We start from the raw sequence: 453,822 nt of genomic DNA, 5'->3' as shown, positions 1-453,822 counted from the left end.
TGGTGGTCACCACCGCGGCCGTCGCCGGCTTCCTGACCCCGACGGTCTGGTGGGCCAACGGTGTCGTCGACGCCGTCCTCATCGGCTACCTGGCGTACTTGCGCCGCCAGGTCCGCATCGAGAACGACATCCGGCAGCGGCGCCTCGCCCGCTTCAACAACACCCGCGCCCCGCGCCGCCCGGCGGTCGACGACGAAGACCACGACGCGCACGAGTCCCGTGAGGACATCGAGGTCGTCGCCACCGAACGCCCGGCCGTCGTGGAACGCAAACCGTCCCCGATGTCCCGCCTCCGGCGCCAAGCCGTCGTCGTCGACCTCGACGACGAAGACCCGGCCTTCCACGAACTCGACGAGCCCGGGACCAGGCCTTTCCGCCGGGCAGCCGGAGAGTGACCCCCGCGTTTCGGGGCTCCATGAGCCACTGATAGGCTCATGGAGCTCCAAACGAGGGGCAAGCTTCACCAGGGGCTGTAGCGCAGTTGGTAGCGCGTCTCGTTCGCATCGAGAAGGTCAGGGGTTCGATTCCCCTCAGCTCCACAGTTCGAAAGACCCGCACTTTCTGAAAGTGCGGGTCTTTCGCGTTTCACGGCCGCCCGGTTTTCTTGCCGATTTCGTCACGAAACATACCGGAATCAACGAATACGAAAGAGCGGATTCGCGCGGGTACCGACCAGGCTTACTGTCTCCCGTTCGTGGCCGGTCCGCTACTAAGATGATCACCAGTCGCACAGCGCATCTGGAGGGACGTCGCCCGTGGCCGGTCGGTTCGGCGTTCTCCTTCGTGACGCCCGCCGCCGGGCAGGTCTGACTCAGGAGGGCTTGGCCGCCCGCGCGGGGGTCGGGGTGCGGACCATCCGCCGTCTCGAAACCGGTGGGGGCACCGACCCGCGCGTCGGCACCGTGACGTTGCTCGCCGACGCACTCGGCATCACCCCGCAGGAACGCGCCGACCTCCTCGCCGCCGCCGACGGCAGGCAGCCGGACGAGCCCGTCGAAGCGCCGCCCGAGGACACCGTCGAAACACCGGTGGTTCCGGCCCCTTCCCTCGTCATCGTGCCCGAAGAGGTGACCGAAGCGGCCGACCATCTGGCCACGATCATCGCCACCCGCCTCCGGCGCGAGGAGGAATTGCGCCGCGTGCACGATCCGTTCCCCCTGCCCGTGCGGTGGCGGATCGCGGCCGACCTCGCCGACCACTGGGACAACATCTGCCGCGTTCCGCACGGGGTGACCGCCGCGCCGCTCGACCTGTCCGGCGAGATCGGCGACATCGCGGACATCTACCGCGGCATCCCGTCACGGAAACTGGTGATGCTGGGCCGCGCGGGAGCGGGCAAGACCGTGCTGACGCTGCGTTTCGCGCTCGACGCGCTGGCCGTCCGGAATCGCGGCGGCGTCGTGCCGGTCATCTTCACCATCGGTTCGTGGGACCCGACCACGACACCGTTTCGCACGTGGCTCGTCGAAACGCTTCAGCGCGACCATCCCGGGCTCTCCGCCGAGGCTCCCGGCGGCTCGACGTTGGCGGCCGTGCTGGTCGACACCGGGTACATCTTGCCCATCCTCGACGGCTTCGACGAGATCGCCGAGGGGCTGCACCGGGCGGCGCTCGAAGCGCTCAACTCCCTGTCCGGTCCGCTGTTCCTGACCAGTCGTTTCGACGAGTACGAGCGTGCGGTCACCAACGTCCACACGCTGACGTCGGCCGCCGTCGTCGAGCTGACCGACCTCGGCGTCGACGACCTCGCCGGTTACCTGCCCCGAACGGCGCGACGCGTCACTCCCGGCGGAACGGCCACGGCGTGGGATCCGGTCTTGGCCGCGTTGCGCGACCCCGAAGCGCCGGCCGCGAACCTGGCCACGGTCCTGAAAACCCCGCTCATGGTCGGGCTCGCCCGTACGGTCTACAGCGACTCGCGCGACCGCGATCCGGCAAGTCTGCTGGACACCGACCGCTTCCCGACGGCGCAGGCGCTCGAGGAGCATCTGCTCGACACCTTCGTCCCCACCGTCTGGGAGGCCGGCGACGTCCGGCAGCGCTGGGATCTCGAACAGGTCCGCCACTGGCTGGGCTTCCTCGCCGACGACCTCGACCGGAGGGAAACCGGCGACCTCGAATGGTGGCGGATGGGTGGCTCGCTGACCCGTTGGTCGCGTGTCCTCCTGGTCACGGCCTCCACCTGGCTGACCACGGCGCTCGTCATCTGGTTCGTGTTGAGCCCGCTCAATTCCCTCAGTTCCGGCCTGCCGTTCCGGTGGCCCGTCGTCCTCGTCGACGGGCTGGCCAGCGGGGCCGTGATCGCCGTTCCGTTCGGTCTGCTGTATTCGTTCCTGGTGGTCCGCAAGGCCGGGTCCCTCGAACCGACGCGTGTGCGGGTGCGGCTGTTCGACCGGCGGGCACGCCGGCCCCGCCTCCGGCGAAGGATCGCGGTCAGGTTCGCGGCGGGTGTGGCGGGCGGCGTGCTGGCGGCCGTCGCCGTCACCCTTGTCGGCGTCTTCGTGAGGGCGCTGTCGCCGGATCTCGTCGTCATCGACGATCTCGGCCATCTCCTCCGCCTGATCCTGGTCGACGTCACCGTTTTCGAGCTCGCCTTCGGCCCTGTCTGCGGCGGGCTGCTGGCACTCCTCACCCTTCTCCAGGTACCCGCCAATCTGACCACCGCCACCAGCCCCGCCGATCTGCTCGCGGCGAACCGCTCGACCGTGCTGCGCGTCGTCGGGTTGTTCGCGCCGGTGCTCGCGATCGCGATCGGCCTCGGCAGTTTCGGAGCCGCGGCAGCGCTGGAGAGCATCACGGGCCCGTCCTTCCACCTCGTGCGCTCGTTCAGGGTCAGTGCTCTGCTCGGCCTCACCGCGGGGCTCGTCACGGCCTTCGCGTACGTGATCACCTTCACCGCGTGGGGCCAGTGGCTGGTCTTCACCCGCTTGCGGCTCCCCCTGCTCCGCAAGCTGCCGTGGGCCGTCACCGCGTTCCTGGACGACGCGTACCGGCGAGGGGTGCTGCGCCAGTCCGGCGCCGTCTACCAGTTCCGGCACGCCCGGTTGCAGCAGCACCTCGCGAAGGCCTACCGCGCCCAGCTCTAGGGCCTTTTCGCAGCTCAGCCCCACCGGCCGTAAATGGCCGCCGCTCGACCTTCCGGCTCCGGCACGCCCGCCGCCAGCATGGGTCGCATCGACAAGCGGTCAGTGGGAGGGGGAACCGGGGTGAGCACCGAGACCGCGCCGGAGGGCGAGGTGAACTGGGAGGCTTACAGCCACGAAGAGCTGCACGGGATGCTGTGGCAGGACGCCGACGTCACGGACGTCAGCACGATCGCCGCGGACTGGTCCGGGCACCGGGCGGCCTTGGTCAACCACGCCGAGGTGCTGCGCGAACAGCACACCGCGCTGCTGGACGGCTGGCGCGGCAGCGGCGCGGAGGAGGCGGCCCGGCGGCTTCTCGTGCTCGCCGACCGGGTGGAGAAGATCGCGGAGCTCGCCCACGCCGGCGAGCGGGCCGCGCAACAGGCGGCCGACGCGCTGGCGTGGGCCAGGGCCACGATGCCCGCCCCGGCGGACGACCCGGCCGTACCGATGACGAGCATGTTCGTGGACTGGACCTTCGGCGGAGCCGGTTTCAGCTTCTACTCCGACACCGGCACGGCCGATCTGCGGAAGCAGCGCGCCGTCCAGACCATGCGGACCTACGAGTCGAGCCTGACGAATTCGAGCAGGCTGATCGGGCAGGCACAGGGCACGATCCCGGCCGCCTCGACCATGCCGGGCGGTGGCGACACCACGGTGAGCGCCTCGGCCTCCTCGCCGGAGCGCACCACCCCGAGCGGGTCTTCGTGGCAGCGCCTCACCGGCTCCGGCGGGCTCGGACAAGTCCCGGCCGGCGCCTTCGTGAACCCGCTCGCGAACGGCGTGCGAGTGGGGGCGGCGGCGTTGCCGGTCGGTCCCGGCGCGATGGCGGCGCAGACGGCCGCCGAACCGGCCGCGACGCGCACCGGCGCCGTGGGTCAGCCGGCTCCGGTCGGCGCTGGCACGCATGGCCGGTCCGACGAGGACGACCACACGAACCAGCTGCCGACGATCGACCACGCGCTGTTCCCTCTCGCGGAACCCGCCAGCGAGGCGGTCATCGGCCTTCCCCGGCAGGAGTGGCGATGAGCGCGGGGCGCGGCATCGAAGTCGAGCTGGACCTGCTCGACGCGCGCATCACGACGCTGGCCGATCTCGGCGATCTCACCGCCGATCTGGTGGCCACCGCGAGCAGGCTCGCGGAACGGCTGCCGATGCTGGGAACAGCGCCGCCCGCGGCGTACCTGGCGAACCGCCTGCGGGAAGCCGCGGGAGGCTCCGGACTCGCGGGCGAGGTCAAGGCCGCGGAACGCGAAGTCCGGGAATACCAGCAGATGCTGGCGTCCGCCAAACGCAAGTACCAAGAGCGGGACCAGCGCTCCGGCGACGAGCTCAGGGGGCAAGCCTCGTGACGCCGTTCGACGAACACGGCAGCCGCTTCGAACTCGCGGAGCTCGATCTGCTCGCCACCTTCGCCGGAGTACCGCTGCCGTTCCCGTTGCGGATTCCGTCGTTCGGCCGGATCGCGGGCGAACGCGAGGTATCGCTCAGCGCCGCGGGTGGTTCGCTGGCCGAGCGTGGCCTCGCCACGGCGGACGGACCCGCCGGCCTGGCCGGGGCTCTGGTCGCCGCGCTGCGCGGGTACCACGGCTCGGTCGATCTGGTGCTGGCCCACAAGGGAAGCTTGACGGGGTTCGCGGCGATGATCCACGAAGACCGGGCGGTCCTGTGTGGACAGACGCTCGGTGGCGCGCCGAGCCCGGTGACCGTCATGAGGGTCGCGTACGACGCGGTGGCCGACACGCTCTCCGGGCTCCTTCCCGAGGTGCCTGCCGCACCGACCCTGCCGATCACCTTGTCTCCGGGGGCCGCCGGGGACGGCCCGGCCGCCGAAGCGCTCGCCACCGTGCTGCCTTCGCTGACGGGACGCGGCCAGCTCGGTGTCGTGCGCCGATCGGGCGCCGAGAAACGGCCGCTCGAACTCTCCTGGTTGGACGGTCCTTCGGGAAGAGTCCGGATCGACCACGACGACCGCGGCTGGGTGAGCGTCAATCCGTTGCGGCACAACGAACTCGTTCACGCACTACGCGAGGCGGCGGCACTGGCCAGCCAGTGACGACGCGTTCCATCGAACAAGGAAGGGGAACACCATGGAGCCGGCACAATGGCTCGCCGACTACCGAGACCGGCTCGAACGCGCCGCGGACGGCGCGCGCCAGGCTCGGGAAAGTCTCGAACAGGCGGGGGCGACGGCACGCTCACCCCGGGGTGAGGTCACCGTTTCGGTCAACGCGGCGGGGGTGCTCGAGGGTGTCGCTTTGACGCCCGCCGCGCGCAGACTCGAAGCCGACGCGCTCGCCGTGTTGATCGTGACCACCGCACGCGAGGCCCAGCGTCTCGCCGGCGAACGGATGGCCGACGTGATGGCCGGGTATCTCGGCGACGGCCCGGCACTCACCCGGCTCACCCGGCACCTCTCGCCGGAGGTCGTGCGATGACCGCGGAACGGTCCTACACCGTCGATTCCGACCAGTTACGCCGGCACGCGGGCCGGCTCGCCGCGCATGCCGACCAGTTGTCGTCACTCGGCACGGCACTGCCCGGTGAAATGCCGCCGACGGCGCTCGGACCGTTCGCGCAGTGCTTCACCGCGGGCATCGGCGCCGCGATGAGCCGGACGAGGGACGCGTTCGCCCGCACCGCGTCGGTCATGGACGACGTCGGCGGAGGCATGCGGAGGGCGGCCGGGATGTATCAGAGCACGGACGAAGAACACGCCGCCCGCCTGAACCGGGACGGAGGCGCACGATGACGACGGCGGTGGAGGTCAGCACCGCGCTCGCGAACCTGCGTATCGCGCGGGATTCCGTCGGCGGCAAGGAATGGCTGTCCGCGGAGCTCAGCGGCGAACCGGCCGTCTCACTCGACATGCTCGGCTCGACGGCGAGCCCGTTGTCCGCGCTGAGCAGCGCCGGGTGCGACTTCCTGACACCGATGATCTCGTTCCTCGAAGAGCCGCTCGGGCAGCTTCGCGGCGAGCCGGGGTCGGTTTCGGCTCCCTCCGCCGAGCACGACCGGGTCTCGCGGGGCGCGAACTCCGTCGCCGAGGACTACGGCTCCACGACGGAGAACGAGACGAGCGAATGGTCCGGGGACGCCAAGCGGGATTACACCGCGACGGCGACGAAGCTGGTCGACGGGATCAAAACGGTCGCAGAGGCCGCGGCGACCAACGCGAAGGCGATCGTCGCGGCCGGTGAGGTGGTGGCGCAGGCCGTCGACATCGTCACCCGCCTGATCACCGAGGCCGTCGGGAAGATCGTGCCGATCATGACGAGGGCCATCGCGGCGGCGCCCGCGACGTTCGGGGCCAGCATCGCCGAGGCGATCCCGGAGTGTGTGGCGATCGCCGTCGAACACGGCGGCCGGATCGCGGCGAAACTCGGCGAACTGCTCGTCAGCGGCGAAAACCTCGTGAAATTGCTCGAAGGCGTCGCCGGTGTGCTCGACGTCGTCGAGAAAGGCCTCACCGCGATCGGTGACGCCTCGGCGAACTCCGAAAAAGACTGAGGGAGAAGAGAATGGGAACGAAGACCCAGCGGATCGCCGGTGTCGCACTGGCCGTCGCGCTCGCCGTGCCGGTCGCGCCCGCGGTGGCGGCCGAGACCGGCGATCACGCCGCCGTACAGACCATGCTCGACCGCTTCCAGCGGAAGGCGGGCCCCGGCGCGGCCGTCCACGCCGGCGACGGCCAAGGCTCGTGGACCCTGTCGAGCGGCTCGGCCACCACCCCCGGGCAGCGGCCCATCACGGCCGGCGACCATTTCCGGGTCGCCAGCCAGACCAAGACCTTCACCGCGGCCGTCGTGCTCCAACTGTTCGACGAGGGGATCGTCGACCTCGACGCTCCGATCGAGCGGTACCTGCCCGGCGTCGTCACCGGGAATTACGACGGCACCGTCATCACCGTGCGGCAGCTGCTCAACCACACGGCGGGATTCCCCCACGACCCCGCCGGCGCGAAGACCAAACCGGACGGCACGTTCGACCTGGCCACGCTCGTGCGGGCCGCGATGGACGACAAACCGGTCTCCGCGCCTGGCGCCTACCATTACTCCAACGTCGGCTACCTGGTGCTCGGCCTGCTGATCGAGAAACTCACCGGGAAATACGTCGGTGACGCGATCACCGAGCGGATCATCGAACCGCTCGGGCTGACCGAAACCTCGTTCCCGCCGCCGGGAAAGCGCACGCTCACCAGTCCGTATCTGCCCGGATACCAGGGTTTCCAGCTCGGTGGCGCCTACTTCTGGGTCGATATGACGACCTCGTTCGAGCTCTCGAAGTGGAGTGCGTCGGCCGCGATCGAATCCACCTTGACGGATCTCGCGAAGTTCGACCGTGCGCTCGTTTCGGGCACGGTCGTCTCGCCGAAGGCCCTCACGGAGATGCGCACCGTCGTGCCGTGGACGCCGGGTTCTCCCGCCGGGTACGGCCTCGGGCAGTTCAGTATCCAGTTGTCCTGCGGCGGCGTGGCCTGGGGACACGACGGTTCCCTGCCGACCGGGCACGCGTCGCTGACACTGGCCACCGACGACGGCTGGTTCGCGTCGGTCGTGACCAACACGAACCAGCTCCCGACCGACCCGAGCGCCATCGACGTCGCCAACGCCGCCCTGTGTGAGGGGAGGTAGATCGGTGACCCCGGCATCGCTCAGTCGCTTCGCGGTGCCGGGGTCACCGCCGGGTTTGTACGAATCTTGTACGAGCGTGAACAACCTTCGATCGGGACCGCGAAACCCGACGAAGGCGAGCGCCCATGTCCGAGCAGCTGCCCACGGACCCCGTCCGGTCCCCGTTCTCCCGGCGCTCGCTGCTGCGGGCCGGTGGTGGTCTCGCCGCGACGACGGCGCTGCTCGGTACCGGCGCGGTGTTCGCCGGACCGGCTTCGGCCGCGGTGCCTGCGTCCAAGCGGTTCGACCTCACCAAGCCGTCCTATGACGAGTTCCGCAGCAAGATCTTGCACGAATCGCACCACGTGATGCAGGGCTTCGCGTTCGATAACCAGAACGTGCGCATCTTCATCGTGAACGCCCGCAACGGCGGGACCGGCGACGACCTTTGTGTCACCCAGGTCAACTTCTCCGGTGAGATCCAGGGCTCGATGCATCTGAACAACGCCGGGCACGGGGTGTCGATCGGGGTCGAACCGGTGGGCACCGACTCCTACATCTGGATGGAATGCGACTCGGACGACCCCACGAGCGCCGGCCGCGGGACGGCGCTGGCCCGGTTCAAGTTCGTCAACGGTGGCACGCCTTCGGTGAAGAAGTTCCTCACCGGCAGCGACACGATCACCTGCGCCACCGATCCGATCAACAAGCGGATCGCGGTACGCCGCAAGGAAAACGGCAAGATGTTCTACAGCGTCTACCCGCTCGCGTCCGCGGCCGCCGGTAACTTCAGTTCGCCGCTGGCGCATTTCGCGCAGCCCGCGCTGTCGACCGTGCCGGTGACCTTCCAGGGCTACACCATCTACGGTCAGTATCTGTACACATTGGACGGTACGGGACACGCGGACCCCGCCGACATCAACTCCTACGTCACCTGCATCGACATGAACACGGGCACCGTGAAGAGCCGCGCATTGACCAAGGCGGGGCAGTCGCTGGTGTTCCGTGAGCCGGAGGGTCTCGGGATCTACCGGAGCCTGGCCGGGGAAACCCGGCTGTACATGGGCTTCGGATCGCGTAGCAGCATGGACAACATCAACCGCTACGCGAACCTGTTCTACAAGAACGTCCTCATCGACTGACGACTCGCGGCGAACGCGGCCGCCGCCAGGGCGGCCGCGAAAAGCCCGTACGAGGCCGACAATCCGGTGCTTGAGGAACTCAAGGCGCCACCGACGGCCCTACCCAGCAATTGCCCGACACATTCGGCGGTGATGACGGCGGTCGCCAGTTCGGCGGCGGTGAAACCGCTCGCGTCCGCCGTCGTGGCCCTGATGTACAGGCCCGGGTAAGCGAGTCCGACGCCGATTCCGGCGACCGCCCAGGCGACGAGGGCTATGGCGAACGAACCACCGAAGGCCACGGCCGCGGTGCCGAGAGCGGTCAGGCTCAGGCCCACGACGGGAAAGCGCGCCGAGGAGAACTTGGCCGCCACCAGGCTGGTCACCGCCCAGCCGAGCGGAGCGGCACTCAGGACGATCGCCGCTTGCCCGAGGCTCAGCTGGAAACCGCTCGTCAGGAGCACGGTGATCAGGCTGTCCGCGCCGAAATAGCCGATCGCGAACAGCACCATCGCGCCGAGCGCGGCGGGGGTTCCCGGCCGGAGCCGTGCGGTGCCCGGCGGCAGGATCGCGATCATCCCGGCGGCGGTGATCGCCGCCCCCGCGAGCGCGAGCGGCCAGAAACCCGCGCTGAACACGGCGATCGCGGCTCCCAGTGGCACCGACAGCGTCTGCAGCAAGGGCCGTGAAGCGGCATCGGGTGCGTCGCCGCGCGCGGCACGCACGACCAGCAAGCGTCCAAAAAGGACGAACGGCACCGGAAGCAGCAGGGTCCACCGCCAGCCGACGAGATGTTCCAGGCCGAGGGTCGCGGCCGGGCCGACCAGTGCGGGCACGATCCACATCGCCGACGACGCCGCGATCACGCGGATCCGCAGCCGGTCGTCGAGATGCCGGATCGCCGAGCTGACACCGAAAATCGCCAGGAGGCCGCTGGCGAGCCCGGCGGAGAACTGGCCGAGGGCGAACATCCACGCCGTCCGTGCCGACGCGGCCAGGGTGAGCCCGCCGAGGTAGGCGATCATCCCGACCGCGAGCGTGCCGCGAGGGCCCAGCCGGCCGAGGACCCTGCTAGCCAAGGGAAGCGCGACGAACAACCCCAGCGTCGAACCGGCGATCAGGAGACCGAGGTCGCCCCTCGCGTCGAGATCGCCGGCGACGACGGGCAGCAAGGTGGAGGCGACGAAACCGGTGACGGCGGCCGCGAATTCGAGCGCGACGATGCCGACCGCCAGCCGGATTCCGGTCATGTGTAGAGGTCTCGGTCGTACCGGTTCAGCTGTACCCAGACCCCGTCCGGATCTTGGACGCGCAGCGAGTGACCGTAGCCCTCGTCCATCGGCGGGCCCGGTTCGAATCCGGCTGCCCGCAAGCGTTCCGCGACGTCCTCCAGTGGTTCGTCGACTTCGAAGGCCAGCTCACAGCGGCCGACGTCTTCGCCGGACGACCGGTGGATGGCCAGCATCCCGGCCTCGGCGGGCATTTCGACCCAGCCGCCGGGGCGCGACACCGGCCCGGTCCGCAGGCCGAGCACCTCGTAGAACCGGGTCATGGCCTCGACGTCCGCGCTGTAGCGGATCGGCATGATCTTCATCGCTCGCGTTCCTCACTGGTCCGCAACAGGTATTCCTCCAGCACTCGTTCGACGAACGACGAGAGCGACTCGTCCGCGTCGACGGACGCGTGCTTCACCCGCTTGATGAGGTCGGGCGGCAGATAGACGTTGAATTGCCGTTTCTCGACCTGAGCCATGCTCGCATGCTAGCAAACGAGCACAAGCAGTACCGTGACCAGCGCCAGACCCGCGCCGATCCACGGGATGGCGGCCAGCGAAGCGCCCAGGTTCAGCGCCCCGGCGGCGAAGGCGGGAGTGAGACTGATCCCCAGTTGGAAGGCCGAGACCGTGGTCGCGCCTGCCAGAGTCGGGGCGGACGCGGCGATCGTGAAGACCCGCCCGTAGAGCGCCGGATTGAGCACGAAGGCCGCGATGCCCAGCAAGAACACCGTCGGCACGACGACCCAGACGGAAGTGGCGAAAAGAGCGAGTATCGCCGAGAAGACCGCGATGCCGACGCCGCCGCCGAGCAGCGCGTGGCGCGGGCGGCGGTCGGAGATCCGGCCGCCGATCGACAGTCCGGCGAAGGCGCCGATCCCGAACAGCGCGAGGACCGCGGGGATCCAGACCGCGGGAACGACGTCCTCGAGCATCGCCGCCAGGTAGTTGAAGGACACCATGTACGCGGCGGTGCTCAGGATGGTGATCGCGTAGACGCCCCAGAGGCGCGGCGTCCGCATGGCGCGCAGCTCCCCCGAAAGGCTGGGTTCCGCCGAAGGCGCGGTGGCGGGCAGGCCGACGGCGCACGCGACCACGCCCACGACGGTCAGCGTCACGACTCCCCAGAAGCCGCCGGTCCAGTCGGTGAGGTTGCTCAGCAGCGTGCCCACCGGTCCCCCGGCCACCATGGCGACGCTGAGCCCGGCGACGACGACGCCGGAGGCGCGGGCGTTGCGGTCGGGGGTCACCAGGCTGATCGCGGTCACGGTGGCGACCGCGAAGAACCCGGCGTAGGCGAGACCGGCGACGAACCTGGTGACCAGGAGGATCCAGTAGTCGTCGGCGAGCAGGCCGACGGCGATGGCTGCGGCGAAGGCGGCCTGCGTGGTCATCAACGCCGTACGCCGAGGCCATTTCAGGCTGAGCACGGCGAACGGCGGGCCGCCCAGGACGACACCGAGCGCGAACGCGGTGATGAGCGCGCCCGCGGAGGACAGGGAGACACCGAGATCGGCGGCGACCGCGGGCAGGACCCCGGCCATCAGGAACTCGGCGCTCCCCATCGCAAACAGGCTGAAGGCGAGGAGGTAGACCCCGGCGGGAAGGCGTTTCGTCTCGATCATGGCGCCAGCATCGGGAGATTCTGGCTGTTTCGGCAAAGAACTTTGCCGGAATCGGGACGAGCTGCTCTGCTGGCCGCATGGAGAGCCAACCCGCCGTCACCGCGGCGATCGAACTGATCGCGCCCCGGCTGCGCCGCGCCAGGGACAAGAAAGGCACGACGCTGGTGGAGCTCAGCCGCGCCACCGGCATCTCCACCAGCACCCTGTCCCGCCTCGAATCCGGACAGCGCAAGCCGAGCCTCGAACTGCTGCTGCCGGTGATCGCCGCGCTGGGCCTGCGCGTCGACGAGATCGTCCCCTCACCGAGGGTGCTCGAAGTGCCTTCGGACGGCCGGGCGCTCATCCCGCTAACACGGCACGAGGACGGGCCTCGCGCCTACAAGATGACGATCCCGGCGAGCGACGACGAGCCCCGCACCCGAACCCACACCGGCCGCGAATGGCTTTACGTGCTGCGAGGCAGGCTGCGGCTCGTGCTCGGCGACCAGGACGTCGTACTCGGTCCCGGCGAGGCCGCCGAATTCGACTGCCGGACGCCGCATTGGTTCGGCGCCACCGGCCGCGGGCGGGTCGAGGTGCTCAGCCTCTTCGGCGAACAGGGCGAGCGGATCCACGTCCGCGCCCGCACCCGATGAACGTCAGACGCGCTGCTGGATACGGATCAGGTTCCCGGACGGGTCGCGGACGGCGCCGTCACGCAGGCCGTACGGCTGGTCGGTCGGCTCCTGGATGATCTCGGCGCCCGCCTCCTGCAGGTGCTTGAAGAGGCCGTCGAGGTCGTCGGAGGAGAACAGGATCCCCGCGTAGGTGCCCTTGGCCATCATCTCGCTGATCACCCGGCGTTCGTCGTCGGTGATGCCCGGGTCGACGGCGGGCGGGTGCAGCACGATCGACACGGGCTGCCCCGGCGGGCCGACGGTGAGCCAGCGCATGCCGTCGTAGCCGACGTCGTTGCGCACCTCGAAACCGAGGAGGTCGCGGTAGAAGGCCAGTGCGGCTTCGGGGTCGGTCTGAGGAAGGAAGCTTCCGTGAATGGCGATGTCCATGACGGTCACGCTAGGTGAGACCGGTTCTCGACGCTTCTCGATTCCTGATCGCTCTTCCGTGCCGCCTTGATCGCCTCGACACTGCGATCGACGTCCGCTTCGGTCGTGCTCCAGTTCGACACGGAGATGCGCATCAGGCGCCGTCCGTGCCAGGTGGTCGCGCCCATCCAGCACTCGCCGGACCGCTGGAGGGCTTCGACGACGCGGTCTGTATCGCCGTCGAAGGCGACGAGCACTTGGTTCAGCACCACGTCGTTCACAACGGTGACGCCCTCGCACGCCTCGAGTTTCCCGGCGAACCTCCTGGCCAGCGCGCAGCATCGTTCGACCATCTCGGCGATGCCCTCGCGGCCGAGCTCGCTGAGCGCGGCCCACGTCGCGAATCCCCGCGCCCGGCGGGAGGACTCCGGCACGAAGTCGCCCGGCGCTCGCACCCCGTCGGCGCCCTGGCCGGTCAGATAGGCAGCGGTCACCGCCATGGCAGCCCGGTGCGACTCAGGATGGGCGCAGAACGCGTAGCCGCTGTCGTACGGGACGTTGAGCCACTTGTGCCCGTCGACCGCCCAGGAGTCGGCCCCGTCCAGGCCCGCGGTCCATCGCCTGAGCGTGGGAGCGGCGGCCGCCCAGAGCCCGAACGCGCCGTCGACGTGGACCCACGCGTCGTGCCGGCGGGCGATCTCCGTCGCGGCGGCGAAGTCGTCGAAAGCGCCGGTGTTCACGTTCCCGGCCTGGAGGCAAACGATTGCGGGCCCGTCGAGCGTCCTTTCGAGATCGGCGATGTCGATGGCACCTTGGCCGTTCGCGCGCACCGGCCGCACCGCGTCGGTGCCCAGGCCCAGCAAGCGGAGCGACCGGTCGATCGACGCGTGTCGCTCCTCTCCGGCGACGACCCGCAGAGGCGGCGCCCCCTGCAGTCCCCGGCGCTCGACGTCCCATCCCGCCCGTGCCAGCAGGTGATGCCGGGCGGCGGCCAGGCCGACCGTGTTCGCTCCCTGTCCGCCGGTCACGAAGCCGAACGAGGCACCGGCCGGGAGACCGAGGACCTCCTTGAGCCATTCGCCCGCCACGTCCTCGACGATCGCGGCGGCGGGCGAGGTGACCTGGTTGAACGCGGGCTGGTCCCATCCGGTCGCCAGCATGTCGGCCGCGGTCGCGGCGTCGAGCGCGCCACCGGTGACGAAACCGAAGTACCTCGGCCCGGTGTTCGCCACCAGCGCCGGCTCGACGGCGTCGGCCAGCCGCCGGATCACGTCGGCGGGCGGGGTGGGCTTTTCGGGCAGTTCGCCGAGCTTCTCCCGGACGCCCGTCGTGTCGTCCGGGAAGACCGGGGCGTCGGCGACGCTTTCGCGGTATCGGGTGACGCGGGCGGCGACGTCGGCCAGGAGATCTCGCAACTCACTCATCCGACGGCTCTCTTTCGATCGTCGCGAACCACGCGGGAGCGCCCTCTTCGTCGTGGAACCTCGTCCGGACGCGCTCCTCCACGATGGCCTTCACACGCCATCCTGCCCCGAAGGGCTTTGTCAGCGCTTCACGTTTTACCGGGTGGGGCCCGGCGTTCTCGCCGTCGCTGAAGCACAGGATGTAGAGCGTCCCCTTGGTGACCGCTTCGAGGCTCTTGGCGTACGCGACGCGCTCGTCCGCGTCGAAAGCGTGGAAGAGCCCGCAATCGAGCACGGTGTCGAACCGCCGCCCGAGCCGCTCCAGGTGAAGCGCGTCCGCCGTCAAGAATTCGGCGTCGAGCCCGAGCTCGCTCGCCCTTCGCCGTGCGATGGCGAGGGCCGTCTCGGCGACATCGACGCCCAGCACCGGAAGCCCTCGCGACGCGAGATGAAGCGCGTTCTCGCCCGACCCGCAGCCCGCGTCGAGCACCGTGCCGGTGAAGCTTCCCGCCGCCCGCACGACCGCGGGCTGGGGTCCGCCGAAATCCCAGGGGGCGGGGCCTTCGAGGTACGAGGCGTCCCAGGGCAGGCCGGTCATCCGCTCGTGACTGGTCGGGTTCCTGCCGCCGAACGGATCGTCTTCCGACATGGTGACCGCCCTTCCCGCACTCCGGCGTGGCACGACATCACGAGCTTAGGCGCGACGGCCGTGACCAGGGCGTCATGTGACCTTGGGAAACCTTGTTTGACCTGCGTCGGAATGCCCCGGTACCGTTAGGCGTTAGCACTCTTGTCGGCTGAGTGCCAATGCACGAAGGAGCAGCAGTGCCCACCTACCAGTACGCCTGCAAGGAATGCGACCACGCTTTCGAGGCCGTGCAGTCGTTCTCCGACGCGAGCCTGACCGTGTGCCCGCAGTGCTCGGGACCGCTTCGCAAGGTCTTCAGCTCGGTCGGCGTGGTCTTCAAGGGCAGCGGTTTCTACCGCAACGATTCGCGCGACTCGAAGGCCAACACGACCGCGGCCCCGGCCAAGACCGAGACGAAGTCGGAGTCGAAGACCGAGTCCAAGTCGGAGACCAAGAGCGCGGCATCCTCCTCCACGGGTACGACGAAAACGGCCGCCGCCGCTTCCTGACGTCCCGAGTTGTCCACAGGCCCCCGGTTATCCACAGCCGGGGGTTTTCGTTCTTTCCAGGGCCGCGTACCGCCCCTAGCGTCGAGATCATCACCGATCGACGAGGGGGAATCCCGTGCTCCACGCTCTGCCCGTCCTGCGAAGACTTCGCGGCAGGCCCGCGCGACTGCTCCGCCGCTGGCTTGCCCTGTCCCTGCTGCTCAGCGGCCTGGTCGCGCTCTTCCTTCCCGCTTCCGCACGCGGTGCGCCCGGCACCGCCACCGTGGTCTCCGCCCGCGACCTCCCGGCCGGGTCGGTGCTGCGCGCCGGCGACCTGAAGCTCGTCGACCTCCCGGACGACGTCCGTCCACAGGGCGCCATCGGCCTGCCCGCCACGGTGGAGGGACGGCTGCTCGTCGGTGCGGCGCGGGCGGGTGAACCGCTGACCGACGTCCGCCTGCTGGACGCGGCCATCCCCGGATCGGGTGATCCCGAGAGTTCAACTGTCCCGGTGAGGCTCGCCGACGCCGGCGTCACGGAGCTGCTCAGGCCGGGCCAGCGGGTCGACGTCGTCGCGGCCGCCGAGGCCGGGCGCGAAGCGTCTGTGCTGGCCAGCATGGCTGTCGTGGCGGCCGTGGGGGCTCAGGCGGCCCGCGACCCGACGGCTCCCAGTGCCGGGAGCACGGGACCTTTGGTGCTGCTTTCCCTGCCTTCCGCGATCGCGACACGAGTCGCCGCCATCTCGCTGGAACGGTCCATAACGGTTACCCTCCGCTAGCTCGCGCCTGCCCATGGCGGCGGGCGCCTGCGTCCCCCCGGTATGGAACGGGACGGTCGGCGAACCGTCCCAGGTGAAGAGGAGAGCGTCTTGCTCAAGGGTTTCAAGGACTTCCTGATGCGCGGGAACGTCGTCGACCTCGCGGTCGCGGTGGTCATCGGCGCCGCGTTCACCGCGATCGTCACGGCCTTCACGAACGGCCTGATCAAACCGTTGATCAACGCCATCGGCGGGTCGGACGCCGCCAAGGGGCTGGGGTTCAACATCCTCAGCGCGAACGACTCGACGTTCATGGACTTCGGCGGCGTGATCAACGCGGCCATCAACTTCGTGATCGTGGCCGCCGTCGTCTACTTCGTGATCGTGCTGCCGGTCAAGCACGTCCAGGAGCGGCGCAAGCGCGGCGAGGAGGCGGGCCCGGCGGAGCCGACCGACGTCGAACTGCTCACCGAAATCCGCGACCTGCTCCGCGCGCAGCAGAACCGCCAAAGCTGACCCGGTTCACCGGTCGTGATGAGGCGGCCGGTTCTCCAGGAACCACGAGTCGGAGTCCGGGGTGCGCCGCCCCGGCTCTCGCTCGTCGGAGGTCGTGTCCGGCAGGACGTCGCCGAAGATCTCGTCGACCCGTCGTTTCGCCGCCGCGGCGGAGCGCTTGTCCTCGTCTTCACCTGGCATGACGTCCATTTTCGCACCGGTCGCGAGGTCCGCCGACCGGTGGGACCATCAGCGCATGAGCATTGTCGACAAAGCGAAGGGGCTGGCCGCTCAGGCCATCCACAAAGCGGAAGAGGTCGCGGGCGAAGTCCGCGAGAAGGCCGGGCCGCTGGCCGAGAAGGCGGGCGACGTCGCGGCCAAGGGAGTCTCGGCGGCGTCTGCCGGGGCGAACAAGGTCACCGGTGGCCGGTTCGAGGACAAGATCGGCCACGTCACCGAGAAGATGGAGGGAGTGTTGCACCAGGACAAAAAGGGCGAGCCCGGGACAGAGCCCGGACCCGCGCCCAAGAATTAAGCCTCTTCGAGCCCGGACAGCTCGTCGATCACGTACGGCACCAGCGACGAGAGCGTCGCCATGCCGTCGCGGACGGCCGCGCGTGAACCCGCGAGGTTGACCACCAGCGTGCTGCCGGAGACGCCGACGAGCCCGCGGGAGATGCCCGCGTCCACCGCGCCGGCGGCGAGGCCGGACGCGCGCAGTGCCTCACCGATGCCCGGGATCGGGCGGTCGAGCACACCGGCCGTCGCGTCGGGTGTGCGGTCGCGCGGGGAGACCCCGGTGCCGCCGACGGTGATCACCAGGTCGGCGCCGCCGATCACCGCGGTGTTGAGCGCGTTGCGGATCGCGGCCGTCTCGGCCTCGACCACGACGACGCCGTCGACGATGAATCCGGCCTCTTCGAGCAGCTCCGTGACCAACGGTCCCGTGTTGTCCTCGTGTTCGCCGTGGGCGACGCGATCGTCCACGATGACCACCAGTGCGCGGCCCAGCCGTTGTGCGCTCCGTTCCATAGGCACACCGTATCCGGTTTCGGCTGATCTTCGCTTCGGCGGTGCCGCGTAGTTGTGACGATTCCCTGACGTAAGCCGGTGATCCGGCGCCGCCGCCGGAAATCGCCCCTAGCGTCGGAGCGGTGCGAACACTGATAACCGGCGGGGCCGGGTTCATCGGCTCCCACATCGCCGATCTGCTGTCCGATCAAGGCCACGAGGTGGTCGTCCTCGACAGCCTCCTCGGCACCGCGCACGGTTCGCCGCGCCCGCCCGGGTACACCGGCCGCCACCGGTTCCTGCGTGGCGACGTCACCGACACGGAGCTGGTCGCCGAGTTGCTGGACGGCGTCGACGCGGTCTGCCATCAGGCGGCCGTCGTGGGACACGGGATCGATCCGTCCGACGCGCCGTCGTACGCGCTGAACAACGACTACGGGACGGCTGTGCTGCTCGCGGCGATGCACCGGGCGAAAGTGCGGAAACTGGTGCTCGCCTCGTCGATGGTCGTCTACGGCGAGGGGCGGTACGAGTGCCCCGTCCACGGGATCGTCGCGCCGTCGGCGCGGAAACAGTCCGATGTGGATGCCGGACGTTTCGAGCCCACGTGCGCGGCATGCGGCGCCGAGCTCGGCTGGCGGCTGGTTCCCGAAGACGCGCCGTTGCAGCCGCGGAGCACCTACGCGGCCACGAAGCTCGCCCAGGAACATCTGGCGGCGGCGTGGGCCCGGCAGACCGGCGGAACGGTCTGGGCTCTGCGCTACCACAACGTCTACGGGCCACGGATGCCGCAGAACACCCCGTACGCGGGTGTCGCGTCGCTGTTCCGTTCTTCGCTTTTGCGCGGTGAGGCGCCGATCGTGCTGGAGGACGGCAAGCAGCAGCGCGACTTCGTGCACGTCCACGACGTGGCGAGGGCGAACGTCCTGGCGCTGGGCACCGACGGCCCCGAAGGCGACCTGACGCCGCTGAACATCTGTTCCGGGCAGCCCCACTCCGTGGGCGAACTCGCCGAGGAGCTCGCGAAGGCCTGTGACGGGCCTGCCCCGAAGATCGCCGGCGGTGCCCGTCCCGCCGACGTCCGGCATGTCGTCGCGGATCCCGCCCGCGCCGAACGGCTCCTCGGCTTCACCGCGCGAGCGGGTTTCGCCGAAGGCATCGCCGGTTTCGCCACCGCTGAGCTGCGGGAACCGGTCGGTTCCTGAAACCGGGAACAGACCGGGCCCCCGGCCGGTTGTCGTTCCCGGCAACGGAATCGACTTTTTTGGGGGTTTTGGTGGGCATCACCGTCGGAGACATCGAGATCGAAGCGCTCGGGGACGGCCTGATCCGGCTGCCGCTCGCGTTCTTCCCCGGTCTCGACCCCGAAGCCCACCCGGACGTCTTCGACGAGGACGGCACCGTGCACGTCCCGACCGGCGCGTACCTGATCCGCGGCAACGGCCGCACGATCCTCGTCGACACCGGCCTCGGCCCGCGCGAATTCGCCTTCCCGCCGGGGATGACGCCCGCCAAGGGCGACCCCACCCCGCCGATGGGCACGGGCGGCGACCTCGCGGCCGCGCTCGACAAGGCCGGATGCCCGGTGGACGAGATCGACACCGTCTTCCTCACCCACCTGCACAACGACCACATCGGCTGGATCGCCCCCGAAGGCGACCTGACCTTCCCCGATGCCCAGGTCGTCTTCGGCCAACTCGACTGGGACGCGCTGATCGCACCCGCCGGGACGGGCGAATGGAGCCGCGTCGGGATGGAGACCGCCCGCGGCGCGGGGCTGACCGAGGCGATCAGCGGCGACGACGTCGAGATCGCGCCCGGGATCGTGGCGCGGCACGCCCCCGGGCACACGCCCGGCCATTACGTCCTCGACATCACCGCGGACGACGAGCGTCTCCTGCTGCTCGGCGACGTCCTGCATACTCCCGCGCAGCTGACGGACTCGCGGGTCGGCTTCCTCGGCGACGTCGACCCGGATCTCGCTCTCCGTACCCGGCAACGCTTTCTCGCCGAAGCGGAAGAGACCGGCGCGATCATCGCGCCGGCCCACTTCCCTGACATGGGGTTCCTGCGGCTCTGAGCTACTTGCCGCAGAGCACCTCGTCGGTGAGCAGCTGGTCCGCCTTGTTGTAGGCCTGCCCCAGATCGGCCGCCGAGTCGCCGTAGGTCATGGACAACTCGAAGGTCCGGCTGCCGTCGGCCGTGCTGGCCATCACCGTTCCGAAGCCGTGGAAACCGCCCATTCCCTTGAGGACGGTGCCGCAGCTCGCTTCCTGGACGTACAGCCCAAGTCCGTAGCCGCCCTTCGGGTGCGGCTTGCGCATCTCGGCGAGCAGCGGGGCGGGCAGCAGCTTTCCGCCGAGCAGTGCGGAGAAGAACGTGTGGAGGTCCTTCGTGGTCGAGATCAGTTCACCGGCGCTGGACGCCCACGACGGGTTCTGGTTCGTGATGTCGACCGTCTTCCACTGCCCGGGCTTCTCCTCGTAGCGGTAGTAGCCGTGGGCGTGCGGCCCGGGGATGCCCGGCCAGGTCCCGGGCACCACGGTGTCCCGGAGTCCGAGCGGCCGGAAGATCCTCCGCTGAAGCTCGTCGCCGTAGGGGCGGCCGGTGACCTTCTCGATCACCAGCCCGGCGAGGACGTAGTTGATGTTCGTGTACGTCCAGTCCGTTCCCGGCGCGAACAGCGGCGGCTTGGACAGGCCGAAGCGCACCAGCTCCTCCGGCCGGTAGGTGTGGTACCGGTTGTCCAGGAACTCCTTGCCCGTCAAGGGGATTCCGGGCACGATCGTGCCGTCGGGCAGCATCGCCCCGGTGTAGTCGAACAGGCCGCTGGTGTGCTGCAACAACATCCGCACGGTGATCCGCCGGTCGAGGCCGAACTCGGGCAGATACCCGGCCACCGGCGCGTCCAGGCCGACCTTGCCCTCCCCGACCAGCTGCAGCACGGCGGTGGCCACGAAGGTCTTGGTGTTGCTGCCGATCCGGAACCGTCCGTTGGTCGGCGGCTTGGCGGCCGAGCCCAGCTCGCGCACCCCGGCGCTGCCGGTCCAGTCACCTCGCGCGTCGTGCACCCGCAGTTGCGCGCCGGCGAAACCGGAGGCGGCGATGCCCTCGACCATCGCCCGCAGCTCCGGCCGGTCCCGTCCGTTGTCCGCGGCGGCCACGCCGGGGGTGACCCCGGCCAGCAGGGCGGCCGCCACCGCGGTGATCGCCGTCCGCCGGAAGAATCGCTTCGCTGAAGTCGTCATGGCGGCAACGATCGCCGTCCGCGCTGACACCGCGGTGACACGCCGCTGACACGTCAGGGCATGGCGAGCGGAAGCCGGACCTCGAACCGGCAGCCGGGTCCGTGGTTCTGGACGCCGATCCGGCCTCGATGGGCTTCCACCAGGCCTTTCGCGATCGCGAGACCGAGTCCGCCGCCGCTCGCCAGCCCACCGCGTTCGGGTGTCCGCGCCCGCGTCCCGCGGAAGGCGACGTCGAAGACGCGGCCGATCTCGTCGTCGGGGATCCCGCCGCAGCCGTCGGAAACCGCGAGCAGCGCCTCGCCGCCTTCGATGCCGATCTGGACGGCGACCGTCCCGTCCGGCGGGGTGTGCCGCACGGCATTGGACACCAGGTTGCGCACGATCCGCGCCAGTTCCGGGTCGCTGCCGGAAACGACCGGCCACACGTTGGCGTACTCGATCATGCGTACGCGTTTCTGGTCGGCGAGCGGCGCCTGCGCGGCGACGGCGTCGCTCACGACGTCGCGCAGCGGCACCGCGGCCATGGTCAGCTGAAGCGCGCCCGCGGTGATCCGCGAAAGCTCGAACAGGTCACCGACCATGCCGGACAACCGCGTGGTCTCCCCGCTGATCCGCCGCGCGTAACCGGTGACCTCGATCGGGTCGGCGACGACGCCGTCCGCGACGGCCTCGGCCATCGCCTGGATGCCGGCCAGCGGGCTCCGCAGGTCGTGGCTGATCCACGCGACCAGTTCACGCCGCGACGCCTCGGCCGCGCGCTCCCGTTCCCGTGCCTCCCGTTCCCACACACTGCGGCGCGCGATCGCGCGGCCGAGCACGAGCGCCGCCGGTACGGTCACGAGCGCGACCAGCAGACAGACCAGGGTCATCGTGGTCAGCGCCGGGGTGAACATGAACCCGCTGATCCCGAGCACCGCGATCAGCGTCGCGAGCACCGGGATCAGCACGAGGATCGTCATCGTGCTGGCCAGCGAACCGTGCCGGAGCAGGTACAGGGCCAGCCCGCCGAGCAGCACCACCGGCAACGCGAACATCAGCGCGAACGGCAGGATGTGCCAGGCGTGCGCCAGCATCTCGCCGAGCGACTCCCCGGAGCCGATCATCGCCGCACCGGGTCGTACCGGTAGCCGACGCCCCACACGGTGGCGACGCGGACGGGTTTCGCCGGATTCTTCTCGATCTTTTCCCGCAGCCGTCTGACATGGACGGTCACGGTGGACTGGTCGCCGAAGTCCCAGCCCCAGACCTTCTCCAGCAGATCGGCGCGGGAGAACGCCACGCCGGGATGGGTGAGGAAGAACGCGAGCAGATCGAATTCCCGGCTCGTCAGGGGAAGTTCCACACCGCCGAGGGCGGCCTGCCGGGCCGACATCTGCAGCGCGAGGTCGCCGTCGGTGATCACGCGGGCGGCCGGTTCGGGGCGCGGCATCCGCGCCCGCCGCAGCACCGACGCCACCCGCAACGCGAGTTCCTTGGGGCTGAACGGTTTCGTGACGTAGTCGTCGGCGCCGAGCTGGAGTCCGGCGATGCGGTTCTCCTCCTCGCCGAGCGCGGTCAGCATCACGACCGGCACCTGGCTCACCTGCCGCAGGCGGCGGCACACCTCGAGCCCGTTGAGCCCGGGCATCATGACGTCGAGGACCACCAGATCCGGCCCGGTCGTGGAGAACAGCCGCAGCCCTTCGGTGCCGTCCCCGGCGACGTCGACCTCGAAGCCCGCGACCTCCAGGTACCGCCGGACGACGTCCCGCACGGTCTCGTCGTCGTCGACGACGAGCACCCTGCCCTGTTCTGTCATGCCATCCACCTCACCAGCTCGTCAGCACCAGATGGTTCACCACCAGCGCCGTGGCCGCCGACGCGGCGAGCCACCACCGCCGCCCCTTCGACGGCAACAGCGCCACCGCGGGCAGCAGCCACACCTCGAACGGTAGCCAGATGCGTTCGACCTCCGCCTTCGACAGGCCGGACAGGTCGGCGAAAGCGATCGTCAGCGCCGCGGCCAGCACGATCAACGTGACCGGCTCGCGGAACGACCGTTTCGGCTCGGCCAGGAAGTCCGCGCCCGCCCGTCGTGTCCCGGCGATCACGGCGGGGCCGATCGCGATCAGCACCGCCGCGATATCCGCCCACACCCAGTAGGAGTACGGGCGCAGCGTCGCGATCCCCTGGTAGTAGCGCTCGACGACCAGGTGATAGCCGTCGAGCCACCAGAAACCCGTCAGCGCGAACGCCAAGACGACCACGGCAACGCCCGCCGTGGCGACGAGCAGGATCCGCCACTCGCGGGTGAGCACGACGACAGCCAGCACGAGCACGCCCAGCAGCACGAGACCGTACGAGAGAAAGAGCCCGAACCCGAGCAGCAGACCGCCGGGAAGCGCGAGGATCCGCCGTCGCTTGGCGAGCGCCAGCAGCGCGATCCCGGTCGCCGTGACCCCCGCGAAGAGCCCGTCCGCGGACACCCCGATCCAGATCGCGCCCGGAGTGAGCACCGCGAACGGCAGGACCGTCCTCGCGGCGTCCTCCCGGCCCAGCGCGGCGAGCGTCACCGGCACCGCGACCACGGCCAGGCAACCGACGAGCACGACGACCGTCGAAGCCCACGCGCCGCCCTGCAGGCCGAGCCGGTCGAGCCAGACGAAGACCAGCGTCGCGCCCGGCGGATGCCCGGAAACGTGCGTCGTCCACGAATTCGGCTGGAAGTCGAGGATGCGCGAGGAGAATTCGTTCAGCATCGCCGGGATGTCGGTGATGCCCGGAACCTCGTGCAGGTACTCGTGTTCCGTGGTGAGCCTGCCGGTGAAACCGCGCGCCCAGCCGTCGATCATCGCCAGCGAGAACGTCCACAGCAGCGCGGTCACGTAGCCGAGCGCGAGCAGCGGACGCCATCGCAGCCGCGCGGCGAGCGAGGGACCTTTGGTGACGACGAGGAGCGCGAGCACCACGGTGGCGACCGAACCCGGCCCCACATGCGGCAGCCACAAGCCGAACAGCGGCGGCGCGAACGCGTAGATCACCACGCCGGAACCGGGACGGTTGTAGTAGAGGCCGACGCCGATCGCGGCGGCGACCACGAGCATCGCCAGCCCCACGGCGATCAGATCGGCCCGGCGACCGGTACGGGACGGGGCGGTGACAGTGGACATCACCGGCACCGTAACCGCGTTCCCGGCGCGAAACGACGCGTCGGCGCCGTCCGTCAGAACTCGGTAAGACCTTCCCTCACCCGCCCGGCCGCGACCCGACCAGGAGCAGGCACAGCACCGCCACCGCGGTGACGACCCCGGCGACCAGCAACATCGGGTCGAGTGACGGGCCGGTGGCCGCCGCCTGCTGGGTGACCGGAGGAGCGGGCGCCGGGGTCTCACTCACGGGCGCCGCACTGCTGCTCGTCGGAGGCGAGCTCGACGACGGAGCCGAAGACGCCGTCGGCCGGGCCGTGGTCTGTTTCGAAGGTGTGGGAGACGGCTGCTTCGTCGCCGTTTCCGCGGCGAGGACGGTGACCGTCGCGCGCATGTCCGGATGCACCGAACAGTAGTAGGAATACGTGCCCGGCTTGGTGAAGGTGTAGCTCCAGCTCTGCCCCGCCGAGAGCTGCGGACTGCGGAATGCGACCGGGGCGCTCGTCGTGACGACGTCGTGGGGCGCCTGATCGTGCTGCATCCAGGTGACCGTGTCCCCGGCCCGCACGGTGAGCGCCGCCGGGCCGTACGCGTAGTCCTGCATCATCACCTGCTGCGTGGCCGCGTCCACCGGGGGCGCCAGGCAGAGGGCTTGCAGGATGAGGAAGGCCGCAGTCAGGAGGAGACCGGCGAGCCGCTTCATCGGACGAACTCGATGGCGATCTCGACGTGGACGCGGCGGACGTACCACGGCGCGCGGCGCGGCCGGGGAAGGATTCCTTTGGCCCACAAGACGATCCCTTCTTCGTCGACCGGACGCAGCTCGCCGGACAGCACGAGCGGGCGGTCGCCGATCCATCCGTCGATCCGCACCCGCCGTCCCTCCACGACGAACTCGCCGGAGGTGAACGTCAGCACGCGGGCGTCGTGCCGGATCAAGTACTTCAACGGCCATGGATAGGTGCGCACCGAAGGGACGTCCAGCTCGACGAAGAGCGCGGGATCCTCCGAGACGTCCAGATATCCCGCGGTCGCGGTGAACCTGGCGCGTGCCAAGGGGAAACGCAGGAATCTGAGCGACGGCTCCACGACGCAACGATCCGGACGAAGTGTGCGGCCGGTCCCGGCCGGGGCCGGCAGGAGTTCGGTGTCGGACATCGCTCGTCTCCGTACTCGGGAAGGTGGATACTGGCGAAGGGCCCGGCCGGCCGCTTACCGGCCGGGCCCCCGGCTAGCAGCTCGCCTGGTTCAGCAACGGCGTGAGCACGGTTTCGAGCCACACCGTATGGGTCTTGAGGTACTGGTCGAGGTTCAGCAGATCGGCGACCTGCTGACCGGGTGACGTCTCCAGATGCGCGGATTTGAGATGCGCGACGATCGGTGCGAGCGTGTCGGCGACGACCTTGTCGGCCGATCCGTCCAGCACCGGGGCGAGGACGGTTTCCAGCCACACCGTATGGGTCTTGAGGTACTGGTCGAGATTCAGGATGTCCTGGACCTGCTGCCCCGGCGAGGTCTGCAGGTGCGCCGCCTTGACGTGGTCGATGATCGGCTGCAGCACCCCCTTCGGGACACAGGACCCGCCGCCGGGGGTGGTGGACGGCATCGAGTGCGTCGGGCTCGAAGTCGGCTTCGAGGTCGGCGGGGCACTCGTCGGCGACGACGTCGGCGGAGTACCCGAGCCCTCCACCTTGACCGACGCCTTCATGTCCGGGTGCACCGAGCAGTAGTAGGAGTAGTCCCCGGCCTTGGTGAAGGTGTGACTGAAGGTCTGTCCCTGTTGCAGCGTGGGCGAAGTGAACTTCTCCGGGCCGTCGGTGATGACGACGTTGTGGGGCGCGGTGTCGTGGTTGGTCCAGGTCACCGTGTCGCCGACGGCGACGGAAAGGCTCGCGGGGCTGTACTTGTACCCCATGATCTCGACGGTCTTGGCCGACGCGGTCGCCGCCTTCTCCTTGGCGAGGCCCTGGTACAGCGGGACCGCCAACGGCCCCTGCTTCGACAGCGCGGCCAGGTCGACGTCGGCGCTCTGGGCGGTGTCCGCCTGCTGCCCGCCGCGCAGGGTGGCGAGGCTGAACAGCGCGACACCCAGGGCGAGGATCGCCACCGCCACCGGCCAGATGCGCCGGGCGGGCACCGGCGGCGGCGCTTCGGCCGTGGGGTTCCCGGTCTCCTGGTTGTCCATTGAGGACACTCCTTTCGGTTGGACGGTCACCGGCCGGGACTGGCCGTGACGAGAAGGCTCGCCGCGACGAGGACCACGATGACGAGCGCGGTCTCGGCGGCGACGGAATGGACGAAGGGGCGGACGGTGGCGGCGTCCCCGCGCAGGACCACCGCGAAATCCAGGCGCCGGGCGACCCAGCTCTTGCTGCCCTGTGCGAGCACGAGGACGACCGCGAGGACGAGCAACTTGATCACGAGCGTGCGCCCGTAGTCCGTTGTGGACAGTCGATCCCAGCCGCCGACCGTCTGCCACGCCAGCACGACACCCGCCACGATGACGGCGAAGACGGAGACCATGGCCAGCCGGGAATAACGCGGCACGACGGCGGCGAGGTCGCCGGGGTCACGCCGGGACAGCACGCCGAACAACAGGACGGCCAGTCCCCCGATCCAGGCGCAGATCCCGGCCAGATGCACGAGATCCGCGACCTGGGTGAGCAACGGTCGCCCGCTTTCGACCGCGTGCCCGGTCAACCCCGTCGTGCGCAGAAGCCCGAGTGTCACCACGCCCGCGCCGACCCGCCACGCGGTCGACGTCGCCGCGTTCCGGCCGCGCTGCATCAAGTCGGCGAGGACGACACCCGCCAGCAGCCACAGCAGTGCCTTCGCGAACCAGACGCGCCCGAACTGGGTGTCGAGCACCTGCCCGAGCAGGTCCCAGTCGAACAGGTCCGCGGCCGGCCGTTGCGCCGCCCATGCGCCCTGCAGGCCGAGACCGGCGACGGTACCGGCGAAACCGAGCAGCCAACCGGTTCCGACGACCTTGCGGGCGCGGCCCTGCCCCGCGCCGTCCGGCCACAGGAACGCGAGGAAGAACAGGCCACCCGTGAACAGGGTCATGCCGAAGTAGTCCACGCAGCGGGCGAGTACGTACCAGGTCTTGACCATGGCTCACCGAACCGGAACGGGAACGGTTTCGAGGACGACCGTGCCGTCCGCCGCGCGGCAGTACCCGAGCAGCGTCGCGCCGAGCCCGTCCGCCCCCGTCACACCGAGGCCCCCGGTGACGCCGCCGAGCAGCGGAAGCGCGGCGACCGTGTCCAGAACCTGTTGCACCGCACCGGGTTGACATACCGGAAGCTCCTCCGGTGGCGGCGGCGGTGTGGTCGGCGGCTCCGGATGCGGATGCGTCGGCGGCACGGGTTCCGGTGGCGGCGCCGAAGGACCGGCGTCGACACCGCCACCGGGCCCGGGCGGCGCCACCGGGGCGGGGGCGTCGGTGACCGGAACCGCCGGCAGGGCAGGAATGGGCGCGGGAGGCGGCGGTTTCCCGTCCGGCACCGGCGACGGGCCGGACGGCGCGGGCTGGGCGATCACCGGCGGCGGGTTTTCCGCCGCCGTCCCGGGTTTCAGCCCGAGACCCGACGCGTATCCGACCACGATCACGACCGCGCCGGTGAGGCTCGCCGCGATCAGCTGGTCCCTGCGCGGGACGATAGCTCGCAAAGCCACGAATAGTCCTCTCCTACGAAGGAGAAATGGGGAACGGCTCGATGGGCGAGAAGAAAACCAGCTGCCGCGTTACCTGGCATGATCGTCACATGAAGCCCAGGTAAAGGAACCCGGCCCGATGACTCCGTCCGGCTGTGAATTCCTCCGCCGAATGCCCGGCCCGTGCCGCCGAACGAGTGAAGCCTGTCCGATTTCGAGTGCTTCTTCGTCAGAAGCGGTGAGTTTTCGTTAACACGGTTGTCGCACGAACCCTCTCCACCGCAACGCGTCCGACCATTCCGTCGCCCACCATGGGCGTCCACTCCCGGTCCACCGACGCGATTGCGAGGACCCGACCATGCCGCTTTTCCCGTCATCGGTGCGAAATGCCGTGATGGCCGTTTCGGTGCTGTTCATGGCGCTCGCCGGCGCCCAACCCGCGATGGCGCACAGCGTGCTCGTTTCGAGTGATCCGGCGAAGGACGCCTCGCTCGCTTCCGCGCCCGCCGCCGTCACCTTGGTGTTCAACGAACCGCTCGACCGCGGCTTCACCGAATTGGCCGTTCTCGGTCCGGACGGCACGTCGCGTTGGGAAGGCGGACCGCCTGTGGTCACCGGAGAGAAGCTGTCCGCCCCCCTTCGAGCGCTGGGCTCCGCCGGCGTCTACACGGTGAAGTACCGCGTGGTTTCCGCGGACGGTCACCCCGTGTCGGGTTCCGTCCCGTTTACGCTCACCACGGCGGGTCTGGGGACGGCCGCCGCCCCGAAGGTGCGGACCGAGACCGCTGTGGCGGACGACAACGTGCCCGTGTGGCCGTGGATCGCCGGGGCGGCGCTGGTCGCGCTCGCCGGGGCGTTCGTGGCGAGGCGGATCGCGAAACCGTGACGGCCGGGCACCTTAGCCCCGTCCCGGCCGCCCTGCGGGCCGGGCGCGGGATCCGTCAGAACTCGGTAAGAACTTCGCCGACGTCATGATTCGGTAAGCACGGCAAGGGTTTTCGTCCGTCCATCTCGGACTTAACGTGCTTTGCGTGAACGATGACCAGGTTGACGTCGTGCTCCCCTGTCTCGACGAGGCCGGTGCCCTGCCCGGCGTACTGGCGGCGTTGCCCGAGCGGTATCGGGCGATCGTCGTCGACAACGGCTCCACGGACGGTTCCGCCGAGATCGCGGCCGGGCTCGGGGCGAAGGTCGTCCACGAACCCCGGCGCGGCTACGGGGCCGCCGTGCACACTGGGTTGGAAGCGGCGACGGCGGACGTCGTCTGCTTCGCCGATGCCGACGGTTCTCTCGATCTCGCCGAACTGCCGATGCTCGTCCACGGCCTCGCGGACGCGGATCTGGCGGTCGGGCGACGGGTGCCGACCGGGCCGGGAGTCTGGCCGTGGCACGCCAGAGCCGGAAACGCGCTGATCTCGTCGCTGTTGCGGCACAAGGGATTGCCCGTCCGGGACATCGCGCCGCTGCGGGCGGTCCGACGGCAGGCGCTGCTCGATCTCGGCGTCACCGATCGCGCCTTCGGCTATCCGCTCGAACTGCTGATCAAGGCGAAGCGCGCGGGCTGGCGGGTCACCGAATTCGACGTGTCCTACGGCGAACGCGCCAAGGGCACGAAGTCGAAGGTCTCCGGCTCACTCCGAGGAACCTTGCGCGCCACGCGGGATTTCGGACGGGTGCTGAGCCGATGACCTTCTGTCTGTTGATCGTCGCCAAGGCGCCCGTGCCCGGTTTCGCGAAAACGCGGCTGTGCCCGCCCGCGACACCGGAACAAGCTGCCGAGATCGCGGCCGCCTCACTGCTCGACACCCTCGATGCCGCCCTTCGGACCCCGGACGCACGCGTGGTCGTCGCCATGACCGGCGACCTCGGCAAGGCTGCCCGCGGCATGGAAATCGCCACAGCACTCCGAAAAGCCGACGTGATTTCCCAGCGCGGTGAAGGTTTCGATATCCGGCTTGTCAACGCGCACACGGACGCCCCTCGCCCCGGGGAGCCGGTCCTGCAGATCGGCATGGACACGCCTCAGGTCACTCCGGCGCTCCTGGCGGCAGCGGCGAACAGGTCCGAAGATTCCGTCCTCGGGCCTGCCGAAGACGGTGGCTGGTGGGCACTGGGACTCAAGGATCCGTTACACGCCAAGGCGCTCGCCGGGGTCCCGATGTCGCGTGACGACACCGGACGGCAGACCCTGCGCGCACTGGCGGACGTGGGGCTGCACCCCGGGCAGCTGCCCACACTGTCCGATGTGGACACGATCGCGGACGCACGACGTGTCGCCGAGGTGGCACCGCACGGCCGGTTCGCCCGAGCGGTGGCCGAAGTCCGGTGACCGCCTTCGACCGCGGCCTGCTCGGCCACCGCTGCTGGCTGGAACTGGCGACCGGTGAACGCGTCGACCTGCCGGTGGACCGCTGGACAGCCATCCCCTGCGAAGGCGACGAAGTCCTCCTCGACGCCTGTGACGGCCCGACCCTCGACGTCGGCTGCGGCCCCGGCAGGCTCACCGCCGGGCTGTCCGAACGCGGCGTCGCCTCGCTCGGGGTCGACATCTCCGCCACCGCCGTGCGGCTCACGCACGACCGGGGCGCCGCCGCGCTCCACCGCGACGTCTTCGACCGGCTCCCCGGCGAAGGACGTTGGCGGCATGTCCTGCTCGCGGACGGGAACATCGGCATCGGCGGTGATCCGCACCGCCTCCTGACGCGGATGGCGGAGCTGATCACCACCGGCGGGACGGTGCTCGTCGAACTCGACCCGCCCGGCCGCGGCCTCCGCCAGGACCGGGTCCGCCTGCGCCCCGACGACGGCGCCTGGTTCACCTGGGCGTGGGTCGGGGTCGAAGCGATCGCGGACCTCGCCGCCCGTACCGCGTTCCGCGTCGCCTGGTCCACCAGCCACGGCCACCGCTGGTTCGCCTGTCTGGAGAAAGCATGAACACGCCTTCGGAGCGCGTGACGTCCCGGATCGGGCTCGCCCTCGCCGTCACGTTCACCCTGTGTTTCGTCACCGGCCTGATCAGCCATCTCATCCAGCATCCACCGTCGTGGTTCGGCTGGCCGAGCCGTCCGGTCTGGCTGTACCGGGTCACGCAGGGCACACACGTGATCTCCGGGATCGCGTCGATTCCCTTGCTGCTGGCCAAACTCTGGAGTGTCTACCCGAAACTCTTCGAACGCCCGGTGATCCGTTCGCTGCCGCACGCGCTCGAACGCCTGTCGATCCTCGTGCTTTCCGCTGCCGCGTTCTTCGAACTCGTCACCGGCCTGTTCAACGTCGCGCAGAACTATCCGTGGAACTTCTACTTCCCGCAGCTGCACTACGCGGTCGCGTGGGTGGCGATCGGCTCGATCCTGGTGCACATCGCGGTGAAGCTCCCCATCGTCCGCCGCTCGCTCACGACGAAGCCCGAACCCTCGCGGCGCGCCTTCCTCCGCGCGACCTGGCTGGCCGCCGGTGTCGCGGTCGTGGCGACCGCCGGAGCGACGGTTCCTCTGCTGCGCACCGTTTCCGGGCTGTCGTGGCGGAGCGGCAAAGGCCCGCAGGGGTTGCCGGTGAACCGGACCGCCGCGGCGGCCGGTGTCCTGGATGCGGCGAAAGACCCGAACTGGCGGCTCTCGGTGGTGACCCCGAGCGGCACGAAAACCTATTCGCTGGAGGAACTCCGCGCCCTGCCGAGGACTTCGGCCGAACTGCCGATCGCGTGCGTCGAGGGCTGGAGCGAGTCCGCCCGCTGGAACGGGGTCTCGCTGCCGGAGTTGTTGCGGCACGCCGGAAGTACGCCGGGCACGCCGGTCCGCGTGTTCTCGCTGGAGAAGGCGGGGCCGTACGGGATCAGCGATCTCCCCGGCGAGCACACCGCTGACGAACTCACCCTGCTGGCGCTGGAACTCAACGGCGAGGTGCTCGACGCCGACCACGGCTTCCCGTGCCGGATCATCGCCCCGAACCGGCCCGGCGTCCTGCAGACGAAATGGGTCACCCGCTTGGAGACGCTGTGAAGACGTTGCGGTTGCTGCTGTTCCTGCCCGGTCTCGCCGCGCTCGCGTGGGGCGCGGTGCTGTTCTCCGAGTACGCGTTCCCGCTGCGCCCGGACGTCTTCGGGACGCTCGGCTGGCTCGCCGGCGGTCCTCTGGTCCACGATCTGCTGATCGCGCCGCTCGTCGGCGCCGTGGGCTTCGCGCTGAGCAGGTTCCTCCCGGACCGATGGAAGACACCGGTGAAGACGGGCGCGGTGCTCACCGGTGTCCTGACGCTGCTCGCGTTCCCGTTGCTGTGGCGGCCTTTCGGCGGCGCTCGGAATCCGGGCCTGCACGACGCCGACACCGTCACGGGCCTGCTCGTCACCCTGGCGGTCGTCTGGCTCGGCGTGCTCGTGACCGTGTTCTTCAGGCGGAAGGCGCGTTATTGAGGGGTAGGGCAAATGTGGCGTGGTCACGCCTCTGTGTCGGAACCCTGCCGTCACCCTTGCCTGCCTGAAGTACGTGAAGGACCCCTTCCTTGCGTCTAGCGCAAGGAAGGGGTCCTTCACGTACTTGGGGAAGGTGTGAAGGGCTCCTTCACTACCTTGAGCGTAGGGAAGGAGGCCTTCACGGACACGTCACCCGACACGACATGTTTGCCCTACCCCTCAATAAAAGGGGCCACGCGCGACCGGGATTGGCAGCCGGTCGCACGTGGCCTCCGAGGTCCGGCCCGCTGGGGGTTCGAGCCGGAGTTGGTCTCGGCCGCGCACTGCGGCCGAGCGTCTTCAGTTCGGCGTGACGGGCTGGCCGCCGAGGGTCACCTCGATGACCTTGTCACCGCTGAGGGTGAACTTCACCTTGTCGTTCGGCGCCCTGGTGCGGATCTCGGCGACGAGCGCGTCGGCGTTGGGGATCGACCGGTCGTCCAGCTTCGTCACGACGTCGCCGGATTTGAGGCCCGCCTTCTCCGCCGGGCTGCCCGGCGTGATCTCACCGAGCTGCGCGCCACCGGTCGGCGCCGTCTGCACTCGCGCGCCGATGAAGGTCTGCGTGGCCTGGCCGGTGTTGATGATGTCGTCGGCCGTGCGGCGCGCCTGGTCGATCGGGATCGCGAAACCGATGCCGACGTTGCCGCCGCTCTCGCCGCCCTGGCCCTGCGCGGACTTCGGGCTGTAGATCGCCGAGTTGATGCCGATGACCTGGCCCGCCATGTTCGCGAGCGGGCCGCCCGAGTTGCCGGGGTTGATCGCCGCGTCGGTCTGCACCGCCGACATGACCGTGGTCTGGTCGCCGTTGCCACCGGCGCTCACCGGCCGGTTCAGCGCGCTGACGATGCCCGACGTGACCGTGCCCGTCAGCTCGAACGGCGAACCGATCGCGACCACCGGCTGCCCGACCCGCAGATCGTCGGACCGGCCGAGCTCCACCGGGGTCAGGCCGCTGACGCCGCTGACCTTCACCACGGCGATATCCGTCGTGGGGTCGCGGCCGACGACGGTCGCCGTGCCCTTCTTACCGTCCTGGAACACCGCCTGGATCTGCCCGCCACCGGCGGCGACCTCGACGACGTGGTTGTTGGTCAGCACGTAACCGTCGGTGCTGAGCACGAAGCCGGAGCCCTCGCCCGCCCCCGAGCGGCCGGAGACCTGCAGCTCGACCACGCTCGGCGACAGCTTCTGCGCCACGGACTCGACCGAACCGGCGGGCAGGTTGCCCGTCTGCTGGGCGGGCTTCGGCGCGTCGAGCGCGTTCACCGCGGAACCGCCGGACCCGTCACCGGTCAGGTAGCCGACCGTGCCGCCCGCGACCCCGCCGACGACGAGCGCGATCGCCGCGACACCGGCGAGCAGCTTGCCCGAGGTGGACTTCTGCGCCTGGCGCTGCTGCGGGACCGCGTAGACCGACGGACCCGGCTGGGTGAACGGCGTCTGCTGGCCGGGGATCTGGTGACCCTGGGTGTACTGGCCCTGGGCCTGGTGTTCCTGGGTCTGAGTCTGCTGGGCCTGGGCTTGAGGCGACCACGGGTTGTACTGCTGCTCCGCGGGGTAGGCCTGCTGCGCTCCGGTGTGCGGAGTGGCATGGCCGCCGAGGCCGGTCGCGTCGGGCTGCTGCGGCGCGGGCTGAGCCGCCCAGTTCGCGCTCTGCTCCGCGTCCGGCCGATCGCCGGCGGGCCGCGCCTTCTCGGCGTCGTTCTCGGTCATGTCTTCACCTTGCGGGATGGTCCTGAGAAGTTCCTGAGCCAAAGCTGTGCATCGCACATGAGTATGGCCCTGTCAGCGGGTGGCGCGCAGCCTGTCCGCGATCTGCTCGGGCGTGGCGTCGTTGATCCACACGGCCATCCCGGACTCCGAACCCGCCAGGTACTTCAGCTTGTCCTTGGACCGCAGGACCGAGAAGACCTCCAGGTACAGCCAGCCGAGTTCGCGGTCGCGTTTGGCGGGCGCCTGGTTCCAGGCCGCGATGTAGGGCAGCGGCCGGTCGTAAAGCCCGTCGCAGCGGCGGAGAACTTCGAGGTAGACGTCGGCGAAGTCGTCACGCTCGGCGTCGGAAAGCGCGGGGATGTCGGGCACCTGGCGATGCGGCACGATCTGGACCTGCACGGGCCAGCGCGCGGCGGGCGGCACGAACGCCGTCCAGTGCTCACCCGCGACCACGACCCGTTCCCCGGACGCCCGCTCGGCGGCCAGGACGTCTCCCATCACCGGACGGCCGTGCTCCGCCTCGTAGGCGCGGGCGACCTCCAGCAGGCGCTCGGTCTTCGGCGTGACGAACGGGTAACCGTAGATCTGACCGTGCGGATGGTGCAGGGTCACGCCGATCTCTTCGCCGCGGTTCTCGAACGGGAAGACCTGCTCGACACCGTCCATCGCGGACAGTTCGGCGGTGCGGTCGGCCCAGGCGTCGACGACCGCGCGGACCTGTTTCGCCGTCAGCCCGGCGAAAGAACCGTCGTGGTCGCTGGTGAAGCAGACGACCTCGCAACGGCCGACACCCGGCGCGACCGGCACCAGCCCCGCTCCATCCACTGTGGACGAATCACCGAGGACGTTGCGGGCGAAGGAAGGGAACCGGTTCTCGAACACCGCGACGTCGTAGTCCGGCTCCGGGATCTCACTGGGTTTCCCGGGTTTGGTGGGGCACAACGGGCACAGGTCGGCGGGCGGCTTGTAGGTGCGTGTCTGCCGGTGCGCGGCCATCGCGACCCATTCGCCGGTCAGCGGGTCACGCCGGATCTCCGACGCGGCTGCGACCTGGGGCAGGTCACGCGTGTCCTCGGCGGTGCGTTCGGGCGCGCCCGGTGCGTCGAAATAGATGATCTCCCGGCCGTCGGCCAGGTGCCTAACCGTGCGCTTCACGCTTCTTCAGCCTCAGCCGTCTCCGCCGTTTCGGCGATCATCAGCTCACCCGCCTGCTCGATGAGCGTTTCCCTTGCGTTGTCGGACAAACCGTCGTCCGAGACGACGACGTCGGCCTCTTCGAGCCCGGCGATGGTGGAGATCCCGACGATGCCCCATTTGGTGTGGTCGGCCAGCACGACCAGCTTGCGGCCCGCCTCGACCAGCGCGCGGTCGGTCTCGGACTCGGTGAGGTTCGGCGTGGTGAACCCGGGGCCGTCTGCCATCCCGTGCACGCCGAGGAAGACGACGTCCAGGTGCAGCGACCGCAGGCTCTGCACGGCGACCGGCCCGACCAGCGCGTCCGACGGGGTGCGGACGCCGCCGGTGAGGACGACCGTGCGATCCGGCTGGTTCGCGCCGCGCAGCACGTCGGCGACCTGGATGGAGTTCGTGACGATCGTCAGGCCGGGGACCTCGTCGAGTGCCCTGGCCAGCGTCCAAGTGGTGGTGCCGGCGGAGATGCCGATCGCGGTGCCCGGCCGGACCAGCCCGGCGGCGAGCGCGGCGATGGCCTCCTTCTGCGCGCGCTGGCGCACGGACTTGGCCTCGAAACCGGGTTCGTCGGTGCTCTTGCCGACGATGGAGGTGGCGCCGCCGTAGACCTTTTCGACCAGGCCCCGGCTCGCGAGCACGTCGAGGTCGCGGCGCACCGTCATATCGGAAACGCCGAGCCTCACGACGAGATCGCTGACCCGGACCGCCCCGGTCCGGCGCGCCTCCTCGAGGATCACCGCCTGTCGTTGCCGCGCGAGCAAGACGCCTCCGATAGCTACACTGGATCAATTACACAAAATCCTACACGATCAAACATGGCGCGACGAGCCGAGCCGCCTGCCACCATGAGGCCATGGCCAGGCTTCGCGACGTCGTCTTCGACTGCCGGCATCCCGCTTCGCTCGCCCGCTTCTGGGCGGCCGCGCTCGACGGCTACGAAGTCGCACCCTATGCCGAAGAGGAGCTTGATCGCCTTCGGTCGCTGGGGTTTTCCGGTCCCGAAGAGGATCCTTCGGTCCTGGTCGAAGCGGCATCGGGACCGCGGCTCTTCTTCAACCTGGTGCCGGAATCGAAGGTCGTCAAGAACCGCGTGCATCTGGACCTGACCGGAGACGACATCGAACGACTCGTCGCGTTGGGCGCGCGCGTACTCGCGCACCCCGAAGACGGACTGGTCGTGCTCGCGGATCCTGAAGGGAACGAGTTCTGCCTCGTTACTCCTCCGCCGTCTCCTTGACGCCTTCGATCGGGACGCCGCGGAAGCTCAGCACGAAAAGCGAGACCGCGCCGAAGAACAGCGCGATATCCGCGACGTTCCCGACGAACCAGCCGTTGTAGTCGATGAAGTCGACGACGTGACCGCGCGCGAAGCCGGGCTCGCGGAACAGGCGGTCTCCCAGATGGGTCGTCGCGCCGCCGAGCAGCAGCCCGAGCGAGATCGCCCAGCCCGTCGAACGGACCTTGCGGGAGATCCACAGCAGCGCGACCACCGCGGCCGCGGCCAGGATCGCGAAGATCCAGGTGGAGTTCGCGCCCAGCGAGAACGCCGCGCCCGGGTTGTAGAGCAGCCGGAACCGGATGAAGTCGCCGATCACCGGGATCGGCGCGTGGTCGGTGAGGGCGTCGACGGCCCACCATTTGGTCAGCTGGTCCGCGGCCAGCAGCACCGCGGCCACCAGCAGTGTCCACAGCAGACGGCGGGGCGGCAGCTCAGGCTCGTTCTCGGTGCTCATCACCCGTCAGCGTAATGGCGAGCGCGTTGAGCGCGGCGGGGAAGCCCACGTAGACGGCGAGATGGAGGATCGTCTCGACGGCCTCCCGGAGCTCCTCCGCGTCCTTCGCTTCCTGGAGGACGTCGGCCAGTTCCGGCGCCACGCCGCCCTTCGCCGTGTACACCGCGATCCGTTTGAGCCGCCTGATCGTTTCGTCGTCCTGCGCCAGGTCACCGCCGACGTTCGCCACGGCGTCGCGGTGGAACCGAAGCTGCGCCTCCGCGTATCCCAAGGTCTCCAGCGCCGCGACGGTGATCACTTGCCGCTGTGCCGGCGAAAGCCCCGGCCGCTGGTAGACGCCGCCGTAGACGAAGGCGACCGCCTCCCTGCCGTAGTCCGTCGCCCCGACGGCGTCGAACAGCTCCAGTACCGCGGGGTTCTCGACGCCGCCGAGAAGCCGGAGCAGTTCGAGGCCCTTGTCGTAGTCACCCATCAGGCCGGGGCTCCCGGGAGCCGCAAGGTCATCAGCGCGCCGCCGGTGGCCGCGCGGCCCGCGTAGACGTCGCCGCCGTGCCGCTGCGCCGCGTGCTGGACGATCGCGAGGCCGAGCCCGGAACCGGGCAGCGTCCGCGCCTCCGACGAGCGGTAGAAGCGGTCGAACACCTTCGGCAGATCCTCGTCGGCGATCCCCGGCCCGGAGTCCTCGACTTCGAGTACCGCCGTGCCGTCGCCGACCGGGTACAGCCGGACCCCGACCGTCGAGCCCTCCGGCGAGAACTTCACCGCGTTGTCCAGCAGGTTCAGCACCGCGCGTTCCAGCGCGCTGGTGTCGCCGGTCAGCACCCACGGCTGGAGCGAGACGTCGAACTCGATCTCGCCCGCGCGGCGGCGTGCCCGGTCCAGCGCGCGCTCGACGACGTCGACCATCTCGACCCGCTCGTGCTCGATCCGCGGCTCGTCCTGGCGTGCGAGTTCGACGAGGTCGCCGATCAGCTGGGTCAGCTCGTCGAGCTGGCCGCGGATGTCGGCCTCGATGTCGCTGCGGTCCTCGTCGGACAGCGTCCGCGCGCCCGGCCTGCTCGCGGAAAGGAGCAGCTCCAGGTTCGTGCGCAACGACGTCAGCGGCGTGCGCAGCTCGTGGCCGGCGTCCGCGACGAGTTGCCGTTGGCGTTCCTGCGATTCGGCGACCGTGCCCAGCATCGTGTTGAAACTCTGGGTGAGGCGGGCGAGTTCGTCGTCGCCGCTGACCGGGATCGGCCGCAGATCACCCGTGGTGGCGACGCGTTCCGCCGCCGACGTGAGCCGGTCGACCGGCCTCAGCCCCGCTCTCGCGACGGCCGTTCCCGCGGCCGCGGCGACCAGGATCCCGGCGCCGCCGATCAGGAACAGGACCACGGAAAGCTCGTTCAGGGTGCGCTTGGTCGGGCCGAGCGACTGGGCGAGCACCATCGCCTGACCGGCGCCCTGCGGGAGGGCGACGACCCGGCTGTCGGTCTTCGGGTCGGTGCGCAGGGAGAACGCCTTGTCCCCGGAGGCGACGGCGATCTCGTCGTCGCCGTACGGCGGGCGGCTGCCGGACTGCGGATAGGTCAGCCGGATCTTCTGCCCCACCGTCAGCTGGCCGATCTGCAGGTCCGCGCTGGCCAGGAAGGCGCCGGGCACCTGCTGCAGTTCGGTCTGCACCTGCGGCGAATCGACCGCGGCCTGCGCGCGGGCGAGCAGGTTGTCGTCCACCTGCTGGTAGAGGTTGTCGGCCACGACGAGATACGCGCCGAGCGACACCAGCGCCACCGCGCCCGCCACCGACGCGGCCGCGAGCAGTGTCACCCGGCCGCGGAGCGAGAAGCGCCGCGTGCCCCAGCGGTCGCCGCGCGGATCCTTTTCGGACACGTCGACGACCGGGACCGGCTCGGTCACGGCGGGGTTTCCCTCAGCACGTAGCCCACTCCCCGCACCGTGTGGATCAGCCTCGGTTCGTTCCCAGCCTCGGTCTTTCGGCGCAAATAGCCGACGTAGACCTCCAGCGCGTTGCCCGACGTCGGGAAGTCGTATCCCCATACTTCCTCCAGGATCCGGCTGCGGGTCAGCACGTGCTTCGGGTAGGAGAGGAACAGCTCCAGCAGGGCGAATTCGGTCCTGGTGAGACTGATCTCCCGCCCGGCGCGGCGCACCTCGCGCGTCCCCGGGTCCAAGGTGAGGTCCGCGAACGAGAGGACCTCGGCGTTCTGGCCTGCCTGCGGATCCGGGATCGCCCGGCGCAGAAGCGCGCGAAGGCGCGCAAGCAGCTCTTCGAGCGCGAAGGGCTTCGGCAGGTAGTCGTCGGCCCCGGCGTCGAGGCCGGACACGCGGTCGGAAACGGTGTCCCGCGCGGTCAGCACGAGAATCGGCAGGTCGTCACCGGTGCTTCGCAGCCTCCGGGCGACCTCCAGGCCGTCGAGCCGCGGCATCATCACGTCGAGGACCATCGCGTCCGGTCTGTTGGCGATGATCGCTTCCAGGGCCTGCGCGCCGTCCCCGGCCAGTTCCACCTGGTACCCGTTGAACTCAAGGGATCGCCTGAGTGATTCACGGACGGCCCTGTCGTCGTCCACTACGAGGATGCGCATGGCGACAGTCTTACGCAGAGTGCTGAGACTCGCCTAAGAACACACACAGAACCAACAAAGGAAATCCGGCAGTCCAGAAGACGTTTCAGCCGGTCTCGGGCCCTTTTGCAACAGGTGCGTTCCATCTCCGCCACAAAGCGAGCATCCGGACCCCCACGACGGCGGCGGCTGCTACCACCGTCACCGGCCCCGGCGGCAGTCGCAGAGCGTGACCGATCACGACGAGCACGGCCCCCGCGAGCGCCGCGACCGCGTAGATCTCCTTCCGCAGCACGAGCGGGATTTCCCGCAACAGGAGATCACGCACCGCACCGCCGCCGATACCCGTCGTCATGCCGATCAGGCACGCCGCGTAGGGGGTGGCGCCCGCGTTCAACGCGATGGTGGTCCCCGCCGTCGCGAACACACCGAGCCCGAGCGCGTCGGCGAGGAGTACGGCACGCCGCAGCTTCGCGATCTGCGGATGGAAGACGAACACGATCAGCGCCGTCCCGCCGCAGACCGCGAGATAAGGCCAGGTCCGCAGCGTGGTGGGCGGCGTGATCCCGAGCAGGACGTCACGGATGACCCCGCCGCCGAGCGCGGTCGTCAACCCGACGACCACGACTCCGAAGACGTCCAACCTGGACCGCACCGCCGCGAGCGCCCCCGAAGCGGCGAACGCGATCAAGCCGAGGAACTCGAGGGCGGTGAGGATCATTACTGGTCGAGCAGGCCACCGCGGTAGGCCAGCAGCGCGGCCTGCACCCGGTTCGCCGCGCCGATCTTGGACAGGACGGCCGAGACGTAGCCCTTGACCGTGGCCTCGGACAGATGCAGGCGGCCGCCGATCTCGGCGTTGGACAGCCCCTGCCCGATCAGCCCGACGACCTCACGCTCCCGCTCGGACAACGACGCGAGCAGCTTGCGCGCCGGCTGCGCGGCCCGCTGCTCGTCCCGATGCGACTGCACCATGCGCGCCGCGACTCCAGGGTCGAGCACCGCGCCACCCCTCGCGAGGTCGCGGACGGCCCTGAGCAGCGCCGCCGGGTCGATGTCCTTCAGAAGGAAGCCGTTCGCCCCGAGCCTGAGCGCGAGACTGACGTAGTCGTCGATGTCGAACGTGGTCAACATGGCCACGGTCGGCGGATCCGGCAAGGCCAAAATCGCCCTCAGCGCGCGAATGCCGTCGTCAGGCGCCCGCATCTTGATGTCGAGCAGCGCGACGTCGGGGTGGTACCTCCGGGCGACCTCGACCGCTGATCTCCCGTCGCTCGCCTCGCCCACGATCTCGATATCGGCAGCGCCCGACATCATGGCACGCAGGCCCGAACGGACCAGTTCCTCGTCGTCGGCGAACATGAGCTTGATCAACGAAGCCCTCCGGCAGCCGGGGGAGCGGCGTCTCGCGTCCCGTTAACGAAGATTACCTACTGTTGTTCAGGGTTTCGAAACCAGACACGTACGAGTGACCCGCGCGGGTCATCTGTGTCGATCTAGCGCTCGATTCAGACCCTGTTTTGCCTGGATCGAGTGTCGCTGCTCCTGGGCGGATCCGCAGGTCGAGTGTCACTGGACGGCCAGTGTCGCTGTCCGGCCTCCGATCTTGGGGCACCTGGCGCGCAACCGCCGTTCGGGGCATTCGGGGCCGGCCGCTTGGTCCGCCCGGGTGTGACTTGCGACCTCGCGCTCGGGCGGCTCGCGTCACCCGGTAGGCTGCGCCTGGCAGTACATGCCCTCGTAGCTCAGGGGATAGAGCACCGCTCTCCTAAAGCGGGTGTCGCAGGTTCGAATCCTGCCGGGGGCACCAAACCTAGCGACATTGACGTCCGGCGACCAGCACTGAAAGACACCTGCAAGGTGCGAGCACCAGCCGCTAAATTATTTACAGAACCACAGATCCCTACCAGCATGTTTGCATTCCACTCCAAACTTGACTGTACTACTGCGAACATCGCAGGGTGCACATGGCAGCCGTGCGCTATTAGCGCACGAAGGCGACGGGTAGACAGGGTCCATTCAGCTCCTCAATGCCCTCGCGCCGCACGGGGTTTGTAGCAGTGCGTGAGCACGATGACTGCTTTCGATAGGTGTGAACATGTGGTGCCATGGCGATGAGCGATCGGGCCGCTGGCAAGCGGCTGCGGCGAGCCGCCACGATCGGCGTATGCCATTTAATGCAAACAGAAGGTGAAGATGGTCGACCGGCTGGTCGTGAGCTCGCCGAAATGCTGAGTGAACGCTGTGGCCAGCGCCTCGCCCTCTGGTCGCCGGCGTGCAAGCGAGCAACATTCCGCAGTCTGTTCAAGGACTATGACGCGGTCCGAAACGGACTGACCCCCAACTGGAGCAGTGGCGCAGTCGAGGGTGCGGTCGGCCGCATCAAAGCCATCAAGAGGCAAATGTACTGCCACGCTAACTTCGACCTCCTACACCGCCGCGCCGTACTCGCGACACCTGAGGTCCCGCGCGGCCTACGAGATCACGGGCTTTGCGCCCGAGCCATGTGGGCCTCTGGCAGACTTGTCGTGATGGATGCGTTCGACCGACCACCGGTTACACCCGTTCGCTTACTCGGTGAAAACACCGTTACGGCATCGTCTAGGACTACGGGCAGGAGTCCTTTGAGCGTTGGTGACGAAGTAGTGCTCGTAAGAAACGGGGAGCACCTTATCCGCGATTACTGACGGGGACTGTCGAGAGGCGTCGCCTAGCTGCCGCGGCGCCCGGTGAGGAGAACCTTCTGCATGGTTGACCAGCCCGTACTCGACGACCTGCGTCCGCTGACCTGGCTCGACGCGTTCCCATGGCTTCGTGGCGCGTCGTCTGGCCGCGCGGACACCCCTTGGTGGGACGCGGCGATCTTCGACGAGACCCCCGACGAGCGTAGAAAACGGCTTGCTGAGGTCTCCGAGTTGGCCATGAACCGGCTGACCCGGTGGACGATAGGCCAGATCTTCCCCGGGCTACCGCCTCAACTGTCCGTCGCCGCTCTTGGGCTGCCACCGCGGCCACGAAACGCCCTCCTACGGGGTGCCGGCTACACCACGACAGATGAGCTCGCCAACCTGACTATCGAGGACATACTCGACTTGAGGAACGTGGGAATCGGTGGCATCGATGCCATCCTCCGGGCACTCGCCGACGTGTCAACGTCCCGACCGACACCCGATATCGGTCCAGCGCCCCCGCCAGACTCGGACTACCGGGGAGCAAATCCGGCAGAGGAGCTGCCTGGCTGGCTCGTCGCGCTTGTCGACGATCTGTCCAGAATAGCGATTTGGCAGACCGCTATCGGACTACCCGCAGAACCACTCCTTCAGACCCATCTGCCGATCGGCACGCCTGACGAGATCATCAAGGCCCGGCAGCGACTAGCGGAGTTCTCCGCGAACGAGATGCTCGACGAGAACGCGCTCAACCAGGATGCCGCTAGTCTGCTCGACACCGCCTTCCGCGCCCTTGATCCGCGTGCAGTTCAAGTTCTGGAGCAGCGCCTCTTCGCCGACGAACCAGTGACTTTGGACCAGCTTGGCCAGCAGTTTGGCGTATCACGCGAGCGTGTTCGGCAGCTCGAAGGCAAGGCGCGTGCCGCGATGTTGGACGCACTCGCCACGAACGCTCTCGACATGGTGGCGACCGCCGCCCGAAGCACGATCGGGCACGTCCGCCCGCTATCTGACCTGCTAGTGCACCTGCCTGCGCTCGCACGTACCGTCGAGTCAGTCGGCCAGCCGGTATGGCGGGTAATCGACCGCCTCGATGACGCCTACGAGATCGAGGACGGATGGTGCGTGGTGCCGACCTTGAGTGCGGCGCAAGACTGGACGCGGACCCACCTGCGCGAGCACGCCAACGAGCATGGCGTCGTACAATTAGACGACCTGGTCCTGGTCGAGACGAGCACGCCCGAGCTGTGTGAAGATCTCACCAGAAAATGGCTGTCGACCTGCGGTTATGTCGTCGATGGTAGCTACGTGCTTACTCGAACCCAGTCGGTCGGCGACTACGCTGCGGGAATCTTGTCCATCACCGGGTCGCCAATGAGTGCCAACGACCTTGTTGAGCGGTTCATATTTGAGCGCAGCGTGGGCTCGCTCAAGAACGCCATGTCGATCGACGACCGGTTCGAGCGAGTGGACCGGGACCGCTGGGCGCTCAGCGAGTGGGGGCTGGAAGCCTACACAGGCGTGCGTTCGATAATCCGTGAGAAACTGGCGATGGCCGGAGGCAAGATCAAACTGGATACCTTGATCGAGCAGATCACCGGCCGGTACAGCGTGGCTGCGAGCAGTGTCGTCGCCTACGCCAGCACCGCGCCTTTTGAGGTCCGCGATGGCGTGGTCCGGACGGCCAGTGGGGCGCGCGAGATCAGGAAGACCCCGGAGCGCACGAGCCGGATGTTCCGGCAGGACCAGGGCTGGGCTTATCGGGTACGGATCACTCATGATCATCTCCGAGGCAGCGGGTCTGTCGCCCCTATGGCCGTCGCAAGCATTTTGGACCTCAAGCACGGCGACAAACGTCAGCTTGAGTCCTCGCTTGGCCCACAGGCGATCACTTGGACCGGCACCCAGCCAGCTTTCGGGACGATCCGCCGCTTCCTGCTCGAGGACGACGTGTCCGCCGGAGCAGACGTCTTTCTGGTGATCAAGGACGACAACACGTTCGCGTTGGAGCTGGTGGCAGAGCTGAGCGGTAAGCCGCTGCCAGATGCGCTCACATTGATCGGCGCGCAGAGCGACCTGGATGCCGAGACCGCGCGACAGACGCTCGCGGCTGCGATCAATCTGCCCATCGACACTCCCGTGGTTAGCATCATTGGCGGCTACCGGGACCGCGGCGATACCGACGTCGCAGACCTCCTCACCAGCGTTCGGCACTATTTGGAGACCGGCGAGCCGACGGAACACTCACTTCAGACCACTAACGTCGACGACATCCTGGACCTTCTATGAAGCCACGACCCAACGGGCTTCGCGGCCTGTCTCTCGAGGGGCGCTACCGCAGCGACCGCCAGGATGTTGTCCAGGGCTTCTACCTGCCAGCATTCTCGGTCGCGACCAGCTACAGCCGCGCGGTCGGGTATTTCACCTCGACCAGCATCGCCCTGTTCGCCAGGGGCATCGAGACATTTGCAGACCGGGGTGGCACCATGCGCCTAATCGCCTCACCACACCTCACCGAGGACGATGTCCTCGACATCGAGCGCGGCTACGACATCCGCGCCGTCATCGAACGCGCGACAGAACGTGAGCTCGAGGCCGAAGAACGCGATTCGGTGCTCGACGGGCTTGGCCGTGTTGGCCGCCTCATCGCCGAAGGACGGCTCGACATCAAGTTAGCGTTCGTTGAACAAGAAGGCCGAGTCGGCATCTATCACGAAAAGCTTGGCATCTTCCGAGACGCCGTCGGCGATCTGGTTGGTTTCACCGGCAGCAGCAACGAGACGCTGGGCGGGCTCGTCGCGAACTTCGAGTCCGTAGAGGTATATCGCGGCTGGGTGGACGGCGACGGCGTCCGCGCCATTCGCCTCGAAGAAGACTTCAAGGCACTCTGGGCCAACCGGACGCCGAACCTCCAAATTGAGGACTTCCCCGGCGTCACCCGAGATCGCCTCATCAAGCTCGGCCAGGAACGCGACACTCAGCTGTCGCCGCGCGATAACGCGCTCGCTCCCCCACCGGCAGTCACGAACGAGGCGACCCACCTCGTCCTGCCGAACTGGCTGTCCGTCCGCGCCTACCAGCGCCTGGCAGTCGAGGCATGGCTCGGTCACCGAGGCCGTGGCATCCTCAAGATGGCCACTGGAACCGGCAAGACCAAGACATCCATGATCGCTGCGACCAAGCTCGCCGACGTGCTGCGACAGCGTGAAGAACCACTGGTCCTGCTCATCATCGCTCCGCTGCAACACCTCGTCGACCAGTGGATCACCGAAGTCGAGAGCTTTGGTGTCCGGCCTGTCCCGGTGTACGAGTCGAGCCAGAAATGGCTCCCGCTGGTCGAGGAACAACTGAGCGAGGTGCGGCTAGGGCAGCGGCAGATCGTCGCGATGGTGGCAACCAACGCGTCGTTCGCAGGAGACAGGTTTCAGTCAGTTCTGTCGCGGATCTCGCAACCACTGCTGGTGGTTGCTGATGAAGCGCACAACCTGGGCTCTTCAGCTTACCGTTCATCCCTGCCTTCGACCGCCACCTACCGGCTAGCGCTGTCCGCCACCCCAGAACGTTGGTTCGATGACGAAGGCACCGACGCCCTCATCGACTACTTCGGCCCCATCGTGTTTGAACTCGGGCTCGGCGACGCCATCAGCATGGGCGCGTTATGCCGCTACACCTATCAGCCCAGCCTAGTGGAACTTAACGACGCCGAGACGCAGCTGTATGTCGACCTGTCAGCGCAGATCGCGAAGTGTGTCGCTGCGGGCGAGAGTGTCACCGACGCCGACCCAAACTCTCCACTCAGCTACCTGCTTCGGCAGCGTGCCGGAGTTCTCGGCCATGCAGAAGGCAAGCTCGCGATGCTACGCAACGATCTCAACGCGCATGCCCACTCATGGTTTCAGCTTGTCTACTGTGCCGAGGGAGGTCGCCCAGCGCCGCAGGGCGTGCCGCGCGGACCGAACCAACTTCGCGAGGTAATGAACCTAGTGGGGAACGAGTTGCACCTCGCCGCCCACTCGTACGTCTCCGAGACACCTCGCGCTGAACGCAAGGTACTCCTTCGCCGATTCGGCGCCGGCGATGATCTCCGCGTACTCGTCGCGATGCGCTGCCTCGACGAGGGAGTTGACATCCCCGATGCGCGGACCGGCTACCTGCTCGCCAGCAGCAGTAACCCCCGACAGTTCATCCAGCGCAGAGGCCGCCTTCTGCGCCTCGCCGATCACAAGGACCGAGCCGAGATTATCGACTACCTCGCGGTCCCGCCCGCTGGGACACCGATCCATTTCGAGGTCGAGCGCAATCTGTTGACTCGGGAGCTCGAACGAGCCAATGAGTTTGGCAAGTTGTCCGAGAACTACGAGACGACACTCGACGTCCTTCGGCCGCTCAAAGAGCGGTATCAGTTGATGCACCTATGAGACATGCGAGCCATGACACGAAAGTGATGAAGGGAATCCGCAAGTGAGTAGTGCAGGTCGGATCGAAAGGCAGGTACTTGAGGAGCTGAGCGAGGAAGAACAGACGCTCCTCAAACGCGTCCTCCAGATCGAACGCGCGAAGCTCAACGTCAGCGCCTACGACGCCACCGATGACCTTCTCGCGGTGGTGAAGGAGATCATTCCATGAGGCTCCAGTCGATCACGATGACAAATTTCCGCCAATTCAAAGAGACACAGCGGTTCGACCTGCGATCGGACACCGTCAAGCCTGTTACGTTAATTTTCGGGGCAAATGGTGCCGGTAAGACAACTTTATTGAACGCATTCAGCTGGGCCCTGTACGGCAAGATGTCCGATGACGTTGAGCACCAGCAACGGCTCGTCACCGACAGTGTCTGGCGCGCGACAGCCATTGGTAACGCGGTCGAGGTCGGCGTGGAGATTGTTTTCGACCATGAGGGCCACGACTACCGTGTGCAACGCCGGGCACGGATGCACAAAGAGTCTGACCAGCAATCGCCTATAGCACCGGACCCGCAAATGTGGATCACAAAACCCGATGGCTCGTCAGAGCTTGTCGGCGCGCCACAGGAAATGATCCACACCATCTTGCCGCACGGCGTGAGCCGTTTCTTTTTCTTCAACGGCGAGCGCATTGAAAATCTCGTCAAGAAGGGTGCCCACAGTGAAGTCCAACAGGACATCAAAGTTCTGCTCGACCTCGAGCAGGTCGCACGGGCGCTCGTTCACCTACCCAAGGTGGATCGCAAACTCACCGCAGACATCCGCAAACATGGTGGCGACAAGGCGAGCGACATCCAAAAGAGCATTGATGACTTGAACGATCGCAAGACGCCCCTCCGCGAGGAGTCGAAGGCCCTGGAGAGCAATCTCGCAACCCTGGATGAGGAACGCGAGAGCGTAATGAACCTCCTGCGTCAACACTCGGAGACAGCACCGATCCAGAAGCAGCGAGATGACGTCACGAACGAACTCGACGAGGCACGTCGTTCCTTGGCCACGGCACTGAGTGAGCGCGCCAATCTCATCGCGACACGTGGCTTCCTTGCCTTCACCGAGGATCTCACCAATAGCACCAAAGCCATGGCAGACGCGATGTACCAGAAAGGGGCGCTGCCCGCGCCGCTAAAACGAGAATTCGTCGACCAACTCCTCGACGAGGGTGAGTGCATCTGCGGCACCCCGCTGGCGGCGAACACAGAGCCGTGGAAGAAGGTCACAAACTGGCGTCAACGGGCCGGACTTCAAGCTGTCGAAACCGTTTGGCAGCGGCTCAGTGGTCAAATCGATCCCATGACTTCGGACAGAAGAAGCTTGCGAGATGAACTTGGTCAGTCCATGAAGCGCATCGGCGACCAACGTGACCGCGTCAGCAGACTGGAAGAAACCAAGTCCGAGCTGGATGGCAAACTCCGCGACATTCGTCTGGAAAACGTACAGTCCCTTGAGTCGAAACGTATCGATCTCGACAACAGACGCAGCGATAAAGAGCGCCAAATCGGTGCGGTGAACCACGACCTGGAACAGATTACGAAGGACATCGAGCAGAAGACCAAGGACCGCAAGAACGCAGAAGTAACCGATGAACTTGCAATCAAGGCCAGAGCACGCTCCGAGCTCGTTCAGAACGTTCGGCGAGCGCTTGAGGAGATCTTAGAGATCCGCAAGGACGACATGCGCCGTCGGCTCGACGAGGAGTTGAAGTCGGTCTTCCGGAGCATCACCCACAAAAACTATGTTCCGAGCCTCAGCGAGGGCTTCGAACTCACCCTGCACACCAACGTCGACGGGGTGCAACTCCCGGTGCCGAAGTCCACTGGCGAGAACCAGATCCTAAGCCTCAGCTTCGTGGCCGCCGTGTCCAAGCTGGCCCGAGAAATCCGAAAGGAGCGCAGAGCTGAGGGTCAAGCTGCAGCCGATGCCGGCACCTACCCCATCGTGATGGATGCGGCGTTCGGCTCGCTCGACCATGACTATCAGGAGGCGGTGTCGCGCGCCCTGGCCCAGATGGCGCCACAACTCGTAGTCCTAGTCAGCAAAAGCCAAGGCCTGGGCAAGGTGGCGGACGAGCTAAACCCCTACGTCAGCCACCTTGGTGTGATCGAGAGCCATACCAACCTTACGAGCAAGCCCGAAGACGACATCGAGTTGCGCGGTTACTCACACCCATACATCCGTCACGCCGCGTCCGAGTTCTCCTCCCTCAAGGAGATCACGTCATGACCACGTCCACAGATGTTCGAGCCCGGCGTCCCCAGCACTACCAAGCACTCATGGTCGAACTTCAGGAAGAAGCTGGCTTCGGTACGTTCCGCGACATCCTGATCTTCGCCGCCGCAATTGGTTTCCGAACCGGGCGCCGCTCGTCATTCACCGCCGCTGCGGGCGATCCGATCCGTTACGAAGTACTCACAGCCCCCGTGTACAGCGAGGCCCTGATCAACATGATCGCCGCCGCCAGCGCCAAAGACGATCCCGAGATCATGGACGACAAACGCATCGAAGAGCGCATCAAAATCTTCGAGGAATACGCCAATGGCGGGCTAGAATGCATCCAAGAACAGGTCAACATACGGCACCAGTCAGCTGCCCTAGTCGTCGCCGACCTGGTCACCGAAGCCCTAAGCGACTCAGGCGGAGCAACCGCCGCTTCGGTCGAAGAACTACTTGGCAGAACGACCTGGTAGCCAACAAGAATGCCGCCGAGTGGGCAGTGGTGCTTACGAGCTCGTGCCACTGCCCGACTCCGGGCTGCTGACGAGGTTCGTTGCGACCATGGTGAAGTGAGGATGTCCGCTTTGGCGTTAGACCTTCGGGAGAACGCGCCGGCCTGCAGCTGCGTTACTTTTAGGACCCAGCAGCGGTGAATTTCCCCCTAGCCAGCCTAAGCGTGTGCCGATGCGGCCGGGATGCTCGTACAAGCCTGCTTCCACCTCGGTCGTCGAAATTTTAGGAACTGTTCCGAGATCGGTGTTTCCGGCCCGACACGCCGGGCTGAGGGCCGGCGGGATGGGCACTGTGAGTGATGACATCTGAGGCTGTGAGTCCACGGAGGAGTGAGTCCAAGCCGGCGCGGGAGTTGTCGCCGGAGCAGGCCGCCGCGGCGGCGATGGTGACCGAGGCCAAGGCACGGGGGCTGGCGCTGACCGGCCCGGACGGGTGCTGAAGCTGTTCACCAAGAACGTGCTGGAAACCGCGCTCAACGAGCAAATGACCGAGCACCTCGGGCATGAGAAGAACCAGGCGGACCCGGATCGGGAGTCGACGAACGTGCGCAACGGCTCACGGTCGAAAACGGTGATCTCGGACGCCGCGGGCGAGGTCGGGATCACCGTGCCGCGAGACCGGGAGAGCACGGTCGAGCCGCAGGTCGTGAAGAAGCGGCAGCGGCGCCTCACCGAAGTGGATGAGATCGTGCTGTCGTTGTATGCGAAGGGAATGACGACCGCGGATATCTCGGTGCATTTCGCCGAGATCTACGGGTCCTCGGTCAGCAAGGAGACGATCTCGCGGATCACTGACAAGGTTGTCGCCGAAATGAACGACTGGGCCAACCGGCCGCTGGACCCGGTGTACGTGGCCGTGTTCATCGACGCGATCCACGTCAAGATCCGCGACGGCCAGGTCGCCAACCGCCCCGTGTACGCCGCCATCGGCGTCACGGTGGACGGGCACAAGGACCTCCTGGGCCTGTGGGTGGGTACCGGTGGTGAGGGCGCGAAGTTCTGGATGAGCGTGCTGATCGACCTGAAGACGCGGCATCGGGGATGTGTTCTTCCTCGTCTGCGACGACCTCAAGGGCCTGCCCGAGGTCGTGACGAACGTGTGGCCGCAAACAATTGTTCAGACTTGCATCGTCCACTTGATCCGCAACACGTTCCGGCTTGTGTCTCGCCGGGACTGGGATGCGGTGAAACGCGACATAAACCTATCTACACTGCACCCAGTCCAGACGCTGCCGCAGCCGCTCTCGACGAATTTGAGGAGAAATGGGGCGCGACGCATAGAGCGGTGATTCGTTTGTGGCGCAACGCTTGGAATGAGTTCACGCCGTTCCTTGACTATGACGTCGAGATCCGGACGATGATTTGCTCCACGAACGCGATCGAGTCACTGAACGCCCGCTACCGGCGGGTGATCCGCGCACGCGGGCATTTCCCGACCGAGCAAGCCGCGATGAAGTGCCTGTACCTTGTGACCCGCAGCCTGGACCCGACCGGAACAGGCCGCGCCCGATGGACGATGCGCTGGAAGCCAGTGATCAACGCGTTTGCCATCACTTTCGGTGACCGCTGGCCGGGAGCCGAAACCTACTGATCAACAACGCCGGAAACACCGATCACAGGATAGACCCAAATTTTGGCCAGTGGCTCGCGGCGCGCGATCATCGGCGGCGAGGAACTCCTCGGTGCGGTGCAGTAGCGGAGGGTTGCTCGATCGGCGATAGTCGTGCACGTCCACGGTTCTTGAGTGGAGATCGACGACGGTGGCGGTTGCCATACGCAGATGAGGATCGTGGCCAAAATCTGGATAGCTCAGATACGTAACCAGCGGTGGATCGCGATGGAGTTTGATGATGTTGGCGCCCGGCACAGTTCCGACGAGAGTGCGCGCATCCCTCGAGAACCCGCAAGACCGGCGGGGTGTACGGCAGAGCGTCGGTATGGACGTACAGCGCGGATGGGGTCTGTTTGCCGACTGGACTGGCTGAGACCGCTAGTGCGACCATGTCGCGGTTGCCGGAGGCGAGGAGCAGGCGGTCAGCGCGTTCGCGGGCACTTTTGTAGGAGCGTGTGAATTCGCGTACGTCGTGTTGGAGAGCGTAGGGTAGGTGGTTGTAGCGGGGGCGTCCGTCGAACCGGGCGAGTGCGAGATAGATCAGTAGGTCGGCGGTCGCGCGCTCGCGAAGGTTCTCCCAGTGCTGGGTGCCGGTGGTGGTACTGAGGATAGCGAAGGCACGCGCGAGACTGCCGAAGTTCCGGATTATTCTGGTGGCTTCGGGGATTTCGCTCGCCCTGGGGAGGCGGGCTCGCTGTGTGAGGAACGCGACCAGGGATGCCAGTAGTTCTTCGTGCTCGGCGAAGAGCTGTTCGCAGATCCAAGGCTCGGGTGGGGCGGTGCGGCGTTGGATACGCTCGGCGAGTAGACCTTGGGCTTTGGAGGGGTTACGGAAGACATAGAGATGCCTGGCGCTGCCGGCAGTGCGGGGGCGTCGAGGGCGGTTGGGATGAGGTCCCGCAGCTCGTGTTGAGTATAGAACTTCTGGAACGTGCCTGTGTTGGTGAGAATGCCGTCGCCCGCGGGCGGCCTCGCAGACCGCGTGCGTCCCACGTCATGCGTGCCGAGACGATGAGGACCTCTTGCGCCAGGTTCCATGCGTCTCGCAACGTCGCGACGCGCTCGCCGGGATCTTCGATGACATTCAGTACGAAGCCGAGGTTCACAACCTGAGCGGGTATGGGTGGGCTGTCGGATCGGTGAGCCGGGTCCCATCCGTTGGCCGTGATGTTGAGTTCAGCGAGGTGGTGCAGATCGGTTCCCCGGCCGCAGCCGTAGTCGAAGACAATGCTGTCAGTGGTAACGATGGCGTCGTCGAGGGCGGTGGAGAGTGGCCGCGGCAGCGCACCGCGGGCGATTGCGGTGCGGTGCCGGGGAACCGTTCTTGTCATGCGGCGGTGGGGTCGACTGCGTAATCGATCAGGTCGGTGATCGTGCGCATGTTGCGGTCGCCGACGAGGTAACCGATCCCGCGGTGGAGATGGACACGGAATTGCTGCGCGAGGGTCTCCTCGTCGAGGGCCAGTCCGTCAGCGTGGCAGCGTTGCCGGAGAAGTGACCAGTACAGGTCGCCGTGCTGGCCGGCAAAGGTGCGCCAGGTCATCTCGACGTTGCTGTCGGCGGGGTGTTTGGCAGCGGGGGGTGGGGTTGGCTCGGCGAGTGAGCGGCAGAACGCCCATCGGCACAGCGTGTTCCATTGGGTGATGCCGGTGCGGCGTTTGAGGGTGATGAGCTGGTCGCGTGCTTGTCGGCTGACGCGGATGTTCTCGAGTGGCATCGTGGGTTCCGTTTTCTACCAGAGGTATCCGGTCTTAGCGGTCGTCACGCCGCTGTTCGTGTCATGTTCAAGCTGGTAGGTGTGGCCGACATGCTTCCGGAGCTTGTTCCATGCTGCTTCGTCGATTTCTTGGTCGGTGGACAGCAGGATGACTTGGTGGCTGGCTTGGGGAAAGTAGCGTTCGATCAGGTGGCTGCGGTGGATACCGTCCAAACGGCCTAGCGGCGTGTCGATCACTACGGGTAGCGGGCGACCTGATGCCTGCGCGAGGCCCCAGAGCATGGACACCGCGAGGAGCTGACGTTCACCGGCGGAGAGTTGCTGCGGCAGCAGGACCGTACCGTCTTGGCCATGAAGCTCAACGCTGAAGGTCTCGGGGTCGATGCTGATGTCGGTGATCAGCCGATTCTTCCGGGCCAGGCGTTGCAGCGACTCCAGGATGAGTCTCTGGATCCGGTCCACGTTGCGACGAGTTGCTTCGTGGCGGAACTTCTTGAGTGTCGCGCGCACGCGTTGGCTGTGTTCGATCAGTCGACGGGAGTCGTCGGCCGCGGTCATCTCGTCGGCAGCCTTGTCGAGGAGCCGGCTGAGCTTGCGCTCCATCTCGTCCTCGGCGGCAGACGCAGCAGCTACTTCCGCTTCGGCATGCGTGAGCGCCTGGGCAGCTGCGGCAACAGCGCGGTGAGCGTCGTTTCGACGCTTGTGCAGGTCGTCGAGGGCTTCCTCAGACGGCACATTCGCAAGCCCGCGAAGGACGTCTTCAACCTCGTTTTCCACCTTGTGACGTTGCTCGATCAGGCTCTGGGCTGCGTGGATCTCCTGGTCAAGCCCAGATTCGAGTAGTTGCCGCAACGCTGCGACGCCATCACGATCGAGATCAGTAATGCGCGCTCGTTGGGGGCTCCCGCGCCTCGTTCTGCGGTCTTCAGTGAGGGAACGTTGCAAGGCTTGGACCACAGTGTCCGGCACGTTGTGCTGGCGTAGCTGCTGAATGGTCGTCCGATCCCGGGACTTGAGCAGATCAGCAATGTCGTGCAGGTGGATGCGTTCGAGTTCGACATCAGCGTGGTCAGCGAGGGTCTCGAGCTGGTCCCGGACCAGCTGAAGTGGGAGCGTCCCTGCGGCGAGGTCGGTCAGCCGTGTGTCGAGGTCTTTCTTGGACGCGGTCAAGTGCAGCTTGGCTGCTTCCAGTTCCCGACTTCGGTCGAGGAGCTCGCCGCCTTCAAGCTGAATCTTCACCTCGAGATCGTGGAGCACCTTCTCGGCTCGATCGTGGGCGCCTTGTGCCTCGGCGACGCGGTCTTTTGCACCTTCTCTGTCCTGGCGGTAGGTCGCGAGCTTCTTACGCTCGGCATCCAGGAGCTTCTGCATCGCCGGCGTGGCATGGTCGGCCTTGTGATTGCGCTCGACCACAGTCAGGTCGGCTGCAAGGCGATCGACAAGGTCAAGCCCGAGCAGAGCCCCGATCGCGGTGCGCAGCATTTCACGGGCGTTGTCCAGCTCCGCCAGCGTCTCGATCTTCTCCCCGTCGAAGAAGAACAGTTCTGCGACGCCGCGTGGCACGAACGCGTCGACCCGTTCTGCCCACTGTCGCGACAGAGTGGTGTCAGGTCGGTCGTCTACGAGGATGTCCAGGCGCTCCTTCGCGCCGGTGCTGGTGCCGGCCCAGGATCGGCATACCCGATAGTGGCGGTCCTGGCCCTGCTCGACGATGTGGAAGGCAAGTTCGATCGAGGCGCCGTCTTCCGGTGGTACTCCGCTGTGGATCAGCCGACGCAGATACTGCTGGTAGCTACCGTTGCCCCGACTCGTCGTCCGTGCCAGCGGCCCGAACAGTGCCAGCTGAATGGCGTCCAGGAAGGTGGTTTTGCCGCCGCCGTTGAGAGCTCCGATCAAGGTGACCGGCTTGCTGGGCGTTGGTGGGGTGAGCGTGAAGCTGTGGCGACCGCCAAACACGCCGACGTTGTGAAGTACGAGTTCGTCGAAGATCATGACACGCGGCTACTCTCGATGGGGATCAAGCGGATGAGACCGGTTTCGATGTCGATGAGATCCTCTGTGGCCTGGTCGGTCCCGTCCTTGCCCTGTTCCTTGCGCCGACGATGGGTCCGCGCACGATCGAGCGCGTCCTCTCGATCGTCGTAGAACCCTTTACGCAGCGCAGCCTGTAGCGCGTCGAACAGCCCCGCGCGTCGGGACATCGCTCGGTGCCGCTGCTCAATGTCCAGCAGCTCTCGCACCAGCTCGAAGTGTGGCGAGTCGGTGTCGTCGCCGACGATCTCCCGAAGAAGCCGAACATCCTCAGCTCCAAGCGGGAGGTGGTCGTCCATCGGCTTGCCCGGGTACTGCTCGCCTACCGCGTCCTCGTAGATCTGCGGCAATGAGTCTTCGAACTCATGCTTTTCGACCACCCAGATACGCCGGATCTCGTCCAGCTCCGCCGGTGTGATGAGCTCGATGCTCGCGACGTTGCTGGGCCCCTCCTGACGAATGTAGGTCTGAGCCTCGAGCAGCTTCTTCAGCCACGTTTCTCGCCACCGCTGCAGGTACGGTCCGTGGATTGGCTGGTCATGGAACAGTTGAACAGTGCCATTCATCCGCCGGAAGTCGCGCCGGTCACGATCATCGGTCTTGTCCAGATCGTCGCGGATGTCCAGAAGCGGGCGCATCCACTCCTTCTCCTCGTCGTTCTGGATCATGGCCGACATAGACTTGTCCTTGTCGACGAGAGTGCATGTCCAGCATCCGAACCGGCTGTCTCCGCAGCTGGGGGTCGTGGTGTCGACTACTAGCGGGCACTCGCCGTCCGACGAAGCGCCCTGGTACATCGTCAGCAGATCTTTGTTGTTGTAGCCCCATGGATTGGGGCGCTGCATTAGGAAGAGCCACACGTCATCGTTGGTCCAGTTTTCGACTGGGCTGTAGACAAGCGAGTTCGGGAGGTTGGAGTTCGGGCTCAGCCGATCCCGGACTCGTCGTTGCTCCAGAGAGTTCATCCGTGACGCACGACCCGAGCTTTCCGCCTTGCGTGTGCCCAGTACCAGGATCGCTTCACCGTGCTTACGCACCATGCGGCGGATGAAATCGTTCGACGGATTGATCTTGAGTCGCTCGGTGCACCACCGGAACTTGGGGCGTGGCGCCGGGTAGCCGCGTCCGATCAGGTTGACCCAGAACGTATCGGTGATCTGCGGAGTCAGCCGATGTGGCTCGATCGGAAGCCCGTGCTTGGTGGCAGTATCGCCGATCAGGTCGAGGGAATGACCAACCCAGGCGGCGACCACTGGGTTCTCGACCAGCGTATCCGTGCTGATCACGTGCACTTGCTTGGTCCGCTGCTCAGGTGGGAGCTTCTCCAGAGCCATCCAGACCAGCTGCAGGGTCGCGGTGGAATCCTTGCCGCCGCTGTAGCCAACAACCCACGGAATGCGATCAGCCAGGTACAGCTCCTGCACTTCGATGATCAACCGGTCGAGCGTGGCCGACAGTCCGCCGTCGGCAAAAGCTGAGTCCCTGGTTGTCTTTGACTTGCTCATGATCGCCCTCGTTCGTACATCGTCTCGATGCGCATCTCCTCAGGGGAGAGCTGAATGCCCAGTGTTTTCTTGATCACGTTTGTCGTGAGAGTAACGTTTGTGCTCGACTTGGACACTTTGCCGCCGATAAGAGCTCGACCTTCCCAGAGCTGCGAGTTCGCGCGCGACCAGTCGATCGTAGCTAGTGACGTCAGGGAACGTCGCCATTTTCGTGAATCGCGCGACTCACGCAACAGCGTGTTGCCAACTTTCCCCAGTGCGTGAAGAGCGATCCCGTGGCTGTGGATGAAGTCACGTCGGACATCTCCAGCTGTGACCTTCTTCTCGTGAACCAGCTGCCACTCAGTTACCTTCTCAGCGACGAGATCCCAATAGTTGCGCGCAAGTTTCGCAGCATCATCAACGGTCAACTCCTCGACTGAATCCAAGAGCGCTTTGGTAGCGCCGTGGAGAGCCGAGAGTGTGAAGAGCTTTCGGGACCGGGCTGAAAGATTGTTGCGTTCCATCTCGATCAGATCTGCCCACAGAGCCGAGCTTTTGACGATGTTCTTGACGATGCGGGCGCCATTTTCGCGATGATCGTACAGAATCGTCAGGGTGCGCGATGGACGGATAGCGTACCTGTTGAGGTCTGTAAACATCTGCTGACAGCGTTCCAGACCGATATCTAGAAACAAGACGATCGGAATACTTTCATCACCCATGTCCGGATTCTCGCGCAAGGCTTGTTCAATTGCCGCGCGACGGTGCTGTCCGTCATTGATGACAAAGCGGGCTGACATCGGTATCGCGAGGAGTCCTATGCGACCCTCCGCGCCACCTGCGCCAAGTGGGTCGAATCGAATATCGGCGTCGACAGAAGCAGTCAGTGCAGAGAACACGTAGTTATGAGGGTTATCGAGAATATAGCGAGCCATCTCGGGGACGCGCGCTTTGTTGAGGCTGCGCTGAGCCCGCAAATTCGCCTGTAGTTCCTCTTCATCGAAGAGAAAGAGGCGTGGCACAAGACGGAGGGGAAACATCGTCACGTAAAAGTGACGTTGCGCTTGCACGCCACGGATGGCGGGGAACACGTACTCGAAGACGTCCGGGCGAGCCACGACGGGATGTCGCGACTCCTCGACAGGACGTCCATCTGTGGCGGTCGACATGATCAATCTGTACCTCCCCTCCGATCTGTACGCAAGCCGACGTTCAAAGGTCCGCACAGGCAACGGCGTGGCTACGAACACCGCAGCCTGTGGTTGCGTACACTACCGTTGCCCACCGACAAGATCGTAGCCACTCCGGACCAACAGCCGAGGGATGTCGTGACCAGCGAAGATGAAGAGCGAGCCGTCTATCTGGACTCGAACGCCACAACGCCACTGGAGCCGGCAGTGCTAGACGAGGTCATGCACTACCTCTCCGTTGAGTATGGCAACGCCGGCAGCCGAACCCACGAGTACGGCCAGACCGCCAAGAGCAGAGTTCAGCGAGCTCGCGAACAGGTTGCCGCGGTCGTCGATGCGCAACCTGATGAGGTGATCTTCACCAGCGGCGCCACCGAGGCCAACAACATCGCGCTACTCGGCCTGGCACCGCACGGAGACAAGACCGGACGACGTCGCATCGTCACCACACAGATCGAGCACAAAGCCGTCCTCGAGCCGGTCGAAGAGCTGCAGAAACGACGCTTCGACGTCGTCTACGTACCGCCAACTTCAGGTGGCTGGGTCGATCCAGACGCCGTAGCAGCCGCCGTCACACCCGACACGCTCGCAGTGTCGATCATGCACGTCAACAACGAAACCGGGGTGCGGCAGCCGCTCAGCGACATCGTCGACCAACTCCGCGACCACGATGCCTACCTACATGTCGACGCCGCACAAGGGTTCGGGAAAGAACAGCCCGACCTCAAGGACCCTCGCATCGACCTCATCAGCGTCTCAGGGCACAAGATCTACGCGCCCAAGGGCATCGGAACGCTCATCACCAGGCGACGAGGCTACAAACGACCGCCACTGACGCCCCTCACCTACGGTGGCGGCCAAGAACGTGGCCTCCGACCCGGCACCCTGCCCGTGGCGCTCATCGCGGGTCTCGGCACTGCGGCGCAGCTCGCCACGGCCAACCACCGACGGCGACAGGACACCTGCCTCAGGTACCAGCGAGACGTGATCGCCACGTTCCAAGACCTGGGTGCTGAATTCAACGGCGACCTGGACCGCACAGTGGCACACACTGTGAACGTCTCCATTCCAGGTCTCGACTCTGAGGCCGTCATGCTCTCGCTCAAGGGAGCCGCCGCTATCTCCAACGGCTCAGCTTGCACGTCGCACAGCTACGAGCCGAGTCATGTCCTGACTGCAATGGCGCTTAGCCCTGACCGACTCCAAGGGGCACTGCGGATCTCTTGGAGCCACATGACACAAGCCACCGACTGGGACGACCTCCGTGGTCGTATAGCCGCAATCCGTTAGCTGAGGTCACGCTCAGCTGTCCCCTATTTCTCCATTGCATCCGCCGCGGCTTGACAACTACAGGGTCCCCGGCCGCGATACGGCAGGCCCCGCACGATCCGCTGGTCTTTTCGTCGACAGATCCGACGCCAGGGCCGACGGCGCTCCTCAGGACGTCATGCCGGGTACCTCACACGGGCCGGCATGACGGTCAGGCTTGCGGGAGTAGACACTGTAGAATCTGCGCTATGTGTTCTACCTTCTAGACAATAGCGATGGGCTTACCAGGCGATGGCCCGCCCAAGGATCATGTTTGCGACATACGACCATGAGGTTTGTTGGGGTGAGAGCCCCTTTCTTGCTGAGTGGGGCGACAAAAAGCTCGTCCGTTTCGAGGCGGGCCGGGCAACCGTCCGGTGCTTCGCATCTCGCACGAGTCGCAACAATCCGCATGACCCAAAATGGCTGCGGTACGGTGATGCGACCTAGCGATGGATGATTGATAACGCCGGCCGACCAGGACTTGGCGTCGTAAAGGCTCCACAGGCTGCTCTTGACAAGATTGCACCAGCCGCATGCAAGTCGAAGGTTATCCTCGTCCGTCGCGCCGCCCTCGAAGACAGGAATGACGTGGTCGAGTTCGACTCGCAAGTGCCTGTGATTTATCCCTCGAGGCCGAGTAAAGTCGACAAGCCTCGCGGGAGTCAGTCGCCCTGATTTTCGTCGAAGAAAGGCGTCTCTCGCATCAGGCGAGAACCTATAGCCGCAAAGATAGCAACGCTGCAGCGGGTCGTCCCTAAACCACACTGCTTGCCGCAGGTCTTTGTCGATATATGTTCGCTCAGCTTCACGGCGTGCTTTTACCTCCCGCCATCCATAAGCGGCCAGCTGGCGCGCCGCAACCTGTAGCTCATCAGCTGGCACGGCAGGAGCCAGCTCGCGGAGCGATAAGGACATCTCCTGCATCAGATGACCTATATTATCCGCGCTGTGAATATATTTATTGAGGTCAACAAGTCCTTCCAAGAACCATCGACTAACTGTCAGCGAATGGTCAGCCCGTAGAATCCACTCGTTCTTTCCTAGTAGTCCTGCGGGCGCAACGAGCTGGGCGATCTCCCTGAGGTTTTGCTCGGTCCATCTCTTGGAGAACGTCTCCTCAAGTACCCGATAGAATTCAGATATTCCACGAGCGTCCATTCCGGTTACGGCTTAAACTTCTGGGGCATTCCGGAAGTGGGAACCTTCCTGTACTCATGCCAATTCTTTGACCACTTCACCATTACTGTTCGCTGATCTTTCTTCAATCCTTCGAGTTTCCAGTCCCTATTGAAGTACGACTTGCTCACGCGTCCACCCTTTAGCCAGTCCATAAAGGTGCGGTCTACATCACCTAGGCTACCCAGAGGTTCCGCTTGTGTATATAGGTAGTCAAAATAGTCGCAGGCGAGAATTGTTAGGGAGACCTTGTTAAAGAGGTTGCTTTTTGCCGTACTTCCCCAACTGTTCCATGTGTCAGCGTCGTTCGTATCGCCAAAATAGTCCCGAATTTTCACATAGAATCGAATGAACACGTCGCGCCATGGTCCATCGGGGCGAGACCAGTCCTCGAAACGCTCAGTATCCGACTCGCCGCCCACCAGTCCGCATTGGAGGAAGTAATTCTCTCTCCATGCCTTGGCATAGTCCACTGATTCGTGGTATGGTCGCCCGCCGCGGAGATTTCGGAAAATTGAAACGATTCCCTGAAGAACGCTCCACTTAAGCAGGTCGGGTCGGTCCTTATCCATGCCGGTCTGGACGAAGCCGCGGAATGGACTTTCTTCCGCCCGAGTCAGGTAGGCAACTGCCTGCGAATCTTCAAGTCGGATACCGGCCTGCCGGAGCCGTCCCGCTACTTGCTGCAACTCTTCGCGACTTAGGCTTGTAGAAACAATGGTACCCAGGAGCGCTTTGCCCATGGGGATAGCCTTTTGGTTGACGACAACGAACTGGAATACGTGCTCGCTGGGACTCTCGTCCATTAGCAGTGAGAAGGGTAGATGGCGAGACTGTTTAGCAAGCAGCTGGTTTTCGGCCTCAGCTGGGTCTGTACCGTTAGCTACAGCATCAAGAATATACTGTTGGCCCTCTGGTGTGCCAGTAAGGATTTTCGCATTCTCTACAGCTCCTCGCAGCCGATGTTGTCCATCGACAAGGACGATCGGACGCAGATACCCTAGTAGCGCTTCCTTTGTAAATCCTTGAATTTCATCCGCGTCTTGGATGTTTAGATGCTCAAGGACGCGAATCCGACCCTTGAGCTCGGTGTAGAAGTCTACAAGGTGAGTCTCATCAGCAAGCATGACTGTTGCCGCGTCGTCATCGCTGCCGACATCGTCGGATGCGGATGCGTCGTTATCGAGGTCTTCATCGGAGGCATCATTAGAAGCGAGCGGCTCTTTTCCATGAGCACTTTCCAGCTCAATAAGTTGAGCTACGCGTCCTTCATCAACGGCGCCGTTGTTAAGAAAGTCGACCCGCTGCTCAAGACGGTGCGTAAGGCGCCTTAGGAGTTCAATCAGGGGAACATCAGCGTAGTCGTCGTAGGTAATCTTGAGAGTTCCAAACGGCGAGCCTGGCGCTTGTTCTTCAAAGGTGACCCTATCGACGTCCTGCAGGGCGCCGAGTAGGGGGTTTTGTGTGACATTTCGCTTGTCGTGAAAGAATTTAGTGAGTTCTCGAACTCGGCTCCGATTCTCTTCACGCTGAAAACCTGACGTCTCTTCATCTGCGAGACGGCGGCGTTGTGGTACGCCCGCCCACTGTGTGATATCGACTGCTGCAGCGGAGAACAGGATTATTGGCTTGCTTTCCGGTGTCTGGAGCGTGCGAAAGGCTTGATAGTGTCGAACTACTTCGCTCAACTACTTCTCCTCGTGGTCATCTCGAACGCAAGCTGCGCTTAGATTCTAGCAGCAAACTGGATGCGGCGGAGCGTGGATCAGCTAATAGATCGAGTGTCGGTTAGTTGCCAGTACGGGCCATCGTGTCGTTTGCGCCGTTAGGTTGCATAGCGGCCGGTGGCATATTTTAGAGCGGGTTGCTAATCGCAGTCGATAAACCACGCTTCGACGTTACAGAGGTTGAATGGTTCGGGTTACGGCGGTTCCAGGCCGGTGTGAGCGAGGAAGGCATCGATCAGCCCGCTCCGTGTGTAACGCCCCAGTACCTCCGACACCACGCCGGACACGGTTGCCCTGGTCGGCGAACTCCTCCTCGCTTCGCTCGCGCGCTGAGGAAGCGGCATCGGCATTGAGCTGGCGCGACACGCCGCGCCAGCTCGTCGTCTTATGCCGCGACGGTGCTGAACGGCAGTTGCAGCTGATCGGCCGGCTCACCCGCAGCCAAGTCCGCGGCGGCCGTCAACGTCACGGCGAGGCGACGGGCCTCGTCTTCGGTCATGTGCCAGCCCTGATTGGTCACTCCCTTGCCGCACCAGATCCGCGGGGCTTCCTCGCGGTCGCCCTGGTCAAGGCTCACGACCGTGTGCTCAGGCTGCCACCCCAACCCCGGCCCCATCTCCTGAGCGTCCTCCAAGGTCAAGGGCCCCTGCTCCTCCCAGCTGAAGAAGTGACGACGATCCGGACAGGCATCGCCGTCGTATCGACCGTTGCACCACCGCGGGCAGGGCTTCGCCAGCCAGAACACCGGCCGCGAACAGATTGCCGCATCCTCGCCGGAGCAGGCGATCAGATCTGGCGCGCCGACCTGCCTCAAGTCAACTCGATGAAGCGGAACGCGTCCGCACCGGACACAGGTACGCCCTTCACTCTGCGCCGCATCGAGCGCGCCCAGATCCATCCCGGGCACGCTACCCAACAAAGCCTTGTTCTCCATACCGTTCTCCTTCAACACAGAGCACGTATGCAGATCATCGAGCAATACGGCGGAGCGACACGCCGTATTGGTGTCGCACAATCGAGTGATTTCTTTCAGGATCACGCCGCGAATTCCGTATTAGAAGGTGTCGACCTCCCCGACAAGAAAGGCAACGCAATGCCTGACCATCAGCGGTCGCTCACCTCGCTGGAGATCATCGAACGGGCGCTTCAACGAGCTGACCGCGCAGCCGACAGCGCTGTCACTCGACGGACGCGTCATCGGGTTCGGCCTCCCCGACCGGCCGATCCCCCTGGACGAACTCCGGATCACGCTCCTGAAGCGCCAGACCGGCAACCAGGTGAAGAACGCCGTCTGGAGCGAGGTCGTGCGACGCGCGCAGGAACAGGGTGACCCCTGGACCACCGCGGCACTCGGGTTGATGATGCCAGGTCTGAAGAAGGTCGCCGGCAGCATCGCCCGCAACTTCCGCGGTGACATCGCCGACTTCGACGCCGAGATCGTCGAAGGATTTCTCCAGGCATTGAACTCCCTGGCCCCGGACAAGCCGATGCGCTACTCGTCCCTGCGGTTCATGGCCCACCGCTACGGGCTGGAGGCTCGCGGCAAGGAAGACCGGATCAACGGAACACGCTCCACGTACGACGAGAGCACGTTCGTCAGGTACCGAGCCCGGACAACCGGACATCCGGACCTCGTCCTGGCGCAAGCCGTGAAAGACGACACCCTGACCGAAGACGAAGCCAGCCTCATCGGACGAGTGCGGCTCGACGGCGAGGGAGCCGCATCCGTTGCCCACGAACGCGGCGTCTCCTCCTACCAATTCCGGCAGCAGCTGTCACGAGCCGAGCGGCGACTGACGGAGTCGCTCACTCGCCGTTCCGCCGCAGCATGAACCCACTGGTGGTGTCGGCGGCCAAGTCTGACCGCCGACACCACCAGTCAGTCTCTAATCCCAGAAAGCTGATGCCGTGAATCATCGAATAGTTCGCGAACTCGAACGGCCGCGGTTCTACCGCGTCGGCGAGGCCGCAGCGATGCTGAACCTGTCACCCATGACGCTTTACCGGGCAATTCAGGCCGGCGAGTTCCCCCGCTATCAGGGTCCGGAACCGCATCATCGTCCCGGCGCGCGCAATCGACAACATCGAGCAGGCCGCCGTGACGAGCAACAGCGTCGTCGACACGGCCGGCTTCACCACCGCAAACTCCGCCTGCGAGTACTCAGGCTGCCCCGCGCGACCGCCAGGTGTGATTGACCTGCGCGCTCGGCGGCCACTGGCGTGGAGCCCGGAAGGCCGCGACACGCCCGGGCGCCGGACCGGGATCTCATGACCCATTTCGTGACCCGAGACGCTGCCGCCTGGTGATGTTCAGGAGGACACCACAGAGAACCGTGAGGACAAAGTTGCGGTTAGAGGCCACGGTCAACGCTGTTGCCTGCTCTCCTAAAGCGGGTGTCGCAGGTTCGAATCCTGCCGGGGGCACACTTCGCAGGCTTCCGGCCGCACACCCACCTTCGGCGGGCCCTCGGTGCCTGCCCGGCTCTCGGTCAAGATCAACCGTTTGCAGGGACACATGCCGTTTCTTCTCCATTACGATTCCCAGAGCCTGGGCGCGCGAGACAACGGACCGGGTCCAGTGCCTTCTTCCGGCTAAGGCGCACGAGCGAACGGAACGAGCAAACAGGAGTCCGTGAGCGTGGATCGGCCACGAATGCTCTTCAACGCATTCTCCATGGCGACGGTGTCCCATCATGCCCAAGGCCTATGGGCGGAACCCGACAGCCGGCAACTGGAATACGCCGACCCGCAGATGTGGATCGATCTCGCCCGGTTTCTCGAGCGCGGTCGATTCGACGCGTTGTTCAATGCCGATGTGTGATCGCGCCATACGCGCGGTACCGCGGGTCCCGTGACTCGACCGTGCACGAGGGCATGCAGTTCCCCACCCTCGACTTCTCCCTGCTGATCCCACTGCTCGCTCACCACACCGAGCATCTCGGTTTCGCCTACACCCAGAACATCCTGCAAGAACCGCCGTACGCCTTCGCTCGACGTATGTCCACTTTGGATCATCTTACCCAGGGGCGCGTCGCGTGGAACGTGGTCAATTCCTTCTTGCCGGGAGCAGGCCGGAATCTGGGTTATGGAGGCCTCCCCGACCACGACGAGCTCTATGAAAGGGCGCAGGACTACCTGAGCGCCGTCTGCAAGCTGTGGGAGTGGAGCTGGGACGACGACGCGGTCGTCAAGGACAAGGTCACACGCCAATTCGCCGATCCGGCGAAGGTGCATGAAGTCAAGCATCGTGGCCCCTATTACCAGGTGGACGGCCCACATCTGTGCGAACCGTCGCCACAGGGGACCCCGTTGCTGTTCCAGGCGGGACAGTCCGCGGTGGGCCGGAAGTTCGCGGGACGGCACGCGGAAGCGGTCTTCATCGGATCGCAAAGCCCGGAGAACGCGGCACCGCTGGTCTCAGGTTTCCGCCACGCGGCCCAAGCGGCCGGCCGGCACCCCCGGTCGATCAAAGTCTTCGTGCCACGCACCTACGTCGTAGGGAGCACGGAGTCGGAGGCCAAGCGTCGAGATGCCGATTTGCTGGAACGACAGACCATCGAGGGCAACCTCGCCCGGATGTCGGTGTTCCTCGATCGCGACTTCGCCGAAGACGACCCGGCGACACCGGTGGGAGAACTACGTCGCCGAAAGAACCTTCCGTCGGAGTTACGGACGCTGCTCGATGCCGGCGAGCGGGACGAGCAGACGCTGGGCGAACTCATCCTCAGGATCGGCAACAGGCGCCTCGCCGGAACTCCGGACCAGATCGCCGAAGATGTCGCGCGCTGGCAAGCGGCCGGCGTGGACGGTATCAACCTGCAGTATGTCGTCCTGCCGACCAGCTTCGCCGAGTTCGTCGACCATGTCTGCCCGGTGCTGCGGGACCAAGGCCTCATGCAACGCGAGTACACCGGCGGCACCCTGAGGGAGAAGTTCTTTCCAGGCGCCGGTCCGCGTCTACCCGAAGATCATCCAGCCCGACGTCGAGCCGGGTGACAGTTCCGGCGGACACCGAAGACGAAGGTCGGCGCCACCTCCGCACCGCCCGCCATCGCCCCTACCGCGCGTACTTCCGCAGGAAGGCGTTGGTCTCGTCATCCGTGGAGTAAACGCACAATCCCTGCATTCCGCGCGTCATGAGCACTTTGTAGGTGTTGCGGACCAAACGGTCGAAGCCAGCGGGATCGGCGGCCTTCACCGATTTGTCGAAGGAGAAATCGCGCCGGGCGCGCCACTCGCCGTCTCGGATCACGAGGTCGTCACCGAAGATCGCGCCCGCCCAGTCGTATTCGAAACCCTGTGCGGTGTAGATGCAACCGACCTGTCCGAACCCGTCCGGCTCGGAGGCCCACAGTGAAGCCGATGGAACGCCTGGTACGTCGAAACCCTGCTTGGCGTTCCAAGGCCGCCGCCAGCCGCCGATCTGCACGTCCTCGAGCAACCTCAGGCTTCCCTCGACCTTGACCGGGTCGCGCCACTCCCAGCAGAAGCCGGCCGCCATCCGCGCCGTTCCCGAGAAGTGCTTGGCCTGCCGGAGAAGCCAGCTCTCCAGCTCATGGGGAGATCCGACGGAATCCACCACATACTCGTCCTCGGTGTCGTCCACGAGTTCGGACCAGGCCACCGGCGGCTCCGCACCGAGTCCCAGAAGCCTGACCACCCACTCGTCGAACTTCGCCGAGCCGCCGCACCGGTACTGGCCGTCGAGACTGATCTCGATGACCTGGCAGCCCTTCATTTCCGCGATGGAGACGATGTCGGTCTTGGTACCGATCTCCGTCGGGCGCACGACCTGGTGCTCGTCCAAGAGGAAGAGCGGCACTTTGGCGACATCGATCAGCTCATCGATCTGGCTCCGTACTTTGCCGTGCAGATGTCGAGGCATTCCTCGGACGCGGTGCGCTTCGTCGCAGATCAGAACGTCGAGAGCATCCGCGGGAGCCCTGCGGAACTCATTGAAGTATTTGAAGATCTCGCCGGACCGAACATCGCCACCGGAGACCTTCAGCCGCAAGGTTTCGGTGAAGGCCTTGGAGCCGGTCGCGTGCAGTGCTTTTCGCTTCTGCCTCGCGAGGGCGGCGAGGAGTGTCACCGCGATGGCGCTCTTGCCCGAGCCCGGTCCGCCGTTGACGACGACGACCTTCTTCCCGCCACCGGAATCGGCCTCGGCCACCGCGTCGAGCACGGTCTTGTAGGCGACCTGCTGTTCATCGAGAAGGACGAAATCGTCCCTCTCACCGAAAGCGTCCGCCGCGGTCTTCAGCAAGTTCCGCGCTGGGGACGGCGGAGCCGAGATCAATTCATGAGCGGCGGCCATCGCCGCGCCCGCGGTGGCTGGATCCGTGTCCAGCAAGGACCACAGATCGGCGACCAGGTCCGCCTGGAGATCCGATGTGTAGAGCTGGCCGAAGTCATCGAACTCGAACTCGTCCAACGACCAGTCGGCTCCGCGCACGGCGTTGTGCATGTACGCGATTCCCTTGACTTGCCCTGGAATACGCGCGAACGCCGGGACGAAGTCGAGCAGTTGGCGACAATACCGTCTGACCTGTTCCGCCGGATGCAGGTCAGGCTGCTTTTTACCGTAGGGAGTCAGCACCAGACCGGCGCCAGTGGCTTTCGCCTTTTCCCACTGTTTCAGCTCGACGAGCACATAGGAGGGCTTCCCTGTCTCAGGATGGACGCCGCAGAGGATGGCGTCCACCCGCTTCGGGCTGTATGGAAGCTTGTATTCCAGCAACACCTGCACGTGGCCGAGCCGCGCGGCGCACAACGTGTTGGCGAGTACCGGCAGGCTGCGCTTCCACGAGCCGATCTCACCGGACTCCTCGGACGCCCGGAACGGGATGCCCACATGTTTTGACAGCTCTATCAGGATCCGCTTGTGCTGAAGCTCTTCGCGCAGGTCGTACGCGGTCTTGATGACCGGCAAGCCACCCTCCCCAGGGCCGTTCCCGTCTCTTGGCCTTTCGCGCCATTGCGCGAAGGCAAGAATCACTCTAGCGGGTTATGATCGACAGCTGGGGAGCATTCGAGCGACCCACGCCCAGGGGAGGGACGAGTGGCTCTTGCGCGCGGCAGCGCGGCCGATCTCTTGATCGAAGCCCGTGCGGGACATCTGCACAGCCGGTTGCAGGAACAAGCCGGATTCGCCCTCGGCAGCAGGGTGGGAACCAGCGAGGTGGCCTCCTGGCAACGGAGCCTGCCCATCGTGTTGGCGGATCTCGTCGACGCGGGTCTCGGCGACGTCGAGGTTCTCCTCGAACATCAGCTACCGCACAGCAAGCAACGCATCGACGTGGTGCTGTGCGGCATTCACCCTCGCGGCGGGGAAAGTTCCTTCGTCTTCCTCGAGGTCAAGCAGTGGTCCAAGGCCGAGTCTTACCTGTCCGAGGTGATCAACATTCCCGGCCTGCCGGGAAAACACCTCCATCCGGCCGAACAGGTACACGGATACCGCCAGTATTTCGTGGACCACACCCCCGCACTGGTGGAGCGGCCACAGGCCATACACGCGGTGGTGTACCTGCACAACGCTCGACGTGCCGATGTGTCCGGTCTCCTCAAGGACAATCCTCGTCCCACCAGCCGGTTGTTCACCATGGACGACAAGGCGGCGATGGGCGAGCACTTCAACGCGGTCCTCGACACCTCGGCACCCCGGCAGACCAACATCGCCGCCGGTGACGAACTGAGCGGTTTCGCGCACCGTCCCACCAAGCCGTTGCTCGATCTCGCCGCGGCCGAGATCAAGGATCGCGAGCAGTTCGTCCTTCTCGACGAGCAGAAGGTCGCGTACGAACTCGTCCTGCAGGCTGTCGAGCGGTCTCGAGCGGCACAAACTCGCACGGTCGTCATCGTCGAAGGCGGACCGGGCTCGGGCAAGAGTGTCATCGCATTGAGCCTTCTCGGCGAGCTGGCTCGCCGAGGCCGCGCCGTCCACCACGCGACCGGCTCGAAGTCGTTCACCTCGACCATGCGCAAGTACGCGGGCCGCGGAAGCACTCGTGTCCAGGGGTTGTTCAAGTACTTCAACGCTTACGTGGGCTGCGAACCTCGCGAACTGGACGTCCTGATCTGCGACGAAGCACATCGCATCCGGGAAAAGGGTGTCGACAGGTTCACGAAGAAGGAGAGGCGCGAACGCGCCGACCGGCAGGTCAACGAACTCATCAACGTGGCGACCGTTCCGGTGTTCCTTCTCGACGGGCATCAGGTCGTGCGCCCTGGTGAAATGGGCTCGCTCAAGGAGATCAGCACGGCCGCCCACGCCCTCGGCTGTGAGGTCGAGATCGTCCGCCTGCACGACCAGCTGCGTTGTGGCGGCTCGGTTTCCTACGACACCTGGGTCGCGAGGCTGCTCGGACTCGGCTCCGCCGAACCGCCGATCCCGTGGAGCAAGCTCGCGGGCCCGCTCGACGAGGGCATCACCTTGACCACCTCCGCCTCTCCCGAAGCCCTGGAATCCTGGGTACTGGACCAGCGGTCTCGGCATGGTGGGGGAGGCCGGCTTGCGGCCGGTTTCTGTTGGCCGTGGAGCGATCCCGTCCAGACTCCGGACGGCCTTCGCCTCGTGGACGACGTCCGGCTCGGCGAGTGGAAACGGCCTTGGAACGCGAAGGGCGAGAAGTCGGTGCCCGACGTGCCCGGATCCAGCTATTGGGCGACGGACGAACGCGGCTTCGGCCAGGTCGGCTGCATTTACACCGCCCAGGGCTTCGAGTACGACTGGTCTGGCGTGATCTTCGGCAAAGACCTCGTCCGCCGTGACGGCATGTGGCGCGCGGTCCGAGCGAACTCCAAGGACTCCGAGGTCAAGAAGGCGGACGAACTGCATTTCAGCGCGCTGATCAAGAACACGTACAAGGTTCTGCTCACTCGCGGAATGCGCGGGACGGCCATCTTCTCGGAAGACCCCGAGACCCAGGAGTTCCTGGAAGAGATGACGCGGTAGTCCTTTACCCGACCTCATGGAAGTCGTCGAGCCGATGTGCCTCAGCCGATGACTCCGTGGCGGCCAGCCAATGCGGGTAGGTGACATAGACGAGTTCCGTGTCCTCATCGGCCACGTAGACGAGCTCCGTTCCCGCACGTAGATAGATCACCTCGCCGGCCCGAGCCGTCACTGAACCCGAAGGGCCCTCGACGGTGAAAACGCCCGAAGTGATGACGAGGGCTTCGTCGTAGGTCATCTTCCAGGGGTTCTTCTCGCCTTTGGCGTAGCGACCGAAGCCGACGGACATGGCCGCGCCGCTGTCCTGTGCGAGGACGTCGGCCAAGAAGATCTGCTGGTCGAGCCGCTGGAACCAGGTCGAAGCGCCATCGCTCGTGAAGTGTTCGACGGACATCCGGGCCTCCTTAAGTGGAAGTTCTTCCACTTAGTTAACTGGAGAAAGTTCCACTTGTCCACCGGTTAGGCTCACTGGGTGCTTCCCATCGCAGGGGCCGGGACTCCAGAGCGGGCGGACGCGGCTCGCAACCGGCAGAAGATCGTCCGCGCGGCGGCCAAGCTCGTTGCGGCCAAAGGGATCGACGGGCTCGCGTTGGACGAGGTCGCGGCGGAGGCGGGCGTCGGGATCGGGACCGTGTATCGCCGGTTCCCGGACAAGGGCGCGTTGGCGCAGGCGCTGCTCGACGAGAACGAGCGCGAGTTCCAGGAGGCGTTCATCAGCGGGCCGCCGCCACTCGGGCCGGGGGCGCCCGCGCCCCAAAGACTGAAAGCGTTCCTGGAAGCGTACGTCGACAGGCTTGAAACGCATGGCGAGCTGCTCATGGTCGCGGAGACGGAGACGCCGATGGCGCGGTTCGTGACCGGCGCGTACCGGCTGCACCACAGTCACCTGGTCGCGCTGATGAGCGAGATCGATCCAAAGACCGACGCACACTTCAGGGCTGATGCGCTCCTCGCGCCCCTGGCGGCGGCGCAGTATGTCTATCAGCGCCAGAGCATGACTACGGAACAGATCAAAAAGGGCCTAGTAGATCTCTACCGGCCCAACGCGTAAGACGCCGTCGTCCAGCGGCACGCACCGCTTCCCGCCGCGGCCCCGCAAAGCAGCGAAAGTCCCGACCGGGTAGACGACGTCCATCCACGCGCATGGATTCGCGGGCCGGTGGACCTCGAAGCGCACAGGGCCGTCACCGGAGTCCAGGGTCACAACCGAGCCCCGCGACAGAGCGTCCACGTCGAAGCCCGACAGCACGATGTTCCGCCGGGCCAGCAGCGGATCGCCAGGGACAGCAGAAGAGAAGAGCGTCACCGCGGCGGAACGATGCGCGGGATGGTTGAAGTACCGGTCCCCCACCAGCCCCAGTCCCGCGCGCACCTCGACGTGGTCGCGCGAGACCGGAGCAGGATCGAGGCGAGGGCCGTCAGCGGGACGGCCCTCGTACGCATGCACGGAGGAGACGTGCAGCGCGACGATCAGCGCTCGCCGAGCTGCCATTCCGGCCGCACGTAGTGGCAGGTGTAGCCGTTCGGGATGCGCTCCAGGTAGTCCTGGTGTTCCGGCTCGGCTTCCCAGAAGTCACCGGCCTGGGTCACCTCGGTGACCACCTTGCCCGGCCATTTCCCGGAGGCGTCGACGTCGGCGATCGTCTGTTCGGCGACCTGCTTCTGCTTGTCGTCGGTGTAGAAGATCGCCGATCGGTAGCTGGTGCCGATGTCGTTGCCCTGGCGGTTGAGGGTCGTCGGGTTGTGGATCTGGAAGAAGAACTCCAGGATCTGCCGGTACGTCAGCTGCGCCGGGTCGAAGACGATCTCGATGCCTTCGGCGTGGGAGCCGTGGTTGCGGTAGGTCGCGTTCGGCACGTCGCCGCCGGTGTAGCCGACCCTGGTGGAGACGACCCCGGGGTGCCGGCGGAACAGGTCCTGCATGCCCCAGAAGCAGCCGCCCGCGAGAACAGCCTTTTCCGTCACTGTAGATCTCCTTCGGTCGTTGACACCCAGTACAACGTGTCGAACCGCCTCTGTCATCCCCGTCCAAGTGTGACGGAACGCTTACGTCCGACGGACGAGCGCCGAGAGGGTGGCCGGAGTACGCCCGGGTGCGTCGACCATGGCGGCGATGAGCCGCTGGACCGACGGCCTGCTGAGCTCTTGAGGCGCACAGTCGTGGGCGCGGTTCAACGCGTCCGTGGCGCGCTCGACATCGCCGTGGTCCTTCCAGGCTCGCGCACCGTCCACGAATGCTCGTGCGCGACGCTCGGCGCTCGGCAGTCGCCGTGGATCGACGGAGTCGAAATAAGTCAGCGCGCGGGCGGTGTCACCGAGAGTGGTGTGCACACCGATGCGGTAAACGGCGACGGTGGTCGCACTGAATTGCGCGTTGCCCATTCCGCTTCGAGTGGCTTTCAACCGCCGTGCGGCATCTTCCGCTTCTTCGATGAGCGCGACCGCCTGCGCGGTGTTCCCGTTCTGCGTCGCCGAGTAGCTCGCGGTGCACAAGAGCGAGCCGTAGGACGCGAGTTGCCGAACCGGCGGACTGCCTTGATCGGCTCCCAGGTCGAGAGCGGTCCTGGTGAGCATGGTGATGGCACCGTTCAGACCGGCGTCTCTGTCGATCTTCTCGGGAGCGCTGAGCGCATGCCGCCGCATTCCGATCGCGATGGCCCGGGAACTCGCGGCGATCACCAACGGGTCGCCGCTCGACTCCGCCGCCGAGTGTGACCGATCGGCGGCGACGCGTGCGACACAATCACGGTGTTGTTTGACCGCCAGTTCCGAACCGAGCAGGTATGCGCTGGCGAGTGCTGCGGACATCCTTTCCTGTAGCCGCCCGACGGATGCGTCCTTGCTCGCGTGTGCGGTGGCGATCAATTGAGGTAGCGCGCGGCTGAGATCCGCGTACTCGCAGGCTTCGAACTTTCTCTGCGCCTCGGCGAGCGCTTGGGACAGCGTGACCAGCGGAACCGGTACCGCCGGGCACTGTGACTTCGCCAGCAATAAGGCTTCCAACGATTCCTCGCCTGCGGACGCGCGCGCCGTGCCAGGCAAAACCCCGGCGATCGTGACACCGACCAGCCCAGCGAGCACCTGTCGTCGCCGCATCGCCTCGTCACCGTCCTGTCCACCGGGGATAGCAGTGCCGACATTAACCGGCGTGCCATCCTCGCGCATTTGCGCCGCGCCGGTGAATGTGGGCGCCAAGCCGAAGAGGTGGGGCGGGATTTCGAGCACTTCGGAGAGGGTCCGCAAGTAATGGACATCGATGAGTTTGCGTTGACCCGTCTCCATCCTCGACAACGTGCTCAGCGACAGATGGCAGCGGTCCGCCACTTGCGCCAGCGTCAGCTGTCGAGCGCGCCGGACGACCCTGGCCAACGAGCCGTACCGAGCCATCGCAGCGGCCTGCACTATCTCGGGCGACGACCAAAACGGGTGGAGTGCGTCCATGGCGACCTCCCCGGCGATGGTCCCGCAACGGGCAGCCGCGGCAGTAGGGCGTTGCCCGGATCGCAATTTGACAGTTCCGCAAACTTGTTGCCGATCGAGCACACAGCCCTGGCCCGAGGCGAGAACGCGCGTTCCATGGGTTTGAGCACTGACAGCGCGATGACCGGCGGGAGGCCTGCAATGGGGACTCTTCGATGCCACGTCCGTCTCACGGCTGTTCCACCTGACCTTCCAGACCAGCCGGCCCGCCGCGCGGCCGCGGTCATGATGTCGGCCTTGGGCGTGCCGTACTTCTCCCTTTCCGGTGGTCATGGCCTCCGGTTGCGAGACATCCCGGACCCGGTCGGTTTTGTCGGCTTCGCGCTGAGAACCGAACCACCGCGGAACGCTTCTCCAGCGGAGTACCTCACTCTGTTCACCCTGCGGCCTGTTTCGTCTCCCAGCCGTTGCTCGATCGCCTCGGATCTGCGTGCGGCCGCAGCGTTGGTCGAAGACCATACGAACACTCCCGAGTTCTTCAACGCCAGGTCGGAGCACTTGCACGGCGTGGGAACACCGGACGCGCCGCTCTCGACTCTCGACGGCGGCGCCACAGCGGACGGCGGCTGGCTCCGCTGGTCCGGTAAGAGGCCCTTCAGCGGACGCGCCGCCGAGCATCGGGCGATGATCGAGTTGTTCGCCGAGCTGCTGGAGGTCTCACCGCTCAACCGCGGGGAGCTTCTGATCGCCGACGTGACGGAACGCTTACGTCCACCGTGCGTCTCACGCTAGGTGAAAGCCCTCCCCGCGGTCCTCGCCCTCCTTCTCGCGGGCTGCGCGACGCCCCCGCCAAGCCCGACGCCGGAAGACGCCTTCCGGTTCGGCGGGATCTCGATGCCTGCCAGCGGCAAGGTGCTGGAGACGCAGTACGACCGGGGCATCGACTCGCGCTACGTCGTCGTCCTCACCCTGCCGGCGGAGGACGTGCCCAAGCTGCTCGAAGGGTCGAACTTCGCACCCGGGGTCCTGAACGACGACCGGGTCGTCGAGGGTCGTCACGTCTACCGCAAGGTCACCGTCGAGGGGACCACGGTGCGCCTCGAGATGTTCACGACGTGAGCACTCTGAGTGAAAAAGATGGGCCGTTCGGACTCGCCTGGGTGACCCCCTAACGTGTACCTCCACGCACCATCCGCCGGAGGACGCATGGATCCGTTCCGTGTACCGCCCGAGCTGTTCCGTTTCACCGACGGGAGCAGATCAGGGCTCCCCCTGGCGATCCTGCACGCCTTCGGTGAGGCGAACGAGCGACTCGAGACGGCGCTCGGGATCGACGACGTCCGCACGCGGCTGCGTGAGGTCGGCTGGCTGGAGACGCTGGACGACGAAGACCTCGTCAAAGCGTTGGACCAGCTCAAGGGCCAGGGCCACCTCGACGTCGTCCAGAGCCACGCGGGTGATTACCGGACCGCGTCCGAGTACGAGCGCCGCAATCTCCAGTACGCGCTGACCCGGCAGGGCGAGGCGGCGTACGCGGGTGTGGTCCGCGCGAACGAGGTGCTCAACGCGACCGGGGCGCTTCAGACGGCGACGCTCGAAGCGCTCGGCGAACGGCTCGGTGAGCTCGCGAAGCAGCTCGAAGACGGCACCGACAGGCGCGTGTTCAGCACGCTTACTGAAGTCGAGGGCCACCTCGAAGCGTTCCGCGACAATACGAAGCGCTTCAACGGCGACCTCCAGCGCCTGCTGCACGCGGAGGCCGACCTCGCGACGTTCCACGAGGTCAAGGCGGCGACGGTCGCGTATCTGCAGGAGTTCCTCAACGACCTCGAGCATCACACCCACACCATCGCCACCCGCATCAAGGAGATCGACGACCACGGCATCGAGCGCGTGCACCGGCGAGCGCTCAACGGAGCGGCGCTGCCGAAGCCCGACGCGCGCTGGCTCGTCGTCCGCAAAGCGCGGTGGGACGGGCTGCGCGCGTGGTTCCTGCCCGAGGACGGGGCGACGCCGCGGGTCGAGGACCTCCACAACCTCGCGCGGCGGGCGATCATCACGCTTCTCCAGGTGCTCGACCGGATCACCGAGTCGCGGCGGCGCGCGAGCAGCGCGGTCGCCGATTTCCGCGAGCTGGCGCGGTGGTTCACCGTCGTCCCGGCGCAGGAAGACCTGCATCGCCTGTGGTCCACGATGTTCGGGCTGAGTTCCGCGCGGCACGCGCACCTCGCCCACGCCGACCCGGAAGTGGTCAGCACGACGGCCTCGTGGCTCGACGCGCCGCCGGTCGAGGTGTCGGAACTGCTCCGCTCCGCCGGCCGCACCGAGCGGTTCACCCGGACCGGGCGGGTCCGCGACGTCACCGCGATCCGGGCGGCACGCGTCCAGCAGGCGATCGAGGAACGCGCCGAGCTCGAAGCGGCGTGGAACATGCTCGACACCGGCGGCGTCGTGCGGCTTTCGGCGTTCGAGAAGCTGGACCACACCGTTTTCGAGCGGCTGCTGGACCTGCTGGGCCAGGCGCTGGGCAGGCCTCCCGGCGCGGAGGGCGCCCGGCGGAGCACGACGTCCGACGGCCAGATCGAGATCGTCCTGCGGCCGCCGCGGAACGGCGCGGTCGCGCGCCTGACCACCACGAGCGGCGTCTTCCGTGGCCCCGACTACGAAATCGAAATCAGCACGACCGGAGGCGGTGCGTGAGCCTCACCAACCAACTGGTCATCGCGGAACGCGAAGAGGTCGCGCGCGGGATCCGGGCCCTGCTGGCCACCCCGCTGATCGGCGAACGCGGCTCCCCTGAGACCTTCGACCTCATCCGGCGCCGCCGCGAACCCATCCGGCAGTGGTTCGACTACTACTGCGGCTGGACGCTCACGGTCGAACCGCGGCTCGGCTACGCGCGACTGATCAAGGTCCGCGCGGCCGCCGACCCCACCCGCCCGGCGCGACGATTGCGCTCCGGGCGCGCCGCGTTCGACCGCCGCCGTTACGTCCTGCTTTGCGTGGTGGCGGCCGAACTGCTGACCGTGCCGGTGACGACCATCGGACTTCTCGCCGGCCGCGTCGCGCAGGCGAGCGCCGCCGACGACCTCGTCACCACGTTCGACGCCGCCACCAGGGCGGAACGGCTGGCGTTCGTGGACGTCCTCAAACTGCTGGAGTCCTTCGGCGTCCTCGAAGCCGCCGACGGCGATCCGGAGTCCTTTGTGGACGATCCGGCGGCGAAGGTGCTGTTCCGGGTGGACGCGACGCTGTTGCTGCGGTTGCTCGCCGCGCCGGTCGGTCCTTCCCAGCTCGCCGTGCCCGCCGACGACGTCGCGCTGCGGTTCGAGGAGCTGCTGGAAGCGGTGTCGCACGAGCAGCGTTACGGCCTTTCCTCCGGCCGCCACGAGGACACGCCGAGCGCGTCGGACGTCCAGCGGAACCTGTGGCTGCGGCACACGGTGTTCCGCCGTCTCGTCGACGATCCGGTGCTGTACTTCGCCGAACTGACCGCGGAGGAACGCGCGTACCTCGGCACCCCGACCGGGCGCCAGTTGCTGCGGCGTGCCGCGGAGCAGGGCGGTTTCGTCCTCGAAGAACGCGCGGAGGGTGTGCTGCTCGTCGACGTCGACGGGCTGGCCACCGACGAGCGGTTCCCGGACGACGGCAGCAACGCCAAGGTCGCCGCGCTCCTGCTGCTCGACGCGCTCGACGAGCCGCGCACCATCGATTACCTGCAGAAGGCCACCGCCAAACTGCTGAAACGCTTCCCCCGCTGGGCCAAGACCTACCGGGGCAAGGACGGCGTGCGACGGCTGACCGTCGACGCGCTCGCCGTGCTGACCGGCTTCGGGCTGGTCCGCGCCGAAGCCGAACTCGTCCGGCCGCTCCCGGCCGCCGCGAGGTACACCGACCGCACCGAGGAGGCGCCGTGACCGTGACGAGGTGGATCCCCTCCCGTGCGGGCATCCTCAACATCTGGCGCTACTACGACGAGATCTTCGAGTTCCACGACGGGCGCCTGCTGCTGCGCGGCCCCAACGGGAGCGGGAAGTCGAAGGCGCTGGAGCTGCTGCTGCCGTTCCTGTTCGACGCGAGCCTGCGCGCCAACCGGCTGTCGACGTTCGGCACCAGCGAGCGCAGCATGCACTGGAACCTGATGGGCGAAGGCGCTTCCGGCGCCACGCGCGTCGGGTACGTCTGGCTCGAATTCGGCATGGCGGGCGAGAAGTGGTTCACCTGCGGCGCACGGCTGCAGGCCAGCACGCACACCAGCACGGTGCACGCCGACTTCTTCACCACCGATCTGCGCGTGGGCGACGGCTTGCCGCTGGTCAACGAGGCCGGTCAGCCCCTGACCAAGGGCGCGCTGGAGGAAGCCCTCGGCGAGCACGGGACCGTGCACGACGGCGCGGCCGAGTACCGCGCGGAGATCCGCGCGAAACTGTTCCCCACGCTGAGCGAACAGCGGTACGACGCGCTGATCACCGCGCTGCTCCAGCTGCGGATGCCCAAACTCTCGCAGCGGCTCGACCCGAGCCTGCTGTCCAACCTGCTCTCCCGTGCGCTTCCGCCGTTGGGGCAGCAGGAGATCGCGGATCTCGCCGAGGGTTTCGAGCGGCTCGACGCGCAACGCGAACGGCTGGGCTCGCTGGAGACCGAGGTCGACGCGACCCGTGCGCTCGCCGCGCGGCAGAAGACCTACGCCCAGCGTGTGCTGCGCGCGGGCGCCGCGAACCTCATCAACGCCACCGCGGAACTCGACGAACTCGCCGCGGCCGCCCGCCGTTCGGCCGAGGAGCACGACGAGGTCGCCGCGAAGAAGGAGGCCGCCGAGGAACGGGCGGCGAAGCTCGAAAAGGACGTCGAAGAGACCGAAGCGCGGCTGTCGGGGCTGACCGAATCCGAGTCGTATCGCAAGGGCCAGGAGCTCGACAAACTGCGGCAACGGACCTTGTCCACGAGCGAGAAAGCGGAGGCTCTGCGCGCGGACGCGGACCGGCTCCGTGCCGAGGCGGACGCCGACGAGGAGCGCTCGCGGGCGGCGAAGCAGGTCGCGAAACGACAGGCGGACCTCGTCCGCTCGCTGGAGACCGAGGTCCGCGCCGCCGCGACCCGCGCGAACCTGGCCGGGGTGCACGACGAACTCGTCGCCGGGCTGGACGAACCGGCCCGGCTCCGTCCGTTGCTGCAGGCCGCCGTCCGCGGCAAACGCGACCAGGTCGAGGCGCTCGGCCGGACGCTGGACAAACACGAACGCGCCGTCGGACGACGTCACCAGGCCGAGGCGGATTTGGATCGCGCGCGAGCGGACTTCTCGGTCGCGCAGGAGCGGGTCGAACTCACGACGGCGACGCGGGAACTCGCGCTGAGCGATCTGCGCACCCGGCTCGCCGAATGGGCGATCGGCTGCCGCGAGCTGCGCTTCCCCGACGTGGAAGCGGTCGTGCGGGACGCCGAGGCGGAGGTCTCGCTGCTGGGCAGGCTCGGCGCCGTCGCCGAGACCGTGCTCGAAGACATCATCCGGCGGGAGGCGGCGACCGGTGCCGCGCTGGCCACCGCGCGAGCCGAGCACGACGAACTCCTCGTCGAGGCGGGCGTGCTCGAAACGGAGGACATCCTCGCGCCCGAGCCGCCGCGCACCCGCACGGCGGACCGGGCCGAGATGAGCGGCGCGCCGTTGTGGCGGCTGGTCGATTTCGCCGGCTCGGTCCCGGAAAGCAGCCAAGCGGGGATCGAGGCCGCGCTCGAAGGCGCCGGTCTGCTGGACGCCTGGGTGAACTCCCACGGTGTCGTCGACGGCCACGACGTGCTCGCGGAGTCCGGGACGCTGCCGGTGGCCTCCGGTCGTTCGCTCGCCGACGTCCTCGTGCCGGAACCCGACGCGGAGGTTTCCCCGACGAAGATCCGCCGGATCCTGGAGGTGATCGCCTTCGACGACACGCTCCCCTCCGGTCCCGCGGCGATCGGCGCGGACGGTGGCTGGCGGATGGGCAGCCTGTCGGGTAGCTGGACGAAGGACGCCCCGGCCTACATCGGTGGTTCCGCGCGGCTGCGCGCCCGCGAACGCCGCATCGCCGCGCTGCGGGACAAGATCTCCCTTCGCGAGAAGACCATCGCCGAGCTGGAGGGCGAGCTGGCCGCCCTGCGCGGCAGGCGTGAGCTGATCAAGATCGAACGCGCCGCCCGCCCCGGTCACGACGATCTCCTTGCCGCGACCGGGGAACTGACCACGGCCGAGGCCGAGCTGACCGCCGCCGACGCCGCCGTCCGGCATCTGGAGAGTGCCGTCTCCGCGCTGGAGATCGAGGCCAAGACCGCGCTGCACGAGTTGACCGCGCAGGCTTCGGAATCCGGGTTGCCGACCGAACGCGCGCCGCTGGCCGCGCTCGCCACGGCTCTGCGTACGTACTCCGACCAGGGCGAGAACTGGTTGTACGAGCACGGAAACCTGCTCACCGCGACCCAGCGGGCCGAGCTGTGCGCCGAGCAGGCGGACCGGTCGGAGGGGAACGCCGCCCGGCGTGAGGACGAGGCCGCCGACGCGGAGGCCGAACGCACCAAGCTCACCGCGATGCTCGACGCGATCGACGGGACGGTCGGCACCGGCCAGCGCGAGGTGCTCGCCGAGATCGACGGCCTGCGCACGAAACTGCGTGCACTCTCGGGCGAACTCCGCGCCGCGAACGCCGACGCCAAGGAGCTCGCGGTGTCGCTGGGCGCGCTCGGCGTCCGCCGGACGACCGACGCGCGGGCACGCGAGGACGCGACCAAGAAGCAGGACGCCGCCGCGCTCCGGTTCCGGAAGCTCGCCACCGGGATCTTCCCCGCGGACGGCGGGATCGAGGATCTGCCGAAGTTCCAGGCCACCCTGTCCGCGTCCGAGAGTGTCCGTGCGGCGCTGGACACGGCCCGGCTGGTGGCCGCGGCGTGGCCGTCCGTGCCGCACGCGCCGAGCAACCTCGGCGAGGCACTGCACCGGCTGTCGGAAGCCGTGCACACCTGCCGGAACACGCTCAGCTCGCGCGCGGAACTCGACCTGGAGACCGACGAGGACGTCCAGATCTTCACCGCCGTCGTCGACGGGCTGCGGGTCGGCGCGGCCGAACTGCTCAAGATCCTTTACGCGGAAGCGGAACAGAGCAGGCACGAGATCACCGATCGCGAGAGCGACCTGTTCGACAAGACGCTGACCGGCGACACCCGCCGTCATCTCGCGGCCCGCATCCGGCAGGCCAACGACCTCGTCGACGGGATGAACGCGCGGCTGGAACGCGTGCGGACCGCGTCGCGGGTCGCCGTCCGGCTGGTCTGGCAGGTCTCCCCGGATCTGCCGCCGGGTACCAAGACCGCGCGGGATCTGCTGCTGAAGGATCCGGATCAGCTGACCGCCGAAGACCGCGTGTCACTGCACAAGTTCTTCCGTGAGCGCGTCGAGCAGGCGAAGGCGGACGACACGGCGACCAGCTGGGAACAGCAGCTCGCGCAGGTCTTCGACTACACGTCGTGGCACCGGTTCGTGGTCAAGGTGGACCGCGCGAACGGGGCGGGCTGGCAGCTGCTGACCAAGAAGCTGCACGGCGCGCTTTCCGGTGGGGAGAAGGCGATCGCGCTGCACCTGCCGCTGTTCGCCGCCGTCGCCGCGCACTATCAGGCCGCGCCCGAGGCGCCGAGGGTGATCCTGCTCGACGAGGTGTTCGTCGGCGTCGACACCACCAACCGGGGGCAGGTGTTCGGCCTGCTGTCCGCACTCGACCTCGACCTGATGCTGACGTCGGACCACGAATGGTGCACCTACGCCGAACTCGGCGGCGTCGGGATCCACCAGCTCATCACCGGCGGTGACGGCGACGACGCGGTCACCACGGCCCGGTTCACCTGGAACGGCCACGACCTCCAGCCCGCCGGGCATTAGCCTGAGCGGCCCCAAAGCCGGGCGCAGCGGGGCCCTTTCCGTCGTTTTTCCTTGTGCGGCGCGGAAGGGCTCGCTACGTTCCTGCCGGTGGCTGTGCGGATCCAGGTGCTGGGCTCGCTGCGCGTGTGGCTGGCCGGGGCGGAGGTCGACCTGGGACCACCGGGCCGCCGCGCCGTCCTGGGATTGCTCGTGCTCGCCGGCGGCGAGGCGATGTCCAAGCAGGAACTGGTGGACGCGCTGTGGGGTGACCGGCCGCCGCGCAGCGCGGTGAACGTCCTCCAGACACACGTCAAACATCTGCGGCGGCTGCTGGAACCCGGCCGCCCGTCGCGATCCGGGAGCGACATCCTGCCGCATGTCGGCGGCGGTTACGCGGTGCGCTGGGACGCCGTCGAAATCGACCTGCCCCACGTCCGCGGGCTCGTCGCCGAAGCGAACGACGCCCAGCGCGACGGCGAGACCGGCCGTGCCGCGTCTCTGTTCGGCGAGGCCGTGCGCCGGTGGCATGGCAGGCCGCTGGCCGATGTCCCTTTGCTCGCAACGCATCCGAAGGTCCTGGCCCTGCTCGCGGAACGCCGTGCGCTGCTCGCCCGCTACGGCGACGCGATGCTCGCGATCGGCGCCGCCGACGAAGTGCTGACCGAACTGGTCGAAGCCGCCGCGGATCAGCCGCTGGACGAACCCGCGCAGGCGCGGTTGCTCCGCGCGTACCACCGCGCGGGCCAGCGGGCGACGGCTTTCCGGCTCTACCAGGACGTTCGTGAGCGGCTGCTCGAAGAACTGGGCGTCGAACCCGGGCCGGAACTCGTCGCGGCGCACACCGCGCTGCTCGAAGACGGCGAACCGCTCCCGAGCCCGCGTCCCGCCACCCGGGTCCCCCGGCAGTTGCCTGCCGAACCACCCGGCTTCACCGGCCGGGCGACCGAACTATCCATTTTGGACGAATTGGCGCCGCGTCCCGGCGGCTCCGGTGGCGCGGTGGCGCTCGCGGCCGTCACGGGAACGGCGGGCGCCGGGAAGACCGCGCTGGCCGTGCACTGGGCGCATCGGGTGAAGGACCGGTTCCCGGACGGGCAGTTCTACGCGAACCTGCGCGGCCATTCCGGCGGCGCCCCCGCGACCGCACTCGAAGTGCTCACCCGGTTCCTGGCCGCGCTGGAGATCCCCGCCGAACGGCTTCCCGCGGACACGGAGACCGCGTCCGCGCTGTACCGGACGCTGATGACCGACCGGAAGGCGTTGGTGGTGCTGGACAACGCCGTCGACGTCGAGCAGGTCCGGCCGCTGCTGCCCGCCGGCCCCGGCTGTCTGGTGCTGGTCACCGCCCGGGACCGGATGGCCGGGCTGGTCGCCTTCCACGGTGCCCGGCGGATCACCTTGGGCGTACTCGATCCCGGTGAAGCGCTGGAACTGCTCGCGCGGCTGCTCGGCGCCGAGCGGGTCCGGGCCGAACACGAAGCGGCCGTCGAGGTGACTGGGCTGTGCGCGTATCTCCCGCTGGCGCTGAGGATCGCCGCGGCCAATCTCGCCGACGATCCCGGGAACGGCATCGAGGACTACGCCATCGAGCTGCGCAAGGGCAATCCGCTCGCCGCCCTCGCCGTGCCCGGCGACGAGCAGATCGCCGTCCGGACCGCGTTCGACCTTTCGTACGCGGCCTTGCCCGCGGAAACGCGCCGTCTGTTCCGGCTGCTGAGCCTGGTGCCGGGCAACGACATCGGCGTCGAAGCGGTCGAGATCCTCACCGGTTCGGACCAGGCGGGGCGGATGCTGGACATGCTCGCGGGTGCGCATCTCGTCGAGCAGCACGCGCCGGATCGCTATCACTTCCATGACCTGCTCCGCCGTTATGCCGCCGATCGCCTGCAGGAATCCCCGGCGGAGATCGGATCCGCCCGGCGACGCCTGCACGAGTGGTACCTGCGTGGCGTCGACGCCGCGGCGAAACTGTTGTACCCGCACATGTTCCGGATCCCGCTGGCCGTGCCCGACGGCCCGGTTCCCGCCGCACCGGCGGAGTGGCTGGAAACCGAGCTGGGAAGTCTTGCCGCCGTCGCCGGAGACGCGGCGCGGACCGGACCGCTTTCGGTCGCCTGGCTGCTGTCCGACGCCCTGCGCGGCTACTTCTGGATGTCGTCGCGCCAGGTGGAATGGCGGGCGACCGCCGAGGCTGCGTCGTCCGCCGCCGAGGAGGACGGCGATCTCCGCGCCCGCGCGTCCGCCCGGTTCAGCCTGGCGGACCTGGGTTTCCGCCAGGGGCGCTATCGAAAGGCCGTCCGGGACTACACCGGCGCGCTCGTGCTCGCCCGGCGGGCGGGCTGGGTGGAGGCGCAGGCCGCGGTGCTGGGCAATCTCGGTTGCGTGTACTGGCAATCCGGACGGCTCCCGGCGGCCGCGGCACGGTTTTCCCGAGGGTTGGAGCTGAGCAGACGCGCCGGAACTCCCGCCGGGGAGGCCGTCGCGCTGGGCAATCTGGGGCTGGTGCAGTGGGAGATGGGTGATCTGGCCGGGGCCGCGGGGCATTACGTCCAGGCGCTGCGCCGGTATCGCGGCATCGGCTCGCGCTACGGGGAGGCGATCAACCTGGCCAACCTCGGGCAGACGCAGCACGCCCGAGGCCGGGTCACGGAGGCCGCCGGACTGCTCGCCAAGGGTCTCGCGCTGCATCGCGATGCTGGGAATCGCGCCGGGGAGGCGGAAACTCTCGGCAGGCTCGCCTCGGTGTACTGCGATCTCGGCCGTCGCTCGGACGCGCTCGACCACGCGCGCGAAGGACTCCGGCTAGCGCGAGAGACCGGCGAACCACGCGGTGAGGGCGAGGCGCTCGTCGCACTCGCGCGCGTGCACCAGCGCTCGGGGCACCGGCAGGAAGCCGTCCGCCGGTACCGGCAGGCTTTGGTGCTGTTACGGGAAACCGGCGACCGGTATCCGGAGGTCGACGCGCTCATCGGGCTCGCCGGCGTCACCGGCGACCTCGGGCAGGCCCGTCAGGCGCTCGCCCTCGCCGACCAGGCGGGCTATCACGCGTTGCGAAGACAGGCGTCGGCCGCGGTGGAATCGATCCGCCGGGCCTAGACCGCGATGTCGCCGCTGGTGTCGTACGCGCCCGCCGGGTGGAAGGTCACGACGACCCACGGGTTGACGCCGTGTTCCTTGCCCGAGGCGTCCAGGCAGGAGAACTCGCTCATGTCGAAGACGCTCCACGTCTTGTCCGGGAGTTGTTTGATCGACTCCTCGACGCGGCCGACCCAGCGGCAGGCCGGGCTGTGCACTCGCGCCGCCACCGAGGGTTCCGCCCAAACGATGCTCCCGCCCTCCGCGCACCACGAAAGGTCGAACGTGTAAGTCCACCTCCCCGGATCTTCCAGCACGACCGGCTTGATGACCTTGGCACCGGAGGCGCATTCCCGGGCCGCTTCCGCCTCACCGGGCACGGCGAACGTGAGACCGGCGCAGAGGATCGCCGAGCAGACAAGGACGTTCATCGCTCCCACTGTTCCGCCGGACTCGCTCGTCCGCAAGCCGCCGGATGCCGGGTCCAATCGACGTCCAATGGCCGTCCAGTGCCGCCGAATAGCTTGTGCTCGCACAGTTTCCGCTGAGGGGAGTACGGATGAGGGCACGACTCACGAAGGTCTTGACCGTGGTGGCGCTCGCGACGACGCTTGTCGTCGGGACCGCGAACTCGGCGCAGGCCGCCGGGCCGCGGGCGTTCGCGATCTCGTCGGACGGCAAGCTGATGGCCACCTTCTACACCGACACACCCCAGGTCCTCGACTGGGTCCGGCTCGTTCAGGGCCTCACCTGCGGGGAAACGCGCCTGATCGGGCTCGACTTCCGCGTCCAGAACGGTTTGCTGTACGGCGTGGGTGAGAAAGGCTGTATCTACACGATCAAATTCCCGCCCGCGGCACCCGACGTCATCGTCACGAAGGTCTCGCAACTGAGCGTTCCGTTGTACGGCAAGGACTTCGGCGTAGACTTCAATCCGGCCGCCGACCGGCTCCGGGTGATCAGCGACTACGGCCAGAACCTGCGGCACAATCTCGGCGACCACGTCACGATCGAAGACACCATCCTGACCACTCCGCCGGCGGGCGGGCCGACCAGGGGTGTCACGGCGGCCGCCTACACGAACAACGATCTCAACCCCGACACCGCGACCACGTTGTTCGACATCGGCACGGCCACCGACCAGGTACTCGTCCAAGCGCCCGCCAACAACGGATTCCTCAGCCCGACCGGCGCGCTCGGCGTCGACACCGGCCCGATCGCGGGCTTCGACATCTACAGCGATCTGACCAACGGCAAGACGACGTCGGTGAGCGGTTTCGCCGTGCTCAACCCTGCCGCCGGTCCGTCGGCTTTTACAGTGTCAATCTGCTGACCGGTGCGGCGGCAAAGATCGGCGACTTCCCGCTGCCGATCGGGGATGTCGCGGTGGCGCTCGACGGTAGCTGAGTGGGGAACGCCGCTGTCCGGTGTCCGGTCTTCTTGCTGGGCACCGGATGGTGGTGTTTCCGGGAATCGGCGACATCGACAGTTTATCGTTGCCAAAAATCGGCAATGCCTCTGTCGATCGCGAGGCCGGGAATTGTCGGTGGTGGGTCGTATGTTCGTGGGGTGGATACTCATTCCGCGCCTGTAGCGCTCTTGGAAAGCCTCACCGATCCCGAGGTGCTGGCCGCGGTGAACGATGCCGCGAATATGTTGGACGACAAGGATTCCGTGGCGTTGGCGCAAGCCGCGTCGGCCGGGATCGCACGCCTGGAAGCGGTCCGGTTCCGGGCGCTCGCGCAGCTGAACCGGCATCGTGACGGCGCACGGAGTGTGGCGCAGGAGGTCGCGTTCGCATTGTCTGTCACGGACAATCATGCGGGCGCCATGGTCGCCGCCGCGGACGCGCTGACCACCCGCCTTCCCCGCACGTTGAATCTGATGGACGAGGGGAAACTCGCCGGGTTCAGCGCAATGAAGGTCGCTACGGCCACCGCCTGGCTCTCCGACGAAGATGCCCGTGCGGTCGACGCCGTGCTGGAAGACAGGATCGGGGACAAGAACCCGGATCAGGTCCGGAAGGCGGCCAACCATGCGGCGAACACGATCGATCCCGAGGGCGCCGGTAAACGGGCCGAGCGGCATCGTGAAGGTCGTCGTCTCACGTTGCGGCAGGGTGAGACCGGGGTCGCCTCCATCGAGGTCGAGGATGGGCCGGTCGAGAAGGTCGCCGCTGCTTATCAGCGGATCGACCGCGAAGCGCGAGCCCTCAGAACCGGTGGTGAAACCCGCACTCTCGACCAGCTCCGCGCCGATGTCGCGCTCGATCTTTTGCTCGGCGGCCAAGGCGGCACGAGCGAACGCAGCGAAGTGTTCCTCTATATGGATTTGTTCACCTATCTCGGCCTGAATGACGATCCGGCGGAACTGGCCGGGCATGGCACGATCCCCGCCTCGCTGGCCAGGCATATCGCCGCCGGTCAGAACACTGTGTTACGGCGGATCATCACCGACCCGCTCTCCGGGCAGGTGCTTGACCTCGGCCGCGACCGCTACCGGCCGACAGCTGGTCTGGCCGAGTTCGTGCGAGTGCGGGACCGCGAGTGCCGAAGACCCGGCTGTCACCGACCCGCTCAAGCCTGCGACATCGACCATTCGGTGCCGTGGCAGCACGGCGGGCACACCACCGACACCGACCTCATCGACCTCTGCCGCCGCGATCACCGGTTGAAAGACGAACCCGGCTGGACCTACCACCTCTCCACTGACGGCACCCTCACCATCACCACACCCACCGGGCAGCGCTACGACAGCACACCACCGCCCCTTCACGGACCCCGCCCAGCAGCCGACGAGCCACCACCGTTCTGAGCCGTCGCCGGAAAACGGCAACGGGGGTTGGGGGCTTCAGCGTTCCGGGGGATTGCCGGAAAACGGCGACAGGTGGGCTGGATCCAGCCGCAAACCGCCACTGGCGAGTCTCGCTGTTCCGACCTGTCACCAGAAAGCGCGACGGTCGGACAGCTGGGCCGGACCCGAAAGCTGCGCTGACAGGCCTCTCTGTTCGGGTGCTGCCGGAGAACGGCGACGAGCGAGGACTTCAGCCGCCGACATCCTGCACTTCGCCGAAAAGCGGCAACGGGCAGGCCACAGCAACCACTCAAGAACTCCACCCACGGTCTGACCCGCGAAATCGGCCCCTGACCCGATCCGCCCACCCACCGCCGACGGCACGCTCACAGCATGGAAACCGACCACGTCTTCCCCGGCCGCCGCATCGCTGCGGTCTCGATGATCCTCGCTCCGCTTCTGCTGCTCACCGGAACGCTACTGCGGTCACGCTTCAACTTCTTCTTCCCCGACCAGCTGAAAGCGATGGACGAGCATCCCGCGCTGATGACCGCCGCGTACACGTGTTTCCTGGCGGGCAATGTCCTGCTGTTGCCCGCGGTGGTCGCGCTCGCCACGAAGATCGGCCGTACCAGACCCGCGCTGGCCCTCTGGGGCGGCCTGTTCGTCCTTTTCGGACTCTTCGAGCGGACCTTCCACGCCGGGATCGACCAAGCCGCCCTCAGCCTTGCCGAACGGCGTGGAGCCGGGTTCGCCGCGAGTGTGGTCAGCGAGTCGTACCAGGATCTGCATCTGTTCAGTTTTCTGTCGTTCACGATCATGTTCGGCTGGTACATCCTCGCGTTCGCCGCCTATCGGGCGAAAGTGCTCGGTATCGCCGCGTCGATCGGGATGGCGACGATGGGGCTTCTGCCGCTCGGTGTTCTGAAAGGCACCGAAATCGTGTCGATCATCGGCACCGCCGGGCTTTGTCTCGCGCTGGTTCCGGCCGGTGTCCGCGCATTACTGGAAAGTCCCAAACCGAGCCGGCGCACGATGTTGCTCGCGGCGATCGCCGTTCCGATTCTGGGCGGCCTCGCCTTCGCCAGCGCGCTGGGCTGAGCTCAGGCCAGTCGCGCGGGCGCTTTCCTGTCACCGGATTCGTGTTCGCGCCCCGCCGGGAGACAGCTCATCAGCAGTACGACACCGACAGCACCGAGAAGCATGTGCCCGGCGAGGATGCACAGCCCACAGAATCCGATCCACAATGAGATCTTCATTCTCAGAGGGTAGGGCGGTTCTCCGAGAAGGGCGCCGAACTTGGGAAAGACTTAAGGTCTCCTTTGGGAAAAGGGTCTGTCCGGCGTACGTGCGTAATGCACCACCAGCGAAACCGTCGCGGCCAGGAAGACCACCTGCATCAGGCTCCGCGGCACCAGTTCGTCCATCGTCGAGGCCACCGGACCGTGCAGCGCCTTGTACACGTTCGCCGGGAACATCCCCAGCAACAACAGCGTCAGCCCGGCGGACGCCCACGGCGCGGTGCGCGACCACAGCACGCCCGCGGCGCCCGCGAGTTCGAGGACGCCCGTGATGGTGACCAGCAACTCCGGCGCGGGCAGCGCCGGCGGCACCATCGCGACGAGTTCCTCGCGCATACCGATGAAATGCGCGAGACCGGTGGTGACGAACAGCGCCGCGACACCGCCGCGCACGGCCACCGGCCAGGGTTTGAGCCACTGGACGCCGAAGACGCCCAGCAGGGACAACGTCGCCGTGACGGCGATCAGCATCAATACGGGTACGAGACCGGGATCCATGACCATGCCTCCCAAGCAGCAGCGAATCTTTCCACTGACAAGATGCGCTGTTGCAGCCCATCTTGTCAATGACTAGATTCATCGTCATGAGTCCCTACCACCACGGCGACCTCCGCCGGGCCGTGCTCGACGCCGCCGTCGCGGCCATCACCGAACACGGCCCGGCGGGGATCAGCCTCCGCGACCTCGCCCGGCGCGCGGGGGTCTCGCACGCCGGGCCGGTGCACCATTTCGGCGACAAGGCCGGGGTGCTCACCGCGCTGGCCGCCGAGGGGTTCGACCTGCTCGCGGACGCGCTCGCGGCCGAGGGCGACCGAGGCTTCGTCGAGGTCGGAGTGGCGTACGTGCGCTTCGCGATCGAGCATCGCGCGCATTTCGAGGTGATGTTCCGCCCCGAGCTCCATCGTGAGGACGACGAGGCGCTGACCACCGCCCGTGACCGCGCGGGGGCCCTGCTGACCAGTGGCGCGTCGTCGGTCAGCGACGACGCGATGGCGGGGGTCGCCGCGTGGTCGTTGATGCACGGGTTCGCGAATCTGTGGCTCACCGGCGCGTTGCGCGCCGAGCTCCAGGAGGATCCGGACACCGCCGCCCGCGCGATCGCCCGGATCCTGTTCCCGTGATCAAACCTGCGCGGTGGGCATCACGGTGATCTGCTGGAGGTTCACCCGTGCCGGGAGCGAGGTCAGGAACGCCACGGTCTCGGCGATGTCCGCCGGCTTCAGCCAGGTCAGCGTCTCGCGCACGCCGTCCAGCCACTCCAGCGCACCGGCGTCGGTGACGTGCCCCTGCAGTTCGGTCTCGACCAGGCCCGGCTCGATCGCCGCGACCCGCACGCCCTTCGGACCGAGGTCGGCGCGAAGGTTCTTCGACAGGTGCGTCACGTAGGCCTTCGAAGCGACGTACACGGCGAAGGATGGGAAGACGGCCTGCGCGCCGATGGATGAGGTGTTCACCAGGTCCGCGACGCCCTTCTCGGCCGCCGAAGCGACCAGTTGCGGGACGAAGGCGCCGATGGCGTTCATCAGACCCGTCATGTTGACGTCGATCATGCGCTGCCAGTCGCCGGTGGCGAGTTCGTCGATCGGCGCGGCCAGCATCACGCCGGCGTTGTTGAACAGCAGGTCCGCGCGGCCCAGTTTCGCTTCGACCTCGGCCGCGGCGGCCCGCATCGCGTCGGCGTCGGCGACGTCGGCCGCGAGCACGAGCGCGGTGCCGCCGTCCCGCTCGATCTCCTTGGCGAGGGTTTCCAGCCGGTCGGCCCGGCGGGCGACGAGCGCGACAGCCGCACCGGAGGCGGCCAGCCGCCGAGCGGCCGCTTCGCCGATCCCGCTGGACGCTCCGGTGACGACGGCGACCCTGTTCGCGTGCGGTGCCGGGGAGTTCGTCATCTCTGTTTCTCCTAAGTGGACTCGGGGTGACAAGTCCAGGAAACCGGGCCGCGCACGGAGATGGCACGGTCTGTTCAGCCTGGGTCCGGCAGTACCAGTCAGACCGCGCACGGAACTGTTACGTGCTCATCGAGTTCCGCGGACACGGACCGGCCAGCGTGATCCGCATGCGAATCCGATCCCTCGCGCTCGCGCTGACCCTGATGACGGCGACCGCCGCCCCCGCGGCGGCCGTCATCGGCGGCACCGAGTCCGCCACGCCCTACGACTTCATGGTCTCGCTTCAGTACGACTCTCCCCGCCCGGACGGCCATCGGTGCGGGGCAGTGCTGATCGCGCCCCAGTGGGCGGTCACCGCCGGCCATTGCGCCAACACCCCGAACGGCGCGACGGCAGGCGTCCCCCGCGGCTGGAAGGTCCGCGTCGGCTCGCTGGACACCACCGCCGGGGGCGAGGTCACCGACATCGACAAGTTCTACCGGCGCCACCTCTCCTACAACCCGCCCGGCGAGGACATCGCGCTGCTGCACCTGCGCGAACCCGTACGAGCCAAGCCCATCCGGCTCGCCGGGAGCTCCCCTGCCGTCGGAACCCCCGTCCGCATCCTCGGCTGGGGCGCGGCTTCGACCGGCTGCGACGACTTCGCCGACCCGAAGTGCTTCCCGGGCAAGCTGCGTGAAGCGGACACCGAGGTCGTGCCGCTCGACCGTTGCTGGGACGACGACGGGAGCACCCTGCCGCTGTGCGTCGGCCGCACCGATCCGCCGGTCGGGCCGGGAACGACGGATTCGGGAGGGCCCGCCCTGATCCGTTCGGGCGATGGCTGGGCGCTGGCGGGAACGGTCATCGGACCGGGTATCCGGGGCGCCGACTTCCCCGACATGTACACCGACGTCGCGAAGAACTCGGCCTGGATCGACGGCATCGTGACCGGAACCGACGTCCCGCCGGACGCCCCCGGCCCGAACGTGGAGGGCACGGCCGCGGTGGGCGAATGCAACGGCGCCGTGGTTCGTGCCCCCGTCTCGCGTCCCGAAGACCCGGCGCTGGTGCTGACCAACGGCCATTGCGTACCGAGCGGGCGGCCCGCACCGGGGAAGGCACTGATCGACCGGCCCGCCGACCTGCCCCGCCCGGTCACCATCGCCGGCCGGGACGGTTATCCGAAGGCCAGTGCCCGCGCCACCCGTCTGGTCTACGCGACGATGACCGGCACCGACGTCGCGCTGTACCGGCTCGACAAGACCTACGCGCAACTGGCCAGGGAGGGCGCGAAGGTCTTCCGGCTGACCACCAGCCCGATGCGCGCCGGCGACCGGCTGCTCATGTCCTACGCCAGCGGCCGCCCGAAGTGCGCGATCGAGGCGGTGGCGCCGCACCTGCGTGAGGCGGGGTACCAGCAGGACGCCGCGGTCCGCTACGCCGCGAGCGACACCTGCGTGAGCAGGCCCGGCCTCTCCGGCTCGGCGCTTCTGTCTCCCGACGGGAACACGGTCATGGGCGTCAACAACACCCACAACCGGGACGGCGAGAGCTGCACCGAGGGCAACCCGTGCGAGGTCGGCCGGGACGGGACCGTGACCGCGGTGAAGGGCCGCGGCTACGGCCAGCAGGTGCACCGGATCGCGGCCTGTCTGACCAAGGGATCCCGGTTCGACCTGCGACGATGTGGCGGGAAGAAATAATTCCCGTCGGCTGTCGAATCGGCGGGACGCCCTTCGTATAGGGAGTGAAAGACCCACTCGGACGAGGAGGACGCCATGACCCAGTACCTGATCAGCCTGTATCAGCCCGACGGCCCCATCCCGCCGCCGGAATTCCTCGAACCGATCGCCCGCAAGATCCAGGCGCTGAACGAGGAGATGCAGGCCGCCGGCGTCTGGGTCTTCGCCGGTGGGCTGCACCCGCCGACCACGGCCACCGTGCTGCGGGCCAAGGAGAACGGCGAGATCGCGATGACGGACGGCCCGTACGTCGAGGGCAAGGAGCATCTCGGCGGTTTCACCATCGTCGAGGCACCGGATCTGGACGCCGCGCTCGACTGGGGCCGCCGCGTCACCGAGATCACCCACCTCCCGGTCGAAGTCCGGCCGTTCCAGGGCGACGAAGGTCCTACGTGCGTATGACCACCGAAGACGTCGGTCGCGTCTTCGCACAGGAGTACGGCCGCGCGGTCTCCGTGCTGGTCCGCGTCTTCGGCAGCATCGACATCGCCGAAGACGCGGTCCAGGACGCCTTCGCCGAGGCGGTGGACCGGTGGCCGTCGAGCGGTCCACCGCCGAGCCCGGCGGGCTGGATCATCACGACCGCCCGCAACAAGGCCATCGACCGCCTGCGCCGGGAAGCCGCGCGCGACGACAAACACGCCCAGGCCGCGCTGCTCAACGCGGACAGTGAACCAGTGGAGGAGGGTCCCGTGCGTGACGACCGTCTACGGCTGATCTTCACCTGCTGTCACCCCGCGCTGGCCGTCCCCGCGCAGGTCGCGCTGACGCTGAAACTGCTGGGTGGCTTGACCACCGCCGAAATCGCGCACGCGTTCTTCGTCCCCGAAACGACGATGGCCCAGCGGCTGGTCCGGGCGAAGGGCAAGATCCGCGACGCGAAGATCCCGTATCGCGTACCCGGCGACGCCGATCTGCCGGACCGGCTGCGTTCGGTGCTCGCCGTGATCTACCTCGTGTTCAACGAGGGCTACGCGGCCAGCTCGGGTGAGCGGCTGGTGCGCGAGGACCTGTGCGCCGAAGCGATCCAGCTCGGCAGGCTGCTGGCGGGCCTCATGCCCGACGAACCGGAGGCCACCGGGCTGCTGGCACTGATGCTGCTCACCGAATCGCGCCGCGCCGCCCGCACCGGCGAGGACGGCGACGTCGTGCTGCTGGCGGAGCAGGACCGATCACAGTGGGACCAGGCGCTCATCGCCGAAGGGCAGACGCTGGTCCGCGCCTGCCTGCGCCGGAACCAGCCGGGGCCGTACCAGATCCAGGCGGCGATCAACGCCGTCCACAGCGACGCCGCCGACACGGCGAGCACGGACTGGTCGCAGGTCGTCGAGCTGTACGACCTGCTGCTCGCGATGAACCCGACGCCGGTCGTCGCGCTCAACCGGGCCGTCGCGGTCGCCGAACTGCGCGGCCCGTCGCTCGCGCTCGGCCTGATCGACGCCCTCGACCTCGCGGGATACCACCTGTACCACGCCATCCGCGCCGATCTGCTGCACCGCGCGGGCCGTCCGGCGGAAGCCGTCCAGGAGTACGAAGAGGCGATCCGGCAGGTGGGCAACAGCGCCGAAAAACGGCTGCTGGAACGAAAACTGGCCGTGCTCAGTCGGTGATCAGCCGCGCCGGGCCGGGCCCCTTGGCGGCGAGGAAGTCGCCGGGGTTCACCAGCACGCACTGGTCGAAGGACAGGCAGCCGCAGCCGATGCATTCGGTGAACCGGTCCCGCATGCACTCCAGCTGCTCGATGCGCTTGTTCAGCTCGGCGCTCCAGCAGGCGGATGCCCGCCGCCAGAACGCGTGATCCGGCGCGGCGCCTTCGGGCAGGAAGTCGAGTACGCCGCCGATCACCTCGAGCGGGATGCCGAGATGGTGCGACGCGCGGATGAACGCGACGAGGCGAAGCGTGCTCCGGGGGTAGCGCCGCTGGTTTCCGCTGGTCCGCCTGCTGCTGATGAGGCCCTGACGTTCGTAGAACCGCAGGGCGGAGGTGGCGACACCGCTGCGCCGCGACAGCTCCCCGATGGTGAGTTCGGCCGGGAGTTCGGACATGTCCCTGATCCTAGCTTGACTTGAACCCTTGTTTAAGTTTCATGCTGGAGGCATGACAGTACAGGGGACCTCCGAAATGACCATCCACAAAGGACATTGGCCGACACCCGATGACGCGACCGTCGCGGTGGCGCGGGAATGGCCGGACGCCGACGCGGCACGGGCGGCGTACAAGAGCCACGAAGGGCTCGTTTCCTTCACCGCGTACGAAGGCATCGGCCACGACGGCGCCTTCACTTACGAGCAGTGGACCAGCGAAGACGCCATCCAGGATCTCGACGGCGCGCCCGTGTTCCAGCTCTACCGCGGACAGCGCCGCGGGGGAACGCCCGGCTGCCTCGTGATCGTCTCGGTCGAATTCGAGGGGCCCGACGAGCGGCGGCAGCGCGACTGGATCGACCTCGTCTTCGAGGCGATGGCGTCGGAACCCGCGCTGCCGGAGGGCGGGATTTCGGGGTTCTTCCACGTGAGCACCGATGGGACCAAGGTGCTGAACTACGCCGAATGGGCGAGCGTCGAAGCCCACCTCGCCGCGCTCGCGGCCCCGGGCGCCGACGGCATCGGGACGACGGACGTGTGGAAGAAGGTGCAGACCTACCCGGGGATGTCGGGCGGGTCGGTCAAGCGGTACCGCCCGGTCTTCTCGGCGGTGGCGGCATGAAGCCGATCCTGGTCGCCGGCGCGACGGGCAACGTCGGTTCGCAGGTGGTCGCCCAGCTGCGGGAGCGGGACGTCCCGGTCCGGCCGCTGAGCCGGAATCCGCCGCCGGACGGCGTCCGCGGCGACCTGGCGAAACCGGAAACGATCGCACCGGCGCTCGACGGCGTCGACACCGTGTTCCTGATGCTCTCCGGCGCCGCCGAGGCCCTGGTGCCGACGGTGTCGTTGCTCGGGGAACGGGTGAACCGCGTGGTGTTCCTTTCTTCGGGCGCCGTCGACGATTCGCTGACGGAGCAGGACAACGCCATCGGAGCCTGGCATCGCGCCGTCGAGGAGGCGATCGAAGCCGCGGGCGTGGAGTGGACCTTCCTGCGGCCGCACGCCTTCGCGACCAACACCCTCGGCTGGGCGCCGTCGATCCGCGCGGACGGCGTCGTCCGCGGCGCGTACGGCGAGGCGTCGATGCCGCTGATCCACGAGAAGGACATCGCCGCGGTGGCCGTCGAAGCGCTGACCGGCGACGGGCACGCCGGAGCGAAGTACACGCTCACCGGAACGCGACCGCTCACGCAGGCCGAACAGGTCCGCGTCATCGGCGAGGCCGCGGGCCGCCCGGCGCGCTGGGAGGAGCTCCCGCTCGACGAGGCACGTGCCGCCCTGCTCACCAGGATGCCGGACTTCGTCGTCGACACGATGCTGACCGGATTCCGGGAGCTGGTGACGAAACCGGGCGAGGTCACCTCGACCGTCCAGGACGTCACCGGCAGGCCGGGGCTGGGCTTCGAGGTCTGGGCGGCCGATCACGCCGCGTCGTTCCGCTAAACTCGGCTTCGTGTCGACACCGGTTCATGCCGCGGTAATCCACTAACCGCCGTTCCTGAAATCACCCCACGGAGCCCGCGGGGTCTCTTCGCCGCGGGCGAAAACAGGAACGGAAACCATGAACCCCCTGTCCACAAAGGACGGTGGTCGGCGCTGGCTGACCACCGTCGGCACGAAAATGCCCAGAACCGTCGTCGCCGTCGACGATCGCGTCACCGCCGACGAGGCGTTCCGGCTCGCCGCGTCCGGCACCGGTCTCGCCTGGTACGGCGACTTCCCCGGCGCGCGGAACCTGCTCGCCGCGTTGTCCCGGCGCTGCGGTACGGCGGCCGGGAAACCCTTTCAGGAGCAGCGGAACCAGCGGTCACGCCGGGCACGGATCCTCGGCAGGCTGCTGGTCCCGCTGGACCCTGGCCACGTCCTGCCATTGCGCCGCGGGCCGGACGTCCGCGAGGCCTGCACCGAGGTCTACGGGCCGTCCGAAACCGCGTCGCTGGTGTCCTTGCGCGAGCTGCTCGGTGTCGTCGGCGCGCACGAATGGCGGGTGAAGGGCGTCGAGATCCCGGCACTCGGCGCGAGGATCCATCCGCACCATGGGGTCTTCTCCCCCGTCCGCGGCGAGTACGTCGATCTGGTGGCGAGAACTCCCTTGCCCACCAAAGAACTCGCCTTCGACATCGGCACCGGGACCGGCGTGCTCGCCGCGGTCCTCGCGCGTCGGGGAGTCGAACGCGTGGTGGCGACGGACAACGAACCCCGCGCGCTCGCCTGCGCGCGGGAGAACTTCGAGCGCCTCGGTTGCACCGGCACGGAAACCCTTGAAGCGGACGTGTTCCCGCCGGGTCGCGCACCGCTGATCGTCTGCAATCCGCCCTGGCTGCCCGCCCGCGCGCACACCCCGCTCGAACGCGCCGTCTACGACCCGGGAAGCCGGATGCTGAAGGCGTTCCTCGACCGGCTGCCGCGGCATCTCGAACCCGGCGGGGAGGCGTGGCTGATCCTCTCCGACCTCGCCGAACTTCTGGGTCTGCGCCGTCGCGAAGAACTCCTCGACGCGTTCGAGCGGTCCGGTCTCGAAGTCCTGGGCAGGGAGGACATCCGGCCGAGGCATCGACGAGCCGACGCGAAGGAGGTGACCTCGCTGTGGCGACTCACAACCCGAGCAGCGCCCGTGCCTGACTGATGAACACGCGGGCGGCGGGGCTGACCGGCCCCTCCGTCCGCCAGGCCAGCGCCAGTTTCGCGCGCAATCCGGCAGGCCGCGTGATCTTCATGGCGTGCAGTTTCGTGTAATGCGTCGCCAGCGACATCGGCACCACGGCGACCCCGAGCCCGCGCCCGACCAGTTCGGCGACGACGTTCGGATCGCCGGCTTCCAGCGTCACCCGCGGCTGCGCGCCGTCGGCGAGGAACGCCGCGTCGACGATCGCGCGCATGCCGGTGCCCTTCGGCAGGCTCACCAGCGACCGGCTTTCCAGTTCCGACAACGTGATCGTGGCCTGCCCGGTGAGCGGATCGTCCGGACCGGAGATGGCGACCATCGGCTCGTCGAGGACGACCTCCAGGCCGATCCCGGGCGGCGGTTCGCCGGAGACGCCGATCAGCGCGACGTCGAACCGGCCGTCGGCGACGCCCGCGAGCAGGATGTCGGAGGTCGCCTCGGCGAGCGTGATGTCGACGGCCGGATGACGCTCGTGGAAACGCGCGAGCAGATCCGGCAGGTTGACCGGGCCGCGCGAGGACACCATGCCCATCGCGACCTGGCCGCGGACCAGGCCGGTGAGATCGTCGACCGCCTGCCGCACCCCGGCGACGGCGGCGAGCGCGGCCCTGGCGTGCGGGAGCGCGGCGGCGCCGACCTCGGTGAGCCGCACCGCCCTGGCCGACCGGTCGAGCAGCGGCTGCCCGAGTTCGCGTTCGAGGCGGCGGATCTGGGCACTGACGCCGGGCTGCGCGACATGCAGCCGCTCGGCGGCGCGGGTGAAGTTCGCCTCCTCGGCGACCGCGACGAAGTATTCGAGCTGACGCAGTTCCATAAGTGATGATTATAGTTGCCAGACAAACAAGATCTTGGACTTCTGGCCGAATCGGGATCAAGCTGGTCGCATGACCACGATGCTCCGCTCCGGCGACCCGGATTACGACAACGAACTCGCCGGTTTCCAGACCGCGGTACCCCGCCGACCCGACGTCATCGTGCCCGCCGCTTCGGCCGTCGACGTCGTCGAGGCCGTCCGTCACGCCGCCGAGCACGATCTCCCGATCGCCGTCCACTCGACCGGGCACGGCGTGGGCGTCCCCTTCGAGGGCGGCGTCCTCGTCACCACCCACCGCATGACCGGGATCCGGATCGAAGACGGCGTCGCACGGGTCGACGCGGGCGTGCGCTGGGGTGCGGTCATCGAGGCGGCCGCGAAGCACGGGCTCGCGCCGCTGAGCGGTTCCTTCCCCGGCGTCGGCGTCGTCGGCTACACCCTCGGCGGCGGGTTCAGCCTGCTCGGCCGCAAGTACGGGCTGGCCGCCGACCAGGTGACCGCGATCGAGGTCGTGACCGCCGACGGCGAACTCCGCCGCGCCACCCCGGACACCGAAAGCGACCTGTTCTGGGCGCTGCGCGGCGGCCGCGACAACTTCGGGATCGTCACCGCGCTGGAGTTCCGGCTCGTCCCGGTCACCCGGTTGTACGGCGGGAGCCTGCAGTTCGGCACCGAATCGCTGTCCGCCGTGCTCCACGCCTGGCGCGACTGGGCGGCGGACCTGCCGCGCGAGATGACGTCGTCGCTGGGCATGGTGCCGATGCCCGACCTGCCGATGGTGCCCGAGCCGCTGCGCGGGCAGCACGTCGCGCAGATCCGGATCGCCTACCTCGGCGACGCCGCAGAGGGTGAACGCCTGGTCGCCCCGCTGCGCGCCGCCGCCCCCCTGCTGGGTGACACGCTCGCCGAGATCCCGTTCACCGAATCGGGGAAGATCGCGAACGAGCCGCCGTTCCCGCACGGCTACCGCGCCGACAACGCCACCGTGTCCGAACTGGACGACACGATGCTCGACGCGATCCTCGAACACGCCGGCCCCGGCGCCCCGGTGCCGACCGTCGTCCTGCTGGACCTGCTCGGCGGCGCGCTGTCCGACCTGCCCGAGCACCCCGGCGTCGGCTGGGACCGTGAGGCCCGCTTCACCGTCCGCGCACTGTCCGTAGTGGACGACGCGGGCATGGCCGAGATCAAAGCGGCCCACGGGAAGCTGTTCGACGCGCTGAAGCCCAAGTCGACCGGCAAGCTCCTGACCTTCGTCTACGGCGACAGCGGCGCGGGCGACGAAGCGGCCAAGGTGTACTCCCCGGCCGATCTGCGGCGGCTCGCCGAGGTCAAGGCGGCCGTCGATCCGGCGAACCGTTTCCGGCTGACCCATAACGTCGAACCCGCGCGTGACGCTGGGTGATCTCCGAAATCCGCTGGTAGGAGGCCCCGAGCCGGGGCGAGGGCACAGTGGGCGGCACCCGTATACTTCCGGGCCGATACCGCCATTAGGGGGCACTGTGCGCACTTTGGACCATGACGAGTTCCTCGCCATGCGTCGGTTCCCCGCGCTAGACGGGCTGCGCGCGATCGCGGCCACCATTGTGATCCTCTTCCACTTCGCGGGTCCGAAGTGGAGCTGGCTGTCCGGCTGGGTCGGTGTCTACATCTTCTTCGTGCTGTCCGGGTTCCTGATCACGACGCTGCTGCTGCGTGAGCAGGACCGGACCGGCCGGATCTCGCTTTCGGCGTTCTACCTGCGGCGGGTGTTCCGGATCCTGCCGCCGTACCTGGTGATCCTCGGCGGGATCATCGTGTTCGTGTGGCTGCGCGGGGAGTTCTTCACCCGCGAGTTCCCGCACGCGCTGAAGTACTACCTGACCTTCTTCAACGAGTTCTTCCCCGCCAGCAGCCCGAACGGCCCGGACAACTTCTTCAGCGGCTCGTGGACGCTGGGCATCGAAGAGAAGTTCTACCTGTTCTGGCCGTTCCTGCTGGTGGTCGCGGGAGCCGTCGGGCTGGCCGCGGCCTGGCGCAAACTCGCGCTGGCGATCGCCGCGTTCGCGCTGATGGCCGGGCTGGTGGGGGTGACCAGCGGCTGGGTGCTCAACGGGCCGCAGGTGCCGATCTACCGGTCGACCGTGCACTACGCGATCCTGCTGATCGGCTGCGTGCTGGCGATCGCGATGCACTACCGCCGGTCCTACGCGGTGATCAAACCGCTGACCCATCCGCTCGCGGCGATCCCGGTGTTCGGCGCTTTCGCCCTGCTGCACGTCAACATGGAAAGCCTGTGGTGGGAGACCGGCAGCAACCTCGGCCTGCTGATCGCCTACGGCCTGCTCTCGGCGATGTTGCTGGTGGTGCTGGTCTCGCCGGGGCCGCTTCGCCGGCTGCTGGCGACGAAGGTGATGCGGTTCGTCGGTGAGCGCTCGTACTCGCTCTACCTGCTGCAGGGCCCGGTGCATTTCGCCGTGGTCGCGGCGATCCCGCCGCTGGGCGAGCACCGGATGATCAGCGCGCTGACCGTGTTCGCGGTCGGGCTCGGCATCGCGGACCTGATCCACCGCTGGGTGGAGCAGCCGATGATCCTCACCGGCAAGAAGCTGATCGCGCGCCGCCAGGAGCGCAAGGCGCTGCGCGCGGCCGAAGCCGAACTCAAGCGGCCGAACGCCGTCGAAGCCCCCAGCGCCGCGCGCTGACCCCCTCGCGTTTCGTCCTCTGAATGCGGTGGTTGCACGCGCAAGTACCGCGTCGGTGCAGTTGGTCGTGAGTGGCGTTTCGGGTTCTAACCCGAAACGCCACTCACGACCTGCATCAGCCCACGCACGATCGGCCGACCCGGCGGCGCGAGCGAATCAGCGCGAGATGGTGACGATCGGGATCACCCGGTCGGTCTTCTGCTCGTAGTCCGCGAAGCCCGGCATCAGGCTGGTCATCAACGCGTACAGACGGTCGCGCTCGGCGCGGTCCTCGAGGACGACGGTCGCGGTCGCCTCGAACTTCTCCGTGCCCACCTCGACGGTGACCTTCGGGTTCGCGACGATGTTGTGGTACCAGGCCGGGTTCTTGTCCGCCCCGGCGTACGACGCGGCGACGATGTACTTGCCGTCCTCCTGCCCGTACGCGAGCGGCGACGTGCGCGGTTCGCCGCTCTTCGCCCCGACGGTGGTGAGCAGCAGCAGCGAGCCGCCCTCGAACGGTCCGCCCACCTTCCCCTCGTTCTCGCGGAACTCCTTGATGATGTTCTTGTTCCAGTCGAGTGCTTCGGACATTCTTCTTCCTCCAGTGTCGATCTCTCCGCCGAGGCTACTCAGCCTTCACGGGCCTTGCGGCGCTGCTCCTCGGCGCGTTCCCGGCACTTACGGAGGAACTCTTCGTCGTCAGCCGCGCTCGTCGCGGCGAAACGGCCCGGACGGTCGTACTCGGGGAACGCCGGCGTCTCCCTTTCGTACCGTCCACGCGGCGCGCGGGCGGTGTGCTGCGGACGCCCGGCGACCAGCCAGACGATCGAGCCGATCAGCGGGACGATCAGCACCAGCAGCAGCCACATCCCCTTGGGCATGTTGCGGCACGATCCCTCGTCCGTGGTGATCACGTCGACGATGCAGAAGATCCACAGACCGAGCGTGAGAACGCCGAAGAAACCATTGAAATACAGCATCGAAAGACTCCCCAGTTCCAGATGACCGGGGTAAGTCTTAGCACAGCAGGGCGTCGAGAATTCCCGCGGCCACTTGCCGCGCCGACGCTTCCCCGGGGCAGTGTTTCGGCCCTGCTCCGAACGGATGCTCCGACAGGTCCACCTCGACCACCTCGCCGCCGACCCACCGCCGGGTGATCCGGACCGGCGGATCGTCACGCAAGACGCGGTCGAGCAGGCTTTCGACGTCCTCACCGGGCCGATGGGCGGCCAGCGCCTTGCCGAGCAGTTTGGCCGTCGCGTCGCAGGCCTGCACCAGGAGCCCGATCCGCGCGGCCGTCCGCTCGTCGGCGGCACCGCCGCAGGCCTCGACCAGCCGCCGCATGGCTTCCTCGGCGTCGTCCCCGATTTCCGTATGCGGGTGGTACGCGCCCGAAACCGTCGCGATGTCGCGGGAAACGTCGGGCAGGCCGAGTTCCGCGGCCAGTACGGCGACCGGAACCCGCTCCACCTCGTCCCGCATCACCTTGGCGAGAGCGAAAGCCTTGTCCCGCAACGACCCCATCGGCGCCAGCTCGGTGAGCACGAGCGCCCGCCGCCGCGCGTGGTCCTCCGGGCGGCTGAACCGGGCGACGTTCGCGCGCAACCACCGGACGCCGCCCGGTTCGACGTCCTGGGGCACCGGCGGAACGGGGGCTTCGATCAGGGGATTCTCCATACCGTGACGCTAAGTGCGGAACGCTTCGGTCACGGCCGAAACCTGAGCTCATCGTCGTTGTATGGTGACCGGGTGACGGCCGTGTCGGAGGCAACCGAAGTCGACGGCGCGGGGCGAACGGCGCAACCGCGCCAGCTGATCGTGACCGTGTACGGCCTCTACTCGCGCGGCGAGGGCGGCTGGCTCTCCGTCCGCTCCCTGATCGACCTGCTGGCCGGTGTGGACGTCGAGGAACCGGCCGTCCGGTCGTCGATCTCCCGGCTGAAGCGGCGCGGAATCCTGTCCGCGGTGCGCCGCGACGGGGCCGCCGGGTACGAGCTTTCCGAGACCGCGCTGGCGATCCTGCGCGAAGGCGACGAGCGGATCTTCCGCCGCGAACGCGCCACCCCCGGCGACGGCTGGCTGCTCGCGGTGTTCTCCGTCCCGGAGGCCGAACGGCACAAAAGGCACGTTCTGCGCACGCAACTGGCCCGGCTCGGCTTCGGGACCGCGTCGTCCGGCGTCTGGATCGCGCCCGCGCATCTGCGTGACGCGACGTCCGACATGCTCCGGCGGCTCGAACTCGAGGGCTACGCCGATCTCTTCCACGCCGAGCATCTCGCGTTCGGCGACGTGCGGGAGAAGATCCGCGACTGGTGGGACCTCGACCAGCTCGAAGCGCTGTACACCGCCTTCGTCGACGAGCACGCGGCCGCGCTCCGGCGGTGGCAGCGGCGCAAGACCACGGACGAGGCCGAAGCGTTCGCCGACTACGTCCGGGTACTGACCGACTGGCGGCGGCTGCCCTACCTCGACCCGGGCCTGCCCGCCGAACTGCTGCCGCCGGGCTGGGCCGGGATCCGGGCCGCCGATCTGTTCTTCACGCTGCACTCGCGATTGGGCGAGGCCGCGGCCGCGCATGTTTCGCGGACCCTGCCCTAAACGACACTGCCCTAAACGACCGCGAAGCCCTGCACCTCGACCAGTGCTTCCACGTCCCAAAGCCGGCTGACGCCGATCCCCGCCATCGCGGGGTACTCGCTCCCGGCCAGCCGCTTCCACACCGCGCCGATCTCGCGCGCGTGGGCCCGGTAGTCGTCCATGTCGACGATGTAGACGGTCACGCTGCACAGGTCCGACGGCTTCCCGCCCGCCGCGCGCAACGCGGTCAGCAGGTTGGACAGCGCGCGTTCGAACTGCTCGACCACGCCGTCGCCGACGATGCGGTTCTCCGCGTCCAACGCCGTCTGACCGGCGAGGAAGACGAACCGGCCACTCGCCGCGACGGCGTGCGAGAAGCCGGAAGGACGGCCGAGCTCGGGCGGGTTGATGCGCTCCATACGGGTCAGCATATCCCGTATCGTTGACGGTCGTACATACCGCGACATACCCTGAGCGACGTGCGTATCGCGGTGTTAGGCGGCGGCCCGGCGGGGCTCTACTTCGCCACGCTGGCGAAACAGCTCCATCCCGATCACGAGATCACCATCTGGGAACGCAACGCGCCCGACGACACCTTCGGGTTCGGGGTGGTGTTCTCCGACGAGACCCTCGGCGGCATCGAGCACGCCGATCCGGTGATCCACGCGGCCATGCGCCGCGAGTTCGCGCGCTGGGACGACATCGACGTCCACTTCCGTGGCACGGTGCACACCTCCGGCGGGCACGGGTTCGCCGCGATGAGCCGTAAACGACTTCTCGGCATCCTCCAGGAACGCTGCGCGGAGCTCGGCGTCGACGTCCGGTTCCGCACCGAGGCGCCGAGCGCGGCCGAGGCGAGCGCCGAATACGACCTCGTCGTCGCGGCGGACGGCGTCAACTCGCCGACCCGCAACGCCCTCGCCGAGAGTTTCCGGCCGAGCCTGCAGACTCGACGCTGCAAGTACATCTGGCTCGGCACGGACCTCGTCTTCGACGCCTTCAAGTTCTACGTCCTGGAAACCCCGCACGGGATCATGCAGATCCACGGCTATCCGTACGGCGACACCGCGAGCACGTTCATCCTCGAACTGCACGAGGACGTCTGGCAGCGCGCGTTCGGCGAGATCGCCGCGACGTCACTGGCGCCGGGCGAGAGCGACGAGAAGTCGATCGAGGTCATCCGCGAGCTGTGCGCGGACGTCCTCGGTGACCACCAGGTGTTCGCCAACAACTCGAAGTGGACCGCCTTCGCCACCGTGCGCTGCGCGAGCTGGCGGCACGAGAACGTCGTCCTGCTCGGCGACGCCGCGCACACCGCGCATTTCTCCATCGGTTCCGGCACGAAACTCGCCATGGAGGACGCCCTCGCGCTCGCCGCGTGCCTGCACGAACAGTCCGATATGGACAGTGCGCTCGAAGCATATGAGGCGGAACGAAGGCCGGTCGTCACCTCGACCCAGCGTGCCGCGCAGGCGAGCCTCGAATGGTTCGAGAACATGGGCCAGTACACCCATCAGGATCCGGCGCAGTTCGCGTTCAACATCCTCACCCGCAGCCGCCGAGTCACCTACGACAACCTCCGGCTGCGCGATCCCGAATTCACGGCGGAACTCGACAATTGGCTTGCGTCCACTGTGGACGGCGAGGTTCGGCCGCCGATGTTCCAGCCGTTCCGCATCGGGAACCTGGACCTGCCGAACCGCGTCGTCGTCTCGCCGATGGACATGTACTCCTCCGAAGACGGCGTCCCGACCGACTTCCACCTGGTGCATCTGGGAAGCAAGGCGCTCGGCGGCGCCGGCCTGGTGATGACGGAAATGGTCTGCGTCTCCGAGACCGGCCGGATCACCCCGGGTTGCGGCGGCCTGTACACCGAGGAACAAGAGCGAGCGTGGAAGCGGGTCACCGATTTCGTCCACGGGCACTCGCCCGCGCGGATCGGTGTCCAGCTCGGCCATTCCGGGCGCAAGGGTTCCACGAAACTGATGTGGGACGGCATCGACCAGCCGCTCCCCGAAGGCAACTGGGAGATCTGCGCCCCGTCCGCGATCCCGTACAGCGAAGCGAACCAGACCCCTCGCGAACTCACGAAGGCCGAACTGGACGGGATCCGCGACCAGTTCGCGGAATCCGCCCGCGCCGCCGCCCGCGCCGGATTCGACCTGCTCGAACTCCATTGCGCGCACGGCTACCTGTTGTCGTCCTTCCTCTCGCCGCTGACCAACCGGCGCACCGACGACTACGGCGGCTCACTGGAGAACAGGCTGCGCTTCCCGCTCGAAGTCTTCGACGCCGTCCGTGCGGCGTGGCCTGCCGAGCGGCCGATGACGGTCCGCATCTCCGCGACCGACTGGTACGACGGCGGGATCGACGTCGACGACGCCGTCGAGATCGCCCGCGCGTTCGCCGAGCACGGCGCCGACGGCATCGACGTGTCGACCGGGCAGGTCGTCAGCGAGGAGAAACCCGAGTACGGCCGCAGCTACCAGACTCCGTACGCCGACCGGATCCGCAACGAGATCGGCCGCGAATACGGGATCGCGGTGATCGCCGTCGGCGCGATCTCCTCCTACGACGACGTCAACTCGCTGATCCTCGCTGGCCGCGCGGATCTGTGCGCCCTCGGCAGAACCCACCTTTACGATCCTCAGTGGACACTGCATGCCGCCGCCGAGCAGGGCTACCCGATGCCGTGGCCGAAACAGTTCGCGGCGGGCAGCCGGAAGCCGCAGGGCGGCCGCACCGACGGGCCGAAACCACGGCTGGAACTGCTGCGCTCGGGGGAACCCGGCACCGCGCACGCCCGCTGGCGACCTGGGAGCGACCGATGACCGCCTTCGCCTTGAGCCCCGAGCAGCAGTCTTTCGCCGAAGAAGTCCGTCGGCTGGGCGCCGAAAAGCTCCGTCCGCTGGCCGAATCCGGCACCGAAGGCGCGGTCAACCGGCCGCTGCTCAAGGAAATGGGCGCGCTCGGCCTGCTCGCCCGGCTGTTCCCCGGGGTCGACGGCGGCAGCCCGAGCCGGGAGGCCGCCGCGACGGATCTCTGCATTCTGCGGGAATCGCTCGCCAGCCAGAGCACCGAGGCCGAGACGGCGTTGGCGCTACAGGGTTTGGGCACGTATCCAGTGCTGCAATCCGGGCAGGACTCGCAGGTCGCGAAGTGGGTTCCCGCCGTGGCAGCGGGCGACGCCGTGGCCGCTTTCGCGCTCACCGAACCGAACGCGGGTTCGGACGCGGCCGCGCTGGAACTCGCCGCCGAGCCCGACAGCGACGGCTGGCGGCTCACCGGCGAGAAGATGTGGATCTCCAACGCCCCCGAGGCCGACTTCTACAGCGTTTTCGCCCGCACCACACCGGAAGCGGGATCGCGCGGGGTCTCCGCGTTCGTCGTCCCGGCCGATCGGGCCGGGCTGTCGGGCGAGCACCTCGACCTCGTCAGCCCGCATCCCATCGGCACCCTGGTCTTCGACGGCGTCCGCGTCGAACGCGACGAACTGCTCGGCGAGCAGGACCGTGGCTTCGGCGTGGCGATGCGGACGCTGGACCTGTTCCGGCCGAGTGTCGGCGCGTTCGCCGTCGGGATGGCGCAGGCCGCGCTCGACGCCGCCGTCGCCCACGCCCAGACCCGGGTGGCGTTCGGCGGGCCACTGCTGAAACAGCAGACCGTGGCGCACACCCTCGCCGAAATGGCGACCCGAACCGAAGCGTCGCGCCTGCTCGTCTACGCCGCGGCCGCCGCGTACGACGCGGGCGAGCGGAACCTCGCCGGCCGGGCCGCGATGGCGAAACTGTTCGCCACCGAGACCGCGCAGTACGTCGTCGATTCGGCCGTGCAGATCCACGGCGCCCGGGCGCTGCGGCGAGGGCATCTGCTCGAACACCTCTACCGCGAGGTCCGGGCGCCGCGGATCTACGAAGGCGCGTCCGAAGTGCAGCGCACGATCATCGCGCGATCGCTGGCTTCTTCCTAGCCGGACGCCGGTCGAGGTGCCACTGTGTGGCGAGGAGGACCAGCGTCGGGCTCAGCCAGGCGGTGATCGCCGAGACCGACTGCAGGTAGGCCAGCCCGCTGCCGCCGAACGTGGTCGGGATCAGCGGCTCCAGCGTGATCATCGCGATCGGCCCGACCACCCGGCTGACGATGATCGACATGGTCAGCGCGAAACTGCGGACCATCCAGCGGCGATGGTCGGCGAACCGGCGCTGCCGTGCCGCGCGCCAGCCGGCGAACGTGCAGGCCAGCCACAGCACCCCGGCCACGACGTTGGCCACCCGCGTCGTCGGGCCGAACGGGCTCATCGCCCCGACGGTCAGCGCCATCAATCCGGCCGGGAGCACTCCGGCGAAGACGTACACGCGGCCGAGCTTCCGGTGTACCGCCGGATACTTCGCCCGGAACCACGGCCAGATCTGGAGCAGCGCGGAGATCATCGCGATCGAGCCGAACAGCACGTGCGCCGAGAGGAACCAGTAGTGCGACGTGAACCCCGGCGGCTGCGGCACCCGCGACTGCGACGGATCCAGCGACAGATACGGCGGCATCGAAAAGGCCAGGAACACCACGACGATGACGGCCATCGGCCCCACCCAGGGCCTTCGCCACCACGGTTTCCGTGGCGCCGTCTCCGGCTGGTCACGTCGTTCTAGCCTGACGGTCATCACTGTCCCCCACGTTTTCCGGTACCGGCAACAACTTCCGCTGCCGAACCTAGAACGCCGGGCCATCGGGAAGAATGGAGCGGACCGCCGGTTCGATGGTGGAGCAGGCCCTACCGCCGGCTGCCGCGCACCCGGTGGACGACGTCGCGGTAGGCCAGCCCGCTCTGCTTGATCGTCCGCGCCTGCGTCTCCCGGTCGACCCGGACCAGGCCGAGCCGCTTCGCGTAGCCGTACGCCCATTCGAAACTGTCCAAAAAGGACCAGGCGAAATAGCCGCGGACGTCCGCGCCCGCCTGCCGCGCGGCGGCCGTGGCGGCGATGTGCGCGGACAGGTACGCGGCGCGGTCGTCGTCGCGGACGAACCCCGTCTCGTCGGGGACGTCGGCGAACGCGGCGCCGTTTTCGGTGACGTAGAGCGGCAAGCCCGGGTAATCCCGGCCGATCCGGACGAGCAGTTCGGTGAGCTTGTGCGGCAGGATCTCCCAGCCCAGCACCGTCGACGGCACCCCGAACGGGACCTTGCGGAACGCGGGCAACCCGAAATGCTCCACCGCGTTCCCGTTCTCCTCCACGCCGGAGTATCGCGTCCCGAAGTAGTAGTCGACGCCGAGGAAATCGAGCGGTGCCGCGATGATCGCCGGATCCCAAGGCTCGGACGGCAGGCGGATGCCCTGGCGCGCGAGGGTCTCGAGGACGTCCTCCGGGTACCGGCCGTGCACGAGCGCGTCGAGGTAGAACCGCGTGCCGAGCCCGTCCTCGAAGCGGGCGGCTTCGCGATCGGCCTCGCTGGGCGTTTCCGGGTCGGCGGTGCTCAGGTTGAGCGTGATGCCGAACTTCGTGCCGGGTTTCGCGAGTTCACGCATCCGCCGCACCGCGAGGCCGTGGCCGAGCAGCAGGTGATGCGCCGCCGCCATCCCTGCCTTCGCGTCCCGGCGGCCGGGCGCCATCACGCCGTGGACGTACCCGTGCATGGCCGTGCACCACGGCTCGCTCAGCGTGGTCCAGTGGCGGACACGATCGCCGAGCCGCTCGAACACGAGCATCGCGTAATCGGCGAACCGGACGGCGGTGTCGCGCGCGGGCCAGCCGCCCGCGTCTTCGAGATGCTGGGGCAGATCCCAGTGGTACAGCGTCAACCAGGGATCGATGCCGTTGTTGAGCAGTTCGTCGACCAGCCGGTCGTAGAAGGCGATCCCGGCGGGGTTGACGCCGCCGCGTCCGCGCGGCTGAACGCGGGGCCAGGAGACGGAGAACCGGTAGGTGTCGACGCCGAGTTCCTTGAGCAGGGCGATGTCGGCGGGCATCCGGTGGTAGTGATCGCAGGCGATTTCGCCGGTGTCACCGTTGTCGACCGACCACGGCGACTGGGCCCAGGTGTCCCAAATGGACGGTGTTCGTCCGTCTTCGGAGACCGCGCCTTCGATCTGGTACGCCGAGCTGCCGACCCCCCACCGGAAGTCCGGCGGCAAGGAGCCGATGAGCTCGTCCTCCCCCGTCATGACCCTCTTCCCGCCTTATTTCACCAGTTGATACATGGCGGAGGCTAAGGTCGTGGGGCATCCTGGAAAGGTCCGCCGCCATAAGATGGGTATCCGCATGCCTGCCAAGCGCACCACCGTCCGTGACCTGCGGCGGCACAACCGTTCCCTCCTCCTGTCGAAACTCTACTTCGACGGCCCGCTCAGCCGCCATGAATTGAGCGGTCTGACCGGTTTGAGCGCCGCGACCGTCAGCAACGTGACCGCCGAACTCGGCGAAGAACGCCTCATCATCGAGGCCGGCCTGGTCGAATCCGACGGCGGCAGGCCGCGCGTCCTGCTCCGCGTCGACCCGGCGTACGGCCATGTCGCGGGCGTCGACATCGGCGAGACCGGGGTGAAGGTCGAGCTGTTCGACCTCACCATGAACCGGCTCGCCACCGTCGAACATCCTCTCGCCTCCCGGCGCCCGGACGCGGCCGCGGCGGTCACCCAGGTGGCGTCCGGACTCCGGGAAGTGATCGCGGAATCGGGGATCGACGAGTCGACCGTGCTCGGTGTCGGCGTCGGCGTCCCCGGCACCGTCCAGCAGGGCGAGGCGCTCCGCGTGCACGCGCCCACCATCGGCTGGAAAGAGGTTCCGCTCACCGAACTCCTGCGCGCGGAGGGCGTCGAGCTGCCGCTGTTCGTCGACAACGGTGCGAAAACCCAGGGCCAGGGCGAAATGTGGTTCGGCGCCGGCCGTGGCGCCCGGCACGCGGTGATCGCGCTGATCGGCTCCGGCGTCGGCGCGGCCGTGGTCACCGACGGCACCACGTACCGGGGTTCCACCAGCAGCGCGGGCGAATGGGGCCACACGACGATCGTCTACGGCGGGCAGGAATGCCGCTGCGGAGCGCGCGGTTGCCTGGAGTCCTACGTCGGCGCGGAGGGCGTCCTCGCCCGCTATCGCAAGGCGCGCGGCGGAAAGACGGCGTCGGACGAGGACGAGCAGACACAGTTCGCGGCCCTGCTGGAATCGGCGGGCAAGGCCAAGGCCGCGGCCAAGGTGCTGGAGGAGACCGCGGGTTACCTCGGCGCCGGGATCGGCAATCTGATCAACCTGTTCAACCCGGAGCGGATCGTGCTGGGCGGCTGGGCGGGGCTCGCGCTCGGCGAGCACTACCTCCCCGAGATCCGGCGGGTGGCGGGCGAGCACGCGCTGGCGCACGTGTTCGACCAGACCGAGATCGAACTCGGGCAGCTCGGGCCGGACGCCGTCGCCATAGGAGCCGCCACCCTCCCGGTCGCCGCCCTCCTGGAGCAGGGCGCGGACCCGCGGACCGCCGGGTCGAAGCGGGGCACCGCCGCCTGACCTTAATTCGAGGTCGAAAAATACGCCTTGTCGCAATGGTTGAGACCATGCATACTTTGTTGTCAGGCACAACAAAGTGGTTTCCCGCCTGCGAAGAGAGGCGACAACGATGTCCATCTCCTCCTGCTTCCGCTGGGCGGCGTTCCTCGCCGCCGGCGTTCTCCTCGGCTCACTCCCCGCCACCACGCAGACCCCGGCCGCCGAGGCCGCGGTCATGGCCGCGACCTTCACCGACGACTTCAACGGGCCCGCCGGCGCGGGTATCGACACCTCGAAATGGCATTTCGAGACCGGCGACAACGTGAACAACCACGAGCGGCAGTGGTACACGTCCGGGACGAACAACGCGGCGCTCGACGGCCAGGGCAATCTGGTCATCACCGCGAAGAAAGAGAACCCGGGCAACTACAACTGCTGGTACGGGCGCTGCGAGTACACCTCGGCGCGGCTGTCGACGCAGGGCCAGTTCACCCAGACCTACGGCCGGTTCGAAGCGCGGATGAAACTGCCGCGCGGGCAAGGGATGTGGCCCGCGTTCTGGATGCTCGGCGCCGACATCGGCAACGTCGGCTGGCCCAACAGCGGCGAGCTCGACATCATGGAGAACGTCGGCTTCGAGCCGAACACGGTGCACGGCACCCTCCACGGCCCCGGCTACTCCGGCGCGGGCGGCATCGGCGCGGCCTACAACGGCCCGAACTTCTCCGACGACTTCCACACCTACGCCGTCGACTGGGCGCCGAACCAGATCAAGTGGTACGTGGACGGAAACCTCTACCAGACCCGCACGCCCGCCGATCTCAACGGCAACCGCTGGGTGTTCGACCATCCCTTCTACCTGATCCTGAACCTCGCGGTCGGCGGCTACTGGCCGGGCGACCCGAACTCCAGCACCGTCTTCCCGCAGCGGCTCGTGGTCGACTACGTGCACGTCAACTCCAGCGACACCGCGGGGCGGACCGGGCGGATCACCGGTATCGGCGGCAAATGCGTCGATGTCGCCGGGGCGAACACCGCCAACGGCACCCCGATCCAGCTCACCGACTGCAACGGGAACGCCGCGCAGAACTGGACCGTCGGCGGCGACGGCACGCTCCGCGCGCTCGGCAAGTGCATGGACGTCTCCGGCGGCGGGACCGCGGACGGCACGGCCGTGCAACTGTGGGACTGCAACGGAACCGGCGCGCAGAAATGGGCGATCAGCGGCGCGCGCGACATCGTGAACCCGCAGGCGAACAAATGCCTGGACGCCACCGGGAACAGCTCCGCGAACGGGACCAGACTCCAGATCTGGACCTGCGGGGGCGGCGCGAACCAGAAGTGGGTCACCCCCTAGCACCCCACGCATTTCGTCCTCTGAATGCGGTGGTTCGCATCCCGGACTACCGCATTCAGAGGACGAAATGCGTCAGGGGGAGCGCTCGGCGTAGGCCTCGACGAGCTGGTTTTCGGCGTCGGTGAGGTACTGCGCGAGGAGCTTTTCGGCGCCGAGGCCGTCGCCGGCCTCGAGGCGTTCGAGGATCTCCGCGTTGCGCTTGAGGTACGGCTCGTGGAAGCGCCGCGGGTCGGCCATCATGTGGAACACCAGCCGCAGCTCGGCCAGGATGCCGCGCATCAGCTCGTCGATCCGCTCGCTGCCGCTCAGTTCGGCGAGCGCCGAATGGAACCGGATGTTCGCGGTGCCGAGGTCCTGCCAGCGTTCACTCCGCTCGGCGACCCTGCCGTCCTCGACCAGTCGCGCGAGCTTCGCGAACGTCGGCGGCTTCTCCGTCACCGCCCGCACCGCCGAGCACTCGACGACCTTGCGCACCTTGTAGAGGTCGACGACGTCCTCGACGGGCAGCACCCGCACGAAGACGCCGCGGTTGAGCTCGTGGGTCAGCAGGCGTTCGTGCGTGAGCAGCCGGAACGCCTCGCGCAGCGTGTTGCGGGAGACGCCGAGCGCCGAGCCGATGTCGTGCTCCGACAGCCGGACGCCGGGCAGGAAGAACCCTTCCGCGATGCGCGTGCGGAGGACACCCGCCACCCTTTCGGCCGTACTGGTGCGGCTCACCATGCCGCGATCCGCTTCGAGTCCTTGAACCGAGGCAGGACCACCCTCCGCGATCGTCACGTGACCGATCCTAACCGGCTACAAGAGACCGAGCCAAGGATCCTCTTGTGGAATTGTTGAACAATACCTACAGTGGCTTCCCATGTGACCCGTGCCACGATGGGATCCACCTCTGGAGGTGCCGATGGACGCGACAGCCACTACCGAAGACACACGCCCCTTCGCCTGGTTCCGCACGCTCGGTTCGCGAGGCCGCCGGGCCTTCGTCGGCGCGTTCGGCGGATACGGGCTCGACTCGTTCGACTACCAGACCCTCCCGCTGGGCCTGGCCGCGATCACCGCCTACTACGGCCTCTCCGGCGGCGAGGCGGGCCTGCTCGGCACCACGACGCTGGTGGTCTCGGCGATCGGCGGGATCGGCGCGGGCGTCTTGGCCGACCGCATCGGCCGGGTCCGCACCCTCCAGATCACCATCGCGATGTACACGGTCTTCACCGTGCTCTGCGGGTTCGCTCCGAACTTCGAGACGCTCCTGATCTTCCGCGCCCTGCAGGGCCTGGGCTTCGGTGGTGAATGGGCCGCCGGCGCCGCGCTGGTGGCGGAGTACTCGCAGGCGAAGTACCGCGGCCGGACCGTCGCCTTCGTGCAGAGCGCGTGGGCGGTCGGCTGGGCGCTGTCCGTCGTCGTCTACACGGTGGTCTTCAGCATCTGGAGCCCGGACGTCGCGTGGCGCGTCATGTTCTGGACCGGCGTCATCCCGGCGCTGCTGGTGCTGTGGGTCCGCCGCAACGTCCAGGACGCGCCCGTCGCCGAAGCGGCCCGCGCCACGAAGAAGGAACGCGGTTCGCTGGCGGGCATCTTCAAGCCCGATCTGCTGCGCACGACGTTCTTCGCCGCGCTGCTCGCCACCGGTGTCCAGGGCGGTTACTACACGCTCGCGACCTGGCTGCCGAGCTACCTGAAGACCACCCGCGGCCTCACCGTCATCGGCACCGGCGGCTATCTCGCGTTCCTCATCTCCGGCGCCTTCATCGGGTACGTCACCGGCGGCTATCTCACGGATCTCCTGGGCCGCAAGAAGACGTTCCTGCTGTTCTCGGTGCTGTCGGCGGGCCTCATCGTCGCCTACACGCAGATCCCGGCGGGCGCGAACACGCTCGTGCTGTTCCTCGGTTTCCCGCTCGGGTTCTCGATGTCCGCGATCTTCAGCGGGTTCGGCGCGTTCCTCGCGGAGCTGTACCCGTCGGCGCTGCGCGGGACCGGGCAGGGCTTCACCTACAACCTCGGCCGGGCCATCGGCGCGACGTTCCCCGCCGTGGTCGGATTCCTCGGCGCGGGCGGCGCGATGGTGTTCGGCGCGGTCGGCTACGGGATCGCCGTGCTGGCGCTGCTCGGCCTGCCCGAGACTCGCGGCCGCGAACTGCTGTGACCACAATCGGAAGAGGAGGCACCGCGATGACCACCTTCGACGACCCGGCGACGTTGTCCCCCGCCGAGGCCCGCGCCCTGTTCCGCGCGGGCACGGCCCGCCCGACCACCGGCTGGGCGAACGGCTTCACCCAGACCAACCTGATCGCCGTCCCCGAGGACTGGGCCTACGACGTCCTGCTGTTCTGCCAGCGGAACCCGCAGCCCTGTCCGGTGCTCGACGTCAGCGACCCCGGCGACCCGTCGACCCGGCTGGCGCCCGGCGCGGATCTGCGCACCGATCTGCCGCGCTACCGAGTCTGGCAGAACGGCGCGCTGGCGGGCGAGCTCGCGGACGCGACCGGGTTGTGGCGCAGCGACATGGTCACGTTCTCGATCGGCTGCAGTTTCACCTTCGAATCGGCGCTGGCCGCCGACGGCATCCCGCTGCGGCACGTCGAGCAGGGCCGCAACGTGGCGATGTACGTGACGAACCGCGAATGCGTCCCGGCCGGGCGGTTGCACGGGCCGATGGTGGTCTCGATGCGGCAGATCCCCGAAGACCGCGTGGACGACGCCGTGCGCATCACCCGCGGGATGCCCGCCGTGCACGGTGCGCCGGTGCACATCGGCGACCCCGCCGCGCTCGGCATCACCGATCTCGGCAAGCCCGATTTCGGCGACCCGGTCGACGCGGCCCCCGGCGACGTGCCGGTGTTCTGGGCGTGCGGCGTGACCCCGCAGGCGGCGCTGATGGCTTCGCGGCCACCGTTCGCGATCACGCACGCGCCGGGCTACATGTTCGTGACCGACAAGCTCGACAGTGAGTTCAGGGTGGCCTGATGGATCTCAACAGTGACCTGGGCGAAGGTTTCGGCGCCTGGAAGATGGGTGACGACGACGCCATGCTCGACATCGTCACCAGCGCGAACGTCGCCTGCGGCTTCCACGCCGGCGACCCGTCGGTGATGCGGCGGGTCTGCGAGCGCGCGGCGGAACGGGGTGTCGTCATCGGCGCCCACGTCGCCTACCGCGATCTGGCGGGTTTCGGGCGGCGGGCGATGGACGTCGCGCCCGCCGATCTGGCCGACGACGTGCTCTACCAGATCGGCGCGCTCGACGCGTTCGCCCGCGCGGCGGGAACGAGCGTGCGGTACGTCAAACCGCACGGGGCGCTGTACAACACGGCGGCGGTCGATCCGGAGCAGGCGGCCGCCGTGGTCGAGGGGATCCGGCGGTTCCGTCCCGGGCTCGCGCTGCTGTGCCCGCCGGGATCGGAAATGGCCAAGCAGGCGGAAAAGGCCGGATTCCCCGCGTACGCCGAGGCGTTCGCGGACCGCGCGTACACCTCCGAAGGCCTTCTCGTCTCCCGGAAACTGCCGGGCGCCGTCCTCCACGACGCCGACGAGGTGGCCGAGCGGGCGGTCGCGATGGCGACCACCGGCAAGGTCGTCGCCGCCGACGGGACCGAACTGGCGCTTCGACCGCATTCGCTGTGCGTGCACGGCGACACGCCCGGCGCCGTCGAACTGGCGCGCCGGATCCGCGCGGGACTCGACGCCTCCGGTGTCCACATCGGATCGTTCATCGAGGCCGCATGATGCGAGTGCTGCCCTATGGGGCGCGTGCGGCCATGGTCGACTTCGACGATCCGTCGGAGGTGCTCGGGCTGCACGCGTCACTGGAGCAGGACCCGCCGGACGGCGTCCTCGAACTGGTCCCGGCCGCACGGACCCTGCTCATCCGGTTCGACCCCGGCCGCACCCACCACGATCGGCTCGCCGAGGACGTCCTTCATCGGTCCACAGTGGACACACAACCGCGCGAGGCCGCCGAGATCGTCGTCCCGGTGCACTACGACGGCCCGGACCTGGCCGACGTCGCGGCCGCCTCCGGCATGTCCGCGGAGGCCGTCGTCCGGCGGCACGAGGACGGGACCTACGTCTCGGCGTTCTGCGGCTTCGCCCCGGGTTTCGCCTATCTGACCGGGCTCGATCCCGCGCTGCACCTGCCGCGCCGGACGAGCCCGCGCACCCGGGTACCCGCCGGCTCGGTCGCGATCGCGGGCGAGTACACGGCGGTGTACCCGAACGCCTCCCCCGGCGGCTGGCAACTGATCGGGCGCACCACGCTGCCGGTGTGGGACGTCGAACGGGAGCCGCCGAACCTGCTGGCGCCGGGCACCAGGATCCGGTTCACTTCATGACCGCGAAGATCGAAGTGCTCCGGCCCGGCGTTTTCACCACCGTGCAGGATCTCGGGCGACCGGGGCTGGCCGCGATCGGCGTCGGCCGGTCCGGCGCCGCCGACCGCGGTTCGCTGCGGCTGGCGAACCGGCTGGTCGGGAACCCCGAGGGCCACGCGGCCCTGGAATGCGTCCTGGGCGGCCTCGCCCTGCGGTTCCCGGCTCCGGCGACCGTCGCCGTCACCGGCGCGCCGTGCTCGATCACCGTCGGCACACGGGCTTTCGGCCCCGGCTCACCGATCCCGGTCTGCCCCGGCGAGGAACTCGTCCTCGGGATGGCTTCTCACGGTTTACGTTGCTATGTCGCCGTGCGCGGCGGCGTTGACGTCCCCGCCGTGCTGGGCGCCCGGGCGACCGACACACTGGGCAAACTCGGACCGCCCGCGCTCTCGGCCGGGATGACCTTGCCGGTGGGGCAACGGGTTCTGCCCCACCCCGGGGTGGATCTCGCTCCTCGCGCGCCCCTGCCGGACGTCCCGGTTCTGCGCGTGACTCCGGGGCCCCGGGCTTCGTGGTTCGTTCCCGACGCACTGTCCACTTTGGTCTCCGCGGCTTACGTCGCCACCGCCGACGTCGATCGGGTGGGCGTGCGGCTGGACGGTCCCGTGCTGTCGCGGGCACGTGGTGGCGAATTGCCGCCCGAGGCCGCCGTGCCGGGGGCGTTGCAGGTCCCTCCTTCGGGGCAGCCGATCCTGTTCCTGGCCGACCACCCGGTGACCGGGGGCTATCCGGTGATCGCGGTGGTGGAGGAAGCGGATCTGGATCTGGCCGCGCAAGTGCGGCCGGGGCAGCGGGTGCTTTTCCGCCTCTCGTGAGCGGTAAGGACGGTTCTGACCGTCCTTAACGTCCGTGGTGGTGCTGGTGGTGTGTCGCGAAAGCCACTTTGAGGGACTTGTATTGCTTACCCACTGGTGTGGGTCGAACCCGAGGACTCGGGCGTTGTACGTCCTGGCTTCTCCACGTTTGGATTCGTTGATGAAGGATTTGGGACAGTGAACGTCCCAAATCCTTCATCGACAAACCGGTCCACTTTCGGGACATCAGACGTTGCGAAAGTGGCTTTCGCAACCCCGAGCAAGGCCGGCCCCTCTAACCGTCCTTACCACTCACGAGGCCCGAAACCCGCAAGGTGATGTTCAACCGCCCCACCAGACCCAGCGCCGGATCGGCCGTCCCCGGCAGCACCCGGGGCACCCCGTGGAAGGCCAGCCGCGACTCCCCGCCGAACACGAACAGATCCCCCGAGCGCAGATCCACATCCGTATAAGGCCGCCCGCGATCCGTCGTGTTCCCGAACCGGAAGACGCAGGCGTCCCCGAGACTCAGCGACACCACGGGCTCCAGCGAAGCCTCGTCCTTGTCCTGATGCTGCCCCATTTTCGCGGCGGAGTCGTAGAAGTTCACCAGCGCGATGTCCGGCTCGTACGACGTCGGACCATAAGCGGCCGAAACCGCCCGTCGCCCCAGGTCTCCCAGCCACGAAGGAAAAGGAAGCACCGGAGAGCCGTCGTCGGTCACCTTCGCGTACCGGTACGGATGCCAGTGCCAGCCGAGACAGACCGTCCGCACCGACATGACGCCGCCGTTCGGCAGCCGCGTCCGCCGATAGCCGCGCCAGCCGCGGCAGGCCTCGACCAGGCGTCGTTGCCCGTCGAGGTCGAGCCAGTCCGGAACATGCACCGCGCCGGGCGCGATTTCGGTCCGCGGTCGGGGGATCAGCGCGTCCACACGTCGAGTCTGCCAGGGCGCGCGCCGATGATCCGGTGGCCCCGCATCATGACACCGGCCGTGGTGAACCAGCGCAGCACGCGACGGCCGAATCGTGGCCCCACCGGGGCATCCATGACTGTCACGGCCAAGCAAGCTGCCACAAAGCGGCCGCGGAAGCCACCTTTCGGACTACTCCGATCGGCCGGTTGACCGTAAGGCGTTCACCCGGTCACTGTGCGAATTCGACCACGGTCACCCCGGCCCGCGCGGGTACCGGATCGTTCATCTCCGCGAGCACCGCGGGGACGTCGTCGAGGCCGACCCGCTTGCCGATCATGCCTTCGAGGTCGATCCCGGCCGTCTCCACCACCCGCAGCATCTCGGGGTACTCGTGCGCCTGCAGGCCGTGGATGCCGACGATCTCCAGTTCCCCGCCGATCACCCGGTGCATCGGGATCGGCGCGATGCCCTGCGCGGGCGGCATCAGACCGGCCTGGACGTGCCGTCCGCGCTTGCGGAGGCTCCCGATCGAGGCGGCGCAGGTGGTCGGCGAGCCGAGGCAGTCGAGCGAGACGTGCGCGCCGCCGCCGGTCAGCTCCCGGACGCGCGCTGAGACCGCCTCATGCCCGTCGAACGCCGAGGGATCGACGACCAAAACTGCCCCCATCCGCGTCGCCAGCGCCCTGGCGTGCGGAGACGGGTCGACGGCGACGACGGACGCACCGGCCGCGACGGCCAGCAGGATCGACGAGACGCCGACGCCACCGCAGCCGTAGACCGCGACCCACTGACCCGGCCGGACGCCGCCCTGGCGCAGCACGGCCCGGAACGCCGTCCCGAAGCGGCAACCCAGCGCCGCCGCCTCGGCAGCGGACAGCGAGTCCGGGAGTGCGACGAGGTTGACCTCGGCGTTTTCGATGGCCACGTACTCGGCGAACGAACCCCAATGGGTCGCGCCCGGCTGGAACTCGCGGTCGCAGATCTGCTGGTCACCGGCGGCGCACTGGGCACAGGTGCCGCACGCGCAGACGAACGGCACGGTCACCCGGTCGCCCTCCGACCAGCCCCGGACGCCCTCGCCGAGCGTCGCGATCCGGCCGACGAGTTCGTGCCCGGCGACGTGCGGCAGCTTCACCGACGTGTCGTGTCCCTGCCAGGAGTGCCAGTCGCTGCGGCACACCCCGGTCGCCTCGACGGCGATCACCACCCCGCCCGGCGGCGCGACCGGATCCGGCACCTCGCGTACCTCGGGCAGCACCCCGAACTCCTCGAAGACGACCGCCCGCACTCGCGCTCCTTACGTGTCCCGGCCTCTCGGCATCACGAGGCCCTCGCCGGGCACCGTACACCGGGCCGCCCGCCCGCGCGGCGGCCCGAGAAGCCGCGACAGCGACTCCGGCGGCACCCCGAGGACTTCCTCGAGATTCTTGAGCACCAGCAGGGATTCCGGCCGTTCGGGACGGCAACGTCCCGACTGCCAATGGCTCAGTGTCGCGAGGCTGACCGAACACCCCCGTCCCCTCAGCCGGTACCGGATCCGATCGAGCCCGAGGCCCCTCGCCCTGATCGCCGCCCTGAGGGCGTCCGCGAACGGCCCGGTCTCCAAAAGCCGCCTGAGTTCACGTCCTTCCGCCACCCCCCGGTCGATGGTGTGTGTCCGCTGACCGGTCATCTTCATCGCCTTCGCACGCTCGCTAGCCACCCGGAAATGCGCAGCCTAGGCGGGGGGACACATGATCGGAAGGGCCTTAGATCACCTTTCCGCGCGGCATGTGGGTGACGTGCGGAGGAGCCGAATTATGCAGGGACGTAGGGAAAATTCCCACCGCGCGCCCCCGCCGAAACGCGTCCACAGTGGACACGAGCCTCAGCGTAGCGCGACCGACAGGGCTTGCGCGATCTCCTTGCCGATCGCGTGGGTGGCCGCGTCGGGCGGCGAGCCGACCTTGACCACCATGGGGCCGCCGAACGGCTGGCGCTCGACGACCTCGATCCGCTCGCCGAGGCCGATCGAATGCTCGGTCAGGTAGCGCAGGAGTTCCGGATCGGTGTCCCAGACGCGGACGATCTCGCCGACCGCGCCGGGCGGGAGGTCGTCGAGGATGCGCATCGGCATCTCCTCGACGCTGCCGTCGGGGGCGGGGATGGGGTCGCCGTGCGGGTCGCGCATCGGGTTGCCGAGCTTCGCCGCGATCCGCTCGACGAGCCTGTCCGACACCGCGTGTTCGAGCGCGTCCGCCTCCGAGTGCACCTCGTCCCAGGTGTAACCGAGTTCGGACACCAGGTAGGTCTCGATCAGCCGGTGGCGGCGGAGCACCGAGCGGGCCAGCAGCCTGCCCTCGGTGGTCAGCTCGATCCCGCGGTACGGGACGTGCGCGACCAGCCCCAGCTGGGACAGTTTGGTGACCATGCCGGACGCCGAGGACGGGCTGACCTCCAGCCGTCCGGCCAGCGACGTGTTGGTGACGGCCTCGCCGCGCTCGACCAGCCCGTAGATCACCCGGACGTAGTCCTCCACGGACGACGACCTGCGACTTGCCCCTTCACCCATGGATGCGAGTTTACGGCTTGCCGCCCGGTCGCGGATCACCCAGCGTGCGGCCGCCAGCGGTACCGGATCCAGCCGGGGACGGGGTCGGCGCCGAGCTGGGCGTAGAACGCCTCGCCCTTCTCGTTGCCCTCCTGCATGTCCCATTCGACCCGGCCGGGGGTCCGCGCGCTCAGCTCGTCGAGCAGCTCCCGTCCGAGGCCGAAACGCCGGTGCTCGGGGCGCACGAAGAGGTCGTCGAGCCAGATCCCCGGCCTGGCCTCCCAGGTGGAGAAGTTCCAGCTGCAGAAGGCGAAGCCCGCGACCTTGCCCGGCTCGTCCGGCGGGGTGGCCAGCAGCACCCAGGCCTTCGGATCGGGCCCGAAGAGGAAGCCGGCCATCTCCTGCCTGTCGAGCTTCAGATCGTGTTTGTCCTCGTAGACCGCGTGCTCCTCGATGAGCGCGCAGATCTCCTCGATGTCGTCCGCGACCGCGTCCCGCACCGGCATGGGTCTCAGCTCCGTTCGTAGACGATGTCGCCGCCGACGGCGGTGGCGGCGACGTGGATCGAATCCAAAGTGGACTCGTCGGTCGGGTCGGCCGAGAGGACGGCGAAGTCCGCGAGCTTGCCGACCTCCAGTGTGCCCAGGTCCTTCTCGGCGAAAGCGGCGTACGCGGATCCGTAGGTGTACGCGCGCAGGGCTTCGGCGGGGGTGAGCCGCTCATCGGGACCCAGCACCACCCCGGACGCGGTCTTCCGCCGCACCATGTCGGCCAGCGCGAGCAGCGGCGCGCCCTCGACGACCGGGCGGTCCGAGCTGGCGGGCAGCACGCATCCCGCGTCGAGCAGGGTCTTGAGCCGGTAGCACCACGGCTCGCGTTCGGGGCCGAGGGCGGCCCGCATCCCGTCGCCGATCTCGTTGACGAACCGGCCCTGCGGCGAGGCGATCAGCCCCAGCGACGCCAGCCGCTTCAGCTCCTCGGGCCGCAGCACCGCGCAGTGCTCGATGCGGTGCCGGTGGCCGGGACGCGGATCGGCCTTCAGCGCGGCTTCGTAGGCGTCGAGGACGACGGTGATCGCGCGGTCGCCGATGGCGTGCGTCGCGATCTGCCAGCCCGCCTTGTGCGCGGCGGCGATCGTCCGCGCGATCTCGTCCTCGGGCACCTGGAAGTAGCCGACGTTGTCCGTTTCGCCGGCGAACGGCTCGTGCATCGCGCAGGTGCGGCCGATCAGCGAGCCGTCGGCGAACAGCTTCATCGCGCCGATCCGCAGCCATTCGTCGCCGAAGCCGGTGCGCATCCCCAGGTCGAGTCCGAAGCCCGCACCCGCATCAAGGTCGTGGAGCACGCTCGCGGCGACCATCACCGTGCTCCGCACCCGCAGCACCCCGCGTTCGCGCGCCAGCTGGTACGCGGCCAGTTCGGCGGGGGTCTCCCCCACGAGACCCCCGCCGATCCCGGCCTCCTGGACGCTCGTGATGCCCTCGGCCAGGTAGCGCTCACTCGCCCGGTCCAGCCCGCGGACGACCCGCTCGACCGGCGTCGGATAGGTCAGCGGCCGCAGCATGAGCTGGGCCTGTTCCCGTAAGAGCCCGGTCGGCGAACCGTCCTCGTCGCGGACGACGTCACCGCCGACGGGCACGTTGCCCAGATCGAGTTGCTCCAGCACCGCCGAATTGACCACGGTCATGTGCCCGGACGTGTGCTTGAGCCGCACGAGGTGCCCGGGGGCGGCCCGGTCGAGGCCCTGCCTCGTCGGATGACCGCCCACGAGCTTGTTCTGGTCGTAGCCACTGCCGATGATCCAGCCGCCCGGCGGGGTTTCGGCCGCGCGCCGCGCGACTGCGTCGTACACCTCGTCGACGCTGCGGCAATCCGAAAGGGCGACGTCGTCGAGCGCCATGCCGAACCAGGCCATGTGGTTGTGCGCGTCGTGGAATCCGGGCACCACCACCGAGCCGCCGAGGTCCACGCGGCGCTTTGCGGAAAGCGCGGCGGCATCATGACCTAACGCCACAATTCGTCCGTTCAGCGCAGCAAGCGCTACGGATTCCCCCGTTCCGGTGAGGAACCGGGCGTTCTCGTAGACCGTGTCGACCCGCATGATTTCGACTCTATCGATCGATCGATCGGTCGTCTAGGCTCGGCGTCATGAGCACCGTGGACTACGCACTCGACGACGGAATCGCTGTGATCTGGCTGGACCGCCCCGAACGGTTGAACGCGGTGGTCGCCGAACTGGTCGACGACCTGTTGGAGGCGCTCGACGCGGCCGCCAAGTCGGACGCGCGCGCCGTCGTGCTCGCCGGTCGCGGACGCGCCTTCTGCGCCGGCCATGACCTCAAAGAGCCCACCCCCGAGGGTGATTCACGCCCGCGGCTCGACCGGCTACAGGACGTGACGCGCCGCCTTCGCGGCCTCCGCCAGCCGGTCATCGCCGCCGTCCACGGCTACGCGATCGGCGCGGGCGCGGAGTTCGCGATGGGCTGCGACCTGATCCTCGCCGCCGAAGACGCGGTGTTCGCCTTCCCCGAGGTCTCCCTGGGCCTGAGCGTCACGGGTGCGGCGTCGCGGTTGCTGCCGCTGCTGGTCGGCCCGCTGAAGGCCAAGGAACTCCTCCTGCTGGGCGAACGCGTGAGCGGCACCGAGGCGTACGAACTCGGCCTGGTCAACGCCGCCGTACCCGCCGACGACCTGATGGACACCGCACTCGCGTGGGCGGTCAAGATCGCCTCCCACCCGGCCGCCGCGGCCACGATGGCCAAACGCGCCCTCGATTCCGGCATCGACAGCTCGCTCGAAGCCGCGCTCGAACTCGAAGTCAGCCACGCGCTGATCACCGAACACTCCGCCGAGGTCGCCGCTTCGTCCGAGGCCTTCCGGAGCCGGGCATGACCTCGCTCGCCGGGATCGACACCCTCTCCGGCCTGACCACGAGGGCCGCCGCGCTCTGGCCGGACAAGACGGCGTGGATCTTCGACGCCACCGGGGAAAGCTTCACCTTCGCCGACGTCGACGCGCGCAGCACGGAGTACGCCCGCGCGCTGCTCGACCTCGGCGTGACCCCGGGCGACCGGGTCGCGGTGATGCTGCGCAACCAGCCCGAATTCCCGTTGCTGTGGCTGGCCTTGGCCAAGATCGGCGGGGTGCTCGTCCCGGTCAACACCGGATACCGCGAGTTCGACGGCGCCCACGTGCTGCGGCATTCCGGCGCCAGGTTCGCCGTCGTCGCCGAGGAATTCCTGGAGCTGCTGGGCAAGATCGCGCCGGAGACCTCGCTGGAACGCGTGCTCACGCCCGGCGAACTCGCGGCGCCCCGGGACGGTGCCTGGATGACCTTCTGGTCGGAAGGCGAACGTCCGGTCAACATCCAGTACACCTCGGGCACCACAGGCGCGCCCAAGGGCTGCGTGCTGCCGAACAGGTATTGGACGACGCTGGCGATCAGCCTGGCCACGGACCATCCGTCGGTCGGCGCGGACGACGTCATCCTGACCGCGCAACCGTTCCACTACATCGATCCACAGTGGAACGTGGCGCTGGGGCTCGCGGGCGGCGCGACCTTGGTGGTGCTCGACCGCTTCCACCCGTCGACGTTCTGGGAGAAGATCCGCGAACACGGGGTCACCTGGTTCTATTGCCTCGGCCTGATGCCCACCCTTCTGCTGCGCCAGCCGGAAAGCGAGCTCGACAAGGCGCACCAGGTGCGCGCGATCTGCGCTTCGGCCATCCCGCGTGACCTGCACGCCGCGCTCGAAGCACGCTGGGGCGCGCCGTGGTTCGAAGCCTTCGGCATGACCGAGACCGGCGGCGACATCCGGATGTACCCGGCGGATCACGAGGAGACCGTCGGCACCGGCTGCCTCGGCAGGCCGGCGCCCACCCGTGAGGTGATGATCGCGGACGCGGACGGGAAACCGCTGCCGCGCGGGGAAACCGGCGAACTGCTGATCCGCGGCGTCGGCCTGATGCACGGCTACCACGACGATCCCGAAGCGACCAGGCGCGCCTTCGACGGCGGCTGGTTCCACACCGGTGATCTGGCCACAATGGACGGCGAAGGCCGCGTGTACTACGTGGGCCGCACCAAGGACATGATCCGCCGCAGCGGGGAGAACATCTCCGCCGACGAGGTCGAGCGGGCGCTGCAGCTGCATCCCGCGGTCAAGCTCGCCGCCGTCATCGCGGTGCCGGACGACATCCGCGGCGAAGAGGTCAAGGCGTACCTCGTCCTCGACGAGAACGAGGGTCACCGGTGCGAACCGGCCGAGCTGGCGGAGTTCTGTTCGGCGAAGCTGGCCTACTTCAAGGTCCCCCGGTTCTGGACCATCGTCACGGAACTGCCGATGACACCGTCGGAACGGGTCGCGAAGGGCGAGCTCAAGAAGGCGGAAGACCTCCGCGCCGGTTCTTGGGACAGGGCCACCGGAACATGGCTGTGAACATGGACCCTCGGCGGCAAAAAGAACCTCGGGTCGTGAACACTCGCGAGCGGGTCCGCCAGGCGGCGGTGAAACTGTTCGCCACCAAGGGGTTCCACGGCACCGGCATCCGGGATCTGGCCCAGGAGGCGGAGCTGTCCTCCGCCAGCCTGTACCACTACATGGGCACCAAAGAGGACCTGCTGGTCGCCATCATGAACGAGTCGCTGCGGCGCCTGTCCGACGCGGCCGAGCAGGCGACCGCCGGGCTCACCGATCCCGTGTCACGGCTCGGATCCCTGGTGGCACTGCACGTGCTCGCGCACGCCATCCAGCCGGACGACACGCGCGTGGTCGACAACGAGGTCCACGCGCTCACCGCGGGCGCCAGGGCCGAAGTGGTGGGGCTGCGCGACGCCTACGAAAAGCTGTGGGCGGACGCCATCGAAGACGGTGTCGCGGCCGGCGTCTTCCACACCGACCAGCCGTCGGTCACCCGGCTCGCGCTGGTGGAGATGTGCAGCGGGGTCGCGCGCTGGTATTCGCCGGCGGGGCCGCTCACCCTGGATCAGCTGGCCGCCCATTACGCCGGATTGGCACTGCGGGCGCTCGCCTGCGAACGGCAGCTGGACGTCACGGCGTTGCAAAACTGCCGTGAAGTGGTCTCGGGAGTGTGGCGAGTGCCCGTTTAGCGGCGACTTTAGGCTTGTACGCCTTGCTCAGACGGCTTCTCTGGGGGACGCTCGAAGGGTGACTGAGCAAACGATCCAACTCGAACTGGACGACTCGGGTCTCTCGCCGGCGTTGCCGGTGCCTTCGAACCCCCGTGATCAGGTGCAGGACGTCCCCTACCGCCCGGTGGGCTTCCGCGACGACGACCTGCCCACGGCGCTCGAACGGTGCGCGACATGGCTACGCCAGGCTCAGGAGTGGCTCGGGGAACCGGTCGATGTGCTGGCCGTCCATCTCGACTATGACGACCGCAAGGGTTCGCCCTACTACGACGTGAAACTTCTCTGCAACGAGGAGGACCTGGCCGGGGTCCCGATCGCGATGCGGAACCAGAAGGACGACTAGAGGCCGACGCAATGAAAGGTCCTTTCCTGGCGAATTTCGCCAGGAAAGGACCTTTCATTGCACGGGCGAGCGTCAGCCCAGCGTGCCGCCGACCTTGACGTGCCCCTTGAGCAGGTTGCGCGCGATGGTCCGGCGCTGGATCTCGTCGGTGCCCTCGTAGATCCGCAGCAGCCGCAGCTCGCGGTACCACCGCTCGACCGGCAGTTCCCGCGTGTAGCCCATTCCGCCGTGGATCTGCAGGACGCGGTCGACGATCTCGTTCGCCTTCACCCCGCCGTACAGCTTCGCCATCGACTGCGCGTGCCGCGAGTCCAGCTTCTGGTCGACCTGCCAGGCGGCGTGCAGCACCAGCCAGCGCAGCGCCTCCAGTTCGGTGCCGGAATCCGCGATCATCCACTGGATGGCCTGGCGCTCGGCGATCTTCTGCCCGAACGTCTCCCGCGTGTTGGCGTGCTCGATGGCCATCGAGATCAGCCGCTCGCAGGAGCCGATGGCGCGGGCGGGCAGCAGGTAGCGGCCCGCCCCGATCCACTGCATGGCCAGGTCGAACCCGTGGCCGAGCTCGCCGAGGATCTGCGTCTCCGGCACGCGGACGTCCTCGAAGACCAGCGCCGCCGGGCCCCATTCGCCCATGGTGTCGATGTATTCGGACTTCCAGCCCGCGTCACGGTCGACGAGGAAGCAGGTGACGCCGCCGTTCGCGCCCTTCTCCGGATCGGTGATCGCGAAGACCATCACGAAGTCGGCCTCGTTACCGCCGGTGATGAAGGTCTTCTCGCCGTTGATGACCCAGTCGGTGCCGTCCTTGCGGGCGGAGGTCCGGATGGCCTTGGCGTCCGAACCCGCACCGGGTTCGGTGATCGCGAAGCACGACTTGCGCTCGCCCGAGATCGTCGGGAGCAGGTAGCGCTCCTTCTGCTCGTCGTTGGCGTAGTACAGGATGTTGTCCGCCGCGCCGCCGAAGCGGAACGGCACGAACGTGCGGCCGAGTTCGGCCTCCAGCAGCGCGGTCATCACCGCGGACAGGCCCATGCCGCCGTACTCCTCCGGCGTCTGCACACCCCAGAACCCGGACTCCTTGGCCTTCAGCTGCAGTTCGCGCAGCTCGTCGGCGGTCAGGCCGGGCTGACCGGCGCGTTCGCGGCGCAGCACCTCCTGCTCACGCGGCATGAGGTCGCGCTGGACGAACGTGCGGACCCAGTCGCGCACCTCGCGTTCCTCGACGCTCAGAGAGAAATCCATGGTCAGCCCGCTCCTGTTCGACAGTGACTAAGCGCTCGCTTAGTTCAGCGTACCGCTTCGGTTGTCGTTAGCCGAGGAGTTGTCATAAGTTTTCGCAACCTGTTCCCGTCTCGTCGAAGGGCACCCATGAGCACGGCAGCACCCGCGACGAAGCGGGATCGCACCCACTACCTCTACATCGCCGTCATCGTGGCGGTGGGGCTCGGCATCGCGGTCGGCATCCTGTTCCCCGCCCTCGGCAAGGAACTGAAGCCGCTCGGGACCGGGTTCGTGAACCTGATCAAGATGATGATCTCGCCGATCATCTTCTGCACGATCGCGCTCGGCGTCGGCTCGGTGGCGAAGGCCGCGAAGGTCGGCCGCGTCGGCGGGCTCGCGATCGGCTACTTCCTGATCATGTCGACGGTCGCGCTGGTCATCGGCCTGGTCGTCGGCAACATCCTGCAGCCCGGCACCGGCCTGCACCTGACCCCCGAGATCGCCGAAAAGGGACAGGACCAGATCGCCAAGAGCGAGGGCACCGTCGAGTTCCTGCTCGGGATCATCCCGAAGACGCTGGTCTCGGCGTTCACCGAGGGCGAGGTGCTGCAGACGCTGCTGGTCGCGCTGCTCGCCGGGTTCGCGCTGCAGAAACTGGGTACCAAGGGCGAGCCGATCCGCCGCGGCATCGAGCACATCCAGCGGCTCGTGTTCCGGATCCTGGCGATGATCATGTGGGCGGCCCCGGTCGGCGCGTTCGGCGCGATCGCCGCCGTCGTCGGCGAGACCGGCTGGAAGGCACTGCAGAGCCTCGCAGTGATCATGCTCGGCTTCTACATCACCTGCGGGTTGTTCGTGTTCGTGGTGCTCGGGCTGATCATCGGCGTGTTCGCCAGGGTCAACATCTTCAAGCTGCTGAAATACCTCGGCCGCGAGTTCCTGCTGATCCTGTCGACGTCGTCGTCGGAGTCGGCGCTGCCGCGGCTGATCGCGAAGATGGAGCACGCCGGCGTCTCCAAACCGGTCGTCGGCATCACCGTGCCGACCGGGTACTCGTTCAACCTCGACGGCACCGCGATCTACCTGACGATGGCGTCCATCTTCATCGCGGACGCGCTCGACAAACCGCTGACCATCGGCGAGCAGATCTCGTTGCTGGTGTTCATGATCATCGCGTCGAAGGGTGCGGCCGGGGTCACCGGCGCGGGGCTCGCGACGCTGGCGGGCGGGCTGTCGTCGCATCGGCCGGAGCTGGTCGACGGCGTCGGGTTCATCGTCGGCATCGACCGGTTCATGTCCGAGGCCCGCGCGCTGACGAACTTCGCGGGCAACGCCGTCGCGACCGTGCTGATCGGCACCTGGACCAACGAGATCGACCGGGAGCAGCTGGACCGTACGCTGAACGGCGAGTCACCGTTCGACGAAGCGACCTTGCTCGACGAAAACGCCAGTGAGGCGACCGTGGAATCGGGTAAGAATGAGACGTGATCGAATGCGCGGTCCGCTGGTCGGAGCCCCTGCCCGCTGAACCCCGGTTCCTGGCCCTGCTCGACGAGCCGGAACAGGGCCGGTACGCGAACTACCGCCAGGACATCGACAAACGCCGGTTCCTGACCGGCCGGGTGCTGGCGAAGACCGTCGCCGCCGAGCGGCTCGGCCTGGCCGTCGAGGCCGTGAGCTTCGACGCGACCTGCGAAGACTGCGGCAAACCGCACGGACGGCCCAAGGTCCCCGGCGCGCCGCTGATGCTGTCGATCTCGCATTCCGGCGACCTCATCGGCGTCGCGGCCACCGCGGGCACCCCGGTCGGCCTCGACGTCGAGACGGCCACCAGGCGGGCCGAGGACTCGCTCATGGAGTACGCGCTGACCCCGGCCGAGCTGGCCGCGATCTCCGGGCTCTCCGACGAGCAGCGCGCGACGGCGTTCTTCACCTACTGGACGCGCAAGGAAGCGGTCATGAAGGCCACCGGGAAGGGCCTCAAGATCCCGCTGCAGAGCATCACGTTCTCCGGCTACGACGAGCAGGCGCGGCTGGTCCGCTCGACCCACGAGGCCCTCGACCCGGACCGGACCCGGCTCGCGGACCTGAAGGCGACCGAGGGCTACCGGGCCGCGGTCGCGCTGATCACGTCGGACGACATCTCGGTCACCGAAGACTTCGCGCCCCTCTGACCTCTCGCGTTTCGTCCTCTGAATGCGGTGGTTGCGCGCGCAAGGACCGCATCCAGAGGACGAAACGCGTCAGATCTCCAGGCCCATCGCGGCCAGCAGGGTGCGGAACTTCGCCGAGGTCTCGTCGAGTTCGGTCCTCGGGTCGGAGGCGGGCACGATGCCGCCACCGGCGTACAGCCGCATCGAGGTGTCGGCGATCTCGGCGCACCGGATCCCGACGGCCCACTCGCCGTCCCCCGCCGCGTCGACCCAGCCGACGGCGCCCGCGTAGTACGCGCGGTCGAACGGCTCCAGCTCCTGGACCAGCGAGCGGGCGGCATCGGTCGGCGTGCCGCAGATCGCGGGCGTCGGATGCAACGCGGCGGCGAGGTCCAGCGCGGTGACGTCCTGGTCGATCAGCTCGCCGGTGACCGTCGTCGACAGATGCCAGATCGCCGGCGTCGAGACCAGCTCGGGGCCGCGAACGTCGAGCGTGCGGCAGAACGGCCGCAGGATCTCGACGACGGACTCCACCACGACGGCGTGCTCGACGTGGTCCTTTTCGGACGCCAGCAACGCCTCACCGTTCGCCTTGTCGATCGCCGGGTCCGCCGACCGGGGCATCGACCCGGCATGCGGCCGGGACACGACGGCACCGCCGGTGCGGGAGAGCAGGAGTTCGGGGGTCGCGCCGACCAGCGTGCGCCCGTCGGGCAGCTGCACGGCGTACGTGGTGTGCCGGGGGTTCCCGTTCGCCAGGTTCCGGACGACTTCGGCGACCGGGACGGCCTCGTCGAAGTCGAGATCGAGAGCGCGGGCCAGGACGACTTTGCGCAGGTCACGGTCGCTCAGCGCCGCGACGGCCGCGCGGACGGCGGCCAGATGAGCCTCCGGCTCGGGCACGGAAGTGACCTTGACCGGCCGCGGAAGCGAGGTGCGCGGCGGGACGGCCGCATGGTCGGACGACGCGCGGTGGACCGCGCGCGGGAGCACCAGATGCCCCGGTGTCGACGTGGTGTCACTGGTGTCGAAGGGCAGCACACCGACCGCGACCGAAGCACCCGAGTCGGTGAACAGGCCGGGGAGCGCCCCGGACAGCCGCGACGGCTCGGTGTCGGTCGCGGTGGCCACGGCCCCGCTCGCGAGGAGCGCGTGCCGTGCCGTGGCCAGGAGGAAGTCGCCCCGCTCGTAGCGGGCGGCCAGGTCTGCCGGGGTCGCCGGTGCGGTACTGGTCGTCACCCCACCAGCGTCCCAGGCTCCGGCTGAGACCAGGGGAAAGTGTTGCCCGGGCAACAGCCTCTCAGGCAACACCTTCCCCGTGACCTGGCGGAAGCGTTACTTCAGCGCCTCGAGAAGAGCCTCGCGCTGCCGCTCGCCCAGGCCGGCGGCACGCCGGTCGGGGTCGATGCCGGCCTGCTCCAGCAGGGCGGCGACCTTGACCGCGCCCAGGCCGGGCACGGCCTTCAGCAGCTGCGTGACCTTCGTCTTGCCGATGGTCTTGTTCTCCTTGGCCTGCTTGAGCACCTTGTCGATGCTCTCCTTGCCGGACTTGATCGACGCAAGCAGCTCGGAGCGCGCTTTGCGAGCCTCAGCCGCCTTGGCGAGGGCATCGGCGCGCTGCTCCGGAGTCAACGTGGGCAGAGCCAACGTAGTAGTCCTTTCATCTCAGGTCTCCGCTTTCGCGGCCGACGGCCTTTAACCATGCTTGCGAGAGCAAGCGCTGGCCAGCCGTCTCTGTACCACGGCTCCAGTAAACGCCACCCGTTCCTCGGCCGTGAAACCGACACGCACTTATTACCCCTCGACCACGCCACGGGCAACCCGCCCCAGCCTGCGGAAACACGCCGTTCGAGCGGCGATTCACCGTCGTTCATCACCCTTATGAGCGATGTCGCCACTTCGCACAGTCAGCCATTTTTCGTTTCATGGTAAGAAAAATACGAATTATTGATGATCTTGGTCCGAACCGGCGAACACCCGTTAGCGCGACACTGTGACCGAACGGTTGCCTGCGATGTTACTGACCGGTTCACCCCTCCCGGATTAGAGTCGGCGCAACCCCAGTTCACCGGAGAACGAGCACCACGGGAGTACGCGATGTTGAGCACGATGCAGGACGGGCAGCTGTCACTGGGCAGGCTGCTCCGCCACGGCACCACGGTGCACTCCGAGAGCGAAGTCATCACCTGGACCGGTTCAGAAGCCCGCCGCGAGACCTACGGCGAACTCGGCAAGCACGCCGCGAAGCTCGCGAACGCGCTCCGGAGCCTCGGCATCACCGGCGACCAGCGCGTCGGCACCTTCATGTGGAACAACGCCGAGCACATGGCCGCGTACCTGGCCATCCCGGCGATGGGCGCGGTGCTGCACACGCTGAACATCCGGCTGTTCCCCGAGCAGCTCGTCTTCGTCGCCAACCACGCCGAAGACCAGGTCGTCATCGTCGACGGCACGCTCGTCCCGCTGCTGGCCAAGCAGTTGCCCGAGCTGAAGACCGTGCGTCACGTCATCGTGGCCAACGGCGACGCCTCCACCCTCCCGGCGCCCGACGGCGTCCAGGTGCACTCCTACGACGAACTGCTGGCCGGCCAGCCGGACACCTTCGACTGGCCCGAGGTGGACGAGCGGTCGGCCGCCGCGATGTGTTACACGTCGGGCACCACGGGTGACCCGAAGGGCGTCGCGTACTCCCACCGGTCGATCTGGCTGCACTCGATGCAGGTCACGATGACCGACAGCATGCGGCTGGCCCAGCACGACAAGGCGCTCGCGATCGTCCCGATGTTCCACGCGATGGCGTGGGGCATGCCGTACGCGGCCTTGATGGTCGGCGCCTCGCTGCTGATGCCGGACCGCTTCCTCCAGCCGGCGCCGATCGCCCAGATGCTCGACGCGGAGAAGCCGACCTTCGCCGGGGCCGTCCCGACCATCTGGCAGGGCCTGCTCTCCCACCTCGACGCGAACCCGCAGGACATCTCGCATCTGCGCGAGGTCGTCGTCGGCGGATCGGCGGCGCCCCCGTCGCTGATGCACGCTTTCGAAGACCGCTACAACGTGCCGATCCTGCACGCCTGGGGCATGACCGAGACGTCGCCGCTGGGCAGCGTCGCGCGTCCGCCCGTCTCCGCGACCGGCGAGAAGGCGTGGGACTACCGCTACACCCAAGGCCGCTTCCCGGCGTCCGTCAGCGCCAGGCTGATCGGCGACAACGGCGAGGAACTGCCGTGGGACAACGAAAGCGTCGGCGAGCTCGAAGTTCAGGGCCCATGGATCGCGGCGTCGTACTACGGCGGCAAGGCCGGTGACGAGCCCGACCCTGAGAAGTTCCACGACGGCTGGCTGCGCACCGGCGACGTCGGCAAGATCAGCCCCGACGGCTACCTGACGCTGACCGACCGCGCGAAGGACGTCATCAAGTCCGGCGGCGAATGGATCTCGTCGGTCGACCTGGAGAACCAGGTGATGGCGCATCCCGCGGTGGCCGAGGCGGCCGTGGTCGGCATCCCCGACGAGAAGTGGGACGAGCGCCCGCTGGTCGCCGTCGTGCTCAAGGAGGGCCAGAGCGTCACTGCCGAAGAGCTGCGCGAGTTCCTGTCCGACAAGGTCGCGAAGTGGCAGCTTCCGGAGAATTGGACCTTTGTGGACGAAGTCCCGAAGACCAGTGTCGGCAAGTTCGACAAGAAGCGGCTGCGGGCGTTCCACTCCGAAGGCAAACTCGACGTCAGTCAGCTCTAACGGGTTAATCTCCCGCGCGCCTGCGCTTCAGTGAAGGCCATCTTGAGGGACTCTGGTCCCTGGAGATGGCCTTCACGGCGTTCGGCGAAGGGTTTTGTTGGTGCGTAAGACAAGCAGGCGGACGTTCCTGGCGCTGGCGGGGACGACGGTGCTCTCCGCCTGCGGGTCCAATACCGTCCAAACAGGAAACGCGCCACCCTCGACGGCCTACTCCGCCGGAGTGACCAGGCCGAAACCGAAACCGGTGGATCTCACGCAGTGGTATCACCCGTATCCCGAGGCGGGCGTCCAGGAAGCCGTCACGCGCTACGCGGCGGCGTACCAGAAGTCCAAGGTCGCGGTGCAATGGAATCCCGACGACTACGAAACGAAACTCAACGCCGCGCTGCAGGCGGGCCCGGTCCCGGACGTCTTCGAAGGCCAGGTCACCGTCGAGCGGGTCCGGCAGAACCTCCTCGTCCCGCTCGACGACGTCATCGGGCCAGTGCGCGGGGACTTCAACCCCTCGGTGCTCGCGGCACAGACCGTCGACGGCAAGACTTACGGCATTCCTCAAGCGCTGGACACGCAAGTCCTCTTCTACCGCAAGAGTTTCCTGCAGGAGGCCGGGGTTCAGCCGCCTCAGACGCTGGACGAACTCGTCGACGCCGCGAAGAAACTGTCCAAGGACGGCGTCAAAGGCCTCTTCGCCGGCAACGACGCGGGCGCGGCGGCGCTCGCCGGGCCGCTGCTGTGGTCGGCGGGGCTCGACTACGTCAAGGACGGGAAATCCGTCGGCTTCGATGATCCGCGTACCGCCACGGCGTTCGCGAAACTCCACGAGCTCAACGGTTCGCTGCTGCTGGGCGCCGCGACGGACTGGCCGGATCCGCTCCCGTTCATCGACGGGATCACCGCGATGCAGTGGACCTGGCTGTGGAACCTGCCGAAGATCCAGGACACCTTGAAAGACGACTTCGGTGTCCTGGCCTTCCCACGGCTCGACGCGGCGGGCGCGCCGTCCGTGCCGGTCGGCGGACTGAGCGCGATGGTGCACACCAAGAGCCTGAACCCCAACGCCGCCAAGGATTTCGTCAAATGGCTGTGGCTTGAGCGCGTCGACTTCCAGCAGGAGTTCGCCACCAAGTTCGGTTTCCATCTGCCCGCGCGGCTGAGCGTGCTCGACAAGGTCACCTCGGCGGGCGACGCCGCGAAGCTGGTCAAGGAGAACGGGCGCACCGCCGGTCCACTGTGGACACCGGCGGCGAACACCGCGCTCGTCGACGCGCTGGGCCGGATCGCCCGCGACGGCGCCGACCCGGCCACCGAGACGAAGGCCGCCGTCGAGGCCGTCAAAGCCGAACTGGGTCGCCTTTCCGCCTGAACGACCGCACGTAAGCGGTGATCAGCACGATCGACAGGATCACCGCGCCACCGTCGGTGACCAGCGAAGGCAGCACGCCCGGCCAGCCGTGTTCGGCGATCGCCGCCCGGTGCACTTCGAACGGCACGACGAACACGCCGAAGGCTTGGGCGACGTTGAACGCGAGCACCGGCCAGAACAACCAACGCCACCCGAACCACACCAGCAGTCCCAAGGCGTTGCCGACGATGAAGACGTTCCCCACCAGCCGCAACGCGCTCAGGTATGTGGGCGCGTCGGCGGTGTCGGCCCCCTTGAGCCGCATACTCGCCTCGATCAGATCCAGGTCGATGATCACATAGTTCTGCAGCGTCGTCCCGAGCACGAAGACGATCGAGCAGAGCACCGTGACCAGGCGGATCTTCGGTGTCCAAAGCATCACTTCCCCCGTTCTCTATCAGCGATAGAGATAAATCTATCACTGATAGAGTCCGCCGGGTGGCACGCAAAGGCTCACTCGACCTCGCCAAGATCACCGAGGCGGCCGTCGAACTGCTCGACGACGCCGGCCTCGCGGAGCTGACGACCCGGCGGCTGGCGGCGAAGCTCGGCGTCAGCTCACCGACGCTGTACTGGCACGTGAAGGACAAGGCCGAGCTGCTGGATCTCGTCGCCGAGGCGATCTGCGCCGACGCCTTCGAGATCGATGGATCGCTGCCGTGGCGCGATCAGCTCGCGAGCGGGCTCCGCCAGTTCCGCGCCCTGCTGCTGCGTCACCGGGACTCGGCCGCGCTGCTGCGCGAACGGCCGCCGACCGGGCCGCACCGGCTGGGCCATATCGAGACGACCGCGCGGATCCTGCTGGAGGCGGGCTTCTCCGAAGAGGACACCGCCGGGATTTCGCGCCTGCTCACGGCGCACGTACTCGCGTCGGTCGAGACGCTCCCCGCGCGGAAGCCGGACGAAGGGTTCCTCGCGCGGCTTGAGGCCTATCCGCATGTGGGCAGGTTGGGGCCGGCTTTCGCGCGGCAGAGCGGCGAAGAGCTGTTCGAGCTGGGTGTCGAGGTGATCCTCGACGGGCTCGCTGCCCGGCTGTAGCCCCTGGCGGCCGTGTCCGTGCAGGCGCGGCGTGATCGAAGGCGTGACTCGCGTGATCAGGGACGTAACTCGCGTGACTGGATGCCGCACTAGGTGTTCCGCCGCTGATCACGCGAGTTCCGGCCTCGATCACGCGAGTGCGGTGCCGCGTCACCGACGCGCCCGAAGCACCACCGTCGAACTCGGCCCTGCAAACCTCGTGAGTGGCACCTTCCCCAAGTACATGAAGGCCCCCTTCCTTGCGCTAGACGCAATGAAGGGGGCCTTCATGTACTTCAGGTGCCCAACCCGGTGGTCGCAAGGACCCGAAATCCACACGGTCGCGCGTGACCGGTCCGGTCACGACAGACGCGCCCCCGGCTCTAGTCGCCGGACACGCCCCAGATCGCCAGTTCGACGGCGACGTCGTCCTCGTACAGCAGCGCGCAGTTCGCGCTCCACCGAGGCCGCCGCTCGTACGGCAGCCGACCGGCCTTGTCGAGTTCGTCGAAGTCCGCCACGGACGGCTCCTCCGTGCCGAACGCGGCGACGAGTTCGGCGTCGGTCAGGGGCCGGATCGTGCCGAAGTCGTCCTCACCCGTGGCGCTGATGAACTCGTGGACGTCGAGCACGGAATGGGTCCCGGACTCCTGGACGCTCTCCACCTCGTACAGCTCGTCGATCGAGTCCGGGCGGCCGAGTTCGTCCTCTTCCCAGAGGTAGTCGCCCTCCTCGAAGACGCGCGCCTTCATCGCGTCCAGCGCCGCTTCCGGGTCGCCGTCGAACCGGCCGCGGACGGACCAAGCCGAAGCACCCACCGGGCCACCTCCTCGCTCGTCGAGCGGCCAGCGTAACCAGCCCGCTTGGCTACTTGCGTATTCGGCCGAACGTGACAAATTTTCGCATTACCCTTTTCTGGCGTTCACCCCACGGCTAACGTCGTCCGGCATCGTCCTTCCGCGACACCCACCCGCGACGACTGGGGGCACCGCCATGTCCGTCATCTCCAGGCGCACCTTCACCGCGGCGGGCGCCGCCGGCGTCGGCCTGCTGCTGTGCACACCGACCGCCAACGCGCTCGACCGCGCGCTCGCGCGTACCGCGTCCCGCGCGGTCCGCACCGCGGGCACCACACTGGAAGCCGCGGCGGCCCCGTTGACCAGCGGTCCCGGCTACACGCGGCTGACCGCGGGCCCCGGCTGGCCGCTCGTGATCCGCGGCGATCTCGCCGCGCCGAAGTCCGGCCGCGACGACCGGCGCCGCGCGATGGCGTCCTTCGCGCAGTTCACCGACCTGCACTTCACCGACGCCGAAAGCCCGGCGCGGTTCGAGTACCTGCACCCGTTCGTCGGCTCGGCGCACCGGCCGCAGGAGACTCTCGGCCCGGTCGCCACGACGGCGCTCGTGGAGCGGGTGAACAGCCTGAAGACGGGCCCGTTCACGGGGCGGGCGATCGACTTCATGGTCACGACCGGCGACAACACGGACAACCACGAGCTGATCGAGCTCGAATGGTTCCTCAAGGTGCTCAACGGCGGCACGGTGAACCCGACCTCGGGCGACCCGAACGTGCACGAAGGCGTCCAGACGTCCGGGTCCTCGCACTACTGGAACCCCGGCAAGACGCTGGACGACGCGTACACGAAGAAGGGTTTCCCGCAGCTGCCCGGCCTACTCGGCGCGGCGTCGAACACCTTCACCTCGCCTGGTCTCGACGTCCCGTGGTTCTGCACCTTCGGCAACCACGACGACAGCATCGTCGGCACGGTGCCGGATCTGCCGGGGATGGACGCCTGGTACACCGGCCGCTTCAAGGTGATCGGCAAGGACGAGACGACGTCGCGGAAGCTCGCGAAGGCGATCGGGTCCGGCTCGGGCGTGCCGATCACGGAGCTGTTCGGCGGTTCCGGCACGATCCGCGAAATCACCCCGGACGAGCGACGGCGGCCGTTCAGCACCGCGGAGTTCGTCCAGCACCACCTCGACTCCGCCAACACCGGCCCCGGCCCGGTGGGCCACGGGTTCAGCGGGAACAACGCCGACGGGCGGAACGTGTACTACACCTTCCGCATCGCGCCGGGGATCACCGGCATCAGCCTCGACACCACGACGATGGCCGGGCTGGCCGACGGATCGATCGGGCTCGGGCAGTTCACCTGGGTGGAGAACACGCTCAAGCGCAACAGTTCGACGTACTACGACTTCTTCGGGCGCAAGGTCACGCAGAACGTGACGGACGAGCTGTTCATCCTGTTCAGCCACCACACCAGCGACACCATGGGCAACGTGCTGCCGGACGCGCGGCATCCGCTGGAGATCCGGCTCAACGGCGACACGTTCGTCTCGCTGCTGCACCGATTCCCGAACGTGCTGGCGTGGGTCAACGGGCACACGCACCACAACAAGATCACCCCGCACGCAGGCAAGACCGCGAAGCAGGGCTTCTGGGAGATCAACACCGCTTCGCACATCGACTTCCCGCAGCACGCGCGGATCATCGAGGTCGCCGACAACGCGGACGGCACGTTGTCGCTGTTCACGACGCTGATCGAGGCGGAAGCGCCGTACGAGGCGTCGTACTCGGACACCTCGACGCAAGCGCTTGCGTCGCTGTACCGGGAGTTCTCGTACAACGACATCCACGCCTCACTGGGCGCGGTCGGCACCGCTCAAGACCAGAACACGGAACTCCTGCTGCCCCACCCGCTCGCCTGACTCCCGCGCGTTTCGTCCTCTGAATGCGGTAGTTGCACGCGCAAGGATCGCATTCAGAGGACGAAATGCCGGGGGTTACCTCGGGGGTAATCGACACGGGGCGCGGTGCCGGGCACGCTCGGCACCATGATCGACGCAGAAGGCACCGCGCTCTTCCACCGGACCATGCCGCTCACCGAGCGGCTCGGCATCGAGGTACTGGAGCATTCCCCCGCGGCCGTGCGCGCCCGGATCGCCTGGGACGAAACGCTCTGCACGCTCGGCGGCGTACTGCACGGCGGCACGCTGATGGCGCTCGCCGATGCCACGGGCGCGGTCTGCGCGTTCCTCAACCTGCCCGAGGGCGCCCAAGGCACGACCACCGTCGAGTCGAAGACGAACTTCCTGCGCGCGGTCCGGTCCGGTCACGCCACGGCCACCGCGAAGCCGCTGCACGCGGGCCGCAAGCTCATCGTGGTGGAAACCGAAATCCGCGACGACGAGGGCAAGCTGGTCGCGAAAGTGACACAGACGCAGGCCGTCTTGTAGGCAACTGTTTACATACCTCGCGCGACCGGCGAAAATCCCTTCCCTACTGGGTGGAATCGAGGGATGGAGCCGGGATGCGCAGACGAGGGCTGGTCACGCTGCTGACGATCGCGACGATGACCGCGGTGACGGCACAGACGGCGGAAGCGGGTCCCGGCCGTCCGGACGACGAGTCGATCGACTACCACGAATGGTCCGGTCACGCCGGTTTCCGCGACGGCAGGCTCGAAGGGCTCGGCCTCGACCACGGCGCCCTGCGCATCGACCGCCCGATCGGCACGATCGAGCACACCGAACCCGTGCTCGGCACCACGAAGACCTACGAATACGGCCAATGGACGTCGCGGAGCCACACGCAGGGCTTCGACGCCTCGCAGCTGGTCGCTTCGTGGAACGCGAAGACGCCGGCCAAGACCTGGGTCAAGGTGGAGGCGAAGGGCCGCACCGCGTCGGGCGCCGAGACCTCCTGGTACGTCATGGGCCGCTGGGCCAGCGGGGACGCCGACATCAAACGCACCAGCGTCGACGGGCAGAGCGACGCCAACGCCGCGGTCGACGTCGACACGCTGGTCATGAAGGCGGGCGTCGCGCTTCGCTCGTACCAGCTGCGGGTCAGCCTGTACCGCGAGGCCGGCTCCCACGCCACGCCGTCGGTGACGTCGGTCGGCGCGATGACGTCGCTGGTCCCGGACCGCTTCGAGGTCCAGGCGACCAAGCCGGGCCGCGCCACCGGGATCGAACTCAAGGTGCCCGCCTACGCGCAGAACCTCCACAAAGGACAGTTCCCGGAGTACGGCGGTGGCGGCGAGAACTGGTGCAGCCCGACGTCCACCGAAATGGTCGCCGAGTACTGGGGCAAACGGCCCAAGCCCGAAGACATGAAGTGGATCCCGGAGGGTTACGTCGATCCGACCGTCGCGTACGCCGCCCGCTACACGTTCGACTACGCCTACGACGGAACCGGCAACTGGCCGTTCAACACCGCGTACGCCGCTTCACTCGGACTGCGTGGGCACATCACCCGTTTGCACTCCTTGAACGAACTCGAGAAGTACATCGCGCGCGGCATCCCGGTGATCACGTCGCAGTCGTTCAAGGCCGAGGAACTCGACGGCGCGGGCTACGGCACCGCCGGGCACATCATGGTCGTCGTCGGCTTCACCAAGGACGGTGACGTGATCGCGAACGACCCGGCGGCGAGCAGCAACGACCGGGTCCGGAATGTCTACAAGCGACACCAGTTCGAAACGATTTGGCAGCGCACCAAGCGGTACAACACGAATGGCGGCGTTTCCAGTGGTCCGGGCGGCGTCGCTTACATCATCACGCCTGGGCACTGAACCGATACCGCACCCGAGCGGATGTCGCGATCCGGGTCGGCTTCGTGGCAAGCTGCGAAGTCGACTACTCGGAGGTGGGCATGCCGTACGAGGTCCAGGGCGTCGTTTCCCGCGCCAAGGGTGAGCCGGTCTCGCTGGAGCCCGTGACGGTGCCCGATCCCGGGCCCGGCGAGGCCGTCGTCTCGGTCAAGGCGTGCGGCGTCTGCCATACCGACCTGCACTACCGCGAGGGCGGGATCAACGACGAGTTCCCGTTCCTGCTCGGCCACGAGGCCGCGGGGTTCGTGGAGGCCGTCGGCGAAGGCGTGACGGATCTCGAACCCGGCGATTACGTGATCCTGAACTGGCGCGCGGTCTGCGGCACCTGCCGCGCCTGCCGCCGGGGCAGGCCCTGGTACTGCTTCTCCACGTTCAACGCCGCCCAGCCGATGACGCTGGCCGACGGCACCGCCCTGTCGCCCGCGCTCGGCGTCGGGGCGTTCCTCGAAAAGACGCTCGTCCACAGTGGACAATGCACGAAGGTCGACCCTGCCGCCGAGCCCGCCGTCGCCGGACTGCTCGGCTGCGGGGTGATGGCAGGCCTCGGCGCCGCGTTGAACACCGGTGCGGTGAGCCGCGGCGATTCCGTCGCGGTCATCGGCTGCGGCGGTGTCGGCGACGCCGCGATCGCGGGGGCGAACCTGGCGGATGCGAAGACCATCGTCGCCGTCGACACCGACGACCGGAAACTCGCCTGGGCCAAGGACTTCGGCGCCACGCACACGCTGAACAGCAAGGGACTGAGCGAAGACCAGGTCGTCGAGGCGATCCGGGAGTTCACCGATTCGTTCGGCGCGGACGTCGTGATCGACGCGGTCGGCAGGCCCGAAACGTGGCGGCAGGCGTTCTACGGGCGCGATCTGGCGGGCACGGTGGTGCTCGTCGGCGTCCCGACCCCGGACATGCGGCTGGATCTGCCGCTGATCGACTTCTTCTCGCGCGGTGGCTCGCTCAAATCGTCGTGGTACGGCGATTGCCTGCCCTCACGCGATTTCCCGATGCTGATCGACCTCTACCTCCAGGGCAGGCTCCCGCTCGACAAGTTCGTCACCGAGCGGATCGCCCTCGACGGCGTCGAGCAGGCCTTCGGACGCATGCATGCCGGAGACGTCCTCCGCAGCGTGGTGACGTGGTGAAACTCTTCACCGACGCCGATTTCCCGGCCGATCCGTATCCGGGAGCGCGGCCGGGGCATTCGTTCGTCCACTTCGACGGTGCCGGGCACAGTCTCGACACCGCGCCGGAGGGCTGGCGCGAACGCCAGGCCGTGCTCGCGTACGGCTCCAACGCGTGCCCGTCCAAGATCACCTGGCTGCGGGAGAACATGGGCCTGGAAGGCCCGGTCGTCGTCTGTCACGCGCGCTGCACCGACCTCGCCGCGGTCTGGGCGTCCGGGCTGCGGTTCCGTGACGGGCAGCGTCCCGCGACACTGGCCGCCGCGCCGGGCGTCGTTGAGGAGCACGCCGTGTGGTTCGCGACGCCCGAACAGCTGGCCGTGCTCGACAAATGCGAGGGCAACGGCATGCGCTACAACCTGGTGCGGCTGACCGCCCCGGCCATCACGCTCGACGATGGAACCGTGCTCGACGACGTGGTGGCGTACGTCGGCGCCGCGGACATCCGCCTGCCGATCCTGGTGGACGGCAGGCATATCCGCGTCGCCGACCTCGAACAGCGCCGGGCCGCGGCGCTGGACGGGATCCCCGCCGAAACGCACGGTCTGGACTGCACGCTGGTCGAGGCCGGGACGCTGATCAGACGAGTTTCCCGGGATTGAGGATCCCGCTCGGATCGACGGCCTTCTTCGCCGCACGCAACACTTCGACGCCGATCTCGCCGATCTCCGCCGCCAGATACCGCGCGTGGTCGGCGCCGACGGCGTGGTGATGCGAGATCGTGCCGATGCCGGTGATCGCCTCCGACGCGGCCGCCTTCGCCCGCTGCCATTGGGCGATCGGGTCGGCCTCGTCGCGTGGCGTGAGCACGGTGAAGTACAGCGACGCGCCCGTTTCGTAGGCATGCGAGACGTGGCACATGATGATGGCGTTGCCGAGGGTCGCGGTGAGCGCGGCGCGGACGGCGTCCCGCAGGTCGCTCAGTTCCGCCCAGTACGCGGCGGTTTCCAGGGTTTCGACGCAGACACCGTTGTCCATCAAGGCATCCCGCTGCCGAGGTCCGGAGAACCGGCCGCGTCGCCAGGATTCGCCGAGCGCGGCCCCGATCCGGACGGCGCCGAACTCCTTCAGCACGCCGACGGTCCCCTGCCGTCGCCGGGCGACCTCGCGTTTCGACCCGCCTTCCCAGCCGACGATCAGCAGGCATGGCGCGTGCACTCCCCGTGCCTTGAGATACCGGCGCAACGCCTTGGTCTTCACACTGTCGTTGAGCGCGAGCGAAACCTCGCTCTCGTCCACATCGGACAGTCGCGTGACGTCCGCGAGCACGTGTCGCTGGGCGAGTTCGCGGACCGCGTCGGTGCCCTTCTCCCAGCCATCGAGGACGAAACCCTCGTAACGGCGGACTTCCGGCACCGGACGGACGCGGAGGGCGACCTCGGTGATCACGCCGAGCGCGCCTTCGCTGCCGACGGCGAGCTGCCGCAGGTCCGGTCCCGCGGCCGAAGCCGGCGCGACGCCGAGTTTCCATTCCCCGCGCGGGGTCGCGAGCCGGACGCCCTTGACCATGTCCTCGAACCGGCCGTAGCCCGACGAGGCCTGTCCGGCGGACCGGGTCGCGGCGAATCCGCCGATGGTGGCGCGTTCGTAGGACTGCGGCACGTGCCCGAGGGTGAAACCGTGCGCGGCGAGCAGCCGGTCGGCCTCCGGGCCGGTGACCCCCGCCTGCAGGACCGCGATCCGGGAAACGGGATCGACCGAGACCAGTTCGCCGAGCCGGGTGAGGTCGAGTGCGATCACCGAGGTCTTGTCACCGCGCAGTGCGGCGACACCGCCGACCACCGACGTCCCGCCGCCGAACGGGACGACGCCGACGTCGTACCGTGCGCAGATTTCCAGTACCGACTGGACTTCGGCGGGATTCTCCGGCAGGACGACGGCGTCCGGCACCGGAAAATCACCGAACCCCCGGCGCCGTATCAAGTCCAGATAGGACAGACCACTGGCTCGCGCGAGCCGTTCCCCCGGCGCCGTCAGGACGTGCCCGGCGCCGACGAGTTCTTCGAGGTCTCGCTTGGGCCGCTCGTCCAGCACCGGTTCGGGAACGGACAGCGCCGAATCGGGCGCGAAGGGCGCCGCGGAGCCCAACGGCCCGATACGCTGGACGAGCCACCTCAGGGCCTTGGCCGGAAGGTGGGCGGCGTCACCGGCCTCGGGCGTCCAGGATCGTCTTAACCGGTGGTCAATAAGCTCGGTCACGACTACAGTGTTACATATGGACGTAAAACGTCACTCACCTGCGGAAACAGGCGTTTCGGCGCTGGCGGACACCCGATCCCGCCAGGCCTCGACACGTGTGTCCGACGACGTTCTGCTCGACGCCGCGAAGAAGTGCGTGCTCGCCGTCGGTGTGCGGCGGACCACCCTCGCCGAGATCGCCCGGACCGCCAAGGTCAGCCGGATGACCGTCTACCGCCGGTTCCCGGACGTGCGCAGTGTGCTCGCGACCCTCATGACCCGCGAGTTCGGCGGCCTGCTGCAGGGCGCCGCGGAACCCGAGGTCGAGCCCGCCCACTTCCGCGAGAAGCTCGTCCAGAGTTCTTCGGCCGCCGTCGCCGCGCTGTCGGGTGACCCGCTGTTCCGCACTCTGCTGGACCTCGATTCCGAACTGGTCCTGCCCTACATCGTCGAACGGTTCGGGAAGACCCAGCGCTTCGCCGAAGGCGTGATCCTGCACCTGCTGAAGTCGGGCCACGAGGACGGGTCGATCCGCAAGGGTGACCTGGCCGCGCAGGCTCGCACCTTGCTGCTGCTCATCCAGTCCTTCGCCTTCTCGTACCGTCCCGCCATCGCGGACGTGGATGAGAAGAAGCTGATGGCGGAGTTCGCCAACGTGCTCGACGCGGCGCTGCGCCCGTGACGCCGGGCTCGCTCAACGCTCTGCGGCGCGACCGGGAACTCACGGCGCTGGCCGGCGGCGAGCGGGTCGATCTGGTGGTGGTCGGCGGCGGTGTCACCGGCACCGGCATCGCGCTGGACGCGGCCGCGCGCGGGCTTTCGGTCGCCCTGATCGAGGCGTACGACCTGGCGTACGGCACGTCGCGCTGGTCCAGCAAGCTGGTCCACGGCGGGCTCCGGTATCTCGCCAAGGGCGATCTGGCGCTGGCGCACGAAAGCGCCGTCGAACGCGGCATCCTGATGACCCGCACCGCCCCGCATCTCACCAGGGCGATCCCGCAGCTGTTCCCCATGTACCGCAAGACCTCTCGCGGTCAACAGGCCTTCATCATGACCGGTCTCGTGGCCGGCGACGGCCTTCGCCGCGCGGCCGGCACCCCGGCGTCGGTGCTGCCCCGGCCGAGGTCGATCCCGGCCGCGGAAGCGCTCGCGCTCGCGCCCGGCCTTTCCCCGCAAGGCCTGCGCGGGGCACTGCTGGCCTACGACGGCGCGCTGACCGACGACGCGCGCCTGGTGGTGAGCCTCGCCCGCACGGCCGCGGCACGTGGCGCGAAGATCCTGACGAGGGTCGAGGCGCTCCGGCTCGACGCGGAATCGGTACTGGCGCGGGACAGGCTCACCGGACACGAGATCGAGATCCACGCCCGGCAGGTGATCAACGCGACAGGTGTCTGGGCGGGCGAGCTGGCGGAGTCGGTCCGGCTGCGGCCGTCTCGCGGCTCGCACCTCATCCTGGCCACGGGAGCGGCGCGGATCGGCGCGACGTCGGTCAACGTGCCCGTCCCCGGCGAGAACAACCGCTTCGTCTTCCTGCTGCCGCAACCGGACGGCCGCGTATTCGTCGGGGTCACCGACGAGCCGATCGACGGGCCGGTGCCGCGGGTGCCGACCGTGCCGGAGTCCGATGTGGACTTCCTGCTCGAAGTGGCCTCAACGGCGTTCACCCGCCCGCTGACCCGCGCCGACGTCGCGGGCTCGTTCGCCGGTCTTCGGCCGCTGGTCGAAGGCGGTGGCGGACGGAGCGCGGATCTTTCCCGCAAGCACGCGGTGGTGACCGGAGCCGACGGCGTGCTCACCGTCGTCGGCGGGAAGTTGACGACGTACCGGAAGATGGCCGAAGACGCCGTCGATGCCGCGCTGAAGCGGTCCGGGCTCCTCGCCGGGCCGTCGACGACGTCCCGGCTCCCGTTGCTCGGCGCGACCCCGCGCGATCGTCTATCCACTGTGGACGCGCCGCCTCGGCTCGTCGCGAAGTACGGCACCGAGGCGCCGCGGGTCGCGGCGCTCGGCGAGGTCGACCCGGAACTGGGGCTGCCCCTGTTCGACGGGACCGACATCAGCGCGGCGGAGGTCGTCTGGGCAGTGCGACACGAGGGCGCGCTCGACGTCGAGGACGTCCTGGACCGCCGCACCCGGCTCGGCCTGGTCGCCCCCGACGCGGCGGCCGCCCGCGCCCACGTCCGAGAACTTGTCGACAAGTCGCTCGCCGGCCTCGCCTGACCTCCCGCATTTAGTCCTCTCAATGCGGCGAGTCATGCCCTCAGCTTGACGAGTCGTTGGGTTTTTGCAACAGTATGTTCCATGAGCCCGGTCAGACGCGGCAAAGAGCTGCCGATCTACAACCGGCTTCCCGTGCTCCGGGCCGAGCGTGGACTGAGCAGGGCCGCCCTCGCGACGGCCGTCGAGGTCAATCCGCAGACCATCGGCGCGCTCGAACGGGGAGACCACTACCCGAGCTTGGACCTGGCGTTCCGCATCTGCGCGGTGTTCGACCTCCCGGTCGAAGCCGTGTTCAGCCGCGAACCGTTCACGCCGCTGTCCACTCAGGTCTACCGGGAGGGGGGAACATGAGCGAGGAACGAGGCCGTCTCGCGGCGTACTGGGACCGTCAGCAGGAACGGCTGGACGAGGTGGAACGCAAGCGAGCGCTGAAGCTGCCGACGTGGCGCACGCGGAAACGGCGGCGGGCGTTGAGCGCGCTGGTCGTGGCGGGCGATCTGGTCCTGATCGCCGGAGCGGTCTTCTACCAGACAGGGCAGACAGGAGGCTTCCTCGTGTGCTGGCTCGGCGGGGGTGCCGTGGCCGGTGGCGCGCAGTACCTGCTGCGGATCCTCACCGGCAAGATGAGCGGCGGTTTCTCGATGCGGCTCGATGAGCGCGAGCGGGAGATGCGCCACCGCGTCACCTATGTCAGCTACCAGATCCTGGTGACGATGATGCTGTTCGCGGTGCTGTACGGCCTCCTGGTCCCCGGCCCCAAGGCCGGCGGCGCGATGATGGCCTGCGCGCTGCTGATCACCGGCACCACGGTGTCCGCCATCATCCTGGGCTGGTCGCTGCCGGACGACGACCCCGAGGACTTCGAAGGGGTGAGCCCGGCATGACCACCACCAGGACGCGCTCGGATCGCCGACGGCTCGCCGTCGCGGCCGTGATCGGCCATCTGGTCGTGATCGCCGGTGCCGCGCTGCTGCGCGAGCCGACCTTGTGGTTCGCCGTGGGCCTGATGGGGCCGGGGCTGTGTCTCTGCGTCGGCGCGGCGACGGTGCTGCGCAAGGCCGTCGGCAGGCCGGGCTCCGCGGCGAAGGATCTCGACGAACGCGAACTGCTGCTGCGAAACCGCGCGCACTACGCTGCGTTCCAGGGGATCTGCGTGCTGATGCTGGTGGATCTCGGGTACGGGCTTTACGCGGCGGGGCAACCGGATTCCGGTTCGCTGCTGTCCGCGATGACAGCGGCGTTGTTCGTCTTCGGGACGTCGCTACCGGCGCTGTGGCTCGCGTGGCGGCTGCCGGACGACGACCCCGAAGACTTCGAGGGGGTGGCTCCGGCATGACCGGGGACAAGAAGCGGCACAAGATGTCCATCGGCGTGGTCGCCGTCGTGCTGGTGGCGGGTGGGGTCCTCGCCGGCGCGGGGAGGGCGGTCCTGGTCTACCGGGCCACCTCGGTGGTGAGCAACGTCAAGCTGGACGGGCTGATCGAACGGAACCGCACGATTTCCGGCGTCCATCGGGGATTCGCGGCGCTGGTGCGGTATTTCGAAGAGGGGAAGTGGAAATGAGCGAGGGGAAGCTGGAGATCGACAAGGTCTCCAAACGCTACGGCGCGAAGGTCGCGCTGGACGAGGTGAGCTTCGAGGTCCAGCCCGGTGAGCTGTTCGGCTTCGTCGGCAGCAACGGCGCGGGCAAGACCACCACGATGCGGATCCTGCTCGGGGTGCTGGCGGCCGATTCCGGCCAGGTGCGCTTCGGCGGCGCCCCGATCACCCACGAGACCCGCACGCATATCGGGTACATGCCGGAGGAACGCGGGCTGTACCCGAAGATGAAGGTGCTGGAGCAGCTGGTCTATCTCGCCGAGCTGCACGGGATGTCGGCCAACGACGCCCACCGCAGCGCCGAGAACTGGATCGCCAGGCTCGGGCTGACCGAACGGCGCAAGGACGAGGTCCAGAAGCTGAGCCTCGGCAACCAGCAGCGCGTGCAGCTCGCCGCCGCGCTGGTGCACGATCCGAAGGTCCTCGTGCTGGACGAGCCGTTCTCCGGCCTCGACCCGCTGGCCGTGGACGTGATGAGCGGGGTGCTGCGGGAGAAGGCCGCGACCGGGGTGCCGGTGGTGTTCTCCAGTCACCAGCTGGATCTGGTCGAGCGGCTGTGCGACCGCGTCGGCATCATCCGAAGTGGACGGATGGTCGCCTCCGGCACCGTCGGGGAGCTGACCGCCGGTGCGGGCAACGGGCTCGTCGTCACCGCTCCCGGTGCCGCACCCGGCTGGGCTTCGGCCGTCCCTGGCGTCCGGACGATCGAGCAGAACGGCCCGACGACGATCCTCGAACTCGAGACGGGTGCCGACGACCAGGCCGTGCTCGCCGCGGCGCTGGCCACCGGGCCGGTCACCGAATTCACCAAACGCAGGCGTTCGCTGACCGAGCTCTTCCGCGACGCCGTCGCCGAAAAGCCGGCGGCACAGGGAGTTTCCGCATGAACACCGTTTCCTCATGGCGCGCGGTCTGGCTCATCGCCAAACGCGAGCTGAACACCCGGCTGCGCACCAGGTCCTTCGTGATCGGCACCGCCGTCCTGCTGGTCATGCTGATGGGCTACGTCCTGCTGCAGTCCACGCTGATCGGCAACGAGGACAAGAGCAAGGTCGGCCTCACCGGCCAGACCGCCGGGATCGCGCAGCAGCTCAAGACCGCGGGCGAGGCGATCGGCGAGAAGATCGAGACCGTCACCGTCGCCGATCCGGCGCAGGGCCGCTCGCAGATCGAGAACGGCGACCTCGACGCGTTGCTGTCCGGCAACGCCACCGAGCTGAAGGTGCTCGTCAAGTCCGAATTGGACACCAAGCTGCGCGCGCTGCTGAACGGCGTTTCCCAGCAGGAGGTGTTGAACGGCATCCTTTCCGAAGCCCAGGAATCCCCTGAGCAGGTGATGCGCACGGTCCATCAGACGCAGGTCGAGGTCGACTCGATCAAACCGCCGGACCCCGAGAAATCGCAGCGGATGGTCATCGGGCTGATCGTCGCGGTGCTGCTGTACATGAGCATCGTGACCTACGGGACGCTGGTCGCGCAGGGTGTGGTCGAAGAGAAGTCCAGCCGGGTGGTCGAGATCCTGCTGTCGACGGTGCGGCCGTGGCATCTGTTGCTGGGCAAGGTGATCGGGCTCGGCCTGGTCGGGCTGACGCAGCTGGTGATCATCGGTGGCGCGGGGTTCATCGTCGCTTCGGCGACCGACGTGCTGACGCTGTCCGGCGTCGCGACGAGTGCCCTGCTGTGGGGTGTCGTGTGGTACCTGCTCGGGTTCCTGCTGTACGCCACCGTCTACGGCGCCATGGGTTCGCTGGTCTCCCGCCAGGAGGACACCCAGTCGGTGATCGGGCCGGTCAACATCGTGCTGATCCTCGGCTTCGTCGTCGGGTTCAACCTGCTGGCCCAGGCGCCGGAAGGCACGGCCACCAAGGTGCTTTCCCTGGTACCGCTGCTTTCCCCGGTGCTGATGCCCGCGCGGATCGCGGCGGGCACCGTCGAGGTGTGGGAGATCGTGGCGTCGCTGGGGCTGACCGTGGGCGCCATCGCCCTGTTCACCTGGCTGGGCGCGCGGATCTACCAGAACAGCGTCCTGCGGGTCGGCAGCCGGATCAAGCTTTCGGAAGCCCTTCGCGGCTAAGCTTTGATGGCGCCGTAGCGCTCCAACGCGACCTGACGTTCGTGCGCGTGGTCGACCATCGGTGCCGGGTAGTCCTTGACGTTCTCCGGTTTGTGCACGGCCTTGCCCTGCACGGACCGGAGTTCGGGGACGTAGCGGCGGACGTAGTCACCGGCGGGGTCGAACTTCTCCCCCTGCGTCGTCGGGTTGAAGATCCGGAAGTACGGCGCGGCGTCGGTGCCGCTGCCCGCGACCCACTGCCAGTTCAGCTGGTTCGACGCGAGATCGCCGTCGACCAGATGCCGCATGAAATGCCGCGCGCCGAGCCACCACGGCAGATGCAGATCCTTGACCAGGAAGCTCGCCACGATCATCCGGACGCGGTTGTGCATCCAGCCCTCGGCGAGCAGCTGGCGCATCCCGGCGTCGACGATCGGGAACCCGGTGCGTCCCTCGCACCACCGCTGGAAGGCTTCGTCGTCGCTCTCGTGTTCCATGGCATCGAACCGGGAATCGTAGTTCTTCCGCGCGGTTTCGGGGCGGTGCCACAGAACGTCGGCGTGGAACTCGCGCCAGGCGAACTCGCCGCGCAATGCCTTGGCGCCGGAGCCCTCGTTCCCGGCGAGGTCGGCCAGCAGGGTGCGCGGGTGGACGCAACCCCAGCGCAGATACGGTGAAAGCCTTGTCGTACCGGGACGATCGGGACGATCGCGATCCTCGTCGTAGGTTTCGAGGCCGTCGTCCAGGAACTCGCGCCAGCGCTCCAGCGCCGCCTTCTCGCCGGGCTCGGGCAGCTCCATCCCTTTGAGCGACGGGGATTTCGGAAGCTTGACCGAAGGCGGCGGCTCCACCCAGTCCACAATGGACTTACCGGTGTCGGCGGGGCGCGGCCAGCCGTGCCGCACCCACGCACGGTAGAACGGGGTGAACACGCGGTACGGGTCGCCATCGGGCTTGGTGATGCGGCCGGGCGTGATCGCGTACGACGAACCCGTCTCGACCCAGGCGATGTCGTGCTCCGCCAACGCCTTCTCGACCTCGTCGTCGCGGCGGCGGCCGTACGGGCCGGTGTCGGCGCTGACGTGCACGGCCGCGGCGCCGACCTCGCGCGCGGCCTTGACGACCTCCTTGACCGGATCGCCCTTGACCAGCATCAGCCGTCCGCCGAGCTGGTCGTCCAGCGCCTTCAGGCAGCCGTGCAGGAACGCGACGCGCGGGGCGCCGGAGGGTTTGAGGAGCGCGTCGTCGAGGACGTACAGCGCGAGGACGTGCTTGCTGTGCTTCGAGGCCTCCAGCAGGGCGGCGTGGTCTCCGAGGCGGAGATCGCGGCGGAACCACAGCACTACGGGGGCTTCTCTGGTCACTCCGGCAACCCTAAGCGGTACCGCCGGTGGGCGCAGTCCCGGATGCAATGAAAGGTCCTTTCCTCGCAAAATTTGCGAGGAAAGGACCTTTCATTGCACTTGCGGGAGGGAGGGTCAGCGCTCCGAGATGGGCGCGTAGTCCCGCGACGCGTAGCCGGTGTAGATCTGCCGCGGGCGGCCGATCTTGGTGGCCGGGTCCTGGATCATCTCGCGCCAGTGCGCGATCCAGCCCGGCAGGCGGCCGAGCGCGAACAGCACGGTGAAGTACTTCGTCGGGAAGCCGAGCGCCCGGTAGATCAGGCCGGTGTAGAAGTCGACGTTCGGGTACAGCTTGCGCTCGATGAAGTAGTCGTCCGAGAGCGCGGTCTCTTCCAGCTTCTTCGCGATGTCGAGCAGCTGGTCGCCGCCCTTGAGCTTGGAGAGGATCTCGTCCGCGGTGTTCTTGATGATCTTCGCGCGCGGGTCGTAGTTCTTGTAGACCCGGTGCCCGAAGCCCATCAGGCGGACACCCTTTTCCTTGTTCTTCACACGCTGGACGAAGTTCGCGACGTCGCCGCCCTCGGCCTGGATGCCCTCGAGCATGTCCAGGACCGCGCTGTTGGCGCCGCCGTGCAGCGGGCCGAACAGCGCGTTGATGCCGGCCGAGATCGAGGCGAACAGGTTCGCCTCGGAGGAGCCGACGAGGCGCACGGTCGAGGTGGAGCAGTTCTGCTCGTGGTCGGCGTGCAGGATGAACAGCAGGTCGAGCGCCTTGGCGACGTCCGGGTCGACCTCGTAGGGCTCGGCCGGGAAGCCGAAGGTCATCCGCAGGAAGTTCTCGACCAGGCCGAGCGAGTTGTCCGGGTACAGCAGCGGCTGGCCGACGGACTTCTTGTACGCGTACGCGGCCAGGGTCGGGACCTTGGCCAGCAGGCGGATGGTGGACAGCTCGACGTTCGGTTCGTCGAACGGGTTGAGCGAGTCCTGGTAGAAGGTCGACAGCGCGGATACGGCGCTGGACAGCACCGGCATCGGGTGCGCGTCGCGCGGGAAGCCGCTGAAGAAGGCCTTCAGGTCTTCGTGCAGCAGAGTGTGGCGCTGGATCTTCTCGGTGAACTCCGACAGCTGCGTCTGGGTGGGCAGCTCGCCGTAGATGAGCAGGTACGAGACCTCGATGAAGGTCGACTTCTCGGCCAGCTGCTCGATCGGGTACCCGCGGTAACGCAGGATGCCGGCGTCACCGTCGATGTAGGTGATGGCCGAGGACGCGGCGCCGGTGTTCACGAACCCCGGGTCGTGGGTGATGTACCCGGTCGTCGCCAGCAGCTTCCCCAGCTCGATCCCAGGCGCACCCTCCACCGGGTGGATCACCTTGAACTCGTGCTCGCCGTTGGGCAGGCGCAGCGTCGCGGTCTCGCCGGACTGCCCCGCAGCCGTCGTCGCGTCGGACATGTAAGTCCCTCTCACGTTCAGCACGGGCCGGCGGCGCCTGTAGGTTCCACAGGTACGCCCTCTTTCACGCGCGTGACCCACGGCCTCGCTGCACACCGCCCCGCTGGGGTATGAATTCCCCTCCACGCTAGTCGAGAATGGGGTCAACGCGCAGCGGGTGAGTTGCTCACAACAGCCCCTTTGGGACCAGGTTCACACGGCGGATGCCATATCTTCGGCCGTCGGCGGTTCCGCCCCGCTCCGCGACACGGTGATCGACGCCGCTTTCGCCGCGAATTCGAGCGCCGAGCGCCAGCCGTCGGCGTCGAGAGTGGACACGTCGCGCACGCCGTTCGAGTACAGCCACGCCAGGAGGGCGCCTTGCACGGTGTCACCGGCGCCGATCGTGTCGACGACGTCGACCCGGCGTGACGGGACCTGCGCGATTTCGCCCGCTCGTGTGATGACGGACAACCCCTGCGCGCCTCGGGTGAGCACGACGGCATCGACTCCGCAAGAGGTCCAGACCTTTGCCGCGTCGACCGGGTCGGCGCCTTCGGCGAGCCATTCCGTGTCGTCGTCGGAGATCTTGAGCAGGCGGACATGCGGCAGCCAGGACTCGAACCGCGCCCGGTACGCCGCCGGATCCTCGATCAGCGCCGCACGGATGTTCGGATCGAGCACGGTCAGCACGCCGCGCGCGGATTCGCGGCGCAACAGCGTTTCGTAGGTGCTCGCACCCGGCTCCAGGACCATGCCGAGGGTGCCGAGGGAGAGCGCCGTCACATCTTCGGGGAGCGGGCCCGGGTCGGCGACGAGCCGGTCCGCGGTGCCCTCGGTGTAGAAGGTGTACCGGGCGGAACCCTTCTCGTCGAGCGCGACCACGGCGAGCGTCGTCGGCTCGTTTCCCCGCTGCAGCAACGCGGTGTCGACGCCGGAGGCGTGCAGCCGGTCCACCAGCGCGACCCCGAAACGGTCGTTCGAGACGCGCGAGAGGAAACCCGTCGGGACGCCGAGCCGTCCGGCGGCGAGCGCGACGTTGTAGGGACCACCACCCATCCGGGGCAGCAGCGCGCGCAACCCACCGTCCACAGTGGAATCCAACGGTTCACCAGGAACGAGGTCGACCAGCGCCTCTCCACCCACCACGATCACGGGCGCGATGCTAGCCGAGGCGGTGGTTCCACCACCAGAATTGTCAGTTCAGGACATTTTTTGTCGCAATACCGCCAAGGAGGAGTTCCGACAGCGCGGTGAACGCTTCGGCGTCGGTCACCCCGGTGCGCTGGCCGATCACGCCGGTCTGGATTCCCTCGATGATCAGTCCCGCCATTTCCGCGATCAGCCGCGCGTGCACCTCACGGAAAACACCGTCGGTGACCCCTCGGTCGATGAACGACCGGATCCGGGCGGCCGCGGCGCGGCTGTTGAGCTGATAGGCGTCCCGCGCCGGCGCGAATTCGGCGATGTCGGTCATGAAAGCGGCCGAGGCGCGATTCAGGTATTCGGAGATCCCGGCGAGATACTCGCCGAGGATCTTGCGGGCGTCGTCGATCCCGGCGATCCGCTCCTCCAGCAGCTCGGCGGCCCCCTTGAAAAAGTGGGTGACGACCTTCACCGCGAGCTGCTCCTTGCTGGGGGCGAGCGCGTAGAGGGTCGACTTCGAGCAGCGGAGCCTCGCGGCCAGGTCGTCCAGGGTGAACTGGGAGAACCCCTCGGCGAGGAAGAGCGCTTCGAGTTCCGAGAGCAGTGCTCTCTGACGCGCGGTGGGCTGGCGGCGCGAGGTCATCGGATCACTATCCCCTACGCGAACGGTGTACCCCCAGCACCGTCTACTGTACGCTGAATCAGCCCACAGTACTGTTTTTAGTACCGTTCAGCTCGGAGGAGCCATGCCGGCGGACCGTCTGCTGCCCAGCACCGAGGCCCAGGACCTGATCGACCTGGCCAAGGAGATCGCGCGCGAGGAACTCGCGCCGATCGCGAGCAAGTACGAAGAGACCGCGCACTTCCCGCGCGAGCAGTTCCGGCTGCTCGGACAGGCCGGGCTCCTCGGCCTGCCGTACGCGGAACGCTGGGGTGGCGGCGAGCTGCCGTACGAGGTCTACCTGCAGGTTCTGGAGGAGATCGCCGCCGCGTGGATGTCGGTGGGCGTCGGGCTCTCCGTGCACACGATGTCCTGCTTCGCGCTGGCGCACCACGGCACCGACGAACAGCGTGACCGCTGGCTGCCCTCGATGCTCGAAGGCGGCCTGCTGGGCGCGTACGCGCTCTCGGAGACCCACGCCGGCTCCGACGCGGCCGCGCTGTCCACGCGCGCGCGGCTCGACGGCGGCCGGTACGTCGTGAACGGCACGAAGGCGTGGATCACCCACGCGGGTGAGGCCGACTTCTACACGACGATGGTGCGTACCAGCGACGAGGGCGGGCAGGGCATCAGCTGCCTGCTCGTCGACGCGGCGACGCCGGGCCTCTCGGCCGCGCCGCCCGAGCGGAAAATGGGCCTCACCGGCTCGACCACGGCACAGCTGATGTTCGAAGACGCCGCCGTCGACGCCGAACGCCGGATCGGCGAAGAAGGCCAGGGGCTGAAGATCGCGCTGTCGTCGCTCAGCTCCGGACGGCTGGGCATCGCCGCGTGCGCCGTCGGGCTCGCGCAGGCCGCGCTGGACGAGGCGCTCGAGTACGCGAAGGGGCGCACGCAGTTCGGGCGGCCGATCATCGAGTTCCAGGGCCTGGAGTTCCTGCTGGCCGACATGGCCGCGACCGTCGAGACGTCCCGCGCGATGTACCTCGACGCGGCCCGCCGCCGTGACCGCGGGCTGCCGTTCCAGCGGCAGGCGTCCATCGCGAAACTCGTCGCGACCGACGGCGCGATGAAGGTGACCACCGACGCCGTGCAGGTCCTCGGCGGCGCCGGCTACACGAAGGACTTCCCGGTGGAGCGGTACATGCGGGAGGCGAAGGTGCCGCAGATCTTCGAGGGCACGAACCAGATCCAGCGCATGGTGATCGCGCGGGAACTGCGGAAAGGCTGACCGCTTTCATGATCGGGCCGGGTGCACTTCGATGTGGCCGGTTTCGGTGAGCAGCGCCCGTCGCCCGGGGTAGGTGCGTTGCGCGGTTTCGACATCACGAGAGTCGAACTCGCCGACGAAGATGATCACTCCGCCGACCAGCTCGGTCTTCTCGACAGCGACGGGCCAACGATGGCGCCACTGCTCGACCGTGAAGCCCTGCTCGGGCGAAGGAAGATCAGGTCCCTTCATGGGCACAGCGTGGTGCTTGCGCATTCGCAACTCGCGCAACGCCCGTCCTCCATGATGTGAAAGCCACTTTCGCAACGTTGAAGGTTGCGAAAGATGCTCCTATTGATGTCAAGGGGTGTGGGTGAGGGTGGCGAGGTCTGCGATGAGGGCTTGGTGGATTTCGCGGGCTATGTAGCGTTTGAGGCAGCGGATGATGTGGCGTTTGGGGAGTCCTTCGGTGGTGCGTCGTTCGACGTAGGCGCGGGTGCTGGGGCAGTGGCGCATGCGGACGATGGCGATGCGGTAGAGGGCGGCGTTGGCGTGGCGGTCGCCGCCGCGGTTGAGGCGGTGGCGGGTGGTGCGGCCGCTGCTGGCGTGGATGGGTGCGGCGCCGCAGAGGTGCGCGAAGCGGGCTTCAGTGGTGATGCGGTCGGGGTTGTCGCCGGCGGTGGTCAGGAGTTGCGCGGCGGTGTCGGGGCCGACGCCGAACAGGGCGGTGGTGGCGGGCAGTGCCTGCCGGGTCAGGGTGGCCAGTTCTGTTTTGGTGTCGGTGATTTCGTCGGTGAGGTGCTGGATGCGGCGGGCGAGGCGGCGTAGCGCGGTTTTGACGGCGGTGCGCGGGTCGGTGAGGTCGGTGCCGGGGCGGAGCCGGGCGCAGGTGGTGATCAAGGTGGTGCCGGTGAGCGGGGTGAGGGTTTCGCGCAGCGCCGCGGGGGCGGTGACGATCAGGGCGTCGAGCTGGTTGAGCGCGGCGGTGCGGGACTTGACCGCTCCGTTGAGTGCTGTGCGCAGTGCGGAGATCGCCGCGGCGGGGCCAGTGCCTGCTTTCGGGGTCGTGCCGGCCTGACCGGACAGCACGGCGCGGGCGGCGTTGATCGCGTCCTGGGCATCGGTTTTCCCTGCGCGGCGGCGGGTGTGCCGGTCGGGCTGGTTGACCTCCACCACCGTGACGTCCTCGGCGGCCAGGTGGCGGGCCAGCCCGGCGCCGTAGGAACCGGTGCCCTCGACACCCACCCCGGTGACCACGCCAAACCCGCCCAACCAGGCCAGCAGAGCCGTGTATCCGGCCGTGGTGGCCGGGAACGTGCGGGTCCCCAGACACCGCCCGAGGTGATCCAGCGCGGCGGCGGTGTGGGTGTCCTTATGGGTATCGACCCCGCCGGTCACCAGGGTCGTGTCGACGGCATGCTGCTGATCGGTCATCCTGGTCACTGCCATTCCGTGTCTCGATCGGGTTGAACGGATGGCACGTACCGGGCCGGGATGGACAACACAGTGATGGGTGTCCTGGTGGCACAGGCTCCTATCAAGTCACATCCCCGGCCTGGTCACGTGCATGAACAGAGACCCAGCACGAGCCGGCAGATCTTTCGCAAGACAACCCCAACCAGGGCGTCAGTGGCTTTCCGAGCCAGACCCCGCCAGAACTCCATCCACACACATCATCATCACTGTGGCTTTCACATCACGCCCCAAGCCTGAGATCCGGCTCAGGCCTCGCGGTAACGCCGATCTTCGGCGACACCGACCCCGGTCTCCTCGTCGAAGTGGTAGACCTCGCGACCGCGCACGAACACGCGCATCGCCCGGTTCATCACGTCCAGCGGGTCGCCCGACCAGATGACCACGTCGGCGTCGAGGCCCGGCTTCAGCGAGCCGACCTGGTCGTCGAGGTCCAGCATCGCGGCCGGGTTGACGGTCAGCGCCTTGAGCGCGGTCTCCGGGTCGAGCCCGTCCTTCACCGACAGCGCGGCCTGGTACACCAGGAAGTTGATCGGCACGACCGGGTGGTCCGTGGTGATCGCGATCTTCACGCCCGCCCTGGCGAGGATGCCGGGCGCGCGCAGGGTGCGGTTGCGCAGCTCCACTTTGGACTTGGTGGTGAACAGCGGCCCGAGGATCACCGGCACCTCCCGCTCGGCGAGCAGGTCCGCGATCAGGTGGCCTTCGGTGCCGTGGTTGATCACCAGTTTGTAGCCGAACTCGTCGGCCAGCCGGATCGCGGTGACCATGTCGTCGGCGCGGTGGACGTGCTGGTCCCAGTACAGCTCCCCGTCCAGGACCTTGGCCAGCGTCTCCTTGGTGAGGTCGACGTCGAACGGCTTGCCCTCGCCGGCGGCGTGCTCGCGCTGGGCGGCGTAGTTGCGCGCGGCGGTGAAGGCGTCGCGGATGGTCGACGCGACGCCGAGCCTGGTCGACGGCGTCTGCTTCTTCTCGCCGTACACGCGCTTCGGGTTCTCACCGAGCGCGCTCTTCACGCTGACGCCCTCGGCGAAGATCATGTCGAGCACGGTCCGGCCCCAGGTCTTGACGCCGATCGTCTGCCCGCCGATGGGGTTCCCCGAGCCGGGTTTGATGACGACGCTGGTGACGCCGCCCGCGAGCGCGTCGTCGAAGCCGGGCTCGTACGGGTCGATCCCGTCGATCGCGCGGAACCGCGCGCCGTTGGGGTCGGTCATCTCGTTGGTGTCGTTCCCGGACCAGCCTTCGCCGTCTTCGTGCACGCCGAGGTGGGCGTGCGCGTCGATGAACCCGGGCAGCACCCAGCTGCCCGCGGCGTCGATCAGTTCGGCGTCGTCGGGGATGTCGACGTCGGCGTCCGTGCCGACCGCGGCGATCTTCCCGTTCTCGATGAGGACCGTGCCGCCGTCGATGGGATCACCGTCGACCGGGACGACGTAACCACCGACGATGGCCTTGACCTGTGCTTTGTCAGACATACTTTGACACGCTAACGAACTGGGCCGCCGGTCCGCACGCGGGGCTTTTCGAAATGGACCAGTTGGTAGTGCTTCTCGGGCGTGCGGTGCGTCTCGACGTAGCCGAGCTTCCGGTACATCCGCAGCGGCCCCGCGCTCCGCTCCCCGGTGAACAGGCGGAACACGGTCACCGAAGGCGGCGCGGCGTCTTCGGCGGCGAGCAGCAAGGAGCTGCCGAGGCCGTGTCCCTGCCTGTCCGGGGCGACGATGAGCCTGCCGACGAGACCGGCGCCGCCGTCCACGACGATCCGGACGCTCGCCACCAGCCGCCCGGATTCCCTGATGCCCCAGGTGGAACACGCGGGATCACCCAGAGCCGCTTTGGTCTGCTCGAAGGTCTCCGTCAGCGGCGGGAGGTCGATGTTCTCGTGCGCCCTGGCCTCCGGGACGTACGCCGCGCGCTGCAGTGTGAGCACCTCGCCCGCGTCGGCGGGGCCCAGGCGGAGCAGCGACATCTCAGCGCACCCGGATTCCCCAGCTCCCGGTCCACGACGACGCGGGCTCCAGCTCGATCAGGTCGGTGCCGGTGTTGAGCGCGTCGGCGGGACAGGTCATCGGCTCGATCGCCACCGCCCGGCCGCGGCCGACCAGGTCGTCCGGGGTGAAGACCTGCGCCCAGCGGAAATCCGGCCCGGCCCAGACCAGCAGCTCCCGGTCCTCGTGCGAGAGGACGTGATGATGGTTGCCGTCCTCGGCGACGGCCAGCCCACCGAACGCCGTGTCCAGGTCGACGCCTTCGAGCAGCTTGCCGGACCGGAAGTCGTACTCGGTCCCCTCGACGTCCTGCTCGTCGGCGTACGGCATCTGCTCGTCGCCGAGATACGGCCGGACCCGGCTCGCGGGCAGCGTCAGGGTCAGCTCGTCGGTGGGCACGTCGCCGATGCGGAAGTACGGGTGCGTGCCGAGCCCGACTCCGATGGGGCTCTCGCCCTCGTTGCGGATCTCGTGCGTGACGACCAGCTCGCGCGGCGAGATCTCGTAGGTGATCGTCGCGCGCAGCGGCACCGGCCAGCCTTCCTGCGCCGGGACGTCGATGGCCAGGGTGATCGACGACTCCGCGTGTTCGAGGAGCTCCCACTCCTCGTGCCTGGTCAGGCCGTGGATCGCGTTGCCGCGCGCCTCTTCGGTGATCGGGAGCTGCTGCTTCTCGCCCTGGTAGTCCCACTGGCCGCCTTTGGTGCGGTTCGGCCAGGGCAGCAGTACCTGCCCGGCGCCCTTCGGTGGCTTCTCGTCCTCGGCGAACGCCTCGACGTAGGGCACCCCGCCGACCTCGAACGCGCGCAACCCGGCACCGATCTCGGTGATGACGGCTCGCGCGTTGCCGCGGGTGATCTCGAACTGCTCTCCGGTGGGATTGGCCATGCCGACGAGGTTACTGTGAGAACGCCACGCCCGGACGAAGGAGACCGCCGCGATGACCGTTCCCGGCTACCCCAGCACCGTCGGCCGCGTTCTGGAACGGAGCGCGCGCCGCGTCCCGGGCCGGGTCGCCCTCACGTTCGCCGATCGCGTGTGGACGTACGCGGAACTCGACCGCGCGGCCGGCCGGGTCGCGGCGAAGCTGCTCGATCGCGGACTCGTCCACGGTGACCGGGTCGCGGCCTTCGGGAAGAATTCCGACGCGTATCTGTTGCTGTACCTCGGTTGCGCGCGGGCCGGGCTGGTGCACGTGCCGGTGAACTTCAACGCCCGCGGCGAGGAACTCGAGTACCTGCTCACGCAGTCCGAGCCCGCCGTCGCCTTCGTCGACCCCGCGCTGGCCGAGCACGTCGGTGTCGAGCATGTGTCCACAGTGGACGTTCTGGAGTGGGCACTGGACGAAGCCGTCGTGCCGCACGAGGAATCCGGGGTCTCGGACGACGACCTCGTCCAGCTGCTCTACACGTCCGGGACGACCTCGCGGCCGAAGGGCGCGATGCTCACCCATCGCGCGCTGGTGCACGAGTACTCGTCCTGCATCGCCGCGCTCGACCTGAGCGACCGCGACGTGCCGCTGCACGCGTTGCCGCTGTACCACTCGGCGCAGATGCACGTGTTCCTCATGCCCGGGCTGGCCGTCGGCGCGACGAACCATCTCGTCGAGGGGCCCGATCTCGGCGACATCCTGGCGCGGATTCCCCGCCAGGGCATCACTTCCCTGTTCTTCCCGCCGACCGTCTGGGTGGGACTCGCGAACCATCCCGGCCTCGCGGACGCGGATCTGAGCTGCCTCACCAAGGCGTACTACGGCGCGTCGATCATGCCCGTCCCGGTGCTGAACGCGCTCCGCGCCCGGCTGCCGGAAGTCGGGTTCTACAACTGCTTCGGGCAATCGGAGATCGGTCCACTCGCGACGGTCCTGCGGCCCGAAGAGCACGACGCACGCCCGGATTCCGTCGGCCGCCCGATCCTTTTCGTCGAGACGCGGGTGGTGGACGCCGAGATGAACGACCTCCCGCCGGGCGAACTCGGCGAGGTCGTCTATCGCTCTCCCCAGCTGTGCACGGGTTACTGGGGCAAGCCCGAGGAGTCGGTGGAGGCGTTCGCGGGCGGCTGGTTCCATTCCGGTGATCTGGTGCGGCAGGACGAAGAGGGCTATCTGTTCGTCGTCGACCGGATCAAGGACGTCGTCAACACCGGCGGCGTGCTCGTCGCGTCGCGCGAGGTGGAAGACGCACTGTACGCGCATCCCGCCGTGGCCGAGGTCGCCGTCGTCGGCCTGCCACACGAACGGTGGATCGAGGCGATCGCCGCGGTGGTCGTGGTGAAGGAACCCGTCGACGAAGCGGAACTGATCGAGTTCGCCAAGAAGTCGCTGGCGGCGCACAAGGTGCCGAAGTCGGTGCATTTCGTCGGCGAACTGCCGAAGAACGCGTCCGGCAAGCTGCTCAAACGCGAGCTGCGGCAACAGTTCGGCGGGTCAGCGTCGGCGATCGGCGTCTAACGTCCTGCGCCGGAAGTTCGTGTCTTAAGTGTTTCTGGCCTCGGGGTAGCTGAAGGGGACTTTCACCGCATGGGACGCGGGTAAGGCGCCCTTCGTCGCGTGAGATGAGGGGTCTTGTCGTGAATGCCCTGCGTCCGGTTTGCCGAGGTGGACTTACGACGCGAACTTCTGAGGCAGGACACTGGCGACTCGGCGTACGCGGTCGGCGGTCGTGACCGGTCCGATCACGGCCGACCGTGTGGATTTCTGGTCATCCAACGCCCCAAAATCCACACAGTCGGCGGGAACGCCAGCCTGCCCTCGGCACGGAATCGCTCATTCGCCGAGCTTATGGACCTCGCCCAAACGAGTGAGAAGTTGTTGTGCCGCAACGACAGAACGCTCGTCCCCCGCGTCGAGGAGGTCCGCCGCGACAGCCGCCAGGATCGCAAGACCGTCCGTTCCCGGCGGGCGCAGAACGCCGGACAGGGCGGGAACACGGATCACCGCGTTGGGTTCCGCGCTGTCCAGGCGGAGCCGCCGTGACCGCGCGAGTTCGTCAAACCGCGCGGCCTCCACGTAGAACTCTTCATCGGCGCTGCCCGCCATCAGATCGGCGCCGTGGCGCCCTGCGGCGACAGGGCCGCTGACGACAGCGTGCAGATCTTCCCGCAGCCGCGCGAGCGGTCCAGGCAGCATTCGCACACGGTGCACACGCGCGCGACCGGAGAGCAGGCGTGGCCATTGGGCGGGCACGCGTTCCCGCGCGTAGCGCTTGAGCCTGACCCGTTCCGACGGGGAGATCCACGCCGGCTGGTAGCCGCTCAACGACCACAGGAAACCCCACGCCATCCGAGCGGAGAGCGGCCGGCCGGCCGCGGGCTTCACCACGCTCTTCCGATGTTCGACCGACCGGGCGTCGACCAGCAGTTCACGGCCTATCCGGACCGCGTCGAGCCTGCCGCCGTGCACGAGTTCACGGACACGCTCTCGCGAGATATCCAGAGCTCGGGCCGCCTGCGCGACCGGGAGCAACTGGGCCGAGTCGACCATGTCCGCTCCCTTCGCTCGCCGACAGGTTCGCGGCCAGTTTACACAAAAATTCGCAAACAAGAGGGTTTGTGTAAATCGAGATTTACTAGACCGGTCGTCATAGTTTGAGCTACAGTCGGCCGCATGGTTCGCCGCACCGACACCCGGCAGCGCATGCTCGACTCCGCCGCCGACCTCTTCCACCAGCAGGGTTACCACGCCACCGGGCTCAACCAGCTCGTCGCCGCCGTCGGCGCGCCCAAGGGCTCGCTCTACTTCCACTTCCCCGGCGGCAAGGAGCAGCTGGCCGCCGAGGCCATCCGCCAGTCCGCCGACCGGCTGTGCGACCAGCTGCGCACGATCGCCGCGAACGCGCCCGACATCGTCACCGGTATCGAGAACGTGGTCGACGCGCTGGCGACCTCGTTGGAGGAGTCGGATTTCCAGCGCGGCTGCCCGCTCGCGACGGTCGCGCTCGACGCGTCGGGGGACAGCGAGGCGATCCGCCAGGCCTGCGCCGACGGCTACAAGTCCTGGCACACCGTCATCGCCGACGCGCTGGACACCGACAAGGCGGACCAGCTGGCGACGGTCGTCCTCGCCGCCATCGAGGGCGGCTTGCTGCTGGCCAAGACGTTGCACGACACCGCGCCGCTGCGCGCGATCGCCCCTCACCTCCGCGTCACACTCGAACGGGAGCTCTCCTGATGCGCATCCATCACCTGAACTGCGGAACCATGCGGCCGATCGGCGGCAAGCTCGTCGATGGCAAGCCCGGGCTCTTCCGCCGCGCCGAGCTGATCTGTCACTGCCTTCTGCTGGAGACCGACAACGGGCTCGTGCTCATCGAGACCGGTGTCGGGACCCCCACCGTCACCCGGCCGGTCGAATGGCTCGGCGCCGGTTTCGTCCGGCTGGTGCACCCCGACAGCGACGACGACCTCAGCGCCACCACCCAGATCCGCAAGCTCGGCTTCGACCCGGCCGACGTGCGCGACATCGTGCTCACCCACCTCGACCTCGACCACGCGGGCGGGCTCGTCGACTTCCCCCAGGCGCGGGTCCACGTCCACGCCCGCGAGCTCCAGGCACTGGAGAAGCCGATCGACCGCAAGGAGGCGAGCCGCTACCGCAAGGTCCAGTTCGACCACGGGCCGGTCTGGCGCCCGTACCGCGCCGACGGCGAGCCGTGGTTCGGTTTCGACGCGGTCCGCGAGCTCGAAGGCGTCCCGGACGTCCTGCTCATCCCCCTCGCCGGGCACACCCGCGGCCACGCCGGGATCGCGATCGACACGGGTGACGGTTGGCTTCTCAACGCGGGCGACGCCGTCTTCCACGGCGGCGAACTGGAGCAAAAGCCGCACATCCCCGCCGCTTTGGGCTTCTTCGAGTCGTACATGCAGACGGAGAAGACGGCACGACTGGACAACCAGCGCCGGCTGCGCGAACTTGTCAGTAACAACGGTGCCGAAGTGACGGTCTTCGCCGCGCACGACGCCACCGCATTCGAACGGCTCAGCCAGAGGAGCAGGCTATGAAGGTGCACCACCTGAACTGCGGCACGATGCGCGCACCGGGAGGCAAGCTGCTCGACGGCCAGCCCGGGCTCCTGCGCCGCTCGGAGCTGGTGGCGCACTGCCTGCTCATCGAGACCGGCGACGGCCTCGTGCTGGTGGACACCGGCTTCGGCCGCAAGGGCGTCGCGAATCCCGGCGCGTGGCTCGGCACGCCGTTCACGATCATGGTCGGTGCGAAGCCGGTCGAGACGGAGACTGCGGCCCACCACGTCGAGGCGCTCGGCCACAAGCTCGAAGACGTCCGGCACATCATCTGCACCCACCTCGACGTCGACCACGCGGGCGGGCTCGCGGACTTCCCGAACGCCGTCGTGCACGTCCGTACCGCGGAGCACGACGCGGCGACGGCGCCGTCGAACCAGAGCGAGAAGCTCCGCTTCCGCGCCAACCAGTTCGCCCACCGTCCACTGTGGAGCATGTACGACGAGGCAGGCGACGACTGGTTCGGCTTCCAGGCCGTCCGCGAGCTGAAGGGCCTGCCGCCGGAGATCCTGCTGGTGCCGCTCGCGGGACACACCAAGGGCCACACCGGCGTCGCGGTCGACACCGGTGACGGCTGGCTGCTGCACGCGGGCGACGCGTACTTCTTCCACGGTCAGATGGACCCGGTGAAACCGCATTGCCCGCCGGGGATGACCGCGTTCCAGAACATGGTGCAGACGCTGCGCAAACCGCGGCTGGAGAACGTCGAGCGGCTGCGCGAGCTGAGCCGAGAACACGCCGACGACGTCACCGTGTTCTCGGCCCACAGCCCGGTGGAGTACCAGGCGCTCAGCCGCGGCTAGCCGACCGGCGGCTCGATGGGCCGCCGGTCTTCTTCACTGTGCGTGGCCCGCATGACGAGCCAGTTGATCCCCCACAGCACGATGCCGACGCCGAGCAGGATCGCGGCGACCTTGTAGTCGCGCGCGGGCCGTCCGGACAACGGCGTCACCAGGTAGACGCAGAAGATCGCGGCCAGCACCGGGACGATCGTCGGCGCGCGGAAATGCTTGTGCGAAACCTTTTCCTTGCGCAGCACCAGCACCGCGACGTTGACGATGGCGAACACCGCCAGCAGCAGCAACGCCGTGGTGCCGCCGAGCACACCGATGTCCACAAAGGACACCAGGGCGATCGCGATCAGGCTGGTGAACACGATCGCCACCCACGGGCTGCGGCGGAACGGGTGCACGGTGCCCAGCTGCTTCGGGATGATCCGCTGGTTCGCCATGCCGTAGAGCAGGCGGCTGGCCATCAGCATGTTGATCAGCGCCGAGTTGATGACCGCGAACAGACCGATCGCGGAGAACACCTCGCGCGGGAAGCCGGGTGCCCCGACGTCGAGCACCTTCAGCAGCGCGCTGCTCTTGGCCGCCGCCAGATCGTCCGCGGGCACCAACAGCGAAGAGGTCACCGAGACCATGATGTAGATGGTCGCGGCGATGACCATGCCCCACAGCATCGCCTTCGGGAAGATCCGGATCGGGTCCTTGCACTCCTCGGCCATGTTCACCGAGTCCTCGAAACCGACCATCGCGAAGAACGCCAGCGACGTCGCCGAGGTGATCGCCACCAGCATCGTCTGGTTCTCGGTGTCGAACTCGACCAGCCGCGAGGCGTCCCCGTTGCCGTTCAGCACCGCCCACACGCCGACCCCGATGACGATCAGCAGACCGCCGATCTCGATGCAGGTCAGCACCACGTTGGTCTTCACCGATTCGGAGACCCCGCGGAAGTTGATCAGCGCGAGGCCGATCACGAACAGGATCGCCACCAGCGGCATCGGCGCGGTGATGAACTCCTTGAGATACGTGTCCCCGAACGCCTTCGCCGCCGACGAGGCCGACGTGATCCCGGAGCACATCACCGCGAACGCCACCATGAAGGTGAGGAAGCGGATCTTGAACGCCTTGTGCGTGTAGAGCGCGGCCCCCGCCGCCTGCGGGTACTTCCCGACCAGTTCCAGGTAGCTGAACGCGGTCATGAACGCGACCACGAACGCGATCAGGAACGGCAGCCAGAGCGCGCCGCCCACCCGGCCCGCCACCTGCCCGGTGAGCGCGTAGACGCCCGTCCCGATGATGTCCCCCACCACGAAGAACAGCAGGAGCTTGGAACCCATGACCCGTTTGAGGCTCGGCTGACCGGCCGGACCGGTCTGTTCTGTTGTCGTCGTGTCCGCCATGCGGCAAGAGTGTGCCGCATCACGTCTGTGGCCGACAGTCCGATTTGGTCAGTTCTTCGTCACGGGTTGACGAAGGCCGCTTCTGGGTAAATCGCTCAGTTGGCGTCGACCGCGGTCTTCACCAACGGGGTCATCATGTCCTGCGTCATCTTCGCCGGACCGGTGTAGTTGACCAGCACCGGGACGTTGTCCACGAGTTCGGCGGCCGCCAGCGTCGCGGTCTTGTTCTCGTCGGTGTAATAGATGGCGCCCTCGCCGACACCGGCGACGTCCTTCGCGTTCTGCTTCGCCTTCTTCAGCGCCGCGACCATCTCGGCGGGCTTGATCTTGTTGCCCTCGAACCGGGTCACGGCGAGCGCGCCGATCTGCTTGCCGGCGGCCGAGTAGACGCAGCTCTTGGCCTTGCCCCCGTTGGCGGCGTTGTCCTGCACCGGGCCCGGCGCCGACGTCACGCCCTGGATGGAGACGGCCTTGCCGACGGCCTCGGCGGGCAGCAGCGCGCACGGCTCCTTCGCACCGGCGCCACCGGTGGGAGCGGGCGACGAACTCGGCGCGGCGGAGGGCGAGGGGGCCTGGCTCGACGGCTTGGCCACGTTGTCCGTCTTCTCGTCGCCGGACGAGCAGGCGGAAAGGGTCGCGATGACAGCGGCGAACAGGATGATCGCCCGTGAAATACGCATGGGCCCGACGATAGACCGGATGGCTCAGTCCGCTGGGGCCCGGTACCGCCAGAAGGACGGGATCAGCAGCGCCGCGCCGACGACCAGCACGATGACCAGCACCCCGCCGCCGGAGGCCGCGGCGGCCGTGCCGACACCGGCGGCCGCCCAGCCGTGGGTGAGGTCGGCGATCCGCGGACCGCCCGCGACGACGACGGTGAACACGCCCTGGAGGCGCCCGCGCATCTCGTCGGTGGTGGCGACCTGCAGGATCGACATCCGGTAGATCGCGCTGACCATGTCGGCCGCGCCGGCGAGCGCCATGAAGAACACCGCGAGCCACAGCGAGTTCGCGAGCCCGAAACCGGCGACCGCGGCGCCCCAGACGCAGACCGAGACGATCACGCCCGCGCCTTGGTTACGGATCCTGGTCAGCCAGCCGGAGAAGAGGCCGATCAGCATCGCGCCTGCGGGCAGCGCCGCGTACAGCCAGCCCAGCGCCGGACCGCCGCCGGGCGGATCGCCGAAGGTGCGCTCCGCCATCTCCGGGATCAGCGCGCGCGGCATGCCCGCGACCATCGCGATGATGTCGACGAGGAACGAAGCCAGCAGGATCTTCTGGGTGGCCAGGTATTTGAAGCCGTCGATGATGTCGCGGATCCCGGCCCGGCGCGCGATCTCGCCGAGCGGCGGGATCGGGGGAAGCCGGTAGACCGCGACGAGGGTCAAGGTCAGTGCGAGGACGTCGATCAGGTAGAGCGTCGAGAGGCCGAGGATCGGGATCAGCGAACCGGCGAGCAGCGGGCCGAAGACCGCGCCGAAGGTGGCCATCGTGCTGCTCAGCGCGGTCGCGGGCGCGATCAGATTGTCCGGGACCAGCCGGGCCACGACGGCGCTGCGGGTCGGCATGTTGACCGCGAAGAACGCCTGGTTGACCGCGAGCAGGCCCAGCACGAGCCAGACGGAGCCGACGTTCAGGAACGCCTGGAGCCACAGGACCACCGAGGTGAGCGTGACCCCGACGTTGGTGACGAGGAGCAGCTTGCGGCGGTCGACGGCGTCCGCGATGGCGCCGCCCCAGAGTCCGAAGACGAGCAGCGGGATCAGGGCGACCAGGCCGGTCAGGCCGACGTACGCGGACGATCCGGTGAGGTCGAAGACCTGTTTCGGGACCGCGACGGCGGTGAGCTGGCTGCCGATCGCGGTGACCGCGGTGGAGAGCCAGAGGCGGCGGAACGCGGGGATCTTGAGCGGCCGGGTGTCGACGACGATCGAGCCGAACAGCTTGCGGACGCCTTTGCGCTGCTCAACCCCCACGTCGTCACTCACAACCAGACAGCTTAGCCGCGCTAACTAACCATCCGCGCGCGATTTATGTCACCCGGTGGCCGAAGGGGCCTTTCCCCACGTCAGACGCGGTGAAGGGAGCTTTCACCTCATGAGACGCGGCGAAAGTCCCCTTCAGCCCACATCCGTAACCGCACCGAGCCCCGGGCGACCCAACGGTCTCCCGGGAGCGCGCCAGCGCGACGGGGAGACTTCACCGTCGCGCGCCCTCTTTCGGGCCGAAGGCCCACGAAAACGCGATGAAGGGGCTCCCTCCGCTCCCAACGCGAGTGGCAAGCGGTCCGGGCGCCCCTTCGGCGCGCTTTTCGTCAGCGCTCGACAAAAAACACAGACAAAAATTACGGCGCGACGCGCTCGATCTGCCAGCCGTCGTCGGTCCGCACGTAGCGGAGCCTGTCGTGCATGCGGTCCTCGCGGCCCTGCCAGAACTCGACGACGTCGGGCCGGATGCGCCACCCGCCCCAGTGTGGCGGGAACGGGATGTTCTCGACGTCGGCGAAGCGGCGCTCGATGCCGTGCAGCGCGGTCTCGAGGGCGCGGCGGCCGTCGACGACGCGGGACTGCGGCGAGGCCCAGGCCCCGAGCTGCGAACCCCGCGGGCGGGACGCCCAGTACTCGGCGGTCTCGGCGACGTTGACCTTCTCCACCTCGCCGCGCACGTGGACCTGCCGCTGCAGGGGGTACCAGGGGAAGGTGACCGACGCGTAGCGCGTCGCGGTGAGGTCGTGGCTCTTGGTGGAGGTGTAGTTCGTGTAGAACACGACGCCGCGCTCGTCGAGGCCCTTGCACAGGACGGTCCGGGAGGACGGCCTGCCCTCCGGGTCGGCCGTGGCGAGCACCATCGCGTTCGGTTCGGCGATCCCGGCGGAGACGGCCTGGTTCAGCCAGTCCTGCAGTTGGTCGGTCCAGGTCTCCGCCAGCGCGGACTCGTCGAAGGCCGCCCCTTCGTAGGCCACCCGCATCCCGGGCAGGCGCACGACGGCGTTGTCTCCGTCGGCAGCGCCAGCAGCGCCGTTCTTGATCTCCGGCATCATCCGCCAAACCTCCGTACCCGGTCGGGGCATCTGTGACTTCGGCTTTGCCGCCGACGGTATTGCCTCCGACGCGGCGGCGAAACCCACTGAACGGTGACACCCGCCACCCCTGCTGGATCATCTGTGTGTAGCCGCCGGACCGCAAGCCGTCACCTCCCCGTTACCCGGCCGAGCCTGATCGATCAAGGTCGAACGTCGGTCCCGCGAAATCGCGTCCGCCTCCACAAACGGCGGAAATGCCCTGGACAGACCGGGTCCGCGTGGATCGGCGAGGAATTCTTTCCACTTTGTTTCGCCGGTATTTCGGCGCGCCGCGAACAATTCTTCCGGTTTTCACGACGGCGCCCGCGCCCGCCGGAGCCAATTCTGTCGATTGACAGAAATTACCGCCCGGAACATCTCCCCCTGATGTGTCAGCGAGGGTCGGCTCCGGGACGGCAATTCGCGTCCCGAAACCGGCCTTCGCTTCTGTCAGTTCGTGACAGTGAACTCCGCGCGAACGATCCAGCCCCAGCAGTCGTAAGCCGCCGTGTAGCGCCCAGGCACCGTCCCCACCGGACCGTCGCCGCGCAACGCGACACCGATGCCGCCGGTCCCGCCGTCGCCCACCACGCGCAAGGGGATCGGGGCGGCGAGACCGTCCGCGACGAGGGACGTCGCGAGCTCGCCCGCACCGGACGGGCGCAGGCAGTAGATATCCGCGGTGACCGTCCCACCTGCGACGACGGCGCTCGGGCTGATGACCAGACTGGACGGTCTGGTCGCGTTCGCCTGCCCCGCACCGAGCAAAGTGGACACGAGCGCCGCCCCCGCGACGCACGCCGCGGCCGAACGAATTTTCATCCTCTGCTCCCTCCCGAAGGGCGGGCGAAGATTCACCCGCCACCCGATGGACGTACGACGTCCGGGCCCGGGTTGTCCATCAGGCGAGAGTCCGCCCATTGGGGCGAACGGCCGGATTTAGCAGAATGTGACAGCGAATCGTGCAAGAGCCGACGATCACACTAGGTAGACCTTGCGCCACTCGATAGGATCGCCGCCGAGAGCAACGGGGTGATCACCTCTATCCAATACGTTCAGAGGTTTGGATGGGACGGCCGGGTGTGCGGCCGCGCCATCCGCCATTGCCGGCCGGGCTTCCCCGAGGGAGTTCGACACCGGTCGATCAGTCCTGCGCTCGAACAGCCGGAACTTTCCACGCCCGAGTTACTCCCCTTCCCCAGGAGTGCGTTGTGATTTCCCGTTCCCGCCGTCTGATGACGGCGTTGTTGTGCGCCCTTTCGCTGGCGGGCGTGACCGCCCTTTCGGCTTGTTCCGACAGCACGGCCGCCTCCGGCACCAAGGTCACGATCGGTTACAGCGCCTGGCCGGGGTGGTTCCCGTGGGCGGTCGCCCAGGAGAAGGGCCTCTTCGAGAAGAACGGCGTGAACGTCGACCTGAAATGGTTCGACAGCTACACCGAGAGCATCAACGCCCTCTCCTCGGGCGCGATCGACGCCAACAGCCAGACCCTGAACGACACCCTCGCCTCGGTCAGCGGTGGCGCGAAGCTGTCGGTGGTGCTGGTCAACGACAACTCGACCGGCAACGACAAGATCATCGCCCGCCAGGGCATCACCGGCGTCGCCGACCTCAAGGGCAAGAAGATCGCCGTCGAGCAGGGCACCGTCGACCACTACCTGCTGCTGCTCGCGCTGCAGGAGGCCAAGCTGACCGAGAAGGACGTCGAAATCGTCCCGCTGCTGACCGACGCCGCCGCGGCCGCGTTCGTCGGCGAGCAGGTCGACGCCGTCGCCGCCTTCGCCCCCTTCACCTCGAAGGCGCTCGAGCGCCCCGGCAGCCGCGCGATCGCGACGTCGGCCGAGTTCCCCGGCGCCATCCCGGACCACCTGGTCGTCTCCGAGCAGATGTCGAAGGAGCGCAAGAAGGAGGTCCAGGCGCTGGTGAACACCTGGTTCGAGACGATCGACTGGATCAAGCAGAACCGCGAAGAGGCCGTGAAGATCATGGCGAAACGCGGCGCGGTGTCGATCGACGAGTACAAGTCCTACGACGCGGGCACCACGATCTTCACCAAGCAGCAGAACCTCGACGCGTTCACTCCCGGCGTCACCCCGGCCCACCTGAACTTCCAGGCGGGCAAGATCGCCGACTTCATCGTCTCCAACGGGCTCGCCCAGAGCCGCCCGAACTTCGACGGGCTGTTCGACGACCAGTACGTCAAGGCGGTGAAGTGAGCGCCACCGACGCGGCGGGGCGGGCCGCTCAGCGGACGGACGACGCTGACGAGGCCGAAGCGCGCCGTCTCGAAGACGAGCAGCGGCTCGCCGAGGCGCAGGAAGAGCGGCGCGGCGCGCGACCGGACTGGTCGCCGCTGCCCCGCCGGGCGGGCCTCAAGCCGAACGCCTCCCCGCTGCTTTCACTGCGGACGCCGATCCCCGCCCGCTGGCGGTGGACGCTGGCGGCGGCCTCGTTCGTGATCCCGCTGCTGATCTGGGTGACGCTGAACGCACTCGGCACGATCAAGCCGATGTTCCTCCCGACGCCGGTCGCGGTGTTCGACGCGCTGGTGAAGATGATCGAGTCGGGTGAGCTGTTCAGCGACCTCTGGGCCACCACCCAGCGCGTGCTGCTCGGCTTCGGGCTCGCGATCCTCGTGTCCGTGCCGCTCGGCATCGTGATGGGGACGTTCGACGCGGGGCTGGCGCTGTTCGAGCCGGTCATCGCGATGCTGCGCTATCTGCCGGCGAGCGCGTTCATCCCGCTGCTGATGATCTGGCTCGGCCTCGGCGAACCGTCGAAGGTCGCGGTCCTGTTCCTCGGCACGGTCTTCTTCAACACGCTGATGATCGCCGACGCCGTCCGCGGGGTGCCGCGATCCCTGATCGACGTGTCCTACACGCTCGGCGCGCGGCGCGGCGAAGTGCTGCGGAAGGTGATCGTCCCGCACGCGCTGCCCGGGATGATCGACGCGACCCGCGTCAACGCGGCGGCCGCGTGGAACTTCGTGGTGGTAGCCGAACTGATCAACGCCACCGCCGGGCTCGGCCTGCGGATCATGCGAGCGCAGCGGTTCACCCAGACCGACCGGATCTTCGCGCTGCTGATCGTGATCGGCCTGCTCGGACTGGTCATCGACATCGCGCTGCGGCTCCTGCGGGCCAGGGTCGGGAAGTGGGCGGCATGACGCTTCAGCTGAAAGCGGTCGCCAAGGACTACACGGTCCGTGGCAAGACCATCCGCGCGCTCGACGGGATCGACCTCGACGTCGCGCGCGGCGATTTCGTCTGCGTCGTCGGCGCGAGCGGATCCGGCAAGTCGACCCTGCTGTCGCTGATCGCCGGGCTGACCGAACCGACCGAGGGCCTGATCACCCTCGACGGCGACGCCGTGACCGGGCCCGGCCCGGATCGCGGGCTGGTGTTCCAGCACGGCGCGCTGTACCCGTGGCGCACGGTGGAGAGCAATGTCGCGTTCGGACTCGAACTGCTGAGCATCGACAAGGCCGAGCGGGCGCGCCGGATCGACTGGTATCTCGACGAGACCGGGCTCGGCCACCTGCGGAAGTCGTTGCCCAAACAGCTTTCCGGCGGCCAGAAGCAGCGGGTCGCGATCGCGCGGGCGCTGGTGTGCGAGCCCGACGTGCTGCTGCTGGACGAACCCTTCGGCGCGCTGGACGTCCAGACCAAAGAGGACATGCAGGTCCTGATCCGCCGGATCTGGACCGACACGCACACCACCGTGCTGATGGTGACCCACGACGTCGAGGAGGCCGTGTTCCTCGGTGGGCGCGTCGTGGTGCTGGCCTCGGATCCGGGCCGGGTGGCCGCGGACATCGTGGTCGACCTGCCCGCCGAACGCGACCTCGCGGTCAAACGCGCGCCCGAGTTCGTCTCGTTGCGCGCGTCCATCGAAGACCTCGTCCGGGAACAGCACCGCGGACACCTCGGGCGGAGCCGGGGAGAAAGGTGACCATGAGGCACGGGAAGTCCCGGCCGGAACGCACGGCACGGTCCGGGTTGCTCGGCAGACTCGGCATCCGGGGCAAGCTCAACCTGCTCCTGATGCTGCCGCTGACCGCCGTGGTCCTGGTGTCTGTGCCTTACGTCGCCGGGGAAATCGACGACGCCCGGTCCGCCCGCACCACCGCCGACGTCGCGTCGCAGGCGCGCGCGCTCGGCACGCTCGCCTGGGAACTGCAGCGCGAGCGGCTGCTGACGGCGCACTACATCGCGTCCACGTCGGCTGGCGGTTCGGCGATGCTGAAGCAGCAGGGCGTGGTCGCGGAAACGGTGAACCAGGTGCGGTCGGGGCTGAGCGCCGACGCGCCGGAAGAACTCGCGGCGGCGCTGGTGCGCATCGGGTCGCTGAACGAGATCCGGGAGAACGCGCTGCGGCGCGGTGCCTCACTCGACAGCGTGGCGCGGACGTATCACGCGGTGATCGACGCGGTCATCAACGCGCTCCGTCTCGTCCCGCAGCAGACCAGTGACGCGGCGGGCACCCAGCAGCTGACGGCGCTCGACGCGCTGCTGCGCGCGAACGAGGAGAACTCGTTGCGCGGGATGGCGTTGATCATCGTGCTGGTCACCCCCGAATCGGGGGCGCCGCTGCTGGCCGACGCGAAGCAGCAGTCGTCGCTGTTCCTCGAACGGTTCGTGCAGCAGGCCGACGTCACCCAGGCCACGCAGGTCGTCGCGGTCGAGCAGGGTGAGACGGGCCGCCGGGTCGACGCGCTGGAGGCCAGGCTCTCCGACGCCAAGGGCCCGCAGGCCGTGCAGAACCTGCTGCCCGACATCCTCGGCGCCGTCGACGCCCAGTCGAACCAGCGGCGGATCACCCAGGACGCGGTCACCACCGGTATCACCGACGCGGCGACCGCGCGAGCGGACGCGGCGCAGAACCTGGCGTGGACGATCGGTATCGGCGCCGGTGTGCTGTTCCTGCTGGTCGGCGGGCTCGCGATCGCGGTCAGCCGGTCGATCGCGGATCCGCTGCGGAAGCTGACCACGGCGGCGACGTCGGTCGCGGACCTCGCGAGCACCGAACTCGTCCGCGTCACCGACACCGAGCAGGCCGAGGAGCTCGCGCCGCGGCTGGCCACCATCGACGTGTCCTCGCAGGACGAACTCGGCAAGCTGGCCGAAGCATTCAACCGGGTGCAGGCCACCGCGGCCGAACTGGTGGAACGGCAGGCCGTCACGCGGCGCAACGTCGGCCTCATGTTCGCCAACGTCGCGAAGCGCACGCAGAACCTGGTGGGCAGGCAGCTGGCGCTGGTCGACGAACTGGAGCGCAACGAGCAGGACGTCGCCCTGCTGGCGAGCCTCTACCGGCTCGACCACCTCTCCACCCGTCTCCGCCGGAACGCGGACAACCTGCTCGTCGTCTCGGGAAACCGGGACGAGGCAAGGATTTCCGGCCCGATCGAACTCTCGACCGCGCTGCGTTCGGCACTCGCGGAGATCGAGGACTACCAGCGGGTGCGGCTCGGCTCGATGGGCGACGTCCTGCTGTCGTCGCCGTTCGGCTCCGATCTGGTGCTGATCTTCGCCGAGCTGCTGGAGAACGCGACGTCGTTCTCCCCGCCGGAGTCCTTTGTGGACGTCGGCACGAAGATCCTGCCCGACGGCTCCTGCCTGATCGTGATCGTGGACCAGGGCATCGGCATGACCGCGGAACGGCTCGCCGAGGAGAACCGGCGGCTGGTCGAACGCGAGCGGCTCGAACTGGCGCCGACCAGTGTGCTCGGGCTGTTCGTGGTCGGACGGCTCGCGCGGCGGCACGGCCTCAAGGTCGAGCTGACCGAGACCGAGCCGGGCGCGGGTATCACCGCGCGGCTCACCGTCCCGCCGAATCTGCTGACCTACCGGCCGCCCACGCCGAAATCCGTCCCGGCGCCGCCGGTGTGGCCGACGGCGGAACCGGGTGACGAGCCCGCACCGCCGTCGCTGCCCGAGCCGCGGCAGAAGACGGCTCCGAGCGAACCGCCGACGCTCGCGATCGCCGGGATGATCCCGCGCGACGGCAGGCAGCCCAAGGATTTCCGGTGGTTCCGCAAGACCGACGGAGAGATCTTGGAACCACCGCCCCTGCCTGCGCCGGTGCCTGAGCCCGTCTACCAGGCTCCCGCGCCGACGCTCACCGCCGCCGATCCCGGCGAGACCCGAGGCGGGCTGCGGCGGCGGGTCAAGGGCGCGCAGCTTCCCGGTGCCCCCGAAGCGCCGGCGCGGCAGAAGTCCAGGCATGATCCAGAAGCGGCCAAGGCGGCCTTCGACGGGTTCGAGGCCGGACTCGCGAAGGCCACCGCACCACCAGCACCACCGGCCGCCGCCCCGGCCCCGGCCCCGGCGCCGATGCCGACCCCGACACCGGTGCCCGCCGCCTCCCGCGGTGGTCTCACCCGGCGGGTCCCCGGCGCGCAACTGGCGCCGGGACTGGCGAAAGGTCCGGCCGCGCGGCACCAGACCGCGCGGGCGGCGCTGAACACCACCAAGCCCAAGGGCATGCGTGACCCCGAGGCCGAGCGTGCCGCGTTCGACGCCTTCAGTGACGGGTTGGAGAAAGCCATCAACCCGGAGATGGAACAGAGAGAGAAGAGCAAGAGATGACGACCGGAGTCAGCGTCGAAGCCCGGAACTTCAACTGGTTGGTGACGCGCTTCGCGCAGAACACGGCGAGCGCGATGGGCGCGATCGCCGTCTCGGCCGACGGCCTGCTGATCGCGATGTCGTCCGAACTGGAACGCGCCAACGCCGACCGGCTGGCCGCGATCTGCTCGGCGATGCTCGGCCTCGCGCACGGTGTCTCCGAGAGCCACCCGCTCGGTTCGCCCGACAAGATCATCATCGAGCTGGAGCAGGGCTACCTGCTGGTCTGCACGATCAGCATCGGCTGTTCGCTCGGCGTGCTCGCCACCAAGCAGGCCAGTCTCGGCACGATCGCCTACGAGATGGCGATGTTCGCCAACCGCGCCACCGAGGTGCTCACCCCCGCGCTGATCGAGGAACTCAAGAAGAGCGTCGGCAGCTGAACTGACGAGGGGACAAGGGAATGAGCGACGATCAGGTACCCCAGCCGCGAGGCGCCGAACAGGGCATCTCGCCGCTACGCCCGTATCTGCTCACCGCCGGCCGCGCGCAGCCGGTGGACGGCACGCTCGAAATCGAGGCTCAAGTGCTCACGAGCAGGCTCGGCGCGGCGTCGCACGCGCGGCTGACCTTCGAACGACGGGAGATCGTTTCCCTTTGCCGGGAAACGAAATCCGTCGCCGAAGTGGCGGCGATGCTCGGCCTGCACATCGGCGTGGCCAGGGTGCTCGTGGCGGATCTCGCCGCACTCGGCTACGTCGTGCTCCGTCGCCCGGCGGGAGCCTTCACCCAGGACCTCGGCATGATCGAAAGGGTCATTCGTGGACTCGAAGCAATTCGCTGAACCGGCGTCGGCCAAACCGCCGACACCGGTCAAGATCGTCATCGCCGGCGGGTTCGGGGTCGGCAAGACGACCACCGTCGGCGCGATCTCCGAGATCAAACCGCTGACCACCGAGGCGGCCATGACCTCGGCGGGCGCGGCCGTCGACGGCTCCGGCGGGGAGGTGCCGTCGAAGACCACCACCACCGTGGCGCTGGACTTCGGCTGCATCACCATCGACGAAGAGGTGAAGCTGTATCTCTTCGGCACGCCGGGGCAGGACCGGTTCGGGTTCATGTGGCACGACCTCGTGCTGGGCGCGCTCGGCGCGCTCGTCATCGTCGACACCCGGCGGCTCGACGACTGCTACCCGGCCGTCGACTACTTCGAGAAGGCCGGATTGCCGTTCGTGGTCGGGGTGAACGTCTTCGACGGCTCGCTCAAACACGACCTCGAAGACGTGCGGTGGGCGCTCGCGGTGAGCGAGGACGTCCCGCTGATCACCTTCGACGCGCGGCAGCGCCTCTCCGTGCGGGACGCGCTGCTGGCCGTGCTGCACAACACCTTCCGGCGCGCCTCCGCCGCTTCCTGACGCGTTTCGTCCTCTGAATGCGGTACTTGCGTGTGCAAGGACCGCATTCAGAGGACGAAACGCAGGGGGCGGTCAGGCGGGCCGGGTGATCGCGGCGAGCATCAGGGCCCGGAGTTCGGCGGCGACGTCGGCGACCGGCAGCGGCGGGGTGTGCGCCTGCCACTCGCGCAGCAGACCGGTCGCCGCGCCGACGAGCGCGATCGCCGTCAGGTGGTAGTCGCGATCGGGCGCCACGCCGTGCACGGCGGCGTGCCGGGCCTCGGCTTCGATGAACGCGGCCCACCGGTCGACCCATTCCTGGTGCTGTGCCTCCAAAGCGGCGCTGACCCCGACGGCCTCGACGTAGTTCAGCCGCGGCATCCGGGGATCCGACGTGACCGTGCTGACGAAGACGTCCAGCAGCGTCCCGATCCGGGTGACCGCGTCGGCGTCCTCCAGCCGTTCCAGGGTGCCGGTGACATGCTCCAGCGCGAGCGCGTTGATCCGCTCGTGCAGGGTGAGCAGCACCTTCTCCTTGCTCTCGAACTCCTCGTAGAAGTTCCGCGTGGAGACACCCGCGCGGGTGCACAACTCGGTGATCTTCGCCTGCTGGTAGCCCGTCGAGGTGAACAGGTCCAGGGCCGCCAGGAGCAGGCGTTCACGCCGTTCGGCGCGCCGTTGCTCGGGCGCGACCCCGCCATAGGTGCGGGCCACTCGACCTCCCCCGATTCGGTAACAGGGATTGCCAGATGCTAGCAACAGCGCCTACATTGCGAAAATCTCGATTACCAAACTGGAGGCAACGGTGCTTCGGACAGTTCTGGTCTCGGCCCTCGCAGCCACCCTGATCGGCGCGCCCGCCGCGCAAGCCGCGCCGAGCGCGCCCGGGGACCTGGTCGACTACAAATCGGTCGTCGCCACCGCCCCGGCGAAGGCCTGGAAACTCCACTACCGCTCCACGTCGGCGACGGGACAGCCGAACACGGTGTCGGGCATCCTGCTGGTCCCGCACACGCCATGGACGAAGGGCGCGCGCCCGCTGGTCAGCTACGCCGTCGGCACCCACGGCCTCGGCGACCGCTGCGCGCCGTCGACCCGGCTGACGAACGGGTCCGAGAACGAAGTCCTCCTGATGAGCCAAGCGCTTTCGCGCGGCTGGGCGGTCGTCGTGACCGACTACGAAGGCCTCGGCACCCCGGGCACACACACCTACGCCGTCGGCCAGTCCGAAGGCCGGGCCGTCCTCGACGCCGCCCGCGCCGCCTCCCGGGTCCCCGAAGCGGGCCTGTCCAAGACCGGGCCGGTCGGCGTTTTCGGTTACTCGCAAGGAGGCCAGGCCGCGGCGTTCGCCGGTGAACTGCAGCCGTCCTACGCACCCGACGTCAACCTGGTCGGTGTCGCGGAAGGCGGGGTCCCGGCGGATCTGAACGCGGTCCTGAAGTTCAACGACGGTGGTCCGGCGTTCGGACTGGTGCTCGGCGCGGCCGTCGGTTACGCGACCGCGTATCCGGAACTGCCGTTCACCGACGTGCTCAACGCGAAGGGCGAGAAGGCCGTCGCGAAGGTCAAGGAAGCGTGCACCGTGGAACTCGGCGCGGCGGCGCCTTTCGCACGGCTCAACGACTTCACGACCGTTCCGAACGTTTCGTCGGACCCGCGCTGGCAGGCCAGGCTCGGCGAGAACCTGGCGGGCAAGACCAAACCGGGCGCGCCGGTCTTCCTGTACCACGCGTCGCTGGACGAACTGATCCCGCTGGCGGTCGGCAAGGGCCTGCGCGACCGTTACCAGGCCCTCGGCGCCGACGTCACCTGGCAGGAATTCCCGCTGCTGGAACACATCGGTGGCGTCTCGGCGGGCGGGCCGGTCGCGATGACCTGGCTGGGCACGAAGTTCTGACGGGGAGTCGGTCCGTGAAGGCCTCCTTGAGGGACCCAGAGTCCCTCAAGGAGGCCTTCACGGACTTTCGAAGACCCGCAGCGCGGTCACGGCGTCCGGCGCCAAGGAAGTCGTGAGCGTCCCACCGGCGGCGAGCGACGTACGCGACCACCACTCACCGGAAGCCTCGGGCACCACGGGACCACCGACGACCAGATCGGTCGCCAGCACCCGTCGCCCGGCCAGATGCGCGAGACTGGCGTCCAAAGTGGAGTCCCCGATCTCCAAGGTCTGCCGCAGCACCGGCATTTCACCCCGCGTCACATGCTGCGTCGTCACCAGGGAGCCAGGCCGCTCACCCGCCCGCCCCAGGACCAGCACCTCTCGCGTATGCAAGAAGGCACCAGACGCCAAAGCGGCCCGCAGCACGGCGATGTGCCGGGCGCGCGCGGTCACCACGGTCGGCTCCGGCAGATACTCCAAAGACCCACCATCGTCCACGGCGATGTCCACAAGGGACGAACTACCCTCACCGTGCAACCCGGGCAGCGCGATCGTCGCCGCCACCCCGGAAAGCCGCAGCGAAGCACCGGCACCGACCCGGATGGTCAGCTTCAGCTCATCGCCACCCAATGGCGAGGTCGCCGAGTTGACCAGGTGCACCACCGCCGTCGCACCGGTGCCCCGTTTGGGAAGGAGCGTGAGCGGCGCCATCGAGCGCAGCTCACGCAGTACGGTCCGGCCGCCCTCGAAGCAGGCGGTCAGCCGCGCGTGCGCCTTCACCCCGCGCGGACCGGGAGCAGCGAGCGGACCCAGTCCGCCACCGCCGGCGCGTTCGGAGTGTCCACAAGGGACTGGGTGATCACCGGCAGCTCGCCCCGCATCCGGTGCGCGTCCGAGGTCATCACGTCCATGTCCGCCCCGACCAGATGCGCGATGTCGATCTTGTTGATCACCAGCAGATCCGCCGTCGTCACGCCCGGCCCGCCCTTGCGCGGCACCTTGTCGCCACCGGCGACGTCGACCACGAACACCTGGCTGTCGGCGAGTCCCCGGCTGAACACCGCGGTGAGGTTGTCCCCGCCGCTTTCGATGATCACTAGATCCAGCCCGGGGAACCGCTCTTCCAGCCGTTCGACCGCGTCGAGGTTCGCGGTGATGTCGTCGCGGATCGCGGTGTGCGGGCAAGCGCCGGTCTGCACGGCCTCGATCCGCTCCGGGTCGAGCACCCCGGCCTTGCGCAGGAAGTCGGCGTCCTCGGTGGTGTAGATGTCGTTGGTGACGACGGCGAGGTTCACCTCGTCGCCCAGCGCCCGGCACAGTGCCGCGGTGAGCGCGGTCTTCCCGCTCCCCACCGGCCCGCCGATCCCGATCCGGTACGCGCGCCCGGCGGTCGGCGCCTGCTCGTAGTGGTCGGGTTCCGCGGCGGTCGGGTCGAAGTTGACCGGGTGCACATGTCCGTGACCGTGACCATGCTCAGCTGGCAAAGAGACGCACCTCTTCCTGGTGATGCCGGGCGTGTGCCTCGGCGAACAGATCGAGCGCCGGTGACCCCGGCGCCGGGAGATCGGCCGGATCGTCGCCCGCGACCTCGGCGGCCCGCCGGGAAACCTCCTGGACCTCGTCCGCGAGGCGGGCCACGACGGCGTTGACGGCGAACGGATCGAGACCGAGCAGCCGTACGGCCGCGCTCGCGGGACCGCTGATCGCGAGATAGGCCACCGCCATCGCGGCGTCGAAGGGCACCCCGATCAGCGCTCCGACGATCACCGGATGATGCGGTCGCGGGGTTTCCTTCAGCAGCTGGGAAAGCACCGGCGACGGCCAGGCCGCCTTACCCGCCCGCGCCGTCCCCCGCCCCTGCGCGCGAGACGCCTCCCGCTGCGCGAGCGAGGGCGTTCTGGCGTCGAGTTCGAGATCGAGCCGCCGCCAGTGTCCACTTCGGACGTTACGAGCCGCCGCGTGCGCCGCCGCGGCGGCGAACACCGCGGCCAGCGAACCAGCCGTGCGCAAGCGCCCGGAGAGGAACCCCGGAAGGTCACGTTCGTGCGTGATCAGCTTCCGGGCGACGGCTTCTTCGAGTCCGCCGGAGTGGACATGCCCGCCCCCGGGAAACCTGGAATCGGCCAAGATGACCGCAGAGAGATCCATCAGAACAAGAAGTACCGTTGCGCCATGGGCAGTTCGGTCACCGGCCGCGGCTCGATCAACTCCCCGTCGACGTGCACGGCGAAACTGTCCGGCTCCACCCGGATGTCCGGCGTCGCGTCGTTGAGCACCATGTCGGCCTTGCCCCGGGATCGGGTGTTCGCGACCGGCACGAGCTTCCGCGCGATGCCGAACCGCTCCGCCACCCCGTTTTCCAGCGCTTCCGGGGCCACGAAATGGAAGCTGCTCGCGGCGGCGATCGCCGGTGCCGCACCGAACATCGGCCGCGCGAGCACCGGCTGCGGCGTCGGGATGGAAGCGTTCGCGTCGCCCATCGCCGCCCACGCCGGGAATCCGCCCTTCAGCACCACATGCGGCCGCACTCCGAAGAACTTCGGCTCCCACAGCACGAGATCCGCGAGCTTCCCGACCTCCACCGAGCCGATCTCGCGCTCCATGCCGTGCGCGATCGCGGGGTTGATCGTGTATTTGGCGACATAGCGACGAGCCCGCAGGTTGTCGGCCGCGCCGTCGCCGGGAAGCGCGCCACGCCGTCGTTTCATGACGTGCGCGGTCTGCCAGGTCCGGATGATCACCTCGCCGATGCGGCCCATCGCCTGCGAGTCCGAGCTCATCATCGAGATCGCGCCGAGGTCGTGCAGGACGTCCTCGGCCGCGATGGTCGTCGGCCGGATCCGGCTTTCGGCGAACGCCAGATCCTCGGGCACGGACGGGTTCAGGTGGTGGCAGACGACGAGCATGTCGAGGTGTTCGTCGAGGGTGTTCGCGGTGTGCGGGCGCGTCGGGTTCGTCGACGACGGCAGGATGTTGGGCAGCCCGGCGACCTGGATGATGTCCGGCGCGTGCCCGCCACCCGCGCCTTCGGTGTGGTACGCGTTGATCGACCGCCCGCCGATGGCGTCCACAGTGGACTCCAGGAAGCCCGCTTCGTTCAGCGTGTCGGTGTGGATCGCGACCTGGACACCGGATTCGCCGGCCACGGTCAGGCAGGCGTCGATCGCGGCCGGGGTGCTGCCCCAGTCCTCGTGCAGTTTGAACCCGCCCGCGCCGGCGGCGAGCTGTTCGCGCAGCGCCTCGTGCCGGACGGTGTTCCCCTTGCCCAGCAACAGGACGTTGACCGGCTGGCCGTCCATCGCCCGCAGCATCCGGCCGAGGTTCCACGCGCCGGGCGTGACGGTGGTGGCCTTGCTGCCCTCGACCGGCCCGGTCCCGCCGCCGACGAGCGTGGTGAGACCGGACGCCAGCGCGGTGTCGGTCAGCTGCGGGCAGATGAAGTGGACGTGGCAGTCGATGCCGCCCGCGGTGAGGATCTTCCCGTTGCCGGACAGCACCTCCGTGGACGGTCCGACGACCAGCGCCGGGTCGACACCGTCCATCGTGTCCGGGTTGCCCGCCTTGCCGATACCGACGATCCGGCCGTCGCGGACGCCGACGTCGGCCTTGACGATCCCCCAGTGGTCCAGGATCACCGCGCCGGTGATGATCAGATCGGGCGCGCCTTCGGCCCGGGTCGCCATCCCCTGGCCCATGGATTCGCGGATCACCTTGCCGCCGCCGAACAGCACTTCGTCACCGCTGCCCGACGGCCCCATGCTGCGATCTTCGGTGACTTCGATGAGCAGGTCGGTGTCGGCGAGGCGGATCCGGTCGCCGGTTGTCGGGCCGAATAGTTCGGCGTAGCGCTCGCGATCGATCGACGGCATCAGGTCGCCTTCCGCAGTCCGGGCACCGCGCGGTTCCCGGCCAGCGGGACGAGGTCGACTTCGCGTTCGACCCCCGGCTCGAAACGCACCGACGTTCCCGCGGGCACGTCGAGCCGATGTCCCCTGGCGGCTTCGCGATCGAATTCGAGCCCCGGATTGACCGCCGCGAAATGGTAGTGCGAACCGACCTGGACGGGCCGGTCGCCAAGGTTCCGCACGAGCAGCCGGACCCGCGGCCTGCCCGGGTTCAGCTCGACCGGCGTGTCGCCGGTGATGATCTCTCCTGGTCGCACTCGCGGCCCTTTCTAGACGATCGGGTCGTGCACGGTGACGAGCTTCGTGCCGTCCGGGAAAGTGGCTTCGATCTGCACGGAATCGACCATCTCCGGCACTCCGTCCAGCACCTGCGCCCGGCCGAGCACCGCACGCCCGCTCGCCACGAGCTCGCTCACCGTCCGGCCGTCGCGAGCGCCTTCGAGGACGTGATCGGTGATCAGGGCGACCGCCTCGGGGTAGTTCAGCAGGACCCCGCGCTCCAGGCGTTTGCGAGCTACGTCCGCCGCGACGTGGATGAGCAGTTTGTCCCGCTCCTGGGGGCTCAGGTGCATGGGAAAGGTCTATCACCGGAAACGGCCGGCCGCCGGTTCTCGAAACACAGGATTTACGTCGGCGCCCGGTACACGCAAAGTGAACGTCGCCGTAACTCTTCGCGTACGAACGAGCTTTTCACTGAATCGTTCTCGTAATCGTGACCGAAAGCACCACATCTTTCGATTGCCCCGGGCCGCGACGTGGAGCAAAGTTTGTCCATCCGTGCGATGAGGCGCGCCTTCGCTGCGTGTATCCCGTCCACGCATGAACACAAAGCCGGGGAATGCGCATCGAAAGGTTTCACCACAGTGAGTACCTCCACGATCAGCACCAATCAGCCGTCCGAGCAGGTCGACGACGGTTTCCGACCGGGTCTCGAAGGCGTGGTCGCCTTCAAGACCGAAATCGCCGAGCCCGACCGTGACGGCGGCGCGCTGCGTTATCGCGGTGTCGACATCGAGGATCTCGCCGGCAAGGTGACCTTCGGTGACGTCTGGGGTCTTCTCGTCGACAGCCGCTTCGGCCATGGGCTACCGCCCGCCGAGCCGTTCCCGCTGCCGGTGCACACCGGCGACGTCCGCGTCGACGTCCAGGCCGCACTAGCCATGCTCGCCCCCATCTGGGGCTACCGGCCGCTGCTGGACATCACCGACGACGAGGCGCGCGACCAGCTGGCCCGCGCCTCGGTGATGGCGCTTTCGTACGTCGCCCAGTCCGCCCGCGGCATCGGGCAGCCCGCCGTCCCGCAGACCCGGGTCGACGAGGCGAAGTCGATCACCGAACGCTTCATGGTCCGCTGGCGCGGCGAGCCGGACCCGGCCCACGTCAAGGCCATCGACGCCTACTGGGTCTCGGCCGCCGAGCACGGTCTCAACGCCTCGACCTTCACCGCCCGGGTCATCGCCTCGACCGGCGCCGACGTCGCCGCGGCGCTGTCCGGCGCGATCGGCGCCATGTCCGGCCCGCTGCACGGCGGCGCGCCGGCGCGGGTGCTGCCGATGATCGAAGAGGTCGAGAAGACCGGTGACGCGGTCGGCCTGGTCAAGGGCATCCTGGACCGCAAGGAACGGATGATGGGCTTCGGGCACCGCGTGTACCGCGCGGAGGACCCGCGGGCGCGCGTGCTGCGCCGGACCTGCCAGGAGCTCGGCGCGTCGCGCTACGAGGCGGCCGCGGAGCTGGAGCAGGTGGCGCTGAAGGAGCTGCGCGAGCGGCGTCCGGACCACCCGATCGAGACCAACGTCGAGTTCTGGGCGGCCGTGATCCTGGACTTCGCCCAGGTACCGCCGCACATGATGCCCGCGATGTTCAGCTCGGCGCGTACCGCAGGCTGGGCCGCGCACATCCTGGAGCAGAAGAAGACCGGCCGCCTCGTGCGCCCGTCGGCCAAGTACGTCGGGCCGGAGCCGCGGAAGCCGGAAGACGTCGAAGGCTGGGACCTGGTCGCGAAGCAGTCCTGACCGTCACGTGTCATGAAAGGGCCGTTCCTGACGTTTTTCGTCCTGAACGGCCCTTTCATGACATCTGCGGGACGGAAGAATCGTGCGCCGCGGTCGCCGAGAGCATGACGGTCAGCTGATCGACCAGCCACCCGTCGAGCGCCTCACGCGGCACGGAACGCTCCTGCAGCCAGCTCAGCAGAGCGCCCTCCACCACCGCCGTCCAGCACCGCAGGGTCAGCAGGAGCATAGGCGAGGGCTCCGACACTCCCAGCGCGCCGAGGATGAGCTCGACGGCGCGGTTGCGGACCTCGTCGATCGCCGCGTCCGTCTCCGACGTCGCGATCACCGAACCGCTGCGCAACAGCGCGACGTACCCCGCCCGGTAGTGGTCGGCGACGTCGATCAGCCCGCGGACGGCTGCCCGCAGCCGGGTTTCCGGTGGGCCTTCCTCGAGCCCGGCCAGGCCGTCGATGAGCCCTTCGGTCACCGTTTTCAGCGCCTCGACCTGCAGTTCCCGCAGGTTCGAGAAGTACCGGTAGAACAGCGGCCGGGAGACCTCGGCGCGGGCGATGATGTCGTCGACCGTGACGAGTTCGGGCGCGCGCGAGCCGAACAGGTCCAGCGCGGCGCGGATCAGGTCCTCGCGGCGCGCTTCCGGCGACATCCGGCGTGGGCGTCCGGTCACGGGGTGACGTCCAGTTTGGCCGCGGCCCGCAGCAGTCCGGGGGTGAGCCGGGAGAGAACGAGCGCGGCCTTGGCCTCCGGCGTCGACGGCTGGATGGCCTTGTCCTTCTCGACGGCCCGCAGGATGTCGCGGGCGACCTTCTCCGGGCCGAAGCCGCGTTTCGCGTACAGCTTGCTGCTCGACTTCTGGCGCCGCTTCTGCTCGATGTCGTCGACACCGACGAAACGGGTGGTGCTGGTGATGTTGGTGTTCACGATGCCGGGACAGATCGCGGTGACGCCGATGTTCTCGGCGGCCAGCTCCGCCCGCAGGCAGACGCTCAAGGTCAGCACGGCGGATTTCGTGGTGGCGTACGCGGAAAGGATCTTCGACGGCAGGTACGCGGCGGCCGAGGCGACGTTGACGATCTGGCCGCCTTCGGCCCGTTCGCGCATCTGCTCGGCGAAGACGCGGCAGCCGTGGATGACGCCCCACAGGTTCACGTCGATGAGACGTTCCCAGTCCTTGACCGTCGTATCGAGGAACGGACCGGACAGGCCGATCCCGGCGTTGTTGACGACGATGTCCGGGACGCCGAACTCTTCCTTCACCCGCTGGGCGAATTTCTCGACCGCTTCGGCGTCGGAAGAGTCCACTGTGTACTCACCAACGGTCGCACCCTTGTCCCGCAGCAGTTTCGCGGTGTCGGCGGCGGCGGAGCCGTTGATGTCGGTGATGACGACGTCCGCACCCTTGTCCGCGAACGCGAGCGCCGTCGCGCGGCCGATCCCGCTGCCGGCGCCGGTGATCACGACGAGCTTGTGCGCGAAGCCTTTCGTCCTGGCCTGTTTGAGCGCGCGGCTCTCCTCACCGCCTTCGACGTGGTCGATCAATTCGGCGGTCGCGTCGGCGATCACCTGGGGCTTCTCGCGGACCACCCAGTGTGTGCCGACGATCCGGCGGATCCGGAGGTCCGGCGCCCAGCGTTCGATCTCGGTCTGCAGCGGCGTGGTGACGAACTTGTCGCCGGTGGGCGCGAGCACCTGCACCGGGATCTCGGCGGGCCTCGGCCGCGGCCGCGAAAGGCGCGTGAACATGTTGGCGCGATACAGGTTGAGGCCGTACAGACCGTCCGAAGTGGACGGCGCTCCGGCCGCCGGGTCCATCCGGCCGATCAGCGCGCCCATCGCGCCGGTGCGCCAGAGCACCTGCGGGATCAGGGGGATCTGGAAGCCGAGGATGTACGTCGAATGCGCCCACTGGACGAGCGCGTTCTTGAGCCGTTTCGGGCTCGGGCGCACCTGCGCGCGGAACCACGCGCCCGCGTGATCGAGGCTCGGCCCGGAGATCGACGTGAACGACGCGAGCCGTCCGCGCAGCCTGTCGCCGGTGACCGAATGCCAGGTCTGGATGGAGCCCCAGTCGTGCGCGAGCAGGTGGACCTTGCCCTCGGGCTGGACCTCGTCGACGATCGCGGCGAGGTCTTCGGACAGCTGGTCCAGTTTGTAGGACGCGCGTCCCGAAGGCTTGTCCGAGCGGCCCGCACCGCGAACGTCGTAGACGACCACCCGGTAGCGGCGTTCCAGCAGGGCGGCGATGCCGTCCCACATGGAGCCGTTGTCCGGGTAGCCGTGGACGAGCACCACCGTGGGCGCGTCGTCGACGCCGGTCACCCGGACCGAAAGGCGGACACCGTCGCTGGCCGTCACCCACTTGTGAGACATCCTGTCATGTTAGACAACTTGTCAATAAGGCCGCTTCTTGAGGAGTTCGCGACCGAAGGTCCACACGGTGTCGATCACGAGTACGAAGGTCCAGATGCGGCCGAGGTTCAACAGCCAGTGACCACTGGAGTTCCAGTACCAGCCGGCTTCGTGCACTTCGCCGAACAAGGCTTCGATGGGCCAGCTGCAACCGGCGACCGCCAGAGCCGCCTGCGCGACGATGTAGACCCCGGCGTGGATCGCCCAGTTGCGGAGCGGGTTCGCGCGCCTGTTCGCCTCCTCCGTCACCGATTCGGCCGCTTGTGGACTGTCCTCGATCGTGCGGGGTGCCCACTTTTCCTTTTGTGACACCGTTTTTCGTGGTTCCACGGGAAACTCCGCAACTCCGACACGCCGTACGGCGCCACGAACCACGAACGATCCGAAGAGCAGAAGCCCCGCCGCGCCGAAGCAAGCGACACGCCATCCGGTATCCGAGCCGTAGAGCTGCCCCGCCACGAAGGTTCCGATCGTCGCTCCGAGTAGCGTCGCACTCTCGTAGATCCCCATCGCCCGGCCGAGGCTCAGCCCGGCCGCCTCGGCGACCACCGCCTGCTCGACCGGGATGGCCGCCGCGAACGCCGCCGCGGACAGGACCCACATGACCGCGAGCACCGGCGGGCTCGGCGCGAAGGACAGTCCGGCGGCGAAGATCGCGCTCGCCACCATCGCCAGCGCGAGCACCCGCGTCCGGCCGACCTTGCGGACGAAGCCGTGGAGGTAGTCGGGCAGCAGGCTGTAGACGATGAAGCCGGGGATGAAGACCGCCGCGATCTCACCGAGCTGGAGCTGATGCCCGCGTTGCAGGTGCATCAGCAGCAACAGGGCGACGCCTGCCTCGGCCATCGCGGTCAACGCGACGAGCGCGAGCATCGGACGCATCCTCTTGCCCAACTGAAGCAGCCGCGGCGCGCCCTCCTCGCGCACCTGCGCGGACTTCGCGTTCAGCAGGACCACCGCGGCCACCGCGCAGGCCGCGGCGCCGAGCCAGAACACGCCCCGGTAGTCGATCCAGGCGATCGCGGTCAGCGCGACCACGAAGGCGATCCACGTGCCACCACCCTCGGCCGCGAACAGCTTGCTGAACGCGCCGTCGTCGGCCGCGAGCCCCTCCCCGACCCGGGCCCGCAACGCGACCCAGAACAACGCACCGCCCGCGCCGCCGAGAACCGCGGCCAGGTAGGCGACCCCGATGCCCGGCGTCACCGCGTAGACCACAAAGGACAGTCCATAGAGGACAGCGCCGACCGCGGCGATCCGGCCCCGGTCGAACCGGTCGGCGAGCGCGCCCGCGATCGGCCGGACCACGAACGACACCAACGTCTCCAACGCGGTCAGCGCCCCGACCTCGGCGGCCGACGCGCCGAGCTGGCTCCCCACCCACAGCGGCAGGAGGAAATCGAGCACCTCCGCCGGTCCTTTGGTCAGCGCGGCGGCGAGCTGGTTCTCCTCGGCGCGTTTCTTGTGTGCTACTTCGTTCACCCCAGTACCCCCTTTTCGGATACGACTGTATTCTAAAGAGAGGCGGCCGGGCAAGGTGGGCGCCGGAGCGGAGCCGGTCCAGGTGGTCTCGCGCGATTGGAGGCCGAACACTCGAGTGCGGCGTCCAAGCACGCGAGTCACGTTTCTGATCACACGAATCACATCTTCGCGCCACCCGCCACGGCGACGAACGGGCTCAAGTCACGTGATCCCCGAGGTGAAGGGGCCCTTCGTCGCATCGGACGCGGCGAAGGGAGCCTTCACCCCACCACCGAACCCGCCCACGAACCGCCACTAACGACCCACCCGGCCCATCCGGTGCACAGAGGGGAGGATGCATCCGTGCCGAAGATCGTGGACCGCGCCGAACGCCGCCGAGAGATCGCCGGCGCCCTCCTACGCATCGTCGCGCGCGAAGGCGTCGAGGCCGTCAGCGTGCGCTCGGTCGCCGTCGAAGCCGGGGTGTCCGCGGGCGCGGTGCAGAAGTACTTCTCCACCAAGGAAGACCTGTTCCGGTTCGCCCTCGACATGACGAGTGAGTTCCTGGAGCAACGCTGGGAAAACCTCGATCAGTCCGGCGACCTGCTGGACCTGCTGCTGCGCCTGCTTTTCGAGGCGATGCCGCTCGACGAGCAGCGCCGCGCGGAGGTGATCGTCATCAACGCCTTCACCGCCCGCGCCGCCGTCCGGCCGTCCTGGGCCGAGTTCATCCGCACCGGCTACGACGAGCTCGCGGAGATCACGACGCAGTACATCTCGAAAGCGCAGGCGGAGGGCCACGTCCGGGACGACCTCGCGGCGAGCGACCTGGCCGATGCCGTCCTCGCCCTGTCGGACGGCTTCGCGACCCGGATGCTCACCGCCGCCGATCCGGCCGCTCTCCTTCCGTCCCTCGAAGCCGCCGTGCGCACGCTCCTGGCTCCGCAAGTGCAGCGTTAGTTACATTTAGACGTAACTAACGCTGTCAAGCGAGGTAAACTTCGCTGCATGAAGACGAGTGACGCACTACTGCTGCTCAGTGCGTTCACCAGTGCTCAGTGGGGCTTGGTCACATCGCGGCAGGCCAAGGGTGCCGGCGTTGACGGCGTCACGCTGCATCGCTTGGAGAAAGCTGGCCACTTCGACCGTGTCCGTCACGGCGTCTACGCGGCGACGATCGCCGTCGTGACCGAAGCCAGGAACGAGCAAGCGGCCTGGCTGATGCTCAACGCCGCCGAACCCGCCTGGAAGCGTCCGCTTCTCGAACCGGCCGGAGGAGTGATCTCACACGGGTCGGCCGCTCGATTGCACGGGCTCGGCGAGCTCGTCGACGACCGAGTGGTCCTGACCACGCCACGCCGTCGAACGAGCCGAGATCCCAACGTGCGCCTCATGACCGCGGAATTGCTCGAAGACGACGTGACGACGATCGACGGACTACCCGTCACCACGGCCTTGCGCACCATCCTCGACCTGCTGGACCAGCGCACGGACGGCAGCCATATCGCCACGATCATCCAAGAAGCGGTGGAGGCGGACCTCGTCCGTATCGATGTCTTGGCAGAGCGCATCGGTCCCTATGCCTTGCGTTATGGCGTACGCCGCCCCGAAGACGGCGGAGCGTTGCTCGATCACTTACTCGCCGAGATCGGCATATCGGCCGCACATCTCGCCCGGCAACCGACGCCGCCGCGGCCTTAGCCCTTGCGTAGCGGCAAATCCAGGCCGCGACACCTTCTCCATCGAGTCCGCACTCCCGCACGACGATGGAGGAATGCCCTCGCAGCGCCCGAGAACACCGCGCGGTTATCTCGATTCCCAGAAGAACAGAGCGAAGAACGGTGCGGAGCGGACCGGCGCTTCCACCGGCGAACTACTGCAGTTGCATTTCCATCGACGTTTGATCGCGCGGGTCTTCCATGGCGACGAGGCCGCGAACTGGGTGCTGAAGGGAGGCCAAGCCCTACTCGTTCGTTGGCCCTCCGCGCGCTACTCCACCGACATCGACCTGCTCTCCGTGGAGAACACGACCGATGCCGCCGTCGACGCGCTCAAGACGGCGGCCAGGCTGCGTCTCGCCGATCACATCTGGTTCTCCCACCTCGGCACCTCCGATCAGACGCATGTCGAACGCCCGACCCGCAAGGTGTCGTTCATGGCGATGTTCGAAAACGCGCCCCTCAATCACCGGGTCCGTGTCGACGTCGTCACCTCCGGGCACCTGCCGCGCGGGCCCGTCACCACCGAGCCGCTGGAGCCTCCATTCACCAGCGATTGCGCCCCTTGGCCGGAAGCCAGGATGTTCCCGATCGAAGACCACGTCGCCGAAAAGATCTGTGCGATGTACGAGCGTCATCAGGTCGGCGGCCACCCGTCCACCCGCTACAAGGATCTCGTCGATCTCGCCCTGTTCGCGTTGAAGTCGCCCATGCCTGGCAAGGAGACCCACGAGATCCTTCACGACGAGATCGCCCGCCGCCGCGGACGCGGAATGGTCGTGGTTCCACCCTCCAGGTTCGAGGCCCCCGATCCTCGTTCCTGGAAGGGCGGCTATCGCAAAGCCGCCCAAGGCGTCCGCGCCCTCCCCGCCGAATTCCGGACACTCGAAGGTGTGCGTGACCTCGCGGACGCTTTCATCACCCCTCTTCTCCACACGACTCCTCCGACAGGGCGGTGGAACCCCGGAGAACGAGCCTGGCGGTGACACCGGTGTCCATCGATCGGTTGACAACCGGGTTCAGTCCAGCGGTCGTCCCGGGACAGCGCCCGCTGAAGCACGATCGACGTATGAACAAAGCGGTGAAAGTGCGTGGCCTGCGCAAGGAGTACCCGGGCCACACGGCCGTCGGGGGGATCGACCTCGACATCGAGCAGGGCGAGGTGTTCGCGCTGCTCGGCCCCAACGGCGCGGGCAAGACGACGACGGTCGAGATCCTGGAGGGTCATCGCAAGAGAACCAAAGGCGAGGTCGACGTCCTCGGCGAGGATCCAGGCACGGCGGGCCGCGCCTGGCGGGCCAGGCTCGGGATCGTGTTGCAGACGGCCAACGACGCCGCCGAGCTCACCGTCGCCGAGACCGTCCGGCACTTCGCCCGCTACTACCCGAATCCTCGTGACACCGACGAAGTGATCGAGAAGGTCGGCCTGACCGAGAAGGCAGGCGCCCGCGTCAAAAGCCTGTCCGGCGGGCAACGGCGTCGTGTGGACGTCGCGCTCGGGATCATCGGGCGGCCCGAGCTGGTGTTCCTCGACGAGCCCACGACCGGGTTCGATCCGGCGGCCCGGCGCCAGTTCTGGGAGCTGATCAGGAGTCTCGCCCGCGAGGGCACCACGATCCTGCTCACCACGCACTATCTGGACGAGGCCGAGGCGCTGGCCGACCGGGTCGCGGTCATCACCCGCGGCGCGATCGTCGCCGAGGGGACGCCGCAGACGCTCGGCGGCCGCGCCACCGCGGAGGCCACCGTCCGCTGGGCCGACGAGCACGGCGCCCACCTGGAACGCACCCACTTCCCGGCCAAGCTGATCCGCGAGCTCTCCGCCGACGGCCGCGAGCCGTCGGAGCTGACCGTCCACCGCCCCACCCTCGAAGAGACCTACCTCGATCTGATCGGAGAAGCCCGATGAGCACGCTGACCCTCCCGGGCACCTTCTCGCTCGGTCTCGTCCGCGGCGCCGCGGAGATCAAGCAGTTCTTCCGCCTGCGGGAGCAGGTGATCTTCACCTTCGCCTTCCCGTCCCTGCTGATGGTCCTGCTCGGCTCGATGCTGAACTCCTCGATGCCCGGCATGGCGATCACCACCGGACAGGTGCTGGCCGCGGGCATGATCGGCTCCGGCATCGTCTCGACGTCGTTCAACAGCGTCGGTATCGGCCTGGCGGCGGACCGTGAAGCCGGTGCGCTGAAACGGCTTCGCGGTACGCCGATGCCCGCGGCGTCCTACTTCATCGGCAAGATCGTCCTGGTCGGCGCGACGAGTATCGCCCAGGTCGTGCTGATGTCGGTCGTCGGTGTCCTTCTGTTCGACCTGGGCCTGCCCACCGATCCGGCGAAACTGCTGACCGCCCTGTGGGTCTTCCTGCTCGGCGTCACCAGCTGCACCCTGCTGGGCATCGCGCTCGGCTCGGTGACCAAATCGGTCAGCGGCGCGGTCGCCGTGGCCAATCTGATCTACATCGCGTTGCAGTTCATCTCCGGGGTGTTCGTCACGCCGATCACCAACCTGCCGAAGGTTATGGTCGACATCGCGTCGTTCTTCCCGGTGAAGTGGATCTGCCAGGGCTTCCGCTCGGTGTTCCTGCCGGCCGAGGCCGCGAGTCAGGAAATGGCGGGGACATGGGAACTTCCGATGGTGGCACTGGTGCTGACGGCGTGGTGCGTCGCGGGGCTGCTGCTGGCGAAGCTGACGTTCCGCTGGTCGAACGAAGGCAAGTGAACGCCTGGGAGCGGTTCTACTGGCTGTGGGAGGTCCTCTTCGGGATCACCTTCGCCGCGACGACCGCCCTGGTGGTCTTCGACGACGGGACGACCACGGACAAGACGGTCGCGATCCTGTGCTTGACCGGTATCGCCGTGGCGTACCTGGTCCGGGGCCGCCGGCTCATCAAGGGCCCGGACCACGAAGACACGCCGTGGCTGCACACCGGGGTGGTGATGCTCTTCCTGGCGGGCGCCAACTTCGCCAGCACCACGTCGAGTTTCATCCTGTTCTTCGTGTGCCCGGTGCTCTACATGACGCTGTCGACGAAGACGGCGTCGGTCTTCACCACGATCGGGGTGCTGCTGGGCCCGGCGTCGTCCATCGCGCGAGGCGGCTTCGATCAGCCGTCCCTGCGCATCCTGCTGCCGATGACGGCGATCCTGATCGTCTTCAGCATCCTCGCCGGCCGCTACACCAGCCAGATCATCGATCAGAGCAAGAGCAGGGCCGCGTTGATCGAACAGCTGCAAGCCAGCCAGGCGGAGGTCTCCAGGCTCTCGCGGGAGGCGGGGACGGCCGCCGAACGCGAGCGCATGGCCCGCGAGATCCACGACACGCTCGCGCAGGGCTTCACCAGCATCGTCACGCTCACCCAGGCCATCGAGTCCGAAATGGACACCGATCCGAAGGCGGCCCGTCGTCATCTGGAGCTCGCGGCGCGGACGGCGCGGGAGAACCTGGCCGAGGCGCGGGCGATGGTCGCGGCGCAGGGACCGTCGGCACTCGTCGCCGCTTCACTGGAGGAAGCCTTGCGCCGTCAGGGGGAACGGCTGACCGAGGAGACCGGGATCGAGGCGTCGATCGAGGTCGGCGGCCCGCTGCCCGCGCTCCCGATGTCCACGGAGGTCGTCCTTCTGCGGGCGGCACAGGAGGCGCTGAGCAACATTCGCAAGCATTCCCGCGCCACCCGCGTCTCGCTTCGGCTGTCCGTTGTGGACGGACGTGTCCGGCTCGGCGTCACGGACGACGGCATCGGATTCGACCCCGCCGCGCCCACCGGTGGCTTCGGCCTGGCGGGGATGCGCACGCGTACCGATCAGGTCGGTGGCATCGTGACGCTGAAGAGCGAACCAGGTGCGGGGACGACATTGGAACTGGAGGTGCCCGCGTGATCACGATCATGCTGGTCGACGATCACCCCGTGGTGCGGGAAGGCCTGCGCGGAATGCTGGAGGCCGAGCCGGACCTGAGCGTCATCGGGGAAGCGGGCTCCGGCGACGAGGCCGTCGCGCTGAGCCGGGTCAAGCAGCCGGACGTGATCCTGATGGACCTGCGGATGCCCGGTCTCGACGGCGTCGGCGCGACGCGGAAGATCCTCGCCGACCGGCCGGGCCAGCGCGTCGTCGTGCTCACCACCTACGAGACGGACGCGGACATCCTGCGCGCGGTCGAAGCGGGCGCCTCCGGCTACCTGTTGAAAGACGCTTCGCGCGCGGAGCTCGCCGGTGCGATTCGTGCCGCGTCGCGCGGCGAGACGGTCTTGGCGCCTTCGGTCGCCGGGAAGCTGGTGAACCGGGTGCGCAACCCGACGGCGTCGCCCTTGTCGGCACGCGAGATCGAGGTACTCCGGCTGGTGGCGCGGGGAAGCACGAACGCCGACATCGGCCGGACGCTCCACATCAGCGAGGCGACGGTCAAGACCCATCTCCTGCGCGTGTTCGGGAAACTGGACGTTTCGGACCGTACGGCCGCTGTGACCACCGCTATGCGACTGGGGCTGCTCGGGTAGGCAGAATGCGACCCATGCTTGCCACGACCGAAATGGCGCTGCTTCGCCGCCTCGCGCACGAGCAATCCTCGTGCCGCACCCCGTCCATCGTCGCCGCCGTCGTCCGCGACGGGGAAATCGCCTGGTCCGGAGGGCGCGGACGCGTCGACGGCGAGACACCGGGCGCCGACACGCAGTACCGGCTCGGGTCGATCACCAAGACACTCGTCGCGACGGCCGTCATGCGGCTGCGCGACGAAGGCAAGCTCGACCTGAACGACCCGCTGGAGCAGCATCTACCCGGCACCTCGTTCGGCTCGGCCACCATCGCGCAACTGCTGTCGCACACCTCGGGCCTGACCGCGGAATCGCCCGGCTCCTGGTGGGAGCGCACCGTGGGCGCGGACTGGGACGCGCTCGTCGAGAGCCTCAAGGACGGCGCGACGCGGCTGCGGCCGGGCAGCCGGTTCCACTACAGCAACGTCGGTTACGGCGTGCTCGGCGAGCTGGTCGCGCGGCACCGCGGGCAGTCGTGGCTCGACGTCGTCCGCGCCGAGATCCTGGGCCCGCTCGGCATGAACCGGACCTCGCCGCATCCGGAAGGCGCGCACGCGGACGGGTTCGCCGTGCATCCCTTCGCCGATCTCCTCATGCCGGAGCCGTCGCCGGACGCGGGCGCGATGGCCCCCGCCGGCCAGCTGTGGTCGACGGCCACCGACCTCGCCCGCTGGACGGCGTTCCTCGGCGGGCACACCGGCGGCGTCCTGAGCGAGCAGACCGTCGCGGAGATGCGCGAAATGGTCACCGTGGACGACGGCGACGCCTGGACCACCGGATTCGGCCTCGGTGTCATGCTGGTCCGCACGGAGGGCAGGCGGCTGGCCGGGCACACCGGATCGATGCCGGGCTTCCTCGCCTGCTCGCTCGTCGACGCGAACGCCGGCATCGGCGCGCTGGTGCTGACGAACTCGACGGCGGGCGTCGGCATCACGCAGCTGTGCCTCGACCTGATGAACCTGACCGAACAGCACGAGCCGTCCATGCCCGCCGAATGGCAACCGTCCACTGTGGACCCGAAGTTGCTGGAGCTGACCGGGTTGTGGCACTGGGGCCCGACGCCGTACCACCTGCGGCTGCTCCCGGGCGGCCTGTTCTCGCTCGCGCCGACCGATGGCCCCGGCCGCGCGTCGCGGTTCGCGCCGGTGGGCGACGACACCTGGGTCGGTCTCGACGCCTACTACGCGGGCGAGACGCTGCGGGTCGGACGGGATTCGGCGGGCAAGCCGAACCACCTCGACCTCGCGACGTTCATCTTCTCGCGCACCCCGTTCGACCCGGCGGCGCCCATCCCGGGCGGCGTCGATCCCGAGGGCTGGCGCTAGCGGTCCAGCACCGCCGATTTCACGTGATCGACCGGACGACACGCGTGATCCGGCGGACGACACGCGTGACTGGATGGACGACACGACACGCGGCCGACTCCCGTGCGTGACCAGGGACGAAGGCTCCTTTCACCGCATCAGGCGCGGCGAAGGGAGCCTTCATCCCACCATCGGCCCGCCCGAGAACACGCCACGTTCGACCCCGGCTCAAAGAGAACCCGAATCGCCACTCACGACCACATCAGACCGCCGGGGTGTGCCCGACCGCCGCGCCGACGGCCGCGATGAACTTGCGGGCGATGCGCTTGCCCTCGCCCCAGTCGACGAAGCCGAACTTCAGGCTCGTCTGGATCGCCAGCCCGGAGCCCTCGGAGGTCCGCTCGACCTTCACGGTGACCGTCTGGCCGTAGCTGAAGAGGCCCATGCTGGTGGAGAAGGTGACGTAGCCCGCGGCCGCGTCGTAGAAAGGGTTCTTCCCCTTGACCGCCGTGACCCCGTTCGGAAGGGCCTGCCACAACGCCTCGGGGGCCAGGGGGAATCGCTCGTGCACTGTCGCCATGAGGCGAGAAGCTACCCGGACGACGGGCACCCGCGGGAGCGAGTTCTCCGATCCCACATACCGGACACGCGACACCGACTTTCAGCAGGGTCATCCCGACCTGAGAGACTGGGCACATGACCGACGCACCTGAGTTGACCCTCCCCGCGGACCTGAAGCCTGCCGATGGCCGCTTCGGCTGCGGACCGTCCAAGGTCCGTGACGAGCAGCTCGCCAACCTGGCGAAATCCGGTGCCACCTACCTCGGCACCTCGCACCGTCAGAAGCCGGTGAAGTCCCTCGTCGGCCGCGTGCGTGCGGGTCTGTCCGAATTGTTCTCCCTGCCCGAAGGCTACGAAGTGGTCCTCGGCAACGGCGGGACGACCGCATTCTGGGACGCCGCCGCGTTCGGGCTCGTGCGGGAACGTGCGCAGCATTTCACCTACGGCGAGTTCTCCTCGAAGTTCGCCACGGTGACCAAGGGCGCCCCGTTCCTCGCCGACCCGATCGTCGTGAAGGCCGACCCGGGCAGCGCGCCCGAGATCGCCTACGAGGCCGGCGCCGACCTGGTCGGCTGGGCGCACAACGAGACCTCGACCGGTGTCGCTGTGCCGGTCCGCCGCCCTGAAGGCAGCGAAGGCGCCCTCGTCGCCATCGACGCCACTTCCGGCGCGGGCGGTCTGCCGGTCAAGGCCGAGGACTTCGACGTCTACTACTTCGCGCCCCAGAAGTCCTTCGCCTCCGACGGTGGCCTCTGGATCGCGCTGGCGTCGCCCGCCGCCGTCGAGCGCATCGGCGAGATCGGCGCGAGCGACCGCTGGATCCCCGAGTTCCTGTCGCTGACCACGGCGCTCGACAACTCCCGCAAGGACCAGACGTACAACACCCCGGCGGTGTCGACGCTGTTCCTGCTGGCCGACCAGATCGAGTGGATGAACTCCAACGGCGGTCTGGAGTGGACGACCTCGCGGACCCGCGACTCGTCGACCCGGCTGTACGAGTGGGCCGAGAAGACCGGCTACACCACGCCGTTCGTCAGCGACCCGTCGCTGCGCTCGCAGGTCGTCGGCACCATCGACTTCGCTGACGAGGTGGACGCCGCCGCGGTGGCGAAGGTGCTGCGCGCCAACGGGATCGTCGACACCGAGCCGTACCGGAAGCTGGGCCGCAACCAGCTGCGCGTCGGCCTGTTCCCGGCCATCGACCCGGACGACATCACGAAGCTGACCCAGAGCATCGAGTACGTCGTCGAGCGCCTGGGCTGAGCTAGCTAGCTGTCCGTGAAGGCCTCCTTGAGGGACCCAGAGTCCCTCAAGGAGGCCTTCACGGACTTGCGGAAGACTGCGGCCAGGGCGAGCAGCACCAGGCCGTACAGCACGTAGGACTCCGTCGCCAGCCACCAGCCGAAGCTCCCGGCGGGCCGCGGCGCGAGCCACATCGGCGCGATCACGAACAACGCCACCGTCACGGCGGCGAGCACGTACGAAACGACCGAACGCGCCCGGATCAGCAGCACCAGGATCGGCACGCACCAGATCCAGTGGTGCGTCCACGAAACCGGCGACACCAGCAGCCCGCCGACGGCACACGCGGTCAGCGCGACCACCGGCTCCGCGACGCGCACGATCACGAACGCGGTCAGCGCGACCACGGCGATCGAGGCCAGCACCCAGACGACGTCTTCCGCCGAGCCGAAACCGAACCGCGCGAGCATCCCGCGCAGCGACTGGTTGCCGACGTAACCGCGATCGCCGATGCGGCTGGTGTCGAACAGGATGTCCGTCCAGAACCTCGCCGACGCGCCGGGCGCGGTCAGGAACATCAGCGCGCCCGCGCCGAGGAAACCGGCCACCACCCGGCCCGCGGAGCGGAAGTCCTTGCGGAACAAGAAGAACAGGATGAAGAAGGCAGGCGTCAGCTTGATCGCCGCGGCGACGCCGATCAGCAGGCCCTTCGTGCGGGCGCGGCCCGGCAGCAGGGCGTCGAGGACGACCAGCAGCATCAGCAGGGTGTTCACCTGGCCGAAGCCGAGCGTCGAACGGACCGGCTCCATGATCCCGCCGACGGCCTGTGCCCCGATCGCCGCCAGGACGGCGACGGCGCGGCCCCGGACGGCGGAACGATCGGTGAGCGAACCGTTGAGCGTCGCGACGAAGAGGTAGACGACGATCCCGCCCGCGATGATCGACGCGAGCCCGACCAGTCGCGTGGCCAGCGCGGCCGACAGGAGCGTGCCGGGCAGGAACACCGCCGCCGCGAACGGCGTGTAGGTGAAAGGCAGCCAGCCGCCGTGCGTCTGCACCCACGCGCCGTACGGGTCGCCGGAGTCGACGAGCAGCCGCGCGCCGCCGATGTAGACCTCGAGGTCCTGGCCGTCGAACACCTTGAGCGTGAACAGCACGCCGACCACGACGGCTTCGAGCGCGATCAACGCCCCCGCGAGTTTCCGCCCCGACAATCCCACCAGCACCCGGCGAGATTACCCACCGCCACCGCGCGTTCAGTCCTCTGGATGCGGTGAACCACCGCATCCAGAGGACGAAACGCGAGCTAGGCGAGGGCTTGGGTCGGGGGCAGGCGCGCCGCGCGCATCGCCGGATAGGCACCGGCGACGGCACCGACCAGCGCCGAGATCCCGACCCCGCCGAGCAGGGCGCCGACGGGGAGCACCGCAGGCCAGCCTTGGCTCAGCGCGTATCCGGACGTCACCAGCACCCCGACCAGGACCCCGGCGATCCCGCCGAGCCCGGACAACAGCACCGACTCGGCCAGGAACTGGCCTCTCACCTGCCGTTTCGTCGCGCCGAGCGCGCGGCGGAGGCCGATCTCCCGGCGTCGTTCCAGCACCGAGATCACCATCGTGTTGGCCACCCCGACGCCGCCGACCAGCAACGCCACCCCGCCGAGCCCGAGGAACAGCGCGCTGTAGGTGTTCTCCGTCAGCTTCTGCGCCTCCAGCGCTTCCGACGGACGACGGACCTCGACCTCGTTCGGCGCCTCCGGGTTCATCGTCTGCGCGAGCACCGACCGCACGTTCTCGACCTGCGAATCCTTCGCCCGCACGTACACGGTCGTCGGGTGGCCCTCGAAGTCGAGGAGCCGCTTGGCCGCGTCCCAGCCGACCAGCACCGAACGCTCGATCTCGGGCGCCAGCGGCGTCGGCCCGAGGATCCCGCCCACGGTGAACCACTTCCCGTCGATGTACACCTGCGGCGGTTTCGCCGGGTCGATGTGGTCGATCCCGAGCCGCGCCGCCGCGACCGAACCCAGCACGACGACCGGATAGTCGCGAGTGGCGTCCCGGAGGAACTGCCCGTCGCGGACGGCACCACCGATGACGTCGAGAAGATCCGGCGTCGCCGCGTAGACGCCGAGGCCGGACGTCTCGTCCTTGTCGATCTTGTCCGTGCGCCGCACGGACCCGCCGGTGGTCCCGGTCGCGGACGCCGCCGTCACCGGAGCGATCCGTTTCGCCATTGGCACCGCGCTGTCCGGCAGGGTCGCGTCGCCGCCGAACATCGTCTTGCCCGGCCCCGCCGTGAGCAGGTTGGTGCCCAGCGCGGCCAGCTGGTCTTGCAACGCCTTCGCGCCCGACGCCGGAATCGCGAGCACCGCCACCATCGCGGCGATCCCGATCCCGATGCCGAGCGCGGACAGCACCGCCCGCATCGGCCGCGTCCGCATCCCGTGCGCGCCGAGGTTCAGCACGTCACGCGGGCCGAGCCGGGCCGGATCCGGCGTCTTGTCGAGGACGGGCGCGCTCACACCAGCACCCCCGTCCCGGTGTCGAGCCGGATCCGCCCGTCCCGCAGTTCGATCCGGCGCGGGATGCCCGCCGCGATCTCCCGGTCGTGCGTGATGATCACGACCGTCGTCCCCTGCGAGCTCAACGTGGCCAGCAGGTTGAGGATCGCCGCGCCGTTGCCCGTGTCGAGGTTCCCGGTCGGCTCGTCGGCCAGCAGGATCGACGGCGAGTTGACGACCGCCCGCGCGATCGCCACCCGCTGCCGTTCCCCGCCGGAGAGCTCGTTCGGGAAATGCCCCGCCCGGTGCGCGAGCCCGACGCGGTCGAGCGCGGCCAGCGCCCGCTCGCGCCGTTTCCGCCGCGGCACCCCCGCGTACAGCAGGCCTGTCGCGACGTTGTCGACCGCGCTCACCCCCTCACTGAGGAAGAACTGCTGGAACACGAACCCGATCCACCGCGACCGCAACGCCGAAAGCTTGCGGTCGGGCAGTTTCGCCACGTCGTGCCCGCGCAGTTCGATGACGCCGCTGGTCGGCCGGTCGAGTGTGCCCATCAGCTGCAGCAGCGTCGACTTGCCGGAACCCGACGGCCCCAGGATGGCGACCATCTCCCTGTCCTCAATGGACAGTGTCACCTCGTGCAGGGCGCGCACGCCGCCGGGATAGGTGCGCGAGGCGTTGCGCACGGCCAGCACCGGGGTCATGACGTCGTCACCACCCGCATCCCGGCGGCGAGGCCGGTGCCGGTGACCTCGACGCGTCCGCCTGAGAACAAACCGGTCTTCACCGCGATGAGACGACGCTTGCCGCCTTCGTCGACCTCGACGGCGTATCCACCCTCGGCGAGCGCGAGCAGCGCCCCGACCGGGACCGCCAACACTCCACTGTGGACTTCCTTGGTGAACCGCACGGACACCGGTGTCGAATCGAGCGATCCCGCCGCGGCCGGATCGTCCAGTTTGATCTTCACCTTGATCTTCGGCTTGCCGTCGTCCTGCCCGGCACCGTCCTTGCCGTTCTCCGCGACCTTGCCGACGTCGGTGATCACGCCGGTCGTGGTCTTGCCGCCGGTGATGTCGACCCCGACCTTGTCCCCCGCCTTGGCGATGGCCTGCTTGGCGGCGTCGAGTTTGACCTCGACGAGACGCTCGGTGCCGGTGTACTTCAGCAGTTCGCCGCCGCCGGGGCCGCCGAGTTGCGCGGCGACCTGCGAAACCCGGATCTCACCCGGCGCAAGGACGACGTCGCCCTGCCCGAACGCGCCGGTCTGCTCCAAGCCCAGCGACTTCTGCCATTTCTTGATCGCGGCGGCGGTCGCGGAGGTGAACTTCTTGTCGGGCGTGCCGAAACCGCCGAAACCGAGCGCCTTCAGGTTCTCTTCCAGCTGCTTGACGTCCGGGCCGTCAGCGGCCCCGTCGGCGAGGTCGCGGAAGAACGGCAGCGTGCCGTAGAACAGCGGGACGGGTTTGGCGTCGACGCCGTACACGGCCTTGCCGCGGGTGAGCACCGCGCCCGCGTCCGGCAGGGACGTGATCGTGCCCTGTTTCCGGCCGGCGAGGGAGCTTTCCTCGCCGTAGCCCAGTTTCCCGTTCGCTTCCTCTTCCTCCTGCAGGTCGGTCTTCTCGACCTTCGCGGTCTCGACCGGCGGCGGCGCCTGCCCGACCTGCTGGGCCTCGGAGGTGACCCTGGTCAGCACGACCACGGACATCGTCCCGACCACGACGACGAGGACCGCCGCGATGATGAACCAGCGTGCCCGGCGCGACCGCCGTGCGCCGCCGGGTCCTTCGTGTTCGCTCATTTCGCCGGGGCCGCCCTCACGGTCATGCCGAGACCGCAGGCCTTCGCCGCTTCTTCGAACTTCTTGGGGTCGCCCATGTCCATCGTCATGGCGGCGCCCTTGCCGCTGGGATCGGGATCCGGGAAGTCGATCCCGTGCTCGCGCATGCACTTGGCTTCCTTGCGCATCTTGTCGAGTTCTTCCGGCGTGGGCGGCTTGATCTCGCCACCGTTGGGCAGCAGCTTCCGGCACGCGTCGCTCGCGGCCTTCATCTTGTTCTCGTCGCGCCCGACCTCGCCGGCCTCGATGGAGATCGAGCCTTGCCCGTCGCCGTCGGTCTTGGGATCCGGCATGTCGACGCCGTGCTCCCGCATGCACTTCGCGAAGTTGCGCATCTTGTCCTCGTCGGACACGTTGTCCGCCTGCTTCCCGTCGCCCGCGCCGGCGGCGGGAGGGGACGAGATCGAGGCGACCTTGTCGCCGCCGTCCCCGCCACCACCGCAACCGGCCACGAGCGCGAAGACCGCTCCGGCGATCAGCACCGCCATGGGTCGTTTCCGCATCGCTGCTCCTTCGGTCGTCTTGGCGACCCGATTTCTACGGAGACGGCGATTCCGGGGCGGTAAGCGATGTTGCTTATGTCGCGCTTACAGTCCCGATCAGCGGAACAGAGATCCGACCTTTCTTCCGTCTTTCCGGGTGAACTAGCTCCCTGATGGACCTTTCGGAGGTTCACATCCGATCTCTGGCTTCTTAAAGTCCCCGACGTCCACACCTCAGCGAGGAGGAGTGCATGAATCGCCGCAAGCCACTCCGGGCCCTGGCGGCCCTCGTCATCGCGACCACCGCACTGGGCATCGCGCCCGCCGCAGAAGCCGCGCCACTCCCGTCCGACCACGCCTACGACGACCCGTTCACCGCCGACCGGACGCACTGGTGGCGCGACGACCGCTTCGGCCAGTTCATCCACTTCGGCACGTACTCGCAGCTGCAGGGGAAGTACACCCGCCCTGATGGAAGCGTTTGCCAGGACGCCGAATGGATCCAACGGAACTGCCAGATCCCGCGCGCGGAATACGAGCAGATCGCCGCGAAGTTCAACCCCGCCGGCTTCGACGCGAACGCCATCGCGCAGTCGGCGAAGGACGCCGGGCAGAAGTACGTGGTGATCACGTCGAAGCATCACGAGGGCTACGCGATGTGGCCGACGAAGGTCAACAAGTTCAACCTCCGCGACCACTCGGCGTTCGACAAGAAGCGTGACATCCTCGCCGAACTGAAACGCGCGACGGCCGCGCGCGACGTCAAACTCGGCTTCTACTACTCGATCTGGGATTGGCACGACCCGGACTTCCCGGACCCCGCGACGTTCCCCAAGTACAAGGAGCGGATGTACGCCCAGCTCAAGGAACTCGTCGACAACTACCACCCGGCGGTGCTGTGGTTCGACGGCGAATGGAGCACCGACCGGCCCAACAACCCTTGGACGGAAAGGGACGGCGAGGAGCTGGAGGCTTACGTCCGCAGCCTCGATCCGTCCATTGTGGTCAACAACCGCGTCGGCAAACGGCGGGTGGTCGACGGCGACACGGGCACGCCGGAACAGGAGATCCCGGACAAGCCGGTCGACGGGCAGCTGTGGGAATCGTGCATGACCCTCAACGGCAGCTGGGGTTACACCGATTGGGACCACAACTGGAAGTCCTCGGCGGATCTGACCAGGAAACTGCTCTCGATCGCCGGCCGTAGCGGGAACTTCCTGCTCAACGTCGGCCCCGATCGCAACGGACGGGTGCCGACGGAATCCATCGACAGGCTGAAACAGATGGGCCAGTGGCTGCGGACCAACGGCCAGTCCGCGGCTGTCTACGGGGCAGGCGCGCCAGGTCTGGTCGCAGAACCGAGCTGGGGTGTCGTCAGCCGTCGCGGCGACAAGCTGTACGCGTCGGTGTTCGATTGGCCCGCTTCGGGCGGTTCTCTGACGCTCGACGCGTTGGCGCCTTTCCGCGTCCGCGAAGCGCGAGTGCTCGGCAGCCGTCAGCGCGTGCGGGTCGAGCAGTCACCCGGAAGCGTGAAGCTCACGCCGTCGGGCAGCCGGACGAACGACATCGCGACCGTCATCGAGCTGAGCGTCGATCCGGTGCCGCAGGCGCCTGTCGGACGCGGGACCGGGTTGACCGCCGAATACTGGCCGAACGCGGACTTCACCGGGACGCCGACGGTGCGGCGGGTCGAGCCGGGCGTGAACCACAACTGGAAGTTCACCGGCTCACCGGACGCGAAGATCCCGGCGGAGACCTTCTCGTCGCGCTGGACCGGGCAGGTCGCCGCGCGCGACACCGGGAAGTACACGTTCACCACGGTCTCGGACGACACCGTGCGGCTGTGGGTCGACGGGAAACTCCTGATCGACAACACCACACCCCACGGGCCCAGTGTCGACAAAGCGACTCTCGACCTGGTCGCCGGGCGGTCCTACGCGATCCGGCTCGAACACACCGAACGCGGCGGGGAGGCGTCGATGAAGCTGCTGTGGTCGAGCCCGAACACTCCGCAGCAGGTGATCCCGGCGCGTCAGTTGCACCCGGCCGGCTGAGCGTTCGGTACAGCTGGTCGTGAGTGGCGTTTCGGGTTCTAACCCGAAACGCCACTCACGACCCACGCGACCAGGCGCTTATCCCCCGCTTACCCCCTCCCGGGGCAGACTGGCCAGGTGAGAGTGCTGGTGGTGGAAGACGAGCGGCTCCTGGCGGACACGATCGCCGAGGGCCTGCGACGGTTCTCCATGGCCGTCGACGTCTGCTACGACGGCGCGCAGGCCCTGGACCGGGTGGGGGTGCACGGCTACGACGTCGTCGTGCTCGACAGGGACCTCCCCGTCGTGCACGGCGACGAAGTCTGCGCCGCGGTGATCGGGACCGGCGGCGAGGCCCGGGTCCTCATGCTGACGGCCGCGGCCGACGTCAACGACCGGGTCGCCGGGCTGGGCCTCGGCGCCGACGACTACCTGACGAAACCGTTCGCGTTCGCCGAACTCGTCGCCAGGGTGCAGGCGCTCTCGCGGCGCGCGCGGCCGGCGTTGCCACCGGTGCTGGAACGCGGCGGCGTCGTCCTCGACCTGCCCCGGCACCAGGCGTCCCGCGACGGCCGGTTCCTTCCCTTGTCCCCCAAGGAATTCGCCGTCTTGGAGGTGCTCATGCGCGCCGAAGGGACCGTGGTCAGCGTGGAAGAACTGCTGGAGAAGGCGTGGGACGAACACGCCGACCCGTTCACGAACGCCGTCCGCGTGGCGATGATGACGTTGCGGCGCAAACTCGGCGAACCGCCGCTGATCGAGACCGTGCCCGGCGCGGGTTACCGGTTCGGGTCGTGAAACCGCTCCGGCTCTCCGTCCGCACCAAGCTGACGGCGCTCTACGGCGGCGCGTTCCTGATCGTCGGGCTCGCCCTGCTCATCGTCAACTACCTGCTGGTGAGCTCGACCCTGCCGGATACGGCGGCGTTCGCGAACGGAGCGACCGCGGGCGCCCAGATCGAGGTCGCCAGGGCGTATCCGATGGACACGACGAGCATCCTCCCCGCCGAACGAGCCCAGGCCACGCAACTGGTCGCGACGTCGATCACCGAATACCGCTCGGACGTCCTTTCGACCCTGCTGTGGCAATCACTGGTGGCGTTGGCGATCGCCGGCGGCCTCGCGGTGCTGCTCGGCTGGCTGATGGCGAGCCGCGTACTGCGGCCGTTGCACGCGATCACTTCCACGGCACGGAAACTCGAGGTCGAAAACCTCGACCGGCGCATCGACCTCGACGGCCCCGACGACGAACTCAAGGAACTCGCGGACACCTTCGACGGCATGCTCGACCGGCTCGCCGTGTCCTTCGACAGCCAGAAACGCTTCGTCGCCAACGCTTCCCACGAACTGCGGACCCCGCTCGCGGTGCAGCGGACGCTGGTCGAGGTCGCGATGGCCGCCCCCGACGCGAGCCCCGAGGTCCGGAAACTCGGCGAACATCTGATCTACACCAACGAACGCAGCGAACGGATGATCGAAGGCCTGCTCGTGCTCGCCCGCAGCGACCGCGGCCTGACCGCGCGAGCCCCCGTGCGGCTGGACGAGGTCGCGGCGACGGTGATCCGGTCGGCGTCGGCCATGGCCGAGGAGGCGGGGGTCACGGTGGAGTCGCGGCTGCGGCCGCGGACGGTGTCCGGCGATCCCGTGCTGCTGGAACGGCTGGTCACGAACCTGGTGCACAACGCCATCACCTACAACCGCCAGGGCGGCTGGATCCACGTCGACATCGGCGGCGATCCGGCGCTGGTGGTGCGCAACACCGGCCCGCAGGTGCCGCTGGACGCCGTACCCGCCCTGTTCGAGCCGTTCCGCCGGCTTTCGGGCGACCGTACCGGCGACTCCCGCAACGCCGGGCTCGGCCTGTCGATCGTCCGGTCCATCGCGAAGGCGCACGGCGGGACCGCGGGCGCGGAACCGGGCGGCCGCGGCGGCGGACTGGTCGTCCGGGTGCGGCTGCCGTAGATTCCCCCGATCGTGACTGTGCGTGTCCGGCGCGTCACGCGGCAAGCCGCCCTTCGCTCCCGCAGAATTCCCCTTGCCGTCATGAACAAAATAGTGAGCAGGACACAGGACATCGGCGCGCCTCACACGTCAAGGCGACGCGCCGTTTTAACGTGGACACCCACAAAGGTGAAGAATCGGGGAGGCGAGAATGCGAGCGCTACGGGTGGTCGGGCTGCACGAGGACGGTAAGTCCATCGTGTGCGAAGACCCGGCGAGCCGCACGCGCTTCCTGCTCCCCGCGGATGAGAGGCTGCGAGCGGCGGCGAGGGGTGACATCACCCGCCTCGGCCAGATCGAAATCGAGTTGGAGAGCCAAATGCGGCCACGCGAGATCCAGGCACGAATCCGGGCCGGTGAGTCCGTGGAGCAGGTCGCGAGCAGCGCCGGCGTCACCGTGCAGCGCGTCGAGCGGTTCGCGTACCCCGTCCTGCTCGAACGATCCCGCACCGCCGAACTGGCCCAGCGGGCGCATCCGGTCCGCGAGGACGGCCCCGACGTCCAGACCCTCGGCGAGGTCGTCGCGCACTCCTTCGGGCAGCGCGGTCACGACTACAGCCAGGCGACCTGGGACTCCTGGCGAGGCGACGACGGCAAGTGGGTCGTCGTGCTCAGCTGGAAGGCCGGCCGTTCGGACAACCGCGCGCACTGGGCGTTCGCACCCGGCGCGCACGGCGGCACCGTGCAGGCCCTCGACGAGAACGCCGAAGTCCTGCTCAACCCCAACGCCTACCGTGCCCCGCGCACGGTACGGGCACTCGAGCCCGGCCGGGACGCGGTCGTCCAGCCGACTCTCGATTCGGTCCCGGACGAGCCGGTCGCGAAGGTGATCGACGCGCCGATAGCCGAGCCCGAAGAAGATGCCGAGCCACCACTTCCGGCTGACGAGCCGGAGGAAGTGGCCGAACCCGCTCCACGGGCGAAGGGGAAGAAGAACCACCCCATCGTTCCATCCTGGGAAGACGTCCTCCTGGGCGTCCGATCGCAACGAGGTTGAATCCGCACGTAGTGGCCCCTTCCGGTGGAGGGGCCATTACGTGCGTCCGGGGACCTGCGCGATCAGGGATTTCGGCGCCACGAGGCAATACGCGTCGGTGACGATCTGTCCGATCTCGGCCCAGTCGACGTCGGTGTCCAGCCGCACCCCGAGCCACCCCCGGTGGCCGACATACGGCGGCCGGAAGAACCGCTCCGGCTCGGCGCCCACCAGCTCCTCCTGCGCCCCGGGCGGCGCCGGGCACCAGAAGGCGACCTTGTCGTCGTGATGACGGTCCGCGTACATGACGAACGTCTTCTTGCCGCGTACGAACCAGGTCGGCTCGCCGTGACTGAGCCGCTCGGAGGTTTCCGGCAGCGCGAGACAGAGCCGTCTGAGTGAATCGAGCGGATCTCCGGCCATGGATCTCAGTATTCCTAGAAAACGACGATCAGCACGCCGATCCACGCGATCACGATCCCCGCGGCCGCGCCGAACGACGCCCACCGCACGATCGGCACCCGCCGCGCGAGCCACAGCGACGGCGTGATCCCGGCGGTCACGACGGCGGACGCGAGCAGCGCGAGCCAGCCGTTGGTCTCGCGCGCGAGGGTGTTCGCCAAGGCCAGCATCGCCACGACGACCACGGCCGCGACGAACGCCGAGACCGTCAGCCCGGTCAGCCACGGTGTCGGCTCCCCTGCCGGGTCCGGGGTGCCGAAGAGGCGCCGCGCGAGTTCGCTGCGGGGTGCGGGGGCGGGCGGGTCGATGATGACGCCGTCGCCGGACACGGGGTCGACGAACCGCACCGACGTGCCCATCGTGGCGGCGACCCGCTGGGCGAGCTGGCGGCCTCGCTGGGAGACCACGGAAGCGGCTTCGGTGCCGGAGGAGCCGACGGCGGAGGCGACCCTGGCCCATTCGTGCAGCGCCTGGGCGAGATCCGAACCGATCGCGAGTGAATGCGGGTCCACCTCGCGCGCGCTTTCGCCGCCCGGCCCGGCCAGCACCGCGCGTCCCTCACGGATCCGCAATTCCATGGGTTCTCCTCGTGATCGCTCGGGTGCTCACGATAGCGGTGGACGCGTCTCGTAGAACGCGATCGCGCCCGCCGTCGCGACATTCAGCGAATCGACGCCTTCCGGCATCGGGATCCGCACCGCGACGTCGGCGGCGGCGATGGCCTCGTCGGTCAGGCCGGGACCCTCCGCGCCCAGCATCAACGCGACCTTCCCCGGTGTCTGGTCCCGTAACTGGCGCAGCGAAACGGAATCCGCACGAGGAGTCAGGGCCGCGATGCGGAAACCGCGGTCCCGCAGCGATTCCAGGTCGCCGGGCCAGGACCCGAAGGTGGCGAACGGGACGCGCAGGACGTGCCCCATCGAGACGCGGACACTGCGCCGGTACAGCGGGTCCGAGCAGCCGGCGCCGAGCAGGATCCCGTCGACGCCGAGCGCGGCCGCGTTGCGGAACAACGATCCGAGGTTCTCGTGGTCACCGACGCCTTCGAGGATCGCGAGCACCCGTGCGCCGTCGATGACGTCTTCGACCGACGGCGGCGGAACCGGCCGGTCGGCGACGGCCAGGATCCCGCGGTTCAGGTGGAATCCGACCACGTCGGCCATCGTCTCGGCCGAAGTCACGTAACCGGGGACGTCGACCGCGTCCAGGGCTTCGCCCAATTCGTGGAATCGCCGCTCCACACCGAGGAGGGAACGAACCGGATAACGGGATTTGAGCAGCCGCTCGACCACGACGGTGCCTTCGGCGATCACAAAGCCACGCCCACCCGGCCTATCGGGACGCCGATCGGCTGTGGACAAGTCGCGGAAATCGTCGAGCCGCGGGTCGTCGCGGTCGTCGATGGTGATCAGTTCAGCCACCCGGAGAGTGTGTCATCCGCCCGCTGCGCGGCGTTTGCGTCCGAACGTCGACGGGTAGGTGGTACGAACGGAGGTATTTTGCTGTCAGTTAACCCCTAGTGACAGAGAGCACCAGTTTGGCCGCTAGCCGGGCGACAGCGATGCGTGAAACCGTTGGGCCGCCTGGCAGTCCCGCCTGGATCCCGCGGAGCGTGGCCAATGAGGAGCTCGACGAACATGGGTAAGAATCTTTCGGCGGACCCCTCCGAGCCGCAGGATCGCGGCCGATATCGCCGGAAGGTCCAGCGCTGCCTCGACACCTTGGCCCGCATGCTCACCGATGGAAGTTTTTCCTTCCCGCGCAAGAACATCGGACTCGAGGTCGAGCTGAACCTCGTCGACGCGGAGATGCGCCCGTCGATGACGAACACGACGGTCCTCGAGGCGCTGAACGACCCGTCGTTCACCACCGAGCTCGGCCAGCACAACCTGGAGCTCAACGTGCCGCCGCGGCCGCTGGCCGGCGAATCCGCGCTCCAGCTGGAGGACGACCTCAACGCGTATCTGGGCGCCGCGTCGCGCAAGGCCGAGGAATCCGGCGCCTCGCTGGCGATGATCGGCATCCTCCCGACGCTGCGGCACGAGCACTTCGACCAGAAGTGGCTCACCAACAACGCCCGTTATTCGTTGCTCAATGACCGGATCTTCGCCGCTCGTGGCGAGCGCACGGTCCTCTCGATGGAGGGCGCGCCGCTGCCGGGCAGGCAGCCCGAGCGGCTGCGCAGCTACTCCGAATCGATCCTCCCCGAGGCCGCGTGCACCTCCGTCCAGCTGCATCTGCAGGTCGCGCCGGAGGAGTTCGCGGCGCATTGGAACGCGGCGCAGGCGCTCGCGGGCGTCCAGGTCGCCGTCGGCGCGAATTCGCCGTTCCTGCTCGGCAAGGCGCTCTGGCACGAGACCCGGATCCCACTGTTCCTGCAGGCCACGGACACCCGGCCCGAAGAACTGAAGAACCAGGGCGTGCGGCCGAGGGTGTGGTTCGGCGAGCGATGGATCACGTCGATCTTCGACCTGTTCGAGGAGAACGTCCGGTACTTCCCCGGCCTCCTGCCCGAGACCGATCGCGAGGATCCGATCGAGGCGCTCGACTCCGGGCAGGCGCCGAAACTCACCGAGCTGCGGATGCACAACGGCACCGTCTGGCGCTGGAACCGGCCGGTGTACGACGTCGTCGACGGCCTTCCGCATCTGCGGGTGGAGAACCGCGTACTGCCCGCCGGCCCGACCGTCGTCGACATGGTCGCGAACGCCGCCTTCTTCTACGGCGCGCAGCGGGCCCTCGCCGAGGCCGACCGTCCAGTGTGGACACAGATGTCGTTCCAGGCCGCCGAGGAGAACATGTACGCGGGCGCGCGCCGGGGTTTCGACGCGCAGCTGTACTGGCCGGGTATCGGCTGGATCCCGCCGGACGAGCTCGTGCTGCGGGTCCTGCTGCCGCTGGCGCACGAGGGACTGCGCCGGTCGGACGTTTCGGACGAGGCGAGAGAGCGCTATCTCGGCATCATCGAGCAGCGGTGTCTCACCAGGCGGACCGGCGCGGCGTGGCAGCGGGAGTACGTCCTGCGCGCGGAGGAGCGCGGCGCCGAACGGGAGACCGCGCTGAACCGGATGCTGGGCCGGTATCTGGAGCTGTCCGCCACGGAGACGCCGGTGCACACCTGGCCACTGGAGGCTTAGGGGGTGCCTCCCAAACCGAGGCTCGGCTGGGCCGTGAGGACACGCGCGCGCGTTTCTTTTCGGCCGGAGGCCTCGGATTTGCGGAGGTGGGCCGCTGTCACGGCCGGCTGAGTGACCAGCTGACGCCGCGGCCCGGCTACGGAAATCCGAAAGCGCGCTTTGAGACACCGGGTTTAGAGTTTCCTCTCAGGGAGGTGGCTCGTGCCCAAGATCATCGGCCGCTCGCTGGAGGAGCACCGGCGCGAGGTCCGCAGCAGGGTGTTCGACGTCCTGCGCGGCCAGCTGTACGAGCGCGGGTTCGACGCGATCACGCTCGCCGGTGTCGCCGCTGAAGCGGGCCTCGGCCGGACGGCGATGTACAACCACTTCCCCGACAAGGAAAGCCTGCTGGTGGCCTTCGTCGAGGACGAGGCGACGCGGTACGTCGAACGGCTGACGGCAGCCGTCGGGAAGGCCGACACTCCGGTCGAGAAGCTTTCGACGTTCGTCCGGCTCCAGCTGCGGGTGCTCGCCGAGTACCACCTGCCACCGGGGACGGCGCTCGCGTCGGCGCTGGCGCCCGCCGCGTACCGGCGGATCAGCGCGCATGCCGACCCGATCACCGGCCAGCTGCGGGAGATCCTCGCGGAGGGGGTGCCGGACGAGGATCCGGACGTCCTGATCCCGATGATCACCGCCGCGCTCGGCAGCCGCCAGGTGGTCGACGTGCCACCCGAACGGCTGGACGACGCGATCGAGGGCGCCGTGCGCTTCGTGCTCAGAGCGGTCGGGATGTCGGAAAACCCGTGAATTAGGGTAGCCTAACCCGCAGTTGTGCCTTACGCTCTTTCTGACAGCATGTCAGATCGATGCTTGGAGGCTCTGTCCATGCCGGTGACCACCGACGTCGAATCCGGGCCGTTCTCCGCGACCCTGCGCGCCTCCACCCTGCCCGCCCACGAGCGGGCCAACCACTCCGAGTACATGAACGCGCTGCTCGGCGGCGAGCTCACGCGCGACGGGTACACGCGGCTGGCGATCCAGTACTACTTCATCTACCAGGCGATCGAGCAGGCCGCCGACAAGCTGGCGAAAGACCCGGTGGCGGGCAAATTCGTCTTCGAGGAGCTGCGGCGGCTGCCCAGCCTCGAACGCGACCTCGAACACCTCGTCGGCCCGGACTGGCGCGAGACCGTCCGGCCGCTGCCCTCGACGGAGCGTTACGCGCGGCGTGTGGCCGAGGCGTCGGACTGGTCCGGCGGATTCGTCGCCCACCACTACACGCGCTACCTCGGCGACATCGCCGGCGGTCAGGTCATCCGGCGGCTGCTGGAACGGAAGTACGAGCTCGACGAGGCGGGGTCGCTGTTCTACCACTTCGACCAGCTGGGCAGCGCTCCCAAGTTCCGGGACAACTACCGCGAACAGCTGAACGCGGCGCCGTGGAGCGAGGACGAACGCGCGCGGCTGATCGAAGAGGCCATCGTGGCCTTCGAGTGCAACATCGCGGTGTTCGACGAGCTGGCGAGCGAGCTGGACGAGTACCGGGCCGCCTGACCTCGTGCGTCCGGTCGCGGGGTAGGGCCGGCCCCACCCCGCGATCGGCGGTCCGCCGGATCCCCTCACCCCGGGGAAATCCCTAACTTTCCAGGTATGTTCCGAATCGCGGCCACCGCCGCCCTGCTGACCGTCGCGATGGTCCTGACCGCTCCCGCCGCCCAAGCCGCGACACCCGCCGCCGTCTTTGACGAAATCCTCCCGCGAAGCCTTGCCGAGCACCACATTCCCGGTGCCGCCGTGGTGGTCGTCGAGGGCGGTAAGACCGTGTTCTCGAAGGGTTACGGCGTGTCCTCAGTGGACACTCAGGCCAAGGTGGACCCTGAGCGCACCGGGTTCTTGATCAACTCCGTCGGCAAGTCGATCGCCGCGACGGCCGCGATGCAGCTCGTCGAACAGGGCAAGCTCGCACTGGACGCCGACGTCAACACGTACCTGAAGTCGTTCAAGATCCCCGAAACCTTCCCCGGCCGACCGGTCACCCTGTCGTCCCTGCTCACCCACACCGCGGGTTTCGAAGACCGCGTGTACCGGATGTTCACGCCACGGGAAGAGAAACTGCCGACGCTCGCGGAGCACCTCGCGGCCGAGATGCCCACCCGGGTCCGCCCGCCCGGCGAGGTCGCCCTCTACTCGAACTACGGCTACGCGCTGGCCGGGCATCTCGTGGAGCTCGCGTCAGGACAGTCCTATTCGGACTATGTGCGGCAGCACATCTTCGAACCGTTGGGAATGAAGGACAGCAGCGTCGCGCAGCCCACGCCGGATGTCCCGCTGGCGACCGGCTACCGCTGGGACGGCTCCGCGCAGGTCGTCCCGCCCGCCAACTTCGGCCCCGAACCGCCCGCGGGCGACGGGAACGTCGCGACTCCGGCCGACATGGGCCGCTACCTGTCCGCGAACCTCGTCCCCGGCGTGTTCAGCCGTCCCCTGCTCGACCAGCTGCACGGCGCGCGGTTCCGCAACGATCCGCGCCTGCCCGCGATGGGTTTCGGTTTCTCCGAGCGGTATCTGAACGGCCTGCGCCTGGTGGAGAAGACCGGTGACTCACCGGGTTTCTTCAGCGTGCTGGAACTCGTGCCGGAGAAGAACACCGGCGTGTACCTGGCGTTCAATGGCGGCGCGTTCTCCGGCGACGCCGCCGCGGTGACCGCCGAAGTGCTGAAAGCCTTCGTCGACCGGCTACAGCCCGCCACACCCGTCCCCGCTCCCGTGAAGCTCGCGGGTGATGTCTCACGGTTCGAAGGCAGCTACAACAACACACGGCTGGACTACGACAACTTCACGAAGGTCCGCGCGCTCGCGGGCGGTGTCACGGTGACCGCGGACGGCGACGGCGTGCTGACGACTTCCGGCCTCGGAGAGGGGACCCGGCGCTGGACACAGACCGAACCGGGGCTGTTCACCGACGCCGCCGGTGAGCGCATCGCGTTCCGCGAGTCCGGCGAGGAGGTCCTGCTCTTCGCGGGCGACGACCCGAACTCCTCCTACCAACGGACGTCATGGCTCGGCTCGCCCTCCACGCACCTGCTGATCCTCGGTGTCTCGCTGCTGCTCCTCCTGGGCGCGCTGGTGTGGTGGCCGATTCGCGCGTTCGTCCGGCGCGGCCGGGAACGGAACCCGTCGGGCGCTCGGTTCGCGACCGTCGCCGCCTGGTCCGCGGCGCTGGCCGTCCTGCTGTTCACGACCGGTTTCGCCCTGCTCATGAGCGATCTGAGCGCCGCCGCCGTGGCGCTGACGTCCGGCCACTCGCCGTTGCTGAGCGTCACCTTGCTCCTGCCGAACGCCGTCCTGCTCCTGACCGGCGCGGCCGTCGTCTGCGCGGTGCTCGCCTGGGTCCGCGGCTGGTGGACCACGCCCGCCAGGATCACCTACACGGTGGTTTCCGTTGCCCTGCTCGCCTTCCTCGGCGTCATCGCCTCTTATCACCTGGTGGGACTGCCCTACCTGGCTTGATGACCGCCGTCACATCGCCTTGACCTCCAGCTAACTGGAGCTAGCAGGGTGGGTTTCAGGCGGTGGTCCCACCGGGTACAGCCGCTACGAACGGGTCGTTCCACCTGGGGAGAAACGCGGCGCCCCCGGTCGCCGCAAACGGGTGAAGACGACTAAGTTCGTCCTTGGAAACTTGTGTCGAAGACAGAAGGAGGGCCGATGGCCCGCTACGTGCTCCCCGATCTCGACTATGACTACAGCGCTCTGGCGCCGCACATCTCGGGCGAGATCAACGAGCTGCACCACAGCAAGCACCACGCGACCTACGTCAAGGGCGCGAACGACACGCTCGACAAGATCGCCGAGGCCCGCGAGGCCGGCAACTTCGGTGACATCGTCGGCCTGCAGACCACGCTGGCGTTCCACCTCGCCGGGCACGCCAACCACGTCGTGTGGTGGAAGATCCTCTCCCCGGAAGGCGGCGACAAGCCGACCGGCGAGCTGGCCTCCGCGATCGACGAGGCGTTCGGCTCCTTCGACAAGTTCAAGGCGCAGTTCACCGCGGTCGCCACCACGATCCAGGGCAACGGCTGGGCCGCGCTCTCCTGGGACCCGATCGGCAAGACGCTGATCACCCAGCAGCTGCGCGACCACCACAACAACCTGGTCCTCCCGACCACGCCGATCCTGCTGGTCGACGTCTGGGAGCACGCGTTCTACCTGGACTACAAGAACGTGAAGCCGGACTACGTCAAGGCGCTCTGGAACATCTTCAACTGGGCCGAGATCTCCAAGCGGTTCGACAACGCCGTCGCCGGTGGCAACGGCCTGCTGCTCGGCTGACTTCTCGCCACGAAACGGGGCTCTCCTACCGGGAGGGCCCCGTTCTTCGTTCTTGACCTCCAGCCGAGTCGAGGTGTCAAGGTGGTCGCATGGACGTCGCCGCATACCTCGACCGACTCGGGCTCGACCGCCCCGCCACCGCGGACGTCGCCGCGTTGCGGACGCTGCAGGAGCGCCACCTCGCGGTGGTGCCGTTCGAGAATCTGAGCATCCACCTCGGCGAACCGATCGTCCTGGACGCCGAGACACTGTTCGAAAAGATCGTGCGGCGGCGGCGTGGTGGCTTCTGTTACGAGCTGAACGGGCTCTTCGCCGCCTTGCTGGGCGAGCTGGGCTTCGACGTCACTCTGCAGGCCGCGAAGGTCTTCCGGCCGGACGGGACCCTCGGGCGGCCGTTCGACCACGCAGTCGTCCGTGTCGAGCTGGAAGAGCCGTGGCTGGCGGACGTCGGCTTCGGCCGGTTCAGCCGGTTCCCGCTGCGGCTGTCCGCCACCGAGGCGCAGGCCGACCCGGACGGCGAGTTCCTGGTGCTCGACGCGCCTCACGGCGACATCGACGTCCTCCAGGACGGCAAGCCCCAGTACCGGATCGAGCGGCGGCCGCGGGCGCTGGACGAGTTCGTCCCGACGGCGTTCTGGCAGGCGACCTCGCCGGATTCGCATTTCACGCAGGGGCCGACCTGCTCGCTGCCGACCAAGCACGGCCGCGTCACGCTGGCGGGTGACAAGCTGATCGTCACCACCCACGGCGTCCGCACGGAGACCAGGCTTTCGGGTGACGAGGAGATCCTGGAGGCGTATCGGAAGGAGTTCGGGATCGAACTCGACCGGGTGCCTTGACCCGAGCGGCGCGGTCATCGACCATGAACCCTCCGGAATGAACGAAGCCCCGCCTCCGGGGGTGACCCGGTTGCGGGGCTTCGTCCGTTCCCGAACTGACTGCCGCTCCCACCACGAAGCGGACGTGTATGAGGTTAGCCTAACCTCATCTTCCCCGGCAAGGGGTTCCGCCGAGAGACGCCGATCTCACCCTTATGAGTGACTTGTCCCATGACTCTTCTCAGCGGCAAGGCCGTGGTGATCACCGGCTCCGGACAGGGCCTGGGCAGGGCTTTCGCGCACAATGCGGCCGCACAGGGCGCGGCGGTCGTGGTGAACGACGTCGAAGCGGGGATCGCGGACGAGGTCGCGCGGGAGATCCGCGCACTGGGCGGGCGGGCTGTGTCCCATGAGGGTTCGGTCGCCGACGCCGAGCAGGCCGCCGGGCTGATCGACCGGTGCGTCGCCGAATTCGGACGACTCGACGGCCTGGTCAACAACGCCGGCGTCAACTACCGGGCCGAGCCGTGGGCGGCCGACCCGGCGCGGATGCGTGAAGTGGTCGAGGTCAACGTGCTCGGCCCGCTGTTCTGCGGGACCGCGGCGGCGAAGGTACTGCGTGCCCAGGGCGGCGGCGTGATCGTGAACGTCGGCTCCGGCTCGATGATCGGCCAACGGCGCGCGGCCGCGTACTCGGCGTCGAAGGGCGCTGTCGCCTCCATGACCGCCTCGTGGGCGGCGGACCTGGCCGAACACGGCATCCGGGTCAACGCCGTCGCGCCCGTGGCCTGGACGCGGATGGCCTGGAACGATCCGAGCGTCGTCCAGACCCCTGAGCACACCCCGGAACGGGTGGCGCCGCTGGTGACGTACCTGCTCAGCGACCTCTCGGCGGGGATCACCGGGCAGATCCTCCGGTTCCGCGGCGACATCCTGTGCGTGCTGCGGCAAACCGCGATCAAGGACCCCGTGCTGGACCGGGACGGCTGGACCGTCGAAGACATCGCGTCGGCGTTGGACGGCGAGCTGCGGGAGGCACTGGAACCGCCTCCGTCAGCGAGATGGTCGTGAGTGGCCGCGCCTGGTCGAAAGTCCGTGAAGGCCTCCTTGAGGGACTCTGGGTCCCTCAAGGAGGCCTTCACGGACTGGGACACCCAGGCGTGGCGTGGGCGAAAGCGTGACTCGCGTGATCAGGGACGTGACTCACGTGATCGGAGACCGCTCAGGGTGTTCCGGCTTCAATCACGTGAGTTGCGGCTTCGATCACGTGAGTGCGGTGCCACGGCGCCGGTGGTAATGCCACGTCACCGCCGCGAGCAGCGGTCCCCAAAGCACCAACGGCGCGTAGAGGACGACGACCAGCCAGTACGCCCAAGGCTCGCCCGCCATTTCGCCGATGAAGGTCGTGTACACGAAGAAGCCTCCGTAGACCGTCGTGGCCACTGCGCCGAGCGAGGAGACGACCACCACCTTGCGGGCGGAAACGGGCTTGCCGCCGACGAAGGGAAGCCATCTCGGCCAGGTCTCGCCCCACGGCTGGATGAGACCGAGCGCCAGGAAGGCGACCGCTTCGGAGAACACGGCGAGGAACACGAGATAGAGCGAGCCCCAGCCGGGAGTGTTCAAGCTGTCCAATTCGGACTGAGCCAGCCCGAACGGGATCCCGACCGCGAGCCCCAGCCGCCAAAGGCCGGACGGGACGTTCACCAGTGCGACGGTGTGCGCCGAGCACTTCGCCCATCCGGGCACTCCTGGAACGCTGCGAAACGCTGTGCTGTCCATGTCTTGAAGCCTCGTCGGACGTGCTTCGCGACGGTTCCCTCCGGTGGTGCTTCGGGCTCCCCCACGAGAGGGGAACGACATCATCTTCCTTGCGTACAAGCAACGGCATCACACTCGGCCGATGATCTTCTTGTCGGCCCTCACCGGAACAATGACCGGATGACCAGCCACGTGTTCGTCGACGAAAAGCAAAGAGCGCGGCATCTACGTGCCTTCGAAGAACCACTGCCGGCCGTACCGGATGCCCTCGCCTGGTGCTGGCAACGTGGCGGCCATCCGAACCGTATGAGGTCCGGATACGCGAAACCCGGCCCACCCACCGTCCGGAAGGCTGCCGGGTCCACTTCGCCGGTTTACTAACCAGCGCTGGTCCAAGTCTACCGCAGCCCTCCCCGAACGCCCACTCCGCGGATCCGCCCATCGGGTTGGCGTTTCGCCGGACACCGGGCGCCCGACGGACTAGCTTCACCCCGTGGCCACCCCGAACGACTACCGCGCCATCGCGCGCAAGACCGACCGTCCGATGTGGATCTGGGCGGGCTGCGCGCTGGCCAGTGTGCTGCTGCTGTTCGGCGTCGGCATCGTCGTCGCGATCACCGTGCTGAACCAGGACGACGAGCCCGAAGCCGAGCTCCCCGCGACCTGGCCGTCCAGGTCCGGACAGGCGCTCCGCCCGGTCACGATGCCGACGGGCGAGATGGTGGCCGCACTGACGGACGAAACCGCCGCGCAGGTGCTGTGCCAGGCGATCCCGGAGCAGCGCTGGGAGGAGATCCTCGGTGGCCGCACGCTTCGCGAGGCCGGCCAGTCCTGCCACGCGGTCACCGCGCAGCTCGACGTCAGCGCGCAGATGGCGCCGGCGCTGCCGGACGATACGAGCCGCGGTCTGCCCACGCGGACCACGGTCGCGGGCAAGCTCGCGGTCATCGCCACGAACGAGGACGGCACCAGCCTGAGCGTCGAGCTCGTCGAAGTCGCGCCGCACAATGGCGCCTCGCCCGTGCTGCACGTCTCGATCCGCGGCAGGACCGTGAAGAGCCCGGAAACCGAGAAGAAGGCGAGGTCGCTCACCGAAGCGCTGATCGCGGGCGCGATGCCGCCGGGACCGAAGTTGCCGAAAATCGGCGAGAACGGCGAGATCCCGCTAGAGAAGACCGCACCCGGCCCGATCAAGGACAAGCCGCTGCCGGTGATCTCGTGGCTGCTGTGCGGAGAACTCGGCCGCGCGCTCGGCGACCCGGCCGACATGGCGAAGCCGACGTTCTTCGCCGGATGCGAGCTGAACGGCGTGACCGCGGACTACAGCGAGCTGTCCACCGCCGTCGCCCCGACCACGACGGTCGCCGGGCTGCCTGCCCAAGTCGACGGACGAGGCGTCGTCGTGCAGCTCACCGGCGATCCGGCCGGGCAGACGCTCAAGTTCAAGGGCACCGGCGACCTCGTGGCCCTCGCCGAGAAGATGGTGCCGCCGCTGCTCGGCCGCTAGGCGCGGTAGTTCGACAAGAGGTCGCCGAGCAGCGTCTCGTATGCCGTCCGCTCGAAACGGGCGCCGGTGAACCGGTACTCCTCCGGGTCATCGAACGGCTCGTAGTCGGTTTGCCAGCCGAAGGCCCGCCACTCGACCACGTCGTCACCGAAGGCGACCTCGACGCTGTAGGCGCCGCAGCCGAGATCGCCACACAGCGGACACATCAGCAGCGCGACCCGGCCGTCGTCGAAATCGCCCGGCAGGCGCCCCAGAAGACGGCGAAGCGTCTCGACCGCGGACTCGCGCCACCTGTCGTCGTCCAGGAACAACGGCGTCCGCTGCTCAGCGGGAACCATCGAGCGCAGCGCGACGCCATCGATCGTCCAGTCGAGGAACCCGGTCCCCGACGGTTCGACGCCGAGCCGCTTCACACCCGTTCCCGCTTCAGCACGCGCAGACCGTTCCCGAACCGCCGCACCGGCAGGCTCACCCCGCCACGCCGGATCAGCACGACGGCGCACACCACCGCGGCGACCGCCGAGATAGCGCCGCCGATGTAGAACGGCGAGCGGCCGCCGAAGGCGTCGGCCATCCAGCCGGTCATCGGGCCGCCGATGGGGTTGCCGCCGATCAGCACCAGCACGTACAGGCCCATCACCCGGCCGCGCATCTCCGGGCTGACCGCGGTCTGCACGAGCGCGTTCGCCGTGTTCAGGAAGGTGATCGTGGCGAAGCCGAGCGGGATCAGCGCGAGGCCGAAGGTCAGGTACGTCGGCATGAACGCGGTGATCACCTCGAACGCGCCGAGCAGGAACGCCGAGATCAGCAGCAGCCGCACGCGCGGACCGCCGCGGGTGTTGCGACGGGCCGACATCAGCGCGCCGGTGAAAGTGCCGACGGCGACCAGCGTCGACAGCAGACCATAACCGTCGGCGTTCGTGTGGAAGACGTTCGCGGCGACGATCGGCAGCGACGTGAAGTACGTGATACCGAACGTGCTCACGAAGAACACCAGCACCATCACGGTCATCAGGTCACTGCGCCGCCGGACGTACCGCAGCCCCTCGACGAGCTGCCCCTTCTCGCGCGGGATGGCCGGGCCGCGGAAGAGCTTGTCCGGGTTCATCAGCACCAGCGCGGCGATGACGGCGCCCGTGCTCACCGCGTTCGCCATGAACAGCCAGCCGGTGCCGACCCAGGTGATCGCGAAACCCGCGATGGCCGGGCCGACGATCCGGGCCATGTTGAAGATCGACGAGTTGAGCGCGACGGCGTTGGTGACCTTGTCCCTGCCCACCATCTCGGCGACGAACGACTGCCGCGCGGGCACTTCCAGCGAGGCCGTCACGCCGAGGGTGAAGCAGAGGAGGTACACGTGCCAGAGCGCCGCGATCCCGCTCAGGTCGAGGGCGCCGAGGACCACCGCCTGCGTCAGCACGGCGATCTGGATACCGATCAGCAGCCGCCGTTTGTCGACGCGGTCGGCCAGCACGCCCGCCCACAGCGAGAGGAACAGCGTCGGCGCGAACTGCAGCGCGACCGCGATGCCGAGCGCGATCGGGTCGTTGCCGCTGAGGGTGAACACCAGCCAGTCCTGCGCGATGCGCTGCATCCAGGTGCCGATGTTCGAGATGACCTGGCCGGTGAAGAAAAGCCGGTAGTTGCGGACCTTCAGCGAGGAGAACATGCTCCCGCGCGGCTTCTCGCGCGCGGGCGGTGGCGGTGGAGCGGGTTCCCGGGTAACGGCGGTCTTGGAAGGACACTGTGTTTCGTTACCCGTGGTCGTCACCGCTGTTAGTTCCCCGCCATCCTGTCGATGATCTCGGAGGCGCGAGAGAGCACTTCACGTTCTTCGGCGCTCAACTCCGCCAATTGCTTGTCCAGCCAGATCTCCCGCGCGGTGATCTGCTCGATCACGTAGGCCCGGCCGCGATCGGACAGTTCGACGATGGCCTGGCGGCCGTCCGTCGGATGCGGCCTGCGCTCGACGTAACCCATCTCCTCGAGCGCGGCGATCACCCTCGTCATCGAAGGTGGCTGGACGCCTTCCTTCGCGGCGAGCTGGCCAGGGGTCAGCGCACCGCATTTGTGCAACGTCGACAACGCGGACACCTGGGTCAGCGAGATGCCGTCACCGGCACGCTGGGCCCGTAGCCGTCGATTGAGCCGCACCACCGCGAGACGCAGGCGGCTCGCCAGTGAGCGCTCGTGCGTGTCTCCGGACATATAGTTAGCATACCTCACGATCGGATCATCGGCCCGTGAGATCGCCCACGGATGACATAACCGCTGGTCAGTTGAACGCGGCCTGGATCGGCCCGACCGCGAAATAGGCCACGAACATCGCCGCGATACCCCACATCAGCGGGTGCACGCCCTTGGCCTTGCCGGTGACCGCGCGGATGACGACGTAGCTGACGAAGCCGGCGCCGATGCCGTTGGCGATCGAGTAGGTGAACGGCATGACCACGATGGTCAGGAACGCGGGCAGCGCGACGGTGAAGTCGGAGAAGTCGATCTCCTTGACCTGGCTCATCATCAGCGCGCCGACGACGACCAGCGCCGGAGCGGCGGCCTCGACCGGGACGACCTGGTAGAGCGGGGTCAGGAACATGGCCGCGATGAACAGCACGCCGGTGACGACGTTCGCGAGCCCGGTCCTGGCGCCCTCGGCGATACCGGACGCGGATTCGACGAAGACGGTGTTCGAACTCGACGACGCGAAGCCGCCCGCCACCGCGGCGGTGCCGTCGACGAACAGCGCCTTGCCGACGTTCGGGAGCTTGCCGTCCGCCGGGAGCAGCCCGCCTTCCTTCGCCAGGCCGGTCATCGAGCCCATGGTGTCGAAGAAGTCCGCCAGCACCAGGGTGAACACCAGCAGCACGACGGTGATGATCGGCAGCCGCGTCCAGGCGCCGAAGGAGATGTCGCCGACCAGCGAGAGGTCCGGCATGCCCAGGACCTGATCCGGCAGCGCCGGGTAGCCGAGGTTCCAGCCCAGCGGGTTCACGCCCTTGGAGGGGCCGACCTTGGTGATCGCCTCGACGACGATCGCCAGCACGGTCGACGCGAGGACACCGATCAGGATCGCGCCCTTGACCCGCTTCGCCACCAGGATGCCGGTGACCAGCAGGCCGACGACGAACACCAGCGTCGGCCACGAGGCGATCGAGCCGTTGATGCCCAGCCCGACCGGCACGGTCGTCTTCGCGTCGTCCGGGACGCGGCGGACGAAGCCGGCGTCGACCAGGCCGATCAGGCAGATGAACAGGCCGATGCCGACCGCGATCGCGGATTTCAGCGGCGGTGGCACGGCGTTGAACACCGCCGTCCGGATGCCGGCGAACACGAGCAGGACGATGACCAGGCCCTCGATCACCACCAGGCCCATCGCCTCCGGCCAGGTCATCTGGGAGGCGAAGGTGACCGCGATCAGGCTGTTGATGCCGAGGCCGGTGGCGATGGCGAACGGATAGTTCGCCACCAGGCCCATGATGATCGTCAGCACACCGGCGACCAGCGCGGTCACCGCGGCGACCTGCGGTACGGGGAGGATGTTGCCGAGGACGTCCTTGTGCGCGCCCGCGTCTTCGGCGGAGAAACTGCCGAGGATCAGGGGATTCAGCACGACGATGTAGGCCATCGTGAAGAAGGTGACGATCCCGCCGCGGATCTCCCGCCCCGGTGTCGAGCCGCGCTCGCTGATCTTGAAGAACCGGTCCAGTGTGGACCGGGTGCGCTGCTCCGCCATCGCGTACCACCCTTCGCCCGTTGCCGGGTACCCTTCCCCACGTGGGCGAATCGATCAATTCCGGGGAAGTAAACGGTTCATTGCGGCCAACGCCGGAGCTGCCGAAGCGGCTGACCGACCTGACGCCGGTCGTGATCGTAGGTACCTCGCTCTGGGCGGTCGCGACCGTGGTCCTGTTCTTTGTGACCGACGGCATCTGGGTGCAGACGGCGTTCTCCGGCGTCGTGCTCGGCTTCATCGGTCTCGCGATCATCGCCTGGCAGCGCGCCGCCGCCCGCCGGGGCTCGAAGAGCGCCCAGCGCCTCTAACCCCCGCATTCAGAGGACGAAACGCGGTCAGTTCAAGAGCGCGGAGGGCGAGGGGTCGTCGAGCAGGGCCGTCAGGACGTGACGGTCGGCCCATCGGTCCGTGGCCCAGGCGAAGGCCCGGCCGAGGCCTTCCGGGGTGTCGGCGGCGTGCAGCCTGCCGTCGGACCACCAGGCGACCTCGTGCTCGGCGTCCTCGAAGGTCACCGTCAGCGCCTCGTGCAGCAGCACGCCACCCTCGGGCAGTTCGACGCCCAGCTGATCGGCGGCCAGCCGGAGCGCGGACAGCTCCGTCCACGGCACGTACTCGCCGTCTTCGGTGACCTTGGCGTCGAGACCGCTCGCCATCGGCAGGTCCAGCAGTTCCGCCAGCGCGGCGGCGCCGCTCGCCGAGACGACCATCCGCTCCGGCGCCAGTACGGCCGCGAACCACGGCACGTCGAGCACGACGGCGTCGCGAGCGTCGACGGCCGAGCCGTCCGCGGCACGGACGCGGTCCGGCGCGGGAACGTCCACTGTGTACTCGGCGAGGGCCGCGTGCGCGCGGGAAGCGAGCCCGGGGCTCACCTTGCGCTCGGGATCCCCGAGCCGATCCAGGAGATCCTCGACGTCTTCGGCGTCCGCCCCCAGCTCCGTCCGGACACCGGCGGCGAGCAGGATCTCCTTGCTCAGTCCCGAATCCGGGACGACGTCGTAGAGCCCGGCCAGCGCGGACGCTTCCGGCATCCGCCAGTCGAGCGGGGCGTGCCCGTCCAGCAACGCGTACCGCGCGAGCCACCAGCCGGTGTGCCCGCCGGGTTCGGTGAGGGCCCGCCAGGTTTCGGGACGCGCCGCGAGCAGGCGCAGCGCCTCCGGCCAGGCGTCGTCACCGACGAGGTCGAGATCGCGCACGGCGAGCACCCGCGACGGCGGCCGTTCCCGGGAATCCCACCACTCGTGCTCCTCGGGCAGCCCGTGTTCGGGTTCGAGGGGTTCGTCGTCGGTGATGATCGCGAACGAATCGAGCACGCCGACCGCGACGAGCGTCGCCACCGGCCAGTCTTCGGCGAATTCCTCGTCCAGCACTGACAAAGCGCCGTCTTCTTCGAACACCTCGGGGTCGAAGATGTCGCCCAGCGGCGACGTCGGCAGGACGAGCTCGTCCGCGCGACGCCAGCCGTCCTCGCTCGGCAGGGCCAGCGCACCCGCCCAATCGGGGGCTTCGTCGCCGACTTCGGCGATCAGGCGGAGCACCGCGCCCGCGAGCGCCATACCGTCCAAACCGGACCGGACGTCTTCGACACTGCGTTCGACGGCCGCGCTCAGCGCGTCGGCCTCCAGCAGGTCACTCGCCTCGGCGTGCTTGGCACCCAAGCGTTCCAGCAACGGATGCGCGGCGGCCGGATGCACCAGCCGCAGCCCGATGATGTCCACATCGGACAGGAGTTCGAGCAGTTCCGCCGAGCCTCCGACGAGCAGCGCGTCGCGGACGCCGGGCAAGGTCCGGCCGTCGGACATCGGCACCGGCAACGCGCCGAGATCGTCCTTGGTGAGGTCGTGTGCTTCGAGCGCCGGGAGCAGCACGTCGTAAAGCGAACGCCACCACGAGGGCTCGCGCTGGGCCCCGGTCAGCAGCTCGATGGCTTCGGCGGGCGATAGCGTCCGCGCGCCGACCGCGCGAAGGTCCACACCGGACAGTGAAATCAAGCCGGGCACGAGATCGGCCAGCAGCGGCGCCAATCCCGGCACGTCCACCGAAAGGACACGCGCCTGACGCCCCGGCAGATCGTCACCCTCCTGCGCGGGAAGCCAAGGCGAGTCGCTGAGATTCTCGAGGATGGCCTCGCGCAGCGTTCCGTCCACAGTGGAACGCGGGAAGCCCGCGCCGGGCACGAGCGCCAGACGTTCCTTGCCCGGCAAGGAACAGACGAGCTCGACGTACTCCCGCGCGGCATTCTTCAACGCGGTGGTCAGCTCCGGCCCCGGCAACGCGCGGCGCCGGGACGGCTCGATCGGGAGCGTCGCGATCAGCCTGGCCGGCAGGGAAAGCCCGTCGTCGGTGGGGGTCGGCGCGTGCAGCACGTCGTCACCGAGCGGCCGGGGTGAACCTGATCCATCGAGCGGGACGGCCCAGACGACCTCGCCGCGATGCACCTGCCAGTGCTCGGATCCGCCCGGCGACGCGAGCTCGACGACACCGTCACCGAGATCGGAGCGGCGCCAGACCCCGCCTTCGACCTCGACGCTTTCCAGCCAGGGCAAGGTGAGCAGAAGATCGCCGATATCGTTCTTCAGATCCGCCAGCAGGGCCCGGACATCGACGCCTTCGCGTAGCGGAAGCCGGACCTCGGTGGTGAAACCCTCGGGCACAGGCGGCTCGTCGTCGGCGACCGGCCACGGCAGCCGCAGCACGGGAACGTCTCCGGTGCGCTCGGCTTCGGCACGCGTGCGTTCCGCGGAGAACGCGACGCCTCCGGTCACCGAAACGATCCTCGGCTCGGCGGAAACAGTGAGCACGGCGGCGAATCCGACGCCGAACCGGCCGACGGTCTCCTCCCCCTTGCCGGAAGCACGAAGGGAGGCAAGGGATTCGACCCCGCGGGCGTCCAAGGGCGCGCCCGTGTTGGCGAACCTCAGCTCACCGTCCACAACGGACACCCGAAGCGTGCCGCGATCACCGGCCGCCAGGGCGGCGTCGGCGGCGTTCTGCGCCAGCTCGACGAACAGCCGGTCGCGGTAGCCACCGACCCGCAGGTCGTTCTCGGTGTTCGTGTCCTCGGTGAACCGCGTCGGCGAATCGGCCCACGCCCGCAGGACGGCGGCGCGGAGCCGCTCGGTGCCGAACGGGTCAGTGCTCACTGGCGCTTTCGGCCTCGACCTGCGCCTCGTCGGCCGTTTCCGCGGTCTCGGCGGTCACCGCCTCGGGTTCGACCTCCGGCTGGACCTCGGCGGTCTCGGGCGCCTCGGCCACCGGGGCCTCGGACTCGTCGACGACCGTGGCTTCGGCGGGCTCGGGTTCGGGAGCCTCGACGGGCGTCTCCGGAGCAGGCTCGAAGTCCATCAGCGAGTCGTCGTAGACCAGTTCCGCCACCGGCACCGACGAGGTCACCTCGACCTCGATCTCGGAGTGCGCGCCGCAGCCGTACTCGACGTCGACGACGTGGCCGTCCGCCGGGGAGATGTCGTTGGTGCACGCGCCGAAGGCCGCGCTGAGCGAACCGGCGAGCGACACGAAGAACCCACAGCTGCCGCAGACGTCCGGCGCGCTGCGAGCCATGTCCGACCGCGGGCCGAACTCGCCGCTGTGCCAGCGGGCGGCGGCGTCGAGCCTGCCGTGCCGGGACAGCACGTGGACCCGGCCGAGCCCGGTCTCCTTGGCGACCGCCTCGACCGCGGGGTCGTCGGACTCCAGGTACGCGGGGACGAGCCGCGGGTCGTCCTTCTCCACCGGGAAGATGTCGCCGACGCCGAGGTCGCCCGCCTGCACGCGGCGCTCCCACGGCACCCACGCCGGGGCGACACGCGCGTCCGGACCCGGGATCAGCACGACCTCGCTGACCGTGATCGGCTCGTCCTCACCGGCGAGCGCGACCGTCACCGACCAGCGCCAGCCGCGATACCCCGTCACGGTCGCCTCGAACAGGTGGCTCGCGGAGACCGCGTCCTCGGAGTCCACGCCGACGTGCGCGCCGACCTGTTCGGCACCGGCGTCCTCCAGCACCGCCGCGCGGGCCAGATCGACCGCCTCGGCGAGTTTGCGCTGGATGGAGCCGTCGTCCAGGGTCAACAGCAGGGTCATGCCCCCATTCTGCCGCACGCGATATCGCGGTCCGTGTCAGGCTGTCCGCGTGCGCACGCTGATGACCACCTCGCTCCTGCTGGCCGCCGTCCTCGGTGGCTGCGCCGCCGCGCCGGTGAGCGACGCCGCGCCGCCCGCGCCCGAGAAGCTGAAAGTGCGGGTGCTCTCGACGTTGCCCCATGATCCGGGCGCCTTCACCCAGGGTCTCGAGTTCTCCGGCGAGACGCTGTACGAGGGCACCGGCCTGGTCGGGAAGTCGTCGATGCGGGCCGGGCCCGCGGGTGCGGCGCCGGCGGTCCGGCAGGAACTGCCCGGCCTGTTCGGCGAGGGCATCACCGTGCTCGGGGCGACGGCCTGGCAGATCACCTGGCAGGACGGCGTCGCGATCGAACGCGACGCCAAGACGCTGGCCGAGCTGAGGCGGGTGACCTACACCGGCGAGGGCTGGGGACTCTGTCATCGCGACGGGCGGCTGGTGATGAGCGACGGCTCGTCGAAGCTGACTTTCCGCGACCCTGTGTCCTTCGCGCCGACGGGCGCTGTCGATGTCGGCCGTGACCAGCTGAACGAGCTGGAATGCGTCGGCGACTCCGTGTACGCGAACGTCTGGCAGACCGACCGGATCCTGCGGATCGACGCCGCGACCGGGCGCGTCACCGGCGAGATCGACGCTTCCGGCCTGCTGGACGGGGCCGAGCGGGGCGCCGCGGACGTCCTCAACGGCATCGCGGCGGTGCCCGGGACCGACGAATTCCTGATCACCGGCAAGCTCTGGCCCAAGATGTTCAGGGTGAAGTTCGTCCCGGTTCAGGCATAAAACAGCGAAGCTTGCTTCTCCTTTGAGGGTGGCGGCGGGGGCATGGATGGAGAAAGCAGTGGTGAACGCGCGAAGCGAGTCCCGCGTAAGGCAGGATTGAACCGTGGGAATCTTCGGCTCGAACTCTGGACCCGACGGCACGCGTTCCGGCCGGTCGGGCAAGGAGCGTGGCCGCAAGAGCAAGCGGAAGTGGACGCCGGAGCCCGGCGCCGCCCAGGCACGCAGCTGGTCCGCACCGCCGCCGACCAGGGTCGATCAGCAGCCGGTGCCCCCGCCCGCGCCGCGTGCGGCCCGCCCGCAGCCGCCGCACCAGCCCCAGTACCAGCCGCATCCGGCCGGGCCCACCGCCGACGAAGCGCGCACCAGCGCGATCCCGATGGGACACCACCAGCCACCGCCGCCGCCTCCGCCGCCGAGGACGCCTCCTCGTGGCGCGCGGCCGTATCCGGATCCTTCGCAGCGTCAGACCGAACCCGTCCGGCGTCGTCCGGGCGGGTTCTACGACGAGCATCCGCCGGGCAGCGGCGAGTACGAGCACTACGACACCGGCGGATACGCGGGCGAGCCGCGTGAGGTGCCGGAGCCTCCGCACGAGCATCCGACGACCGCGGTCCCGCCTCGCGCGGGTGCCCTGCCGAAGATGCCGAAGAAGATCACGGTCACCCGGGTCGCGGCGATGCGCAGCCGTCAGCTCACCGGGCAGGCCGTCGGCGCGTTCCAGCGCGCGACGAAGGCGGACGGCGCCGACAAGTCGGGCCTCACTTCGCTGACGTACGCGGTGATGCTGAACTACGCCAGCGACGCCGCGATGGCGATCGCGCTGGCGAACACCTTGTTCTTCGCCGCCACCAGCGGGGAGAGCAAGGGCAAGGTCGCGCTCTACCTGCTCATCACCATCGCGCCGTTCGCGCTGGTCGCGCCGGTGATCGGTCCGGCGCTGGACAAGATCCAGCGCGGCCGGCGGCTGGCGATGTGCGTGTCCTCGGCCGGGCAGGCGCTGATGGCGATCGTGATGGCGCTGCACTTCGACGACTGGCTCCTGTACCCGGCGGCGCTGGGCATGATGGTGCTCTCGAAGTCGTTCACCGTGCTCAAGGCCGCGGTGACCCCACGGGTGCTGCCGCCCGAGATCACGCTGTCCAAGACCAACGCGCGGCTGACCGTGTTCGGCCTGGTCGCCGCCGGCGCGTTCGGCGCGCTCGCGAGCGGGGTCAACGCGATCTGGGGCTCGCAGGGCGCGTTGTGGTTCACCATGCTGATCTGCGTCGCGGCCGCGGTGCAGTCGATGCGCATCCCGTCCTGGGTCGAGAAGACCGAGGGCGAGGTGCCGGCGTCGCTGTCCGCGCATCCCGAGCGGCGGGTCAAGAAGCAGCGGCAGCCGATGGGGCGGCAGATCGTCGTCTCGTTGTGGGGCAACGGCACCGTCCGCGTGCTGACCGGATTCCTGATGATGTTCTCCGCGTTCGCGGTGAAGGCGCAGGCCGAAGGCAGCGGGCAGAGCCCGTTCGACCAGCTGCTGCTGCTCGGCATCATCGGCGCCGCGGCGGGCGTGGGTGGTTTCCTCGGCAACGCGCTGGGTTCGCGGCTGCATTTCGGCAAACCGGATCAGGTGATCCTGGCCTGTGTCGGAGCCTGTCTCGGCATCGCGATCATCGCCACCGTGGCGGCCGGACTGGCGACGGCGGCGATCGTGGCGCTCGTCGGCGCGACCGCGAGCGCGCTGGCGAAGATCAGCCTCGACGCCGTCATCCAGGAGGACCTGCCGGAAGAGTCACGCGCGTCGGCGTTCGGGCGGTCGGAGACCGTGCTGCAGATGTCCTGGTGCTTCGGTGGCGCCGTCGGCCTGCTGCTGCCGCCGACGTACTGGATCGGCTTCCTGGTGCTGTCGATCCTGCTGGCCGTCGGGTTCACGCAGACGTTCATGGTCCGGCGCGGGACCTCACTGGTCCCGGGTCTCGGCGGCGAGCGGCCGCTGCGCCCGGAGCCGACCAGCGAAACGCCGGTCCCCTCGCAGCCCGGTGACTCCCGGTGGCGGCCGGGCTCGTAATCTTCACCGTATGCGGCGACTTCGTATTTTGGCCCTGCTCGCGGCGGGTGGTTTCGTGGTGGCCGGTTGCGCGGCCCCCGGCCCCGAAGAGGTGACCTTCTTCGCCGACGGCAAGACGGTGAACGTCGGCCCGCTGGCGTCGTGCGACATCAAGAGCGCCCAGTGCACCACCAGGCCCGACGCCGCGGGCAAACTGCGGATCCGGCCGGGGAAGCCGGTGCAGATCTCGGTGCCGAGCGCGATCGCGGAAACGCCGTGGAAGGTCACGGTGCAGTACGTGAACGGCCAGGGCGAGCCGCAGGAACTCAAGCAGGACATCATTACGTCGCGGGACCGGTTCGCCTACACCGTGACGACGCCGCGGCCCGACGACCAGATCCTCGTCGTCGAGGTCGCGCAGGCTTCGGTGCTCAGCCGGACCGGACGGCCGGAGGACGCCGAGGCGGTCACGACGGCCATCTGGTCGCTGCAGGTCGAGCCGCCGGCCGCCTGAGGGAGCAAGGGACCTTTGCTACCACCGCGCGGCCGTCCCTGAGCTGCGGCGCTCCTCGAGTCCGTGAAGGCCTCCTTGAGGGACTCTGGGTCCCTCAAGGAGGCCTTCACGGACCAGGCGAGGTTCCCGAGGCATCGACGTACGCGAGTGCCATGAAAGGTCCTTTCCTTGCAAATTTTGCAAGGAAAGGACCTTTCATGGCACGTGGGTGGGGAGCGCCGATCAGGGATCGAGGTCCCGCGCGACCGCGCGCATGATCTCGGCGATCTGCTTGGTGTTCTTGCGGTCCGGGTAGCGGTTGCGCCGCAGATCCGGCTGCACCTTGAGTTCGAGCAGCTTGATCATGTCCTCGATGAGCCCGTGCAGCTCCTCGGCGGGGCGGCGGCGCGCCTCGGCGACCGAAGGCGGCGGATCCAGCAGCCGGACGGAGAGCGCTTGCGGGCCGCGGCGGCCGTCGGCGACACCGAACTCGAGGCGCTGCCCGGCCTTGAGCCCTTCGACGCCCTGCGGCAGCGCGGCTTTGCGGATGTAGACGTCGGCGCCCCCATCCTGGGTGACGAAACCGAAACCCTTCTCCGCGTCGTACCACTTGACCTTGCCGGTCGGCACTTCCCTCACCAATCCTTTGCTGTCCCGCTCACAACGAACGCGCCCGGGGGCGTACCCAGGGCGCGCGTCCCATAAGCGTATCTCGCCACAGGCCCTGTGGAGAAGCGGATACCGGCGGATACCCTCTCCTTCATGGAGACCGCAGTAAAGGAGGCCGCTGTGGCCGTCCCCGAAAAGCCCGGCAAACCGATCCTCATGCGCGTCGGCATCGGCCTGTTCGCGCTGGGCATGATCGCCGTCACAGCGGTTTTCGTCATGTTCGCCGCCGGACTCGAGAACCTGCCGGTGTGGCTTTCCGCCGCGGCGGGCGTGATCACTCCGCTGGGGCTCGCCCTCGGCCTGATCGCCCTTATCCGCGAGGCTCGCCGAAAGAGCTGAGCCAGCCGGGGAACTCGGTCAGCGAGTCGAACACCACGTCGGCTCCTTCCGCGAGCAGCTCTTCCTTGGTGCACGGGCCGGTCGTGACCCCGATCGGGACCGCGCCCGCCGCCAGCGCGCCGCGGATGTCGCCGACGTGATCTCCGACGTAGACGCTGGCGCCGTGCTCGGTGAGCGCGGCGGCCTTCTCCGTCGACCACAGTTCCCCGACCAGGACGTCGACCTCCAGCCCGAGCGCGTCCAGGTGGAGTTTCGCGTTGGGCGCGTATTTGCCGGTGACGACGACGGTGCGTCCGCCCGCCTCGCGGACCGCGTGCAGGGCTTCGGCCGCGCCGGGCATCGCGACCGTCACCGGCACGACCGTCTCCGGATACATCGCGCGGAACCGCGCCACCAGCTCCGGGATGCGCTCCTCCGGCGCGCCGAAACCCCGCAGGCTGGCGTCGAGGGGCGGCCCGAGGTTGGCCGCGAAGTATTCGCCGTCCAGCGGCAGGCCGGATTCCACGCCGAGCGCGTTCATCACCGCGACCATGCCCGGCCGCGGATCGATCAGTGTCATGTCGAGGTCGAACCCCACGGTGATGCCCACACGATCACGGTAGCCGCCACCACCGACCGATTTACACCGGATGGACACCCGTCAACTTCTTTGACATGCGCGTGATCTGTGTCAAGCTGGAAGTGTGGGCGAGATCACGAGCTTCTCCGATCGGACCAAGGCCTCCCTGCGGGAGGCACTGCTCGACGCGGCCACCGAGCTGCTCACCGAACACGGCTACACGGCCCTGCGGATGGCGGACGTCGCCGCCCGCGCCGGCGTGAGCAGGCAGACCGTCTACAACGAGTTCGGCAACAAGGGCACGCTCGCCGAGGCCGTGGTCCTCCGGACGACTTCGGAGTTCCTGGAAGGCATCCGCGTGCGCGTCCAAGACGCACTGGACCTGCGCGACGGGATCCGCGAGGCGGTCGTGTACACGATCGAGCACGCCCGCGAGAACCGGCTCGTCGCCACCACGCTGGGCACCGAAGCGGGCGAGGACCTTCTTCCCCTGCTCACCACCAAGGGCGAACCGATCCTGACCGCGGCCACCGAGGTCGCGGCCGGGCAATACCGCGAGTTCGAGCCGTCGCTCTCCCCGGAATCCGCCACTCTGCTGGCGGAGACCGTCGTGCGGCTTTCCCTGTCCCATCTCGTCATGCCGACGCATTCGGCCGACGAGGCGGCGGCGGCGGTCGTCGCCGTGCTGGCACCCGCGATACGGGCGCTGACCACCGATTCGAAGGGGACCTCATGACCGACACGCTCTCCGAACTGCGGACCGGTTTTTCCTCCCTGCGCAAGGGCGGGCTGAACTGGGACTCGTTCCCGCTGCGGCTGTTCGTCAAGGGGAACAAGAAGTTCTGGAACCCGGCCGACATCGACTTCTCCCGTGAACGCGAAGGCTGGGAAACCCTCAACCCGGAACAGCAGCGGTCGACGACCTATCTGGTGGCACAGTTCATCGCGGGCGAAGAGGCGGTCACCGAAGACATCCAGCCGTTCATGCGGGCGATGTCCGCGACCGGCCGCTTCGGCGACGAGATGTACCTGACGCAGTTCTGTTTCGAGGAGGCCAAGCACACCGAGGTGTTCCGTCGCTGGATGGACTCCGTCGGGCTGACCGAGGACCTGCATCCGTACGTCGCGGAGAATCCCCACTACCGCAAGCTTTTCTACGAAGAGCTGCCGCAGTCCTTGCGCGCGCTGGAAGACGATCCCAGTCCGCTCAACCAGATCCGCGCGAGCGTCACCTACAACCACGTCATCGAGGGCAGTCTCGCGCTGACCGGGTACTACTCGTGGCAGCTGATCTGCACCCAGCACGACATCCTGCCGGGTATGCAGGAACTGGTGCGCCGCATCGGCGACGACGAACGCCGCCACATGGCGTGGGGCACCTTCACCTGCCGCCGTCACGTGGCCGCCGACGATTCGCTCTGGGACGCGGTGCAGCAACGGATGGGCGAACTGCTCCCCCACGCGCTGGGCATGATCCAGTGGGTGCAGGACCAGTTCGAGGAGATCCCGTTCGACAACGATCCCGAGGAGATCATCCAGTACGCGGCGGACCGGGCGCAGCGGCGTCTCGGCGCGATCGAGTCCGCGCGCGGGATGCCGGTGGAGCAGATCGATCTCGACTACTCGCCGGAGAACCTCGAAGAGACCTTCGGCGAAGAAGACGCGAAGGCGATCGCCGCGGCGGCCGCCAACTCCGCGGCCTGAGGAGTGCTGAAGGACGCTTTCCCCGCATCGCACGCGGCGAAGGACGCTTTCACTGCATCACATGCGGTGAAAGCGTCCTTCAGCCCCTACCCGGCGGGCCAGTACACGGCGTGCGTGCGGCCGTTTTCGTTGTCGGACAAGCCGACGACCGTTCCGTTCGCCGCGATGTGGGTGGCGACGCTGTAGGAGCCGCCCGGCAGCGCGCCGAGGACCGTCCGAGTGCCGTTCGCCGTCCACTTCGTCGCGATGTTGTTCTCCAGGCCCACGACCGTGCCGAGCCGGTCGATGTCGTAAGCCAGCCCACGCGCGGTCGAAAGTGTCGTACGGGTTCCCGCGCGGTTCCACTTGACCGGGCTTTCCGTGCCGAACACCAGATGGCCGCCACCGGCCGCGGCACCGGCGTTGTTCACCGCGTTCGCCCAGCCCGGATCCCGTTCCGGCCAGTCGAGCCAGGTCATCCGCCCGTCACGCTCCCACCGCACCGGTTTCGGGTTGCCGCTCGCGTCGTCGGCGCTTCCCGCGATCACCCCGAAATCGTTCATGTCCTCCGGGGTGGCGCGCGGATTGCCCGGGGAAAGATCGGTGATCACACCGGCGAGATTCCAGCGCACGACGTGGTTGTTCCCCGCGGCGTCGGACGCCGTTCCGGCGACGGTCCTGCCGTCCGGGGTGACCCATTCCGCGTTCGCGTAGGCGCCGCCCGGCAAGCCGCCGAGGTCCACCACCTTGCCGTCCGGGTTCCACCGGACGGCGTGCATCGTCCCGTCCGCCGCACGCCCGGCGCCGACGATCACGCCGCCGTCGGTGATCGCGTTCGCGGTCGCGTAATCCCCGCCGGGCAAGTAAGGCAACGCGGTCACCGTGCCGTCGGGCGCCCACTTGACCGCGGCCTGGTTCCAGTTCGCGTCCTTGTGGGCCCAGCCGACCGCGACCCCACCGCGGTTGACGTCCGTCGCCGTGCTCTGCTCGCCGCCGAGGCCGGGCAACGCGGAAATCCGGCCCAGCGCGTCCCATTTCGCCGCGTGGTACTTGATCTGGGTTTCCAGCGGTGTCGACGAACCGACCATGACGCCGTCGTCGTTGACCGCGTTGACCTCGCTGTACTGATCCCCCGGCAAGGTGCCCAGATCGATCGGCGCGGTGGCGGCGACCGCCACGCCTGGCAGCATCAGCGGCAGCACCGCGAGCGAGCCTGCCAGAGCGAGAACTCTTCTGCTTCGCTTGAGTGTCATGACTTTCTCCCCTTCGCGGCGGTTCGGGTCCGCCACGAAGGGAACACGCGACAACGGTGTGACAGGTTGCCTCGAAGTGTCAGGCGTGCTTGGTCGACGCCGCCTTCTCCAGCCCGAGGATGCTGATCGACTCCGCCCGCATCTCGACCTTGCGCACCTTGCCGGTCACCGTCATCGGGAACTCCTCGACGACATGGACGTAGCGCGGGATCTTGTAGCGCGCCAGCTTGCCCTCGCAGAACTCCCGCACCGCTTCGGCCGTCAGCGGCTCCGCGCCCTCGCGCATGCGGACCCAGGCCATGAGTTCCTCGCCGTACTTCTCGTCCGGCACGCCGATCACCTGAGCGTCGAGGATGTCGGGATGCGTGTAGAGGAATTCCTCGATCTCGCGCGGGTACAGGTTTTCGCCGCCGCGGATGACCATGTCCTTGATGCGGCCGGTGATGTTGACGTATCCGTCGGCGTCCATGATCGCGAGGTCGCCGGTGTGCATCCACCGCGCCGCGTCGATCGCCTCGGCCGTCTTGTCCGCCTGTTCCCAGTAACCCAGCATCACCGAGTAGCCGCGGGTGCAGAGTTCGCCCGGTTCGCCGCGCGGCACGGTCAGCCCGGTCTCCGGATCGACGACCTTGACCTCCAGATGCGGCCCGACCCGGCCGACCGTCGACACCCGGCGCTCCACCGAATCGTCCGCGCGGGTCTGCGTCGAAACCGGCGACGTCTCGGTCATGCCGTAGCAGATCGACACCTCCGCCATGCCCATCCGGTCGATGACCTGCTTCATCACCTCGACCGGGCACGGTGAGCCCGCCATGATCCCGGTGCGTAGCGAGGACAGGTCGTGAGAAGCGAAGTCCGGGTCGGCCAGTTCGGCGATGAACATCGTCGGAACCCCGTACAGGGACGTGCATTTCTCGGCCGCGACGGCTTCGAGGGTGGCCTTCGGCTCGAACGCGGGCGCCGGGATGACCATGCAGGCGCCGTGGCTCGTCGCCGCGAGATTGCCCATCACCATGCCGAAGCAGTGGTAGAAGGGCACGGGGATGCAGATCTTGTCGGCTTCGGTGTAGTTGCAGAGTTCGCCGACGAAGTAGCCGTTGTTGAGGATGTTGTGGTGGCTGAGGGTGGCGCCCTTGGGAAAGCCGGTGGTGCCGGACGTGTACTGGATGTTGATCGGGTCGTCCGCGGAGAGTTCGGCCTGCCGCTTCACCAGCGGCGCGCGGTCGGCCTTGCGCCCGATCTCCAGCATCGACGGCCACTCCGGGCTGTCGAGCAGCACGACGTGTTCCAGCGCCGGGCACTTCGGGCCCGCTTCGGCGATCATGCCCGCGTAATCCGAGGTCTTGAACGAGTTCGCGGCCACGATGAGCTTGATCCCGGCCTGGTTCAGCACGTATTCGAGTTCGTGCGAGCGGTACGCCGGGTTGATGTTGACCAGGATCGCGCCGATCTTCGCGGTCGCGTACTGGACGCAGGTCCACTCCCAGCGGTTCGGCGACCAGATGCCGACGCGGTCGCCCTTGGCGATCCCGAGGTCGAGCAGGCCCAGCGCGAGCGCGTCCACTTCGGCCGCGAGTTCGGTGTACGTCCAGCGTTTCCCGGCCGCGCGGTCGACGAGCGCGTCCCGGTCGCCGAAGGCGGCGACGGTGCGATCGAAGTTGTCGCCGATGGTGTCCCCCAGCAGCGGGGTGTCCGAGATTCCCGATGCGTAGCTCGGTACTGCGGGGGCGTCGGGCATGGAGACTCCTGCGTTCGGCGGCATCGACGCGTCGAGTCTAGGAACGTGGCGTGACGGCGGCCACCTGCAAGTGGAGACCACCTCAGGGGAAACCCGGAGGCCCGCTCCGGCGGCGGCCGATATCGTCGAGGACATGCGCCTCTACATCGTCGACGCCTTCACCTCCGAAGCCTTCGCCGGTAACTCCGCCGGCGTGGTGCTGCTGGACGCTCCGGGCGACGCGGGCTGGATGCAGTCCGTCGCCGCCGAGCTGAAGCACGCCGAGACGGCCTTCGTCGAGGTTGGTGGCGACGGGCCGAAGTCGCTTCGCTGGTTCACACCGGAGACCGAAGTCGACCTGTGCGGGCACGCGACGCTAGCGACCACGCACGTCCTCGGCGGCGAGCAGACCTTCACGACGAGAAGCGGCGAGTTGCGCTGCCGCGCCGAGGGCGGCTGGGTGTCGATGGACTTCCCGTCGGATCCGCCCCGCGAGTCGGACGACGATCTGTCGTCGATCCTGCCGGGCCTGGAGTTCGAGTACGTCGGGCGCAGCAAACACAACCTGTTCGCGGTGGTGGACGACGCTTCCGTCGTGCGCTCGCTCGCGCCGGACCTGGCCGCGCTGCGCGCGCACTGGAACGGACGGCTCATGGTCACCGCACCGGGTGACGTGGACGGGATCGACTTCGTCACCCGGTTCTTCGCGCCGGGCGTCGGCATCGACGAAGACCCGGTCACCGGCTCCGCGCACTGCGTCCTCGCGCCGTACTGGGCCGCCCGGCTCGGCCGCGACAAGCTCGTCGGCGAGCAGGCCTCGGCCCGCGGCGGCATCGTCCGGATGAATCTCGAAGGCGACCGCGTCCTGCTTTCGGGGCAGGCGGTCACCGTGGCCAGCGGGGAGTTGCACGTCTGATGCGCCTGATCCTCAACGTCATCTGGCTCGTGCTGTGCGGCCTGTGGATGGCGCTCGGCTACATCGTCGCCGGCATCATCTGCTGCATCCTGATCGTCACCATCCCGTTCGGGCTGGCGTCGTTCCGGATCGCGGCGTACGCGCTCTGGCCGTTCGGCCGCACCGTGGTGGACCGGCGCGACTCCGGGGCCGCGTCGACGATCGGCAACGTCATCTGGTTCATCTTCGCCGGGCTCTGGCTCGCCATCGGCCATGTGCTGACCGGGGTGGCGCTGTGCATCACGATCATCGGGATCCCGCTGGGCGTGGCGAACTTCAAGATGATCCCGGTGTCGCTGATGCCGCTGGGCAAGGAGATCGTGGAACTCCCCTGAGGCTTGACCGGGGGTTGCGAAAGCCACTTTCGCAACGTTGAAGGTTGCGAAAGTGGCTTTCGCAACGTCGGAGGTGGCGGGGCCTGGCAGCCGCCGGGAGACGTGCCCCGACCACGCTACCGCCGCCCTTCGCTCGTCCCTGTAGTACATGAAGGCCCCCTTCCTTGCGCCTGGCGCAAGGAAGGGGGCCTTCATGTACTACGGTGCCCAGCCGGACCCGCCTGGCTCAGTCCTCGGGCTCCCACGGCAGCGGGATGATCAGGCAAGGACCGCCGACGAACAACCCGCCGTCGATCCCCAGCGCCTTCCCGCCCGCGTAGAGATACGGTCCCTCGATCTGCGCGGGGTGGATCCCCAGCTGGTCCGCGATGACGCTGTGCCCGTGCACGATCCGCTCGCCGCCGAGCCGGTCCATGAGCTGTTGCGCGACGTCGGCGCCCTCCGGTCCACGGAAGGCGTACCGCGTGGTCATCCGCCGCCACACGTCCCACCAGGCTTCGATGTCGCTGCCTTCGAGGATCTCGCGGCCACGCGCGTTGATCCCGTCGATGTCCTCGCCCCAGCCGAGGTACTCGAGGGTGTCCGAATGCATCAGCAGGTGATCCGCGGCCAGCGTCAGCATCGGGCGCGAGGTCAGCCATTCGATATGCTGCGGAGTGAGCCTGTCCTGGTCTTCGAGCAGCCCGCCGTTGATCTCCCAGCTGCGGGCGAAGCTGCGCGGCCCGAAGTCGGACGGCACCTCCGTGTCGCCGAAGTGGTACATCCCGAGCAGCAGGATCTCGTGGTTGCCCAGCAGCGTCCCGCAGTGCCCGCCCGCCGTGGCGGCCTGGCGTTCGAGCCGCATCACCAGGTCGATGACGCCGACGCCGTCGGGCCCTCGGTCGACGAAGTCGCCGAGGAACCACAGGGTCGCTTCGCCGCCGGCCCAGTCGTCGTCGGAGTCGAGCAGCCCCTTCTCCCGGAGCGCCTCGGCCAGCTCGTCCCGGTGTCCGTGCACGTCACCGACCACATAGGTCGGGGGCGTGGGCTGATCGTCGTGCATCGTCTGACGATAAGCCCTCCGCCCGCCGTCGTGTCGCTCAGCCTTCGCCGAAGGGGTCGCCGGTGCGCCCGACCAGATCGGCGATCGAGTCGATGATCTTGGTCGGCCGGTACGGGTAGTGCTCCGCGCTCTCCCGCGTGGAGATGCCGGTGAGCACGAGGATCGTCTGCAACCCGGCCTCGATTCCCGAGTGGACGTCGGTGTCCATCCGGTCGCCGATCATCAGCGTCGACTCCGAATGCGCGCCGAGCCGCCGCAGCGCGGAACGCATCATCAGCGGGTTCGGCTTGCCGACGTAGTACGGCGAACGGCCGGTCGCCTTCTCGATCAGCGCCGCGACCGAACCGGTGGCGGGCATCGAGCCCTCCATGCTCGGGCCGGTGGCGTCCGGGTTGGTGGCGATGAACTTCGCGCCGCCTTCGATCAGCCTGATCGCGCGGGTTATCGCGCTGAAGCTGTACGTCCGCGTTTCGCCGAGGACGACGTAGTCCGGGTCTCGTTCGGTCAGCACGTAGCCGACCTCGTGCAGCGCCGTGGTCAGCCCGGCCTCGCCGATCACGAACGCCGAGCCGTTCGGCCGCTGCGACGCGAGGAACTTCGCGGTCGCCAGCGCGGAGGTCCAGATGGCCTCCTCGGGGATGTCGAGACCGGTCCGCTCGAGCCTCGCCCGCAGGTCGCGCGGGGTGTAGATCGAGTTGTTGGTCAGCACCAGGAAGCCGATGTCGTTGGCGCGCAGCTCCTTGAGGAACTCATCCGCGCCGGGCACGAGATGCTCCTCCTGCACCAGCACGCCATCCATGTCGCTGAGGTAGGTCCAACGGCGCTCGTTCATACCTCTCACCCTAATGATCCGAGACGGCGTGAACAGCCACGGACGCCGCCTTGACCGAAAGATTGACCGGTGTGCCGGGTTCGAGCGCCAGTTCGGCGACCGCGGCCGGGGTGAGGTCGGCGGCGAGACCCGCCGCCCAGCCGTCACCGCGGGCCCGGACACGGATCACCGGTCCGTGTGGTTCGAGCGCGTCGACGATTCCCTCGACGGTGTTGCGCGGGCTGCCCCGGTGTTCGCCGTCACGCAAGTACACGGCGACGGCGCTGGGCGCGAAGACGGCGACAGCTGCTTCGCCCTCGACGACGTCCTCGGCCGGGATTCCGGCCAACTGCCCGCCTGACGTGCGCAAACCGCCTTCGACGGCGAAGCCGGGAACCAGGTTCAGCCCGGCGATCCGCGCGGTGAACGCCGTGCGCGGTGCGGAAAGGACCTTGCGGGTCTCGCCGCGTTCGACGATCCGGCCGCCGTCGAGGACGGCGACGTGATCGGCCAGCGCCAACGCGTCGAGCGGGTCGTGCGTGACCAGGACGGTCGGCGGTCCGGACCGCAACACCCGGCGGAGCAGTCCTCGGATGGCGGGCGCCGCGTCGACGTCCAGAGCCGCGAAAGGCTCGTCGAGCAGCAGAAGTCCCGGTTCGGCGGCCAGGGCCCGCGCGATCGCGACCCGCTGCGCCTGCCCGCCGGAGAGCTGGGCGGGCCGTCGATCGGCCAGTTCGAGCGCGTCCACTTCGGTCAGCCACTCCCGCGCGCGCCGCTTCGCCTCGGCGCGCCCGGCTCCGGTCGAGCGCGGCGCGAAGGCGACGTTGTCCAAAGCGGACAGATGAGGGAAGAGCAGAGCGTCCTGGGAGAGCAGGCCGATCCCGCGCGCGTGCGGCGGCAGGCCCGCCAGGCCGCGCCCGCCGAGCGTGATCCGTGCCCGGTCCGGCCGGAGCAGACCGGCGAGGCAGCCGAGCACACTGGACTTGCCCGACCCGTTGGGGCCGAGTAGCGCGAGCACACCGCCGTCGGGGACTTCGAAGCCGACGTCCAGGGTGAACCCGCCACGCCGGAGCGCGATCTCGGCCGAAAGGGTCACGACCGGACTCCTTCGAGCGCGCGCGGCCGGGCGAGCGCGATCACCGCGACGGCGACCAGGATGAGCAGCAAGGCGAGCGCCACGGCGCTGTCGACGTCGACCTCGGCCTGGGTGTAGACCTCCAGCGGCAGGGTCCTGGTCACCCCTTCGAGGCTTCCGGCGAAGGTGATCGTCGCGCCGAACTCGCCCAGGGCCCGAGCGAAGCTGAGCACGATGCCCGATCCGAGCGCGGGCAGCAGCAGCGGCAGCGTGACCCGGCGGAACACCGTCCACGGCTTGGCGCCGAGCGTCGAGGCGACCCGTTCGTACCGGTCACCGGCGCCGCGAAGGGCGCCTTCGAGACTGACGACCAGGAACGGCATCGCCACGAACGTCTGCGCGATGACCACGGCGGCCGTGGTGAACGGCACCTGCTCGCCGGTCAGCGCGGTCACCAGGACGCCGAGGAAACCCTTGCGGCCCAGCAGGTACAGCAGCGCCAGGCCACCGACCACCGGCGGCAGGACCAGCGGAAGCAGCACCACCGCGCGCAGCACGCGGACACCGCGCGCCCCCGAACGCGCGAGCACCACGGCGAGCGGGACACCGAGCAGCACACAGGCCACAGTGGACAGTCCGGCGGTGAGCAGCGAGAGCTTGAGCGCGTTCAGCGAGGACGTCGAGGTGATGAGGCTCGGGAAGCGCGTCAGGTCCGAACGCACCAGCAGCCCCACGACCGGCAGCACCACCAGCGCCAGCGCGCAGATCGCCGGCGGCCACAGCACCCACGGCACCCCCGCATTTAGTCCTCTGAATGCGGTCGTTGCGTGTGCATCGACCGCATCCAGAGGACGAAACGCGGGGTCACGGCGTGCCAAAACCGACCTTCGCCAATTCCTTCTTGCCTTCCTCGCTGAGCACGAAGGACCTGAACTGCCTGGCGAGGTCGGCTTGCGGAGCGTCCTTCACCACCGCGATGGGGTAGTTGTTGATCGCGCCCGCGGCTTCGGGGAAGTCCACTTTGTCCACCTTCCCGGCCGCTGACGTCGCATCGGTGACGTAAACGAGCCCGGCGTCGGCGTCGCCCGACTGCACCTTCGCGAGCACCGACTTGACGTCCTGCTCCTCACTGGCGGGCTTGAGCGTCACCCCGGACGACTGCTGGACCTTCTTCGCCGCCGACCCGCACGGCACCTGCGGAGCGCAGACGACCACGGTCAGCCCGTCCTTCGCGAGGTCGGCCAGGCCCTTGATGCCCTTGGGGTTGCCCTTGCCGACCGCGATGGCGAGCCGGTTGGTGGCGAACACCGACGGCTGCCCGTCGAGCACCTCGCCCTTGGCCGCCTTGTCCATATTGGCCTGATCGGCGGAGGCGAACACGTCCGCCTTGGCGCCCTGGGTCAGTTTCTGCACCAGCGCCGAGGAGCCCTCGAAGCTGAACTTCACGGTCACGCCGGAGTTCTGCTCTTCGAACCGCTTGCCCAGCGTCCCGAACGACTCGGTCAGCGACGCCGCCGCGAACACGGTCAGCGTCCTCGACTCGACCGTCGCGGTCACCGGCTGATCCGAACCGCAGGCGGTCGCGGCCAGTGCCAGCGCGAGCAGGGCGGGGGCGAGTCTCCTCATCGGCTTCCTTCCGGGGTTTCGATCACGACGGTGGTCGCCTTGACGACGGCGACCGCGAGCACCCCCGGCCGCAGCCCGAGTTCGCGGACGGCTTCGGCGCTCATCAGGGAGACCACGCGATGCGGACCGCACTGCAGCTCGACCTGTGCCATCACCTTGTCCGTGACGACCTCGGTGACGAGACCGACGAAGCGGTTGCGCGCGGAGCGGCCGACGTTCGAGGGATCCTCGGGCTGTTCGGCCTGCGCCTTGGCGAACGCGGCGAGTTCGGCGCCGTCGACGACCTTGCGGCCCGCCGAGTCGTCGAACGCGGTGAGCTGGCCGGCGCGGACCCAGCGGCGGACGGTGTCGTCGCTGACGCCGAGCAGACGAGCGGCCTCAGACAACCGGAATTGCGGCATGCCTGGCAGATTACTTCCGCAGATACGGAAAAGCTATGGTCGCGAAGAAGTGCCGGGGAGTTCGTCGCGGAGGCCATCGAGCAACGCGCTCTGGAATCGCTCCAGCACTTTCCGCTCGTCGGGAGAGAACTGTTCGAGCACCGACTTCATGTTCGTGTACGCGGATTCGAAGAGCGGCGCGTACTGCTCCATGGCGCCGGGAACGACCTCTATCAGGACCTTCCGGCGGTCGGCGGTGTCGCGGACGCGGCGGGCGAGACCCGCCTTCTCGAGCCTGTCCATGACGCCGGTCACAGCGCCCGTCGACAGCCCGGTCAGCTCCGCGATCCTGCCCGCTGTCAACGGTCCCGGCGCCTGCCCGGCGAGTTCGAGCACCTTGTGGTCGGTGGCGGACAGGCCCATCCGCTCGGCGATGCGCGCGTGCCGGAGAACGGTCAGCGTGCTGCTTTCCCTGCCGAGATGGGCGAACCGGGCCAATTCGTCCGCCGAGAGCGGATATTTCGCCATCCGGAAACCCTCCCGATTCGGTACCTTCCGAATTCTAGACAGTCGGTTTTCGCCCGCTTCGGGGTTAGTCTGGTGTCAATGACAGCAGTCGATCTCGGGTTTCCCCGTGTCCCCGGTACACGTGGTCGCCCCAGCGTGCCCAGGCCGGACAATCCCGCTCTGATCGACACCTTCGGCCGCGTGGCGACCGACCTGCGGGTGTCGCTCACCGACAAGTGCAATCTGCGCTGCACCTACTGCATGCCCGCCGAAGGGCTCGAATGGATGCCGAGCGCGGACGTGCTGACCGACGACGAACTCGTGCTCCTGCTGCGGATCGCCGTCGAACGGCTCGGCATCACCGACATCCGGCTCACCGGCGGCGAACCGCTGCTGCGTCAAGGGCTGGAGAAGATCGTCGAACGGGTCGCGGCGCTCGAACCGCGACCGCGGCTTTCCATGACCACCAACGGGATCGGGCTCGCGAAGCGCGCGAAATCGCTCGCCGACGCCGGGCTGGACCGCATCAACGTCTCGCTGGACACCGTCGACCGCGCGCTGTTCGAGACGATCACGCGTCGCGACCGGCTTTCGCACGTGCTCGCCGGGATGGCCGCCGCGCGCGAAGCCGGGCTGGACCCGGTGAAGGTCAACGCGGTGCTGATGCGCGGCCTGAACGAGGACCAGGCCGTACCGCTGCTGAAGTTCTGCCTCGCCGAGGGGTACCACCTGCGGTTCATCGAGCAGATGCCGCTGGACGCGCAGCACGGCTGGAACCGCGGCGACATGATCACCGCCGAGGAGATCCTCGGCATGCTCGGCGAGGAGTTCTCACTGTCGCCGTTCCCCGCCGCGCGAGGCGGGGCGCCCGCCGAGCGCTGGCTGGTCGACGGCGGCCCTGGCGACGTCGGCGTCATCGCGTCGGTGACCCGGCCGTTCTGCGGCGCCTGTGAGCGGACCCGGCTGACCGCGGACGGCGCGGTGCGCTCGTGCCTGTTCAGCAACGACGAGACGGATCTGCGTGCCCTCGTGCGCGCGGGCGCGCGCGAAGAAGAGGTGGCGGACGCCTGGCGGGCGACCATGTGGGGCAAGCTCGCCGGACACGAGATCAACGAGGCCGGGTTCGCGCAGCCGATCCGGCCGATGAGCGCGATCGGCGGCTGACATGGTGACCATCGTGGTGCGGTACTTCGCGTCGGCCCGCGCGGCCGTCGGCCTCGACGAGGAGAAGGTGACACTCCCGGACGGCGCCCGCGTCGCCGACGCCGTCGCCCGCCTTCGCGAACTCCACCCGGAGAAGCTGCCGAAGCTGCTCGACGCGGTCTCCTATCTACTGGACGGCGTCGCGGTGCGGGATCTCACGCGGCCAGTGACCGACGCGGCCGAACTGGACGTCCTGCCCCCGTTCGCCGGCGGCTGACGCCTCGCTCACCGTCGCTGACCTGCGCGAACCTCGAAAGTGGTAGCAAAGGTCCCTTGCTCGCCGTCTCGAGTTCACCGTCCGGTCGCCGAAGCAGCCGAGGATGCGCCAGTGATCACTCCCCGCCGTATCCTCGCCGCGCTGCTCGCCGCGGTCGCCGCCACGAGCCTCGCGACCGCACCGGCCTCCGCCCACGAACGCGGCGTCAAGCCGCTGCCGCAGGCGCACAGCCACAACGACTACGAGCACACCCGTCCGCTGCAGGACGCGCTCGATCAGGGCTTCACCAGCGTCGAGGCCGACATCTACCTGGTGGACGGGCAGCTGCTGGTCGCCCACGACCTCGCGGACACCCGCCCGGACCGCACCCTGGAGTCGCTCTACCTGGAGCCGCTGCGCAAGCGCGTGCTGGCCAACCACGGCGTCGGCGTCTACCGGCAGCGCGCGGAGTTCCAGCTGCTGATCGACGTCAAGGGCGACGCGAACAGCACCTACGCGGCGCTCGAGAAGCGGCTATACGACCCGCGCTACTCCTTCCTCTTCTCTCTGTACGCGTTCGGACACGTGAAGAAGCGGGCCGTCACCGCCGTGATCTCCGGCGGGCGTCCCAAGGACGTGATGCTCGGGCAGAAGTTCCGGCTCGCCTTCTACGACGGCCGGATCAAGGACCAGAACGACCTCGGCATCGGCTCGGACCCCCGTGTCACCCCGCTGGTCTCGGACTCCTGGACGGGGCTGTTCACCTGGACCGGCGAAGGCCCCTTCCCCGCCGAGGAGCGGGCGAAGCTGCACGACCTGGTCGAGCGGGCCCACGCGGCGGGTCAGCGCGTGCGCTTCTGGGCCACGCCGGACGCCGCCGGGCCCGGCCGTGACGCGTTGTGGAAAGAGCTGGTCGCCGCCGGGGTCGACCACCTGAATACGGATGACCTGCCAGGGCTGGCGAACTTCTTGAGGTCTCGCTAAAGTGCGCGGCCCATTCGCGCGCGAAGGCGCACGAATGGGCCAGTCATCCCTTAATCCACGTGATGCAAGCCTCACGATCCGTGAATTATCTCGGTCAGGAAACGGCCAGATAACGGCCCGCTGACCTGCATAAACAGCCGAATCGTTATGGGTTGCGTGCTGTTACTGTGATGTAGGTCACAGCTCGAATAATTTCCGTCGCGGCCGTTCGTTACGTACCGTCGCTTTTCGGTTGGCCCCGACCGACCACGCAACACCGGGAACCCGTAGCGCCGAGCCCTGTCCAACGGATTCCCGGACCCAACCCCGAGCGAAAGCATTTCCGGACAGGGACGAGGGGACCGAGCCGACGCGTCGTGCGTCAGGCGAAGTCAGCCGGCCCGCAACGGTCGGCCAGGACCCGCGGGTCTTCCCTCAGCACCGGCTCGTAGGCGCAGGGAGCGAGATCTATTCACATGTCTTACCGAGGCAAGCACCGCAAGATGTCCGCCGCCACCCGTCACATCGCCCGCGTCGCCATTGCGGGTGTCGCGGTCGGCGCTCCCCTCGCAATCGCCGCGACCCCCGCGTCGGCGACCAACTGGGACGCCATCGCGCAGTGCGAGAGCAGCGGCAACTGGAGCACCAACACCGGTAACGGCTACTACGGTGGTCTGCAGTTCTCGCAGAGCACCTGGCGTGCCTACGGCGGCACCGGCAGCGCGCACAACGCGTCGCGTGAGCAGCAGATCGCCGTCGCCGAGCGGGTCCTCCAGGGCCAGGGCATCGGCGCGTGGCCGCACTGTGGCAAGAAGGGCGGCTCCGCCAGCCCCGCCAAGGCCAAGTCGAGCGCCCCGAAGGCCACCAAGAAGGTGACCCCGAAGAAGTCGACCGCGCCGGTCCAGAAGCAGCAGGCTCCGGCCCCGGCCGCGAACGTCGCCAACTCGAACCCGGCGGGTGACTACACCGTCGTGGCCGGCGACACGCTGTCGAAGATCGCTTCCAAGTTCAACGTCCAGGGCGGCTACCAGAAGCTGCAGGAGCTGAACAAGGACTACGTGTCGAACGCCGACTTCATCGTCGTCGGCCAGAAGCTCGCCACCAAGTGAGCTCTTGAGCACGAGTAAGTCGTGATGCCCGCGGGATTCCCCGCGCGGCCACGTCACGACTGACAAGGCCCCACCGCGCCATTCCCCCGGCGGTGGGGCTTTGTCGTGTCCGGGGCCGGATCGCGCCTCCAGATGTCATGAAAGGGCCGTTCAGGACGAAAAATGTCCTGAACGGCCCTTTCATGACACCTGGTGGGTGGACCGGCGCACCCCGCTACGGCGAGTTGACCCATTCGTCGCTGCCGTCGCTGAAGTGCTGGTGCTTCCACACCGGCAGCCGCGCCTTGACCTCGTCGACCAGCTCCGAGCAGGCGGCGAAGGCCTGGCCCCGGTGCTCGGCCGCCACGGCGCACGCCAGCGCGACGTCCCCGATGGCCAGCGCGCCCAGCCGGTGGCTGACGGCGACCGCCCGCACGCCTTCCCATTTCCCCGAGAGGTCCGTGACGACCTCCCCGAGCACATCGGCGGCGCTGGGGTGCCCCTCGTACGCGAGCCTCTCCACCGACCGTCCGCCGTCGTGGTCCCGGACGACCCCGCCGAAGGTGACGACGGCGCCCGCGGCGGCGTCGTCCACCAGCCGGGCGTGTTCTTCGACCGAAAGCGGCTCGTCGACCACCGCGATCCGTGCGACCCGAACGCTCACTGCTGTGCCTCCCGTGGGTGGTCGCCGCCCGCCAGCTGGTCGACGGCGTGGTCGAGGATCCCGTCCAGTACGCCCAGGCCGTCCTTCACCCCGCCGCGTGAACCGGGCAGGTTCACCACGAGGGTCCGGCCCGCGACGCCCGCGACGCCGCGGGAGAGCACGGCGGTGGGCACCTTGGGCAGTCCGGCGGCGCGGATCGCGTCCGCGACGCCGGGGAGTTCGTAGTCGAGGACGGCGCGGGTGACGTCCGGGGTGCGGTCCGTCGGCGAGATGCCGGTGCCGCCGGTCGTCACGATCACCTGGACCCCGGCCGCGACGGCGTCCCGCAGGGCTTCGCCGACCGGTTCGCCGTCCTGGACGACGACGGGCGCGGGCACTTCCCAGCCCCGCGAAGCGAGCCAGTCCGTGATGACCGGGCCGGTCGTGTCCTCGTAGACGCCCTTCGCTGCACGATTCGACGCCACGATCACCCTCGCGACCCGGTTCACGGCCGCTCCCAGGTCCCGGTCTTGCCGCCGTCCTTGCGGATCAGGCGGACGTCGTCGAGGGTCGCCGCCGGATCGACGGCCTTGATCATGTCGTGCAGGGTCAGCCCGGCGACGGCGACGGCGGTCAGCGCCTCCATCTCGACGCCGGTCCGGTCGTTCGTCTTCGCGGTCGCGGTGATGTGCACGGCGGTCTCGTCGAGGACGAACTCGACCTTCACCCCGGACAACGCGATCTGGTGGCAGAGCGGGATCAGCTCGGGCACCTTCTTCGCGCCCATGATGCCCGCGATCCGCGCGGTCGCGAGCGCGTCGCCCTTGGGGAGCCCGTCCGACGCCAGCAGGCCGAGCACCTCGGCCGTGGTGTGCACGGTGCCGCCCGCCAGCGCGGTGCGGGCGGTGGGCGTCTTGCCGGAAACGTCGACCATACGGGCGGCACCCGTATGGTCGACGTGGCTGAGTTCACTCACGCCCAGCAGGCTAGTCCTCAGTACCTGTCGGCGGAGCCGAGGTCTGTCCGGCGAGGCGCCCACGCGTGAACCCGCCCGGCCGAAGGCCTCGCTATCGCGGTGGCAGGCGCCCTACCGGCTCACCGTGAGTGGATTACCGGCCGGCGCCTACCGACGCCGATCGCGATCGCGGGTTCACCTCAGAAGGTTCCGAACATCCGCTGCTTCGAGCGAACCTCGCCGAGGGCCTTCTCCCGTTCCTGCCGCTGCTCCGGCGTCATCGAGGCGAAGAGTCCTCCCCGGTCCGCGGCGCAGGCCGTGTCGTGCGCGGGACGCTTGCCGTCCACGAGGAACCGGTTGACGGCGTTGTTGCCGCAGGCGTTCTCCGAGCTCAGCCAGACCCCGTGCCCGCCGTCGTCGACCGACACCATCCGCGCCCGGTCGCCCAGCGCGCGCCGCATCTCCTTGGCCCCGCTCAGCGGGGTCGCCGGGTCACGCAGGTTCTGCACGACCAGGATGTTCGACGGACCGCGGTCGCCGATCCGCACCTGCGGCTCGATCGGCTCGGACGGCCAGTAGGCGCACGCCCAGATGTTCGCCGCGGCGGCGCCGAACATCGGGTACCGCACCCGGTCCTTCTCGACGTTGCGCTGGTAGGCCGCGACCTTCTCCGGCCAGTTCACGTCGTTGCACACCACGTGCAGCTGCGCGGACAGCAGCTGCGCCACGTCGAGCTGTTGAGCCTGAGCGGTCTGCTTCACGACGCCTTCGGTGTCGAGCGCCTGCCACTGCTGGGCCAGCACCGGGAAGGAGCTGGTCGAGTACAGCGAACCGAAGGTGCCCGCCCGGAAGGCCGCACCGTCCACTCCGGGGACCGCGCCGCCGTCGAGCTTGGCGACGAGTTCGTAGAACTTCGCCGTCACCTGCTGCGGAGTGCGGCCGAGCCCGTAGCTCGCGTGCCGCGCCGCCGCCCACTTCGCGAAGTCCGGGAAGCGGTCCTGGAACCCCTCCGCCAGCCGGCGGGAGCCGGTCGTGTCGAGCCCGCCCGGACCGGTCGCGCTGTCGAGCACGACGCGATCGGTCTGCCGCGGGAACAGCGTCGAATACACGGCGCCCAGGTACGTGCCGTACGAGACGCCGTAGTACGAGAGCTTCTCCTCGCCCAAGGCCTCCCGGATGCGGTCCATGTCGCGGGCGGTGTTGGCCGTGGTGATGTACGGCAGGTTCGCGGCCGTCTTCGAGTCGGCGCACTGCTTCGCGACGCCCTCGACGTACTTCGCGCGCTCCGCCACCGACGCGGCGTCGCGCGCGTACGGCGGGACGTTGCTGACCTGCTGCTCGGGCTTGAGGTCGCAGGTGACCGGCGTGCTGCGGCCGATCCCGCGCGGATCGAAGCCGATGATGTCGTACGCGTCGAGCACGCTCGAAGGCATGCCCGCCGACCGCAACCCCGCGGGCATGGTCAGCCCGGGGCCGCCGGGGCCGCCCGGGTTGGTGAGCATGATGCCGCGCCGCTTCGCCGGCTTGGTGCTGGCGAGCTTCGAAATGGCGACGTCGATCGTCTTCCCGTCCGGGTTCCGGTAATCGAGCGGGACCTTCAAGGTGGCGCATTGCACGCCGGGCGCGGCCGCGTCCTCCGGACACGGCCCCCAGCTGACAGACGAAACCGCGGCGGACGCCGTGGCCGGTACGAGTACCGCCATGGTGACCGCCGCGGCCGTGAGTGTCCCGATCCTGCTCAGGACAGAGCGAGTCATCCCCAACCCCCGTCATGATCGACTTCTTGGTCGGAGTCGAGCCTATGAGCGGGCCGGCGGCGGAGTCGTCACCCTGAAGTCGGCCTCGATGTCGGTCTCAGTGATGACGGCGCCGCCGAATGGAGCAAGGGACCTTTGCTACCACGTCCTAGGACTGAGCCGCCTTTGCAGCCTTCGCCGCCTTCTTCACGGCCTCGGCGACCGCCGGAGCGACGGCGTTGTCGAACACGCTCGGCACGATGAACGAGGCGTTCAGCTTGCCGTTGTCCACGACGTCCGCGATGGCGTCGGCGGCCGCGAGAAGCATCGAGTCGTCGATGTGGTGCGCCTGCGCGTCGAGCAGCCCGCGGAAGACGCCGGGGAACGCGAGCACGTTGTTGATCTGGTTCGGGAAGTCGCTGCGGCCGGTGGCGACCACGGCGGCGTGCTTCTGCGCTTCGAGGGGGTCGATCTCCGGGTCCGGGTTGGCCAGCGCGAACACGACGGCGTCGGACTTCATGGTCGCGACCTGCTCGGCCCCGAACAGGTTCGGCGCGGAGACCCCGATGAACACGTCGGCGCCGACGAGCGCCTCGTGCAGCGTGCCCGCCTGCTGTTCCTTGTTCGTGTGCCCGGCGATCCAGGTCAGGTTGTCGTCGAGGTTGCCGCGCGCGGAGTGCACGATGCCGTCGATGTCGGCGGCCACGATGTCGCCCGGGTTCTTGCGCAGCAGCAGGCGGATGATCGCCGAACCCGCCGCGCCGACGCCGCTGACGACGATCTTGCAGTCTTCGATGTTCTTGCCGACCACACGAAGGGCGTTGCGCAGCGCGGCGACCACGACGATCGCGGTGCCGTGCTGGTCGTCGTGGAAGACCGGGATGTCGAGCTGCTCACGCAGGCGCTTCTCGATCTCGAAGCAGCGCGGCGCGGCGATGTCCTCGAGGTTGATGCCCGCGTACACCGGCGCGAGCGCCTTCGCGATCATGATGATCTCTTCGGTGTCCTGGGTGTCCAGGCAGACCGGCCACGCGTCGACGTCGGCGAACTTCTTGAACAGCGCCGCCTTGCCCTCCATCACCGGCAGCGCGGCGGCCGGGCCGATGTTGCCGAGCCCCAGCACCGCGGAGCCGTCGGTGAGCACGGCGACGGTGTTGCGCTTGATGGTCAGGCGGCGCGCGTCCTCGGGGTTCGCGGCGATCGCCTGGCAGACGCGGGCGACACCCGGCGTGTACGCGCGGGAGAGGTCGTCACGGTTGCGGAGCGCGACCTTGGGGCTGACCTCGATCTTGCCGCCGAGGTGGATCAGGAACGTCCGGTCGGAGACCTTGCGCACGCGGACGCCCGGCAACGAGTCCAGGGTCTGCGTGATGTCCTGCGCGTGGTTCTCCGACAGGGCGTTGGCGCTGATGTCGACGACGATCGATTCGGGGTGCGACTCGACGACGTCGAACGCGGTCAGCACGCCGCCGACCCGGCCGACGGCGGTCGTCAGATCACCCGCCGCGGTGGACGACGCGGGGGCCTCCACCCGGACGGTGATCGAATATCCGGGACCGGGAACCGGCATGGCACTACCCCCGCTGAGGAAAGCTCGAATAGGTCGATCGAAAACCTACTCCCGTGACGACCGCCACGAACCCTCGCAGGGGGTAACCCGCTAGTAGCTTCTTACCGGTTGATCTCGGTCTCGGGGTGCACGTACGGCACCGCGTCGAGAGGGAAGGTCACGTCGCCGAACGGGGACAAGGCGCCCTGCCGATCGGACGCGAGCTCGGTGACGGGGTGCTCTCCGTCTTCACCGGGCCACGTGGGGTCGATGCCCGCGCGCTTCTTGTTATCGCCCTTCGCCACAACGTCCTCCAGAGCATGGTCAAGCCGTTCTCAGGGGACAGTCTGCCCGAACGCGGCTGCCGGGCCACCACCCGCCCGGTATCCTGGTCGTCTATGCCCGCGCCATCCCTGGCGGACTGGCTGCGCCAGGAGTCCGACGACGCCCTCGCCGCGCTGCTGCGCACGCGTCGCGACCTGTCCACGCCGCCCCCGTCCGACACCATCGTGCTCGCCACCCGGGCAGGCACGCCGGGCTCCGTCGCGCGTGCCTGCGAAGACCTCGACACCTTCACCCTCGCCGTACTCGACGCCCTGCTGCTGGCCGGAGCGGACACCGATCCGGTCGCCGCGGCCGAGGTCGCGCGGCTCGCGGGCACGGAGATCGGCGAGGCGCTGACGCTGCTGCGCAAGCGGGCCTTGGTCTGGGGTGACGACGACGCGCTGCGCGTCCCGCCGTCGGCCCGCGACGCGCTCGGCCCCTTCCCCGCCGGGCTCGGGGTCTCGTCGCCCTCGCTCGCCGGAACGGATATCGAGGCCGCGCTCGCGGAGGTCGGCGAGGACGAACGCGCCCTGCTGACGACGCTGGCCGCCGGGCCGCCGATCGGCCGCACCCGCGACGCGTCGGCGGACGTCCCGCTGGAACGGGCGCAGAACCCCGTCCAGCGGCTGCTCGCCAGGGGACTGCTGCTGCGCCGGGACGACCAGACCGTCGAACTGCCGCGTGAGATCGGGATCGCGCTGCGCGGCGGGGTGGTGTTCGAGCCGGCGTCGCTGCGCGAGCCGGAGCTCCCCGTCCATCCGCATCAGCAGTCCACTGTGGACACGACGGCGGCCGGCGAGGCGATGGAGTTCTTGCGCCAGACCGAAAACATGCTTCGCGCCTGGTCGGAGACGCCACCGCCGGTGCTGAAGTCCGGCGGGCTCGGAGTCCGCGAACTGAAGAAGCTCGCGAAGGATCTCGACGTCGCCGAGGCGCGGGTGACCCTGCTCGCGGAGATCGCGGTCGGCGCCGGTCTGGTGGCCGACAGCGAAGCGACCACGCCGGAATGGGTGCCGACGACCCTCACGGATTCGTGGCTCGCGTCGCCGACCGCGCAGCGCTGGATGACGGTCGCGCAGGCGTGGCTCGAACTACCCCGGCTGCCCGGTCTCGCCGGCGGGCGGGACGCGAAGGACAAGCCGATCGCGCCGCTTTCGGAAGACCTGCGCCGTCCGCTGGCGCCCACTTCGCGGCGACGGATTCTTCTCGCGCTGGCGGCTTTGCCCGAAGGCGCCGGTGTGAAGAGCACCGACGAGCTGGTCGCCGCGCTCGCCTGGCGCGCGCCGCGGCGGGGCGGGCGGCTGCGGGACGAGACCGTGCGCTGGACGATGGCCGAGGGGGCCGCGCTCGGCCTGATCGGCCTCGGCGGGCTCACCACGGCGACCCGGGCGTTGCTGGCCGAGGATCGCCCCGGGGCGATCGAGGCGATGCTCGACGCGCTGCCTCGTCCGGTGGACCACGTGCTCGTCCAGGCCGACCTGACCGTGGTCGCGCCGGGGCCGCTGGAGGCCGAACTCGCAGCCGAGATGACCGCCGTCGCCGACATCGAATCGGCCGGGCACGCGACCGTCTACCGGATCACCGAGACGTCCGTGCGGCGCGCGCTCGACACCGGGCGGACCGCGGGCGAACTGCATCAGCTGTTCACGTCGAAGTCGGCGACGCCGGTGCCCCAATCGCTGAGCTACCTCATCGACGACGTCGCCCGGCGGCACGGACGGCTGCGCGGCGGGGCCGCCGAGTCGTTCCTGCGCTGCGACGACGCGTCGCTGCTCGCCGAGGTCATGGGCAGCCCCGTCGCGACGGAGTACGGCTTGCGGATGATCGCGCCGACAGTGCTCATCAGCGCGTACCCGCTCGCCGAAGTCCTCGACGCGCTCCGCGCCGCCGGGTTCGCTCCGGCCGCCGAAGGCCCCGACGGACGCGTCATGGACATCAGGCCGTCCGGACGTCGCCTGCCCGCAAAGGCGCGTGCCGCGCGTCGCGCGCCCGGAGAGCCTGCCGGGCTGACCGACGAGCAGGTCGGCAAGATCGTCGCGCACGTCCGGGCCGGCGACGCCGCTTCGGCGCGCCGCCGGGGCGAGACGGTGCGCGCGCCGCAGGGAGGCGGCGCCGGGGACACGTCCGCGACGCTGGCGTTGCTGTCCCAGGCGACCATGGAGCGCCGCGAGGTGTGGATCGGGTTCGTCGACTCACGCGGGACGGCGAGCCAGCGGGTGGTGCGGCCGCTGCGGGTCGGCGGCGGGGTCCTCGAAGGGACCGACAACGAGCGCTACCCGCTGCACCGGATCACGTCGGCGGCCCTGGTGGAGGACTGACCACGCCCCGCATTTAGTCCTCTAAATGCGGTTTGACCGGCCACACCGTGAAGCGATGTCCTGAAGGCCACCCTTGAGACATCCAACGTCCTGAAGGTGGCCTTCAGGACGGCCAGGGCACCGCGGCCGGGTCGAGAAGGCACCGACCGGCATTTAGAGGACGAAATGCGGGCAGTCAGAGGGCGCGCAGGCCTTGGAGCACGCGTTCCATGAAGGCGCGCGAAGAGGAATCACCGAGGATCAGCTCCGTCTGGTGGATCAGCACCAGACCGGCGTCAGCCATGTCGCCCACGAGCACCTTCACCACGCCCAGCGGCAGCCGCAGATGCGCGGCGATCTCCGCGATCGAGCGGGTGTCCAGGCAGAGATCGCAGATCTGCCGGTGTTCGGGAGTCCGCACGCCGCGGTACCGGCGGCCGTCCTCGCTGGTCGACACCAGCGCCTCCAGCGCCAGGTCGTGCGCGGTGCGGGTGCGCCCGCCGGTGCGGGTGTAGGGCCGGACCCGGGAGCCCGAAGCCGGCGGCAGGTAGATCGAAGCGGGCGCGACGTCGGCGGGCGCGGGCCGCGGAGGCGACTGACGGATCGGCGAAGGCATCGAAGCGGGAGGTGCGAGAGACGCAGGAGGCGCTGGCTCGGGAGGCGGCGCGGCCGGACGCCGCGGCATCACCGTGCTGATCGAGCTCAGCTCGAACCGGCTAGGCGAATCGAAGGCCTCGCGTTCGGTGCCCTGATAGAGGGAGTCCCAGCCGGAGGGGTCCGGTTCGGTGAATCCGCTGATCTTCATCGGTCACCCACGTACGCCGCCCTGCAGCTGCGCCCGCAGCTCAGGGGTGATCTGCTGGCCGACCCGCTCGACGAGCAGCGTCATCTCGTAGGCCACGGTGCCGATGTCACAGGTCGGCGCGGCCAGCACGGCGAGTGACGAGCCGTCGGCGACCGACATGAGGAAGAGGTAGCCGCGTTCCATCTCGACGACGGTCTGGTTGACCCCGCCCGCGTCGAAACAGCGGGCCGCGCCGGCGGTGAGGCTGATCAGCCCGGAGGCGACCGCGGAGAGCTGTTCGGCCCGTTCCTGCGGCAGTCCCTCCGACGGCGCGAGGAGAAGCCCGTCCGCGGAGACCAGCACGGCGTGCGCCGCACCGGGAACCCGGCGCGCGAAATCCGTGATGAGCCAGCCGAACGAGCTTTGCTGCCCGGATGCCGTCACAAGTCCCTCCTCGCTGCGTCAAGACCACCTGGGCGGCGTGGTCCGGGCGTCTCCCGATGACCAGCCGAAAGACGCCTCCACCCAGCGTATTCGTCCCGTCGATCGTGTCGAGCCCGCCACCCGGCCGACGGCGTTAACCGAACGTAAACGTCCAGCCGCTCACCGCGTCGACACATCGTGAACCACGCATTCGTGGGTCACCCTGTGGTGGCCTGGCGCGACCAGGTGTGAACCGGCGTCCGCGCAGGTCACCGGCGTTGCGACCACTCGATCGGGGGTCGTCGGTGCCGGATCGCGTGAAAGGGGTCGCCCCGCGTTCGATCCGACCGGTGACACCACTCCCCGAAGCGGGTGAAGCCTGCCGAGTTCACTCCAACGGCCGCATCCGCTCCGGGCTTTCGTCCCTTTTAGCCCGCGCGCAACGCCGAATCGTGTGCGATGGCGTGCTGCACGACCGAGATCAACACCTGCTTGGCGGACTCACGTTCCCGGGCGTCACAGGCCATGATCGGCACGGACGGTGAGATCGTCAGCGCGTGCCGGACGTCCTCGATCTGGTGGTGCAGCAGCCGGTCGAAGCAGTTGATCGCCACGACGTACGGCAGCTTCCGGTTCTCGAAGAAGTCGATCGACGGGAACGCGTCGGCGAGCCGCCGCGTGTCGACCAGCACGACGGCACCGATGGCGCCGACCGCGAGGTCGTCCCACATGAACCAGAACCGGTGCTGGCCCGGCGTACCGAACACGTACAGCACCAGATCCGAGTCCAGCGAAATCCGGCCGAAGTCCATGGCCACGGTCGTCGTCGACTTGTTCGGGGTGGCCGAATTGTCGTCGACGCCGGTACTGGCCTCGGTCATCATGGCCTCGGTGGTCAGCGGATCGATCTCCGAAACCGCTCCGACCAGCGTGGTCTTCCCCGAGCCGAATCCGCCAGCGACCACGATCTTGGCCGACGAAGTCGGTCCGGTCACCTGCGGCGCATTCGCGTCGGAGTCAAATTCTCCGAAGCCCACTGAGCACCCTCTCCATGAACTCGATACTCGGCCGGTCACCCACGTTCTGGCTGGCGGTGTGCACCAGGACCAGACCGAGGCCGGCCACGTCTCCGATCAGCACCCGGACCACGCCGAGCGGCAGGCGCAACAGCGCCGCGACTTCGGCGACGGACCGGGTGTCCAGGCAAAGGTCGCAGATCGACCGGTGTTCGGGGACGCGTACCCGATCGAGCACACGTCCCTGTTCGCTGGTCGAGATCAACGCCTCGATGGCAAGGTCGTACGTCGGCTTGGTCCGGCCCCGCGTGCGGAAATACGGCCGGACCAGGCCGGAGGATTCGACGTCGGTGGTGTACTGCTCGTCGACGAACTCGTTCTGCGCCTGCTGCGGCAGGGCCGCGGCGAGCGGGTCGGCGGCGGCCGCCGCCCGGCGTTCCTCCTCCTTGTCGAAGGAGAACTTGGCGAACTCGCCCGAGTCGTAGAGCGGACCGCTGCCACCACCGAACAGCTCCGCCCCCGGCCCGCCGAGCAGGCGTTCCCGGTAGTCCGAGACGCTGAAGTCGGCGGGTCCCTGTCCCGCGTTCGAATCGGTCAGCCAGCGGGAGGCTTCGTCCGGGGACACGGGGTCGTTGTCCGACCCCTGTGCCCTCCGCGATCGCCATTCGCGGTCGACCCGGTCCCGGAAGGACGTCCAGTCCTCCCGGCCGTCGTCTCGTTCCGACCACCCGCCGGAGAAGTCGTCACCGAGCCGGCCATCGCCCCTCAAGCGCCCGTCGTCCACGGCATTCTCCTCGGTTCCCGGTCGCTCAGCGGCGGACCGACGCGCCCTGCAGCTGCGCGCGCATCTCCGGTGTCAGCTGTTGCCCCACCCGTTCCACCAGCAGGGTCATCTCGTAGACGACCAAGCCGATGTCGCTCTCCGGCGATCCGAGGACCGCCAGGCAGGAACCGTCGGACACCGACATCAGGAAGAGGAAGCCGTTGGCCATCTCGACCACCGTCTGCGCGACCGTGCCGCCCTCGAACACCTTCGCCGCACCGCGCGCGAGGCTCGTGAGCCCCGACGCGACCGCCGCCAGCTGATCGGCCCTGTCCTTGGGAAGTCCCTTCGAGGACGCCAGCAGCAAACCGTCCGCCGACACCACCACGGCATGCGCCGCGCCCGGGACCCGGTGCACGAAATCCGTGATCAGCCAGGCAAAGCTGCTCGTGTGTCCTTTACCCTGCGCCTGGCCGCCAGGCTGCGCCGGACCACCCGGCTGCATCGCACCCGCCCGTGTCACTGTCACTCCTCACTGCTGTCATCGGCAGAGGTATCCCTGCCGGTCACCGGAACGCCGTTGTCATCCAGCGCGTCGATCGGGCGTTCCTTCAACGCGTGCCGTCCCGACTTGTAGCCCTGCTGGAAGCTTGCCATCCGACTCCGCGCCGCCGTCGCCGAGCGGGCGATCGCGCCCGTGCCCGGCATTCCGGAGGTCTTGTCGGCGAACGAGTCTTCCTTCTTCGGCTCATTCCCGCCGATCGAGCCGGGGACGAGGTACTGGTTCGGCACCCGTTTGGGCAGGCCCGCCGGGGTGATCTCGTCGTTCCGGTCTTCGTACAGGACCTGCGCCGCCTGCCAGCCGTCGTCCGACGCGCTGCGCCAGCCATTGTCCTGGAGCACCGTCTCCGGCGGAACACTCCGCGGGGTCCGAGTGGGCAATGCCTCCTCGGATGGCTCCTCAGTGTCCCTGCCGACGGGTTCCGCCGTTTCGGCGGCACCGTTCGGGGTCCGCACGGGCAGCTCGGATCCGACCGGCTCGGTGTAGGTGGTCGGGGTGTCGCCCCCGGCCTCGTCACCTTCGCTGAACCAGCGCGAGAGCACCGACTGGTAGATCGGCAGCCGCCGCGTGGGCACGTCGTCCTCGAGGGCCGACTTGCCCGCGTCCGAAGACTCCGCGGGCTCCTCAGGCTTGTTCCGCGGCTCGACCGGTGTGTACTTCGGCTCCCGCTTCGGCAGCACCAGCGACGCGAACTGGGTCTCGGTGCCGCTGGAGGCGCCGTCACCGTTCGTCGGCGAGATGTCTTCGGCCGTCGGCCACGCCGGGGCCTCTTCGGCGGGGGACGCGGGGCTGAGGAACGGCCCCGCCGCGTTCTTGCCCGCGACCAGGTCGTCGAGGCTGATCGGCTGGTCGAGCGGGACGAGCCCGCCCTGCGACGCGACCGGTTGCGGAGCGGCCGGCGGCTTCGACGGCGGCGGCGGGGTCATCTCCAGGCCGCGGTCGGACATCGGGATGTTCGGCAGCGACGTCTCGGAGATCGACGGCATCGAAGGCATCGACGTTTCCGAGCGGTTCGACGGCGGCGGGGTGTTGCGCGCGCCGGGCCGCATCTGCGTGAGCAGCTCGGCGGGCACGACGACCCGCGCGATCACGCCGCCCTCGATGTCCTCGTTCTCCCGGAGCCGGACCTCGATGCCGTGGCGGCGCGCCAGGCGCGCGACCACGTACAGGCCCATCCGCCGGGTCACCGAGACGTCCAGGTCCGGCGGGTCGGCCAGCCGCTGGTTGACCTCGGCGAGCCGCTCCTCGGTCATGCCGACACCGTGGTCGGTGACCTGGATGGCGAGCGCCTTCTTGCGGGTGATCACCGCGCGGACGGTCACCTTCGTCTCCGGCTCGGAGAAGTAGGTGGCGTTGTCCAGCAGTTCCGCGAGCACGTGCACGAGGTCGTGGATCGTCAGGCCCTGGACGGCGACCTCGGGGACGATCCCGATCTCGATCCGGGCGTACTGCTCGATCTCCGAGACCGCGGCGCCGATGACGTCGGCGGCGGGCACCGGCTTGGGCACCGACTTCGCGAGACCGGCGCCCGAGAGCACCAGGAGGCTTTCACCGTTGCGGCGCAGCCGCGTGGCGAGGTGGTCGAGCTCGAACAGGCTGGCCAAGTGGTCCGGGTCCTGCTCGTCGGCCTCGAGCCGGTCGATCACGCCCAGCTGGCGTTCCACCAGCCGCTGCGACCGGCGGGACAGGTTCACGAAGATGCCGTTGACGTTCTCGCGCAGGAGGGCCTGCTCGGCGGCCATCTTGACGGCCTGTTCGTGGACGACGTCGAACGACCGCGCCACTTCACCGATCTCGTCACGCGAAGTGACGGGCACCGGCTCGACCGACCGCTTCGAGGCGTTGACCGGGTCCGGGTCGTCGAGGATCGCTTGCACGGTTTCCGGCAGTCGTGTGTAGGCCACGTCGAGCGCCGTCTTCCGCAGCACCCGCAGCGGGCGCAGCATCAGGCGGGCGATGACGAGCATCAGGAACAGCGCCGCGAGCAGGGCCAGCAGCACGATCGCGCCGCCGATCCAGGCCGAGTTGATCGCGTCGGTGGCCAGACCGTCGGCCTGTGCCCGCAGCTGGCCGAGCAGGTTGGTCTCGACCGCGCGCAGCTTGTCCAGCGCGACCCGGCTGTCGTTGCCGAGGGCGACGTTGTCGATCGCCGGCGGCTCGTTCTGCTGGTGCAGCGAGAACGCCATTGTGGTGATGCGGCGCCGGTCGTCGACCTCGGGACCGGAGAAGGTGTCCGAGTAGAGCTGCCGCTGTTCGGGGCTGGCGTTGGCGATGAAGGCCGCCGTCGAGGCGTCACCGCTCGCGACCGCCGAACGGGCCTGGTCGAACAGGTCGCCGGGGAATCCGGAGCGGAAGGAGGCGATCAGCAGCGCCGCGTCACCGCGGGCGATGAACTCCTTGCTCTCACTGATGGCCTGCACGGTGACGCCGAGCCGGAGCACGTCGCGGTTCGCCACCGCGGTGGTCACTTCGCGGCCGAGCTGGACCAGCGAGTCGAGGATGCCGGAGTAGGCGATGAGGACCGGGGTGTCGCCCAGCAGCGAGGTGTTCATCGCGCCGCGCAGCGGGCGCAGGGCGTCGAGCCGCTGCAGACCGCGCGAGTAGCGGTCCCTCGTGTCCTGGTCGTCCGGGTTGATCTGGTTCGCCGAGGCCCGCAGGTCGTCGACGGCGCGGTCGACCTTGGCGATCTGCGCGTCGAGGCCGTTCTGACGCGACGGGTCCTGCGAGGCGATCCGGGCGACGGCGAGCGCGCGTTCGCTCTGCAGCTCGTGCACCACGAGGGTGATCTTGTCGGCGAACGCGACCTGGTCGGCCGTGTCCTGGAACCGGGCCGCCTCACCACTGTCGTCGATCACGCGGAGCGTGCCGAGCGCGAGCGCGGTCAGCGTCGGAATGATCAGGACGGCCGCGAGCTTCGATCGCAGACGCCAGTTACGCAGGCCCAGGAACGACCCGGCCTTCCCACCAGGACCGTCTCCGGTTTCCCGCGCAGGGGTCCCTCCCACCCCCGCGGTGTCTTCGTTCGGCACCGCCGCACCACCATCATCTTCATTCGGGCCGGGAAAGCCCATTTTGGACATGCCGTTCTGCTGCTGCCTGGGTCGGTTGTCGGAGACCACTACCCGCACGCTCCTGCCACCCGGCAGGGAGACGTTGGACGCGAGTGCTCACTCTGACGAATGAGGAAGTCGTCTTTGACGCAGTCTCTCAAGTGCACTTGGCCGAAATCCCGCCTGACGTCATTGGTCTATTCGGCCTAACCCGCAAGTGCGCGAGCGCACACCAGTGAAGCACGGCCGTGTTCGACATCAGGGACGTGTTCGACACAGAGTGCCTTGCACCTCGGGAAAGGTCCAGAGCGTTCGGCCATCCAAGGCACTCTCTTTCACTACATCAGTGGTCCACACCTCACTACCGGTGCATGAGGGTAGCGAACGGGCGGCCCAGATGTAACCCTTCGGTCAAGACACACGAGAAGGCCCCGGACGGCTCTTGACCCGTCGGCGCTCAGTTGTCAACAAGTCCCCGCCGCGAACACGCCCAGTTGTGTTCACTTCTGACAAACAACCTGTTCGGGTGATCGTTACCACTTGGGATCATGGGATGACCACCCATTGTGAGCACAGTGTGTGTTCTCTACAGTGGGCCCGTGACTCGACAAAGAGTCACTTCCGAATTCCACATCAGGCCACGTCATCACGTGTCCTCCCCCTCGATCAGGAGCACCACTTTGCTTGGCTCTGCAAGCTCGAAGAAGGCCTTGGGCATCAGCCGGGGTCGACGTGGAGCCCTCGCATTCGCGATGGCGGCCGTCGTCTCGGTATCGGTCAGCGGCTGCGGCCTGCTCGGCGGTGACGATTCGTCCTCCTCCGGCGGCTCGGGGAACCTCGAGAAGTCGAAGATCAAGGTCGCCGTGATGTCGACCATCGACCTGGCCCCGCTGCGCCTCGCCCAGGACGGCGGCTACTTCAAGAACGAGGGCCTCGACGTCGAGGCCATCGAGGCGGGCACCGGCCAGATCTCGCTGACCAAGCTGATCGGCGGCGAGGTCGACATCGCGTACGCGAGCTACACGCCGTTCTTCATCGCGATGAGCAAGAACACCGCCGACATCAAGCTGGTCGCGGACGCCTCCTCCGCCGGCCCGAAGAGCACGATGCTGGTCACGCTGCCGACGTCGTCGGTGAAGAGCGTCAGCGACCTGGCGGGCAAGAAGATCGGCATCACCGCGCCGAACACCGTCTCGGACACCCTCTCCAAATCGGTCATGAAGGACCACGGCGTCGACGCCAGCAAGGTCCAGTGGGTGCCGATCCAGCTGCCGAACGTCGGCGCCGCGCTCAAGAACGGCGACATCGACGCCGGCTTCCTGACCGAGCCGTTCATCACCCAGACCGCGAAGCAGGCGGGCACCGTCCCGGTCGTGGACACCGCCACCGGCGCCACCCAGGACTTCCCCACCGCGGGCTACGGCTCGCTCGGCAAGTTCGTGTCGGAGAACCCGAAGACCGTGGCCGCCTTCCAGCGCGCCATGCAGAAGGCCACCCGGGACGCGGCGGACCGCTCCAAGATCGAGCCGCTGCTGGTCAAGTACGCCAGGATCGACCAGGACACCGCCGCGCTGACCACGCTGCTGACGTTCCAGTCCACCCTGGACCCCCGTCGCATCCAGCGGGTCCCGGATCTGCTGCTGCAGATGGGCGCGATCCCGACCAAGATCGACGTCGGCCCGATGATCGCGGCGCAGGCCACCAGCTGACGACGCGGCATTACATCTAATAGTCACATTTCTCGGAAATTGATCACTGAAAGTAATGATGTCCAAGCGGGTGATCAGGTGATCGGGCGAATGGCCTAAAATGATCACCCGCTCACGACACCCATTGTGAGCAGGTGGGCAAATCTCTAAGGTGACCGCGTGCCTGGCGGATTGAAGCCACGACACGGATGAAAAAACCCAACGGTGATTCATTGTTTCCGAGGAGCTGGCTTTGTTTCGAAACGCCATGAGCAGGAGCGGTGTACGTAGAGCACGGGGTGCCGTCGGCGTCGCCCTGAGCGCGCTCATGCTGGCCACCTTGGGCGCCTGTGGCGCACTCGGCGGCGAGGACACGTCCAAGGCGTCGGGTGGGGAAGGCGGCCTTGAGAAGGCGAAGATCAAGGTGGCCCTGCTGCCCGTCGTCGACCTCGCGCCGCTGCGGCTGGCGCAGGAGGGCGGCTACTTCAAGGCCGAAGGTCTCGAGGTCGAAGCGGTCGACGCGCCCAGCGGCCAGCAGGCGATGACCAAGATGATCGGTGGCGAGGTCGACATCGCCTTCTCCACCTACATGCCGTTCTTCGTCGCGAAGAGCAAGGGCGCGGCCGACATCCGGCTCGTCGCCGACTCGGTCTCGGCCAGCCCCAAGAGCAACGCGGTCGTCACCGTGCCGACCTCGTCGGTCAAGACGATCAACGACCTCGCGGGCAAGAAGATCGCGATCACCGACAAGAACACCGCCTCCCACCTGCTCACCGTCTCGGTGATGAAGGACCACGGCGTCGACACCAGCAAGGTCCAGTGGGTGCCGATGGCGCTGCCGAACATCGCCGCGGCGCTCTCGTCGGGCCAGGTCGACGCGGGCTACCTGCCCGAGCCGTTCCTGACCCAGGCCTCCAAGGTCGTCGGCGCGACCCCGGTCGTCGACATCTCGACCGGTGCCACGCAGGACTTCCCCCTGGCGGGCTTCGGCGCGCTCGGGTCCTTCGTGGACAAGAACCCCAAGACGCTGGCCGCGTTCCAGCGCGCACTGGGCAAGGCCGTGCGCGACGCGGCCGACCGCTCCAAGATCGAACCCCTCATCGTCAAGTACGCCAGGGTCGACGCTGAAACCGCCTCACTGCTCACGCTGCCGACGTTCGGGTCCACTCTGGACGCCCGTCGCCTGCAGCGGGTACCGGATCTGCTGCTGCAGACCGGAGTGATCGGGGCCAAGCTCGACGCCGCTCCGATGCTCGCCCCTCAAGCTGGATAAAGGTAAAGGTGCCACGACTTCTCCGTGCCCTTGCCGGTCTGGCCGGTTTCTTCCTCGTCTGGGAAGTGATCGTCCAGGCCGGCCTGGTCCGTAAAGAGTTCCTCCCCCCGCCGTCCGTCGTCCTCGTGACGATCGTCGAACAGTTCGGTGAGACCCAGTTCGTCCGGGACCTGATCGCCACGTTCCTCGCGTGGGCGATCGCCCTGCTGATCGCGGTCGCCATCGCGGTGCCCGCCGGCCTGCTGCTCGGCAGCATCCCCGGCCTGCGCACGGCGACCGCGGTGGTCATCGAGTTCCTGCGGCCGATCCCCGCCGTCGCGCTGATCCCGCTGGTGCTCCTGCTGATCGGCGGCGGGCCCGAGGCGAAGATCACGCTGGCCGTGTACGCGTCGTTGTGGCCCATCATGTTCAACACGATCTACGCGCTCGGCGAGATCGACCCCGTGCTGCTGGAGACCGCGAAGGCCTGCGGTACGAGCAAGTTCCGGACGCTGACGTCGGTGGCGCTGCCGCATACCGCGCCGTTCGTGTTCACCGGGGTCCGGCTGTCCGCCAACATCGCGCTGATCGCGGTGGTCAGTACCGAGTTCCTCGCCGGGGCCAAACTCGGCATCGGCAACTTCATCATGCAGGCCAGCACCGGCTCCACCAGGTTCGACCTCGTGCTCGCCGGCACCGTGGTGGTCGGCGCGCTCGGCTTCCTCATCAACGGCGGGCTCGAGATGATCGGCAGGCGGGCGTTCCGCTGGAGCACGGTCGACCGGGAGGCGGTCTCGTGACGACCCTCACGCTGACCAGCCGCGTCGGCAGGCGAGTGGGCCGGGGTATCGGCATCCTCGTCCGCAACTGGCTTCTCTTCTTCGCCCTGATCGGGATCTGGGAGCTCGCGACCCGGCTCGGGGAAAGCCCGTTCTTCCCGCCGCCGAGCGAGATCTTGAGCGCTTCGGCGAAACTGTGGTTCACCGGCCCGGCCTCGCAGCTGTTCCTGACCGACACGGTGTTCGACAACGTGCTCCCCAGCCTCGGCCGGACGCTCGGCGGCTGGCTGCTGGCCGGCGCGTTCGGTGTGGCGCTGGGTGTCCTCTTGGGACGGTCCAAGACGGGAATGGACTACGTCGGGCCGCTTTTCGCGTTCTTCCGCTCGGTCCCGCCGCCCGCGCTGATCCCGGTGTTCATCGTCCTTTTCGGACTCGGACCGGGGATGCAGACCGGGTCGATCATCTTCGGCGCGATCTGGCCGGTACTGCTCAACACCGTGGACGGCGTCCGGTCGGTGGACCAGGTGAAGATCGACACCGCGAAGTCGTTCCGGACCCCGCGGTCGTACTGGGTGCGCTCGATCGTGCTCCCCGCCGCCGGGCCGAAGATCTTCGCCGGCCTGCGGCTGAGCCTGTCCATCTCCCTGCTGCTGATGGTGATCTCGGAACTGGTCGGCTCCTACAACGGCATCGGCCGGTCCCTGATGGACGCCCAGCAGGCGTTCGACTTCCCGCTCATGTGGTCGTGGCTGGTCCTGCTCGGACTGCTCGGCTTCGGGTTCAACGCGGCCTTCCTCGCGGTGGAGCAGAGAGTGCTTCGCTGGCAGCCCACCCGCAACGGCCGTATCTAGCTTTCGAAGGGTCAGCAAGATGTCAACCATGCTCGAAGTCTCCGGGCTGAACCACCGGTACGGCGCGGGAGAAAAGGCGCACATCGCGGTCAACGATCTGTCGTTCACCGTGGAAGCGGGACAGCTCGCGAGCATCGTCGGCCCGTCGGGCTGCGGCAAGTCGACGCTGCTGCGCTGCATCGCCGGGCTGATCAAGCCGACGTCCGGCCGCGTCAGCCTGCACGGCGACGACGTCTCCGGCGTGCCGGAGGATCTGGCCGTCGTGTTCCAGGACTACAGCCGCTCGCTGTTCCCGTGGCTCTCGGTCGCGAAGAACGTCGAGTTCCCCTTGCGGTGGCGCAACTTGAGCCGTTCCGAACGCCGGACGCGGGCGCAGGAGGCACTGGAGTCGGTCGGCCTGTCCGGGGTCGGCTCGAAGTTCCCGTGGCAGCTCTCGGGCGGTATGCAGCAGCGTGTGTCGATCGCGCGGGCGCTGGCCAGCCGTCCCGCCCTGCTGCTGATGGACGAGCCGTTCGCGTCGGTCGACGCGCAGACCCGGTTCGAACTCGAGGACCTGACGCGGCGCGTGCAGCGCGAGAACGGGAGCACGGTCCTCGTCGTCACGCACGACATCGACGAGAGCGTCTACCTGTCGGACCGCGTGCTGGTGCTGTCGAAGTCGCCCGCGAAGATCGTCGCGGACCTGCCGGTCGGGCTGCCCGCGGAGCGGGACCAGATCACCACTCGCGAGTCCGCCGAGTTCGTGACGCTGCGCGGTGAGGTCGCGCGACTGCTGCACGGTGGCGCCCCGGAAGCGGCCGCCGCCGCTTCGGACGCGGCCGAGTACGAGCTGGCGCAGCAGGAAGCGGCCGCCGACGCCGACGCCGAGGTGCGCGCCAAGAGCTGAAGTACGTGAAGGCCCCCTTCCTTGCGTCCAGCGCAAGGAAGGGGGCCTTCACGTACTTCTCGGGGTGCTGCTGAGGGCCGAGCAGGCGTTGCGAAAGCCACTTTCGCAACGTTGAAGGTTGCGAAAGTGGCTTTCGCAACGCTCCGCAGGGGATCACAACCACGCGACGCGATGAAGGGCGCTTTCCCCGCATGTGATGCGGGGAAAGCGCCCTTCAGCCCTCTCAGTACAGCGTGCGCGGGTTCGCGTCGATGCGGACGTGCACCAGATGCGGCCGCTCGTCCGGCAGCGCGGCCTCCAGCGTCGGCTTGAGGTCTTCGGCCTTCTCGACGACCGACGTCCGCAGCCCCAGGCTCTTCGCCAGCGCGGGGAAATCGATGCCGCCAAGGTCGACACCCGGCACCTTCTCGCCGCCTGCGGCCTCGCCGAGGATGCGCACGGCGGCGTACTGCGAATTGTCGAAGATCACGAACGTCACCGGCAGGTTGTGCTGCGCGGCCGTCCACAGTGCCTGGACGCAGTACATGCTCGACCCGTCGCCGAGGATCGCGACGACCTTGCGGTCCGGGCGGGCCAGGGCGGCGCCGACGGCGGCCGGGAGACCGTAGCCGAGGGTGCCGCTGGCGACGGTGAGGAAGCCGGTGTCGGTGGACTTGATCGGCAGGTGGTCGTGCAGTTCGTTGCGGTGGCTCGGTGTCTCCTCGACGACGATCGCGTCGTCCGGCAGGACTTCCGAGATCACCGAGTAGGCGAAGCCGGGCGTGATCGGCGTGACCGCGGCGGGCTTCTCATGCCGGGTGCGGGATTTCGGCGCTTCCCGCGGCGCGGCACGGTCCAGCAACGCGCGGATGGTGAGCTTCGGCGTCGCGCGGATCCCGGTGCCTTCCGCGGCCCTGGCGAGGATCTGCTCGTCGTCGCTGACCAGGAACAGCGGCGGCAGCGCGGTTTCCGACTCGCCGCGGTACACGTGGTAGGTGAACGCCGGGGCGCCGATGACGACCACGAGATCGTGGTCCGCCAGCGCGCTCGCGAGCATTTTCCGTTCCGGCTGAAGGAATCCGAAGAACTGCGGGTGGTCCTCGGGGAAGGAGCAGCGCGCCCCCATCGGCGGCGCCCAGACCCCGGCGCCGACCTTCTCGGCCAGCTCGACGACGTCCGGCACAGCGCCTTCACCGTCGATACCGGGGCCGACCACGATCGCCGGGCGCTCGGCGGCGTCCAAAGCCGACACCAGTTCGTCCAAAGCGGACGGATCGGGCGCGAAACCGCGGATCTGCGGCCGGGACACGATCGGCTTCGTGGTCTCGACGTCCCAGTCGTCCACGGGCACCGAGACGAACACCGGACCCATGGGCGCCTGCGTCGCGATGTGATACGCCCGCGCCAGCGCCGCCGGGACGTCCTCCGCCCTGGCGGGCTCGCAGCTCCACTTCACGTACGGCTTGGGGAAGTTCGCCGCCTCGACGGCCCCGAGGAACGGGTCGTCCGGCAGCAACGACCTGGTCTGCTGGCCGGCGAGGATGATCAGCGGGGCGTTGTTGCGGTACGCGGTGAAGATATGCCCGAGCGCGTGCCCGACCCCGCCCGCGGAGTGCAGGTTCACCAGCGCCGCCCGCCTGCTCGCGCGGGCGTACCCATCGGCCATCGCGACGACGGACGCCTCGTGGAGCGCGAGCACGTAGGTGAAGTCGTCGGGCCACTCCGTGAGGAAGGCGATCTCGGTCGTCCCGGGATTGCCGAAAACGGTGGTCAGGCCCAGATCGCGCAGCAGTTCCCTGGTCGCGTCACGTACGGTGCGGGTAGCCATGGCCACACGCTATCTGGTCGGCACCCGATAGTTGAAGATGCAACCTCGTATCACCGTGTGTGGTCTGGACCTGACCCCATGCGTACGTCCGGCAACCCCGCATTTCGTCCTCTGAATGCGGTGGAAGGTCCGGCCTACTCCTTGACCAGCGCGGCCCATTCGCGCACGGCGGCGACGTCCACATCGGACTCCCACCCGCCCGGCCGGACCGCGCTGCCGACGTGGAACGCGCCGACCCCACCCGCCCGCAGCAGGTGCACCTGCTGCGCCCGCAGGCCGCCGCCGACGAGCAGCCGCGGCCCGTCCTCTCGCCGGGCGAGCCGCTGCAGGACTGAAAGCCCGTGCGCCACACCGTGCGGATGCCCGGCCGCGAGCACCGTGTCGCAGCCGAGCGCGGTCAGCCGGTCGTAGGCGCGCAACGGGTCCCGCGCGCGGTCGATGGCGCGGTGGAAGGTCCACGGCAGCCCGTCGAGCTCCTTGACCAGCGTCTCGCAGGCCTCCACGTCGATTTCGCTTTCCAGGTCCAGGAAACCGAAGACGAACTCCCGCGCGCCCACGTCGATCAGGCGCCCGGCGTCCGCGCGCAGCCCGTCGAGGTCACCGGCGGCGAAGGACATGTTGTCGCGCAGCATGACCCGCACCGGGAGATCGGTGGCGGCGAGTACGTCGCGCAGCGTCCCGACCGACGGCGTGAGACCGTCGCTGGCCATGTCGCTGACCAGTTCGAGGCGATCGGCCCCGCCCTCCTGTGCGCGCTCCGCGTCCACCGCGGTCAGCGCGATCACTTCCAGCAGGCCGGTTTTCGGGCTCATGGACCATCCAATTCGCTTATACCGAGGGGTTGTCGTCACCCCTGGCGTGGCGACCGCGCCGGAAACCGCCTTGCAGGCTGGTCATCCGTTCGCGGACCGCTTCGGGGGAAAGTGAGAGTATCGGCCTCTCCCCCAGCGGTTTCTCCGGCCTGTCGTCCTGCGACCGCGCCTCGGGGACGACGGCGGGCAGCACCGGCCAGGTCTCCTCCGCCCCGTCCTCCTGCTCCAGCTCGGCGGGTGTCGGCCAAGCGGGCTCGGGTTCCGGCGCCTTCTCCTTCGGTTCCAGCGGCTTCAGCGTCGGCTCGGTCGGCTCGTCCGGATCCTGCGCCGGTTCCTCGGGCACGGTGTTCTTCACCGGTTCGAATGACGGCAAGGAGGGCGGGCCGGGTTCGGCGGGCGAAGGACCTTCGCGCGGGCCTCCGTGGTCGAACCACTGCGAAAGCACGCTCTGGTACTTGGGCATCCGCTCGGTCGGCGAGTCCAGTTCGAGATGGTTGACGGCGTCGTCGTCCGAGGACGGCCACTCCGGCTGGGTCTCGCGCTCGACGACCGGCGCACGCCGCAGCGGCCCGGGGTCCAGCACGGGCGCGAACCGCGATTCCTCGGCGCTCTCCTGGGGTTCGGGCAGCGGCGGGACTTCCAGCGGGGGTTCGGGTTCCGGCTCCGGCACGACGACGGTGACGGGCGGGGGCTCCGGCAGCGGAGCCGGCCGGGGCGCTTCGACGATGAGCTCGGCGGGCACGACGACCACCGCGGTGATCCCGCCGCCGTCGGCGGACCGCAGGCGGACGTCGATATGGTGCCGGACGGCCAGCGTCGCGACCACGAACAGGCCCATCCGCCGGGACACCTCGACGTCGACGTCCGGCGGGTTCGCCAGCCGCGTGTTGGTCCGATCGATCTCCGCCTGCGGCATGCCCGCACCGTGGTCGGTGATCTCGATCTGCCATTCGCCGCGGTCGGTCTCGTGCCCCTCGACCTGCACCATCGTGCTCTGGTCCGAATAGCGGGTCGCGTTCTCCAGCAGCTCGGAGACCACGTGCACGAGGTCGTTGACGGCCTCGCCGCGCACCGCGATCCGCGGCGCCGCACCGAGTTCGATCCGCTGGTAGTGCTCGACCTCCGACAGCGCGGCGCCGATGATCTCGTCGGCGACCACGGCACCGCCGTCCTCACGGACGACGTCGGTTCCGGAGAGCACCAGCAGGTTCTCGCTGTTGCGGCGCATCCGGGTCGCGAGGTGGTCGAGCTCGAAGAGACCGGCGAGGGTGTCGGGATCCTGTTCGTCGGCCTCCATACGGTCCAAAACGGACAGCTGCCGCTCGACGAGATCCTGGCTCCGCTGCGACAGGTTCACGAACATCGCGTTGATGTTCTCCCGCAGCATGGCCTGTTCGCCCGCGAGCCGGACGGCCTCGCCGTGCACCGCGTCGAACGCGCGCGCCACCTGGCCGAGTTCCTCGCGGCTGAACACCGGGACCGGCGCGACGGCCAGCCGCCGCCGCAGGTTCTCCGGCTGCGGCTCGGGATCGCTCAGCAGGCCTTCGACGGCCGCCGGGAGCTGATGCTCGGCGACCTGGAGCGCGCTGCGGCGCAGGATCCGCAACGGCCGCAGCAGCGACCGCGCGATGATCACCGACAGCACACCGGCGACGATCAGCACGGCGAGCACGATGCCGCCGTCCCAGATCGCGGACGTCCTCGCGCGCGCCGCGAGGGCGTCGGTGCGTTCCTGGAGCTGGACGAGCAGCGCCTGCTGCACCTGATGGGCCAGATTGACCGTGTACGTGGCCGAGGTGTCCCACTGATTCGGGTCCAGCCCGCCGAGCCCCTGGTCGTTCTCGGCGCGGATGAGCGCCGATTCCACCATGTCGTTGCCGATGTCGACGATCAGGCCGATGACCGTGTCGTCGTACATGCGCTGCTGTTCGGGCGTCGCGAAGGTGCGGTAGTCGCTGCGGGCGGCGGCGAGTTCGGCCTCCGCGCCGAGCAGCGCGCGGGTCCGGTCCCGGTTGAGGCCGCCCTGCGCGAGCGCGGCCGCCATGATCGCGCGTTTGACCGACATCTGATCCTTGACCCGCGCGAGCGCGTTGCCCGCGAGTCGGAGCTTCCCCAGATCCGGGTCGGAGACGTCGGCCGCGGTGGCGTCGCTGATGTCGAGCAGGCCGGAGATGAGCTCGCTGTAGGACCGCAGCACCGCGTCGGCGGGAAAAGCCGAGTGTTCCGCGGAAAAGCGGAGCCCGGTCAGCACGCGCAGGCGGTCGCTGGTCTGCTGCAGGCTCGTCGCGGCCTTGTCGCCGAGCCTGCTCTTGCTCTCACCGAGCGTGCGGTCGAATGTGCCGATGGCTTCGTCGGCCCGTTTGCGCTGCTCGGTCAATTCGGAAAGATCGCCCTTGCGATCGCCCGCGACGAACCGGACGGTGAGGTCGCGTTCGCGCTGAAGCTGATGCACCGCTTCGGCGACGGTGCTGTCGACCCGGCCGCGGGTGGCGAATTCGGCCAGCTGCCGCGCGTCCCGCAGATCCGAGTTGACCCGGAGCCCGACGAGGGCGACCACCGCGAGCGCGGGAATCAGGAGTACCACGAAGAGTTTGGTACGCAGGTGCCAGTTCCGCAGCCGCCAGCGGCCGCCGACACGAGGATGCCGTTCCGCCGCGTCGCCCCCACGGGGACGCTTGTCGCGACGGGCCACCTGGTTTCCTTTTCCCACCACGGGACCCTTTCCCATGGCTGACATCGGGGACGAGAGCCCGAACCTACTGTAGAGTAACAAGGTTCGAGAACGATCGAAAGCCGCGCCATCCGGCGTCTCCCGCAGGCGATCGTATGGGGCACGGACCATACGATCCAGAAGGAGGAGCACATTCTCTCGGTAGGTGAGCGGTGACGAAGATGCGTGTCTTGGCGATTCCGCTGGTAGCGGCTCTGCTGGCGACCGCCGGTTGCGGAGTGTTTTCAGGTGGTGACGCAAGCACCGACGCGCCACTCGAACGGACGGAACTGCGCATCGGCGTCGGAAGCCCCATCGACACGGCACCGTTGCGGGTCGCCGTCGCCGACGGGAAGTTCACCGCGGCCGGCCTTTCCGTGACCCTCGTCGAGGTTCCCGGCGACCAGGCGATCGGCAAACTCTCCGCCGGCGAGGTCGACCTGGCGTTCGCCAGCGACGTGTCCATCTTCCGCGCCGCCGCGGCGGGGACGGCGTTGCAGTTGCAGGGCGAGGCCTACACCGCCGGCCGCAACACCATGGCGCTCGTCACACTCCCCGGCTCCGACTACACCGAACCGACGCTCAAGAAGTCACCGAAGATCGCGGTGAACATGCTCGACGACGTCGGCGTGCTGGCGGCCAGGTCGGTGCTGGGGACCGCGGGCGTCGACGTGAACCGGATCCAGTTCAAGCAGAACCCGTTCGACCGGATGCCGCAGGCGTTGCAGGCGGGCGAGGTCGACGCCGCGTGGATGGTCGAGCCGTACATCACCAGGGCCGAGAAGGAGCTCGGGGCGAGCATCCTCGCCGACGGCGCCCGCGGCGCGACCCTGGACTTCCCGATGTCGTCCTACGTTTCGATGGGAGCTTTCGCCCAAGCCAACGCCCGCACGCTCGCGGTGTTCCGGAAGGTGCTCGGCGAGGCGCAGGTGCGGGCGGCCGACCCCGCCGTCGTCCGCGACGCGCTGCCCTCGTTCTCCGACATCGACCGGACGACGGCTTCGCTGATCTCGCTCGGGACGTACCCGGTCTCCCTCAACGGCATCCGGCTGCAGCGCGTCGCCGATCTGATGCACAACTCGGGCTCTCTCGGCGCCCGGCTCGACGTGCAGTCGATGGTGGCGCGACCCTAAATGTTCTCCCCGGTCGGCCTGAGGCAAACGGTGCGCTCGGGCGGCCCGGTGTAGTGCAGGGCGGTGTCTTCCGACGAACAGGCGGTCTCCGACGATCCCCGCGTGACGACCGCCCGCGCCTCCGCGCTGATGTCGGTGCAGCGGACCTTCGCGATCCGCGTCTCGTGCACGACGTCGCGCAGGCAATCCCCGGTCTCGACGTTCAGCGCGAGACAGAGCGTCTTCTTGGCCGTCCGGCTGGACGAGGTCCCGTACAGCTCGAACTGGATGTAGTCCGCGTCGCGGCAGTCGGACGAACCCGTCCTCACCTCGTCGATGCGGAAGGTCGCGCGGTTCGAGCTGCAACTGGCCGTCGTGTAGCTCTGGTTGCCGCCCGCCTCGTCGGTCAGGTACAGGCATTTGCCCGCCTCGACCGTGGCGAAACTGCTCGACCGCGAAATACCCCAGGCGGCCAGGCTCCCCAGGCCCAGCGCGAGGACCACACCCAGCACGATCGAGACCCTGGCCAGCACGCTCAGCGGCGCCGGTTTGGGGAACGGCGTCGGCGGGGCCGCCTCCGGCATCGAGGGCAGGGGCGCGGGCGCGTGGAACGGGTCGTACTCGGGCGTCCCGCCGGTCGGTGTAGTCGTCAAGGTCCCCTCCAGTCACCTTGCGTCCATCCTTCCACCAGCGGTGCCGCGACGGGAGCCGGTGTGGCCGGAACGTATAAAGGAGGATGTGACCGATGGCCCGCTGATCGTCCAATCCGACAAGACCGTGCTCCTCGAGGTCGACAACAGCCAGGCCGACGACGCGCGGATCGCCATCGCGCCGTTCGCCGAACTGGAACGCGCGCCCGAGCACGTCCACACCTACCGGATCACGCCGCTCGCGTTGTGGAACGCCCGCGCGGCGGGTCACGACGCCGAACAGGTCGTCGACGCGCTGACCACGTACTCGCGGTTCCCCGTGCCGCAGCCGCTGCTCATCGACATCGTGGACACGATGGGCCGCTTCGGGCGGCTGCAGATCGCCAACCACCCGGCGCACGGTCTGGTCATGTCGACCATCGACCGCGCGGTGCTGGAGGAGATCCTCCGGCACAAGAAGATCAGCCCGATGCTGGGCGCGCGTATCGACGACGACACCGTCGTCGTGCACCCGTCCGAACGCGGACGGCTCAAGCAGGCGCTGCTGAAGGTCGGCTGGCCCGCGGAAGACCTCGCCGGTTACGTCGACGGCGAAGCGCATCCGATCGACCTGGCCGAGGACGACTGGGAGCTGCGCGACTACCAGCGCAAGGCCGCCGAGGCGTTCTGGGCGGGCGGATCCGGCGTCGTCGTGCTGCCGTGCGGCGCGGGCAAGACCCTGGTCGGCGCCGCGGCCATGGCGCACGCGAAGGCGACCACGCTGATCCTGGTGACGAACACCGTCGCCGGCCGTCAGTGGAAACGGGAGCTGGTCGCGCGGACCTCGCTCACCGAGGAGGAGATCGGCGAATACTCCGGGGAGAAGAAGGAGATCCGGCCGGTCACCATCGCGACGTACCAGGTGGTCACGCGCAAGACCAAGGGCGAGTACAAGCATCTGGACCTGTTCGATTCGCGGGACTGGGGCCTGGTGGTCTACGACGAGGTCCACCTGCTGCCCGCGCCCGTCTTCCGGATGACCGCGGACCTGCAGTCGCGGCGGCGGCTCGGGCTCACCGCGACCCTCGTGCGCGAGGACGGCCGCGAAGGCGACGTGTTCTCCCTGATCGGCCCGAAGCGATACGACGTCCCGTGGCGCGACATCGAGGCGCAGGGCTGGATCGCACCGGCCGAGTGCACCGAAGTCCGCGTGACGCTGACGGACGCCGAGAGACTCGCGTACGCGACGGCCGAGGCCGAGGAGCGGTACAAGCTGGCGGCGACCGCGGACACCAAGACCAAGGTGATCAAATCGCTGGTCGACCGGCATCCCGGCGAGCCGACGCTGGTCATCGGGGCCTACCTCGACCAGCTGGAGATGATCGGCGACGAACTCGACGCGCCGGTGATCCAGGGCGCGACGCGGAACAAGGAACGCGAGGAACTCTTCGACGCGTTCCGGCGCGGCGAGATCAGGACACTGGTCGTTTCGAAGGTCGCGAACTTCTCGATCGACCTGCCGGAGGCGTCGGTCGCGATCCAGATCTCGGGGACCTTCGGCTCGCGGCAGGAGGAGGCGCAGCGGCTCGGGCGGCTACTGCGGCCCAAGGGCGACGGGCGGCAGGCGCATTTCTACTCGGTCGTCTCTCGGGACACCGTCGACACGGAGTACGCGGCGCACCGGCAGCGGTTCCTGGCGGAACAGGGGTACGCGTACCGGATCGTGGACGCGGACGACCTGCTTCGCCCGATGTAGGGGCTTCGCTTCGGCTCGCGGTGGTCGTGAGTGGCGTTTCGGGTTCTAACCCGAAACGCCACTCACGACCACCTGCACCACTCCTGCCGTCCGTGAAGGCCTCCCTTGAGACGTTCATCGTCCCGAAGTAGGCCTTCACGGCATCCGACCACCCGCCGGCGTGTGGCAAGAGAGCAAGGGACCTTTGCTACCACTTGCGGCTCCGCCCCAGCCCCAAGTCCGTGAAGGCCTCCTTCCCTACCCTGAAAGTAGTGAAGGAGGCCTTCACGGCGTTCCGGGCACCCAACACGGCGAGTCCACTGTGGACACCAGCTGGTGCACGTGTGACTCCAGCGACGCCTGAGGCGGCCACCCCGAGATCCCGCAAACGGGGTATCGAAAACTGTCGGTGCTTCGAACTAGTGTTCGGTAGAGTTGACCGAACACCAGTTCGAGGGGAAGCCGATGACCATCGCACCGTTCCGACCGGGTACACCGCCAGTCCAGACTCTGCCGCCCGGCCGGTGGCACGGCCGGATCTGGGTTTCCGACCTGCCGTTGGCCAGGCCGGAGCGCTACACCGGCTGCGTCGCCGAGTTCGACCGGTCCGGGCTGTGGCCGGTGCTGATCCCGCACGACCAGCGTTTCGCGGCCAACGGCGAGGACTGGATCGACGACCGCGGCAGGCTCGCCCCCGCCGACCACCGGATCGACTCGGTGGATCCGGCCGAGGTGCTGGCCCGCTGGTGGGACACGTCGTGCTGCGACGGAGCCTGCCTGCGCCCGTTCGGCGCGAAGTTCCCCGGCCTCGCCCGCCGTCCGTCGCGCCGGGCGGATCCGCTGGCCGAGGCGGGTAACACCGGGTCGATCCTGGCCGCGCGCGGGCAGCACCGGCTGGCATTGGTGCAGACCGAGCGGCCCGCCGACATCCCGGCGATCCTCGGCTGGACGGGCATGATCAAGGCGACCGATCAGGTCCACGAGCTGTCCGCCGTCCTGCGCAGCTGGGAAGACCGCTTCGGCGCGACGCTCACGGTGCTGGGCTTCGATTCGATGGAGCTGTCGGTGGCCGCGCCGCCGCGGACCCAGGGCCGCGCGCTCACGGTCGCCGCCGAGCACCGCTCGTTCTGCCTGCCGTCGTTCGCCGGTCAGCCAGGCAATCTGCGCGAGTTCGCGGCCAACCTCGTCCAGACACGCCGGTGGCAGTTCTCGTGGGCGTGAGTGGTCGTTTATCCCGAGGAGAGAGGGGGAATCAGGGCGGCACGGGAAGGCGGTGATCGACGTCGCGGAGCTGAGGATCGGCACTTCGGGCTGGCGCTATCCACCGTGGCGCGGGGACTTCTACCCCCGCGGCCTGGTGCAGCGGCGCGAGCTGGAATACCTGTCGTCCCGGATGAACTCGGCCGAGATCAACGGCTCGTTCTACTCGCTGCAGCGTCCCGAGCGGTACCGCGCGTGGGCCGAGCAGACCCCCGGACGACTTCGTCTTCGCCGTCAAGGGCGGCCGCTTCATCACGCATCTGAAGCAACTGCGTGACGTCGAGACACCGCTGGCGAACTTCTTCGCCTCCGGTGTGCTGGCGCTCGGCCGGAAACTGGGGCCGATCCTCTGGCAGCTGCCGCCGCGGCTGGCGTTCGACGCCGAGCGTGTCGAAGCGTTCTTCAAGCTGCTGCCGCGCACCAGCCACGCCGCCGCCAAGCTCGCGAAACACCACGACGACAAGCTGAAGGCCGAACCGCACACCGATCCGAGCCCTCGCCGGAAGCTCCGGCACGCCGTCGAGGTACGGCATCCGAGCTTCGCCGAGCCCGAAAGCCTGGACCTGTTCCGGAAACACGGCATCGCGCTCGTGGTCGCCGACACCGCGGGCAAGTTCCCGTACATCGACGAGATGACGAGCGAAGACTTCGCGTACGTCCGCCTGCACGGCGACGAGGAGTTGTACGTCAGCGGTTACAGCGACAAGGCCCTCGAAAAGTGGGCCCGGAAGATCAAGGGCTGGGGCCGCGACACGTACGTCTACTTCGACAACGACGTCAAGGTCGAGGCGCCGAAGAACGCGATCGCCCTCGCGGAACTCCTGGCTTGACCCTCGCCAGCTGCACAGTCAGCGCGCAGTGAGCGGTGTCCTGTTCACTGGCTCGTGAGGTCACGGGCGTACTCGCGTGCTGGTTCTGGGGGTCGGCACGCCGGGCGCCCGTGCCTCACTCAGCCTTGACGGTTTCGCCCACGAGCGAGGCCAGCTTGGTGCGGACGTCCTCGGCGTCGGGATGCGCGAGCTCGGTCAGCACCCGCACCGAACGCAGCCAGCACTCACGCGCCGACGAGGGATCACCGAGCCGCAGATGGATTCCGCCGAGCTGGGCCAGCACGTCGGCCGCCTCGTAGAGCTCGCCATGGGCGAAGAACATCTCGACGGCGCGCCGCATGCAGGCGATGCCCTCGTCGCCGCGGCCGAGCCCGACCAGCGCGGTTCCCTTGGTGTGCAAGGTGAAACGGGCTTCGTCGGGCAGCGCGTGCGCCTCCAGCGCCAAAGCCTGGTCGGCGAAATCGAGTGCCTGCTCGAAGCGGCCGGCCTGGGCACAGATGTCGCCGAGGGCCTGCAGCGCGCTGGCCTCCATGCCGGCGCCGACGTTGCTCTCCCGGATGAGCCGCAACGCGCGCGTGCCGTAGTCCCACCCCGTGTCGGGATCCTGGCTGGCCAGCGTGAGGTTGTAGAGGGCCCGCGCCTCGCCCTGCCGGTCCCCGACCTGCCGCTGCAGTTCGACGACCTGCTCCAGGTAGGCGATGCTGTCCTCGTATTGGCGGGCGACCCCGCAGGCCACGCCGAGGCCGCTGAGGATGGCGGCCTCGCCGGAACGGTCCCCGAGGTCGCGGGCGGCACGAAGCGCGACGCCGAACACCGAACGCCAGTCGTCCAGCCGGGCCCGCACGATGAAGTACGACTGAAGCAGCCACGCCAGCTGCCAGCATTCCCGGTATCGCCGCTCCCGGTACGCGATGTTCACCGCGGCGATGAGGTTCCCGGCCTCCTCGTCGAACCAGTCGAGCGCCTGTTCGTAGTGCCCGAACTTCAGCCCGGCGCCGTCGAACCGCTCCGGCTGGACGAGCCGGTAGTGCCGTTCGGAGCGCAGAAGCCTCGACGCGTTCAGCGCGGAGGCGAGCGACGCGTGGAGCAGCCTGTCCAGCACGGCCGTCCGCGCCTCGGGCCCGTCGAGCTCCGCCGAAAGTTCGGCCGCGTACGCGCGGATCAGGTCGTGGAACTGGTACCGGCCCGGTTTGGACCGCGCGATCAGATGCGCGGACGCGAGTTTCGCCAGATCCTCGTGTGCTTCCGCGATGTCGACGCCGGCCACCGCCGCGGCCGCGGGCACGCTGAAGTCGCCGCCGGTCGGCAGGCCGAGCAGCCGCAGCATCCGCGCGGCCCGCTGGTCGAGCGCCCGGTACGAGTACGAGAAGACGGCCCGGATGTTCGTCTCGTCGCCGTCGGCGAGGTCGAACGAGCCCAGCCTGTCCTGTTCGGCTTCTAGCAGCCGGACGAACTCGCCCAGCGCGAGGTCCGGGAACTGCGCCGTCCGCACCGCGAGGATCCGGATGGCCAGCGGCAGCCCGCCGCAGTACCGGATGAACCGTTCGGTGGCCTCGGGATCCTCGACGACCCGGTCCAGCCCGATCGTCGACGCGAGGAGGGCGATCGCGTCCTCGTCCGGCAGCTCTTCCAGCGCGACCCGCCGCGCGCCGTGGGTCGCGACGAGCGCTTGGAGCTGCCAGCGGCTGGTCACCAGCACCAGGCAGCCGGGGCCGGGCAGCAGCGGCCGGATCTGCTCGGTGCTCGCCGCGTTGTCGAGCAGGATCAGCATCCGGCGGCCCGCGCTGTACGTGCGCCAGGTGGCCGCGCGTCCGTCGACGTCGGCGGGGATCCGGTCGGCGGGGACGCCGACGGAGACCAGCATGGTTTCGAGCGCGGCGGCGGCTTCGACCGGCTCGCCGGGACCGTAACCGCGCAGGTTGAGGTACACCTGCCCGCCGGGGAAGCGGTCTCCGACCTCGTGCGCGAAGTGGACGGCGAGTGTCGTCTTGCCGATGCCGCCCATTCCCTCGATCGAGGCGATGGACGTCGACCGCTCGGTGTCCAGCGCCTCCGGGACGAGCCCGTGCAACGCCTTGAGGTCGCGTTGGCGCCCGGAGAACACCCGCAGATCGGCGGGGAGCTGGCGAGGGATCAGCGGTTCGGCGCCGAGCCGGTACCGCGTCAGTTCGGAGTCCAATGTGGTCTCGACGGACTCTTCGCCGGTCAGGATCGCCTGGTGCGCCCGCTGCAGCGACGCGCCTGGGTCCAGGCCGAGCTCTTCGGCCAGCACCGCGCCGATCCGGCGGTAGACGTTCAGCGCCTCGGCCTGTCTGCCGGAGCGGTAGAGCGCGATCATCAGCTGTTCGTGCAGCCGCTCCCGCAGCGGGTTCTCACGGCACAGTCTGATCAGCTCGGGCACGACGACGTTGTGCTCGCCGAGCGCGATGAGCGCGTCGGCCCACTGCTCGCACACACGTAACCGCTCTTCGCCCAGCTGATCGGCTTCGTCGCGAAGCAGTGCTTCGGAGTGGACGTTCTGCAGCGCCGGGCCCCGCCATTCGGACAAGGCCGCGGCGAACCGGCCCGCGGCTCCGCGCAGGTCGCCGTCCCGCGCGGCCTCCGCCCCGGCCGCGGCGTGGGCGCGGAAACGGGCGAGGTCGAGCAGGTTTTCGTCGAGTTCGAGCAGGTAGCCGCCCCGTTCGGTGCGGATGGTGACCTCGTCGCCGAGCGCGCGGCGGACCCGCAGGACGTAGGTCTGCAGCGCCCCCTTGGACCGCCGCTGGTCGTCCGGCCACAGCCAGCGGCCCAGCTCCCCGACCGGAACCACCGTGTTCGCGCGCAGCAACAGGCCTGCCAGCACGATGAGCGGCCTGCTGCCGCCCAAGGGCACCGGCAGCCCGTCCGCCGTGACCTCGGTGGGCCCCAGCACGCGAAAGTCGAGTGCCACGTCGCTCATTCTGTCCGGAACCGACGGAATCGGCACGCGATTCCCGCGGTGGCATGATCGGTGCCGATGGACGTCTACGCTATCCCCCTGCGCACGCGGTTCCGAGGCATCACGGTCCGCGAAGGACTGCTGGTCCGCGGCGAGGCGGGCTGGGGCGAGTTCTGCCCGTTCTCCGACTACTCCGACGCCGAGAGCGCGCCGTGGCTCGCGTCCGCGCTGGAGGCGAGCGAACGGGGCTGGCCGTCGCCGGTGCGGGACAGCGTCGAGGTGAACGCGACCGTGCCGGTGGTGTCCCCGGAGCAGGCGTACGAACTCGTTTCCGCTTCAGGCTGTCGCACGGCGAAGGTGAAGGTCGCCGACCCGCGGGTGAGCCTCGCCGAGGACTGCGCCCGGGTGGAGGCGGTGCGGGCCGCGCTGGGTCCGCAGGGCGCCGTCCGCGTCGACGCGAACATGGCCTGGGACGTGGACACCGCGGTCAAGGCCATCGGTGAACTGGACCGCGCGGCCGGCGGGCTCGAGTACGCCGAGCAGCCCTGCCCGTCGATCGACGAACTGGCCGCCGTCCGGCGCCGGGTCGGGGTGCGGATCGCCGCGGACGAATCGATCCGCCGGGCCGAGGATCCGCTGAAGGTGGCCGTCGCGGGGGCGGCCGACGTCGCCGTGCTGAAGGTCGCGCCGCTGGGCGGGGTGCGGCGCGCGCTGGAGGTCGCCGAAGCCTGTGGCCTGCCGTGTGTGGTGTCTTCCGCCGTCGAGACGAGCGTCGGGCTCGCCGCCGGGCTGGCGCTCGCGGGCGCACTGCCCACTTTGGACTTCGCGTGCGGACTGGGCACGATGTCGTTGCTGACCGGAGATGTCTGCGGCGAGTCACTGTCCCCTGTGGACGGTCGGCTGCCGGTGCCGCCTCAGGCTCCCGTTCCCGATCTGTTCGCCGCCCAGGCCGCCGCCCCGGACGTCCAGGCGGCCTGGGAAGCCCGCCTCACCCGCGTCCGCGCCCACCTCCGGATGTCATGAAAGGGTCGTTCAGGACAAAAGATGTCCTGAACGACCCTTTCATGACACTTCCGAGATCAGGTGCAGTGCTCGAAAGGCGATTCGTAGCTGGCGGATCCCGCCGAGCCACCCCACCGGACACATTTCGCGCCGGCGGCCGCGCTCACCGGACCCGCGTAGTACTCGAAGCTGCCGGAGTCGGTCTTCCTGGCCGAACCCTGCACTTCGAGGAAGGCCGAGACCGCGCTGCCCGTGCCGACCGAGGTGGACTTGATGGTGGTGACGCAGTTGTTCTTGTTCGTGGCGTTGTACAGCAGGTACGCCGTCGCGGCGCTGCCGACCGCCTGCGAGTCGATCACCTTGTAGCCGTCGCCGCACACCTCGACGGCGTCGTACGGATTGGGGTTCCCGTTGCCGCTGCAGGTGTTCTTGGAGGTCACGTTGGCGTTGGGGTAGCCGAACTTCACGCCGTTGAAGTACGCGGGCTTGATGTTGCTCGGCCACGACGAGTCGTTGGTGCGGACCTCGTAGTGCAGGTGCGGGCTGATGTTGTTGCCCGGCTTGGAGGTGTTGCCGACCTCGCCGATCTTCTGCCCCTGCGCGACCTGCGCGTTGAGCGCGACCGAACGGACCTTCAGATGCGCGTAGTAGGTCGACCATCCCCCACCGTGGTCGATCTTCACGAGGTTGCCGAAGCCGTTCTGCGAACCCTGGTGCGCCGAGATGACGACCTTGCCCGCCGCCGCCGCGACCACCGTGTCGCCCAGATCCGCCCCCGCGGAACTGCCCCGGTTGAAGTCGATCTCGTAGGCCCGGTGTGCGCTGCTGTTGTCGTTGTCGCCGTTCCACACCTGGTTACAGGGGAACGGAAGCTGGAAGTTGGGACGCGGCCCGACGGCGGCTTCGGCCGACGTCGCGGTGATCGCCAGCCCGGCCATCCCCAGCAAGGCGGTGGCGGCCGCCGTGAGCACTCGTCTGAATCTCATCGGATGTCCTTTCTCGGCGTTTCGCGAGAAGCGTCCCGAAAGGGCATACAAGCGAGATACAAACGACCACGAGCCCTCCTGGCCGAGGGGACCAGGAGGACTCGTGCCGCCTCCGCACCGGATCCGTCCGCGTCTTCCCCGTCCCGGTGCGGGTGTCTCAGCCGACGCGCTCGATGGTGGCGCGGCGGATCAGGAACTTGCCCGGTTCGCGGACCTGCTCGAAGGCCGCGTTGTTCAGCAGCGCGCAACTGCCGGAAACGCCGGTGACCTCGACGGTCGTGGACTTGTCGTTGTCCAGGTTCGTCACCTTCAGCTTGGTCCCCGCCGGGAACTCGCTGCTGGACGCCGCGGGGGCGCCGCCCTCGCCGGACAGCGTCACCGTGGAGCCCGGGCAGACGACCTCGCCGTCGCCGGCGGCCGCTTCCTCTTGCGGTGCCGCCTCTTCCTTCTGAGCCGCCTCGTCCTCGACCGCCATGGCGTCGTCCGCGGCCTGCTTCCCGCTGTCGGCCTGTACTTCTTCGGTGCACCCGGCGGCTTCGCGGCGCTGCTGGATGAGGTCGACGACGGCCTGCCTGTTCGCGATCCGCGCCTCGGACAAGGCGTCCGGCTGCGCCTTCTGACCCGCGATGAAGGTGAGATTGTTGCGGAGAGCGGTGTCGAGTCCCTGGCAGCTTTCCGCGGCCTGTCCGTCCGGAGTGCTGATCGCGAACATCGCCGCGGCGATGGCGGCCACCCCGAGCACGGACGCGATGCCGATCGTCGCGCGTTTGCGGTGTTTCCCGGCGCTGTTCATCATCGGTGTCTTCCTCCGGTCTGATTTCCTCCTCACCCACATCCAGGGATACGGCCGGATAACGAAAGTGGTTCAAACCGATTTCAGCCGAGCCAGGGCTTCGCGATACGCGCGTACGTGCCGTCGTTCAGTGCGAGATGCAGCCACTGGTCGGCCCACTCCTTGAACACGACGTCGCGCGGCAGGAGGTACGCCTTCTCCGAGAAGGTGAACGGCTCGTCGGGATGCACCGCGCACAAACGCGGATTCTGCTTCGCCTGCCAACGGGTCTCGGTGGCATCGGTGATCATCAGGTCGGCCCGCCCCGCCAGGATCTCGGCGAAGATGGTGTTGTTGTCCGGATGCCGCACGATGGTCGCGCGCTTGAGGTTGGCGTCGGCGAACTGTTCGTTGGTACCGCCCGGATTCACGATCGCCCGCACACCCGGCTGGTCGATCTGCTCCAGGGTCTGGAACCGCTTTTCGTTCTCGCACAAGGTGATCGGCGTCTTGCCGTCGCGAAGATAAGGAACGGTGTAGAAACCCTTCTTCGCGCGGTCCAAGGTCACCGAAACCCCGCCCATCGCCAGATCGCATTTCCGCCCGACGTCGTCGGCGATCGCCTTCCAAGTGGTCTGGACCAGCTGGAGCCGGACGCCGAGCCGCCGGGCGAGGTCGCCCGCGAGGTCGATGTCGATCCCGCTCCACGCGCCGTCGGCGTCCCGATAGGTGAACGGGCGATAGTCCCCCGTCGAACACACGCGGATCTCGCCGCGGGCTTGAACGACGTCCAGTCTGCTTTGCGCGCCATGGCCTTCGGGCGCGGCACTGGCCGTGCCGATTCCCAGCACGGTCAGCACCGCGACCCCGAACGTGAGCGCTTTCGCCTTGATCGTCATCAAGGCATCTTCCACGCCCTGAGGTAAGCGCGCACCAGCCAAGCGTCGGCCCATTCGGCGTCCGGCTCCTCCGGCAGCGGCGACGCGCCGCGCACCAGCTCGTCGAGACGGCGCTCCAGCGACTCGGCCGCTTCCAGCGCTTCCTCGCGGGTTTTCTCGCCCTGCCTCAGATCCCGGAGCCAGCCGAGCCACGGTTCGGGGACCGGCAGCGTGATCCGGCCGGTCTCCAACAGCTCCACGCCCTGCACGCCGAGCCGCACCATGTGCATGGCGAACTTCGTGTCGAAGCCGTACTTCTCGATCAGCTCCGGCCTGCCCGATTTGCCGCGCAGCCCCAGCATCCGCTCGCGCTGGGCGCGGGAGTAGCCGAGGAACCGCAGCCCGGCCCGGCGCGAGACGATCCGGTGCGCTTGCTCGCGCAGTTCGGCGCCGAGTTCGTCGATCACCACGATCTCGGACTCGGGTACGAACAACGGCAGGAGGACGGTCGGGTTCCCGTTGAGCACGAGCCGCATCCACTTGCGCAGCGAAGAGACGATCAGGTCGAGGTCGCCGGGGCCGGATCGGCGCCTTCGGGCTGCATGCGGAAGATGTACTGCTCGAACCGCTTCAGGCCGATCACGTGGTCCGGCGGCTCGATGCAGATGCCGAGCTCGTCCCGGTCGTCCTGGCCGAGCACGGCGGTGCCGTGCAGCCCGGACCCGACCTGGCAGCGCAGGATCGTGCCCTGCTCGGCGATGGCGGCGAATTCGGGGCTGTCGTGTTTCACCGGACAAGTCATACCCGCGGGCGGGGCGCCGGGCACCCGCTTTTCCGGCCCCTCAGGGTCGGATTCCAGGGTCGGGTCGGGGCCGTTCCCCGATGTGCCGGGGGTCGTTCCGGAGCGAACATGGAGCCATGACGAACAGCGTGTACACCCCCCAGGCCACCAAGAAGCTCTACCGCAGCCGCACCGACAAGATGCTCGCGGGCGTCGCCGGCGGCTGGGCCGCCTACCTCGGCGTCGACGCCGCGATCCTGCGCATCGCCCTCGTGGCGGGCGTCTTCTTCACCGCCGGATTCGCGATCCCGCTCTACGCCGCCGCGTGGCTCCTGACCCCGGAACAGCCGGGCGAACCCTGATCGAGGGCGGACGCCGTGCGCAGGGGGCGCGGCGTCCGCCGGATCGCGTTCAGCCCGCTAAACGCGATCCGCCTGGGGACAGGGGGATGAAGAAGGGCCCGGACATGGGGATGTCCGGGCCCTTTCCGGTTTTCGGCCGCGGGATCGCGCGCTCGCCGTTACACTTCCTCTGACTTTGTCACAGGGAGTGGGAAGCGGGGGCCTCCATGGCCGGGTATCTGAGCCTCAGCGAGTACAAGCGGATGCTGGAAGGCGCGCTGGACGACTTTTGGCAGGCACTCACCAAGCGCTGGATGGAAGACGCCGTCGACGCCATGGCGAAGCTCTCGACCACCGTCCCGTGCTCGCCGGATCCCTGGGCCTGGCAGTGGTCCGCCGAATCGTACGGCCATCTGTCGCATGGCGAAGACCTGTGCGGCTACCTGACCTGGGTCATGGACGGCATGCACGGCCACTACAAGGACGTCCACTGCGAGGGCTGGAACCCGCAGCTGACGAAGTACGTCGAGTGCCACGTCGAACGGAACCTCGCGCAGATCGAGCGGCTGGCCTGGAACCGGCGGCAGGAGGTCGCCAAGTTCGTCCCGCAGCTGGAGGGACCCGACCTCGCGAAGCTGGAGGCCGCCCACAACACGTTCCTGAACGTCGCCGGTAACCTCGGCTACCAGGACAAGAACGGCCGGGTGACCGAACTGCTCGGTCAGGGGGCGGTCGTCGAGAACGTCGAATGGCTGGACGGCGCCACCAGCGCGACCGAGCCCTGGTTCATCGCGTGGACCGGGCTCGCGGCCCAGGAGTTCAGGGAAGGGTTCTTCGCCTCGATCGCGCCGACCATGGCACACCAGTCGCTCATCCTCGCCAGCCTGTCCACGCTGTACTCCACCCGCGCTTCGACGATCCAGGCGACCCGCCTCAACATCATCAAGCGGCTCAACTGGGCCACCAAGAAGCTGGACGAGAAGGTCACCCTCAAGGTCTTCACCGCGGACTCGATCCTGGAGAAGGTCGACCAGGCGCGAACGGTCCACGGCGTCGCGACCAATCTGCTGTCCGCCGCGGCGAAACTCAGCAAGGTCGTGAAGACCGTCGACGAGGCGGGCGGGAAGGTCCTCGGCCCGGTGGGCGCCGTCCTCGATCTGGCCGGTTTCGTCGGCGGGATCATCAAGGGGCTCACCGTCGAGCAGGACGCCATGTCGCTCCAGGACATCCTGCAGAAGCTCACCACGTCGATCCAGGACGAGCACAACGCGTTGTCCGGCCTCGAATCCGACTTCGGCGCGAACGTGCTGGCCCTGCAGAAGGCGATCGCGGGGGTGCACAGCTACGACCTCGAACTCTACGACCTCACCGCGAACAAGCTGCCGAACCAGACCGACCGCGCGAAGTACCACGGGGTCCAGGTCGAGGTCTATTTCGTGCTGCGGTTGGCGCAGACCTGCTTCGAAGCGGCCGAAGGCTATTCGGCACAACTGCGGATTCTCGCCGAGGCCGACAACGCCGACCGGCACCTCGCCGGCCGCGACGAGCAGACGTGCACGGGCGACGACACGACGTTGGAGATCCGGGACGCCGTCGAACAGTTCATGAGGACGAGTTGCGCGCGATTCCTTCTCGCCGGTGAGCAGCTCAGGAAGGCGGCCGAGGCGTACGCGCGAACGGACGGCGAGCTGTCGGACGACCTCAAGAGGATGTTCGCCAACTGGGAAAACGCCAACAAGGACCGGGGGAAGATCGATCCCAATCCCGAGACGGTCGAACGGGAAAGCGCGGCCACGGAGGCGGGCGGAACCGACCGGACCGGGCTTGAGCCGCGGAAGCCTTCGGAGCCGAACTCCACCGATCCGTACGAGGAGGAGCGCCGGAAGCAAGGCGGGAAGTACGCGGTGGACGGGCAACGGTAGCTACTGGTCCGAAGTCCGTGAAGGCCTCCTTGAGGGACTCTGGGTCCCTCAAGGAGGCCTTCACGGACTGGGCACGCAGGCGCCGCGTGGGCAAAGGCGTAACTCACGTGATCACGCGCGTAACTCACGTGATCACGCGCGTAACTCACGTGATCACGCGCGTGACTCGCGTGATCGGATGCCGCACTCGGCAAAGGGAAAGCCCGGACGCGCGAGGCGCGTCCGGGCTTTCCGGTGGTGCTACAGGCTCGAACTCAGAAGTCCATGCCGCCCATGCCACCGGACGGGTCGGCGGGAGCGGCCGAGGCCTTCTCCGGCTTGTCCGCCACGACGGCTTCGGTGGTCAGGAACAGCGCCGCGATGGAAGCGGCGTTCTGCAGCGCGGAGCGGGTGACCTTCGTCGGGTCCGGCACGCCGGCCGCGAGCAGGTCCTCGTACTCGCCCGTGGCGGCGTTGAGGCCGTGGCCCTGCGGGAGGGACTTGACCTTCTCCGCCACGACGCCGCCTTCGAGGCCGGCGTTGATCGCGATCTGCTTGAGCGGCGCCTCGACGGCGACCTTGACGATGTTGGCACCAGTGGCCTCGTCGCCCTCGAGCTTCAGACCGGCGAAGGCGGCCTCGGCGGCCTGGATGAGAGCGACGCCACCACCGGCGACGATGCCCTCTTCGACGGCGGCCTTGGCGTTGCGCACCGCGTCCTCGATGCGGTGCTTGCGCTCCTTCAGCTCGACCTCGGTGGCGGCACCGGCCTTGATGACGGCCACGCCGCCGGCCAGCTTCGCCAGACGCTCCTGGAGCTTCTCGCGGTCGTAGTCCGAGTCCGAGTTGTCGATCTCGGCGCGGATCTGGTTGACGCGACCCTGGATCTGGTCGGCGTCGCCCGCACCCTCGACGATGGTGGTCTCGTCCTTGGTGATGACGGCCTTGCGCGCCTTGCCCAGCAGGGAAAGGTCCGCGTTCTCCAGCTTGAGGCCGACGTCCTCGGAGATGACCTGGCCACCGGTCAGGATCGCGATGTCCTGCAGGATCGCCTTGCGGCGGTCACCGAAGCCCGGCGCCTTGACGGCGACGGACTTGAAGGTGCCGCGCATCTTGTTGACGATGAGGGTGGCCAGGGCCTCGCCCTCGACGTCCTCGGCGATGATCAGCAGCGGCTTGCCGGACTGGATGACCTTCTCCAGCAGCGGCAGGACGTCCTTGACGGTGGAGATCTTGGAGCCGAAGAGCAGGACGTACGGGTCCTCGAGCTCGGCTTCCTGACGCTCCGGGTCGGTCACGAAATAACCGGAGATGTAGCCCTTGTCGAAGCGCATACCCTCGGTGAGCTCGAGCTCGAGCCCGAAGGTGTTGCTCTCCTCGACGGTGACGACGCCTTCCTTGCCGACCTTGTCCAGCGCCTCGGCGATGAGCTCGCCGATGGTGCGGTCCGCGGCGGAGATCGACGCGGTGGCGGCGATCTGCTCCTTGGTCTCGATCTGGACGGCGGCCTTGTGCAGCTGCTCGGTGATGGCCTCGACGGCCGCCTCGATGCCGCGCTTCAGGCTGATGGGGTCGGCCCCGGCGGCGACGTTGCGCAGACCCTCGCGGACGAGAGCCTGGGCGAGCACGGTGGCGGTGGTGGTGCCGTCACCCGCGACGTCGTCGGTCTTCTTGGCAACTTCCTTGACGAGCTCGGCCCCGATCTTCTCCCACGGGTCCTCGAGCTCGATCTCCTTGGCGATGGAGACACCGTCGTTGGTGATCGTCGGCGCGCCCCACTTCTTTTCGAGCACGACGTTCCGGCCCCGCGGGCCGAGGGTCACCTTGACGGCTTCGGCGAGGGTGTTCAAGCCGCGCTCAAGACCGCGGCGGGCGTCCTCGTCGAACGCGATCAGTTTGGCCATTGCGGTGTGGTCCTCCGGTATTGGGCGCCGCCGCACGCCTACTACAGCGCGGCGGCAGGACTCTTCCTCGGCCAGGCTCGGTGCCCGCGACGGACGACCCACCCGATCAAGGGTGCGGCCTCACCGTCCCGACCTTCAGGCGAACGGTCGGTGACCGCTCCGCCTGGCACTCGACGGCGTCGAGTGCCAATGTCGTGTTTAGCACTCTCCAGGGGAGAGTGCAAGAACCGCAGGTCAGCGCGGTGGTATTCAGCTGCTCGGCTTGATGGGGATCGACGACGGCGGCGGCTTCAACGACGAGCCGGGACCCTGCGTTTGGGAGCCGCCGGGGCCGACCGGGATGTTCGGCGCGGTGGTCTGCGGGCCGTTCCCGCCACTCGAATCACCGAAGACGAAGATCGCGGCGACGATCGCGCCCGCGACCACGAGGGCGCCGACGACGATCCAGATCCACTTGGCGCCGCCGCCCTTCTTGGGCTGTTGCTGGAAACCGCCCTGCTGCTGGGGCGGTGGGCCGTAACCGGGGGCGGGCCTTGCTGGAAGCCACCCTGTTGCTGGAAACCGCCCTGCTGGGGCGGCGGGCCGTAGCCAGGGGGCGGGCCTTGCTGGAAACCGCCCTGCTGCTGGAAGCCACCCTGCTGCGGCGGCGGGCCGTAACCGGGCGGCGGGCCCTGCTGGGGCGGGCCTTGCGGCGGGGGCCCCTGCGGTCCCGGTCCCTGCTGGCCGTAGCCGGGCTGCTGTCCTCCGTACGGGTGCACGGGGCCCCCCTCTCCCTGTGGCGGCGTGTTCTGCCGTGGCGCCTGCTGGACGGTCGCGGCCGCCGCCTGCCCGGGCGCGCCGGGAGGCTCGTTCGAAGTCGCGAGCGGACCGAGCGCGCGCCTGGCGGCCGCGATCATCTCAACACAGTTGGGGTAGCGATCGGCGGGATTCTTCGCCATTCCCTTCCGGACGACCTCGTCGATACCGGCAGGCAGGCCGACGATCCGCGAGATGGCCGGGGGCTCGCCGTTCAGATGTCCCTTGATGACCGTCTGCACGTCGCCCTTGAAGGGCGGGCTGCCGGTCAGGCAGGCGTAGAGGACACAGGTGAGCGCGTACTGGTCGGTGCGGCCGTCGAGCGGCTCGCCGCGCAGGTGCTCGGGCGCCGCGTACGTCGGCGAGCCGAGGAAGTCGCCGCCGCGGGTCCGGTGCCCGGTGGCGCCGCGGCGGGTCAGGCCGAAGTCGGCGACGTAGACGTGCTCGCGCGAGGTCTCCTTGCTGGTGACCAGGACGTTCGCCGGTTTGACGTCGAGGTGCACGAGACCCCGGTTGTGCAGGGTGTCGAGCGCGTCGGCGACCTGGTCGAGCATGTTCAGCGCGCGGGCGGGCGCGATCGGGCCACCGGAGATCAGCCCGGCGAGATCGCCGCCGTCGACCATCCGCATGGCGATGTAGAGCATGCCTTCGAGCTCGCCGAAGTCGTACAAGGGCACGACGTTGGCATGGTCGATCGCGGACGTGTTCCGCGCCTCGTCGACGAAGCGTTCGCGGAATTCGGCGTCGGCCCCGAGGTGATCACCGATGACCTTCAGTGCCACCTTGCGCCCGAGCCGCACGTCCGTGGCCTTGTAGGTCACGCTCATGCCGCCCTTGCCGAGCACACCGTCGATGCGGTAGTTGCCCAGCCGGCGACCCGTCAGGTCCCCCGACTCATCGCCTGTCACGCAGCGAAGCCTAACGCGCCAGTTCCGGGCGCCGCCGGGGGTCGCCCGAAGTCTGCTACGAGACCTTGCGTACGTCCGCGGCCTGACTCCGCCCGTCACGGCCGGACTGGACTTCGAATTCCACGCGGTCACCCTCGTCGAGCGTCCGGAATCCGTCGGCCTGAATGGCCGAGTAGTGGACGAAGACGTCGGGCCCTTCGGTGGATTCGATGAATCCGTAGCCCTTTTCCGAGTTGAACCACTTGACGGTGCCGACTGCCACGGCGCACTCCCTCAGCACAGGATCCGTCGGCCTTCTCTGCCCCGGCCGGCGGTTTCGAGTGCAGTTCACGCTACCCGAATTACCGGCGTCGGCAATGCTCAATTCGTCCCAAGGTCATCCGTGAGAAAGCCGCCTATTGCGCGCTTGCACGAGGACGCGTCCTGGTCCCGCGAAGTCCAGCGCGAGCCCTTCGCCGGTGCGCACCGACTGCGGGCCGGACTGGTCGACCGCGCGGAGACGGCACTGCACGGTGTCCGGATAGGCCAGCAGGAAGTCCGGCCGCACGGTGACGAGTTCGCCCGCGGTGAGTTCGAAGGCGTCGACCGGTCCCTGCGCGGCCAGCACGAGCGGGCCGCTTCCGCTGTAGTGCTCCAGGAAACCGGAATCGGCGCCGAAGAGCTTCTGCAGCGGTGCCCAGCCGGGGTCGTGCCGGACGGTCGACGGCCGGGCGAGGATCGCGTCCCGGCTCACGCACCAGCCCCCGCCGCCGTTGAACTCCAGCGGGTAGACGTCGCCGGCGGCCAGCGGCGCGAAGTCGATCCAGCCGCCGCCCTCCGGTGCGTTGAACACCGACGGGGCGGCCTTGCCCGCCCGCGAACCACCGCGGGACGGGACGGTTTCGGTGATGCCGAAACTGCTGGCCAGCATGGTGTCCCCGGCGGCCTGGACGGCCTCGCCGGGGGACAGCAGCACGCGTGCGACCCCGAAGTTCGGGGTGTGCCTCGTCTGGACCCGCATGCGGTCAGCGGGAGGGGACCTGGGCGATCACCCAGGCGGACAGCGCCGACGGGTTGCGGGTCTGGGTGAGCAGCTGGCCCGGACCGGCGAAGTCGAAGACGAGGCCTTCACCGCTCTTCATCGACTGGATGACGCCGGTGGCGACCTTGCGGATCTGGTACTGGACGGTGTCGGCGAACGCGACGACGTGCCCGGTGTCGATGGTGATCACCTCGCCCTGCTGCAGGGTGACCGTCTCCAGCGCGCCGTAGCAGGCCACGACGAGCGGCCCCTGTCCCGTCGCGTGCGTCAGGAAGCCGCCCTCGCCGCCGACGAGGTTCTTGAGACCGCCCCATTTGGTCTCGGTCTGCACGCCGTGGGAGGACGCGAGCCACGAACCGCGCGTGACGCACCAGCCGGTGCGGCCGTCGAGGTTGATGATCTGCATGTCGCCCGGCAGGTTCGCGGCGACGTCGACCCAGCCGCCGTTCTGCGGCGCGGTGTAGGTGGAGATGAAGAAGGACTCGCCGGAGAGGAAGGCGCGGCCGAGGCCCTTCATGATGCCGCCCTGCGCCTGGGACTGGACCTGCACGCCGTAACTCGTCGCCATCATCGCGCCCGACTCGACCTGCGCCGGCTCACCCGGGGCGAGGACGAGCCTCGCCACCGCGAACGATGGCTGGTGACGGATCTGAACCTGCATGTCTTCTTCTCCCCGGATGGTCGTTGTGACGCGCAGAGTCTTGCATGCGGGGCCCGAGGCGGGAGGATGGTCCGGTGATCTCCGTCGACGCCCACCGTGAGACCGTCACCGGCCTGCTCGGAAACGCCCCCGTCATCCGCCTTCCGCTCGCCTCCGCCGCCGGGCTCGTGCTCGCCGAGGACGTCCGCGCGGGGGTTTCGCTGCCGCCGTTCGACAATTCCGCGATGGACGGTTACGCCGTCCGCGCCGAGGACATCGCGGAGGTGCCCGTGACGCTGCCGGTCGCCGAAGACATCCCCGCGGGACGGGTCGACAGCACGAAACTGGAGCCGGGCACCGCGCACCGGATCATGACCGGCGCCCCGATGCCGCCCGGAGCCGACGCGGTGGTGATGGTGGAGCACACGGACGGCGGCGTGACAGACGTCCGGATTCTCAGGACGGCTGTCCTGGGCGCGCATATCCGGCGCCGGGGCGAAGACGTCGTCGAGGGCACGGTGGCGCTTTCCGCGGGGACGGTGCTGGGTCCGGCGCAGCTGGGTCTCGCGGCGGCCGTCGGGCTCGCCGAGGTTCCCGTTTACCGGCCGCTGAAGGTGCTCGTGGTGTCCACCGGGACCGAACTCGTCGACGCGCCGGAACCGTTGCGGCACGGGCAGATCTACGAGTCGAACAGCATCATGCTGGCGTCCGCGATCCGCGCGCTCGGCTGTGAGGCCGAGGTCGTGCGCAGTGTGGTCGACGACGTGGACGAGTTCCGCTCGGTGATCGAGCCGCGGCTGGCGGAGGTCGATCTGCTGGTGACCTCGGGCGGGGTGAGCGCGGGGGCGTACGAAGTGGTGAAGGACGCGCTGACCGGACAGGGCGTGGAGTTCCGGAAGGTCGCGATGCAGCCGGGCGGGCCGCAGGGCTGCGGACGCTGGAACGGCGTGCCGGTGGTGACGCTGCCGGGCAATCCGGTGAGCGTGCTCGTGTCGTTCGAAGCGTTCCTGCGGCCGGCGTTGCTCGCGGCGATGGGGCACGCCGGGGTCGACCGGCAGAAGGTGCGGGCCCGGCTCACCGAGTCGATGACCTCCCCCGCCGGACGGCGCCAGTTCCGGCGGGGCTTCTACACGCATTCCGAAGGCGAGGTCACCGGGATCGTCGGTCCGCGCGGCGGGCCGGGCTCGCATCTGCTGGCGTCGTTCACGCAGGCGAACTGCCTGATCGTGCTGCCGGAGGACGTGGATTCGGCCGAGCAGGGCGACGAGGTGGACGTCCTCCTGCTCTGACCTGCGTTTCGCGGGCTGAAGGGTGTCTCCCGAACTGAAGTGGGCAGGTCAGGCGAGGACACGCGCGCGCGTTTCTTTTCGGCCGGAGGCCTCGGATTTGCGGAGGCGGGCCGCCGACACGGCTGAGCGAGTAGCTCCGCCATGCCGCGGCCCGGCTGTGGAAATCCGAAAGCGCGCTTCGAGAGACACGGCCTAAAGGCGATCCGCCGGGAAGTCGCGGCACCGGCCGACCGGGGTGAACAGCAGGACGAAGACGGCGACGACCTCGAGTCCGGCCATCAGCCCCAGCGTCTGCCGCACGCCGGCCGTCTCGCCGAGGATCCCGCCGAGCAGGCCGCCGAGCGCGACCGCGCCGAAGCTGAGCACGGACGAACTCGCGGTGACCCGGCCGAACATCCCGGCCGGGACGTAGCGCTGCCTGAAGGTGGCGTTGAGGACGTTCGAGCCGACGACGCCCGCGCTGACCGAGAACCCGGCGGCGACGAAGAAGGCGAGCCCCCAGCCGCCGTTCGCCAGCGGGCCGAGCAGCATCATCAGCGCTCCGAAGGCTTCACAGAGCACGAAGGCCCGCGCGGTGCCGATCCGTGCGGCGAGTTTGCCCGACAGCGCGGCGCCGAAGACGCCGCCCGCGCCGACGAGCGCGAGCACGAGCCCCGCGGTGCCTTCCCCCACGCCGAGATCGCGGACGAGGAACACGACCTCGATCGACTGGTAGCCCATGAGCGCGACGTTCGAGATCGCGCCGAAGACCGCCAGGACGCGCAAATACGGGTCGCGGACGACGAAAACGAGGCCGTCGCGGATCTCGTCACGCAGCCGTGAACGCGTCTTCGCCGGGCGCTCGGGCTCGCGGTGCCGGATGGATCGGAGGCACAGCACGGAAATCCCGAAGCTGACGGCGTCGGCGAACACCCCGGCCACGGCGCCGAACCAGTGCGCCAGGAGACCGGCGAGCCCGGGTCCGCCGATCTGCGCGGCGGATTCGCTGCCCTGCAGTTTTTCGTTGGCCTCCTGCAGCTGGTCCTTCTCGACCAGCGAAGGCAGGTACGCGCGATACGCGACGTTGAAGAACACCTTCGCGACGCCGCCCGCCAAGGCGACGACGATCAGCTGGGTCATCGTGAGCAGCCCGGACCACGCCGCGACCGGGACGCTGAGGAAGACCAGCATGGAAATGCCGTTGCACACCAGCATGACCGGGCGTTTCGGCCGTCTGTCGACCCAGGCGCCGGCGGGCAGGCCGATCAGCAGCCAGGGCAGCCAGGCGGCCGCGGTCAGCAGCCCGACCGCGAACGTGCTCGCCTGCAAGGTGACCACCGCGACGAGCGGCAGCGCGACGACGGCGATGGAACTGCCGAGCACGCTGGTCGTCTCGCCGGTCCACAGCAGCCGGAAATCCCTGGAGCGCAGCAAGCCGCCGCGTTCGCGGGTGGTCACGGGCGGGCCGGGACGACGCGGGTGGAGATGAAGACGGGGCGGCGTTCCTGGCCGTCGTCCGGGATCTCGCGGCCGCTGTAGGACTTGATCAGTTCGTGGACCTTCTGTTCGAGCTCGGCCAGCTCGGCGACCGACATCTTCGCCCAGCTGTCGGTGGCGAAGGCGGCGCGATGCCATTCCTCCGGATAGCTGTCGCGTTCGGCGAACCATTGGCGCGCCATGGAAACCTGGCGTTCGAGGGCGAGGGATTCGGCGGCTGCCGCGACCGGGTCGTCGGGGAAGTCCGAAGGCGACCAGGAAACCGCGTAGCTCACGCGGCGCCACCAGCGCTCGCGGCGGTCGCGGGCGAGTTCCGGTGCTTCCTCGACGAGATCGCTCGCGGCCAGCACCTTCAGGTGGTGGCTGACGTTCCCGACCGCCTGCCCGGTCCGTTCGGCGAGCACGGAAGCCGTGCACGGGCCGTCGAGGCGGAGGACGTCGAGCAGGCGGCGCCGCAGCGGATGCGACATCGCGGCGAGCACCTTCGAATCGTGGACTTCGTGGACTTCGCGATCGGCCATAACGCACAACAGTAGTTGCACAAGAGTCCTTGTACAAGTCTCCTTGTGTACTACTCCATCCGGGTCGGTAACCTCGATGGCATGGGTTTCTTCTCGTGGATCGTGTTCGGCGCCATCGCCGGCTGGCTGGCCAATGTCGTGGTGGGCGGCCCGGACCGGCGCGGCGGCTGCCTGTTCAGCATCCTGGTCGGCGTGCTCGGCGCGGCGCTGGGCGGTTTCATCTACCGGCTCGCCACCGGCACCGAACGGACCTTCGAGTTCGACTTCCCCAGCTTCGGCGTCGCGATCCTCGGTTCGATCGTGCTGCTCGCCCTGCTGCGGCTGGTGCGCGGCTCCGGGCGGAGCGACTCGTATCGGCGGTGATCAACGGAGTGACCGTTGGTAACGGTTTTCTCGCGACCGGTGATCATCGGGGCGCGGGGAACTAGAGTGGGACGTTCGCTCAGTTCCAGTGGCCGCGTCCGGGTGCATGTGCCGTCGGGGGGCATATGCATCCGGACGCGCGTGCCTCGGCGATGACGGAGACGGCGCGGACGGGGTCGACGAGCGGAGGCATCGGCGCCGCCGAAATGTCCTTCTTCCAGGCGCGGAACAGCTCGGCGAGTCGCTCGCCTGCGGGGTCCGGGCTGGCGGGCATTCGAGGGTCCTCAAGGTCTGCTATCGGCGTCAATTACCTAGAGTTATCGCGTATTTCGACCTTCCGTTACCGGGATGTGGCCCCTCCCACCCGGCGCGGGGAAACCCTTCCGGGGGAGGCCACGGCCCGTCTCCGGACAGGGCGGTAGCGTGGTGGCTCTTCCTGTCCCGACCCCCCGACACGAACTGCGGTGAACCCGACCAATGAGCGGCAACCGGCCGGAAGCCACTGGTAATCCCCTCGCGCACGCCGTGAAGCTGGCCCGCGAGACCGTTCCGCCGATGCACCCGGCCGGCAGGCCGTTCGTGTTCGGCGGTCTCGCCGCGACGCTGGTGCTGCGGCGGTTCTCCAAGCGCCTCGGCGTCGTCGGCGCGCTCGCGACGGCCGCGACGGCCGCGTTCTTCCGTGAGCCCAAGCGGGTCCCGCCCGCTCAGTCCGGCCTCGCGGTCGCGTCGGCGGACGGTCTGGTCTCGCTGATCGAAGAGGCCGTGCCGCCGCCCGAGCTGGGGCTGCCCGCCGAGCCGCGGATGCGGGTGAGCGTGTTCCTGTCGGTGTTCGACGTGCACGTCCAGCGGATCCCGGCCTCGGGGGTGATCGAGCGGGTCGCGTACCGGCCCGGGAAGTTCCTGTCGGCGGACCTGGACAAGGCGAGCGACGACAACGAGCGCAACTCCGTGCTCATGCGCACCGAAGACGGCCACGAGCTCGTCGTGGTGCAGATCGCCGGGCTGGTGGCCCGGCGCATCCTCTGTGAGATCCGCGAGGGTGACAAGGTCGGCGTCGGCGCGACGTACGGCATCATCCGCTTCGGCTCGCGAGTCGACCTGTATCTGCCGCCGGGCAGCAAGGTTCTCGTCTCGAAGGGCCAGCGCACGATCGGCGGCGAGACGCCGATCGCCGAGCTGCCCACGGCGCCGCACCCGGAAGGCTGATCCATGGTCCGCGTGACCACTCCCGGCGTGCGGCTGCTGCCGAACGCCATCACGGTGCTCGCCCTGTGCGCCGGTCTGTCGTCGGTGCAGTTCGCGCTGATCGGCAACTATCCGATGGCGATCGCGTCGATCGGGATCGCCGCGGTGCTCGACAGTCTCGACGGCCGCATCGCGCGGCTGCTGGACGCGACGTCGAAGATGGGCCAAGAGCTCGACTCGCTGTCCGACGGCATCTCGTTCGGTGTCGCGCCCGCGCTGGTGCTGTACGTCTGGCACGCGGAGGGCGAGCGGATCGGCTGGGTGGCGTCGCTGATCTTCGCGGTCTGCATGATCCTGCGGCTGGCGCGGTTCAACACGCTGATCGAGGACACCGAGCAGCCGCCGTACGCGGGCGAGTTCTTCGTCGGTGTGCCCGCGCCGGCCGGTGGTCTGCTGGCGATGTTGCCGCTGATCCTGGAGCTGCAGTTCGGGCAGGGCTGGTGGTCGCATCAGTACGTGGTGTGGGTGTGGACGATCGCCGTCGCCGCGCTGCTGATCAGCCGGATCCCGACGCTTTCGCTGAAGACGGTGAAGGCGCCGCCCAAGGCGATCGCGCCGCTGCTGGTCGGGGTGGGCCTGCTGGCCGCCGCGATCATCCAGTTCCCGTTGGTGGCGCTGGCGATCGCGCTGGTGCTGTACCTGGCGCACATCCCGTACTCGGTGTACCGGCACCGGTGGCTGGCGAAGCATCCGGAGGCGTGGATGGCGCCGCCGCGGGAACGGCGCGCGATCCGGCGTTCTTCGAGCCGCCGCCGTCTCGGCCTGCGGCCGCCGCTGCGGCGCGTGGTGGCCGGCGCCGCTCAGCGGGTCCGGCTGCAGCGCGGCGAACAGCACGTCGCGCGCGCTCCGCGCACCATCCCGACCGACAAGGACCGGGACAACGGCCGGGGCCCGCGGCGCCGCTCATGGCGCCGGATCGGCCTGCGGAAACGCTGACTCACTCGGCTTGACCGCCCACACCCAGCCCCCCGCCCGTCCCTGGGGGACGGCCCCGCGCCCAGCGTACCGGGGGTGTCCGACGGGACCGGGGGAAACGGGGGCCGGGAGCGGGAGTTGTCCACAAGCGGGTGGGGCTGTGGACAACTTGGGGACAGACGGTCTTGAAGTACATGAAGGCCCCCTTCCTTGCGCCTAGCGCAAGGGGTGGATTCCAGGGATGGTTGCAACACGGGTGATCAACTGGTTTCGGTGAGGAGTTTGGTCAAGCGCTCGGCTGGGGTGTCCCAGCCGAGCGTTTTGCGTGGGCGGCGGTTGAGCTGGGCGGCGACGGCGGTGAGGTGGTCGGGGGTGTGGACGCTCAGGTCTGTGCCTTTGGGGAAGTATTCGCGGAGCAGGCCGTTGGTGTTCTCGTTGGAGCCGCGTTGCCAGGGTGCGTGGGGGTCGCAGAAGTAGACGGGCATGTTGGTGGCGATGCTGAATTCGTGGTGTCGCGCCATTTCCGCGCCTTGGTCCCAGGTGAGGGAGCGGCGTAAGTGTTCGGGCAGGGTTGTGATGGTGGTGACGAGGGCGTCGCGGACGTGTTCGGCGGTGCGGGATTGTCCGAGGTGGACGAGCATGACGTAGCGGGTGGAGCGTTCGACCAGGGTGCCGATCGCGGATGCTCCGTTCTCGCCGATGATGAGGTCGCCTTCCCAGTGGCCGGGGACGGCGCGGTCGTCTGCCTCGGCCGGGCGGTCGCTGATCATCACCATCGGCGTGGTGAACCGGGGCTGGCGTTGCTCGCCGTTGCCGCGGGGTTTGCGCTGGGTGCGGCCGGTGCGTAGCGCGGCTTTGAGTTCGCGGCGCAGCTCGCCGCGGCCTTGGACATACAGGGCTTGATAGATCGTTTCGTGGGCCACGTGCAGCTCCGGCTGGTCGGGGTGATCACGGCGCAGCCGGTTACTGGCTTGTTCGGGGCTGCACCGGTCGTCCAGCATGTCTTGGATCCGGTCCCGCAGCTCGGGGTTGGCCGCGATCTTGCCAGGTTTGGGCCGGGGCCGGCGAGCGTCGGCCCGGGCCTGCGCGGAATAGGGAAGATACTCATCGCTGGCGGGATCGGCGTTGCGGCCCAGTTCCCGGCTGACCGTCGAGGCCGGGCGGCCGATCCGGCGGCCGATCTCCCGGGGGCCGTGCCCGGCCCGCGCCAGATCCGCGATCAGAAGCCGCTCGTCCTGAGACAGAAACCAGGTGGACGGAACCCGTGCTCCGCCCGCAGGCAGGCGGTCCGAGGAAGGCGACTCCGGCACGGACGGGCACGACGGCGGGGCGGAAGGCCTGCCGGCCTTCCGCCCCGTCTGACTCGCGCGTCCTTGCCGCCACCGATGCCCGGTCCGGCGGTTGATCCCCACGATCCGGCACGCCTCAGCAGTGCCCATCCCTTGCGCCACAAGATCAAGATATGCCCGGCGCTCGGCAAGCAGCTTCTTCGGCCCCTGAGGCGACCGATCCATACGGATCTCGAACAACACAACCCCTGAACAACTCAGGTGTTGCAACCACCACTAGAACCCAAGGTGAAGGGGGCCTTCATGTACTTCGGCGGCTCGCCGCGCGGCGGCGTAGATAGGGTGGCGGGGTGAGCGCACCCCAGATCACGCTGACCGTCCGGCACACCCCGTCCGCACTGGACTCCCGCCGCGGCGTCGTCCGGCTGCACCCCGAAGTCCTCGACGCGCTCGGCCTGATGGCCTGGGACGCCGTCCGCGTCACCGGCGCCCGGGTCAGCTCCGCGCTGGCCGCCCCGTCGGACGCCGAGGGGATCCCGGGCGTGATCCTCCTCGACGACGTCACGATGTCGAACCTCGGTGTGACCGAAGGTTCGGAGGTGGTCGTCGCGCCCGCGGAGGTGTCGGCCGCGAAAACGGTCACCGTGGCGGGCTCGCGTATCGCGAGCGTGTCGCTCTCCCCGCACACCCTGCGGCTCGCCCTGATCGGCAAGGTGCTGACCGTCGGCGACGCCGTTTCCCTGCTCCCCCAGGATCTCGCGCCCGCGCCGGGCTCCGACGTGTCCGCGGTCCGTGGTCAGCTTTCCCGCGCCATCGGCATGACGTGGACGAACGAGCTGCTCACCGTCACCGCCACCGAGCCATCGGGGCCGGTCGCCGTCGGACCGTCCACTGTGGTCAGCTGGCGTGACGGCGCCCGCACCGGCGAGGCCGCCCCCGCCGCCGCGCCGGCCCGCGCCGGGACGACGCTGGTACGCAGCACACCCGCCACTCCGCACGAGGATTTCATCGACGCGGAGATCGTCGAAGACGAGCGGATCGACGACGACGTGGCCGAGGAAACCGTGCCTCCCCTGTCGGATCTCGCCGGCTCCGAAGCGGCCGCGCGCAAGCTCGCCGAATGGTTCGACCTGGCCTTCCACCGCCCGGAGCTGCTGGCGAAACTCGGGACGTCGGCGCACCTCGGGGTCCTGCTTTCCGGGCCGGAAGGCGTCGGGAAGGCGACGCTCGTCCGCGCCGTGGCACAGGCCGAGAAGGTGCGGGTGGTGTCGCTCGCGGCGCCGAACATCGCCGTCCTCGAACCGAACGTCGCCGCCGCGCGCCTGCGTGAGGCGATCGAGCAGGCCACCCGTGACGAAGACCCCGCCGTCCTGCTGATCACCGACATCGACGCGCTGCTGCCCGCGTCCCAGCCGCCGCCGCTCGCGACGGTCGTCCTCGACGACCTGCGCAAAGCCTTGCGCCACAAGGGTTTCGCCGTGGTCGCCACCACCGGCCGCGCCGAGTCCACCGATCCGAGGCTGCGCGCCGCCGACCTGCTCGACCGCGAACTCGGCCTGCCGCTCCCCGACGCGAAGACCCGCACGGAACTGCTGCGCGTGCTTCTCCGCGAGGCCCCGCTGGAGTCCGGCGTCGACGTCGGCCCGATCGCCGAGCGCACCCCCGGCTTCGTGGCCGCGGACCTCATCGCACTCCGCCGTGACGCCGCCCTCCGCGCCGCGCTGCGGCAGCGTGAGGCCGACGAGCCGCGGATCTCCCAGCAGGACCTGCTCGACGCGCTCACCACGGTCCGCCCCATCTCGATGTCCACTTCGGACAATCTGGCGACCGGCGGTCTGACGCTGGACGACGTCGGCAACATGACCGACGTCAAGCAGTCGCTCACCGAGGCGGTGCTGTGGCCGCTGCGCTACCCGGACTCGTTCGCCCGCCTCGGCGTCGATCCGCCGCGCGGCGTCCTCCTGTACGGGCCGCCCGGTGGCGGCAAGACGTTCCTGGTCCGCGCCCTCGCGGGCACCGGCGCGCTGAACGTCTTCGCGGTCAAGGGCGCCGAGCTGATGGACAAATGGGTCGGCGAGTCCGAACGCGCGGTGCGGGAGCTCTTCCGTCGCGCCGCCGAGGCAGCGCCCTCGCTGATCTTCCTCGACGAGATCGACGCGCTCGCCCCGCGCCGCGGCCAGTCCTCGGACTCCGGCGTGTCGGACCGCGTCGTCGCGGCCCTGCTGACCGAATTGGACGGTGTCGAGCCGATGCGCGAGGTCGTCGTCCTCGGTGCGACGAACCGCCCCGAGCTGGTCGACCCGGCCCTGCTGCGGCCGGGTCGGCTTGAGCGCCGCGTCTACGTCCCGCCGCCGGACGCGCACGCCCGTGAGGCCATCCTGGCCGCCAGCGCCAAGAACACCCCGCTGGCGTCCGATGTGGACCTCGCGGCGTATGCGGCCACTTTGGACGGTTACTCGGCGGCGGACTGCGCGGCGCTGATCCGGGAGGCCGCGCTGACCGCGATGCGGGAATCGCTGGAGGCCAAGGAGGTCACCGCCGAACATCTGACGAAGGCGGCCAAGGCCGTGCGTCCGTCGCTCGACCCGACCCAGCTCGCGGCGCTGGAAGCGTACGCGCAGACCCAGGTCTGAAGTACGTGAAAGGCCCTCTTCCTCGCGAGGAAGAGGGCCCTTTCACGGATCGGCTAGGAGCCGTCCTTGTCGTTGGTCTTGTAGTCCTTGGTGAGGATGACGATCACGCCCGGGCCGATGTTCTCGATCTCCTTGAACCTCGGCTCGGCGCGGAAACCGAACTCCAGAGCCAGCGCCTTCGCGGCCGCTTCCTCGTCGGTGCCCGGGCGGAAGTAGGCCACCGTCTCGGGGAGCCTGCCCGGGTAGCCCTTGACCTCGGAGACGTTCCAGCCCGAGGCGCGGAAATCCTTCGCGGCCTGCTCGGCGAGGCCCTGGATCGTGCTGTTGTTGTAGACGCGCACCGTCACCCACTTGTGCGACGCCTGCTGGTCGCCACCGGGCTGGCCCGGCTGACCGGTCTGCCCCGGCTGACTCGCCGGCGGCGCGGAGCTCGCGGGCGCGCTCGACGGCGGCGCCGACGACGACGCGGGCGGCGTGCTGGCCGAAGGCGAGCCCGGCGCCGGTGACGAAGGCTGCGTCGCGCCGTCCGAAGACGTGGGCGTGGTGCCGGGCGGGGTCGCGGTGTCCGAGTCACCGCCGCCGCTGGTCAGGGTGATCCCGCCGATCACGGCGGCGATCACGGCGACACCGACCAAGGCCAGTCCGGCGGCCTTCATCGGCCGGGACAGGCCCGAAAACAGACTCATGAGAGATCGATCCCCAGTCGCCGGGCCGCGCGATTGCGCTGCCGGGCCGCTCGCGTCTTTCGCAGGCGCTTCACCAGCATCGGGTCGGCCTGCATGGCTTCGGTCTTCTCGAGCAGCCGGTTCAGCAGCTGGTAGTAGCGCGTCGACGACATCGAGAAGCGTTCGCGGATGGCCTGTTCCTTCGCGCCGGCGTACTTCCACCACTGACGTTCGAACGCGAGCATGTCGAGCTCGCGCTCGCTGAGGCCGTTCACGGTCTCCGACGGGGACGGCTGGTCGGGCTCAGCCATCGACTCCGCGGCGTCCATCCGACTCCTCGCAATCAGGTCAGTGCTCGGCGGGCGTGAAACCACAGGCTTGTCATTCCGCGGCGCCATTAGACCACGGATGCGGCGCCCGGCCTCGGTATCGGCGTCGGCGCGTCACGGGTAAGGGTCTACCAGAAGGGTCCGACTAAACTGCGCGCGTGACCGTCCATCCCATCGTGATCGCCGGCGAGCCCGTGCTGCACAACCCGACTCGGGAGATCACCGAGTTCGACGACAAGCTGCGCACCCTCGTCGACGACATGTTCGAGACCATGTACGCCGCCGAAGGGGTGGGCCTCGCGGCCAACCAGATCGGCCTCGACCTGCGCGTGTTCGTCTACGACTGCCCCGACGACGAGGGCACGCGCCACAAGGGCGTCGTGGTGAACCCGAAGCTCGAGACGTCGGAGATCCCGGAGACGATGCCCGATCCGGACGACGACTGGGAAGGCTGCCTGTCGGCTCCCGGCGAGTCGTACCCGACAGGGCGCGCTTCGTGGGCGAAGGTCACCGGCTTCGACGTCGAGGGTAATCCGATCGAGGTCGAAGGCACCGGCTATCTCGCGCGCTGCCTGCAGCACGAGACCGACCACCTGGACGGCTTCATCTACCTCGACCGGCTCGTCGGGCGGCACGCCCGCGCGGCGAAGAAGATGCTGAAGTCGAACAAATGGGGCGTTCCGGGCAACTCGTGGCTGCCCGAGGCTCAGCCCTCCGACGACTGACCCCTCTCACCGCCGCTCCGCGTGCAATGAAAGGACCTTTACTTGCAAATTTTGCAAGGAAAGGTCCTTTCATTGCGTTCACGCGAGGGTCAGCACCCCAGGAAGTGGCACCGCACGACCCGCGGCTGCTCGATCACCTTCCCGGCCTCCACCGACCACGCGAGCCGGAGGTACTGGGCGTGCGTCCAGGCCAGCGGCGTCGCGGACGCGGTCGGCGTGCCCGCCGGGAAGCCCGGGCGCCCCGAAGGCGCGTTCTCGTCCCAGACCTGCTCCGGCATCGTGTCCCCGGAGCTGCTGACGCGCCCGAGATCGCGAAGCCGCTTCGCGGCCGTACCCCGGTCACCGGCGGCGAGGTCGTACTCGCCGCGTTCACCCGCGAGCAGCGGCCACAGTCGCCCGAAGGTGGTCCGGCTTTCGGCCGGGAACGTGTAGTCCCACGGCGAGCCGTCGGCCTTCTCGCCGTATCCGTCCTTCGTGTAGCGGTGCCAGAACTGCCCCGTCGGGGTGGTGAACGCGATGTCGGCGTCGGTGACCTTGATGCTGTTCTTGATCACCGGGTCATCGGCGCCGTAGATACCCAGCCTCACCAGTTCGAGGAATCCGGCGTCGGTCACCGCACGCTGGTCCATGGTCACGCTGGAATTGCCCAGGTTGTACTTCGTGCCGTTGTTCGCGTCGCCGTCCTTGGTCAGCCGGACGAAGTACGGGTCCTTCGACAGCGGGCCGTTCGTGGTCACCGTCCACCGGGCGAGTTTCGCTTTGAAGGCGTCGGCGGCCGCGAGGTAGCGCGCCGCGTCGGCGTCGGCACCGTTCGCCTTGGCGAGGTCGGCCGCGCAGACCAGCCCGGCGATCACCGCGGCGATCGTCGAAGGCGAGTAGCCGTCCTGCTCCTCCCAGCGTTCCTGCTGGCTGTACGGCGACGCGTGCCCGTTGTCCGCCTTGTAGGACAACAGGAATTCCGCCGCCTTGCGCACACCGCGCCAGGTCTTCGCGTCGGTGCGGCCGAGTTGCTGCGCGAGCACGATCGGCAACGCGGTCTCGTCGAGCTGGATGGACGTCCAGTACGGCGTGCCGTCGACGTGGCTGTTCTGCGGCAGATGCCCGTCCGGCAGCTGCTGCGTGCCGAACATGTAGTCGACCGACCGGTTCGCGGCGTCGCGATCGCCGGCGGCGAGCAGCCCGGTCGCGATCTGGTAGAGGTCACGCGGCCAGACCAGGTGATACGTGCCCGACGGCGACCACTCGGGGTCGTTGTTCCCGAACCGCCACGGCATGCTCGGCGACGCGATGAGCGCCCCCTGGTGGATCTTGTCCTCGCTCGCCGCGAGCATGAGCACTGACGCCTGATAGAGATCGCGCTCCCGCTTGGTCTTCAAGGAGGACGGCGCGTCCTTCACCTGACGGAGGTACTGCTTCCACCCGCGGTCGTACGCGCGGGCGGCGTCGGCGAATCCGCGCCGCAGTGAGGCCTTCGCGTTGGCGAGCGCGTCGGAGTCCTTCGCGCCCATACCCAGCGAAAGCGTGAAGTCACGCGAGCGGACACCGTCGACGGAGGTCTGCCCGGTGATCAGCACGTTGCCCTTGGCCGCGGTCGCGTAATCCTTGAGCCTGAAGGACTTCGTCAACTGCGTGAGGCCGTCGGAGGAGCCCGCGAAGCCGACGGAAGTCCGCGAGAACGCCGGTTCCGCCGCCAACGCGGCCGCAGTCTTCGCATCCGACGAGACCGCGCTCGCACCCTGTGAACGCGCGGAGTCGTCGGATCCTTCGTTGGTGAGATCGGGATCCGCGACCGCGTACACCTGGTACGGGCGGCCGGTCAGCGAAACGAAGTCGACGTCGATCAGCACACTCGCGCGCGCCGGGTCGGTGACGTAGGTCTTGCGGAGCTTCCAGCGGCGCTGGTCGTCGGTCACGGTCTGTTCGTAGGTGAGGCCGCCGGTGCGGCGAACCTGCTGGGCCTTGGCCGACGAATCGACGGTCGCGAAGCTCGTCCCGTCGGTCACGACGAGATCCAGCGACCGCACGCCGGGCGTCGACAGATCCGGGTAGTAGACCTCGGACATCCGGCCGCCCTGCAGGGTGAACCAGACGTTGCTCGCCCGTTCGCGGGCGGTGCCGAAGCCGGTCTTGTCGGCCGGTAGCCAGCTCGGATGGGCGCCTGGCGCACCTGGCGCCTCACCTCCCTGGGCCTCGGCGACCGCCGGGACCAGCCCCGCGATCACCACGCCTGCCAGTGCCGGGAGCACGAGTTTCCGCATATCCACCCCAGACTTCTGTAACGGTGCAGAACCTCCGGGATTCTGTCGTGAATCCCCGGCGCGCACAGGACCCGAACCGGTGAACCGTCAACGCTGTCGACAAGTCGTCACCCGAGGGCGGGTTGATTGATGCGGCCCCGGCGTGGCATGGTCGGGGCACAACCAAACAACCGCGGGAGCTCGCGCCATGGCGGGCTGAGAGGGCGGCTGGTGTCTTTCTAGAGGACCCGGTGCCGCCGACCGCATGAACCTGACCGGGTAATGCCGGCGTAGGGAGTGAACGTCGTTGACGACGCTTGAGAACGCCCAGGGCATCAAGCCGACCGTGACCACCGGTCCGATCACCGGTTCCCGGAAGGTCTATCACCAGACGGAATCCGGTCTCCGGGTCCCCGCGAGGCGGATCGATCTTTCGAACGGCGAGCATTTCGACGTTTACGACACCTCGGGCCCGTACACCGACGACGACGCGCAGATCGATGTCCACAGTGGACTCCATCGGCTGCGCGCCGGATGGGCCGACGGTCGTGAGCACAACACCCAGCTCGGCTGGGCCAAACAGGGCGTCCTCACCCGCGAGATGGAGTACATCGCGGCACGCGAGCGCTGCTCGCCGGAATTCGTGCGGGACGAGGTCGCGCGCGGCCGCGCGGTGATCCCCGCCAACCGCAAGCACCCGGAGACCGAGCCGATGATCATCGGCAAGAACTTCCTGGTGAAGATCAACGCCAACATGGGCAACTCGGCCGTCTGGTCCTCCGTGGAGGAGGAGGTCGACAAGATGGTGTGGGCCACCCGCTGGGGCGCCGACACGATCATGGACCTCTCCACCGGCAAGCGGATCCACGAGACGCGCGAGTGGATCATCCGCAACTCGCCCGTCCCGGTCGGCACCGTGCCGATCTACCAGGCACTGGAAAAGGTCAACGGAGAGCCCGAAAAGCTGTCGTGGGAGGTCTACCGCGACACGATCATCGAGCAGTGCGAACAGGGCGTCGACTACGTCACCGTGCACGCGGGTGTGCTGCTGCGCTACATCCCGCTGACCGCGCGCCGGGTCACCGGCATCGTCTCGCGCGGCGGCTCGATCATGGCGGCGTGGTGCCTCGCGCACCACAAGGAATCGTTCCTGTACACCAATTTCGCCGAGCTCTGCGACATCCTGCGCGAGTACGACGTCACCTTCTCCCTCGGTGACGGCCTGCGGCCGGGCTCGATCGCCGACGCGAACGACCGCGCGCAGTTCGCCGAACTCGAGACGCTGGGCGAGCTCACGCACATCGCCCGCGAACACGACGTCCAGGTGATGATCGAGGGCCCCGGCCACGTGCCGATGCACAAGATCAAGGAGAACGTCGAGCTCGAGGAGAAGCTGACCGGCGAGGCGCCGTTCTACACCCTCGGCCCGCTCGCGACCGACATCGCGCCGGCGTACGACCACATCACCTCGGCCATCGGCGCGGCGCAGATCGGCTGGTACGGCACGGCGATGCTCTGCTACGTCACGCCGAAGGAGCACCTCGGCCTGCCGAACCGCGACGACGTGAAGACCGGCGTCATCACCTACAAGATCGCCGCGCACGCCGCCGACCTCGCCAAGGGCCACCAGTACGCGCAGGAGTGGGACGACGAGCTGTCCAAGGCCCGCTTCGAATTCCGCTGGAACGACCAGTTCAACCTGTCGCTGGACCCGGACACGGCGCGCTCGTACCACGACGAGACACTGCCCGCGGAACCGGCGAAGACGGCGCACTTCTGCTCGATGTGCGGGCCGAAGTTCTGCTCGATGCGCATCACGCAGGACGTCCGCAAGTACGCCGAGGAACACGGACTGTCCACTGTGGAAGCCATCGAGGCGGGCATGTCGGAGAAGTCGACCGAATTCGCCGAGCAGGGCAACAAGGTGTACCTGCCGGTGGTCAATCCGTGACAGCCACGCCCAGGACGGCCCTCACCATCGCCGGATCGGATTCCGGTGGCGGTGCGGGCATCCAGGCCGATCTGCGCACCTTCTTCGCCAACGGCGTGCACGGGATGGTCGCGCTGACCGCGGTCACCGTGCAGAACTCGCTGGGGGTGCAGGGGTTCAGCGAGATCCCGGTCGACGTCGTCACCGGCCAGATCAAGGCCGTCGCCACGGACATGGGCGTCGATGCGGCGAAGACCGGGATGCTCGCGACGGCCGAGATCATCAACGCCGTCGCGAAGACCCTCGACGAGGTCCACATCGGACGCTCGACGGGTACGCCGTTCGTCGTGGACCCCGTCGCCGCTTCGATGACGGGGCACGCGTTGCTGCGCGAGGAGGCGCTGGAGGCGATCCGCACCGAACTCTTCCCGCGCGCCACGCTGATCACGCCGAACCTGGACGAGGTGCGGCTGCTGACCGGCGTCGACGTCACCGGGCCCGCGACCCAGCGGGAGGCGGCGGAAGCGTTGCTGGAATTCGGTTCCGAGTGGGTGCTGGTGAAGGGCGGCCACCTCGACGCCGCCCAGGACTGCGTGGACTTGTTGTCCGACGGCGAATCCTGGGTCGAGCTGAGCGGTCCGCGTTTCGACACCCGCAACACCCACGGCGGCGGGGACACGATGGCTTCGGCGATCACGTCCTCGCTGGCGAAAGGGGCCGACGTCCCGACCGCCGTCGCCGAGGGAAAACGGTTCATCGAACGGTGCGTCGCGGAGTCGTATCCGCTGGGGGCCGGGGTCGGCCCCGTTTCACCCTTCTGGCGGCTCTCCAGCCCCTGACGCGTGCAATGAAAGGACCTTTCCTTGCAAATTTCGCAAGGAAAGGTCCTTTCATTGCACGCGTTACCGGATCGTGAGGCGCGGAGCGTCCACAGCCCAGTACCAGTCGTTCCCCGCCGCGTAGAGCCGCCAGGTCAGCTTCACCGAACGCGCCCCCGCGGGCACCTTCACCGAAGCCGACGTCGGCACCGAAAGCACGTCGCCGCCCTTGTTCGCCGTCCCGGACTCCGGCCCGTAGGCCAGCACGTTCTGCTCAGGACCACCGTCGAACGACGCCGTCAGCGCGCCCCGCTGCGTTCCCTCCTGCCGGTAGTGCGAAACGAACGCGACGTCCACAGTGGACTTTCCGGCGACGTCGAGCGAAGGCGACACCAAGGAAGAGTCGAAGGTTCCACGTGAGGAGGGCGAACCCTTGTCGTCCCACTCGTCCGGATCCGCGACCGCGAACACGCCCCGCGCTCGGGCGTTCGCCTCACGCTGCTGTCCAGGAGCGGTGCGGGTCCAGAAGTCGTCGGTCGTGAAGGCCCATCCCTGCCATTCCGTCACACCGGCGGGCATTCCGGACGCGTTGCGCACGCTCCAGCCGCCGGGTGCGTCGTGCGTCCAGCCGAGCACTCCGGCCGGGACACCGGTTTCGTCCTGCCGGGGCTTCAGAACGGCGGTGTCGAAGACGTCCGAAGGCGCGGCGCCGAGCGGGTAGCCGTCGTAGCCTGCCGGAGCCGCGATGCCCAGATGCCGCAGCACCGTCGGTGCGATGTCGACGATCTTCGGTGCCACGGCGGGGGTTCCGGCCGGAACCGCACCGCCCGCGGCGATCACGAAGGTCATCCGCTCCTCGGGGCTGTCGCCGCCGTGTCCGCCGGAAGCCGTGTGGCCGTGGTCGGCGGAGATCATGATCAGCCAGTCCTCGCCGGCGCGGTTCGCGCGGGCGTCGACGGCGGCGAGCAGGCGGCCGATCAACGCGTCGTCGGTGCGCAGACTGGCTTCGTACTGCGAGGAGTCCGCGCCGTGCTCGTGGCCGGCGATGTCCGTCTGTCCGAAGTAGACGAACGACGCGTCGGCCTTGTCCTGCTTGAGATGCTTCTCCGCGTCGACGGCGACCTGCTCATCGGTCTTCTCGTAGCCAGCGCTGTCGCCGTTCAGGACGAACTTGCGGTCCTGGCCGGTGCGCAGGATCCGGTCACCGATCGGAGTCCAGTCGACCGCCGCGTAGGTGTCGAGCGCGGGGTTCGCGGTTTCGGCGCGCGCGAGCCAGCTCGGATGCGAGGCGAGATCGTTGCCGGCGAAGGAATTGTCCTTCACCTTGTGCTTGTCCGGCCAGACACCGGTGAGGATCGTGGACCAGCCGGGGCCGCTGACCGTCGGCGCCATCCCGCTGCCGTACAACGAACTGCGCGACACGTACCCGCGGTTCGCCAGCGCGTGGACGTTCGGGGTGTCGGCGGCCATCAGCTTGTCGAACCGGGCGCCGTCCAGGCCGATGACCAGCACCTTGGGCGTTTTGGCCGCGGCGACGGCGACGCCGGACGTCAGCCCGGCGACGGCCACCAAGACCGCGAGGAGGGAAAGCGTTCTGCGCACGAAAGCCTCCGGTAACTTGTTCGAACCAATTGTTCGTCAAGTTAGTGCGCTGAACCGACTTCCCGATGAAGTCCGCGTGCCTTCGCGGAGGACGTCAGCCGACGGAAGCTCGTTCCGACCGTCTGAGATCGCGCATGGAAAATGGACCCATGAGCGAGAACCCGAGCCCTCCGTCGGCGCTGACCATCGCGGGGTCCGACTCCGGCGGCGCCGCCGGCCTGCAGGCCGACCTGCGCACGTTCCTCACCTGCGGGGTGCACGGTCTGGTCGCGGTCACCGCCGTGACCGTCCAGAACACCCTCGGCGTGCACGACCGCACCGACATCCCGGCGCATATCGTCGCCGGGCAGATCGAGGCGGTCGCGGCCGACATGGGCGTCAACGCGGCCAAGACCGGCATGCTCGCCTCGGCCGAGATCATCCACGCCGTCGCCGCGGCCTGCGACAAGGCCGAGATCGGCCGCGACAGCAAGGTGCCGTTCGTGGTCGACCCGGTCGCGGCCTCGATGCACGGGCATCCGCTGTTCGACGAGGCCGGGCTGGTGGCGCTGCGCGACGAGCTCCTGCCGCGCGCGACCGTCCTCACGCCGAACCTCGACGAGGTCCGCCTGCTGACCGGGATGACCGTGACCACCCGCGAGCAGATGCACCAGGCGGCCGTCGTCCTGCACCGGCTCGGGCCGAAGTACGTGCTCGTGAAGAGCGGCCACCTCGTCGCGGACCCGGAATGCGTCGACGTGCTCTTCGACGGCTCCACGTTCGTCGAGCTGCCGGGTGAGCGGTACGCGACGCAGCACACGCACGGCGCCGGGGACACGATGGCGTCGGCGCTGACGGCCGGTCTCGCGAAGGGGATGTCCGTCGTCGAGGCCGCCCGCTACGGCAAGTGGTTCGTCTCACACGCGGTCGAAAACGCCTACCCGATGGGGGCGAAGGTCGGTCCGGTTTCGGCGTTTTGGCGGCTTGCGCCGGAGCACTGAGCACACGGACGGTTACCATCTGCGCCGTGACGGGACGCGAAACGGTGGCCAGGGTCGTCGAAGACCGCCGCTTCCAGAACTTCATCATCGCGGTGATCGTCTTCAACGCCGTCACCCTCGGCCTGGAGACCTCGACCAGAATGGTCGCCGAGTACGGGACGCTGCTGCACACGGTCGACTACGTCGCACTCGGGATCTTCGTCCTCGAACTCGGCGCGAAGCTCTACGCCTACCGCGCGAAGTTCTTCCGCGACCCGTGGAACATCTTCGACCTGCTCGTCGTCGGCATCGCGGTGATCCCCACGACCGGCCCGTTCGCGGTGCTGCGGGCGTTGCGGGTCCTGCGGGTGCTGCGGCTGATCTCGGTCGTGCCGTCGATGCGGAAGGTCGTCACCGGCCTGCTCGCGTCGATCCCCGGCATGGCTTCGATCGCCGCGCTCCTCGCGCTGATCATCTTCGTCGCGGGCGTGATGGCGACGAAACTGTTCGGCGCGATCTCACCGGAGAACTTCGGCGACCTCGGCACTTCGCTGTTCACGCTGTTCCAGGTGATGACGGGCGAGGCGTGGCCGGACATCGCGAAGGAGATCATGAAGGAAGCACCCATGGCCTGGGTGTTCTTCGTGGTCTACATCCTCGTGTCCAGCTTCGCGGTGCTGAACCTCTTCATCGCCGTGGTGGTCAGCGGGATGGAGGACGAGCTTCGCCAGGACATCCGCGAGGAAGAGGCGAAGCAGGCCGAAACCCAGGCTCAGGCGAACAAGGAGATCCTCGACGAGCTTCGCGCTCTTCGCGCCGAAGTCAGCGCTCTTCGTCGGCAATAAGCGCTTCGAGCGCCGGGAGAGCCGCCGCGAGCGCCGCCTGGTGCTCCGGAGTCAGCCGTTCGAGGCGTTTGCCGAGTTCGTTCACCCGCGTCGACCGGACGCCGGAAACCAGCCTCTCGCCCTCTTCGGTGGCCTCCGCGAGCCAGGCGCGCCTGTCGATCGGGTCCGATTCACGGCTGACGTAGCCCGCTTCGACCAGCGAAGCGACGATCCTCGACATGGTGGCCGCGGCGACGCCTTCCTTCGCCGCGAGATCCCCCAGACGGAGCTGTCCGTGATGCACGAGCGTCGCGAGCGCGGAGATCGCACCGTGGCCTGGTCCGGGCACGCCCGCCTGCCGCAGTGACCGGGACAGCCTGCCCACGGCCAGGAACAACCTGCCCGAAACGTCCTGGACCGTTGACGTGGTCACCACTGGCTCCTCTGGGTACACGGCGGCGGGTATGCCTCCGGAAAGTGCCGTCAACCATACGGGCTCCGGGGGCGTACTCGCCGTGAAGGCCGTGAACCGTACAAAAGGGTTACCGTGGAGGGCTCGAGGCGTGCGCCCAGAACCGCTGCGGGATCCGCCCCGCGCCGGCGGCCAGCCGCCCGGCGGTGACGGCGGCCCGCATCGCCGATGCCATCCGTTCCGGATCCGCGGCCCTGGTCACGGCGGTGGAGAGCAGGACGGCGTCGCAGCCGAGCTCCATCGCCAGCGTCGCGTCGGAAGCCGTGCCGATCCCGGCGTCGAGGATCACCGGGACCCCGGCGCGCGACACGATCAGCTCGATGTTGTGCGGGTTCCGGATGCCGAGACCGGTGCCGATGGGCGCGCCGAGCGGCATCACCGCCGCACAGCCCGCCTCCTCCAGCCGCAGTGCCAGCACCGGGTCGTCGTTCGTGTACGCGAGCACGGTGAAACCGTCCGCGGCGAGCTGTTCGGCCGCTTCGAGGGTCTCGAACGGGTCGGGCAGCAGCGTGCGGTCGTCGGCGTGGACCTCCAGCTTGATGAGGTCGGTTTCGAGCGCTTCGCGGGCGAGCTGCGCGGTGAGGACCGCTTCGGCGGCCGTACGGCAGCCTGCGGTGTTGGGCAGCAGGCGGATGCCGAGCCGCCGAAGCAGTTCGAGGACACCGGAGCCGCCTTCGGCGTCGGCCTTGCGCATGGCGACGGTGGTCAGTTCCGTCCCGGACGCCACCAGCGCGCGTTCCAGCACGGCGAGGTTGCCCGCGCCGCCGGTGCCGATGATCAGCCGCGACGAGAGTTTGTGCTCGCCGATGACGAGTTCGTCACCGTTCATGTCAGCCTCCTTGCACAGCGGTGAGGATGTCGACGCTGGCGCCCTTGCGCACCACCGATTCCGGCCAGTCGCCACGCCGGACGACCACACCGTCCACCGCGACCGCGACCCCCCGCGTCGCCGTGCCCAGCGCCTCCAGCACACCCTCGACGGTGGTCCCGTCGGGGAATTCGTGCCACTGGCCGTTGACCTGGATCTCCATCACACCCGCTCCTCGCTTCGCCGCGACGGCGTGGCCGCCGCGACCTCGTCCGGCAACGGCCGTCCCTCCAGCCAGGCGACCGCGGCGTCCGCGGTGACCGGGGCCATCAGGAGACCGTTGCGATGGTGACCTGTCGCGGCGAAGACGCCTTCGCCCAGCTCACCGATGAAAGGCATCGTGTCGATGCTCGCCGCGCGAAGCCCGGCAGCCGTCTCCACGAGTTCGTATTCGGTCAGGCCCGGGAAGACGCGCTCCGCGCCTTCGAGCAGCTCACGGACGCCTCGGACGGTGACGGTCTCGTCGAAACCGGCCTCGTACTGGGTCGCGCCGAGTACGAGCTGCCCGTCGTCGCGCGGGACGAGATAGATCGGGCGGCCCTCGACCATCGCGCGGACGGTCCTCTTCGGCGGCGGCAGGCAGCCCCGTCGCGGCCGCAGGCGCAGGATCTCCCCCTTCAGCGGGCGGACCGCGCCGTCGAGCGCGGGGTGGAGGCGTCCGGTCCAGGCACCAGCGGCGAGGACGACGTCGCCGTCGAGGTCTTCGAGCTCGGTGACCGTCTCGTGGCGGAACTCGACGCCGTGCACATCGCACGCGTGTTTGAGCGCGTGCAGCAGCTTTCTGTTGTCCACGGCCAGGTCCCCGGGTACCAGGAGTCCACTTCGGACTGTTCCGGCGAGACCGGGCTCGGCGCGGCGGGCTTCGCGCCCGGTCAGCTGCTCCACCTCGCGGCCGAGTTCGGTGAGGTACGCGGCGAGCATTTCGAGGTTGCCCGCGTCGGCGCTGTCCAGCGCGACGACGAGTGTGCCGTGCGGGGAAAGGCCCGGATCGACACCCTCTTCGGCCAGGTCACGGGCGAAATCCGGCCAGCGGCGCAGCGACGCCTCACCGAGGGTGAGCACGTCCTCCTCGCCGGGCCAGGCCTCGGTGACCGGCGCGAGCATTCCGCCCGCGAGCCACGACGCGCCTCGCCCCGGATCCGGGTCGTACACGGTGACGCGACGACCGCGCGCGGACGCACGCCAAGCGACCGAGAGGCCGATGACCCCGCCGCCGACAACCGAAAGTTCCTTCATCTGCGATCACGCTCCCTGCGCCGGCATGACCCGGATCAGGTTCCACGGTCGGAGCGGTCTCGGCTCCCTCTCAGCCCGTCCTCGGGCTCCCGTGCGGACCACCACACCGTAGCGCGCGAGTACCGTCGCCGCCATGCCCACCCTGTCTGGTTCGCCGATCCGCGCCCGGCTCGCGGACGCCCGCCTGTACCTCTGCACCGACGCCCGCCGCGGCCGCGGCGATCTCGCCGAATTCGCCGACGCGGCGCTGGCCGGCGGGGTCGACATCATCCAGCTGCGGGACAAGACCGGCGGTGCCCCGATCGAGGCGAAACACGAGATCGCCGCCCTCGAAGTGCTGGCCGAGGCGTGCGAGAAGCACGACAAGCTGCTCGCGGTGAACGACCGGGCGGACGTCGCGCTCGCCGTCGGCGCGCACGTGCTGCACCTGGGTCAGGACGACATCCCGGTGTCGCTGGCGCGCCGCGTGCTGGGGGACGACGTGGTGATCGGCCGGTCCACCCATTCGGCCGAACAGGCCGCGGCCGCCGCCGGGGAGCCCGGCGTCGACTACTTCTGCACCGGCCCGTGCTGGCCGACCCCGACGAAACCGGGCCGGTCCGCGCCGGGACTCGACCTGGTGCGCTCGACGGCCGCGTCCGGGACGACGCGGCCGTGGTTCGCGATCGGCGGGATCGATACCGAGCGGCTGCCCGAGGTGCTGGCCGCGGGGGCCTCGCGGATCGTCGTCGTCCGGGCGATCACCGAGGCCGAAGACCCCGAAGCGGCCGCTCGCACGCTTCGCTCCGCCCTCCCCTGACCTATGCATTTCGTCCTCTGGATGCGGTAGTCGGCGATACGAACTACCGCATTCAGAGGACGAAATGCGGGAGAGGGTCAGGGCACGGGGGTGTTCGAGGCGGGAGGGGCCGAGGGCGTCGTCGGCGGCGCCTGGGAGGTCGAAGGCGTGGTGGACGGCGCTGTCGGCGTCGTCGGGGGCGCCTGCGTAGTGGTGGGCGTGGTCGAAGGGGGCGGAGTGTTCGTCGGCGTCGTCTCGGGCTGGTCGTCCTTCGTCTCCGAAGGGGACGTCGCCGGCGGGCTGTCGTGCTTGTCCTGCGGCTCCTGCGCCTGTCCGCCGCCGATGATCTTCCCTATGGTCGTCCCGGTCCCGCCGCCGAAGGTCTTCCCGGTCGCGCCCTCGAAGCCGGTGATCGCGACGAGCGCCACCGCGAACGCCACCACGCTGACCCCGGCGATCACCGCCCAGCGTGGTTTGAACTTCCGGCCCGCGGGTTCCTCTTCGGCCTCGGACGGTTTCAACCGGACGGTCTCTTCTTCGCCCGGGTCGAGCACCCGGCGCCGCCCCGGCACGGTCAGCACCACTCGCGCCTTCAACGCCGCGTCCTTCGTCCGCTGAAGCGAACGCAGGTACAGCTCGCCGCCGAGTGTCGTGATCACACTCGCCAGCCCGGCGCCCGCGACCGTTCCGGCCACACCGAGCGTGGAACCCAGCAGTGCCGCGGTGATCGCGGCCATCGCCGCCGCCGTCACCTGGATGATCCGGCCCTGCTTTTCCGTCTTTTCGGTCTTCTCCGAGGTCTCCTTGGTCATGATCCCGTTCTGCTGCTAGTCGGTCCTCACCCGTCCTAACGAATAAGGCGCACGGGATGCTCCCTTCGTTGTCCGCACGTGAGGAGCGCCACGCCATCTGTCCAAAAAGGACTGTCCACGGTTCACAACTCCTTGACATAATCGGGCGTATGGATCTGATATCGATCGAGGAAATCCGCGACGCGGCGAGCCGTGTCAAAGGCGTCGCGGTGCGCACACCGCTGCTGGCACAAGGGTGGGCGCCGTTGTGGCTCAAACCGGAAAGCCTTCAGCCGATCGGCGCTTTCAAGGTGCGCGGCGCGTACAATGCGATCGCCGCGTTGACCGAAGATCAGCGCGCTCGCGGCGTCGTCGCGTTTTCCAGTGGCAACCACGCGCAAGCGGTCGCGTACTCGGCGAAGCGATTCGGGATCCCCGCGGTGATCCTCATTCCGGACGTCGCCCCGCGCGCCAAGGTCGAAGCCACCAAGGCGCTCGGCGCCGAAGTCATCGAGGTCCCGATCGACGCGCAGGAGTCCTCCGCGCTCGCCGTCGCCGAGGAACGGGGACTCACCATGATCCCGCCGTTCGACCACCGTGACGTCATCGCCGGACAGGGCACCGTCGGCCTGGAGATCGCCGAAGACCTGCCGGACGCAGGCGTCGTCCTCGTCCCGCTCAGCGGCGGCGGGCTGGCCTCGGGCGTCGGCACGGCGATCAAGGCGCTGCTGCCGGAGGCGAAGGTCATCGGCGTCGAGCCGGAGCTGGCGGCCGACACCGCCGAGGGCCTGCGCGCGGGCAGGCGTATCGAGTGGCCGATGGACCTGCGGGCGCGGACCAGCGCCGACGGTCTGCGCGCCCAGCCGTCGGATCTGACCTTCGCGCACCTCCAGTCGGTGCTCGACGACGTCATCACCGTTTCGGAGGAGGAGATCCGGGACGCCGTCCGGACGCTGGCGCACCGCGCGCGGCTGGTCGCCGAGCCGAGCGGCGCCACCGCGACCGCCGCGTTCCTCTCCCACCGCGAAGCGCTGCCGCCGGGCAAGGTCGTTTCGGTCGTTTCGGGCGGCAACCTGGACCCCGCGACCCTCGCCGAACTACTGGCTTAGCCGGAACTCGCGTGATTGAAGCCGGATTTCGCGTGATTGGAGGCGGAACTCGCGAGTTCCGGCCCCAATCACGCGAGTTCCGTGTCTGATCACGCGTGACCGCCGGGGCGGACGTGTGTCGGGGGCGAGTCGACCCCGCAATGGAGACATTCGCCCGGATGCGGTGACTCGTCGGTGTCCTCGGCCGAAGGGGTGTCGAGGACACCGTTGTGGATGCCGAGGGCGATCAGGCCGCCGCCGATCGCCAGCGCCGCGCACACCAGCAACGCCGTCCGCCAGCCCGCGGTCAGCGCGACCGGATCGGTGTACGCGGCGCCGGAAAGTCCGGCGACGGCGGGCAGGACGGCGATCGCGAGCAGGCCGCCGGACCGGGCGATGGCGTTGTTGACCCCGGAGGCGACGCCGGCGTACCGGTCCGGCGCGGCGGCCAGCACCGTCGCGGTCACCGGCGCGACGACCGTCGCCAGCCCGGCGCCGAACACGACGACGGCGGGCAGCACCGACCCCAGGTACGAAGATCCCGGCCCGACACGCATCAGCAGGAGCATGCCCACGCCGACCAGGATCGGGCCGACGACCAGTTGCGTACGCGGCCCGATCTTCTGCGCGAGCGCGCCCGACCGGCCGGAGAACAGCAGCATGATGACGGTGATCGGCAGCCCGGCGAGCCCGGCCGCGGTCGGCGAATAGCCCAGCGACACCTGAAGCTGCATGACCATCAGCATCATCACGCCGCCGAGCGCCGCGTAGACGACGAAGGTCAGCGCGTTGGCGAGACTGAACGTCCGGTCGCGGAACAGTTTCGGCGGCACCAGCGGATCCGCGGAGCGATGCTGGATCACCAGGAACGCCACCAGACCGACGACGCCGAGCACGATCGCCACCAGGACGACGACGTCACCGATACCGCGTCCGGGCGTCTCCACGAGCGCGCCGGTGAGACCGGCGAGACCGATCGCGCCGACGGCGGCGGCGAGGAAGTCGGGATGCCCGGTCGCCTCCTCGTCGCGGGACTCCGGCACGTAGCGCCGGGCGAGCAGGACGCAGACGGCGGCCAGCGGCAGGTTGATCAGGAACGCCAGCCGCCACGACCACACCTGCACGAGGACGCCGCCGAGCAGCGGGCCGATCGCCGCCGCGATCCCGCCGAGCCCGGACCAGGCGCCGATCGCGCGGGCCCGGTCGTCGTGGGCGAAGGACGCTTGGAGGATCGCGAGGGAGCCGGGCGTGAGCAAAGCTCCCCCGATCCCTTGGAGGATCCGGGTCGCGACGAGCATCTCGGTGGTCGTCGCGGCGGCGCACAGCCCGGAGGCGACGCCGAACCAGACGACGCCGACGAGGAACATGCGACGGCGGCCGTAGCGGTCCCCGAGTGATCCGGCGACGAGGATCAGCGCGGCGAGCGCGAGCAGATAGCCGTCGAGGATCCATTGAAGGCCCGCGACGGACGCTTCGAGTTCTTCGCCGATCCTCGGGAGCGCGACGTTGATGATCGTCCCGTCGAGCATCGCCATGCCCGAGCCGACGATGGTCGTGGCGAGTACGCCGCGCGCCACCGGCGTCCCCCATCGGATTCCCGCCGCCGTGTCAGTCATGGGATGACTGAATCACGCAACCCGCCACCGGGCTACCCAAATCGCCTGACACGTCAGGCAAATAAGAACCAAACAACGGAACCGGGAGATCGACTCCTCGAAGCGCGCCAGCGCGACGAGGAGTCCGCACAGCGCGCGCCCTCTTTCGGCCGAAGGCCACGGAAACGTTTTGTAGGGCGCCCGCGCCCTGCGAAACGTTTCCGTCAGCGCGCGCTCAAGGAAGCAGCGTGGTGACGAATTTGTAACGGTCACCCCGGTAGATCGCCCTGGCGAACTCGACCGGTTTTCCGTCGGTGGCGAAGGAATGCCTCGAAAGGAGCAACATCGGCATTCCGACGTCGGCGCCGAGCATCTCCGCCTCGTGCGGTCCGGCGAGAGCGGTCTCGATCGTTTCCTCGGCCCTTTCGAGCTCGACGCCGTAGTGCTCCCTCAACACGGCGTACAGGGAGCCACCTGCGGAAACGTGTTTGCGCAAACCGCGGAACCGGCCGAGCGGGAGATGCGTGGTCTCGAGCGCCATCGGCTGCGAATCGGCGAGCCGGAGACGGCGAAGGCGAAGAATCTTCGCGCCCACCCGGATTCCGAGCAGTTTCGCCAGATCGGCTTCGACGGGCAGTTCGTCGATCTCCAGGAGCTTGGAGGAAGGCTTGAGGCCCTGCTTGCGCATGTCCTCGGTGTAGGACGACAACTGCAGGCGCTGCGCGAGTTTCGGTTCGGCGGCGAAGGTGCCCTTGCCCTGCACGCGGTGGAGCCTGCCCTCGGCGGTGAGGTCGGCGAGCGCCTGCCGGACCGTGGTGCGCGAAACGGTGAATTCCCCCGCCAGTGCCCGTTCCGTCGGAATCGGCGAGCCCGGGGGCAACGCGTCGAGCAGATCGAGCAGATGCTGTTTCAGCGCCCAGTACTTGGGTTCGCGCTGTCCGCGCATCCCTGCCGTAGCGCCCGCCTCACTCGCGGTGGTTGTCTCCAACATGACCGACTCCCTAAGCCTTCCCACTCGAACGCGCACCGTCCCCGCTAGGAAACGTACCCTTCTCCACAAACGTCCATTCGGGCTAGCATTGGTCTAGACCTACTCGGGGGACGAAGTACGTCCCGGTGGAAGGGAACGAGATGACCGAACAGCGCCCCGGCGAGCACATGGCCGCGGAGATCTCCCAGCAACCCGCCATTCTGGCAGGAATCGTGGAGCGACAGGCCGAAATCGCCGAGGTGGCCGAAGCCATCTCCAAGCGCCCGCCCAGGTTCGCACTGCTCGCCGCCCGGGGCTCCAGCGACCACGCCGCCCTGTATGCGAAGTACCTGATCGAAGTACTCCTCGGTCTCCCCTGCGGTCTCGTTTCGCCCTCCACCGCGACTTTGTACGGCGCCCGTCCCGATCTGCGGGACGTTCTCTTCATCACAGTAAGCCAAAGCGGTGGTTCTCCGGATCTCATCGAGGTCACCGAAACCGCGCGTCGCCAGGGAGCGCTGACCGTCTCGGTCACCAACACCCCGGAATCGCCGCTGCGCGCCGCCGCCGAACTCGGCGTCGACATCGGCGCGGGGCTGGAAAAGGCCGTGGCCGCCACCAAGACGTACTCGGCCACCTTGCTGTCGCTTTACCTTCTGATCGACGCGGTCCGCGGCGGCAAGGGCGAGGACGCGGAGAAGCTGGGCGAGCTCGCACAGCAGACCCTCGACGGTTCCGTCGAAGGCGTGCAGCGCGCGGTGGACCGCTACCGCTTCGTCGACCGGGTGCTCACCACCGGTCGCGGCTACTCCTACGCCTCGGCGCTGGAAGGTTCCTTGAAGCTGGCGGAAACCAGCTACCTCGCCGCCCGCGCGTACAGCGGCGCGGACCTGTTGCACGGTCCGGTCGCCGCGGTCGACGGTGAGACCGCCGTGCTGGCCGTGACGAGCCAGGGCCACGGCGTGGGCGCGATGCAGGAGGTCCTCGAGGCCGTCGGCAAACGCGGCGCGGACGTGCTCGCGGTCGGTTCGGCTTCGGCGGACGTCCCCGCGGCGCTGCGGATCGGCGTCGCGCCGTCCGCCGAAGAGGTCGCCCCGATCCTGGAGATCCTGCCCATCCAGCGGATCGCGCTCGGCCTCTCGCTGGCGCGCGGCGGTGACCCGGACAGCCCCCGCGGGCTGCTCAAGGTGACCAAGACCCGGTGAGTCACGTCGTAGGTGTGGACGCCGGAGGCACGTCGACGCGAGCGATCGCCGTCGACGCCTCCGGCGCCGTCCTCGGCACCGGGCGCGCGGACGGGGCGAACCCCAACTCCCATCCACCGCACACGGCCGCGTCGCGGATCGCGAGCGCGATCACCGGCGCGCTGGGCGAGCTCGACCCGGCCGCGACGGCGGCGTGCGTCGTCGGCATGGCGGGCGTCAGCAAACTGAGCGATCCGTCGATCGCGGAGATCTTCGAAGCCGCTTGGAAGGACGCGGGGATCGGTCCGGTGCGGACGGTTCCCGACCCGGAGGTCGCCTACGCGTCGGCGACCTCTTCGCCCGACGGTTCGGTTCTCGTCGCGGGAACCGGGTCGATCGCCGGCCGGATCCGTGGCAGGCGCATGGTTTCCACCGTCGGCGGCTACGGCTGGTTGCTCGGTGACGAAGGTTCGGCGTACTGGCTCGGCCGTGAAGCCGTTCGTTCCACTTTGGATGTTCTCGGCCGCGGCGGCGAACCCGGTCCGCTCGCGCGTGCCGTGCTCACCGAAGCGCTCGGACCGTCCGCAGTGGACGCGGGGAGCGACCGGTCCCCGCTCTGGCGCGCGCTCGTCACGAGCGCCAATGCCGAAGCGCCGATCCGGCTCGCCAGGTTCGCCCCGTTCGTCAGCGAGGCCTACCGCGAAGGCGACCCGGCGGCGGACGAGATCACCACCCGCGCGGCCGCCCTGCTGGTGACGAACGTCATGACCGCGCGGGATCCCGGGGAGAGGACGCCGATCGTCCTGGTGGGCGGAGTGCTGTCGTCGGAGGGCCCGGTCGGGACGAAGGTCCGCGCCGAACTCGCCGGCCTCGAAGTCCTGACCAGCACCGATGGGGTCCTCGGGGCCGCGTGGCTCGCCGCCGTCGACGCCTATGGGGAAGGGGCGCCGCGACCGGCGCATCGGTGAAAAAACACCCGAAACAAGCCCGAAAAGACCAAACCATCGACTCCGGGGCCGAACTCCGGGTACCGTAGGACCCGGCCCCCGGACCCTCCCCCCTCGCCGGGGGCCGCCTTATGTCCTGGGCAGCCCACCGGGCTCGGAATCCGAGGGATCTTCGTTTTCCTCCACCACCCGCAGACCGGGATGATCCGGCGGCAGCGTGCGGTACAGCACCCAGCCGCTCACGGCGACCGTCACCGCGACCAGCGGCCAGGACAGCACCGTCCGCGCGATACCGAGCGCGACCACCTGCCCGCTCCACCACAGCGAGCCGTACACGGCGACCCGCAGGGTGTACTGGAGGAAGACCCACACCCAGCTCGCCCGTGAATACGCGCGCAGCAGCGCGGGATCGCGGCGCCAGCGGGTCTTCTGCCCGATGACGAGCCCGACCACGACGCCGAGCAGCGGCCACCGGACCACGATGCTGGCCGCCCACAGCAGCGCGCTGGCCACATTGGACAGCAGCTGGATGAGGAAGAAGTCTTCGGCGCGCCCGGTGTGCAGCGCGATCAGCGCGGCGGCGATCACCGCGGCGAGGCTCACCACGACCGCGCGGGCCTTGTCGCCCCGCGCGACCCGGTACCCGCCGAGCAGCACCGCCACCCCGATCGCCACTCCGGAGCCCCAGGCGATCGACTGACCGGCGATCAGCCAGCCCAGGACGAAGGCCGCGGGCGGGATGCTCGCGTCGATGGCGCCACGCCGCCCGCCGAGGATCTGGGCGAGCGACTCGCGCGGGGGTCGTGAGGTCACCCTTACAGCCTGCCGGATCTATGAGCCCGAACACCCGGGCGGGGAGACGTTCGCCACATACCATGTCCGGTTTACGCCCGCTTGAGGGGAATCTTCGCAGCCCAGGAGTGTACATCCCACTAAAAGAGATGCATGGACGTCCGACAAAATAAGAGACTGTGTCAACGGGCTGAACCACGGGTTTCGGTCAGGTGGGATTGCAGGGGCGCTCTCAGCTGTTAGTTGTGGTGTACAAGTACCAACCGGGGGCACACGGACGGAAGGGGACCCAACGTGTACGGATTCGACAGCTATGTGGCGATCGGTGACAGCTTCACCGAAGGACTCAACGACGACTTGCCCGACGGCACCTTCAGGGGCTGGGCGGACAGGCTGGCGGAGATCCTCGCCGAAGGCAGGCGCGATTTCCAGTACGCGAACCTCGCCCTCCGCGGGAAGATGCTCGACGAGATCCTCGAAGAGCAGCTCCCGATCGCCCTCGAAGTGAAGCCCGACCTGGTCACCCTGTGCGCGGGCGGCAACGACATCATCGTGCCCGGCGCGGACGTGGACGCCGTCGCCGCGCGGCTGGAGGCGGGGGTCGCCAAGCTGCGCGAGGCCGGGATCCCGGTGCTCATCTTCAACGGGCCGGACACCAAGTACCTGTCCGTGATGCACGTCCTGCGGGGGAAGGTCGGCATCTACAACGCGCATCTGTGGGCGATCGCCGACCGGCACGGCGCCAAGATGGTCGACATGTGGGCGATGGCCCCGCTGCACGACCGCCGCGCCTGGAGCGACGACCGGCTGCACTTCACCCCCGAGGCCCACCGGCGGATCGCGCTGCGCGCGGCCGAGGTCCTCGGCGTCCCGGTCGCCGACGACTGGCGTGAGCCGTGGCCGGCGTCCGAGCAGCCGAGTACCTGGATCACGTCGCGCCGTTCGGACCTCGAATGGACGAAGGCGCATCTGCTGCCGTGGATCCGGCGTCAGCTCAAGGGCGAGTCCATGGGCGACGGCCTGTCCCCGAAACGCCCCGCGCTCGCGCCGCTGCTCCCGCTGGAGCAGATCGAGTCGGCGACCGTCACCCTGCCCGCCAAGGATCTGCGGGAGATCCACCACCACGCGAGCTGAACCGCGTTCCGACGCCTCGAAGGGGCCCTTCACCGCATGATCTGATGCGGTGAAGGGCCCCTTCGGTTCACATCACCCGAACGGGTCATGTCCTGTTCGTCCGATGCACCCACGCCGAGTGCGGCTTACAGTCCCTTCATGCCCGGTACACGCTGGAGCCGCTTGCTGCCTACAGCGCTGCTGGTCACGCTCGCCTTGACGGCGATCACCGTCTGGTCGGCCTCGGACGACATCGAGGCCGAGCTGGCCGCGCGCGCGAAGGCCGCGCTCGCCGACGTCGGCGTCTCCGGCGGACAAGTGAGCTTCTCCGGCCGCGACGCGAGCCTCGCCGGATTCCCGCCGGACAAGGCCGCGCAGGCCATCGACGCCATCCAGCGGATCGACGGGGTCCGGACGGTCGAGATCTCCGGCGACACCGCACCGCCCGCGGGCCCGGTGACGACCAGCGGCGAGCCGCCGGCCCCGCCCGCTCCGCCGAGCCCCTCGCCCAGCCCCACGCCGACCTCGGTCAAGCCGACGGACAAGGCCGGGTTCCAGGCCGAGATCGACCGCCTGCTCGCGGCCACGCCGATCACCTTCGAACCGGACACCACCGACCTCACCCCGGACGGCGAACGCGGCGCGCTGGAGATCGCGAAGCTGCTCACGGACGCGCCCCGCGACCTGAAGTTCCGGATCACCGGGTCGGTCGCGACCGGTTCGGACCGGAAGCTCGCGCTGAACCGGGCGCTCACGGTGGAGCGGCTGCTGGAGCGCAACGGGGTCAAACGCGACCAGGCGTACTCCCCCCAGCGCAAGAACTCCGACGGCGCGAGCGGCGAGGGCCGCCGCGTCGACATCACGGCGGAACAGAGGTGATGGCCTGATGCTCTGGCTCTTCGGGCAGATCTGGCTCTGGCTGCTCATCTCGTTCGCCCTCGGCTGCGGTGTCACCTGGCTGCTGATGCGCGGCGAACGACGTGACCGGCCTGCCACGGAACCGGTGGCCCACGAGCCGGTGCACGGGTTCCCGGCCGAACGCGAACCGGACCCCGAACCCGTGCCCGAACTGCTTTCCACCGAACGGACGCAGTTCCTCCCGCCCGCGCGGATCCAGGACGACGACGAGCCGTACGACCAGGAGGCGGAAGGCCACCGCGAGGGTCAGCTGATCCCGGAACCGGTGCGGGCCTACCACCCGGAGCAGCCGGAACCCGCCACCCGCAACGGCGAGGGCGGGCACGAGCCCGAACCGGTCTGGCCGAGCGACGAGGACTGGCCGCCCGCCAGGCAGGCGCCCGAGCACCGGCCGGGGCAGGGCGGCTGACACTCGCCTGGTAAATTCGGCTACGCACTGTGAGCGGGACGCCGGGTACGTTTCTTCGATCGGGAGCTCCGGCACACGAAGGAGGCTCCGATTGGCGCTCCCCTATTGGACGCCGCACAACCTGCTGCCTCCTGGCCGCCATCCCGCCGATCTGGCCGATGTCTACGAGCGGCTGGTCTTCGACGCGCCACACCAGAACGACCGTGAAATCCTGTTCAGCGCGCTGAACAGCTACCTGGGCGTCGCCCGGCGGATCATGCCGACCGGCCGCGCGTGGATCGGCGGCGAGCTGACCGCCAGGACCCCGCATCCGCCGCGCGGGCTCGACGTGGTGCTGTTCCCGGACGAATGGGGCGCGCTCAAACGGCTCGACGACGCGGGCCGCTCGGCGCTGTACGGGCTGCTGACGTTGCGCGGGGTCATCGTCGGCCAGCCCGCGATGTATCTCGACCAGGTCCAGCCCGTCGGCGGCATGCTCGACGGTTTCCTCTGCCGCCCCGGCGACGAGGAGATCTGGGAAGAAGTGTGGGCATCGGGTGGCAGGGGAATTCCGGAAGTGATCTGGTGAGGAACGAATTCCGGCGTATCGCCGACGAGATCCCCGGCGGCACCTGGCTCGACGACCTCGCCCGCGCGTCGGCGATGGCCGCGTACGCGAAGTTCGAGCGGACGTCGCGCTCGCCGCTGCTTCGCGTGTCCGTGATCGGTGAATCGCATCTGGACGCGTACACCTTTTCCGACATCAGCCGCGCGTTGCAGGACGCGACGGCGAAGATCGGGCACATCATCCGCAATCCGTCGGGCGAGGTGACCTTCGTCCAGCCCGCGGACCGGGAAAAGGCCCCGCTGATCCAGCGCGGCCAGGCGGGTAACGCGATCTTCTTCGGCTTCCCCGAACCGGCGCTCGACGACGCGCTGATCCACGACGGGATCGAGTCGCTGTCCGAACGCGCGGTCAAGGAACTGTGCGATTTCCTGCCCGCCAACGGCTCCGACGACGGCGCGCTGGACGCGGTGCTGCTGCAGCGCGACACCGTCCGCAACGCGGTCAGCGACATCGTCAACGCGGTCAGCAAACACGCCGGGGTCGGAATGGCGCTGACCCCGACGTCCGGCGAGGAACTGACCCGCAGCATGACCACCGAGCAGGCGAGGATCCTGTCCGGGAGCCTGCGCGAGTCACGCGAGGCCGTCGGCTACGAAACGGTCAGCGGCAGGCTGGACGGGGTCCGCACCCGGCGCCGGATCTTCTATCTCGAACGCGAATCGGGCGGCACGATCCAGGGCGCGGTGGCGCCGGATCTGCTCGACGAGATCAAGGAGAACCTGGACCGGCCGGTGACCGCGCGGTTGCGCGTCGTGCGCACCACGACCATCGACGGCCGTCGCGGCCGCCCGGTGCACGAACTGCTGGAGATCACCCCGGAAGTCAGTCTGTTCGATCAGTGATCGGGTTTCCGACATTCGGCGATGCCACAATTCTCGTCAGAAAATGTCGATGACCGCTTGATCATCGTTGAATGATGACTTTTTCCGGCAGGTAACAATTTCGGCCATTGCCCCGAACGATGGGTTAACGTCTTCGGACGGAAGCCTCCGAAAGGGCACGTATGCCGACCGATCCACCTCTCCCGCACCCGCCTGCCACCCGCTACGGCCCCGGGTTCGCCGCGCACGGAACACGGCACCGCAAACCCAAGAACGGCCTGGTCATCGCAGGTTTCCTGGTCGGCTTGGCAGCGCTCGGGGTCGCCTTCGTCCCGGTCGCCGGGATCGCCGCTTGGCCGCTCGCCGTGATCGGAATGATTCTTTCCGTGATCGGTTTGACCAAAATCAAGAAGGGCGAAGCGGACAAGAAGGGAATGGGGATCGCGGGGCTCGCGCTTTCCGTCGCCGGCCTGCTGGCCGCCGGCGGGTTACTGGTCTACACCAGTTTCTTCGCCACCGGCGAGTCCGGCTTGCACGTCCCAGCCGTCGCCGGGGACAAGAACACCGTCGAGTTCGTCGTCAGCGCCTCGGGCGGCGCGACCATCCGGTTCGGCTCGCTCAACGACCAGCGGACCGAGACGACCCCGGCGAGCACCGACGAATGGCGCGGCACGGCGTCCTTCAACTCGGGCGACTACCTGCTCACCGTCACCGCGGACACCCGGAACTCGTCGGTCAGCAACCAGATCGCCTGCACCATCCTGGTCAACGGCCAGAAGGTGGCGGAGAACAAGGGGCAGACCATCGCCCTGTGCACCGCCGGCACCGGCTGACCCCACACGTTTCGTCCTCTGAATGCGGTCCTTGCGTGTGCAAGTACCGCATTCAGAGGACGAAACGCGGTGGTGCCGCCTGGCGGCCGGCCGGTATCGCCCCCACCTCCACCGGCCGGACCGCCACGAGCCGCTCCTGGCGGCTCTTCAGACGGGCCCGCGAAGGGCCCGCCCGAGCGCCGATTCCTACCGCATGCCCCTCCCCTAGGGCTCGATCGACGCTGAATCGGACCCTACGCGCGTGCGCGGCGAGGCCACTAAGAATCCGCTAAGGATCACTCACGGACTTTCGCCGAGGTCCGTGAGTTCCGCACGGACCAATCCCGCGAGCTTCGGATTGGCGTCCGCGAGGATCTTCAGCGCGAGCGCGAACTGCTCGCGGGCACCGTCCACATCCGACCCGGCCCGCAGCACCCTGCCCAAGGTCAGCCGCAGTACGCCCTCCTGCAGGACGAACCGCCTGCTGATCGTCAGGTCCACGGCCTCCCACACGTACCGTTCGGCCGCGGCGAGTTCGCCGATCCGCATGCTCAGTTCGGCGAGATTGTTCAGCGAGACGACGACGTAGCTGTCGTCGCCGAGGGTCCGGTCGATCTCCAGCGAGGCGATCTGGTGCCCGATCGCCTCGATGAACCGCCCGGCCCGCTTTTCGGCCTCGGCGCAGTTGTTGAGCGCCTGCCCGCGCAGTTCGAGGTCGCCGGTCCGCTCGGTCTCCTCGACCGCCCGCCGCAACGTCCCGATGGCCTCGTCGTACCGGCCGAGCAGCGTCAGCGCGGAGCCGAGGTGGATGTTCGCCGAGACCATCAGGCGGTCGTCGCCGATCGCGCTCGCGAGTTCCAGCGCGCGTTCGGCGTCGGCGAGGCAGCCCTGCGGCAGCTCGAAGGTGAGCGCGATGGCGCACCGGGAGATCAGCATCCAGCACTGGCCGAGGACGTCGCCGGACCGTTCGGCGGCCTCCAGCCCGATCCCGACCAGCCGCGTCCATTCGTCCAGCAACGGATACACCGCGCGATAGGTGTGCGCGACCCTGGCCAGCCGCCAGACGTCGTCGTGCCGTCCGGCGGCGCGGGCGGCTTCGAGGACTTCGAGCAGGTTCTCCCATTCCGCGGTGAACCAGTCCTGCGCCTCGTCGAAGGAGCCGATCGGCGGCGTCTGCGCATCGGTCAGCACAGCGGTGAAATCGAGAGGGTCGACGATCCGCAGCATCTTGCGGCGGGCCCGGTCGGCGACGGCCTGATAGAACCGCACCGACCGCGACAGGACGTCCTCCCGGTCGGCCTCGTCGAGTTCGTTCTCCGCCAGTTCGCGCAGGAACAGCCGGACCAGATCGTGCGGGACGAAGGAATCGCGGCCGGTTTCGGCGAGCAGGTTGTGCGCGGCGAGCACCCGCAGATGCCGCCGCGCCTCGGCGACGGTGATCCCGCCGATCGCGGCCGTCAGATGCGAACCGGCCGAAACGCATTGGACGACGCCGAGCCGCAGGAACGTGTTCGCGACCTCGGCGGGCAGACCGCGGAACGAGACGTCGAACGCCGCGCGGACCCCGTCGTCCGGACCTTCGACGTCGAGCGCGGCCAGCCTGGTCCGTTCGTTGCCGAGTTCGTCGACCAGATCCTGCGCGGACCACTGCGCGCTGGCGGCGAGCCGGGCTCCCGCGATCCGCAGCGCCAGCGGGAGATAGCCGCACAGCCGGGCGAGCGCGTGGTTGAGGTCGTAACCGGCGGGCCCGGCGAGCTCCTCGATCAACCGGACGGCGTCACCGGGCGCGAGCGTGCCGAGCACCCGCAGTTTGGCGGCGTTGGAGACGGCGAGCCCGTCGAGGCGGGAGCGGCTGGTCACCAGCGTCATCGACCGCGAACCGGGCGGCAGCAACGGCCGGACCTGGTCGGCTGAGCGGGCGTTGTCGAGGATGACCAGCATCCGGCGGCCGGCGATCATCGACCGGTAGAGGGCGACGCGTTCGTGGACCTGTTCCGGAACGCCTTCGGCCGGGACGCCGAGTCCGAGCAGGAACTGGGTGAGCAGTTCCGCGGGCTCCAACGGCGGATGATGCGGGTCGAACCCGCGCAGCGCGGCGAAAAGGATGCCGTCGGGGAAGCGGCGGGCCGCGCGATGCGCCCACCACACCACCAGGCTGCTCTTGCCGATCCCGGCGGTGCCGGTGACCACGCCGACCGCGGTCTCGCCCGCTTCGGCCCGCTCGGCGAGTTCGTCGAGCCAGGCCAGATCCGCCTCGCGTCCGGCGAGATTCGGCACCGCGGGCGGCAACTGCTGGACGGGCCCCGCCTCGGGCTTCGGCTCCGCGACGACCTTGACCGGCAGGTCGTCGTTGAGGACGCGTTCGTGCAGCCAGCGCAGGTCCGCGCCGGGTTCGACACCGAGGGTGCGCAGGGTCGCCCGGGACACCGTGCGGTAGAGCTCGAGCGCGTCGCCGCGGCGTCCGGCGTGGTAGAGCGCGCGCATCAGCTGGCCGGCGGTGCGCTCGGCGAGCGGCGCGGCCCGGACCAGCGGGCTGAGCTCGACGATCAGTTCCGCGTGCCTGCCGAGTTCGAGATCCGCGTCGACCCTGGCGCCGTGGACGGCGAGCCGCAGATCCTCCAGCTCGGGAGCGCGAACCGAACTCGGCACGCCGGCCAGCGCGGGCCCCTGCCAGAGTGAGAGGGCCTCCGCGAGCAGTTCGGACGCCTTCTCCGGCTCTTCCGTCGAAGCCCGCTCCAGCAGGGACCGGGCGCGGTGGACGTCGATCCGCTCCGGCTCGACCGTGAGCTGGTAGCCGGGCGGCGTGGTGCGGATCTGGGCACCGTCCGGGTGATCGCCCTGGATGCCCCGGAGCACGCGGCGCAGATGCGAGACGTTGCCGTGGACGATCGTGCGGGCGGTGGCCGGCGGATCGTGGCCCCAGAGCGCGTCGATGATCTCGTCGAGCGCGACGACCTTGTTGACCTTCAGCGCCAGCAGCGCGAGCAGCCCGCGGACGCCGGGGCCGCCGACGGGGACGGGCCGATCGCCGTCGAGGAGGCGCACGGGACCGAGGAGTTGGAAGCGGGCAGGGGAACCGCTTTCGGCCATGACAAGCCCCCCTCCCTCCGATCTCTCCCCTTACCGGAGTAGCCAACCTACCGCGCGAAGAGCCCGCCAACCAGAACGCGGCAGGTCGTGAAGGCCTCCTTCCCTACTTTGAGGGTAGGGAAGGAGGCCTTCACGGACGCTCGATACGGACAAATGCCCCACGGGAGCCTCTGTCCACTATGGACTCCCGAGAGAGGCGGCGCTCATGCCCTGAAGTACATGAAGGCCCCCTTCCTGTACCTAGGCGCAAGGAAGGGGGCCTTCATGTACTTGGCAAGTCCGTGCCGCTCAACGAGACGAAAAAGGCTCCGTGCCATCAGTCCCGATCTGATGGCACGGAGCCGGGGGATGTCCGACTTGGGCCGCCTGGGGGCGCGACCCACATCGGACATCGGCGTCCACGTCCGTCCGGGTGGGCTCACCCCGAGCGAAGAACCCGTTCGGTCGTCGACAACACCTACGTGAGCGAGCCCACTGGCCCCCTCACGTGGCGACAACGTAACAGGGCGCACACCGACGGCTACAAGCGCCCCGTCATGGCCTTCGCGACCTGCGGTTTCGTCAAACGGGTCAGCGCGTCAGCGGGGTCGAGTCGCGGCCGGCGATGAAGGCCGGACGCGGTTCGATCGCGGCGTACGGCTTCTGCAGCGCGTTATCGACGCTGTTGAACACGACGAAGATGTTCGACCGCGGGTACGGCGTGATGTTGTTCGAGGAACCGTGCATCACGTTCGAATCGAACCAGAGCGCGGAACCGGCCTGGCCGGTGAACTGGTCGATTCCGTATTCGGCGGCGAGCGAGGTGATGTCTTCCTCGCTCGGGACGCCGACCCGCTGCTCTTTCAGCGAACTCTTGTAGTTGTCCTCCGGGGTCTCCCCGGCGCACTGCACGAAGGTCCGCTGCGAACCCGGCATCACCATCAGCCCGCCGTTGAACGGGTAGTTGTCGGTGAGCGCGATGGAGCAGCTGACCGCGCGCGGCAGCGGCATGCCGTCCTCGGCGTGCCAGGTCTCGAAGTCCGAGTGCCAGTAGAACCCGGTGCCCTTGAAGCCGGGCATGTAGTTCACGCGGCTCTGGTGGATGTACACCTCGGAGCCGAGGATCTGCCGGGCCCGGTCGAGCACGCGCGGGTCGCGGACGAGTTCCGCGATCAGCTCGCTGGTCTCGTGGACGTCGAAGATGGAGCGGACCTCACCGGTCTTGGCCTCGGTGATGACGCGCTCGTCGTCGCGGTGGTCCCCCGACGACATCCTGACGAGTTCCTGCCAGTACGTCTGGACTTCGCCAGGCGACAACAACTGGTCGACGACGGTGTAACCACGCGTTTCGTGGTTGGCGAGCGTGGCCGCGTCCAAGGGGCCGTCGGCCTCGGTGCCCCAGACGGTGGGGTGCGTCCTGGGCAGGTGTTCGGGCTTACCCGTGATGCGGGTCGGGTAACTGTCGTCGACTCGGGTGTCGGTCAGCGTCAATGCAGTCGCCTCCTCGAGCGATTTCTAGGGTTCGGTGACGAGCGGGTACACGCCGTTTTCGTCGTGGACCTCACGGCCGGTGATGGGCGGGTTGAACACGCAGACGCACTTGATCTCGGTCTTGGGCCGGACCTGGTGCTTGTCGTGGTCGTTGAGCAGGTACAACGTGCCCGGCTTCAGCTGAAAGACCTCGCCGGTCGCGGTGTTTTCGAGCTCGCCTTCACCGGAGGTGATGAACACCGCTTCGATGTGGTTGGCGTACCAGAAGTCGTTGACCGTCCCGGCGTACAACGTGGTCTCGTGCACCGAGAAACCGACGCCCTCCTTGGCCAGCACGATGCGCTTGCTGCGCCAGTTCGGGGTCTTGATGTCGGCGTCGGTGTCGGTGACCTCGTCGAGTGTTCTGACAAGCAACGGAAAACTCCTTCTCGTTCCTGGTTGAGGGCGGTCGGTTCGGGTCAGTTGAGGACGGCTGCGACGGCCTCGTCGATGATCGCGAGGCCCTTCGTGAGCTCGTCGTCCGTCAGGGTGAGCGGCGGGAGGACCTTCATGACCTCTCCGTCCGGCCCGGAGGTCTCCATCAGCAGCCCGCGCTCGAACGCGGCGGCGCAGACCTTGCCCGCGAGGTCGCCGTTGGCGAACTCGATGCCCCGGGCGAGGCCGCGGCCCTTCGCGAACAGGTTCGCGTCCGGGTACGCCTCGACGATGCCCTGGAAGGCGGCGGCGACGCGCTCGCCCTTGGCCTTGGTCGACTTCTCCAGCTCGTCGTCGCTCCAGTAGACGCGCATCGCCTCGGTCGCGGTGACGAACGCCGGGCTGATGCCGCGGAAGGTGCCGTTGTGCTCACCCGGCTCCCAGACGTCGAGGTCCGGGCGGATCAGCGTCAGCGCCATCGGGATGCCGTAGCCGCCGATGGACTTCGAGAGGCAGACGATGTCGGGTTTGATGCCCGCGTCCTCGAAGCTGAAGAACGGGCCGGTGCGGCCGCAGCCCATCTGGACGTCGTCGAGGATCAGCAGGATGCCGTGCTTCTTGCACAGATCGTCCAGCGCCTTGAGCCACTCGACGCGCGCGGCGTTGATGCCGCCCTCGCCCTGCACGCCTTCGACGATCACGGCGGCGGGCTCGTTCAGGCCGCTGCCGGAGTCTTCGAGCAGCTTCTCGAAGTAGAGGAAGTCCGGGATGGAGCCGTCGAAGTAGTTGTCGTACGGCATCGGGGTGGCGTGCACCAGCGGGACACCCGCGCCGCCGCGCTTCATCGAGTTGCCGGTCACCGAGAGGGCGCCCAGCGTCATCCCGTGGAAGGCGTTGGTGAAGTTGATGACCGATTCCTTGCCGGTCACCTTGCGGGCGAGCTTCAGCGCGGCCTCGACGGCGTTCGCGCCACCGGGGCCGGGGAAGACGACCTTGTAGTCGAGATCGCGCGGCCGCAGGATCTTCTCCTGGAACGTCTGGAGGAAGTCCCGCTTCGCGACGGTGAACATGTCGAGCGCGTGCGTCACGCCGTCACGGGCGATGTAGTCGATCAGCGCCCGCTTCAGTGCCGGGTTGTTGTGCCCGTAGTTGAGCGCGCCGGCGCCCGCGAAGAAGTCGAGATAGGCCTTGCCGTCTTCGTCGTACAGGTAGCTCCCCTGGGCCCGGTCGAACACCACGGGCCAGCCACGGCTGTAACTGCGCACTTCGGATTCGAGTTCCTCGAAAATGCTCATCACGTTTTCTTTCTCCCTGAGATCCCCGGATTTACGTTCTATTGACTGCTGAGCGGACCGATTCGGTACAGGTCCTCCTGCTCATGCGTTCCTTCCTCGGCCGGGAAATCCGTCGCGGAGAACAGATCCTGGCGTTCGACGGTGGTGTCCCACCGCTTGGCGAACGAGGCGAACAACCGGATCGAAGCCTCGTTGTCCGGCGTGATCGTGGTTTCGAGGTACCGCACGCCCTGCGCGGTCAGACGGCTGAACAGCTCGTCGAGCAGGGCTCCGGCCAGGCCTTTTCCCCGCTGGGACGCGTCGACCGCGACCTGCCACACGAAGCCGGTGTCCTGCTTGCGGTATCCGATCACGAAGCCGACCGGGACGCCGTCGACTTTCGCGACGACCGAGGTGTCGGCGAAATCGTGGCACCACAGCAAATAGGCGTAAGGCGTGTTGAGATCGAGCTTCTTCGAATCGCGGGCGATTCTCCAGAGCGCGGCACCGTCTGCCTTGGTCGGAGTTTCGATCAAGTGCTTTCCGGACATGTCCAAGAAACGTACCGGAGGATTCGGGCGCGGTCAGATCAGCGCGGCAGCGGCAACGCGGCTACCTGCAACAACCTCGAAACACACGTGATAAAGGTAACTGTAACGTTTGAAGCGCAGCACGTGTGGGTAAGGCCGCTTCGGTGCGGTCTCACTGCACGTGACGATACCAACCGTTACCACTTCGTCGCACGGTCAGGACGCGATTCGGGTTCCGATTCCGCTATTCACGACGTCGCTTGCGACCCGCGAGCGAACCGATCGGCGTCCAGATGGCGGGCAGGACGAGCAGCAGGCAGACGACCAGCCACCACACCGGCGCCTCGCCGCGCCGCCAGCCCGCGACGACGTCGCCGAGCCAGCCGAAGAGCGGGTCGCGCACCGGTGGCAGGAACGCGGCGAACAGCAGCGCCGCCACCACCAGCACGCCGAGCACCGTGAGCACCATCCGCCACGTCTTGCGCAACGTCATCAGGCTGACCACCAGGAACACGACGGCGCCCGCGGCGACCGGCACGCCGACCCACTGCAGGACCGGGCCGCCCTGTCCACCGAGGACGAAGCCCGCCAGCACGGTGATCAGCGCGGCGAGCACGTTCCATGGCGACGGCAGGGTGGCCGCGCCGCGCGTGATCCACCACGCGCTGCGCCCGGCGGCCTTGGCGAAGGTCGCGGCGGGCTGGACCGATTTCGGCACCCGCGTCGCCCCCGCGGCCGCGTTGAGCCCGGCCGCGCCCGCCTTGACCAGCGTCTTCGTCAGGAGCATCGTCCCGCGTTCGTGCTCGAACCGTTCGCCGGAGACCTGGCACGCCTGGAACGCGCGCTGGGTCTGCTCATCGGTTTCCGGCTCGTTCTCGATCAGCCGCCTGAACCGTTCCGACGGTTTTCCGTTGCCCTTGGCCGTTTTCGCGTCGTGTCCGCAGTGGAGGCCGACACACGGCAGTTCCTCGCGCGCGATCTCCAGCTGCCGCACCCTGGCGAGCACCATCGCCGTCACCGGCATGCTGATCGGCAGGGCGGCTTCGGTCTCCACGTCGGCGAGTTCGCCGTCGAGACCGAGGAAAGCCAGTTCCCCGGCCAATTGCGCGCGCAGGGCGTCCGCTTCCTCTTGCGACAGCCCGTCTTCCGTGCCCGGCTGTCGCCAGCCGATCGCCTTGAACGTGTCCCGCACCTGTGTCCGGAACGCCTCGCGCCCGACGACGTCGCGCAGCAGCCGCAGACGTTTCGGGTCGAGCAGGCACTGCACCAGCCAGCCCGCGCCGTCGACGCGGCCCCACATCCAGTCGTTCGCGCGCCACGAGGCCTTGTAGAACGCGCCGAAATAGTCGGCCTGCATCCCGGTGAGCTTGTCCCAGGAACGGCGGCGCTTCATGTCCATCAGCGTCCGCGAATCCGCGCTCACCTGGACGAGATCGACCCGCTGGTCAACCGCCGGCGGCTGCGCGAGCAATCCTCGCGTCGCGATGTGGAGACGCACCAGGCGCGAGGTGACGATGGGGTCTCCCGCGCTGGTGTCGTCCGACGTGAGCCCCGTCCAGGCGAGCAGCGTGCTGACCGCGTCGGCGGCTTCGGTGTCGGGTTTCGCCTGTGCCAGCGGCAAAAGGATCGGTGTCGCCTGCCGGAGCGCGGCGACGACGAGCGGCCACGCCTCCTTCAGCGTGTCCGACCGGCCGAGCCCCGCCCATTCCTTGGCGAGGCCTTCGATCCAGGCGGCGAGCGTGACGTCGGCCGACGGCGGGCCCTGTTCGGTGACCCAGCTCGCGAGCCGTTTCCCGCGCGCGGCCTTGTGACGCGCTTCGTGCAGCAGCACCCGGCAACGGTTGAGCTGCACCGCCTGCTCCGGCGACGGATCGAGCCGGAAGCCCGCATTCACCAGCTGGAGGCCGGTCGCGACGGAATCGTCGAGCGCGGTGGTGCGGAAGGCGACCAGATCCGTGAGATCGCAGGTGTCCTTCGGCGGCTCGGTGGGCAAGCCGTCCCGCAATCCGGCCGCCGCGGCCGCGCGCAGCTGCGCCGCCGTACCGGACGCCCACTGGCGGCCTTGATCCTCCACATCGGACAGTGAGAGCCTGCGCGTCGCCTCGCGGACCAGCGCGGTGGCGTCCTCCTGCACCCGCCGGTCGCGGTAGTCGTTCATCAGCCGCTGGTCGACCAGCGTGTCCGGGCCGCCGCGAACCCCCATCGCGGCCAGGGAGACCCTGGTCCCCCTGGTGCGGACGACGGCGTCGTTGTGCCTGGTCAGGTCTTCCAGTTCGGCGCTGATCGTCTGGCTCAGCACGGTGCCGACGACCTTGCTCATCGCACTGCCCAGCAGCGGCGGGCGCTCGGGATCGACCGCGACCCGCTCGGCCTCGCGTTCGGCCGTCGGCACCACGTACAGCAGCAGCCGCCGGACGTCCGAATGGGACTGTCGTTCGAAGATCTCCCGCAGCGCCGGCCGCAGCGGTTTGTTGAGCAGCACCCCGCCGTCGGTGAGCCAGTGCGACCGCGTGACGTCGGTGTACTTCGTCATGTCCGGATGCAGTGGCCCGGTCTTCTCGCCGATCGGCATCCGGGACAGCTCGAAAGCACCGGGGAACGACGCGGTGGACCGCGCCGCCAACGCGAGCGGCCCGACCACGTCGTCCGTCCACAAAGGAGCGTCGAAGCGGAACAGCAGGCGATGTTCGGTGTCCCGCACCAGGTTTCCGAGCGCGTCGTCGAACCGGGTCGTCTCGCCGTCGATCATCGTGCCGGTGAGCAGCACGGTGATGTCGGGACAGTCGGGTTTCACCGTCGCCTTGTCGGTGATCCGGTGCAACGCGTCCTTGAGATCCCCGAGCAGCACCTTGTCGCCGTCGAGCAGCGAACGTGGTTCCTTCTCGCCGGGATCGCGGATCAGATTGTCGAGCGATCCCGTGCTGATCCACGTGTCGCGCAGCACCTGTGGGCTCGACCGGAACGCCTCGGCCAGCCCGAGGCACGCCGCGTTGATGCCGCCCGCGCTCGTGCCGGTGAGCACGTCGAGCGAGACGGTGGCGTTGAGCAGGTCGAGCAGGGCCCGGTACGGGCTCTTCGATTCCGGCGCTCTCGACGCCTGCAACAGATGCGAGGTCTCGGTGGCGACCCCGCCCATCCAGACCGCGAGACTCGCCCCGCCCACCATGGTCATCGCCAGCCGGATCTCCTGCGGCCACGGGCTCCCCGCGTCGGCCATGTGCGCCCTCCCCAAGGCTTTGCTGCAGGGGGCACTCTAGACCGGACGGCGGACCCGGTGTACCGCCGATGGGGCAGCCATCCGCGCATTTCGTCCTCTGAATGCGGTCCTTGTCAGGCGGCGAAGTGCTCCAGGAGGAGGACTTGGGCCTCACCGACGGCGAAGCCGAGGACGGCGCCGGTCGCGATCAGGATCCATTCGTCCTGCTGGAACGCCGGCCGCAGCAGTCCTTCGAATTCGCGCGGCGACAGCTCCTTCATCTTCGTCACCAGCACGTTCCGGATGTCCATCGCGTCGGTCGCGTAATCCTCGATGTACCGCATGGTCTCGGGAAGCTTGTCCATGATCTTCTCGGCGATGTTCAGCTTCATGTCCTGATACCGCCTGCTGCCGACGGCGAACACCACCAGCGGTTTCCCGACGCCGACGCGCCGCCCGAGCTGAGCGTCGAGCTGCCGTTGGATCAGCCCGAGCACCCGGTCCGACAGCGGTCCGCGCAGCACCGCCTCGATCACGTTGTGCGGGGTGATGATCTCCTTCGCGATCAGCGCGCCGTACGCCTCCGCGACCTCGCCACGCCGCTTCAGGAACAGGCCCTGCCAGCGCACGCCGAAATACCGGCGTTCCTCGATCGGGTAGAAGATCATCCGCAACGCCAGCCAGTCGGTGAACCAGCCGGTGAAGAGCCCGAACAGCGGCATGATCAGCGGGAACTTGAACAGCACCCACGCGATCATCTGGATGACGCCGATGAGCCCGCCGAAGAAGATGCCGGAGCGGGCGATGAACTTGAACTCCTTGTCGCCCGCTTCCTGGAAGATCCGGTTCAGCAGCCGTTTGTCCTTGACCAGTGCGGTGACCACCATGCCCTTGAGGTCGAACACACTGTCCACATCGGACTTGATGAGCTCCAGCACGGCCGCGACCATCCGCGGCGTCTCGGCCTGGACGCGCTGGATCACCAGCCGCTGCATCCCCACCGGCAGCGATTCCCACAGCCCCGGCTGGTAGTGGGCGGCGACGTCGCGCACGATGTCCTCGACGGCCGCCTGGAGCGGTTTTTCGATCTCCTTGGCGATTCTCTGCGGATCGAGCCGGGCGACGACCTCCGCCGGTTTGATCAGCTGCTCGGTCATCGTGTCGCAGGCGATGCTCGCCATCCGCGCGGCGCGTTTGGGCACGATGCCCTGCCAGCCGAGGAAGGGTTTGATCCCGATGAACTCGACCGGCTGGAACATCATCCGGATCGCGACGAGTTTGGTGGTGTAGCCGATCAGGGCGGCGACGATCGGGATGGAGACGTAGAGCGGCCAGTGCCTGCCGAAGTCGGCGAGGATCCCGTCGAGGAACGCACCCATGCCGGGGTCAACCGGCGCTCGGGTCGCAGGCCTGCCAGAACTGGGCGCCGAGCCGGGAAATGTGGACCGTGCGTTTGACGAACTTGGCCCGCTTCACCGATTTCTCCGCCTCGCGGACGGTCTCGTCGGTCAGCAGGATCTCGTACTGCGTCTCCAGCGCGGGCACCTCTTCGTCCAGCTCGACCAGGCCGAGCCCGATCAGCCTGGTGAGGTAGCCGGGCACCTGGTCCGGCAGCGACACCCCGGCCGCCTTGCCGACGGTGGAGGCGTTGCGCAGCACGAACCGCCCGGCGGCACCGAGGCTCGTGCGCTCGGCGACGTCGACGGCGGGGAACGGCGAGCCGTCGGAGAGCGCGGAAAGGATGCGGGCCTCGTCCGGCGTGAGCTGGCGCAGGATGATCGCGTAGAGGTATTCGCGCGCCCGCTCGCGGCCGAAGCCGATCGAGTGGTTGAGCAGTTCGGCCATCGCCGCGCGGAGCGGTTCGAGCTGGGCGCGGGTGTGCACGAGGGTGATGGTGGCCTCGACCGGCCGGGAGCCGTTGGTGTCGGGCCGGTTCATCGCGGACGCGGCGGTGAGCGCGGCGTGGTACGGGTCGTCGACCTCGTCGAGACGGCGGCGCAGCTCCGAGAGCAGTTGCCGCTCGCCCTGTTTGATGACCTGTTCCGCGATTTCGACACCGGGGAGCTTGCGGGTGAACTCGAAACCCGTGCGGGCGGCCCAGCCCGCCAGCTGTCCCGCGCGTTTGGCGAAAGCGGCCAGGTCTTCACCGGCGGGTCGGTCGTTGCTCACGGGCACTCCCCTCACGTTCGCGCTGATGCTACCTGCGAGTAGGCCGAATGGCCGAAATTGTGATCGACGAGGGTGTTTGGATGGCTGCATGAGCTTCACGCGCTGGGGTCCGCCGATCGACGTCCTCCCGTTGTTCGCGCGGGAGGAGCAGGCCTTGCTGGACGTCCTGACCGGATTGGACGCGGACCGATGGGCCGCGCCGACGGTGTGCACGGGCTGGACGGTGCACGATCTCGCGGCCCACATCCTGGGCGACAAACTCGGCAGGCTGTCCCGCGACCGCGACGACTACCGGACGACGGCGCCCCGCGAGGGCGAGCGGTTCGAGGACTTCATCGACCGGATCAACGACGAATGGGTGGTCGCGTGCCGGCGGCTGTCCCCCGAAGTGCTGTTCGCGATGCTGGTGGACAGCACCTCGCAGATCGCCGAGATGTTCGGCCGCGCCGACCTCGACGCCGTCGGCGACCCGGTGAGCTGGGCCGGGGACGAGCCCGCGCCGGTATGGCTCGACGTCGCCCGCGAGTACACCGAATGCTGGGTGCACCAGCAGCAGATCCGCGAGGCCGTCGGCGCGCGGTTGCTCGACGATCCGGACTTCCGCGGGCCGGTGGTCGACACCTTCATGCGGGCGTTGCCGCACACCCTGCGTGACATCGACGCCCGCGTCGGCAGGCAGGTCGCCTACACCGTCACCGGCCCGGGCGGTGGGAAGTGGACGGCACGGCGGACCGCGGACGGCTGGGAACTCGACCGCGCCGCGCCGACGTCACGAACGCCGCTGGCCTCGGTGACGACGGACGCGGACACCTTCTGGCGGCTGTGCACCCGGAACCCGGCGGACCGCGCCCGCGTCGCCGCCGAGGGCGACGAAAACGTTTGCGCCGCCGTGCTCGGGATGACGTCGATCATCACATCAGGTAGCGGCTCACCTTCTCAGGCCGAATGACGAGCCGCACGAGGTCGAGGGTCTGGATCCCGGCGAGCTCGCCCGCGTGGGCCGGGTCTTCGAGGTCCCAATAGCGCTCGGCGAGCCGGGCGGCCAGGTCGTGCGCCCCGTCGGGTTCCACCGTGGCGGGCCCGGAGACCGAGACCCAGCGCTCTCGCTCGCCGACCGGCGCGGCCACGATGATCGACGCGCGGGGATCGTCGTCCAGCCGTCGCACCTTGGGCGACTCACGGGGCGTGAACAGCTGGATGGCGCCGTCGGCGGTGGCCTCGAACCACACCGGCCGGACCGGGCCGCCGGCCACGGCCAGGAATCCGTGCAGGGGGCGGCGGAGGAATTCGAGGTCGTCGGAGGTCAGCATGAGCTCGATTCAATCCGGCTGGCTCGGACGTGCCCATAGGTGAAAGGCCGGATCACCTGTCCATTCGTCTAACCTCGGCCGCGTGGACGTGTTCAGTGACCTGATCCGCGGCGTGCGGTCCCACGGTTCGTTGTTCGGCAGCACGACGCTGTCCCCGCCCTGGGCAGTGCACTTCGTGGACGGCGCGCCGCTGACCCTGTGCGCCGTGCTCACCGGGGCGGGCTGGATCGTGCCTGAGGAGGGTCCGCCCGAGCCGCTTCGCGCGGGCGAGTCGGTCATCGTGCGCGGGCCCGCGACGTTCACCTTCGTCGACGAAGTCGGCACTTCGGCCGAGCCGCTCGCGTGCGGCGAGCACTGCGCGACGCCCGAACAGGGCGGGACGCGGCACCGGCTCGGCTGGGTCGACGACCCCGGCGGTGAGACGACCTTGATCGTCGGCGCGTACCCGGTGCGCGGCGAGATCGGCCGTCCGCTGCTGGACGCGCTGCCCGTCGTGCTGCGGGTGGACGCCGGGGGCGCGGGTGACCCAGTCCTGGAACACCTCGCCGCGGAAGTCGCCATCGACGCGCCGGGCCAGCAGGTCGTCCTCGACCGGCTGCTGGACTGGATGCTGGTCTGTTCCCTGCGCGAGTGGTTCGACCGGCCGGGCGGTGAGCCGCCGGCGTGGTGGGCGGCGCAGCGGGATCCGGTGGTGGGCGACGCGCTGCGCCTGCTGCACGCGGAGCCGGCGGCACCGTGGACCGTCGGCTCGCTGGCCGCACGCGCCGGGGTCTCACGGTCGACGCTGGCCAAGCGGTTCGCCGAGCTGGTCGGCGAACCGCCGTTGACCTATCTCACCCGCTGGCGCATGACGCTCGCGGCGGATCTGCTGACCGGCAAGGCGTCCGCGACCATCTCGGACATCGCGCGCACCGTCGGCTACTCCGACGCCTTCGGGTTCAGCGCGGCGTTCAAACGCGTGCGCGGCGTCAACCCCAGCGAGTTCCGGAGCGGCGTCGCTCAGCGCAGCTGATGCCGGGACTTCTTGGCCTGCTTGCGCAACTGCAGGATCCGGGCGCCGCCGACGAGCGCGACCAGCGCGCCGCCGGCGATCACCGAGAACAGCATCGCGACCGCCAGCGGCATGCTGCCGGACATGCCGAGGAAGTGGACGGTGGCCGTGTCCTGGTTCTGCAGGATGAACACGAGCAGGAACACCAGCACGATCAGCGCCACGATGACGGCGATCCAGGTGCCGCTCACCCGGGTCCGTTTGAGTTTCGGGCCGGCCTCGAACTTTCCGCTGTGGCGTGCGCCGCCCGCGGTCTCGGGCGGCCTGACGGGAACCTCGGCGGTGCCTTCCTCCGGCTGCGTCATGCAGGACAGTGTCCGCCGAAGCGGGCTAGATCGCGCTCTCAAGCGTCCGAACGGGTGACCTCGTCCGCCGCGCGCAGCACGCGCAAGGTGTTCTTCCCGGCCAGCTTCGCGCAGTCCTCTTCGCTCCAGCCGCGTTCCAGCAGCGCGGCGAACAGCACCGGGTACTTGGACACGTCCTCGAGGCCTTCGGGCAGCGTCGCGACTCCGTCGTAGTCGCCGCCGAGTCCGATGTGGTCGACACCGGCCACTTCGCGCGCGTGCTCGATGTGCGCGACGACGTCGTCGATGCCCGCCTTCGGCTTATCCGGGCCGCCTCGCTCCGCGGTGAACTTCGTGCGCTGGTCGATGTTGCGGTAATCCCTGCCCGCGGCTTCCATGTCCTGGCGCAGCTGGTCGTCCCACTCGGCGACCTTCGGCGAGATGAAGCCCGGCACGAACGTCACCATCGCGACGCCGTCCTTGGCCGCCAGCGTTTCCAGCACGTCGTCGGGGATGTTGCGGGGGTGGTCGTTGACCGCGGTGCAGGAGGAGTGGCTGAAGATCACCGGCGCGGAGCTGACCTCCAGCGCCGCGCGCATGGTGCTCGGCGCGACGTGCGAGAGGTCGACGAGCATGCCGATCTCGTTCATCTCGCGGACGACGTCACGGCCGAATTCGGTGAGCCCGCCGTGCTCGGGTTCGTCGGTGCCGGAGTCGGCCCAGGTGGTGTTGTAGTTGTGCGTCAGCGTCATGTAGCGGACGCCGAGGCGGCGCAGGATCCTCAGCACGCCAAGGGATTCGGCGATGCTGTGGCCGCCCTCGGCACCCAGCAGCGAAGCGATCTTGCCGTCGCGGAACGCGGCTTCGGCCTGGTCGGCGGTGTCCACGAGGGCCAGGCGATCGGGGTATCGCTCGGCCATCTGGTGCACGATCTCGATCTGTTCGAGGACCGCCGTCACCGCGCTGTGCCCCTCGAACTGGCAAGGCACGTAGACGGACCAGAACTGCATCCCGAGCCTGCCCTCGGCGAGCTTCGGGAAGTCGGTGTGGAGATGCGGCTGGCGGACCGTGAGATCCGTGCCCGCCACGGCCTCGACCGGATCCGGCCCGGTCGTGACCCGCAGCTCCCATGGCAGATCGTTGTGCCCGTCCGCGAGGAGGACCCTGTCGAGCAGGGCCTGGGCGCGGACGAGGTCCCCGTTAGTCATCGGACGATTTTACGTTCGCGTGCTTTGCTCTCCCCGCTACGGGTTGAGCCACCCCGCGGCCGCTACCAAACCGTTGCCGGTGACCTGGTGCCCGCCGGGATGCCGGTGGGCGACCACGTCCGCGCCGCGTTCGCGCAGGTCACGGACGAGTGTCTCGGCCGAACCCAGCGGCGCCATCGGATCGTGCTCGCCGTTCGACAGGAAGACCCTGGTGCCGGACAGGTCTTCGCGTGGCGGCTCCGGGAGCGGTGACATCGCCGCGAACAGCGCGGACTCCCGGACGGCGTCCGGGCGGAGCAGGGTCACCGCGGCGGCGATGTTGGCGCCGTTGGAGAACCCGATGGCGACGAGCCGCCGGTCGCCGAGGCCGTATTCCTCGCGCGAGGCGAGCACGAAATCGGCCAGCTGGTTCGCGCGGAAGACGACGTCCTCGTGGTCGAAGACGCCCTCGGCCAGCCGCCGGAACCAGCGCGCCGCACCGTGTTCCGACACCGGCCCGGCCGGCGCGAGCAGCGCCGACGCCGGGCTCAGCCGCCGGGCCAGCGGTACGAGGTCGTCCGGCCCGCCGCCGGTGCCGTGCAGGAGCAGCAGCACCGGCTCGTCGGCCGCGCCCTCGACGTACTTGTGCTCCAAGGTGCTCATCGCGGGTTGTTCTCGCTCGGGAGGTCCAGTTTCGGCAGCATGGCCTCGATGTCCTCGCGCTTGGGCTCCAGCCACGGCGGGAGTTTCAGCGCGCGGCCGAGTTCGAGCAGCGGCTCGTCGATCGCGAAACCGGGTTCGTCGGTCGCGACCTCGAGCAGGGTGCCGCCCGGCTCGCGGAAGTAGATCGAGCGGAAGTACTGACGGTCCAAAATGGACGTCACGTTCACGCCGTCGTCGATGAGCTCGTCGCGCCAGGCGGCCTGGGTCTCTTCGTCCGGCGCACGCCAGGCGACGTGGTGCACGGTGCCCGCCGCGACCAGCCCGCGCGGGGCGTCGGGGGTCACGAGGACGTCGACGAGCGCGCCGGGGCCGCCCTCACCGGCGGAGAACCGGAGGCGGTTGCTCTCCTGGTGCTCGAAGGACAGGCCGAGGCCGTCGGTCAGCATCCCGGCGGTCGCGTCCTCTTTGGACACCGACAGCGTGACGGAGTGCAGGCCGCGGATCGCGTGTTCGGCGGGGACGAGCTTGGTGTCCCACGGGTCGCGCGGATCGCCCTGCGGATGCGCGACGAGCGCGAGCTTCAGGCCGTCCGGATCGGCGAAGGTGAGCGTCTCCTCGCCGTCGGAGTTCCGGATCTGGCTCGTCTCGGTGCCGCTCGCGGCGAGGTGCTGCTTCCACCAGCCGAGTGAGGCCTCGGGCACGGAGAACGACGTCGTGGTCGCCTGGCCGGTGCCGTGGCGGCCCTTCGGGGCGTCCTTCCACGGGAAGAACGTCATCAGCGAGCCGGGCTTGCCGGATCCGTCGCCGTAATAGAGGTGGTAGGTGCCGGGGTCGTCGAAGTTCACGGTGGTCTTCACCAGCCGCAGGCCGAGGGCCCGGGTGTAGAAGTCCGCGTTGCGCTGGGGGTCGCCACCGATGGCGGTGACGTGGTGCAGGCCCGAAGTCTTGATCGACATGGTGCCCTCCTCTGGAGCCGGTGAAATCAAGCTAGCCCGATAACCTCTCGCGCGCAAGATATATTCCTGGAAGAGTTCTTGGTGTACTCTCGCCCGCGTGACAACCGAGGAACCGCAAGACGACGAAGTGGTCACGTGGTGGGGCCTGGTGATCGAGGGCTACCTGGCCACGCAGAACAAGCTGATGGGCGAGATCGCCGAACGGTTCGGCCTGGCGCCGGCGTCGTTCGACATCCTGTTGCGGCTCGTGCGCTCACCCGAGCACCGGATGCCGATGACGCGGCTGGCCGTCGAGGCGGCGCTGTCCAGCGGCGGGTTCACCAAGGTCGCGGACCGGCTGGTCGCCGCGGACCTCATCTGCCGGGTACCCAGCCCGGACGACCGCCGGGTCACGTTCGCGGCGCTCACCGAGCACGGTCTCGACGTCGCGGAGAAGGCGCGGGAGGCGTGCGCGGAGATCCTGCGGCGCATCGTCCTGACTCCGCTCGGTGACGACGCGCACGCGCTCGCCGAAGCCATGCGGACGCTGCGCGCCGTCAACGGCGGCTGAGTTCCGCCTTCAATCACGCGAGATCCGGCTTCAATCACGTGAGTTCGCCGCTCGATCACGCGTGTCGTCCCTCCGATCACGCGTGTCGTCCGTCCAGTCACATCGGCTCGGCGTGCCGCATCGGCGAACTCGCGTGATCAGGCGGCGCACTCGCGTGATTGGAGGCGGATCTCGCGTGACCAGAGGGACGACACGCGTGATCGGGCGGACGTCAGCCGGGCAGGGGTGAGGTGGGGTCGGGCTGATAGGCCCGGACCTCGTACATGTCCCGCACCAGTTCCCGGATGACGTTGCGCCGGATCTTCCCGGTCGCCGTCTTCGGCAGTTCGCCCAGCTCGACGATGCCCCGCGGCCGTTTGAACGACGCAAGCCCGGCCCGGCAGAACTCGATCAGCTCGTCCGGGTCTAGCCGGTGCCCCGGCACGCCGACCACGCATGCGACCGGCTTCTCGATGCCGTCGGCGTCGAAGGCGGCCACCACCGCGACCTCGGCGACCGCCGGATGTTGCCGCAGCCGGTCCTCGACCTCGGTGGGCGAAACCCAGATCCCGCCCGGTTTCAGCATGTCGTTGAAGCGCCCCAGACAGGTGTAACTGCCATCGGCGTTGCGCACGAAGCTGTCGCCCGTCCGCAGCCATTCACCCTGGAAGACCTGCTTCGTCGTCTCGTACCGGGCCCAATACCCGGTCGCGATCGACGGCCCGGCGACGAACAGTTCACCGGGTTGCCCGTCCGGCACCGGATCGCCGTTTTCGTCGCGCAGCGCGATCTCGTAACCCGGCACCGGCGTCCCGGTACTGCCGGGACGGACCTGACGCGGCCGGTTGGACAGGAAGATGTGCAACGCCTCGGTCGAGCCGATCCCGTCTAGGATCTCGACGCCGAACCGGTCGCGAAACCGTTCGTACAGCACGGCGGGCAGCGGTTCGCCCGCCGAAACCGCTTGGCGTACCGAGACGAACGTGTCGTCGGGGATGTCGCTGGCGAGCAGTGCCGCGTAGAACGTCGGGACGGCGAAGAACAACGTCGGCCGCTCCGCGCGGGCCCTGGCCGCGATCAGTCCCGGGGTCGGCCTCGCCGGTTCGAGCAGTGCCGTCCCGCCGGCCGCGAGCGGGAAGAACGCCGAATTCCCCAAGCCGTAGGCGAAGAACAGCTTCGGGACGGAGAGGAACCGGTCGTTCGGCCCGATGTCCAGCACGCCGCGCGCGTACGTCTCGCAGACCGCGCGGATACCCGCGTGCCGGTGCATCGCGCCCTTCGGCTTGCCCGTCGTCCCCGAGGTGTACAACCAGAGCGCGGGCGAGTCCTCCCAGGTCGGCGCCGGCTCGAAGCCAACATCGTCCACTGTGGACAGATCGCCCCACTGGTGCGTGCGGATCCCGGACGGCAGATCGGCCGCCTTCGCCCTGTCCAGCACGACGTCGGTGACCTCCGGCGCCAGCCCCAGCGCGACCGTCGCCTGTGACGCGAACTCGCCGGAGACGCACAGGACCCTGGCCCGCGAATCGGCGAGCATCTTGCCGAGGTCCAGCCCGGTGACCATGGTGGACACCGGTACCGCGACCGCTCCGGCCAGCATCGCGCCGAGGATGCCGGTGAGCAGTTCGACGTCGTCGGCCATGCAGAACAGGACCCGCTCCTCCGGGCGGACGCCGATCGCCTTCAGCCCTGCCGCGACCCGGCGGGTTTCGGCCGCCAGCGCCGCGTACGTGAGACTTCGCCTCGGGGAAACGACCGCGTCCTTCGCGCCCCGCCCTTCCGCCAGATGCCGGTCGAGCAGGTAGCTCGCCGCGTTGAACCCGGTAGCAGCAGCGGTCACGGGCGCACCTCAATCGCTCAGCTCAGGTAAACGTATTCGTAGTCGAACGGTTTCCCATTGATGCCCTGGCGTGGCGGCGCCACCCAGCTCGCGATCTTTCCTCGCTCGTACACCGGGTGCATCAGCGATCGGACGAAAGTCAGGTCTTCGGGAGTGGGCAGCCACTTGCGTTTGCCGGCCAGCCATGTCCGCTCGTCGACAACGGTGCCGTCGGGCGTCACATGGTGGCCGGAGTTTATGCCGACTTCGCGATTGAATCCAGGGTGCGGGAGGACGAATCGGAAGTCGACGCCCGCCTCGTCCAGGATCTTGTTCCAGCGGTTGACCCCGGTCTGGCAGTCGGCGCGGTACTCCTCCCGCAGGTCGAGGTTCAGCAGCAGGATGGCCGCGTGTTCCTCGGTCTCCCAAGTGCCGTCGGCTTTCGGCCGCGACAGCGATCCGGCGGCGTCGGTGAGCTTGTGGTCGTCCTTGCGGCGGGGCTCCTGCCAGCGGCCTTTCAGCCCGGCGGTGTAGTAGTTCGCCGCGTTGGTAGAGGTCTCCCCGCCGAACAGGTCGAGTGAGACGGTGTAGTGGAAGTTGAGGTAACGCTGGATGACGTCCAGCGGGATGCCGCCGTACCCGGCGATGTCGAAGGTGTCGTGCTCGCGGATCAGCTCGGCACTGCGGGTGACCACCCGGTCGACCCCCGTGGTGCCGACGAACATGTGGTGCGCCTCTTCCTTGAGCATGAATTCACAAGTGCGGGAAAGCGGGTCGAAGCCGCTTTCCTTGAGGGTGCCGAGCTGATATTTGCCATCACGATCGGTGAAATAGGTGAACATGTAGAACGCGAGCCAATCCGCGGTCTCCTCATTGAAGGCGCCGAGGATCCGAGGGGCGTCCGGACTTCCGGAATTCCGGAGCAGCAATCCTTCCGCCTCGTCCCGGCCTTCACGACCGAAGTAGGCGTGCAGCAGGTACACCATCGCCCACAGATGGCGACCCTCTTCGACATTGACCTGGAAGAGATTCCGCAGGTCGTAAAGGCTCGGCGCGGTGAGGCCCAGCAGTTTCTGCTGTTCGACCGAAGCGGGTTCGGTGTCGCCCTGGATGACGATGAGCCGCTGCAGGTCGGCGCGGTATTCACCGGGAACCTGCTGCCAGGCGGGCTCGCCCTTGTGCTCGCCGAAGCCGATGACGCGGTCGGGGTCCGGCTCCGCGAGGAAGATCCCCCACCGGTAGTCGGGCACGTTGACGTGGTCGAAATGCGCCCAGCCGTCCCGTCCGACACTCACCGCGGTACGCAGGTAGACCCCCTGCGTCCGCAGTGTGGGGCCCATTTCGCCCCACCAGTCCAGGAACTTCGGCTGCCAACCTTCCAGCGCCCGCTGAAGGCGGCGATCACCGGAGAGGTCGATGTTGTTGGGGATCTTGGCGTCGTAATCGATCTTAGTGGGCATGCGCTGTTCAAACCCGCTTCCTGTCGAAGACGGCCTTCTGACCAGTACCGTAGCGACGCAACGCACCCTCGGGACCGGATGCGTTCGGACGAGTGAAGATCCAGTTCTGCCAGGCGGCGAGCCTGCCGAAGATCTTGCTTTCCAGGGTTTCGGGACCCACGAACCGGTGATTGGCCTCCATCCCGGTCAACGCGTCGGGGCTGAGCGAAGCCCGCCCTTCCAGCGCGATCCGGATCTCGTCCTCCCAGTCGAGGTCGTCCGGGGCGTCGGTGACCAGGCCGAGTTCGTTCACTTCCGCCGGGCTCAGCGCCTTGCCGCGCACCTCCGCGAGCCTGGTGACGTGGTCCGGGTCCCCGAAGAAGCGGGATTCGAGGCGAGTCAAGCCGTTGCCCATCGGGAAGCGGCCGAAGTTGGCCTCGGACAACGTGATCGCCGCTCGTTCTTCACTGTCTTCGTCGTCGATCGGCGGACCGTCCAAGATGTACTGCCGGTCGGCGGCGAGCGCGAGTTCCAGCAGGAGCCCGGCGTAGCAACTACCCGGCTCGACGAGGGCGATCAGGCTACGGCTGGTGACGTCCAGCCGCTTCAGCGTCCGCTTGAAGTAGTGGACGATTTCGTTGCTCAGACAGTCTTTCGCGTCGAACACGGCGCGTTCGTGGTCGAGGACCTTCGCCGGATCGCCTTCCGTGCGGAGCACCCACGTGCCGAGTTCGGGTTCGTTGGTGCGCAGCCGGAGGATCGCGTCGTCCAGCTCGCGCGTGACGTCCAGCAGCCAGCCGTCGTCGTCCTCCGGACCTTTGACGGTGATCGTCGCCTCGGTCGCGGTGCGGGCGATGTCGACATAACGATGCTTGAGCGGCTTCAGCTCGACACCTTCGCCGTCGAGCCGCTCGCTCGTCCGCGCGAACTCCTTCGCCCTGGCCAGCACGGCTTCGCGGAACCCCTGCCGCGGCACGAGTTCGTCGACGAGCCGCCAGTCGACGGCGGTCCGCCCTTTCACTCCGTCGGGGCGCGTGGCGAAGACGTCGGCGAGGTCCCGCCGTACGCCGCGTTTGTCGACCACCCGGGTGAGCCCGCCGGTGCCGGGCAGGACGCCGAGAAGCGGCACCTCCGGCAGCGCGACGGTCGAGGAGTTGTCGTCGACCAGCAGGATCTTTTCGCAGGCGAGCGCGATCTCGTAGCCGCCGCCGGCACAGGTGCCGTTGACCGCCGCGACATAGACCTGGCCCGAATGCGCGGCGGCGTCCTCCATCGCGTTGCGGGTCTCATTGGTGAATTTGCAGAAGTTCACCTTCCACTCGTGCGACGACGACGCCAGCATGCGGATGTTCGCGCCGGCGCAGAAGACGTTGTCCTTCGCGCTGGTCACGATGACCACGCGGACTTCAGGATGTTCGAACCGCAGCCGCTGCGTGGCGTCGTACAACTCGATGTCCACGCCGAGGTCGTACGAGTTGAGCTTGAGCTCGTAACCCGGCACGAGGCCGCCGTCGGGGTCGACGTCGAGTTCGAGCCACGCGACGTCGCCGTCGGTGGTCAGTTTCCAGTGCCGGTAGCCGCTGGGATGACGTTCGAACGTCACCGATGTGGTCCGCGTCACCCCTCCGATTGTCTACATTGCACTGATCAGCGTCAATGTTATGTAGAAAGTTGGTCACGGAGCAGGTCGAGGAAACGAACCCAGTCGGCACCCTTGCGGATGACCGAGGAAAGCGCGCCGACCAGGAGATACACGTCGGCGACCGTGCAGTCCGACCGAAGACGGCCGGCCGCCTGATCGTGAGCGATGATCTCGGCGACCACCGTTTCGAGGCGCTCGCGAGCGGAGCCACGCGGCTCGCTCCCGGGCCGCCCGCGGGCCGAATCGATGGCGGCGGTGAGGCCGCGATCGCCCGCCAGCACCTCGCCGACGTGCCGGAAATAGCGCTCCAGACCGGAATCCTCACGGAAACAGTGCGCCCTGGCGTACTGCTCGATCTCCGCGAACCGATGCTCCGCCGCCGCCTCGACCAGCGCCTGGCGATCCGGGAAATGCCGGTACACGGTCCCCACGCCGACCCCGGCCGCGCGGGCGATCTCCGGCATCTGCACGTCGTCCCCGCGTTCGGCGAACAACGCGCGCGCGGCGTCGACCACCTTCGCCCGGTTGCGTTCCGCGTCCGCTCGCGGCTTGGTTGACAACCCGCCTCCCTAGCGTTTAAGTGGAAACGGAGTCCGTTTCCGATTGAAGGGCAGCATAGCATGCCGAAGGACCGTTTTCTCCTGCTCAAACCCGGTGAAGCCCGCCCCGGCCGCGTACCGCTGCCACCCTCGTTCAGCGTCAAGGCGATGACCGAAGACACCGAGACGAGGTTCTCGCTGCTCGAGGTCACCCTCGCCATGGACATCCCGCGGCACGTGCACCACGAAGCCGACGAGTGCATCTACGTCCTCGAAGGCGAGCTCGGGATCGATTTCGACGACGAGACCCACATCGCGACGAAGGGCACTTTTGTGCTGCTACCGCGCGGCGTCCCGCATGCCTTGCGCCGCGTCTCCGAGCCGCCGCGGGTTCTGCAGATCTCGTCCCCCGGCGGCTGGGAGCACTACCTGGAAGACCTGTTCGAGGCGGGACCGGCGGTCTTCACCCAAGGCGCGATCGACCCGGCGAAGATCAACCGGATCGCCGCACCCCACCGCATCACGTATGGGAGCCGACCGCCGCGGGAACACGGTTGAGCTTCGTCGCCGCCCAGGTCACGAAGACCCACAACACGAGCGCCGAAGCGGTGTCGGTGTAGATCGTGGCGAACCAGAAGGCCGGGATCTGCGGGACACCGACCAGGAAGTGTCCGAGGCTCGCCAGACCCGACAGCGAGAAGACCATCAGGAACGCGAGCGCCCGCCAGTAGCGTCCGCGCAGGTAATCGCGGTAGCCGGCGAGACCGAACGCGGTGAAGACGACGTACGCGACGGCGACCAAGGTGGCGGCGACCGCCACCGGGATCCCGTCGATCTGCGGATAGTCGGCCGCCCTGATCACGTTGTGCGCGTAGTGCAACGTGGTGGTCAGCAGGGTGAAGGCCAGGATCAGGCGTAGCGCGGTGAGTCCGCTGGTTCGAAGAGCTTCCATGTTCGCCCCCTTGCGATTTGATAGATCGCTCTAGCGAGAGAGTAGCCCAAGGCGAGGGTGTGTGGAAGTCCGTGAAGGCCTCCTTGAGGGACCCAGAGTCCCTCAAGGAGGCCTTCACGGACCGAGCGATCGCCACATTCGCAAGTACATGAAGGCCCCCTTCATGTACTTCAAGCGAGCAAGGTACCGACGCCGAGCACCTCTTCGGCTCTCGGAAATGTCGGTGGGTGCGCGTAGAGAAGGAGGAGTGCCCGAAACGACCGTGCCCCTGATCGGGGTCGAGAACCTCAAGATGCCCGAATGGGCCGCGGTCGACGAGACCGTGGCCGAAGCGGGGATGGTCAAGGCCATCCGCACGCTCCCGTCCGCCGTGGCCATCGTGCTGCGGCTGGCCTGGCGGACGTCGCCGCGGCTGACCCTGCTCGCCGGCGTCGTCCATCTGCTTTCCGGTTGTGTCACGGCGTTCGGCCTGCTGGCGACGGCGAACGTGTTCATCGCGCTGCTGGAGAGCGGGCCGACGCCGGAACGCGTGCTGCAATCGCTGCCCGCGCTGGTGGTCGTCGTCGGCACGTATGCCTTGCGCGCGTTGCTCGACACGGCGGTGGCCGCGGTCGAGGGCGCGCTCCGGCCGCGGGTCGTGACGTCGGCGGGCGACGAGGTCACCGCGGCGATGGTCCGGGTGCGGCTGCTGGCCTTCGAGGACGCCGATTTCCGGGAGCTGGCCAGGCAGGGCGCGCGGTACGGGGTCCGGTCGATCGAGATGAGCCTGCGCTGGCTCGCGGATCTGACGTCGGCACTGATCTCGCTGGTCGCCGCGCTGGTGGCGGCGGGCCTGCTCAACCCGTGGCTCGCGCCGGTGCTGCTGCTCGCCGCGGTGGCCGACGGCTGGGCGGCGGCGAAGGTCGCGCGCCTGAACTACCGGCATTATCTCGACACCGTCGGCCGCAACATCCGGAAAGGGATCGTCGAAGAGGTGGCCACGTGGCGCCAGTTCGCCCTCGAACGACATGCCCTCACCCTCCAGGAGCCGTTGCTCCAGGAGTACCGGCGGATCACGGAAAGCCTGATGCGCGAAGAGGTCCGGCTCGCGCACCGCAGCAACATGGTCCGGCTGACCGGGCGTGCGGCGGCCGGCGTGGGCACCGCGATCGCGTATCTGGTGCTCGGTCTCCTGCTCTACAGCGGGCAGATGGAGCTCGCCCTCGCCGGGACGGCCGCGCTCGCCATGCGGACGGCGTCGAATTCGCTGTCCATCACGATGCACGCGGTGAACTCCTTGTACGAGGAGTCCTTCTACATCGCGTTCTTCCACCGGCTGCTCGTGGAATCCGCGAAACGCGGCCCGGTGAAGGGCGGGGTCGCCGCTCCGCCGGATCCGGCGGAGATCCGGCTCGAGAACGTCGGATTCACCTATCCCGGCCAGGAAACCCCGGCTCTGCGCGACGTTTCCTTGACCATCCGGCGCGGCGAGGTGATCGCCCTCGTCGGGGAGAACGGGTCGGGCAAGACCACGCTGGGCAAACTGCTCACCGGGCTCTATCCGCCCTCGGAAGGAAAGGTGTACTGGGACGACGTCGATCTCGCGGGCGCCGATCACGAGTCGGTCCACGCGAACATCGCGGTGATCGCCCAGGATCCCGCCGAATGGCCGATGACCGCGGAGCACAACGTCACCGTCGGCAGGCTCGGCCGCGAAGACCCGGACCGCGTCGCCTGGCAGGACGCGATCACCTCCTCCGGCGCCGACGAGGTGATCGAATCCTTACCCGCCAAGGAGAAGACGGTGCTGTCCAAGAAGTTCGACGACGGGCAGGACCTCTCGGGCGGGCAATGGCAGCGGATGGGCATCGCCCGCGGGATCTACCGGGACGCCGCCGTCCTGGTCGCCGACGAGCCGACGGCCGCGCTCGACGCGAAGGCCGAGGCCCGGGTCTTCGCCGGCCTGCGGCACGCGAGTGTTTCGGGGGCGGGCAGGCGCACGACCATCCTGGTGACCCACCGGCTGGCCAACATCCGCTCCGCGGACCGGATCCTCGTGCTGGAGAAGGGGCGGCTGATCGAGCAGGGCACGCACGCCGAACTCATCGAGGAAGGAGGGCTCTACCACGAACTTTACGAAATCCAGGCTCGCGCGTACCGCGGCGAGTAGGCACACTGTCGTGATGCCGGAGAAGATCGCCGAAGTGAACGGCATCCAGCTGTGCCACGAGACGTTCGGCTCGCCGGACGGCAGGCCGCTGCTGATGATCATGGGCCTGGCCTCCCAGATGATCTGGTGGGACGACGAACTCTGCGAGAACCTCGCGGCCGAGGGGTTCTTCGTCATCCGCTACGACAACCGGGACGCCGGCCGGTCCAGCCGGATGACCGGCCGGGTGAACCTGCCGCTCGCCTATGCCCTGCGCACGGCGCCGTACTCCTTGGCGGACATGGCGGGCGACGCCGCCGGGCTGCTGACCGAGCTCGGTGTCGCGAGCGCGCATGTCGTGGGCGCGTCGATGGGCGGGATGGTCGCGCAGACCCTGGCCATCGAGTATCCGTCGCGAGTGCGGTCGCTGACGTCGATCATGTCGACCACCGGCAACCGGTTCGTCGGGCGCCCGAGCGCCAAGGCGATGGCGATGCTGCTTTCGGCGCCCCCGCGCGGCCGCGAGGAGTACGTCGACTCGCTCGTGCGCACGTTCCGCGTGATCGGCTCGCCCGGTTATCCCTTCGACGAGACCCGGATGCGGGAGCGCGCGGAGCGGTCGTTCGATCGAGGCGTGAACCCCGGCGGGACGGCGCGGCAGCTGGCGGCGATCATTTCGAGCCGGGATCGCTTCCGCGCGTTGCGGAAGGTCGACGTGCCCGCGCTCGTCGTGCACGGTTCGAAGGATCCGCTCGTGCATGTTTCCGGCGGCCGGGCGACGGCCCGCGCGCTGCGGGAGTCCGAAGTGGACATCGTCCCGGGCATGGGGCACGACCTGCCGCGCGCGATCTGGCCCCGGCTGACGCGCGGTCTGGTCCGGACGGCCGACCGCGCCGACGTCAAGACCCGGCGAGCGTGATCGAGCCCAGATTCGAGAAATGCGCCGCCACCCGTGAACCCGGGCGCACGTCGACCGCGTCGGTCATCCCGCCGGTGAACACGAGCCAGCCCGGCTCCAGCGCGCGCCCGCGCGCACCGAGGGCGTTGGCCGCCAGCGCCAGCGCCTCCGCCGGATGCCCCAGCACCGCCGCTCCGGTGGCGGTGTCGACGATCGCGCCGTCGACCTCCAGCAGGGCCGCCTCCAGCGAGAGATCCAGCGACGCGGGCTGGGCGCCCACCGGCCCGAGCGTGACGTACGCGGAAGAACCGTTGTCCGCCACGACGTCCGGCAGTTCGAAGCGATAGTCGCGGTAGCGGCTGTCGATGACCTCGACGCCGCCGTAGACCCGGTCCACCGCCGCCATCGCGGTCGCCGCGGTCACGCCAGGCCCCGAAAGACGTTGTCCCAGAACGAAAACCAGCTCCGGTTCGGCACGCGGATGGAGCAGCGACGGCACGGGCACCCCAGCGGGGAGCACCATCGCGTCGGTCAGCCAGGCGAGCATCGGCGAGTCGATGCCCATGCGTTGCTGCTTCGCCCGCGAGGTCAGGCCGAGCTTGACACCGATCAGCGTCTCGCCACGCTCCAGCCTGAGCCGGAGCGCCTCGTCCTGGATCGCGTACGCGGTGTCGACGTCCAGCTCCGGCCACGCGTCGGTCAGCGGTTCGCGTTCTTCCCCGGACAGCAGCGCTTCCGCCGCCTCCCGCACTTCAAGGCTCACGGCCGTTCCTCCCCGGAGAACTTCGCGGTGACACTGCCGAGCCCCGCCATCGTCGCGACGACGGTGTCACCCGGATTCACCGGGATCGCCCGCGTCATCGAACCCGGCAGCACGACGTGCCCCGGTTCGAGCGCGACGCCGAGCGGGCCGACCGTGTTCGCGAGCCACACCAGCGCGTTCACCGGCGAACCGAGCACCGCGCCACCGGCGCCGGTCGCCGCGATCTCGCCGTTCTGGTGCAGGACACAGCCCACCAGCCGCAGGTCGATGTCGCCGATCGCGGTCGGCCTGCTGCCGAGGACGACACCGCCGGAAGACGCGTTGTCCGCGATGGTGTCGACGATGCTGATCTTCCAGTCCCGGATCCGGGAATCGACGATCTCCAGCGCCGGGACGACGAAGTCCACCGCCCGCAGCGCGTCCGCCACCGTGACCCCGGGGCCGCGCAGCCGCGAACCGAGCACGAACGCGATCTCCGGTTCGATCTTCGGCTGCAGGAAGCCGCCGATCGGGATCGGCTGGTGTTCGAGGTGGAACATCGAAGCGGTCAGATGGCCGTAGTCGGGCTGGTCGACGCCCATCTGCCGCTGCATGGCGGCGGAGGCGAGACCGACCTTGTGCCCGCGCACGCCGTCGCCGCGCTCGGCCCAATGGCGGACGAGCCGCTGCTGGACGCGGTACGCGTCCTCCAGCGTCGCGGCGGGATAGGTCTCGATGAGGGGCGCGATCGGCTTACCGGTCTCGTACGCGCTGAGCAGCGCGGCCGCGGCCTCCTGCAGCGTGCTGGCGTCCATGGGCTCCTTCCGACCAGTCGGACTCTGCCCCGTCACCCCTGCACGCACAAGACGGCCGTTCCACTGGCCGGTACGCACAAGCGACGGGGCGTAGCGGGGCGACGTCGTCAGCTCTAGTGACGGAGCCGGCCGGGACCGCGAGAGCAAGACCTCCAACTCGGCCAGGCTCACTTTGAGCACCTGAGCAATGCGCGGCCGCCGGTACGGCTGCGGAGTCAACTCGCCCCGTTCCCAACGCCCGACGGTAGAGAATTCCACCCCGACCGCTCTACCGAAGCTCTCTTGGGTGTAGCCCATCTGCTCGCGCCGGTCAGCGAAGGCAACTCGCCGCTCCCCCATGAACATCACCTCACCCGTCGGTCACCGTCACAATAGCCAGCTATCCGTCAAGTCTGATCACCCACTCGATGACCTGCACCCGTTCGGACTACAAACCTGAAATGAGTCGTTTGTGCAGGTCATGCCTAGTGGCGCCTCATAGCCGCCTCATTGCCGCGTCATTGCCGCTCTGGCTGCCGCTTGATCAACGAGCGTTCACTAGCTTCCCTGCAATCCGGACGGGCCGCGCGCCGCGCGGGGTGGACGCGCGGCGTCCGCGGATGTGGGTGTATCGCTTTCCAGCCCAACAGCGGGTGCACCCACAGCGGCCTGTTTGACGACCGGAATCGGTCGCAGGCGTGTGTATAGCGCTGGCGTCCGCCCGCCTTACGGAGGAGTCGTTCCATGCCCCACCCGCTCGATGCCGCCATTACGGCTCAGCTTCACACCGTCAGCGGCGTCGACTATGCCGACGTGTTCACCGCCGCTGCCGCGTGGTTCGCCGCGCCGGCCCAAGCCGACGTGGCGATATGGAGCCTTGAGCTCGACCAACAAGGCCGCCTGTACATCGAGTCCGACGAACGTCTCTATCTCGAAATCTATTATCAGCGCTTTGACAAACCGCGTCTCCTACGGGTGGAGCATTGAACTGGGCGGCAAGCGCGCCGGTACTGGTTTCCCATTCGCCAAGCACGGCAGTGCTCCGGACTTCGGGCAGGTCAGCGTGGGCAACGATCTATGAACGCCGCATTGACGCCACATAGCCGCTCTGGACCGGGACCTATTACAGACGTTTACTAATTATCGCCTACGGACCGCTGCTACACCGGTACGTACCGGCTGTAGACCTTGAGGGTTAACGAGAACGCTTGACCAACTGCGCGGCTGACAATCCGACGCAGCAAACCAAATAGGGCGTCGCTGACTATTGGAGTAATTATGCTCTTCCAGCGATTCGTGGCGCCACGCGCGTCACGATACCCAAAGACTCAGCTCGCTGTGCCGTGTTTGTTCGTGCAGCCGGTGTGTCGACGGGAATGGAGTAGGGACACCGCGCGAGGTGGTGGCCGCATGACGAACACCGACCCTTGGTCCATCGCGTGCCGTGACGTGAACGGCCGTGAAGGGACGCTGTGTGTTGCCGTGCGCGACTCGGATGTCGTGGTCGTGGCTTCCCCAGGAGAGAGCTCGATCCTCGACTACGGGGCCGCCGCGAAGTTCCGCTCTGCCGTTATGAAAGCCGCCGAGGTGGCGGCCACACCCGTGCCGACCACATCTGGCGCCGTCACGACCACGGACACGGCGAGCACGGCGGAGCAGCACCTCGGTGGGCTTCCCCCAACCGCCGTGGGGCGCCCTGCTCTGTCGCCATGTCGCGGCGGGACCATGACCCCGATATCTGGTCCCGCCGCGATCCCCGCCGCCGGGGGTGAGGGCGCATGATCTCCTTGAGCATCACGGCGAGCGCCGCGCTGACTTTTCTCTGTTGCCTGCTGCGTATGGCGTGGCGGCGACGGCAGCAAGCCGAGTCCGCCTATGCAGGTTCGCATCGCCGCGCGCCGCGCCAGCCTCCCAACCGAGTCCTGCGGTACGCGATCGCGACCGCCGGGACCCACGGCCTCGGCTTGATCAGGAAGGCCGAAGGCTCATGAGGCGGCCATGTCACACCGTGCCCGCCGCCGCCTTGCTTCGTCGGCTGGGTTGGCAGCACCGCAGGGTCGACTGCCGCGACGGCGACGGCCAGCGGTCCGCGCTGCACTTACGGCGGCGTACTTCCGCGGACGTCGAGATCGAGCTGCCGGGCGGGCGACTCGCCCGGTTGACCAACGTCGAGGCCGGGCAGCTCCGCGCGGCACTGCGCGACGTCCTGCTCGCGGATCAACCGTCGCACCGAGCGGGGGCCATCTAGCCAGACCTCGCGGGCCAGGTCGGCTATCCCGAGGTGCCCTATCGGCTGAGCACGTCCGCGACACCGACTGCGGCCGGGCGGGAGTGGTTACTCGACGCCTCCCGTTCGGCCGCGCCCAACGCCCAACTCTCTCGAGGAGGAACGAATCATGACCACCGTCATCGACTCCCCACCCACCCAGACCGAACAGCAACCCGGCCAACGTGTGCGGAATTGCCGCGACGTATTCGCGTGGCCAACCACGATCGACAGTGTCTCCGGCGACGTCTACCTCCAGCTCGGCACCACCGTCGACGCGCTCATCATGCGCGCCGGGTCCGGCGCGGAGGTCAACAACTTCCTTGCGCGGCACATGTTGCGTGTGCCCATCATCGTGGTTCCAGGTGATCCCAATGACTGGATTTTCCTTACCCAGCCGCGCACGACGATGCGCATGTCGTCGTGGGGTGATCTGGTGCGCACTCAGATCGGCTGGAAACGGCACGGCGACGCTGTTCTTCTTCCCGCGTCGGACAACGTGAAGGAGGGCGTCCGGTGGCTTGAGCGGCCACAACCACACATGACCCTTCCGCCGTGGACCACAGTGGCCGACGCTGCCCGCCGGGCGTCCTCACCGTGCGGGACGTGGTGATCGTGCCGATCGGCTCGCCTGCTCACCGGCACCCGCGGCACGCCATTGTGATCGCCTCCGGAGGTCTGGACTCCACTGTGCTGGCGTACTGGCTAGCCCAGCGCGGAGCAGAGCTGACGCTCTTGTCCTTCGATTATGGTCAACGGCACCGGGTCGAACTGGAATACGCGGCTGAGATCGCGCGACTGCTTGACTGTCCACACGAGATCGTTGACCTGGCGATGCTTGGTCGACTGCTGAATGGTTCCGCGCTGACCGACGCCGACGTGCCGGTGCCAGACGGCCACTACACCGACGAGTCGATGCGGGCGACAATCGTCCCGAACCGCAACGCGATCATGCTCGACATCGCGGTCTCGCTAGCCGTTGTCCGCAACGCCGACGTGGTCGCGTTCGGCGCACACGCCGGTGACCACGCCGTCTACCCGGACTGCCGCCCCGAGTTCGTCAAGCGGTACGCCTGGTCTGCCCGCGTCGCCAACGACGGACTTCTGAACGACGATTTCGAGATCCTCGCCCCGTTTATCACCCAAAGCAAGACCGACATCGTCCGGATTGGCGCGGCATTCCGCGTGCCGTTCGAGAAAACGTGGTCGTGCTACCGGGGCGGAACGACGCACTGCGGCATGTGCGGGACCTGCACCGAACGCAAGGAAGCGTTCCAGCAGAACGGCATCCCCGACCCCACCAACTACGGCAGTGCGTGAGGAGATGATGACGATGGCGGACGCGGAGTTCGGATCACCGGCAGGGCCTGGGCGGGGCCGTCGTTCCCAGCGCCACAGCTCGCGCGTGTCGGGTAGCGAGCCGGTACTGCGTGGCGAGGGGATCGTTCCTGCCGCCCAAGCACCCAGCACCGTAACGCACCCGGACGCACTCGCGCCAGCGTCCCCGGCCGCCGGGCCGCAATCGCACTCGTTGATGCCGCTTCTGTGCGAGCCGCGTCTGCGCCGCGCGTTGCGCCAGTGCGGCAGGCGGGCCTCCACCCCCGGTGCCGACGGCATGACCTGGGGGCGGCTTCGCAGCGAGGCCCACGTAATGCTGCCGCAACTGGCCGTCGAACTCGCCGAGGGCACCTGGCGACCCGGACCTGTCCGGGAGGTCCAGCTGCCCACCTATACCGGCAAACAGATGCGCACCTTCATCCCCACCGTGCGGGACCGTCTGGTGCACCGCGCGCTGCGCACCGCGCTGGAGCCGGTGTTGGAAGCGAGCGCCTTCCACGACTGGGTCTCGGGATTCCGCCCACGCCGAAATCGCATCACCGCGTTGCGGCAGGCCGCCGTGCATCATCAGGCAGGCTTCCGTTGGATCGCCGATCTCGATGTCGCGTCGGTGTCCGAAGGCGCGACGCTCGACGAGGTCATCGACTGGCACGCCGAGCACATCCACGACGGCACCTTCCTGGCCCGCTTGCGTACGGCGCTCGCCGCGATGCCGAGCCCGATCGCGGCAGGCTCCGGCCTGGCACCCCTGCTGATCAACCTTCGATTGTCCCAAGTGGACACCCGACTCCCGCAGCTTCGGGTCGTCCGCTTCGCCGACAACTATGCCGCCTTTGCCCCTACCCGCGAGGAAGCACACGGGGCCTTCGACACCATCAGCGACGCGCTCCTGCGGCTTCGGCTACGTCCCAACGAGCGCAAGAGCCGCATCCGGAACGACGCCAATGTCGAAGACCTTTTCCTGATCGGCGGCTGAGGCATGCACCTGGAATGGATCAAAATCGCCGGCGGAGTCTGCGCGTACGGGGATGCCGGGCGTCCCGTCAAGGTCCCGACCCTGTTGTGGACACGCACACCGATCGCCTGCGGACACCTGCCGAGCGACCGCCCTGGTCTCGGGCCGCGGTACCCCGTCACAGAGATCAGCCACGCCGAGGCGACCCAGATCGCCAGTCGTCTAGGCGGCCGGTTGCCGCGCTCGGCGGAGTGGGAATGGATGGCCGCAGGTCCCAGCCGCCGTCGCTGGCCGTGGGGCGCCAGCCCTTGGCAGCCGGCGTTCGCGAACCTCCGTGATTCCCTGCACGACACGGTCACCCCGGTCGACACGCATCTCGCCGGAGTCACACCCGAGGGCATGCTCGATGTCGCAGGCAACGTGTGGGAGTGGACCGCCAGCACCTCGATGAGTGAGGGAGCCGTCATCCGCGGCGGTTCCTATGCCTCGCCAACGTTGTACGCGCAATGCACGTTCCTCAACGCCGCTCCCGCGGAATTGCGCTCGCGTGGCATCGGCATGCGGGTGGTGCGCGAGCTATGACTCTCCGGCCGCCCACCACTCGCGTCCTCGCACCCGACCAAGGGTTGATCATCCTCAACTGCTCACGGCGGAAGCTTGTCACCGCCGCACCGGTCGAGGCGCTCGACCTCTATCAGGGCGGATGCGTCCCGAGCGCGCGAGAACATTTCGCCGCGGATCCCGCTCGCCGAGCTCGGATCCGGATCCTGTCCGGCGCCCACGGCCTGCTGCGACCTGAGACGCTGATCAGCACCTACGACCACCGGCTCACGACGCGGGCCGCTGCCGCGCGCCTGCACGAGCGGACGGTCGCCGCGCAACTGGACACCGAACTCGCCGACGCACCGTCGCTGCGGCACGTGCTGATCCTGGTCGAGCCGCTGTATCTGCACGCTCTACAACGTGTGTTCGACCATTCCGCCCGATTCGGGCAGATCACGATCATCCCGGATCCGAGGGCATGGTGCGACGGAGTGCCATACCTCCGGGACTGGGGGTGGGCGTGACCACGCTGCACCAGGAATTACTGCACCGGAACAACTTTCACACCAGCAGCACCCGAAGCTGGGAAGCCGTGTCCGGAATCGGCTGGCACGAGCCCACGCCGTCAGGCCTTCCGCTGGCCGCCGTGCGCACCCTCTCGGTCGTCATCCCGGCCCACAACGTCGGCTATTGCCTTTCCTCCGTGCTTGACGCCTTGGAAGGCCAGCACCACCGGTACAGGTTCGAGGTTATCGTCGTCGACGACGCCAGTACCGACACCACAGCCGCCGTCGCCGCCGTGCATCCGATCGTCACCACCGTCCTGCGGATCCCTGAACGCGCGGGCGCGGCCACCGCGCGCAACCTCGGCACCGCGCTCGCCCGCGGGCAAACCGTCCTCTATCTCGACGGCGACATGGTCCTGCCCCCGCACGTGATCACCGACTTCACCGCCCGCGCGACCGACACCACGGTGCTTGTCGGGTTCCGCCACAACCTCCCCTACGACCTGCACCAGGGCGGGCGCGGAGTGCTCGCCGATCATCCGCACCTCGCCGCCGACCACCGAGTCGTCTGGCGGCCACCGGTCGGCCGACCGCTGCTCTACACCGGCATCACCCTGGATAAGCGCTTCGACGGCCGCCCGCTGGACGACACCCACGACTTCCTCGACCTCGGCTACGGCCGACGCTATGTCGACTGGGACCTCCCCCGCATGGTCGTCACCGCCCTTGTCGCCGTTCCCCGCACCGCCGTCCTCAACGTCGGGGGCTTCGACCCCGAGTTCGGGCGAATCGGCTGGGGCATGGAAGACACCTACCTCGGCGCGTGCCTGATCGCGTCAGGCTTGCTGGTCATCCCGCTCCGGCAAGCCGTCGGGTTCCACCTCGATCCACCGGACGCCGACCAGCAATGGCAACGCAAACTCGCCAGCTGGCCCGGCACTCTCGCCCGTTACTGGGACCTCATGCGGCGACCCGCCCCAACCAGCCGCTCCCGTTCATTCACCGCCGATATGACCGATCTACTGCGCTCCTGCGAGGTACTGCGATGACTCCACCTACGCCAGCGACGACCACCAACATCGAACGCCGCCACGACACCGACCAGCAAGAAGGCGCCGCACGATGATCGAACCTATCTCCCTCGCGGTGGGCGCTGGCCTTTTCGGCGCCGGGCTTCTGACGGGCAAGCTGACCCGCCGCCAAACAGGTGCAGGCACGAGTCCGAAACCGGTCTGTGGCTGTTCGCATGGGCTGGAACAGCACGACCCCGACACCAAGGAGTGCCACGGCCAGATACTGCACAGGGACTGGATCGGCAACCAGTGGGTGCCCTGTACTTGCCGCCAGTACGTCGGCCCGAAGCCGTTCGAGGAACTCTTTGTCTCGCCGATGCTGCCCCCGCAGGACACAGCATGACGGCACCACGCACGACCACGACACGTACCTTTGCGGCGCGAACACAGGGCAACGAGAGCGTCATCCATGATCCGCTCACCGGACTGACTCACCGCGCCAGCACCGCCCTCGGCTCCGGGCGTGTCCGGTTGTCCGGCACTGACGTCGGTTCCTGGCCTGAAATCCACCCGGCGGCCGTGCACGCGGACGTGCCGATCAGCGTCTGCTGGTCGCCCCTGGTGCGCTGCAACCTGGCCTGTCCGTACTGCCTGGACGACAAGTCCGTCCTCGAACTGGGCCGGGCCGAGCGCTACCGCATCGCGAACCTGCTCGCCGAGTCCGCGGTCCTGGGTGTGGATATCTCCGGCGGCGAACCGCTGCTGCTGCGCGATTTGCCTGAGTTGATCGACGTGCTCGTCGCGGGCGGGTGCGCGGTCAGTGTGACCACCAACGGAACGCACCTGGCCCGCCGCGCCGAAGCCCTGGCCGCCCGTGTGGACGCCGTACGGGTAAGCCTGGACGGCCCGGACGCCGGACGCCACGACCGGTGGCGCGGCGCAGGCAGTTTCGATCAGGCCATCGCCGGAATCCGGGCGGCGATCGCCCAGGGAATCCCGACACAGATTCAGGCCGTGCTCCTGCGCTCTACGGCCAGGGTCAGCATCCGAGCGATGGTTGCCCTGGCCGCGACCCTGGGAGTGAGCGGAGTGACCTTCCTGCAGATGCTCCCCATCGGCGAAGGCGCCGCGATGGCCGACGGCGAACAGCTGACCGATGACGAAGCTCTCGCTCTCCTCGCCGAACTGAGCTCCACCGCGGACGTATCCGTGCGACTGCGTACTCGCGAGGCGGCCGGAGGCTTCACGGTGATCCGCGCCGACGGCCAGATCTGGCGCAACCAGCCCGGCGCGCACGCCATCAGCTCCCTTCACCCCCTGCGCACGACCAGCGACCTCGCACTGACCGCACGCGATGGCTCAGCGTGAACAGCTCCGCGGACGACGTCGAAATCGGCCCAGCGCCCAAGCACGCGCCGCATTACGGAGGACAGACCATGAACACGCCGACGAGTGATCAGTTCGACCAGTTCGCACACGCTCTGGGCGAACTGCTGCGTTCCGCGCGGAGAGAATGCGGCTGGACCCGCAAACAGATGCGTGCCGCGATGTGCGCAGGCGACGATGAACTTTCCCTGCAAACGCTCGCCAGCTATGAACTCGGCACGCGCCGGATATCCGTCGAGCGGTTGATCGAAGTGTGCGCTGTGCTGAAAAAGCAACCAGACGAGCTACTGCGCCGCGCGACGACCCTCGCGTTCAGCGGTCACTACGGCACTCGCATCAAGGTCGACCTCCTTCGCCTCGCGCACACCACCGATCCCAGGCTGCGCCCTCTCCGACGCTGGGCACAGGTCCGTACCCAGCAATCCCCGGCGGAACGAATCCTGGTCGAAGAGCTCGACGCTACCGCGTTGTCTGCGATGGCCGGCATCGCTGGAATCACCGAGTACGACCTCGTACAAGCCCTGCAAGAACTCCGTACCGCCCACGACACAGGCATCCAACTCGCTGACGCGATATCCCCTGCTCTGTAAGGAATAGGCCCGCGAATGACCACAGCACAACGGGACTTCGATCACCACCGGATCTGGCGCGTGACGCCAGAGGCTCTCCACGACGCCGCCACGCTTCTGACTGACGCGGTCCTACGTGATCACTCGTCGGTCGAGCGCGTCATCGGCATCGCCAACGGCGGTGTCTCGCCCGCCCACCTCATCGCCTCCACACTTCGGCTGAACGCCCGCATCGTCCGCGCCCGCCACAACACCAGCGACGACGCCTATCAGCAGGCCACCGGCAACGTGTCCCTCGATCTCACCCCGCTGACCCGCGGCCTCAACGGTCAAAGGCTCAGGGGCCGCGTGCTGGTGGTGGACGACATCTGCGGCAGCGGTGCCACCCTTCGCCGCGTCCACGACGACCTGACCCCCTTGCTTGGCCCGGACGCCCAGATCCTGACCGCGGTCCTCTGCCTCAACACCGGGGCGACCACGCGGCCCGACTACTCGATCTGGACCGTCTCCGACTGGGTCGTCTTTCCCTGGGAAAAGCCACCCGCCGACCACGCCACCACAACGCTGCCGCCGCCGAAGAAGGCCCTCCGCCATGTCTAGCGCGCCCCCGCTGACCGTCGCGTTCGTCCTGGCCTCCTACACCCCGAACGCGCCGGCCGGGATTGAACGCGCCACCGCCGCCCTCGCCCACGGCCTGCGCCAGCTCGGCCACCGCAGCCTCATCCTGACCGCCGCCTCGGTCGCCACCCCGGATGACACCGTGATGCGCGTGGGCTCGGTGGGCGTCACCTTCCCCTGCGACGACGACGAATTGCGCGACGCGATCAGCACCCGCGGACAGGACGCCCTGCTCGCCGCCGAACTCCGCGAGGTGTACCGCGAACACCAGGTCGATGTCGCCGTCTACACCGACGGCTTATGGGGCCTCGGCAGAGCCGCACCGACCAGCCGGGCGCGCTCGGTGCTGGCCATGCACGTCGTCGGGCATGACCAGGACCTCGAGCCCGCCCTGGACCGTGCCGACCTGGTCATCGCACCGTCTCAGACGGTGCTCGATCAGGCGCATGGTCGCGGTTATGACACTGGCGGTTGGCAGGTCGTGCCCAACGCCCTGCTGCACGACCCGGCACCACCATCCGACTCGCGGCGCGAGGCGCTGCGAAGGCACGGCCCGATCCGGGTCCTGGCCCGGCTCGGGCCGGAGAAGAACGTCCGGGCTTTGCTGGACGCCGGACGCCTGGTCGGCCGCACGGTCGAGGTGATCGTCGGCGAGGCCGGGTTCGAGGCCACCGTCGGTGGCCAGGTGGCCGAACTGAACCAGTGCCGCTACTCCGCGGCCCACCTCACCCTCGGCACCGTCCACGGCGGCGGCCTCGACTGGGACCGGGTGCCGCCCTGGCTCGCGCAGGCCGCAGTGGTGATCGTGCCCTCGCTACGGGAAACCTTCGGGCTGGTCGCGCTGGAAGCCATGGGGGTCGGGACCCCGGTCGTCGCCTTCGACGTGGGCAACCTGCCCGCCCTGGTCGGCACCGGCGACGACGCGGGCGGAGTGATCGTCCCCCGATCGTGGGGGGAACACGGCCTCTGGCGCGCCGCCGACCAGCTACTCGCAGATCCAGTACGCTACGCACACCTATCCAGGGCTGCGTACTACCGCTCGCGGGACTATCTGCCCACCACAGTCGCCGAGACATTCGTAAAGGCGGTGCGGTGATGCCAGCTGGCGTCCCTTTGCTCCTCGTAGACGGTCACAACTTGCTCTGGCGCGCGGCTTTCGGGTTTCCCGCCGCGATCCTCTCCCGCGACAAGACCCGCGATCTCACGGCCGAGTTCGGGTTCTTCGCCCTGCTCCGCGTCGCGATCCGTGAGGAGATGCCGGAACCACCGGAGGTCCTCGTCGTGTTCGACGGCGAGCACGGCACCGCCGACCGCAAGGACAGCGACGCCGGCTACAAAGCCAACCGTGTCATCGACGAGGCCGCCCTCAAACCCCTGCGCGCGATCCCGCACGTCCAGCGGGCCCTGTCCGGCTACGGCATCCACTGGATCGAGATCGACACCGCCGAAGCCGACGACGTCATCGCCACCCTCGTCGCCACCACCCGCGAACACGAACCCGGCCGCCGGGTCTGGATCATGTCCGGTGACCGCGACTTCTACCAACTCGTCGACGAGCACGTCCGCGCGCTCAACACCGTGATGAAACGCGGCCGACGGCACATCGGCCCCGCCGAGGTCACCGAACGCTACAACGTCACCCCCGAGCAGTGGCCCGACTTCTGCGCCCTCAAAGGCGATCCCGCGGACAACATCCCTGGCGTGAAAGGGATCGGCGAAGGCACGGCGGCCACGCTCCTGGCAGGCGGGCTGCACCTCGACCAGCTCCCCGACTCCGGACGACTGACCGGCGCGAGGAACGCCAAGGTCGCGCAGACCTGGGACCAAGTACTCGCCTGGCGCGAGCTCATCCGGATGCGCACCGACCTCACACTCCCACACCACCCGACCGGCGATCCCACGCGAGAACTGCCCAAACCCGCCGACGTCATCGAGAAACTCGGACTGTGGTGAGCGGCGTGCCGTTCACCACGCCAGCGTCCGTGCTGACCGTGATGGCCCACCCCGACGACGCCGAACTCTGGGCCGGCGGAACCCTCGCACGCTGCTCCGCCTCCGGGGCCGCCGTCACCATCGCCGTCCCACATCACACCGAACCAGGACGGGACACCGAAGCCACGGCAGGCGCGACGATCCTGGGGGCCACGCTGCACCAGTACGACCAGCCCACCGTGACGACCCTGCGCGAACTACTGCTCGCCGTCCGACCCGAGGTCGTCATCACCCACCCGCTTCGCGACGTCCACCCCGACCACCGCGCGGTCGCCGACACACTCGTCGCGGCCCTGCCCGACGTCGTCATCGACACTGGGCATCCGTACCGGGTCTACACCGCCGACTCCTACAACAGCCTCACCCTCGACGGCCCAATTCCCGCGCACACGATCATCGACATCACCGATACCTACGAACAAAAGCAGCGTGCCCTCGCTGCGCACGCCTCCCAGCCGATCACCGACCACTTCGGGCCGATGGCCGAGACACTCGCACGCCTATGGGGAAGCCGCATCGGCGTGAACCACGCGGAGAACTTCGTACCGCTGCCCATACTCGGGCGCCTCCCAGCCGCCCGCACCATATGATCAGACGCGGCCCATCGTGACACACGCACAGTTGCCATACTGACGCTCGGGCAAGTTGGCCCGACCAGGTCTTCCTAACGCTCCGAATTCCCAACTACGGCAAAGTTCCAGCACGATGGACGCCATTGCGTCCGTGGTCGCGGAAATACTGACCCGCCGATGCCCCACCGCTGCTGTGGACGACGACGGGGACGGCCGCACGCGAAGTGCGAGCCTGGACAGCGCCCCAAGGTAGCGCAAGGTCACTTCAGGAACTAGCGGTGCGGTGCCACCGGATCCCTTAATCGCGGTCGCGACATCCGTCTGCTTGACCTGCCGACCTTCGGCGTACCCTTCGGACCCGCTATCACCGTGACCCCGTAGCAGGCCAGCTCATTGGCATAGCAGTCTCGCCGACGCCGCCGAAGTCCTCGAGCAACTGTCTGACTCCGCGACCCGCGTACTCCCGCGAGCACTCACGTCGTGTTCGCCGCCACATGAAAGACTATGAAATATCCGTTGGTCAGCGGGTCGCACCCTGCGGAATCCATCAACATCTCGACCGCGGCCTCTCGGTCACCTCTACTTCCTTGACAACGACTTCCACACCTCGGTAGACATGAATTGTTAGTCCTCAACCAAGGGGAAGCTGGGGCAAGATTTACATACACTAGCAATACCTTGCCGCGCCTGGAGCATTGGGCACGGAAGCTTGTCGACGCGGACCATGTGGTCACAGCACGTCACATTGTTCACTTGTCGACGAGTCGTCGTCGAACCAACATTCGGCACCGCTTAGCGTGCACCATAGTGCAACTCCTTGCTCTCGGCCCGCGATTCAAACTTGCCCCCAGCGAGCCTCATCTTTTTATTTCGGCCTACTTGCGAAATAGAGGGGTTTGTTTTGCCTAGACTTATTCGACATGTTGTCTCACTAGGCGCTATTGTCGTAGCGTCTCTTAGCTCCACGGTGGCGCTAAGTGCGCCAGCTTCCGCCGACACGCTTCCTGTCGAGGCGAATCGGTCCACAATGTCGGTGCAACAACAGGAACAGCGTTGTGCGCAGCGCGCAGCCAACCTCGGCACACCCGGCAATTACGAGTGCGCCGTCGTGACGAGCAGCGGCGGACTAGGGACAAGCGCCGTCCCCGTGGGGGAGGATCCAGCGTCCGCGCCGCTGACGGCGCGTCGTTCCGGCGGCGACGCGTCACCGCAGGCGATCTCCCCTGCCTGCCTGCTCGGCGTCTCGAACCCGACACGGGCGATCTCCTGCTCCGACCGGAACTGGACCGTGACCCACTACCGAGAAGTCAACGGCGTGAAGACGCCCATCGGAACCGTGGACCTGAACATCAAGTCGTCAGTCGACTTCGAGGAAGGGCAGGGTTCCACACCAGCGTGGGACCTGGACGTCGAAATCACGGTCACCAAGACCTGGGGAACCCTCCAAGGTGGAACTGCCGGGAACTCGTGGACCGGATGCTTCGGCCATCAAGACAAGTGCACGACATCGCGCCTGTCAGGCTCCAATGACGAGAACGAGCCGGTGGCGTTGCCTCCGAAGGCGAAGGTGACCAAGTGGTACACCCAGTATTCAGCGTCCATGACCAATAACCAGGTGCTTCCCATCACCGGGAACCTCGGATCGGCTCTCGAATTGACCACGCCGGCGAACCCGGTGACGATCGCCGACCACTACGGCAACACTCTCTGGGGCCGGTGTGACAACGCCGAAACGAACCGCTATGGCGCCGGCTGCGTCGATGACAAGGGCCTCGCATTCGTCATGTACAGCGCCATCGACAACGAAAAAGTAGGACCTGTCGCCGACCACGTCTACGACGCGATCCGCACCCTCCCCAGCCACTGGGGACGCCCCTACGCCGGAAAGCCCCTGACCAGGCTGACCGACTTGACCAAGATCGAAGCCAACCGTCGCGTTGCCTGCGGGGGCAGCCCAGCCCCATCCTGCGACGAGTACCCCCTGGCCTCGTCCTACCAAGGCGGAAACGGCGCCGCTCCCGGCGATCGTTCCACTCGCACTGTTCCCGCCGAGGCGAACAGCTCACAGGGAGGCCTAACCGCCGCCTACTTCGACTACTATCGCGTTCTTGACACAGATGAGTTCTACGTCCAGGCTATCAAGAAAGACGGATCACGAGCCTGGTAGGAACTTGAGGAGCTAGCCAGAAATGGCTGACGCGAACGAGAGTGTGGTACTGGAATTCCCCGTCCAGGACGGCCAGTACCACATTCGCGCTTCCCCTGGAATCGACAACGAGTGGCCCGACTCCCAATTCGGATTATTCGTCGGCGAAGATAACTGGATCGCCGTTCTCTGCGGCACCCAGTACGGTAAGGTCCGGCTGACCGTCCAAGCTCTCGAGCAAGAACCCGCGGAAATCGACCAGAGCTGGGATATGGCAGCAGAAAAGACGCTTGACTGCCCCGCCGGGAACCTCACCGTGCAAGACCTCTACAGCAGCAGCGGACCCCAGCGCTTCGAGGTCACCCCCGGCTGGATCAGGCTACGCATCTCGGTCCGAAATAGAGCTACCGCCTTAGCACGCCCGGAATTCGACCCGTCCCCTGTCGAACATCATCTCATCCAAGCATGGCCAACTCCGTCCCACCTGGAACCTGAGCTCATCTACGGCCCGGACGAGTTCGCGCGGCACTACGAATAAACGCCACCTGTCGTCTGCCGCCATCGTGGGACCACCACGTCGCCAGTCGTGAGACCTCCGACGGCACGAGATACCCAGTCATCTATCCACATCGGGCTTGACCGCGCTACGAAGGGCGGAGATGACGTACGACCAGTCGAAGGTGGCCAGGCCGTCGTCCTCGGCGCGGGTGGTGATCGCGTCCGGGTCGAGCAGCGTCACACCGGCCTTCGTCAGTCGAGCGACGCTGTCCGCGTAGGCGGGGTGCCGACGAAGAACGGGTTTGACACACGGAGCGGCAACTATGGGGACTTCGGTGCCGAGCATCTCGTTGAGCACGCCCAACGCGAACGTGTCGCTGATACCCGACGCCCACTTGTTCATCGAGTTGAAGGTCAGTGGAGCGACTAGAAGCGCGTCGGCTCGCGGAAGTGACTTCTCCTTCTGGCGGGGCGGCCGCGGTTGCACCCGCGTCACACACCCTGTTGCCGTTGCCAAATCGTCAAGGTCTATCCAGGAGGCGGCCATCGGTGTCGCGATCACGCACACGGCCCAGCCGTCGGCGGACAGGTGGGGAATGAATTCCTCGAGTCGCAACACTGGCGGCGCTGCCGAGGCCACCAGGTAGAGATGCTGTCGAGCAGGGGTCACACCGCGACCCCCGCTCGCAACGCAAGACCACGTAGAGCCGGCACCTCTTGACGGCGCTCCCGGGACAGCAAATCCGCGATCAGCGATCGTGCGTTCGGGTTGGTTCGAACCAGTTCTGGAGCCACACGCTCGGTCTCCAGCAGGTGGATTACCGCCTGTGGATCCTCGGCGAGCTGTGTGTGCGCCCACGCATTGTCCAAGTGGAACTGAGCTTGGCGGCCGTTCAGCCCGGTCGGTAGTCCAGTGATGTCCAGCTGCTCCGCCGTCGCGAGCGCGCGATGGGGATCGTCCAGAGCGACTGCGACGGACGTGCGGTGGATCAGCACGTTCGACGGGCCGAACGCGGTCCACCCGATGTTGCCGTCGACGCCGAGCCGCTGCGCGAGTTCATCAGCGTGCTTGAGCCGTTCATCCGCTTCGCCATGGTCGGCGCGACGCGCGGCGATTACAGAACCGATCAGGGTCAAGGCGCCCCGCCAGGTCACACTCTGCGGGTCCTGACCTCGCAGAGCGGTGGCGGCGGAGACAGCTAGCTTCTCAGCGTCATTAATCCGAGCAACGCCCTCTGTACTGCTGGAGCGCAGCAGAGCGCAGGCTCGTTGATACGCCGCCGCAGCGACACCGAAGATGTCCTCAGCCTCTTCAGCCGCTACGCGCGCAAGCTCAGCCGCGGCTAAACCGGCCTCGCCGTCGCCCGCCTTCGTCGCCAGCTTGGCCGCGACGATCTCCACACTGCACCGGAGCCTCAGCCCCTCCTGCCGCCTCAGCGCTAACCCGTTGTCGATCAGAGCATCGACAGCTTCCCTGACAGACGGCAATCGCCGGGCAGCATCGGCGTAGCGGGCGGCCTGATATCTCCGATGGAGATCCGCAACCCGTGCCGACACCCCCGCTCGGTCCATCCGGCGACACAGCGATTCCTCGCCACGCCTGCCCAGCACGTCAATGGCTGCCCCGCCGGCGACAAGGACCGCATCCACCATGACCTCGCGCTGCGTGGACGAGGGCTGCCTGACAACAAGCTTCGCCACCGACGGGTTGAGGAGGGCTGCAAGTTCGTCAAGAGACACCTGAAGTAACTCAGCGATGCGAGGACGTCTCCAGGCGTGCGGTGTCAGCGTTCCGCGCTCCCACCGACCGACCGTAGACAGCTCCACCTTGAGCTGCTGGGCGAAGGTTTCCTGGGTGAAGCCGAGCGCCTCGCGCCGAGCCGCAAAGGCTTTTCGCTGCATACCCATCACTGTCACCTTGTCTCGCCGGTCACCGCCACGATAACCGGCTACTGATCAAGGCCGAGCACCTCCTCGACGAGCTGCACCCGTTCGGACTACCACACTCCAGAAAGTTGGCCGAGGGATCACCAAACCTTCACCTCATCGTACGCAAACGTCGACACTGCCCAACTCGACGACGCAGCTCATAACAGCCAACGCCGCATTGACGCCCTATGACCGCTCCATACGCGCTCTGGCAACACAAAGCGGCAGGCGTTCTACTGGCGTTCGCCAATATCTGCGCGACAGGAAACCCCTGCCCCGCAATCCTTCCAGTCCACACATGAACATTCCACTTAAAGTCAACTTCACCATTTTCATTGACAAAAATTGACCGCGCAGTAATGACTAGCCAGCAAAGCGCCAACGACAGGACATGAAGGGACTCAATAGACAATGATTGCGCTCTTTCCGAAAGCACGACGCTGCAGCATGGGTATTTTCGTCTCCGCTCGCAGCCAGCCGCTTCTCGTGTCGCCTGCAATTCGAACGAGAATGACCACTTGCCGCGGGCAGAGAGGCTGACCCATGACATCGGTCTCGAAGCTCACAAAAAGGAAGCAGGTCACCGGGGCTGCAAGAATCCGCGTGCGTTCGAAGCTGAGGGAAGAGTACGAACGCGGTTCCAGCATCCGAGCTTTGGTCGAGCTGACTGGCCGCTCGTACGGCTTCATTCACCGACTCTTGCTTGAGTCCGGTGTGCAGCTGCGTGGGCGCGGCGGCCGGCCTTTCACCGGCTCGCCCAGGCGCCGCAGCAATCGTCAGATCGGCGCCAAATAGATGCGACGAGCAGTGTTGCGCGGTTACCGCTGGGGTCGTGCCAGCGTGGAGTCTGATCGCGACGATGATCCCGTAGACCGAGTGGCAGCCCAGTTCGCGTGTTCACGTGGGCATGTGTTCACCGTGCGCTTCGCGGCGGATGCGGTCCTTCCATCGCATTGGAGCTGCCGACAGCATGGGCTCGAGGACTGCGCCCGATTCCGGTCATCCACCGACGACTCGACCGGGGATCTGGAGACGAAGCCGCCTCGGACACACCTGGCAAAACTGCACGAACGGCGCACCGTAGCCGAACTGGAGACGCTGCTCGCCGAAGCGCTTGCGGCGATCGAACGGCAGGGAGGTCCGCGGCCTGGCTGCGTCTACCTCGGAGACAGGACGTACTCGTTCAGCTACAGCAGTTGACCGCGTTCACCCAGCCGGATCATCTGAGGAACCCGACCTGGTGAACACGTGCCGACTGATGAGGCCCAGTGGCGTCGCATCGCTTCCCTGGTCAGGGTGAGCGACGCAGTGTCCACGCCTCATTGGCGCCTCATGGGCGCTCTGGATCGCGCCGATCATCCGGCATTGACTGAGGCGCGGTGTGCGGCGGAAGGCACCTCACGCCCCTCGACCTTCCGCCGCACACCACACCCACTTCCCGTTTAGCGAAACGCGCGCTGTGCGCGCTCGCGGCGAAAGGATCCGGCACTCGCGATGTCCGACACGGAGGCAAACGGGCACATCGTCGCCGGCCAGGAGAAGGCCACCATGGCCGCTGCTGCGCCGACGACCCACCTGATCAGCATCGAGCACACCTTCGAAACCGCGCACCGGCTGCCGCACTTGAACGGCAAGTGCACCAGCCTGCACGGACATTCCTGGCGGGTCACCGTATCCGTGTGCGCTCCCGTTCTGAGTAGCGACGGCACTGTCGTGGAGTTCGGCGCCCTTAAAGCCGGAGTTCGGCAATGGATCGACACCCACCTTGATCACGGAACCATGCTCGGCATCCGGGATCCGCTCGGCATGCACCTTGACACTGCGGGCTCCAAGGTCTTCCGCTTCGGCGCGAACGATCGTGAGGCGGTCGGCAGTGAGGAGCTGCTGGCTGCCGACTTGCCCTGGCCGACTGTCGAAGCGGTGGCGGTGTTGCTGCGGCGAGCGAGTCAGACCGTACTCGTCGGGTTGCCTTGTGCTCCCGAGGCCTCGGTCGGCCGGGTGTTCGTACGTGAAACGCACCTCAACGCGGCGAGCTACGGACCGGCGGACGTCCTGTGAAGCCACCCGCTGTGTCCGATGTAGCCCGCGACCTCGTGGTCAACGAAACCTTCGGCCCCACCTTCCAAGGTGAGGGTCCCAGCACTGGCAGGTACGCGCACTTCATCCGCCTCTTCGGCTGTCACTTGTCCTGCGCGTGGTGCGACACCCCCCAAACCCATGACCCAGCCCGGTACGATCTCGCCGCCGAGCAGCAAGTTCTCTCGATCGACGACATCTTGTCCTGGCTTGCCTCTACTCCCGCCGAGCTGCTGGTGATCACGGGCGGCGAGCCGTTGCTACAGCCGCGCGCCCTGGAGCGGCTGCTGTGCACGATCCGAGAGCGCGCTCTCGCCGCCGATATCGAGATCGAAACCTCCGGCACCATCCCGCCCACGGACTTGCTCACCTCGGCAGTGACACGGTTCAACGTCTCGCCGAAGCTCGCGCATTCGGGGCTGCGCCGCCATCAACGCGTCCGCCCAGCAGTGCTGCGTCACTTCGCCGGCACCGGGAAAGCCATCTGGAAGTTCGTAGTCCAAGAGACCGGCGACTTGGACGAGGTCCAGGAGCTAGTCGGGACCTACGACCTCAAGCCGGTCTGGATCATGCCGGAGGGCACCGACAGCGCCACTGTGCTGGCACGGATGCGGCTGCTGGCCGAGCCAGTGCTGGCCCGCCGGTGGCACCTATCTACCCGACTTCACACCCTGTTGTGGGAGAACGATCGTGGCCACTGATACCGATTTCACTGATCCGCACCTAGTCAACAGTCACACAAGGAACGGCCCGACGGTATCCGTCAGCGACAAAGCATCTGAGGGATCAGATGGCGCAGCGACCTGATCTCACGTTCGCGCTCACAGCTGCGCACAACGCCATGGATCTCGCTGTGGAGCATGTGCTTCGCCACCCTCCACGCCAGATCCGCTACAAAGGTGACCGCGATCCTGTTTCGGACGTCGACGAGACCGTCGAACGACTGATACACCAGCGCTTGACCGGCGCGGACAGCACCAGCATTGGGTTCCTTGGCGAGGAGACAGGACCAGTCGGAAACCGTGACACCTACTGGGTTCTCGATCCCATCGACGGCACGGTCAACCACCAGCACGGCAACCCGCTCTGCGCGATCGCCCTCGGTCTGGTCCACAACGAGCAACCAGTACTAGGAGTCACCGCACTGCCCTTTCTCGGGCACCGATACTCAGCAACGGAAGGCGGCGGCGCCTTCCGCGACGGCGAGCCGATCACAACATCGAACACCGACAAGCTCAACAAAGCCTTGATTGGCTTCGGTGACTATGGCAGCGGTACCGACACGGGCCTGCGTGACGTCCTGTGCGCGTCCCTGGACCACTCCCTTACCGCACGCGCACAGGGACTTCGCCGCTATGGATCCTCCGCACTCGACCTGGTCTGGGTCGCCGACGGAACCCTCGACGCCTGCATTCTGCTCGGCAACCGCTCCTGGGACACCGCAAGCGGCGCTGTCATCGCCCGAGAGGCCGGAGCACTGGTTCTCGACTCGGACGCCAGCCCACACTCCGTGCGTTCCCGCTGCGTCGTCGCGGTCAGCCCAGGACTCCCCGAGGAACTGCTACCCCTGCTACACCAACTGCGCGGCAGCCGGTTCTGGCCCGGCAACTGGACGAGTGCCTGATGCCCCACAGCAACCGGACCGACGATGAACCCGGCCCTGCCTGTCGGCCTCGTGACCGTCCTGCTGTTGGCTGGCGCGGTGCTCGCCATGCGAGCCCGCGCGCGCCAACGGCGTCGGCGCTGGAACTCCCGCCCGGACTCGGTAGCGGGTATCACCGCCCGTATCGCGGCCGAGCATCAGGGACGTCGCCCGGTCTGGCCCTCGTCCGACCGCGACCTCCGGCGAACCACCGCGGATCACGACCAGCAGACCCTCCAGCTGCCCCGCGTTCTTACGCCGCAGACGCGACGAAGGCCCAATCCACGGCCGCGCTAGCAACGTCTCCCGCACGGCATGCCGTCCCGCCCGCGACGAGGCGGTGGGCTAGGTGAGCCTTCCTCCGCCGCGCGTAGACCACTCCGGACGTGGGCCGCCATACCGCAGGTAGCGACTCCTTACTGCGCAGTTCAAGCCCCTTCATCGACTAGAAAGACAGCTCCTTGCACAGAAAGACTTTGTCGTTCGCAGTTGCCGTAGCGGTGAGCATCGCCACCGCGTTGACTGCCCCCGCGGCGACGGCCGTCGCCGACACTCCACCCCCGCGGGTCGAGCCGATGCTGATCGGTGCTCACCCGGCCGCGAGCGCGCCGCCGGGGATCGCCTCGCTGCAGTACGACGCACCCGAACACGGTGAGAAGTACGTCGACTACCACACCTGTGGCGGCGGCCTGGTGTTTCGCGGGTGGGTGTTCACCGCCGCGCACTGCGTCACGGATCCGCCCGCAGGACCTGCGGCTCGATCGACGGCAAGTCAGTGGTTCAACACTGATGACGCGCCGATTCCGACCGCAGACAAGCGATTCCACGTCCGGGTCGGCAGCCTCGACCGGCTCTCCGGCGGCGAGACCGCGACCGTCAGCAAGATCGTGGTACACCCCGGCTGGCAATGGGGACAGGGGGCGCCAAAGAAGAAGGTCGTCGACGCCGCGATGGTCAAGCTCGACCATCTGCTCCAGCAGCCGACCGTGCAACTCGCCCGCGACACCGCCCGACGTGGCGACAAGGTCACCCTGTACGGCTGGGGCGTGACCGAACCTGACAGCACCCGCTCCGGCCTGCCGAGGCGCCTGCAGAAGCTCGACACTCGTGTCACCGCGACGTCGCGCTGCGCTGCAGCGTTCATCTCCGCCGGAGAGATCTGCACCGACAATCCCAGCGGCACCGACGGCAGCTGCTTCGGAGACTCCGGAACACCCGCCCTGGCCACCATCGACGGAGTACCCCAGCTCGTCGGAAACGCCAGTCGTTCCGCCGACCCCCAGTTCTGCGGCGTCCAACCCGACGTCTTCACCAGCTCCCCGGAGCTGCGGGACTGGGTCTACCACGTCGCCCGCACCGGCAGCGCCACCTAGTCACCGATCTCGGGGTGCCGCCTCCTCTCGAGAGGGGGCGGCACCCCGCACCTTCCAGGACATCGGCGTTGATGAACGTCTCAACCAGAACACCACCGGACGGGCAGGGACGGTGATGGGTAACCGGACTGCGCGCGCCGTCTCGTCACGACGTCGCCGAGACTCACGTCCGCCGTTGGGGCTGAGCGTCCGTTATCAGGCCGGCGCCACCTTGCGCGACCTCGCGGTTGCATACCACTTGCCCGTCCGGGCCGTGCGCGTCTTCCTGGTCGCGGACGGAGTCCAGATCCGTCGTCCTGGCCGCCGAGTCCGACCCTCATCGGTGTCCGCCACCGCGGCAGCGGACCGGCATCCCGTACGAGCGGGAACAGCGAAGCTGGCGACCGTGCACCCCTTGCACACGCCTGCCCGCGATTCGGAGCCGCAGCTCGGCGTGGACGCGCTGTTCTGGCCGCCCTGCGACCTCGACCTGCCGCACGAACCGGGCGCCGGACAGCTCGTCGCGGCAGCTACTCCAGGCCAGCCATGTATCGGCGTCACTGCCCCGTATGTCGTGCATCAGGTCAACGAGAAGCCGATACCGACCAAGTCCGGGGAGTACACCGCAGTCCTGACCCGATGCGCACGCATCGGCCTCGTCGACGCTCCCCTGCCGCCGAACGCCCAGCTCTGCGCCGAATGCCACCGTGAACCGACCACCCGTGAGGACCAACCGTGCCGAACTCGCTCCCGTACGACCTAGCGAACGACGAAGACGCCGAGCACTACATCCGCGAAGCCCTCACCCCATCTCACCGCGACAGATGGGAAGCCCTACTCGCCGACGACCGCGTCTCTCAGACCTACCGCGTACTCAAAACTATTGAAGCCCAAGCGACTCACACGGCCACATGCCGCCGCGACCAGATCAAGCTCGCCGAGAAGCAACACGACGCCGGTCTCATGACCGCTGTCGAGCACACCAGCCAGTATCGCGAGTTCATCGCCTGGCGTGAACGAGCCAGCCGCTTCAACACCGTCCTGCACCAATACCTCGCCCTGGCCTCCGACCGCGTCCGCCAGGTCCATCGCGACAGCGTCGTGGAGTCCCTACAGCGCTCGCTACTGGCTCTGGCGGTCGCTGTGGACGACCACCGCCAGGCCCATGCCGGAGAGGAATCACTCGCCGACACCGCACTCTGGGCCCGGCTACAGCTCCTCCCCTGGCCCAACTCAGCCAACGCCAGCTACCGGCTCGCTGACGCGGTCGCCGCCGAACGAGGCCGCCGCGGTGCCGCTCGCCATATCAAGAAGGGACTCATAGAGTTCCAAGGCACGCCAGTCTCCGGCGAGACCGTGGACGTCGCCGACCTCCTCCTCGAGATCACCGACCACGCCCAGTCGACCTGCGAGCGGACCCGACTTGTCGAACTCTGGCACCAGCGAACCCCGGACCTGCTGCACTCACCCGCCGCACAACTCGCAGCAACGAAACACAACGGCCGCTACACCACCCACCGGCTCCGCCGGTCGCTCACCTACCTCGAGCTACAAGGACTCATCGCCCGAACGACACACGAGATCACGGTCCTCAATCGAGCTGCCCTGATCGCGCTACGCCGCCAATGGGACGAAGAGCACTTCCCCCTCGACGACGCCGACTTCTAAGGGCCCTGAAGCCGCGTCGGCAGCTAGAGGTCGGCTGCGGCCACTACCTCATCGATGGCCACAGCCTCCGAATCGAGTTGGACCAGGCTGTTCGCGTCGACTCTGCCGGGCAGGATCCGTAGGCCGTGCTCCAGAGCGGATTGAGTGATCTGTCCGACCTGGTCAGCCAGCGAATCAGTAGTGGTGGTGTGCATGGCGGCGAGCACGTCGGAGAGTTCTAAGGTCTTCATAGGCACGGATAGCAGCAGGTACCACCGACACAAACGCTGTTCCGCAGCCACTCAGGAATACGGATCCATTAGATTGGATCGTGGATTGGGCGAACGAGATCGTTTCCCGAACGTCACGACAGCTAAGTCAGTCCGGGCTCCTGTTCGCGTATGGAGACGGCTGCCGGAGGCCGGAAGTGCTCATTGCGCAACATCGCCTCCTCGAACGAAGCGCCGTTCCTGAAAGTCACCTCGTCGAACCTGGCCTCGCTGGTGAAAGCCGCCCTGTTGAACGTGGCGTCGTCGCTGAAAGCCGCCCCCTCGAACCTGGCGGCACCTGTGAAAGTCGCCCCGTTGAACGTGGCCTCGCCGGTGAAAGCCGCGCCCTCGAACCCGGCGGTGGCAGCGAAAGCGGTCTCGGTGAACACGGCGAGGTTGCTGAATGCCGCCTCGTAGAACTTGGCGTTGCCAGAGAATGCCGCCCCGTAGAACATGGCTGCGCCTGTGAAAGTCGCTCCGCTGAACGTAGCGTCGTCGGCGAAAGTCGCCTCGGAGAACCAGGCTGGGCGCGCGAAAGTCGCCTTGATAAATGCGGCGGAACCGGTAAAAGCTGCCGCACTGAACATGACGTTGCCGGTGAAGGTCGCCCCGCCGAACCAGGCGGCACCGGTAAAAGTGGCTCGGCCAAAGAGGCCGGTCCCGACGCGACTCTTGGTCAAGGTGAAGTCGATAAGGTGAGAGCCGGTGAGGTCCAGGTCGCACTCCCCCCAGTAAGCCGTCTTGAGGTCGGGCCTGAGGTGGTCGTTGAGAAGCCGCTGGGCCGTGAGACGGACCTCGCGTTCCTGCGCTCGCTCACGGTAGAGCTCGTGTTGGTCGGCGCCGGCCCCCTCTTCGCGGTCCTGTTCGTCCGGAAGGTCGTAGGGCATGCGCAGGTAGGCGCAGAAGACGTTGACGATGGTCTGGCGCAGGGTCTCGTTGTTCTGGGCGAGGCGCTCCAGGGCGTAGAGTCCTCCGAGGCGGACCGGGGCTTTGTCGGAGCCGAGCTGTTCCACGGCCTTGAGATAGAGCTCGTTGATCCGGCGCTCGACCGCGTCGGCACGGGCATCGTCGGCGACACGCTCCTGGTAGGCATGGGTAGTGGCGGCGACGTCCTGCTGGTGAGCGAGGACTTCGTACTGCTGGGCGAGGGCGCGTTCACGGTTGTCGAGGTCGGCTTCGGTGGAGTGCTGGCGGCGCCATGCGAGGTAGAGCGCGACCACACCTCCGCTGCCGACGCCGATGCTGAGCCCGATCTTCAGCGCGTCCAGCCGTGCCTTCACCAGGTCCGCGCCGGTGAGCCCGGCGGTGGCCGGCCACCACAGCATGATGACCGCGCCCGTGGTCAGGACCGCGATCACGAACGCGGTCCACCACATCGCGGCCCGGGTCAGCCCAGGCAGCCGCTTCACCGAAGAAAGTGCCGGACCAGGCGCCGCAGAGGCGCTCGCGGTTGTCGGCCGCGCATCGTCGGTCATGACCTCCATCGTTGCGGATACCCGCAACGTCGTGTAAGTCGGCAGAGAGGTTTCCGAGCCCACGCACGCCGGACCTTCGATGCGTTGCACTACCGGCGCCCGCGGGTCGTCGACGCTGCGGAGCCCTGGCCAAGGGCGCGATGCTGCACGCCCAGAGCTCGGGGCGCTCGGCGTCTTGCCGGACTCTTTCTCGGTGAAGACGCAGATGCAGCCCGCTGCGGTGAGCGCGTCGATCTGGCTGTGGAGTTCTGGCCGTCGGTGGACACGCGGCCCTAGCCAACCAGGGCGCCGTCGATCGCGTCGAGCGGGTCACCGTCGAGCGCGAGCGGCTCCAGCTCCGCCGCGACAGATGTCGACCGCTTCTCGCCGGCCGCCCCCCGATCCGTCGTCGGGTAGGACCTCGAACCCGATCCGGACGACGTCCGCGCCGCGCTCAACAAGCCGCTCACGGCCGCCAGCCCGCGCATCTTCGATCATCACTTTCATCGTCGCGGACACCAACGAAGACGTCGTGGAATCGGCCGAGATGTGCAGAGCCCGGGCAGGCCGCCGGACACTCACACGACGAGGAGTACCAGCGTGTCGTGGGCCCGGTGCGGCTGGCTGGCCACGAACTTCAGCACAGCAGAGCGAACGGAGACGAAACGGAGCCCAATCGTGGTTGGCACCGAGGCAAACAAGAGCTAGATAAGACAACATCCCCGCAGGTCAGCGGGGATGTTGATGTGGTGGGCCGCCTGGGGCTCGAACCCAGAACCTACGGATTAAAAGTCCGCAGCTCTACCAATTGAGCTAACGGCCCGTGCGGCCGAGTCTAGTAGACCGCCGTCGACCACCAGGATGCCGGGGCGGCGGCCGGAGCGCCACGGAATTGTCGGGGGTCTCTGCCATGGTCGTGGGCATGGACACGATCCCCGACGAGAACTACGCGGCGAGCTGGGAGGGCGACCGCCCGGAGCCTCCGCGGGTGGCGAGCGAGCGCGAGATCCTGACGTCCACGCTCGACTGGCATCGCCGCACCTTCGAGCTGAAGTGTCAGGGGCTGACGCCGGAGCAAATGGCCCGGCGGCCGATCGAGCCGTCGAGTTTGTCGCTGCATGGGCTGCTCAGGCACCTCACTGGCGTCGAGCGCTGGTGGTTCCGCGTGCAGTTCGTGGGCGAGGACGTCCCGTTGCTCTATTACTCCGACGAGTGGCCCGAGCAGGACTTCGAGGATCTGGGCGGTGATGTCGAGGAGGCGTGGGCGGCTTGGCGTGCGGAGTGCGCGCGGTCGCGGGAGATCGTGGCGGCCGCGTCTCTCGACGACACGGGCACGGGCCGTCGCGACGGGAAGCCGTTCTCGTTGCGGTGGCTGCTGACCCGTCACATCGCCGAGTACGCCCGGCACGACGGCCACGCAGACTTGCTTCGCGAGCGCATCGACGGGAGGACAGGCCACTGAAACTCTGAAATGCGATGCTGGGCCGATGAACGCCGATCCCGATTCCGGCCTCCTGTCCCCGGTCCGCGCCGGCACGCCCGCCGAGGCGGCGACGGGTGATCTCGCCTGGTTACGGGCGCTGTTGGACACGGAGGCGGCGCTCGCCAGGGCGCAGGCCCGCACCGGGCTGATCCCGCAGGACGCCGCGGCGGCGATCACCGAGGCGGCCGCGTCCGCCGAGATCGACGTGGTCGCGTTGGCGCGAGCGGCTCGTGAGACGGCGAACCCGGTCGTCGGGCTGATCATGGAGCTGACCGAGGCCGCCGGGACGGAGTACGTCCATCGTGGCTCGACCAGCCAGGACATCTTCGACACCGCGATGATGCTGGTCGCCGCGCGGACGCGGGCACTTCTCACCGCGGACCTCGAGTCGACGGCGGAGGCGCTGGCGGATCTCGCCCGCGCGCATCGCGACACGACGATGGCCGGGCGCACGCTCACCGCGCACGCGGTGCCGACGACGTTCGGGCTCAAGGCGGCGGGCTGGCGTCAGCTCACGCTCGAAGCGCTCGACAGGCTGAACCGGGTCGTTTTGCCGGTCTCGCTCGGGGGCGCAGCGGGCACGAGGGCCGCGTACGCCGAGTACGCGCGCCTCGCCGAGCTGCCCGACGGGTATCCGCAGCGCCTCCAAACGGCCTTCGCCGAGGAGACCGGGCTCGCCGAGACCACGCTCCCCTGGCACACGCTTCGCACGCCGACGGCCGACCTCGCGGCCGCGCTCTCGTTCACCGCCGCCGCGCTCGGGAAGATCGCGGTCGACGTCCAGTTCCTGACGCGCACCGAGGTCGGGGAGGTCGCCGAGCCGGCGGGTGAGGGCCGTGGCGGGTCCTCGGCGATGCCGCACAAACGCAATCCGGTGCTCGCGACGCTGATCCGGTCGGCCGCCCTCCAGGTGCCGGTGCTGGCCACCGGCGTCACCCAGGCCCTGGTCTCCGAGGACGAACGGTCCGCGGGCGCGTGGCACGCCGAGTGGCAGCTGCTGCGCGAGTGCCTGCGCCTGACCGGCGGCGCCGCGCATACGGCTGCCGAGCTCGCCCGCGGTCTGGTCGTCAACGACGAGCGCATGCGCCAGAACCTCGGCCTCACGCACGGCCAGATCGTCTCCGAGCGGCTTTCGACCGTGCTCGCCCCGCTGCTCGGCAAGGCACGGGCCAAGGAGGTTCTCGGGCAGGCGGCCAAGCTCGCCCTCGAACAGGACAAGGCCCTCGGCGAGGTTCTTTCCGGCCTGCCGGAGATAACCGGAGTGCTTCCCGCCGAATCCCTGGCCGACCTGCTGGATCCCGCGCACTACACCGGCTCGGCCGGGGTACTCGTCGACGCCGCGCTGGAGGCCCGCGAAGAAAAACCGAAAACTCCTTGAACCGGTCTCGAACCGGCTCCGTGTAGGGGGTACAAGCTCACCGCGCCAAGCCGCGGAACCCCTACGAACAAGGAGAAATCCCATGCTTCGCAAGCGTTTCGTCGTCGCAGCGGCGTCCGCGGCCGCGGGTCTGGTGGTGCTGTCGGCCTGCTCCGGCGGCACCGAGGCGGCGGCCCCCGCCGTCGCTCCCGCCGCGGCGGTGGCCGGGGCGGGCGGGAACGCCCCCGCGGCCAAGGGTGAGACCAAGGTGGCCGTGGCCGAAGCCGGGAATCTCGGCCAGGTCCTCGTCGACAAGGACGGTTTCACCTTGTACCGCTTCGACAAGGACAGCGCGAAGCCGCCGAAGTCCAATTGCGACGGTGACTGCGCGAAGGCCTGGCCGCCGGTGCTGGCCGAAGGCGAAGTCCAGATCGAAGGCGTGGATCAGGCCCTGGTCGGCGAAGTGACCCGTGCCGATGGGCGCAAGCAGGTCACCGTCGGCGGCTGGGCGCTTTATCGCTACGCCAAGGACGCCAAGGCCGGCGAAGCGAAGGGGCAGGGCGTCGGCAGCACCTGGTACGCCGCGAATGCCAAGGGCGGCAAGGCGGGCCAGGCGGCGAAGGAGGCTCCGGCCGAACAAAAGGGCGGCGACACGAAGCTCGTCGCGAGCAACGTCGACGGCATCGGACCGGCCATTGTGGACCAAGACGGCTTCACGCTGTACATGTTCACCAAGGACAAGAAGAACAAGCAGCCGACCTGCAACGGTGACTGCGCGAAGGCCTGGCCGCCGGTGCTCGCCGAGGGCGACGTCCAGCTCGAAGGCATCGACCAGAAGCTGCTCGGCAAGGTGAAGCGCGCGGACGGCACCATGCAGGTCACCGTCGGCGGCTGGGCCGTCTACCGCTACGCCAAGGACGCCAACGCGGGCGAGGCCAATGGTCACGGCGTCGGCGGCACCTGGTTCGTCATCGAGCCCGCCGGCTGCAAGAGCACCGCGCCGGTGAAGGACAAGGCAGCGCAGAGCGGGAACGCCGCCCCCAAGAAGGAGGAAGACGCTCCCGCCCAGGATTCCGGCTACTGAGCGCTAGTGGGCCAGGCCCGGCGGTCGCTCTTCCCGAGCGACGGTCGGGCCTTTTCCGTGCTTCGGCCGTCGCGAATCGTCCGGAAGGGGTTCGACGGCCGTGGCGCTGTCCGCCCGGTCCGCGACCACGGTCTCCTCTTCGTCCTCCGGCAGCAGCACCTTGTGCCGTGCGGGCAGGAACGCGATCACCAGCCCGAGCGCGGCGAGGCCGAGGTGCAGCCAGTTGTCCGGCCCGTTGAGGTTGAACGGGTTACCGGCCTGTGAGACCGGGTTCGTCGAAACGGTCCCCGTGATCATGAGGCCCCAGACGAACAGTACCCCGAAGGCGACGAACGTCAGGAAACCGAAGACCCGGGACCGCCCCGACCCGAAGGTCAGCAGCAGCCCGATCGCGCCCAGCAGGACGAAACCGAGGTTGTACAGGGGGTTCACCGAGAAGCCGAGCACGGTCGCGTCGCTGCGCCCGGCGAAATCGGCGAATCCCGTCCTGGTGAAGCCCACGATCCCGAACACCAGGAAGGCCAGGCTCGACAGCCCGGCGAGAACCTGAGCGGGCTGGAGCCCCGCCGTCCGGATACGAGCGCGTTGTGCACGTGCCATTGCTCCGCCTCCCAGAGTTGGCGACCTGAATTCACGCTGGACCCCGGATACCCCGCTGCCCTTCCGGACAAACAGCGTCGTCCGAACGGGCTACCCGTGAACACGAACGGGTGACGCGGTCAACAGGTCATGTGGGCAAGGTGAGCGGAGTCTTCCTCCTGGTGGGGCTGTGCCTGGGCGCCATCCTCGCGATGGTCCTGATCCCGACGTCGCGTCCCGGTCCGGTGGCGGTCGCGGAGGCGGTGCCGAGCACCCCGGCGCCGTCCGTCGAAGTCGAGGTCGAACCGGAGGATCCGGTCGTGTCCCCGACGCCCTCGTCCTCGGCGGCGCCGGGTCCGCCACCGAAATCCGTCGACAGCCAAGCCCTCGCGGACCTCGTCCCCGGCGGGCAGGTGAGCGTGGTCGTCTACGACCGCACGGCCAAGAAGAGCACCGTTTCGCTCAGGTCGGAACGGTCCTACACCTCGGCGTCACTCGTGAAGCTCCTCATCGCGTTGGAAGCGCTTCAAGCCGGCACACCGTCGAGCACCGTGCAGCGGATGCTGTCGGTCAGCGACGACGACATCGCCAGCAGACTGTGGACGGCCCTCGGCGGCCCCACGATCGTGACCCGCTGGGCGGCCAAGATCGGCCTCGGCGGTACGCGTCCGCCCGAGGATCCCGGCCGCTGGGGCGACACCCGGATCACCGCCGCGGACGTCGTGAAGGTCTACCGCTACCTGCTGGACAAGGCGGGCGCCGGACCGCGCACGACGATCATGCGGGCGTTGAGCGGCGCGACGGAGAACGGCTCCGACGGGATCCGGCAGTACTTCGGCATCCCGGACGCCGTCGGTTCCCTTCCCTGGTCGATCAAACAGGGCTGGGCGTGCTGCCGCGGCTCGCGGATCCTGCACAGCTCGGGCGTGGTCGGCGAAGACGACCGCTACATCGTCGTCGTCCTGACCTCGCAACCGTTGTCGACCACCTACGCCGGGGCGGGCCGACGGGTGACGGAGGTGGTCAAGGCACTGCTTCCCGCTATTGACGAGGTGTAAACAAGGTGGGACAGTGGCGTCACGCCACTCTCTCGGGAGGTCGTCATGAGCACCGAAGCCCGCCTGCCCACCGTGACCCCGCTCGGCCCGGATTCCGTTGCCTGGCACGTGGTCGGCGACCGGAGACTGCTGCTCGGCGCGGGGACGGCGTTGCTGTTGCAGGTCGCGCATCCGGTGGTCGGCGCCGGCGTCCACGACCATTCGAACTACACCGAAGACCCGTGGGGCCGCCTCGACCGGACCATCGATTCCTTGCTGAGCCAGGTTTTCGGCGGCCGGGAGGCGGTCGCGGAGGCCGAGCGGCTCCGCGAGATGCACAAGGCGATCAAGGGCGTCGACCATCACGGCGAGCGCTATCACGCGCTGAACCCCGAGGCGTACTGGTGGGTGCACGGCTCGACGTTCTGGACGACCGTCCGCATGCACGAGGTCTTCGTCCAGCCGTTGCCCGACAAGGAAAAGCGCCGGTTCTACGCGGAATGGCGACGCGTCGGACTGCTGCTCGGCCTCCGTGAGCACCACATGCCGGAGGACCTCGAAGGATTCGAGGCCTACTTCGACGACGTCGTCGCGAACCGGCTCGAAGACAACCACACGGTCCGGGAACTGCTCCGCTCGATCACCATGCGCGACACACCACCGCCCCCGTGGTGGTTCTTGCCGGAAGCCCTGTGGCGCCCCGTGCGGCCGGCGGGCGGGAACGTGCTGACCCTGTGCGCGATCGGCTTGCTGCCACCGGCTCTTCGCGAACGCTTGAGTCTCAAGTGGACAGATACCGACGAACGCCGTCTCCGGCGCCTCGGAGCGATCACGCGGGCGGCCGGGAAACGGGTTCCCGACCGGATCCGCTTGTACCCCAAGGCTTACCGGGCCAAGTCACTCGACGACGTCCACTAGCGCGCCCTTGGCGCCGGTGTTCGGCAGCGGCCATGGCGTGACGCCGCCGTTGGTGATGATCTTCTTGTCCTGCGGTGCGCACGGCGGCACGGTCCGCGCGCCGATCCACGCCAGCACGTCGGGCACCTGCGCCTTGAAGGTGTTCATGTTGTGCCCGGCGTCCGGGATCCGCCACGACGAAAGCGTCGCGGGCGCGCGGACGGCCGCCTGGATCTGGTCGATCGAGAAGCTCTCGAAGCTTTCCTTGTCCCCCGCGATCGCGAGGATGTCGACGGGCGACGGATGCTTCTGCAGGTTCACCGTGACCGTGTTCGCGTCGACGATGTCCTGCCTGCCCTTGAACAGGTTCTCCGTCTCCGCGTCCACCGAGGCCTTGTAGTACCCGCTGACGCTCGCCGCCTGGCCGTACCACTGCGGATGCCGCGTCACCAGGTTCATCGCGCAGTATCCGCCCGACGACCAGCCCGCCATCGTCCACGCCTTCCGCTGCGGGTTGGCGCCGAGTTTCTCGATCGCCCAGTCGCGGATGTCGGCGGTCAGGTAGGTGTCGTTGGCGGTCCCGTTGACCTCGTCGATGCATTCGGTGTCGTGGCCGACCTTCGGTTTCCCGGTCGGGTCCGGGATGATCACCAGGGTCGGCGGGAGCACGTGCTTCGCGATGGCCGCGTCGAGTTTGGCGGGCAGTTCGTAGGGACCGGTGACCACTTCGGGCCCGGACGGGTAGTTCGGGATCCATTCGATGACCGGGAATTTGAGCGACCGGAACGCGGGATCGTAGTACTGGGGCGGGAAGTACACCGAGACGTCGCGGGTGAGGCCGGTGCGCTTGCCGGTCACCGTCATGTGCACGACGGAACCCTTGCCCTCCTTGGCCCGCATCGCCCCGGCGTCACGCAGTTTGTCGAGATCCGAACCGTTCTGCCCGGCGACCGCGTCGACACTCTCGCCGGAGTACACGCCGGTACCGAACAGGGCGCCGACCGTCGGGAAGAACCCGCCGATCATGTTCCCGCCCATCCCGGCGCTGACCACCACCAGCACGACCGCGACGAGGATCGTGCCGCTGCGGCCGAGAACCTTGCGGCGCCAGCGTTCCCAGAGGAACGGGACGGCGATGATCGCGAGCAGCGTCAGCACCAGGACGATGACGAGGTTCAGTGTCGAATCGAGCCGGATGGCACTCAGTCCCAGTCCCATGGCGATCGTGTCCCTCTCCGGCCGCGGCACGCCCCCGCACCGCACTTCCCACATCTGGATCAAGAGACGTGCGACCACCGGGAAGTGTTGTCCAGGGTGACGCGTGTCACCCTGGACAAACCGGGTTCCGGACTACTCAGCCTGCGAGAGCGGTACGCAGCACGCCGATCGCCTGCTTTATCGCGGCCTCCGCGGCGTGCGTTTCGCGCAACGTGTTGAGCATGACGAAGTCGTGGACGATGCCCTGGTATCGCACGGCCGTCACCGGCACACCGGCCTGACGCAGCTTCGCGGCGTACGCCTCGCCTTCGTCGCGCAGGACGTCGGCCTCGGCCGTGATCACCAGCGCGGGCGGGAGACCGGCCAGCTCGTCGAGGCTCGCCCGCAGCGGCGACGCGGTGATTTCCGCGCGCTGCGCCGGATCGGTCGTGTACTGGTCCCAGAACCACTTCATGCCGTCGAGCGCGAGGAAGTAGCCCTCGGCGAACCGCCGGTAGGACTCGGTCTCGAAGCTCGCGTCGGTGACCGGGTAGAAGAGCACCTGCTGACGGAAGGTGACGTCGCCGCGCTGCTTGGCGAGCAAGGTGAGCGCCGCGGTCATGTTCCCGCCGACGGAGTCTCCGGCGATCGCGATCTTCGTGCCGTCGAGCCCGTTTTCGGCGCCGTGCTCGGCGACCCACTTCGCCACGGCGTAGTTCTGCTCGATGGCGACCGGGTAGCGCGCCTCCGGCGAGCGGTCGTATTCGGGGAAGACGACCGCCGCGCCCGCGCCGACGGCGAGTTCGCGGACCAGGCGCTCGTGGGTGTGGAAGTTCCCGAAGACCCAGCCGGCGCCGTGGATGTAGACGATCACGGGCAGCGGCCCGGTCGCACCCTGCGGCCGCACGATGCGGACCTCGACACCGTCCACGTGCGTGGTCTCGACGTCCGCGGCGGGCAGTTCGACGTCGCCGCCCTGGACCTCGTCGACGGCCTTGCGTCCTTCCTCCGGCGGCAGCTGGAAGAGGAACGGCGGCGTGGCGGTGGCCTCGACGAAGGCCTGCGCGGCCGGTTCGAGGGCCAGGTTGTGCGGGTTGGCGGTCATTTCTGCCTCCTGGGTTCCGAAGTCGATGCGGTAAAGGTAGCTCGCAACTCAGTTGTGCACAACTAAAATGCACCCAAGGAGATTTACCCCACTCCCATGGCGAGGTGCGGCATGATCGGCGCACCATGGGGAGAAGGAGGACCGATGCCCACGGACAACACCGGGTCGCTGTGCCTGGACGATCAGCTGTGCTTCGGGCTCTACGCGGCATCGCGGGCCGTCACCGCGCTTTACCGCGTGGTGCTCGACGATCTGGGCCTGACCTATCCCCAGTATCTGGTGATGCTCGCGCTCTGGGAGGAGGACGAGCGGCTGGTCAAGGAGCTCGGCACCGTGCTGAACCTCGACTCCGGCACGCTGTCCCCGCTGCTCAAACGGCTGGAGAAGTCCGGACTGGTCCAGCGCGTCCGGCAGGCCGACGACGAGCGGTCCGTGCGTATCAGCCTGACCGGGGACGGCGCCGCGCTCAGGGAACGCGCGAGCGGGATCCCGAAGATCATCGGCGACGCGATGGGACTCGACGCGGCCGGTCTCGCCCGCACCCGCGCGGAGCTCGATCGCTTGACCGAATCCGTGAACGCCTACCGCGAGGCCTACGTCCCGGCCGGTTAGCATGGGATTTCCGGCGCGGACAAAGGGATGACGATGATCGATCACGACGCGGCGCTCAAGGCCGTCGAGAACAGCTTGGACCGGCCGTCCGCGGCCCGCGTCTACGACTACTTCATCGGCGGCGACACGCACTACGCCATCGACCGCAACTTCGCCGAGAAGGTGCGCGAGCGCCTGCCGCTCATGGGCGACTACTGCAAGACCAGCAGGCAGTTCCTCGGCCGGGCCGTGCGGCACTGCGCGGAACTGGGCATCAAGCAGTTCGTCGACATCGGCTCCGGGCTGCCGACCGCGGGCAACGTGCACGAGGTCGCCGACGAGGCGCGGCCGCAGGAGGACACGCACGTCCTCTACATCGACAACGAGCCGATCGCGCTCGCGCATTCGACGCTGCTGCTCGCCGACACCGCCGACCCGGACCGCCACCACGCGATCGCGGCGGATCTGTTCGATCCCGAGGACCTCTGGAACCGGGTGATGGACTCCGGCATCATCGACGTCCGCGAACCGATCGCGCTGGTGGTCAACGCGGTCATGCACTTCATCAAGGACGAGCAGGACCCGGACGGGCTGCTGGACTTCTACCGCGACCGGCTCGCGCCGGGTTCGCTGCTGGTTCTCTCGCAGATGACGAACGAGAACCCGGCCAACGACGAGGAACGGCAGGCGCTGCTGGACATCCTCGAGTACTACGAGACCACGACGAACCCCGGTTTCCTGCGCACCATGGACGAGTTCCGGCGCTTCTTCGGCGGCTGGCCGCTGCTGGAGCCGGGCCTGGTCTACGCGCCGGCGTGGCACCCGGACGAGAAGACGATCTTCGCCGCTTCGCCGTCGGAGTCCCGCGTGATCGGCGGGATCGCCCGCAAGCCGTAGCTTTTTCCCGTGAAGGCCCCCTTCCCGCGACTCAGCCGAGGGAAGGGGGCCTTCACGCGCTTGTGACGTGCGTCGCCTTGCAGTGCAACTAGGTGCATATGAAACTAGGTGCATGGCACTGGAGCACGCGATCCTGGTCTCCCTGTCCGAGCGGTCCGGCTCGGGCTACGAGCTGACGCGCCGCTTCGAGAAGTCCATCGGGCTGTGGTGGAGCGCCACCCACCAGCAGATCTACCGCGTCCTCAAGCGGATGGAGGACGCGGGCTGGATCACCGTCGACCAGGTCGCGCAGTCCGGGAAACCCGACAAGAAGGTGTACACCGTCGGCGACGCGGGGCGGGCCGAACTGGCCCGCTGGCTCGCCGAACCCGATCCGTCGGCCACCGCCAGGGAGCTCGCCGTGAAGATCCGCGGCGCGGCGCTCGGCGATCCGGCCGCCGTCGCCGCCGAGGTCACCCGGCATCGCGACGCGCACGCGGCACAGCTCGACGCGTACCTGCTGATCGAGAAGCGCGACTTCCCCGACCCGAGCGTCCTCAGTGGACAGTCGTTGCACCAGTTCCTCGTGCTGCGTGGAGGAATCCGAACCGAACAGGGCCACGTCGAGTGGCTCGAGGAAGTCCTCCGGGCATTCCACCACGATGCGTAAGGACCAGCGATGAGCCCGTACCCGAACCTGCTGTCCCCTCTCGACCTCGGCTTCACCACCCTGCGCAACAGGGTGATCATGGGTTCGATGCACACCGGCCTCGAAGACAAGGAAGCGCATTTCCCGCAACTGGCCGAGTATTACGCCGAACGCGCCCGAGGCGGCGTCGGGCTGATCGTCACCGGCGGTTTCGCGCCGAACCGGACCGGATGGCTCCTGCCGCTGGCGTCGAAGCTCTCGACGCGCGCGGAAGCCAAGGCACATAAGCAACTCACCGATCCGGTGCATGAGGCGGGCGGCAAGATCGCACTGCAGATCCTGCACGCCGGCCGGTATTCCTATCACCCGCTGAGCGTTTCGGCGTCGGGGATCAAGGCGCCGATCAACCCCTTCAAACCGCGGGCCCTTTCCGGATACGGCGTGCTGCGCCAGATCCGCGCGTTCGCCGATTGTGCCTTCCTGGCGAAGGAAGCGGGCTACGACGGCGTCGAGATCATGGGCTCCGAGGGCTACTTCATCAACCAGTTCCTCGCCGAGCGGACCAACAAACGCACCGACGAATGGGGCGGCAGCGCGGAAAACCGGCGGCGGATCGCCGTCGAGATCGTGCGCCGCACGCGGGAAGCGGTCGGCGAGGACTTCATCATCATCTACCGGCTGTCCATGTTGGACCTCGTCGAGGGCGGGCAAAGCTGGGAAGACGTCGTCGCCTTGGCCAAGGAGGTCGAAGAGGCGGGCGCGACGATCATCAACACCGGCATCGGCTGGCACGAGGCACGGGTGCCGACGATCGTGACGTCCGTGCCGCGCGCGGCCTTCACCTGGGTGACCGGGAAACTCAAGCCGCACGTCGGGATCCCGGTGGTCACGTCGAACCGGATCAACATGCCCGAGGTCGCCGAGGAGGCGCTGGCCGGCGGCGACGCCGACCTGGTGTCGATGGCGCGGCCGTTCCTCGCCGACCCGGAGTGGATCCGGAAGGCCGAGACCGGGCGCGAGGACGAGATCAACACCTGCATCGCCTGCAACCAGGCCTGCCTCGACCACGCTTTCAAGCGGAAACTGGTGTCCTGCATGGTGAATCCGCGCGCGGGCCACGAGACGACGCTGACCCTGTCGCCGACGCGGAGGACCAAACGCGTCGCCGTCGTCGGCGCGGGTCCCGCCGGGCTCGCGGCCGCCACCGGCCTCGCCGAACGCGGGCACGCGGTCGAACTCTTCGAAGCCGACGACGAGATCGGCGGCCAGTTCGGGATCGCGCGGAAGATCCCGGGCAAGGAGGAGTTCGCGGAGACCATCCGGTACTACACGCGGCGGCTGGAGGTCACCGGCGTCAAGGTGCGCCTCGGCACCCGCGTGGTCGCCGCCGATCTGGTCGACGCGGGGTTCGACGAGGTCGTGCTGGCCACCGGCGTGACACCGCGGGTGCCGTCGCTCCCCGGTATCGACCATCCCAAGGTTCTGTCCTATGTGGACGTCGTCCGGCACGGGAAACCGGTGGGCGGCAAGGTCGCCGTGATCGGCGCGGGCGGGATCGGCGTGGACGTCAGCGAGTTCCTGACGCACACCACCTCACCCGCCCTCGATCTGGACGCGTGGATGGCCGAATGGGGCGTCACCGATCCCGAGCGGGCCGCGGGCGGGCTGACCGAACGGAAGGTCGAGCCGTCACCGCGGCAGGTCTTCCTGCTGCAGCGCAAGAAGTCCGGGATCGGCGCGGGGCTGGGCAAGACCAGCGGCTGGGTCCACCGTGCCGCGCTGAAGGCCAAGCGCGTCGAGCAGCTCACCGGGGTCGCCTACGAGCGGATCGACGACGACGGCCTGCACATCACCGTCGGTGACAAGCCGCGCGTGCTCGACGTCGACACCGTCGTCGTCTGCGCGGGACAGGAGCCGGTGCGCGACCTCGTCGACGACCTGCGGGCGGCCGGACTACCGGTGCATCTGATCGGCGGCGCCGACGTCGCGGCCGAACTGGACGCCAAACGGGCCATCGATCAGGGAACCCGCCTGGCCGCCGTTCTCTGACGAGTGGCCTAGTAGATGGCAGGATGAACCCTTGTGCGGGACGTATGCGTGATCGGGCTCGGGTTGATCGGTGGTTCGCTGCTGCGCGCGGCGCATTCGATCGGCCGCACCACGTTCGGGGCGACGACCTCCGAAGCTGACGCGGACGCCGCCAGCAGAGCGGGTTTCGACGTCACCACACAGGTCGAAGCGGCGCTGAGCAAGGCGGCGGAGCGGGACGCGATGATCGTGCTCGCGGTGCCGCTGCCCGCGGTCGAAGAGGTGCTCCGTACCGTTTCGCGGGTCGCCGGGCACTGCGTGCTCACCGACGTGACCAGCGTGAAGGGGCCGGTGCTCGACTCGGTGCGGCGCCGCGCGCCGTACGCGAAGTTCGTCGGCGGGCATCCGATGGCCGGGACGGCGAACTCGGGCTGGAAGGCGAGCAATCCGGCGTTGTTCGGCGGCGCGGCGTGGGTGCTGGGCGTCGAACACGACACCGATCTGACGGCGTGGGCGGTGGTCGCCCAGCTCGTACTGGACGTCGGCGCGCACGTCGTACCGCTGCCCGCGGACTCGCACGACGAGACGGTCGCGCGGATCTCGCATCTGCCGCATATCTTCGCGGCCATCCTGGCCACGATCGGCGCGCAGGGCGGGCCACTGGCGATGTCGCTGGCCGCCGGGTCCTATACGGACGGCACGCGGGTGGCCGGGTCGAGCCCGGCGCTGGTGCGGGCGATGACCGAAGGCAACCGGGACGCGCTGCTGCCGATCGTCGACGAGGCGCTCGGGCGGCTGGGCGCGGCGCGGGGTTCGCTGGCGTCGACGGGTGGTCTCGCGGTGACGGTCAACGCGGGTCACGAGGGTGCGCAAGCGTTTGCGGCCAGTAAGGACGCGGAACGCGCGGGGGTGCGGGTCAGCCTGAGCGCCCCGGACGCGCGCGACGGTCTGATCGCGCTCGGCGAGCGCGGCGGCCGGATCACGGCCATCGAAGGCGACATCGCGATCGGCGAGGTCTCCTGACGCGTTTCGTCCTCTGAACGCGGTCCTTGCGTGTGCAAGTACCGCATTCAGAGGACGAAATGCGGGACGTTGGGGGTTACTGGCCCTGCGGCGGGTTCTGGGGCTGGGGGTTGTCGGGGGTGTCGTCGAACTTGTTGATGAACCCCTTCGCCTTCTCGACACCCGAGTCGATCTGGGAGTCGTGACCGGAGAACTTCGACTTGGCGAAGTCGGCCGCCTTGTCCAGGCCGCCCTCGATCTTGTCGTTGTGCTCGCGGAGAGCGTCGGTGGCCTTGTTCTTCAATTCATCGAAGTTGATGCCCATGGCCACATCGTCACACAGGTACGAGTGAACACGCCTCGACGATCACCCGTCATGGGGACGCTCAGAACGGCCGGTCGCCCGCGATGGCGACGCGTTCGGCCACCCGCGCGTACGGGTGGTAGTCGTTGACGGCGTAATGCTGCGTGGCGCGGTTGTCCCAGAAGGCCACCGAACCCGGCCGCCAGGCGAAGCGCACCTGGAACTCCGGGATGTGCGCCCGGCTGAACAGGTACCGCAGGATCCTGTCGCTCTCGTCGCGGTCGATGCCGACGATGTGCGTCGTGAAGGCCTGGTTCACGAAGAGGGTGCGGCGTCCGGTCTCCGGATGCGTGCGGACGACCGGATGCTCGACCGGCGGGAACGCGTCTTGGTGGCGCAGCAGGAGTTCCGGGTCGGAGAAGCGGTCGAAGCCGGGGATGAAGTCGTGCACCGCGGTCAACCCGTCGACGCGTTCGCGGACGTCTTCGGGCAGGTTGTCGTAGGCGGCGGCCATGTCGGCCCACATCGTGTCGCCGCCCACCGGCGGGACCTCGATCAGCCGCAGGACCGAACCGAGCGCCGGCGCGGGCCGGAACGTGACGTCCACGTGCCAGATGTTCTCGAACGCGGGCATGCTCGCGGACCGGGCGAACCGCGTGGTGTCCTCGGTCTCGCCCTGGGGGATGAACGGGTTCGTCTCCAGTTCGCCCCAGTTGGCTGCGAACGCGCGCTGATGCGCCGAAGTGATGTCCTGATCGCGGAAGAACAGCACCTTCCACTCCAGCAGCGCGCGGTTCAGCTCGGCGTGGAGCTCGGGTGTCAGCGGACGGGCGAGGTCGACGCCGCCGATCTCGGCGCCGATCACCCTTCCCAACGGGCGTAGCGAGAAAAGCTCGTACGGGCGCTCCTCGACGCCTTCCGGCAAACGCCGCAGCAGACGCGGCCCTTCGAGGATCCCGCCGTCGGGGACGGTCGCGGGGCGGAGACGGACACGGTCGGGCAGTTCGATGGACATGGAGGCTCCCTGGATTCACCGTCGGACGACTTGGCGAGATGAGGAGCTACGCGGGCGGAGAGCCCAAACGTCCACGGCGCAGGAAGAGCGCGACGGCACCTTCACCCACCGAACGGATCGGCGAGGACTCCAGGATGGCGGACACGTGGCCATCGTGGGCGCGTTCTGGCATGCGGTCAATACCGTCCACGAGCCGGGACGATCATCGCCTCCGCTCGGAGGGGAAGCTGCCCGACCACGTGTTCCGGTGCTCGCGTGGCCGCAGCGCCTCGGCCAGCACCCACTGCGAATGCGTCGTGCCGCCCCGGCCCACCGGGCCGAGCTGGAAGGTGACCCAGCCGACCCAGTGCCCCGTCGTCGTCGCCCGCCACATCCCCAGCAGCCCGGGGACGGTGGCGGTCAGGTCCAGGCCGTCGGGCAGGCGGGTCTTCACCGCGCCGACGGGGTACACCAGCGTGAGATCGACCCAAACGGGCTGGTTGGGCCGGACCATGTGCAGGTGACGCGGCCCCGGCGGCAGCGTGTCACCAGTGTCGAGCATGCGTCGATTATGCGTGAAAACTCGAACATTAGTTCGAGATGATGCTCACCCATCCCCCGTCCGGGTGGGTGGTCAGAAGTTGATGTACCGCTCGAGCCGCAGCGGCGTCGCCCGGCCTTCGAGGTGGACGTCGGCCGTGAGGTTGAACATCCCCCAGCCCGCGGTCCTCAACGCGAAGTCCGTCTTCCGGTCCGTGACGATCCGGTTCGGCTCGTAGAAGGTCGGGTGGAGGTGGTAGACGACCTTGGTGACGCGGTCGAGATCGCGGTCGTCGTCTCCCACGAGGAAGGCGTGGATGCCGTGGTACTGGTAGTTGCCCCGGTCCAGTTGCTTCTCACGTCGTGCCGTGTGGGCGAGGTGGATCGTGTTGACACTGGTCGTGTCCGGCCGTGGTTCGGCCGACGCGGACGCCGCGTTCAGCACCGGTTGCGCGCCGGGTTCCGGTTCGGGGCCGGAGGGGGTCTGCGGCGAGGCCGGTCCGAGCCTGACCCCCGAGGCACCGGCCTCGAAAGAAGCGCCCTGGCTCACCCGGCTCGTGATCGTGTCGGCGAGCCGATGGAGCGACGACCGGAACTTGATCACCAAGCCCACGATGAGCACCGGCCAGATCAGGCTTTGGATCAGCGGTATCCAGTCCTTCATCGAGCCCCCAGGAAGTCGGTCCGTCCGGACCAGGATGCCTCAGGCGCGGCGGTGATACGGCAGGAAGCGCCGGACCAGCCGCAACGGCGCGCGTTCGACGAGGTCGGGACCGCGCACGGCGTCGAAGGCCGCGCCGATCTGGTCGACGACGCCGGACAGCCGTTCGTTGTCGGGCATCGGCATCTCCGCCGGATCCCGTTCCTCGCGGACGGCGGCCGCGAGTTCGGCGAGGGCCGCCGTCAGGAGCGCGACGTCGGCTTCGTCGGGGGCGGGGGCGCCGCGTCCGAGGGTGACGCCGACCTCGGTGACGGCGTCGGCGACGCGTTCGAGACCGGCGATCACCGGCCACCAGGCGACGGCCTGCCGTCCGGCGGCGGAGGGTTCGACGACGACCTGCTGGAACGCGGTCCGCAGGTCGGCCAGTGCGCGGTAGGCGCGGCGGCGGGCACGTGAGCGTTCCAGGCGGGCCTCGCCGGACGGCGCGAGCACGAGTCCTTTGTCGACGTACTTCACCAGGCTGTCGAGGCTGTCGGCGAGCCGTCCGCCGACCTGCGGCCGTCGGCTTCCCGGCCAGAGCAGGTAGCCGAAGATCAGGACGATCGCGCAGCCGAGCACGGTGTCGACGAGCCTCGCGAGCACGATGTTCCAGCTTCCGGTGCTGGCGAGGTCCATCTGCAGGATGATCAGCGGCGTCACGAAGGCGCTGAGGATGCCGTAGTTGCGGACCTTGCCGACCGCGACGCCGCCCGCGAAGACGGCGATCAGCAGGACCAGCAGCCAGCCTTCGCCGCCCGCGGCGAGTACGGCCGCGCCGATGCCCACGCCGATCACCGTGCCGATGCCGCGCAGCACGGCGCGGCCGAAGACCGAGCCGAAGTCCGGTTTGAGGACGATGCCGACGGTGAGCGTGATCCAGTAGGACCGTTCGAACGGGACGAGCAGCGCGACGACTTCGGCGATCGCGACGCACAACGTGAGGCGGAGCGCGGCGAACCAGGTGAGCGGGCCGGAAACGAGCGAACCCGCCCAGCCGCGAAGGCGTTTGTGCCACGGCTGGACCTCGCGCCGCTTCCGGTTGTCGCCCTTGCCTATCCGGGTGAGCCCGGCGTAGAGGGCGGCGAGGACCGGGTCGGCGTCTTCGGGCGCTTCGGGCGGCTCCGGGAGTTCCTGGTTCGCGAGGACGGCGGCCGAGGTCGCGATGAAGTGGTCGATCACGTCGTCCGGGGCGTGGCGGCCGGCGTTGACCATCGCGACCGACGCCTCGACGGCGGGGGTGCTGGCCGAGAGCAGGTTGAGCAGCTGGCGGTAGGTGGCGTCGCGGCCGGACAGCCAGGAGCGGGCGGTGAGCAGCCGGTCGTACGCGGTGTTCATCGCGGTCGTGAGCTGGTGCCGCGCGACGCGGGAGGTGGCCTCGTCGGTCGCGGAGAGCATCGCGGCGAGTTCCACGTAGACGTGCGCGACGGCGCCGCGTTCGGGGCTGGTGGCACGGAAGGTCCAGGTGGCGAGCGCGATCAGCAGGCTCCAGGCGGCGCCGACGCAGAAGTAGCCGAGGAGGACTTCGACGCGCAGGCCGGTGACGTGCTGGCCGGTGCCGAGCACGCAGAAGACGAACATCTGCAGTCCGGCGACCGACGCGTTGCTGCCCGCCGCGCTGATCAGCGCGGAGATCGCCGCGACCCCGACGACGACCGGGATGGACGCGGCGGGGATGCCGCCGGTGATCAGTCCGGCGAAGTAGCCGAGACCCGCCGCCGCGGTGGCTCCGCCGAGCCGCCGGGCGCGGTAGCGGTACGGGCCGGCGGATTCGGAAAGGACGGTCGGCAGGGCGCCGGTGGAGACGAGCGCGCCAACTCCGATGTCGCCCAATGCGTAGCCGACGGCGAGTGGGACGGCGAGGGCGAGGACGGCGCGGGCGACCATGTTCCACGGAATGGGAACGGGTGTGCTGCGGAGCAGCTGCACCAGCCAATGTGGTGCGGCGATCTCGCGGCGCGGCGTGCTCACGCCCCTATCTTTACTTATCCGTGGCGTTCGGAGCGGTTATCGTCGCCACATGGGCAAGACGTACTCCTTCGAGGTCAACCGGACGAGCAGCGCCTCGCCCGCTTCGCTGTTCGCGCTGGAGGCCGACGGTTCCCGGTGGTCGGAATGGGCGAAGCCGGTGGTGTTCCACTCGCGCTGGGCGCGGGAACCGGGCGCGGACGGCGTCGGCGCCGTGCGAGCCGTCGGCCTGTGGCCGGTGTATCTCCACGAAGAGACGCTGGAGTACGAACAGGACCGAAAGCACGTCTACGGCTTCGCGGGTCTCGCGCTGCTGAAGGACTATCGCGCCGAAGTCTCGTTCACGCCGAACGCTTCCGGCGGAACGGATCTCCGGTGGACCGGCCGGTTCACCGAACCGCTGCCCGGCACCGGCGCCGGCATCCGCACGGCCCTGCGCGCCGTGATCTCGATCCTGGCCACCCGCCTGGTGAAACACGCCGAACGCCCCTGACCCCACCCCCCGCCCTTCCCAAGGGGGGCGACCCCGAGTCCAGTCTACCGGCGGAGGGCGACGGGAACGGGCGCTCGGCGGAGTTGTCCACAGACGACGATGGTTGTGGACAACTCCTGTGGGTAGGCGAAGGACGCCATAGCCACATTGGACGCGGCGAAGGGAGCTTTCGCCGCATGAGACGCGGTGAAGGACGCTTTCGCCCCATAAGCGAGAGAACTTCAGCCCGCGCCCAGGCACAGGAAAGGGCGCCGCAGCGGATCGGCCGCCGTCGCTTCCGCGAGCGCCAGAGCGGGCGCGGTCCCCAGCGCCAGCCGCCGGTGCAGATCGGCCATCGCGGCCGCGGCCGCCTTGTCGCCGACCCGCGCGATCGCGCCGATGACCGTCCGCGAACCGCTGGCGAGCAACGTTCCGGCGAAACCGAGCGCCTCCTCGCCGGGCCGGATGTGACTCATCGCGAGTTCGCACGCGGCCAGCACCACCCGCTCCGGCGGCTTCGCGAGCCGGGCGGTTTCGTGCGCGTACAACGGGCCGTCGACCAGTTCCAGCCGCGAGAACAACGCGTTCGCCGGTTCGTGCGCGCCGTGCGCGACCAGGTGCGCCATGCCGGAACCGTCCAAAGCGGACAGGACGGTGTCGCTGGTCGCGTCCTTCCCGTCGACCAGCCGGGCGTGCGGATACACGGCCCGCAGGTTCCGCACCTCACCGACCGAACCCGGCACCCCCGGCCCACCGGCGAGCAGCACCGGGCCGGAGTTCCGCCGACCGGACGCGGTCACCCAGGCGGTCGCCGACGGCGCGATCGACACCGGATGTCCGTGCAGTGAAGGCAAAGCGCCCCAAGGCAACGCGTACAGCGAACCGATCGGCACGATGATCAGCTCACGGTTCTCCAGCGTCTTCGCCAGCGACGCGGAGATCAGCCGGTCCAGTTTGTCCGCCCGGCGCCGCGCGGAACCGGTGACGACCTCGACCAGCGGCGCGGGCAGGTTGTCCGGCGCCAGCGCGTCGAGGTCCGCGTGCAACTGCCGCGCGGTCTCGACGATCTCCCCCAACGGCCCCAGCTTCAGGAGCCGGAACCGGCCGCGGTCGACGACCACCGCGTACAAGGTGTCTCGATACCCCATCAGGCTGACCAGCACGCGATCGCCGAGCCGCTCGACCACCTCTTCGGGTGCCGAGACGGGCCGCGGACGACCCCACTGGCTGGTGTACCAGCCGAGCCGCGTCGCCTCCCGCTGCAAACGGTCGTAGCGCTCCTCGAGCTGTCCGACCGGTTCACCGGACAGCCGCCGCGCCTGGATCGTCCCCTGCACGTGGCGCATTTCGTTGATATGCCGGGCGAGCGCGGGATCCTCGATGACCGGGAGCGGCTCGTAGCGGTACACCTGCGCGCGCGTGCGTTCCAGCCACGCGAACAGGCTCTTCGCGCCGGCGCCGCTGCGCCTCGCCTTCTTGAGCACCAGCGTCAGCGCGAGTTTGCCCAGCTCTTCGCCGTGCGCCGCCGTCCCGCAGACGAGGTCGAGCCCGCCCATGCGGTCGCGGATCTGCCCGAGTTCCGCCAGCCCGGCCCGCGCCTGCGCGAGCGCCGAACGCGGCCGATGGGACGCCACCGCGAGTTCGGCCCGGCACAACCGCAGCTGCATCCGGTGGTCGATCGGCGTGGTCTGCCGCGGTTTCGGCACCTGCGCCAGCAGCGCCTGGGCGGCGGCCGTCTCCCCGCGACGGATCAGCAGCCGCACCGCGAACATCCGCGCCGCGCCCGCTTCGTCGCGCAGACCCAGCCCCGCCAACCGGATGGCGAGTTCGGCCAGCCGCTCCGGCAGTTTCGCGGGCGGCTTCTTCTCCCGGTCAGCCAAGACCTTCACCGCGTCCGCGCGGAGCCTGGTCAGTTCGGCGATCTCCGCCCACCGGCCGTTGCCACGCCGCAGGAAACTCCGTCGCGCGGAAGTCGCGAGCTTCTTCGCGAGAACGTGGTCGCCCTCCAGGATGGCCGCTCCGGCCCGCGCGACCTCGGCTTCGGCGACGAGATGATGCGCGCCGTTGCCGCGAAGTTCGGGGATCGCCTCGTCGAGATGCCGCGCCGCCTCCTCGGCCAGCCCGGCGGTGAGCAGGGCCTTCGCCTGATCGAGCCGGACCAGCGGCAGCGAACCGGGCCCGTCGGTGACGAAGATCGAGGCGGCCTGCTCGTAGTGCCGGAGCGCCTCGGGGATGTCACCGAGCAACTGGGCATGATCTCCCAGGTTGTGCCGGATCTTCCCTTCCAGCATCCGGTGCCCGTGTTCGACGGCGAGATCGAGCGCGTCGGCGAGGTCCCGGTGCGCGTCGACGGGGTTGGTCTTCTGCAGCTGAAGCCAGGCCCGGTTCATCAAGGTCTTGGTAACCAGGAGACTGTGTCTGTCCGCCTCGGCGACGAGCTGGGGGATCACCGCGTTGTAGAGCGCGAGCGATTCGTCGAGCCGCCCCACGCGCATCATCACCAGCGCGCGCTGCAATACGACGATGAAACCCAGTTCCCGCCGGGCTTCACCGCTCGGCAGCCGAAGCCGTGTCCGCTCCGCCTCGTCCAGCCGGACGAAACCGTCCTCTTGGGACGTGATCTCCGCTTCCGCCGCCGCGAGACTGACCAGGATCCGGACCCGGATCTCCAGCCGTTCGGGACTGTCCGTGTCGACCCGCCCGAGACGGGACAACCCGCTCTGCAGCAACCTGATCGCCGCGCCGGGCCCGTGGTCGGAAGCCGCGACCCTGGCCCGGCGGTGCAGATCGGCCGCCGATTCGACTACGGCGTCGACGACGGAAGGCTGCGCGGGCACACGCACTATGGGAGCACACCCACGCCGCATAACGGAACAGCCGTCCGGTTACAGCACCACTGTGGGGGTCACGACCGTCCGGCGACAGGTCACGTCGCCGAGGTGGATCACGATCTGGGTGGTGCCCTGGGGGACGTTGTCCAGCACGAACCGGCCTCCTTCGTCGGCGGTGGTGGAACTCGTGCCGTGTTCGGCGACGCGAACCTCCACTCCGTACTCGCCGGCGGGCACGAGCCAGCCGTCGATCCGGTGCTTCTTGCCGATCTTGGTGAGGTTGATCATCACGGTCAGGTCGCTGACGGTGAAGGTGATCGTGCCGGTGTCGCTGCCGCGAACGCCCGCGGTGGCGTCCATCCGTTCCCAGCGGGCGACCTCGACGTCGAGGTTTTCGAGCGCGAGCGCGAACTGAACCCGCTGCACCAGGTCTCCCGGTGGCGGGTCCAGTTCGTCCATGAAACGTCCGATATCGGCGAGCAACTCCTCATCGCCCGGGGAGGTCATCTCCCCCGGCGTCCCGAGGTCGTTCATCGGCTTCCCCCTTCGTGGGCCAGCAGGTCGCGCATCGATTCGAGGCAACGGCCCCTGGTCGGGCCGACACTTCCGCGCGGCATACGGAGTGCTTCGGCGACCAGTTGGTATTCGGCCCGCCCGGCGAGCACGGTCAGCCGAAGAAGCTGCTGACAGCGGTGCGGCAGGCGAAGGAAGGCGCGCCAGACCCGGCGATCCCGGTCGGCGCGGACGGCTTCCTCTTCGGGGGCCGGATGGGTGCTCTCCATGCTTTCGGCCAGCTCGTCGGTCAGCGGGACGGGCTGAGCTCGGCGGCCGAAGGGATGCTGGGCCTCGCGCCTGGTGGTGGTGATCAACCAGGCGGCGAGCGCTTTGGGGTCACGGAGTTTTTCGAGCTGGCTGAAGAGCGCGAGCCACACCGTTTGGACCACGTCCTCGGCGGTCAGGCGATCGAGCCCGTTCGCGCGCGCGACATGCCACACGAGCGGGGTCAGCTCGTGCACAAGTCTGTCCATCGCCTGGCGGTCACCGGCCCGCGCCGCGCGCATGCAGGCGGCATGCAGGTCGGCACCGGTCAGTCCTTCCCATGGCGGGTCTACCTCGGTCGTTTGCACGTCGGTCACCGTATCTGCCCCACTTCGGACGTGTCTTCGTGTCGGCGCTGGCAGTATCGCGGGCCCTTCGGGGAGAAGGAGCGTGCAAGAGGCTCTGGGATACATCAAGTCACTAACTTTTTTGTCGAGTTTCGGTGATCCCCCTCGGTCTGAGGCGAAGGACAAAGGCACCGGCCGGCGCGAGTAGGTGTGGACTGCGCACCGGCCGGTCCTTTTTTCCCTCCCCCCGGGCCCGCTCCCCAACGGGCCCGCGTCCGGGCGTCCCCCTCCCCCGAAGGAGCACCCGGAGGTGATGCCCGGCGGCCCCCTCGGCCTCCGGACATCACCTGTCTGTGTTCATTCAGTTCGACGGCGGGTTGGTGCCGTACGGGTCCCAGTTGCCGTCGGGGCTGGTGCCGGGACGGGGCGGGACCGGCGCCGTGATCGGCTTCGGCTTCGGGGTCGTCTCTTCGAGGTCTTCGGTGGCCGTGGCCTCGTCGTCGACGGGCGCGGTGTTGGTCTCGGTCGTCATCGGGTGTCCCTCATTTCCTCGACTGCTCCATAGGACGCAACGAGGCTGCCACCAGATACACGCAGAGCCAGCTTTTTCATGGAAATTTCTTAATCTGTGGCATGCGAGTGACCTGATCAGCGCTTTTAGCCCGAAAAGGTGTCGCTGAGTAGCCGACGGCTCACGTCCGCGAGTTGCCCGGCCCAGCGCCGATAGCCCTCGGGACCGGGGTGGAAACGGTCCTCGGCGAAGGTCGCGGGGTCCAGCATCGCGGCAGGCATCGGGACGTGGACGACGCCGGGCAGCAGGGCCAGCCGGGCGGCCGCGGCGTCGAGGACGGCCGACCGCGCGCCGAGGACGTCCCGCAGCGGGCGCGGCAGCGAGGGGAACCGGCCCATGGGCGGCACGCCGGCCAGCACCACCGGGACCCGTCCCACGCGACGTCGCAGTTCGACGATCAGGTCGAGCAGGTCACGCCGGTAGCGCGTGGCCGAATGCAGTTCGATCGTGTCGTTGACGCCGAGCGCGATCACGACGAGGTCGGCGGGTTCGAGCAGCGGCAGCAGGTCCTCGCGCACCACGCGGGCGTTGGCGCCGGTCCGGCCGAGTGCCTGCCAGGCGACCGCGCGGCCGTCCCGCGCGAGTTCCTCCGCGAGCCGTCCGGTCAGCGCCTCGGCGTGCGTGGCCGCGCCGACCCCGTCCACAGTGGACTCGCCGAGCACCGCGAGCCGCACCGGGTCGCCGTCGCCGACCACCAGGCCGGTGACCGGCCCCGCGGCACCGGGCAACCTGGGCGTCGTACGGCGCACCCGGACGGCTTGCGCGAGCAGGATCGGGGCGAGCACCACCGCACGGCTGATCACCTCGCGACCTTACTGCCGCGTTTCGTCCTCTGAACGCGATCGTTGCGCACGCAACAATCGCATCGAGAGGACTAAATGCGGGGTCAGCCGTGGGCGATCGAGACCGTCTGGCGGACGAGCGAGTCGTCCGCGGCCGCGCGGAGCAGGTAATCGGCGACGTCGGCGCGGTTGATGCTGTAGCTCCCGCGGACGTTGCCGTCGGTGCGGGCGGCGATCTCGCCGGTGTGCGGCCCGTTCAGCAGACGCGGCGGACGCACGATCGTCCAGTCGAGGTCGCTCCCGCGCACGATCCGCTCGGCGCCGATCATGTCCGTGAACGCGTGCCGGAGGATCCTGCCCAGGATCGGCTTGACGACGTTCCTGGTGAAGAAGGTGTCGCCGTCGACGAACGGACCGCTGGCGCTCACCAGCAGCAGCCGCCGGACACCCGCCGAGCCGAGCGCGGCGACGGCGGCGCGGGCCCCGTCGGTGACGATGGTCGTCGGGTTGCGGTCGCGGGCGCCGAGGGCGGAGATCACCACGTCGCGTCCGGACACCGCCTCGGTCAGCGCGCCGTGCTCGGACAGCTGCGCGACGACCACTTCCAGCAGGTCTCCTTCGACGTCCAGCCGGGACGGGTCACGGACGACCGCGGTGACGTGGTGGCCCGCGGCCAGCGCCTGCTTGACGACTTCGGAACCGACCCCGCCCGTGGCACCGAGAACAGTGAGCTTCATGGTCACGCCTTCCTGGGTTAGTGAACACTCACCCACTATGGTGAGTGTTCACTAACCACTTGTCGAGCGAACGCTGAGAAGCCCTCAGGAGCGAACATGGGAAGCCGCGAGGAGATCGTCGCCGCGGCGGCGAAGGTGATGCGCGAGCAGGGCTACGCGCATGCCACGACGAAGGCCATCGCGCAGGCGGCGGGCTACTCCGAGGCGTTGCTGTACAAGCACTTCAAGGACAAGACCGAGATCTTCACGAGCGTGCTCACCGAGCGACTGCCCGCGCTCGGGTCGACCTTGGACGAGCTGATGGACACCGCTGGGACGTCTTCGGACACCCCGCTCGCGGCGAACCTCGCCCGGCTGGCGCGGATCACACTGTCGTTCTACCTGGAGAGCTTCCCGATCGCGGTGTCGCTGTTCTCTTCACGGGAGTTGCTCGCGACCCACCGGGAACGGGTCCTGAGCAGGGACCGCGGACCGGACGTCCCGCTCGTGCGTGTCGCCGAGTACCTGAAGGAAGAGGCCCGGCTCGGCAGGATCCGCGAGGACGCGGATCTGGACGCGGCGGCGTCACTGCTGCTCGGGGCGTGTTTCCAGTACGCGTTCCTGGCGTCCTTCGAGGACCGCGAACCGTCCCCGAAGGAGCTGGACGAGTGGGCGGAACGGCTGGCGGCGACGCTCCTGGTCGCGGTGGCCTCGTGAGTGCTTGAGGACGGCTCTACCCGTCCTAGGCTTCGGTCCGTGAAGGTTCTTGACCAGCACCCGGCAAGACCACGGCGAGTAAGAAACGCCGGTACAGAGTGAGACATGCCTGGATGGCACTCGTGGCACCGCACTCACGTGATCGAAGCCGGAACTCGCGAGTGCGGCATCCAGTCACACGAGTCACGTCTCTGATCACGCGAGTCACGCCTCCGCCCTCGCCGCGCCCCGTCCGCCCAGTCCGTGAAGGCCTCCTCGAGGGACTCTGGGTCCCTCAAGGAGGCCTTCACGGACCTTCGACCAGCAGGTACAGAGGACGGTTCTAACCGTCCTCACTCACGAGGCCCGATGGCCCTACTTGCCCTTTTCGGCCCGCATCTCGTGCCACTTCGCGTACATGTCGTTGAGCTCCTTGATCATGAAGCTCAGGAAGTCGCGCATCTCGGCGACCCGCTCGCCCGCCGGCGTGTCCGACCCCAGCGCCGAAACGCCCTCGTCGGCCGCGTCGCGCCACATGGTGATCATGCGGTCGCGTTTCATGAAGGTGGCGTACCAGAGGTCGTCGAAGAGCCGGTAGTGGTCGCGGCGCGAGCCTGGCTCGCGTTCCTTGGCGACCAGCCCGATCTGCTCCAGGTACCGCACGGCCCCCGAGATCGCGGCGGGGCTCACCGAGAGCTGGTCGGCCAGCTCGGCCGCGGTGAGCCGGCCGGCGTCGGTGGTCATCAACGCGGCGAACACCCTGGCGGGCATCCGCTGCATCCCGATCTGGGAAAGCGTGAGGCCCAGGTGCTCCACGTAACGGCGGACGGCGTCCTCGTCTCTCTGCGTGCTCGAAGCACTCTCAGGCGTCGTCGTCATGGGCACATCCTCTCTTACTTCCCCCAGAGTGATCACACCATCCATACGTTTTCTTAACTTCACAACTTCGTGAAATCACTGTACCTTCAGCTTCATGGAAAACGCCATCTCCATCTCCGGCCTCCACAAATCCTTCGGCCGGACCAAGGCTTTGGACGGCCTTGACCTGCGGGTACCCGTTGGGGAGGTGCACGGCTTCCTCGGCCCGAACGGCGCGGGGAAGTCGACCACCGTCCGGGTCCTGCTCGGTCTGCTCCACGCGGACTCGGGCGACGTCCGCCTGCTCGGCGGCGACCCATGGAAGGACGCGGCGAGCCTGCACCGGCGCCTCGCCTACGTCCCCGGTGACGTGAACCTCTGGCCCAACCTCTCCGGCGGCGAGGTGATCGATCTGCTGGGGCGCCTGCGGGGCGGGCTCGATCAGCGCCGCCGCAAGGACCTCGTCGAACGCTTCGACCTCGACCCCAAGAAGAAGGGGCGCACCTACTCCAAGGGCAACCGGCAGAAGGTCGCGATCGTGGCCGCGCTGGCCTCGCACGTGGACCTGCTGATCCTCGACGAGCCGACCTCCGGCCTCGACCCGCTGATGGAGGCCACCTTCCAGTACGCGATCCAGGAGGAGCGCGAGCAGGGCCGCACGGTGCTGCTGTCGAGCCACATCCTGGCCGAGGTCGAGGCGCTCTGCGACAAGGTCAGCATCATCCGCAACGGGCGCACCGTCGAGACCGGCACGCTCGCCGAGCTCCGGCACCTCACCAGGACGTCGATCTCGGCCGAACTGGCCGGTCCGCCGAACGGGCTGACCAAACTCCAGAACATCCACGACCTCAAGGTCGAGGGCAACCGGGTCCGCTTCGACGTCGAAACCCGCTCCCTCGACGAAGCGCTGCGGCAGCTCACCCAGGTCGGCGTCCGCAGCCTGACCAGCCAGCCGCCGACGCTGGAGGAGCTGTTCCTCCGCCACTACACCACCGAAGCGAGCGCGAAATGACCGCGACGCTGGAGCGCCCGGCCGTCGTTTCCGGGCCGGCGCACGGACTGGTCGGCACGTGGCAGCTGACCAGGCTGGCGCTGCGGCGGGACCGGATCGTCCTGCCGATCTGGATCGTCCTGCTCGGGATCATGCCCTCGACGTCGTCGGGCACGTTCGAAACCCTGTACCCGACGGCCGCCGAACGGGCCGGGCTCACCGCGAGCATGGGCGCGAACCCGTCCCTTTCGCTGATCTACGGCCCGGCCTTCGACCTCTCGACCGCGGGCGGGTTCACCGCGTGGCGGCTCGGCGGTTTCCTCGCCCTGGTCGTCGGGCTGATGGCGGTCTTCACCGTCACCCGCCACACCAGGGCCGAGGAGGACTCGGGCCGCGCGGAACTGCTGGCCTCCGCGGTGGTCGGCCGGTACGCCCTGCTGACCGCGGGTGTGCTGGTGTCCGCCGGGGCGAGTGTCCTCATCGGACTCGTCGAGACCGGGCTGATGATCGGCGCGAAGCTGCCCGTCGAAGGCTCGCTCGCGCTCGGCGCCGCCACCGCGGTGACCGGTCTGGTCTTCACGGCGGTCGCCGCGGTCGCCGTCCAGGTGGCCGAGTATTCGCGGACGGCCAACGGGATCGGCGCCACCGCCGTCGGGGTAGCGTTCCTGCTGCGCGCCGTCGGCGACTCGACCTCCGACGCGGGCTGGGTCTCGTGGCTTTCCCCGATCGGGTGGGCGCAGCGGATCCGGCCGTTCGCCGACGAACGGTGGTGGGTGCTCCTGCTGCCGCTGGCCGCGACCGTGGTCGTCGGCGCGATCGGTTACGCGCTCCTTCCGCGCCGCGACGTCGGCACCGGCATCATCCCGCCGCGTCCCGGGCCCGCCGAAGCCGCGGCGTCGCTGCGGAGCCCGTTCGCGCTGGCGTGGCGGCTGCACCGGGGTCCGTTGATCGGCTGGCTGATCGGCACGGCGGTCTGCGCCGCGGTGTTCGGCTCGGTCGCGAGCGGCATCGGCGACGTCGTCGGGGAAAGCCAGCAGGCGAAGGAGATCTTCCAGCGCCTCGGCGGCACGGACGGGTTGATCGACGCCTTCATGGCGGCGATGACCGGACTGTTCGCCATGGTCATCGCGCTCTACGGGGTGCAGGCCGCGTTGCGGCTGCGTGCCGAGGAGACCGCGGTACGGGTCGAGCCGCTGCTCGCGACGGGCGTGGGCAGGATGCGGCTGCTGGGGAGCCATCTCGTGTTCGCGTTCGGCGGCACGGCGCTGATGATGGTCGTCAGCGGTGTCCTCTTGGGACTGTCGAACGGGATGCGGTCCGGCGGTGTCGGCGACGCGGTCGGCGACATGGTCGTCGCGTCGCTCGCGCAGCTTCCGGCGGTGTGGGTGATCACCGGGCTCGCCGTGACGCTCTTCGGCCTGACGCCGAAGTTCACGACGGCGGCGTGGGCGATCGCGGGGCTGGCGTTGCTGCTCAGCCTGTTCGGCCCGGTGCTGAACCTGCCACAGGCGATCGTGGACGCCTCACCGTTCTCGCACGTTCCGAAGCTGCCCGCCGCGGAGTTCACCGCGACACCGCTGGTCTGGCTGACCGGGGTCGCCGTGGTCGCGCTCGTGGCCGGGCTCATGGGCTGGCGGCGTCGCGACGTCGGCTAGCCACAGGGGATGACCGTGGAGGCCGTTCATCGGGGGCGGCCTTCACGGTCCTCAGTCGCTTCGGAACCCGGTGGTCGTCGAAGGCGGAAGCACCGTCGATGTCGGTGTGGGTGTCACGGTCCGGGTCACCGTGCGCGGCGCCGGTGTGCTGGTCCGCGTGATGACGAGCGGCTCCGGAGCGCTCCCCGGCACGGTCACCGTGACCGGCCCGACCGAACGGGACGTCGAAGTCGGGGACGGGGTCGTGCCGACTTCGTAGACGCGGGGTTGTGGCTCGCGGCCGGCGACCAGAAGTGCGGCGACGAGCAGCCCGGTCGCGAGACCCGCGATGGCCGCGACCGTGACGGAACCGGTGGTGGGACCCTGACTGGACATCCGGCACCCCCTCGCCATGCGAAGCGCAGGTACGAGGACTTCTCGCGTTGATCTTACGTTTTGTTACGTAGCGTGCGCAAACCGTCGACAATGATCCGCACGAGATGCCGCTCTTCGAGTGAGTACCGTTCGGCGGCGAGGCACCCGGCGATCAGGGCGCGCAGATCGTCGCCGTCGATGTCCTCGCGCACCGCGCCCGCGGCCTGTGCCCGCGTCAGCAGCGCCTGCGTCGCCGAGCGGAATTCGTCGCCCGCGCCCGCCTTGAAACCCAGTCCGGTCGTCTCGGCGAGCGCGTCGCAGAGGGCCCGGTTACGGGACGCCTGCTGGACGACGCGTCTGAAGAAGTCGAAGAACGCTTCGCCGGGGTCTTCGGCGGTCAGCAACTCGCGGGCTTCCCGCGCGAACTGTTCGAGACGGTCCACGACGACGGCCTGGAAGAGCGCTTCCTTACTGGGGAAATGCCGGTAGACGGTGCCCGCGCCGACACCGGCCATGCGGGCGATCTCGTCGAGGGGGACGGCGAGGCCGTCGACGGCGAAGGCCTCTTCGGCGGCCGCGAGCACCTTCGCTCGGTTGCGGCGCGCGTCGGCGCGCAGCACGGGCTTGTCCACTGTTCCCCCTCCTCAACCGGGTCCGGCGTTCCGATTCAACGCCGGCGGCGACGAGGGCATTCCTCACTGCACCGCGGTCTGCGTCCCGTCCGGTGTCAGCAACCCTTGGACTGTGGTGAAGAGGTACTCCCAGACACCCGGGATCAGCACCACCGCGGCGACCGCGAACACCGGGAAGATCAGCCGGTTCTCCACCTTCTTGCCGGTGCGGAACCGCAGCGGCTTCGGCGGCCGGATCTCGTACCAGGTCTCGCCCGCGATCGGGATCGGGAACAGGAACGGGCAGCCGGACTCGGTCAGCGCGTCGCCGAGGCAGTGCACGAAACACCCGGCCGCGACGGCGATGCCGAGCCAGCCGGAGATCTCCGCGAGCTGCGCCGCCTTGTCCGGCGGGGCGGTCCACACCCACCAGCCGACGGCCGCGCCGCTGACCGGCAGGAGCCAGTCGCCGAGCGCGCCTTCCGCGAGCAGCAGGCCGAGGACGACGACGCCGAACACGGCCCAAGGCCCGCCCTCGGCGGTTCCCCACGAGGTCAGGAAGCCGAGGCCGACGGCGAACAGGACGGTGTGCGAGAGATGGCGGTGCTTACCGGTGACCTTCTCGTCCCGAGGTCCCTTGGTCAGCGCGTAGAGCGCCGCCGAAACGCGGCGAAGCAGCCATGAGATCGCGCCGGTGAACCAGCCGAGCAGCTTCGACGCGCGAGCGCCCGGGTGGTCGAGATCGGGGAGGAGGGCGAAACCCGCCGTGGTCGCGGCGAAGACGACCGCTTGGTGCACCGTGCCCGCTCCGACGGCGGGCGCGAGCGCGAGGCCCGCGCACCACCCCGTCAGGGCATGCGTCCGCCCCATCATCTTGCTGCCCCCAGGTGTCGCGGATCACGAGCCCACGACCGTAGCGGGGGATCAGGCGGGGGGCTCCTCCGACACGCTGAGGTGCTCGGCGACGCCGGTGAGCTCGATCACGCGGCTCACCTGGGGGCTGGGCACCAGTTCGAGCTCGACCGCCTTCTCGGCGGCCTGGCGCTGCGCCTGGAGCACCACGTTCAGCGCCGAGGAGTCGAAGAAGGTCACGCCGGTCAGGTCGGCGACCACCCGGCCGGACGGTTTGTCCGTGATCAGGGCCCCGAGGGTCTCCTGAAGCTGCGGGCTCGTCAGCAGGTCGAGCTCACCGGTGACCACCACACGCGGTTCAGACGCGTCGGCGTCCAGCGTGATGCTGAAACCGGGCGGCGTGGTGTTCTGGTCCGCTGCGGGCATGCACATTCTCCTCATCAGGTGAGAACCGACGCTCAGCGCCGGAACGCGCCTGTGGTCTCAAGCGACGGCCGCGCCCAGTCCGGACACGGACGCACGCTCTTCTTCGGCGGGTAGGCGTGGCTGTCCCCGCAACGACAGTCCCAACCCTAACCCAGTACGGACGGGGCGCCACGATCGCCGTCGTGCGCGTCGCCGACCGGTGCCCGGGGCGCGCTCAATGCGCGGTCAAGGCCTTGCGCCCGGCGCGGCGTTCGCGGAGGAACAGCTCGCGACGCTCGATCTCGCCGAGGCCACCCCAGATGCCGTACGGCTCCTGCACCGCGAGCGCGTGCTTACGGCACTGCGCCAGCACGGGGCAGGTGTGGCAGATCGCCTTGGCGCGCGATTCGCGCCGCTCGCGGGCGGAACCGCGTTCGTTGTCCGTGTGGAAGAACAAGCTGCTGTCCGCGCCTCGGCACGACCCACGGAGCTGCCAGTCCCACTCTTCCGCCACCACGTTCGGCAGCCGGCTCACGTCAGCCATGTCGGTCCCCGCCTTCCAAGGAGATCGTTTGTCGCCGGTTACATGCCCGCCCCCTGCACGGCTCAAACGTGGGTTTGGTTTGCTCACACCCAGGGCATCTGACGGATCGGCAGCGCAGCTCGAGAGAGGAACACACGTGGTGGACAACACCCCGCCCGGCGGGGAGGGCGCTCAACTCATCGAGGTACGCACGGCCGCGGTACCGCACGTGGTACCCACTCTCCGTACGATCGTCGCGGATATCGCGATGCGCCAGGACTTCGATCTGGACGCCGTCGAAGACCTCCGGATGGCGGTGGACGAGGCCTGCTCCATGCTGCTCCCCTCGGCCGCCGACGGCCATCTGACCTGCGTCTTCTCGTGGAAGGACGGGCGGATCGAGGTGACCGTCTCGGTGCTTTCGGACTCCCCGGAGCCCGACGACGAGACCGGTCTGTCCTGGCAGCTGCTCACCGCGCTCGCGACGTCCGCGCGGCGGAGTGTCACCCCGGCCGACGGCGGCTACCTGTCCAGGGTGGAACTCATCCGGGAGAGCGAGGCGGCCCGGCCGTGACCGAACCCGTCGAGCAAGACGGCGCGGATGTCCCGGTCCTGTTCGAGCGCATGTGCGCGCTGCCCCCGAACGCCCCCGAGCGCGAGGCGCTGCGGGACGAGCTGGTGCGCGCGCACCTCGAACTCGCGCGCAATCTGGCGCGCAAGTTCCGCAACCGGGACGAGTCGATGGAGGATCTGGTCCAGATCGCGACGATCGGGCTGATCCACGCCGTCGATCGGTTCGATCCCGGTCAGGGCAGCGACTTCCTGGCCTTCGCGGTCCCCACGATCTCCGGTGAGCTGCGGCATCACTTCCGCGACAACAGCTGGTCGGTCCGGGTGCCGCGGCGGCTCAAGGAGCTGAACGCGAACATCTCGGCCGTGCGCGAGGAGCTCACCGTCCGGCTCTCGCGCGCGCCGAAACCCAGTGAGATCGCCGCGCATCTCGGCGTCCCGATCGACGAGGTCTACGAGGGCCTCCGGGCCGGTCAAGGCCGCTATGGGGCTTCGCTGGACAACCTCCTGGAGAACTCGGCGCACACCCGCTTCGGCGAGGCTGACGCGAATCTGAGCCAGGCTGAGCTGCGCGAGGCGCTGCGGCCGATGCTGGAGCGGCTGCCCGATCGCGAGCGCAAGATCGTCGCGCTGCGGTTCGGGTCCGGGATGAGCCAGTCGGATATCGCGCGCCGTGTCGGGGTTTCCCAGATGCAGGTGTCGAGATTGCTGGCCGCCACGCTCAAGAAACTGCGTGAAGGACTGACCGAGACGGAACTCACCGACGGAGTCTGATTCGACCTCGGCCCTTGTGGGTATCAGGGAGGCGAACAGCGGATCTGGGAGTCTCTCGTGAGGGGAGGTGCGGAACCATGACGATGTCCAAGACGCGATCGGAGGGCTCGTTGCCGGTGGTCTCCCTGCCCCTGCCGGTCGATGTGACGGCCCCCGCCGTCGCGCGACAGGCCGTGCGGGCGACTCTCGGCGGCCTCGGCCTCGACGGACCGGAAGTCGACGACGTCCTCTTGGCCACCTCCGAGCTCGTCACGAACGCCTTCGAGCATGGGGAGAAGCCGGACAGGCTCGAGGTCGAATACTCCGACGGAAGGCTCACCCTGCGGGTCTTCGACTCCGGGACGAGCCGGCCGAAGCTGAAGGAACCGTCACCGATGGCGGCGCGCAGCCGCGGTCTTCAGCTGGTGCACGCGTTGTCCGACGACTGGGGACACGAGCTCTGCTCCGGCGGCAAGTACGTCTGGGCCGTGTTCAGTCTTGCTCGGGCCGACGCTTCAGCTTGAGCGCGGCGTCCGTCTCGGCGATGCGCTCACGGAGCGATTTCCGCTCCAACGCTTCGACGGCGGCGACCAGTACTTCCCTGAGCGGGTACGGCAGTTCGGCTTCCAGCTGGGCGGCCGCGGCGCTGGTCGCCGCCCATTCCGCTTCGAGCGTCGGCATCAGGCCGAGTGTCTTCTCGGTCAGCGAGACGATCCTCTGCCGGGCGTCGGTCCCAGGCCGGAGCGAGACGAGGTCCTGGCGTGCCATCTGCGCGATGGTCTGGCTGGCCGCGGAATGGGTGACGCCGACTTCGGCGGCGAGGTCGCGGATGGGCAGCGGCCCGTGCTCGACGATCGCGCGGACGAACGGCGTGAACCGCGGCCGGTAGTCCCCCAGCCCGATGTCCTCGAAGAACGCGGAGACGTCCGCCTCGGTCACGTCGAGGACGTGCCTGAGCAAAGTGCCCATCCCTCGTTCGCGCGGCGGCCTCCCCACCAGCGGATCATAACGACATACTTCTGAGATGACGCCCGAAGAGCTGCTGACGACCACCCGGACCGTCCGCAAACGACTGGACCTGACCCGGCCGGTGCCTCTCGAACTGGTCAAACACGCCCTGCAGGTCGCGCTGCAGGCACCGAGCGGGTCGAACACCCAGCGCTGGCACTGGCTGGTGATCACCGATCCCGGGCAGCGGGCCGAACTCGGGAAGCTCTACCAGCGGGCGTGCCGCGAGTACCTGGATTCCCCTCGGGCGGCGGGAAAGCTGTTCGCGGACGACCCGGAGCGGTCGAAGGTGCAGCAGCGCGTCGGCTCCAGCGTCGAGTACCTCGCCGACAAGATGGGCGAAGTGCCCGTGCACGTCATCCCGTGCCTGGAGACGAACAGCGCGGACCTGCCCGCCGGGAACCAGGCCGGGCTGTGGGGGAACCTGCTGCCGGCGGTGTGGAGCTACATGCTCGCGGCGCGGGCGGTCACGCTCGGCACCGCGTGGACGACGCTGCACCTCGCGTACGAGAAGGAGGCTGCGGAGATCCTCGGCCTGCCCGAGAACGTGCACCAGGCCGCGCTCATCCCGACGGCGTTCTACACCGGCGACACCTTCAAGCCCGCCGCGCGTCAGCCGCTCGAAGACGTCATGCGGCTGGATCGCTGGTGAGGTAGGACTCCAGCCGGTCCGCCAGTTCCTTGGGGTGGCTCAAGGGCACGGAGTGAGAGCCGTCGATCTCGTCGGGGGCGAAACCGAGCCTGTCCTGGACGACCCGGCGTTGGAACTCGGGCGCGAAGAAGCGGTCTTCGCGCGCGATGAGCACCTTCGTCGGGACGTCCGGCCACTTGCCCAGCGGCCATGGCTGTCCCCATTCGGCGCTGACCTGGTTCCGGGCGTGCGAGCCCGCCTCCGCGACGATGTCCGCGGGGACGCCGTTGTAGAACTGCTCTTCTTCGCTGAGGCTTTCGTCGGACTTGAAACCCGTGTTGCCCCACCAGTCCCCCGGCGACTCGCCCGGCTTCGGGACCATCGGCGTCAGCATCACGAGCAGCCGCGGCGAAAGCTTCTCGGCCACCAGCGGCGCGGTGAAGCCGCCATAGGAATGGCCGAGCACGACCAGGTCCCCGCGATCGCCGATGGCGTTCACGACGGCTTCCACGTGTTCCGGGAAGCCCGCCTTTTCGTCGTCGATCGGCAGGTTCACCGCGACGACGTCGTGCCCGCGCCCGGTCAGTTCCGCCTCGAGGAGGTGGAAGTCCCAGGCGCTGCCGCCACCGCCATGGATCAGTACGAAGGTCGCCATGGCCCCAGCCAACCCGAAGCCGGGCGGATCAGCAACGACCGAGCATGTCGCTGAGCGCGCTCTTCTCCGCTGTCGTGATCGTGAGGCCGTAGTAGTGCTTCACGGTGATCCAGTCGGTGGCGTAGGTGCACCAGAACGAGACGAGCGGCGGCTTCCACTGGTCCGGCGCCTTGTCGCTCTTCTCCTGGTTGACGTTGTCGGTGACGGCGAACAGCTGCGGCCGGGTCAGGTCGTTCGCGAACTGGCGCCGCTTCTCGTCGGTCCACGATTTCGCGCCGCTGACCCAGCTTTGCGCGAGCGGCACCATGTGGTCGATGTCGACGTCGGTCGGTTTGGTCCAGGTCTCGCCGTCGTAGATGCTCGTCCAGCTGCCGGAGGTCGGGGCGCAGTCGGAGCCGGCCTTGACGTCCTTGCCGTCGCGTTTGAGCACGAACTCGCGGGTGTTGCAGTTGTTCCCCTGGTTGTCCCAATGCGGGTACTTCTTGCGGTCGTAGCCGTCCATCGAACCGCGCGGGGCGACGGTGAGCTCGTCCAGCTGCTTGCGCGCGTCGGCCGCGCTCGCCGGGTTCGCGGGCTTCGGCTGCAGCGCGTCGCCCTTGCCGCTCACGAACCAGAACACCGCGAGCACGACGGCGGCGAGGGTGATCAGCAGGAGCAACCGCTGAGCAGTGGTCATCTGGCTGGTACGCGTGGCCACCGCGCGGTTCCTCTCGACGGGGGATGGGGAGCGCCAAGTATCGCCGCGCGGCGGGCGGAAACCGGGCGCGACACGGCGATGACACCCGGTAGTTGTTGTCACATCGGGGCCCTGAGCAGCGACTACCCCAGGGACGCTGCCGGAAGGAGCGGGCTTGTGGGCGCCGAAAAACGTAAATGGAACACCAGGGTCGACGACTATCTGAACCGGAAGGCCGCGGAACGCGGGCACGTGATCGCCATGGCACGTATGGGATCCACCGCGCTGGAGCGTGGTGATCTCGACGGGGCCGAGACGTGGTTCCGCAAGGCCGCCGAGGGCGGGGACAGGGTCGCGATGGGCAACCTGGCGCATCTCCTGAACGAGCGCGGCGTGCCGGAACAGGCCGAACGCTGGTATCGCGAAGCCGCGACCGCCGGTGATTCGCATGCCATGTCGCATCTGGGAAATCTCTGCGCGCGCCGAGGGGATCGGGAGGCGGCGGAGGACTGGTGGCGCCGGGCCGCCGCCGAGGGCCGGGTCGAGGCGATGGCGGAACTCGCGCGATCGAGGCACCGCGGTGGCGATCTCGAGGAAGCCGAGTACTGGGCGGGCGAGGCCGCCGAGGCGGGCAACGTCGAAGGCATGATCACGCTCGGCGCGGTGCTGTGCGACACCGGCCGGACGTCCGAAGCGGATCCCTGGTGGCGCAAGGCGAGCGAAGAGGCCGACGCCGCGTCGCTGATCAAACTCGGCCATCAGGCGCAGCAACGAGGCGACCTCACGCGCGCCGAAAGCTGCTTCCACGCGGCCGCGGCCGCCGGTGCCCCCGACGCCGCCGTCCGCCTCGGTCTGGTGCTGCACCGCCGCGGCGAACTCGACGCCGCCGAACGCTGGTATCTCAAGGCCGCCAAACGAGGCGACGCCGCCGCGATGACGAACCTGGGCGTGCTGGCCAACGACCGGAACGACCCCGGTGAGGCCACCGCCTGGTACCGGAAGGCCGCGGAACTCGGCAGCGTTCCCGCGTACACCAACCTCGGCAGGCTGGCCGCCGACCACGGCAACTTCCAGGAGGCCGAACACTGGTTCCGCGCGGCCGCCGACACCGGCGACCAGGCGGGCCTACGGGATCTGGAGGAGCTGTACCGCAACCGCCAGCGGTATTAGGCCTTCCAGTTCCGCATCGCCGCGAACCCTTCGCGCAGCCGCTGGAGCTTGCGGCTGCGATACGGGTCCTCGCCGTCGTCGAGCCGCCACCGCTCCTCGACGCCGGCGCGGAACACCGCGAGCCCCTCGAAACCGAGGCCCGCGGTGAAGTCCGCGATGTTCACGTCGACGCGGCCGGAACCGTCGAGATCCAGCCGTAGCAACCACTCCGCGAGCTCCTTGGGCTCCGGCGGCGTGTCCGCGCAGGCTTCCGCGTACAGCGCGAGCGCGCCCGACACCTCGGAGCCGAGCACGCCGAAGGAGTCCTCGACGAAGTCCAGTGCCTCCACGACCAGCTCGATGACGCGGCACAGCAGCGGCCCGTCCATGAGTTCCCTGGCGGTGGCGAGCACCTCGCGCACCTTCTCGGTGTACGCGACCGTGCCCTGGAAGCCGACGAAACCGCGCAACCGCAACGTTCCCTCGACGTGGCGGCGCAACGCGTCGAGGTCGCCGCGGCCCGCCTTGAGCGAGAGTTTGCGGAACAGGACCGGATCTTCGTTCGCGTGCCCGACGAGCAGCTCGATCAGCTCGTCGCGGTCCAGCGTCTCGACGTACCCGCGGATGTCGGCGGCGCCGCCGTCCGCCACCCCTTCGAGGACCAGCAACCCGACTGCCACGCAGTGCTTGCAGAAGAAGCCGTCCGCCGCGTGCGGACAGGAGCACTCGCCGACCAGCTCGCCGTCGACGTTGCGCAACCGGACCGTGTAGCGGTCGGTGCCGCTGACCACGGCCGTCACCCCGCCCGCGACGTCGTCCAGCGTCTCGACCGACTCCAGGTACTTGGCGCCACGCGCGAACGAGACGTCACCGGCCTGCCTGCGGAGTTCGTCCTCGCTGAACCACGTCACCCGGCCTATTCTGCGCCTTGCGCCGGCGGACCGAGGAACAACCCACCGCTCGCGTCGAGGACCTGCCCGGTCACCCACCGGGCGTCGTCGGAAACGAGGAACGCGACGACGTCCGCGATGTCCTCCGCGGTGCCGAGCCTTCGGTGCGCGGTGAGCGTCTTTATGGCGGCCTCCAGCTCCGGCGTGAAGATCTGGCCGTTGTCCGCGGTCCTGGTGGCGCCCGGCGCGACGACGTTGACCGTGATCCCGCGCGGCCCGAGCTGGTGGGCGAGGGTGCGACTCATCGTCTCGAGCGCGCCCTTGGTCATCGCAAAGGACGTCTGCGCCGGGTTGGCCATCCTGGTGGCGACCGACGAGATGTTGACGATGCGGCCGCCGTCGTTCAGCGGTGCCCGCTGGATGAGGAAGTACGGCGCCTTCACGTTCACCGCCATCAGGTGGTCGAACGCTTCGGGCGTGTCGGTCCCGATCGGCCCTCCCGGTGCGGCCGCCGCGTTGTTGACCAGGATGTCCAGGCTGTCGATGCCCTCCAGGGCCTTGTCGACTCCGTCCATGGTCGACAAGTCGGCCTGCTCGCTTGAGCGCTTGATCGTTCGTATGCCGTCTTTCTCGAGCCGCCGCGCGATCGCCGCCCCGATCCCCCGCGACGCTCCGGTCACCAATGCCGTCTTCATTGCGCACCCTCAGATGTTAGTGACTAACACTTTGATAGTGTCTACCACGTGAGCCTCCGAGACCGCCAGCGCGCCGAAACCCGGCTCGCTGTCCAGACGCACGCGATCCGCCTCTTCACCGACGTCGGCTACGACGCGACCACGGTCGCCGACGTCGCCGCGGCCGCCGGCGTCTCGGCGATGACGGTCTACCGGCACTTCCCGACGAAGGAGGACCTGGTCCTCTACGACGAATACGACCCCGTGACCGCTTCTGCCGTCGCTGCCGCCCCTCCTGGGCCCTTGTCTGCGCGGATCGGACACGCGCTCTCGGAGACGGCCGCTCACGGGTCTTCTTCGGAGAAGGCGTTCCTGCTGGCGCGGCTACGGCTGATGATCTCGGTGCCGGCGCTGAGGGCGCGGCATCTGGACAGCCAGTACGCGACGGCCGATGCGATCGTGGCCGCCCTCGGTTGCTCTCCCGAGGAGGAGTTTCGGGTGCGGGCTACGGCTATGGCATGCCTTGGGGCGGCGCATGTCGCGCTGCTTCGGTGGGCGGAGACGGACGGGGAGGCGGATCTGGCGGGGCTGATCCGGGAGGCCCTGACCAGCGTCTTTGAGAGCGGATCTTAAGTGTAGTGCTCCCGATGGTAATCGAGATGATCCTTATCAATGTGGTGATCCACATGCTGACGCAACTCGCTCACCACCTCGCCATGCACGACGACTTTCATATCCTCACTAATCACCATGGCTCCATAGTCAAACAGCACATGACAATTAGGGCATAGGCAAAGGACATTCGAGTAGACATCCGGACCATTGTGCGGGCGCCCAAGACCGCGGATATGAGCTCCCTCGGAATAGGCTTTGTCGCCAATCCTAAGTCGAACCCCACAAGTCTGACACACGTCGTCATGCACTTGTTTCACATAGTTGACCACCTGGGTGGACCTAACCAAACGCTGAACCTTGGCCGCAACCCGGGCAGGAGCATCGTTACCTGCAGGAATCGGCAGCAACGCCTGAGTTTGCGGCTCCGCAGCCATCACGGTCCCGACCGCCAGCTTTATCATGCGGAACTGGCAAACCATGAAGCCCGCTTCACCAGGCTGACGCCACACCTCGGCAACCCGGTAAAGGCCGTCATAGCGAAGACCCGAATCTGGCGCATAGGAGGATTTCTTGTCGGCGCCACGGATCACCCGAACAGGCTCACCAGTAACACTGCTTGTCACCAAAGCAGCGTTTCCGCTGGCCTTGAAGCTTTGATCTTCAATCTGCTTGCCTGACGGACTCCGCCCGCCATGGCCGGTATAGATGATCTCGTCACCAAAGTCCTTGTCGTCCGAGTACCCACCAGAGACAACTATGGACTTTGCTCCAGTATCGCCTTTCCCGGAAATGCCAGCCTGAAGCTGCTTGTGGACTCCACGATCGAACGCGTCTCGCCGGTTGACGAACGTAGTCCCCTCAGGGATACCAGGGATCTCCCCGAACCCTTCTCCGCCGACAGCCAGCCGGTGAGTCTCGACGTTCCTGAACTCGAACCCGAGACGACCCAGGCGAGCAATCAGTTTTTCTTCCGCTGCCCCCACGTCATCCGCACCGAGCTCCGCGCCGACCGCTGAGCGGTGCGCTGCCAGCACGAGCACTTTCGCGTCGTAATCCGATCCCTCGTGCATCACCACGTAGCGAGATGCACGCGTCACACCCTGCAGACGCCTGAAGCGCTCTGCACCAACGTTGTCGTGCTCAGCGATCGCCGCAAGCACCGCTTCTCGAGAGATGTCTTTCAAGCCCACAACAAGACGTTAGGCCAACTTGCGGCAGCGCAACACCCTCAACCGGACGAACATCAACTTTGCCTTGGCCTCACGCTCGCGGTACTCACTCCGCGGAGCCCATACCCCGCCCGAAGAGCAGGATCGGCAAATAGCATTGCACTATGTTGACTCATCAGTCATAGTTACAGCACTCGACCAATCTCAGGAGCAGCCATGATGAACATGCACGAGCGAAAGGCGCAGCGTTGGCATTCAGCCGTCGCGCCCACCGCCGTATGTCCGTCGCGCTGTTCCTGGCGAGGCTCACACCGGGCTGACCAGCGAGTTCTTGCCGACAAAGGCTCCCCATCATGACGCCATAGCGCGTGTGATGTCAGGGAGCCGCCCATCAGGAAACTGATGGGCGGCTTCTCTCTTTTTGCTGCACGAAAGCAATTCCCTATCGGCGAGCTTGGGAAGCGGAACGGCCTCCAAAACCGTATCCAGGGGGTTCGACTCCTCCCGCCGGTGCTCGGCGCTGCCTATTCAGCGCGAACCTTGATAACAGAAGACTTTTCCCAAAGCTCGTCCCCGTCGCCGAAAGAGGCAGCCAGGACGAGCGCCGGTGGAGGCGTGCACTCGTCTCCACCTCACCCCTGTAGCTCAGGTGGACAGAGCGCCGCACTACGAATGCGGAGGTCCCAGGTTCGAGTCCTGGCAGGGGTACAGGTCGGCGTATCGGAGGGGGATACGCCGGTCGACGGATGCGAGGGGCACTGGCGACCCCGCCTGATTTGGGATCAGGAGTCACCGCGTTCGACTCGCGGGCGTCCGACTGAGCAGTACGACAAGGAGGATTGGCCGAGCCAGGTAAGGCAACCGTCCCGAAAACGGTGGTCGGCGTGAGAGCGTCGCGCAGGTTCGAATCCTGCATCCTCCGCAAGCCCTCGTGGTCCAACGGATACGACGCCGGCGTCCGAAGCCGGGAACGCAGGTTCGACTCCTGCCGAGGGCACGCTGGTCCCAACTCGGCCCACTTCACGACGGTCGTGCGGCGGCTTGCAAAGCCGTTGGACTCCGGGTTCGACTCCCGGGTGGGTCTCCATCGCAGAGTGACCATCTGGCGACACAGTTGCGTAGGTGGCAATAGAGTTCCACCGCCGCAAGCGCCTGCGCTACATTCGGACGTACGTTCGAATGGGGGTATCCAGGTGTCCTTGAAGGAGCTCACGAGTCGCGACGCGGTGCTCACGGCAGTACAGCAGTGCGATGTCATCGACCCAGGAGCAGCCGGGGCCGGGTTCACTCGTGCCTTCGTCCTTGAACTCGACGGCAAGTACTACCACGCCGAGAAAGTCGCCAGTCTCGCGTACAAGGTTCAGCATCCAGACCGCGACAAACTCCCTGTCTCGGCTCTCACCGGAGAGGCCGCAGCACGCCGCCTCAGTCGACTTGGTTTCGCGAGCTCCACAACAACCCGAGTATGGCCCCCACTGCTTGGAGCGGAGTACTCCAACCGAACCGCCATCCGGAACGCCTTTGGCGGCAACGGAGTCGCCGGGATCACCACGTTTCTTGGCGGCGGTGCACTCAACATTTTCTCCGACGAAGAGGGGCCGTACGCCGACGAACCACCAGACGCACTAAACCCCTTTGAATATCGCGGCGAGGGGCGCGAAGGTAACCAGAAGCTGCTACGAGGCAACCTGGCACTCGATACCGCTCGCAGAAATCTTGAGGCGGTGCGGTACTGGTACCGACCGGCAGGCGGCACCTTCAAGTTCACTACGTGGGTAGCCATTCTCAGCCGAACGCAGGTGTGGTCACCTGACAACAACAAAAAACTCCGTCTTGAGTATGCGTTCCAAGTGATGGCGGTCCCCGGCCCCGAGCTAGCCACTTGGCCAGATCGTGTGCGCAAGCTCATTGACGACGGAGACATCAAGGACACGCCTCCGCCGCAGCCTCCGGCCAAGAACGCCACGAGCAGCCAGCGAAAGAAGACCTACCAGGACTACCTTCGCCTCATCGACAAGTCATCGAAGGCTGGTCGCGGTGGACGCAAGCCGTCCAAGGGAACCCGAAATCTCTATCCCCGCAGCCGGGCCGTACGTGATGCAGTGCTCGTCCGCGCGGACGGCGACTGCGAAAATGACAGGTGCACAGGCATGCCCTTCGACACCGCACCTGGTGGCAAGGCGATCCTTGAAGTGGACCACGTCGACGATCTCGCACTGAGCGGGCTTGATCACCCATCCGTCATGATCGCGCTGTGTCCGAACTGCCATGCGGCGAAAACCCGCGGAGCCAACCGCGCCGCCATCAAGCGTCGTTTCCGTGACAGGGCTGCCGAACTCCACCGCAAGGCCGACCAGTAACACTCCACAACGGACAGACAAAAAGGCCCTCCCGCGAACGGGAGGGCCTTAGTGCTGTCTCAACCAGACGTGCGCCCGAAGGGATTCGAACCCCTGACCTTCTGATCCGTAGTCAGATGCTCTATCCAGCTGAGCTACGGGCGCTTGTTCAGTTATCAATCTAGCACCTGCCGGAACAGGCACCAGCGGAGGCTCCGGGATTTGAACCCGGGAGGGGGGGTTACCCCCAACCGCATTAGCAGTGCGGCGCCATAGACCAGACTAGGCGAAGCCTCCCAGGCCCAACGACCACTGCTCAAATAGGTTACACACCCCCTGGACCCCCTCGGAAGGCACCCCCCTTAGACGCGTTGCAGGGCTCTGAGCAGGCCTGATGGGCGTCCGCCGAGTCCTTCGGCTTCGAAGACGGCGACGCCGACGCGAGGGAGGTCGCGGGCCGCGGGGTAGGCGAGGTAGCGCGGGACCCAGCGCGGCTGGAACTTCGCGTTGAAGCGGTAGAGGGTCTCGATCTGGATCCAGCGTGAGAAGAATCGCAGTGTCCGGGCGGACAGGCGGGCGACGGGGCCGGCGCCGATGCGTTGGCCTTGCTCCAGCACCGCGCGGAAGGCGGCGAAGTTCAGGGAGACGTGCTGGGCGGGCGTCGTCAGAAGCAGCTCGGAGATCATCAGTTCGTTGACGCCGTTGTCGGCGGTCCGGTCGCGGCGCATGACGTCCAGTGACAGGCCTTTCTCACCCCAGGGGACGAATTGGAGGACGCCGCGCACCTGGCCGTCGTGCTCGGCGGTCACGAGGACCGAGCCGGGGTCGCCCATGCGACCGAGGGCCATCGAGAAGCCGCGTTCCGTATCCGTGCCTCGCCAGGTGGCGGCGAGGGCACGGAGTTCGTCGAGTTCCGCAGCTGCTAGGTCTTCGGCCTTTCGGATGCGCGCGGTGTAGCCGGCGCGCTTCGTGCGTGAGACGGCTTGGCGGACTCCGCGCATGACGCGCCCTTCGAGGGTGAAGGTGTCAGTGTCGACGACGGCCTCGTCGCCGATCTCCAGCACTTCGAGGCCGAAGCGGGCCCAGACGGTCGCGCCCAATTCCGAGCAGCCCATGGTCGCCGGGGTCCACGCGTACCGCCGGCAGACGTCCAGGTACTCCTCGATCGCGCCGGGCCACGCTTCCGGGTCACCGAGCGGGTCCGCCGAGCACAGCGCGACCCCGGCGATCACCCGATAGGTCACCGCGGCCTTCCCCGACTTCGAGAAGACCACGAACTTGTCTCGGCGTAGCGCGAAGTACCCCAGCGAGTCACGCTCCCCCAACAGCCCCCTGAGCCGCTCGACCTCCTCGTCGGTCAGCTCCGGGGCGGGTTCGGCCGAGCGGAGCAGGAAGTACGCCGCCAGCAGCATCGCGCCGATCCCGAACAGCAGGCCGACCGCGGCCGACAGGTCTTCCAGCCACAGCGCGGGGAACGTCACCGGGCCGCTCACGCCGATCAGGGCCAGCGCCGACTGCGCCAGGCGGTCGCCGACACCCGCGTCGACAGGCGCGACTGACAGCAGCGCGAAGTTGATCGCGACGCCGGCGACCGTCAGTTGCAGGAAGACCCGGATCGCGCGCCACCGGCCGGTCACCGGATCGGGGAGCGCGATGAAATGCCGCCGCGTCGCGATCAGGGCGATCAGCAGCGCGAGCGACACGAGTCCCGCGCCGAGGGTGTGCCGCAACCCGAGATGCGACACCGCCAGCAACGCGGCCGCGGCGACCGCCAATTGCCAGGCCCGGCGCTTCCGTCGTTTGAGACCGGTGGCGAGCAGCATCAGCAGCACCCCGGTCACCAGCGCGACCGTCGCCGCGCCGACCGTGGCCTCGTGGGGCAGTTCCAGCCAGGCGGCGACGTGTCCGCGCAGGGTGCGCCGCCCGGCCGGGACCAGCACCGAGACCAGTGCCAGCAGCCCGGCCAGCCGCGTCACCCAGGTGATCACCGCCACCGAGGTGGCGCCCGCCACCCGCCAAGCACCCGCCAAGTTCCGCCCCTGTCAGCTCCTTGCCAGCTCTACGAACGGTACAAGGGCGTCGGGGTTCAGCAGGGCATCCCGGCTGACGGCGCGGTCAGGTGAGACCCCCGAAAGGATCTTCTTGACCGGGACCTCGCACTTCTTGCCGTTGAGCGTGCGGGGCACCTCGCTCACCTGGACGAACCGGTCGGGCACGTGCCGCGGCGAGAGGGCTCCGCGCAGTTCCTTGCGCAGCGCGGGTTCGACCTCGTCGAGCGACGCGCCTTCGGTCAGCACGAGGAAGCACAGCAGCTGCCCGTCCTCGTTGCCCGCCGCCGAAGTGTCGATCACGAGCGAGTCCGCGACCTGGTCGAACGATTCGACGACGCGGTAGAACTCGGCCGTGCCCATCCGGACGCCGCCGCGATTGAGCGTCGAATCGCTGCGCCCGTAGATGACGGCGGAGCCGCGGCCGGTGATCCGGATCCAGTCGCCGTGCCGCCAGATCCCCGGGTACATCTCGAAATACGCCTCGCGCAGCCGCGAGCCGTCCGGGTCGTTCCAGAAGAACACCGGCATCGACGGCATCGGCTCGGTGATCACCAGTTCGCCGACCGTCTCCACCACCGGCTTCCCGTCCTCGTCGAAGGCGGCGACGGCGGCGCCGAGCGCGCGGACCGAGAGTTCGCCCAGCCAGACCGGGACGTCCGGGGCCGACGCGACGAACGCCGCGCACAGATCCGTGCCGCCGGACACCGAGCAGATCTGGACGCGTTTGCCCACCTCGTCGACGATCCACCGGAAACCCTCGACGCTCAGCGGCGCGCCGGTGGATCCCAAGGCGCGCAACGCCGTCAGGTCGAACCGCTCGGCCGGTTTGATCCCGGCCTTCAGGCAGCTCTGGATGTACGGCGCCGACGTGCCGAAGTACGTCACGCGGTGCTGCTCGGCCAGATGCCACAGCACGTTGAGGTCCGGGCTGCCGGGGCTGCCGTCGAAGAGCACGATCGTGGTGCCGGTCAGCAGGCCGGAGATGAGGAAGTTCCACATCATCCAGCCGGTGGTGGTGAACCAGAAGAACCGATCGCCCGGGCCAAGATCGCTTTGCAGGGCAAGGGCTTTGAGGTGTTCGAGGGTGATCCCGCCGTGCCCGTGGACGATGCCCTTCGGCAGACCGGTGGTCCCCGACGAGTACAGGACCCACAGCGGGTGCGCGAAGTCGACGGGCTCGAAGGCCAGCTCCGCGCCTTCGTTGTCGGCGAGCAGTTCGTCCCAGTCGAGGGTGCCGTCGAGGCGGCCGCCGGCGTAGTCGACGAGCACGGTCGCTTCGAGCGTGGGGATCTCGTCGCGCAACGAGTTCACCGTCGACCGGCTGTCGAACCACCGTCCATTGTAGACATAGCCGTTGACCGCGATGAGCACCTTCGGCTCGATCTGCGCGAAGCGGTCGGTGATCGCGCGGACACCGAAGTCCGGCGAGCACGACGACCAGATGGCGCCGAGGCTCGCGGTGGCGAGGAAGGCGATCAGCGTCTGCGGGCAGTTCGGCGCCAGCGCGACGACCCTGTCCCCTTTGGACACTCCGAGCTCGCGCAGCCCTTGCCGCGCGGCGGCGACGGCGGAGCGCAACGCGCCGTATGTCAGCTGCGACGAGAGGCCGTCCTCGCGGTGGAAGATCACGGCGATCTCGTCGTCGGCCTTCGCGGCGCCCGCGACGCCGGGCATGAGCGAGTGCTCGGCGTAGTTCAGCGTGCCGCCCACGAACCACTGGGCGTTCGGCATTTCCCCGGTGAGCACCTCACCGGGCTGCTCGTGCCAGCGCACGCCGAGGAACTCGGCGACGGCGGACCAGAACTCCGGCCCCCGCCGCGCGGAGAACTCCCACAACGCGTTGTAGTCGTCGACCTCCACGCCGCGTTCGGTGCGCAGCCACTGGCGGAACGCGTCGATCTTGGTGTCGGGCAGGCGGCTCGGCTCGGGGCGCCAGAGCACTTCCGGGGCGTCGGCGGTGTGAGTCACCCCGCGATGTTAACCCTCGTTAACCTGCTTGGCGAGCCCCCGTGAACAGCTCGTACGCCATCGACTTCAGCCGTGACGCGTCGAGCGGGGTGACGGTCAGCCACCCTCGGTCGCGCCGGAGCCCGTAGCGGCCGTCGGGGGTGTCGACCCAGGTCAACGTACCCTCTCCGCGCACCCAGCGGCCCTCCCAAGACTTCCTGACCGCGCCGAGCCGCCCGCTGCCGATCCGCTGCGTCGCGATCCGCACCATGACGATGATCTCGGGTTCCCGCAGCCCGGCGTCGCGCAGGACGTCGGAGAACGCCGGCTGCCCGCCGCGTTCCCCCGCCTCGCATGCGGCCGTGTAGTCGTCGACGCGCAGGTTGACCGACAGGCCCCGCCCCTGCTCGCACGGCGGCAAGGCCTGCAGCAGCGTCGCGGCGACGAGCGGTTCCCGCAGGGCCGCCAACTCGACGTCGGTACCCGAAACGCCGATCGCGACCGCGCCGCGATCGGATACGCAGCCGACCGCCCGGTACGCCGGATCCCCGTCGAGCCGCAGGTCGAGCGTGAGTTCGCTGTTCGCGACGGTGTGCAGCAGCCGGACCAGTTCGGGCGCTGGGGCGTCCACCGTGCCGAGGCCGCGTTCCGACAGCGTCGCGCTCGCCGAGGCCACCAGTTCCGCGCGGAACTCCGGTGTCCGCCCGACGTGCGGGACCTCCAGCACCGCGGGCAGTTCGTCGCGTCCGTGCGCCGACCAGAGCAGGAACAGCTCGCCGACGTGCAGCCGGATCCAGTCCATCAGCGACCGCTCCTCGGGTCCTCGCCGATGACCGGCGGGGTGACGTGCCCGCTGAGGCCCCATACGTCGGAATCCTCGACGAGGTAGTCCGGCGCCTTGTGCGCTTCTTCGCCCTGCCGCCCTTGCGAAGGCGCCATCCCCATCGGCATACCGCCGAAGCCGCCCATGCCCGCGGCCGCGGCGCGGGTCCCGGCCGGCTGGCCGGGCTGCCCCGACGGCCCGAAACCACCGGCACCGGCGCCGGACCGGCCGCCTTGCCCGAGCTGTTCCTGGGTTCCTCCGACGGTGCCGGGCGGCGGTGGCACGTAGGCGCCGCTGCCCGCGCCCGGCGCGCGCGGCGCCTCGACCGGCTCCCGCACCTGGATCGGGGCCGCGTCGTCGACGCCGCTGCTGCGTGTCGAGTCGTCCGGCGGCGGGACCGGCTCCGGCTTCGGTTCTTCGGGTTTCGGCTTCGGTTCTTCGGGCGTCTCAAGGATCTTCGGCTGTTTGCCGTACGACGTGAAGCTCGGAACGTTCTCGTAGACCTCGCCGGAGCTGAATTGCATCCGCTTCATCACGTCGGCGGCCTGACGGTGCAGATCCTGCGAGCTCTCGTCGGTGGGTTCGGCGACGATCCGCCCGGCTTCGGCGAACTCGGATCCCGACGGCGCCGAGGCCGACATGGCCTGCGTCGAATCGGAGACCGGGATCGGACGCCGTTTCGGCGGCTCCGGCAGCTTGGGCCGCGGCGCGTGTCCCGGCGGCTCGGGCATCGTGCGGCGCGCGGTTTCGGCGATGTCCGCCTGGCGGCGCACGCAGTTCGCGACGTTCTCCGCCCGCCAGCCCGTCTCGCCCGCCCAGTCGACGAGCTTGACCGCGGCGTCGCGGGCCCTGTCCGCGCCCTCGCCCGTCCAGCCGTCGGCGGTGGCCGCGAGGGCCGCCCTGAGCTCGGAACCGACCCGGTCGAGGAAGGCGCTGATCTTCGTCCACTGCGCGGCGACGGCTTCCGCGCTCGCGAGATCCAGCTCGTTGTGGACCATCGCGTAGAGCTCTCGATGCGAGTAACTCATCCAGTCGATGTCGGCGATGAGGCTTTCGGGGCCCGGTTGTGGTTCGGGCTCCCGCGGCGGCCACGGCATGGGCAGGATGCGCATCAGTGCTCGTCCTTCCGCTCGTGGCCGACGATGTCCTCCATGTCGAACCGGCGGGCGACCCGTTCGAGCTGCTCCTGGCCCTCCTCGTCCGCGGCGACGTACATCTTCCGCGCCGCCATCACGGTGAGCTGGAAGTCCTTGAGGACCTTCGCGAAGTCCTTGAGCACCGGCACGGCCGCTTCGGTCCCCTTGTTCGCGGCGCCCTGGAAGCGATCGCTCATGGTGTGCCCGACGACGTTGTCGCCCAGTTTCAGCGGCGCGTTGAACTCCGTCGAGTCCTTGATGAGCGCGTTGAGCTCCTGGCGCGCCTTGAGCAGGGCGTCGACGAGCTTCTTGGCGGCGTCCTCGGAGACCTTGACGGCCCCTTTCTTGGCATCGGTCTTGGAGTCCCGGATCTGACCCGCCACCGGAGCCAGCGCCGGAGCCGAAGCTCCGAACGCGGCTTGTGGCGTCACGGGCACCTTGGGTGACTGTGCCATTCGACCCTCCCCTGTCACATCTTGAGGGGAATGCTAGCGCGAACGGGGTCAGCGCAGGTGGGCGTCGAACCAATTCAACGTGCGCTGCCAGGCCTCCGCCGCCGCGTCCGGGTCGGCGTCGAAGCGGTGATTGGCGCCCGGGTAGTGGACGACGTTCGTCGCGACGTTCGCCGTCGCCGCCGCGTCACGCAGCTGCTCGACCTCGGCGCCTCCGGCCTCGTCGCCGGCGTCGCCGTACATGCCGAGCCACGGGCTGGTGAGCCGTCCCGCGATTTCGACGAGGACCGGCAGCCCGGTGACCCCCTGCCCGCCGACGCTGACCGCCGCGCCCAGCCTGCGGTTGGACGCCACGACCAGCGCGGCCGTGCCCCCGAGGTCGAAACCGACGACACCGACGAGATCCGCTTGGACACCGCGTTCCGCGAGCCAGGAGAGCGTCGCGTCGGTGGCTTCGAGCAGGTCCTGCTGCGTGAGGTTGTCCCGGTCGAGATGCGGTGTGACGGTGAGCCAGCCTTCGCCGGCGAGACCGGCCAGGAGCAGGCCCAAACCCTCTTCGACCTCTTCGGCCCCCTCGTGCAGCACCACGAGTCCGCCGCGGACGACACCATCCGGTTCGGCGAAGGTCAGGCGCAGCGTGTGGCCGTCGGCGTGCTGATGTTCCACGGTGGTCGTCAGGGTCATTCCTCCATCAGACCACTCTTAGGTAAATATTCGGAGCTTGCGCTCGCGCGGGAGGATACGGTGTCGGAGCCGTCCCCCAGACGTAGGAGCGCCGAAGATGTCACCTGTTTCGCCGCGTGCGGATCTCGAATCGTTGCCGAAGTACGTCCCTGGCCGGACAATCCAGGGCGCGATCAAGCTGGCGAGCAACGAGGTCCCCGGTGGCCCGCTGCCGAGTGTGGCGCAGGCCATAGCCGAGACGGCGCAGGGCATCAACCGGTACCCGGACATCACGGCTTCCGCGCTCGTCGAGCGGCTGGCCCGCGAGCTGAACGAGTCCGTCGACCGGATCGCCATCGGCTGCGGTTCGGTTTCCCTTTGCCAGCAGATGATCCAGGCTCTGTGCGGCCCGGGCGACGAGGTCGTCTTCCCGTGGCGCTCGTTCGAGGCGTACCCGATCGTCACGCAGGTGGCGAACGCCGTGAGCGTGAAGGTGCCACTCACGGCCGGGCACGGGCTGGACCTCGACGCGATGCTCGCCGCGATCACGCCGAAGACGCGGCTGGTCTTCGTGTGCAACCCCAACAACCCGACCGGAACGGTCCTGCGGCGCGCGGAACTCGAGCGCTTCCTCGACGCCGTCCCCTCGGGCGTCCTCGTCGTGCTCGACGAGGCGTACAAGGAGTTCGTGACCGACGCCGAGGTGCCGGACGGCGTCGAACTCGCGCGCGGCAGGGACAACGTCGCGGTGCTTCGGACGTTCTCGAAGGCGTACGGCCTCGCCGGCCTTCGCGTGGGCTACGCGGTGGCGCCGGAAGCGATCACCGTCGCGCTGAAGCAGGTCTACGTCGCGTTCTCGGTGAACATGATCGCCCAGGCGGCGGCCATCGCCTCGCTCGACGCGGCCGACGAACTGCTGGAACGCTGCAAGGAGATCGTCTCGGAACGCACCCGGGTCCGGGATGCGTTGGTGGCCAAGGGTTACGAGGTGCCGGAGACGCAGGCGAACTTCGTCTGGCTGCCGCTGGGCGAGCGGACGACGGAGTTCGCGGAGCACGCCCTAGAGCGGAAGCTGATCGTGCGCCCCTTCGCGGGCGAAGGCGCGCGTGTGACCATCGGGACGCCGGAGGAGAACGACCTCTTCCTCGAAGCGGCTGGGGACTTCCCGCGCTGACAAGGGTTTCGCCGCGGCCCGCACTTCGTGGACGGAGTGCGGGCCGTTTCCTTCTCGCGTGCCATGAAAGGTCCTTTCCTTGCAAATTTTGCAAGGAAAGGACCTTTCATGGCGTTCGCCGGGGGGTGTCGGTCGGGGTGCGGGCGGTTCTTACTTGAGGAGTAGCTGCACCATCGCGGCGACGCCGACCACGACGATCACGCCGCGCAGCACCTTCGGCGAGAGCTTGCGGCCGATCTTCGCGCCGAGCTGACCGCCGATCGTCGACCCGACCGCGAGCAGCGCGACCACGGGCCAGCTGACCGGCGCGATGAAGGCGTAGATCGTGCCCGCGACGATGTTCACGACGGCGGACAGGGCGTTCTTGACGCCGTTGAGGCGCTGCAGCGACTCCGACATCAGCATCCCCATGACGGCCACCATCATCACGCCCTGCGCGGCCGTGAAGTATCCGCCGTAGATGCCGATCAGGAAGATCAGGAACAACAGGAGCGGCCCGATCTTGTGGACCTTCCCGTTCTCCTCGCGGCGCTTCGCGACCCAGGCGGCCACGCGCGGCTGGACGATCACGAGTACCACCGCGAGCCCGACCAGCGCGGGTACGACGGTCTCGAAGGCGTCCTTCGGCAACGAGAGCAACAGGATGGTCCCGCAAATCGCGCCGAAGAACGACGCCACCGCGAGTTTGACGACCTCGGGCCAGTAGCCCTTGAGCTCCTGCCGGTAGCCGATCGCCCCGCTGACCGTGCCCGGGGCGAGGCCGATCGCGTTGGACGTCGTCGCCGTCAGCGGCGAGTAGCCGAGCGCGACCAGGACCGGGAACGTCACGAGCGTGCCCGAACCGACGACCGTGTTGATGGTGCCCGCCCAGAGCCCCGCGATGAAGATCACGACCGCGTGCCACCACGTCATAAAGCACTCACGTCCGCACCCTAAGCACCGTTACCTCCTTTCGCGCTCCGGATGTGTCTAGTCGAACATTCAACGAGCCCGTTATGTCCCGTTCGACGGGGAGAACACGCAGAACTCGTTGCCTTCCGGATCCTCGAGGATGTCCCAGTCGATCTCGCCGTCCCTGGCCCGGACGAGCCGCGCGCCGGCGGCGACCAACTCGGCCGTCGAGCCGAAGACGTCGATGTGCATACGGTTCTTCACGGTCTTCGCCTCGGACACCGGGTTGACCCAGATCAGCGGGCCACGACCGGCCGGATCCTCGATCGCGACCGGCCATTCCACCGGCCGCTCGTCCCGGTGGCGGCGGACGTAGCCCATCGCGGCGCACCACCAGTCCGCGAGGGCCTGATGATCGCTCGCGTCGAGACAGATGTCCTTGAACACCGCCGCCATGTCAGTTCTCCTCCGGCAGATGGGCCGCGGTGATCTCCGTGGCGACCGTCCAGCCGAGTGTCAGGTACAACGCGCGCCCCTCCTCCGTCGCGACCAGGACCGCCCGCTCCGCCCCGGCGGCGACCGCCACCTCGTCGAGCCTGCGCATCACGAACCGGCCCAGCCCTCGCCGCTGGTGCTCGGGCTCCGTCACGACCTGATCGATCACCGCCGTGCCACCGGCTATGGCGACCCGGCCGGTGGCCGCGCGCGAACCGTCGGGGGCGCGCACCACGACGTCGGTGACGACGCCGTCGCCGACCAGCTCCGCCCGGTACGGCTCGGGCGCGGCCATGACGGGACGGAGCGCGATCGGCGCGCTCATCAGGTATTCCGGCGGACCCACCTGCCACTCCGGCGGCACCGTCTTCGCCACTTCCTCACGGGAACCGCTCACCTTCAACCACGTTCCGGGCTCGGTCAGCGAACTCGCCCGGCTCGCGACCGATCCGGTGTCCGCCAGCACGTACCGCACGCGATGCCCCGGACGCCCGACGTCGAGCCGGTAACCGTCCGGCTCGGCGACGGGGACCCCGACGCCGCGGGAGAGCGCCCAGCCGTGCACCCATGCCTTGATCAGCCCTGCCACCCCAGTCATCGGCACAGGATGACATCCCGCACCGACAATTCCGGACGTCCCGCCGGGCCTGCGAGGATGGGGCCGTGGCCGACGACGAGCGCGAACAGGTGTGGAGTGCGACCGTCGATCATCTGCGCACGATGATCGACTCGGGCAGGCTCCCCGCCGGGTCGAGACTGCCCGCCGAACGGGCGCTCTGCGAGCAGCTCGGGATCAGCCGCGGTTCGCTGCGGCAGGCGTTGCGGGTGCTGGACTCCATCGGTTACGTGCAGGTGCGGCCGGGTTCGGGCACCTACGTCCGCGAGAACCTCGGCGAACAGCCGCTGCGCGGGTGGTTCTCCGAACACGAGCAACTGGTCGAGAAGCTCTTCGACCTGCGGACCACCGTCGAGCCGACGCTCGCCGAGCGGCTCGCGCTCGAGCACACGCCGCGGGTGCTCGCCCGGCTGGAAAGCACCGTCGACGAGATGGACCAGGCCGCCGCCGACGGCGACATGCTGCGCGTGATCGCGGCCGACGCCGAATTCCACCGGGTGATCGCGGGCAACGCCGGCAACGACGACGTCACCGATCTGCTGCGTTCGGTGCTCTCGCTGGTCGGCGAGGAGCGGCGGGCGGCGCTGCGGCTTCCGGGGCAGATCCGCAAGGCCGTCGACGAACATCGCGCGATCCTCGAAGCGATCCGCCGGTCGGACGCGGCGGCCGCGCGGGAGATCACCTTGCGGCATCTGCTCGACGCCAAGACCTACGTCCACGACTACACGTCCGGGGATTAACGCTTCCTTGATGGCGCGACCGCTCTCGCGCGAGTATTGTTTTCAGAAGTTTGTGAAACTTCTGACGGGGGTGTGCGGTGGAGAAGGTCCGGTTCACCGAAGAGAAGGCGACGATGCTCGCCACGTTGTACGGCCGGGCGCTCGACGCCCGCGGCGAGCGGCCGATCCTCGGCGACAAGGCCGCCGACGAGGCCGTCAAGCAGATCGACTACGACTTCGCCTCGCTGGGCGTGAACGCCGACATGGGGCTCACCGTCGCGCTGCGCGCCAAGCCGATGGACGAATGGGCCGCGTCGTTCCTCCGGGAGCACCCGGACGCGACCGTCGTCCAGCTCGGCTGCGGGATGGACAGCCGCGTGTACCGCGTCGACCCGCCGCCCACGGTGCGGTGGTTCGACGTCGACTACCCCGAGGTCGTCGACCTGCGCGCCCGGCTCTATCCCGAACGGGACGGCTACCGGACCATCGGCTCGTCGGTGACGGACTTCGGCTGGATCGACGAGATCCCGTCGGACAAACCCGGTCTGGTGATCGCGGAGGGGCTGACGATGTACCTGCGGCCGTCCGAAGGCGAGGAATTGCTGCGGCGGCTGATCGCGCATTTCCCGCAGGGCGGCGAAATGGTCTTCGACATCTTCAGCAGGCTGGGGATCAAACTGCAGAAGCTGAATCCCGTTGTCCGCAAAGCCAACGCGACGCTGTACTGGGGCATCGACGAGATTTCCGAATTGGAGCGGCTCGGGCTGACGCTGGTGTCCAAACTCGATTCGACGGATTACGCGACACCTGAGGTGAAGGACCGGCTCTCCGGGTCGATGCGGGCGCAGCTGTGGTTCGCGGGGCTGTTCCCGGCGTTCAAGAAGATGGGGCGGATCCTGCGGATGCGGTTCTGAGGCGCGGTAGAACGCATTTAGTCCTCTGAATGCGTTCTACCGCAGGTACCTCAGCGTGACTCGAGTACCCGCTCCACGAACCGGTGCAGCTTGTCCTCCAGCCGGAAGACGCGTTCTTCGAGCGACAGCGTTTCCGCCGGCTGCGGCACGTCCGACTTCAGCTCGCCGCGGATGTACTGGCTGCACGCCAGATTCGCGCACGCGTAGATGCCGAGCGTGTTGCCCTCGCGCCCCAGCTTCCCGGCGCGGCGGCCGGAGAACAGCGCGATGTCGGACAGCGGATGTGTCGTCGTGCACAGGCCGCACATGTTGCTCAGCAGCACACGGCCCTTCGGCCGGGGCGCGGCGCGCAGGGAAAGCCCGACGGTCTCCCCGCGGTACGGCAGCACGAGATACGCCCGCGCGGCGGCCTTCGGATCGCGCCAGCCGAGGAATTCCCTTTTCTCCCAAGGGATCTCTTCGGGCCGGGCGGGCAGCGTGACTCCCTTGGCCTCGCCTCGGGTGCAGTTCACGAAGGACGCTCTGATCTCGTCCTGGCCCAACGGTTCCATGCCCGCACGGTAACCACCGCGCCCGGGAACCGGCGAACCTTTTTCCGCCGGAGGTCATACGATCACCGGGTGCGCGCGAAGACGATGTCGAGCCGGTTCCGGCTGGTGCTCAGGACCAGTCTCGGCTTCGCCGCGCTCGGCGTCGGATCCAGTGTGTGCGGCGCCGGTGTCGTGGCGTTGCTGCTGCTCCTGCAGGGCCTTCCGAGCGAGGTCGGCGATCGCGGCTGGATCCTCGGCGTCACCGCGGCCGGGATCGTGGCGCTGTCGCTGATCGTCGGCACCGTGTGGACGGCATGGCTGCAGCGGCGCACGGCGGTCTGGTTCGTCTTCGGCCGCCCGCCGACGAAGGCCGAGGCCGAGCGGGCGCTCCGGCTCCCGATCGACATGGGGATCGTGAGCGGCACGCTCTGGCTGATCGGCACGATCGTGCTCGGTTCACTCGCGCGGGTGCTCGGGTCCTGGATGGACGCGCTCGGGATGGCGCTGGTCATCGGGCTCGGTGGGTTGACGACGGTCGGCCTCACCTATCTCGCCGCGGAATGGGTCGCCCGGCCGGTGATGACGATCGCGCTCAAGGTGACGCCGCCGAAGGGGACGCTCAAGGTCACCGTGCTGACCAGGGTGGTCGTCACCTGGTCGCTGGCGAGCGGGGTCCCGTTCCTCGGCGTGCTGCTGGTGGCCACGCCGCCGGATCTCGGCCAGGGCGACCACGTCGCGAGCCTGATCATGCTTTCGGTGATCGGGCTGGGCGTCGGCGCGATCGGGACGGGCCTGCTCGCGAAGGCCGTCGCGACCCCGCTGCACCGCCTGCGGATAGCGCTCGACGAGATCGCCCGCGGCAACAAGGAGGTCGTGGTCGAGGTCGACGACTCCAGCGAGATCGGCCTGCTGCAGACGTCGGTCAACGACCTCGCCGCCGGGCTGCGCGAGCAGGAACGGATGCGGGACCTCTTCGGCAGGCACGTCGGGGACGAGGTCGCGCGGCACGCGCTCGAGTACGGCGCCTCCCTTTCGGGTGATGTGCGCGAGGTGACGGCGCTGTTCGTGGACGTCGTCGATTCGACGGCCTTGGCGAGCCGCACCCCGCCCGAAGACCTGGTGAAGATGCTCAACCGGTTCTTCACCAGCGTGGTGCACGCGGTCGGGGCGCGGGGCGGGCTGGTCAACAAGTTCCAGGGTGACGCCGCGCTCTGCGTCTTCGGCGCCCCGACCCGGCTCGCGGACGCGCCGACGGCCGCGCTTTCGGCCGCGCGGGCGATCCGGGACGCGGTCCAGGAGACCGGCGAGCTCGACCTCGGCATCGGCGTCGCGAGCGGCCGGGTCTTCGCCGGTCAGCTGGGCACCAGCAGCCGGTTCGAGTACACCGTCATCGGCGACGCGGTGAACGAGGCCGCGCGCCTGACCGAGTACGCGAAAGCCGCCGACGGCCGGATCCTGGCGAGCGAAGCGGTGCTCAAAGCGGCCTTGGAGAGCGAGCGCTCGCACTGGGAGCCGTACGCGGAACTGGAGCTTCGCGGGCGTCAAGAACCGACGCACGCCTGGGCGGCGCTCAGCCCGGAATGACGTCCGGCCAGCGCAGCAACGTCGAACCCCAGGTCAGCCCGGCCCCGAACGCCCCCATCACGACGCGGTGCCCAGGCTGGAGCGCGCCCTCCTTGGCCGCGTCGGCCAGCGCGATCGGGATGGACGCCGCGCTCGTGTTGCCCACCTTCTCGATGTTCGAGTACATCACGTCCTCGGCGAGCCCGAGCTGCTTCGCGCAGGTCTGCAGGATGCGGATGTTCGCCTGGTGCCCGATGAACCGGTCGATGTCGCCGACCGCCCAGCCCGCGGCGCCGACCACAGCGCGCGCCGATTCGGCCATGCGCGCGCAGGCGTGCCGGAAGACGGTCTGGCCCTGCATCACCAGATAGTGGTCACGCGGGTCGTCCGAGCGGCGGTTCTTCGCGCCACCGGCCTCGACCCAGAGCAGTTCCGCCAGTTCGCCTTCGCTGTGCAGGTCGAACGGGCCGAGCGCGCCGAGTTCGTCCGGGTCGCCCGCGCGCAGCAGGACGGCGCCCGCGCCGTCGCCGAAGATCGGCACCGTGCCGCGGTCCTCGGGGTCGACGAGCGAGGTGAAGGCGTCGGCGCCGATCACCAGCACCCGCCGCGCGACACCGGCGGCGATCAGCCCGGCGCCGGTGGCGAGCCCGTAGACGAACCCGCTGCACACGGCGTTGACGTCGAAGGCGGCGACACCGTTCAGCCCGAGCTTCGTCGCGACCTGCGGCGCGCTGGCCGGGCACAGCTGGTCGGCGGTCGACGTCGCCAGCACGACCGCGTCCGCCTCGGTCTCCCCCGCCGAGGTCAGCGCCCGTCGCCCCGCCTCGACGGCGAGATCCACAGTGGACGTCCCGGGATCGACGACCCGGCGCTCGGCGATGCCGGTCCGCGAGCGGATCCACTCATCGGAGGTGTCCAGCCGCTGGGCGATCTCCTCGTTGCCCACCACGCGCGGAGGCAGCCAAGAGCCGAGACCGGCGAGAACGGCCACCTGAGATGAGGGCACCAAGAAATCCTTTCGCGGGGGAAATGAGAGGTCTGCCATTCACTTGTAAGCGCTACCATTCAGTAGACCCGTCAGTTGTGTTCCGGGTCACAATTCAAAGAATTCTCACCTTCGCCCCGGGCGTGACCGACGCCGCGCGAGGGCGCGATCAAAGAACAGGCGCCGGGGAGAGCCGTCCGGTTAGCCTGACCTGGTGCACACACCCGACCTCGACCGCCTGGACGTCGCCATCCTCGCCTGCCTGCAGTCCGACGCCCGCACGATCGCCGAGCACATCGGCGCGAAGGTGGGCCTGTCGGCGGCGGCCGTGCAGCGGCGGATCAAGCGGCTGCGCGAGGCCGGGGTGATCGAACGCGAGGTCGCGGTGCTGTCGCCGGCGGCGCTCGGGCTGTCGATGACGTTCGTGGTGATGGTCGAGATGGAGCGGGAGAACCTCGCGGTGCTCGACGGGTTCCGCCGTCAGGTGCTCGCGGACGACAACGTCCAGCAGTGCTACTACGTCACCGGCAACGCCGACTTCGTGCTCGTGGTGACCTGCCGGGACATGGCGGATTTCGAGACGTTCACGCGGCGGATGTTCTTCGACAACCCGAACGTGCGGCACTTCACGACGTCGGTGGCGATGGACCGGGTCAAGACCGGGCTGTCCCTGCCGCTGGAGCCCTGAGGGTCCAAAAAGGACTCCCTGACCTCGTCACCACGGGTATCGGCCCGAACGCAAGGGGTCTGTGCCCGGCGTTACACCACTATGGACATATGCAGCCGATAGCGTGAACGTGGCGACAGTCGCGTCATCCGGCCCGTGCCCGGCCATCTCCTCCCCGAGACGAAAAGTTCGCGCCGCGCGAACCACGAGAGCACTGAGGAGTGGCCGTGCACACCGACGCAATTCACCAGAGCCAGTTCGTTCTGCTGAACAACAGCAGCACGCCCGTTCTCTCCCGCCTGTCCTTCCACGCCGGCGAACCGTTCGCGGTCACCGTGTCGTTCCGGACCGAGCGCGGCCGGTGGGTCGAGTGGACCTTCGCGCGTGAGCTGCTCGTCACCGGCCTCACCGATCCCGCCGGGCTCGGCGACGTCCGCGTCCGCCCCGACCTCTCCGAGGACGAGGCGATGCTGACGCTCGAAATCGAGTCACCCGACGGTTATGCGTCGTTCGAGCTGGAACGCGAGGACGTGGAGACGTTCCTCGAGTCCACTTACGACCTGGTCCCGCTCGGGTCCGAGAGCGAGCACTTCGACGTCGAAGCGCTGATCGAGGAGATCAGCAACGTCTGAAAACTTTCCCGCGGCACGAAAACGAAGGGCGGCCCGAGTGCGCTGGAGGCACTCGGTCCGCCCTTCGTCCTGTGTCAGCCCAGGACCAGGGAGGTCCCGGTCGCGGACAACGCCGGCCGGACCGGGAAGAAGTAGGTCACCGAGCTGTTGCCGCCGGACAGCATGCCCTGCGCCTGGTTGCCCGCGATGAACGAGCCGCCGGAGTCGCCGGCCTGCGAGCGGACGTTGGTGGCGGTCATGCCGTAGACCGTGCCTTCGGCGTAGCGGACGGTCTGGTTCTTGGCGCCGACGGTGCCGCAGGTCCAGCCGGTGGTCGAGCCCGACTTGCAGACCGAAGCGCCGGTGGCGGCGACGGTCGAGCCGCTCACCCGGGTGCCGTTGTTGATGATGCCGCGCGGCGTCCAGTTGCTGTTGACCCGGACGTGTCCGTAGTCGTTGGTCGGGAAGCTGACGCGGGCGAACGAGCCCATCGCGACCCGGTTCGAGCCGGTCACCGTGCCCGGGCCGCAGTGCCCGGCGGTGAGGAAGCCGCCGTTGACCGAGAAGCCGATCGAGCAGCGCGAAGAGCTGTTGATGTAGTAGGCGTCACCGCCGCGGACGTCGTACTTGAGGGTCGGCACCGAAGTGGTCTCGACCACCGAGACGGCGGTCTTGTCCACCTTGGCCTTCTCCAGGTACGAGTCGACGACGCCGCTCTTGCCCGGCAGGACGTTCACCGTCACCCGGTTGGTCTTGGTGTCCACGCCCCAGCCGGTGATCGCGCCGTCCGCCGCGCGCTCACTCGCGTTCAGTCTGTCCACAGTGGAATCGAGCTGGGCGGCCGAGAAGCGGACCAGTTCGGCCTCCGCGCCGCTGGCGAGGACTTGGCCGAGTTTCGCCGCGTCCGTCACGCCGACGCGGAGCTTGCCGGTGGCCTCGTTGTAGCTCGCGCCGCCGAAGCTGCCGGCGAGCGCCGAGGCGAGCGCCTGTTCGAGCGTGCCGGCGGCGGTCTCGCTCTGGATCCGGGCGAGTGCCTGGTCGGCGGTCAGGCCGAGGTCCCGTTGCAGGGCGGGGACCATCTCGGCGTTGAGCAGAGTGTTCGAGGTCGCTGCCGCGGGGGTACCCGTGACGAGCGCGCCGGTGGCCAGTGCTGCCGTGGCGGCCACACCGAGGAGCTTCGTGATCTTCATGCTTCTCCCTCGTCATCACGCACGGCTCCGGTTCGCCATGCGATGGCCCTCCCCTGACGGGTGAGGGTTCTGGACTCCGGGGAAGGCCGCAATCCGGGTCGGCGCGGGATAGGTATACCCATTCTTCGGGAACCGAATCCCCTGCTCCACGGGCGGCCACCTAGAGCAGGCACCCGGACGGACACGTCCGTAAGTAGGGTTTCGAGCGAATACCTTGCGTAGTCGTTTCCACCCCCTGAACGTGGGATGAATCGCCGAATCGGGTTTGTGGCCGACGTTTCGGGTGTCCGGTGATTTTCCAACCGATGATCCGTCAGCCAACCGGTGACGCTGCGTCCTCGAACGGCCTCAAGGGGTGCCCGGGGTGTCCGTGTTGGGTGGTTTACGACCCGGTAGGCAGTGCTTAGGCTCCGCAGGACAACGCACAAGATCGTGTCGGGCTCAGCGGGAACTCCCCACCGAGGAGCGCATGATGTGGCTTGCCACCCCTCGCCCGACCTCGGTTTCGGTCCGCGCCGGATCGACGGCATTAGTGGGCCGCGACGTCGAGGTCTCGGCGATCGTGAAGATCCTGCTGCGCCGTCCCGCCGCCGTGCTGATCGAAGGCGAACCCGGGATGGGCCGCAGCAGGCTGCTCGAAGAGCTGGCCGGGCGCCGCGAGTTCGCGTCCGCCCGGGTGCTCTCGGGCGCCTGCCAGCCGATGCGCGAGCCGTTCCCGTTCGGGCCGGTGCTCGAAGCGCTGCGCTCGGCGGGCGACCGGCCGCTCGGACCGCTCAGTCCGGTGGCCGGGGTGCTGAGACCCTTGCTGCCCGAACTGGCGGAAAGCCTTCCGCCCCAACCGGAACCGCTCGCCGACCCATGCGCCGAACGCCACCGTCAGTTCCGTGCCGTCCGTGAACTCCTGATCGCCTGCGGGCCCGCGCTCGTCTTGATCGACGACCTCCAGTGGGCCGACGAAGGCACCCGCGACCTCTTGCGTTTCCTCGCCGCCGCGATGCCCGCCGAGCTGGCCGTCGTCGCGGCCTACCGGACCGGTTCCCCCTCCGGGCACGGTGCCGGCATCCCGTTCCGCACCCCGCCGAACGTCCAGACCGCCCGCGTGACGCTGGGCCCCCTCGATCTCGACGCCGTCGGGAAGCTCGCGGAGGAACTGCTGGACCTGCCGAGGGTTTCCGCGCCGTTCACCGCGAAGCTCCACGAAAGCACCGCCGGGATCCCGTTCGTGGTCGAGGAGACACTGCGGGCGCTGCGGGACGCGGCGGGACGGCTGCCGATCGGCGAGGTGCTGGGCGACCGGCTGCTGGAAAGCCTGGAAGTCCCGATCTCCCTGCGTGAGGCCATCACCGAACGGCTCGACGCGCTGCCGGAACCCGCCGTCCGGCTCGCCCGCGCGGCGGCGGTGCTCGCCGTCCCCTCCGAACCGGCCGTGATCGGTGAACTCGCGTGCCTCGACGGCGACGCCCTCCGCACCGCCCTGTTGTCCACTTTGGACGGCGGAGTGCTCGGCGAACTCGGCGGCGACCGCTACGGCTTCCGGCATCCCTTGGCCCGCAAGGCCGTCTACGACACGATCAGCGGCCCGGAACGGACTTTGCTGCATTCACGCGCCATCAAGGTGCTCGCCGAGCAGCCCGCCCCGCCGCTGACCCTGCTGGCGAACCATTCGCGCGCGGCGGGCCGGACCGGGCAATGGCGCCACTACGCCGAAGCCGCCGCCGACGAGGCCATCGCCCACGGCGACACCTCACGCGCCATCGACCTGCTCCAGTCCGTGCTGGCCGAGGCCGGACTCGGCGAGGACGACGTCGCGCGGTTGGCCACGAAGCTCAGCCAGGTCGCGCTGCGCGGGTTCCGCCCGGACGTCATCGAGACACTGGAGCGGATCCTCGAAGACCTCACCGACCTGCGCCCGAGCGTGCGCGGGACGATCCGGCTCAGCCTCGGGATGCTGCTGGTCCGCACGATCGGGCGGCTCGGCCGCGGCCGGGTCGAGGTGGAGAAGGCGATCACCGAACTGGTCGACGAGCCGGAGCTGGCCGCGCGCGGGATCAATCTGCTCGCCCAGCCGATCGACGGGCTGACCCCGCTGTCCTGGCACGAGGTCTGGATGGACCGGGCCCGGGAGGTCTTCGACCGGATCGAAGACCCGGAACTGCGCCTCGCGCTGCTCGGCGACCGGATCTCCACTCAGGCGCATATCGGCGACGGCTCGGCCTGGACCGAGTTCACCGAACTGGCCGACCAGGGCGGCGGGGTGGCCGAACGGGTCCAGCTGGCCAGGATGTGGTGCAACCTCGCCGACGCGCAGTCCTGGGCCGGGCATCTGGCCAGGGCGGAAAAGCTGGTCACGGAAGGGATCCGCCGCGCGACCGACGCGGGCGCGCTCTACGCCGCCGGCCTCGCGCAGGGCACCAGGGTCCGGCTCGACTGGGTGCGCGGCGACTGGTCCGGCCTCGCGGAGGCCACCGAGCAGCTCCGCGACGGCTATCCCGACCTGGGCCCGATCGTCATGGAATGCTCGCTCGTCCTCGGCGGGCTGGCCGCCGTGCGCGGGGAATTCGCCGCCGCGCAACGACATCTGACCGCGGCGAGCGTGCACGCGCCGGAGCACGGGCCCATCCCGGTCGTCCTCTCGGCGGCGGGCGTCCTGATCCGGGTGCTCCTCGCGACGGACGACGTCGACGGGGCGTGCGCGGCGGCCGACAACGCCGTCGCGGCGGCCCGGCGCAAGGGTGTCTGGGTGTGGGCGGCGGCGCTCGTCCCCGCCGCCGCCGAGGCCTACACGCGGGCCGGGCGCTGGTCGGAGGCGGACGCCGTGGTCGAGGAATTCGCCCGCGGCGTCGACGGCAAGGATTCGCCGGTCTCCCGGGTCGCACTACTCGCCGGCCGGGCGATCCTGCTCGACGCGCGTGGCAAACATCCCGCCGCGGCAACGGTTTTCGACGAGGCCGCGGCCGGTTACGAAGCGCTGCCGATGCCCTATCAGGCGATCGGCGCCCGCGAGCGGGCGGCGCTGTGCCGTCTAACTGCGGGCCGCCTGACCGCCGGCCGACTCGACGCGGGCGACCGCAAGGCGATCGAGGAGCTCGCGGCGGCCGCGGAGGCCTACGAGCGGCTCGGCGCGACCAGGGACGCCGGCCGCTGCCGCCACCTGCTCCGGGAACACGGCGCGTGGGCGCCCTCGCAGCGGGGGCGGCGCGGCTACGGCCAGGAGCTCTCGCCCCGCGAACTCGAGGTCGCGCGCATGCTTTCCGACGGACGCACGAATCGGGAGATAGCGGACGGATTGTTCCTTTCGCCGCGTACGGTCGAACAGCACGTCGCGAAAGTCCTGCGGAAACTGGGCGCCCGTTCGCGGACCGACGTGGCCCGCCGGATGACGACCTACGCCCCCGCGGCGGCCGACCGGTAACGCGCCGGTGAACAGGCCGTTATTCCTTTAGGGGCAGGAAAAGTGCCCGATCGGGCACGGTGATCCATTCCATCGTGTTCAGCCGTGTACGTATGGTTCCGTAGGTTCATGCGCTGTGCTAGTTTGTTTTGGCCATTAACAAAGTCGGGGCCCGACCCCGTGAGGGAGTAGCGCAGAAGCATGGCTGAGCGAGCCGATTTCGCGCTGGGGACGGTCGAGGCGACAGTGGTCGGGCGGGCGCTTGGCGTCGATGCCCGCTTGTTTCCCTTGCGCGTCCAGAACACTTCGATCGACCCGGAGCGGTACTCCGCGATCATCCGGAAGGTCTATACCGATCTCGAACGGCGCCGCCTGTCGATCGACGGCGAGCTGAACCAGGCCGTCCGCACCGCGTTCGCGCTGCTCGGGAACCACCGGATCACCGTTTCGATCAACGGTATCGACGGTATCGGCCAGGACATCGCCGTCCTCGCGCTCACCGACGGCAGGCAGGCGCTCGGCATCACGCAGGCCCACGGCGAAGACCTCCTGCAGTTCGCGCTCTTCGACGACGAAGAGCTGGTCGAGGTCCTCTCCGGGGTCCTGCCGCGGATGCGCCCCGCGTCGACCGGCCGCCGCACGCTCGTGCAGAAGGAGGAGCGCGCCGTCTCCGCGATGGCCGCGCGCCGCCAGGCCGAAGCCGAGTTCGACGAGGAAGAGACCGACGCGTTCGGCAACCTCCAGTTCACCGGCGTCGTCCGCGCCCGGCCGGAGACCGCGGCGCCGCGCAACGACGAGAGCGACGTCGAGGTCCTGGAGAAGGTGCTGTCCGGGACCCGCCTCGGCGGTGGCTACATCATCGTGAGCGGGATCGGCCGCCGCGGCGAACGGCTCCGGTCGACGCCGTTGAGCTGGCTCGACACCGAAGACGGCCGGTACCTGATCCGGACCGAGACCGACGAGGCCTCCGGCGCCGTGATCGGGCACTACGACCCGGCCAGTCAATCGGGCGTGGCGAACGCGATCCGGGACGCCATCGCGGACATCTACTGACCTTCCTGAATCCGGCGAGAGGACCCTCCGTTGACCGAGGAAGCACAAGAACTGCAGCCGATGATGGCGGCGCGCAAGGTGGCGTTCGCGAGCGCGCGGCTGAAGGAGATGGCCAAGCAGGGCGGCTTCGCCGTCGACGAGACCACCGGCCAGGAGATGATCCGTTCACTCCAGGGTGTGATCGACAGCCTCGAAGAGCGCTGGAGCGCGCTGACCAAGCTGCAGAAGTCGCCGCCGATGAGCTCCACCGCGACCGCCCGCTGGGTGTCCGAGCACATGCACGGCACCGCGACGGACGCGCAAGGTCTGCTCACCCAGCTCCAGGCCGCTCGCGCCGAGTTCCCCACTTACATCGAGGCGATCGAGCTCGCCCAGCGGAACTACCGGGAACGCGACACGCAGAACCAGCGTGACCTGAAGCGGATCGACACCGAGATCTGAAGGAGAGACCTGTGACCGAATCCGAGGAGAAGACGGCGAAGGTCTCCGACCCGAACTCGCCCGACTACGACAAGCTCGACCCGCACTACGACCCGACGGCCGACTCGTCGTCCGACTACTACGTCGGACCGCTGGCGAACGAGGCCGCCTCCGGCGACGAGATCCGGGCCGGGGCCTCGGCCGGGACGGACCTCCTCTTCAACATCCTCGGCTGGGGTGACAAGGCGCTCAACGGCTTCAAGGACATCTTCACGCAGAAGATGTACGAGGGACAGCTGGAGAAGGCGCGCGAAGGTCTCGACAAGAACCTGGACATCCGCAAGCCCGGCGAGCCGCCGTCCACGGTCTGGGCGAACGCCACCCACGAGCAGATGCAGACCGCGATCCTGGACAACGCGGATCCGGCCGCGGTGGGCGAGACCTCCGAAGAGTGGGTCCGGGCGGGCAACGACCTGGCCTCGCATCAGCGCAACCTGGCGAAGGCGATCAGCGCGAGCACGGCCAACTGGGAGGGCGAGGGCGGCGACGCGGCCCGCGAGCACCTCGCCGGTGTCGGCAAATGGCTCGGCTCGACCGCGAACGGCGCGACGCTGGCCGGACGGCAGCAGCAGATCCACTCGCAGACGCTCAACGAGACGCAGAAGCAGATGGCGGCGAACCCGCCGGTGGCGTTCAACGTGCAGGAGGCCAACGCCAACCTGCAGAAGATCACCGACCCGTACGTCTACATGGCGCAGCTCGGGAAGGATCTCGGCACCTTCAAGAAGCAGCAGGACGCGCGGGACCAGGCCGCGAAGGTGATGACCGACTTCGACACCACGGTCGGCTCGGCGATCGCCACCCCGGCGTTCCCCGCCCCGCCGAAGCTGGCGACGGCGACCAGGCAGATGCAGGGCACTCCCGCCGGCGGTGGCGCGGGTTCGCCCGCCGGCACGCTTCGCGACCGGATGTCGCCCGAAGGCGCCGACGGGCAGCTCAGCCCGTTCAGCGCGACCTCGGACCGGACGCGCCCGGACGGCCTTGTCGCTTCGATGGACGGGACGCCGCAGGGCGGGACCGGTGGTCCCGGCGGTGTGTCGCCGTTCAACTCGCCGACCGGCGGGCCGGGCGGCGGCCCCGGTGGTGGCCCGGGCGGAGGTCCCGGCGGCTTCCCCGGCGGCGGTGGTCCTGGTAGCGGCGGTCCCGGTAGCGGCGGCCCTGGCGGCAACCTGAACATGCCCACCATCCCGAACGGGCCGACCGGCGGCGAGACCTACAAGCCCGCCGCGTCGTCGGGCCCCAACCTCCCGAACATGCCCAAGATCGACGACAGCACGCGCACGACGGGCTACACGCCCCCGTCCGTTTCGCCGCCGTCGTTCACCCCGCCGAACATCCCGATCCCGGAGAGCGGCGGACCGCGGCCCGGCGGCGGTCTTCCGTTCACGCCCCCGAACATCCCCCTCCCGAACGGGCCCAACGGGCCCACCAGCGGCGGGCCGAGGCCGGTCATGCCGAACATCCCGCCCATTCCGCGACCCGGCGGCATCGGCGAACGGCTCACCGGCCCCTCGTTCCCCGACGGCAACTCGTACAAGGGCACGCCGTACAACGCGCCCAAACTCGGCATGCCGAACATCCCCGGCGGTGGCGGCACCGGCGGGACCAGTGGCTTCGGCGGCGGCGGCACCGGTGCGGGTGGCGCGGGCGGCGGCGGTCTCGGTGGCGCCGGACGGGCGTCCGGCTCGCTCGGCATGGGCGGCGCCGTCGGCGCGGGCGCGATGGACGCCGAAGCGGCCGCGGCCCGTGCGGCGGCGTCCGGCGGCAAGCCCGGTACTCCCGGCGGCATGGGACCGATGGGCGGGATGGCCCCCGGCGCCGGCAAGGGTCAGGGCCAGGACGACAAGGAGCACAAGGTCGCCGACTACGTCGAATCCGACGACCCGTCCTTCTTCGCGGCCGACGAGGTCGTGGCGCCGCCGGTGATCGGCGACTGGAAGAACAAGGACTGGAAGTGACGGCCTCGTTCGAGGTCGACCCGGACGACCTGACCGCGCACGCGAGCCATCTCGACGGGCTCGTGGACCGGCTGAACACCGCGCACGCCGCGACCGGTTCGGCGATGTCGGCGGACGCGTACGGCCTGCTGTGCGCGTTCCTGCCGCCGATCGTCAACCCGGCGGGCGAACGCGCGGCGGAGACGATCAAGGCGGCCGTGGAAGGGATTCAGGCGACGGCCGACAACGTCCGCACCGCCGCCAAGTCCTATGTAGACGGTGACAAGACCAACGCGGAACCGTTCAAAGCGGACTTCTCCGCCTTGAACATCGGAGGAAAGAAGTGACCGGCGCGAACGAGCTCGGCGAACTCATGCTGGACCCGGACGAGGCCCAGCGCAAAATGGAGCGATGGGCCGCCGGGCTGGAAGAGAAGGCCCAGCGGTACGCGGCCGCCCAGGAGCGGACGGAGCAGCTCCGGCTGACCGCGTCCAGCTCCGACGGCGCCGTGAAGATCACCGTCGGGGCGGACGGCGGCGTGACGGACATCGAGTTCGGGAACAAGGCCAGGACGTACCCGCTGGAGGAACTGTCGCGGGCGATCCTGCAGACCATGCACCAGGCGCAGGCCGGGATCGCGGGCCAGGTCGCCGAGGTCATGCAGGAATCACTCGGCGACGAGGACCAGGAGACCAGGTCGCTGATGATCGGAACCCTGCGCAGCCGCTTCCCCGAGATCGAGGAGGAAGAGCCGCCTCCGCCGCCGCCCGCACCTCCGGCGGCCTCGACCGACGCTCCGCCTCCGCCGCAGGCCCCTCGGGAACGGCGTCACGAAGCGCCGGACGACGAAGAGAACTCGCCCTGGTAGCACCCTTGCTCGCCCCTGAAGTACGTGAAGGCCTCCTTCACTGCGTCTAGCGCAGTGAAGGGGGCCTTCACGCGCCACCGCTGCGACTGCGGGGCCTGGTGGTGTTGCTGGGGCTGCGGTGGCGATCGCGTAGTCCGTGAAGGCCTCCTTCCCTACCTTGAGGGTAGGCAAGGGGGCCTTCACGGACCTTCGACCAACGTGCCCTGCCCGCCCTCACCACTCACGAGGCGGTCAGGCGGCCGCGAGGGACACGACGCGGTTCCGCCCACTGTTCTTCGCCTGGTAGAGCGCGGAGTCGGCGACGTGCAGCAGCCGCTCCAGGACGGTCCCGCCCGACGGGTACACCGCCGCGCCGATGGACACCGAAAGCCCTCGCACGACCCGGGGCCCCGACGCGGTCACGACCTCGACCTCGATCGCCATCACCGCCCGGCGGACCCGCTCGGCCACGGGGAGCACCTCGGTCTCCGTCGCGCCGGGCAGCAGCACGACGAACTCCTCGCCACCGAAGCGGCCGACGGAGTCGTAGTCGCGTACGTGCTCGGAGATCGTCTTCGCGACGACCTTGAGCACGACGTCGCCCGCGAGATGCCCGTAGACGTCGTTGACCTGCTTGAAATGGTCGAGATCGAGCATCAGCACGCCGAGTTTGCTCTTCGCCCTCGCCGCCGACGACAGCTCCCGTTCGCTCAGCGCGTGCCACGCGTGCGCGTTCAGGACGCCGGTCTTGCCGTCGATGTTCGCCGCGATCTCCAGTTGCCGCACCAGCACGCTGCGGTGCAGCACCAGCACCGGGAGCAGCACGAACGGGACGAGCGCGGGCGCGTGCACGATGCCCAGCGCGGTCGAGGTCCCGAGCACCAGGGTGGTGACCTCCAGCAGGTTGTCGTCACCGGTGCCGAACAGCGACCGCAGCGACCTCGCCCCGGTGTGCAGGTACACCGAGAGCGCCACGATGAACGCGTTGACCACGGTGAACACTGCCGCCGCTTCGACGATCTTGAGCGAGCCGGCGAACCCGACGGGCAGTCCGTTCCAGCCGGCGACGATGGCCCCCGCGGCCAGGCAGGAGATCACGATCGCCGCCGCGCAGTACACGACGCGGTAGGCCGGGCGGTGGCTCATCCCCCGCCACACCCGGAACCAAAGATGCAGGTAGATGAGCAGACCGAGGGCGAGCGCGAGCCCGGACGGCAGGACGAGCACCCCCGCGAACGTCCACACCGAAGTCATGTTGATATGCGGCCGGTCGCACAGCGTGCGCCGCAACCGTTCCACCGAACGCGAAAGCTCGGCCTGCAGAACAGCGAGGCCGAGCAGTGATCCAAATCGGACGAATTCCGTAGTCTCGTAGTTCGATCGGAGCAAGGCGATTACGGCGACTGCCGCCGCGAGGCCTTCCACCACAAGAAAAACCGCGGGAACACCGCGTGGTCCGGACCATAATTCCCAGCGTCGGACCCTGGCTCTCAGACGTGTGCCGGCCCCTTCTCCGGCGAGTTCGACATCCCCCATAATCATCGTCACCGGTCCCCCTTCCGTACACATTTCAATGTATCCGAGGTAGTACTGAGGGTGGCTCGAGTCATTTCCGGAACACACAGATGGAGCAGTGGGAGGGAGGACCATCATGAACGGTCGCGAGGACTGATCCCACCAATTCAGCCGGTTCGGCTCCCGGCCGGGAGCCATACATCGGGGCCGGTGGCGATGGCCCGTTTCCACGCCATCGCCATCGGTCCCGCCGACGCGACGGCCACCGTCGCGGCCACCCCGACGGCCACGAACGGACCGGTCAACTGGGCGAGACCGCCCGCGAGCATGATCCCGATTCCTTGCACGGTCACCAAACTCGTCGAGGTCAGGCCCATCACCTGCGCCCGGACGCCGTCCGGCACCGCGCGGGCCATCAACGCGACGGCCTGCAGGTGGTACGGCGCCGCGAAGGCCCCGCTGAGCCCGATCAGCGCGAGGCAGACGGGTAATGACGGGCGAAAGAAGACGAACACCAAAGGAACGACGGATGCGATGGCGAGAATCCCGACGATTCGCGTTTTCCGTCGTGCCGGAACCCATTTCGTGAAGATCCACGAACCTATTACCGAACCGATCGGATCGGCCGCGAGAATAAGTCCGACCGCGAAACTGCCCGCCCCGAGCCCGACGGCGAGCGGTGCCGCGAGCCCTTCCGGCGCGATGGCGAACCCGGCGAGCATCTTCAACCCGAAGAGCACCCGGATTCCCTTGCCCTGCCACAGTTCCTTGGCGCCTTCGCCACTGAAAGCCCGCGCCACACGGCTTTTCACCGAAGATTCCGTGGCGGCGGGCCCTCGGCGGCGCACCCCGACGGACACGAGCAGCGCCGAGACCACAAAGGTCACCGCGTCGATCACCAGTCCCCAGTAGGGCGTCACGAGCCCGATCACCAGTCCGCCACCGCCGAATCCGGCCAGCTGTGCCGTTTGGATGGTGATCGTCCGGACCGCGAGACCGGCGACGTACCGGTCGCCTTCGAGGACGTCCGGGAGCAACGCGAGCTGCGCCGCCCGGAACGGACCGCCCGCCATCGTCAGGATCACCAGCAGTCCGGCCAGGACCGGCAGCGGTATCCCCGGGACGGCCATCAGCGCCGCGATCGCCGCGCGCACCAGGTCGCAGACGATCATCACCGTCCGCCGCGAATACCGGTCCGCCAGACCGGCGAACAGCGTGCCGCCGATCAGCGTCGGCAGATACGTCAGGCCGTAGGTGAGCCCGGTCAGCCCGGCCGACGCCGTTCTTTCCCAGACCAGCACCGACAACGCGACCCTGGCCAGCTGGTCACCGGCCTGCGAAAGCGCCTCGGCCGCCCACAACGCACGGAACTCGCCGACCGCGAAAGCGGCCCTGAACGCGGTGCCCCGAGCGGAATCCCCCTTCTCCATGAGCCCCTCCCCTTGGCTCACGGTAGTCGATCACTTCCGCAGTGTCAGCGGCCATCCGGCCCACGACGACCGTCAGTGTCCACTGTGGACGGTCAGATTCGCGTGCTCCGTGGCGGCCGAAGCGAAGGCGCGGACGACCGGATGCGGCCGGGTTCCGTCGCCGGCGAGTTCCGGCTGGAACAGCGTCGCCAGGAAGAACGGGTGCTCCGGCAGTTCCGCGATCCGCGCGTCGCCATCGCCGTCGAATCCGCTGAAGACCACGCCGCCCGCCGCCAAGGTGTCCAGATGCCGGGCGTCGAGACCGTACGAACAGTGGTACCGCTCAACGGAACGCTCCGCCCCCAGAACCCGTGCCGCCAAGGTGCCCGGCGTGACGTGGACCGCGCCTTCGTGCCCGACGAGCGAACACGCGAGCGGGACGATCAACCGCTCTTCCGCGTCCGGCGCGTTCTCCGCGTGCCCGATTCCGCCGAGACCACAGACGTTCCGCGCGAATTCCAGCAGCGCGTGCTGGAATCCGGCGCAGGTACCGAGGAACGGGATGCCGTTCTCGCGGGCGGCACGCACGGTCTCGATCGCACCGGATTCGGACCGGTAAGGACTGCCGGGCACCAGCCAGACGGCGTCGAAACCGGTGAGGTCGCCGACAGCGTCCGTCGGGATCCAATAGGCGTCGAGTTCGAGGCCGTCGCGTTCGGCGAGCCGCTCGAAGAGCATCGGGATGCGGACATGGGAGCGGACGCCGTCCGATCGGTCGCCGACCAGGGCGACCCGGGCTGTCTGTGTCATGCGGTCATCCTGACCCGCGAACCGAGTTCAGCGCCAACGATGATCCTTGCTGTCTCCATAAGCGATACTGATGACCATGGAGACTCATCTGCTCCGCACCTTCGTGACGGTGGCCCGCGGCGGCTCGTTCTCGCGGGCGGCCCGCGACCTCGGCTACACGCAATCCGCGATCTCCCAGCACATCGCCGCGCTCGAACAGGACCTCGGCACCGCGCTGCTCACCCGGCGGCCGGTCGCCCCGACGCGCGCCGGGGAACGGCTCCTCGAACACGCCGGGCCGCTGCTGACCCGGCTCGACGCCGCCCGCGCGGACCTCGCCCGGCTCACCGCGGCTCCCAACGGACGGGTCATCCTCGGGCTCACTCCGCTGTCGCTCACCGCCGAAGTCGCCGCGGCCGCGCGTCGTGGCACCGAATTGCGCGTCCTGGGCCGCGAAGACGTCCTGACGGAGGTCGCGACGGGCTCACTCGACCTCGGCCTCGTCGACGGGATGACCGCGCCGAGCGATCCGCTCCCGCTGCCGGACTTCGGCCCGCTCACCACCACCGTCGTCGGCGAACGCCCGCTCGCGGTCGCGGTGCCCGACGGCCATCCGATGGCGGGTCGGGCGGTCCGGCTCGCCGAACTCGCCGACGCGGCGTGGATCGACGCGCCGGATACGGCGATTCCGTTGGAACGTTTGAGAAAGTTCGCTTCGACCGACGGATTCCGCGGTCGGCTGCGCTACACCGGGACCGACGTCCGCGGTCTGCTGGGCCTGGTCGCCGCCGGTCAGGGACTGGCGCTGCTCCCGGCGGACGTCATCACCGGCGTGAGCGCGCTTTCCCTGTCCTCGCCGCGTGTGGTGCATCGCACCGAACTCGTGCACGGGGATCCCGGCGAGGGCTCGGCGCTGGCCGCCGCGCTGACGGGTCAGCGGCCGTAGCCGTAACTCACCATTCCCTGCGCCATCTGCATCGCGAGGGAACTCGCCACGACGGGGTCCATCATGCTCCGGATGTCCTGCGTGGCCTTGTCGCGCGAGCCGAGGTCGGTGCGCGGCTGCTCCGGCGACCGGGTCTCGGCGGGCGGGAGGGCGACGACGCGTTCCTTGACGGGCTTCTTCTTCGTCGCGGGCGCTTGCTGCTTCACGGTGACCGGGACGTAAACGGTCACCGGCGCGGCCTGCGGCGCGGGCTGCGCGACCGGCGGCGCCGCCTGCTGGGTCGCCACGGCGGGCAACGGCTGCTCGGGCAAGGCGGTGTCGTCGGCAGGCTGGTAGCT

Annotated in this window: 455 protein-coding genes, 9 tRNA genes, 6 pseudogenes and 1 riboswitch (2 of these 471 running past the window's edge); of the genes and pseudogenes, 239 read left to right on the top strand and 231 right to left on the bottom strand. The window is 68.4% G+C overall.

The annotated features are described in order from the left end of the window. From sepX to AJAP_RS03655, 11 genes are all read left to right on the top strand, one after another. Positions 1-395: the end of a divisome protein SepX/GlpR gene (gene sepX, locus AJAP_RS03705; protein ID WP_038508173.1), read on the top strand. Its footprint begins 421 nt before the window's first position; 395 of the gene's 816 nt are visible here — the last part of the coding sequence; its start codon lies off the left edge, out of view; its stop codon occupies positions 393-395. 71 nt (positions 396-466) lie between these two features. Then, positions 467-539 (top strand) — tRNA-Ala (locus AJAP_RS03700). 282 nt (positions 540-821) lie between these two features. Further along, positions 822-3,086 carry a helix-turn-helix domain-containing protein gene (locus tag AJAP_RS03695; protein ID WP_267284134.1) on the top strand — a complete coding sequence of 755 codons (2,265 nt, stop codon included), beginning with the start codon at positions 822-824 and terminating at the stop codon, positions 3,084-3,086. 120 nt (positions 3,087-3,206) lie between these two features. Further along, complete coding sequence (locus AJAP_RS03690) at positions 3,207-4,154, top strand: hypothetical protein (protein ID WP_174491994.1); 948 nt, start codon at positions 3,207-3,209, stop codon at positions 4,152-4,154. Continuing rightward, on the top strand, positions 4,151-4,477 hold the full coding sequence (locus tag AJAP_RS03685; RefSeq protein WP_038508169.1) for a hypothetical protein: 327 nt from the start codon (positions 4,151-4,153) through the stop codon (positions 4,475-4,477). Before AJAP_RS03690 ends, AJAP_RS03685 begins: the two co-directional genes overlap by 4 nt. Beyond that, entirely contained in the window at positions 4,474-5,181 is a 708-nt protein-coding gene (locus AJAP_RS03680; protein WP_038508168.1) for an ESX secretion-associated protein EspG, read from the top strand. The genes AJAP_RS03685 and AJAP_RS03680 overlap by 4 nt, the downstream gene beginning before the upstream one ends. Before the next feature lie 34 nt (positions 5,182-5,215). Continuing rightward, entirely contained in the window at positions 5,216-5,563 is a 348-nt protein-coding gene (locus AJAP_RS03675; protein WP_038508166.1) for a YbaB/EbfC family nucleoid-associated protein, read from the top strand. After that, the gene (locus AJAP_RS03670) at positions 5,560-5,877 is read left to right on the top strand and encodes a WXG100 family type VII secretion target (RefSeq protein ID WP_038508165.1); all 318 of its coding nucleotides are present in this window, start codon (positions 5,560-5,562) and stop codon (positions 5,875-5,877) included. The genes AJAP_RS03675 and AJAP_RS03670 overlap by 4 nt, the downstream gene beginning before the upstream one ends. Next, positions 5,874-6,635, top strand: coding sequence for a hypothetical protein (locus AJAP_RS03665; protein ID WP_051972333.1), 762 nt, complete (start codon positions 5,874-5,876; stop codon positions 6,633-6,635). Before AJAP_RS03670 ends, AJAP_RS03665 begins: the two co-directional genes overlap by 4 nt. Positions 6,636-6,646: 11 nt before the next feature. Beyond that, on the top strand, positions 6,647-7,759 hold the full coding sequence (locus AJAP_RS03660; RefSeq protein ID WP_038508163.1) for a serine hydrolase domain-containing protein: 1,113 nt from the start codon (positions 6,647-6,649) through the stop codon (positions 7,757-7,759). Positions 7,760-7,884: 125 nt separating this feature from the next. Beyond that, positions 7,885-8,880, top strand: coding sequence for a phage baseplate protein (locus AJAP_RS03655; protein WP_038508162.1), 996 nt, complete (start codon positions 7,885-7,887; stop codon positions 8,878-8,880). Here AJAP_RS03655 and AJAP_RS03650 read toward each other — a convergent pair. From AJAP_RS03650 to AJAP_RS03635, 4 genes are read right to left on the bottom strand one after another with little or no spacing between them, the layout of a single operon-like run. Beyond that, the gene (locus AJAP_RS03650; protein ID WP_038508160.1) at positions 8,856-10,109 is read right to left on the bottom strand and encodes an MFS transporter; all 1,254 of its coding nucleotides are present in this window, start codon (positions 10,107-10,109) and stop codon (positions 8,856-8,858) included. The two genes, AJAP_RS03655 and AJAP_RS03650, sit on opposite strands and share 25 nt — an antisense overlap. Beyond that, a complete protein-coding gene (locus AJAP_RS03645; RefSeq protein ID WP_038508158.1) occupies positions 10,106-10,453 on the bottom strand; it encodes a VOC family protein in 348 nt (115 codons plus the stop codon). Before AJAP_RS03645 ends, AJAP_RS03650 begins: the two co-directional genes overlap by 4 nt. Then, positions 10,450-10,611 carry a hypothetical protein gene (locus AJAP_RS03640; protein ID WP_016337362.1) on the bottom strand — a complete coding sequence of 54 codons (162 nt, stop codon included), beginning with the start codon at positions 10,609-10,611 and terminating at the stop codon, positions 10,450-10,452. The genes AJAP_RS03645 and AJAP_RS03640 overlap by 4 nt, the downstream gene beginning before the upstream one ends. A 9-nt stretch (positions 10,612-10,620) precedes the next feature. Next, entirely contained in the window at positions 10,621-11,757 is a 1,137-nt protein-coding gene (locus AJAP_RS03635) for an MFS transporter (RefSeq protein ID WP_038508156.1), read from the bottom strand. Between the two features lie 77 nt (positions 11,758-11,834). On the opposite strand from AJAP_RS03635, the gene AJAP_RS03630 reads away from it, so the two are divergent. After that, complete coding sequence (locus AJAP_RS03630) at positions 11,835-12,392, top strand: helix-turn-helix domain-containing protein (RefSeq protein WP_038508154.1); 558 nt, start codon at positions 11,835-11,837, stop codon at positions 12,390-12,392. Between the two features lie 3 nt (positions 12,393-12,395). On the opposite strand, the gene AJAP_RS03625 is transcribed toward AJAP_RS03630, so the two are convergent. Genes AJAP_RS03625 through AJAP_RS03615 form a run of 3 tightly spaced genes read right to left on the bottom strand, consistent with a single transcriptional unit; the run spans position 12,396 to position 14,834 of the window. Next, a complete protein-coding gene (locus AJAP_RS03625) occupies positions 12,396-12,803 on the bottom strand; it encodes a VOC family protein (protein ID WP_038522339.1) in 408 nt (135 codons plus the stop codon). Positions 12,804-12,808: 5 nt separating this feature from the next. Next, positions 12,809-14,206 (bottom strand): pyridoxal phosphate-dependent decarboxylase family protein, encoded by a 1,398-nt coding sequence (locus AJAP_RS03620; RefSeq protein ID WP_038508153.1) that lies wholly within the window; start codon positions 14,204-14,206, stop codon positions 12,809-12,811. Beyond that, positions 14,199-14,834 carry a class I SAM-dependent methyltransferase gene (locus AJAP_RS03615; protein ID WP_084098025.1) on the bottom strand — a complete coding sequence of 212 codons (636 nt, stop codon included), beginning with the start codon at positions 14,832-14,834 and terminating at the stop codon, positions 14,199-14,201. Before AJAP_RS03615 ends, AJAP_RS03620 begins: the two co-directional genes overlap by 8 nt. A gap of 176 nt (positions 14,835-15,010) precedes the next feature. Between AJAP_RS03615 and AJAP_RS03610 the strand changes: the two genes are divergently transcribed. The 3 genes from AJAP_RS03610 (at position 15,011) to mscL (ending at position 16,574) form a co-directional block, all read left to right on the top strand. Then, positions 15,011-15,322: an FmdB family zinc ribbon protein gene (locus tag AJAP_RS03610; protein WP_037340509.1), complete on the top strand. Its 312-nt coding sequence runs from the start codon at positions 15,011-15,013 to the stop codon at positions 15,320-15,322. 115 nt (positions 15,323-15,437) lie between these two features. Then, on the top strand, positions 15,438-16,079 hold the full coding sequence (locus AJAP_RS03605; RefSeq protein WP_038508150.1) for an SAF domain-containing protein: 642 nt from the start codon (positions 15,438-15,440) through the stop codon (positions 16,077-16,079). Between the two features lie 90 nt (positions 16,080-16,169). After that, complete coding sequence (mscL, locus tag AJAP_RS03600; protein WP_038508148.1) at positions 16,170-16,574, top strand: large-conductance mechanosensitive channel protein MscL; 405 nt, start codon at positions 16,170-16,172, stop codon at positions 16,572-16,574. Between the two features lie 6 nt (positions 16,575-16,580). Here the strand turns inward: mscL and AJAP_RS42815 are convergent, their stop codons facing one another. Continuing rightward, positions 16,581-16,754 carry a hypothetical protein gene (locus tag AJAP_RS42815; RefSeq protein ID WP_174491993.1) on the bottom strand — a complete coding sequence of 58 codons (174 nt, stop codon included), beginning with the start codon at positions 16,752-16,754 and terminating at the stop codon, positions 16,581-16,583. Between the two features lie 55 nt (positions 16,755-16,809). Between AJAP_RS42815 and AJAP_RS03595 the strand changes: the two genes are divergently transcribed. Continuing rightward, on the top strand, positions 16,810-17,088 hold the full coding sequence (locus AJAP_RS03595) for a hypothetical protein (protein WP_038522333.1): 279 nt from the start codon (positions 16,810-16,812) through the stop codon (positions 17,086-17,088). Here the strand turns inward: AJAP_RS03595 and AJAP_RS03590 are convergent. Continuing rightward, the gene (locus tag AJAP_RS03590; protein WP_005155592.1) at positions 17,085-17,585 is read right to left on the bottom strand and encodes a MogA/MoaB family molybdenum cofactor biosynthesis protein; all 501 of its coding nucleotides are present in this window, start codon (positions 17,583-17,585) and stop codon (positions 17,085-17,087) included. The two genes, AJAP_RS03595 and AJAP_RS03590, sit on opposite strands and share 4 nt — an antisense overlap. 122 nt (positions 17,586-17,707) lie before the next feature. Here AJAP_RS03590 and AJAP_RS03585 point away from each other — a divergent pair, with 122 nt between their 5' ends. Continuing rightward, the gene (locus AJAP_RS03585; RefSeq protein ID WP_038508147.1) at positions 17,708-18,769 is read left to right on the top strand and encodes an NAD-dependent epimerase/dehydratase family protein; all 1,062 of its coding nucleotides are present in this window, start codon (positions 17,708-17,710) and stop codon (positions 18,767-18,769) included. Between the two features lie 71 nt (positions 18,770-18,840). Then, complete coding sequence (locus AJAP_RS03580; RefSeq protein ID WP_038508145.1) at positions 18,841-19,644, top strand: MBL fold metallo-hydrolase; 804 nt, start codon at positions 18,841-18,843, stop codon at positions 19,642-19,644. Between the two features lies 1 nt (position 19,645). Here AJAP_RS03580 and AJAP_RS03575 read toward each other — a convergent pair whose 3' ends face one another. From AJAP_RS03575 to AJAP_RS45025, 9 genes are all read right to left on the bottom strand, one after another. Then, positions 19,646-20,812, bottom strand: a complete 1,167-nt coding sequence (locus tag AJAP_RS03575; RefSeq protein WP_038508143.1) for a serine hydrolase domain-containing protein — start codon at positions 20,810-20,812, stop codon at positions 19,646-19,648. 53 nt (positions 20,813-20,865) lie between these two features. Next, the gene (locus AJAP_RS03570; RefSeq protein WP_037340497.1) at positions 20,866-21,915 is read right to left on the bottom strand and encodes a sensor histidine kinase; all 1,050 of its coding nucleotides are present in this window, start codon (positions 21,913-21,915) and stop codon (positions 20,866-20,868) included. Then, complete coding sequence (locus tag AJAP_RS03565) at positions 21,912-22,610, bottom strand: response regulator transcription factor (RefSeq protein ID WP_037340495.1); 699 nt, start codon at positions 22,608-22,610, stop codon at positions 21,912-21,914. Before AJAP_RS03565 ends, AJAP_RS03570 begins: the two co-directional genes overlap by 4 nt. Before the next feature lie 10 nt (positions 22,611-22,620). After that, positions 22,621-23,961, bottom strand: coding sequence for a hypothetical protein (locus tag AJAP_RS03560; RefSeq protein ID WP_038522331.1), 1,341 nt, complete (start codon positions 23,959-23,961; stop codon positions 22,621-22,623). A 76-nt stretch (positions 23,962-24,037) separates the two neighbouring features. Beyond that, on the bottom strand, positions 24,038-24,640 hold the full coding sequence (locus AJAP_RS03555) for a cupredoxin domain-containing protein (protein WP_038508140.1): 603 nt from the start codon (positions 24,638-24,640) through the stop codon (positions 24,038-24,040). Beyond that, positions 24,637-25,095 carry a hypothetical protein gene (locus AJAP_RS03550; RefSeq protein WP_038508138.1) on the bottom strand — a complete coding sequence of 153 codons (459 nt, stop codon included), beginning with the start codon at positions 25,093-25,095 and terminating at the stop codon, positions 24,637-24,639. Before AJAP_RS03550 ends, AJAP_RS03555 begins: the two co-directional genes overlap by 4 nt. A 73-nt stretch (positions 25,096-25,168) precedes the next feature. Then, positions 25,169-26,122 (bottom strand): cupredoxin domain-containing protein, encoded by a 954-nt coding sequence (locus tag AJAP_RS03545; protein WP_038508135.1) that lies wholly within the window; start codon positions 26,120-26,122, stop codon positions 25,169-25,171. A gap of 26 nt (positions 26,123-26,148) precedes the next feature. After that, positions 26,149-27,051, bottom strand: coding sequence for a copper resistance D family protein (locus tag AJAP_RS03540; RefSeq protein ID WP_038508134.1), 903 nt, complete (start codon positions 27,049-27,051; stop codon positions 26,149-26,151). A 3-nt stretch (positions 27,052-27,054) separates the two neighbouring features. Then, complete coding sequence (locus tag AJAP_RS45025) at positions 27,055-27,615, bottom strand: hypothetical protein (protein WP_063777791.1); 561 nt, start codon at positions 27,613-27,615, stop codon at positions 27,055-27,057. Positions 27,616-27,952: 337 nt separating this feature from the next. On the opposite strand from AJAP_RS45025, the gene AJAP_RS03530 reads away from it, so the two are divergent. The 6 genes from AJAP_RS03530 to AJAP_RS03505 all read left to right on the top strand — a co-directional run bounded on the left by AJAP_RS03530 (position 27,953) and on the right by AJAP_RS03505 (position 32,002). Continuing rightward, on the top strand, positions 27,953-28,480 hold the full coding sequence (locus tag AJAP_RS03530) for a copper resistance CopC family protein (protein WP_084098021.1): 528 nt from the start codon (positions 27,953-27,955) through the stop codon (positions 28,478-28,480). A 145-nt stretch (positions 28,481-28,625) separates the two neighbouring features. Next, positions 28,626-29,282, top strand: coding sequence for a glycosyltransferase family 2 protein (locus tag AJAP_RS03525; protein WP_038508132.1), 657 nt, complete (start codon positions 28,626-28,628; stop codon positions 29,280-29,282). After that, positions 29,279-29,923: a TIGR04282 family arsenosugar biosynthesis glycosyltransferase gene (locus AJAP_RS03520; RefSeq protein WP_038508130.1), complete on the top strand. Its 645-nt coding sequence runs from the start codon at positions 29,279-29,281 to the stop codon at positions 29,921-29,923. The genes AJAP_RS03525 and AJAP_RS03520 overlap by 4 nt, the downstream gene beginning before the upstream one ends. Beyond that, the gene (locus AJAP_RS03515) at positions 29,920-30,528 is read left to right on the top strand and encodes a methyltransferase domain-containing protein (protein ID WP_038508128.1); all 609 of its coding nucleotides are present in this window, start codon (positions 29,920-29,922) and stop codon (positions 30,526-30,528) included. Before AJAP_RS03520 ends, AJAP_RS03515 begins: the two co-directional genes overlap by 4 nt. Then, entirely contained in the window at positions 30,525-31,592 is a 1,068-nt protein-coding gene (locus AJAP_RS03510) for a molybdopterin-dependent oxidoreductase (protein WP_038508126.1), read from the top strand. The genes AJAP_RS03515 and AJAP_RS03510 overlap by 4 nt, the downstream gene beginning before the upstream one ends. Next, positions 31,589-32,002, top strand: a complete 414-nt coding sequence (locus tag AJAP_RS03505; RefSeq protein ID WP_038508123.1) for a hypothetical protein — start codon at positions 31,589-31,591, stop codon at positions 32,000-32,002. The genes AJAP_RS03510 and AJAP_RS03505 overlap by 4 nt, the downstream gene beginning before the upstream one ends. A gap of 339 nt (positions 32,003-32,341) precedes the next feature. On the opposite strand, the gene AJAP_RS03500 is transcribed toward AJAP_RS03505, so the two are convergent. The 3 genes from AJAP_RS03500 to AJAP_RS03490 all read right to left on the bottom strand — a co-directional run bounded on the left by AJAP_RS03500 (position 32,342) and on the right by AJAP_RS03490 (position 35,709). After that, a complete protein-coding gene (locus AJAP_RS03500) occupies positions 32,342-33,757 on the bottom strand; it encodes a S1C family serine protease (protein WP_038508122.1) in 1,416 nt (471 codons plus the stop codon). A 72-nt stretch (positions 33,758-33,829) separates the two neighbouring features. Then, positions 33,830-34,912: a galactose-1-phosphate uridylyltransferase gene (gene galT / locus AJAP_RS03495; RefSeq protein ID WP_038508120.1), complete on the bottom strand. Its 1,083-nt coding sequence runs from the start codon at positions 34,910-34,912 to the stop codon at positions 33,830-33,832. Beyond that, positions 34,909-35,709 (bottom strand): DeoR/GlpR family DNA-binding transcription regulator, encoded by an 801-nt coding sequence (locus AJAP_RS03490; RefSeq protein WP_038508117.1) that lies wholly within the window; start codon positions 35,707-35,709, stop codon positions 34,909-34,911. The genes galT and AJAP_RS03490 overlap by 4 nt, the downstream gene beginning before the upstream one ends. 92 nt (positions 35,710-35,801) lie before the next feature. Between AJAP_RS03490 and AJAP_RS03485 the strand changes: the two genes are divergently transcribed. Continuing rightward, on the top strand, positions 35,802-36,185 hold the full coding sequence (locus AJAP_RS03485; protein ID WP_038508115.1) for a VOC family protein: 384 nt from the start codon (positions 35,802-35,804) through the stop codon (positions 36,183-36,185). Here the strand turns inward: AJAP_RS03485 and lspA are convergent. The 6 genes from lspA to AJAP_RS03455 all read right to left on the bottom strand — a co-directional run bounded on the left by lspA (position 36,163) and on the right by AJAP_RS03455 (position 40,619). Beyond that, a complete protein-coding gene (lspA, locus tag AJAP_RS03480) occupies positions 36,163-36,681 on the bottom strand; it encodes a signal peptidase II (protein ID WP_038508113.1) in 519 nt (172 codons plus the stop codon). The two genes, AJAP_RS03485 and lspA, sit on opposite strands and share 23 nt — an antisense overlap. Beyond that, positions 36,659-37,153 (bottom strand): carboxymuconolactone decarboxylase family protein, encoded by a 495-nt coding sequence (locus AJAP_RS03475; RefSeq protein WP_038508112.1) that lies wholly within the window; start codon positions 37,151-37,153, stop codon positions 36,659-36,661. The genes lspA and AJAP_RS03475 overlap by 23 nt, the downstream gene beginning before the upstream one ends. After that, positions 37,153-38,577 (bottom strand): HAMP domain-containing sensor histidine kinase, encoded by a 1,425-nt coding sequence (locus tag AJAP_RS03470; protein WP_051972332.1) that lies wholly within the window; start codon positions 38,575-38,577, stop codon positions 37,153-37,155. Before AJAP_RS03470 ends, AJAP_RS03475 begins: the two co-directional genes overlap by 1 nt. Next, a complete protein-coding gene (locus AJAP_RS03465; RefSeq protein ID WP_037340466.1) occupies positions 38,574-39,266 on the bottom strand; it encodes a response regulator transcription factor in 693 nt (230 codons plus the stop codon). Before AJAP_RS03465 ends, AJAP_RS03470 begins: the two co-directional genes overlap by 4 nt. An 85-nt stretch (positions 39,267-39,351) precedes the next feature. Next, complete coding sequence (locus tag AJAP_RS03460) at positions 39,352-39,966, bottom strand: trimeric intracellular cation channel family protein (RefSeq protein ID WP_037340464.1); 615 nt, start codon at positions 39,964-39,966, stop codon at positions 39,352-39,354. Next, positions 39,966-40,619 carry a response regulator gene (locus AJAP_RS03455; RefSeq protein WP_005155565.1) on the bottom strand — a complete coding sequence of 218 codons (654 nt, stop codon included), beginning with the start codon at positions 40,617-40,619 and terminating at the stop codon, positions 39,966-39,968. The genes AJAP_RS03460 and AJAP_RS03455 overlap by 1 nt, the downstream gene beginning before the upstream one ends. A 360-nt stretch (positions 40,620-40,979) precedes the next feature. On the opposite strand from AJAP_RS03455, the gene AJAP_RS03450 reads away from it, so the two are divergent. The 7 genes and pseudogenes from AJAP_RS03450 (at position 40,980) to AJAP_RS03425 (ending at position 50,691) form a co-directional block, all read left to right on the top strand. Then, a tRNA-Arg gene (locus tag AJAP_RS03450) sits at positions 40,980-41,055 on the top strand. Positions 41,056-41,992: 937 nt separating this feature from the next. Next, positions 41,993-44,203: a sigma factor-like helix-turn-helix DNA-binding protein gene (locus AJAP_RS03445; protein WP_038508110.1), complete on the top strand. Its 2,211-nt coding sequence runs from the start codon at positions 41,993-41,995 to the stop codon at positions 44,201-44,203. Further along, positions 44,200-46,332: a DEAD/DEAH box helicase family protein gene (locus AJAP_RS03440; protein ID WP_038508107.1), complete on the top strand. Its 2,133-nt coding sequence runs from the start codon at positions 44,200-44,202 to the stop codon at positions 46,330-46,332. Before AJAP_RS03445 ends, AJAP_RS03440 begins: the two co-directional genes overlap by 4 nt. A 43-nt stretch (positions 46,333-46,375) precedes the next feature. Continuing rightward, positions 46,376-46,540, top strand: coding sequence for a hypothetical protein (locus AJAP_RS44020; protein WP_158509781.1), 165 nt, complete (start codon positions 46,376-46,378; stop codon positions 46,538-46,540). Next, complete coding sequence (locus AJAP_RS03435) at positions 46,537-48,597, top strand: AAA family ATPase (protein WP_038508105.1); 2,061 nt, start codon at positions 46,537-46,539, stop codon at positions 48,595-48,597. The genes AJAP_RS44020 and AJAP_RS03435 overlap by 4 nt, the downstream gene beginning before the upstream one ends. Beyond that, positions 48,594-49,061 carry a DNA phosphorothioation-associated protein 4 gene (locus tag AJAP_RS42395; RefSeq protein WP_051972331.1) on the top strand — a complete coding sequence of 156 codons (468 nt, stop codon included), beginning with the start codon at positions 48,594-48,596 and terminating at the stop codon, positions 49,059-49,061. The genes AJAP_RS03435 and AJAP_RS42395 overlap by 4 nt, the downstream gene beginning before the upstream one ends. 338 nt (positions 49,062-49,399) lie before the next feature. Then, positions 49,400-50,691, top strand: a pseudogene (locus AJAP_RS03425) (IS256 family transposase). 67 nt (positions 50,692-50,758) lie between these two features. Here the strand turns inward: AJAP_RS03425 and AJAP_RS45295 are convergent. From AJAP_RS45295 to dndB, 6 genes and pseudogenes are all read right to left on the bottom strand, one after another. Continuing rightward, positions 50,759-51,544 (bottom strand): annotated as a pseudogene (locus tag AJAP_RS45295) (DNA phosphorothioation-associated putative methyltransferase); the annotation flags it as partial. Further along, positions 51,540-52,043, bottom strand: coding sequence for a DNA phosphorothioation-associated putative methyltransferase (locus tag AJAP_RS45290; RefSeq protein WP_084098017.1), 504 nt, complete (start codon positions 52,041-52,043; stop codon positions 51,540-51,542). The pseudogene AJAP_RS45295 and the gene AJAP_RS45290, both read right to left, overlap by 5 nt. Then, positions 52,040-52,429 carry a DNA sulfur modification protein DndE gene (gene dndE / locus AJAP_RS03420; protein ID WP_038508104.1) on the bottom strand — a complete coding sequence of 130 codons (390 nt, stop codon included), beginning with the start codon at positions 52,427-52,429 and terminating at the stop codon, positions 52,040-52,042. The genes AJAP_RS45290 and dndE overlap by 4 nt, the downstream gene beginning before the upstream one ends. Before the next feature lie 15 nt (positions 52,430-52,444). Next, positions 52,445-54,421, bottom strand: coding sequence for a DNA sulfur modification protein DndD (dndD, locus tag AJAP_RS03415; RefSeq protein ID WP_038508103.1), 1,977 nt, complete (start codon positions 54,419-54,421; stop codon positions 52,445-52,447). Next, on the bottom strand, positions 54,418-55,965 hold the full coding sequence (gene dndC / locus AJAP_RS03410) for a DNA phosphorothioation system sulfurtransferase DndC (protein WP_051972330.1): 1,548 nt from the start codon (positions 55,963-55,965) through the stop codon (positions 54,418-54,420). The genes dndD and dndC overlap by 4 nt, the downstream gene beginning before the upstream one ends. Next, positions 55,962-57,116, bottom strand: coding sequence for a DNA sulfur modification protein DndB (dndB, locus tag AJAP_RS03405; protein ID WP_084098561.1), 1,155 nt, complete (start codon positions 57,114-57,116; stop codon positions 55,962-55,964). Before dndB ends, dndC begins: the two co-directional genes overlap by 4 nt. A 159-nt stretch (positions 57,117-57,275) precedes the next feature. Between dndB and dndA the strand changes: the two genes are divergently transcribed. Beyond that, positions 57,276-58,427, top strand: a complete 1,152-nt coding sequence (dndA, locus tag AJAP_RS03400) for a cysteine desulfurase DndA (RefSeq protein WP_038522309.1) — start codon at positions 57,276-57,278, stop codon at positions 58,425-58,427. Between the two features lie 234 nt (positions 58,428-58,661). On the opposite strand, the gene AJAP_RS45285 is transcribed toward dndA, so the two are convergent. The 3 genes from AJAP_RS45285 to AJAP_RS03385 all read right to left on the bottom strand — a co-directional run bounded on the left by AJAP_RS45285 (position 58,662) and on the right by AJAP_RS03385 (position 62,390). Further along, positions 58,662-59,363, bottom strand: a complete 702-nt coding sequence (locus tag AJAP_RS45285) for an HNH endonuclease (protein ID WP_148311661.1) — start codon at positions 59,361-59,363, stop codon at positions 58,662-58,664. A 248-nt stretch (positions 59,364-59,611) separates the two neighbouring features. Beyond that, positions 59,612-61,312 carry a hypothetical protein gene (locus AJAP_RS43490; RefSeq protein WP_148311444.1) on the bottom strand — a complete coding sequence of 567 codons (1,701 nt, stop codon included), beginning with the start codon at positions 61,310-61,312 and terminating at the stop codon, positions 59,612-59,614. A gap of 424 nt (positions 61,313-61,736) precedes the next feature. Continuing rightward, positions 61,737-62,390 carry a DUF6907 domain-containing protein gene (locus AJAP_RS03385; RefSeq protein ID WP_148311443.1) on the bottom strand — a complete coding sequence of 218 codons (654 nt, stop codon included), beginning with the start codon at positions 62,388-62,390 and terminating at the stop codon, positions 61,737-61,739. A 22-nt stretch (positions 62,391-62,412) separates the two neighbouring features. Here AJAP_RS03385 and AJAP_RS03380 point away from each other — a divergent pair, with 22 nt between their 5' ends. The 4 genes from AJAP_RS03380 to AJAP_RS03375 all read left to right on the top strand — a co-directional run bounded on the left by AJAP_RS03380 (position 62,413) and on the right by AJAP_RS03375 (position 65,347). After that, positions 62,413-63,183: a sigma-70 RNA polymerase sigma factor region 4 domain-containing protein gene (locus AJAP_RS03380; RefSeq protein WP_051972329.1), complete on the top strand. Its 771-nt coding sequence runs from the start codon at positions 62,413-62,415 to the stop codon at positions 63,181-63,183. A gap of 142 nt (positions 63,184-63,325) precedes the next feature. After that, positions 63,326-63,547 (top strand): hypothetical protein, encoded by a 222-nt coding sequence (locus AJAP_RS45280; RefSeq protein WP_407639404.1) that lies wholly within the window; start codon positions 63,326-63,328, stop codon positions 63,545-63,547. A gap of 436 nt (positions 63,548-63,983) precedes the next feature. Next, positions 63,984-64,172, top strand: a complete 189-nt coding sequence (locus AJAP_RS44015; protein ID WP_228695042.1) for a hypothetical protein — start codon at positions 63,984-63,986, stop codon at positions 64,170-64,172. Continuing rightward, on the top strand, positions 64,106-65,347 hold the full coding sequence (locus AJAP_RS03375; protein WP_228694991.1) for an NtaA/DmoA family FMN-dependent monooxygenase: 1,242 nt from the start codon (positions 64,106-64,108) through the stop codon (positions 65,345-65,347). Before AJAP_RS44015 ends, AJAP_RS03375 begins: the two co-directional genes overlap by 67 nt. A 61-nt stretch (positions 65,348-65,408) precedes the next feature. On the opposite strand, the gene AJAP_RS03370 is transcribed toward AJAP_RS03375, so the two are convergent. Next, positions 65,409-67,283, bottom strand: coding sequence for a DNA/RNA helicase domain-containing protein (locus AJAP_RS03370; RefSeq protein WP_038508096.1), 1,875 nt, complete (start codon positions 67,281-67,283; stop codon positions 65,409-65,411). A 129-nt stretch (positions 67,284-67,412) separates the two neighbouring features. Between AJAP_RS03370 and AJAP_RS03365 the strand changes: the two genes are divergently transcribed. Then, positions 67,413-69,305: a DUF2075 domain-containing protein gene (locus tag AJAP_RS03365; RefSeq protein ID WP_038508094.1), complete on the top strand. Its 1,893-nt coding sequence runs from the start codon at positions 67,413-67,415 to the stop codon at positions 69,303-69,305. Between the two features lie 4 nt (positions 69,306-69,309). On the opposite strand, the gene AJAP_RS03360 is transcribed toward AJAP_RS03365, so the two are convergent. After that, entirely contained in the window at positions 69,310-69,699 is a 390-nt protein-coding gene (locus AJAP_RS03360; protein WP_038508093.1) for a cupin domain-containing protein, read from the bottom strand. A gap of 78 nt (positions 69,700-69,777) precedes the next feature. Between AJAP_RS03360 and AJAP_RS03355 the strand changes: the two genes are divergently transcribed. Next, entirely contained in the window at positions 69,778-70,356 is a 579-nt protein-coding gene (locus AJAP_RS03355; RefSeq protein WP_038508091.1) for a TetR/AcrR family transcriptional regulator, read from the top strand. On the opposite strand, the gene AJAP_RS03350 is transcribed toward AJAP_RS03355, so the two are convergent. The 3 genes from AJAP_RS03350 to AJAP_RS03340 form a co-directional block, all read right to left on the bottom strand. Continuing rightward, a complete protein-coding gene (locus tag AJAP_RS03350) occupies positions 70,327-70,797 on the bottom strand; it encodes a molybdenum cofactor biosysynthesis protein (protein ID WP_038508089.1) in 471 nt (156 codons plus the stop codon). The genes AJAP_RS03355 and AJAP_RS03350 overlap by 30 nt on opposite strands. After that, positions 70,776-71,270, bottom strand: coding sequence for a peptide-methionine (S)-S-oxide reductase MsrA (msrA, locus tag AJAP_RS03345; protein ID WP_038508087.1), 495 nt, complete (start codon positions 71,268-71,270; stop codon positions 70,776-70,778). Before msrA ends, AJAP_RS03350 begins: the two co-directional genes overlap by 22 nt. An 81-nt stretch (positions 71,271-71,351) precedes the next feature. Beyond that, on the bottom strand, positions 71,352-72,746 hold the full coding sequence (locus AJAP_RS03340) for a helix-turn-helix domain-containing protein (protein WP_051972328.1): 1,395 nt from the start codon (positions 72,744-72,746) through the stop codon (positions 71,352-71,354). Positions 72,747-72,830: 84 nt separating this feature from the next. Here AJAP_RS03340 and AJAP_RS43480 point away from each other — a divergent pair, with 84 nt between their 5' ends. The 6 genes from AJAP_RS43480 to AJAP_RS03310 all read left to right on the top strand — a co-directional run bounded on the left by AJAP_RS43480 (position 72,831) and on the right by AJAP_RS03310 (position 83,697). Then, the gene (locus tag AJAP_RS43480) at positions 72,831-73,517 is read left to right on the top strand and encodes a hypothetical protein (protein ID WP_158509778.1); all 687 of its coding nucleotides are present in this window, start codon (positions 72,831-72,833) and stop codon (positions 73,515-73,517) included. Further along, a complete protein-coding gene (locus AJAP_RS03330) occupies positions 73,518-73,844 on the top strand; it encodes a hypothetical protein (RefSeq protein ID WP_038508084.1) in 327 nt (108 codons plus the stop codon). 87 nt (positions 73,845-73,931) lie between these two features. Continuing rightward, a complete protein-coding gene (locus AJAP_RS03325) occupies positions 73,932-75,425 on the top strand; it encodes a TIGR02677 family protein (protein ID WP_038508082.1) in 1,494 nt (497 codons plus the stop codon). Continuing rightward, positions 75,422-76,642, top strand: coding sequence for a TIGR02678 family protein (locus AJAP_RS03320; protein ID WP_038508081.1), 1,221 nt, complete (start codon positions 75,422-75,424; stop codon positions 76,640-76,642). The genes AJAP_RS03325 and AJAP_RS03320 overlap by 4 nt, the downstream gene beginning before the upstream one ends. After that, on the top strand, positions 76,639-80,622 hold the full coding sequence (locus AJAP_RS03315) for a TIGR02680 family protein (protein ID WP_038508079.1): 3,984 nt from the start codon (positions 76,639-76,641) through the stop codon (positions 80,620-80,622). The genes AJAP_RS03320 and AJAP_RS03315 overlap by 4 nt, the downstream gene beginning before the upstream one ends. 87 nt (positions 80,623-80,709) lie before the next feature. After that, positions 80,710-83,697, top strand: a complete 2,988-nt coding sequence (locus AJAP_RS03310; RefSeq protein WP_228694852.1) for an AfsR/SARP family transcriptional regulator — start codon at positions 80,710-80,712, stop codon at positions 83,695-83,697. Here AJAP_RS03310 and AJAP_RS03305 read toward each other — a convergent pair. Further along, complete coding sequence (locus AJAP_RS03305) at positions 83,694-84,107, bottom strand: hypothetical protein (RefSeq protein ID WP_038508077.1); 414 nt, start codon at positions 84,105-84,107, stop codon at positions 83,694-83,696. The two genes, AJAP_RS03310 and AJAP_RS03305, sit on opposite strands and share 4 nt — an antisense overlap. 128 nt (positions 84,108-84,235) lie before the next feature. On the opposite strand from AJAP_RS03305, the gene AJAP_RS03300 reads away from it, so the two are divergent. From AJAP_RS03300 to AJAP_RS03290, 3 genes are all read left to right on the top strand, one after another. After that, positions 84,236-85,009, top strand: coding sequence for a DUF4394 domain-containing protein (locus tag AJAP_RS03300; protein ID WP_228694851.1), 774 nt, complete (start codon positions 84,236-84,238; stop codon positions 85,007-85,009). Between the two features lie 320 nt (positions 85,010-85,329). After that, positions 85,330-86,490, top strand: a complete 1,161-nt coding sequence (locus AJAP_RS03295; RefSeq protein WP_167551735.1) for an HNH endonuclease signature motif containing protein — start codon at positions 85,330-85,332, stop codon at positions 86,488-86,490. A gap of 372 nt (positions 86,491-86,862) precedes the next feature. Next, positions 86,863-87,570 (top strand): hypothetical protein, encoded by a 708-nt coding sequence (locus AJAP_RS03290; protein ID WP_038508074.1) that lies wholly within the window; start codon positions 86,863-86,865, stop codon positions 87,568-87,570. A gap of 2 nt (positions 87,571-87,572) precedes the next feature. On the opposite strand, the gene AJAP_RS44010 is transcribed toward AJAP_RS03290, so the two are convergent. Together AJAP_RS44010 and AJAP_RS03285 are read right to left on the bottom strand one after the other, a co-directional pair. Further along, positions 87,573-87,728: a hypothetical protein gene (locus AJAP_RS44010; protein WP_158073286.1), complete on the bottom strand. Its 156-nt coding sequence runs from the start codon at positions 87,726-87,728 to the stop codon at positions 87,573-87,575. A 51-nt stretch (positions 87,729-87,779) separates the two neighbouring features. Then, positions 87,780-88,274 carry a DoxX family protein gene (locus AJAP_RS03285; RefSeq protein ID WP_038508073.1) on the bottom strand — a complete coding sequence of 165 codons (495 nt, stop codon included), beginning with the start codon at positions 88,272-88,274 and terminating at the stop codon, positions 87,780-87,782. Positions 88,275-88,354: 80 nt separating this feature from the next. Between AJAP_RS03285 and AJAP_RS03280 the strand changes: the two genes are divergently transcribed. Next, positions 88,355-88,891 carry a TetR/AcrR family transcriptional regulator gene (locus AJAP_RS03280; protein ID WP_038508071.1) on the top strand — a complete coding sequence of 179 codons (537 nt, stop codon included), beginning with the start codon at positions 88,355-88,357 and terminating at the stop codon, positions 88,889-88,891. On the opposite strand, the gene AJAP_RS03275 is transcribed toward AJAP_RS03280, so the two are convergent. After that, positions 88,892-89,659: an SDR family oxidoreductase gene (locus tag AJAP_RS03275; protein WP_038508070.1), complete on the bottom strand. Its 768-nt coding sequence runs from the start codon at positions 89,657-89,659 to the stop codon at positions 88,892-88,894. A 167-nt stretch (positions 89,660-89,826) separates the two neighbouring features. Here AJAP_RS03275 and AJAP_RS03270 point away from each other — a divergent pair, with 167 nt between their 5' ends. The 3 genes from AJAP_RS03270 to AJAP_RS03260 all read left to right on the top strand — a co-directional run bounded on the left by AJAP_RS03270 (position 89,827) and on the right by AJAP_RS03260 (position 92,993). Continuing rightward, positions 89,827-91,344, top strand: coding sequence for a trypsin-like serine protease (locus AJAP_RS03270; protein WP_038522297.1), 1,518 nt, complete (start codon positions 89,827-89,829; stop codon positions 91,342-91,344). A gap of 75 nt (positions 91,345-91,419) precedes the next feature. Next, positions 91,420-91,785: a YciI family protein gene (locus AJAP_RS03265; protein ID WP_038508068.1), complete on the top strand. Its 366-nt coding sequence runs from the start codon at positions 91,420-91,422 to the stop codon at positions 91,783-91,785. Further along, positions 91,782-92,993, top strand: a complete 1,212-nt coding sequence (locus AJAP_RS03260) for an RNA polymerase sigma factor (RefSeq protein ID WP_038508067.1) — start codon at positions 91,782-91,784, stop codon at positions 92,991-92,993. The genes AJAP_RS03265 and AJAP_RS03260 overlap by 4 nt, the downstream gene beginning before the upstream one ends. On the opposite strand, the gene soxR is transcribed toward AJAP_RS03260, so the two are convergent. Next, entirely contained in the window at positions 92,983-93,429 is a 447-nt protein-coding gene (gene soxR / locus AJAP_RS03255) for a redox-sensitive transcriptional activator SoxR (protein ID WP_038508065.1), read from the bottom strand. The two genes, AJAP_RS03260 and soxR, sit on opposite strands and share 11 nt — an antisense overlap. A gap of 52 nt (positions 93,430-93,481) precedes the next feature. Here soxR and AJAP_RS03250 point away from each other — a divergent pair, with 52 nt between their 5' ends. The 3 genes from AJAP_RS03250 to AJAP_RS03240 all read left to right on the top strand — a co-directional run bounded on the left by AJAP_RS03250 (position 93,482) and on the right by AJAP_RS03240 (position 96,094). Continuing rightward, the gene (locus AJAP_RS03250) at positions 93,482-94,090 is read left to right on the top strand and encodes an antibiotic biosynthesis monooxygenase (protein WP_228694850.1); all 609 of its coding nucleotides are present in this window, start codon (positions 93,482-93,484) and stop codon (positions 94,088-94,090) included. Then, positions 94,087-94,911, top strand: coding sequence for an NAD(P)H-binding protein (locus AJAP_RS03245; protein ID WP_038508062.1), 825 nt, complete (start codon positions 94,087-94,089; stop codon positions 94,909-94,911). The genes AJAP_RS03250 and AJAP_RS03245 overlap by 4 nt, the downstream gene beginning before the upstream one ends. Positions 94,912-95,029: 118 nt before the next feature. Then, on the top strand, positions 95,030-96,094 hold the full coding sequence (locus AJAP_RS03240; RefSeq protein WP_038508059.1) for a methyltransferase: 1,065 nt from the start codon (positions 95,030-95,032) through the stop codon (positions 96,092-96,094). Here AJAP_RS03240 and AJAP_RS03235 read toward each other — a convergent pair. Further along, positions 96,063-96,947: a LysR family transcriptional regulator gene (locus tag AJAP_RS03235; protein ID WP_038508057.1), complete on the bottom strand. Its 885-nt coding sequence runs from the start codon at positions 96,945-96,947 to the stop codon at positions 96,063-96,065. The two genes, AJAP_RS03240 and AJAP_RS03235, sit on opposite strands and share 32 nt — an antisense overlap. Positions 96,948-97,017: 70 nt before the next feature. On the opposite strand from AJAP_RS03235, the gene AJAP_RS03230 reads away from it, so the two are divergent. Both AJAP_RS03230 and AJAP_RS03225 read left to right on the top strand, forming a co-directional pair. Next, entirely contained in the window at positions 97,018-98,352 is a 1,335-nt protein-coding gene (locus AJAP_RS03230) for an FAD-binding oxidoreductase (RefSeq protein ID WP_038508056.1), read from the top strand. A 97-nt stretch (positions 98,353-98,449) separates the two neighbouring features. Next, positions 98,450-99,631 (top strand): acyltransferase family protein, encoded by a 1,182-nt coding sequence (locus AJAP_RS03225; RefSeq protein WP_038508054.1) that lies wholly within the window; start codon positions 98,450-98,452, stop codon positions 99,629-99,631. A gap of 156 nt (positions 99,632-99,787) precedes the next feature. Here AJAP_RS03225 and AJAP_RS03220 read toward each other — a convergent pair whose 3' ends face one another. From AJAP_RS03220 to AJAP_RS03210, 3 genes are read right to left on the bottom strand one after another with little or no spacing between them, the layout of a single operon-like run. Beyond that, entirely contained in the window at positions 99,788-100,204 is a 417-nt protein-coding gene (locus AJAP_RS03220) for a nitroreductase family deazaflavin-dependent oxidoreductase (RefSeq protein ID WP_038508052.1), read from the bottom strand. Between the two features lie 38 nt (positions 100,205-100,242). Then, complete coding sequence (locus AJAP_RS03215) at positions 100,243-100,593, bottom strand: PLDc N-terminal domain-containing protein (RefSeq protein WP_038508050.1); 351 nt, start codon at positions 100,591-100,593, stop codon at positions 100,243-100,245. Positions 100,594-100,630: 37 nt separating this feature from the next. Beyond that, a complete protein-coding gene (locus tag AJAP_RS03210; RefSeq protein ID WP_051972327.1) occupies positions 100,631-101,290 on the bottom strand; it encodes a nucleoporin Nup120/160 in 660 nt (219 codons plus the stop codon). A 72-nt stretch (positions 101,291-101,362) separates the two neighbouring features. On the opposite strand from AJAP_RS03210, the gene AJAP_RS03205 reads away from it, so the two are divergent. Beyond that, positions 101,363-102,211 (top strand): PaaX family transcriptional regulator, encoded by an 849-nt coding sequence (locus tag AJAP_RS03205; RefSeq protein ID WP_038508048.1) that lies wholly within the window; start codon positions 101,363-101,365, stop codon positions 102,209-102,211. Between the two features lie 11 nt (positions 102,212-102,222). On the opposite strand, the gene AJAP_RS03200 is transcribed toward AJAP_RS03205, so the two are convergent. Further along, the gene (locus tag AJAP_RS03200; RefSeq protein ID WP_038508046.1) at positions 102,223-102,621 is read right to left on the bottom strand and encodes a RidA family protein; all 399 of its coding nucleotides are present in this window, start codon (positions 102,619-102,621) and stop codon (positions 102,223-102,225) included. A 48-nt stretch (positions 102,622-102,669) separates the two neighbouring features. Here AJAP_RS03200 and AJAP_RS03195 point away from each other — a divergent pair, with 48 nt between their 5' ends. Both AJAP_RS03195 and AJAP_RS03190 read left to right on the top strand, forming a co-directional pair. Then, positions 102,670-105,021 (top strand): bifunctional salicylyl-CoA 5-hydroxylase/oxidoreductase, encoded by a 2,352-nt coding sequence (locus tag AJAP_RS03195; RefSeq protein ID WP_038508044.1) that lies wholly within the window; start codon positions 102,670-102,672, stop codon positions 105,019-105,021. Further along, positions 105,018-106,160 carry an acyl-CoA dehydrogenase family protein gene (locus AJAP_RS03190; protein WP_038508043.1) on the top strand — a complete coding sequence of 381 codons (1,143 nt, stop codon included), beginning with the start codon at positions 105,018-105,020 and terminating at the stop codon, positions 106,158-106,160. Before AJAP_RS03195 ends, AJAP_RS03190 begins: the two co-directional genes overlap by 4 nt. Here the strand turns inward: AJAP_RS03190 and AJAP_RS03185 are convergent. Further along, positions 106,132-106,767, bottom strand: a complete 636-nt coding sequence (locus AJAP_RS03185; RefSeq protein ID WP_084098013.1) for a DUF2306 domain-containing protein — start codon at positions 106,765-106,767, stop codon at positions 106,132-106,134. The genes AJAP_RS03190 and AJAP_RS03185 overlap by 29 nt on opposite strands. A gap of 191 nt (positions 106,768-106,958) precedes the next feature. Continuing rightward, entirely contained in the window at positions 106,959-108,347 is a 1,389-nt protein-coding gene (locus tag AJAP_RS03180) for a GH1 family beta-glucosidase (protein ID WP_038508039.1), read from the bottom strand. 85 nt (positions 108,348-108,432) lie between these two features. On the opposite strand from AJAP_RS03180, the gene AJAP_RS03175 reads away from it, so the two are divergent. Together AJAP_RS03175 and AJAP_RS03170 are read left to right on the top strand one after the other, a co-directional pair. Next, a complete protein-coding gene (locus AJAP_RS03175) occupies positions 108,433-109,680 on the top strand; it encodes an ROK family protein (protein WP_083649842.1) in 1,248 nt (415 codons plus the stop codon). 109 nt (positions 109,681-109,789) lie between these two features. Beyond that, positions 109,790-111,016 (top strand): glycoside hydrolase family 16 protein, encoded by a 1,227-nt coding sequence (locus tag AJAP_RS03170; RefSeq protein ID WP_038508037.1) that lies wholly within the window; start codon positions 109,790-109,792, stop codon positions 111,014-111,016. 72 nt (positions 111,017-111,088) lie between these two features. Here AJAP_RS03170 and AJAP_RS03165 read toward each other — a convergent pair whose 3' ends face one another. After that, the gene (locus AJAP_RS03165; protein WP_051972326.1) at positions 111,089-111,736 is read right to left on the bottom strand and encodes a GntR family transcriptional regulator; all 648 of its coding nucleotides are present in this window, start codon (positions 111,734-111,736) and stop codon (positions 111,089-111,091) included. A 181-nt stretch (positions 111,737-111,917) separates the two neighbouring features. On the opposite strand from AJAP_RS03165, the gene AJAP_RS03160 reads away from it, so the two are divergent. From AJAP_RS03160 to AJAP_RS03140, 5 genes are read left to right on the top strand one after another with little or no spacing between them, the layout of a single operon-like run. Further along, positions 111,918-113,162: an MFS transporter gene (locus AJAP_RS03160; protein ID WP_037347934.1), complete on the top strand. Its 1,245-nt coding sequence runs from the start codon at positions 111,918-111,920 to the stop codon at positions 113,160-113,162. A gap of 26 nt (positions 113,163-113,188) precedes the next feature. Next, complete coding sequence (locus tag AJAP_RS03155; protein WP_038508034.1) at positions 113,189-113,983, top strand: putative hydro-lyase; 795 nt, start codon at positions 113,189-113,191, stop codon at positions 113,981-113,983. Beyond that, complete coding sequence (locus AJAP_RS03150; RefSeq protein WP_038508031.1) at positions 113,983-114,741, top strand: LamB/YcsF family protein; 759 nt, start codon at positions 113,983-113,985, stop codon at positions 114,739-114,741. Before AJAP_RS03155 ends, AJAP_RS03150 begins: the two co-directional genes overlap by 1 nt. Then, positions 114,741-115,346: a 5-oxoprolinase subunit B family protein gene (locus AJAP_RS03145; RefSeq protein WP_038522288.1), complete on the top strand. Its 606-nt coding sequence runs from the start codon at positions 114,741-114,743 to the stop codon at positions 115,344-115,346. Before AJAP_RS03150 ends, AJAP_RS03145 begins: the two co-directional genes overlap by 1 nt. Next, positions 115,343-116,200: a 5-oxoprolinase subunit C family protein gene (locus tag AJAP_RS03140; RefSeq protein ID WP_038508029.1), complete on the top strand. Its 858-nt coding sequence runs from the start codon at positions 115,343-115,345 to the stop codon at positions 116,198-116,200. The genes AJAP_RS03145 and AJAP_RS03140 overlap by 4 nt, the downstream gene beginning before the upstream one ends. Positions 116,201-116,474: 274 nt before the next feature. Here AJAP_RS03140 and AJAP_RS03135 read toward each other — a convergent pair whose 3' ends face one another. The 6 genes from AJAP_RS03135 to AJAP_RS03110 all read right to left on the bottom strand — a co-directional run bounded on the left by AJAP_RS03135 (position 116,475) and on the right by AJAP_RS03110 (position 121,726). Beyond that, positions 116,475-117,113 carry an alpha-ketoglutarate-dependent dioxygenase AlkB family protein gene (locus tag AJAP_RS03135; protein ID WP_038508027.1) on the bottom strand — a complete coding sequence of 213 codons (639 nt, stop codon included), beginning with the start codon at positions 117,111-117,113 and terminating at the stop codon, positions 116,475-116,477. A 211-nt stretch (positions 117,114-117,324) separates the two neighbouring features. Further along, positions 117,325-118,383, bottom strand: coding sequence for a zinc-dependent alcohol dehydrogenase family protein (locus AJAP_RS03130; RefSeq protein ID WP_038508025.1), 1,059 nt, complete (start codon positions 118,381-118,383; stop codon positions 117,325-117,327). A 9-nt stretch (positions 118,384-118,392) separates the two neighbouring features. Next, positions 118,393-118,773 carry a transcriptional regulator gene (locus AJAP_RS03125; RefSeq protein ID WP_037347947.1) on the bottom strand — a complete coding sequence of 127 codons (381 nt, stop codon included), beginning with the start codon at positions 118,771-118,773 and terminating at the stop codon, positions 118,393-118,395. 189 nt (positions 118,774-118,962) lie between these two features. Continuing rightward, complete coding sequence (locus AJAP_RS03120; RefSeq protein ID WP_037347949.1) at positions 118,963-119,646, bottom strand: metal-dependent transcriptional regulator; 684 nt, start codon at positions 119,644-119,646, stop codon at positions 118,963-118,965. Positions 119,647-119,681: 35 nt separating this feature from the next. After that, entirely contained in the window at positions 119,682-120,131 is a 450-nt protein-coding gene (locus AJAP_RS03115; protein WP_038508022.1) for a GNAT family N-acetyltransferase, read from the bottom strand. Positions 120,132-120,136: 5 nt separating this feature from the next. Beyond that, on the bottom strand, positions 120,137-121,726 hold the full coding sequence (locus AJAP_RS03110; RefSeq protein ID WP_038508019.1) for an amidohydrolase: 1,590 nt from the start codon (positions 121,724-121,726) through the stop codon (positions 120,137-120,139). Between the two features lie 47 nt (positions 121,727-121,773). On the opposite strand from AJAP_RS03110, the gene AJAP_RS03105 reads away from it, so the two are divergent. From AJAP_RS03105 to AJAP_RS03090, 4 genes are read left to right on the top strand one after another with little or no spacing between them, the layout of a single operon-like run. Beyond that, complete coding sequence (locus AJAP_RS03105) at positions 121,774-122,517, top strand: enoyl-CoA hydratase/isomerase family protein (protein WP_038508017.1); 744 nt, start codon at positions 121,774-121,776, stop codon at positions 122,515-122,517. Further along, positions 122,514-124,064 carry an ATP-dependent acyl-CoA ligase gene (locus AJAP_RS03100; protein ID WP_038508014.1) on the top strand — a complete coding sequence of 517 codons (1,551 nt, stop codon included), beginning with the start codon at positions 122,514-122,516 and terminating at the stop codon, positions 124,062-124,064. The genes AJAP_RS03105 and AJAP_RS03100 overlap by 4 nt, the downstream gene beginning before the upstream one ends. Before the next feature lie 35 nt (positions 124,065-124,099). Beyond that, the gene (locus AJAP_RS03095) at positions 124,100-124,735 is read left to right on the top strand and encodes a TetR/AcrR family transcriptional regulator (protein ID WP_038522285.1); all 636 of its coding nucleotides are present in this window, start codon (positions 124,100-124,102) and stop codon (positions 124,733-124,735) included. A gap of 58 nt (positions 124,736-124,793) precedes the next feature. Beyond that, on the top strand, positions 124,794-125,120 hold the full coding sequence (locus AJAP_RS03090; RefSeq protein WP_038508013.1) for a hypothetical protein: 327 nt from the start codon (positions 124,794-124,796) through the stop codon (positions 125,118-125,120). Between the two features lie 72 nt (positions 125,121-125,192). Here AJAP_RS03090 and AJAP_RS03085 read toward each other — a convergent pair whose 3' ends face one another. Continuing rightward, positions 125,193-126,362 (bottom strand): acyl-CoA dehydrogenase family protein, encoded by a 1,170-nt coding sequence (locus AJAP_RS03085; protein ID WP_037347957.1) that lies wholly within the window; start codon positions 126,360-126,362, stop codon positions 125,193-125,195. A gap of 126 nt (positions 126,363-126,488) precedes the next feature. On the opposite strand from AJAP_RS03085, the gene AJAP_RS03080 reads away from it, so the two are divergent. Together AJAP_RS03080 and AJAP_RS03075 are read left to right on the top strand one after the other, a co-directional pair. After that, positions 126,489-127,829, top strand: a complete 1,341-nt coding sequence (locus tag AJAP_RS03080) for a cation:dicarboxylate symporter family transporter (protein WP_038508011.1) — start codon at positions 126,489-126,491, stop codon at positions 127,827-127,829. Continuing rightward, a complete protein-coding gene (locus AJAP_RS03075; RefSeq protein ID WP_038508010.1) occupies positions 127,826-128,515 on the top strand; it encodes a 4'-phosphopantetheinyl transferase family protein in 690 nt (229 codons plus the stop codon). Before AJAP_RS03080 ends, AJAP_RS03075 begins: the two co-directional genes overlap by 4 nt. 69 nt (positions 128,516-128,584) lie before the next feature. On the opposite strand, the gene AJAP_RS03070 is transcribed toward AJAP_RS03075, so the two are convergent. After that, on the bottom strand, positions 128,585-129,733 hold the full coding sequence (locus AJAP_RS03070) for an isochorismate synthase (RefSeq protein WP_038508009.1): 1,149 nt from the start codon (positions 129,731-129,733) through the stop codon (positions 128,585-128,587). Between the two features lie 96 nt (positions 129,734-129,829). Then, on the bottom strand, positions 129,830-130,141 hold the full coding sequence (gene mihF, locus AJAP_RS03065) for an integration host factor, actinobacterial type (protein WP_005155963.1): 312 nt from the start codon (positions 130,139-130,141) through the stop codon (positions 129,830-129,832). 450 nt (positions 130,142-130,591) lie between these two features. On the opposite strand from mihF, the gene AJAP_RS03060 reads away from it, so the two are divergent. After that, positions 130,592-132,229 carry a long-chain fatty acid--CoA ligase gene (locus AJAP_RS03060; RefSeq protein ID WP_038508008.1) on the top strand — a complete coding sequence of 546 codons (1,638 nt, stop codon included), beginning with the start codon at positions 130,592-130,594 and terminating at the stop codon, positions 132,227-132,229. 100 nt (positions 132,230-132,329) lie between these two features. Beyond that, positions 132,330-133,592, top strand: a complete 1,263-nt coding sequence (locus AJAP_RS03055) for an ABC transporter substrate-binding protein (RefSeq protein WP_038508006.1) — start codon at positions 132,330-132,332, stop codon at positions 133,590-133,592. Here the strand turns inward: AJAP_RS03055 and AJAP_RS03050 are convergent. Beyond that, positions 133,561-134,010, bottom strand: a complete 450-nt coding sequence (locus AJAP_RS03050; protein ID WP_038508003.1) for a hypothetical protein — start codon at positions 134,008-134,010, stop codon at positions 133,561-133,563. The two genes, AJAP_RS03055 and AJAP_RS03050, sit on opposite strands and share 32 nt — an antisense overlap. Before the next feature lie 59 nt (positions 134,011-134,069). Here AJAP_RS03050 and AJAP_RS03045 point away from each other — a divergent pair, with 59 nt between their 5' ends. After that, positions 134,070-134,669: a TetR/AcrR family transcriptional regulator C-terminal domain-containing protein gene (locus AJAP_RS03045; protein ID WP_038508002.1), complete on the top strand. Its 600-nt coding sequence runs from the start codon at positions 134,070-134,072 to the stop codon at positions 134,667-134,669. A gap of 362 nt (positions 134,670-135,031) precedes the next feature. Here AJAP_RS03045 and AJAP_RS03040 read toward each other — a convergent pair whose 3' ends face one another. Next, positions 135,032-135,466 carry a hypothetical protein gene (locus tag AJAP_RS03040; protein ID WP_038508000.1) on the bottom strand — a complete coding sequence of 145 codons (435 nt, stop codon included), beginning with the start codon at positions 135,464-135,466 and terminating at the stop codon, positions 135,032-135,034. Between the two features lie 175 nt (positions 135,467-135,641). Between AJAP_RS03040 and AJAP_RS03035 the strand changes: the two genes are divergently transcribed. The 5 genes from AJAP_RS03035 (at position 135,642) to AJAP_RS03015 (ending at position 141,047) form a co-directional block, all read left to right on the top strand. Further along, complete coding sequence (locus tag AJAP_RS03035; protein WP_038507998.1) at positions 135,642-137,363, top strand: TIGR03767 family metallophosphoesterase; 1,722 nt, start codon at positions 135,642-135,644, stop codon at positions 137,361-137,363. Between the two features lie 126 nt (positions 137,364-137,489). After that, positions 137,490-137,891, top strand: a complete 402-nt coding sequence (locus AJAP_RS03030) for a PaaI family thioesterase (RefSeq protein ID WP_038522282.1) — start codon at positions 137,490-137,492, stop codon at positions 137,889-137,891. Positions 137,892-137,965: 74 nt separating this feature from the next. Continuing rightward, complete coding sequence (locus AJAP_RS03025; protein WP_051972325.1) at positions 137,966-139,231, top strand: C39 family peptidase; 1,266 nt, start codon at positions 137,966-137,968, stop codon at positions 139,229-139,231. 80 nt (positions 139,232-139,311) lie between these two features. Next, complete coding sequence (locus AJAP_RS03020) at positions 139,312-140,406, top strand: S-(hydroxymethyl)mycothiol dehydrogenase (RefSeq protein ID WP_038507996.1); 1,095 nt, start codon at positions 139,312-139,314, stop codon at positions 140,404-140,406. After that, positions 140,400-141,047: a gamma-glutamylcyclotransferase family protein gene (locus AJAP_RS03015; RefSeq protein WP_038507994.1), complete on the top strand. Its 648-nt coding sequence runs from the start codon at positions 140,400-140,402 to the stop codon at positions 141,045-141,047. Before AJAP_RS03020 ends, AJAP_RS03015 begins: the two co-directional genes overlap by 7 nt. Here the strand turns inward: AJAP_RS03015 and AJAP_RS03010 are convergent. After that, a complete protein-coding gene (locus AJAP_RS03010; RefSeq protein ID WP_084098011.1) occupies positions 141,025-142,644 on the bottom strand; it encodes an FAD-binding oxidoreductase in 1,620 nt (539 codons plus the stop codon). The two genes, AJAP_RS03015 and AJAP_RS03010, sit on opposite strands and share 23 nt — an antisense overlap. Positions 142,645-142,741: 97 nt before the next feature. On the opposite strand from AJAP_RS03010, the gene AJAP_RS03005 reads away from it, so the two are divergent. From AJAP_RS03005 to AJAP_RS02970, 8 genes are all read left to right on the top strand, one after another. Continuing rightward, positions 142,742-143,305: a TetR/AcrR family transcriptional regulator gene (locus tag AJAP_RS03005; protein ID WP_038507993.1), complete on the top strand. Its 564-nt coding sequence runs from the start codon at positions 142,742-142,744 to the stop codon at positions 143,303-143,305. Continuing rightward, complete coding sequence (locus AJAP_RS03000) at positions 143,302-144,843, top strand: glycerol-3-phosphate dehydrogenase/oxidase (protein WP_038507992.1); 1,542 nt, start codon at positions 143,302-143,304, stop codon at positions 144,841-144,843. The genes AJAP_RS03005 and AJAP_RS03000 overlap by 4 nt, the downstream gene beginning before the upstream one ends. 81 nt (positions 144,844-144,924) lie before the next feature. Then, positions 144,925-145,194: a helix-turn-helix transcriptional regulator gene (locus AJAP_RS02995; protein WP_005155992.1), complete on the top strand. Its 270-nt coding sequence runs from the start codon at positions 144,925-144,927 to the stop codon at positions 145,192-145,194. Next, a complete protein-coding gene (locus AJAP_RS02990; protein ID WP_038507991.1) occupies positions 145,191-145,727 on the top strand; it encodes a hypothetical protein in 537 nt (178 codons plus the stop codon). Before AJAP_RS02995 ends, AJAP_RS02990 begins: the two co-directional genes overlap by 4 nt. After that, on the top strand, positions 145,724-146,179 hold the full coding sequence (locus AJAP_RS02985; protein WP_038507989.1) for a hypothetical protein: 456 nt from the start codon (positions 145,724-145,726) through the stop codon (positions 146,177-146,179). The genes AJAP_RS02990 and AJAP_RS02985 overlap by 4 nt, the downstream gene beginning before the upstream one ends. Beyond that, on the top strand, positions 146,176-146,406 hold the full coding sequence (locus AJAP_RS02980; RefSeq protein ID WP_038507987.1) for a hypothetical protein: 231 nt from the start codon (positions 146,176-146,178) through the stop codon (positions 146,404-146,406). The genes AJAP_RS02985 and AJAP_RS02980 overlap by 4 nt, the downstream gene beginning before the upstream one ends. Then, complete coding sequence (locus AJAP_RS02975; protein WP_038507986.1) at positions 146,403-147,329, top strand: ABC transporter ATP-binding protein; 927 nt, start codon at positions 146,403-146,405, stop codon at positions 147,327-147,329. The genes AJAP_RS02980 and AJAP_RS02975 overlap by 4 nt, the downstream gene beginning before the upstream one ends. Continuing rightward, positions 147,326-148,516 carry an ABC transporter permease gene (locus AJAP_RS02970; RefSeq protein WP_038507984.1) on the top strand — a complete coding sequence of 397 codons (1,191 nt, stop codon included), beginning with the start codon at positions 147,326-147,328 and terminating at the stop codon, positions 148,514-148,516. The genes AJAP_RS02975 and AJAP_RS02970 overlap by 4 nt, the downstream gene beginning before the upstream one ends. Here AJAP_RS02970 and AJAP_RS02965 read toward each other — a convergent pair. From AJAP_RS02965 to AJAP_RS02950, 4 genes are all read right to left on the bottom strand, one after another. Beyond that, positions 148,513-149,859 (bottom strand): cryptochrome/photolyase family protein, encoded by a 1,347-nt coding sequence (locus AJAP_RS02965; RefSeq protein WP_038507982.1) that lies wholly within the window; start codon positions 149,857-149,859, stop codon positions 148,513-148,515. The genes AJAP_RS02970 and AJAP_RS02965 overlap by 4 nt on opposite strands. A 114-nt stretch (positions 149,860-149,973) precedes the next feature. Next, positions 149,974-151,290 (bottom strand): citrate synthase, encoded by a 1,317-nt coding sequence (locus tag AJAP_RS02960; protein WP_051972324.1) that lies wholly within the window; start codon positions 151,288-151,290, stop codon positions 149,974-149,976. A 192-nt stretch (positions 151,291-151,482) separates the two neighbouring features. Next, entirely contained in the window at positions 151,483-152,424 is a 942-nt protein-coding gene (locus AJAP_RS02955; RefSeq protein WP_038507980.1) for a carbohydrate kinase family protein, read from the bottom strand. Positions 152,425-152,467: 43 nt separating this feature from the next. Beyond that, positions 152,468-153,058, bottom strand: coding sequence for a TetR/AcrR family transcriptional regulator (locus tag AJAP_RS02950; protein WP_037347986.1), 591 nt, complete (start codon positions 153,056-153,058; stop codon positions 152,468-152,470). Between the two features lie 103 nt (positions 153,059-153,161). Between AJAP_RS02950 and AJAP_RS02945 the strand changes: the two genes are divergently transcribed. Beyond that, the gene (locus tag AJAP_RS02945; protein WP_038507978.1) at positions 153,162-154,307 is read left to right on the top strand and encodes an acyl-CoA dehydrogenase family protein; all 1,146 of its coding nucleotides are present in this window, start codon (positions 153,162-153,164) and stop codon (positions 154,305-154,307) included. A 6-nt stretch (positions 154,308-154,313) separates the two neighbouring features. On the opposite strand, the gene AJAP_RS02940 is transcribed toward AJAP_RS02945, so the two are convergent. The 5 genes from AJAP_RS02940 to AJAP_RS02920 all read right to left on the bottom strand — a co-directional run bounded on the left by AJAP_RS02940 (position 154,314) and on the right by AJAP_RS02920 (position 158,638). After that, positions 154,314-154,577 (bottom strand): hypothetical protein, encoded by a 264-nt coding sequence (locus tag AJAP_RS02940; RefSeq protein WP_148311439.1) that lies wholly within the window; start codon positions 154,575-154,577, stop codon positions 154,314-154,316. A gap of 69 nt (positions 154,578-154,646) precedes the next feature. Further along, complete coding sequence (locus AJAP_RS02935; RefSeq protein WP_038508549.1) at positions 154,647-155,720, bottom strand: IS110 family RNA-guided transposase; 1,074 nt, start codon at positions 155,718-155,720, stop codon at positions 154,647-154,649. Between the two features lie 287 nt (positions 155,721-156,007). Continuing rightward, the gene (locus AJAP_RS02930) at positions 156,008-157,237 is read right to left on the bottom strand and encodes an amidohydrolase (protein ID WP_038507977.1); all 1,230 of its coding nucleotides are present in this window, start codon (positions 157,235-157,237) and stop codon (positions 156,008-156,010) included. Positions 157,238-157,248: 11 nt separating this feature from the next. After that, positions 157,249-157,731 carry a GNAT family N-acetyltransferase gene (locus AJAP_RS02925; RefSeq protein WP_038507975.1) on the bottom strand — a complete coding sequence of 161 codons (483 nt, stop codon included), beginning with the start codon at positions 157,729-157,731 and terminating at the stop codon, positions 157,249-157,251. Between the two features lies 1 nt (position 157,732). Beyond that, positions 157,733-158,638: an aldose 1-epimerase family protein gene (locus AJAP_RS02920; RefSeq protein ID WP_038507973.1), complete on the bottom strand. Its 906-nt coding sequence runs from the start codon at positions 158,636-158,638 to the stop codon at positions 157,733-157,735. 52 nt (positions 158,639-158,690) lie between these two features. Between AJAP_RS02920 and AJAP_RS02915 the strand changes: the two genes are divergently transcribed. Further along, the gene (locus AJAP_RS02915) at positions 158,691-160,199 is read left to right on the top strand and encodes a fatty acyl-CoA synthetase (protein ID WP_038507971.1); all 1,509 of its coding nucleotides are present in this window, start codon (positions 158,691-158,693) and stop codon (positions 160,197-160,199) included. Between the two features lie 315 nt (positions 160,200-160,514). Here the strand turns inward: AJAP_RS02915 and AJAP_RS02910 are convergent, their stop codons facing one another. Beyond that, positions 160,515-161,231 carry a helix-turn-helix domain-containing protein gene (locus tag AJAP_RS02910; RefSeq protein WP_038507970.1) on the bottom strand — a complete coding sequence of 239 codons (717 nt, stop codon included), beginning with the start codon at positions 161,229-161,231 and terminating at the stop codon, positions 160,515-160,517. 123 nt (positions 161,232-161,354) lie between these two features. Here AJAP_RS02910 and AJAP_RS02905 point away from each other — a divergent pair, with 123 nt between their 5' ends. The 3 genes from AJAP_RS02905 to AJAP_RS02895 are packed head-to-tail and all read left to right on the top strand — an operon-like array spanning position 161,355 to position 163,572. Beyond that, positions 161,355-161,918 (top strand): TetR/AcrR family transcriptional regulator, encoded by a 564-nt coding sequence (locus AJAP_RS02905; protein ID WP_038507968.1) that lies wholly within the window; start codon positions 161,355-161,357, stop codon positions 161,916-161,918. After that, positions 161,918-162,748 (top strand): MBL fold metallo-hydrolase, encoded by an 831-nt coding sequence (locus AJAP_RS02900; protein WP_038507965.1) that lies wholly within the window; start codon positions 161,918-161,920, stop codon positions 162,746-162,748. The genes AJAP_RS02905 and AJAP_RS02900 overlap by 1 nt, the downstream gene beginning before the upstream one ends. Next, positions 162,745-163,572, top strand: a complete 828-nt coding sequence (locus AJAP_RS02895) for an MBL fold metallo-hydrolase (protein ID WP_038507963.1) — start codon at positions 162,745-162,747, stop codon at positions 163,570-163,572. Before AJAP_RS02900 ends, AJAP_RS02895 begins: the two co-directional genes overlap by 4 nt. Here AJAP_RS02895 and AJAP_RS02890 read toward each other — a convergent pair. The 5 genes from AJAP_RS02890 to AJAP_RS02870 all read right to left on the bottom strand — a co-directional run bounded on the left by AJAP_RS02890 (position 163,569) and on the right by AJAP_RS02870 (position 168,837). Next, complete coding sequence (locus AJAP_RS02890; RefSeq protein ID WP_038507961.1) at positions 163,569-164,954, bottom strand: APC family permease; 1,386 nt, start codon at positions 164,952-164,954, stop codon at positions 163,569-163,571. The genes AJAP_RS02895 and AJAP_RS02890 overlap by 4 nt on opposite strands. Before the next feature lie 95 nt (positions 164,955-165,049). Further along, entirely contained in the window at positions 165,050-165,634 is a 585-nt protein-coding gene (locus AJAP_RS02885; RefSeq protein WP_038507959.1) for a DUF3558 family protein, read from the bottom strand. A gap of 24 nt (positions 165,635-165,658) precedes the next feature. Continuing rightward, positions 165,659-166,942 carry an MFS transporter gene (locus tag AJAP_RS02880; protein WP_016337490.1) on the bottom strand — a complete coding sequence of 428 codons (1,284 nt, stop codon included), beginning with the start codon at positions 166,940-166,942 and terminating at the stop codon, positions 165,659-165,661. A 356-nt stretch (positions 166,943-167,298) separates the two neighbouring features. After that, positions 167,299-167,994, bottom strand: a complete 696-nt coding sequence (pdxH, locus tag AJAP_RS02875; RefSeq protein ID WP_038507957.1) for a pyridoxamine 5'-phosphate oxidase — start codon at positions 167,992-167,994, stop codon at positions 167,299-167,301. 471 nt (positions 167,995-168,465) lie between these two features. Next, positions 168,466-168,837 (bottom strand): hypothetical protein, encoded by a 372-nt coding sequence (locus AJAP_RS02870; RefSeq protein WP_038507956.1) that lies wholly within the window; start codon positions 168,835-168,837, stop codon positions 168,466-168,468. A gap of 389 nt (positions 168,838-169,226) precedes the next feature. On the opposite strand from AJAP_RS02870, the gene AJAP_RS02865 reads away from it, so the two are divergent. From AJAP_RS02865 to AJAP_RS02835, 7 genes are read left to right on the top strand one after another with little or no spacing between them, the layout of a single operon-like run. Beyond that, positions 169,227-170,231 (top strand): ABC transporter substrate-binding protein, encoded by a 1,005-nt coding sequence (locus AJAP_RS02865; RefSeq protein ID WP_037348008.1) that lies wholly within the window; start codon positions 169,227-169,229, stop codon positions 170,229-170,231. Further along, entirely contained in the window at positions 170,228-171,181 is a 954-nt protein-coding gene (locus tag AJAP_RS02860; RefSeq protein WP_038507953.1) for an ABC transporter permease, read from the top strand. Before AJAP_RS02865 ends, AJAP_RS02860 begins: the two co-directional genes overlap by 4 nt. Next, positions 171,178-171,966 carry an ABC transporter ATP-binding protein gene (locus AJAP_RS02855; RefSeq protein ID WP_038522269.1) on the top strand — a complete coding sequence of 263 codons (789 nt, stop codon included), beginning with the start codon at positions 171,178-171,180 and terminating at the stop codon, positions 171,964-171,966. The genes AJAP_RS02860 and AJAP_RS02855 overlap by 4 nt, the downstream gene beginning before the upstream one ends. Before the next feature lie 2 nt (positions 171,967-171,968). Then, the gene (locus AJAP_RS02850; protein WP_038507951.1) at positions 171,969-174,605 is read left to right on the top strand and encodes a sensor histidine kinase; all 2,637 of its coding nucleotides are present in this window, start codon (positions 171,969-171,971) and stop codon (positions 174,603-174,605) included. Continuing rightward, positions 174,602-175,027, top strand: a complete 426-nt coding sequence (locus AJAP_RS02845) for a roadblock/LC7 domain-containing protein (protein ID WP_005156032.1) — start codon at positions 174,602-174,604, stop codon at positions 175,025-175,027. The genes AJAP_RS02850 and AJAP_RS02845 overlap by 4 nt, the downstream gene beginning before the upstream one ends. A 20-nt stretch (positions 175,028-175,047) precedes the next feature. Then, a complete protein-coding gene (locus AJAP_RS02840) occupies positions 175,048-175,428 on the top strand; it encodes a DUF742 domain-containing protein (protein ID WP_034308529.1) in 381 nt (126 codons plus the stop codon). Beyond that, positions 175,406-175,999 (top strand): GTP-binding protein, encoded by a 594-nt coding sequence (locus AJAP_RS02835; protein ID WP_038507950.1) that lies wholly within the window; start codon positions 175,406-175,408, stop codon positions 175,997-175,999. The genes AJAP_RS02840 and AJAP_RS02835 overlap by 23 nt, the downstream gene beginning before the upstream one ends. 72 nt (positions 176,000-176,071) lie before the next feature. Here the strand turns inward: AJAP_RS02835 and AJAP_RS02830 are convergent, their stop codons facing one another. After that, positions 176,072-176,692: a TetR/AcrR family transcriptional regulator gene (locus AJAP_RS02830; protein WP_038507949.1), complete on the bottom strand. Its 621-nt coding sequence runs from the start codon at positions 176,690-176,692 to the stop codon at positions 176,072-176,074. A 91-nt stretch (positions 176,693-176,783) separates the two neighbouring features. Here AJAP_RS02830 and AJAP_RS02825 point away from each other — a divergent pair, with 91 nt between their 5' ends. Further along, positions 176,784-177,875, top strand: a complete 1,092-nt coding sequence (locus tag AJAP_RS02825) for a lipase family protein (RefSeq protein WP_038507948.1) — start codon at positions 176,784-176,786, stop codon at positions 177,873-177,875. A 57-nt stretch (positions 177,876-177,932) separates the two neighbouring features. On the opposite strand, the gene AJAP_RS02820 is transcribed toward AJAP_RS02825, so the two are convergent. The 6 genes from AJAP_RS02820 to AJAP_RS02795 are packed head-to-tail and all read right to left on the bottom strand — an operon-like array spanning position 177,933 to position 182,334. Continuing rightward, positions 177,933-178,637 (bottom strand): urease accessory protein UreD, encoded by a 705-nt coding sequence (locus AJAP_RS02820; RefSeq protein ID WP_038507947.1) that lies wholly within the window; start codon positions 178,635-178,637, stop codon positions 177,933-177,935. Further along, entirely contained in the window at positions 178,634-179,341 is a 708-nt protein-coding gene (gene ureG, locus AJAP_RS02815; protein WP_037348019.1) for an urease accessory protein UreG, read from the bottom strand. The genes AJAP_RS02820 and ureG overlap by 4 nt, the downstream gene beginning before the upstream one ends. After that, positions 179,331-180,005: an urease accessory protein UreF gene (locus AJAP_RS02810; RefSeq protein WP_038507946.1), complete on the bottom strand. Its 675-nt coding sequence runs from the start codon at positions 180,003-180,005 to the stop codon at positions 179,331-179,333. Before AJAP_RS02810 ends, ureG begins: the two co-directional genes overlap by 11 nt. Beyond that, positions 180,005-181,726, bottom strand: a complete 1,722-nt coding sequence (locus AJAP_RS02805) for an urease subunit alpha (RefSeq protein ID WP_038507944.1) — start codon at positions 181,724-181,726, stop codon at positions 180,005-180,007. Before AJAP_RS02805 ends, AJAP_RS02810 begins: the two co-directional genes overlap by 1 nt. Next, the gene (locus AJAP_RS02800; RefSeq protein ID WP_038507943.1) at positions 181,726-182,019 is read right to left on the bottom strand and encodes an urease subunit beta; all 294 of its coding nucleotides are present in this window, start codon (positions 182,017-182,019) and stop codon (positions 181,726-181,728) included. Before AJAP_RS02800 ends, AJAP_RS02805 begins: the two co-directional genes overlap by 1 nt. 12 nt (positions 182,020-182,031) lie before the next feature. Continuing rightward, entirely contained in the window at positions 182,032-182,334 is a 303-nt protein-coding gene (locus AJAP_RS02795; protein WP_038507941.1) for an urease subunit gamma, read from the bottom strand. 291 nt (positions 182,335-182,625) lie between these two features. Here AJAP_RS02795 and AJAP_RS02790 point away from each other — a divergent pair, with 291 nt between their 5' ends. Further along, entirely contained in the window at positions 182,626-183,777 is a 1,152-nt protein-coding gene (locus AJAP_RS02790) for a citrate synthase 2 (RefSeq protein ID WP_037348027.1), read from the top strand. Positions 183,778-183,832: 55 nt separating this feature from the next. Here the strand turns inward: AJAP_RS02790 and AJAP_RS02785 are convergent, their stop codons facing one another. The 3 genes from AJAP_RS02785 to AJAP_RS02775 are packed head-to-tail and all read right to left on the bottom strand — an operon-like array spanning position 183,833 to position 187,668. Further along, positions 183,833-184,423, bottom strand: a complete 591-nt coding sequence (locus AJAP_RS02785) for a TetR/AcrR family transcriptional regulator (RefSeq protein ID WP_038507939.1) — start codon at positions 184,421-184,423, stop codon at positions 183,833-183,835. A gap of 17 nt (positions 184,424-184,440) precedes the next feature. Next, entirely contained in the window at positions 184,441-186,132 is a 1,692-nt protein-coding gene (locus AJAP_RS02780) for an SDR family oxidoreductase (RefSeq protein WP_038507937.1), read from the bottom strand. Positions 186,133-186,168: 36 nt separating this feature from the next. Next, positions 186,169-187,668, bottom strand: a complete 1,500-nt coding sequence (locus AJAP_RS02775) for an MFS transporter (protein ID WP_038507935.1) — start codon at positions 187,666-187,668, stop codon at positions 186,169-186,171. 342 nt (positions 187,669-188,010) lie between these two features. On the opposite strand from AJAP_RS02775, the gene AJAP_RS02770 reads away from it, so the two are divergent. From AJAP_RS02770 to AJAP_RS02735, 8 genes are all read left to right on the top strand, one after another. Beyond that, on the top strand, positions 188,011-188,607 hold the full coding sequence (locus AJAP_RS02770) for a TetR/AcrR family transcriptional regulator (protein WP_038507933.1): 597 nt from the start codon (positions 188,011-188,013) through the stop codon (positions 188,605-188,607). A 48-nt stretch (positions 188,608-188,655) separates the two neighbouring features. Then, positions 188,656-189,348, top strand: coding sequence for a type IV toxin-antitoxin system AbiEi family antitoxin domain-containing protein (locus AJAP_RS02765; RefSeq protein ID WP_038507932.1), 693 nt, complete (start codon positions 188,656-188,658; stop codon positions 189,346-189,348). A 73-nt stretch (positions 189,349-189,421) separates the two neighbouring features. Continuing rightward, positions 189,422-190,351 carry a nucleotidyl transferase AbiEii/AbiGii toxin family protein gene (locus AJAP_RS02760; protein ID WP_038507930.1) on the top strand — a complete coding sequence of 310 codons (930 nt, stop codon included), beginning with the start codon at positions 189,422-189,424 and terminating at the stop codon, positions 190,349-190,351. Positions 190,352-190,434: 83 nt separating this feature from the next. Continuing rightward, the gene (locus AJAP_RS02755; protein WP_148311438.1) at positions 190,435-191,274 is read left to right on the top strand and encodes an ABC transporter ATP-binding protein; all 840 of its coding nucleotides are present in this window, start codon (positions 190,435-190,437) and stop codon (positions 191,272-191,274) included. After that, positions 191,271-192,083, top strand: coding sequence for an ABC transporter permease (locus AJAP_RS02750; RefSeq protein ID WP_038507928.1), 813 nt, complete (start codon positions 191,271-191,273; stop codon positions 192,081-192,083). The genes AJAP_RS02755 and AJAP_RS02750 overlap by 4 nt, the downstream gene beginning before the upstream one ends. Beyond that, entirely contained in the window at positions 192,080-193,240 is a 1,161-nt protein-coding gene (locus AJAP_RS02745) for a sensor histidine kinase (RefSeq protein ID WP_038507927.1), read from the top strand. The genes AJAP_RS02750 and AJAP_RS02745 overlap by 4 nt, the downstream gene beginning before the upstream one ends. Next, positions 193,237-193,857 (top strand): response regulator, encoded by a 621-nt coding sequence (locus AJAP_RS02740; RefSeq protein WP_037348043.1) that lies wholly within the window; start codon positions 193,237-193,239, stop codon positions 193,855-193,857. Before AJAP_RS02745 ends, AJAP_RS02740 begins: the two co-directional genes overlap by 4 nt. A gap of 14 nt (positions 193,858-193,871) precedes the next feature. Continuing rightward, entirely contained in the window at positions 193,872-195,218 is a 1,347-nt protein-coding gene (locus tag AJAP_RS02735; protein ID WP_038507924.1) for a serine hydrolase domain-containing protein, read from the top strand. Between the two features lie 241 nt (positions 195,219-195,459). Here AJAP_RS02735 and AJAP_RS02730 read toward each other — a convergent pair whose 3' ends face one another. Next, entirely contained in the window at positions 195,460-195,777 is a 318-nt protein-coding gene (locus tag AJAP_RS02730) for a hypothetical protein (RefSeq protein WP_037348049.1), read from the bottom strand. A gap of 116 nt (positions 195,778-195,893) precedes the next feature. Here AJAP_RS02730 and serC point away from each other — a divergent pair, with 116 nt between their 5' ends. Next, the gene (serC, locus tag AJAP_RS02725) at positions 195,894-197,021 is read left to right on the top strand and encodes a phosphoserine transaminase (RefSeq protein ID WP_016337521.1); all 1,128 of its coding nucleotides are present in this window, start codon (positions 195,894-195,896) and stop codon (positions 197,019-197,021) included. 5 nt (positions 197,022-197,026) lie between these two features. On the opposite strand, the gene AJAP_RS02720 is transcribed toward serC, so the two are convergent. The 5 genes from AJAP_RS02720 to AJAP_RS02700 form a co-directional block, all read right to left on the bottom strand. After that, positions 197,027-198,226 carry a glycosyltransferase 87 family protein gene (locus tag AJAP_RS02720; RefSeq protein ID WP_051972322.1) on the bottom strand — a complete coding sequence of 400 codons (1,200 nt, stop codon included), beginning with the start codon at positions 198,224-198,226 and terminating at the stop codon, positions 197,027-197,029. Between the two features lie 80 nt (positions 198,227-198,306). Then, complete coding sequence (locus tag AJAP_RS02715; protein WP_038507922.1) at positions 198,307-199,521, bottom strand: ABC transporter permease; 1,215 nt, start codon at positions 199,519-199,521, stop codon at positions 198,307-198,309. Then, on the bottom strand, positions 199,518-200,204 hold the full coding sequence (locus AJAP_RS02710; protein ID WP_007033339.1) for an ABC transporter ATP-binding protein: 687 nt from the start codon (positions 200,202-200,204) through the stop codon (positions 199,518-199,520). The genes AJAP_RS02715 and AJAP_RS02710 overlap by 4 nt, the downstream gene beginning before the upstream one ends. Further along, positions 200,201-201,301 carry a peptidoglycan-binding protein gene (locus tag AJAP_RS02705; protein WP_038507920.1) on the bottom strand — a complete coding sequence of 367 codons (1,101 nt, stop codon included), beginning with the start codon at positions 201,299-201,301 and terminating at the stop codon, positions 200,201-200,203. Before AJAP_RS02705 ends, AJAP_RS02710 begins: the two co-directional genes overlap by 4 nt. Then, positions 201,298-201,843: a hypothetical protein gene (locus tag AJAP_RS02700; RefSeq protein ID WP_038507917.1), complete on the bottom strand. Its 546-nt coding sequence runs from the start codon at positions 201,841-201,843 to the stop codon at positions 201,298-201,300. Before AJAP_RS02700 ends, AJAP_RS02705 begins: the two co-directional genes overlap by 4 nt. Positions 201,844-202,073: 230 nt before the next feature. Here AJAP_RS02700 and AJAP_RS02695 point away from each other — a divergent pair, with 230 nt between their 5' ends. The 4 genes from AJAP_RS02695 to sepH all read left to right on the top strand — a co-directional run bounded on the left by AJAP_RS02695 (position 202,074) and on the right by sepH (position 206,852). After that, positions 202,074-203,876: an alpha-L-fucosidase gene (locus AJAP_RS02695; RefSeq protein ID WP_038507915.1), complete on the top strand. Its 1,803-nt coding sequence runs from the start codon at positions 202,074-202,076 to the stop codon at positions 203,874-203,876. A 117-nt stretch (positions 203,877-203,993) separates the two neighbouring features. Next, positions 203,994-204,653, top strand: coding sequence for a response regulator transcription factor (locus AJAP_RS02690; protein WP_038507914.1), 660 nt, complete (start codon positions 203,994-203,996; stop codon positions 204,651-204,653). Further along, positions 204,650-205,816: an ATP-binding protein gene (locus AJAP_RS02685; protein WP_038507913.1), complete on the top strand. Its 1,167-nt coding sequence runs from the start codon at positions 204,650-204,652 to the stop codon at positions 205,814-205,816. Before AJAP_RS02690 ends, AJAP_RS02685 begins: the two co-directional genes overlap by 4 nt. Positions 205,817-206,006: 190 nt before the next feature. Further along, entirely contained in the window at positions 206,007-206,852 is an 846-nt protein-coding gene (gene sepH / locus AJAP_RS02680) for a septation protein SepH (protein WP_038507911.1), read from the top strand. Between the two features lie 36 nt (positions 206,853-206,888). Here the strand turns inward: sepH and AJAP_RS02675 are convergent, their stop codons facing one another. From AJAP_RS02675 to AJAP_RS02665, 3 genes are read right to left on the bottom strand one after another with little or no spacing between them, the layout of a single operon-like run. Beyond that, on the bottom strand, positions 206,889-207,254 hold the full coding sequence (locus AJAP_RS02675) for an MmcQ/YjbR family DNA-binding protein (protein WP_038507909.1): 366 nt from the start codon (positions 207,252-207,254) through the stop codon (positions 206,889-206,891). A gap of 14 nt (positions 207,255-207,268) precedes the next feature. Next, positions 207,269-207,871, bottom strand: a complete 603-nt coding sequence (locus AJAP_RS02670) for a DUF2537 domain-containing protein (protein WP_038507907.1) — start codon at positions 207,869-207,871, stop codon at positions 207,269-207,271. A gap of 27 nt (positions 207,872-207,898) precedes the next feature. Beyond that, on the bottom strand, positions 207,899-208,714 hold the full coding sequence (locus tag AJAP_RS02665) for a TrmH family RNA methyltransferase (RefSeq protein ID WP_038507905.1): 816 nt from the start codon (positions 208,712-208,714) through the stop codon (positions 207,899-207,901). A 216-nt stretch (positions 208,715-208,930) separates the two neighbouring features. On the opposite strand from AJAP_RS02665, the gene AJAP_RS02660 reads away from it, so the two are divergent. The 7 genes from AJAP_RS02660 to AJAP_RS02630 all read left to right on the top strand — a co-directional run bounded on the left by AJAP_RS02660 (position 208,931) and on the right by AJAP_RS02630 (position 216,633). Continuing rightward, a complete protein-coding gene (locus tag AJAP_RS02660; RefSeq protein ID WP_037348067.1) occupies positions 208,931-210,430 on the top strand; it encodes a glutamate-cysteine ligase family protein in 1,500 nt (499 codons plus the stop codon). A 201-nt stretch (positions 210,431-210,631) separates the two neighbouring features. After that, a complete protein-coding gene (locus AJAP_RS02655) occupies positions 210,632-211,219 on the top strand; it encodes a TetR/AcrR family transcriptional regulator (protein ID WP_038507904.1) in 588 nt (195 codons plus the stop codon). Between the two features lie 78 nt (positions 211,220-211,297). Beyond that, a complete protein-coding gene (locus AJAP_RS02650; protein ID WP_038507902.1) occupies positions 211,298-211,966 on the top strand; it encodes a biliverdin-producing heme oxygenase in 669 nt (222 codons plus the stop codon). A gap of 96 nt (positions 211,967-212,062) precedes the next feature. Beyond that, positions 212,063-213,922, top strand: a complete 1,860-nt coding sequence (locus AJAP_RS02645; RefSeq protein ID WP_051972321.1) for a serine hydrolase domain-containing protein — start codon at positions 212,063-212,065, stop codon at positions 213,920-213,922. A gap of 198 nt (positions 213,923-214,120) precedes the next feature. Further along, the gene (locus AJAP_RS02640) at positions 214,121-214,744 is read left to right on the top strand and encodes a superoxide dismutase (RefSeq protein WP_016337537.1); all 624 of its coding nucleotides are present in this window, start codon (positions 214,121-214,123) and stop codon (positions 214,742-214,744) included. Positions 214,745-214,833: 89 nt separating this feature from the next. Further along, entirely contained in the window at positions 214,834-215,583 is a 750-nt protein-coding gene (locus tag AJAP_RS02635) for an arylamine N-acetyltransferase family protein (protein WP_038507901.1), read from the top strand. A 210-nt stretch (positions 215,584-215,793) separates the two neighbouring features. Beyond that, positions 215,794-216,633: an SDR family NAD(P)-dependent oxidoreductase gene (locus AJAP_RS02630; protein ID WP_038507899.1), complete on the top strand. Its 840-nt coding sequence runs from the start codon at positions 215,794-215,796 to the stop codon at positions 216,631-216,633. Positions 216,634-216,825: 192 nt separating this feature from the next. Here the strand turns inward: AJAP_RS02630 and AJAP_RS02625 are convergent, their stop codons facing one another. Beyond that, positions 216,826-217,344 carry a hypothetical protein gene (locus AJAP_RS02625; protein WP_038507898.1) on the bottom strand — a complete coding sequence of 173 codons (519 nt, stop codon included), beginning with the start codon at positions 217,342-217,344 and terminating at the stop codon, positions 216,826-216,828. Between the two features lie 472 nt (positions 217,345-217,816). Here AJAP_RS02625 and AJAP_RS02620 point away from each other — a divergent pair, with 472 nt between their 5' ends. Then, positions 217,817-218,830: a hypothetical protein gene (locus tag AJAP_RS02620; protein WP_038507895.1), complete on the top strand. Its 1,014-nt coding sequence runs from the start codon at positions 217,817-217,819 to the stop codon at positions 218,828-218,830. Here AJAP_RS02620 and AJAP_RS02615 read toward each other — a convergent pair. The 4 genes from AJAP_RS02615 to AJAP_RS02600 form a co-directional block, all read right to left on the bottom strand. After that, on the bottom strand, positions 218,827-219,243 hold the full coding sequence (locus tag AJAP_RS02615; RefSeq protein ID WP_038507894.1) for a hypothetical protein: 417 nt from the start codon (positions 219,241-219,243) through the stop codon (positions 218,827-218,829). The genes AJAP_RS02620 and AJAP_RS02615 overlap by 4 nt on opposite strands. Then, the gene (locus tag AJAP_RS02610) at positions 219,240-220,499 is read right to left on the bottom strand and encodes an MFS transporter (protein ID WP_038507893.1); all 1,260 of its coding nucleotides are present in this window, start codon (positions 220,497-220,499) and stop codon (positions 219,240-219,242) included. The genes AJAP_RS02615 and AJAP_RS02610 overlap by 4 nt, the downstream gene beginning before the upstream one ends. Before the next feature lie 107 nt (positions 220,500-220,606). Then, positions 220,607-221,038, bottom strand: a complete 432-nt coding sequence (locus tag AJAP_RS02605; protein ID WP_016337543.1) for a MarR family winged helix-turn-helix transcriptional regulator — start codon at positions 221,036-221,038, stop codon at positions 220,607-220,609. Between the two features lie 67 nt (positions 221,039-221,105). Continuing rightward, entirely contained in the window at positions 221,106-222,563 is a 1,458-nt protein-coding gene (locus AJAP_RS02600) for an NCS2 family permease (RefSeq protein WP_038507891.1), read from the bottom strand. 80 nt (positions 222,564-222,643) lie between these two features. Between AJAP_RS02600 and AJAP_RS02595 the strand changes: the two genes are divergently transcribed. Further along, a complete protein-coding gene (locus tag AJAP_RS02595; protein ID WP_037335676.1) occupies positions 222,644-222,871 on the top strand; it encodes a DUF2530 domain-containing protein in 228 nt (75 codons plus the stop codon). Between the two features lie 27 nt (positions 222,872-222,898). On the opposite strand, the gene AJAP_RS02590 is transcribed toward AJAP_RS02595, so the two are convergent. Then, positions 222,899-225,706: a sacsin N-terminal ATP-binding-like domain-containing protein gene (locus AJAP_RS02590; RefSeq protein ID WP_038507889.1), complete on the bottom strand. Its 2,808-nt coding sequence runs from the start codon at positions 225,704-225,706 to the stop codon at positions 222,899-222,901. Beyond that, positions 225,696-226,646: a DUF3027 domain-containing protein gene (locus AJAP_RS02585; protein ID WP_038507887.1), complete on the bottom strand. Its 951-nt coding sequence runs from the start codon at positions 226,644-226,646 to the stop codon at positions 225,696-225,698. Before AJAP_RS02585 ends, AJAP_RS02590 begins: the two co-directional genes overlap by 11 nt. A 49-nt stretch (positions 226,647-226,695) precedes the next feature. Here AJAP_RS02585 and AJAP_RS02580 point away from each other — a divergent pair, with 49 nt between their 5' ends. The 3 genes from AJAP_RS02580 to AJAP_RS02570 all read left to right on the top strand — a co-directional run bounded on the left by AJAP_RS02580 (position 226,696) and on the right by AJAP_RS02570 (position 230,003). Continuing rightward, positions 226,696-227,463 (top strand): glutaminyl-peptide cyclotransferase, encoded by a 768-nt coding sequence (locus AJAP_RS02580; RefSeq protein WP_038507885.1) that lies wholly within the window; start codon positions 226,696-226,698, stop codon positions 227,461-227,463. Between the two features lie 103 nt (positions 227,464-227,566). Further along, positions 227,567-229,510: an MFS transporter gene (locus tag AJAP_RS02575; protein ID WP_038507884.1), complete on the top strand. Its 1,944-nt coding sequence runs from the start codon at positions 227,567-227,569 to the stop codon at positions 229,508-229,510. Positions 229,511-229,538: 28 nt separating this feature from the next. Continuing rightward, entirely contained in the window at positions 229,539-230,003 is a 465-nt protein-coding gene (locus tag AJAP_RS02570) for a DUF2771 family protein (RefSeq protein WP_051972319.1), read from the top strand. Between the two features lie 222 nt (positions 230,004-230,225). Here the strand turns inward: AJAP_RS02570 and AJAP_RS02565 are convergent, their stop codons facing one another. Beyond that, positions 230,226-230,612, bottom strand: coding sequence for a cold-shock protein (locus AJAP_RS02565; RefSeq protein WP_016337551.1), 387 nt, complete (start codon positions 230,610-230,612; stop codon positions 230,226-230,228). Between the two features lie 132 nt (positions 230,613-230,744). On the opposite strand from AJAP_RS02565, the gene AJAP_RS02560 reads away from it, so the two are divergent. Next, on the top strand, positions 230,745-230,990 hold the full coding sequence (locus tag AJAP_RS02560; RefSeq protein ID WP_051972318.1) for a hypothetical protein: 246 nt from the start codon (positions 230,745-230,747) through the stop codon (positions 230,988-230,990). Here AJAP_RS02560 and AJAP_RS02555 read toward each other — a convergent pair. Continuing rightward, positions 230,962-231,579: an HAD family hydrolase gene (locus AJAP_RS02555; protein ID WP_038507880.1), complete on the bottom strand. Its 618-nt coding sequence runs from the start codon at positions 231,577-231,579 to the stop codon at positions 230,962-230,964. The genes AJAP_RS02560 and AJAP_RS02555 overlap by 29 nt on opposite strands. 94 nt (positions 231,580-231,673) lie before the next feature. On the opposite strand from AJAP_RS02555, the gene AJAP_RS02550 reads away from it, so the two are divergent. Both AJAP_RS02550 and AJAP_RS02545 read left to right on the top strand, forming a co-directional pair. Then, positions 231,674-232,285 carry a TetR/AcrR family transcriptional regulator gene (locus AJAP_RS02550; protein ID WP_174491991.1) on the top strand — a complete coding sequence of 204 codons (612 nt, stop codon included), beginning with the start codon at positions 231,674-231,676 and terminating at the stop codon, positions 232,283-232,285. Then, positions 232,282-233,253, top strand: a complete 972-nt coding sequence (locus AJAP_RS02545) for a R2-like ligand-binding oxidase (RefSeq protein WP_038507879.1) — start codon at positions 232,282-232,284, stop codon at positions 233,251-233,253. The genes AJAP_RS02550 and AJAP_RS02545 overlap by 4 nt, the downstream gene beginning before the upstream one ends. An 86-nt stretch (positions 233,254-233,339) precedes the next feature. On the opposite strand, the gene AJAP_RS02540 is transcribed toward AJAP_RS02545, so the two are convergent. Both AJAP_RS02540 and AJAP_RS02535 read right to left on the bottom strand, forming a co-directional pair. After that, positions 233,340-234,485 carry a hypothetical protein gene (locus tag AJAP_RS02540; RefSeq protein WP_038507877.1) on the bottom strand — a complete coding sequence of 382 codons (1,146 nt, stop codon included), beginning with the start codon at positions 234,483-234,485 and terminating at the stop codon, positions 233,340-233,342. 79 nt (positions 234,486-234,564) lie between these two features. Beyond that, positions 234,565-236,223 (bottom strand): AMP-binding protein, encoded by a 1,659-nt coding sequence (locus tag AJAP_RS02535; RefSeq protein WP_038507875.1) that lies wholly within the window; start codon positions 236,221-236,223, stop codon positions 234,565-234,567. A gap of 133 nt (positions 236,224-236,356) precedes the next feature. Between AJAP_RS02535 and AJAP_RS02530 the strand changes: the two genes are divergently transcribed. Further along, positions 236,357-237,118: a PhzF family phenazine biosynthesis protein gene (locus tag AJAP_RS02530; protein WP_038522254.1), complete on the top strand. Its 762-nt coding sequence runs from the start codon at positions 236,357-236,359 to the stop codon at positions 237,116-237,118. Beyond that, positions 237,118-237,492 carry a YccF domain-containing protein gene (locus AJAP_RS02525; protein ID WP_016337560.1) on the top strand — a complete coding sequence of 125 codons (375 nt, stop codon included), beginning with the start codon at positions 237,118-237,120 and terminating at the stop codon, positions 237,490-237,492. The genes AJAP_RS02530 and AJAP_RS02525 overlap by 1 nt, the downstream gene beginning before the upstream one ends. Positions 237,493-237,718: 226 nt before the next feature. Here AJAP_RS02525 and AJAP_RS02520 read toward each other — a convergent pair whose 3' ends face one another. The 7 genes from AJAP_RS02520 to AJAP_RS02490 form a co-directional block, all read right to left on the bottom strand. Continuing rightward, the gene (locus AJAP_RS02520; protein WP_038507873.1) at positions 237,719-238,534 is read right to left on the bottom strand and encodes a metallophosphoesterase; all 816 of its coding nucleotides are present in this window, start codon (positions 238,532-238,534) and stop codon (positions 237,719-237,721) included. Between the two features lie 37 nt (positions 238,535-238,571). After that, positions 238,572-239,366, bottom strand: a complete 795-nt coding sequence (locus tag AJAP_RS02515) for an HAD-IIA family hydrolase (RefSeq protein ID WP_034308369.1) — start codon at positions 239,364-239,366, stop codon at positions 238,572-238,574. Positions 239,367-239,376: 10 nt separating this feature from the next. Next, on the bottom strand, positions 239,377-240,441 hold the full coding sequence (locus AJAP_RS02510) for a sulfate/molybdate ABC transporter ATP-binding protein (protein WP_038507870.1): 1,065 nt from the start codon (positions 240,439-240,441) through the stop codon (positions 239,377-239,379). Continuing rightward, positions 240,438-241,205, bottom strand: coding sequence for an ABC transporter permease (locus tag AJAP_RS02505; RefSeq protein WP_038522251.1), 768 nt, complete (start codon positions 241,203-241,205; stop codon positions 240,438-240,440). Before AJAP_RS02505 ends, AJAP_RS02510 begins: the two co-directional genes overlap by 4 nt. Before the next feature lie 79 nt (positions 241,206-241,284). Beyond that, a complete protein-coding gene (gene modA / locus AJAP_RS02500; protein WP_038507868.1) occupies positions 241,285-242,046 on the bottom strand; it encodes a molybdate ABC transporter substrate-binding protein in 762 nt (253 codons plus the stop codon). Then, positions 242,043-242,447 (bottom strand): TOBE domain-containing protein, encoded by a 405-nt coding sequence (locus AJAP_RS02495; protein ID WP_005156143.1) that lies wholly within the window; start codon positions 242,445-242,447, stop codon positions 242,043-242,045. The genes modA and AJAP_RS02495 overlap by 4 nt, the downstream gene beginning before the upstream one ends. Positions 242,448-242,480: 33 nt before the next feature. After that, the gene (locus AJAP_RS02490; RefSeq protein WP_038507866.1) at positions 242,481-242,954 is read right to left on the bottom strand and encodes a MarR family winged helix-turn-helix transcriptional regulator; all 474 of its coding nucleotides are present in this window, start codon (positions 242,952-242,954) and stop codon (positions 242,481-242,483) included. A gap of 78 nt (positions 242,955-243,032) precedes the next feature. Between AJAP_RS02490 and moaA the strand changes: the two genes are divergently transcribed. From moaA to AJAP_RS02470, 4 genes are all read left to right on the top strand, one after another. Further along, positions 243,033-244,097, top strand: coding sequence for a GTP 3',8-cyclase MoaA (gene moaA, locus AJAP_RS02485; RefSeq protein ID WP_051972317.1), 1,065 nt, complete (start codon positions 243,033-243,035; stop codon positions 244,095-244,097). 1 nt (position 244,098) lies between these two features. After that, positions 244,099-244,353, top strand: coding sequence for a MoaD/ThiS family protein (locus AJAP_RS02480; protein WP_038507863.1), 255 nt, complete (start codon positions 244,099-244,101; stop codon positions 244,351-244,353). A gap of 111 nt (positions 244,354-244,464) precedes the next feature. Further along, positions 244,465-245,316 (top strand): phosphatidylinositol-specific phospholipase C/glycerophosphodiester phosphodiesterase family protein, encoded by an 852-nt coding sequence (locus AJAP_RS02475; RefSeq protein ID WP_038507862.1) that lies wholly within the window; start codon positions 244,465-244,467, stop codon positions 245,314-245,316. Between the two features lie 455 nt (positions 245,317-245,771). Then, positions 245,772-246,404, top strand: a complete 633-nt coding sequence (locus AJAP_RS02470; protein WP_037335640.1) for a transglycosylase family protein — start codon at positions 245,772-245,774, stop codon at positions 246,402-246,404. A gap of 214 nt (positions 246,405-246,618) precedes the next feature. Here the strand turns inward: AJAP_RS02470 and AJAP_RS45185 are convergent. From AJAP_RS45185 to AJAP_RS02440, 5 genes and pseudogenes are all read right to left on the bottom strand, one after another. Then, a pseudogene (locus AJAP_RS45185) lies at positions 246,619-247,535 on the bottom strand (molybdenum cofactor biosynthesis protein MoaE). Then, positions 247,532-248,002, bottom strand: coding sequence for a cyclic pyranopterin monophosphate synthase MoaC (moaC, locus tag AJAP_RS02455; RefSeq protein ID WP_038507858.1), 471 nt, complete (start codon positions 248,000-248,002; stop codon positions 247,532-247,534). Before moaC ends, AJAP_RS45185 begins: the two are co-directional and overlap by 4 nt. A gap of 179 nt (positions 248,003-248,181) precedes the next feature. Next, positions 248,182-249,738: an alpha/beta hydrolase gene (locus AJAP_RS02450; protein ID WP_038507856.1), complete on the bottom strand. Its 1,557-nt coding sequence runs from the start codon at positions 249,736-249,738 to the stop codon at positions 248,182-248,184. A 148-nt stretch (positions 249,739-249,886) separates the two neighbouring features. Next, positions 249,887-251,287 (bottom strand): NAD-dependent malic enzyme, encoded by a 1,401-nt coding sequence (locus AJAP_RS02445; RefSeq protein ID WP_038507854.1) that lies wholly within the window; start codon positions 251,285-251,287, stop codon positions 249,887-249,889. 101 nt (positions 251,288-251,388) lie between these two features. Next, entirely contained in the window at positions 251,389-251,571 is a 183-nt protein-coding gene (locus tag AJAP_RS02440; protein WP_037335631.1) for a hypothetical protein, read from the bottom strand. 93 nt (positions 251,572-251,664) lie between these two features. Between AJAP_RS02440 and AJAP_RS02435 the strand changes: the two genes are divergently transcribed. Beyond that, positions 251,665-253,908: a helicase-associated domain-containing protein gene (locus tag AJAP_RS02435; protein WP_038507852.1), complete on the top strand. Its 2,244-nt coding sequence runs from the start codon at positions 251,665-251,667 to the stop codon at positions 253,906-253,908. Positions 253,909-254,083: 175 nt separating this feature from the next. Here AJAP_RS02435 and AJAP_RS02430 read toward each other — a convergent pair whose 3' ends face one another. The 6 genes from AJAP_RS02430 to AJAP_RS02405 form a co-directional block, all read right to left on the bottom strand. Further along, positions 254,084-254,692, bottom strand: coding sequence for a DUF742 domain-containing protein (locus AJAP_RS02430; protein ID WP_051972314.1), 609 nt, complete (start codon positions 254,690-254,692; stop codon positions 254,084-254,086). Positions 254,693-254,695: 3 nt separating this feature from the next. Then, entirely contained in the window at positions 254,696-255,115 is a 420-nt protein-coding gene (locus AJAP_RS02425) for a roadblock/LC7 domain-containing protein (RefSeq protein WP_038507851.1), read from the bottom strand. A 407-nt stretch (positions 255,116-255,522) separates the two neighbouring features. Continuing rightward, the gene (locus AJAP_RS02420; protein WP_007033392.1) at positions 255,523-256,131 is read right to left on the bottom strand and encodes a GTP-binding protein; all 609 of its coding nucleotides are present in this window, start codon (positions 256,129-256,131) and stop codon (positions 255,523-255,525) included. Beyond that, complete coding sequence (locus tag AJAP_RS02415; protein ID WP_038507849.1) at positions 256,112-256,894, bottom strand: DUF742 domain-containing protein; 783 nt, start codon at positions 256,892-256,894, stop codon at positions 256,112-256,114. Before AJAP_RS02415 ends, AJAP_RS02420 begins: the two co-directional genes overlap by 20 nt. A gap of 25 nt (positions 256,895-256,919) precedes the next feature. Then, positions 256,920-257,378 carry a roadblock/LC7 domain-containing protein gene (locus AJAP_RS02410; protein WP_085939650.1) on the bottom strand — a complete coding sequence of 153 codons (459 nt, stop codon included), beginning with the start codon at positions 257,376-257,378 and terminating at the stop codon, positions 256,920-256,922. Between the two features lie 20 nt (positions 257,379-257,398). After that, positions 257,399-260,515 carry a sensor histidine kinase gene (locus AJAP_RS02405; protein WP_038522242.1) on the bottom strand — a complete coding sequence of 1,039 codons (3,117 nt, stop codon included), beginning with the start codon at positions 260,513-260,515 and terminating at the stop codon, positions 257,399-257,401. Positions 260,516-261,237: 722 nt separating this feature from the next. Here AJAP_RS02405 and AJAP_RS02400 point away from each other — a divergent pair. The 5 genes from AJAP_RS02400 (at position 261,238) to AJAP_RS02380 (ending at position 265,941) form a co-directional block, all read left to right on the top strand. After that, on the top strand, positions 261,238-262,194 hold the full coding sequence (locus AJAP_RS02400) for an ABC transporter substrate-binding protein (protein ID WP_038507846.1): 957 nt from the start codon (positions 261,238-261,240) through the stop codon (positions 262,192-262,194). Positions 262,195-262,441: 247 nt separating this feature from the next. Then, the gene (locus tag AJAP_RS02395) at positions 262,442-263,446 is read left to right on the top strand and encodes an ABC transporter substrate-binding protein (protein ID WP_228694849.1); all 1,005 of its coding nucleotides are present in this window, start codon (positions 262,442-262,444) and stop codon (positions 263,444-263,446) included. Between the two features lie 8 nt (positions 263,447-263,454). Beyond that, the gene (locus AJAP_RS02390; RefSeq protein ID WP_038507842.1) at positions 263,455-264,225 is read left to right on the top strand and encodes an ABC transporter permease; all 771 of its coding nucleotides are present in this window, start codon (positions 263,455-263,457) and stop codon (positions 264,223-264,225) included. Beyond that, entirely contained in the window at positions 264,222-265,055 is an 834-nt protein-coding gene (locus AJAP_RS02385) for an ABC transporter permease (RefSeq protein ID WP_038507840.1), read from the top strand. The genes AJAP_RS02390 and AJAP_RS02385 overlap by 4 nt, the downstream gene beginning before the upstream one ends. 19 nt (positions 265,056-265,074) lie before the next feature. Then, positions 265,075-265,941, top strand: coding sequence for an ABC transporter ATP-binding protein (locus AJAP_RS02380; RefSeq protein ID WP_038507839.1), 867 nt, complete (start codon positions 265,075-265,077; stop codon positions 265,939-265,941). Between the two features lie 223 nt (positions 265,942-266,164). On the opposite strand, the gene mdlC is transcribed toward AJAP_RS02380, so the two are convergent. The 3 genes from mdlC to AJAP_RS02365 form a co-directional block, all read right to left on the bottom strand. Then, entirely contained in the window at positions 266,165-267,748 is a 1,584-nt protein-coding gene (gene mdlC, locus AJAP_RS02375) for a benzoylformate decarboxylase (protein WP_038507837.1), read from the bottom strand. Positions 267,749-267,882: 134 nt separating this feature from the next. Beyond that, positions 267,883-268,560 carry a copper homeostasis protein CutC gene (locus AJAP_RS02370; RefSeq protein WP_038507836.1) on the bottom strand — a complete coding sequence of 226 codons (678 nt, stop codon included), beginning with the start codon at positions 268,558-268,560 and terminating at the stop codon, positions 267,883-267,885. Between the two features lie 16 nt (positions 268,561-268,576). After that, positions 268,577-271,252: a sensor histidine kinase gene (locus tag AJAP_RS02365; protein WP_174491990.1), complete on the bottom strand. Its 2,676-nt coding sequence runs from the start codon at positions 271,250-271,252 to the stop codon at positions 268,577-268,579. 191 nt (positions 271,253-271,443) lie between these two features. Between AJAP_RS02365 and AJAP_RS02360 the strand changes: the two genes are divergently transcribed. Then, positions 271,444-272,403: an ABC transporter substrate-binding protein gene (locus tag AJAP_RS02360; protein ID WP_148311435.1), complete on the top strand. Its 960-nt coding sequence runs from the start codon at positions 271,444-271,446 to the stop codon at positions 272,401-272,403. Here AJAP_RS02360 and AJAP_RS02355 read toward each other — a convergent pair. Further along, positions 272,400-273,035, bottom strand: coding sequence for an LppU/SCO3897 family protein (locus AJAP_RS02355; protein WP_038507834.1), 636 nt, complete (start codon positions 273,033-273,035; stop codon positions 272,400-272,402). The genes AJAP_RS02360 and AJAP_RS02355 overlap by 4 nt on opposite strands. An 85-nt stretch (positions 273,036-273,120) precedes the next feature. On the opposite strand from AJAP_RS02355, the gene AJAP_RS02350 reads away from it, so the two are divergent. From AJAP_RS02350 to AJAP_RS02340, 3 genes and pseudogenes are all read left to right on the top strand, one after another. Next, positions 273,121-274,767 (top strand): DNA repair helicase XPB, encoded by a 1,647-nt coding sequence (locus tag AJAP_RS02350; protein ID WP_037335606.1) that lies wholly within the window; start codon positions 273,121-273,123, stop codon positions 274,765-274,767. 444 nt (positions 274,768-275,211) lie between these two features. After that, positions 275,212-275,967: a DUF4253 domain-containing protein gene (locus tag AJAP_RS02345; RefSeq protein WP_038522235.1), complete on the top strand. Its 756-nt coding sequence runs from the start codon at positions 275,212-275,214 to the stop codon at positions 275,965-275,967. Between the two features lie 52 nt (positions 275,968-276,019). Then, positions 276,020-276,836: pseudogene (locus tag AJAP_RS02340) on the top strand (DUF72 domain-containing protein). A 115-nt stretch (positions 276,837-276,951) separates the two neighbouring features. Here AJAP_RS02340 and AJAP_RS02335 read toward each other — a convergent pair. Further along, on the bottom strand, positions 276,952-279,765 hold the full coding sequence (locus AJAP_RS02335; protein ID WP_456061778.1) for a BTAD domain-containing putative transcriptional regulator: 2,814 nt from the start codon (positions 279,763-279,765) through the stop codon (positions 276,952-276,954). 66 nt (positions 279,766-279,831) lie between these two features. Between AJAP_RS02335 and AJAP_RS02330 the strand changes: the two genes are divergently transcribed. Beyond that, complete coding sequence (locus AJAP_RS02330; protein ID WP_038522232.1) at positions 279,832-280,776, top strand: o-succinylbenzoate synthase; 945 nt, start codon at positions 279,832-279,834, stop codon at positions 280,774-280,776. 56 nt (positions 280,777-280,832) lie between these two features. Here AJAP_RS02330 and AJAP_RS02325 read toward each other — a convergent pair whose 3' ends face one another. From AJAP_RS02325 to AJAP_RS45020, 5 genes are all read right to left on the bottom strand, one after another. Next, the gene (locus tag AJAP_RS02325) at positions 280,833-281,741 is read right to left on the bottom strand and encodes a M23 family metallopeptidase (RefSeq protein ID WP_063777790.1); all 909 of its coding nucleotides are present in this window, start codon (positions 281,739-281,741) and stop codon (positions 280,833-280,835) included. Between the two features lie 157 nt (positions 281,742-281,898). Then, on the bottom strand, positions 281,899-282,537 hold the full coding sequence (locus AJAP_RS02320; protein WP_038507827.1) for an RlpA-like double-psi beta-barrel domain-containing protein: 639 nt from the start codon (positions 282,535-282,537) through the stop codon (positions 281,899-281,901). Between the two features lie 80 nt (positions 282,538-282,617). Then, complete coding sequence (locus AJAP_RS02315; RefSeq protein ID WP_038507825.1) at positions 282,618-283,412, bottom strand: transporter substrate-binding domain-containing protein; 795 nt, start codon at positions 283,410-283,412, stop codon at positions 282,618-282,620. Further along, entirely contained in the window at positions 283,412-283,927 is a 516-nt protein-coding gene (locus AJAP_RS02310) for a DNA polymerase beta superfamily protein (protein WP_267284130.1), read from the bottom strand. Before AJAP_RS02310 ends, AJAP_RS02315 begins: the two co-directional genes overlap by 1 nt. A gap of 23 nt (positions 283,928-283,950) precedes the next feature. After that, a complete protein-coding gene (locus tag AJAP_RS45020; protein ID WP_267284129.1) occupies positions 283,951-284,181 on the bottom strand; it encodes a DNA polymerase beta superfamily protein in 231 nt (76 codons plus the stop codon). A 128-nt stretch (positions 284,182-284,309) separates the two neighbouring features. On the opposite strand from AJAP_RS45020, the gene AJAP_RS02305 reads away from it, so the two are divergent. Together AJAP_RS02305 and AJAP_RS02300 are read left to right on the top strand one after the other, a co-directional pair. After that, positions 284,310-284,534, top strand: a complete 225-nt coding sequence (locus tag AJAP_RS02305) for a PspC domain-containing protein (protein WP_038507822.1) — start codon at positions 284,310-284,312, stop codon at positions 284,532-284,534. Between the two features lie 206 nt (positions 284,535-284,740). Then, positions 284,741-286,435, top strand: coding sequence for a hypothetical protein (locus tag AJAP_RS02300; RefSeq protein ID WP_038507821.1), 1,695 nt, complete (start codon positions 284,741-284,743; stop codon positions 286,433-286,435). A gap of 254 nt (positions 286,436-286,689) precedes the next feature. On the opposite strand, the gene groL is transcribed toward AJAP_RS02300, so the two are convergent. The 5 genes and pseudogenes from groL to AJAP_RS02275 all read right to left on the bottom strand — a co-directional run bounded on the left by groL (position 286,690) and on the right by AJAP_RS02275 (position 291,703). Next, positions 286,690-288,318: a chaperonin GroEL gene (gene groL, locus AJAP_RS02295; protein WP_037335595.1), complete on the bottom strand. Its 1,629-nt coding sequence runs from the start codon at positions 288,316-288,318 to the stop codon at positions 286,690-286,692. Between the two features lie 249 nt (positions 288,319-288,567). Continuing rightward, positions 288,568-290,021: pseudogene (locus AJAP_RS02290) on the bottom strand (serine/threonine-protein kinase). Between the two features lie 55 nt (positions 290,022-290,076). Next, positions 290,077-290,283 carry a cold-shock protein gene (locus AJAP_RS02285; RefSeq protein ID WP_005164266.1) on the bottom strand — a complete coding sequence of 69 codons (207 nt, stop codon included), beginning with the start codon at positions 290,281-290,283 and terminating at the stop codon, positions 290,077-290,079. A 114-nt stretch (positions 290,284-290,397) separates the two neighbouring features. Next, complete coding sequence (locus AJAP_RS02280; protein WP_038507818.1) at positions 290,398-291,021, bottom strand: AIM24 family protein; 624 nt, start codon at positions 291,019-291,021, stop codon at positions 290,398-290,400. A 4-nt stretch (positions 291,022-291,025) separates the two neighbouring features. After that, positions 291,026-291,703, bottom strand: coding sequence for a TIGR00266 family protein (locus AJAP_RS02275; protein WP_038507816.1), 678 nt, complete (start codon positions 291,701-291,703; stop codon positions 291,026-291,028). Between the two features lie 74 nt (positions 291,704-291,777). Here AJAP_RS02275 and moeA point away from each other — a divergent pair, with 74 nt between their 5' ends. Next, entirely contained in the window at positions 291,778-292,971 is a 1,194-nt protein-coding gene (gene moeA / locus AJAP_RS02270; protein WP_038507814.1) for a molybdopterin molybdotransferase MoeA, read from the top strand. Between the two features lie 192 nt (positions 292,972-293,163). Here the strand turns inward: moeA and AJAP_RS02265 are convergent, their stop codons facing one another. Further along, the gene (locus AJAP_RS02265; protein ID WP_038507812.1) at positions 293,164-294,408 is read right to left on the bottom strand and encodes an MFS transporter; all 1,245 of its coding nucleotides are present in this window, start codon (positions 294,406-294,408) and stop codon (positions 293,164-293,166) included. Continuing rightward, a complete protein-coding gene (locus AJAP_RS02260; RefSeq protein ID WP_037335572.1) occupies positions 294,405-294,968 on the bottom strand; it encodes an ArsR/SmtB family transcription factor in 564 nt (187 codons plus the stop codon). The genes AJAP_RS02265 and AJAP_RS02260 overlap by 4 nt, the downstream gene beginning before the upstream one ends. 81 nt (positions 294,969-295,049) lie before the next feature. Between AJAP_RS02260 and AJAP_RS02255 the strand changes: the two genes are divergently transcribed. The 3 genes from AJAP_RS02255 to pssA all read left to right on the top strand — a co-directional run bounded on the left by AJAP_RS02255 (position 295,050) and on the right by pssA (position 297,512). After that, positions 295,050-295,331, top strand: a complete 282-nt coding sequence (locus AJAP_RS02255; RefSeq protein ID WP_038507811.1) for a GlsB/YeaQ/YmgE family stress response membrane protein — start codon at positions 295,050-295,052, stop codon at positions 295,329-295,331. 477 nt (positions 295,332-295,808) lie between these two features. After that, positions 295,809-296,537, top strand: coding sequence for a phosphatidylserine decarboxylase (locus AJAP_RS02245; protein ID WP_038507807.1), 729 nt, complete (start codon positions 295,809-295,811; stop codon positions 296,535-296,537). 3 nt (positions 296,538-296,540) lie between these two features. Then, on the top strand, positions 296,541-297,512 hold the full coding sequence (gene pssA / locus AJAP_RS02240) for a CDP-diacylglycerol--serine O-phosphatidyltransferase (protein ID WP_038507805.1): 972 nt from the start codon (positions 296,541-296,543) through the stop codon (positions 297,510-297,512). Between the two features lie 239 nt (positions 297,513-297,751). On the opposite strand, the gene AJAP_RS02235 is transcribed toward pssA, so the two are convergent. Continuing rightward, the gene (locus AJAP_RS02235; RefSeq protein WP_228694848.1) at positions 297,752-298,930 is read right to left on the bottom strand and encodes an IS30 family transposase; all 1,179 of its coding nucleotides are present in this window, start codon (positions 298,928-298,930) and stop codon (positions 297,752-297,754) included. A 200-nt stretch (positions 298,931-299,130) separates the two neighbouring features. Between AJAP_RS02235 and AJAP_RS02230 the strand changes: the two genes are divergently transcribed. Beyond that, entirely contained in the window at positions 299,131-301,413 is a 2,283-nt protein-coding gene (locus tag AJAP_RS02230; RefSeq protein WP_038507803.1) for an AAA family ATPase, read from the top strand. Positions 301,414-301,466: 53 nt separating this feature from the next. On the opposite strand, the gene AJAP_RS02225 is transcribed toward AJAP_RS02230, so the two are convergent. Beyond that, positions 301,467-302,099, bottom strand: coding sequence for a LytR C-terminal domain-containing protein (locus AJAP_RS02225; RefSeq protein WP_084098007.1), 633 nt, complete (start codon positions 302,097-302,099; stop codon positions 301,467-301,469). Next, positions 302,096-302,407, bottom strand: coding sequence for a DUF3263 domain-containing protein (locus AJAP_RS02220; protein ID WP_005160574.1), 312 nt, complete (start codon positions 302,405-302,407; stop codon positions 302,096-302,098). Before AJAP_RS02220 ends, AJAP_RS02225 begins: the two co-directional genes overlap by 4 nt. 158 nt (positions 302,408-302,565) lie before the next feature. Between AJAP_RS02220 and AJAP_RS02215 the strand changes: the two genes are divergently transcribed. After that, the gene (locus tag AJAP_RS02215) at positions 302,566-303,132 is read left to right on the top strand and encodes a peptide deformylase (protein WP_037335552.1); all 567 of its coding nucleotides are present in this window, start codon (positions 302,566-302,568) and stop codon (positions 303,130-303,132) included. Between the two features lie 89 nt (positions 303,133-303,221). Here the strand turns inward: AJAP_RS02215 and AJAP_RS02210 are convergent, their stop codons facing one another. After that, complete coding sequence (locus AJAP_RS02210; protein WP_038507802.1) at positions 303,222-305,390, bottom strand: glycoside hydrolase family 15 protein; 2,169 nt, start codon at positions 305,388-305,390, stop codon at positions 303,222-303,224. Between the two features lie 286 nt (positions 305,391-305,676). Here AJAP_RS02210 and thiC point away from each other — a divergent pair, with 286 nt between their 5' ends. Both thiC and thiD (AJAP_RS02200) read left to right on the top strand, forming a co-directional pair. Next, positions 305,677-307,320 carry a phosphomethylpyrimidine synthase ThiC gene (thiC, locus tag AJAP_RS02205; protein WP_051972313.1) on the top strand — a complete coding sequence of 548 codons (1,644 nt, stop codon included), beginning with the start codon at positions 305,677-305,679 and terminating at the stop codon, positions 307,318-307,320. Next, positions 307,317-308,138: a bifunctional hydroxymethylpyrimidine kinase/phosphomethylpyrimidine kinase gene (gene thiD / locus AJAP_RS02200; protein WP_038507800.1), complete on the top strand. Its 822-nt coding sequence runs from the start codon at positions 307,317-307,319 to the stop codon at positions 308,136-308,138. Before thiC ends, thiD (AJAP_RS02200) begins: the two co-directional genes overlap by 4 nt. A gap of 63 nt (positions 308,139-308,201) precedes the next feature. On the opposite strand, the gene AJAP_RS02195 is transcribed toward thiD (AJAP_RS02200), so the two are convergent. After that, positions 308,202-309,719 (bottom strand): alkaline phosphatase family protein, encoded by a 1,518-nt coding sequence (locus AJAP_RS02195; protein WP_038507798.1) that lies wholly within the window; start codon positions 309,717-309,719, stop codon positions 308,202-308,204. A gap of 149 nt (positions 309,720-309,868) precedes the next feature. Here AJAP_RS02195 and thiD (AJAP_RS02190) point away from each other — a divergent pair, with 149 nt between their 5' ends. Together thiD (AJAP_RS02190) and AJAP_RS02185 are read left to right on the top strand one after the other, a co-directional pair. Continuing rightward, the gene (thiD, locus tag AJAP_RS02190; protein ID WP_038507796.1) at positions 309,869-310,699 is read left to right on the top strand and encodes a bifunctional hydroxymethylpyrimidine kinase/phosphomethylpyrimidine kinase; all 831 of its coding nucleotides are present in this window, start codon (positions 309,869-309,871) and stop codon (positions 310,697-310,699) included. Positions 310,700-310,725: 26 nt separating this feature from the next. After that, positions 310,726-311,523, top strand: coding sequence for an ion transporter (locus tag AJAP_RS02185; protein ID WP_038507795.1), 798 nt, complete (start codon positions 310,726-310,728; stop codon positions 311,521-311,523). Here the strand turns inward: AJAP_RS02185 and AJAP_RS02180 are convergent. The 4 genes from AJAP_RS02180 to thiO form a co-directional block, all read right to left on the bottom strand. After that, a complete protein-coding gene (locus AJAP_RS02180) occupies positions 311,501-311,935 on the bottom strand; it encodes a MarR family winged helix-turn-helix transcriptional regulator (protein ID WP_037335529.1) in 435 nt (144 codons plus the stop codon). The two genes, AJAP_RS02185 and AJAP_RS02180, sit on opposite strands and share 23 nt — an antisense overlap. Before the next feature lie 109 nt (positions 311,936-312,044). Then, on the bottom strand, positions 312,045-312,803 hold the full coding sequence (gene thiG, locus AJAP_RS02175) for a thiazole synthase (RefSeq protein ID WP_016337628.1): 759 nt from the start codon (positions 312,801-312,803) through the stop codon (positions 312,045-312,047). Between the two features lies 1 nt (position 312,804). Beyond that, positions 312,805-313,005 (bottom strand): sulfur carrier protein ThiS, encoded by a 201-nt coding sequence (thiS, locus tag AJAP_RS02170; RefSeq protein ID WP_038507794.1) that lies wholly within the window; start codon positions 313,003-313,005, stop codon positions 312,805-312,807. Next, positions 313,005-314,078, bottom strand: a complete 1,074-nt coding sequence (gene thiO, locus AJAP_RS02165; RefSeq protein WP_038507791.1) for a glycine oxidase ThiO — start codon at positions 314,076-314,078, stop codon at positions 313,005-313,007. Before thiO ends, thiS begins: the two co-directional genes overlap by 1 nt. Then, a riboswitch (TPP riboswitch) is annotated at positions 314,074-314,181 on the bottom strand. It overlaps the preceding gene by 5 nt. A gap of 30 nt (positions 314,182-314,211) precedes the next feature. On the opposite strand from thiO, the gene thiE reads away from it, so the two are divergent. Continuing rightward, entirely contained in the window at positions 314,212-314,877 is a 666-nt protein-coding gene (gene thiE / locus AJAP_RS02160) for a thiamine phosphate synthase (protein WP_038507790.1), read from the top strand. 77 nt (positions 314,878-314,954) lie between these two features. On the opposite strand, the gene AJAP_RS02155 is transcribed toward thiE, so the two are convergent. Then, positions 314,955-315,668, bottom strand: coding sequence for a hypothetical protein (locus AJAP_RS02155; protein ID WP_038507788.1), 714 nt, complete (start codon positions 315,666-315,668; stop codon positions 314,955-314,957). A gap of 149 nt (positions 315,669-315,817) precedes the next feature. Here AJAP_RS02155 and AJAP_RS02150 point away from each other — a divergent pair, with 149 nt between their 5' ends. Continuing rightward, entirely contained in the window at positions 315,818-316,756 is a 939-nt protein-coding gene (locus tag AJAP_RS02150; protein WP_038507786.1) for a threonine ammonia-lyase, read from the top strand. A gap of 89 nt (positions 316,757-316,845) precedes the next feature. On the opposite strand, the gene AJAP_RS02145 is transcribed toward AJAP_RS02150, so the two are convergent. Both AJAP_RS02145 and AJAP_RS02140 read right to left on the bottom strand, forming a co-directional pair. Next, positions 316,846-318,351, bottom strand: coding sequence for an MFS transporter (locus AJAP_RS02145; RefSeq protein WP_038507784.1), 1,506 nt, complete (start codon positions 318,349-318,351; stop codon positions 316,846-316,848). 214 nt (positions 318,352-318,565) lie between these two features. Beyond that, positions 318,566-319,321, bottom strand: a complete 756-nt coding sequence (locus AJAP_RS02140; protein WP_005160527.1) for a GntR family transcriptional regulator — start codon at positions 319,319-319,321, stop codon at positions 318,566-318,568. Positions 319,322-319,461: 140 nt separating this feature from the next. Here AJAP_RS02140 and AJAP_RS02135 point away from each other — a divergent pair, with 140 nt between their 5' ends. Both AJAP_RS02135 and AJAP_RS02130 read left to right on the top strand, forming a co-directional pair. Beyond that, positions 319,462-320,505: an SIS domain-containing protein gene (locus tag AJAP_RS02135; RefSeq protein WP_037336305.1), complete on the top strand. Its 1,044-nt coding sequence runs from the start codon at positions 319,462-319,464 to the stop codon at positions 320,503-320,505. Then, positions 320,502-321,452 (top strand): N-acetylglucosamine kinase, encoded by a 951-nt coding sequence (locus tag AJAP_RS02130; protein WP_038507783.1) that lies wholly within the window; start codon positions 320,502-320,504, stop codon positions 321,450-321,452. The genes AJAP_RS02135 and AJAP_RS02130 overlap by 4 nt, the downstream gene beginning before the upstream one ends. Before the next feature lie 108 nt (positions 321,453-321,560). Here AJAP_RS02130 and AJAP_RS02125 read toward each other — a convergent pair whose 3' ends face one another. Then, the gene (locus tag AJAP_RS02125) at positions 321,561-322,244 is read right to left on the bottom strand and encodes a DUF3159 domain-containing protein (protein WP_038507782.1); all 684 of its coding nucleotides are present in this window, start codon (positions 322,242-322,244) and stop codon (positions 321,561-321,563) included. A gap of 273 nt (positions 322,245-322,517) precedes the next feature. Here AJAP_RS02125 and AJAP_RS02120 point away from each other — a divergent pair, with 273 nt between their 5' ends. The 6 genes from AJAP_RS02120 (at position 322,518) to AJAP_RS02095 (ending at position 326,924) form a co-directional block, all read left to right on the top strand. After that, on the top strand, positions 322,518-323,357 hold the full coding sequence (locus AJAP_RS02120) for an SGNH/GDSL hydrolase family protein (RefSeq protein WP_038507781.1): 840 nt from the start codon (positions 322,518-322,520) through the stop codon (positions 323,355-323,357). Between the two features lie 138 nt (positions 323,358-323,495). Beyond that, positions 323,496-324,215, top strand: a complete 720-nt coding sequence (locus AJAP_RS02115) for an OmpA family protein (protein ID WP_228694847.1) — start codon at positions 323,496-323,498, stop codon at positions 324,213-324,215. Positions 324,216-324,222: 7 nt separating this feature from the next. Beyond that, the gene (locus tag AJAP_RS02110; protein ID WP_038507779.1) at positions 324,223-324,663 is read left to right on the top strand and encodes a hypothetical protein; all 441 of its coding nucleotides are present in this window, start codon (positions 324,223-324,225) and stop codon (positions 324,661-324,663) included. A 91-nt stretch (positions 324,664-324,754) separates the two neighbouring features. After that, complete coding sequence (locus tag AJAP_RS02105) at positions 324,755-325,231, top strand: DUF6932 family protein (protein WP_038507778.1); 477 nt, start codon at positions 324,755-324,757, stop codon at positions 325,229-325,231. After that, a complete protein-coding gene (locus AJAP_RS02100; protein WP_038507777.1) occupies positions 325,228-326,112 on the top strand; it encodes a hypothetical protein in 885 nt (294 codons plus the stop codon). The genes AJAP_RS02105 and AJAP_RS02100 overlap by 4 nt, the downstream gene beginning before the upstream one ends. A 161-nt stretch (positions 326,113-326,273) precedes the next feature. After that, complete coding sequence (locus AJAP_RS02095; protein WP_038507776.1) at positions 326,274-326,924, top strand: hypothetical protein; 651 nt, start codon at positions 326,274-326,276, stop codon at positions 326,922-326,924. 279 nt (positions 326,925-327,203) lie between these two features. Here the strand turns inward: AJAP_RS02095 and AJAP_RS02090 are convergent, their stop codons facing one another. The 8 genes from AJAP_RS02090 to AJAP_RS02050 all read right to left on the bottom strand — a co-directional run bounded on the left by AJAP_RS02090 (position 327,204) and on the right by AJAP_RS02050 (position 339,046). Further along, complete coding sequence (locus tag AJAP_RS02090; protein WP_038507775.1) at positions 327,204-329,993, bottom strand: AfsR/SARP family transcriptional regulator; 2,790 nt, start codon at positions 329,991-329,993, stop codon at positions 327,204-327,206. A gap of 570 nt (positions 329,994-330,563) precedes the next feature. After that, positions 330,564-331,463, bottom strand: coding sequence for an ectoine hydroxylase (thpD, locus tag AJAP_RS02080; protein ID WP_038507773.1), 900 nt, complete (start codon positions 331,461-331,463; stop codon positions 330,564-330,566). A gap of 24 nt (positions 331,464-331,487) precedes the next feature. Then, positions 331,488-331,877 (bottom strand): ectoine synthase, encoded by a 390-nt coding sequence (locus AJAP_RS02075; RefSeq protein ID WP_007033454.1) that lies wholly within the window; start codon positions 331,875-331,877, stop codon positions 331,488-331,490. Between the two features lie 44 nt (positions 331,878-331,921). Then, the gene (gene ectB, locus AJAP_RS02070; RefSeq protein WP_038507772.1) at positions 331,922-333,172 is read right to left on the bottom strand and encodes a diaminobutyrate--2-oxoglutarate transaminase; all 1,251 of its coding nucleotides are present in this window, start codon (positions 333,170-333,172) and stop codon (positions 331,922-331,924) included. Between the two features lie 38 nt (positions 333,173-333,210). Further along, positions 333,211-333,702 (bottom strand): diaminobutyrate acetyltransferase, encoded by a 492-nt coding sequence (ectA, locus tag AJAP_RS02065; RefSeq protein ID WP_038507771.1) that lies wholly within the window; start codon positions 333,700-333,702, stop codon positions 333,211-333,213. A 223-nt stretch (positions 333,703-333,925) separates the two neighbouring features. Then, complete coding sequence (locus AJAP_RS02060) at positions 333,926-336,898, bottom strand: patatin-like protein (protein ID WP_038507770.1); 2,973 nt, start codon at positions 336,896-336,898, stop codon at positions 333,926-333,928. A 113-nt stretch (positions 336,899-337,011) separates the two neighbouring features. Continuing rightward, on the bottom strand, positions 337,012-338,256 hold the full coding sequence (locus AJAP_RS02055) for a DUF445 domain-containing protein (RefSeq protein ID WP_038507769.1): 1,245 nt from the start codon (positions 338,254-338,256) through the stop codon (positions 337,012-337,014). A 7-nt stretch (positions 338,257-338,263) separates the two neighbouring features. Continuing rightward, the gene (locus AJAP_RS02050) at positions 338,264-339,046 is read right to left on the bottom strand and encodes an Abi-alpha family protein (RefSeq protein WP_038507768.1); all 783 of its coding nucleotides are present in this window, start codon (positions 339,044-339,046) and stop codon (positions 338,264-338,266) included. 88 nt (positions 339,047-339,134) lie between these two features. Here AJAP_RS02050 and AJAP_RS02045 point away from each other — a divergent pair, with 88 nt between their 5' ends. Next, the gene (locus AJAP_RS02045; protein WP_038507767.1) at positions 339,135-339,995 is read left to right on the top strand and encodes a maleylpyruvate isomerase family mycothiol-dependent enzyme; all 861 of its coding nucleotides are present in this window, start codon (positions 339,135-339,137) and stop codon (positions 339,993-339,995) included. On the opposite strand, the gene AJAP_RS02040 is transcribed toward AJAP_RS02045, so the two are convergent. Continuing rightward, entirely contained in the window at positions 339,958-340,356 is a 399-nt protein-coding gene (locus tag AJAP_RS02040) for a pyridoxamine 5'-phosphate oxidase family protein (RefSeq protein ID WP_038507766.1), read from the bottom strand. The genes AJAP_RS02045 and AJAP_RS02040 overlap by 38 nt on opposite strands. A gap of 82 nt (positions 340,357-340,438) precedes the next feature. Here AJAP_RS02040 and AJAP_RS02035 point away from each other — a divergent pair, with 82 nt between their 5' ends. Next, on the top strand, positions 340,439-341,368 hold the full coding sequence (locus AJAP_RS02035; RefSeq protein ID WP_038507765.1) for an AraC family transcriptional regulator: 930 nt from the start codon (positions 340,439-340,441) through the stop codon (positions 341,366-341,368). On the opposite strand, the gene AJAP_RS02030 is transcribed toward AJAP_RS02035, so the two are convergent. From AJAP_RS02030 to AJAP_RS02015, 4 genes are read right to left on the bottom strand one after another with little or no spacing between them, the layout of a single operon-like run. Continuing rightward, positions 341,356-341,712, bottom strand: coding sequence for a LapA family protein (locus tag AJAP_RS02030; protein WP_038507764.1), 357 nt, complete (start codon positions 341,710-341,712; stop codon positions 341,356-341,358). The two genes, AJAP_RS02035 and AJAP_RS02030, sit on opposite strands and share 13 nt — an antisense overlap. A 38-nt stretch (positions 341,713-341,750) precedes the next feature. Next, positions 341,751-342,899 (bottom strand): dipeptidase, encoded by a 1,149-nt coding sequence (locus tag AJAP_RS02025; RefSeq protein ID WP_038507763.1) that lies wholly within the window; start codon positions 342,897-342,899, stop codon positions 341,751-341,753. A 36-nt stretch (positions 342,900-342,935) separates the two neighbouring features. Next, a complete protein-coding gene (locus AJAP_RS02020; RefSeq protein WP_038507762.1) occupies positions 342,936-343,541 on the bottom strand; it encodes an alpha/beta hydrolase in 606 nt (201 codons plus the stop codon). Further along, complete coding sequence (locus tag AJAP_RS02015; RefSeq protein ID WP_038507761.1) at positions 343,538-344,497, bottom strand: ring-cleaving dioxygenase; 960 nt, start codon at positions 344,495-344,497, stop codon at positions 343,538-343,540. The genes AJAP_RS02020 and AJAP_RS02015 overlap by 4 nt, the downstream gene beginning before the upstream one ends. Positions 344,498-344,594: 97 nt before the next feature. Here AJAP_RS02015 and AJAP_RS02010 point away from each other — a divergent pair, with 97 nt between their 5' ends. Next, positions 344,595-345,047 carry a MarR family winged helix-turn-helix transcriptional regulator gene (locus AJAP_RS02010; protein ID WP_038507760.1) on the top strand — a complete coding sequence of 151 codons (453 nt, stop codon included), beginning with the start codon at positions 344,595-344,597 and terminating at the stop codon, positions 345,045-345,047. A 211-nt stretch (positions 345,048-345,258) separates the two neighbouring features. Here AJAP_RS02010 and AJAP_RS02005 read toward each other — a convergent pair whose 3' ends face one another. The 4 genes from AJAP_RS02005 to AJAP_RS01990 are packed head-to-tail and all read right to left on the bottom strand — an operon-like array spanning position 345,259 to position 350,486. Continuing rightward, positions 345,259-346,866 carry a benzoate-CoA ligase family protein gene (locus AJAP_RS02005; RefSeq protein WP_038507759.1) on the bottom strand — a complete coding sequence of 536 codons (1,608 nt, stop codon included), beginning with the start codon at positions 346,864-346,866 and terminating at the stop codon, positions 345,259-345,261. Between the two features lie 17 nt (positions 346,867-346,883). Further along, on the bottom strand, positions 346,884-348,305 hold the full coding sequence (gene boxB / locus AJAP_RS02000; protein WP_038507758.1) for a benzoyl-CoA 2,3-epoxidase subunit BoxB: 1,422 nt from the start codon (positions 348,303-348,305) through the stop codon (positions 346,884-346,886). Between the two features lie 7 nt (positions 348,306-348,312). After that, entirely contained in the window at positions 348,313-349,905 is a 1,593-nt protein-coding gene (gene boxC / locus AJAP_RS01995; RefSeq protein ID WP_038507757.1) for a 2,3-epoxybenzoyl-CoA dihydrolase, read from the bottom strand. A 38-nt stretch (positions 349,906-349,943) separates the two neighbouring features. Beyond that, the gene (locus tag AJAP_RS01990; RefSeq protein ID WP_038507756.1) at positions 349,944-350,486 is read right to left on the bottom strand and encodes a TetR/AcrR family transcriptional regulator; all 543 of its coding nucleotides are present in this window, start codon (positions 350,484-350,486) and stop codon (positions 349,944-349,946) included. 60 nt (positions 350,487-350,546) lie between these two features. Between AJAP_RS01990 and AJAP_RS01985 the strand changes: the two genes are divergently transcribed. Continuing rightward, positions 350,547-351,023 (top strand): cupin domain-containing protein, encoded by a 477-nt coding sequence (locus AJAP_RS01985; protein ID WP_038507755.1) that lies wholly within the window; start codon positions 350,547-350,549, stop codon positions 351,021-351,023. Here the strand turns inward: AJAP_RS01985 and AJAP_RS01980 are convergent. After that, positions 350,986-351,417, bottom strand: coding sequence for a hypothetical protein (locus AJAP_RS01980; RefSeq protein WP_148311434.1), 432 nt, complete (start codon positions 351,415-351,417; stop codon positions 350,986-350,988). The two genes, AJAP_RS01985 and AJAP_RS01980, sit on opposite strands and share 38 nt — an antisense overlap. 247 nt (positions 351,418-351,664) lie before the next feature. On the opposite strand from AJAP_RS01980, the gene AJAP_RS01975 reads away from it, so the two are divergent. Next, entirely contained in the window at positions 351,665-353,566 is a 1,902-nt protein-coding gene (locus AJAP_RS01975) for an ABC transporter ATP-binding protein (RefSeq protein WP_038507754.1), read from the top strand. 13 nt (positions 353,567-353,579) lie between these two features. Beyond that, positions 353,580-354,464, top strand: a complete 885-nt coding sequence (locus tag AJAP_RS01970) for an alpha/beta fold hydrolase (protein ID WP_038507753.1) — start codon at positions 353,580-353,582, stop codon at positions 354,462-354,464. On the opposite strand, the gene AJAP_RS01965 is transcribed toward AJAP_RS01970, so the two are convergent. From AJAP_RS01965 to AJAP_RS44595, 3 genes and pseudogenes are all read right to left on the bottom strand, one after another. After that, positions 354,445-355,206: a 2-keto-4-pentenoate hydratase gene (locus tag AJAP_RS01965; protein WP_038507752.1), complete on the bottom strand. Its 762-nt coding sequence runs from the start codon at positions 355,204-355,206 to the stop codon at positions 354,445-354,447. The two genes, AJAP_RS01970 and AJAP_RS01965, sit on opposite strands and share 20 nt — an antisense overlap. Then, positions 355,203-356,000, bottom strand: a complete 798-nt coding sequence (locus AJAP_RS01960; protein WP_037335454.1) for a 2-keto-4-pentenoate hydratase — start codon at positions 355,998-356,000, stop codon at positions 355,203-355,205. Before AJAP_RS01960 ends, AJAP_RS01965 begins: the two co-directional genes overlap by 4 nt. A 159-nt stretch (positions 356,001-356,159) precedes the next feature. Then, positions 356,160-356,339 (bottom strand): annotated as a pseudogene (locus AJAP_RS44595) (helix-turn-helix domain-containing protein); the annotation flags it as partial. A 384-nt stretch (positions 356,340-356,723) separates the two neighbouring features. Here AJAP_RS44595 and AJAP_RS01955 point away from each other — a divergent pair. From AJAP_RS01955 to AJAP_RS01870, 17 genes are all read left to right on the top strand, one after another. Continuing rightward, on the top strand, positions 356,724-356,966 hold the full coding sequence (locus tag AJAP_RS01955; protein WP_038507751.1) for a hypothetical protein: 243 nt from the start codon (positions 356,724-356,726) through the stop codon (positions 356,964-356,966). A 1,021-nt stretch (positions 356,967-357,987) separates the two neighbouring features. Then, a complete protein-coding gene (locus tag AJAP_RS01945; RefSeq protein WP_038507749.1) occupies positions 357,988-358,227 on the top strand; it encodes a hypothetical protein in 240 nt (79 codons plus the stop codon). A gap of 148 nt (positions 358,228-358,375) precedes the next feature. Beyond that, on the top strand, positions 358,376-358,858 hold the full coding sequence (locus tag AJAP_RS01940; RefSeq protein WP_038507748.1) for a hypothetical protein: 483 nt from the start codon (positions 358,376-358,378) through the stop codon (positions 358,856-358,858). Continuing rightward, positions 358,858-359,565, top strand: a complete 708-nt coding sequence (queC, locus tag AJAP_RS01935) for a 7-cyano-7-deazaguanine synthase QueC (protein WP_084098551.1) — start codon at positions 358,858-358,860, stop codon at positions 359,563-359,565. Before AJAP_RS01940 ends, queC begins: the two co-directional genes overlap by 1 nt. Before the next feature lie 331 nt (positions 359,566-359,896). Next, complete coding sequence (locus AJAP_RS01930; RefSeq protein WP_228694846.1) at positions 359,897-360,559, top strand: reverse transcriptase domain-containing protein; 663 nt, start codon at positions 359,897-359,899, stop codon at positions 360,557-360,559. Positions 360,560-360,643: 84 nt separating this feature from the next. Next, positions 360,644-361,120, top strand: a complete 477-nt coding sequence (locus AJAP_RS01925) for a formylglycine-generating enzyme family protein (RefSeq protein WP_228694845.1) — start codon at positions 360,644-360,646, stop codon at positions 361,118-361,120. Beyond that, on the top strand, positions 361,117-361,605 hold the full coding sequence (locus AJAP_RS01920; RefSeq protein WP_038507745.1) for a DUF6884 domain-containing protein: 489 nt from the start codon (positions 361,117-361,119) through the stop codon (positions 361,603-361,605). The genes AJAP_RS01925 and AJAP_RS01920 overlap by 4 nt, the downstream gene beginning before the upstream one ends. After that, on the top strand, positions 361,602-362,636 hold the full coding sequence (locus AJAP_RS01915) for a glycosyltransferase family 2 protein (protein WP_228694844.1): 1,035 nt from the start codon (positions 361,602-361,604) through the stop codon (positions 362,634-362,636). The genes AJAP_RS01920 and AJAP_RS01915 overlap by 4 nt, the downstream gene beginning before the upstream one ends. Before the next feature lie 73 nt (positions 362,637-362,709). Then, the gene (locus tag AJAP_RS01910; RefSeq protein ID WP_038507743.1) at positions 362,710-363,003 is read left to right on the top strand and encodes a hypothetical protein; all 294 of its coding nucleotides are present in this window, start codon (positions 362,710-362,712) and stop codon (positions 363,001-363,003) included. Further along, positions 363,000-363,968: a radical SAM protein gene (locus AJAP_RS01905; RefSeq protein WP_038507742.1), complete on the top strand. Its 969-nt coding sequence runs from the start codon at positions 363,000-363,002 to the stop codon at positions 363,966-363,968. The genes AJAP_RS01910 and AJAP_RS01905 overlap by 4 nt, the downstream gene beginning before the upstream one ends. 68 nt (positions 363,969-364,036) lie before the next feature. Continuing rightward, positions 364,037-364,576, top strand: a complete 540-nt coding sequence (locus tag AJAP_RS01900) for a helix-turn-helix domain-containing protein (RefSeq protein ID WP_051972309.1) — start codon at positions 364,037-364,039, stop codon at positions 364,574-364,576. A 15-nt stretch (positions 364,577-364,591) separates the two neighbouring features. Then, positions 364,592-365,155 carry a phosphoribosyltransferase gene (locus AJAP_RS01895; protein WP_038507741.1) on the top strand — a complete coding sequence of 188 codons (564 nt, stop codon included), beginning with the start codon at positions 364,592-364,594 and terminating at the stop codon, positions 365,153-365,155. Next, on the top strand, positions 365,148-366,269 hold the full coding sequence (locus AJAP_RS01890) for a glycosyltransferase family 4 protein (protein WP_038507740.1): 1,122 nt from the start codon (positions 365,148-365,150) through the stop codon (positions 366,267-366,269). The genes AJAP_RS01895 and AJAP_RS01890 overlap by 8 nt, the downstream gene beginning before the upstream one ends. Then, the gene (locus AJAP_RS01885; RefSeq protein WP_174491989.1) at positions 366,269-367,126 is read left to right on the top strand and encodes a 5'-3' exonuclease; all 858 of its coding nucleotides are present in this window, start codon (positions 366,269-366,271) and stop codon (positions 367,124-367,126) included. Before AJAP_RS01890 ends, AJAP_RS01885 begins: the two co-directional genes overlap by 1 nt. 5 nt (positions 367,127-367,131) lie before the next feature. Further along, entirely contained in the window at positions 367,132-367,755 is a 624-nt protein-coding gene (locus AJAP_RS01880; RefSeq protein WP_228694843.1) for a PIG-L deacetylase family protein, read from the top strand. Between the two features lie 1,015 nt (positions 367,756-368,770). After that, the gene (locus tag AJAP_RS01875) at positions 368,771-369,904 is read left to right on the top strand and encodes a NucA/NucB deoxyribonuclease domain-containing protein (RefSeq protein WP_158509775.1); all 1,134 of its coding nucleotides are present in this window, start codon (positions 368,771-368,773) and stop codon (positions 369,902-369,904) included. Positions 369,905-369,926: 22 nt separating this feature from the next. Next, positions 369,927-370,421, top strand: a complete 495-nt coding sequence (locus AJAP_RS01870) for a hypothetical protein (RefSeq protein WP_038507737.1) — start codon at positions 369,927-369,929, stop codon at positions 370,419-370,421. A gap of 78 nt (positions 370,422-370,499) precedes the next feature. On the opposite strand, the gene AJAP_RS01865 is transcribed toward AJAP_RS01870, so the two are convergent. The 3 genes from AJAP_RS01865 to AJAP_RS44590 all read right to left on the bottom strand — a co-directional run bounded on the left by AJAP_RS01865 (position 370,500) and on the right by AJAP_RS44590 (position 372,999). Then, complete coding sequence (locus AJAP_RS01865; protein WP_038507736.1) at positions 370,500-371,051, bottom strand: flavoprotein; 552 nt, start codon at positions 371,049-371,051, stop codon at positions 370,500-370,502. Continuing rightward, a complete protein-coding gene (locus AJAP_RS01860) occupies positions 371,048-372,289 on the bottom strand; it encodes a helix-turn-helix domain-containing protein (RefSeq protein WP_038507735.1) in 1,242 nt (413 codons plus the stop codon). Before AJAP_RS01860 ends, AJAP_RS01865 begins: the two co-directional genes overlap by 4 nt. A gap of 422 nt (positions 372,290-372,711) precedes the next feature. Next, entirely contained in the window at positions 372,712-372,999 is a 288-nt protein-coding gene (locus tag AJAP_RS44590) for a hypothetical protein (RefSeq protein ID WP_158509774.1), read from the bottom strand. Here AJAP_RS44590 and AJAP_RS44675 point away from each other — a divergent pair. From AJAP_RS44675 to AJAP_RS01825, 8 genes are all read left to right on the top strand, one after another. After that, positions 372,914-373,105, top strand: a complete 192-nt coding sequence (locus AJAP_RS44675; RefSeq protein ID WP_072029188.1) for a helix-turn-helix domain-containing protein — start codon at positions 372,914-372,916, stop codon at positions 373,103-373,105. The two genes, AJAP_RS44590 and AJAP_RS44675, sit on opposite strands and share 86 nt — an antisense overlap. Further along, positions 373,106-373,510, top strand: coding sequence for an RNA polymerase-binding protein RbpA (locus AJAP_RS45275; protein WP_063777789.1), 405 nt, complete (start codon positions 373,106-373,108; stop codon positions 373,508-373,510). Positions 373,511-373,804: 294 nt separating this feature from the next. Then, positions 373,805-374,368 (top strand): 6-pyruvoyl trahydropterin synthase family protein, encoded by a 564-nt coding sequence (locus AJAP_RS01845; protein ID WP_084097998.1) that lies wholly within the window; start codon positions 373,805-373,807, stop codon positions 374,366-374,368. Positions 374,369-374,403: 35 nt separating this feature from the next. Then, positions 374,404-375,087 (top strand): 7-carboxy-7-deazaguanine synthase QueE, encoded by a 684-nt coding sequence (locus tag AJAP_RS01840; RefSeq protein ID WP_228694842.1) that lies wholly within the window; start codon positions 374,404-374,406, stop codon positions 375,085-375,087. Positions 375,088-375,176: 89 nt separating this feature from the next. Next, positions 375,177-376,010 (top strand): inositol monophosphatase family protein, encoded by an 834-nt coding sequence (locus AJAP_RS01835; protein ID WP_038507732.1) that lies wholly within the window; start codon positions 375,177-375,179, stop codon positions 376,008-376,010. A 518-nt stretch (positions 376,011-376,528) separates the two neighbouring features. Next, positions 376,529-377,401, top strand: a complete 873-nt coding sequence (locus AJAP_RS01830; RefSeq protein ID WP_228694841.1) for a S1 family peptidase — start codon at positions 376,529-376,531, stop codon at positions 377,399-377,401. A 322-nt stretch (positions 377,402-377,723) separates the two neighbouring features. Next, positions 377,724-378,143: a hypothetical protein gene (locus AJAP_RS43465; RefSeq protein ID WP_148311432.1), complete on the top strand. Its 420-nt coding sequence runs from the start codon at positions 377,724-377,726 to the stop codon at positions 378,141-378,143. After that, a complete protein-coding gene (locus AJAP_RS01825) occupies positions 378,116-379,048 on the top strand; it encodes a hypothetical protein (protein ID WP_038507730.1) in 933 nt (310 codons plus the stop codon). The genes AJAP_RS43465 and AJAP_RS01825 overlap by 28 nt, the downstream gene beginning before the upstream one ends. A 23-nt stretch (positions 379,049-379,071) precedes the next feature. Here the strand turns inward: AJAP_RS01825 and AJAP_RS01820 are convergent, their stop codons facing one another. The 4 genes from AJAP_RS01820 to AJAP_RS01805 all read right to left on the bottom strand — a co-directional run bounded on the left by AJAP_RS01820 (position 379,072) and on the right by AJAP_RS01805 (position 381,573). Then, complete coding sequence (locus AJAP_RS01820) at positions 379,072-379,278, bottom strand: hypothetical protein (protein ID WP_148311431.1); 207 nt, start codon at positions 379,276-379,278, stop codon at positions 379,072-379,074. Positions 379,279-379,400: 122 nt separating this feature from the next. Then, positions 379,401-380,771, bottom strand: a complete 1,371-nt coding sequence (locus AJAP_RS01815) for a pentapeptide repeat-containing protein (RefSeq protein ID WP_158509772.1) — start codon at positions 380,769-380,771, stop codon at positions 379,401-379,403. Positions 380,772-381,043: 272 nt separating this feature from the next. Then, positions 381,044-381,220 (bottom strand): hypothetical protein, encoded by a 177-nt coding sequence (locus tag AJAP_RS43995; protein WP_158509771.1) that lies wholly within the window; start codon positions 381,218-381,220, stop codon positions 381,044-381,046. A gap of 277 nt (positions 381,221-381,497) precedes the next feature. Next, positions 381,498-381,573: transfer RNA gene (locus AJAP_RS01805), tRNA-Lys, on the bottom strand. Positions 381,574-381,672: 99 nt separating this feature from the next. Here AJAP_RS01805 and AJAP_RS01800 point away from each other — a divergent pair. From AJAP_RS01800 to AJAP_RS01790, 3 genes are all read left to right on the top strand, one after another. After that, entirely contained in the window at positions 381,673-382,212 is a 540-nt protein-coding gene (locus AJAP_RS01800; protein ID WP_038522209.1) for a DinB family protein, read from the top strand. Positions 382,213-382,237: 25 nt separating this feature from the next. Next, positions 382,238-383,611, top strand: a complete 1,374-nt coding sequence (pcaB, locus tag AJAP_RS01795) for a 3-carboxy-cis,cis-muconate cycloisomerase (protein WP_038507727.1) — start codon at positions 382,238-382,240, stop codon at positions 383,609-383,611. Positions 383,612-383,693: 82 nt separating this feature from the next. Further along, the gene (locus AJAP_RS01790) at positions 383,694-384,674 is read left to right on the top strand and encodes a lipoprotein (protein WP_038507726.1); all 981 of its coding nucleotides are present in this window, start codon (positions 383,694-383,696) and stop codon (positions 384,672-384,674) included. Positions 384,675-384,677: 3 nt separating this feature from the next. Here the strand turns inward: AJAP_RS01790 and AJAP_RS01785 are convergent, their stop codons facing one another. After that, a complete protein-coding gene (locus AJAP_RS01785; RefSeq protein WP_038507725.1) occupies positions 384,678-385,274 on the bottom strand; it encodes a DUF4383 domain-containing protein in 597 nt (198 codons plus the stop codon). A gap of 131 nt (positions 385,275-385,405) precedes the next feature. On the opposite strand from AJAP_RS01785, the gene AJAP_RS01780 reads away from it, so the two are divergent. Together AJAP_RS01780 and AJAP_RS01775 are read left to right on the top strand one after the other, a co-directional pair. Next, on the top strand, positions 385,406-386,311 hold the full coding sequence (locus AJAP_RS01780) for a serine hydrolase (RefSeq protein ID WP_038507724.1): 906 nt from the start codon (positions 385,406-385,408) through the stop codon (positions 386,309-386,311). A gap of 45 nt (positions 386,312-386,356) precedes the next feature. Then, positions 386,357-387,208, top strand: a complete 852-nt coding sequence (locus tag AJAP_RS01775; protein WP_038507723.1) for an oxygenase MpaB family protein — start codon at positions 386,357-386,359, stop codon at positions 387,206-387,208. Here the strand turns inward: AJAP_RS01775 and AJAP_RS01770 are convergent. Together AJAP_RS01770 and AJAP_RS01765 are read right to left on the bottom strand one after the other, a co-directional pair. Continuing rightward, positions 387,188-388,405 (bottom strand): alpha/beta hydrolase, encoded by a 1,218-nt coding sequence (locus tag AJAP_RS01770; RefSeq protein WP_038522206.1) that lies wholly within the window; start codon positions 388,403-388,405, stop codon positions 387,188-387,190. The two genes, AJAP_RS01775 and AJAP_RS01770, sit on opposite strands and share 21 nt — an antisense overlap. Positions 388,406-388,541: 136 nt before the next feature. Further along, positions 388,542-389,489: an alpha/beta hydrolase gene (locus AJAP_RS01765; protein ID WP_038507722.1), complete on the bottom strand. Its 948-nt coding sequence runs from the start codon at positions 389,487-389,489 to the stop codon at positions 388,542-388,544. Positions 389,490-389,633: 144 nt separating this feature from the next. On the opposite strand from AJAP_RS01765, the gene AJAP_RS01760 reads away from it, so the two are divergent. The 5 genes from AJAP_RS01760 (at position 389,634) to AJAP_RS01740 (ending at position 394,656) form a co-directional block, all read left to right on the top strand. Then, on the top strand, positions 389,634-390,101 hold the full coding sequence (locus tag AJAP_RS01760; protein WP_037333227.1) for a MarR family winged helix-turn-helix transcriptional regulator: 468 nt from the start codon (positions 389,634-389,636) through the stop codon (positions 390,099-390,101). 27 nt (positions 390,102-390,128) lie between these two features. Next, positions 390,129-390,977: an SAM-dependent methyltransferase gene (locus AJAP_RS01755; RefSeq protein WP_174491988.1), complete on the top strand. Its 849-nt coding sequence runs from the start codon at positions 390,129-390,131 to the stop codon at positions 390,975-390,977. 112 nt (positions 390,978-391,089) lie between these two features. Further along, positions 391,090-391,626: a PadR family transcriptional regulator gene (locus AJAP_RS01750; RefSeq protein WP_037333229.1), complete on the top strand. Its 537-nt coding sequence runs from the start codon at positions 391,090-391,092 to the stop codon at positions 391,624-391,626. Positions 391,627-391,635: 9 nt separating this feature from the next. Further along, a complete protein-coding gene (locus tag AJAP_RS01745) occupies positions 391,636-393,654 on the top strand; it encodes an NADPH-dependent 2,4-dienoyl-CoA reductase (RefSeq protein ID WP_038507721.1) in 2,019 nt (672 codons plus the stop codon). A 48-nt stretch (positions 393,655-393,702) separates the two neighbouring features. Next, entirely contained in the window at positions 393,703-394,656 is a 954-nt protein-coding gene (locus tag AJAP_RS01740) for a prephenate dehydrogenase (RefSeq protein WP_038507720.1), read from the top strand. A gap of 76 nt (positions 394,657-394,732) precedes the next feature. Here AJAP_RS01740 and AJAP_RS01735 read toward each other — a convergent pair whose 3' ends face one another. The 5 genes from AJAP_RS01735 to AJAP_RS01715 form a co-directional block, all read right to left on the bottom strand. After that, positions 394,733-394,960, bottom strand: coding sequence for an antitoxin (locus AJAP_RS01735; protein ID WP_016330787.1), 228 nt, complete (start codon positions 394,958-394,960; stop codon positions 394,733-394,735). Positions 394,961-395,021: 61 nt separating this feature from the next. Then, on the bottom strand, positions 395,022-395,954 hold the full coding sequence (locus tag AJAP_RS01730) for a TauD/TfdA dioxygenase family protein (protein ID WP_038507719.1): 933 nt from the start codon (positions 395,952-395,954) through the stop codon (positions 395,022-395,024). Positions 395,955-396,156: 202 nt separating this feature from the next. Further along, entirely contained in the window at positions 396,157-396,495 is a 339-nt protein-coding gene (locus tag AJAP_RS01725) for a hypothetical protein (protein ID WP_037333240.1), read from the bottom strand. Between the two features lie 72 nt (positions 396,496-396,567). Next, on the bottom strand, positions 396,568-397,137 hold the full coding sequence (locus AJAP_RS01720; RefSeq protein ID WP_038507718.1) for a pYEATS domain-containing protein: 570 nt from the start codon (positions 397,135-397,137) through the stop codon (positions 396,568-396,570). Positions 397,138-397,176: 39 nt separating this feature from the next. Continuing rightward, complete coding sequence (locus AJAP_RS01715; RefSeq protein ID WP_038507717.1) at positions 397,177-399,141, bottom strand: FUSC family protein; 1,965 nt, start codon at positions 399,139-399,141, stop codon at positions 397,177-397,179. Positions 399,142-399,190: 49 nt separating this feature from the next. Between AJAP_RS01715 and AJAP_RS01710 the strand changes: the two genes are divergently transcribed. Further along, on the top strand, positions 399,191-399,631 hold the full coding sequence (locus tag AJAP_RS01710; protein ID WP_038507716.1) for an SRPBCC family protein: 441 nt from the start codon (positions 399,191-399,193) through the stop codon (positions 399,629-399,631). 221 nt (positions 399,632-399,852) lie between these two features. Here the strand turns inward: AJAP_RS01710 and AJAP_RS01705 are convergent, their stop codons facing one another. The 6 genes from AJAP_RS01705 to AJAP_RS01685 form a co-directional block, all read right to left on the bottom strand. Further along, positions 399,853-402,453: a CHAT domain-containing protein gene (locus AJAP_RS01705; protein WP_038507715.1), complete on the bottom strand. Its 2,601-nt coding sequence runs from the start codon at positions 402,451-402,453 to the stop codon at positions 399,853-399,855. A gap of 42 nt (positions 402,454-402,495) precedes the next feature. Further along, complete coding sequence (locus AJAP_RS01700) at positions 402,496-402,975, bottom strand: hypothetical protein (protein WP_016330781.1); 480 nt, start codon at positions 402,973-402,975, stop codon at positions 402,496-402,498. Beyond that, positions 402,972-403,577, bottom strand: a complete 606-nt coding sequence (locus tag AJAP_RS01695) for an RNA polymerase sigma factor (RefSeq protein WP_007030724.1) — start codon at positions 403,575-403,577, stop codon at positions 402,972-402,974. Before AJAP_RS01695 ends, AJAP_RS01700 begins: the two co-directional genes overlap by 4 nt. Before the next feature lie 331 nt (positions 403,578-403,908). Continuing rightward, positions 403,909-404,079: a hypothetical protein gene (locus AJAP_RS44315; RefSeq protein WP_167337756.1), complete on the bottom strand. Its 171-nt coding sequence runs from the start codon at positions 404,077-404,079 to the stop codon at positions 403,909-403,911. Between the two features lie 125 nt (positions 404,080-404,204). Beyond that, on the bottom strand, positions 404,205-404,921 hold the full coding sequence (locus tag AJAP_RS01690; RefSeq protein WP_038507714.1) for an SGNH/GDSL hydrolase family protein: 717 nt from the start codon (positions 404,919-404,921) through the stop codon (positions 404,205-404,207). 83 nt (positions 404,922-405,004) lie between these two features. Continuing rightward, a complete protein-coding gene (locus AJAP_RS01685) occupies positions 405,005-405,637 on the bottom strand; it encodes an NAD(P)-dependent oxidoreductase (RefSeq protein WP_038522202.1) in 633 nt (210 codons plus the stop codon). 96 nt (positions 405,638-405,733) lie between these two features. On the opposite strand from AJAP_RS01685, the gene AJAP_RS01680 reads away from it, so the two are divergent. Next, positions 405,734-406,333 carry a TetR/AcrR family transcriptional regulator gene (locus AJAP_RS01680; protein ID WP_038507713.1) on the top strand — a complete coding sequence of 200 codons (600 nt, stop codon included), beginning with the start codon at positions 405,734-405,736 and terminating at the stop codon, positions 406,331-406,333. Positions 406,334-406,687: 354 nt separating this feature from the next. Here AJAP_RS01680 and AJAP_RS01675 read toward each other — a convergent pair whose 3' ends face one another. After that, a complete protein-coding gene (locus AJAP_RS01675; protein WP_038507712.1) occupies positions 406,688-407,191 on the bottom strand; it encodes a GbsR/MarR family transcriptional regulator in 504 nt (167 codons plus the stop codon). A gap of 94 nt (positions 407,192-407,285) precedes the next feature. On the opposite strand from AJAP_RS01675, the gene AJAP_RS01670 reads away from it, so the two are divergent. Both AJAP_RS01670 and AJAP_RS01665 read left to right on the top strand, forming a co-directional pair. Beyond that, the gene (locus AJAP_RS01670; RefSeq protein ID WP_038507711.1) at positions 407,286-408,182 is read left to right on the top strand and encodes an ABC transporter ATP-binding protein; all 897 of its coding nucleotides are present in this window, start codon (positions 407,286-407,288) and stop codon (positions 408,180-408,182) included. Beyond that, entirely contained in the window at positions 408,179-409,816 is a 1,638-nt protein-coding gene (locus AJAP_RS01665) for an ABC transporter permease (protein WP_051972306.1), read from the top strand. The genes AJAP_RS01670 and AJAP_RS01665 overlap by 4 nt, the downstream gene beginning before the upstream one ends. Positions 409,817-409,867: 51 nt before the next feature. Here AJAP_RS01665 and AJAP_RS42780 read toward each other — a convergent pair whose 3' ends face one another. The 5 genes from AJAP_RS42780 to AJAP_RS01640 all read right to left on the bottom strand — a co-directional run bounded on the left by AJAP_RS42780 (position 409,868) and on the right by AJAP_RS01640 (position 412,582). Then, positions 409,868-410,191 (bottom strand): hypothetical protein, encoded by a 324-nt coding sequence (locus AJAP_RS42780; RefSeq protein ID WP_073846092.1) that lies wholly within the window; start codon positions 410,189-410,191, stop codon positions 409,868-409,870. A gap of 53 nt (positions 410,192-410,244) precedes the next feature. Next, positions 410,245-410,802: a TetR/AcrR family transcriptional regulator gene (locus tag AJAP_RS01655; RefSeq protein ID WP_038507707.1), complete on the bottom strand. Its 558-nt coding sequence runs from the start codon at positions 410,800-410,802 to the stop codon at positions 410,245-410,247. 63 nt (positions 410,803-410,865) lie between these two features. Beyond that, positions 410,866-411,651, bottom strand: a complete 786-nt coding sequence (locus AJAP_RS01650; protein ID WP_038507705.1) for a metal-dependent hydrolase — start codon at positions 411,649-411,651, stop codon at positions 410,866-410,868. 54 nt (positions 411,652-411,705) lie between these two features. Further along, positions 411,706-412,059: an STAS domain-containing protein gene (locus AJAP_RS01645; RefSeq protein WP_016330770.1), complete on the bottom strand. Its 354-nt coding sequence runs from the start codon at positions 412,057-412,059 to the stop codon at positions 411,706-411,708. Positions 412,060-412,273: 214 nt separating this feature from the next. Further along, on the bottom strand, positions 412,274-412,582 hold the full coding sequence (locus AJAP_RS01640; protein ID WP_016330769.1) for a WhiB family transcriptional regulator: 309 nt from the start codon (positions 412,580-412,582) through the stop codon (positions 412,274-412,276). 136 nt (positions 412,583-412,718) lie between these two features. Between AJAP_RS01640 and AJAP_RS01635 the strand changes: the two genes are divergently transcribed. The 3 genes from AJAP_RS01635 to AJAP_RS01625 all read left to right on the top strand — a co-directional run bounded on the left by AJAP_RS01635 (position 412,719) and on the right by AJAP_RS01625 (position 414,408). Then, a complete protein-coding gene (locus tag AJAP_RS01635) occupies positions 412,719-413,135 on the top strand; it encodes an ATP-binding protein (RefSeq protein WP_016330768.1) in 417 nt (138 codons plus the stop codon). Then, entirely contained in the window at positions 413,132-413,905 is a 774-nt protein-coding gene (locus AJAP_RS01630; RefSeq protein ID WP_038507703.1) for a SigB/SigF/SigG family RNA polymerase sigma factor, read from the top strand. The genes AJAP_RS01635 and AJAP_RS01630 overlap by 4 nt, the downstream gene beginning before the upstream one ends. 77 nt (positions 413,906-413,982) lie before the next feature. Further along, entirely contained in the window at positions 413,983-414,408 is a 426-nt protein-coding gene (locus AJAP_RS01625) for an ATP-binding protein (protein WP_038507701.1), read from the top strand. Here the strand turns inward: AJAP_RS01625 and AJAP_RS01620 are convergent. Continuing rightward, positions 414,377-414,853 carry a MarR family transcriptional regulator gene (locus tag AJAP_RS01620; protein ID WP_051972305.1) on the bottom strand — a complete coding sequence of 159 codons (477 nt, stop codon included), beginning with the start codon at positions 414,851-414,853 and terminating at the stop codon, positions 414,377-414,379. The two genes, AJAP_RS01625 and AJAP_RS01620, sit on opposite strands and share 32 nt — an antisense overlap. Positions 414,854-414,908: 55 nt before the next feature. On the opposite strand from AJAP_RS01620, the gene AJAP_RS01615 reads away from it, so the two are divergent. After that, positions 414,909-415,544, top strand: coding sequence for a nitroreductase family protein (locus tag AJAP_RS01615; protein WP_038507699.1), 636 nt, complete (start codon positions 414,909-414,911; stop codon positions 415,542-415,544). Here AJAP_RS01615 and AJAP_RS01610 read toward each other — a convergent pair. Together AJAP_RS01610 and AJAP_RS01605 are read right to left on the bottom strand one after the other, a co-directional pair. Further along, positions 415,522-416,178 carry an alpha/beta hydrolase gene (locus AJAP_RS01610; protein WP_038507697.1) on the bottom strand — a complete coding sequence of 219 codons (657 nt, stop codon included), beginning with the start codon at positions 416,176-416,178 and terminating at the stop codon, positions 415,522-415,524. The genes AJAP_RS01615 and AJAP_RS01610 overlap by 23 nt on opposite strands. A gap of 28 nt (positions 416,179-416,206) precedes the next feature. Beyond that, positions 416,207-416,875 carry an HNH endonuclease family protein gene (locus tag AJAP_RS01605; protein WP_038507695.1) on the bottom strand — a complete coding sequence of 223 codons (669 nt, stop codon included), beginning with the start codon at positions 416,873-416,875 and terminating at the stop codon, positions 416,207-416,209. A gap of 156 nt (positions 416,876-417,031) precedes the next feature. Between AJAP_RS01605 and AJAP_RS01600 the strand changes: the two genes are divergently transcribed. Next, complete coding sequence (locus AJAP_RS01600; protein ID WP_038507693.1) at positions 417,032-418,024, top strand: SEL1-like repeat protein; 993 nt, start codon at positions 417,032-417,034, stop codon at positions 418,022-418,024. On the opposite strand, the gene AJAP_RS01595 is transcribed toward AJAP_RS01600, so the two are convergent. Continuing rightward, positions 418,021-418,914, bottom strand: a complete 894-nt coding sequence (locus tag AJAP_RS01595) for an SWIM zinc finger family protein (protein WP_038507691.1) — start codon at positions 418,912-418,914, stop codon at positions 418,021-418,023. The two genes, AJAP_RS01600 and AJAP_RS01595, sit on opposite strands and share 4 nt — an antisense overlap. Before the next feature lie 5 nt (positions 418,915-418,919). Then, positions 418,920-419,588 carry an SDR family oxidoreductase gene (locus AJAP_RS01590; RefSeq protein WP_148311430.1) on the bottom strand — a complete coding sequence of 223 codons (669 nt, stop codon included), beginning with the start codon at positions 419,586-419,588 and terminating at the stop codon, positions 418,920-418,922. A 48-nt stretch (positions 419,589-419,636) separates the two neighbouring features. On the opposite strand from AJAP_RS01590, the gene AJAP_RS01585 reads away from it, so the two are divergent. Further along, positions 419,637-420,200: a TetR family transcriptional regulator gene (locus tag AJAP_RS01585; RefSeq protein ID WP_038507689.1), complete on the top strand. Its 564-nt coding sequence runs from the start codon at positions 419,637-419,639 to the stop codon at positions 420,198-420,200. Here AJAP_RS01585 and AJAP_RS42775 read toward each other — a convergent pair. Then, entirely contained in the window at positions 420,197-421,372 is a 1,176-nt protein-coding gene (locus AJAP_RS42775) for a YDG/SRA domain-containing protein (protein ID WP_202965557.1), read from the bottom strand. The genes AJAP_RS01585 and AJAP_RS42775 overlap by 4 nt on opposite strands. 613 nt (positions 421,373-421,985) lie before the next feature. Between AJAP_RS42775 and AJAP_RS01575 the strand changes: the two genes are divergently transcribed. From AJAP_RS01575 to AJAP_RS43455, 5 genes are all read left to right on the top strand, one after another. Beyond that, a tRNA-Arg gene (locus AJAP_RS01575) sits at positions 421,986-422,059 on the top strand. 125 nt (positions 422,060-422,184) lie between these two features. Further along, a tRNA-Ser gene (locus tag AJAP_RS01570) sits at positions 422,185-422,273 on the top strand. A gap of 3 nt (positions 422,274-422,276) precedes the next feature. Next, positions 422,277-422,348 (top strand) — tRNA-Arg (locus AJAP_RS01565). A gap of 15 nt (positions 422,349-422,363) precedes the next feature. Next, positions 422,364-422,438 (top strand) — tRNA-Cys (locus AJAP_RS43460). A gap of 112 nt (positions 422,439-422,550) precedes the next feature. Next, positions 422,551-423,711 carry an HNH endonuclease signature motif containing protein gene (locus AJAP_RS43455; protein WP_148311429.1) on the top strand — a complete coding sequence of 387 codons (1,161 nt, stop codon included), beginning with the start codon at positions 422,551-422,553 and terminating at the stop codon, positions 423,709-423,711. Between the two features lie 70 nt (positions 423,712-423,781). On the opposite strand, the gene AJAP_RS01550 is transcribed toward AJAP_RS43455, so the two are convergent. The 8 genes from AJAP_RS01550 to AJAP_RS01515 all read right to left on the bottom strand — a co-directional run bounded on the left by AJAP_RS01550 (position 423,782) and on the right by AJAP_RS01515 (position 430,783). Continuing rightward, a tRNA-Arg gene (locus AJAP_RS01550) sits at positions 423,782-423,855 on the bottom strand. Positions 423,856-423,897: 42 nt separating this feature from the next. Next, positions 423,898-423,987, bottom strand: a tRNA-Ser gene (locus tag AJAP_RS01545). Positions 423,988-424,052: 65 nt separating this feature from the next. Continuing rightward, the gene (locus AJAP_RS01540) at positions 424,053-425,702 is read right to left on the bottom strand and encodes a phosphatidylglycerol lysyltransferase domain-containing protein (RefSeq protein WP_051972303.1); all 1,650 of its coding nucleotides are present in this window, start codon (positions 425,700-425,702) and stop codon (positions 424,053-424,055) included. A gap of 30 nt (positions 425,703-425,732) precedes the next feature. Continuing rightward, a complete protein-coding gene (locus tag AJAP_RS01535) occupies positions 425,733-427,709 on the bottom strand; it encodes an acetoacetate--CoA ligase (protein ID WP_038507681.1) in 1,977 nt (658 codons plus the stop codon). Positions 427,710-427,728: 19 nt separating this feature from the next. Then, positions 427,729-428,490, bottom strand: coding sequence for an ESX secretion-associated protein EspG (locus tag AJAP_RS01530; RefSeq protein WP_038507678.1), 762 nt, complete (start codon positions 428,488-428,490; stop codon positions 427,729-427,731). Beyond that, on the bottom strand, positions 428,490-429,509 hold the full coding sequence (locus AJAP_RS01525) for a PPE domain-containing protein (protein ID WP_407639413.1): 1,020 nt from the start codon (positions 429,507-429,509) through the stop codon (positions 428,490-428,492). The genes AJAP_RS01530 and AJAP_RS01525 overlap by 1 nt, the downstream gene beginning before the upstream one ends. A 113-nt stretch (positions 429,510-429,622) precedes the next feature. Continuing rightward, positions 429,623-430,102 (bottom strand): hypothetical protein, encoded by a 480-nt coding sequence (locus tag AJAP_RS01520; RefSeq protein ID WP_228694840.1) that lies wholly within the window; start codon positions 430,100-430,102, stop codon positions 429,623-429,625. Between the two features lie 48 nt (positions 430,103-430,150). Continuing rightward, the gene (locus AJAP_RS01515) at positions 430,151-430,783 is read right to left on the bottom strand and encodes a dienelactone hydrolase family protein (protein WP_038507671.1); all 633 of its coding nucleotides are present in this window, start codon (positions 430,781-430,783) and stop codon (positions 430,151-430,153) included. A gap of 97 nt (positions 430,784-430,880) precedes the next feature. Here AJAP_RS01515 and hisC point away from each other — a divergent pair, with 97 nt between their 5' ends. Beyond that, positions 430,881-431,936, top strand: coding sequence for a histidinol-phosphate transaminase (gene hisC, locus AJAP_RS01510; RefSeq protein WP_038507668.1), 1,056 nt, complete (start codon positions 430,881-430,883; stop codon positions 431,934-431,936). Positions 431,937-432,086: 150 nt separating this feature from the next. On the opposite strand, the gene AJAP_RS01505 is transcribed toward hisC, so the two are convergent. From AJAP_RS01505 to AJAP_RS01495, 3 genes are all read right to left on the bottom strand, one after another. Further along, positions 432,087-432,848: a sulfite exporter TauE/SafE family protein gene (locus AJAP_RS01505; RefSeq protein ID WP_038507665.1), complete on the bottom strand. Its 762-nt coding sequence runs from the start codon at positions 432,846-432,848 to the stop codon at positions 432,087-432,089. Positions 432,849-432,929: 81 nt separating this feature from the next. Next, positions 432,930-433,283: a VOC family protein gene (locus AJAP_RS01500; protein WP_038507662.1), complete on the bottom strand. Its 354-nt coding sequence runs from the start codon at positions 433,281-433,283 to the stop codon at positions 432,930-432,932. 1 nt (position 433,284) lies between these two features. Next, on the bottom strand, positions 433,285-433,911 hold the full coding sequence (locus AJAP_RS01495) for a GNAT family N-acetyltransferase (RefSeq protein ID WP_038507659.1): 627 nt from the start codon (positions 433,909-433,911) through the stop codon (positions 433,285-433,287). A gap of 74 nt (positions 433,912-433,985) precedes the next feature. On the opposite strand from AJAP_RS01495, the gene AJAP_RS01490 reads away from it, so the two are divergent. Next, positions 433,986-434,678 carry a FadR/GntR family transcriptional regulator gene (locus tag AJAP_RS01490; RefSeq protein WP_037333324.1) on the top strand — a complete coding sequence of 231 codons (693 nt, stop codon included), beginning with the start codon at positions 433,986-433,988 and terminating at the stop codon, positions 434,676-434,678. Positions 434,679-434,755: 77 nt separating this feature from the next. Then, entirely contained in the window at positions 434,756-435,571 is an 816-nt protein-coding gene (locus tag AJAP_RS01485; RefSeq protein ID WP_038507654.1) for a class I SAM-dependent methyltransferase, read from the top strand. Between the two features lie 50 nt (positions 435,572-435,621). Here the strand turns inward: AJAP_RS01485 and AJAP_RS01480 are convergent, their stop codons facing one another. Then, complete coding sequence (locus AJAP_RS01480; protein WP_038507651.1) at positions 435,622-436,122, bottom strand: FBP domain-containing protein; 501 nt, start codon at positions 436,120-436,122, stop codon at positions 435,622-435,624. 84 nt (positions 436,123-436,206) lie between these two features. On the opposite strand from AJAP_RS01480, the gene AJAP_RS01475 reads away from it, so the two are divergent. Beyond that, positions 436,207-437,685 (top strand): adenylate/guanylate cyclase domain-containing protein, encoded by a 1,479-nt coding sequence (locus tag AJAP_RS01475; protein ID WP_038522185.1) that lies wholly within the window; start codon positions 436,207-436,209, stop codon positions 437,683-437,685. Here AJAP_RS01475 and AJAP_RS01470 read toward each other — a convergent pair. Then, positions 437,672-438,709, bottom strand: a complete 1,038-nt coding sequence (locus AJAP_RS01470; RefSeq protein WP_051972302.1) for a beta-ketoacyl-ACP synthase III — start codon at positions 438,707-438,709, stop codon at positions 437,672-437,674. The genes AJAP_RS01475 and AJAP_RS01470 overlap by 14 nt on opposite strands. Before the next feature lie 154 nt (positions 438,710-438,863). On the opposite strand from AJAP_RS01470, the gene AJAP_RS01465 reads away from it, so the two are divergent. Together AJAP_RS01465 and AJAP_RS01460 are read left to right on the top strand one after the other, a co-directional pair. Then, entirely contained in the window at positions 438,864-439,337 is a 474-nt protein-coding gene (locus tag AJAP_RS01465) for an Lrp/AsnC family transcriptional regulator (RefSeq protein ID WP_037333334.1), read from the top strand. A 206-nt stretch (positions 439,338-439,543) separates the two neighbouring features. Continuing rightward, positions 439,544-439,948: an SsgA family sporulation/cell division regulator gene (locus AJAP_RS01460; RefSeq protein ID WP_016330736.1), complete on the top strand. Its 405-nt coding sequence runs from the start codon at positions 439,544-439,546 to the stop codon at positions 439,946-439,948. Positions 439,949-440,022: 74 nt separating this feature from the next. On the opposite strand, the gene AJAP_RS01455 is transcribed toward AJAP_RS01460, so the two are convergent. Continuing rightward, a complete protein-coding gene (locus AJAP_RS01455; RefSeq protein ID WP_038507645.1) occupies positions 440,023-441,117 on the bottom strand; it encodes a S1 family peptidase in 1,095 nt (364 codons plus the stop codon). Positions 441,118-441,589: 472 nt separating this feature from the next. Here AJAP_RS01455 and AJAP_RS01450 point away from each other — a divergent pair, with 472 nt between their 5' ends. The 6 genes from AJAP_RS01450 (at position 441,590) to AJAP_RS01425 (ending at position 448,846) form a co-directional block, all read left to right on the top strand. Continuing rightward, positions 441,590-444,529, top strand: coding sequence for an ATP-binding protein (locus tag AJAP_RS01450; protein WP_038507641.1), 2,940 nt, complete (start codon positions 441,590-441,592; stop codon positions 444,527-444,529). Between the two features lie 180 nt (positions 444,530-444,709). Then, positions 444,710-445,561: an ESX secretion-associated protein EspG gene (locus AJAP_RS01445; protein WP_038507638.1), complete on the top strand. Its 852-nt coding sequence runs from the start codon at positions 444,710-444,712 to the stop codon at positions 445,559-445,561. Between the two features lie 30 nt (positions 445,562-445,591). Beyond that, on the top strand, positions 445,592-446,002 hold the full coding sequence (locus tag AJAP_RS01440) for a hypothetical protein (protein WP_038507635.1): 411 nt from the start codon (positions 445,592-445,594) through the stop codon (positions 446,000-446,002). Positions 446,003-446,013: 11 nt separating this feature from the next. Next, positions 446,014-447,999 (top strand): WXG100 family type VII secretion target, encoded by a 1,986-nt coding sequence (locus AJAP_RS43990; RefSeq protein WP_038507632.1) that lies wholly within the window; start codon positions 446,014-446,016, stop codon positions 447,997-447,999. Next, on the top strand, positions 447,996-448,325 hold the full coding sequence (locus AJAP_RS01430; protein WP_038507628.1) for a type VII secretion target: 330 nt from the start codon (positions 447,996-447,998) through the stop codon (positions 448,323-448,325). Before AJAP_RS43990 ends, AJAP_RS01430 begins: the two co-directional genes overlap by 4 nt. Beyond that, complete coding sequence (locus AJAP_RS01425) at positions 448,322-448,846, top strand: YbaB/EbfC family nucleoid-associated protein (protein WP_038507625.1); 525 nt, start codon at positions 448,322-448,324, stop codon at positions 448,844-448,846. Before AJAP_RS01430 ends, AJAP_RS01425 begins: the two co-directional genes overlap by 4 nt. A gap of 231 nt (positions 448,847-449,077) precedes the next feature. Here AJAP_RS01425 and AJAP_RS01420 read toward each other — a convergent pair whose 3' ends face one another. The 3 genes from AJAP_RS01420 to AJAP_RS01410 form a co-directional block, all read right to left on the bottom strand. Continuing rightward, positions 449,078-450,214, bottom strand: coding sequence for a GGDEF domain-containing protein (locus tag AJAP_RS01420; RefSeq protein WP_228694839.1), 1,137 nt, complete (start codon positions 450,212-450,214; stop codon positions 449,078-449,080). Between the two features lie 293 nt (positions 450,215-450,507). After that, positions 450,508-451,770 (bottom strand): MFS transporter, encoded by a 1,263-nt coding sequence (locus AJAP_RS01415; protein WP_038507619.1) that lies wholly within the window; start codon positions 451,768-451,770, stop codon positions 450,508-450,510. 72 nt (positions 451,771-451,842) lie between these two features. Further along, a complete protein-coding gene (locus AJAP_RS01410) occupies positions 451,843-452,559 on the bottom strand; it encodes a CTP synthase C-terminal region-related (seleno)protein (protein ID WP_038507617.1) in 717 nt (238 codons plus the stop codon). Positions 452,560-452,635: 76 nt separating this feature from the next. On the opposite strand from AJAP_RS01410, the gene AJAP_RS01405 reads away from it, so the two are divergent. Further along, positions 452,636-453,484 (top strand): LysR family transcriptional regulator, encoded by an 849-nt coding sequence (locus tag AJAP_RS01405; protein WP_228694838.1) that lies wholly within the window; start codon positions 452,636-452,638, stop codon positions 453,482-453,484. On the opposite strand, the gene AJAP_RS01400 is transcribed toward AJAP_RS01405, so the two are convergent. Further along, a protein-coding gene (locus AJAP_RS01400) for a hypothetical protein (RefSeq protein ID WP_063777834.1) crosses the window boundary here: on the bottom strand, positions 453,472-453,822 show its 3' portion. It continues 291 nt past the right edge of the window; 351 of the gene's 642 nt are visible here — the last part of the coding sequence; its start codon lies off the right edge, out of view — the gene reads right to left on this strand; its stop codon occupies positions 453,472-453,474. The two genes, AJAP_RS01405 and AJAP_RS01400, sit on opposite strands and share 13 nt — an antisense overlap.

Source organism: Amycolatopsis japonica (assembly GCF_000732925.1).
Lineage (GTDB): Bacteria > Actinomycetota > Actinomycetes > Mycobacteriales > Pseudonocardiaceae > Amycolatopsis > Amycolatopsis japonica.
The sequence above is the reverse complement of the archived record's forward strand: the minus strand, read 5'-3'. Positions and strand labels throughout refer to the sequence as shown.

Coding starts and splice junctions, on each gene's coding strand:
- AJAP_RS01650 (WP_038507705.1), bottom strand. CDS start 411,651: ATGGGGCGGACGCATGCCCTGACGGGGTGGTGCGCGGGCCTCGCGCTC.
- AJAP_RS02025 (WP_038507763.1), bottom strand. CDS start 342,899: ATGACTAACGGGGACCTCGTCCGCGCCCAGGCCCTGCTCGACAGGGTC.
- AJAP_RS02530 (WP_038522254.1), top strand. CDS start 236,357: ATGCGCCTCTACATCGTCGACGCCTTCACCTCCGAAGCCTTCGCCGGT.
- AJAP_RS02760 (WP_038507930.1), top strand. CDS start 189,422: ATGCCCTCGCAGCGCCCGAGAACACCGCGCGGTTATCTCGATTCCCAG.
- AJAP_RS03080 (WP_038508011.1), top strand. CDS start 126,489: ATGAGCACGGCAGCACCCGCGACGAAGCGGGATCGCACCCACTACCTC.
- AJAP_RS02470 (WP_037335640.1), top strand. CDS start 245,772: ATGTCTTACCGAGGCAAGCACCGCAAGATGTCCGCCGCCACCCGTCAC.
- AJAP_RS02900 (WP_038507965.1), top strand. CDS start 161,918: ATGCGCATCCATCACCTGAACTGCGGAACCATGCGGCCGATCGGCGGC.
- AJAP_RS02890 (WP_038507961.1), bottom strand. CDS start 164,954: ATGGCGGACACGACGACAACAGAACAGACCGGTCCGGCCGGTCAGCCG.
- AJAP_RS01625 (WP_038507701.1), top strand. CDS start 413,983: ATGACGATGTCCAAGACGCGATCGGAGGGCTCGTTGCCGGTGGTCTCC.
- AJAP_RS02535 (WP_038507875.1), bottom strand. CDS start 236,223: ATGCCCGACGCCCCCGCAGTACCGAGCTACGCATCGGGAATCTCGGAC.
- AJAP_RS03555 (WP_038508140.1), bottom strand. CDS start 24,640: ATGAAGCGGCTCGCCGGTCTCCTCCTGACTGCGGCCTTCCTCATCCTG.
- AJAP_RS02950 (WP_037347986.1), bottom strand. CDS start 153,058: ATGACCTCGCGCCGCCAGCCCACCGCGCGTCAGAGAGCACTGCTCTCG.
- AJAP_RS02235 (WP_228694848.1), bottom strand. CDS start 298,930: ATGGGCACTGCTGAGGCGTGCCGGATCGTGGGGATCAACCGCCGGACC.
- AJAP_RS01415 (WP_038507619.1), bottom strand. CDS start 451,770: ATGGAGAAGGGGGATTCCGCTCGGGGCACCGCGTTCAGGGCCGCTTTC.
- AJAP_RS02110 (WP_038507779.1), top strand. CDS start 324,223: ATGCTCTGGCTCTTCGGGCAGATCTGGCTCTGGCTGCTCATCTCGTTC.
- AJAP_RS03190 (WP_038508043.1), top strand. CDS start 105,018: ATGACCGCCTTCGCCTTGAGCCCCGAGCAGCAGTCTTTCGCCGAAGAA.
- AJAP_RS03645 (WP_038508158.1), bottom strand. CDS start 10,453: ATGAAGATCATGCCGATCCGCTACAGCGCGGACGTCGAGGCCATGACC.
- AJAP_RS01730 (WP_038507719.1), bottom strand. CDS start 395,954: ATGTCCATCGAACTGCCCGACCGTGTCCGTCTCCGCCCCGCGACCGTC.
- AJAP_RS02585 (WP_038507887.1), bottom strand. CDS start 226,646: ATGACCCTGCTGTTGACCCTGGACGACGGCTCCATCCAGCGCAAACTC.
- thiG (WP_016337628.1), bottom strand. CDS start 312,803: ATGAACGGTGACGAACTCGTCATCGGCGAGCACAAACTCTCGTCGCGG.
- AJAP_RS02450 (WP_038507856.1), bottom strand. CDS start 249,738: ATGACTCGCTCTGTCCTGAGCAGGATCGGGACACTCACGGCCGCGGCG.
- dndE (WP_038508104.1), bottom strand. CDS start 52,429: ATGCCACTCGAGAACATCCGCGTCAGCCGACAAGCACGCGACCAGCTC.
- AJAP_RS03200 (WP_038508046.1), bottom strand. CDS start 102,621: ATGCTGACCCGTATGGAGCGCATCAACCCGCCCGAGCTCGGCCGTCCT.
- AJAP_RS03265 (WP_038508068.1), top strand. CDS start 91,420: ATGACCCAGTACCTGATCAGCCTGTATCAGCCCGACGGCCCCATCCCG.
- AJAP_RS01775 (WP_038507723.1), top strand. CDS start 386,357: ATGAGCACCGAAGCCCGCCTGCCCACCGTGACCCCGCTCGGCCCGGAT.
- AJAP_RS01405 (WP_228694838.1), top strand. CDS start 452,636: ATGGAGACTCATCTGCTCCGCACCTTCGTGACGGTGGCCCGCGGCGGC.
- AJAP_RS03240 (WP_038508059.1), top strand. CDS start 95,030: ATGAACCCCCTGTCCACAAAGGACGGTGGTCGGCGCTGGCTGACCACC.
- AJAP_RS01645 (WP_016330770.1), bottom strand. CDS start 412,059: ATGCCCGCAGCGGACCAGAACACCACGCCGCCCGGTTTCAGCATCACG.
- AJAP_RS02330 (WP_038522232.1), top strand. CDS start 279,832: ATGGACGTCTACGCTATCCCCCTGCGCACGCGGTTCCGAGGCATCACG.
- AJAP_RS01905 (WP_038507742.1), top strand. CDS start 363,000: ATGACGGCACCACGCACGACCACGACACGTACCTTTGCGGCGCGAACA.
- AJAP_RS01455 (WP_038507645.1), bottom strand. CDS start 441,117: ATGAAGATCACGAAGCTCCTCGGTGTGGCCGCCACGGCAGCACTGGCC.
- AJAP_RS44590 (WP_158509774.1), bottom strand. CDS start 372,999: ATGAAGCCGTACGAGCGGCCAGTCAGCTCGACCAAAGCTCGGATGCTG.
- AJAP_RS02495 (WP_005156143.1), bottom strand. CDS start 242,447: ATGCCGCAATTCCGGTTGTCTGAGGCCGCTCGTCTGCTCGGCGTCAGC.
- AJAP_RS03290 (WP_038508074.1), top strand. CDS start 86,863: ATGGAAACCGACCACGTCTTCCCCGGCCGCCGCATCGCTGCGGTCTCG.
- AJAP_RS02135 (WP_037336305.1), top strand. CDS start 319,462: ATGACCGAACAGCGCCCCGGCGAGCACATGGCCGCGGAGATCTCCCAG.
- AJAP_RS02480 (WP_038507863.1), top strand. CDS start 244,099: ATGGTGACCATCGTGGTGCGGTACTTCGCGTCGGCCCGCGCGGCCGTC.
- AJAP_RS02980 (WP_038507987.1), top strand. CDS start 146,176: ATGACCGGGGACAAGAAGCGGCACAAGATGTCCATCGGCGTGGTCGCC.
- groL (WP_037335595.1), bottom strand. CDS start 288,318: ATGGCCAAACTGATCGCGTTCGACGAGGACGCCCGCCGCGGTCTTGAG.
- AJAP_RS02985 (WP_038507989.1), top strand. CDS start 145,724: ATGACCACCACCAGGACGCGCTCGGATCGCCGACGGCTCGCCGTCGCG.
- AJAP_RS02155 (WP_038507788.1), bottom strand. CDS start 315,668: ATGACCAAGGAGACCTCGGAGAAGACCGAAAAGACGGAAAAGCAGGGC.
- AJAP_RS01980 (WP_148311434.1), bottom strand. CDS start 351,417: ATGGAAGCTCTTCGAACCAGCGGACTCACCGCGCTACGCCTGATCCTG.
- AJAP_RS02630 (WP_038507899.1), top strand. CDS start 215,794: ATGACTCTTCTCAGCGGCAAGGCCGTGGTGATCACCGGCTCCGGACAG.
- AJAP_RS01475 (WP_038522185.1), top strand. CDS start 436,207: ATGTCGAGCCGGTTCCGGCTGGTGCTCAGGACCAGTCTCGGCTTCGCC.
- AJAP_RS03140 (WP_038508029.1), top strand. CDS start 115,343: ATGACCGCGAAGATCGAAGTGCTCCGGCCCGGCGTTTTCACCACCGTG.
- AJAP_RS03560 (WP_038522331.1), bottom strand. CDS start 23,961: ATGTCCACTGTCACCGCCCCGTCCCGTACCGGTCGCCGGGCCGATCTG.
- AJAP_RS02305 (WP_038507822.1), top strand. CDS start 284,310: ATGACGAACAGCGTGTACACCCCCCAGGCCACCAAGAAGCTCTACCGC.
- AJAP_RS03235 (WP_038508057.1), bottom strand. CDS start 96,947: ATGGAACTGCGTCAGCTCGAATACTTCGTCGCGGTCGCCGAGGAGGCG.
- AJAP_RS02220 (WP_005160574.1), bottom strand. CDS start 302,407: ATGGACGCCGCGGAGTCGATGGCTGAGCCCGACCAGCCGTCCCCGTCG.
- AJAP_RS02735 (WP_038507924.1), top strand. CDS start 193,872: ATGCTTGCCACGACCGAAATGGCGCTGCTTCGCCGCCTCGCGCACGAG.
- AJAP_RS01955 (WP_038507751.1), top strand. CDS start 356,724: ATGCCCCACCCGCTCGATGCCGCCATTACGGCTCAGCTTCACACCGTC.
- AJAP_RS01910 (WP_038507743.1), top strand. CDS start 362,710: ATGATCGAACCTATCTCCCTCGCGGTGGGCGCTGGCCTTTTCGGCGCC.
- AJAP_RS02925 (WP_038507975.1), bottom strand. CDS start 157,731: ATGTCGCTGCTCCGCCTGGGCCCCGCCGACGCGGGCGAGGTGCTCACA.
- boxB (WP_038507758.1), bottom strand. CDS start 348,305: ATGCCCACTAAGATCGATTACGACGCCAAGATCCCCAACAACATCGAC.
- AJAP_RS01480 (WP_038507651.1), bottom strand. CDS start 436,122: ATGGAACCGTTGGGCCAGGACGAGATCAGAGCGTCCTTCGTGAACTGC.
- thiD (WP_038507796.1), top strand. CDS start 309,869: ATGAGCGAGAACCCGAGCCCTCCGTCGGCGCTGACCATCGCGGGGTCC.
- pdxH (WP_038507957.1), bottom strand. CDS start 167,994: ATGATGCCGGAGATCAAGAACGGCGCTGCTGGCGCTGCCGACGGAGAC.
- AJAP_RS03350 (WP_038508089.1), bottom strand. CDS start 70,797: ATGGCAGCTCGGCGAGCGCTGATCGTCGCGCTGCACGTCTCCTCCGTG.
- AJAP_RS03020 (WP_038507996.1), top strand. CDS start 139,312: ATGCCGTACGAGGTCCAGGGCGTCGTTTCCCGCGCCAAGGGTGAGCCG.
- AJAP_RS03115 (WP_038508022.1), bottom strand. CDS start 120,131: ATGCCGGTGCGGGACGCGGTCGCGGACGACATCGAGGAGATCTGCGCG.
- AJAP_RS02320 (WP_038507827.1), bottom strand. CDS start 282,537: ATGATGAACAGCGCCGGGAAACACCGCAAACGCGCGACGATCGGCATC.
- AJAP_RS02840 (WP_034308529.1), top strand. CDS start 175,048: ATGAGCGACGATCAGGTACCCCAGCCGCGAGGCGCCGAACAGGGCATC.
- AJAP_RS03475 (WP_038508112.1), bottom strand. CDS start 37,153: ATGGGTGACTACGACAAGGGCCTCGAACTGCTCCGGCTTCTCGGCGGC.
- AJAP_RS44315 (WP_167337756.1), bottom strand. CDS start 404,079: ATGACGACCGAGACCAACACCGCGCCCGTCGACGACGAGGCCACGGCC.
- AJAP_RS03630 (WP_038508154.1), top strand. CDS start 11,835: ATGGAGAGCCAACCCGCCGTCACCGCGGCGATCGAACTGATCGCGCCC.
- AJAP_RS03285 (WP_038508073.1), bottom strand. CDS start 88,274: ATGGTCATGGATCCCGGTCTCGTACCCGTATTGATGCTGATCGCCGTC.
- AJAP_RS03150 (WP_038508031.1), top strand. CDS start 113,983: ATGGATCTCAACAGTGACCTGGGCGAAGGTTTCGGCGCCTGGAAGATG.
- AJAP_RS02370 (WP_038507836.1), bottom strand. CDS start 268,560: ATGAGCCCGAAAACCGGCCTGCTGGAAGTGATCGCGCTGACCGCGGTG.
- AJAP_RS03220 (WP_038508052.1), bottom strand. CDS start 100,204: ATGTCCGAAGCACTCGACTGGAACAAGAACATCATCAAGGAGTTCCGC.
- AJAP_RS02245 (WP_038507807.1), top strand. CDS start 295,809: ATGAGCGGCAACCGGCCGGAAGCCACTGGTAATCCCCTCGCGCACGCC.
- AJAP_RS03215 (WP_038508050.1), bottom strand. CDS start 100,593: ATGCTGTATTTCAATGGTTTCTTCGGCGTTCTCACGCTCGGTCTGTGG.
- moaA (WP_051972317.1), top strand. CDS start 243,033: ATGACAGCAGTCGATCTCGGGTTTCCCCGTGTCCCCGGTACACGTGGT.
- AJAP_RS03615 (WP_084098025.1), bottom strand. CDS start 14,834: ATGTCGGAAGACGATCCGTTCGGCGGCAGGAACCCGACCAGTCACGAG.
- AJAP_RS02675 (WP_038507909.1), bottom strand. CDS start 207,254: ATGGCCGGAGATCCGCTCGATTCACTCAGACGGCTCTGTCTCGCGCTG.
- AJAP_RS03650 (WP_038508160.1), bottom strand. CDS start 10,109: ATGACCGGAATCCGGCTGGCGGTCGGCATCGTCGCGCTCGAATTCGCG.
- lspA (WP_038508113.1), bottom strand. CDS start 36,681: ATGAGCACCGAGAACGAGCCTGAGCTGCCGCCCCGCCGTCTGCTGTGG.
- AJAP_RS03685 (WP_038508169.1), top strand. CDS start 4,151: ATGAGCGCGGGGCGCGGCATCGAAGTCGAGCTGGACCTGCTCGACGCG.
- AJAP_RS03180 (WP_038508039.1), bottom strand. CDS start 108,347: ATGACGGGGGAGGACGAGCTCATCGGCTCCTTGCCGCCGGACTTCCGG.
- AJAP_RS02545 (WP_038507879.1), top strand. CDS start 232,282: ATGACCGACACGCTCTCCGAACTGCGGACCGGTTTTTCCTCCCTGCGC.
- AJAP_RS01765 (WP_038507722.1), bottom strand. CDS start 389,489: ATGACCGCCAACCCGCACAACCTGGCCCTCGAACCGGCCGCGCAGGCC.
- thiE (WP_038507790.1), top strand. CDS start 314,212: ATGCCCACCCTGTCTGGTTCGCCGATCCGCGCCCGGCTCGCGGACGCC.
- AJAP_RS01940 (WP_038507748.1), top strand. CDS start 358,376: ATGACCACCGTCATCGACTCCCCACCCACCCAGACCGAACAGCAACCC.
- AJAP_RS02995 (WP_005155992.1), top strand. CDS start 144,925: ATGAGCCCGGTCAGACGCGGCAAAGAGCTGCCGATCTACAACCGGCTT.
- AJAP_RS02150 (WP_038507786.1), top strand. CDS start 315,818: ATGGATCTGATATCGATCGAGGAAATCCGCGACGCGGCGAGCCGTGTC.
- AJAP_RS02490 (WP_038507866.1), bottom strand. CDS start 242,954: ATGGCGAAATATCCGCTCTCGGCGGACGAATTGGCCCGGTTCGCCCAT.
- AJAP_RS03540 (WP_038508134.1), bottom strand. CDS start 27,051: ATGGTCAAGACCTGGTACGTACTCGCCCGCTGCGTGGACTACTTCGGC.
- AJAP_RS03050 (WP_038508003.1), bottom strand. CDS start 134,010: ATGCTTTGGACACCGAAGATCCGCCTGGTCACGGTGCTCTGCTCGATC.
- AJAP_RS03530 (WP_084098021.1), top strand. CDS start 27,953: ATGCCGCTTTTCCCGTCATCGGTGCGAAATGCCGTGATGGCCGTTTCG.
- AJAP_RS03260 (WP_038508067.1), top strand. CDS start 91,782: ATGACCACCGAAGACGTCGGTCGCGTCTTCGCACAGGAGTACGGCCGC.
- AJAP_RS02030 (WP_038507764.1), bottom strand. CDS start 341,712: ATGACGCAGCCGGAGGAAGGCACCGCCGAGGTTCCCGTCAGGCCGCCC.
- AJAP_RS03670 (WP_038508165.1), top strand. CDS start 5,560: ATGACCGCGGAACGGTCCTACACCGTCGATTCCGACCAGTTACGCCGG.
- AJAP_RS03635 (WP_038508156.1), bottom strand. CDS start 11,757: ATGATCGAGACGAAACGCCTTCCCGCCGGGGTCTACCTCCTCGCCTTC.
- AJAP_RS02020 (WP_038507762.1), bottom strand. CDS start 343,541: ATGAGCACCTTGGAGCACAAGTACGTCGAGGGCGCGGCCGACGAGCCG.
- AJAP_RS02600 (WP_038507891.1), bottom strand. CDS start 222,563: ATGGCGGAGCAGCGCACCCGGTCCACACTGGACCGGTTCTTCAAGATC.
- AJAP_RS01745 (WP_038507721.1), top strand. CDS start 391,636: ATGAGCCCGTACCCGAACCTGCTGTCCCCTCTCGACCTCGGCTTCACC.
- AJAP_RS02945 (WP_038507978.1), top strand. CDS start 153,162: ATGCCGGCGGACCGTCTGCTGCCCAGCACCGAGGCCCAGGACCTGATC.
- AJAP_RS03590 (WP_005155592.1), bottom strand. CDS start 17,585: ATGGAACGGAGCGCACAACGGCTGGGCCGCGCACTGGTGGTCATCGTG.
- AJAP_RS02515 (WP_034308369.1), bottom strand. CDS start 239,366: ATGAACGAGCGCCGTTGGACCTACCTCAGCGACATGGATGGCGTGCTG.
- soxR (WP_038508065.1), bottom strand. CDS start 93,429: ATGTCCGAACTCCCGGCCGAACTCACCATCGGGGAGCTGTCGCGGCGC.
- AJAP_RS03145 (WP_038522288.1), top strand. CDS start 114,741: ATGCGAGTGCTGCCCTATGGGGCGCGTGCGGCCATGGTCGACTTCGAC.
- AJAP_RS01470 (WP_051972302.1), bottom strand. CDS start 438,709: ATGGCAGACCTCTCATTTCCCCCGCGAAAGGATTTCTTGGTGCCCTCA.
- AJAP_RS01685 (WP_038522202.1), bottom strand. CDS start 405,637: ATGAAGCTCACTGTTCTCGGTGCCACGGGCGGGGTCGGTTCCGAAGTC.
- AJAP_RS01590 (WP_148311430.1), bottom strand. CDS start 419,588: ATGAAGACGGCATTGGTGACCGGAGCGTCGCGGGGGATCGGGGCGGCG.
- AJAP_RS01920 (WP_038507745.1), top strand. CDS start 361,117: ATGACTCTCCGGCCGCCCACCACTCGCGTCCTCGCACCCGACCAAGGG.
- AJAP_RS01640 (WP_016330769.1), bottom strand. CDS start 412,582: ATGGCTGACGTGAGCCGGCTGCCGAACGTGGTGGCGGAAGAGTGGGAC.
- AJAP_RS02960 (WP_051972324.1), bottom strand. CDS start 151,290: ATGTCCGACGCGACGACGGCTGCGGGGCAGTCCGGCGAGACCGCGACG.
- AJAP_RS02625 (WP_038507898.1), bottom strand. CDS start 217,344: ATGGACAGCACAGCGTTTCGCAGCGTTCCAGGAGTGCCCGGATGGGCG.
- AJAP_RS02525 (WP_016337560.1), top strand. CDS start 237,118: ATGCGCCTGATCCTCAACGTCATCTGGCTCGTGCTGTGCGGCCTGTGG.
- AJAP_RS02560 (WP_051972318.1), top strand. CDS start 230,745: ATGGAGACCGCAGTAAAGGAGGCCGCTGTGGCCGTCCCCGAAAAGCCC.
- AJAP_RS02850 (WP_038507951.1), top strand. CDS start 171,969: ATGAGGCACGGGAAGTCCCGGCCGGAACGCACGGCACGGTCCGGGTTG.
- AJAP_RS02430 (WP_051972314.1), bottom strand. CDS start 254,692: ATGAAGATCAGCGGATTCACCGAACCGGACCCCTCCGGCTGGGACTCC.
- AJAP_RS03485 (WP_038508115.1), top strand. CDS start 35,802: ATGGCCAGGCTTCGCGACGTCGTCTTCGACTGCCGGCATCCCGCTTCG.
- AJAP_RS02275 (WP_038507816.1), bottom strand. CDS start 291,703: ATGCAGGTTCAGATCCGTCACCAGCCATCGTTCGCGGTGGCGAGGCTC.
- AJAP_RS03440 (WP_038508107.1), top strand. CDS start 44,200: ATGAAGCCACGACCCAACGGGCTTCGCGGCCTGTCTCTCGAGGGGCGC.
- AJAP_RS03665 (WP_051972333.1), top strand. CDS start 5,874: ATGACGACGGCGGTGGAGGTCAGCACCGCGCTCGCGAACCTGCGTATC.
- AJAP_RS01515 (WP_038507671.1), bottom strand. CDS start 430,783: ATGACCCTGACGACCACCGTGGAACATCAGCACGCCGACGGCCACACG.
- AJAP_RS02785 (WP_038507939.1), bottom strand. CDS start 184,423: ATGTCGCCGGAAGCGCGCCGCGAGGACCTGATCCGCGCCGCGCTGGAC.
- dndD (WP_038508103.1), bottom strand. CDS start 54,421: ATGATCTTCGACGAACTCGTACTTCACAACGTCGGCGTGTTTGGCGGT.
- AJAP_RS02705 (WP_038507920.1), bottom strand. CDS start 201,301: ATGAGCGAACACGAAGGACCCGGCGGCGCACGGCGGTCGCGCCGGGCA.
- pssA (WP_038507805.1), top strand. CDS start 296,541: ATGGTCCGCGTGACCACTCCCGGCGTGCGGCTGCTGCCGAACGCCATC.
- AJAP_RS01870 (WP_038507737.1), top strand. CDS start 369,927: ATGGCTGACGCGAACGAGAGTGTGGTACTGGAATTCCCCGTCCAGGAC.
- AJAP_RS01835 (WP_038507732.1), top strand. CDS start 375,177: ATGGCGCAGCGACCTGATCTCACGTTCGCGCTCACAGCTGCGCACAAC.
- thiS (WP_038507794.1), bottom strand. CDS start 313,005: ATGGAGATCCAGGTCAACGGCCAGTGGCACGAATTCCCCGACGGGACC.
- AJAP_RS02915 (WP_038507971.1), top strand. CDS start 158,691: ATGACCGTTCCCGGCTACCCCAGCACCGTCGGCCGCGTTCTGGAACGG.
- AJAP_RS03575 (WP_038508143.1), bottom strand. CDS start 20,812: ATGACGACTTCAGCGAAGCGATTCTTCCGGCGGACGGCGATCACCGCG.
- pcaB (WP_038507727.1), top strand. CDS start 382,238: ATGAACGCCGATCCCGATTCCGGCCTCCTGTCCCCGGTCCGCGCCGGC.
- AJAP_RS45290 (WP_084098017.1), bottom strand. CDS start 52,043: ATGACAAGAACGGTTCCCCGGCACCGCACCGCAATCGCCCGCGGTGCG.
- AJAP_RS01820 (WP_148311431.1), bottom strand. CDS start 379,278: ATGAAGACCTTAGAACTCTCCGACGTGCTCGCCGCCATGCACACCACC.
- AJAP_RS03100 (WP_038508014.1), top strand. CDS start 122,514: ATGACCTCGCTCGCCGGGATCGACACCCTCTCCGGCCTGACCACGAGG.
- AJAP_RS01970 (WP_038507753.1), top strand. CDS start 353,580: ATGCCGGAGAAGATCGCCGAAGTGAACGGCATCCAGCTGTGCCACGAG.
- AJAP_RS03625 (WP_038522339.1), bottom strand. CDS start 12,803: ATGGACATCGCCATTCACGGAAGCTTCCTTCCTCAGACCGACCCCGAA.
- AJAP_RS03510 (WP_038508126.1), top strand. CDS start 30,525: ATGAACACGCCTTCGGAGCGCGTGACGTCCCGGATCGGGCTCGCCCTC.
- ectA (WP_038507771.1), bottom strand. CDS start 333,702: ATGTCCGGAAAGCACTTGATCGAAACTCCGACCAAGGCAGACGGTGCC.
- AJAP_RS03270 (WP_038522297.1), top strand. CDS start 89,827: ATGCGAATCCGATCCCTCGCGCTCGCGCTGACCCTGATGACGGCGACC.
- AJAP_RS02920 (WP_038507973.1), bottom strand. CDS start 158,638: ATGGCCAATCCCACCGGAGAGCAGTTCGAGATCACCCGCGGCAACGCG.
- AJAP_RS44010 (WP_158073286.1), bottom strand. CDS start 87,728: ATGAAGATCTCATTGTGGATCGGATTCTGTGGGCTGTGCATCCTCGCC.
- AJAP_RS01845 (WP_084097998.1), top strand. CDS start 373,805: ATGTCCGACACGGAGGCAAACGGGCACATCGTCGCCGGCCAGGAGAAG.
- AJAP_RS02635 (WP_038507901.1), top strand. CDS start 214,834: ATGGACGTCGCCGCATACCTCGACCGACTCGGGCTCGACCGCCCCGCC.
- AJAP_RS01710 (WP_038507716.1), top strand. CDS start 399,191: ATGGGCAAGACGTACTCCTTCGAGGTCAACCGGACGAGCAGCGCCTCG.
- AJAP_RS03655 (WP_038508162.1), top strand. CDS start 7,885: ATGTCCGAGCAGCTGCCCACGGACCCCGTCCGGTCCCCGTTCTCCCGG.
- AJAP_RS03165 (WP_051972326.1), bottom strand. CDS start 111,736: ATGGTGAGCCGCACCAGTACGGCCGAAAGGGTGGCGGGTGTCCTCCGC.
- AJAP_RS42395 (WP_051972331.1), top strand. CDS start 48,594: ATGACCACGTCCACAGATGTTCGAGCCCGGCGTCCCCAGCACTACCAA.
- AJAP_RS02400 (WP_038507846.1), top strand. CDS start 261,238: ATGGCGGCCGTCGTCTCGGTATCGGTCAGCGGCTGCGGCCTGCTCGGC.
- AJAP_RS01890 (WP_038507740.1), top strand. CDS start 365,148: ATGTCTAGCGCGCCCCCGCTGACCGTCGCGTTCGTCCTGGCCTCCTAC.
- AJAP_RS01770 (WP_038522206.1), bottom strand. CDS start 388,405: ATGGGACTGGGACTGAGTGCCATCCGGCTCGATTCGACACTGAACCTC.
- AJAP_RS01985 (WP_038507755.1), top strand. CDS start 350,547: ATGCCGAAGGACCGTTTTCTCCTGCTCAAACCCGGTGAAGCCCGCCCC.
- AJAP_RS01790 (WP_038507726.1), top strand. CDS start 383,694: ATGCTTCGCAAGCGTTTCGTCGTCGCAGCGGCGTCCGCGGCCGCGGGT.
- AJAP_RS01445 (WP_038507638.1), top strand. CDS start 444,710: ATGGCTGAGCGAGCCGATTTCGCGCTGGGGACGGTCGAGGCGACAGTG.
- AJAP_RS03435 (WP_038508105.1), top strand. CDS start 46,537: ATGAGGCTCCAGTCGATCACGATGACAAATTTCCGCCAATTCAAAGAG.
- AJAP_RS02435 (WP_038507852.1), top strand. CDS start 251,665: ATGCCCGCGCCATCCCTGGCGGACTGGCTGCGCCAGGAGTCCGACGAC.
- AJAP_RS01725 (WP_037333240.1), bottom strand. CDS start 396,495: ATGCTCGACACTGGTGACACGCTGCCGCCGGGGCCGCGTCACCTGCAC.
- AJAP_RS03545 (WP_038508135.1), bottom strand. CDS start 26,122: ATGGACAACCAGGAGACCGGGAACCCCACGGCCGAAGCGCCGCCGCCG.
- AJAP_RS02610 (WP_038507893.1), bottom strand. CDS start 220,499: ATGTTCTCCTCGCTGAAGGTCCGCAACTACCGGCTTTTCTTCACCGGC.
- AJAP_RS02750 (WP_038507928.1), top strand. CDS start 191,271: ATGAGCACGCTGACCCTCCCGGGCACCTTCTCGCTCGGTCTCGTCCGC.
- AJAP_RS02060 (WP_038507770.1), bottom strand. CDS start 336,898: ATGGCCGACGCGGGGAGCCCGTGGCCGCAGGAGATCCGGCTGGCGATG.
- AJAP_RS02795 (WP_038507941.1), bottom strand. CDS start 182,334: ATGCACCTGAGCCCCCAGGAGCGGGACAAACTGCTCATCCACGTCGCG.
- AJAP_RS03325 (WP_038508082.1), top strand. CDS start 73,932: ATGGATCCGTTCCGTGTACCGCCCGAGCTGTTCCGTTTCACCGACGGG.
- AJAP_RS01665 (WP_051972306.1), top strand. CDS start 408,179: ATGACCGCGACGCTGGAGCGCCCGGCCGTCGTTTCCGGGCCGGCGCAC.
- AJAP_RS02325 (WP_063777790.1), bottom strand. CDS start 281,741: ATGAGATTCAGACGAGTGCTCACGGCGGCCGCCACCGCCTTGCTGGGG.
- AJAP_RS02605 (WP_016337543.1), bottom strand. CDS start 221,038: ATGTCCGGAGACACGCACGAGCGCTCACTGGCGAGCCGCCTGCGTCTC.
- AJAP_RS02910 (WP_038507970.1), bottom strand. CDS start 161,231: ATGGTCGACTCGGCCCAGTTGCTCCCGGTCGCGCAGGCGGCCCGAGCT.
- AJAP_RS01700 (WP_016330781.1), bottom strand. CDS start 402,975: ATGAACGACCTCGGGACGCCGGGGGAGATGACCTCCCCGGGCGATGAG.
- AJAP_RS03565 (WP_037340495.1), bottom strand. CDS start 22,610: ATGACAGAACAGGGCAGGGTGCTCGTCGTCGACGACGACGAGACCGTG.
- thiO (WP_038507791.1), bottom strand. CDS start 314,078: ATGAAGGAACTTTCGGTTGTCGGCGGCGGGGTCATCGGCCTCTCGGTC.
- AJAP_RS03305 (WP_038508077.1), bottom strand. CDS start 84,107: ATGAACGTCCTTGTCTGCTCGGCGATCCTCTGCGCCGGTCTCACGTTC.
- AJAP_RS01410 (WP_038507617.1), bottom strand. CDS start 452,559: ATGACACAGACAGCCCGGGTCGCCCTGGTCGGCGACCGATCGGACGGC.
- AJAP_RS02710 (WP_007033339.1), bottom strand. CDS start 200,204: ATGACCCCGGTGCTGGCCGTGCGCAACGCCTCGCGCACCTATCCCGGC.
- AJAP_RS01450 (WP_038507641.1), top strand. CDS start 441,590: ATGTGGCTTGCCACCCCTCGCCCGACCTCGGTTTCGGTCCGCGCCGGA.
- AJAP_RS02315 (WP_038507825.1), bottom strand. CDS start 283,412: ATGACGATCAAGGCGAAAGCGCTCACGTTCGGGGTCGCGGTGCTGACC.
- sepH (WP_038507911.1), top strand. CDS start 206,007: ATGCGAGCGCTACGGGTGGTCGGGCTGCACGAGGACGGTAAGTCCATC.
- AJAP_RS02640 (WP_016337537.1), top strand. CDS start 214,121: ATGGCCCGCTACGTGCTCCCCGATCTCGACTATGACTACAGCGCTCTG.
- AJAP_RS02805 (WP_038507944.1), bottom strand. CDS start 181,726: ATGCCGTCGATCGATCGCGAGCGCTACGCCGAACTATTCGGCCCGACA.
- AJAP_RS01960 (WP_037335454.1), bottom strand. CDS start 356,000: ATGGACGCCAGCACGCTGCAGGAGGCCGCGGCCGCGCTGCTCAGCGCG.
- AJAP_RS03185 (WP_084098013.1), bottom strand. CDS start 106,767: ATGGCCGTCATCGTCGTGGTGTTCCTGGCCTTTTCGATGCCGCCGTAT.
- AJAP_RS02700 (WP_038507917.1), bottom strand. CDS start 201,843: ATGCGGAAACGACCCATGGCGGTGCTGATCGCCGGAGCGGTCTTCGCG.
- AJAP_RS03085 (WP_037347957.1), bottom strand. CDS start 126,362: ATGGATTTCTCTCTGAGCGTCGAGGAACGCGAGGTGCGCGACTGGGTC.
- AJAP_RS02015 (WP_038507761.1), bottom strand. CDS start 344,497: ATGTCGATCAAGACTTCGGGCCTGCACCACGTCACCGCCATCGGTGGC.
- AJAP_RS02260 (WP_037335572.1), bottom strand. CDS start 294,968: ATGGCCGATCGCGAAGTCCACGAAGTCCACGATTCGAAGGTGCTCGCC.
- AJAP_RS03445 (WP_038508110.1), top strand. CDS start 41,993: ATGGTTGACCAGCCCGTACTCGACGACCTGCGTCCGCTGACCTGGCTC.
- AJAP_RS02380 (WP_038507839.1), top strand. CDS start 265,075: ATGTCAACCATGCTCGAAGTCTCCGGGCTGAACCACCGGTACGGCGCG.
- AJAP_RS03030 (WP_038522282.1), top strand. CDS start 137,490: ATGATCGACGCAGAAGGCACCGCGCTCTTCCACCGGACCATGCCGCTC.
- AJAP_RS02345 (WP_038522235.1), top strand. CDS start 275,212: ATGACCATCGCACCGTTCCGACCGGGTACACCGCCAGTCCAGACTCTG.
- AJAP_RS02115 (WP_228694847.1), top strand. CDS start 323,496: ATGCCCGGTACACGCTGGAGCCGCTTGCTGCCTACAGCGCTGCTGGTC.
- AJAP_RS02650 (WP_038507902.1), top strand. CDS start 211,298: ATGCCGGTGACCACCGACGTCGAATCCGGGCCGTTCTCCGCGACCCTG.
- AJAP_RS01680 (WP_038507713.1), top strand. CDS start 405,734: ATGGGAAGCCGCGAGGAGATCGTCGCCGCGGCGGCGAAGGTGATGCGC.
- AJAP_RS03170 (WP_038508037.1), top strand. CDS start 109,790: ATGTCCATCTCCTCCTGCTTCCGCTGGGCGGCGTTCCTCGCCGCCGGC.
- AJAP_RS01900 (WP_051972309.1), top strand. CDS start 364,037: ATGAACACGCCGACGAGTGATCAGTTCGACCAGTTCGCACACGCTCTG.
- AJAP_RS02695 (WP_038507915.1), top strand. CDS start 202,074: ATGAATCGCCGCAAGCCACTCCGGGCCCTGGCGGCCCTCGTCATCGCG.
- AJAP_RS03110 (WP_038508019.1), bottom strand. CDS start 121,726: ATGCGGGTCGACACGGTCTACGAGAACGCCCGGTTCCTCACCGGAACG.
- AJAP_RS02930 (WP_038507977.1), bottom strand. CDS start 157,237: ATGTCTGACAAAGCACAGGTCAAGGCCATCGTCGGTGGTTACGTCGTC.
- AJAP_RS01500 (WP_038507662.1), bottom strand. CDS start 433,283: ATGGCGGCGGTGTTCAAGGACATCTGTCTCGACGCGAGCGATCATCAG.
- AJAP_RS02845 (WP_005156032.1), top strand. CDS start 174,602: ATGACGACCGGAGTCAGCGTCGAAGCCCGGAACTTCAACTGGTTGGTG.
- AJAP_RS01615 (WP_038507699.1), top strand. CDS start 414,909: ATGACGCCCGAAGAGCTGCTGACGACCACCCGGACCGTCCGCAAACGA.
- AJAP_RS02670 (WP_038507907.1), bottom strand. CDS start 207,871: ATGGAATTGCGGATCCGTGAGGGACGCGCGGTGCTGGCCGGGCCGGGC.
- AJAP_RS02280 (WP_038507818.1), bottom strand. CDS start 291,021: ATGCGGGTCCAGACGAGGCACACCCCGAACTTCGGGGTCGCACGCGTG.
- AJAP_RS01735 (WP_016330787.1), bottom strand. CDS start 394,960: ATGGGCATCAACTTCGATGAATTGAAGAACAAGGCCACCGACGCTCTC.
- AJAP_RS02540 (WP_038507877.1), bottom strand. CDS start 234,485: ATGACACTCAAGCGAAGCAGAAGAGTTCTCGCTCTGGCAGGCTCGCTC.
- AJAP_RS02755 (WP_148311438.1), top strand. CDS start 190,435: ATGAACAAAGCGGTGAAAGTGCGTGGCCTGCGCAAGGAGTACCCGGGC.
- AJAP_RS02885 (WP_038507959.1), bottom strand. CDS start 165,634: ATGCGTATTTCACGGGCGATCATCCTGTTCGCCGCTGTCATCGCGACC.
- AJAP_RS03210 (WP_051972327.1), bottom strand. CDS start 101,290: ATGGAGAATCCCCTGATCGAAGCCCCCGTTCCGCCGGTGCCCCAGGAC.
- AJAP_RS03105 (WP_038508017.1), top strand. CDS start 121,774: ATGAGCACCGTGGACTACGCACTCGACGACGGAATCGCTGTGATCTGG.
- AJAP_RS02660 (WP_037348067.1), top strand. CDS start 208,931: ATGGGTAAGAATCTTTCGGCGGACCCCTCCGAGCCGCAGGATCGCGGC.
- AJAP_RS01720 (WP_038507718.1), bottom strand. CDS start 397,137: ATGAAGGACTGGATACCGCTGATCCAAAGCCTGATCTGGCCGGTGCTC.
- AJAP_RS02255 (WP_038507811.1), top strand. CDS start 295,050: ATGGGTTTCTTCTCGTGGATCGTGTTCGGCGCCATCGCCGGCTGGCTG.
- AJAP_RS03520 (WP_038508130.1), top strand. CDS start 29,279: ATGACCTTCTGTCTGTTGATCGTCGCCAAGGCGCCCGTGCCCGGTTTC.
- AJAP_RS42815 (WP_174491993.1), bottom strand. CDS start 16,754: ATGCCAGGTGAAGACGAGGACAAGCGCTCCGCCGCGGCGGCGAAACGA.
- AJAP_RS03060 (WP_038508008.1), top strand. CDS start 130,592: ATGTTGAGCACGATGCAGGACGGGCAGCTGTCACTGGGCAGGCTGCTC.
- AJAP_RS01620 (WP_051972305.1), bottom strand. CDS start 414,853: ATGGGCACTTTGCTCAGGCACGTCCTCGACGTGACCGAGGCGGACGTC.
- AJAP_RS01800 (WP_038522209.1), top strand. CDS start 381,673: ATGGACACGATCCCCGACGAGAACTACGCGGCGAGCTGGGAGGGCGAC.
- AJAP_RS03460 (WP_037340464.1), bottom strand. CDS start 39,966: ATGATCCTCACCGCCCTCGAGTTCCTCGGCTTGATCGCGTTCGCCGCT.
- AJAP_RS01815 (WP_158509772.1), bottom strand. CDS start 380,771: ATGACCGACGATGCGCGGCCGACAACCGCGAGCGCCTCTGCGGCGCCT.
- AJAP_RS01675 (WP_038507712.1), bottom strand. CDS start 407,191: ATGACGACGACGCCTGAGAGTGCTTCGAGCACGCAGAGAGACGAGGAC.
- AJAP_RS02145 (WP_038507784.1), bottom strand. CDS start 318,351: ATGACTGACACGGCGGCGGGAATCCGATGGGGGACGCCGGTGGCGCGC.
- AJAP_RS03280 (WP_038508071.1), top strand. CDS start 88,355: ATGAGTCCCTACCACCACGGCGACCTCCGCCGGGCCGTGCTCGACGCC.
- AJAP_RS02210 (WP_038507802.1), bottom strand. CDS start 305,390: ATGCGGAAACTCGTGCTCCCGGCACTGGCAGGCGTGGTGATCGCGGGG.
- AJAP_RS02405 (WP_038522242.1), bottom strand. CDS start 260,515: ATGTCCAAAATGGGCTTTCCCGGCCCGAATGAAGATGATGGTGGTGCG.
- AJAP_RS02410 (WP_085939650.1), bottom strand. CDS start 257,378: ATGCAGCCGGGTGGTCCGGCGCAGCCTGGCGGCCAGGCGCAGGGTAAA.
- AJAP_RS45275 (WP_063777789.1), top strand. CDS start 373,106: ATGCGACGAGCAGTGTTGCGCGGTTACCGCTGGGGTCGTGCCAGCGTG.
- AJAP_RS03360 (WP_038508093.1), bottom strand. CDS start 69,699: ATGTCCGTCGAACACTTCACGAGCGATGGCGCTTCGACCTGGTTCCAG.
- AJAP_RS02990 (WP_038507991.1), top strand. CDS start 145,191: ATGAGCGAGGAACGAGGCCGTCTCGCGGCGTACTGGGACCGTCAGCAG.
- dndB (WP_084098561.1), bottom strand. CDS start 57,116: ATGTCGACCGCCACAGATGGACGTCCTGTCGAGGAGTCGCGACATCCC.
- AJAP_RS03465 (WP_037340466.1), bottom strand. CDS start 39,266: ATGCGCATCCTCGTAGTGGACGACGACAGGGCCGTCCGTGAATCACTC.
- AJAP_RS02970 (WP_038507984.1), top strand. CDS start 147,326: ATGAACACCGTTTCCTCATGGCGCGCGGTCTGGCTCATCGCCAAACGC.
- AJAP_RS03160 (WP_037347934.1), top strand. CDS start 111,918: ATGGACGCGACAGCCACTACCGAAGACACACGCCCCTTCGCCTGGTTC.
- AJAP_RS03295 (WP_167551735.1), top strand. CDS start 85,330: ATGTTGGACGACAAGGATTCCGTGGCGTTGGCGCAAGCCGCGTCGGCC.
- AJAP_RS01505 (WP_038507665.1), bottom strand. CDS start 432,848: ATGACGTGGTGGCACGCGGTCGTGATCTTCATCGCGGGGCTCTGGGCG.
- AJAP_RS02870 (WP_038507956.1), bottom strand. CDS start 168,837: ATGAAAATTCGTTCGGCCGCGGCGTGCGTCGCGGGGGCGGCGCTCGTG.
- AJAP_RS45280 (WP_407639404.1), top strand. CDS start 63,326: ATGCTGAACCTGTCACCCATGACGCTTTACCGGGCAATTCAGGCCGGC.
- AJAP_RS02810 (WP_038507946.1), bottom strand. CDS start 180,005: ATGGATCTCTCTGCGGTCATCTTGGCCGATTCCAGGTTTCCCGGGGGC.
- AJAP_RS02055 (WP_038507769.1), bottom strand. CDS start 338,256: ATGGGTGCGTTCCTCGACGGGATCCTCGCCGACTTCGGCAGGCACTGG.
- AJAP_RS03340 (WP_051972328.1), bottom strand. CDS start 72,746: ATGGACGCACTCCACCCGTTTTGGTCGTCGCCCGAGATAGTGCAGGCC.
- AJAP_RS02895 (WP_038507963.1), top strand. CDS start 162,745: ATGAAGGTGCACCACCTGAACTGCGGCACGATGCGCGCACCGGGAGGC.
- AJAP_RS02855 (WP_038522269.1), top strand. CDS start 171,178: ATGACGCTTCAGCTGAAAGCGGTCGCCAAGGACTACACGGTCCGTGGC.
- AJAP_RS02095 (WP_038507776.1), top strand. CDS start 326,274: ATGCCGACCGATCCACCTCTCCCGCACCCGCCTGCCACCCGCTACGGC.
- serC (WP_016337521.1), top strand. CDS start 195,894: ATGACCGACGCACCTGAGTTGACCCTCCCCGCGGACCTGAAGCCTGCC.
- AJAP_RS03620 (WP_038508153.1), bottom strand. CDS start 14,206: ATGAGTGAGTTGCGAGATCTCCTGGCCGACGTCGCCGCCCGCGTCACC.
- AJAP_RS03660 (WP_038508163.1), top strand. CDS start 6,647: ATGGGAACGAAGACCCAGCGGATCGCCGGTGTCGCACTGGCCGTCGCG.
- AJAP_RS03550 (WP_038508138.1), bottom strand. CDS start 25,095: ATGTCCGACACCGAACTCCTGCCGGCCCCGGCCGGGACCGGCCGCACA.
- AJAP_RS02765 (WP_038507932.1), top strand. CDS start 188,656: ATGAAGACGAGTGACGCACTACTGCTGCTCAGTGCGTTCACCAGTGCT.
- AJAP_RS03500 (WP_038508122.1), bottom strand. CDS start 33,757: ATGACCGAGAACGACGCCGAGAAGGCGCGGCCCGCCGGCGATCGGCCG.
- AJAP_RS01670 (WP_038507711.1), top strand. CDS start 407,286: ATGGAAAACGCCATCTCCATCTCCGGCCTCCACAAATCCTTCGGCCGG.
- modA (WP_038507868.1), bottom strand. CDS start 242,046: ATGAGGAGACTCGCCCCCGCCCTGCTCGCGCTGGCACTGGCCGCGACC.
- AJAP_RS03675 (WP_038508166.1), top strand. CDS start 5,216: ATGGAGCCGGCACAATGGCTCGCCGACTACCGAGACCGGCTCGAACGC.
- ectB (WP_038507772.1), bottom strand. CDS start 333,172: ATGAGCATTTTCGAGGAACTCGAATCCGAAGTGCGCAGTTACAGCCGT.
- AJAP_RS01885 (WP_174491989.1), top strand. CDS start 366,269: ATGCCAGCTGGCGTCCCTTTGCTCCTCGTAGACGGTCACAACTTGCTC.
- AJAP_RS01750 (WP_037333229.1), top strand. CDS start 391,090: ATGGCACTGGAGCACGCGATCCTGGTCTCCCTGTCCGAGCGGTCCGGC.
- AJAP_RS02395 (WP_228694849.1), top strand. CDS start 262,442: ATGAGCAGGAGCGGTGTACGTAGAGCACGGGGTGCCGTCGGCGTCGCC.
- AJAP_RS03595 (WP_038522333.1), top strand. CDS start 16,810: ATGAGCATTGTCGACAAAGCGAAGGGGCTGGCCGCTCAGGCCATCCAC.
- AJAP_RS02045 (WP_038507767.1), top strand. CDS start 339,135: ATGAGCTTCACGCGCTGGGGTCCGCCGATCGACGTCCTCCCGTTGTTC.
- AJAP_RS02730 (WP_037348049.1), bottom strand. CDS start 195,777: ATGGCGACAGTGCACGAGCGATTCCCCCTGGCCCCCGAGGCGTTGTGG.
- AJAP_RS45285 (WP_148311661.1), bottom strand. CDS start 59,363: ATGTCCTTATCGCTCCGCGAGCTGGCTCCTGCCGTGCCAGCTGATGAG.
- AJAP_RS01530 (WP_038507678.1), bottom strand. CDS start 428,490: ATGGACTGGATCCGGCTGCACGTCGGCGAGCTGTTCCTGCTCTGGTCG.
- hisC (WP_038507668.1), top strand. CDS start 430,881: ATGTCACCTGTTTCGCCGCGTGCGGATCTCGAATCGTTGCCGAAGTAC.
- AJAP_RS01785 (WP_038507725.1), bottom strand. CDS start 385,274: ATGGCACGTGCACAACGCGCTCGTATCCGGACGGCGGGGCTCCAGCCC.
- AJAP_RS01930 (WP_228694846.1), top strand. CDS start 359,897: ATGCTGCCGCAACTGGCCGTCGAACTCGCCGAGGGCACCTGGCGACCC.
- AJAP_RS03570 (WP_037340497.1), bottom strand. CDS start 21,915: ATGATCGGCTCCGGGGAGTCGCTCGGCGAGATGCTGGCGCACGCCTGG.
- AJAP_RS03175 (WP_083649842.1), top strand. CDS start 108,433: ATGGGTATCCGCATGCCTGCCAAGCGCACCACCGTCCGTGACCTGCGG.
- AJAP_RS03025 (WP_051972325.1), top strand. CDS start 137,966: ATGCGCAGACGAGGGCTGGTCACGCTGCTGACGATCGCGACGATGACC.
- mdlC (WP_038507837.1), bottom strand. CDS start 267,748: ATGGCTACCCGCACCGTACGTGACGCGACCAGGGAACTGCTGCGCGAT.
- AJAP_RS02090 (WP_038507775.1), bottom strand. CDS start 329,993: ATGGCCGAAAGCGGTTCCCCTGCCCGCTTCCAACTCCTCGGTCCCGTG.
- AJAP_RS03250 (WP_228694850.1), top strand. CDS start 93,482: ATGACAGTACAGGGGACCTCCGAAATGACCATCCACAAAGGACATTGG.
- AJAP_RS02935 (WP_038508549.1), bottom strand. CDS start 155,720: ATGACCGATCAGCAGCATGCCGTCGACACGACCCTGGTGACCGGCGGG.
- AJAP_RS02520 (WP_038507873.1), bottom strand. CDS start 238,534: ATGCACGACGATCAGCCCACGCCCCCGACCTATGTGGTCGGTGACGTG.
- AJAP_RS03035 (WP_038507998.1), top strand. CDS start 135,642: ATGTCCGTCATCTCCAGGCGCACCTTCACCGCGGCGGGCGCCGCCGGC.
- AJAP_RS02140 (WP_005160527.1), bottom strand. CDS start 319,321: ATGTTGGAGACAACCACCGCGAGTGAGGCGGGCGCTACGGCAGGGATG.
- AJAP_RS03245 (WP_038508062.1), top strand. CDS start 94,087: ATGAAGCCGATCCTGGTCGCCGGCGCGACGGGCAACGTCGGTTCGCAG.
- AJAP_RS02445 (WP_038507854.1), bottom strand. CDS start 251,287: ATGCCGGTTCCCGGTCCCGGATATTCGATCACCGTCCGGGTGGAGGCC.
- AJAP_RS02975 (WP_038507986.1), top strand. CDS start 146,403: ATGAGCGAGGGGAAGCTGGAGATCGACAAGGTCTCCAAACGCTACGGC.
- AJAP_RS02040 (WP_038507766.1), bottom strand. CDS start 340,356: ATGCTGACCTCCGACGACCTCGAATTCCTCCGCCGCCCCCTGCACGGA.
- AJAP_RS01860 (WP_038507735.1), bottom strand. CDS start 372,289: ATGGGTATGCAGCGAAAAGCCTTTGCGGCTCGGCGCGAGGCGCTCGGC.
- AJAP_RS03640 (WP_016337362.1), bottom strand. CDS start 10,611: ATGGCTCAGGTCGAGAAACGGCAATTCAACGTCTATCTGCCGCCCGAC.
- AJAP_RS03125 (WP_037347947.1), bottom strand. CDS start 118,773: ATGAAGATGACCGGTCAGCGGACACACACCATCGACCGGGGGGTGGCG.
- AJAP_RS02225 (WP_084098007.1), bottom strand. CDS start 302,099: ATGAGTCTGTTTTCGGGCCTGTCCCGGCCGATGAAGGCCGCCGGACTG.
- AJAP_RS01525 (WP_407639413.1), bottom strand. CDS start 429,509: ATGGTCCACAACGAGCTGGATCTCGCGAGCGCGGAAGCCGTCGCCGCG.
- dndC (WP_051972330.1), bottom strand. CDS start 55,965: ATGAGCAAGTCAAAGACAACCAGGGACTCAGCTTTTGCCGACGGCGGA.
- AJAP_RS03155 (WP_038508034.1), top strand. CDS start 113,189: ATGACCACCTTCGACGACCCGGCGACGTTGTCCCCCGCCGAGGCCCGC.
- AJAP_RS01755 (WP_174491988.1), top strand. CDS start 390,129: ATGACGATGATCGATCACGACGCGGCGCTCAAGGCCGTCGAGAACAGC.
- AJAP_RS01760 (WP_037333227.1), top strand. CDS start 389,634: ATGCCCACGGACAACACCGGGTCGCTGTGCCTGGACGATCAGCTGTGC.
- AJAP_RS03120 (WP_037347949.1), bottom strand. CDS start 119,646: ATGGGTGAAGGGGCAAGTCGCAGGTCGTCGTCCGTGGAGGACTACGTC.
- AJAP_RS03300 (WP_228694851.1), top strand. CDS start 84,236: ATGAGGGCACGACTCACGAAGGTCTTGACCGTGGTGGCGCTCGCGACG.
- AJAP_RS01610 (WP_038507697.1), bottom strand. CDS start 416,178: ATGGCGACCTTCGTACTGATCCATGGCGGTGGCGGCAGCGCCTGGGAC.
- AJAP_RS02905 (WP_038507968.1), top strand. CDS start 161,355: ATGGTTCGCCGCACCGACACCCGGCAGCGCATGCTCGACTCCGCCGCC.
- AJAP_RS02300 (WP_038507821.1), top strand. CDS start 284,741: ATGGCCGGGTATCTGAGCCTCAGCGAGTACAAGCGGATGCTGGAAGGC.
- AJAP_RS03230 (WP_038508056.1), top strand. CDS start 97,018: ATGACCACGATGCTCCGCTCCGGCGACCCGGATTACGACAACGAACTC.
- AJAP_RS42780 (WP_073846092.1), bottom strand. CDS start 410,191: ATGTCCAGTCAGGGTCCCACCACCGGTTCCGTCACGGTCGCGGCCATC.
- AJAP_RS03275 (WP_038508070.1), bottom strand. CDS start 89,659: ATGACGAACTCCCCGGCACCGCACGCGAACAGGGTCGCCGTCGTCACC.
- AJAP_RS02645 (WP_051972321.1), top strand. CDS start 212,063: ATGTTCCGAATCGCGGCCACCGCCGCCCTGCTGACCGTCGCGATGGTC.
- AJAP_RS02310 (WP_267284130.1), bottom strand. CDS start 283,927: ATGCGGCTCGTGCTCAACGGGAACCCGACCGTCCTCCTGCCGTTGTTC.
- AJAP_RS01895 (WP_038507741.1), top strand. CDS start 364,592: ATGACCACAGCACAACGGGACTTCGATCACCACCGGATCTGGCGCGTG.
- AJAP_RS01520 (WP_228694840.1), bottom strand. CDS start 430,102: ATGGCACAGTCACCCAAGGTGCCCGTGACGCCACAAGCCGCGTTCGGA.